429 protein-coding genes, 2 tRNA genes, 1 other RNA gene and 5 pseudogenes (2 of these 437 cut by a window edge) are annotated in these 461373 nt (G+C 60.9%); 199 read left to right on the forward strand and 238 right to left on the reverse strand.

Going from position 1 to position 461373, the window contains the following annotated elements:
- The 4 genes from NJC40_RS04045 to rarD form a co-directional block, all read left to right on the forward strand.
- On the forward strand, positions 1-488 hold the 3' portion of the coding sequence (locus NJC40_RS04045; protein WP_045484421.1) for a TOBE domain-containing protein. Its footprint begins 277 nt before the window's first position; only the last 488 of its 765 coding nucleotides appear in the window; its start codon lies off the left edge, out of view; its stop codon occupies positions 486-488.
- 82 nt (positions 489-570) lie between these two features.
- Positions 571-2472: a PhoX family protein gene (locus NJC40_RS04050; RefSeq protein WP_253142408.1), complete on the forward strand. Its 1902-nt coding sequence runs from the start codon at positions 571-573 to the stop codon at positions 2470-2472.
- 167 nt (positions 2473-2639) lie between these two features.
- Positions 2640-3614 carry a serine/threonine protein kinase gene (locus NJC40_RS04055; protein ID WP_253142378.1) on the forward strand — a complete coding sequence of 325 codons (975 nt, stop codon included), beginning with the start codon at positions 2640-2642 and terminating at the stop codon, positions 3612-3614.
- 56 nt (positions 3615-3670) lie between these two features.
- Positions 3671-4558 (forward strand): EamA family transporter RarD, encoded by an 888-nt coding sequence (gene rarD / locus NJC40_RS04060; RefSeq protein ID WP_045484427.1) that lies wholly within the window; start codon positions 3671-3673, stop codon positions 4556-4558.
- 215 nt (positions 4559-4773) lie between these two features.
- Here the strand turns inward: rarD and NJC40_RS04065 are convergent, their stop codons facing one another.
- Complete coding sequence (locus NJC40_RS04065) at positions 4774-5292, reverse strand: glycine cleavage system transcriptional repressor (protein WP_045484436.1); 519 nt, start codon at positions 5290-5292, stop codon at positions 4774-4776.
- A 242-nt stretch (positions 5293-5534) separates the two neighbouring features.
- Between NJC40_RS04065 and NJC40_RS04070 the strand changes: the two genes are divergently transcribed.
- The gene (locus tag NJC40_RS04070) at positions 5535-7709 is read left to right on the forward strand and encodes a malate synthase G (protein WP_253142377.1); all 2175 of its coding nucleotides are present in this window, start codon (positions 5535-5537) and stop codon (positions 7707-7709) included.
- Positions 7710-7876: 167 nt separating this feature from the next.
- Here NJC40_RS04070 and NJC40_RS04075 read toward each other — a convergent pair whose 3' ends face one another.
- The gene (locus NJC40_RS04075) at positions 7877-8323 is read right to left on the reverse strand and encodes a response regulator (protein ID WP_045484440.1); all 447 of its coding nucleotides are present in this window, start codon (positions 8321-8323) and stop codon (positions 7877-7879) included.
- Between the two features lie 161 nt (positions 8324-8484).
- On the opposite strand from NJC40_RS04075, the gene NJC40_RS04080 reads away from it, so the two are divergent.
- The 3 genes from NJC40_RS04080 to NJC40_RS04090 all read left to right on the forward strand — a co-directional run bounded on the left by NJC40_RS04080 (position 8485) and on the right by NJC40_RS04090 (position 11871).
- Positions 8485-10419: a putative nucleotidyltransferase substrate binding domain-containing protein gene (locus NJC40_RS04080; protein WP_045484442.1), complete on the forward strand. Its 1935-nt coding sequence runs from the start codon at positions 8485-8487 to the stop codon at positions 10417-10419.
- Complete coding sequence (locus NJC40_RS04085; protein WP_253142376.1) at positions 10416-11129, forward strand: 3'-5' exonuclease; 714 nt, start codon at positions 10416-10418, stop codon at positions 11127-11129. The genes NJC40_RS04080 and NJC40_RS04085 overlap by 4 nt, the downstream gene beginning before the upstream one ends.
- A 112-nt stretch (positions 11130-11241) precedes the next feature.
- Entirely contained in the window at positions 11242-11871 is a 630-nt protein-coding gene (locus NJC40_RS04090) for a glutathione S-transferase family protein (protein ID WP_253116993.1), read from the forward strand.
- Positions 11872-11973: 102 nt separating this feature from the next.
- Here NJC40_RS04090 and creD read toward each other — a convergent pair whose 3' ends face one another.
- From creD to rloA2, 4 genes are all read right to left on the reverse strand, one after another.
- Positions 11974-13338, reverse strand: coding sequence for a cell envelope integrity protein CreD (creD, locus tag NJC40_RS04095; protein ID WP_045484448.1), 1365 nt, complete (start codon positions 13336-13338; stop codon positions 11974-11976).
- A gap of 179 nt (positions 13339-13517) precedes the next feature.
- On the reverse strand, positions 13518-14936 hold the full coding sequence (creC, locus tag NJC40_RS04100) for a two-component system sensor histidine kinase CreC (protein WP_253142375.1): 1419 nt from the start codon (positions 14934-14936) through the stop codon (positions 13518-13520).
- Positions 14937-15629 carry a two-component system response regulator CreB gene (gene creB, locus NJC40_RS04105; RefSeq protein WP_253117000.1) on the reverse strand — a complete coding sequence of 231 codons (693 nt, stop codon included), beginning with the start codon at positions 15627-15629 and terminating at the stop codon, positions 14937-14939.
- 222 nt (positions 15630-15851) lie between these two features.
- The gene (gene rloA2 / locus NJC40_RS04110) at positions 15852-16355 is read right to left on the reverse strand and encodes a retropepsin-like aspartic peptidase RloA2 (RefSeq protein WP_253116995.1); all 504 of its coding nucleotides are present in this window, start codon (positions 16353-16355) and stop codon (positions 15852-15854) included.
- A gap of 162 nt (positions 16356-16517) precedes the next feature.
- Between rloA2 and yihG the strand changes: the two genes are divergently transcribed.
- On the forward strand, positions 16518-17414 hold the full coding sequence (gene yihG / locus NJC40_RS04115) for a 1-acylglycerol-3-phosphate O-acyltransferase, YihG family (RefSeq protein ID WP_253142374.1): 897 nt from the start codon (positions 16518-16520) through the stop codon (positions 17412-17414).
- Between the two features lie 55 nt (positions 17415-17469).
- Here the strand turns inward: yihG and fdhA are convergent, their stop codons facing one another.
- The 10 genes from fdhA to NJC40_RS04165 all read right to left on the reverse strand — a co-directional run bounded on the left by fdhA (position 17470) and on the right by NJC40_RS04165 (position 31825).
- Positions 17470-18669 carry a formaldehyde dehydrogenase, glutathione-independent gene (gene fdhA / locus NJC40_RS04120; RefSeq protein ID WP_045484463.1) on the reverse strand — a complete coding sequence of 400 codons (1200 nt, stop codon included), beginning with the start codon at positions 18667-18669 and terminating at the stop codon, positions 17470-17472.
- A 345-nt stretch (positions 18670-19014) separates the two neighbouring features.
- On the reverse strand, positions 19015-19872 hold the full coding sequence (locus tag NJC40_RS04125) for a formyltetrahydrofolate deformylase (RefSeq protein WP_253143048.1): 858 nt from the start codon (positions 19870-19872) through the stop codon (positions 19015-19017).
- 98 nt (positions 19873-19970) lie between these two features.
- Positions 19971-20603, reverse strand: coding sequence for a sarcosine oxidase subunit gamma (locus NJC40_RS04130; RefSeq protein ID WP_253117850.1), 633 nt, complete (start codon positions 20601-20603; stop codon positions 19971-19973).
- A 105-nt stretch (positions 20604-20708) separates the two neighbouring features.
- Positions 20709-23729 carry a sarcosine oxidase subunit alpha gene (locus NJC40_RS04135; RefSeq protein WP_045484472.1) on the reverse strand — a complete coding sequence of 1007 codons (3021 nt, stop codon included), beginning with the start codon at positions 23727-23729 and terminating at the stop codon, positions 20709-20711.
- Positions 23726-24022 (reverse strand): sarcosine oxidase subunit delta, encoded by a 297-nt coding sequence (locus tag NJC40_RS04140; RefSeq protein WP_045484475.1) that lies wholly within the window; start codon positions 24020-24022, stop codon positions 23726-23728. Before NJC40_RS04140 ends, NJC40_RS04135 begins: the two co-directional genes overlap by 4 nt.
- Before the next feature lie 15 nt (positions 24023-24037).
- On the reverse strand, positions 24038-25288 hold the full coding sequence (locus NJC40_RS04145) for a sarcosine oxidase subunit beta family protein (protein ID WP_045484477.1): 1251 nt from the start codon (positions 25286-25288) through the stop codon (positions 24038-24040).
- Between the two features lie 17 nt (positions 25289-25305).
- Positions 25306-26559: a serine hydroxymethyltransferase gene (gene glyA / locus NJC40_RS04150; RefSeq protein WP_253143049.1), complete on the reverse strand. Its 1254-nt coding sequence runs from the start codon at positions 26557-26559 to the stop codon at positions 25306-25308.
- Positions 26560-27110: 551 nt separating this feature from the next.
- Entirely contained in the window at positions 27111-28343 is a 1233-nt protein-coding gene (locus tag NJC40_RS04155; RefSeq protein ID WP_492180501.1) for an IS4 family transposase, read from the reverse strand.
- A 277-nt stretch (positions 28344-28620) separates the two neighbouring features.
- Complete coding sequence (gene alaC, locus NJC40_RS04160; protein ID WP_045484480.1) at positions 28621-29841, reverse strand: alanine transaminase; 1221 nt, start codon at positions 29839-29841, stop codon at positions 28621-28623.
- A 181-nt stretch (positions 29842-30022) separates the two neighbouring features.
- Positions 30023-31825 carry a flavin monoamine oxidase family protein gene (locus NJC40_RS04165; RefSeq protein WP_253140035.1) on the reverse strand — a complete coding sequence of 601 codons (1803 nt, stop codon included), beginning with the start codon at positions 31823-31825 and terminating at the stop codon, positions 30023-30025.
- 154 nt (positions 31826-31979) lie between these two features.
- Here NJC40_RS04165 and NJC40_RS04170 point away from each other — a divergent pair, with 154 nt between their 5' ends.
- Both NJC40_RS04170 and NJC40_RS04175 read left to right on the forward strand, forming a co-directional pair.
- Positions 31980-33386 (forward strand): adenosylmethionine--8-amino-7-oxononanoate transaminase, encoded by a 1407-nt coding sequence (locus tag NJC40_RS04170; RefSeq protein WP_253140034.1) that lies wholly within the window; start codon positions 31980-31982, stop codon positions 33384-33386.
- Positions 33387-33508: 122 nt separating this feature from the next.
- Entirely contained in the window at positions 33509-34240 is a 732-nt protein-coding gene (locus NJC40_RS04175) for a 16S rRNA (uracil(1498)-N(3))-methyltransferase (protein WP_045484483.1), read from the forward strand.
- 327 nt (positions 34241-34567) lie between these two features.
- On the opposite strand, the gene NJC40_RS04180 is transcribed toward NJC40_RS04175, so the two are convergent.
- Positions 34568-35008, reverse strand: a complete 441-nt coding sequence (locus tag NJC40_RS04180; protein ID WP_045484485.1) for a hypothetical protein — start codon at positions 35006-35008, stop codon at positions 34568-34570.
- Between NJC40_RS04180 and trmL the strand changes: the two genes are divergently transcribed.
- On the forward strand, positions 35007-35462 hold the full coding sequence (trmL, locus tag NJC40_RS04185; RefSeq protein WP_253117855.1) for a tRNA (uridine(34)/cytosine(34)/5-carboxymethylaminomethyluridine(34)-2'-O)-methyltransferase TrmL: 456 nt from the start codon (positions 35007-35009) through the stop codon (positions 35460-35462). The genes NJC40_RS04180 and trmL overlap by 2 nt on opposite strands.
- A gap of 210 nt (positions 35463-35672) precedes the next feature.
- On the opposite strand, the gene secB is transcribed toward trmL, so the two are convergent.
- Genes secB through NJC40_RS04200 form a run of 3 tightly spaced genes read right to left on the reverse strand, consistent with a single transcriptional unit; the run spans position 35673 to position 36868 of the window.
- Positions 35673-36158: a protein-export chaperone SecB gene (gene secB / locus NJC40_RS04190; RefSeq protein ID WP_045484490.1), complete on the reverse strand. Its 486-nt coding sequence runs from the start codon at positions 36156-36158 to the stop codon at positions 35673-35675.
- Positions 36159-36199: 41 nt separating this feature from the next.
- A complete protein-coding gene (gene grxC, locus NJC40_RS04195) occupies positions 36200-36454 on the reverse strand; it encodes a glutaredoxin 3 (protein ID WP_045484493.1) in 255 nt (84 codons plus the stop codon).
- The gene (locus tag NJC40_RS04200; RefSeq protein WP_045484496.1) at positions 36455-36868 is read right to left on the reverse strand and encodes a rhodanese-like domain-containing protein; all 414 of its coding nucleotides are present in this window, start codon (positions 36866-36868) and stop codon (positions 36455-36457) included.
- A 194-nt stretch (positions 36869-37062) separates the two neighbouring features.
- On the opposite strand from NJC40_RS04200, the gene gpmI reads away from it, so the two are divergent.
- From gpmI to NJC40_RS04220, 4 genes are all read left to right on the forward strand, one after another.
- Positions 37063-38595: a 2,3-bisphosphoglycerate-independent phosphoglycerate mutase gene (gpmI, locus tag NJC40_RS04205; RefSeq protein ID WP_045484499.1), complete on the forward strand. Its 1533-nt coding sequence runs from the start codon at positions 37063-37065 to the stop codon at positions 38593-38595.
- A 141-nt stretch (positions 38596-38736) separates the two neighbouring features.
- Positions 38737-40050, forward strand: a complete 1314-nt coding sequence (locus NJC40_RS04210) for a murein hydrolase activator EnvC family protein (RefSeq protein ID WP_045484502.1) — start codon at positions 38737-38739, stop codon at positions 40048-40050.
- Between the two features lie 32 nt (positions 40051-40082).
- Positions 40083-41411, forward strand: a complete 1329-nt coding sequence (locus NJC40_RS04215) for a S41 family peptidase (protein WP_253117857.1) — start codon at positions 40083-40085, stop codon at positions 41409-41411.
- Complete coding sequence (locus tag NJC40_RS04220; RefSeq protein WP_492180502.1) at positions 41411-42184, forward strand: divergent polysaccharide deacetylase family protein; 774 nt, start codon at positions 41411-41413, stop codon at positions 42182-42184. Before NJC40_RS04215 ends, NJC40_RS04220 begins: the two co-directional genes overlap by 1 nt.
- A gap of 151 nt (positions 42185-42335) precedes the next feature.
- Here the strand turns inward: NJC40_RS04220 and NJC40_RS04225 are convergent, their stop codons facing one another.
- The 10 genes from NJC40_RS04225 to NJC40_RS04270 form a co-directional block, all read right to left on the reverse strand.
- Positions 42336-43094 (reverse strand): substrate-binding periplasmic protein, encoded by a 759-nt coding sequence (locus NJC40_RS04225; RefSeq protein ID WP_253140033.1) that lies wholly within the window; start codon positions 43092-43094, stop codon positions 42336-42338.
- Positions 43095-43194: 100 nt separating this feature from the next.
- A complete protein-coding gene (gene hisF / locus NJC40_RS04230; RefSeq protein WP_045484515.1) occupies positions 43195-43965 on the reverse strand; it encodes an imidazole glycerol phosphate synthase subunit HisF in 771 nt (256 codons plus the stop codon).
- 134 nt (positions 43966-44099) lie between these two features.
- Positions 44100-44837 carry a 1-(5-phosphoribosyl)-5-[(5-phosphoribosylamino)methylideneamino]imidazole-4-carboxamide isomerase gene (gene hisA, locus NJC40_RS04235; RefSeq protein ID WP_253140032.1) on the reverse strand — a complete coding sequence of 246 codons (738 nt, stop codon included), beginning with the start codon at positions 44835-44837 and terminating at the stop codon, positions 44100-44102.
- Positions 44838-44928: 91 nt separating this feature from the next.
- Positions 44929-45189, reverse strand: a complete 261-nt coding sequence (locus NJC40_RS04240; RefSeq protein WP_045484522.1) for a DUF2164 domain-containing protein — start codon at positions 45187-45189, stop codon at positions 44929-44931.
- 4 nt (positions 45190-45193) lie between these two features.
- On the reverse strand, positions 45194-45832 hold the full coding sequence (gene hisH, locus NJC40_RS04245; protein ID WP_253140031.1) for an imidazole glycerol phosphate synthase subunit HisH: 639 nt from the start codon (positions 45830-45832) through the stop codon (positions 45194-45196).
- On the reverse strand, positions 45832-46425 hold the full coding sequence (gene hisB, locus NJC40_RS04250; protein ID WP_253117859.1) for an imidazoleglycerol-phosphate dehydratase HisB: 594 nt from the start codon (positions 46423-46425) through the stop codon (positions 45832-45834). The genes hisH and hisB overlap by 1 nt, the downstream gene beginning before the upstream one ends.
- Before the next feature lie 129 nt (positions 46426-46554).
- On the reverse strand, positions 46555-46944 hold the full coding sequence (locus tag NJC40_RS04255) for a VOC family protein (RefSeq protein ID WP_253140030.1): 390 nt from the start codon (positions 46942-46944) through the stop codon (positions 46555-46557).
- A 140-nt stretch (positions 46945-47084) separates the two neighbouring features.
- The gene (locus tag NJC40_RS04260; protein ID WP_045484530.1) at positions 47085-48281 is read right to left on the reverse strand and encodes an amino acid aminotransferase; all 1197 of its coding nucleotides are present in this window, start codon (positions 48279-48281) and stop codon (positions 47085-47087) included.
- A 28-nt stretch (positions 48282-48309) separates the two neighbouring features.
- On the reverse strand, positions 48310-48933 hold the full coding sequence (locus NJC40_RS04265) for a YitT family protein (protein ID WP_045484533.1): 624 nt from the start codon (positions 48931-48933) through the stop codon (positions 48310-48312).
- A gap of 183 nt (positions 48934-49116) precedes the next feature.
- The gene (locus NJC40_RS04270; protein WP_231906377.1) at positions 49117-49608 is read right to left on the reverse strand and encodes an Lrp/AsnC family transcriptional regulator; all 492 of its coding nucleotides are present in this window, start codon (positions 49606-49608) and stop codon (positions 49117-49119) included.
- Positions 49609-49784: 176 nt separating this feature from the next.
- Here NJC40_RS04270 and NJC40_RS04275 point away from each other — a divergent pair, with 176 nt between their 5' ends.
- A complete protein-coding gene (locus tag NJC40_RS04275) occupies positions 49785-51158 on the forward strand; it encodes an amino acid permease (RefSeq protein ID WP_045484535.1) in 1374 nt (457 codons plus the stop codon).
- A gap of 168 nt (positions 51159-51326) precedes the next feature.
- Here NJC40_RS04275 and NJC40_RS04280 read toward each other — a convergent pair whose 3' ends face one another.
- Positions 51327-52988, reverse strand: coding sequence for an OFA family MFS transporter (locus NJC40_RS04280; RefSeq protein ID WP_045484538.1), 1662 nt, complete (start codon positions 52986-52988; stop codon positions 51327-51329).
- Between the two features lie 441 nt (positions 52989-53429).
- Between NJC40_RS04280 and NJC40_RS04285 the strand changes: the two genes are divergently transcribed.
- From NJC40_RS04285 to NJC40_RS04330, 10 genes are all read left to right on the forward strand, one after another.
- A complete protein-coding gene (locus tag NJC40_RS04285; RefSeq protein ID WP_253140029.1) occupies positions 53430-55664 on the forward strand; it encodes an AsmA family protein in 2235 nt (744 codons plus the stop codon).
- 14 nt (positions 55665-55678) lie between these two features.
- Entirely contained in the window at positions 55679-56746 is a 1068-nt protein-coding gene (gene mutY, locus NJC40_RS04290) for an A/G-specific adenine glycosylase (protein WP_253140042.1), read from the forward strand.
- Positions 56743-57015 (forward strand): oxidative damage protection protein, encoded by a 273-nt coding sequence (locus tag NJC40_RS04295; RefSeq protein WP_045484547.1) that lies wholly within the window; start codon positions 56743-56745, stop codon positions 57013-57015. Before mutY ends, NJC40_RS04295 begins: the two co-directional genes overlap by 4 nt.
- 98 nt (positions 57016-57113) lie before the next feature.
- Positions 57114-57189 (forward strand) — tRNA-Phe (locus NJC40_RS04300).
- A 498-nt stretch (positions 57190-57687) separates the two neighbouring features.
- Positions 57688-58143 carry a type IV pilin protein gene (locus NJC40_RS04305; protein WP_045493931.1) on the forward strand — a complete coding sequence of 152 codons (456 nt, stop codon included), beginning with the start codon at positions 57688-57690 and terminating at the stop codon, positions 58141-58143.
- The gene (locus NJC40_RS04310; protein ID WP_045484550.1) at positions 58140-58610 is read left to right on the forward strand and encodes a pilus assembly FimT family protein; all 471 of its coding nucleotides are present in this window, start codon (positions 58140-58142) and stop codon (positions 58608-58610) included. Before NJC40_RS04305 ends, NJC40_RS04310 begins: the two co-directional genes overlap by 4 nt.
- The gene (locus NJC40_RS04315; RefSeq protein WP_253140027.1) at positions 58594-59022 is read left to right on the forward strand and encodes a type IV pilus modification PilV family protein; all 429 of its coding nucleotides are present in this window, start codon (positions 58594-58596) and stop codon (positions 59020-59022) included. Before NJC40_RS04310 ends, NJC40_RS04315 begins: the two co-directional genes overlap by 17 nt.
- Positions 59019-59732 carry a PilW family protein gene (locus NJC40_RS04320; protein ID WP_253140025.1) on the forward strand — a complete coding sequence of 238 codons (714 nt, stop codon included), beginning with the start codon at positions 59019-59021 and terminating at the stop codon, positions 59730-59732. The genes NJC40_RS04315 and NJC40_RS04320 overlap by 4 nt, the downstream gene beginning before the upstream one ends.
- A gap of 77 nt (positions 59733-59809) precedes the next feature.
- Complete coding sequence (locus NJC40_RS04325; RefSeq protein ID WP_253140023.1) at positions 59810-61588, forward strand: hypothetical protein; 1779 nt, start codon at positions 59810-59812, stop codon at positions 61586-61588.
- 236 nt (positions 61589-61824) lie between these two features.
- Positions 61825-62316, forward strand: coding sequence for a hypothetical protein (locus tag NJC40_RS04330; protein WP_253140021.1), 492 nt, complete (start codon positions 61825-61827; stop codon positions 62314-62316).
- Positions 62317-62343: 27 nt separating this feature from the next.
- Here NJC40_RS04330 and NJC40_RS04335 read toward each other — a convergent pair.
- Positions 62344-62427, reverse strand: a pseudogene (locus tag NJC40_RS04335) (hypothetical protein); the annotation flags it as partial.
- A gap of 416 nt (positions 62428-62843) precedes the next feature.
- On the opposite strand from NJC40_RS04335, the gene NJC40_RS04340 reads away from it, so the two are divergent.
- Positions 62844-63677, forward strand: coding sequence for a hypothetical protein (locus tag NJC40_RS04340; protein ID WP_253140019.1), 834 nt, complete (start codon positions 62844-62846; stop codon positions 63675-63677).
- A gap of 126 nt (positions 63678-63803) precedes the next feature.
- Here the strand turns inward: NJC40_RS04340 and gabP are convergent, their stop codons facing one another.
- Complete coding sequence (gabP, locus tag NJC40_RS04345; RefSeq protein ID WP_045484559.1) at positions 63804-65198, reverse strand: GABA permease; 1395 nt, start codon at positions 65196-65198, stop codon at positions 63804-63806.
- A 533-nt stretch (positions 65199-65731) separates the two neighbouring features.
- Between gabP and NJC40_RS04350 the strand changes: the two genes are divergently transcribed.
- From NJC40_RS04350 to NJC40_RS04370, 5 genes are all read left to right on the forward strand, one after another.
- Positions 65732-66505: an ABC transporter ATP-binding protein gene (locus NJC40_RS04350; protein ID WP_045484562.1), complete on the forward strand. Its 774-nt coding sequence runs from the start codon at positions 65732-65734 to the stop codon at positions 66503-66505.
- Positions 66506-66519: 14 nt separating this feature from the next.
- Positions 66520-67284 carry an ABC transporter substrate-binding protein gene (locus NJC40_RS04355; RefSeq protein ID WP_045484565.1) on the forward strand — a complete coding sequence of 255 codons (765 nt, stop codon included), beginning with the start codon at positions 66520-66522 and terminating at the stop codon, positions 67282-67284.
- A 70-nt stretch (positions 67285-67354) separates the two neighbouring features.
- Positions 67355-68047, forward strand: a complete 693-nt coding sequence (locus NJC40_RS04360) for an ABC transporter permease (protein WP_253140017.1) — start codon at positions 67355-67357, stop codon at positions 68045-68047.
- Positions 68047-68736 carry an ABC transporter permease gene (locus tag NJC40_RS04365; RefSeq protein ID WP_045484571.1) on the forward strand — a complete coding sequence of 230 codons (690 nt, stop codon included), beginning with the start codon at positions 68047-68049 and terminating at the stop codon, positions 68734-68736. Before NJC40_RS04360 ends, NJC40_RS04365 begins: the two co-directional genes overlap by 1 nt.
- Before the next feature lie 133 nt (positions 68737-68869).
- Entirely contained in the window at positions 68870-70099 is a 1230-nt protein-coding gene (locus NJC40_RS04370) for a methyltransferase (protein ID WP_253140015.1), read from the forward strand.
- Positions 70100-70284: 185 nt separating this feature from the next.
- Here the strand turns inward: NJC40_RS04370 and NJC40_RS04375 are convergent, their stop codons facing one another.
- Both NJC40_RS04375 and NJC40_RS04380 read right to left on the reverse strand, forming a co-directional pair.
- Positions 70285-70602, reverse strand: coding sequence for a DUF6124 family protein (locus NJC40_RS04375; protein ID WP_253140013.1), 318 nt, complete (start codon positions 70600-70602; stop codon positions 70285-70287).
- Positions 70603-70957: 355 nt separating this feature from the next.
- Positions 70958-71953 (reverse strand): J domain-containing protein, encoded by a 996-nt coding sequence (locus NJC40_RS04380; protein ID WP_253140011.1) that lies wholly within the window; start codon positions 71951-71953, stop codon positions 70958-70960.
- 164 nt (positions 71954-72117) lie between these two features.
- Here NJC40_RS04380 and NJC40_RS04385 point away from each other — a divergent pair.
- The 7 genes from NJC40_RS04385 (at position 72118) to NJC40_RS04415 (ending at position 78980) form a co-directional block, all read left to right on the forward strand.
- A tRNA-Thr gene (locus NJC40_RS04385) sits at positions 72118-72193 on the forward strand.
- Between the two features lie 856 nt (positions 72194-73049).
- Positions 73050-74258 carry an ABC-three component system protein gene (locus NJC40_RS04390; protein ID WP_253140010.1) on the forward strand — a complete coding sequence of 403 codons (1209 nt, stop codon included), beginning with the start codon at positions 73050-73052 and terminating at the stop codon, positions 74256-74258.
- Positions 74255-74725, forward strand: coding sequence for a three component ABC system middle component (locus tag NJC40_RS04395; protein ID WP_253140007.1), 471 nt, complete (start codon positions 74255-74257; stop codon positions 74723-74725). The genes NJC40_RS04390 and NJC40_RS04395 overlap by 4 nt, the downstream gene beginning before the upstream one ends.
- A complete protein-coding gene (locus NJC40_RS04400; protein WP_253140006.1) occupies positions 74722-76590 on the forward strand; it encodes a DUF3732 domain-containing protein in 1869 nt (622 codons plus the stop codon). Before NJC40_RS04395 ends, NJC40_RS04400 begins: the two co-directional genes overlap by 4 nt.
- A gap of 134 nt (positions 76591-76724) precedes the next feature.
- Positions 76725-77330, forward strand: coding sequence for a hypothetical protein (locus NJC40_RS04405; RefSeq protein ID WP_253140004.1), 606 nt, complete (start codon positions 76725-76727; stop codon positions 77328-77330).
- 472 nt (positions 77331-77802) lie between these two features.
- Positions 77803-78255 carry a RidA family protein gene (locus NJC40_RS04410; RefSeq protein ID WP_045484588.1) on the forward strand — a complete coding sequence of 151 codons (453 nt, stop codon included), beginning with the start codon at positions 77803-77805 and terminating at the stop codon, positions 78253-78255.
- Between the two features lie 218 nt (positions 78256-78473).
- Positions 78474-78980 (forward strand): DUF4142 domain-containing protein, encoded by a 507-nt coding sequence (locus NJC40_RS04415; RefSeq protein ID WP_253140003.1) that lies wholly within the window; start codon positions 78474-78476, stop codon positions 78978-78980.
- A 66-nt stretch (positions 78981-79046) separates the two neighbouring features.
- Here the strand turns inward: NJC40_RS04415 and NJC40_RS04420 are convergent, their stop codons facing one another.
- The 4 genes from NJC40_RS04420 to NJC40_RS04435 form a co-directional block, all read right to left on the reverse strand.
- Positions 79047-80534, reverse strand: a complete 1488-nt coding sequence (locus NJC40_RS04420) for a DASS family sodium-coupled anion symporter (protein ID WP_253140001.1) — start codon at positions 80532-80534, stop codon at positions 79047-79049.
- A gap of 247 nt (positions 80535-80781) precedes the next feature.
- A complete protein-coding gene (ttdB, locus tag NJC40_RS04425; RefSeq protein WP_045493943.1) occupies positions 80782-81390 on the reverse strand; it encodes a L(+)-tartrate dehydratase subunit beta in 609 nt (202 codons plus the stop codon).
- Positions 81391-81401: 11 nt separating this feature from the next.
- Entirely contained in the window at positions 81402-82301 is a 900-nt protein-coding gene (gene ttdA / locus NJC40_RS04430; protein ID WP_084709880.1) for a L(+)-tartrate dehydratase subunit alpha, read from the reverse strand.
- 44 nt (positions 82302-82345) lie between these two features.
- A complete protein-coding gene (locus tag NJC40_RS04435; protein WP_253139999.1) occupies positions 82346-83719 on the reverse strand; it encodes a dicarboxylate/amino acid:cation symporter in 1374 nt (457 codons plus the stop codon).
- 178 nt (positions 83720-83897) lie between these two features.
- Here NJC40_RS04435 and NJC40_RS04440 point away from each other — a divergent pair, with 178 nt between their 5' ends.
- The gene (locus tag NJC40_RS04440) at positions 83898-84824 is read left to right on the forward strand and encodes a LysR family transcriptional regulator (protein ID WP_045484600.1); all 927 of its coding nucleotides are present in this window, start codon (positions 83898-83900) and stop codon (positions 84822-84824) included.
- A 149-nt stretch (positions 84825-84973) separates the two neighbouring features.
- Complete coding sequence (locus NJC40_RS04445; RefSeq protein WP_253139996.1) at positions 84974-85288, forward strand: helix-turn-helix domain-containing protein; 315 nt, start codon at positions 84974-84976, stop codon at positions 85286-85288.
- A 223-nt stretch (positions 85289-85511) separates the two neighbouring features.
- On the opposite strand, the gene NJC40_RS04450 is transcribed toward NJC40_RS04445, so the two are convergent.
- The 16 genes from NJC40_RS04450 to NJC40_RS04525 all read right to left on the reverse strand — a co-directional run bounded on the left by NJC40_RS04450 (position 85512) and on the right by NJC40_RS04525 (position 104139).
- Positions 85512-86822: an MFS transporter gene (locus NJC40_RS04450; protein ID WP_253139994.1), complete on the reverse strand. Its 1311-nt coding sequence runs from the start codon at positions 86820-86822 to the stop codon at positions 85512-85514.
- A gap of 292 nt (positions 86823-87114) precedes the next feature.
- Positions 87115-88068 (reverse strand): FecR family protein, encoded by a 954-nt coding sequence (locus NJC40_RS04455; RefSeq protein ID WP_253139993.1) that lies wholly within the window; start codon positions 88066-88068, stop codon positions 87115-87117.
- Positions 88065-88574: a sigma-70 family RNA polymerase sigma factor gene (locus tag NJC40_RS04460; RefSeq protein WP_253139991.1), complete on the reverse strand. Its 510-nt coding sequence runs from the start codon at positions 88572-88574 to the stop codon at positions 88065-88067. Before NJC40_RS04460 ends, NJC40_RS04455 begins: the two co-directional genes overlap by 4 nt.
- Before the next feature lie 80 nt (positions 88575-88654).
- On the reverse strand, positions 88655-89848 hold the full coding sequence (locus tag NJC40_RS04465) for an MFS transporter (protein ID WP_253139989.1): 1194 nt from the start codon (positions 89846-89848) through the stop codon (positions 88655-88657).
- Positions 89845-91110, reverse strand: coding sequence for an MFS transporter (locus NJC40_RS04470; RefSeq protein WP_045493949.1), 1266 nt, complete (start codon positions 91108-91110; stop codon positions 89845-89847). The genes NJC40_RS04465 and NJC40_RS04470 overlap by 4 nt, the downstream gene beginning before the upstream one ends.
- The gene (locus NJC40_RS04475) at positions 91103-92191 is read right to left on the reverse strand and encodes an LLM class flavin-dependent oxidoreductase (protein ID WP_253139987.1); all 1089 of its coding nucleotides are present in this window, start codon (positions 92189-92191) and stop codon (positions 91103-91105) included. The genes NJC40_RS04470 and NJC40_RS04475 overlap by 8 nt, the downstream gene beginning before the upstream one ends.
- 25 nt (positions 92192-92216) lie before the next feature.
- Positions 92217-94886: a TonB-dependent receptor gene (locus NJC40_RS04480; protein ID WP_253140041.1), complete on the reverse strand. Its 2670-nt coding sequence runs from the start codon at positions 94884-94886 to the stop codon at positions 92217-92219.
- 88 nt (positions 94887-94974) lie between these two features.
- Positions 94975-95826: a class I SAM-dependent methyltransferase gene (locus NJC40_RS04485; RefSeq protein ID WP_045484618.1), complete on the reverse strand. Its 852-nt coding sequence runs from the start codon at positions 95824-95826 to the stop codon at positions 94975-94977.
- Positions 95810-96475, reverse strand: a complete 666-nt coding sequence (locus NJC40_RS04490) for a hypothetical protein (RefSeq protein ID WP_253139985.1) — start codon at positions 96473-96475, stop codon at positions 95810-95812. The genes NJC40_RS04485 and NJC40_RS04490 overlap by 17 nt, the downstream gene beginning before the upstream one ends.
- Entirely contained in the window at positions 96472-97368 is an 897-nt protein-coding gene (locus tag NJC40_RS04495) for an alpha/beta fold hydrolase (RefSeq protein WP_045484624.1), read from the reverse strand. The genes NJC40_RS04490 and NJC40_RS04495 overlap by 4 nt, the downstream gene beginning before the upstream one ends.
- 14 nt (positions 97369-97382) lie before the next feature.
- Entirely contained in the window at positions 97383-97892 is a 510-nt protein-coding gene (locus NJC40_RS04500) for an aromatic-ring-hydroxylating dioxygenase subunit beta (RefSeq protein ID WP_045484627.1), read from the reverse strand.
- Between the two features lie 31 nt (positions 97893-97923).
- Complete coding sequence (gene asnB / locus NJC40_RS04505; protein WP_253139983.1) at positions 97924-99753, reverse strand: asparagine synthase (glutamine-hydrolyzing); 1830 nt, start codon at positions 99751-99753, stop codon at positions 97924-97926.
- Positions 99754-99853: 100 nt separating this feature from the next.
- Entirely contained in the window at positions 99854-101125 is a 1272-nt protein-coding gene (locus NJC40_RS04510) for an aromatic ring-hydroxylating oxygenase subunit alpha (RefSeq protein ID WP_253139982.1), read from the reverse strand.
- A gap of 519 nt (positions 101126-101644) precedes the next feature.
- Positions 101645-103318, reverse strand: coding sequence for a phosphoethanolamine transferase (locus NJC40_RS04515; protein WP_253139980.1), 1674 nt, complete (start codon positions 103316-103318; stop codon positions 101645-101647).
- Positions 103319-103333: 15 nt separating this feature from the next.
- On the reverse strand, positions 103334-103873 hold the full coding sequence (locus NJC40_RS04520; protein ID WP_253139978.1) for a cytochrome b/b6 domain-containing protein: 540 nt from the start codon (positions 103871-103873) through the stop codon (positions 103334-103336).
- Positions 103873-104139: a PepSY domain-containing protein gene (locus NJC40_RS04525; RefSeq protein WP_045493955.1), complete on the reverse strand. Its 267-nt coding sequence runs from the start codon at positions 104137-104139 to the stop codon at positions 103873-103875. The genes NJC40_RS04520 and NJC40_RS04525 overlap by 1 nt, the downstream gene beginning before the upstream one ends.
- A gap of 158 nt (positions 104140-104297) precedes the next feature.
- Here NJC40_RS04525 and NJC40_RS04530 point away from each other — a divergent pair, with 158 nt between their 5' ends.
- Positions 104298-104963 carry a response regulator gene (locus tag NJC40_RS04530; protein ID WP_045484641.1) on the forward strand — a complete coding sequence of 222 codons (666 nt, stop codon included), beginning with the start codon at positions 104298-104300 and terminating at the stop codon, positions 104961-104963.
- A complete protein-coding gene (locus NJC40_RS04535) occupies positions 104960-106321 on the forward strand; it encodes a sensor histidine kinase (protein WP_045484644.1) in 1362 nt (453 codons plus the stop codon). The genes NJC40_RS04530 and NJC40_RS04535 overlap by 4 nt, the downstream gene beginning before the upstream one ends.
- A gap of 300 nt (positions 106322-106621) precedes the next feature.
- On the opposite strand, the gene NJC40_RS04540 is transcribed toward NJC40_RS04535, so the two are convergent.
- On the reverse strand, positions 106622-107809 hold the full coding sequence (locus tag NJC40_RS04540) for an MFS transporter (RefSeq protein WP_253139976.1): 1188 nt from the start codon (positions 107807-107809) through the stop codon (positions 106622-106624).
- A gap of 131 nt (positions 107810-107940) precedes the next feature.
- Here NJC40_RS04540 and NJC40_RS04545 point away from each other — a divergent pair, with 131 nt between their 5' ends.
- Positions 107941-109281 (forward strand): aminotransferase-like domain-containing protein, encoded by a 1341-nt coding sequence (locus tag NJC40_RS04545; protein WP_253139973.1) that lies wholly within the window; start codon positions 107941-107943, stop codon positions 109279-109281.
- Between the two features lie 70 nt (positions 109282-109351).
- Positions 109352-109900, forward strand: coding sequence for a GNAT family N-acetyltransferase (locus NJC40_RS04550; protein WP_253139971.1), 549 nt, complete (start codon positions 109352-109354; stop codon positions 109898-109900).
- Here NJC40_RS04550 and NJC40_RS04555 read toward each other — a convergent pair whose 3' ends face one another.
- Complete coding sequence (locus NJC40_RS04555) at positions 109901-110761, reverse strand: LysR family transcriptional regulator (RefSeq protein WP_045484653.1); 861 nt, start codon at positions 110759-110761, stop codon at positions 109901-109903.
- Positions 110762-111187: 426 nt separating this feature from the next.
- On the opposite strand from NJC40_RS04555, the gene NJC40_RS04560 reads away from it, so the two are divergent.
- Positions 111188-111766: a hypothetical protein gene (locus NJC40_RS04560; protein WP_253139969.1), complete on the forward strand. Its 579-nt coding sequence runs from the start codon at positions 111188-111190 to the stop codon at positions 111764-111766.
- 24 nt (positions 111767-111790) lie between these two features.
- Here the strand turns inward: NJC40_RS04560 and NJC40_RS04565 are convergent, their stop codons facing one another.
- From NJC40_RS04565 to NJC40_RS04590, 6 genes are all read right to left on the reverse strand, one after another.
- The gene (locus NJC40_RS04565) at positions 111791-114226 is read right to left on the reverse strand and encodes a TonB-dependent siderophore receptor (RefSeq protein ID WP_045484656.1); all 2436 of its coding nucleotides are present in this window, start codon (positions 114224-114226) and stop codon (positions 111791-111793) included.
- 114 nt (positions 114227-114340) lie between these two features.
- Positions 114341-115330 (reverse strand): FecR domain-containing protein, encoded by a 990-nt coding sequence (locus NJC40_RS04570; protein ID WP_253139967.1) that lies wholly within the window; start codon positions 115328-115330, stop codon positions 114341-114343.
- A gap of 6 nt (positions 115331-115336) precedes the next feature.
- The gene (locus tag NJC40_RS04575; RefSeq protein WP_045484662.1) at positions 115337-115846 is read right to left on the reverse strand and encodes a sigma-70 family RNA polymerase sigma factor; all 510 of its coding nucleotides are present in this window, start codon (positions 115844-115846) and stop codon (positions 115337-115339) included.
- Between the two features lie 122 nt (positions 115847-115968).
- Positions 115969-118323 carry a TonB-dependent siderophore receptor gene (locus tag NJC40_RS04580; RefSeq protein ID WP_253139965.1) on the reverse strand — a complete coding sequence of 785 codons (2355 nt, stop codon included), beginning with the start codon at positions 118321-118323 and terminating at the stop codon, positions 115969-115971.
- 211 nt (positions 118324-118534) lie between these two features.
- On the reverse strand, positions 118535-119503 hold the full coding sequence (locus NJC40_RS04585; RefSeq protein ID WP_253139963.1) for a FecR domain-containing protein: 969 nt from the start codon (positions 119501-119503) through the stop codon (positions 118535-118537).
- Positions 119500-120018 (reverse strand): sigma-70 family RNA polymerase sigma factor, encoded by a 519-nt coding sequence (locus NJC40_RS04590; RefSeq protein ID WP_253139961.1) that lies wholly within the window; start codon positions 120016-120018, stop codon positions 119500-119502. Before NJC40_RS04590 ends, NJC40_RS04585 begins: the two co-directional genes overlap by 4 nt.
- 184 nt (positions 120019-120202) lie before the next feature.
- Here NJC40_RS04590 and NJC40_RS04595 point away from each other — a divergent pair, with 184 nt between their 5' ends.
- Positions 120203-120703: a hypothetical protein gene (locus NJC40_RS04595; RefSeq protein ID WP_045493965.1), complete on the forward strand. Its 501-nt coding sequence runs from the start codon at positions 120203-120205 to the stop codon at positions 120701-120703.
- A 14-nt stretch (positions 120704-120717) separates the two neighbouring features.
- Here the strand turns inward: NJC40_RS04595 and NJC40_RS04600 are convergent, their stop codons facing one another.
- From NJC40_RS04600 to NJC40_RS04610, 3 genes are all read right to left on the reverse strand, one after another.
- Positions 120718-121677, reverse strand: a complete 960-nt coding sequence (locus tag NJC40_RS04600) for a quinone oxidoreductase family protein (protein WP_253139959.1) — start codon at positions 121675-121677, stop codon at positions 120718-120720.
- 25 nt (positions 121678-121702) lie between these two features.
- Entirely contained in the window at positions 121703-121876 is a 174-nt protein-coding gene (locus tag NJC40_RS04605; RefSeq protein ID WP_084709882.1) for a DUF1427 family protein, read from the reverse strand.
- A 229-nt stretch (positions 121877-122105) separates the two neighbouring features.
- Positions 122106-122876: an AraC family transcriptional regulator gene (locus NJC40_RS04610; RefSeq protein ID WP_253139957.1), complete on the reverse strand. Its 771-nt coding sequence runs from the start codon at positions 122874-122876 to the stop codon at positions 122106-122108.
- A 204-nt stretch (positions 122877-123080) separates the two neighbouring features.
- On the opposite strand from NJC40_RS04610, the gene ycaC (NJC40_RS04615) reads away from it, so the two are divergent.
- Both ycaC (NJC40_RS04615) and NJC40_RS04620 read left to right on the forward strand, forming a co-directional pair.
- Positions 123081-123707 (forward strand): isochorismate family cysteine hydrolase YcaC, encoded by a 627-nt coding sequence (gene ycaC / locus NJC40_RS04615; RefSeq protein WP_045484675.1) that lies wholly within the window; start codon positions 123081-123083, stop codon positions 123705-123707.
- Between the two features lie 139 nt (positions 123708-123846).
- Positions 123847-124428, forward strand: coding sequence for an LOG family protein (locus NJC40_RS04620; protein WP_253139956.1), 582 nt, complete (start codon positions 123847-123849; stop codon positions 124426-124428).
- Here the strand turns inward: NJC40_RS04620 and NJC40_RS04625 are convergent.
- Together NJC40_RS04625 and NJC40_RS04630 are read right to left on the reverse strand one after the other, a co-directional pair.
- A complete protein-coding gene (locus NJC40_RS04625) occupies positions 124425-125093 on the reverse strand; it encodes a haloacid dehalogenase type II (RefSeq protein WP_253139954.1) in 669 nt (222 codons plus the stop codon). The genes NJC40_RS04620 and NJC40_RS04625 overlap by 4 nt on opposite strands.
- A gap of 28 nt (positions 125094-125121) precedes the next feature.
- Positions 125122-125559, reverse strand: coding sequence for a hypothetical protein (locus NJC40_RS04630; protein WP_253139952.1), 438 nt, complete (start codon positions 125557-125559; stop codon positions 125122-125124).
- A gap of 274 nt (positions 125560-125833) precedes the next feature.
- Here NJC40_RS04630 and NJC40_RS04635 point away from each other — a divergent pair, with 274 nt between their 5' ends.
- Entirely contained in the window at positions 125834-126121 is a 288-nt protein-coding gene (locus NJC40_RS04635; RefSeq protein WP_045484689.1) for a helix-turn-helix domain-containing protein, read from the forward strand.
- A gap of 224 nt (positions 126122-126345) precedes the next feature.
- Here NJC40_RS04635 and NJC40_RS04640 read toward each other — a convergent pair whose 3' ends face one another.
- The 4 genes from NJC40_RS04640 to NJC40_RS04655 form a co-directional block, all read right to left on the reverse strand.
- The gene (locus tag NJC40_RS04640; RefSeq protein WP_253117469.1) at positions 126346-126846 is read right to left on the reverse strand and encodes a GNAT family N-acetyltransferase; all 501 of its coding nucleotides are present in this window, start codon (positions 126844-126846) and stop codon (positions 126346-126348) included.
- A 250-nt stretch (positions 126847-127096) separates the two neighbouring features.
- A complete protein-coding gene (locus tag NJC40_RS04645; protein ID WP_045484695.1) occupies positions 127097-128641 on the reverse strand; it encodes a phosphoenolpyruvate carboxykinase in 1545 nt (514 codons plus the stop codon).
- Between the two features lie 181 nt (positions 128642-128822).
- On the reverse strand, positions 128823-129728 hold the full coding sequence (hslO, locus tag NJC40_RS04650; protein ID WP_253139950.1) for an Hsp33 family molecular chaperone HslO: 906 nt from the start codon (positions 129726-129728) through the stop codon (positions 128823-128825).
- Between the two features lie 73 nt (positions 129729-129801).
- Positions 129802-130206 (reverse strand): RNA-binding S4 domain-containing protein, encoded by a 405-nt coding sequence (locus tag NJC40_RS04655; RefSeq protein ID WP_253139948.1) that lies wholly within the window; start codon positions 130204-130206, stop codon positions 129802-129804.
- A gap of 183 nt (positions 130207-130389) precedes the next feature.
- On the opposite strand from NJC40_RS04655, the gene rimA reads away from it, so the two are divergent.
- Genes rimA through rimK form a run of 3 tightly spaced genes read left to right on the forward strand, consistent with a single transcriptional unit; the run spans position 130390 to position 132568 of the window.
- Entirely contained in the window at positions 130390-131172 is a 783-nt protein-coding gene (gene rimA / locus NJC40_RS04660) for a S6 modification regulatory phosphodiesterase RimA (protein WP_045484704.1), read from the forward strand.
- A 17-nt stretch (positions 131173-131189) separates the two neighbouring features.
- Positions 131190-131666 carry a retropepsin-like aspartic endopeptidase RimB gene (gene rimB, locus NJC40_RS04665; protein WP_045484707.1) on the forward strand — a complete coding sequence of 159 codons (477 nt, stop codon included), beginning with the start codon at positions 131190-131192 and terminating at the stop codon, positions 131664-131666.
- Positions 131663-132568 (forward strand): 30S ribosomal protein S6--L-glutamate ligase, encoded by a 906-nt coding sequence (gene rimK / locus NJC40_RS04670; RefSeq protein ID WP_045484710.1) that lies wholly within the window; start codon positions 131663-131665, stop codon positions 132566-132568. The genes rimB and rimK overlap by 4 nt, the downstream gene beginning before the upstream one ends.
- A gap of 112 nt (positions 132569-132680) precedes the next feature.
- Here the strand turns inward: rimK and NJC40_RS04675 are convergent, their stop codons facing one another.
- Together NJC40_RS04675 and ompR are read right to left on the reverse strand one after the other, a co-directional pair.
- On the reverse strand, positions 132681-133991 hold the full coding sequence (locus NJC40_RS04675) for an ATP-binding protein (RefSeq protein ID WP_045484713.1): 1311 nt from the start codon (positions 133989-133991) through the stop codon (positions 132681-132683).
- A gap of 144 nt (positions 133992-134135) precedes the next feature.
- Positions 134136-134876 (reverse strand): osmolarity response regulator transcription factor OmpR, encoded by a 741-nt coding sequence (gene ompR, locus NJC40_RS04680; protein WP_045484716.1) that lies wholly within the window; start codon positions 134874-134876, stop codon positions 134136-134138.
- A gap of 267 nt (positions 134877-135143) precedes the next feature.
- On the opposite strand from ompR, the gene NJC40_RS04685 reads away from it, so the two are divergent.
- The 3 genes from NJC40_RS04685 to gshA all read left to right on the forward strand — a co-directional run bounded on the left by NJC40_RS04685 (position 135144) and on the right by gshA (position 139751).
- Positions 135144-137465 carry a Tex family protein gene (locus tag NJC40_RS04685; RefSeq protein ID WP_045484718.1) on the forward strand — a complete coding sequence of 774 codons (2322 nt, stop codon included), beginning with the start codon at positions 135144-135146 and terminating at the stop codon, positions 137463-137465.
- The gene (locus NJC40_RS04690; protein WP_045484720.1) at positions 137465-137848 is read left to right on the forward strand and encodes a PaaI family thioesterase; all 384 of its coding nucleotides are present in this window, start codon (positions 137465-137467) and stop codon (positions 137846-137848) included. The genes NJC40_RS04685 and NJC40_RS04690 overlap by 1 nt, the downstream gene beginning before the upstream one ends.
- 313 nt (positions 137849-138161) lie before the next feature.
- Positions 138162-139751 (forward strand): glutamate--cysteine ligase, encoded by a 1590-nt coding sequence (gene gshA, locus NJC40_RS04695; protein ID WP_253139946.1) that lies wholly within the window; start codon positions 138162-138164, stop codon positions 139749-139751.
- Between the two features lie 118 nt (positions 139752-139869).
- Here the strand turns inward: gshA and argA are convergent, their stop codons facing one another.
- Together argA and argE are read right to left on the reverse strand one after the other, a co-directional pair.
- Positions 139870-141171 (reverse strand): amino-acid N-acetyltransferase, encoded by a 1302-nt coding sequence (gene argA / locus NJC40_RS04700; RefSeq protein ID WP_045484725.1) that lies wholly within the window; start codon positions 141169-141171, stop codon positions 139870-139872.
- Between the two features lie 126 nt (positions 141172-141297).
- Positions 141298-142446, reverse strand: coding sequence for an acetylornithine deacetylase (argE, locus tag NJC40_RS04705; RefSeq protein WP_253139944.1), 1149 nt, complete (start codon positions 142444-142446; stop codon positions 141298-141300).
- 145 nt (positions 142447-142591) lie between these two features.
- On the opposite strand from argE, the gene NJC40_RS04710 reads away from it, so the two are divergent.
- Entirely contained in the window at positions 142592-143959 is a 1368-nt protein-coding gene (locus NJC40_RS04710) for a CYTH domain-containing protein (RefSeq protein ID WP_253139943.1), read from the forward strand.
- A gap of 12 nt (positions 143960-143971) precedes the next feature.
- Here NJC40_RS04710 and NJC40_RS04715 read toward each other — a convergent pair whose 3' ends face one another.
- Positions 143972-144442, reverse strand: coding sequence for an Lrp/AsnC family transcriptional regulator (locus NJC40_RS04715; protein WP_253117457.1), 471 nt, complete (start codon positions 144440-144442; stop codon positions 143972-143974).
- Positions 144443-144568: 126 nt separating this feature from the next.
- Here NJC40_RS04715 and NJC40_RS04720 point away from each other — a divergent pair, with 126 nt between their 5' ends.
- The 5 genes from NJC40_RS04720 to NJC40_RS04740 all read left to right on the forward strand — a co-directional run bounded on the left by NJC40_RS04720 (position 144569) and on the right by NJC40_RS04740 (position 148699).
- Positions 144569-144916 (forward strand): ACT-like domain-containing protein, encoded by a 348-nt coding sequence (locus NJC40_RS04720; protein ID WP_045484737.1) that lies wholly within the window; start codon positions 144569-144571, stop codon positions 144914-144916.
- A 100-nt stretch (positions 144917-145016) separates the two neighbouring features.
- The gene (gene tfpB, locus NJC40_RS04725) at positions 145017-146801 is read left to right on the forward strand and encodes a type IV pilus assembly ATPase TfpB (RefSeq protein ID WP_253139940.1); all 1785 of its coding nucleotides are present in this window, start codon (positions 145017-145019) and stop codon (positions 146799-146801) included.
- A gap of 80 nt (positions 146802-146881) precedes the next feature.
- The gene (locus NJC40_RS04730; RefSeq protein ID WP_253139939.1) at positions 146882-147802 is read left to right on the forward strand and encodes an SPFH domain-containing protein; all 921 of its coding nucleotides are present in this window, start codon (positions 146882-146884) and stop codon (positions 147800-147802) included.
- A gap of 10 nt (positions 147803-147812) precedes the next feature.
- Positions 147813-148256, forward strand: a complete 444-nt coding sequence (locus NJC40_RS04735; protein ID WP_253117452.1) for an NfeD family protein — start codon at positions 147813-147815, stop codon at positions 148254-148256.
- A gap of 122 nt (positions 148257-148378) precedes the next feature.
- The gene (locus NJC40_RS04740) at positions 148379-148699 is read left to right on the forward strand and encodes a DUF2388 domain-containing protein (protein WP_045493968.1); all 321 of its coding nucleotides are present in this window, start codon (positions 148379-148381) and stop codon (positions 148697-148699) included.
- A 65-nt stretch (positions 148700-148764) separates the two neighbouring features.
- Here the strand turns inward: NJC40_RS04740 and gcvH are convergent, their stop codons facing one another.
- The 8 genes from gcvH to NJC40_RS04780 all read right to left on the reverse strand — a co-directional run bounded on the left by gcvH (position 148765) and on the right by NJC40_RS04780 (position 157728).
- Entirely contained in the window at positions 148765-149151 is a 387-nt protein-coding gene (gene gcvH / locus NJC40_RS04745) for a glycine cleavage system protein GcvH (RefSeq protein ID WP_253139937.1), read from the reverse strand.
- Between the two features lie 45 nt (positions 149152-149196).
- On the reverse strand, positions 149197-150279 hold the full coding sequence (gcvT, locus tag NJC40_RS04750) for a glycine cleavage system aminomethyltransferase GcvT (RefSeq protein ID WP_045484751.1): 1083 nt from the start codon (positions 150277-150279) through the stop codon (positions 149197-149199).
- Positions 150280-150489: 210 nt separating this feature from the next.
- Positions 150490-152106 carry an ABC transporter permease gene (locus NJC40_RS04755; RefSeq protein WP_045484754.1) on the reverse strand — a complete coding sequence of 539 codons (1617 nt, stop codon included), beginning with the start codon at positions 152104-152106 and terminating at the stop codon, positions 150490-150492.
- Positions 152107-152200: 94 nt separating this feature from the next.
- Entirely contained in the window at positions 152201-153202 is a 1002-nt protein-coding gene (locus NJC40_RS04760) for an extracellular solute-binding protein (RefSeq protein WP_045493971.1), read from the reverse strand.
- A 118-nt stretch (positions 153203-153320) separates the two neighbouring features.
- Positions 153321-154541, reverse strand: a complete 1221-nt coding sequence (locus NJC40_RS04765) for a 2-octaprenyl-3-methyl-6-methoxy-1,4-benzoquinol hydroxylase (RefSeq protein ID WP_253139935.1) — start codon at positions 154539-154541, stop codon at positions 153321-153323.
- Positions 154542-154578: 37 nt separating this feature from the next.
- Positions 154579-155766: a 2-octaprenyl-6-methoxyphenyl hydroxylase gene (ubiH, locus tag NJC40_RS04770; protein WP_253139934.1), complete on the reverse strand. Its 1188-nt coding sequence runs from the start codon at positions 155764-155766 to the stop codon at positions 154579-154581.
- Positions 155763-157097, reverse strand: coding sequence for a Xaa-Pro aminopeptidase (gene pepP / locus NJC40_RS04775; protein WP_045484762.1), 1335 nt, complete (start codon positions 157095-157097; stop codon positions 155763-155765). Before pepP ends, ubiH begins: the two co-directional genes overlap by 4 nt.
- A gap of 70 nt (positions 157098-157167) precedes the next feature.
- A complete protein-coding gene (locus NJC40_RS04780) occupies positions 157168-157728 on the reverse strand; it encodes a YecA/YgfB family protein (protein WP_253139932.1) in 561 nt (186 codons plus the stop codon).
- 173 nt (positions 157729-157901) lie between these two features.
- Between NJC40_RS04780 and NJC40_RS04785 the strand changes: the two genes are divergently transcribed.
- From NJC40_RS04785 to NJC40_RS04800, 4 genes are all read left to right on the forward strand, one after another.
- Positions 157902-158111: a TIGR02449 family protein gene (locus NJC40_RS04785; RefSeq protein WP_045484768.1), complete on the forward strand. Its 210-nt coding sequence runs from the start codon at positions 157902-157904 to the stop codon at positions 158109-158111.
- Positions 158108-158437 carry a cell division protein ZapA gene (locus tag NJC40_RS04790; RefSeq protein ID WP_045484771.1) on the forward strand — a complete coding sequence of 110 codons (330 nt, stop codon included), beginning with the start codon at positions 158108-158110 and terminating at the stop codon, positions 158435-158437. The genes NJC40_RS04785 and NJC40_RS04790 overlap by 4 nt, the downstream gene beginning before the upstream one ends.
- A 30-nt stretch (positions 158438-158467) precedes the next feature.
- Positions 158468-158645, forward strand: a non-coding RNA gene (gene ssrS, locus NJC40_RS04795) — 6S RNA.
- A 76-nt stretch (positions 158646-158721) separates the two neighbouring features.
- The gene (locus NJC40_RS04800; protein ID WP_045484774.1) at positions 158722-159324 is read left to right on the forward strand and encodes a 5-formyltetrahydrofolate cyclo-ligase; all 603 of its coding nucleotides are present in this window, start codon (positions 158722-158724) and stop codon (positions 159322-159324) included.
- 9 nt (positions 159325-159333) lie between these two features.
- Here NJC40_RS04800 and NJC40_RS04805 read toward each other — a convergent pair whose 3' ends face one another.
- A complete protein-coding gene (locus tag NJC40_RS04805; protein ID WP_144403210.1) occupies positions 159334-159489 on the reverse strand; it encodes a hypothetical protein in 156 nt (51 codons plus the stop codon).
- 182 nt (positions 159490-159671) lie between these two features.
- Here NJC40_RS04805 and NJC40_RS04810 point away from each other — a divergent pair, with 182 nt between their 5' ends.
- A complete protein-coding gene (locus NJC40_RS04810; RefSeq protein ID WP_045484777.1) occupies positions 159672-160121 on the forward strand; it encodes an EVE domain-containing protein in 450 nt (149 codons plus the stop codon).
- Here the strand turns inward: NJC40_RS04810 and NJC40_RS04815 are convergent, their stop codons facing one another.
- On the reverse strand, positions 160122-160532 hold the full coding sequence (locus NJC40_RS04815; RefSeq protein ID WP_045484780.1) for a flagellar basal body-associated protein FliL: 411 nt from the start codon (positions 160530-160532) through the stop codon (positions 160122-160124).
- Positions 160533-161078: 546 nt separating this feature from the next.
- Between NJC40_RS04815 and NJC40_RS04825 the strand changes: the two are divergent.
- Together NJC40_RS04825 and NJC40_RS04830 are read left to right on the forward strand one after the other, a co-directional pair.
- A pseudogene (locus NJC40_RS04825) lies at positions 161079-161207 on the forward strand (type II toxin-antitoxin system RelE/ParE family toxin); the annotation flags it as partial.
- Positions 161208-161357: 150 nt separating this feature from the next.
- Positions 161358-161642: a helix-turn-helix domain-containing protein gene (locus tag NJC40_RS04830; protein ID WP_253139930.1), complete on the forward strand. Its 285-nt coding sequence runs from the start codon at positions 161358-161360 to the stop codon at positions 161640-161642.
- A gap of 139 nt (positions 161643-161781) precedes the next feature.
- Here NJC40_RS04830 and NJC40_RS04835 read toward each other — a convergent pair whose 3' ends face one another.
- On the reverse strand, positions 161782-162429 hold the full coding sequence (locus tag NJC40_RS04835) for a TonB family protein (protein WP_253139929.1): 648 nt from the start codon (positions 162427-162429) through the stop codon (positions 161782-161784).
- Positions 162430-162751: 322 nt separating this feature from the next.
- Here NJC40_RS04835 and glpT point away from each other — a divergent pair, with 322 nt between their 5' ends.
- Positions 162752-164101 (forward strand): glycerol-3-phosphate transporter, encoded by a 1350-nt coding sequence (gene glpT / locus NJC40_RS04840; RefSeq protein ID WP_045484794.1) that lies wholly within the window; start codon positions 162752-162754, stop codon positions 164099-164101.
- 11 nt (positions 164102-164112) lie between these two features.
- Here glpT and NJC40_RS04845 read toward each other — a convergent pair whose 3' ends face one another.
- The 5 genes from NJC40_RS04845 to trxA all read right to left on the reverse strand — a co-directional run bounded on the left by NJC40_RS04845 (position 164113) and on the right by trxA (position 169418).
- Entirely contained in the window at positions 164113-164778 is a 666-nt protein-coding gene (locus NJC40_RS04845) for a gamma-glutamylcyclotransferase (RefSeq protein WP_045484797.1), read from the reverse strand.
- Positions 164779-165052: 274 nt separating this feature from the next.
- Positions 165053-166018, reverse strand: a complete 966-nt coding sequence (locus tag NJC40_RS04850; protein ID WP_253139927.1) for a CDP-6-deoxy-delta-3,4-glucoseen reductase — start codon at positions 166016-166018, stop codon at positions 165053-165055.
- Positions 166018-167484, reverse strand: a complete 1467-nt coding sequence (gene ubiD / locus NJC40_RS04855) for a 4-hydroxy-3-polyprenylbenzoate decarboxylase (RefSeq protein ID WP_045484803.1) — start codon at positions 167482-167484, stop codon at positions 166018-166020. The genes NJC40_RS04850 and ubiD overlap by 1 nt, the downstream gene beginning before the upstream one ends.
- 114 nt (positions 167485-167598) lie before the next feature.
- Positions 167599-168858 carry a transcription termination factor Rho gene (gene rho, locus NJC40_RS04860; RefSeq protein WP_045484805.1) on the reverse strand — a complete coding sequence of 420 codons (1260 nt, stop codon included), beginning with the start codon at positions 168856-168858 and terminating at the stop codon, positions 167599-167601.
- A 233-nt stretch (positions 168859-169091) separates the two neighbouring features.
- Positions 169092-169418: a thioredoxin TrxA gene (gene trxA / locus NJC40_RS04865; RefSeq protein ID WP_045484807.1), complete on the reverse strand. Its 327-nt coding sequence runs from the start codon at positions 169416-169418 to the stop codon at positions 169092-169094.
- Positions 169419-169739: 321 nt separating this feature from the next.
- Between trxA and ppx the strand changes: the two genes are divergently transcribed.
- Entirely contained in the window at positions 169740-171242 is a 1503-nt protein-coding gene (ppx, locus tag NJC40_RS04870; RefSeq protein ID WP_045484809.1) for an exopolyphosphatase, read from the forward strand.
- Here ppx and ppk1 read toward each other — a convergent pair.
- Entirely contained in the window at positions 171229-173439 is a 2211-nt protein-coding gene (gene ppk1, locus NJC40_RS04875) for a polyphosphate kinase 1 (protein WP_253139925.1), read from the reverse strand. The two genes, ppx and ppk1, sit on opposite strands and share 14 nt — an antisense overlap.
- A 20-nt stretch (positions 173440-173459) precedes the next feature.
- Positions 173460-174470: a porphobilinogen synthase gene (gene hemB / locus NJC40_RS04880; protein WP_045484813.1), complete on the reverse strand. Its 1011-nt coding sequence runs from the start codon at positions 174468-174470 to the stop codon at positions 173460-173462.
- A 232-nt stretch (positions 174471-174702) separates the two neighbouring features.
- Between hemB and NJC40_RS04885 the strand changes: the two genes are divergently transcribed.
- Positions 174703-175329 carry a DedA family protein gene (locus tag NJC40_RS04885; protein WP_045484815.1) on the forward strand — a complete coding sequence of 209 codons (627 nt, stop codon included), beginning with the start codon at positions 174703-174705 and terminating at the stop codon, positions 175327-175329.
- A 151-nt stretch (positions 175330-175480) separates the two neighbouring features.
- Positions 175481-176155: an isoprenoid biosynthesis glyoxalase ElbB gene (gene elbB / locus NJC40_RS04890; protein ID WP_253139923.1), complete on the forward strand. Its 675-nt coding sequence runs from the start codon at positions 175481-175483 to the stop codon at positions 176153-176155.
- A gap of 6 nt (positions 176156-176161) precedes the next feature.
- Here the strand turns inward: elbB and NJC40_RS04895 are convergent, their stop codons facing one another.
- Positions 176162-178051 (reverse strand): cytochrome c/FTR1 family iron permease, encoded by a 1890-nt coding sequence (locus tag NJC40_RS04895; protein WP_253139921.1) that lies wholly within the window; start codon positions 178049-178051, stop codon positions 176162-176164.
- A gap of 402 nt (positions 178052-178453) precedes the next feature.
- Here NJC40_RS04895 and NJC40_RS04900 point away from each other — a divergent pair, with 402 nt between their 5' ends.
- The 4 genes from NJC40_RS04900 to NJC40_RS04915 are packed head-to-tail and all read left to right on the forward strand — an operon-like array spanning position 178454 to position 181644.
- Positions 178454-179854 (forward strand): COG3014 family protein, encoded by a 1401-nt coding sequence (locus tag NJC40_RS04900; RefSeq protein ID WP_253139919.1) that lies wholly within the window; start codon positions 178454-178456, stop codon positions 179852-179854.
- A gap of 21 nt (positions 179855-179875) precedes the next feature.
- Entirely contained in the window at positions 179876-180247 is a 372-nt protein-coding gene (locus tag NJC40_RS04905; RefSeq protein WP_045484823.1) for a YcfL family putative periplasmic lipoprotein, read from the forward strand.
- Between the two features lie 50 nt (positions 180248-180297).
- On the forward strand, positions 180298-180888 hold the full coding sequence (lpoB, locus tag NJC40_RS04910) for a penicillin-binding protein activator LpoB (RefSeq protein ID WP_045484825.1): 591 nt from the start codon (positions 180298-180300) through the stop codon (positions 180886-180888).
- Between the two features lie 3 nt (positions 180889-180891).
- Positions 180892-181644 (forward strand): hypothetical protein, encoded by a 753-nt coding sequence (locus NJC40_RS04915; protein WP_045484827.1) that lies wholly within the window; start codon positions 180892-180894, stop codon positions 181642-181644.
- A 408-nt stretch (positions 181645-182052) separates the two neighbouring features.
- Here the strand turns inward: NJC40_RS04915 and NJC40_RS04920 are convergent, their stop codons facing one another.
- The 3 genes from NJC40_RS04920 to NJC40_RS04930 form a co-directional block, all read right to left on the reverse strand.
- On the reverse strand, positions 182053-182685 hold the full coding sequence (locus tag NJC40_RS04920; RefSeq protein WP_045484829.1) for a LysE family transporter: 633 nt from the start codon (positions 182683-182685) through the stop codon (positions 182053-182055).
- A gap of 233 nt (positions 182686-182918) precedes the next feature.
- Positions 182919-183512, reverse strand: coding sequence for a mechanosensitive ion channel family protein (locus NJC40_RS04925; RefSeq protein ID WP_253139917.1), 594 nt, complete (start codon positions 183510-183512; stop codon positions 182919-182921).
- 14 nt (positions 183513-183526) lie between these two features.
- Positions 183527-185437: an ATP-binding cassette domain-containing protein gene (locus NJC40_RS04930; protein ID WP_253139916.1), complete on the reverse strand. Its 1911-nt coding sequence runs from the start codon at positions 185435-185437 to the stop codon at positions 183527-183529.
- Between the two features lie 46 nt (positions 185438-185483).
- Between NJC40_RS04930 and NJC40_RS04935 the strand changes: the two genes are divergently transcribed.
- Complete coding sequence (locus NJC40_RS04935) at positions 185484-185978, forward strand: TIGR02444 family protein (RefSeq protein ID WP_045484840.1); 495 nt, start codon at positions 185484-185486, stop codon at positions 185976-185978.
- Here the strand turns inward: NJC40_RS04935 and NJC40_RS04940 are convergent.
- A complete protein-coding gene (locus NJC40_RS04940) occupies positions 185956-186969 on the reverse strand; it encodes an AlgP family protein (protein WP_253139914.1) in 1014 nt (337 codons plus the stop codon). The two genes, NJC40_RS04935 and NJC40_RS04940, sit on opposite strands and share 23 nt — an antisense overlap.
- Positions 186970-187191: 222 nt before the next feature.
- Here NJC40_RS04940 and NJC40_RS04945 point away from each other — a divergent pair, with 222 nt between their 5' ends.
- Positions 187192-187866, forward strand: coding sequence for an FKBP-type peptidyl-prolyl cis-trans isomerase (locus NJC40_RS04945; RefSeq protein WP_045484843.1), 675 nt, complete (start codon positions 187192-187194; stop codon positions 187864-187866).
- Positions 187867-187924: 58 nt separating this feature from the next.
- Here NJC40_RS04945 and NJC40_RS04950 read toward each other — a convergent pair whose 3' ends face one another.
- From NJC40_RS04950 to NJC40_RS04985, 8 genes are all read right to left on the reverse strand, one after another.
- Complete coding sequence (locus tag NJC40_RS04950; protein WP_045484844.1) at positions 187925-188386, reverse strand: Rsd/AlgQ family anti-sigma factor; 462 nt, start codon at positions 188384-188386, stop codon at positions 187925-187927.
- Between the two features lie 166 nt (positions 188387-188552).
- The gene (locus NJC40_RS04955) at positions 188553-189092 is read right to left on the reverse strand and encodes a disulfide bond formation protein B (RefSeq protein WP_253139912.1); all 540 of its coding nucleotides are present in this window, start codon (positions 189090-189092) and stop codon (positions 188553-188555) included.
- Between the two features lie 239 nt (positions 189093-189331).
- Complete coding sequence (locus NJC40_RS04960) at positions 189332-190576, reverse strand: heme biosynthesis protein HemY (protein WP_253139910.1); 1245 nt, start codon at positions 190574-190576, stop codon at positions 189332-189334.
- The gene (locus NJC40_RS04965) at positions 190573-191685 is read right to left on the reverse strand and encodes a uroporphyrinogen-III C-methyltransferase (protein WP_253139908.1); all 1113 of its coding nucleotides are present in this window, start codon (positions 191683-191685) and stop codon (positions 190573-190575) included. Before NJC40_RS04965 ends, NJC40_RS04960 begins: the two co-directional genes overlap by 4 nt.
- 48 nt (positions 191686-191733) lie before the next feature.
- Positions 191734-192513: a uroporphyrinogen-III synthase gene (locus tag NJC40_RS04970; protein ID WP_045484852.1), complete on the reverse strand. Its 780-nt coding sequence runs from the start codon at positions 192511-192513 to the stop codon at positions 191734-191736.
- Positions 192513-193451, reverse strand: a complete 939-nt coding sequence (gene hemC / locus NJC40_RS04975) for a hydroxymethylbilane synthase (protein WP_045484855.1) — start codon at positions 193449-193451, stop codon at positions 192513-192515. The genes NJC40_RS04970 and hemC overlap by 1 nt, the downstream gene beginning before the upstream one ends.
- A 258-nt stretch (positions 193452-193709) precedes the next feature.
- Positions 193710-194456, reverse strand: coding sequence for a LytR/AlgR family response regulator transcription factor (locus tag NJC40_RS04980; protein ID WP_045484858.1), 747 nt, complete (start codon positions 194454-194456; stop codon positions 193710-193712).
- Positions 194453-195538 (reverse strand): sensor histidine kinase, encoded by a 1086-nt coding sequence (locus tag NJC40_RS04985; protein WP_045493990.1) that lies wholly within the window; start codon positions 195536-195538, stop codon positions 194453-194455. The genes NJC40_RS04980 and NJC40_RS04985 overlap by 4 nt, the downstream gene beginning before the upstream one ends.
- 114 nt (positions 195539-195652) lie before the next feature.
- Between NJC40_RS04985 and argH the strand changes: the two genes are divergently transcribed.
- The 4 genes from argH (at position 195653) to NJC40_RS05005 (ending at position 200793) form a co-directional block, all read left to right on the forward strand.
- Positions 195653-197047 (forward strand): argininosuccinate lyase, encoded by a 1395-nt coding sequence (argH, locus tag NJC40_RS04990; protein WP_045484861.1) that lies wholly within the window; start codon positions 195653-195655, stop codon positions 197045-197047.
- An 81-nt stretch (positions 197048-197128) separates the two neighbouring features.
- Positions 197129-197419, forward strand: coding sequence for a hypothetical protein (locus NJC40_RS04995; RefSeq protein ID WP_253139906.1), 291 nt, complete (start codon positions 197129-197131; stop codon positions 197417-197419).
- 104 nt (positions 197420-197523) lie between these two features.
- Entirely contained in the window at positions 197524-197772 is a 249-nt protein-coding gene (locus tag NJC40_RS05000; RefSeq protein ID WP_253114132.1) for a TIGR02647 family protein, read from the forward strand.
- 180 nt (positions 197773-197952) lie between these two features.
- On the forward strand, positions 197953-200793 hold the full coding sequence (locus tag NJC40_RS05005; protein WP_253139904.1) for a class I adenylate cyclase: 2841 nt from the start codon (positions 197953-197955) through the stop codon (positions 200791-200793).
- Here the strand turns inward: NJC40_RS05005 and NJC40_RS05010 are convergent.
- On the reverse strand, positions 200784-201008 hold the full coding sequence (locus NJC40_RS05010) for a DUF1289 domain-containing protein (RefSeq protein WP_045493993.1): 225 nt from the start codon (positions 201006-201008) through the stop codon (positions 200784-200786). The two genes, NJC40_RS05005 and NJC40_RS05010, sit on opposite strands and share 10 nt — an antisense overlap.
- 2 nt (positions 201009-201010) lie before the next feature.
- Entirely contained in the window at positions 201011-201343 is a 333-nt protein-coding gene (gene cyaY, locus NJC40_RS05015) for an iron donor protein CyaY (RefSeq protein WP_045484869.1), read from the reverse strand.
- Between the two features lie 236 nt (positions 201344-201579).
- Here cyaY and lptM point away from each other — a divergent pair, with 236 nt between their 5' ends.
- Genes lptM through NJC40_RS05045 form a run of 6 tightly spaced genes read left to right on the forward strand, consistent with a single transcriptional unit; the run spans position 201580 to position 206149 of the window.
- On the forward strand, positions 201580-201726 hold the full coding sequence (gene lptM, locus NJC40_RS05020) for an LPS translocon maturation chaperone LptM (protein ID WP_045484871.1): 147 nt from the start codon (positions 201580-201582) through the stop codon (positions 201724-201726).
- Between the two features lie 9 nt (positions 201727-201735).
- Complete coding sequence (gene lysA / locus NJC40_RS05025; protein WP_253139902.1) at positions 201736-202983, forward strand: diaminopimelate decarboxylase; 1248 nt, start codon at positions 201736-201738, stop codon at positions 202981-202983.
- A gap of 3 nt (positions 202984-202986) precedes the next feature.
- On the forward strand, positions 202987-203817 hold the full coding sequence (gene dapF, locus NJC40_RS05030; RefSeq protein ID WP_045484874.1) for a diaminopimelate epimerase: 831 nt from the start codon (positions 202987-202989) through the stop codon (positions 203815-203817).
- A 13-nt stretch (positions 203818-203830) separates the two neighbouring features.
- Complete coding sequence (locus tag NJC40_RS05035) at positions 203831-204562, forward strand: DUF484 family protein (RefSeq protein WP_045484875.1); 732 nt, start codon at positions 203831-203833, stop codon at positions 204560-204562.
- 2 nt (positions 204563-204564) lie between these two features.
- Positions 204565-205464, forward strand: a complete 900-nt coding sequence (gene xerC, locus NJC40_RS05040) for a tyrosine recombinase XerC (RefSeq protein ID WP_253139900.1) — start codon at positions 204565-204567, stop codon at positions 205462-205464.
- Entirely contained in the window at positions 205457-206149 is a 693-nt protein-coding gene (locus NJC40_RS05045; protein ID WP_045484877.1) for an HAD family hydrolase, read from the forward strand. Before xerC ends, NJC40_RS05045 begins: the two co-directional genes overlap by 8 nt.
- A gap of 170 nt (positions 206150-206319) precedes the next feature.
- On the opposite strand, the gene sutA is transcribed toward NJC40_RS05045, so the two are convergent.
- The 4 genes from sutA to glnK form a co-directional block, all read right to left on the reverse strand.
- On the reverse strand, positions 206320-206652 hold the full coding sequence (sutA, locus tag NJC40_RS05050) for a dormancy-specific transcriptional regulator SutA (RefSeq protein ID WP_045484878.1): 333 nt from the start codon (positions 206650-206652) through the stop codon (positions 206320-206322).
- Positions 206653-206750: 98 nt separating this feature from the next.
- Positions 206751-207173: a secondary thiamine-phosphate synthase enzyme YjbQ gene (locus NJC40_RS05055; RefSeq protein ID WP_253140040.1), complete on the reverse strand. Its 423-nt coding sequence runs from the start codon at positions 207171-207173 to the stop codon at positions 206751-206753.
- Between the two features lie 233 nt (positions 207174-207406).
- Positions 207407-208744, reverse strand: coding sequence for an ammonium transporter (locus NJC40_RS05060; RefSeq protein ID WP_045484880.1), 1338 nt, complete (start codon positions 208742-208744; stop codon positions 207407-207409).
- A 35-nt stretch (positions 208745-208779) separates the two neighbouring features.
- The gene (glnK, locus tag NJC40_RS05065) at positions 208780-209118 is read right to left on the reverse strand and encodes a P-II family nitrogen regulator (protein ID WP_002555808.1); all 339 of its coding nucleotides are present in this window, start codon (positions 209116-209118) and stop codon (positions 208780-208782) included.
- Between the two features lie 421 nt (positions 209119-209539).
- On the opposite strand from glnK, the gene NJC40_RS05070 reads away from it, so the two are divergent.
- The 3 genes from NJC40_RS05070 to NJC40_RS05080 all read left to right on the forward strand — a co-directional run bounded on the left by NJC40_RS05070 (position 209540) and on the right by NJC40_RS05080 (position 213677).
- Positions 209540-209803: an accessory factor UbiK family protein gene (locus NJC40_RS05070; protein ID WP_045493999.1), complete on the forward strand. Its 264-nt coding sequence runs from the start codon at positions 209540-209542 to the stop codon at positions 209801-209803.
- A 494-nt stretch (positions 209804-210297) separates the two neighbouring features.
- A complete protein-coding gene (gene mqo / locus NJC40_RS05075; protein ID WP_045484883.1) occupies positions 210298-211941 on the forward strand; it encodes a malate dehydrogenase (quinone) in 1644 nt (547 codons plus the stop codon).
- A 596-nt stretch (positions 211942-212537) separates the two neighbouring features.
- Positions 212538-213677: a pectate lyase family protein gene (locus NJC40_RS05080; RefSeq protein WP_253139898.1), complete on the forward strand. Its 1140-nt coding sequence runs from the start codon at positions 212538-212540 to the stop codon at positions 213675-213677.
- A gap of 65 nt (positions 213678-213742) precedes the next feature.
- Here NJC40_RS05080 and gspF read toward each other — a convergent pair whose 3' ends face one another.
- Genes gspF through gspG form a run of 7 tightly spaced genes read right to left on the reverse strand, consistent with a single transcriptional unit; the run spans position 213743 to position 221859 of the window.
- Entirely contained in the window at positions 213743-214954 is a 1212-nt protein-coding gene (gene gspF / locus NJC40_RS05085) for a type II secretion system inner membrane protein GspF (RefSeq protein WP_045484889.1), read from the reverse strand.
- Positions 214954-216372 (reverse strand): type II secretion system ATPase GspE, encoded by a 1419-nt coding sequence (gene gspE, locus NJC40_RS05090; protein ID WP_253139897.1) that lies wholly within the window; start codon positions 216370-216372, stop codon positions 214954-214956. The genes gspF and gspE overlap by 1 nt, the downstream gene beginning before the upstream one ends.
- Positions 216369-218723 (reverse strand): type II secretion system secretin GspD, encoded by a 2355-nt coding sequence (gene gspD, locus NJC40_RS05095; protein ID WP_253139894.1) that lies wholly within the window; start codon positions 218721-218723, stop codon positions 216369-216371. Before gspD ends, gspE begins: the two co-directional genes overlap by 4 nt.
- The gene (gspM, locus tag NJC40_RS05100) at positions 218720-219268 is read right to left on the reverse strand and encodes a type II secretion system protein GspM (protein WP_253139893.1); all 549 of its coding nucleotides are present in this window, start codon (positions 219266-219268) and stop codon (positions 218720-218722) included. Before gspM ends, gspD begins: the two co-directional genes overlap by 4 nt.
- On the reverse strand, positions 219261-220433 hold the full coding sequence (gspL, locus tag NJC40_RS05105; RefSeq protein ID WP_253139891.1) for a type II secretion system protein GspL: 1173 nt from the start codon (positions 220431-220433) through the stop codon (positions 219261-219263). The genes gspM and gspL overlap by 8 nt, the downstream gene beginning before the upstream one ends.
- The gene (gene gspK, locus NJC40_RS05110; RefSeq protein WP_253139889.1) at positions 220430-221401 is read right to left on the reverse strand and encodes a type II secretion system minor pseudopilin GspK; all 972 of its coding nucleotides are present in this window, start codon (positions 221399-221401) and stop codon (positions 220430-220432) included. The genes gspL and gspK overlap by 4 nt, the downstream gene beginning before the upstream one ends.
- An 8-nt stretch (positions 221402-221409) precedes the next feature.
- Positions 221410-221859, reverse strand: a complete 450-nt coding sequence (gene gspG / locus NJC40_RS05115; protein WP_045484903.1) for a type II secretion system major pseudopilin GspG — start codon at positions 221857-221859, stop codon at positions 221410-221412.
- Positions 221860-221994: 135 nt separating this feature from the next.
- Between gspG and gspI the strand changes: the two genes are divergently transcribed.
- Positions 221995-222381, forward strand: a complete 387-nt coding sequence (gene gspI / locus NJC40_RS05120) for a type II secretion system minor pseudopilin GspI (protein ID WP_045484905.1) — start codon at positions 221995-221997, stop codon at positions 222379-222381.
- 5 nt (positions 222382-222386) lie between these two features.
- Here the strand turns inward: gspI and NJC40_RS05125 are convergent, their stop codons facing one another.
- Positions 222387-222818: a type II secretion system protein N gene (locus NJC40_RS05125; protein ID WP_253139888.1), complete on the reverse strand. Its 432-nt coding sequence runs from the start codon at positions 222816-222818 to the stop codon at positions 222387-222389.
- 245 nt (positions 222819-223063) lie between these two features.
- Between NJC40_RS05125 and gspH the strand changes: the two genes are divergently transcribed.
- From gspH to NJC40_RS05140, 3 genes are all read left to right on the forward strand, one after another.
- Positions 223064-223525, forward strand: a complete 462-nt coding sequence (gene gspH, locus NJC40_RS05130) for a type II secretion system minor pseudopilin GspH (protein WP_045484911.1) — start codon at positions 223064-223066, stop codon at positions 223523-223525.
- Complete coding sequence (locus tag NJC40_RS05135; protein WP_253139886.1) at positions 223522-224142, forward strand: PulJ/GspJ family protein; 621 nt, start codon at positions 223522-223524, stop codon at positions 224140-224142. The genes gspH and NJC40_RS05135 overlap by 4 nt, the downstream gene beginning before the upstream one ends.
- Positions 224143-224264: 122 nt before the next feature.
- Entirely contained in the window at positions 224265-225758 is a 1494-nt protein-coding gene (locus tag NJC40_RS05140; RefSeq protein WP_253139884.1) for a YifB family Mg chelatase-like AAA ATPase, read from the forward strand.
- Positions 225759-225797: 39 nt separating this feature from the next.
- Here the strand turns inward: NJC40_RS05140 and NJC40_RS05145 are convergent, their stop codons facing one another.
- Positions 225798-225938 (reverse strand): hypothetical protein, encoded by a 141-nt coding sequence (locus NJC40_RS05145; protein ID WP_158497584.1) that lies wholly within the window; start codon positions 225936-225938, stop codon positions 225798-225800.
- A gap of 161 nt (positions 225939-226099) precedes the next feature.
- On the opposite strand from NJC40_RS05145, the gene NJC40_RS05150 reads away from it, so the two are divergent.
- On the forward strand, positions 226100-227260 hold the full coding sequence (locus NJC40_RS05150) for an ATP-binding protein (RefSeq protein ID WP_253139882.1): 1161 nt from the start codon (positions 226100-226102) through the stop codon (positions 227258-227260).
- 33 nt (positions 227261-227293) lie between these two features.
- Here NJC40_RS05150 and NJC40_RS05155 read toward each other — a convergent pair whose 3' ends face one another.
- On the reverse strand, positions 227294-229270 hold the full coding sequence (locus tag NJC40_RS05155; RefSeq protein ID WP_253139881.1) for a methyl-accepting chemotaxis protein: 1977 nt from the start codon (positions 229268-229270) through the stop codon (positions 227294-227296).
- A 340-nt stretch (positions 229271-229610) separates the two neighbouring features.
- Here NJC40_RS05155 and NJC40_RS05160 point away from each other — a divergent pair, with 340 nt between their 5' ends.
- The gene (locus NJC40_RS05160) at positions 229611-230993 is read left to right on the forward strand and encodes a NorM family multidrug efflux MATE transporter (protein ID WP_045484980.1); all 1383 of its coding nucleotides are present in this window, start codon (positions 229611-229613) and stop codon (positions 230991-230993) included.
- A gap of 3 nt (positions 230994-230996) precedes the next feature.
- On the opposite strand, the gene NJC40_RS05165 is transcribed toward NJC40_RS05160, so the two are convergent.
- Positions 230997-232664: a putative bifunctional diguanylate cyclase/phosphodiesterase gene (locus NJC40_RS05165; protein WP_253139879.1), complete on the reverse strand. Its 1668-nt coding sequence runs from the start codon at positions 232662-232664 to the stop codon at positions 230997-230999.
- Between the two features lie 205 nt (positions 232665-232869).
- On the opposite strand from NJC40_RS05165, the gene rep reads away from it, so the two are divergent.
- Positions 232870-234879: a DNA helicase Rep gene (rep, locus tag NJC40_RS05170; RefSeq protein ID WP_253139876.1), complete on the forward strand. Its 2010-nt coding sequence runs from the start codon at positions 232870-232872 to the stop codon at positions 234877-234879.
- 205 nt (positions 234880-235084) lie between these two features.
- Here rep and NJC40_RS05175 read toward each other — a convergent pair whose 3' ends face one another.
- From NJC40_RS05175 to NJC40_RS05200, 6 genes are all read right to left on the reverse strand, one after another.
- The gene (locus NJC40_RS05175; protein ID WP_253139875.1) at positions 235085-235795 is read right to left on the reverse strand and encodes a GntR family transcriptional regulator; all 711 of its coding nucleotides are present in this window, start codon (positions 235793-235795) and stop codon (positions 235085-235087) included.
- Positions 235796-235834: 39 nt separating this feature from the next.
- Positions 235835-237601: an acyl-CoA dehydrogenase gene (locus NJC40_RS05180; protein WP_253139873.1), complete on the reverse strand. Its 1767-nt coding sequence runs from the start codon at positions 237599-237601 to the stop codon at positions 235835-235837.
- 26 nt (positions 237602-237627) lie between these two features.
- Positions 237628-238869 carry a thiolase family protein gene (locus NJC40_RS05185; RefSeq protein ID WP_253139872.1) on the reverse strand — a complete coding sequence of 414 codons (1242 nt, stop codon included), beginning with the start codon at positions 238867-238869 and terminating at the stop codon, positions 237628-237630.
- Complete coding sequence (locus tag NJC40_RS05190; protein WP_492180503.1) at positions 238866-240770, reverse strand: feruloyl-CoA synthase; 1905 nt, start codon at positions 240768-240770, stop codon at positions 238866-238868. Before NJC40_RS05190 ends, NJC40_RS05185 begins: the two co-directional genes overlap by 4 nt.
- A 57-nt stretch (positions 240771-240827) precedes the next feature.
- Complete coding sequence (locus NJC40_RS05195) at positions 240828-242276, reverse strand: aldehyde dehydrogenase (protein WP_045484995.1); 1449 nt, start codon at positions 242274-242276, stop codon at positions 240828-240830.
- A gap of 62 nt (positions 242277-242338) precedes the next feature.
- Positions 242339-243169 (reverse strand): p-hydroxycinnamoyl CoA hydratase/lyase, encoded by an 831-nt coding sequence (locus NJC40_RS05200; RefSeq protein WP_045484997.1) that lies wholly within the window; start codon positions 243167-243169, stop codon positions 242339-242341.
- A 241-nt stretch (positions 243170-243410) separates the two neighbouring features.
- Between NJC40_RS05200 and NJC40_RS05205 the strand changes: the two genes are divergently transcribed.
- On the forward strand, positions 243411-243899 hold the full coding sequence (locus tag NJC40_RS05205; protein WP_045485002.1) for a MarR family winged helix-turn-helix transcriptional regulator: 489 nt from the start codon (positions 243411-243413) through the stop codon (positions 243897-243899).
- A gap of 9 nt (positions 243900-243908) precedes the next feature.
- Here the strand turns inward: NJC40_RS05205 and NJC40_RS05210 are convergent, their stop codons facing one another.
- Positions 243909-245201 (reverse strand): OprD family porin, encoded by a 1293-nt coding sequence (locus tag NJC40_RS05210; protein ID WP_253139868.1) that lies wholly within the window; start codon positions 245199-245201, stop codon positions 243909-243911.
- Positions 245202-245502: 301 nt separating this feature from the next.
- Between NJC40_RS05210 and mhpT the strand changes: the two genes are divergently transcribed.
- Complete coding sequence (mhpT, locus tag NJC40_RS05215) at positions 245503-246714, forward strand: 3-(3-hydroxy-phenyl)propionate transporter MhpT (protein WP_045485004.1); 1212 nt, start codon at positions 245503-245505, stop codon at positions 246712-246714.
- A 62-nt stretch (positions 246715-246776) separates the two neighbouring features.
- Here mhpT and NJC40_RS05220 read toward each other — a convergent pair whose 3' ends face one another.
- From NJC40_RS05220 to exbB, 6 genes are all read right to left on the reverse strand, one after another.
- A complete protein-coding gene (locus NJC40_RS05220; protein ID WP_045485006.1) occupies positions 246777-248174 on the reverse strand; it encodes an aminoacyl-tRNA deacylase and HDOD domain-containing protein in 1398 nt (465 codons plus the stop codon).
- Positions 248175-248259: 85 nt separating this feature from the next.
- Positions 248260-250335 (reverse strand): ATP-dependent DNA helicase RecG, encoded by a 2076-nt coding sequence (recG, locus tag NJC40_RS05225; protein ID WP_253139867.1) that lies wholly within the window; start codon positions 250333-250335, stop codon positions 248260-248262.
- Between the two features lie 2 nt (positions 250336-250337).
- Positions 250338-251270: a hydrogen peroxide-inducible genes activator gene (locus NJC40_RS05230; protein WP_045485012.1), complete on the reverse strand. Its 933-nt coding sequence runs from the start codon at positions 251268-251270 to the stop codon at positions 250338-250340.
- 150 nt (positions 251271-251420) lie between these two features.
- Positions 251421-252173: an energy transducer TonB gene (locus NJC40_RS05235; protein WP_045485013.1), complete on the reverse strand. Its 753-nt coding sequence runs from the start codon at positions 252171-252173 to the stop codon at positions 251421-251423.
- The gene (gene exbD / locus NJC40_RS05240; RefSeq protein ID WP_045485015.1) at positions 252170-252595 is read right to left on the reverse strand and encodes a TonB system transport protein ExbD; all 426 of its coding nucleotides are present in this window, start codon (positions 252593-252595) and stop codon (positions 252170-252172) included. Before exbD ends, NJC40_RS05235 begins: the two co-directional genes overlap by 4 nt.
- 3 nt (positions 252596-252598) lie before the next feature.
- Positions 252599-253585 (reverse strand): tonB-system energizer ExbB, encoded by a 987-nt coding sequence (gene exbB / locus NJC40_RS05245; protein WP_253139865.1) that lies wholly within the window; start codon positions 253583-253585, stop codon positions 252599-252601.
- Positions 253586-253788: 203 nt separating this feature from the next.
- On the opposite strand from exbB, the gene NJC40_RS05250 reads away from it, so the two are divergent.
- Entirely contained in the window at positions 253789-254637 is an 849-nt protein-coding gene (locus NJC40_RS05250; RefSeq protein ID WP_253139864.1) for an SDR family oxidoreductase, read from the forward strand.
- A 45-nt stretch (positions 254638-254682) separates the two neighbouring features.
- Here NJC40_RS05250 and NJC40_RS05255 read toward each other — a convergent pair whose 3' ends face one another.
- The 6 genes from NJC40_RS05255 to NJC40_RS05280 all read right to left on the reverse strand — a co-directional run bounded on the left by NJC40_RS05255 (position 254683) and on the right by NJC40_RS05280 (position 259920).
- On the reverse strand, positions 254683-255420 hold the full coding sequence (locus tag NJC40_RS05255) for a hypothetical protein (RefSeq protein ID WP_253113972.1): 738 nt from the start codon (positions 255418-255420) through the stop codon (positions 254683-254685).
- Between the two features lie 58 nt (positions 255421-255478).
- A complete protein-coding gene (locus NJC40_RS05260; RefSeq protein ID WP_045485023.1) occupies positions 255479-255859 on the reverse strand; it encodes a RidA family protein in 381 nt (126 codons plus the stop codon).
- Between the two features lie 22 nt (positions 255860-255881).
- Complete coding sequence (gene spoT / locus NJC40_RS05265; protein ID WP_045485025.1) at positions 255882-257987, reverse strand: bifunctional GTP diphosphokinase/guanosine-3',5'-bis pyrophosphate 3'-pyrophosphohydrolase; 2106 nt, start codon at positions 257985-257987, stop codon at positions 255882-255884.
- 60 nt (positions 257988-258047) lie between these two features.
- The gene (gene rpoZ / locus NJC40_RS05270; protein ID WP_045485028.1) at positions 258048-258311 is read right to left on the reverse strand and encodes a DNA-directed RNA polymerase subunit omega; all 264 of its coding nucleotides are present in this window, start codon (positions 258309-258311) and stop codon (positions 258048-258050) included.
- A gap of 111 nt (positions 258312-258422) precedes the next feature.
- A complete protein-coding gene (gmk, locus tag NJC40_RS05275) occupies positions 258423-259043 on the reverse strand; it encodes a guanylate kinase (RefSeq protein ID WP_253139862.1) in 621 nt (206 codons plus the stop codon).
- 13 nt (positions 259044-259056) lie between these two features.
- Positions 259057-259920, reverse strand: a complete 864-nt coding sequence (locus tag NJC40_RS05280) for a YicC/YloC family endoribonuclease (RefSeq protein WP_045485034.1) — start codon at positions 259918-259920, stop codon at positions 259057-259059.
- A gap of 258 nt (positions 259921-260178) precedes the next feature.
- On the opposite strand from NJC40_RS05280, the gene rph reads away from it, so the two are divergent.
- Complete coding sequence (gene rph, locus NJC40_RS05285; protein WP_045485038.1) at positions 260179-260901, forward strand: ribonuclease PH; 723 nt, start codon at positions 260179-260181, stop codon at positions 260899-260901.
- Positions 260902-260923: 22 nt separating this feature from the next.
- Positions 260924-261292, forward strand: a complete 369-nt coding sequence (locus NJC40_RS05290) for a DUF4870 domain-containing protein (RefSeq protein ID WP_045485041.1) — start codon at positions 260924-260926, stop codon at positions 261290-261292.
- A gap of 121 nt (positions 261293-261413) precedes the next feature.
- Here NJC40_RS05290 and crc read toward each other — a convergent pair whose 3' ends face one another.
- Entirely contained in the window at positions 261414-262193 is a 780-nt protein-coding gene (gene crc, locus NJC40_RS05295; RefSeq protein WP_045485044.1) for a catabolite repression control protein Crc, read from the reverse strand.
- A gap of 80 nt (positions 262194-262273) precedes the next feature.
- Between crc and pyrE the strand changes: the two genes are divergently transcribed.
- Entirely contained in the window at positions 262274-262915 is a 642-nt protein-coding gene (gene pyrE, locus NJC40_RS05300; RefSeq protein ID WP_045485047.1) for an orotate phosphoribosyltransferase, read from the forward strand.
- A gap of 123 nt (positions 262916-263038) precedes the next feature.
- Positions 263039-263575, forward strand: coding sequence for a DUF4124 domain-containing protein (locus NJC40_RS05305; RefSeq protein WP_253140039.1), 537 nt, complete (start codon positions 263039-263041; stop codon positions 263573-263575).
- 63 nt (positions 263576-263638) lie between these two features.
- Here NJC40_RS05305 and argB read toward each other — a convergent pair whose 3' ends face one another.
- The 4 genes from argB to coaBC are packed head-to-tail and all read right to left on the reverse strand — an operon-like array spanning position 263639 to position 268881.
- A complete protein-coding gene (gene argB, locus NJC40_RS05310; protein ID WP_045485049.1) occupies positions 263639-264544 on the reverse strand; it encodes an acetylglutamate kinase in 906 nt (301 codons plus the stop codon).
- 27 nt (positions 264545-264571) lie between these two features.
- Entirely contained in the window at positions 264572-267157 is a 2586-nt protein-coding gene (locus NJC40_RS05315) for a phosphomannomutase/phosphoglucomutase (protein ID WP_045485051.1), read from the reverse strand.
- A 53-nt stretch (positions 267158-267210) separates the two neighbouring features.
- Entirely contained in the window at positions 267211-267666 is a 456-nt protein-coding gene (dut, locus tag NJC40_RS05320; protein ID WP_045485054.1) for a dUTP diphosphatase, read from the reverse strand.
- A gap of 6 nt (positions 267667-267672) precedes the next feature.
- Positions 267673-268881 (reverse strand): bifunctional phosphopantothenoylcysteine decarboxylase/phosphopantothenate--cysteine ligase CoaBC, encoded by a 1209-nt coding sequence (gene coaBC / locus NJC40_RS05325; protein WP_253113967.1) that lies wholly within the window; start codon positions 268879-268881, stop codon positions 267673-267675.
- Positions 268882-269130: 249 nt separating this feature from the next.
- Here coaBC and radC point away from each other — a divergent pair, with 249 nt between their 5' ends.
- Positions 269131-269805 carry a RadC family protein gene (gene radC, locus NJC40_RS05330; RefSeq protein WP_253139859.1) on the forward strand — a complete coding sequence of 225 codons (675 nt, stop codon included), beginning with the start codon at positions 269131-269133 and terminating at the stop codon, positions 269803-269805.
- Here the strand turns inward: radC and NJC40_RS05335 are convergent.
- Both NJC40_RS05335 and NJC40_RS05340 read right to left on the reverse strand, forming a co-directional pair.
- A complete protein-coding gene (locus NJC40_RS05335; protein WP_045485062.1) occupies positions 269779-271179 on the reverse strand; it encodes an ATP-binding protein in 1401 nt (466 codons plus the stop codon). The two genes, radC and NJC40_RS05335, sit on opposite strands and share 27 nt — an antisense overlap.
- A gap of 1 nt (position 271180) precedes the next feature.
- Positions 271181-271942 carry a response regulator gene (locus NJC40_RS05340; RefSeq protein WP_045485070.1) on the reverse strand — a complete coding sequence of 254 codons (762 nt, stop codon included), beginning with the start codon at positions 271940-271942 and terminating at the stop codon, positions 271181-271183.
- Positions 271943-272031: 89 nt separating this feature from the next.
- On the opposite strand from NJC40_RS05340, the gene NJC40_RS05345 reads away from it, so the two are divergent.
- Positions 272032-274350, forward strand: a complete 2319-nt coding sequence (locus NJC40_RS05345; protein ID WP_253139857.1) for a TonB-dependent siderophore receptor — start codon at positions 272032-272034, stop codon at positions 274348-274350.
- Positions 274351-274426: 76 nt separating this feature from the next.
- Here NJC40_RS05345 and ycaC (NJC40_RS05350) read toward each other — a convergent pair whose 3' ends face one another.
- Both ycaC (NJC40_RS05350) and NJC40_RS05355 read right to left on the reverse strand, forming a co-directional pair.
- A complete protein-coding gene (ycaC, locus tag NJC40_RS05350; RefSeq protein ID WP_253139855.1) occupies positions 274427-275053 on the reverse strand; it encodes an isochorismate family cysteine hydrolase YcaC in 627 nt (208 codons plus the stop codon).
- A 203-nt stretch (positions 275054-275256) separates the two neighbouring features.
- Positions 275257-276843 (reverse strand): ABC transporter substrate-binding protein, encoded by a 1587-nt coding sequence (locus NJC40_RS05355; RefSeq protein WP_253139853.1) that lies wholly within the window; start codon positions 276841-276843, stop codon positions 275257-275259.
- Positions 276844-277195: 352 nt separating this feature from the next.
- On the opposite strand from NJC40_RS05355, the gene rpmB reads away from it, so the two are divergent.
- Positions 277196-277429, forward strand: coding sequence for a 50S ribosomal protein L28 (gene rpmB / locus NJC40_RS05360; RefSeq protein ID WP_045485076.1), 234 nt, complete (start codon positions 277196-277198; stop codon positions 277427-277429).
- An 11-nt stretch (positions 277430-277440) separates the two neighbouring features.
- Positions 277441-277596 carry a 50S ribosomal protein L33 gene (gene rpmG / locus NJC40_RS05365; RefSeq protein WP_003177274.1) on the forward strand — a complete coding sequence of 52 codons (156 nt, stop codon included), beginning with the start codon at positions 277441-277443 and terminating at the stop codon, positions 277594-277596.
- Positions 277597-277666: 70 nt separating this feature from the next.
- On the opposite strand, the gene NJC40_RS05370 is transcribed toward rpmG, so the two are convergent.
- Together NJC40_RS05370 and NJC40_RS05375 are read right to left on the reverse strand one after the other, a co-directional pair.
- Positions 277667-277870: a hypothetical protein gene (locus NJC40_RS05370; protein WP_253139851.1), complete on the reverse strand. Its 204-nt coding sequence runs from the start codon at positions 277868-277870 to the stop codon at positions 277667-277669.
- A gap of 129 nt (positions 277871-277999) precedes the next feature.
- Positions 278000-278362: a cupin domain-containing protein gene (locus tag NJC40_RS05375; RefSeq protein ID WP_045485084.1), complete on the reverse strand. Its 363-nt coding sequence runs from the start codon at positions 278360-278362 to the stop codon at positions 278000-278002.
- A gap of 211 nt (positions 278363-278573) precedes the next feature.
- Here NJC40_RS05375 and NJC40_RS05380 point away from each other — a divergent pair, with 211 nt between their 5' ends.
- Complete coding sequence (locus tag NJC40_RS05380; RefSeq protein WP_253139849.1) at positions 278574-280067, forward strand: aldehyde dehydrogenase; 1494 nt, start codon at positions 278574-278576, stop codon at positions 280065-280067.
- A gap of 151 nt (positions 280068-280218) precedes the next feature.
- Positions 280219-281364, forward strand: coding sequence for an MFS transporter (locus tag NJC40_RS05385; RefSeq protein ID WP_253139848.1), 1146 nt, complete (start codon positions 280219-280221; stop codon positions 281362-281364).
- A gap of 143 nt (positions 281365-281507) precedes the next feature.
- Here NJC40_RS05385 and NJC40_RS05390 read toward each other — a convergent pair whose 3' ends face one another.
- Together NJC40_RS05390 and NJC40_RS05395 are read right to left on the reverse strand one after the other, a co-directional pair.
- Positions 281508-283085 (reverse strand): phospholipase D family protein, encoded by a 1578-nt coding sequence (locus tag NJC40_RS05390; RefSeq protein ID WP_253139846.1) that lies wholly within the window; start codon positions 283083-283085, stop codon positions 281508-281510.
- Positions 283086-283139: 54 nt separating this feature from the next.
- Positions 283140-284561, reverse strand: a complete 1422-nt coding sequence (locus NJC40_RS05395; RefSeq protein ID WP_253139844.1) for an aminotransferase-like domain-containing protein — start codon at positions 284559-284561, stop codon at positions 283140-283142.
- Between the two features lie 174 nt (positions 284562-284735).
- Here NJC40_RS05395 and NJC40_RS05400 point away from each other — a divergent pair, with 174 nt between their 5' ends.
- Positions 284736-284987, forward strand: coding sequence for a DUF1127 domain-containing protein (locus tag NJC40_RS05400; protein ID WP_045485092.1), 252 nt, complete (start codon positions 284736-284738; stop codon positions 284985-284987).
- Positions 284988-284994: 7 nt separating this feature from the next.
- Here NJC40_RS05400 and NJC40_RS05405 read toward each other — a convergent pair whose 3' ends face one another.
- Positions 284995-286278: an NAD(P)/FAD-dependent oxidoreductase gene (locus NJC40_RS05405; protein WP_253139843.1), complete on the reverse strand. Its 1284-nt coding sequence runs from the start codon at positions 286276-286278 to the stop codon at positions 284995-284997.
- Positions 286279-286379: 101 nt separating this feature from the next.
- On the opposite strand from NJC40_RS05405, the gene NJC40_RS05410 reads away from it, so the two are divergent.
- Positions 286380-286733, forward strand: a complete 354-nt coding sequence (locus NJC40_RS05410) for a YkgJ family cysteine cluster protein (protein ID WP_045485095.1) — start codon at positions 286380-286382, stop codon at positions 286731-286733.
- Positions 286734-286850: 117 nt separating this feature from the next.
- On the opposite strand, the gene NJC40_RS05415 is transcribed toward NJC40_RS05410, so the two are convergent.
- Positions 286851-287339: an Lrp/AsnC ligand binding domain-containing protein gene (locus tag NJC40_RS05415; protein ID WP_045485096.1), complete on the reverse strand. Its 489-nt coding sequence runs from the start codon at positions 287337-287339 to the stop codon at positions 286851-286853.
- Positions 287340-287495: 156 nt separating this feature from the next.
- Here NJC40_RS05415 and dadA point away from each other — a divergent pair, with 156 nt between their 5' ends.
- From dadA to NJC40_RS05435, 4 genes are all read left to right on the forward strand, one after another.
- On the forward strand, positions 287496-288797 hold the full coding sequence (gene dadA / locus NJC40_RS05420; RefSeq protein ID WP_253139841.1) for a D-amino acid dehydrogenase: 1302 nt from the start codon (positions 287496-287498) through the stop codon (positions 288795-288797).
- A 48-nt stretch (positions 288798-288845) separates the two neighbouring features.
- On the forward strand, positions 288846-289919 hold the full coding sequence (gene alr, locus NJC40_RS05425; protein ID WP_253139840.1) for an alanine racemase: 1074 nt from the start codon (positions 288846-288848) through the stop codon (positions 289917-289919).
- A gap of 265 nt (positions 289920-290184) precedes the next feature.
- Entirely contained in the window at positions 290185-290733 is a 549-nt protein-coding gene (locus NJC40_RS05430) for a cupin domain-containing protein (protein WP_253113916.1), read from the forward strand.
- Between the two features lie 145 nt (positions 290734-290878).
- Positions 290879-291334, forward strand: coding sequence for a c-type cytochrome (locus NJC40_RS05435; RefSeq protein WP_253139838.1), 456 nt, complete (start codon positions 290879-290881; stop codon positions 291332-291334).
- Positions 291335-291438: 104 nt separating this feature from the next.
- On the opposite strand, the gene NJC40_RS05440 is transcribed toward NJC40_RS05435, so the two are convergent.
- The 6 genes from NJC40_RS05440 to NJC40_RS05465 form a co-directional block, all read right to left on the reverse strand.
- Positions 291439-293367 carry an acetyl-CoA hydrolase/transferase C-terminal domain-containing protein gene (locus NJC40_RS05440; RefSeq protein ID WP_253139836.1) on the reverse strand — a complete coding sequence of 643 codons (1929 nt, stop codon included), beginning with the start codon at positions 293365-293367 and terminating at the stop codon, positions 291439-291441.
- 178 nt (positions 293368-293545) lie between these two features.
- Positions 293546-294769 (reverse strand): RNA-guided endonuclease InsQ/TnpB family protein, encoded by a 1224-nt coding sequence (locus NJC40_RS05445; protein WP_253139834.1) that lies wholly within the window; start codon positions 294767-294769, stop codon positions 293546-293548.
- Positions 294770-295025: 256 nt separating this feature from the next.
- On the reverse strand, positions 295026-295277 hold the full coding sequence (locus tag NJC40_RS05450; RefSeq protein ID WP_253139832.1) for a DUF6124 family protein: 252 nt from the start codon (positions 295275-295277) through the stop codon (positions 295026-295028).
- Positions 295278-295615: 338 nt separating this feature from the next.
- Positions 295616-296572 carry a PDR/VanB family oxidoreductase gene (locus NJC40_RS05455; RefSeq protein WP_253139831.1) on the reverse strand — a complete coding sequence of 319 codons (957 nt, stop codon included), beginning with the start codon at positions 296570-296572 and terminating at the stop codon, positions 295616-295618.
- Between the two features lie 18 nt (positions 296573-296590).
- The gene (locus NJC40_RS05460; protein ID WP_253139829.1) at positions 296591-297649 is read right to left on the reverse strand and encodes a Rieske 2Fe-2S domain-containing protein; all 1059 of its coding nucleotides are present in this window, start codon (positions 297647-297649) and stop codon (positions 296591-296593) included.
- Between the two features lie 103 nt (positions 297650-297752).
- Positions 297753-297947, reverse strand: coding sequence for a hypothetical protein (locus NJC40_RS05465; RefSeq protein ID WP_253139826.1), 195 nt, complete (start codon positions 297945-297947; stop codon positions 297753-297755).
- Positions 297948-298067: 120 nt separating this feature from the next.
- Here NJC40_RS05465 and NJC40_RS05470 point away from each other — a divergent pair, with 120 nt between their 5' ends.
- The 5 genes from NJC40_RS05470 to NJC40_RS05490 all read left to right on the forward strand — a co-directional run bounded on the left by NJC40_RS05470 (position 298068) and on the right by NJC40_RS05490 (position 304981).
- Positions 298068-299375 (forward strand): CitMHS family transporter, encoded by a 1308-nt coding sequence (locus NJC40_RS05470; protein WP_045485107.1) that lies wholly within the window; start codon positions 298068-298070, stop codon positions 299373-299375.
- A gap of 75 nt (positions 299376-299450) precedes the next feature.
- Positions 299451-300197, forward strand: coding sequence for a TerC family protein (locus NJC40_RS05475; RefSeq protein ID WP_045485109.1), 747 nt, complete (start codon positions 299451-299453; stop codon positions 300195-300197).
- Between the two features lie 248 nt (positions 300198-300445).
- The gene (locus tag NJC40_RS05480; protein ID WP_045485110.1) at positions 300446-302119 is read left to right on the forward strand and encodes a Na/Pi cotransporter family protein; all 1674 of its coding nucleotides are present in this window, start codon (positions 300446-300448) and stop codon (positions 302117-302119) included.
- A 203-nt stretch (positions 302120-302322) separates the two neighbouring features.
- Positions 302323-303708, forward strand: coding sequence for a M16 family metallopeptidase (locus tag NJC40_RS05485; RefSeq protein ID WP_253139824.1), 1386 nt, complete (start codon positions 302323-302325; stop codon positions 303706-303708).
- Positions 303709-303769: 61 nt separating this feature from the next.
- Positions 303770-304981, forward strand: a complete 1212-nt coding sequence (locus NJC40_RS05490; RefSeq protein WP_253139823.1) for a DUF5924 family protein — start codon at positions 303770-303772, stop codon at positions 304979-304981.
- Between the two features lie 39 nt (positions 304982-305020).
- On the opposite strand, the gene NJC40_RS05495 is transcribed toward NJC40_RS05490, so the two are convergent.
- From NJC40_RS05495 to NJC40_RS05525, 7 genes are all read right to left on the reverse strand, one after another.
- Positions 305021-306244: an RNA-guided endonuclease InsQ/TnpB family protein gene (locus tag NJC40_RS05495; protein ID WP_253141005.1), complete on the reverse strand. Its 1224-nt coding sequence runs from the start codon at positions 306242-306244 to the stop codon at positions 305021-305023.
- A 290-nt stretch (positions 306245-306534) separates the two neighbouring features.
- Positions 306535-307776 carry a nucleoside recognition domain-containing protein gene (locus NJC40_RS05500; RefSeq protein ID WP_253113890.1) on the reverse strand — a complete coding sequence of 414 codons (1242 nt, stop codon included), beginning with the start codon at positions 307774-307776 and terminating at the stop codon, positions 306535-306537.
- 169 nt (positions 307777-307945) lie between these two features.
- Positions 307946-309277, reverse strand: a complete 1332-nt coding sequence (gene gltP, locus NJC40_RS05505) for a glutamate/aspartate:proton symporter GltP (RefSeq protein WP_253141003.1) — start codon at positions 309275-309277, stop codon at positions 307946-307948.
- A gap of 644 nt (positions 309278-309921) precedes the next feature.
- Positions 309922-310386 (reverse strand): inhibitor of vertebrate lysozyme family protein, encoded by a 465-nt coding sequence (locus tag NJC40_RS05510; RefSeq protein ID WP_253113883.1) that lies wholly within the window; start codon positions 310384-310386, stop codon positions 309922-309924.
- A gap of 1 nt (position 310387) precedes the next feature.
- Complete coding sequence (locus NJC40_RS05515; RefSeq protein WP_025257796.1) at positions 310388-310552, reverse strand: DUF1328 domain-containing protein; 165 nt, start codon at positions 310550-310552, stop codon at positions 310388-310390.
- Positions 310553-310588: 36 nt separating this feature from the next.
- On the reverse strand, positions 310589-310894 hold the full coding sequence (locus NJC40_RS05520; RefSeq protein ID WP_253141002.1) for a hypothetical protein: 306 nt from the start codon (positions 310892-310894) through the stop codon (positions 310589-310591).
- A 207-nt stretch (positions 310895-311101) separates the two neighbouring features.
- Positions 311102-311947, reverse strand: a complete 846-nt coding sequence (locus NJC40_RS05525; protein WP_045485128.1) for a BON domain-containing protein — start codon at positions 311945-311947, stop codon at positions 311102-311104.
- Between the two features lie 214 nt (positions 311948-312161).
- On the opposite strand from NJC40_RS05525, the gene algB reads away from it, so the two are divergent.
- Positions 312162-313508, forward strand: a complete 1347-nt coding sequence (gene algB / locus NJC40_RS05530) for a sigma-54-dependent response regulator transcription factor AlgB (protein ID WP_045485131.1) — start codon at positions 312162-312164, stop codon at positions 313506-313508.
- An 18-nt stretch (positions 313509-313526) separates the two neighbouring features.
- Positions 313527-315314: a KinB sensor domain-containing domain gene (locus NJC40_RS05535; protein ID WP_253141001.1), complete on the forward strand. Its 1788-nt coding sequence runs from the start codon at positions 313527-313529 to the stop codon at positions 315312-315314.
- 43 nt (positions 315315-315357) lie between these two features.
- On the opposite strand, the gene NJC40_RS05540 is transcribed toward NJC40_RS05535, so the two are convergent.
- From NJC40_RS05540 to NJC40_RS05560, 5 genes are all read right to left on the reverse strand, one after another.
- Positions 315358-316137, reverse strand: coding sequence for an N-acetylmuramoyl-L-alanine amidase (locus tag NJC40_RS05540; protein WP_253141000.1), 780 nt, complete (start codon positions 316135-316137; stop codon positions 315358-315360).
- A gap of 79 nt (positions 316138-316216) precedes the next feature.
- Positions 316217-318373 (reverse strand): GGDEF domain-containing protein, encoded by a 2157-nt coding sequence (locus NJC40_RS05545; RefSeq protein WP_253140999.1) that lies wholly within the window; start codon positions 318371-318373, stop codon positions 316217-316219.
- A 15-nt stretch (positions 318374-318388) separates the two neighbouring features.
- A complete protein-coding gene (locus tag NJC40_RS05550) occupies positions 318389-319255 on the reverse strand; it encodes an endonuclease/exonuclease/phosphatase family protein (RefSeq protein ID WP_045494036.1) in 867 nt (288 codons plus the stop codon).
- 10 nt (positions 319256-319265) lie between these two features.
- Positions 319266-319910 carry a thiol:disulfide interchange protein DsbA/DsbL gene (locus NJC40_RS05555; protein ID WP_045485139.1) on the reverse strand — a complete coding sequence of 215 codons (645 nt, stop codon included), beginning with the start codon at positions 319908-319910 and terminating at the stop codon, positions 319266-319268.
- 354 nt (positions 319911-320264) lie between these two features.
- Positions 320265-320879 carry a c-type cytochrome gene (locus NJC40_RS05560; RefSeq protein WP_045485141.1) on the reverse strand — a complete coding sequence of 205 codons (615 nt, stop codon included), beginning with the start codon at positions 320877-320879 and terminating at the stop codon, positions 320265-320267.
- 536 nt (positions 320880-321415) lie between these two features.
- Here NJC40_RS05560 and yihA point away from each other — a divergent pair.
- Positions 321416-322057: a ribosome biogenesis GTP-binding protein YihA/YsxC gene (gene yihA / locus NJC40_RS05565; protein WP_045485143.1), complete on the forward strand. Its 642-nt coding sequence runs from the start codon at positions 321416-321418 to the stop codon at positions 322055-322057.
- 313 nt (positions 322058-322370) lie between these two features.
- On the opposite strand, the gene polA is transcribed toward yihA, so the two are convergent.
- The gene (polA, locus tag NJC40_RS05570) at positions 322371-325145 is read right to left on the reverse strand and encodes a DNA polymerase I (RefSeq protein ID WP_253140998.1); all 2775 of its coding nucleotides are present in this window, start codon (positions 325143-325145) and stop codon (positions 322371-322373) included.
- A 74-nt stretch (positions 325146-325219) separates the two neighbouring features.
- Between polA and NJC40_RS05575 the strand changes: the two genes are divergently transcribed.
- Entirely contained in the window at positions 325220-325507 is a 288-nt protein-coding gene (locus NJC40_RS05575) for a DUF2782 domain-containing protein (protein WP_045485148.1), read from the forward strand.
- A gap of 42 nt (positions 325508-325549) precedes the next feature.
- The gene (locus tag NJC40_RS05580; RefSeq protein ID WP_253140997.1) at positions 325550-326500 is read left to right on the forward strand and encodes a homoserine kinase; all 951 of its coding nucleotides are present in this window, start codon (positions 325550-325552) and stop codon (positions 326498-326500) included.
- A 123-nt stretch (positions 326501-326623) separates the two neighbouring features.
- Here NJC40_RS05580 and znuA read toward each other — a convergent pair whose 3' ends face one another.
- The gene (gene znuA / locus NJC40_RS05585; RefSeq protein ID WP_492180504.1) at positions 326624-327628 is read right to left on the reverse strand and encodes a zinc ABC transporter substrate-binding protein ZnuA; all 1005 of its coding nucleotides are present in this window, start codon (positions 327626-327628) and stop codon (positions 326624-326626) included.
- A 67-nt stretch (positions 327629-327695) separates the two neighbouring features.
- Between znuA and NJC40_RS05590 the strand changes: the two genes are divergently transcribed.
- Genes NJC40_RS05590 through NJC40_RS05605 form a run of 4 tightly spaced genes read left to right on the forward strand, consistent with a single transcriptional unit; the run spans position 327696 to position 330510 of the window.
- A complete protein-coding gene (locus NJC40_RS05590; protein ID WP_045485153.1) occupies positions 327696-328178 on the forward strand; it encodes a Fur family transcriptional regulator in 483 nt (160 codons plus the stop codon).
- Entirely contained in the window at positions 328178-328975 is a 798-nt protein-coding gene (znuC, locus tag NJC40_RS05595; protein ID WP_045485155.1) for a zinc ABC transporter ATP-binding protein ZnuC, read from the forward strand. The genes NJC40_RS05590 and znuC overlap by 1 nt, the downstream gene beginning before the upstream one ends.
- The gene (gene znuB / locus NJC40_RS05600) at positions 328968-329756 is read left to right on the forward strand and encodes a zinc ABC transporter permease subunit ZnuB (protein ID WP_045485158.1); all 789 of its coding nucleotides are present in this window, start codon (positions 328968-328970) and stop codon (positions 329754-329756) included. Before znuC ends, znuB begins: the two co-directional genes overlap by 8 nt.
- Positions 329757-329793: 37 nt before the next feature.
- Positions 329794-330510, forward strand: coding sequence for a PA5502 family lipoprotein (locus NJC40_RS05605; RefSeq protein ID WP_253113868.1), 717 nt, complete (start codon positions 329794-329796; stop codon positions 330508-330510).
- A gap of 163 nt (positions 330511-330673) precedes the next feature.
- Here NJC40_RS05605 and katE read toward each other — a convergent pair whose 3' ends face one another.
- Positions 330674-332824: a catalase HPII gene (gene katE / locus NJC40_RS05610; protein WP_253140996.1), complete on the reverse strand. Its 2151-nt coding sequence runs from the start codon at positions 332822-332824 to the stop codon at positions 330674-330676.
- A gap of 311 nt (positions 332825-333135) precedes the next feature.
- Between katE and NJC40_RS05615 the strand changes: the two genes are divergently transcribed.
- The 3 genes from NJC40_RS05615 to NJC40_RS05625 are packed head-to-tail and all read left to right on the forward strand — an operon-like array spanning position 333136 to position 335645.
- Positions 333136-334143, forward strand: a complete 1008-nt coding sequence (locus tag NJC40_RS05615; RefSeq protein WP_045485167.1) for a methionine ABC transporter ATP-binding protein — start codon at positions 333136-333138, stop codon at positions 334141-334143.
- Complete coding sequence (locus NJC40_RS05620) at positions 334143-334817, forward strand: methionine ABC transporter permease (protein WP_045485170.1); 675 nt, start codon at positions 334143-334145, stop codon at positions 334815-334817. The genes NJC40_RS05615 and NJC40_RS05620 overlap by 1 nt, the downstream gene beginning before the upstream one ends.
- Positions 334818-334871: 54 nt before the next feature.
- Positions 334872-335645, forward strand: a complete 774-nt coding sequence (locus NJC40_RS05625) for a MetQ/NlpA family ABC transporter substrate-binding protein (protein ID WP_253140995.1) — start codon at positions 334872-334874, stop codon at positions 335643-335645.
- Between the two features lie 105 nt (positions 335646-335750).
- Here the strand turns inward: NJC40_RS05625 and NJC40_RS05630 are convergent, their stop codons facing one another.
- The 4 genes and pseudogenes from NJC40_RS05630 to NJC40_RS05645 form a co-directional block, all read right to left on the reverse strand.
- Positions 335751-336380, reverse strand: a complete 630-nt coding sequence (locus tag NJC40_RS05630; protein ID WP_045485176.1) for an SCO family protein — start codon at positions 336378-336380, stop codon at positions 335751-335753.
- A gap of 123 nt (positions 336381-336503) precedes the next feature.
- A pseudogene (locus NJC40_RS05635) lies at positions 336504-337460 on the reverse strand (COX15/CtaA family protein); the annotation flags it as partial.
- Between the two features lie 12 nt (positions 337461-337472).
- Complete coding sequence (locus tag NJC40_RS05640) at positions 337473-338006, reverse strand: PA_0111/PP_0108 family redox-active disulfide protein (RefSeq protein ID WP_253140993.1); 534 nt, start codon at positions 338004-338006, stop codon at positions 337473-337475.
- Positions 338003-338713, reverse strand: a complete 711-nt coding sequence (locus NJC40_RS05645) for an SURF1 family protein (protein ID WP_253140992.1) — start codon at positions 338711-338713, stop codon at positions 338003-338005. Before NJC40_RS05645 ends, NJC40_RS05640 begins: the two co-directional genes overlap by 4 nt.
- Positions 338714-338781: 68 nt before the next feature.
- On the opposite strand from NJC40_RS05645, the gene NJC40_RS05650 reads away from it, so the two are divergent.
- The gene (locus NJC40_RS05650) at positions 338782-338976 is read left to right on the forward strand and encodes a twin transmembrane helix small protein (RefSeq protein ID WP_253140991.1); all 195 of its coding nucleotides are present in this window, start codon (positions 338782-338784) and stop codon (positions 338974-338976) included.
- Positions 338977-339046: 70 nt separating this feature from the next.
- Here the strand turns inward: NJC40_RS05650 and NJC40_RS05655 are convergent, their stop codons facing one another.
- The 4 genes from NJC40_RS05655 to coxB all read right to left on the reverse strand — a co-directional run bounded on the left by NJC40_RS05655 (position 339047) and on the right by coxB (position 343285).
- Positions 339047-339934 (reverse strand): cytochrome c oxidase subunit 3, encoded by an 888-nt coding sequence (locus tag NJC40_RS05655; protein WP_253113858.1) that lies wholly within the window; start codon positions 339932-339934, stop codon positions 339047-339049.
- A 13-nt stretch (positions 339935-339947) separates the two neighbouring features.
- Positions 339948-340445, reverse strand: a complete 498-nt coding sequence (locus NJC40_RS05660; protein WP_492180549.1) for a cytochrome c oxidase assembly protein — start codon at positions 340443-340445, stop codon at positions 339948-339950.
- A 56-nt stretch (positions 340446-340501) separates the two neighbouring features.
- A complete protein-coding gene (gene ctaD / locus NJC40_RS05665; protein ID WP_253114206.1) occupies positions 340502-342025 on the reverse strand; it encodes a cytochrome c oxidase subunit I in 1524 nt (507 codons plus the stop codon).
- Between the two features lie 135 nt (positions 342026-342160).
- Positions 342161-343285 (reverse strand): cytochrome c oxidase subunit II, encoded by a 1125-nt coding sequence (gene coxB, locus NJC40_RS05670; protein ID WP_253140990.1) that lies wholly within the window; start codon positions 343283-343285, stop codon positions 342161-342163.
- A gap of 455 nt (positions 343286-343740) precedes the next feature.
- Here coxB and NJC40_RS05675 point away from each other — a divergent pair, with 455 nt between their 5' ends.
- The gene (locus tag NJC40_RS05675) at positions 343741-344403 is read left to right on the forward strand and encodes a hypothetical protein (RefSeq protein ID WP_045485196.1); all 663 of its coding nucleotides are present in this window, start codon (positions 343741-343743) and stop codon (positions 344401-344403) included.
- Between the two features lie 4 nt (positions 344404-344407).
- Here the strand turns inward: NJC40_RS05675 and NJC40_RS05680 are convergent, their stop codons facing one another.
- The 3 genes from NJC40_RS05680 to NJC40_RS05690 all read right to left on the reverse strand — a co-directional run bounded on the left by NJC40_RS05680 (position 344408) and on the right by NJC40_RS05690 (position 348242).
- A complete protein-coding gene (locus tag NJC40_RS05680; protein WP_045485198.1) occupies positions 344408-345958 on the reverse strand; it encodes a SulP family inorganic anion transporter in 1551 nt (516 codons plus the stop codon).
- A gap of 194 nt (positions 345959-346152) precedes the next feature.
- Positions 346153-346875 carry a carbonic anhydrase gene (locus NJC40_RS05685; RefSeq protein WP_045485199.1) on the reverse strand — a complete coding sequence of 241 codons (723 nt, stop codon included), beginning with the start codon at positions 346873-346875 and terminating at the stop codon, positions 346153-346155.
- Between the two features lie 308 nt (positions 346876-347183).
- Positions 347184-348242, reverse strand: coding sequence for a PA0069 family radical SAM protein (locus tag NJC40_RS05690; RefSeq protein WP_253140989.1), 1059 nt, complete (start codon positions 348240-348242; stop codon positions 347184-347186).
- Positions 348243-348439: 197 nt separating this feature from the next.
- On the opposite strand from NJC40_RS05690, the gene NJC40_RS05695 reads away from it, so the two are divergent.
- Positions 348440-348700 (forward strand): hypothetical protein, encoded by a 261-nt coding sequence (locus tag NJC40_RS05695; protein WP_253140988.1) that lies wholly within the window; start codon positions 348440-348442, stop codon positions 348698-348700.
- A 49-nt stretch (positions 348701-348749) separates the two neighbouring features.
- On the opposite strand, the gene NJC40_RS05700 is transcribed toward NJC40_RS05695, so the two are convergent.
- Both NJC40_RS05700 and prlC read right to left on the reverse strand, forming a co-directional pair.
- The gene (locus NJC40_RS05700; protein ID WP_045485205.1) at positions 348750-349034 is read right to left on the reverse strand and encodes a YheV family putative zinc ribbon protein; all 285 of its coding nucleotides are present in this window, start codon (positions 349032-349034) and stop codon (positions 348750-348752) included.
- On the reverse strand, positions 349031-351115 hold the full coding sequence (prlC, locus tag NJC40_RS05705; protein ID WP_162484346.1) for an oligopeptidase A: 2085 nt from the start codon (positions 351113-351115) through the stop codon (positions 349031-349033). Before prlC ends, NJC40_RS05700 begins: the two co-directional genes overlap by 4 nt.
- A gap of 76 nt (positions 351116-351191) precedes the next feature.
- Here prlC and NJC40_RS05710 point away from each other — a divergent pair, with 76 nt between their 5' ends.
- Positions 351192-351737: a gamma carbonic anhydrase family protein gene (locus tag NJC40_RS05710; RefSeq protein ID WP_045485209.1), complete on the forward strand. Its 546-nt coding sequence runs from the start codon at positions 351192-351194 to the stop codon at positions 351735-351737.
- Positions 351738-351767: 30 nt separating this feature from the next.
- On the forward strand, positions 351768-352424 hold the full coding sequence (locus NJC40_RS05715; protein WP_045485211.1) for an HAD family hydrolase: 657 nt from the start codon (positions 351768-351770) through the stop codon (positions 352422-352424).
- Between the two features lie 56 nt (positions 352425-352480).
- On the opposite strand, the gene NJC40_RS05720 is transcribed toward NJC40_RS05715, so the two are convergent.
- Positions 352481-353563 carry an aminopeptidase gene (locus tag NJC40_RS05720; RefSeq protein ID WP_253140987.1) on the reverse strand — a complete coding sequence of 361 codons (1083 nt, stop codon included), beginning with the start codon at positions 353561-353563 and terminating at the stop codon, positions 352481-352483.
- A gap of 89 nt (positions 353564-353652) precedes the next feature.
- Between NJC40_RS05720 and NJC40_RS05725 the strand changes: the two genes are divergently transcribed.
- Positions 353653-354069 (forward strand): PA0061/PA0062 family lipoprotein, encoded by a 417-nt coding sequence (locus NJC40_RS05725; protein ID WP_045485215.1) that lies wholly within the window; start codon positions 353653-353655, stop codon positions 354067-354069.
- Here the strand turns inward: NJC40_RS05725 and NJC40_RS05730 are convergent, their stop codons facing one another.
- Together NJC40_RS05730 and NJC40_RS05735 are read right to left on the reverse strand one after the other, a co-directional pair.
- Positions 354070-354303, reverse strand: coding sequence for a DUF1161 domain-containing protein (locus tag NJC40_RS05730; protein WP_253140986.1), 234 nt, complete (start codon positions 354301-354303; stop codon positions 354070-354072). It lies immediately after the preceding gene.
- A gap of 113 nt (positions 354304-354416) precedes the next feature.
- Entirely contained in the window at positions 354417-354848 is a 432-nt protein-coding gene (locus NJC40_RS05735; protein ID WP_253113817.1) for an OsmC family protein, read from the reverse strand.
- A gap of 205 nt (positions 354849-355053) precedes the next feature.
- On the opposite strand from NJC40_RS05735, the gene NJC40_RS05740 reads away from it, so the two are divergent.
- Positions 355054-356055 (forward strand): LLM class flavin-dependent oxidoreductase, encoded by a 1002-nt coding sequence (locus NJC40_RS05740; protein ID WP_045485221.1) that lies wholly within the window; start codon positions 355054-355056, stop codon positions 356053-356055.
- Between the two features lie 98 nt (positions 356056-356153).
- On the opposite strand, the gene NJC40_RS05745 is transcribed toward NJC40_RS05740, so the two are convergent.
- Positions 356154-356378, reverse strand: a complete 225-nt coding sequence (locus NJC40_RS05745; RefSeq protein ID WP_253140985.1) for a DUF1161 domain-containing protein — start codon at positions 356376-356378, stop codon at positions 356154-356156.
- A 123-nt stretch (positions 356379-356501) separates the two neighbouring features.
- Complete coding sequence (locus tag NJC40_RS05750; RefSeq protein ID WP_045485225.1) at positions 356502-356717, reverse strand: dodecin; 216 nt, start codon at positions 356715-356717, stop codon at positions 356502-356504.
- 175 nt (positions 356718-356892) lie between these two features.
- On the opposite strand from NJC40_RS05750, the gene NJC40_RS05755 reads away from it, so the two are divergent.
- Positions 356893-357219, forward strand: a complete 327-nt coding sequence (locus NJC40_RS05755; RefSeq protein ID WP_045485227.1) for an ElaB/YgaM/YqjD family protein — start codon at positions 356893-356895, stop codon at positions 357217-357219.
- Here the strand turns inward: NJC40_RS05755 and NJC40_RS05760 are convergent, their stop codons facing one another.
- On the reverse strand, positions 357220-358161 hold the full coding sequence (locus tag NJC40_RS05760) for a LysR family transcriptional regulator (protein ID WP_045485230.1): 942 nt from the start codon (positions 358159-358161) through the stop codon (positions 357220-357222).
- A 77-nt stretch (positions 358162-358238) separates the two neighbouring features.
- On the opposite strand from NJC40_RS05760, the gene trpB reads away from it, so the two are divergent.
- The 3 genes from trpB (at position 358239) to NJC40_RS05775 (ending at position 360930) form a co-directional block, all read left to right on the forward strand.
- Positions 358239-359468 (forward strand): tryptophan synthase subunit beta, encoded by a 1230-nt coding sequence (gene trpB / locus NJC40_RS05765; RefSeq protein WP_253140984.1) that lies wholly within the window; start codon positions 358239-358241, stop codon positions 359466-359468.
- Entirely contained in the window at positions 359465-360274 is an 810-nt protein-coding gene (gene trpA, locus NJC40_RS05770) for a tryptophan synthase subunit alpha (protein WP_253140983.1), read from the forward strand. The genes trpB and trpA overlap by 4 nt, the downstream gene beginning before the upstream one ends.
- Before the next feature lie 215 nt (positions 360275-360489).
- On the forward strand, positions 360490-360930 hold the full coding sequence (locus tag NJC40_RS05775; RefSeq protein ID WP_253140982.1) for an anti-virulence regulator CigR family protein: 441 nt from the start codon (positions 360490-360492) through the stop codon (positions 360928-360930).
- 185 nt (positions 360931-361115) lie between these two features.
- Here NJC40_RS05775 and NJC40_RS05780 read toward each other — a convergent pair whose 3' ends face one another.
- Both NJC40_RS05780 and NJC40_RS05785 read right to left on the reverse strand, forming a co-directional pair.
- Positions 361116-361448 carry a DOPA 4,5-dioxygenase family protein gene (locus NJC40_RS05780; protein WP_253140981.1) on the reverse strand — a complete coding sequence of 111 codons (333 nt, stop codon included), beginning with the start codon at positions 361446-361448 and terminating at the stop codon, positions 361116-361118.
- A gap of 54 nt (positions 361449-361502) precedes the next feature.
- Complete coding sequence (locus NJC40_RS05785) at positions 361503-362450, reverse strand: choline sulfate utilization transcriptional regulator (protein ID WP_253140980.1); 948 nt, start codon at positions 362448-362450, stop codon at positions 361503-361505.
- A 111-nt stretch (positions 362451-362561) separates the two neighbouring features.
- Between NJC40_RS05785 and betC the strand changes: the two genes are divergently transcribed.
- The 3 genes from betC to NJC40_RS05800 all read left to right on the forward strand — a co-directional run bounded on the left by betC (position 362562) and on the right by NJC40_RS05800 (position 366830).
- Positions 362562-364067 (forward strand): choline-sulfatase, encoded by a 1506-nt coding sequence (gene betC, locus NJC40_RS05790; protein ID WP_253140979.1) that lies wholly within the window; start codon positions 362562-362564, stop codon positions 364065-364067.
- Between the two features lie 50 nt (positions 364068-364117).
- Positions 364118-365044, forward strand: a complete 927-nt coding sequence (gene choX, locus NJC40_RS05795; protein WP_253140978.1) for a choline ABC transporter substrate-binding protein — start codon at positions 364118-364120, stop codon at positions 365042-365044.
- Positions 365045-365255: 211 nt separating this feature from the next.
- On the forward strand, positions 365256-366830 hold the full coding sequence (locus NJC40_RS05800; protein WP_253140977.1) for a SulP family inorganic anion transporter: 1575 nt from the start codon (positions 365256-365258) through the stop codon (positions 366828-366830).
- Between the two features lie 8 nt (positions 366831-366838).
- On the opposite strand, the gene aroE is transcribed toward NJC40_RS05800, so the two are convergent.
- Entirely contained in the window at positions 366839-367663 is an 825-nt protein-coding gene (aroE, locus tag NJC40_RS05805) for a shikimate dehydrogenase (RefSeq protein ID WP_253140976.1), read from the reverse strand.
- A gap of 15 nt (positions 367664-367678) precedes the next feature.
- Complete coding sequence (hemF, locus tag NJC40_RS05810; RefSeq protein ID WP_253113787.1) at positions 367679-368611, reverse strand: oxygen-dependent coproporphyrinogen oxidase; 933 nt, start codon at positions 368609-368611, stop codon at positions 367679-367681.
- Between the two features lie 313 nt (positions 368612-368924).
- Here hemF and NJC40_RS05815 point away from each other — a divergent pair, with 313 nt between their 5' ends.
- Positions 368925-369899, forward strand: a complete 975-nt coding sequence (locus NJC40_RS05815; RefSeq protein WP_045485262.1) for an NADPH:quinone reductase — start codon at positions 368925-368927, stop codon at positions 369897-369899.
- Positions 369900-370159: 260 nt separating this feature from the next.
- Here the strand turns inward: NJC40_RS05815 and tsaC are convergent, their stop codons facing one another.
- From tsaC to NJC40_RS05830, 3 genes are all read right to left on the reverse strand, one after another.
- Complete coding sequence (gene tsaC, locus NJC40_RS05820; protein ID WP_253140975.1) at positions 370160-370717, reverse strand: L-threonylcarbamoyladenylate synthase type 1 TsaC; 558 nt, start codon at positions 370715-370717, stop codon at positions 370160-370162.
- Positions 370718-370753: 36 nt separating this feature from the next.
- Positions 370754-371863 (reverse strand): DNA-processing protein DprA, encoded by a 1110-nt coding sequence (dprA, locus tag NJC40_RS05825; protein WP_253140974.1) that lies wholly within the window; start codon positions 371861-371863, stop codon positions 370754-370756.
- A 113-nt stretch (positions 371864-371976) separates the two neighbouring features.
- Entirely contained in the window at positions 371977-373002 is a 1026-nt protein-coding gene (locus tag NJC40_RS05830; protein WP_045494048.1) for a LysM peptidoglycan-binding domain-containing protein, read from the reverse strand.
- A 171-nt stretch (positions 373003-373173) separates the two neighbouring features.
- Here NJC40_RS05830 and def point away from each other — a divergent pair, with 171 nt between their 5' ends.
- The 4 genes from def (at position 373174) to trkA (ending at position 377458) form a co-directional block, all read left to right on the forward strand.
- Positions 373174-373680 carry a peptide deformylase gene (gene def / locus NJC40_RS05835; RefSeq protein WP_045485271.1) on the forward strand — a complete coding sequence of 169 codons (507 nt, stop codon included), beginning with the start codon at positions 373174-373176 and terminating at the stop codon, positions 373678-373680.
- A 64-nt stretch (positions 373681-373744) separates the two neighbouring features.
- Complete coding sequence (gene fmt, locus NJC40_RS05840; protein ID WP_045485274.1) at positions 373745-374689, forward strand: methionyl-tRNA formyltransferase; 945 nt, start codon at positions 373745-373747, stop codon at positions 374687-374689.
- Positions 374686-376023 (forward strand): 16S rRNA (cytosine(967)-C(5))-methyltransferase RsmB, encoded by a 1338-nt coding sequence (rsmB, locus tag NJC40_RS05845; RefSeq protein ID WP_253140973.1) that lies wholly within the window; start codon positions 374686-374688, stop codon positions 376021-376023. The genes fmt and rsmB overlap by 4 nt, the downstream gene beginning before the upstream one ends.
- A gap of 61 nt (positions 376024-376084) precedes the next feature.
- Positions 376085-377458: a Trk system potassium transporter TrkA gene (gene trkA, locus NJC40_RS05850; RefSeq protein ID WP_045485280.1), complete on the forward strand. Its 1374-nt coding sequence runs from the start codon at positions 376085-376087 to the stop codon at positions 377456-377458.
- Positions 377459-377783: 325 nt separating this feature from the next.
- Here trkA and NJC40_RS05855 read toward each other — a convergent pair whose 3' ends face one another.
- Both NJC40_RS05855 and NJC40_RS05860 read right to left on the reverse strand, forming a co-directional pair.
- A complete protein-coding gene (locus tag NJC40_RS05855) occupies positions 377784-378671 on the reverse strand; it encodes a lysophospholipid acyltransferase (RefSeq protein WP_045485282.1) in 888 nt (295 codons plus the stop codon).
- Positions 378672-378688: 17 nt separating this feature from the next.
- On the reverse strand, positions 378689-379252 hold the full coding sequence (locus NJC40_RS05860) for a DNA-3-methyladenine glycosylase I (RefSeq protein ID WP_253140972.1): 564 nt from the start codon (positions 379250-379252) through the stop codon (positions 378689-378691).
- 80 nt (positions 379253-379332) lie between these two features.
- Between NJC40_RS05860 and glyQ the strand changes: the two genes are divergently transcribed.
- From glyQ to NJC40_RS05900, 8 genes are all read left to right on the forward strand, one after another.
- Complete coding sequence (gene glyQ / locus NJC40_RS05865) at positions 379333-380280, forward strand: glycine--tRNA ligase subunit alpha (protein WP_045485286.1); 948 nt, start codon at positions 379333-379335, stop codon at positions 380278-380280.
- Positions 380277-382331 carry a glycine--tRNA ligase subunit beta gene (gene glyS, locus NJC40_RS05870; protein WP_253140971.1) on the forward strand — a complete coding sequence of 685 codons (2055 nt, stop codon included), beginning with the start codon at positions 380277-380279 and terminating at the stop codon, positions 382329-382331. The genes glyQ and glyS overlap by 4 nt, the downstream gene beginning before the upstream one ends.
- 10 nt (positions 382332-382341) lie before the next feature.
- A complete protein-coding gene (gene gmhB, locus NJC40_RS05875; RefSeq protein WP_253140970.1) occupies positions 382342-382884 on the forward strand; it encodes a D-glycero-beta-D-manno-heptose 1,7-bisphosphate 7-phosphatase in 543 nt (180 codons plus the stop codon).
- A 68-nt stretch (positions 382885-382952) separates the two neighbouring features.
- A complete protein-coding gene (locus NJC40_RS05880; RefSeq protein ID WP_253113771.1) occupies positions 382953-383723 on the forward strand; it encodes a lysophospholipid acyltransferase family protein in 771 nt (256 codons plus the stop codon).
- 157 nt (positions 383724-383880) lie between these two features.
- Complete coding sequence (locus tag NJC40_RS05885) at positions 383881-384624, forward strand: FecR domain-containing protein (protein ID WP_253140969.1); 744 nt, start codon at positions 383881-383883, stop codon at positions 384622-384624.
- 80 nt (positions 384625-384704) lie between these two features.
- Complete coding sequence (locus NJC40_RS05890) at positions 384705-385547, forward strand: TonB-dependent receptor (RefSeq protein ID WP_253140968.1); 843 nt, start codon at positions 384705-384707, stop codon at positions 385545-385547.
- A gap of 207 nt (positions 385548-385754) precedes the next feature.
- Positions 385755-386231: a TonB-dependent receptor domain-containing protein gene (locus NJC40_RS05895; protein WP_253140967.1), complete on the forward strand. Its 477-nt coding sequence runs from the start codon at positions 385755-385757 to the stop codon at positions 386229-386231.
- Positions 386232-386412: 181 nt separating this feature from the next.
- Positions 386413-387657, forward strand: a complete 1245-nt coding sequence (locus NJC40_RS05900) for a sensor histidine kinase (protein ID WP_253140966.1) — start codon at positions 386413-386415, stop codon at positions 387655-387657.
- Here the strand turns inward: NJC40_RS05900 and NJC40_RS05905 are convergent.
- From NJC40_RS05905 to dnaA, 5 genes are all read right to left on the reverse strand, one after another.
- Positions 387644-389887 carry a putative bifunctional diguanylate cyclase/phosphodiesterase gene (locus tag NJC40_RS05905; protein WP_253140965.1) on the reverse strand — a complete coding sequence of 748 codons (2244 nt, stop codon included), beginning with the start codon at positions 389885-389887 and terminating at the stop codon, positions 387644-387646. The genes NJC40_RS05900 and NJC40_RS05905 overlap by 14 nt on opposite strands.
- Before the next feature lie 288 nt (positions 389888-390175).
- On the reverse strand, positions 390176-392593 hold the full coding sequence (gene gyrB / locus NJC40_RS05910; protein WP_253140964.1) for a DNA topoisomerase (ATP-hydrolyzing) subunit B: 2418 nt from the start codon (positions 392591-392593) through the stop codon (positions 390176-390178).
- Between the two features lie 4 nt (positions 392594-392597).
- Positions 392598-393701 carry a DNA replication/repair protein RecF gene (gene recF, locus NJC40_RS05915; protein ID WP_045485309.1) on the reverse strand — a complete coding sequence of 368 codons (1104 nt, stop codon included), beginning with the start codon at positions 393699-393701 and terminating at the stop codon, positions 392598-392600.
- A gap of 19 nt (positions 393702-393720) precedes the next feature.
- Entirely contained in the window at positions 393721-394824 is a 1104-nt protein-coding gene (dnaN, locus tag NJC40_RS05920; RefSeq protein ID WP_045485312.1) for a DNA polymerase III subunit beta, read from the reverse strand.
- 38 nt (positions 394825-394862) lie between these two features.
- The gene (gene dnaA, locus NJC40_RS05925) at positions 394863-396413 is read right to left on the reverse strand and encodes a chromosomal replication initiator protein DnaA (protein WP_253140963.1); all 1551 of its coding nucleotides are present in this window, start codon (positions 396411-396413) and stop codon (positions 394863-394865) included.
- 583 nt (positions 396414-396996) lie between these two features.
- Between dnaA and rpmH the strand changes: the two genes are divergently transcribed.
- The 6 genes from rpmH to NJC40_RS05955 all read left to right on the forward strand — a co-directional run bounded on the left by rpmH (position 396997) and on the right by NJC40_RS05955 (position 401953).
- Complete coding sequence (gene rpmH, locus NJC40_RS05930; RefSeq protein WP_003253163.1) at positions 396997-397131, forward strand: 50S ribosomal protein L34; 135 nt, start codon at positions 396997-396999, stop codon at positions 397129-397131.
- Positions 397132-397145: 14 nt separating this feature from the next.
- Positions 397146-397550 (forward strand): ribonuclease P protein component, encoded by a 405-nt coding sequence (gene rnpA / locus NJC40_RS05935; protein WP_373568444.1) that lies wholly within the window; start codon positions 397146-397148, stop codon positions 397548-397550.
- Positions 397543-397788 (forward strand): membrane protein insertion efficiency factor YidD, encoded by a 246-nt coding sequence (gene yidD, locus NJC40_RS05940; protein ID WP_084709900.1) that lies wholly within the window; start codon positions 397543-397545, stop codon positions 397786-397788. Before rnpA ends, yidD begins: the two co-directional genes overlap by 8 nt.
- Before the next feature lie 2 nt (positions 397789-397790).
- Positions 397791-399467 (forward strand): membrane protein insertase YidC, encoded by a 1677-nt coding sequence (gene yidC, locus NJC40_RS05945; protein WP_045485322.1) that lies wholly within the window; start codon positions 397791-397793, stop codon positions 399465-399467.
- Between the two features lie 76 nt (positions 399468-399543).
- Positions 399544-400914: a tRNA uridine-5-carboxymethylaminomethyl(34) synthesis GTPase MnmE gene (mnmE, locus tag NJC40_RS05950; RefSeq protein WP_253140962.1), complete on the forward strand. Its 1371-nt coding sequence runs from the start codon at positions 399544-399546 to the stop codon at positions 400912-400914.
- 22 nt (positions 400915-400936) lie between these two features.
- Positions 400937-401953 (forward strand): Fic family protein, encoded by a 1017-nt coding sequence (locus NJC40_RS05955; protein ID WP_253140961.1) that lies wholly within the window; start codon positions 400937-400939, stop codon positions 401951-401953.
- A 134-nt stretch (positions 401954-402087) separates the two neighbouring features.
- On the opposite strand, the gene NJC40_RS05960 is transcribed toward NJC40_RS05955, so the two are convergent.
- Complete coding sequence (locus NJC40_RS05960; protein WP_253140960.1) at positions 402088-402720, reverse strand: RBBP9/YdeN family alpha/beta hydrolase; 633 nt, start codon at positions 402718-402720, stop codon at positions 402088-402090.
- Positions 402721-402846: 126 nt separating this feature from the next.
- On the opposite strand from NJC40_RS05960, the pseudogene NJC40_RS05965 reads away from it, so the two are divergent.
- Positions 402847-403406, forward strand: a pseudogene (locus tag NJC40_RS05965) (LysR family transcriptional regulator).
- Positions 403407-403419: 13 nt separating this feature from the next.
- On the opposite strand, the gene NJC40_RS05970 reads toward NJC40_RS05965, so the two are convergent.
- From NJC40_RS05970 to NJC40_RS05980, 3 genes are all read right to left on the reverse strand, one after another.
- Positions 403420-405867 carry a TonB-dependent siderophore receptor gene (locus NJC40_RS05970; RefSeq protein ID WP_492180505.1) on the reverse strand — a complete coding sequence of 816 codons (2448 nt, stop codon included), beginning with the start codon at positions 405865-405867 and terminating at the stop codon, positions 403420-403422.
- 96 nt (positions 405868-405963) lie between these two features.
- The gene (locus NJC40_RS05975; protein WP_492180506.1) at positions 405964-406902 is read right to left on the reverse strand and encodes a FecR domain-containing protein; all 939 of its coding nucleotides are present in this window, start codon (positions 406900-406902) and stop codon (positions 405964-405966) included.
- Positions 406902-407408 carry a sigma-70 family RNA polymerase sigma factor gene (locus NJC40_RS05980; protein ID WP_253140958.1) on the reverse strand — a complete coding sequence of 169 codons (507 nt, stop codon included), beginning with the start codon at positions 407406-407408 and terminating at the stop codon, positions 406902-406904. Before NJC40_RS05980 ends, NJC40_RS05975 begins: the two co-directional genes overlap by 1 nt.
- Positions 407409-407962: 554 nt before the next feature.
- Between NJC40_RS05980 and mnmG the strand changes: the two genes are divergently transcribed.
- From mnmG to glmS, 16 genes are all read left to right on the forward strand, one after another.
- Positions 407963-409855: a tRNA uridine-5-carboxymethylaminomethyl(34) synthesis enzyme MnmG gene (mnmG, locus tag NJC40_RS05985; protein WP_253140957.1), complete on the forward strand. Its 1893-nt coding sequence runs from the start codon at positions 407963-407965 to the stop codon at positions 409853-409855.
- Positions 409852-410511: a 16S rRNA (guanine(527)-N(7))-methyltransferase RsmG gene (gene rsmG, locus NJC40_RS05990; protein ID WP_045485332.1), complete on the forward strand. Its 660-nt coding sequence runs from the start codon at positions 409852-409854 to the stop codon at positions 410509-410511. Before mnmG ends, rsmG begins: the two co-directional genes overlap by 4 nt.
- Positions 410512-410529: 18 nt before the next feature.
- Positions 410530-411321, forward strand: coding sequence for a ParA family protein (locus tag NJC40_RS05995; protein ID WP_045485333.1), 792 nt, complete (start codon positions 410530-410532; stop codon positions 411319-411321).
- Between the two features lie 7 nt (positions 411322-411328).
- The gene (locus NJC40_RS06000) at positions 411329-412210 is read left to right on the forward strand and encodes a ParB/RepB/Spo0J family partition protein (protein ID WP_253113713.1); all 882 of its coding nucleotides are present in this window, start codon (positions 411329-411331) and stop codon (positions 412208-412210) included.
- A 146-nt stretch (positions 412211-412356) separates the two neighbouring features.
- Positions 412357-412764 carry a F0F1 ATP synthase subunit I gene (locus tag NJC40_RS06005; RefSeq protein WP_045485335.1) on the forward strand — a complete coding sequence of 136 codons (408 nt, stop codon included), beginning with the start codon at positions 412357-412359 and terminating at the stop codon, positions 412762-412764.
- A gap of 16 nt (positions 412765-412780) precedes the next feature.
- Positions 412781-413650: a F0F1 ATP synthase subunit A gene (atpB, locus tag NJC40_RS06010; protein WP_045485336.1), complete on the forward strand. Its 870-nt coding sequence runs from the start codon at positions 412781-412783 to the stop codon at positions 413648-413650.
- A 147-nt stretch (positions 413651-413797) separates the two neighbouring features.
- A complete protein-coding gene (atpE, locus tag NJC40_RS06015; protein WP_002555987.1) occupies positions 413798-414055 on the forward strand; it encodes a F0F1 ATP synthase subunit C in 258 nt (85 codons plus the stop codon).
- 57 nt (positions 414056-414112) lie between these two features.
- On the forward strand, positions 414113-414583 hold the full coding sequence (locus NJC40_RS06020) for a F0F1 ATP synthase subunit B (protein ID WP_045485338.1): 471 nt from the start codon (positions 414113-414115) through the stop codon (positions 414581-414583).
- A 12-nt stretch (positions 414584-414595) separates the two neighbouring features.
- Positions 414596-415132, forward strand: a complete 537-nt coding sequence (locus NJC40_RS06025; RefSeq protein WP_045485340.1) for a F0F1 ATP synthase subunit delta — start codon at positions 414596-414598, stop codon at positions 415130-415132.
- Positions 415133-415153: 21 nt separating this feature from the next.
- Positions 415154-416698, forward strand: a complete 1545-nt coding sequence (gene atpA, locus NJC40_RS06030; protein ID WP_045485342.1) for a F0F1 ATP synthase subunit alpha — start codon at positions 415154-415156, stop codon at positions 416696-416698.
- A gap of 49 nt (positions 416699-416747) precedes the next feature.
- Complete coding sequence (gene atpG / locus NJC40_RS06035) at positions 416748-417608, forward strand: F0F1 ATP synthase subunit gamma (RefSeq protein ID WP_045485344.1); 861 nt, start codon at positions 416748-416750, stop codon at positions 417606-417608.
- Positions 417609-417635: 27 nt separating this feature from the next.
- Positions 417636-419012 carry a F0F1 ATP synthase subunit beta gene (atpD, locus tag NJC40_RS06040; protein WP_045485346.1) on the forward strand — a complete coding sequence of 459 codons (1377 nt, stop codon included), beginning with the start codon at positions 417636-417638 and terminating at the stop codon, positions 419010-419012.
- A gap of 44 nt (positions 419013-419056) precedes the next feature.
- Positions 419057-419482 carry a F0F1 ATP synthase subunit epsilon gene (locus tag NJC40_RS06045; RefSeq protein WP_045485348.1) on the forward strand — a complete coding sequence of 142 codons (426 nt, stop codon included), beginning with the start codon at positions 419057-419059 and terminating at the stop codon, positions 419480-419482.
- Positions 419483-419577: 95 nt separating this feature from the next.
- On the forward strand, positions 419578-420945 hold the full coding sequence (gene glmU / locus NJC40_RS06050; RefSeq protein WP_253140956.1) for a bifunctional UDP-N-acetylglucosamine diphosphorylase/glucosamine-1-phosphate N-acetyltransferase GlmU: 1368 nt from the start codon (positions 419578-419580) through the stop codon (positions 420943-420945).
- Positions 420946-421109: 164 nt separating this feature from the next.
- Positions 421110-421877, forward strand: a complete 768-nt coding sequence (locus tag NJC40_RS06055) for a DeoR/GlpR family DNA-binding transcription regulator (protein ID WP_253140955.1) — start codon at positions 421110-421112, stop codon at positions 421875-421877.
- 10 nt (positions 421878-421887) lie between these two features.
- A complete protein-coding gene (glmS, locus tag NJC40_RS06060) occupies positions 421888-423723 on the forward strand; it encodes a glutamine--fructose-6-phosphate transaminase (isomerizing) (RefSeq protein ID WP_253140954.1) in 1836 nt (611 codons plus the stop codon).
- Positions 423724-423814: 91 nt separating this feature from the next.
- On the opposite strand, the gene NJC40_RS06065 is transcribed toward glmS, so the two are convergent.
- A complete protein-coding gene (locus NJC40_RS06065) occupies positions 423815-424273 on the reverse strand; it encodes a hypothetical protein (RefSeq protein ID WP_253140953.1) in 459 nt (152 codons plus the stop codon).
- A gap of 236 nt (positions 424274-424509) precedes the next feature.
- Here NJC40_RS06065 and NJC40_RS06070 point away from each other — a divergent pair, with 236 nt between their 5' ends.
- Complete coding sequence (locus NJC40_RS06070) at positions 424510-425259, forward strand: class I SAM-dependent DNA methyltransferase (RefSeq protein ID WP_253140952.1); 750 nt, start codon at positions 424510-424512, stop codon at positions 425257-425259.
- 121 nt (positions 425260-425380) lie between these two features.
- On the opposite strand, the gene NJC40_RS06075 is transcribed toward NJC40_RS06070, so the two are convergent.
- From NJC40_RS06075 to NJC40_RS06085, 3 genes are read right to left on the reverse strand one after another with little or no spacing between them, the layout of a single operon-like run.
- Entirely contained in the window at positions 425381-426262 is an 882-nt protein-coding gene (locus NJC40_RS06075; protein WP_045485437.1) for a DMT family transporter, read from the reverse strand.
- Entirely contained in the window at positions 426259-427014 is a 756-nt protein-coding gene (locus tag NJC40_RS06080; RefSeq protein WP_045485439.1) for a 2OG-Fe dioxygenase family protein, read from the reverse strand. Before NJC40_RS06080 ends, NJC40_RS06075 begins: the two co-directional genes overlap by 4 nt.
- Entirely contained in the window at positions 427014-428249 is a 1236-nt protein-coding gene (locus NJC40_RS06085) for an argininosuccinate synthase-related protein (RefSeq protein WP_045485441.1), read from the reverse strand. Before NJC40_RS06085 ends, NJC40_RS06080 begins: the two co-directional genes overlap by 1 nt.
- A 145-nt stretch (positions 428250-428394) precedes the next feature.
- Between NJC40_RS06085 and NJC40_RS06090 the strand changes: the two genes are divergently transcribed.
- The 5 genes from NJC40_RS06090 to NJC40_RS06110 all read left to right on the forward strand — a co-directional run bounded on the left by NJC40_RS06090 (position 428395) and on the right by NJC40_RS06110 (position 434733).
- Positions 428395-429285, forward strand: coding sequence for a LysR family transcriptional regulator (locus tag NJC40_RS06090; protein ID WP_253117794.1), 891 nt, complete (start codon positions 428395-428397; stop codon positions 429283-429285).
- 578 nt (positions 429286-429863) lie between these two features.
- Positions 429864-430712 carry an IclR family transcriptional regulator gene (locus tag NJC40_RS06095; protein WP_253140951.1) on the forward strand — a complete coding sequence of 283 codons (849 nt, stop codon included), beginning with the start codon at positions 429864-429866 and terminating at the stop codon, positions 430710-430712.
- A gap of 37 nt (positions 430713-430749) precedes the next feature.
- Positions 430750-432231 carry an MFS transporter gene (locus tag NJC40_RS06100; protein WP_253117792.1) on the forward strand — a complete coding sequence of 494 codons (1482 nt, stop codon included), beginning with the start codon at positions 430750-430752 and terminating at the stop codon, positions 432229-432231.
- A 125-nt stretch (positions 432232-432356) separates the two neighbouring features.
- A complete protein-coding gene (locus tag NJC40_RS06105) occupies positions 432357-433286 on the forward strand; it encodes a dihydrodipicolinate synthase family protein (protein ID WP_045485448.1) in 930 nt (309 codons plus the stop codon).
- Positions 433287-433494: 208 nt separating this feature from the next.
- Positions 433495-434733, forward strand: a complete 1239-nt coding sequence (locus NJC40_RS06110) for an OprD family porin (RefSeq protein ID WP_084710217.1) — start codon at positions 433495-433497, stop codon at positions 434731-434733.
- 108 nt (positions 434734-434841) lie between these two features.
- Here the strand turns inward: NJC40_RS06110 and NJC40_RS06115 are convergent, their stop codons facing one another.
- From NJC40_RS06115 to NJC40_RS06130, 4 genes are all read right to left on the reverse strand, one after another.
- Positions 434842-435429, reverse strand: a complete 588-nt coding sequence (locus NJC40_RS06115) for an SMI1/KNR4 family protein (RefSeq protein WP_253117791.1) — start codon at positions 435427-435429, stop codon at positions 434842-434844.
- Positions 435430-435508: 79 nt separating this feature from the next.
- Positions 435509-435907: a DUF6508 domain-containing protein gene (locus tag NJC40_RS06120; RefSeq protein WP_253140950.1), complete on the reverse strand. Its 399-nt coding sequence runs from the start codon at positions 435905-435907 to the stop codon at positions 435509-435511.
- 107 nt (positions 435908-436014) lie between these two features.
- Positions 436015-436833 (reverse strand): alpha/beta fold hydrolase, encoded by an 819-nt coding sequence (locus NJC40_RS06125; RefSeq protein ID WP_253140949.1) that lies wholly within the window; start codon positions 436831-436833, stop codon positions 436015-436017.
- A 262-nt stretch (positions 436834-437095) separates the two neighbouring features.
- Positions 437096-438001, reverse strand: a complete 906-nt coding sequence (locus NJC40_RS06130; RefSeq protein WP_253140948.1) for a LysR family transcriptional regulator — start codon at positions 437999-438001, stop codon at positions 437096-437098.
- 105 nt (positions 438002-438106) lie between these two features.
- Between NJC40_RS06130 and NJC40_RS06135 the strand changes: the two genes are divergently transcribed.
- Both NJC40_RS06135 and NJC40_RS06140 read left to right on the forward strand, forming a co-directional pair.
- Positions 438107-439450, forward strand: a complete 1344-nt coding sequence (locus tag NJC40_RS06135) for an MFS transporter (protein WP_045485456.1) — start codon at positions 438107-438109, stop codon at positions 439448-439450.
- 77 nt (positions 439451-439527) lie between these two features.
- The gene (locus tag NJC40_RS06140) at positions 439528-440802 is read left to right on the forward strand and encodes a glucarate dehydratase family protein (protein WP_253140947.1); all 1275 of its coding nucleotides are present in this window, start codon (positions 439528-439530) and stop codon (positions 440800-440802) included.
- Position 440803: 1 nt separating this feature from the next.
- Here the strand turns inward: NJC40_RS06140 and NJC40_RS06145 are convergent, their stop codons facing one another.
- The 11 genes from NJC40_RS06145 to NJC40_RS06195 all read right to left on the reverse strand — a co-directional run bounded on the left by NJC40_RS06145 (position 440804) and on the right by NJC40_RS06195 (position 454446).
- Entirely contained in the window at positions 440804-441586 is a 783-nt protein-coding gene (locus NJC40_RS06145; RefSeq protein WP_253140946.1) for a substrate-binding periplasmic protein, read from the reverse strand.
- Between the two features lie 116 nt (positions 441587-441702).
- Positions 441703-443577: an acyltransferase family protein gene (locus tag NJC40_RS06150; RefSeq protein WP_253140945.1), complete on the reverse strand. Its 1875-nt coding sequence runs from the start codon at positions 443575-443577 to the stop codon at positions 441703-441705.
- A 201-nt stretch (positions 443578-443778) separates the two neighbouring features.
- Positions 443779-445089, reverse strand: coding sequence for a glycoside hydrolase 5 family protein (locus tag NJC40_RS06155; protein WP_253140944.1), 1311 nt, complete (start codon positions 445087-445089; stop codon positions 443779-443781).
- A 9-nt stretch (positions 445090-445098) separates the two neighbouring features.
- Positions 445099-446409, reverse strand: a complete 1311-nt coding sequence (locus NJC40_RS06160) for a hypothetical protein (RefSeq protein ID WP_253140943.1) — start codon at positions 446407-446409, stop codon at positions 445099-445101.
- Positions 446410-446699: 290 nt separating this feature from the next.
- Positions 446700-448319 carry a glucan biosynthesis protein D gene (locus tag NJC40_RS06165; RefSeq protein ID WP_045485468.1) on the reverse strand — a complete coding sequence of 540 codons (1620 nt, stop codon included), beginning with the start codon at positions 448317-448319 and terminating at the stop codon, positions 446700-446702.
- Between the two features lie 301 nt (positions 448320-448620).
- Positions 448621-449550: a phosphatidate cytidylyltransferase gene (locus NJC40_RS06170; RefSeq protein ID WP_253140942.1), complete on the reverse strand. Its 930-nt coding sequence runs from the start codon at positions 449548-449550 to the stop codon at positions 448621-448623.
- 2 nt (positions 449551-449552) lie between these two features.
- A complete protein-coding gene (locus tag NJC40_RS06175; protein ID WP_253140941.1) occupies positions 449553-450170 on the reverse strand; it encodes a lysophospholipid acyltransferase family protein in 618 nt (205 codons plus the stop codon).
- A gap of 55 nt (positions 450171-450225) precedes the next feature.
- Complete coding sequence (locus tag NJC40_RS06180) at positions 450226-450678, reverse strand: hypothetical protein (RefSeq protein ID WP_253140940.1); 453 nt, start codon at positions 450676-450678, stop codon at positions 450226-450228.
- Positions 450668-452017, reverse strand: a complete 1350-nt coding sequence (locus NJC40_RS06185; protein WP_253140939.1) for a phosphatase PAP2/dual specificity phosphatase family protein — start codon at positions 452015-452017, stop codon at positions 450668-450670. Before NJC40_RS06185 ends, NJC40_RS06180 begins: the two co-directional genes overlap by 11 nt.
- Positions 452014-453771, reverse strand: coding sequence for a bifunctional alpha/beta hydrolase/class I SAM-dependent methyltransferase (locus NJC40_RS06190; RefSeq protein ID WP_253140938.1), 1758 nt, complete (start codon positions 453769-453771; stop codon positions 452014-452016). The genes NJC40_RS06185 and NJC40_RS06190 overlap by 4 nt, the downstream gene beginning before the upstream one ends.
- A 42-nt stretch (positions 453772-453813) precedes the next feature.
- Positions 453814-454446: a CDP-alcohol phosphatidyltransferase family protein gene (locus NJC40_RS06195; protein ID WP_045485476.1), complete on the reverse strand. Its 633-nt coding sequence runs from the start codon at positions 454444-454446 to the stop codon at positions 453814-453816.
- Between the two features lie 219 nt (positions 454447-454665).
- Between NJC40_RS06195 and cfaB the strand changes: the two are divergent.
- A pseudogene (gene cfaB, locus NJC40_RS06200) lies at positions 454666-455847 on the forward strand (C17 cyclopropane fatty acid synthase CfaB); the annotation flags it as partial.
- Positions 455848-455947: 100 nt separating this feature from the next.
- Positions 455948-457018: an RNA-guided endonuclease InsQ/TnpB family protein gene (locus tag NJC40_RS06205; protein WP_492180507.1), complete on the forward strand. Its 1071-nt coding sequence runs from the start codon at positions 455948-455950 to the stop codon at positions 457016-457018.
- A gap of 22 nt (positions 457019-457040) precedes the next feature.
- Here NJC40_RS06205 and cls read toward each other — a convergent pair whose 3' ends face one another.
- Positions 457041-458480 (reverse strand): cardiolipin synthase, encoded by a 1440-nt coding sequence (gene cls / locus NJC40_RS06210; RefSeq protein ID WP_045485485.1) that lies wholly within the window; start codon positions 458478-458480, stop codon positions 457041-457043.
- Positions 458481-458629: 149 nt separating this feature from the next.
- Between cls and NJC40_RS06215 the strand changes: the two genes are divergently transcribed.
- Positions 458630-459151 (forward strand): DUF3617 domain-containing protein, encoded by a 522-nt coding sequence (locus NJC40_RS06215; RefSeq protein WP_045485486.1) that lies wholly within the window; start codon positions 458630-458632, stop codon positions 459149-459151.
- Positions 459152-459335: 184 nt separating this feature from the next.
- Here NJC40_RS06215 and NJC40_RS06220 read toward each other — a convergent pair whose 3' ends face one another.
- Entirely contained in the window at positions 459336-459737 is a 402-nt protein-coding gene (locus NJC40_RS06220; protein WP_253143057.1) for a glutamine synthetase, read from the reverse strand.
- 134 nt (positions 459738-459871) lie between these two features.
- On the opposite strand from NJC40_RS06220, the gene zigA reads away from it, so the two are divergent.
- Together zigA and NJC40_RS06230 are read left to right on the forward strand one after the other, a co-directional pair.
- Positions 459872-461080, forward strand: coding sequence for a zinc metallochaperone GTPase ZigA (gene zigA, locus NJC40_RS06225; protein WP_045485488.1), 1209 nt, complete (start codon positions 459872-459874; stop codon positions 461078-461080).
- Positions 461080-461373 carry the 5' portion of a DUF1826 domain-containing protein gene (locus tag NJC40_RS06230; protein WP_253143056.1) on the forward strand. The gene runs 357 nt beyond the window's last position, so the window shows 294 of its 651 coding nt (coding positions 1-294); the start codon lies at positions 461080-461082; the stop codon falls past the right edge of the window. Before zigA ends, NJC40_RS06230 begins: the two co-directional genes overlap by 1 nt.

A 461373-nucleotide genomic window follows, 5' to 3' on the forward strand; every position in this document is an offset into this window, starting at 1 on the left:
CTCAGGTGCTGGAGGCCGCCGAACAGGACAGCGACTTGCAATTGCTCAGCCGTCTGACCCTGCACACCAGCGCCCGCAACCAGTTGCTCGGTAGCATCCAGAACATTACCCGGCAAGGCATCAATGATGTTGTGCGCCTGACCCTGGCCGGTGGTGAATGCATCGACGCGCAAATTACCCATGACAGCACCCAGCGCCTGGCGCTGGAAAACGGCAGCGAAGTGATGGCCCTGATCAAGGCCGGCTGGCTCGAACTGCTGGCCCCTGAGCAGACGCCTGAAACGGGCTACAACAGTTTGCGGGGCCAGTTGCAAAGCATTCTCGATGCGCCCGACGGTCCCAGCGAAGTGCGGATCGCCCTGGCCAATGGTCAGACGCTCTGTGCCCTGGCTGCGCCGCAGCGGCTTGCGGCACTGGGGTTGACCCAAGGCAGCGCAGTGCAGGCCCGGTTTTTGCCCTCACAAGTGCTGTTGGGCACCGTGGTGTGAAGCATCCGGGCGTCATACCGCCGACATAATTTAGTAATACTGAATACTTAATGTTACGGCCACATTCGTGGGAGCCGTGATGATGAAATTATTAGAAGAAAACCAGTCTACCGACCTCGAAAAAATGGTCGGCCTCACCCGCCGCAGTTTTATCGGTGCAGGCACCCTGGCCGGTGCCGCGCTGTTTCTCGGCGGCGACCTGCTCAGCCGCAGCGCCCTGGCCATCGGGGTCAGCGAAGCCAACAGCAAACTGCTGGGGTTCGACAGCATCAAGGCCAGTGTCGATGACAGCATCAGCCTGCCGCCTGGCTACCGCTCGTCGGTGCTGATCAGTTGGGGCCAGCCGCTGCACAAGGACGGACCGGCCTTCGACCCCAGTGGCAAGGGCACAGCCGAAGCACAGGAGCTGCAGTTCGGCGACAACAACGACGGCATGAGCCTGTTCCCGATGCCTGGCCAGCCTGACCGCGCGCTGTTGGCGATCAACAACGAATACACCAACTACCGCTACCTCTTTGAGCACGGCAAGAACCCCGAGTCCGCCGAAGAAGTACGCAAGGCGCTGGCCAGCGAGGGCGTTTCGGTCATCGAGATCAAACGTAGCAATGGCCAGTGGCAGTTCGTTCAGGGCTCGTCGTATAACCGACGCATTCACGGCAACAGCCCGATCACCCTCAGTGGCCCGGCGGCCGGCCACGACTGGCTGAAAACCAGCGCCGACGCCAGCGGTCGCCACGTGCTGGGCACCTTCCAGAACTGCGCCAACGGCAAGACTCCGTGGGGCACCTACCTGACCTGCGAAGAGAACTTCACCGACTGCTTCGGCAGCAGCGATGCCCAGCAGAAGTTCGATGCCGGCCTCAAACGCTATGGTGTAGTGGCCACCAGCAAGGACATCAACTGGCATCAGCATGATCCGCGTTTCGACGTGGCCAAGAACCCCAACGAGGTCAATCGCCACGGCTGGGTGGTGGAAATCGACCCGTTCGATCCCAAGTCCACGCCGGTCAAACGCACAGCCCTGGGCCGCTTCAAGCACGAGAACGCCGCCCTGGCGCAGACCAAAGGCGGCCGCGCCGTGGTCTACATGGGCGACGACGAGCGTGGTGAGTTCATCTACAAATTCATCAGCCGCGACAAGATCAACCACGACGATCCGCAGGCCAACCGCACCCTGCTCGACCACGGCACCTTGTATGTCGCGCAGTTCGATGACGGCGACAACAACCCCGATCATCCCAAAGGCAAAGGCCGTTGGGTCGAACTGACGCATGGCAAGAACGGCCTGGACGCCGCCGCCGGTTTCAACAGCCAGGCCGAGGTACTGATCCATGCGCGGCTGGCCGCCAGTGTGGTCAAGGCCACCCGCATGGACCGCCCGGAGTGGATCGTGGTCAGCCCCAAGGACGGCCAGGTGTATTGCACCCTGACCAACAACGCCAAGCGCGGCGAGGACGGCCAGCCGGTCGGCGGGCCAAACCCGCGGGCCAAGAACCAGTACGGGCAGATCCTGCGCTGGCGCGAAAACGGCGATAACGCCTCGGCGATGGCGTTCGACTGGGACCTGTTTGTGGTGGCTGGCAACCCCACGGTCCATGCCGGCACGCCGCAAGGCGGATCGAGCAATGTCACGCCGCAGAACATGTTCAACAGCCCTGACGGGCTGAGCTTCGACGCGGCGGGCCGGCTGTGGATTCAGACCGACGGCGACAGCAGCAACAAAGGTGATTTTGCCGGCATGGGCAATAACCAGATGCTCTGCGCCGACCCGGCCAGCGGCGAGATCCGCCGCTTCATGGTCGGGCCGATCGGCTGTGAGGTGACCGGCATCAGCTTCACGCCGGACTACAAAACGATGTTCGTGGGCATCCAGCACCCTGGCGAAAATGGTGGCTCGACCTTCCCCGAGCACCTGCCGGGCGGCAAACCGCGTTCCTCGGTGATGGTCATCACCCGTGATGATGGCGGTGTAATCGGCGCCTGAGGCATCGCCCAACGTGTAGGAGCGGCTTCAGCCGCGAATAGCCCCACGCCAGGCGAAAGATGTATTGCCCGGGCGGCAGCTTTCGCGGCTAAAGCCGCTCCTACCGGGCCGTTGTCTGCGTTACCATCAGCGGTCTACGCAGCTGTTCGTTGCGCATAGGAGTCCGCATGTCCCATCCTTTCGCAGCACTCACCCCTGATCTGGTTCTCGACGCAGTCGAGAGCATCGGTTTTCTCAGCGACGCCCGGGTACTGGCCCTCAACAGTTACGAGAACCGCGTCTATCAGGTCGGTATCGAAGACCAGCAGCCGCTGATTGCCAAGTTCTACCGCCCAGGGCGCTGGAGCGACGAGGCGATTCTCGAAGAACACCGCTTCACTGCCGAACTCGAAGCCGTCGAGGTTCCGGTGGTCGCACCGTTGACGCATGACGGCCAGACCCTGTTCAAGCACGGCGACTTTCGCTTTACCCTGTTTCCACGCCGTGGCGGCCGCGCCCCGGAGCCGGGCAACCTTGATCACCTGTACCGGCTGGGGCAGTTGCTCGGCCGCTTGCATGCGGTAGGCACCGCGCGTGATTTCGAACACCGCGAAACCCTCGCTGTGCAGAACTTCGGCCGCGACTCGCTGGACTACCTGCTCAATAACAATTGCATCCCCCGCGACCTGCTGCCCGCTTACGAGTCCGTCGCCCGTGACCTGCTCAAGCGCATCGAAGACGCCTACGCCGCAACCCCCCACAGCAACATCCGCATGCACGGCGACTGCCACCCCGGCAACATGATGTGCCGCGACGAGATTTTTCATATCGTCGACCTGGATGACTGCCGCATGGGCCCGGCGGTGCAGGACATCTGGATGATGCTGGCCGGCGACCGCCAGGACTGCCTGGGGCAACTCTCGGAGCTGATCGACGGTTACGGCGAGTTCCACGACTTCGACCCGCGCCAGTTGGCCCTGATCGAGCCACTGCGCGCCCTACGCCTGATGCATTACAGCGCCTGGCTGGCGCGGCGCTGGGACGACCCGGCGTTTCCACGCAGCTTCCCCTGGTTCGGCAGCGAACGGTACTGGGGCGATCACATTCTGGCCCTGCGCGAACAGCTCTCGGCGTTGCGTGAAGAGCCGCTGAAGCTGTTTTGACGTCACTGTTTTATCGCCAGGCTCTCCCTCACAACAGCGCAGCACCAAGGACCATCATGCAAACTGCCAACCTGCGTCGCGGCTACATTCTGGGTCTGACGGCCTATACCATCTGGGGTCTGTTCCCGCTGTACTTCAAAATCGTCCAGTCGGTTCCGGCCCTGGAAATCATCATTCACCGGGCACTGTGGTCGGCACTGTTCGGCTCGCTGCTGTTGATGGTCTGGAAACACCCCGGCTGGTTCCGCGAGCTGCGCGACAACCCGCAACGCCTGGCAGTGCTGGCCTTCAGCGGCACATTGATCGCCAGCAACTGGCTGATCTACGTCTGGGCGGTGAACAACGGTCGTATGCTTGAAGCCAGCCTGGGCTACTACATAAACCCGCTGGTCAACGTGCTGCTGGGGCTGTTACTGCTCGGTGAGCGCCTGCGCCGCCTGCAATGGCTGGCCGTCGGCCTGGCCGCGACCGGTGTCGCGCAACAGGTCTGGCAGGTCGGCAGCCTGCCGTGGATCTCCCTGAGCCTGGCACTGACCTTCGGCTTTTACGGCCTGATCCGCAAGAAAGCCCCGGTCGCGGCGCTGCCCGGCCTGGTGGTGGAAACCTGGATGCTGGTACCGCTGGCCCTGGGCTGGCTGTTGCTGCACCCCGACGCCAGCAGCCTGCAACCGCCGATCATCGACAGTTCGATGATCTGGTGGCTGGCCGCCGCAGGTCCCGTGACACTGGTGCCGCTGGTATGCTTCAACGCCGCCGCGCGCCACCTGCCGTTTGCCACCCTGGGCTTTCTGCAATACATCGGCCCGACCCTGGTCATGCTGCTGGCGGTGCTGGTGTATGGCGAGCATCTGGCCACCAGCACATTGGTAACCTTCGCATTTATCTGGGCCGGGCTGGCGATCTACAGCGTCGATGCCTGGCTCAGCTTGCGCAAACGCCGCTGATCAAAAAACGCACAACTCTTTGCAGACCTTGAATCACAAGGCCTGCAAAGGGTTACCCCAACCTTATCCACAGCCTCGCTCAATGTAATTGTGCACAAGCCTTTGAAATTGCCGGTTTTTTAACCAAAGCTCGGCAAGCCTTGCCACACAAGGCCCGGCGCCGGGAACCCCCAGGTTATCCACAGGCACATGCAAGAAAAAGCTGAATAACCGCCTCACTCCTCCTCGCGCAACACCAGCTCCACCATCAGATCATCCGCCAGGGTCTCCAGCTTCGCCTGCAGTTCATCCAGGCTCAGGCTCAGCGGCACGCCCAATACCGCGTCGGCGCGGAACAGCCATTCGCCGCTCATCGGTGCGGTATGCACGTCAGTCACCAGTTTTTCGACGTTGACGCCTTGCCCGGCCAGCAGGCGGGTAATGTCGCGCACGATCCCCGGCCGGTCGTTGCCGACCAGCGACATCTGGATCGGTTTGCAGCTACCAGCCGGTTCCACAATGCTTTCTGCCAGCAGCACACGGATGTCGTAGGCGGCCAGTTGATGCAGGGCGGTGATCAGTTCGTCGTGCTGCTCAGGCGGCACACCGACTCGCAGAATGCCGGCAAACTGCCCGGCCAGCCGTGACATGCGGCTCTCCAGCCAGTTACCACCGTGCTCGGCGATGCAGTGGGCGATGCGTTCAACCTGCCCCGGTTGGTCAGGGGCAACCACGGTAATGACCAGATGATCCACAGGCGAGTCCTCATTCAGGCGATGGTCAAGCCAGTATAGGCAAGCCTTGCAGTTCGACCTTGGGGGGCGAGCATTCGTGACCAGAAAGAAAAATCCAGTCGCTTGGTGACGTATTTAGTCGCATGTTCACCCGGCGATTGATCATGTAGTATTCGCCAGCGCGCACTACATAAACCGTCCCCCATCATCAATGTGCTCGTCTAAAGGGGCGCAATACCGCTGAGCAAAGTGAGGCAAGTGCAATGACTGAATACGTTCAAGTCGGCGACCTGCAGGTCGCCAAGGTACTGTTCGACTTCGTGCAGAACGAAGCAGTCCCCGGAACCGGCGTCGATACTGCGGCGTTCTGGAGTGGGGCGGATGCACTGATTCACGAGCTGGCACCGAAAAACCGCGCACTGCTGGTCAAGCGCGACGAGCTGCAGGCCCGGATCGACGCCTGGCACCGGCAGCAGGCCGGCCAGGCGCACGACGCGGCCGCCTACAAGGCCTTTCTGAGCGATATCGGTTACCTGCTGCCGGAGCCGGCAACGGTGCAAATCAGCACCAGCAACGTCGACGAGGAAATCGCCAGCATGGCCGGCCCGCAACTGGTGGTGCCGGTGATGAACGCCCGCTTTGCGCTCAACGCCGCCAACGCCCGCTGGGGTTCGTTGTATGACGCGCTGTACGGCACCGACGCCATCAGCGAAGAAGGCGGCGCCGAACGCGGCAAGGGCTACAACAAGGTACGCGGCGACAAGGTCATCGCCTTTGCCCGCGCGCTGCTGGATCAGGCCACACCACTGGCCAATGGCTCCCATGTCGATTCCACCGCCTACGGCCTGATCGACGGCAAGCTGGTGGTGACGCTGCAAGACGGCAGCCAGACCTTGCTCAGCGAGCCCACCCAACTGATCGGTTTTCAGGGCGAGGCCAGCGCGCCGATTGCCATCCTGCTCAAGCACAACGGCCTGCACCTGGAACTGCAGATCGACGCCAGCAGCCCGATCGGCCAGACCGACGCCGCCGGGGTCAAAGACATCCTGATGGAAGCGGCGCTGACCACCATCATGGACTGCGAAGACTCCATCGCCGCCGTGGACGCCGACGACAAGACCCTGGTCTATCGCAACTGGCTGGGCCTGATGAAAGGCGACCTGGCCGAAACGGTCACCAAGGGCGGCGAAAGCTTCACCCGCACCATGAACCCCGACCGCGTCTACAGCACGCCGGACGGCGGCGAAATCACCCTGCATGGTCGTTCGTTGCTGTTCATCCGTAACGTCGGTCACCTGATGACCATCGATGCGATCCTCGACAAGCACGGCAACGAAGTGCCGGAAGGCATTCTCGACGGCCTGATCACCAGCCTGATCGCCATCCACAACCTCAAAGGCGACACCACACGGGCCAACAGCCGCAGCGGCTCGGTGTACATCGTCAAACCGAAGATGCACGGCCCCGAAGAGGCGGCGTTCACCAATGAGCTGTTCGGCCGCATCGAGCAGGTACTGGGCCTGGCACGCAACACCCTGAAAGTCGGGATCATGGATGAAGAACGACGCACCACGCTGAACCTCAAGGCCTGCATCCAGGCGGCCAGCGAGCGGGTGGTGTTCATCAACACCGGCTTCCTCGACCGCACCGGCGACGAAATCCACACCTCCATGGAAGCCGGCCCGATGGTGCGCAAGGCGCAGATGAAGGCCGAGAAATGGATCGGTGCCTATGAGAACGCCAACGTCGATATCGGCCTGCGCTGCGGCCTGCCAGGCCGGGCCCAGATCGGCAAGGGCATGTGGGCCATGCCTGATCTGATGGCGGCGATGCTCGAACAAAAGATTGCCCACCCGCTGGCCGGCGCCAACACTGCCTGGGTACCTTCACCGACCGCTGCGGTACTGCATGCCCTGCACTACCACAAGGTCGATGTGTTCGCCCGCCAGGGCGAGCTGGCCAAGCGCGAACAAGCTTCGGTCGATGACATCCTGAGCATTCCCCTGGCCAAAGACACCGGCTGGTCGGCCGATGAGCTGCGCAATGAACTGGACAACAACGCCCAGGGCATTCTCGGTTACGTGGTGCGCTGGATCGATCAGGGCGTGGGCTGCTCCAAGGTGCCGGATATCAACGACGTGGGCCTGATGGAAGACCGCGCCACCCTGCGTATTTCCAGCCAGCACATTGCCAACTGGCTGCACCACGGTGTGGTCAGCCGCGAGCAGGTGCTGGAAAGCCTTGAGCGCATGGCCGTTGTCGTGGACCGGCAGAACGCCAATGACCCGCTGTACCGCCCGCTGGCGCCAGACTTCGCCAGCAACATTGCGTTCCAGGCGGCGCTGGAGCTGGTTCTTGAAGGCACCAAACAGCCTAACGGCTACACCGAGCCGGTGCTGCATCGTCGGCGCCGGGAGTTCAAGGCCAGCCAGAAGTAACCGCTGGTCTCTGTAGGAGCGACCTTGGTCTGGACGGCATTGCGACAAAGAGGCCGGGATAGCCACAGCAGATGCTGCGGCGTTACTGGCCTCTTCACGAGCAAGCTCGTTCCCACGGTATTTCAAGTCACAACCAAAGAGGGAGCGGCCAAGGTCGCTCCTGCTGGTCAAGCGATCCCCAACTCCCGCTTCACCACCTTCACCAACTGCTTGGTATTGAGCGGTTTCAACAGGAAATCGACCACGCTCAGGTGCATGGCGTCGATGGCGTCGCGCACGCTGGCATCGCCCGAGACGATGATGATCGGCAGTTCGGCACGTGCCGAGTCGCGCACTTTGCGGATCAGCTCCAGGCCGTCGCAAGGCGCCATGCGCAGGTCGGTGATCAACAGGCCGATCGATTCGCGGCTCTGCAATAGTTGCAAAGCGCTGCTGCTGCCCGCCGCCGTCAGGCAACTGATGTCATTGAGGTTAAGAATCTCAGCCAGAACTTCGCGCGCATCGGTGTCGTCATCGACGATCAGGACGCGTTGCGGCACATCACACTGAGGCGCAGACATCACTTCGTTGAGTGCGTCGCGCTCTTCGTCGCTGAGAATATCGTGATCGGACATGGAAATCTCATCATTGCCTGGGCTTATCCTGCCAGCCGTTCATAACGATCCTGTGACGCCTTGCAGGCGCCGGGGTCTGGTCCTTAAGACTTACGTCCAATGGGCACTGGACGCCAAGCGACCGACCATGGTCATGAATAACAAAAAAAGCGGTGCACGTCATGAGTAAAGCAGATGCCTTCACCGAAGCAGGAAAAACCGCCGTGTTGCAGAACATTCACGGCACCATGCAGTTCCTGCAGCGGTTCCCGCCGTTCAACCAGATGGAAAGCGCGCACCTGGCGTATCTGGTCGAACAGTGCCAGTTGCGTTTTTATGGCGCTGGAGAAAGCATCATCAAGCCTGCCGACGGCCCGGTTGAGCACTTTTATATCGTCAAGCAAGGCCAGGTGGTCGGTGAGCGCCCACATTCGGCCCGGCGCGGAACCGAGACCACCTTCGAGATCACCAGCGGCGAGTGCTTCCCGCTCGCTGCGCTGTTGGGCGAACGCGCCACCCGTACCGAACACCTGGCCGCCGAAGACACCTTTTGTCTGCAACTGAACAAGCAGGCGTTCATCAAGCTGTTCTCATTGTCGACCTGCTTTCGCGACTTCGCCTTGCGCGGCGTCAGCAGTCTGCTCGATCAGGTCAATCAGCAGGTCCAGCAACGCGCCGCAGAAACCCTCGGCACTCAATACTCGCTCAATACCCGGCTGGGCGAACTGGCCATGCGTCACCCGGTCATGTGTGCCCCGGACATGCCCATGCGCGAAGCGGTGAAGCTGATGCATGACCAACAGGTCGGCAGCATCGTGATCGTCGATGAACGGCAGGCACCGCTGGGCATCTTCACCCTGCGTGATCTACGTGAAGCGGTGGCTGACGTAAATGCCGACTTCAGCGAAGGCATCAGCCAGTTCATGAGCCCCTCGCCGTTTTACCTGAGCCCGGATGCCAGCGCCTTCGATGCGGCCATTGCCATGACCGGCCGGCATATTGCCCATGTCTGTCTGGTGCGCGACGGGCGACTGTGCGGGGTGGTTTCAGAGCGCGACCTGTTCTCGCTGCAACGCGTCGATCTGGTCCATCTGGCGCGCACCATCCGTAACGCGCCACGTATCGAAGCGCTGGTGCATCTGCGTGGCGATATCGTGCAACTGGTCGAGCGGATGCTGGCCCACGGGGCTTCATCCACGCAGATTACCCAGATCATTACCCTGCTCAACGATCACACCGTGTGTCGGGTCATCGAACTGACCTTGGAAGAAAAAGGCGACCCCGGCATACCGTTCAGCTGGTTGTGCTTCGGCAGTGAGGGCCGTCGCGAGCAGACCCTGCACACCGATCAGGACAACGGCATTCTGTTTGAAGCCAGCGATGCCAAACAGGCGGCTGAAATCCGTGCCCTGCTGCTGCCGATCGCTGAACGTATCAACCAGAGCCTGGCCCTGTGCGGTTTCAGCCTCTGTAAAGGCAACATCATGGCCGGCAACCCCGACCTGTGCCTGTCACGCAGCGAATGGGCGCGGCGCTTCTCGGCGTTCATCCGCGAAGCCACCCCGGAAAACCTGCTGGCGTCGAGTATCTACTTCGACCTGCGGGTGGTGTGGGGCGAAGAAAGCGGCGGCGAGTACCTGCGCCGCAGCATTCTCGATCAGGTCGCCGATAACCGCCTGTTCCAGCGCATGCTGGCCGAAAACGCCCTGCGCCATCGTCCGCCGGTCGGGCGCTTCAAGGACTTCGTGCTGGCCCGCAAGGGCAGCGACAAAGACACCCTGGACCTCAAGACCGAAGGCCTGACACCGTTCGTCGACGGCGCCCGCCTGCTGGCGCTGGTCAACAATATTGAAGCCATCAATACCCTGGAGCGCCTGCGTCAACTGGTCGAGCGTGAGGTCATCGACCCGCTCGATGGCGCTGCCTACGAAGAGGCCTACCACTTCATCCAGCAGACCCGCATGCAACAGCATCAGTTGCAGAGCCGGCAGAATCTGCCGTACTCCAACCGCATCGACCCCGACACCCTCAACCATCTGGACCGGCGCATCCTGCGTGAGTCCTTCCGTCAGGCTCAACGCCTGCAATCGAGCCTGAGCCTGCGCTATCAACTATGAACCTGTTCCAATGGCTACGCCCCGTCGTCAAGAAAACACCTCTGGATGAACACCAGAAACAGCGCCTGGCCGCACTGCCGGGCGGTGCAGTGCTCGATGAGCGGCCGCTGCGCCAGCAGCGCTGGGTGGTGCTGGACCTGGAAACCAGCGGGCTGAACATGAACCGCGATCAGGTGCTGTCAATCGGGGCGGTGGTCATCGAGGACGGCGCCATCGACCTGGGCCAGCTATTCGAATGCACGATCCAACGCGTGGATCACAAGCTCAGCCCCGCCGTGCTGATCCACGGTCTGGCGCCCAGCGCGATTGCCGCTGGCAGCGAACCGGTCGCAGCGCTGCTGGATTTCATGGAGTTTGTTGGCGACAGCCCGGTGTTGGCGTTCCACGCGCCATTCGACCAGCACATGCTGGCCCGGGCCCTGAAGGAAAGCCTCGACTACCGCCTGCAGCATACCTTTCTCGACGTTGCCGAGATTGCCCCGATGCTCTGCGAACAGGCCAACCTGCGCAAGGCCGGCCTGGACGACTGGACCCGCCACTTCGGCCTGCATGCCGAAGAGCGTCACCATGCCAGCGCCGATGCCCTGGTCACCGCAGAACTGGCGCTGATCCTGTTCAGCCACGCCCGCCGCCAGGGCATCGACAGCCCGGCCCGCCTGGAGCAAAGCCTGAGCCAGTGGCGCAGGCGCATACAAACGCATTCCTTTTAGGGGCTGTTGCCGTTTCATCACAACCGCTGAAACGGCAACAACCCCTAGCCAACAATTGCAGAGCCTCCCGCTGCTGACTAGTCTATGACTCTGTCGCCATCGAGGATCATTCATGTCAGCACCTACCATGACCCTGTACACCAACCCGGCATCGCCGTTTGCCCGCAAGGTGGTCATCCTGCTTCATGAAACCGGTCAGCTCGACAAGGTTCAATTGCAGTCTACGGTCCTGACTCCGGTAAGCCCCTCTGCCGAGCTTAACCATGACAACCCGGCGGGCAAGATCCCGGCGCTGCGTCTGGCCGACGGCAATGTGATCCACGACAGCCGGGTGATCCTCGACTACCTGGACCACCAGCACACCGGCACGCCATTGATTGCCCGTGACGGCCCGGCGCGCTGGCGACGCCTGACCCTGGCCTCGCTGGCCGATGCGCTGCTTGATGCGGCTCTGCTGATCCGCTACGAAACCGCGCTGCGCCCCAAGGAGCTGCACTGGCCGGTATGGCTGGACAACCAGCAGAGCAAGATCGAACGCACCCTGACCTACTTCGAACAGGAGGCGCTGACCGAACTGGGCGCCACTTTCGACATTGCCTCGATCAGTGTCGCGGCGGCACTGGGTTACCTGGATTTCCGCCAGCCCGATCTGAACTGGCGTAACAGCTACCCGCGCCTGGCCAACTGGTATTTTGACGTCAGCCAGCGGCCTTCGATGCAGGCCACCCAGCCTTCGGCCTGAGCACCTGCCCGGCTGCCCGCGGCGCTGCGGGCAGCAAACCGATCAGCCCGTCCAGCAGCCGCCTGGCCTGGCGTCGCTCCTGACGCAACAGCGACTCTTCGTTCATGGCGCTGGCTCCGCAGCCGGTTTGTGGCTGATGCCCGGCGCAATGCCGTACCAGTCGAGCTTGCGGGTCAGGACCATGAACACGCCCAACAGGCCGAACAGCAACAACGAGCCCATCAACAATGCGTAGTCCTCAGCACTGAGCAAGCCGTACAGCAGGCCATACAGCGCCGCCAGCCCCAGCGCAAATCCCACGCCCTGGCGCACACCACGCAGCACATGGCTGACATAGAAGCCGATCAACAGCACGCAACCAGCCGCTGACAACAGGTAAGCCGTGGCAAAGCCCAGATGCTCGGACAGCGACAGCAACATCAGGTAGAACAGTGCCAGCGCCGCGCCCACCAGAGCGTACTGCACCGGGTGCACGGCCATGCTCTTGAGTACCTCAAAGAGAAAGAAGCCGGCAAAGGTCAGGGCGATGAACAGCAAGGCATATTTGATCGCTCGGTCACTCTTCAGGTATTGATCCACCGGATCGATGAAGCTCACACCGAAACTGCGGCCGTGCAAATCTGCGCACTGATCGCTGCGCAGGCATTTGTCGAAGGCCTCTTCAAGGTTGGTGGAGAAGAACGAGGTCTGCCATTGCGCGCTGAACCCTGCTGCGCTGACTTCCCGCTGGGTCGGCAGGTAGTTGCCGATAAAGCTTGGATGCGGCCAGTCAGCGACCAGTTTTACCGTGCTGGACTTGCCCACCGGGGTGACGTTCAGCTGCCCGGTGCCTTGCAGGTTCAGGTCAAAGGCAAAGCTCAGGCGGGTCGGCTGCTTGCCGTCAATGGCCGGCAGAGTGGCACTGACCCCCTCACCGAGACGACTCAGCCGCGTGCCCGGCTCGAACTCCAGCGTCTGACCGTTCATCTGCAGGGTCAGGGCATTTTCGATGCCGCGGATATCACTCAGGCCCACCGCCAGATAAGGCCGCTCGAAGCTGTACTCCTCGAAGCTGTCATCCAGGCCAAGCTTTTCCGGCAACGCGAAATGCCCGCTGATCTGGCTTTGCGCATGGTACAGGCGCGCCTCGTAGATGCCGCGTGAACGCAGCTCGGTGCGCACCTTGCCGTCCACCTCGAAACGCTCGGGCAGAAAGTGCAGGTAACCGCGTTCAATCTCGGTTTCCTGGTAGCGCTCATCGCTTTGCGCCTTGACCTTCCAGACCTGCACGCTGCGCCTGTAAGGAATCACGACCACCGGGCCGGTGATCTGCTGGCTGTAACTGGAACTGCGCGCAATGTCATCAAGCACCGTATCGCGCTGCGCCTGCCGCTCGCTGATCAGCCCGCCGATCATCATCAATGGAATCAACAACAGCATGATAAGCAAAGCGATCATGCCCAACTTCATGGCCAGACTTCGATTCATGCTTGTATTCATGGGGACTCTCCCTGTTTGCTATGGGAGACAGTCTGCGCGGGCTATGTGGGGTGATGATGGGGGCTGTGTGGAGATTGTGTGGGAATACGTATGGCATGTCGGACCGGTATCGTCTGCGTAGGAGCTGCTTCAGCAGCGAACAGCATCATTCGCGGATAAATCCGCTCCTACGCCAGCCACAGGCTCACCAACACCCCACCCTCCACATTCTCGATCCGCAGTTCGCCGCCATGCAGCTGCACCACCTCGGCGACGAAGTTCAGCCCCAGCCCGGTGCTTTTACGCCCGGTATGCGGACGCGGCAGGGAGTAGAAGCGCTCGCACAAACGCGGCAAGGCATAGTCGGGAATCGGTTCGGCGGTGTTGAACAGCAAGAGGTAAATACGCCCGTCCCGGGGTTCGGCCGCCAGGCGCAGTAACCCGCCGGTCGGGGTGAAGTCCAGCGCGTTGTCCAGCAGGTTGGCCAGCGCCTGGCTGAGCAGAAAGCGTTCACCGTGCAGGCACAGCGAGGTGTTGATCTGCCGCTCGACCTTCAGATCCAGGCGCTCGACGGCCAGGCTGCGGGCCAGCAGCAGTTCATCGAGCAGTTCGGCCAGCGGCAAGGCCACTCGCTCTTCAAGCTCCTGGCGCTGCTCGACCATCGCCAGGTTCAGCAGGCGTTCGATCAACTGCTGCATGCGCTGGCTTTCATCTTCGATATTGCCGGCAAAGCGCTGGCGCTGGGCCGTCGGCATATCGTCGTGCAATAGTTCAGCGGCGCCGCGGATCGCCGCCAACGGGCTTTTCAGTTCGTGGGTCAGGGTGTGCACGTAACGCTCGACATAGGCTTTACCTTCGAGCTGGATACGCATGCGCTCCACCGCTGTGGATAACTGCTCCATCTCGCCGCCCCGGTAATGCGGCAGCTCAGCGCGCCGCCCTTCGCTGACCGCCTGGGCATAACGGGTCAGGCGCCGCAGCGCAGAGCTGAGCCACCAGGAAAACAACGCCCCCAGCAGCAGGCCCAGCACCATCAACCCGCCGCCATACCACAGCAAACGTCGCTCGGCCCGCTCAATGTAGGGCTGCAACGAGCTATTGGGCTTGGCCACAGTCACCACACCAATAATCTGTCCTTGGTCACGAATCGGCGCACCGACATGCATCACCGACGAGTTGGGGTCTTCAGGGTCGCTGCGAGTCGAGCGTGCACCGTATTGGCCGCGCAGGGTCAGATACACGTCGTTCCAGCGCGAATAGTCCTGGCCGACCGCCTCGCCACTGGAGTCCAGCAACACGACGCCCTTGGCATCGGTCACGTAGATACGGTTGCTGACCTGATTCTTCGGCAGTTCCCAGATGGTTGCCTGCGGCTGACGCACGCCGTAATCCTGCAGCACTTCGTTGAAGCGGCTCTGCCCGAGCGTGCCATCACGCACGTCAGCGCGGAAGATTTCCGCCAGCAGGTTGGCGGTGTCTACCAGGGTTTCCTCGGTTGACTGACGCACGCCGGGGCGAACTTCCTTCATCACCGTGCTGAGCACGAAATAGCCGGTCAGGGCGATGAATACCGCGTAGACCAGAAATATCCGGATGCTCAGCGACATTTAGCTGTTGCCCGGGCTGAAGCTGTAACCGATACCGCGATGGGTCTGGATCGGCTCGGCATCGGCGGCGACCGCCCGCAGCTTGGCGCGCAGGCTCTTGATGTGGCTGTCGATGTTGCGCTCGTAGCCGGCATCGGCGACCACCCCCAGGGCATCGAGCAACTGCTCGCGGCTGAATACCCGCTCGGGCTGTTCCAGCAGGCATTGCAACAGGCGAAACTCATGACGGGTCAGGCTCAGCGGCTGCTGGCGATAGCTGATCTGGAAGCGTTCCAGATCGACCTGAAACAGACCGTTGCCGCTCGCCGGCACGGCCACCGGCAGTTCACGGGGCAGCATGCGCTTGAGAATCGCCTTGACCCGCGCCGCCACCTCACGGGGGCTGAACGGCTTGACCACATAATCGTCAGCGCCAATCTCCAGGCCCACCACCCGGTCGATCTCGGCATTGCGCGCAGTGAGGAACATCACCGGCACATCGCTGAAGCGGCGCAATTGTTTGCAGGTTTCAAAACCGCTGATATCCGGCAGGCCGACATCAAGAATGATCAGGTCGGCCGGGGTCTGGCGCTGATGCTCCACTGCGGCCTGGCCGAGGCTCAGCCAGGTGCTGGTGAAGCCCTCGCCTTGCAGGGCATAGATCAGGGTGTCGGCAATCGCGACTTCGTCTTCGACAATCAGGATATGCGGCATGATTTCGGGCATTGAACGGGACCGACAGAAGGTGCGCGATCCCACCCTGTTCGTCAATCAGGTGCCTTTAAAACGTAGGCGAGGCAGTCAGCGCAAGGCAAAAACAAGCGAGGAAGCGGAGTGTACTGGAGTACATGAGCATTCCGAGCGTGTTTTTAACGCAGCGCTGGCGCGCGTAGCGCCACAGGCGCCCAGCCAGTAGGTAGTATTAAAGGTGCCTGATCAGCAATCCGGTTGTTTGGCGGTATACCGCTTGGCCGGGTCCACCGCTGCATCAAACTCACGCAGTGCCTTGGCGCCGATCAACAGCGGATAGTTGAAGTGGCTGCGGTCTACCAGATTGACCTCGACGGTGCGCTGCTGCTTGCCCAGGCACAGTTGCAACTCGACCACCGGGCGCTTGGCCGGGTCGATGCGGTCTTCGTCCTCGTCGTCTTCGTCGGCACGGCCTTTGATCTTGCTGACCCGCGCGACCTTGTGTTCGAACAGCTTGTTACTGGCACCGTCAGCGGCCAGACGAAAACGCACCCATTGTTCGCCGTCGCGCTGGAACAGCTCGATATCCTTGGCCGATAACGAAGCGGTCAGCGCACCGGTGTCCATCTTGGCCTTGAAGGTTTCGCCCACTTGCGCAATCTTGATGTGCTCGTAGCGGCCGTACAGGGTCGGGTCGGCCGCCAGAGCCGGCATCGCCAGCAGAGACAACAGCACGAGAGTGTTCTTCACTTGGAGGACTCCTTAGAGTATCGGGCGCCCGGTTGGCGTCCGGTTTTAGACAGCAGCGCCGTGCTTGGTTCGCCGACCGGAAACATTTGTCAGCATCTGTATCATTGGCGCGTCAGGCCGGGGTATTTATCATGACTGACCGCCAATATCCCAGAGATGCCTATGCGCCGCGCCCTCACCGGCTGTTTCGTCACCCTCTTGCTGCTGCTCAACACCCTGATCCTGATCGGGCCGCTGCTGGCATTCGCCCTGCTCAAGCTGATCTTTCAGGGCGACATGCGCGACCACTGCTCCAAGGCCGTGATGTGGATCGCGGAAACCTGGGCAGAGATCAATAAACGCATTTTCGCACTCACCCTGCCCACCCAATGGGACATTCGTGGCGCCGCACAACTGCGCCGTGATACTTCCTATCTGGTGATCAGCAATCATCAGTCCTGGGTGGATATTCCGGCGCTGGTTCAAGCGCTGAACCGCCGCACGCCATTTTTCAAGTTCTTCCTGAAAAAGGAGCTCATTTGGGTGCCGTTTCTGGGGCTGGCCTGGTGGGCGCTGGATTATCCGTTCATGAAGCGCTACAGCAAGGCTTTCCTGGCCAAAAATCCGCAACTCAAAGGCCAGGATCTGGAAATCACCAAGGCGGCCTGCGAGCTGTTCAAGCGCCAGCCGGTAACCATCGTCAATTATCTGGAAGGTACCCGCTTTACCCAGGCCAAACACGCCGCCCAGCAGTCGCCGCATCAATACCTGCTCAAGCCCAAGGCCGGTGGCGTGGCCTTTGTGCTGGCGGCGATGGGTGAGCAACTCGATGCGGTCCTCGATGTGACCGTGGTCTACCCCGGCAGCCCGCCGCCCGGTTTCTGGGATTTGCTGTGCGGGAGCGTGCCCAAGGTGGTTGTCGATATCCAGACCCGCGCGCTCGACCCCGCACTGTGGCAGGGCGACTACGAGAACGATCCTGAATTTCGTGGCCAGGTCCAGGCCTGGGTCAACCAGCTATGGGTCGAGAAGAATGCGCGGATTGCGCAGTTGAAGCAGGAAATGAATCGCGGTGAATGAAGCGGATCGCGGCTGAAGCCGCTCCTGTTAGGAGCGGCTTCAGCCGCGAATTACATCAAGCGGCGCTGAAGGTCTTGTGCGGGTCGATGACGAATTTCTTCGGCACGCCTGCATCGAACTCGCCGTAGCCAGCCGGAGCCTGATCCAGGCTGATCACCTGCACGCCAACGATTTCAGCGATGTTCAGACGGTCCCACATGATCGCCTGCATCAGCTGGCGGTTGTACTTCATGGTCGGGGTCTGGCCGGTGTGGAAGCTGTGCGACTTGGCCCAGCCCAGGCCGAAGCGGATGCTCAGGGCGCCGTTTTTGGCCGCCGCGTCTACTGCACCGGGGTCTTCGGTCACGTACAGGCCCGGAATACCGATCTTGCCCGCCACGCGAGTCACCTGCATCAACGAGTTGAGCACCGTGGCCGGTGCCTCGTGCTTGGCACCTTCATGGCCGTGGCCACGGGCTTCGAAGCCCACGGCGTCGATCGCGCAGTCCACTTCCGGCTCGCCCAGCAGCGCGGCGATCTGTTCATGCAGCGGGGTGTCGGTCGACAGGTCGGCGATTTCAAAGCCCTGGGCCTTGGCATGCGCCAGACGCGCAGGGTTCAGGTCACCGACGATCACCACGGCAGCGCCGAGCAGGCGCGCCGAAGCGGCAGCGGCCAGACCCACAGGGCCGGCGCCGGCGACATAGACCGTGCTGCCTGGGCCAACGCCAGCGGTCACCGCACCGTGGAAGCCGGTAGGCAGAATGTCCGACAGGCAGGTCAGGTCACGGATCTTTTCCATGGCCTTGTCGCGGTTCGGCAGTTTCAGCAGGTTGAAGTCGGCGTAGGGCACCAGCACGTACTCGGCCTGGCCACCGGTCCAGTCGCCCATGTCAACGTAACCGTAAGCACCGCCCGGACGGGCCGGGTTGACGGTCAGGCACACGCCGGTGTGCATCTCTTTGCACGAGCGGCAACGACCGCACGCCACGTTGAACGGCACCGAGACCAGGTCACCGATTTTCAGGCTCTCGACGTCCGAGCCTTTCTCGATCACTTCACCGGTGATCTCGTGGCCCAATACCAGACCGATCTGCGCCGTGGTACGGCCACGCACCATGTGCTGGTCGGAACCACAGATGTTGGTGGCGACCACCTTGAGGATCACACCGTGCTCAATCTTCTTGCCGCGCGGGTCCTGCATTTTCGGGTAATCGATTTTTTGTACTTCGACCTTGCCAGCGCCGAGATACACCACACCGCGATTTCCAGACATCTTGTCACCTCTCTAGTTTTTTTTAACGAGGAGTCGCCGCACGCTTGGTGCTCAGTGTCGAATCTGGCCAGGCATCGGCCCGCCACTGAACCTGCCACGCACAACGTGTCGCTTGCAGCTAAGGATGCGCCGATTCAAACCGGGCTTTTTCGGTCACACCGCCCTCAGCTATCTCAAAAACGACAAGCACAGAAATAAGCCGCGATTTTGTCCGGACCTGAATTTCAGCCAGGCCAAAACGCCGGAATTGAGCATAGAAGCTCATCCGGGATTTGCGTGTTTAAAACGACAGAGCCTCAGCCCGCAAAGCGGACTGAGGCACGGAGGTAAACCTGAGAGGCCGGGTTACAGAACGACGGTGCGGTTGGCGTTGAGAAACACCCGCCGCTCGATGTGATAACCCACAGCCCGCGCCAGCGTCAGGCACTCGATATCGCGGCCCCTGGCGATCAGGTCTTCGGGGTAGTACGAGTGGTCGACCACTTCCACGCCCTGGGCAATGATCGGCCCTTCGTCGAGGTCGTTATTGATGTAGTGCGCCGTGGCGCCAACCATCTTCACGCCCTTGTTGTAGGCCTGGTGATAAGGCTTGGCGCCCTTGAAACCCGGCAACAGCGAGTGGTGAATGTTGATGGCCTTGCCATCGAGCTTGCGGCACAACTCCGGCGACAGGACCTGCATGTAACGGGCAAGAATCACCAGCTCTGCGCCGGACTCTTCGACCACCTGCATCACCTTGGCTTCCTGACCCGGCTTGTCGTTCGGATCCAGCGGGAAGTGATAGTAGGGAATCGAATGCCAGGCGGCCAACGGCTCCAGATCCGGATGGTTGGAGACCACCGCGACCACGTCCATCGACAACTGATTGATCCGCTGGCGGTACAGCAGATCGTTGAGGCAATGATCGGCCTTGGAGACCATGATCACGACTTTGGGGCGGTAGTTGGGGGCCGTCAGCTCGAAGACCATCCCGAACCCCGCGCCACGCTCGGCAAGGCCACTGCGAAAGGCAGCCTCGTCAAAGCCATCTGGCTGGCGGAATTCAACACGAATGAAAAAGCGCGCGGACAACCGGTCATCGAACGAATGATGCTCGGTGACATAGCAGCCCTGCTCGAACAGGTAGCGCGTAACCGCATCAACAGTACCCAAGACGCTGGGGCAGTCGGCGGTGAGAATCCAGGTATCGGGGGCACGGCTCATGAGTCATCCTTTTTGCAGATGTGAAACCGGCAGGAGCGGCTTTAGCCGCGAAAGGGTCAGGCCCGATCGCGGCTAAAGCCGCTCCTGCGACAGATCAATCAGCCCTTGATACCCAGGCCGTATTCCGCCGAAGCATCCTGCAGCCACAGCCACCAGTAGTCGGAGAAGCTGCGGCGCACCAGCAGCTCCCAGGTTTCTTCGCCGGTGCGGCGAATCACCAGTTGCGACTTGGCGAACACCGTACCCACGGCCTTGCCGACCGGGAAGTTGCTGGGGTGAACATCGTAGCTGGTGGATTTTTTCAGCACATCGACCACGTTCGGGCCGCTCAGCTCAAGAATCGACCAGCCGCCGCTGACGTTGACGATAGCAATATGCTGACCGTCCAGCGCAGCGCGCAGCTTCTGCTCGGTTTCCAGTTCGGTCCCGGTCGGTACGATCAGTACCCACTCATCGGGGCCAAGCCATTGCAGCGAGCGCTCGCCGTCGATCACCAGACCCAGCGGGCCTGGCAGTTCCAGACCCAGGGCTTTTTTAACGCCGGTTGCGAAAGCCTTGTCATGACCATTACCACGAATGGTCAGGTGACCCAGCAGGTTCTTGTCGCGCAGCGACACGCCAGGGTTGGTGTTGCCTTTACCAACCAGTTTGTCCAGGCCCGCGTGGAACAGCGGTTGCTCGGCCTTGGCACCGGTGGTTGGACGTTGCTGGTATACGTTGACTGTAGTCATGACGCACCTGTTATCAATTCTGTTGTACAACCGGGCTTCGACTCTGTAGGAGCGACCTTGGTCGCGAAGGTCTTCGCGAGCAAGGCTGCTCCTACAGACCTCCCATTACTCGATGTTCTGGCGCTCGTTCTTCGGATCGAAGAACACGGTCGAAACGATCTCGGCCTCGATCACGCTGCCATCGGCCAGCGGTGCGTAGACCTTCTCGCCCATACGGTTGATACCGCCTTTGACCACGGCCAGGGCAAACGAATAGCCCAACGAGTTGTGCGCGTAGCTGGAGGTCACGTGACCGACCATCTTCATCGGGATCGACTGGTTAGGATCGAACACCAACTGGGCACCTTCCGGCAGCCAGCGTTTCGGGTCCAGCGGCTTGAGACCGACCAGTTGCTTGCGCTGCTCGCGCACGCAGTCTTCGCGGTTCATGCCACGCCAGCCGATCCACGAGAACGGTTTGGTGCGGCCCACACACCAGCCCATGTTCAGGTCGTCCGGGGTCATCGAGGAGTCAGTGTCCTGGCCTACGATGATGAAGCCCTTCTCGGCCCGCAGCACGTGCATGGTTTCGGTGCCGTACGGGGTCAGGTTGTACTTCTTGCCGGCCTCGGCGATCTTCTCCAGCACACCCATGGCGTAGTCAGCCTGGACGTTGACTTCGTACGACAGCTCGCCGGTGAACGAAATCCGGAAGATCCGCGCCGGTACGCCGGCCACTTCGCCTTCTTTCCAGGTCATGAACGGGAACGCTTCACGGCCCAGGTCGATGTCGGTCAGTTCCGACAGCAGTTTGCGACTGTTCGGGCCCGACAGGGTCAGGGTCGCCCAGTGGTCGGTCACGGAGGTGAAGTACACCTTCAGGTCCGGCCATTCGGTCTGCTGATACAGCTCCAGCCACTGCAGAACGCGCGCCGCGCCGCCGGTGGTGGTGGTCATCACGAAATGGTTGTCGCCGACACAGGCGGTCACGCCGTCGTCGAATACCATGCCGTCTTCTTTACACATCAGGCCGTAACGCGCTTTGCCCACATCCAGCTTGGTCCAGGCGTTGGTGTAAACGCGGTTGAGGAACTCGCGGGCATCCGGGCCCTGGATGTCGATCTTGCCGAGGGTCGAAGCGTCCAGCAGGCCGACGCTGTCACGCACTGCCTTGCACTCACGGGCCACGGCCGCGTGCATGTCTTCACCACCTTTGGGGAAGTACCAAGGGCGCTTCCACTGGCCGACGTCTTCGAACTCGGCGCCGTTTTTCACGTGCCAGGCGTGCAGTGCGGTGAAACGCACTGGCTCGAAGAGGTGACCGCAGTGACGGCCGGCCACCGCACCGAAGGTCACCGGTGTGTAGTTGGGGCGGAACATGGTGGTGCCCATCTCGGGGATGGTCACGTTCAGCGAACGGGCGGCGATGGCCAGACCGTTGACGTTACCCAGTTTGCCCTGATCAGTACCGAAGCCCAGCGCGGTGTAGCGCTTGACGTGCTCGACCGACTCGAAGCCCTCACGGGTTGCCAGTTCAATGGCCGCTGCGGTGACGTCGTTCTGCAGGTCGACGAACTGCTTCGGCGCACGGGCGGTGCCCTTGTCGTGCGGCACCTGGAACAGCGCGACAGTCGGCTCTTCGGTACGACTTACGGTTTTCGGCAGCACGCCTTCGACCGCCTGGAAACCGGCTTCGCTGGCCGCACGCACGCCACCTTCGAAACCATCGGCCAGGGTGTCGCCCAGGCTGTAAACGCCGTTCAGACCACCGACGCAAACACGCTTCTGAGGGGCATCGCCGGCCACGAAGCCAAGAATGTCTTCACGCCATACCGGACGGCCGCCCAGGTGCGAAGCCAGGTGCACGACCGGGCTGTAGCCGCCGGAGCTGGCGATCAGGTCAGCATCGAGCCATTCACCAGGGCTGGTGACTTTCATGCTTTTCAGGTCGATGGCCGCCACGCGGGCACCGGTCACACGCTTGGTGCCACGGGCTTCGATCACCGCACTGGAGGTCAGGATGCGCAGGCCTTTGGCACGCGCTTCTTCAACCAGCGAACCACGCGGGTTATGACGGGCATCGGCAATCGCCACCACTTGCAGGCCGGCATCCAGCCAGTCCAGCGCCACGCGGTAGGCATAATCATTGTTGGTCGACAGCACCAGCTTCTTGCCCGGTGCCACGCCATAACGACGCACGTAGGTCGACACGGCACCGGCCAGCATGTTGCCCGGTACGTCGTTGTTGGCGTAAACCAGCGGCCGCTCGTGGGTACCAGTGGCCAGCACAACCCGCTTGGCACGTACACGGTGCACACGGTGGCGAACCTGGCCGATCGGCGCACGGTCACCCAGGTGGTCGGTCAGACGCTCGTGAATGGTCAGGAAGTTGTGGTCGTGGTAGCCGTTGACCGTAGCGCGAGGCAGCAGCACGACGTTCTTCAGGCCCGCCAGTTCGGCAACCACGCTGGCAACCCATTCGGTGGCCGGCTTGCCGTCCAGGCTTTCGCGGGTGTCGAGCAGGCTGCCGCCGAACTCTTCCTGTTCGTCAGCCAGGATCACCCGGGCACCGCTGCGCGCAGCGGCCAGGGCTGCGGCCAGACCGGCAGGGCCGGAACCGACCACCAGCACGTCGCAGTGCTGGTTGTAGTTGTCGTAACGGTCAGGGTCGTTTTCCAGAGGAGAACGGCCGAGACCTGCGGCCTTGCGGATGTACTTTTCGTAAGTCATCCAGAACGACTGCGGGTACATGAAGGTCTTGTAGTAGAAGCCCGGTGGCATCATCTTGCCGCCGACTTTACCCAAGATACCCATCACGTCGGTGTTCACGCTTGGCCAGCCGTTGGTGCTGGTGGCGACCAGCCCGGTGTATAGCGCCTGTTGTGTGGCCCGCACGTTCGGAATCTGGGTGGCCTCGGTGGCACCGAGTTGCAACACAGCGTTCGGCTCTTCGGCACCGGCGGCAAAGATGCCGCGCGGGCGCGAGTACTTGAAGCTGCGGCCGATCACATCAACGCCGTTGGCCAGCAGAGCGGACGCCAGAGAGTCACCGGCAAAGCCTTGGTAGGTCTGACCGTTGAAGGTGAAGTTCAGCACCTTGCTACGGTCGATACGGCCGCCATTGGGTAGACGATTGGTCTGGCTCATACCTTTTCTCCCTCGGCGGTGAACTGTGGCTTGGCGCCAATCGGATAGGTTTCGAGAATTTCGTAGGTCACGGTATTGCGGGTGACGTTGAAGTACTGACGGCAGCCGGCAGCGTGGTCCCACAGTTCATGGTGAATACCGCGCGGGTTATCACGGAAAAACATGTAGTCGCCCCACTGCTCGTCGGTGCAGGCATTCGGGTCCAGCGGGCGCGGAATGTGCGCCTGGCCGGCCGAGTGGAATTCCTCTTCGGAGCGCAGCTCGCCACAGTGAGGACAGAAGATTTGCAACATGTTCGGACTCTCCTGTTAGTGAGCGACGGCAGCAGCGCCGTGTTCGTCGATGAGGGCACCGTTGTGGAAACGGTCGATGGAGAACGGTGCCGCCAACGGGTGCATCTCGCCCTTGGCAAGACTGGCGGCAAACACGTTGCCCGAACCCGGCGTGGCCTTGAAGCCACCGGTACCCCAACCGCAGTTGAAGAACATGTTCGGCACCGGTGTCTTGGAGATGATCGGGCAGGCATCCGGCGAAGTGTCGACGATACCGCCCCACTGACGGTTCATGCGCACCCGCGACAGGATCGGGAACATCTCGACGATGGCCTGGATGGTGTGCTCGATCACCGGGTACGAACCGCGCTGGCCGTAGCCGACCCAGCCGTCGATACCGGCACCGATCACCAGGTCGCCCTTGTCGGACTGGCTGATGTAACCGTGTACGGCGTTGGACATGATCACGCTGTCGATGATCGGCTTGATCGGCTCGGAAACCAGCGCCTGCAGCGGGTGCGATTCCAGCGGCAGACGGAAGCCCGCCAGTTTGGCCATGTGCCCGGAGTTACCGGCAGTGACCACTCCGACGCGCTTGGCGCCAATGAAGCCCTTGGTGGTTTCGACACCGATGCACACGCCGTTCTGCTTGCGAAAACCGGTCACTTCGGTCTGCTGGATCAGGTCGACGCCCAGGGCGTCGGCGGCACGGGCATAGCCCCAGGCCACAGCATCGTGACGAGCCACGCCGCCACGGCGTTGTACGGTGGCGCCGAGGATCGGGTAGCGGGTGTTCTTCGAGCAGTCCAGGTACGGAATCTCGGCCGCGACCTGTTCAGTGTTGAGCAGCTCACCGTCCACCCCGTTGAGGCGGTTGGCGCTGACCCGACGCTCAGAATCACGGATGTCCTGCAGGGTGTGGCACAGGTTGTAGACGCCGCGCTGGGAGAACATCACGTTGTAGTTGATGTCCTGCGACAGGCCTTCCCACAACTTCATGGCGTGCTCGTACAGGTGGGCCGATTCGTCCCACAGGTAGTTGGAGCGCACGATAGTGGTGTTACGGGCGGTGTTGCCGCCGCCCAGATAACCCTTCTCGATCACCGCCACGTTGGTGATGCCGTGTTCCTTGGCCAGGTAGTAGGCGGTCGCCAGACCATGGCCGCCACCGCCGACGATGACCACATCGTAGACCTGCTTGGGCGTTGGCGTGCGCCACATGCGCTGCCAGTTCTCGTGGTGGCTGAGGGAGTGCTTGAAAAGGCCGAAGCCCGAATAACGTTTCATGTAAGGCGACTCCTGACTCAGCGGTAAACCGGGAAATCGGCGCACAGGGCGGCAACATGGCTGGCGACGTTAGCCTCGACATCGGCATCGCCGAGGTTGTCGAGGATGTCGCAGATCCAGCCGGCCAGCTCGATGCATTGGGTTTCTTTGAAGCCACGGCTGGTGACAGCCGGGGTGCCGATCCGCAGGCCCGAAGTCACGAACGGCGACTGCGGGTCATTCGGTACGGCGTTCTTGTTGACGGTGATGTGCGCGCGGCCCAGGGCGGCGTCAGCATCTTTACCGGTCAGGCCCTGACGGATCAGGCTGACCAGGAACAAGTGGTTGTCAGTACCGCCGGAGACCACGTCGAAGCCGCGGTCGATAAACACCTTGGCCATGGCCTGGGCATTATTGATGACCTGCTGCTGGTAAGCCTTGAAGCCTGGCTCCAGCGCCTCTTTGAAGCACACGGCCTTGGCGGCGATGACGTGCATCAGCGGGCCGCCCTGAGCGCCGGGGAATACGGCGGCGTTGAGTTTTTTCTCGATCTCTTCGTTGGCCTTGGCCAGGATCAGGCCGCCACGTGGACCGCGCAGGGTCTTGTGGGTGGTGGTGGTCACCACGTCAGCGAACGGGATCGGGTTGGGGTACAGGCCCGCTGCGACCAGACCGGCCACGTGGGCCATGTCGACGAACAGCAGCGCACCGACCTTGTCAGCGATGGCGCGAAAGCGCGGGAAGTCCAGGGTCTTGGAGTAGGCCGAAAAACCGGCAACGATCATCTTTGGCTTGTGCTCGATGGCCAGGCGCTCGACTTCGTCGTAGTTGATCAGACCGGTGTCGGTGTCGATCCCGTACTGCACGGCGTTGTACAGCTTGCCCGACGAAGAAACCTTGGCACCGTGGGTCAGGTGACCGCCATGGGCCAGGCTCATGCCCAGGATGGTGTCGCCGGCTTGCAGCAGCGCCAGGTAGACCGCCGAGTTGGCCGAGGAGCCGGAGTGCGGCTGGACGTTGGCGTAATCAGCGCCGAACAGCTCTTTGGCGCGATCGATGGCCAGTTGCTCGACCTTGTCGACGTGCTCGCAGCCGCCGTAGTAACGCTTGCCCGGATACCCTTCGGCGTACTTGTTGGTCAGGCCACTGCCCTGCGCTTGCATGACGCGCTTGCTGGTGTAGTTTTCAGAGGCGATCAGTTCAATGTGGTCTTCCTGACGCTGCTCTTCGGCATTGATGGCCGCCAACAGTGCATCGTCATAACCCTGAATCTGGTCTTGTTTGCTGAACATCGCGGTCTCCCCAGCGGCGTCGCGGCGCCATTCATTATTGGATAGGGTGGGTTCATCACCCAGTGGCTGAGATGGTAGGCCGGCGGCGTCCTGCCCAGATGCCTGCACACGCCACGCAAAGGTGCTTTTACGACATGGATTTGACGGCGTGGAACATTCCGCCATGCGCCGTCGTCGCGGCGCCCCTGAAAAGCCCTGCAAGTGACGCGCAAAGCCCTGTAAACCGTGCCTTTGCGCGATCAGCAGGCGAGCCACAGCAACCGAGGGCTGCGGCGGTTTTACCGGGAAAAAGAGGGGAATCGGGAGAGGGGAATGGCGTATTCAGACAAGTGACGCGGGTCATTGCAGGAGCGGCTTTAGTCGCAATACTGTTCACTTAAGCAAAAATGGGTACTTGACTACATGGCCGATTGAGGGGCTGTCCTCGTCGTCGGACGGGATAGCCGCTCATCTTGCGCTTAACGCCTCGCGGATTGGCCTTGCCTCGACTGCTGATGCACTTGCCGCGCAAGATCTCTTTCAAAACCGATTCACGCCAAAGTTCGACGTGCTCAGGGGGGAAAAGCTGCCGCTTGCGGCAGCTTCCTTCTGACTACCCACACGGCGTTCGTAAAACCCAGCCTGTCCGGGTCGATCGCTGCCTTATCAGCCGCCTGGATCATCAACTGGCGGATTGCAAAATGTGCCAGTAGAAAACTCCACATCTCTTGCTTGACCAGTTCGGGCTTCTTGCTGCGCAGTACCGTGCTGGCTCCGCGCAAATGGGTTTTGAGTTCATCGAAGACGTTTTCGACCTCCCAGCGCTCGTGATACAAGGCGGCCAACTCTGCTGCAGGAGCTTCCTCAGGCACTAGCAGGTTGGTCACCAGTCGGTAGCGCTCACCCAGTTGCCCCTCCTCATCCACCAGAGTGAACTCCACGACCCGTACGCGATGGCTGTTTTTTCGGTTTCGGCCATGGAGTTCGTACGTCGTACTCAAATACGAGCCATCACTGAGGCATTCTTCGACTGGCAGCTTGACGGTACTTTTGACTCGCCAAAGCAATTTACCTCCACACTGAGTCGCCAAACTCCAAAGCTTGAAGCTGTAGAAGCCCCGGTCGGCCATCAGTAACTCGTCAGATCGAAGATGTTCGGGCAACAATCGCTCTGCCAGGGTTTGCTCGCTCTGGCGGCAATTCCCAAGCTGGGCCGCCGTGATGACATGGGTTCCGCACTCGACCAGGTTGACGAGCCGCAGTTGTGGAAACGCACTGCTACCTCTCGATGAAGGCGGGTAGCCAAAGTAGTCGGCGTTGGCTTGCTCGTCAGCCACGTCGAGGACGGTGCCATCAAGGCCCATCAAGCGCCAACCACGATACCAGGCACCTCGGGTCTCGGGCGTGGCCAGCGGGCGTAGCACCCGTTGTGCGAGACCCTGCATGACTTTGGCACCTAGCCGGTTGCGGGCGGCCGAAATCGCCGATTTGGTGGGTAGTTGGAGGTTGTGAGGATGAGCTCCGGCGCCAATATTGAGCCAGTTCGCGCCCTCACAGACGATCCGTAAAACCTCTTCGAGCGGAGCGTCACGCCAAAGCGCCATGGCCATTACGTAATAGACAACGGTGGGGGCAGTTAACAGACGTTCACGTTGGCTGCCGCGTCCTGTTTGTTTGAGAACTTCGTCGATCAAGGTACGAGGACAGCTGTTTATCAACACACCTGCACTGATCAAATGAGCCAGATCGAGGGAGTCTGGAAGGCATTTGCGTGTCCGAGCCACAGGCGTGTCCTCCTGAGCCATTTACAGGAGGATAGCTCGGCCAGCATTCACTTCGTCTAACTGAACAGTATTGGCTTTAGTCGCAATACTGTTCTGTTAAGCACCACAGATCTCTGTGGGAAGAGCCGGCCGGCGCTCCGGTTGCTCGCGAAGAGGCCAGTAAAAACACTGCATCTGCTGTGACTTTCCTGGCCCTTTCGCGACCAAGGTCGCTCCCACCAAGGCATGCAGCGCTTCTTAGCCAAACAGTATTGGCTTTAGCCTTCGCGGATAAATCCGCTCCTGCAGGCAACGGCTATCAGGCGTCCGGCTTGCCCGGTGCCTGTGCATCAGCACGGAACATGGCGCGGATGCCGCGCACCGCCTGACGGATCCGATCCTGGTTCTCGATCAGGGCAAAACGCACATGGTCGTCACCGTATTCACCAAAACCGATACCCGGCGAGACGCACACCTTGGCCTCGGCCAGCAGCTTCTTGGCGAATTCCAGCGAGCCCAGATGGGCATAAGCCTCGGGGATCTTCGCCCAGACGTACATCGAGGCCTTGGGGTTCTCGACCATCCAGCCCAGCTCGTGCAGGCCCTTGACCAGCACATTGCGGCGCTGGCGATACTGTTCGGCGATATCCAGCACACACTGCTGGTCGCCTTCCAGTGCCGCGATGGCTGCTACCTGCAGCGGCGTGAAGGTGCCGTAGTCGTGGTAGCTCTTGATTCGCGCCAGGGCGCCGACCAGTTCCGGATTACCGACCATAAAACCAATCCGCCAGCCGGCCATGTTGTAACTCTTGGACAGGGTGAAGAACTCCACCGCAATGTCCTTGGCACCCGGAACCTGCATGATCGAGGGTGCCTGCCAGCCGTCGTAGACGATGTCGGCATAGGCCAGGTCGTGAACCACCAGCACGTCGTACTGCTTGGCCAGCGCAACCACACGCTCGAAGAAATCCAGCTCAACGCATTGCGCGGTGGGGTTGGACGGGAAGCCGAGGATCATCATCTTGGGCTTGGGAATCGAGCCACGAATGGCCTTTTCCAGCTCGGCGAAAAAGTCCACGCCCGGCACCAGCGGCACCGAACGCACCTGGGCGCCGGCAATCACGGCACCGTAGATGTGGATCGGGTAACTGGGGTTGGGCACCAGCACCGTATCGCCCTGGTCGAGGGTGGCGAGCATCAGGTGCGCCAGGCCTTCCTTGGAACCGATGGTGACAATGGCTTCGCTTTCCGGGTCGATATCGACTTCGTAGCGCTTTTTGTACCAGTTGGAAATCGCCCGACGCAGGCGTGGAATACCCCGTGAAGTGGAGTAACCGTGGGTGTCTTCGCGCTGGGCGACGGTGACCAGCTTTTCCACGATGTGCGGCGGCGTAGCCCCGTCGGGGTTACCCATGCTCAGGTCGATGATGTCTTCACCGCGACGACGAGCAGCCATTTTCAGCTCGGCGGTGATATTGAAGACGTACGGGGGGAGTCGATCGATGCGCGCAAAGCGGCGCGGCGAACCTTGGTCAGCCATGAGAATCTCGCAAACGTAAGCGCCCGGAACCGTCCGAGCGACGCAGGCCGCATGAGGCGGCCTGCGCGCAAGATAAGCGCAGTGCCAGTATCTTGTCTACACCCTTGGGTTTCGAACGCTGGTTGCCAGCAGCGCAGTCCCCACCCAGAGCGGTGGCAACCTTTGACTGCTGGTCAGCGCTTCAGGCCCCGGCGGCTTCGGCCTTGTCCTTGACCGGGGCTTTTTTCGCCGGTTCGGTCTTGGCGGGTGCCTTGTTGGCCGGTTCCTTTTTCGCAGGTTCTTTCTTGGCCGGTTCTTTCTTTGCTGGCTCTTTCTTGGCCGGTTCCTTGTGCGCTGGCGCCTTATGAGTGGCCTCTTTACTGACCGGCTCTTTCTTCACCGCGTCCTTGGCTGGCTCGACCCTGGCCGGAACCACCGGTGCAGGTGCTGGCTCCGGCGCCACGACAGGTGCAGGTGCTACCGGTGCAGGAGCGGCTGGAGCTGGCGCTTTCTCGGCAGGTTTTTCTTCGCCACCAAACATCCGCGAGAAGAAGCCCGGTTGCTCGTCCTTCTTCGCCGGCGCCACTGCCGGAGCCGGTGCCGGCGGGATCACTTTCGGCTCGAACGACTTGCCGGCCGCCAGATCCTGCACCTGGCTGGCTGCGCGCTGGCCGCTGCGCAGCGCGCCTTCCAGGGTGCCGGGGTACAGGGTGTCGGTGTGCTCACCGGCAAACGCGACGCGCTGCACCGGTTTTTCCCAGACCCGCCAGAACTTGCTGATCTGCCCCGGACCATAGGCCAGGTACGAACCGCCCATCCCCGGATCGACGCTGTAGCGGCGGATTTCATAACCGGTATAGGCACCGCGTGCCTGTGGATAGAACGCATGCAGGCGGATCAGCACCTGATCGACCAGTTGCTTGTCACCAAACGCCTGCATGATCCGCGCGTTGTCGCCCGACAGGTTGATCACCACGTTGGCGCCGCCCTTGAGCGCCGGTTCGATCCACAGCATGCCAAGCCCGGTATTGCTGAAAATCTCGCCCGACAGGCGCGCCTTGCTGTCCCATACCGGGGTTTTGAACTTGAGCATGATCTGGTCGCGCCAACCGTAGTTGGTGCTGCGCAGCGCGCCCAGGTATTTGTCGCCCAGCGCCGGGGTCATCTGGATTTTCGCCAGCGCCCGCAGCGGCACGGCCAGCACCACGTAATCGGCGCTGTAGCCGACGCTGCCAACCTTGACCGTCACGCTGTCCTTGTCCTGAATAATCGCCGACACCGGCGACTGAGTCTTGATCGACTTCAACTGCCTGGTAAACGCCTCGGTCAGCACCGCGCTGCCACCGGGCAACCGCGCCGCACGACGGTCGCGGTCATCGACGCCACGGTACACCCGGGTCTGCTGGGCAAAGTACAGCAGCGACAGGCGCGAAGGCTCGTCGTAGCGGATACGGATTTGCTGGTTGATCAACTGCCGGGCGGTTTCTGGCAGATTCTGCCGGTCCAGCCAGTTGGACACGTTGATCTGGTCCAGGGCAAACAGCGTGCTGTTGGCTGCCGGGTTCTCCGGGTCGTCGATGGAGCGCGCCAGATTATCCAGCGTCTCTTCGTAACGCTTGAGTGCCTCGGCAGTGGCAGGCTGCTTGACGGCCAGGTCTGCGGCGCTGAAGTGCACGCCGTCGATCAGGTAGCTGGGCGTGCGGACAAACTCCGGCGCAGCAACGCTGGTCAGCTTGAAGGTGTTCAGGTACTGGTTGAGCAATGGCTGAACCTTGTTGCTGCCGATCCACTCGCTGGTGGCCAGGCCCGAACGCCCGCCGGTGCTGCCTTTGGCCTCCAGCACAGTGACCTGCCAGCCCTTGGCCTGCAGTTCATAGGCGGCCGTCAGCCCCGCCAGTCCGCCGCCGACCACGATGGCGGTCCGGGGTTTGTCGCTGGCCAGTGCATTAAAGCTGACCAGCCCTATCACCAACAGCGCACAGCCGCGTAGCAAAGCGAAACGCATTGCGCAAACTCCGATAAAAAATGTGGAAAAGTTCAGGAAATGTCGCGAAGAGCCGCGAGCATACGTGACTGACGAAAGGCCTGCCAGCGATCAAAGGTTGTCCCTGAGCCGGGCATTCACTAGGCTTGCGCGATTCGCTTAATGGAGAGCGCCCATGGGCCTGAATGATCAGTGGATGCAACGTGACCTCAAGGTCTTGTGGCACCCCTGCACGCAGATGAAAGATCACGAACAACTGCCGCTGATTCCGATCCGCCGTGGCGAGGGTGTGTGGCTGGAAGACTTCGAGGGCAAACGCTACCTGGACGCGGTCAGCTCCTGGTGGGTGAATGTGTTCGGCCACGCCAACCCGCGCATCAACCAGCGCATCAAGGACCAGGTCGATCAGCTCGAACACGTGATCCTCGCCGGTTTCAGCCATCAGCCGGTCATCGAACTGTCGGAGCGGCTGGTCAAGCTGACCCCGGAAGGCCTGACCCGCTGCTTCTATGCCGACAACGGTTCGTCGTGCATCGAAGTGGCCTTGAAGATGAGCTTTCATTACTGGCTCAACCGCGGCCAGCCCGACAAAAAACGCTTCGTGACCCTGACCAACAGCTACCACGGCGAGACGGTGGCGGCGATGTCGGTGGGCGATGTGGCGTTGTTTACCGAGACCTACAAGTCGCTGCTGCTCGACACCATCAAGGTGCCCAGCCCGGACTGCTATCACCGCCCCGAAGGCGTGAGCTGGGAGCAACACTCGCGCACGATGTTCCAGGCCATGGAGCAGACCCTGGCCGAACATCACGCCAGCGTCGCGGCAGTGATCGTCGAGCCGCTGATTCAGGGTGCCGGTGGCATGCGCATGTACCACCCGGTCTATCTCAAGCTGTTGCGCGAAGCCTGCGACCGCTACGGCGTGCACCTGATCCACGACGAAATCGCCGTGGGCTTTGGCCGTACCGGGACGATGTTCGCCTGCGAACAGGCCGGTATCCGGCCGGATTTTCTCTGCCTGTCCAAAGCGCTGACCGGCGGCTACCTGCCGTTGGCGGCGTGCCTGACCACCGATGAGGTGTACAGCGCGTTCTACGACGAATACCCGACCCTGCGCGCCTTCCTGCACTCGCACAGCTACACCGGCAACCCGCTGGCATGCGCCGCCGCGCTGGCAACGCTGGATATCTTCGAACAAGACAATGTGATCGAGGCCAACAAGGCCCTGGCCCAGCGCATGGCCAGCGCCACCGCGCACCTGGCCGACCACCCGAATGTCGCCGAAGTGCGCCAGACCGGCATGGCCCTGGCCATCGAGATGGTGCAGGACAAAGCCACCCGGACCGCCTACCCGTGGCAGCAGCGTCGGGGCCTGAAGGTGTTCCAGCATGCCCTGGAGCGTGGCGCGCTGCTGCGCCCGCTAGGCAACGTGGTGTATTTCCTGCCGCCTTATGTAATCACCCCGGAGCAGATCGACTTTCTGGCCGAAGTGGCCAGCGAAGGCATCGACATCGCCACGCGTGAAACCATCAGCGTGGCAGTACCGGAAGGCTTCCACCCGGACTTTCGCGACCCCGGCTGAACCCGACTATCCCCGTAGGAGCGGCTTTAGCCGCGAAGCTTCACGGATCGCGGCTAAAGCTTCGCGGCTAAAGCCGCTCCTACAGCCGCAAATAGCTGCCCAGAATATCCAGAGATCCCCCCATGAGACTGTCCCGCTTCTTCATCGATGCCCCACTGAGCCTGGGCGAACACACCTTGCCAGAAGCCCAGGCCCATTACATTGGCCGGGTGTTACGCATGACCGAAGGTCAGGCACTGCAACTGTTCGACGGCTCGGGCAGCGAATATCGCGCCACCCTGCTGGAGGTCGGCAAAAAGCAGGTGCGCGTGCAACTCGATGAGTCATTTGCCGGGCAGCCCGAATCGCCGTTGCGCATTCATCTGGGCCAGGGCCTGTCGCGTGGCGAGCGCATGGACTGGGCGATCCAGAAAGCCACTGAGCTGGGCGCCACAGAGATCACGCCGATTGTCAGCGAGCGCTGCGAGGTGCGCCTCAAGGACGAACGTGCCGAGAAGCGTCAGGCTCACTGGCGGCAGATTGCAATCAGCGCCTGCGAGCAATGCGGCCGTTCGGTGGTGCCGGTGATTCATTCGCCTATACCGCTGGGCGAATGGCTTAAAACCACTCAGGCCGACCTCAAGCTGGTACTGCACCCGGTTGCCGCGCCGCTGACCAGCCATCCAGCGCCGCAGAGCCTGGCCTTCCTGATCGGCCCGGAAGGCGGCCTGAGCGATGCCGAGGTCGAGCAAGCCAAAGCCAGCGGTTATCACGCCGCCCGCCTCGGCCCCCGGGTCTTGCGCACCGAAACCGCCCCGGTGGTGGCCTTGAGCGTGGCGCAACAGCTATGGGGCGATTTTCTGCAGGGCAATTGAAGACCCGTAGGCCCTGCTTCAGCAGGGAAGCCTTCGCTGCTAAAGCCGATCCTACGGAATAAATACAAGCCAGATGCTTCACGATGGGTAGCCGCGCCGCTGTGGTGCGCGATAAGCGTGCATAAATGCACGGCCTCAACCGACGGTATCGAACGGCGCAGGCCAACACGCCTTCATGCGACGGCTGCAAAGCCAGCACCACAAGGGCCTGCGAGGCTTTCACAAAATAGAAAGCGGGTTTCCACAAAACTGGCACGCGACCTGCAATATCTCTTGTACCTACCAGTTTTGGGGGCCTTGGTACAGGCAGGCCGGGGATTCCCCTTTTTATTGCTCACGGAGGCTGACTTTCAGCCTCCAGCGCCCGTCCACCTCGTCAGTGTGCCAGTCACCCTGCAACGGACGGGCCGCCAGCAGCGTCAGCACCAGTCCTTTATCCCCCCGCTCGATGCGCCAGCGCGCCACTTTGTTGTCCATGCGCAACTGGCCGTTCCAGGGCCGTCCGTACGCCAGCAGATGCAACACCACGGCGCCGTCCACGGTATCGCCTTCTACTGTGGGTTCTTCGTCGAACCACAAGGCCAGCCCGGTGGGCAGCTCTTCGATCTGCACCAGTTCAACCGGCTCAGGCTGGGTCAGACGACCGATCATCATGCCCACCGAAAACCCGACAATCGCCATCGAGCCCAACACCCGCGGCCAGAACTTCGGCCTGGGGTCTTCTTCAGGAGTAGAATGCATCCCGTCATTTCGTTCGGAGCCGTGCATGTTTCACGTCATCCTTTTTCAACCAGAAATTCCGCCGAATACCGGCAATGTCATCAGGCTCTGCGCCAATAGTGGCTGCACCCTGCATTTGATCGAACCGTTGGGTTTCGAGCTGGACGACAAACGGCTGCGCCGCGCCGGGCTCGACTACCACGAGTATGCCACGCTGCAAACCCACCCAAGCCTGGCCAGTTGCCTGGAAAAACTCGGCCACCCGCGGCTGTTCGCTTTCACCACCAAGGGCTCGCAGCCATTTCACGACGTCAGCTTTCAGCCTGGCGATGCGTTTATCTTCGGCCCGGAAAGCCGTGGCCTGCCCGCCGAAGTGCTCGACACCTTCAGCCCGGACCGGCGCCTGCGCCTGCCCATGCGTGAAGGCTGCCGCAGCCTGAACCTGTCCAATACCGTGGCCGTGGCGGTGTATGAGGCGTGGCGGCAGCAGGGTTTTGCCTGAAGGGCACCTCTAAAAACTACCTGCGTTGCCATCACTGCGTTAAAAACAGGCTCACAATGCTCATTGACAACGGGTCAACTCCGCTTGCTCGCCTGTTTTTGCCATGCGCTGGCTGCCTCGCCTACGTTTTTAGAGGCCCCCTGAAGGACACCTTGAACACCGCTGCATAAAAAAAGCGCCTGCAAAGGCGCTTTTTCATGAGCGGTGCGATCAGGCCGAAGGCGCTTCGCCCGACTCTTGCAGACGCTGCAGCTCTTGGGCATACAGGGCGTCGAAGTTCACTGGCGAGAGCATCAGCGCCGGGAACGAACCACGCACCACCAGGCTGTCGATGGCTTCGCGCGCGTACGGGAACAGAATGTTCGGGCAGAACGCACCCAGGGTGTGGCTCATGGACGAAGCATCCAGACCCTTGATCAGGAAGATGCCGGCCTGTTGCACTTCAACGATGAAAGCAGTCTCGTCACCGTTGTTCACGGTAACCGACAGGGTCAGGACGACTTCGTAGAAGTCGTTTTCCAGCGCTTTCTGGCGGGTGTTGAGGTCCAGGCTGACCGAAGGGGTCCACTCCTGACGGAAGATGGCCGGGCTTTTCGGTGCTTCAAACGACAGGTCACGAACGTAAAGACGCTGCAGCGAGAATTGTGGTGCGTTGTCTTCGTTGGCAACAGCGCCGTTGGTGGTTTGTTCGGTCATGTCGGATCCTTCTCGAAATTAGGGTTTGCAATAAAGTTGAGTCAGGCCTGAAGCAGCTCATCGAGTTCGCCGGCACGCTCCAGAGCAAACAGGTCATCACAGCCGCCCACATGGGCGTCGCCGATCCAGATCTGTGGCACCGAAGTACGCCCGGCCTTCTGGGCCATGGCTGCGCGCACCTGGGGTTGGCCATCGACGCGAATTTCTTCGAAGGCTACGTTCTTGCTCTTGAGCAACTGCTTGGCGCGGATGCAATAAGGGCAATAGTCACTGGAATAGACGAGGACATCGGCCATTTACTTCACCAATGGAAGGTTGTCGGCACGCCAGGTGGAAATACCGCCCGACAGCTTGGCCGCCTTGAAGCCAGCCTTGATCAGCTCGCCGGCGGTGCTGCCTGCATGCTGCCCCATGGCGTCGACCAGAATCAACGTCTTGTCCTTGTATTTATTCAGCTCCGAAGTACGGCTCAGGACTTTGTCCTGCGGGTAATTGAGCGCGCCAACGATGTGGCCTGCGGCGTAATCCTTGGCGGAACGAACGTCGATCACCACGCCCTGGTCGCTGTTCACCAGCGCGGTCAGTTGGCCAGTGCTGATACCGCGGGCACCTTTGCTCACTTCATAAGCGATCAGCAACGCCAGCAGAATCACGAAAGCGCCGGTGATCAGATAGTGGTTTGTGATGAATTCAAGCAGTTGAGCAACCATCTTTAGGTTCCAGGGCGTTAAAATGCCGGCCAGTATACACACCCCCCAAGGACCACCAAAGGGTGCACGGCAGTGACGCCGGGGGAACTTGTCCCTAAAATGCCGATCTTTTCCCTACTTCCCATTTTGCAAAGCAGGCCGTTCGAAACCGGGACGACGTTCCCGACTGAAGCGGCCGGCAAACGAGGGTTTCTATGACTGCTGCGCCCAAACCTCTGGTTCTGATCATTCTCGACGGCTTCGGCCACAGCGAGAACCCCGAAGGCAACGCCATCATGGCGGCCCGGATGCCAGTCATGGAACGTCTCTACGCCAGCAAGTCCCACGGGCTGATTTCCGGCTCCGGCATGGACGTCGGCCTGCCCGACGGGCAGATGGGCAACTCGGAAGTCGGTCACATGAACCTCGGCGCCGGCCGGGTGGTGTACCAGGACTTCACCCGGGTCACCAAGGCCATCCGCGACGGCGAGTTCTTCGAAAACCCGGCCATCTGCGAGGCAGTCGACAAGGCCGTTGGTGCCGGCAAGGCCGTGCACATCATGGGCCTGCTGTCGGACGGCGGGGTGCACAGCCACCAGGATCATCTGGTCGCCATGGCCGAACTGGCGGCCAAGCGCGGCGCCGAGAAAATCTACCTGCATGCGTTCCTCGATGGCCGCGATACGCCACCGCGCAGCGCCGAAAGCTCGCTGCAACTGCTCGACGACGCGTTTGCCCGGTTGGGCAAGGGCCGCATCGCGACGATCATCGGCCGGTTCTTCGCCATGGACCGCGACAATCGCTGGGATCGCGTTTCGGCGGCCTATAACCTGATTGTTGACGGCACTGCCGAATTCACCTCAGACAACGCCGTAGCCGGTCTGCAGGCGGCCTATGCCCGTGACGAGAGCGACGAGTTCGTCAAACCCACGGCCATTGGCGAGAAAGTCACCGTTGAAGACGGCGACGCCGTGGTATTCATGAACTTCCGCGCCGACCGCGCCCGCGAACTGAGCCGGGTGTTCGTCGAGGATGACTTCAAAGAGTTCGCCCGCGCCCGCCAGCCCAAGACCCATTACGTGATGCTGACCCAGTACTCGGCCAGCATCCACGCCCCGGCCGCTTTCGCGCCGGGCAGCCTGAAAAACGTGCTGGGCCAGTACCTGGCCGACAACGGTAAAACCCAACTGCGCATCGCCGAAACCGAGAAATACGCCCATGTGACGTTCTTCTTCTCCGGCGGCCGCGAAGAGGAATTCCCTGGCGAAGAGCGCATCCTGATCCCGTCGCCCAAGGTCGCCACGTACGACCTGCAGCCAGAGATGAGCGCACCGCAAGTCACCGACCGCATCGTCGATGCCATCGAAAACCAGCGTTATGACGTGATCATCGTCAACTACGCCAACGGCGACATGGTTGGCCACAGCGGTGTGATGGCCGCGGCGGTCAAGGCCGTGGAGTGCCTGGACGAGTGCCTGGGGCGCATCACCACCGCGCTGGACAAGGTCGGCGGCGAAGCGCTGATCACCGCCGACCACGGTAACGTCGAGCAAATGACCGACGACCATACCGGCCAGGCGCACACGGCGCACACCTCCGAACCGGTGCCGTTCATCTATTATGGCAACAAGCCTTTGAAGGTCCGTGAAGGCGGTGTCCTGGCCGACGTGGCCCCGACCCTGCTGCTGTTGCTGGGCCTGGACAAGCCCGAAGAAATGACCGGCCATTCGATTCTGGTGGCCAAATAACATCTCAATCGTGGGAGCGGCTTCAGCCGCGAATGCCGTGAAAGGCCGCTCCCACCTACCAGCTTCATTTGTTTTACCGGATAGCGCGGGCATACTAAGCCTGTCGTTCCATTCACCCATTGCCCGGTATCGCCCATTCACATGCTCCGCGCCCTGACCGCCCTTGTTCTGATCTGCCTGCTCAACCCGGCATTCGCCGAGGATGAACGCGCTCAGACACAAAAACAGATAGAGGCTGCCCGCCAGGACATTGCCGAGCTGCAAAAGACCCTGAGCAAACTGCAGGCCGAAAAGAGCGGGGTCCAGAAGGACCTGCGCGCCACTGAAACGGAAATGGGAAAGCTTGAAAAGCAGGTCGAGGTCCTGCAGCTGGAACTAAAAAAGACCGAAGCCGAGCTGCACAAGCTCGACCATGACAAGAAACAGCTCAACAACGCCAAGGTCGATCAGCAACGCCTGATCGCCATCCAGGCCCGTGCTGCCTACCAAGGCGGCCGCCAGGAATACCTCAAGCTGCTGCTCAATCAGCAGCACCCGGAAAAATTCGCCCGCACCCTCACCTATTACGACTTTCTCAGCAAAGCGCGTCTGGCCCAGCTTGAGCAATTCAACGAAACCCTGCGCCAGCTGGCCAATGTCGAAAAAGACATCGACCGCCAGCAGGCGCAACTGCTGGTCCAGAAAAGCGACCTCGAGCGTCAGAACAACGAACTGGCCAAGGTCCGCGAAGAACGCCAGAAGGTGCTGGCTACCCTTAATCAGCAGACCAGGGCCAGCGATCAGAAACTGGCGGCCCGCCAGCAGGACCAGGCCGAGCTGAACAGCGTGCTCAAGACCATCGAGGAAACCCTCGCCCGTCAGGCCCGTGAAGCCGAAGAAGCACGCCAGAAAGCCCTCGCCGCCGCCCGTGAGGCCGAGGCCGCCGCCGAGCGTCAGCGCCAGCAGGCACTGGCCCGCAACAATCGCAGTGACGATGAAGAGCCTGCGCCCAGGCGCCCGGCCAGAACCCCCGGCATTGCCGTGTCCAGCGACGGCGCGGTGTATGGCGGCGTTTTTGCTGAGGCCAGGGGTAAACTTCCATGGCCGATCAATGGTCGATTACTTGCACGGTTCGGCGAAGCCCGCGGCGACGATGAACGCTCACGCTGGGATGGCGTAATGATCAGCGCTGCCGCTGGCAGCCAGGTCCGCGCTGTCCATGGTGGCCGGGTGGTTTTCGCTGACTGGTTGCGTGGCGCCGGACTTCTGGTCATTCTCGACCATGGCAACGGTTATCTGAGCCTGTATGGCCACAATCAGAGCCTGCTCAAGAAGGCCGGTGATATCGTCAAGGCCGGTGAAGCGATCTCCACAGTAGGTAGTAGTGGCGGTCAGGACACCGCAGCGCTGTACTTTGCCATTCGTCAGCAGGGTCGTCCGACCGACCCGGCCCAATGGTGCCGTTCTCAAGGATAAGTCGGCACCACTCAAGATCAGGAGCTTGTCACATGCTGCATTTGCCCCGCCTTACCTCGCTGGCCCTGGCGATTGCCCTCGTGATCGGGGCACCGCTGACTCAGGCCGCCGAGCCAGCCCCTGCCGCCCGAGCGGCGGAGCCTGCCGCTGCGGCCAACGCCAAGGCACCGTTGCCGCTGGACGAGCTGCGCACCTTTGCCGAGGTACTGGACCGGGTCAAGGCTGCCTACGTCGAGCCCGTGGACGACAAAACCCTGCTGGAGAATGCGATCAAGGGCATGCTCAGCAACCTTGACCCGCACTCTGCCTATCTCGGCCCGGAAGACTTCCAGGAGCTGCAAGAGAGCACCAGCGGTGAGTTCGGCGGCCTGGGCATCGAAGTGGGTGTCGAGAACGGCATGGTCAAAGTGGTCTCGCCCATCGACGACACCCCGGCCTCGCGCGCCGGCATCGAAGCCGGTGACCTGATCGTCAAGATCAACGGTGCACCGACCCAGGGCCAGACCATGCAGGAGGCCGTGGACAAGATGCGCGGCAAGGTCGGCGAGAAGATCACCCTGACCCTGGTGCGCGATGGCGGCAACCCGTTTGACGTGACCCTGTCGCGGGCCATCATTCAGGTCAAGAGCGTCAAGGCGCAGCTGCTTGAAAGCGGCTATGGCTATGTGCGCATCACCCAGTTCCAGGTCAAGACCGGTGACGAAGTGGGCAAGGCGCTGGCCAAGCTGCGCAAGGACAACGGCAACAAGAAACTCAGCGGCATCGTCCTGGACCTGCGCAACAACCCAGGCGGCGTGCTGCAATCGGCGGTCGCCGTGGCCGACCACTTCCTGACCAAAGGCCTGATCGTTTACACCAAAGGCCGGATCGCCAACTCCGAACTGCGCTTCTCTGCCGACCCGGCCGATGCCAGCGAAGGCGTGCCACTGGTGGTGCTGATCAATGGCGGTAGCGCGTCGGCCTCGGAAATCGTCGCCGGTGCCTTGCAAGACCAGAAGCGCGGCATTCTGATGGGCACCGATACCTTCGGCAAAGGCTCGGTCCAGACCGTGCTGCCGCTGAACAACGACCGCGCCCTGAAGCTCACCACCGCGCTGTACTACACCCCTAACGGTCGCTCGATCCAGGCGCAGGGCATCAACCCGGACATCGTGGTGCGCCGTGGCAAGGTCACCAGCGAAGCCGATGGCGAGAACTACAAGGAAGCCGACCTGTACGGCCACCTGGGCAATGGCAACGGCGGGGCCGACAGGCCGACCGTCAAGGGCAGCGCAGCCAAGAGCCGTCCGCAGGATGAAGACTATCAGCTCAATCAGGCGCTCAGCCTGCTCAAGGGCCTGAGCGTCACCCGCGGCAACTGATGCGCGGGTTCCTTCACCTTGGGCTCGCTCTGGTGCTGGCGGCTATGTCTTGCGCAGCCGCTGCCACTGAGGCGCCGAAAGCTTACCTGAGCCTGATCATCGACGATCTGGGCCAAAACCCCAGCCGCGATAGCCGGACCCTGGCCCTGCCGGGGCCGGTGACCCTGGCGATCATGCCTGACACACCGCATGCCACCGACTTCGCCCGGCAGGGCCACAAGGCCGGCAAGACGGTGATCCTGCATATGCCCATGGACCCGGCCACCGGCCCCTACGCCTGGCATCCGGGCCTGCCCACCAGCGAGCTGGAAAGCCGCCTCAACGCGGCATTGCTCAAGGTGCCCTACGCCGCCGGCATCAACAACCACATGGGCAGCCGCATGACCGCCGAGCCTGAGGCCATGAGCTGGCTGATGGCCGAACTGCAACGGCGCCACCTGTTCTTTGTCGACAGCCGCACCAGCGCCCGCACCGTGGCCGCCGCCAAGGCTCAGGAACTGGGCCTGGCGAGTGTCTCGCGGGATGTGTTTCTCGACGACGAGCGCACTGCCGAGGCCATCACCCGGCAACTGCACAGCGCCGTGCGCCTGGCCCGCGAGAAAGGCACTGCCGTGGTGATCGGCCATCCTTACCCGGTGACCCTCGACGTCCTGGAACGCGAAATGCCCAGGCTCAAGGCCCAGGGCGTGGAATGGATCGAGTTGCGCCACATGATCAGCCTGCGCGGCAACAAGGCCATGCCGGCTCATGGCAAAAATGGTGTGTATCGCTAAGAGGGTGCCTACAAAATGGCTGCACTCGGCAATACTGCGTTGAAATCGACCTCAAAATGCTCATGTACTTATGTACACTGCGCTTTTTCGCCCGATTTCGCCTTGTCTTGCCTTCGTTCGCCTATTTTGTAAACACCCTCTGAGAGGGCGCCTACAAATACTGATCGGTGATCTTGTCGATCAGCCCTTCACGGCGAATCTGATCGAGGGCTTTTTGCAGCCGCTCGACGATCGGCTGCGGGGTGTCTTTATTCAAGGCCAGGTACAGCTCGGCCCTGTTGAAGCGCAGTACGCTCTTGAGGCCGGTGATGCCGTCCTGACGCGCCAGCCAGCGCCCGGTCGGGTCGGCGGTGGCCCACAGGTCGATCTGGCCGCTGACCAGCCGGCGCGGGTTGTCCTGGTCGCGCAGCATCAATACCGGATCAAAGCCTTTGAGCAACAGATGCTCGGCCACCGCATCGCCTTTGTAGGCGCCGACCCGGTAGCTTTTCGCCTGTTCCAGGCTGCTGAGCGAGACAATCGGGCTGTCGCCACGGGCCAGCAGGACCCATTGGACCGTCGAGATCGGCCCAACCCATTTGAACAGGGGCTCGCGTTCCGGGGTGCGGACGGTGGAGAACACCGCATAGCCAGGCTTTTCCAGCGCCAGCTTGTAGACCCGTTCCCAGGGAAAGCGCAGCGTCAGGTTGTACTCGACACCGGCACGCTTGAAGGTTTCGCGCATCACCTGCACGGCGATGCCGTCGAGATTGTCGCCCTGAGCGAAGTTCTTGCCATCCAGGGCCATGTTGTACGGCGGGTAGTTCTCGGTCAGCAGGACGATCTTGCGCACTGCCGCTTCGCCGCCAGACACCAGCGGGCTGAGAAACGGGATGAGGCCAATCAGTACAAGCAGAAGACCCTTGAACATATTCCGGGACTCGAACAAGACGACCGATGCAGAGTGCCGTGAAGCGGGTGGACTGTCTACCGGGATGACTACTTTTGATACATCCCGGCAGAAAATCGTTTCAGCGCACCACAATGCCCCGTGCGGCCATGTAGGCCTTGGCTTCGGGAACCGTGTATTCACCGAAGTGGAAGATGCTCGCCGCCAGCACCGCACTGGCGTGGCCTTCCAGTACACCGGCTGCCAGGTGCTCAAGGTTGCCGACGCCGCCTGAGGCGATCACCGGAATACCCAGCGCATCGCTGATGGCGCGGGTGACGCCCAGGTCGAAGCCGTTCTTCATACCGTCCTGGTCCATGCTGGTCAGCAGGATTTCTCCGGCGCCCAGATCTTCCATTTTCTTCGCCCACTGGACCGCATCCAGCCCGGTCGGCTTGCGCCCGCCATGGGTAAAGATCTCCCAGCGCGGCGCTTCGCCCGGCCCGCTCACCTTCTTGGCATCAATGGCAACGACGATGCACTGCGAACCGAAACGATCGGCCGCTTCACCGACGAACTCGGGGTTGAACACCGCTGCCGTGTTGATCGACACCTTGTCGGCACCGGCGTTGAGCAGGTTACGGATGTCCTGCACCGTGCGCACGCCACCGCCGACGGTCAGCGGAATGAACACCTGGCTGGCCATGCGCTCGACAGTGTGCAGCGTGGTGTCACGGCCATCGACGCTGGCCGTGATGTCCAGAAAGGTGATCTCGTCCGCGCCCTGCTCGTTGTAACGCCGGGCGATTTCCACCGGGTCACCCGCATCGCGGATATTTTCGAATTTCACACCCTTGACCACCCGACCGTTGTCGACGTCCAGGCAAGGGATGATGCGTTTGGCTAGAGCCATTGGGTCAATCTCCTACACACGCAGGAAACACCGGTAGGAGCGACCTTGGTCGCGAAAGGGTCCATCCCAGGCGCAGCATGTGTGGCGTCTGGAAAACAGCTTTCGCGAGCAAGCTCGCTCCTACCGGGGCTGTGTCATTTACCGTAGTTATCGCAGAAGGCCTGGGCCTCGGCGACGTCGAGGGTGCCTTCGTAGATCGCCCGGCCAGTGATGGCGCCGATGATGCCGGGGGTTTTGGCGTCCAGCAGGGCCTGGATGTCGCCCAGGTTGTGGATGCCGCCCGAAGCGATCACCGGAATTCGCGTGGCCTGGGCCAGTGCGGCGGTGAAAGGTACGTTGCAGCCCTGCATCATGCCGTCTTTGGCGATGTCGGTGTAGACGATGGCCGACACACCATCGGCTTCGAAGCGCTTGGCCAGGTCGATGACCTGTACGGTGCTGACTTCAGCCCAGCCGTCGGTGGCGACGAAGCCGTCTTTGGCGTCCAGACCGACAATCACTTTGCCAGGGAACGCGCGGCAGGCTTCAGCCACGAACTCGGGCTGCTTGACCGCCTTGGTGCCAATGATCACGTAGCTCACACCGGCCTTGACGTAGTGCTCGATGGTTTCCAGCGAGCGAATACCGCCGCCGATCTGGATCGGCAGCTGTGGATAACGCTTGGCGATGGCGGTGACCACCTCACCATTGACCGGCTGACCTTCAAAGGCGCCGTTGAGGTCAACCAGGTGCAGGCGGCGGCAGCCACCGTGGACCCACTTGGCCGCCATGCTCACCGGATCGTCGGAGAACACCGTGGAATCTTCCATACGGCCCTGGCGCAAGCGAACACAGGCACCGTCTTTGAGGTCGATTGCAGGAATAATGAGCATGCTTTTTTCCTTTGTCGTAGGAGCGGCTTTAGCCGCGAATCGCAGTGTCTGTTTCGCGGCTGAAGCCGCTCCTACAGGGTCATCACGATCGTTAATCTTTTTCCAGTGCCCACAGGTCGCTTTCAACGGCTTCGAAGCGTTCCTTGAGCAACTGCTGGGCATCGAAAATCGCCCGGTTGTAGTAGTACGGGGCGATCTCGCGCCCGAACAGCTCCAGTACCTCGGCCACCTCAAAGGTGCCCAGCTCCAGCTCGAAGCGCTCGGCGAACAGGCGCTTGAGCTTGTGGGTCGCTTCCTGCTCCTGTTCCGGGGTCAGCTTGAGAATCGGCGCGCGGGTTCTGGAGCGGCTCATGGTCTTACCAGCGCCCGTCCCAGGCCACGAAGTTCTGCAACAGTTGCAGGCCATGGGTATGGCTCTTCTCGGGGTGGAACTGCACGGCGAAGCGCGAACCGTCGGCCAGTGCTGCGGCGAAGTCCACACCGTAATGACCACGGCCCACCACCTGACCGGGTTTGCCGGCTTCGATGAAGTAGCTGTGTACGAAGTAGAAGCGGGCCAGATCCGGAATGTCGTGCCACAGCGGGTGGTCGACAGTCTGGCTGACTTCGTTCCAGCCCATGTGCGGCACCTTGAGGTGTTCGCCGCCTTCGCTCAGATCCTTGCCGAAGAACCTGACCTGGCCGGGAAACATGCCGATGCAGTCAACGCCGTCGTTTTCTTCACTGCGATCGAGCAATGCCTGCATGCCGACGCAGATCCCCAGAAACGGACGGTCCTTGCTGACTTCCTGCACCAGGCTGTCAAAACCCAGCCGGCGGATCTCGGCCATGCAGTCGCGGATCGCGCCGACACCGGGAAACACCACGCGGTCGGCTTCACGGATGACCTTGGCGTCGCTGCTGATCAGCACCTTGCCGGCGCCGACGTGCTCAAGCGCCTTGGCAACCGAGTGCAGGTTACCCATGCCGTAGTCGATGACCGCAACGGTCTGCATCAGAGCACCCCCTTGGTGGAAGGCATCTGCCCGGCCATACGCTCATCGAGCTCGACAGCCATGCGCAGTGCGCGGCCGAAGGCCTTGAACACGGTTTCGATCTGGTGGTGGGTATTGGTGCCGCGCAGGTTGTCGATGTGCAGGCTGACCAGCGCATGGTTGACGAAGCCCTGGAAGAATTCCTGAAACAGGTCGACATCGAACCGGCCGACCACCGCACGGGTGTAGGGCACGTGCATCTGCAGGCCGGGGCGGCCGGAGAAGTCGATGACCACCCGCGACAGCGCTTCGTCCAGCGGCACATAGGCATGGCCATAGCGACGAATGCCTTTCTTGTCACCAATGGCCTTGGCAAACGCCTGACCCAAGGTGATGCCGACGTCCTCCACGGTATGGTGGTCGTCGATGTCCAGGTCGCCCTTGCACTCGATATCCAGGTCGATCAGCCCGTGCCGGGCGATCTGGTCAAGCATGTGCTCAAGGAAGGGAACCCCGATATCGAATCGGGCCTTTCCGGTGCCATCCAGGTTGATCGAGACCTTGATCTGGGTTTCCAGAGTATCGCGCTCGACGGATGCCTTACGTTCGGCCATCACCAGCTCCGCAAAATCAGTAGCGAAAAAGGCGAGCATTATAGGCGCAGAAGCGCCCGGCATGAAGTAAAGAGGCGACGAGAAGGCAAGATGATAGCGACCAGGCTGCTCAGAACTACCTGAAACCGCTCAACCGATGGGCGAACAAAGCTCTACCAACGTACCGTCCGGGCAGCGCACATACGACACCGTTTGCCCCCAGGGCTTGGTCTGCGGGCAGGCCAGTTCGGTTGCACCGGCCTGCACGGCACGCGCGTGAGCCGCCGCAACATCGTCGGTGACCAGCGCGATTTCCATGCCCAGCGGTTTGCTGGAACTGTGTGCGGCAACGTGACCGGTGCTGAAATTTGATTGCGCCAGTTCATCGGCAGCAAAGGCCAGCGCGGTTGCACCGGTTTCCAGCTCGCCGTAGGTGCCGGACTCATGGACAAAGCGGGTTGCCAGGCCGAACGCCTGGTTGAAGAACGCCAGGGACGCGGCAACGTCGGGGACGTAAATGATGGTGTAGCCGAATTTCATGCGCTGGACTCCTTGCCTGGATGCACTGGTATTCGTATCGCGACATCGGCAACGACACCCCGTAGGAGCTGCTTTAGCAGCGAGCCCTTTCGCTGCTGAAGCAGCTCCTACGGGCGAGGCCAGGTGTCGGGCCGCAATGCTTACGCGAACAGGCTGGCGATGGCGTCGGCGACTTTGTCGACGTTGCTGTCGTTCAGGCCGGCCAGACACATCCGGCCGCTGCGGATCAGGTAAACGCCGTGTTTGTCGCGCAGTTCATCGACCTGTTCGGCGCTCAGGCCGGTATAGCTGAACATGCCGCTCTGCTCCAGGATGAAGCTGAAGTCCTTTTGCGGCGCCTTCTGCGCCAGCACCTCTACCAGGCGTTGGCGCATTTCAATGATGCGCACGCGCATGGCCTCAACTTCGGCCAGCCAGTCAGCACGCAGCGCCGGGCTATTGAGTACCCGCGCCACGATCTGCGCGCCATGCACCGGCGGGCTGGAGTAGTTGCGGCGCACGGTGGCTTTCAATTGGCCCAGCACTCGCTCAGCCAGTTCGGCGCTTTCGCAGACGATCGACAGGCCGCCGACCCGCTCGCCATACAGCGAGAAAATTTTCGAGAACGAGTTACTGACGATGGTGGTGGCGCCCGCCTCGGCCATGGTGCGGATCGCGTAGGCATCCTGCTCCATGCCTTTGCCAAAGCCCTGATAAGCAATGTCGAGGAACGCGATCAGTTCGCGGCCTTTGACCACCTCAACCACCTGATCCCACTGCGCTGGCGTCAGGTCGGCGCCCGTCGGGTTATGACAGCACGGGTGCAGCAGCACGATGCTGCGCGCCGGCAGGCCTTGCAGCGTGCCGAGCATGGCCGCGAAATCGACCCCGCCGGTACGTTTGTCGAAGTACGGGTAGCTGTTGACCTTGAAGCCCGCACCGCCGAACAGCGCGATGTGGTTTTCCCAGGTCGGGTCGCTGACCCACACCTGAGAATCCGGGAAGGCGTATTTCAGGAAGTCCGCGCCGACCTTCAGCGCGCCCGAGCCGCCCACGGTCTGGATGGTCGCCACACGGCCAGCCTTGAGCAGTGGGTTCTCGGCGCCGAACAGCAGGTTCTGAATCGCCTGACGATAAGGTGCCAGGCCCTCCATCGGCAGGTATACGCAAGCGCTCTGCTCACCGGCATCGATCTCGTGCTGGGCGCGGACGGCGGTGTCCAGGCGTGGAATGTGACCCACGGCGTCATAGTAGAGGCCAATACTCAGATTGACCTTGTCAGTGCGCGGATCCTTGCCAAAGGTTTCCATCAAGGAAAGGATCGGGTCACCGGCGTACGACTCCACGTGGGCAAACATGCGGACAAACTCCTGAAAGTAAGGGAAATCAGGCCGAGTAACGGTCGGCCCGGTGGTTCTGCGCAATGATGAAGTTCAGCAGTATGGCGCCCAGCACCGAAACGCCCAGCACCGGCAGACTGATAAACGCCAGGGACGCGATCAGCACGCTGATGTCCACGCCCATCTGCAACCAGCCAGCCTTGAAGCCATACCGGTCCTGAACATACAGGGCCAGGATGTTAACACCACCCAGACTGGCCTTGTGACGGAACAACACCAGGAACCCGACGCCCAGCATCACGTTGCCCACCAGCGCGGCATAGAACGGCTGCAACTGATCAATGTGGATAAACAGCCCGTGGCGATCAGAGAAGTACGACACCAGCCCCACCGCACAAAAGGTCTTGAGGGTGAACACCCGCCCCATGCGCCGCAACGCCAGATAATAGAACGGCAGATTGAGCATGAAGAAGGCAGCACCGAACGGTAAGGCCCAGGCGTAATGCAGGTACAGCGCAATGCCCGCCGTGCCGCCAGTCATCACCCCTGCCTGACGCAGCAGCATGACGGCGAAGGAAATCATCGCGGTCGCGATAACAATCGCAAAGATGTCTTCCTGGAGCGAGTGGCGGGTATCGACAGGTTTGGCGGCGGCAACGGTCGTGGTCATGGGTGTCGCTCGGGCAGGATCGGGGCTCATAAGGACGTACGCCACACAGCGCGCGCCTCACACAATGAGCGCCAATACTATCCACAACATCAATTTTGCGCGAATAAATAACGATAAACGCACAAACAAGACACAAAACAAATAATCAATGCACTAATTACGCGCAAAATTGATCTTCATGCATCAACACAGCGCAGTCTTGCCCCCGACCAGCGCGGTGACCTCGCTGTTTTCCTTCAGGCGCTCCAGCACCACTGCGGTCTTGATATGCGCCACCGCATCGCTGGCGGTGATCAGCTCCATCAGGCGATTGAGGCTGTCCAGATTGTCGACCGCGACCTTGAGGGTGTAGTCCGCATCGCCGGTGGTTTTGTAGGCATCGATGATCGAATCAAGGGTCGTCACCAATGAGTGAAATTGTTCGCGATGCTCGGTGCGGTGGCTGGTCAGGCGCACCTCGATCATCGCCAGTACCTCGCGGCCCATGGCCTGCGGGGCAATGCGGGCGTGATAGCCCTGAATCAACAGGCTCTGCTCCAGGCTGATACGGCGCCGTGAGCATTGCGAAGCGGACAAGCCGACCAGATCGCTCAACTCCTGATTGGTCAGGCGGCCATTGGCTTGCAAGAGCGTAAGGATTTTCAGATCAAAGTCGTCGATTTCATTCATTTTCATTGTGGTAATCGCCCAGGCTTTAAATGTTTCCAAGCCGCGCAGCCTATCAGCTTAAATGACCTATCCGCGAACCCGCTCAGAGTGCAGAATCACGCCCCTGAAAAATGGCACCGCATTTGCTGTGTCAGCGCCTTACAAGAGCCCGGCTGCAAGCGGGCCATTTGTCATTCATTGCTATGGAAAATCCAATGACCCAAGCAACGCTGCACCGCGGCCTGAAAAACAGGCACATCCAGCTGATCGCCCTGGGCGGTGCCATCGGTACCGGGCTGTTTCTGGGCGTCGCCCATACCGTCAGCATGGCCGGCCCTTCGGTCATCCTCGGCTACGCCATCGCCGGCCTGATTGCCTTCTTCATCATGCGCCAGCTCGGCGAAATGGCCGTCGAAGAGTCGGTGGCCGGGACCTTCAGCCACTTTGCCAACACCTACTGGGGGCCGCTGGCCGGTTTTATGTCGGGCTGGAACTACTGGGTGCTCTATGTGCTGGTAGGCATGGCAGAACTCACTGCCGTGGGCCTGTACGTCCAGTACTGGTGGCCAGAGATTCCGACCTGGATGTCGGCGGCAGCGTTCTTCGTGATCATCAACCTGCTGAACCTGAGCAGCGTGAAAACCTACGGTGAGACAGAATTCTGGTTCTCGATCATCAAGGTGGCCGCGATCATCGGCATGATCGTGTTCGGCGCCATTCTGCTGGCCAGCGGCAACGGCGGCCCGCAAGCCTCAATCAGCAACCTGTGGCAGAACGGCGGCTTCTTCCCCAACGGAGTCAAAGGCCTGCTGATGGCAATGGCCTTCATCATGTTTTCGTTCGGCGGTCTGGAACTGATCGGCATCACCGCCGCCGAAGCCCAGGACCCCAAGCGCAGCATTCCCAAGGCCACCAACCAGGTGATCTACCGCATCCTGATTTTCTATGTAGGCGCGCTGACCATTCTGCTGAGCCTCTACCCGTGGGAAAAGGTCGTCACCGGCGGCAGCCCGTTCGTGCTGATTTTCCATGACCTGGACAGCAACATCGTCGCCACCGTGCTCAATATCGTGGTGCTCACCGCCGCGCTGTCGGTCTACAACAGTTGCGTGTACAGCAACAGCCGCATGATGTTCGGCCTTGCTGCGCAGGGCAACGCGCCCAAGGCGATGCTCAAGGTCAACGCCCGTGGCGTGCCGGTCAACTCGCTGGCCGTGTCGGCCACAGCCACCGGCCTGTGCGTACTGATCAACTACCTGATGCCCGGCGAAGCTTTCAAGTTGCTGATGGCCCTGGTGGTCGCCTCGCTGGTGATCAACTGGGTGCTGATTACCATCACCCACCTGAAATTTCGCGCCGCCAAGCGTGAGGCCGGCCAGGTCACTCAATTCCAGAGCATTGGCTACCCGTTCACCAACTACCTGTGCCTGGCATTTCTGCTCGGCATACTGGTGATCATGTACCTGACGCCAGGCATCAGCAGTTCGGTGGTCATCATGCCGTTCTGGCTCGCCTTGCTGATCGCGGCCTACAGGCTCAAGTGCAAGAGCGCAGCACAGCTGTCCAAGTCGTCCTGAGTTTTACAGCGCCCACAAAAAAGCGCCTGCATGCAGGCGCTTTTTTTATAACTGCTGACTGATCGGTATATCTGTAGGAGCAGCTTTAGCTGCGAAGCCTTCGTCGTATTCGCGACAAACGTGCCGAGGCTACAGACCTCTTCGCGACTAAAGTCGCTCCTACGTGGATCAGTTAAACAGTACCGCTGTTTTCTGCAGAGTCACCCACACACCCCACGCCAGCGGGATGCCCACGGCCAGCCAGGCCGCGATCACAAACGGCGTGGTACCGGCAGCGGCTTTCCATTCCAGCACGGTAGTGCCTTCGCTGCTCTTGTCGTGACCGATGGCGCGTTCGGCGGCCAGTTCGGCGTCGGTCATGAAGTACTTGTCGGCCACCGGACGGATCATCAGGTTGCAGATGAAGCCCAGCACCAACAGACCGGCAAGGATGTACAGCGTGATGTCGTAGGCATCGGCACGCGCCACACCATGGCTGAGCTGGTACTCACGCAGGTAGTTGACCAGTACCGGACCCAGCACACCGGCTGCCGCCCAGGCGGTCAGCAGACGACCGTGGATCGCACCGACCATCTGGGTACCGAACAGGTCGGCCAGGTAAGCCGGCACAGTGGCAAAGCCGCCGCCGTACATCGACAGCACCACACAGAAGGCCGCCACGAACAGCGCGATGCTGCCCCAGTGACCCAGCGTTGGCACCGAGGCGTACAGCACGAAGCCCAGCGCGAAGAAGATGAAGTAGGTGGCTTTACGGCCCAGGTAGTCCGAGCACGAGGCCCAGAAGAACCGGCCACCGATGTTGAACAGGCTCAGCAGACCGGTGAAGCCGGCGGCGATCGCCGCGATGGCCTTGAGCTGGTCAGCATTCAGTTCGCTGAAGGTCAGGTCATTGCCCAGCAGCTTGCCGGCGAACACTTCCTGCAGCAGCGGCGATGCCATGCCCAGGATGCCGATACCGGCCGAAACGTTCAGGCACAGCACCAGCCAGACCAGACGGAACTGCGGGGTTTTCCAGGCCACACTGACATGCACGTGGCGGTCAGTGATCATCGCGTTGCTGGCTTTCTTGGCAGGTGCGGTCCAGCCTTCAGGCTTCCAGCCGGTTGGCGGTACGCGGTAGCCCAGAGCGCCACCCATCATGAACACGAAGTAGATCACCGCCATGACCGCGAAGCTCTGCCATACACCTACGCCGTCAGCGCTGGCGAAGTGGCTCATCAGTGCAGTGGCCAGCGGTGCACCCACCATCGCACCGCCACCGAAGCCCATGATCGCCATGCCGGTAGCCATGCCGCGCTTGTCCGGGAACCATTTGATCAGGGTCGACACCGGAGAGATATAACCCAGGCCCAGACCGATACCGCCGATGACTCCGGAACCCAGCCACATCAGCCAGATCTGGTGGGTATAGATACCCAGCGCGGAAATCAGCAGACCGCCACACCAGCACAGTGCCGAGACAACACCGGCCTTGCGAGGACCTGCGTGCTCCAGCCAGCCACCCCAGATAGCTGCCGAACAGCCCAGGAAAATGAAGAACAGCGTGTAGATCCAGCCCAGCATGGAGATCTGCCAGTCACAGCTCGACGCGAACATCTGTGCGAAGAAACCCATGTCCGGGGTGCAGGCGACAGGAGCGGTGATACCAACAGCCTTGGACAACGGCAACCAGAACACCGAGAAGCCGTAAGCCATACCAATACACAGGTGGATGGCCAGAGCGGCGGGCGGAACGAGCCAGCGGTTGAAACCCGGCTTGGCAATAATGCGTTCTTTGGACAAGAACGCAGGCTGGGCAGATTGGCCACCCAACGCTGTGCTTGTACTCATTGTATTAACCCCAATGTATGCAATGCTCGCAGGACTTTTAACGCCGACCCACCCTCAGTCTTCCATGAACGAAAGCCCGGAGCTTTTATATTCAATAGGTTACGGTTATGTGGCAAAAAGCCGCACCTGATCAGCGATGGCGCAAGAGTAGCACTTACAAGAGGCAGTTAGTGTTTTGTTACAGGTTTTTTTCGACTTTTCTCAATAAGCTTTTTCTATGACGCAATAGATCTAACCGATCATAAAAAACATGCCCCATAGATCAATAAATCAGGGCGCTTAGTTGTCACACAAAGTCCGTTGCTTCGTGCAATTTACCCGACCCAATCGGCGACCAGCCGGCAGGCCGACCGCCATCCTGCCGGCTTGTGCGCCCGACAGCCTGACGACAACGGTATACTCACTGACCCATTTCGAGCGACCGACCACAAGGACCCGCCCATGAAAGCGTTCGGCAAAATCCTGGGACTGTTTATTCTCGGTTTGTTGCTGATCATCGTGGCTCTCGGCTTTGCCTTGACCCATCTGTTTGATCCCAACGACTACAAAGACGAAATCCGCCAACTGGCCCGCGAGAAGGCCAATGTCGAGCTGACCCTCAACGGCGATATCGGCTGGAGCCTGTTCCCCTGGCTGGGCCTGGAATTGCACGACGCCCGGGTCGCAACCCTCAATGCGCCAGACCAACCGTTTGCCGACCTGCAGATGCTTGGCCTGTCGGTCAGGGTGCTGCCGCTGATCCGGCGCGAAGTGCAGATGAGCGATGTTCGCGTCGAAGGCCTGAACCTGACCCTCAACCGTGACAAGAACGGCCATGGCAACTGGGAGGACATCGGTAAACCGGCGACCCCGGCCAGCACCACGCCAACCGCCCCGGCCGGCGAGAGCACTCCGCCAGCACAAGACACTGCGCAAAAACCGTCCAGGCCCGTCAAGCTGGATATCGACAGCCTGACCGTCAACAATGCCCGCGTGCTGTATACCGATGAAGCGAAGAACCAGACCTATACCGCCGAAAGCATCCAACTGAGCACTGGCCCGGTTCGTGAGGGCAGCGACATCAGCCTGAAGCTCACCGCGTTCCTCAGCGGCAACCAGCCTGCATTGCGCGCCCGCACCGAACTGACCGGCAACCTGCGCCTGGATCGGGCCCTGCAGCGCTACCAGTTCGAAGACATGCGTCTGTCCGGTGAACTGGCCGGCGAGCCGCTGCAAGGCAAGACCGTCACCTTTGTTGCTCAAGGTCAGTTGCTGGCTGACCTGGCGGCCAATGTGGCCGAATGGAACAGCCTGAAAATCACCACCAATCAACTGCGCGCGCTGGGCGAACTGCGCGCCCGCGATCTGGACAAGACCCCCCAGCTCAGCGGCGGCCTGTCGGTGGCGCAATTCAACCTGCGCACCTTCATGGACGGTATCGGCCAGCCACTGCCGACCATGGCCGAAGGCAGCCTGAGCAAGGTCGAGCTGGTCACCCGCCTGAGCGGCACGCCGACCAGCCTGGTGCTCGATGAGCTGAACCTCAAGGTCGACGACAGCACTTTCAGCGGTCGCGTCGCCATAGAAGACTTCAGCAAACAGGCGCTGCGCCTGCAACTGAAGGCCGACAGCTTCGACGCCGACCGCTATCGCCCGGCCGCAACCGAGACCGAAAAAGGCGCCAAGGCGGCGCGCAAGTCCGAAGTACAGAACAGCGAAGCCACAGCCATCGCCGGCGCGGGCACCACCCCACTGCCCGAGCCGCCGACCAAGACCGCCTGGAGCACCGAAAAGCTATTGCCGCTGGAGCGCCTGCGCAGTCTCGACGTCGAAGCCGAGCTGAGTTTCGGCAAACTGATCGTCAACAAGCTGCCGATCGACAATGCCGCGCTCAAGACCCAGGCCGCCGGCGGCGTGATCCGCGTCGACAGCCTGCGCGGCGGTTTGTACAACGGCGACTTCGAGATCAAGGGCAACCTTGATGCCCGCCAGGACATCCCGACCGCCAGCGTGCAGACCCGGGTCAACAAGGTGCCGGTCGAGCGCGTGCTCGATAGCCAGGGCCAGACCCCGCCCGTGCGCGGTCAGTTGATCCTCAACAGTGATCTGAGCGGCAAGGGCAACGGTGAGAAAGCGCTGATCGACAGCCTTAACGGCACCGCCAGCTTCGTCGTCAACAACGGCGTGCTGGTCAATGCCAACCTCGAACAGCAACTCTGCCAGGGCATTGCCCTGCTCAACCGCAAGCCGCTGACCGGCGAGCCACGCGGCAAGGACACCCCGTTCCGACAACTGAGCGGCAGCCTTGCCGTACGTAACGGCGTGGCCAGCAACCCGGACCTCAAGGCGCAGATCCCCGGCCTGACCCTCAACGGTAAAGGCGATGTCGACCTGCGCGTGCTGGGCATGGATTATCGCGTCGGCATCATCATCGAAGGCGACAAGGGCGAAATGCCCGACCCGGCCTGCCAGGTCAACGAGCGCTATGTCGGCATCGAGTGGCCGGTGCATTGCCGTGGCCCGCTGGAGCTGGGTGCCAAGGCGTGCCGGGTCGACAAGGAAGGCCTCGGCCAGGTCGCCGCCAAGCTTGCGGCCAATGAAGTGCGCAACAAGCTCGATGAAAAGATCGAAGAAAAACTGGGCGACAAAGTCAGCCCTGAACTCAAAGACGCTCTGAAGGGGCTGTTCAAACGATGAATGCTGTACACGCCCTGGCGCCTGAGCAGTTCTCTCAGGCGGTGCTGGACTGGTTCGATGTCCATGGCCGCCACGATTTGCCCTGGCAGCAGGACATCAACCCTTACCGGGTATGGGTTTCGGAAATCATGCTGCAGCAGACCCAGGTCAGCACGGTGCTCAACTACTTCGACCGGTTCATGACCGCCCTGCCCACCGTGCAGGACCTGGCTGAAGCAGCCGAAGACGAAGTGCTGCACCTGTGGACCGGGCTGGGCTACTACACCCGCGCGCGCAACCTGCAGAAGACCGCGAAGATCATCATGGCCGAATACGGCGGTGAGTTTCCGCGCAGTGTCGAGCAGCTCACCGAACTGCCTGGCATCGGCCTGTCCACCGCCGGGGCCATCGCCAGCATCAGTATGGGCATTCGTGCGCCGATCCTCGACGGCAACGTCAAGCGCGTGCTGGCGCGTTATGTGGCGCAGGAGGGCTACCCCGGTGAACCGGCCGTGGCGCGCCAGCTATGGGCGGTTGCCGAGCGCTTTACCCCGCACGCCCGCGTCAACCACTACACCCAGGCGATGATGGACCTCGGCGCGACCTTGTGTACGCGCAGCAAGCCCAGCTGCCTGTTGTGCCCGCTGGAGCGCAGTTGTGAAGCGCACCTGCTGGGCCTGGAAACCCGCTACCCGGTGCCCAAGCCACGCAAGAGCATCCCGCAAAAACGCACCCTGATGCCGTTGCTGGCCAACGCCCAGGGCGAGATTCTGCTTTACCGCCGCCCGTCTACCGGACTCTGGGGCGGCTTGTGGAGCCTGCCAGAGCTGGACGCCTTCGATGACCTGCAGCACCTGGCCAGCCAGCACGCGCTGGAGCTGGGCAGCCACCACGAGCTGCCAGGCGTGCTACACACCTTCAGCCATTTCCAGCTCAGCATCGAACCCTGGCTGGTCAGGGTTCAGACGCCGGCCAGCCACGTGGCCGAGGCCGACTGGCTCTGGTATAACCTCGCCACCCCGCCGCGCCTGGGCCTTGCCGCCCCGGTGAAGAAGCTGCTCAAACACGCAGCCGACGTATTGAATGCAGGAGAGTCCTCATGACCCGCACCGTAATGTGCCGCAAATACAAAGAACAACTGCCAGGCCTGGAGCGCCCGCCGTACCCGGGTGCCAAAGGCGAAGACATCTTCAACAATGTCTCGCAGCAAGCCTGGGCCGACTGGCAGAAGCACCAGACCCTGCTGATCAACGAGCGTCGGCTGAACATGATGAACGCCGAGGACCGCAAATTCCTGCAGACCGAAATGGACAAATACTTCTCGGGTGAGGACTACGCCAAGGCTGAAGGCTACGTCGCGCCGGAAAACTGATCATTTTTTGAACAAAACACGTAAGCATCGAAAAATATTCAGTTTTTTCTAAAAAAAAGTTGACGCATCTCCGGAAAACGCTTTTAATGCGCCCCGTAGCCCAGATAGCTCAGTCGGTAGAGCAGGGGATTGAAAATCCCCGTGTCGGCGGTTCGATTCCGTCTCTGGGCACCATCTTCAAATCAGGTGGTGCACGCATCACCCGATCAGTAAAAAACCCGCCCAGTGCGGGTTTTTTATTGCCTGCAGGAAATGCCTTTGGCAGCGTTGCGTTCGATTCGCCAGCATCCCGACCAATGGTAACAGGCAGGCGGTTTGCCGAACGGGCGCGAAGACAACCGCAACCCGCTCTCAATGCGCATCAAGGTTCAAACCAGGCAACCCTCAAACATCGGTAGGAAAAAAACCACCCGCGCGCTAATCATGAGTGAAATCAATATATTGAACTTTCAATTTCATACGATTGAAACATTCCGTTCTTTATATATTCACCGCCATTACCGGACTCGCCACCAGCGCCTGTTTTCCGACTACCAGTCAAAGTAATGACACGCCAGGTAAAAACCCGACAAACCGCCAAAAATGGGCTACCAGCGGCCAACCGGCTGTTTCCGGGGCAGGTGCTGGCATAGTAGTATCGTATTAATACTTTCTTCTTTTGCGATGTTCGATATGCGTGCTACAGCCTGCAATAAACAAAGCGGTTTTACCCTCGTCGAATTGCTGGTGACCGTGGCTGTGGTCGGCATCCTGGCAGCCATCGCCATCCCCTCCTACGAGAGCTACGTGACCAAGAGCAAGATCAAGGGCGCGCAGTCCGATCTCGCCGCACTGAGCCTGGTGATGGAGAACTTCTACCAGAAGCAGCTCAAGTACCCGACCAACACCGCCAGCACCACTGCCGAGTCGCGCTGCGTGGCCGCCACCGGCACGACCACGTGTTCCGTGTCGGGCTGGCAGCCTAGCCAGGACGGGTTCATCTACAAGATCGTCACCGCCACCGCCAGCACCTACAAGCTTGAAGCGTTGGGCAGCAGCGGCAAAGTCAACGGCTGCAGCATCACCCTGACCCAGGACAACGTGCGTGCCATCGCCAGTTGCAGTGGCTACAACGGCGGCTGGCAATGAACCGCAGCCGTGGTTTTACCCTGATCGAGCTGATGATCACGTTGGCGATTTTCAGTTTTCTGATCACCATGGGCTCGCAACTGACCAAATCCTGGACCGACAGCGCCAGGCAGCTAGAAGCGGCCAACCTGCTCAAGCAAGGCATCAGCCGCGCCAAGGCCACCGCCCTGCGCAACCCCGGCGCGGCCCAAAGCAACGCGCCAGCCGCCGCGCTGTGCAGCTCTGGCCAGACACTCAAGCTGTTCAGCGTCGCCGACCTGGCCAGCATCAACTGCGCAGCCACCGACAACATTCTCTGGCAAGCCAACCTGCCCGGCTCCGCAACCCTGCAGAGCAGCGGAACCAATATCACCTGCATCGCGTTCAACAGCCGGGGCCTGCCAGTCACCGGCAGCAACTCGTGCACGACCAGCACCATCAACGTAACGGTTGGCAGCGAAGCGTCAGTCAATGTCGAGATCATTTAAGCCCGCACGCCACCGTCAACGTGGCGACATCCTGCTGGAATCGTTGATCGGCATCGTGCTGATGTCGATCATCGGCCTGGGCATGACCTACGCCACCTCCCGCGCGGCCGTGGCCCAGCGCGACATGAAGGTGCAGAACATTGCGGTAAGCCAGATGCGGGATTTGATCAGTCGGTATGGCAAGACGCTGTGTGATACCAATGCGTCGCTGGCGAAGATCACCCTACCGACGCAAACCGCTGCGGTAATGCTGGATGCGAGCTGCACCAACGCTCCCAACGCGACGCTGGGCAACGGTAATGGCAGTATCAGCGTCACCCCTGCAAGCACACTGGGCAAAGTGGTACTAACCACTCGTAGCAGTGACACCAGTCTGTTTAGCGGCATTATTCGTGTCGGTGATGAAGCGTGAAGCTCAGCCAGCGCGGCTTCAACCTGATCAGCCTGATGATAGGCATGACCCTGTCTCTGGTCAGCATTCTGGCAATGCTTACGCTATACAAGAATACGGTCCGCATCTCGATAGACAGTATTAAAAACTCCAGGCAAGACGGGCAAATCGCCGCCAGCCTGCTGACCGCTCAGCAAGAGCTCCGCAATGCCGGGTTTTGGCTCAACACTACACCCGCTAATACTCTGAAGCTGTTGTCAGCAGCCACCTTGACCGGTAGTACACTGACAGGCACAGAGCGGCCCCTCACTACCACTGAAACCAGCGGCAACGCACTTGTCTGGATCTATCAGACCGGAGCGACGACTCCCCCCATATGCGCTGGGTTACTGGTACAAGAAGACACAACTTTACCGGAACGACCTGTCAAATTACTGCGCCTACAGGCCAACAGTTGCTCGTCGTCGATCAGCTCCTGGAGCTCCCTGAACTGGAGCTCGACAACCTTGATCGAAACCAATCAAGAGCCGGCGGACTTCTTCAAAGCCATCCATATTGCTTGCTGGCCCTTCGGCAAAGCTACCCCTCCGATCACTAACTTGCGGGTCAAGGTCACCATAAATGCAGTAACCAGCGTTGAGGCTGCCAATAGCACAGCGTCAACACCCTCCTACGTGAAAAGCACCAGCGAAGTCTGCCTACCCAACCTCGCTCCTGCGACCAGCACCTAGCGGCCTTGAATATGCGGACCTTACATAACCCTAACCGTCTTGCGCCCTTGCACCGCCAACGCGGAATGGCAACCACCATGGTCATGCTGCTGACTGGCGTAGCACTGACGGCTACAACCATGGGGATGATGTACAGCGTCCGTAGTGCTCAGGATCAGCAAATGGCCAGTCACGCCTCCGTCGCGGCCGAATCCAAGGCGTGGGAGGCCGTAGAACTCGTCCGCAGTTATCTCGATGCAGCCCAGAAAGCAGACTTGAGCGCCATGACAAGGGGACAAACACTTGCGACAAGTGTGAGCGGCCTGACCATCAAGGTATCAGAGCCTTATGATGCAACAACCGGGTACATGGGCCTCACCGTAACCGCGACGGTGGCGGCCAATACACCTGCTGCGTCGAGTTCAACGATCAACGCTATTTACAGCGTGGGCAATGGAAGCGCTCCAACCAACACATTACCCAGCACTATCACGTTTTCGAAAACCTTGAACCTGACAGGCTCCATCAATTTTGTAGGCATGCAAAACACCAAGTTTTCAGTGGATGGAGACGCCAACCTCTCAGGCTCGGTTACAGGGCTTACCAATCTTGAGGCGTCGGGAAATATCTCGATCTCTGGAGGCATTCAGGTAACCGAAGTATTTGCCAACGGCACCTTGAACCTGTCGGGATCAGCCAGCGTGAGCAAAGGCTCCGCCATTAGAGATATCACCAACTCCAGCGGCGGCACTCAAGGCTCGTTGAAAACCAACTCAACCGTTACCACCAGCAATGGCACCACTAACGAGATAAACGCCATAGGTAATGTCGTCATCAGTGGCTGGCCAACAACCAGAACTGTAAATAGCGGTGCCACGGTCACGTGCCCAAGCCAATGGTGGGGTCAGTACAGCTCTATCAACGCCAAAGCTACCAGCGGCTGCCCAACTGCCAACATATCAAACCAAGTACCTGCTGCTACGCTCGTACCCTTGAATCCGATTTCCGTAGCCCGAATCAAGATCGACGCCAATGACTACAAGTCATCCGCCAACTACATCTTCGAGTATGTGAACAACAAGATGCGCGTGACCGTCAGCGGCATCAACGGCGTGACAGACGGCGTTTATTATCTGGGTAGGTATGGTTACCAAAATGACAGAGGCTACAACGACTTCCTCTGCACAACCACAGACGCAAACGGCAACTGCACCACACCCGCCTCGCCGGTGAACGTCAAGACGCTGTGCGAGGGCCAATCGACTTCAAACGGCTGCATTACCTATAGCAACGGCAAATGGACTGTTTCAGGGAAGAGCCTGGCGCCTGGCGTCTTGTGGTTTGACGGCGCATTGGAGATGTCCAACGGACGCTACTACAACACGGTGATTGCCACCGGAAACATCACCACTTCCGGTGACCACAAGCTCTGGTCGCTGAACTATGCAGGCTACAACATCGTTTGTAATAACGACTATCCAAGTGGGTACAAGACCACCGACTTTGCCAATATGTACCCGATTGCTTTCTGCGATAAGACTGCCGGTCGCCTGAAATCCAATGCCCTGGGTAATATCGCTTATCTTTCCGGACTCTTTACAGGGTCCGCATTCAGCGGTGGCGTTATCTCACTAGGAGCCTCATCTGAGGTTTTTGGCTCAATCATGGCCGGCGACACCTTTCTGACCACAGGCAGCAGCACTGTCCATGGATACATCACAGCAGCTGGGCAAGGAAACTCTAGAAACAATGCCTGGGAAGGCTCTACCACCATTGACCTGACCAATGCCCCAAGCACTTATGGCTCAACTGTACCCTCTCCTGGCAATAGTGGCTCAGGGACGGCGACAGCGGTGAAGTGGGCACGTCATCTTTGATTCCACACTGTTCGGTATAGGCGCAGCCGCTGATCGGGGTCGGCGGCACTCTCACAGCAGATGTGATGAGTTTGCCGGCCCTTTCGCGAGCAAGCTCGCTCCCACAATTTTACGAGGCCTGATTGAGCAGCGCTGCCTCAAACAATGAACGCCGACCTTCACTGCAACACTTGGGTTTTACCGCCGTCTGCGTTTCAATGGCGGCCCACGCCACACCGACACCCAAGGACACCTTCATGGCCTCCTCAGACAAGCAGCAAAAGCGCGCCCAACGCGCAAAACTCAAGGCCAAGCAGAATCGCTCCGGCCAGAAGCCGAAGACGTCGGTGCATTCGCTGTTCGATTCGCCGTTGGTCGACCAGCCGTTCGATGACGTGAAAATCGACCTGAGCACCTTTGACTTCCAGGACCTGGTCGAGAATGGCTTCGACCCGGCCGATTACGAAGACCTGTTCGAAACCATGCATCAGGCCGAGGCCATCAGCCAGATCGCGCTGTGCGCAGTATTCCTGCAATACCCGGTGCTGGAACTGGTATTGGCCGAGCAGAACGACGAAGAAGCCACCGACTTCATGATGGGCCTGCTGATCACCTATCGCGCGATTTTCCATAACGAAGACGAAGACACCGCGCTGGAATGGATCGGCACACCGACATTCCAGGCTGCCTACCAGAAGGCTTCGGACCTGCTGGTGATTCGCAACGAAAGCCAACGCCGCGGGCGTTGAGGCTCTACTTTTGACATCCTCCCCGCCCTAAAGGGCGGGGATTCCCACAATTGGACGCTCATGCCCGAGCGCGAGAATGTTTTTTGCGGCGTTGACGTCGCGGCCGTGAGTGACACCGCACCCACAACAAGTCCATTCCCTTTAACGCCCATGAGCTCGCCCACTATCATGAGCTCCGGCAAGCAGAAGCCATCAACCCGAAAGAGCTACTGCGAACATTCATTCTCGGTCCGGTCGCCGAAATGGAAGGCACAGGAATCAAAAACATTGCCCAGAGCTGGTTCGCGGTCCAGCTATCGCGTTATTGGTTATGCTCCCAAGGGATAGACGAGCAGGATGCGTTGAAACTTATCGACAGCGCAGCATTCAAGCGGGACTTGAGAAAAGTGCTCAAGCGTCTCGGAAATGAAGAACCCCTGCGCTGGATATGAGACAGCCTTCTCGAATCACTTGTCAGTCATGACGCTCATCGTCCTTGTAAGCGCTTAGACTCCCTCACTGCTCTTAACTGCACCGGAGGTCTCTGCATGTCTTCGTCATCCAAACAACAGAAGCGCGCCAAACGCGCCAAGGCCAAAGCCAAGCAGTTACGCATCCAGCGTAACAGCGACACCCTGGCAGCTCCCAATGATGACTGGCCAGACAATCATCTCTACTTCGAGCGCAACGCTGAAGACAAGACACGGGAGGTGATACGCATGTTGAACCAGTCGCTGCTCATGCTTATCGAAACCCACCAACCTGACGATCAACTGCCCCGCCCTGTGCGTGAGCTTTTCGAGGACATGCAGGCAGCAGAGGCGACGGATCTGGAAGACATGATCTATCTGGTTGTGGACGGCCCGCTGTCCGAGCCACACCCGGTGCAGAACCTTCTGGACGGCAAACTGTTCCAGGTGATGGCGTTGTATTGGAACTGGTCGGAAGGCCTGGACGAAGATGCCGTAGAGCAACGCATGAAGGCCTACGAGTTCGACTCAGCATTGAGTCGCGTCCTGGCTCCCTACCTCAACTCCGATGAGCAAGACGCCGCGCAAGAGGTCGACGATTACATGGATTCGATCATCGACAGAACGCTTATCGAGGCCTACCTGGAGCTCATGCAAGCCGAAGCTATCAGCCAGGAAGAACTGCTCTTTAAACTACTGCAAAGCCCGTTATTGATGCTTGAGGACGAGTTCGGAGAACCGCTGGATGAAGAAGGCGTGGCCGAAGAGATGGCCAGTATGCTGATAGGTTACTGGGAATGGTCAGAAGATCTCGACGAGACCGATGCAGAGGCGCGTATGACTACAGAACAGTTCGCGCAGGACCTGATACGCGCCACAGAGCGCTTTCTGGCTATATCACCGGCGCCCTGAGAAACCGCAGGAGCTGCTGTAGGAGCTGCTTCAGCAGCGAATAATACAACCTTGTTGCGGCTAATGTTCGCGGCTAAAGCCGCTCCTACGGACCAGTCGGCCCCGATGCGCCGGGGCCGATTGCGGTCAGTTCAGCGCCGCAGCGCCCTGCTCACCCGCCGCCTTGCGGCGCCGTGAAACCAGCAAACCGGTGGCAACCACACCCAGGCTCAACAGCGCGGTGGCGACGATTTCCATGCGGTGTTTTTCCATGAACAACATGGTGATCAGCACGCCGCTGATGAAGATAATCACCGCCCAGGTCAGCCACGGGAACAGCCACATGCGGAAGGTCAGCGGCTCGCCGCTGGCGACCAGTTTGCGGCGCATGCGCAGTTGCGACACGGCGATCACCAGGTACACCAGCAAAGCGATGGCGCCGGAGCTGGCCAGCAGGAACTGGAACACAGCTTCTGGGGCGATGTAGTTGGCGATCACGGTCAGGAATGCCGCTGCGGTCGACAGCATCACCGCCCAGTAAGGCGTACCGGCCTGGGTGGTGCGTTTGGCAACGGCTGGTGCATCACCGCGTTTGCCCAGCGAGTAGAGCATCCGCGAGGCGGTGTACAGCGCCGAGTTCAGGCAGCTGGTCACGGCGATCAAGACGATGATGTCCACCACCATTTTGGCGTTGGGAATGCCCATGCGCTCCAGCACGGTCTGGTAGGAACCAACCGAGGCCAGCAGCGGGTCGTTCCACGGCACCAGCGCGACCACGATGAAGATCGACACCAGATAGAACAGGCAGATCCGCCAGATCACCGAGTTGGTGGCCTTGGTGATCTGTTTCGCCGGGTCTTTGGACTCGGCCGCTGCAATGGTGACGATCTCGGTACCCATGAACGAGAACATGGTGGTCAGAATCGCTGCGAGCACCGCACCCATACCGTTAGGCATGAAGCCGCCGGTGTCGAACAGGTGGCTGACGCCGCTGACCTGGCTGGTCGGCAGAAAGCCGAAAATCGCTGCCAGGCCCAGCGCGACGAAGGCGACGATGGACAGCACTTTGATCAACGCGAACCAGAACTCGAACTCGCCGTAGTTCTTCACACTGAACAGGTTGGTCGCGGTCAGCAGCAGGGTAATGACCAGCGAGTAGACCCAGAACGAGATGTTCGGCCACCAGGCATGCAGGATCGCTGCGGCCGCGTTGGCTTCCAGCGGGATCACCAGCACCCAGAACCACCAGTACAGCCAGCCGATGGTGAAGCCGGCCCAGCGACCGATGGCGCGGTCGGCATAGGTCGAAAACGAGCCGGTGTCCGGAGAAGCCACGGCCATTTCGGCCAGCATGCGCATCACCAGCACCACCAGCGTACCGGCAGCGGCATAGGCCAGCAGCACGGCCGGGCCAGCGGCGGCGATGGCATGCCCGGAGCCGACAAACAAACCGGCACCGATTACCCCGGCAATCGACAGCATGGTGATGTGCCGAGGTTTCAACCCTTGGTCGAGGGTAGAGAAATTTGCGGAATTGCTCATTTAAAGCACCTTTGCGAGACGAGCCAGACACATCGGAGCGCTTCGTAAAAAGAATGCTACGGCGATGTTCTTTATTCTTTACGCAAATTCCGCGCCAGAATGTTCCAAAAACGACGTCGTTCAGGAACCGCCTGACTTACAGACGAAAAAACGATCGAGATCTTTTACGGGGCTGTTCGGGATTTGTTACCGAATACCACAGGCGAACGGGCGTCAACGCACCAGCGAGAAACACTCTGTAGTAACAGGCACTGTTATGGTGCGCAGCAAAACGTAACCACCGGGCACAAGCAGCTTCCCTGTACCGGCCAAAGCTGGCAACATCGCGCCTTTTTTGCGCAAGGCCGTCGGCAATGGGGCAATCCCCCGGCATGAACGGTTTCTGTTGCGGCGACAGTCCCCTGCATCCATGCGACACGCCGCCACATCCTGCACCTTTGGCACTATGGTCCGATTCTGGCGCTATGCTAGCTTGGCGCACGCCAAGGAAGGCCACCAACAAGCAGGAGCGTATCTATCTATGAGGAACCCACATGGCCGAGGCCACGCCCGCCCTGGAAATCCGCAATCTGCACAAGCGCTACGGCAAGCTTGATGTACTCAAGGGCGTCTCGCTGACCGCCCGCGATGGCGATGTCATCTCGATTCTTGGCTCGTCCGGCTCTGGCAAGTCGACCCTGCTGCGCTGCATCAACCTGCTGGAAAACCCGCACGAGGGCCAGATTCTGGTCGCCGGTGAAGAGCTGCGCCTGAAAGCTGCGCGCAACGGCGAGCTGGTGGCAGCCGATAACCGGCAGATCAACCGGCTGCGCAGCGAAATCGGTTTCGTGTTCCAGAACTTCAACCTCTGGCCGCACATGAGCGTGCTCGACAACATCATCGAGGCGCCGCGCCGGGTGCTGGGCCAGAGCAAGGCTGAAGCCATCGAGGTGGCCGAAGCGCTGCTGGCCAAAGTCGGTATTGCCGACAAGCGCCACGCCTTCCCGACCCAGCTCTCTGGCGGTCAGCAGCAACGTGCGGCGATTGCCCGGACCCTGGCCATGCAACCGAAAGTGATCCTGTTCGACGAGCCGACTTCGGCACTCGACCCGGAAATGGTCCAGGAAGTGCTCAATGTCATCCGTGGCCTGGCCGAAGAAGGCCGGACCATGCTGCTGGTGACCCATGAAATGAATTTCGCCCGGCAGGTCTCCAGTGAAGTAGTCTTCCTGCACCAGGGGCAGGTCGAAGAGCAGGGCACACCCCAGCAAGTCTTCGAGGCCCCACGGTCGGTAAGGTGTCAACAATTCATGTCGAGCAATCGTTAAACGGAGCAACACCCATGCAGACGTACAAGAAGTTACTGCTGGCCACCGCTGCCACACTGGCAATCACCGGCAACGCGTTCGCCGAGACCCTCAAGTTCGGCATCGAGGCAGCCTACCCGCCATTCAATAACAAGGACGCCAGCGGCCAGGTCGTGGGCTTCGACTATGAAATCGCTCAGGCCCTGTGCGCCAAGATGAAAGTCGAGTGCCAGGCGGTGACCTCCGACTGGGACGGCATCATCCCGGCCCTGAACGCCAAGAAGTTCGACTTCCTGGTGTCGTCGCTGTCGATCACCGAAGAGCGCAAGGTGGCGGTGGACTTCACCGACCCGTACTACTCCAACAAGCTGCAGTTCATCGCGCCGAAAAGCACTGAGCTGAAAGCCGACAGCGTCGCCACGATCAAGAAAGAGCTCGACGGCAAGACCGTTGGCGCCCAGCGCGCCACCCTGGCCGCCACCTGGCTGGAAGACAACCTGGGCAGCGACGTGAAAGCGACCCTGTATGACACCCAGGAAAACGCCTACCTGGACCTGACCGCCGGCCGCAGCGATGCGATCCTGGCCGACAAGTACGTCAGCTACGAGTGGCTGAAAAGCAAAGACGGCGCGAACTTCGAGTTCAAGGGCAACCCGGTCGAAGAAAACGACAAGGTCGGCATCGCCGTCCGTAAAGGCGACGCACTGCGCGAGAAGCTCAACGTAGCCCTGAAAGAAATCATCGCTGACGGCACCTACAAGAAGATCAACGACAAGTACTTCCCGTTCAGCATCCTCTGATTCGCCCTGCGCCAGCCGCTGCCCCGCGAGGGCGCAGCGGCTGGCCACGGTGGCCTGAAAAAGCCTGCCCATGAACTTCGAACTCCACGAATTCGGCCCGGCCCTTGCGGCTGGCATGCTGATGACCGTCAAGCTCGCCCTCTCGGCCCTGTGCCTGGGGCTAGTGCTGGGTCTGCTTGGCGCCCTCGCCAAAACCTCATCGCACCGCGGCCTGCAATGGCTCGGCGGCACCTATTCGACGCTGGTGCGCGGCGTGCCCGAGCTGCTCTGGGTGCTGCTGATCTACTTCGGCACCGTCAACGGCCTGCGGGCGCTGGGCGAGTTGATCGGTATTCCCGGCCTGGAACTCAACGCCTTCGCCGCCGGGGTCATCGCGCTGGGCCTGTGCTTCGGCGCTTACGCCACTGAAGTGTTTCGCGGCGCCCTGCTGGCCGTGCCCAAAGGTCACCGCGAAGCCGGGCTGGCGTTGGGCATGTCGCGGCCACGGATCTTCTTTCGGGTGGTGATGCCGCAGATGTGGCGCATCGCCCTGCCCGGTCTTGGCAACCTGTTCATGATCCTGATGAAAGACACCGCGCTGGTGTCGGTGATCGGCCTCGAAGAGATCATGCGCCACGCGCAGATTGCCGTGAGCGTTACCAAAGAACCGTTCACCTTCTACCTGGCGGCCGCCTTCATGTACCTGGCGCTGACCGTAGTAGCCATGACCGGCATGTACTTTCTGGAAAAACGCGCCGCACGCGGCTTCACGAGGAGCGCCTGATGAACTGGGAAGTCATCATCAAGTGGCTGCCACGCCTGGCCCAGGGCGCGACCCTGACCCTGGAACTGGTGGCCATCGCGGTCATTGCCGGGCTGATCCTGGCCATCCCGCTGGGCATCGCCCGCTCATCGAAGCACTTGCCGATCCGCGCCCTGCCCTACGCTTACATTTTCTTCTTCCGTGGCACGCCGCTGCTGGTGCAGCTGTTTCTGGTCTACTACGGCCTGGCGCAGTTTGAGGCGGTGCGGCAAAGCGCGTTGTGGCCGTACCTGCGCGACCCGTTCTGGTGTGCGGTCATCACCATGACCCTGCACACCGCCGCCTACATCGCCGAGATTCTGCGCGGCGCGATCCAGGCCGTGCCACCCGGCGAAATCGAAGCCGCCCGCGCCCTGGGCATGTCGAAGAACAAGGCGCTGTTCTACATCATCCTGCCCCGCGCCGCGCGTATCGGCCTGCCGGCGTACAGCAACGAAGTGATCCTGATGCTCAAGGCCAGCGCCCTGGCCAGCACCATCACCCTGCTGGAACTGACCGGCATGGCCCGCACCATCATCGCCCGCACCTACCTGCCGGTGGAGATCTTCTTCGCGGCGGGGATGTTCTACCTGGTGATGTCGTTCTTGCTGGTGCAAGGCTTTAAATTGCTGGAGAAAGCGCTGCGGGTGGACATGACCCACGGGCGCTGATCAAGCTGGCGGCACGCATACCCCGTAGGAGCTGCTTTAGCAGCGAAAAGCTTCGCGGCTGAAGCCGCTCCTACGGGGTATGCCACCGTACCCATCGCCCTCCACTCTTCTTCCGCTGAGCGGCCCAACCACCATGTCCACCTCCGACTTGCTCAGCCGCTTCCAGGCCCTGGACCGCTTCCTCATCGCGCACCAGGCACTCTGGCGACCCAAGCCCTTCACTGAACTGCGCCTGCCATGGGAAGCCACTTACACACAGCTCTCGCAATGGCTGCGCAGCCGCACACTGGAACAAGCCGAAGCCGCACACAATCATCCCGAACACCTGCAAGCCCCACCGCCGTTCAGCCAACTGGCCGCCCAGGCCGTGGCGCTGGCACAGGCTGACGAGTTGCCCAGCCAACCGCTAAGCCCGGTGGAGCCACGCCTGAGCGTCGATGTACCCGGCCGCAAATGGCAACAGATCGAAGCCTTCGCCAGCCACCTGAACCTGCCGGCAACCCCGACCCACTGGCTCGACTGGTGCGCCGGCAAAGGTCATCTGGGTCGCCGCCTCACTGGCCTCGGTCAGCGCCTGACCTGCCTGGAGTACGACCCGGCATTAGTCGAGGCCGGTCGTGAGCTGAGCCTGCGCCATCGGGTCAATGCCCAGCATGTGCAGCAAGACGTGATGGCTGCCGAGACCGCCAGCCATCTGCACGCCGACCACACCGCCGTCGCGCTGCATGCCTGCGGCGACCTGCATGTGCAATTAATGCGTCTGGCCAGCGCCACCGGCTGCCCGCAACTGGCGATTGCGCCGTGTTGTTACAACCGCACCGCCAACGCGCATTACCAGCCGTTGTCGCAGGCGGGGCAAGTGTCGGCGCTGCAACTGTCTCGGGATGACCTTGGCCTGCCATTGAGCGAGACCGTCACCGCGCCCGCCCGGGTACGTCGCCAGCGCGACCTGTCGATGGCGCGGCGGCTGGGCTTTGATCTGCTCCAGCGCCGGTTACGCTGTGTGGACAACTATTTACCCACCCCTTCGCTGCCGGTCGCGTGGCTGGCGAAACCTTACGCCGATTACTGCCATGAACTGGCCGCCCGCAAACAGCTGCCCATACCAGGCCCGCAAGACTGGGCTGCACTGGAGGCACAAGGCTGGCAACGGCTGGCAGAAGTCCGGAATCTGGAGCTTGTGCGCAATTTGTTCCGTCGGCCGCTGGAGATGTGGCTGGTGCTGGACCGGGCACTTTACCTGCAAGAACAGGGCTATAACGTGCAACTCGGCACCTTCTGCGCCACTGAACTGACCCCGCGCAACCTGCTGTTGATTGCCCGACAAATGACCGCACAACCTGTGGATAACTCTGTTGATTAAATTCCGGAAGCTGGGGAAAACGTCTGTAGAAAGTGCCCGACAATACCGGGCTTTCGGCGTGTATTCAAAGTCAAGCCCGTTCTGGCTCAATGGTTTGCGGCCGGGCGCTGCTCAGAACCCGGACCGCACATCAGAAAAATTTCATGTTTACGGAACTTGTGAATAAACCTGCAAACATGCGGCCATCAGGGTTGCTCGACGCACGCCAGTGAGCGCTCCACCATCACTCTGGCCATCTCCGCCATGTGCATCGACGAGAACGCCAGGCTGCGCTGGGCACCGCTAAGCCCCTCGCCCAACTCACAGGACGTCGCCGCCGCGCAGCGCAGGAAATCCAGCGCGTGAAGCAGTGTGGCCTCAAGATGCGGAGGGATAGTGGCGGGGTTGTTTTCTACAACGTCGGTGGCGGGCAGGTAATGCGCCAGGGCGCGTTCTACGATGGATTGATTCAAGACAGGAAGCAGCGTCTTGCTGCCGGGTTTATCGGAAGTATCGTTGACCATGTGCTTTAGCTCCTTACAGTGAGCTGCCACCTGATCACGACTAAACGATAGGGTGGCGGCTGTACGCAGGTTAGTCGTCCGGTGAGCTAAAACCGGTGCATCCGAAGATGCCCTGGCACAGCCGCCATAGAACGTTGGCCTTTGAACAAGCCAACGGAACGGCGGCGCTATGCGCTTTAACTCAATGCGGGCGACTAAACCCGTTCACCGGAAATCGGTGACTGGCGCAGACTAGAAGCGCATTGGGCGGGGCGCAAGCGGGTCGGGATTCTGTCGGAAATGTCTGTCAAAAGAAAGGGACGCATCCCGCAAAAACGTCCCGGAAACCATTGCAAATCATCACCGCAGCCCGCGATCAGAACTGATTGAGCTTGAGTTGCGTCGGCGCAAACGAGCGGCCTTTGAGCTTGCTCAGTGTCAGCCGATAGACACTGGACTTCACCTGGCTGCCCATCGGCGTCTCTTCAAGCAGAATGCGGTTGGTGGCAAACACACAGCCGGTTTTGAGCATCTGGTACTTGAGCTGATAGTAACCGGCGTCCATCCGGGCAAAACTGAACTGCTCACCCGGCGGCACATAGGCATGCCGAAACGCATTGCGCCCCACCGCATCAGTGACCTTGGCATACACCGCCGAATCGCCACCGCGGTTATCCACCACAATCTGCGACCAACCATTGTTCCTCAGCAACGGCATGCCCTGCAGATAACCCGCATCCAGCGGCCACGCCGCCCCCAGCGGGTCCAGCGCCGGCGCCGCACACTCAGGCTCGGCCGGCACAGGCGGCGACACCGGCAACACACGCTCGACCAGTTCCGGCTCCGACGCCGGACGGACATACACCGGCAACGCCTCGGTAGGCGTATACGACAGCCTGGCGTTGTGGTCATAGCCCATCCACGCACCGGCCGCGCAGAAAGTCATGAACAACAACACCCAACGCACCAACGTGCGCCGCCGCCGACGCTTGGAAACCGGCTGCCCGCCACCCGCAGCCGAAGCAGGCCGCGCCTTGGCCGCCCGCGCAGCAGGCGCCGCCGCAGACGAACCGGCCTGAGCCGCCGCCGCATACACCGCCGCACCCTGGCGGCCCTGCACCACCACCGCCTGAGCCCTCTGCTGACGCCGCTCCTGCTCCAGCAGTTGCGCGTCATACAACAACCGTCGCGCCGGATTGGCCAACACCTCATGCGACGCATTGACCCGGCTCATCAACTCCGACGCATCCTCAGCCGGATTGCGATCAGGATGCAGCTGCTGCGCCAGCTTGCGATACGCCCGCTTGATCTGCTCAGGCGTCGCATCCCGCGCAACGTTCAACTGCTCGTAATGGGTGAGGGTATTCTGCATTGCACCTGCATTCCATGGCCACATGCCAGCTCGGCAACTGTATCGGCCTGAAACGCCAGAGCTTCAATGCCCGACGACCAGCGACACCACATGGCGATTTTTTCAAGCTAATCAGGCAGGTAGGCTTTACAAGCGCGCCAGACTCTATATACTCCTTCGCCATTGCCGGTATAGCTCAGTCGGTAGAGCAACTGACTTGTAATCAGTAGGTCCCGAGTTCGATTCTTGGTGCCGGCACCATACAAGGTTGCAGAGAAGGCTTTGAAAATCTCTGGAATCCACGAAAACCCGCCTTCTGGCGGGTTTTTTCGTTTTGGGGTTTTGTCGGATTCTGAGGTTGCCAGCGCCAATTAAGAGTCGTGCGCCAGATACACCGTACCTCGTAGCCCTGCAGCAACCTACCCGCCTGGCCGAATATTGCGCCAACCTGTGCCCGCCTCTTTCTGCTGGAAAGAGACGGGCGCTTCTACCACTGCTGCAGCCCTGATCATATGGCTTTGCGGCATTCCCCCTCGTGACAAACGCCGATGTCACCAGCAACAGCCCGGCAGATGATGGTGCCGCAGACCAAGGAATGGACTGCACCTGACTGACAGTCAGGCATGTCCCGGTCATCGCATTGCTGCTTGTACCAGGCTCAGCAGGTTTCGTCAGCCAGCGCAGCCTCCACCCGCTCACCGGCAAAGGTGCTCAGGGGGCCGGATCATGAGATGCCTTTGCTCCCGGACTTAAGGAGTCGCCAGTCCCGCGTTAGAGGGCATCCCCCAGGTCGAAGGGGCCTTGATCCCTGATAACACTCAGCATTCTTGGCGGGGTGACGTGGGGAAAACTAAAGCGTGGCGTGCCATAGTCGAGTCAAGTAATCCTTCGGAGATCCTAGCCATAGCAAAATATAAGTCTCTCAACCTAAATGGCATGGACTTCACACCGGGTAAGCCACAAATTTAGGTTGGAGGAGAGCCAGCGGGTGATGGCAATCTGCTTGCAAGCTGCGACAGACCATGGCTTCATAGATTCATGTCGGTCAGGGAGGATCGCTGGCGTCTAACCATTCCCTCTGCCCGTTGGAAATCAAGCGGATGGGCGAGTGAAAAACGTGGCCACCAACAAAAACTTTACAGAAAAAACAAATAACGACAGTAAAGAAGTCGGGTTCCATTACCAATACTATTACTTCATTTATCGACTACTAAACTTAAAGTCTGGCCAATCCGTTGGACTTGAAGTCAAGGATGACGTGCATACAGATTTAGACAATGACACCCAGCTACTATTCCAGCTTAAACACACGGTCAAGAAAACAAATTCAGGAGACACGACGGCGCTAACCGAGCTTGACGAAGACCTTTGGAAAACTCTTCATAATTGGGCAAAAATAATATCCGACAGCGCGGCAAAAAGGCAGAAAAAATCAGAGCAAATTAAATTTGTCAAGCGCTCGGAATTCCACTTAGTTACAAACAAAACAGAAAGCAAGAAGAATACATTTTTATTAGAGCTAGATAACTTTAAATCCTCTAAAAAGAGCTTTGACGAACTGCGGAACCACATTGAAACCCTTTGTAAAAAAACAAAAAACTCTGACATTGAAAACTATATAAAAATCGTTTTAGGCCTTGAAAATGAAGTGCTATCACTATTCCTTAGCAGAGTCCATCTTGAACTAGCGCTTGATGACCTTCATGCCTTAATTAAGCAATCAATCAGAGAAAAGATGATTGAGAAAACAAGGGTAAATCTTGTTTTCGAGCGCCTGGACTCCAACATTAGAAGTGACAACTACATAAACATCAAAAATGGTGAAAAAATTGTTTTGGACTTTGACTCGTTCTACTCACGTTACAGAAGTATATTTTCATCCTCGCGAGAACCATTACAACTGAATAAACCATTCAAACCCGCATATCCAGAAGATGTTTTTGCACAGACATTTGTCAAACAACTTATAGCAATTAACGCTGTAAAAAAAGAAGATCTAGAGCGTGCATTCGAACTTACTACACAACGGCTTAAAATAGCTCGCTTTATAGAAGACTGGCACCAATCAGGGGAGCTTGTTACAGATGAAATTGAAGCCTTCCACGGTGATGTAAAAGGAAAATGGAGAAATGCCTTTGAACACTGGTGCGAAGACTGCCTAGATCATGAAACGGTCGAAAAAGCAAAATCACTACTCTATGAACTCCGTAAAATCGAGTTCTCAATTGCTAACAGCGCGCTGAATACCGAATTAAGCAACGGTGAGCTATATCACCTCTCTGATGAAAATCTGATTGGATGGCACCGTGACTGGAAGATCATATGATGGAAGACAAAATCAGGCTCACCAATGGATTTTGGGATGGCTATAACAACATTGGTATTGGAGTTGTCGCTCTTGCATCAACACTTAACTATCTGGGTAGAATTTCCGTCCCCAAAGCCCTACTAGTTATTCCCTTAGTAGTACATCGCCCCACATTATCGTACATGGCACATAAAGGAACACTAGTGCGCGGCTCCGCCGCTCTAGTTTCAGGGCAGCCTCAACTCTTCGCCAATTTTAATGGGCGATTTGAAAGCAATCTCCCACTATCTCTAAACTCTATTCAGTTATTGGTTCATCTTGGATACGCGCGACTTGGTGAAAAAATCGTGCTTAAGGAAAGATTAAACGTCGGCGCGGAGTTCGGGCAACGAGCTCATAAAATCAATCAAGCATCTGAAAAACTTGCTGAGATGTTGAGCGAGCCCGATGAAGAACTCTACCTCAACTTCAGAGTACAGCTATGAACTTTGGAATAGATTCGATAACTCTTTGGTCTAAAGAAGAAAAAACGCACTCGCTAGAATTCAAAAGAAACAAAGTAAATATTATTACAGGTGAAAGCCAGACTGGAAAGTCAACTTTATTGAAGATCTTAGATTACTGTTTCCTTGCGAGCGATCATGACATACCCCATGACGTAATCAATGACAACGTCAGCTGGTATGGGATAAAGTTTTACATAACTGATAAAGAGTACTTTCTAGCTCGTCGCAGCCCAAACGGAAATATAGTTTCCACCGAGTATTTTTTTTCGTCTATCGGTGAAATACCTAGTACACCTGTAGCCACCATAGATCAAGAAGATCTAAGGAGAATTCTCGAGACTGAGTTCTCAATCGATGACAGAATTAAAATGCCTTTCGGCGGAAGGGTAATAAAATCTGGATCAAAAGTATCATTTCGATACTTCTTCTTATTCAATACCATATCTGATGATATAATATTGAACAGTAAAGCTTTTTTTGACAAACAGGAAATAGACCGATATCGCGAGGCACTTCCAAGGATATTTGATCTTGCACTAGGTATTGATGATCTAGAAAACATTATTGCTCGCGAACGTAAAGAGCAACTTCAAAGAGAGATCGCAAAGCACGAGCGGAAAAAAACTACGATCCTGGATAATCAAGGTAGCTTCGCAAGCGAGATTCGTGAGATCGCATCAAAGGCAGCCGAATTCGGACTTATACCAGAAGTCGATAAGGATGTAACTGCAGTTAGCTTACGCGATTCATTAGCTAACACGAATATCACACCAAATTATGATGCCTCAACCAAACGGCGCGCTGATGTAACCAGCGAGTTATTCTCAATAAATAGACAAATACGAAAATACTCTCAATTCACCGAAGAATATAAAAACTACAAATCGACGATAAAGAACTCGCAAGACAGCCTTAAACCATTAAGAATCTTAATGGATCGCTCAGGAGAAGTCATTAAATCATCCATATTCGACGAATTAATTAGCAGTTTACAGGTTGACCTAAGAACAATCGACGAAGCAATTAAGGCTCGAAGACCAGTTGAAAGCCAGGTAACCGCAGCTGTAAAAAAACTTCAGGACCGCAAGCAGTCTCTACAAGAAGAATTGCAAGTCCTTCCTGAAGTACCGCGTTCATTCAAAGAACTTCAAGACATGTGGGTATTCCTAGGCGAAGCGCGAGGAAAACTAAGTATCTACGCTCGAATTGATGATAAGCAAACAAACAAACACGTACCATTTGATACATCCAACCTAGCTAGTGAGCTAGACTCAATCCAAGTCAAGGATGTTGAGTCAGAGCGGGCAGCAACAATTAACCTTATCGATGAGGTGGCTGCAGCACTCATGCTGGAAACTGGTACAGCGCTTGAAAACTATGCCACATGGTATGCCAGCTTTAACTATAAAGAAAAGAAAATTCAACTTAGAAAACCAAAGTCCACGCTTATTGAAAACGTAGGCAGCAGTTCAAATCACATGTTCCTACATTTGATTCATTTCTTAGCACTGCATGAAGTAGCGCTAAATAAAAACTCAAAGTTCATCCCTAGCTTCTTAATCATAGACCAGCCAAGCAGACCGTACTGGGGAGATGACGAAGAGTCTGATCCGGAAAATTTGCTTCATAGCGATCGAATTAAGATAAGAACAGCATTTGAGATGCTCGACAATTTCATTGCCAGGGTGAACAAAGAATATCAAAAAGAATTTCAGATCATCGTCTTTGAGCATGTACCAACGTCAATGTTCGGTGACATGAACAACACCCACCTACTACCTGTATTTAGAGGCGGCACTGCACTCATACCGCCCTCATGGAAGAACAACCAATCAGGCAAATGAAGGACAACAAGCGTTGTACTTCTTATTAGAAGTACGGCGCACGCCACTATATTCAAATTGTTTTATAGTCCATAGCGCAAGACTGAAACACTAAACCTCATAAAAAACAAACATGGGAAAACCAAAGGAAGATTATGAATTGGCTAGAAATCGCACAAACCAATAAAGATGCTTTTCTCGCACTTGCTGCTATAGGTGCTTTTTTAATGACCGGAATAACAGCCCTACTTAGTTTCATAGGTCTAATAAAATCCAAGCGAATTGACATGCAGATCAAAGAGCAAGAAACGGTCAGAAAATTCCTAGAAGATGGAATGATAGGACTCGGAGAAAAAATGCATGAGGTATTAGCTACGGCTACAATCTTGGTAACGAAATTTGAAAACCCACCTGTACAGCCTCACGCTGAATATATAACCTCCATACAAAAACATAAGGCTCGAATCGACAGTGACAAAAAACACTTAATAAAAGCCAAAGCCGTATATCGATATAAACTTTACGGAATGGAAGAGGGTATTTCCATAATTGCTAGAGTAGGAGATTGGGTCAAGGGGCTAAATAACAACATCCCCCTAGCCAGAAAGCTCTTGAAGGAAGCAGATGAAGTTCGAAAAGACATTGATAGAGAGTTACTAAAATGCTATCGAAAAGGCACTTATCCTTCGTGGTGGTCAAAGCGTAGAGTTAGTAGGAGAGTCAAAAAAATCAGGCTCCTTTGGGATAGAAGAAATATCTAATCGCACAGCACACTAATATCTATCAGACTAGAAAACACTGCATCAGGCAATTCCGGTTCGATGCCACAAATAGTCATCAAGAGCTAATTTATTTATGGCGACGCTATGAGGTACATCCAAAAAACCAAAAAATTCCAGCCCCGCGAATCCCCTGACCTCACAGCAAGAAACCGTTCGTCTGGTGCCGCACCATATTCAAAAGCCCCGCTTCGCGAGGCTTTTGCGTTTCCGAGACTCTGAATTCTCTTCCCCATCCTTTCTCCAACGTCCACGTGCTGCCCACGCCCCGCTCAAAATCCGACCTGCCCAGCCTATTGAAATCAGCCTCCCAACTGTCCACCCAAAAGCGACAATCATTCCAATTCCAGCCAATTACTCTCCCGGCAAACACTCTTTAAGCTCTCTCCCATCACATCGGCACCCCGCCACGCCGAACCCGTTACCCCTATCTCCCAGCTTAAGGAATCCAACCATGTCTACCGCCCAACCAGCCCTGACCAAGAAAACCGCCAGTTTCGGTGTCGCCTGGGAAGGTCTTTACGGTTACGTCCAGGCCGTTCAGGTCAAGGACACTATTTACCTGTCTGGCCAGCTCAGTCATGACCGCGAAGGTAATCTGGTCGCTCCTGCGGCTCTGGACAGCTCCGGTAAGCCGGCTGACTTCTCCACGATGGAGGCGCAGATGCAGCAGACCTACGTAAACATCGTCGATCTGTTGGCGGAGTTTGGTGCGACGCTGGATGACGTGGTGGAAGAGACGATTTTCGTCATTGATGTACCAGCGGCCTTTGCGGCTGCGGGCAAGGTGCGTAAGGCATTTTATGGCGCAGACATCCCGCCGGTGGCCAGCAACCTTATCGGCGTTTCCGGTCTGGCGTTTCCAGAGCAACTGGTCGAAATCACCATCCGGGCGGTGGTCGCGTAAATTATCGATGCCCTCTCCCAAAGGCCGAGCGTTCGGACAACGCTCGGCCCTGCTGCGGTCTTCAGATGCGGCTTGAAGCTGCGCCTGATTTGATCACCCTACCCGCACTACACGCCCCCAAACCACCCATCCCGCCCCAGCACAACTCCATTGAACTCACGCCGCCCCACCCACTCCCTCTCTCAAGCAGCACCCAAAAATCCAAGAAGGAGTTCACCATGAAAAAGGTATTTCGCGCTGGCGCCCTGAGTCTGTTCGTGGCCATGGCCAGCACCACTGCTTTCGCCGCAAGCCCTGCGGCGTTTGTCGATGACGCCTCGGCCAAAAGCATTGCGGAGATCGAGAACGGCAAGCTGGCGGTGGAGAAGAGTCAGTCGGCTGATGTGAAGACGTTTGCCGAGATGATGATCAAGGATCACACGGCGGCGAATGAGAAGCTCAAGGACATTGCCGCCACCAAGAAGCTGGAGGTCAGCGACGACGCCGAGCTAATGGACAAGGCCAAGAAGATGATTCTTGAATACCGCGATGCATCCTTCGACAAGGCATATGCCGAGAATCAGGTCACGGCGCATGAGCAGACCATCAAGCTGTTCGAGGATGAGGCCAAGAACGGTGACGATCCCGAGGTGAAGGCCTTTGCGGCAGAAACCCTGCCCAAGCTTAAAACCCATCTGGAAGCGGCCCGGAAGCTGGCGACCAGTCATGGCGGCAAGGCCGAGTAATTCGGATTACCCCGCTTGAACCCAGCAGCCCAGGCTCATACCTGGGCTGCCTCCCTCCTCTGCCCCTCAAATCCAGCCCAGCCAGTTCCAGTAAGTGCTGGCGAATACCATCAGCAACACATAGCCCACCAGCGTGACGACGATGCCGACCCTGGCAAATTGCTTGGGGGTGAAGGTGTCGGTGCCCAGGCAGACCATGTTCTGCGGGGCGTTGATTGGCAGGATAAAGCCAAAGCTCACCACAAAACCGAGCAACATGGTCATGCCGATGCGGCTGAAGTCGCCGGGCAGGGTCAGCAGCACGGCCATGAGGATTGGCAGCAGCGCCGAGGTCAGTGCGGTCGCGCTGGCGAAGCCCAGGTGGATGAGGATCAGAAAGGCACTGAGGATGGCGAACACGCCGAGCGGGCCGAGGCTGTCGAGGCCGGTGTGGGCAACCACTTGGGCGCCCAGCCATTGCCCGGCCTGGGTCGTGAGCAGTGCGGTGCCCAGGCTGATGCCGACCCCGAACACGATCACCGTGCCCCACGGGATGCGCGCTTGCAGGTCTTTCCAGGTCATCACGCCGAAGCGCGGCAGCAGCAGGATCACTAATCCTGCGTAGGTGGTCGAGGTGGTGTCGAAGGCGTGCAACCGGCCTTCGCTGGCCCAGGCCAGTAACAGCAGCAGCGAGACACCGGCCAGGCGTTTTTGCGCGCCGCTCATGGGGCCAAGGTCGGCCAGGCTTTGGTTTACCGCGGCCATGCCGCCGGGCACGCTGTCGCTCTCGGGCGGCAGCATTTTCAGGACCAGGAAGATCAGCACCAGCGACATGATCAGCGCCCACGGTGCGCCAGCGATCAGCCAGTCGATCCACGACACTCGCTGGCCGAGCATTTTGTCCATGAAGCCCACGGTCAACAGGTTCTGCGCGGCGGCGGTCTGGATGCCGACGTTCCAGATGCTGGTGCCGTGGGCGACGATGATCATCAGCCCGGCGGCGATGTTGGAGCGTTGGGCGACGCCAAATGCGGCGATCACCCCGACCATGATCGGCACCACGCAGGCACTGCGCGCCGTGGCGCTGGGCACCAGCAGGCTGAGCAGGATAATCACCAGCATGGCGCCGAACAGAATCCGCCGGGTGCTGGCGCCGACCTTGCTCAGGGTCAGCAGGGCGATGCGGCGGTCCAGCCCGGTGTGGGTCATCGCGGCGGCGATGAACAGGGCGCCGACCACCAGCGCCAGCGCCGGGTTGGAGAAGCCGTTGAGGGCCATGCTGATGCCGGCCGATGAGCCGTAGGTTTGTGCCGGGTCTTGCAGGGTGGGTGCGGTGCCGATCAGCAAGGCCATGAGCGAGGTGATCATGATGGCGCTGGCTTCGTAAGAGACCGCTTCGGTGACCCAGACGGTGACCGCAAAGGCCAGGATCGCCAGCATGCGTTGGCCTGCGACCGGCAGTGCGGCGGGCAGCGGCAGCAACAGCACGATCAGCATGGCGACTACGGCGACGATCAGGCCGGGCGGAAAGCGTACCGGCTGAGGCGGGGTTGTGGGTGAGGGGGTGTCGTTCATCAGCGTGCTCCGTCTGGCGCCAGATGTGCGCTGGATCAACGATACGCGTGATGGAGGTTTTGGCACTGACACGGGTCAGGTGGGGCTGTGTTGGTAGATAAAAGCGCAGCCGAAGCCCCGACCGCCGCACAGCACCGGGCCCCGTAGCTGCTTGGCAGCGAAAAGGCTTCGCTGCTGAAGCAGCTCCTACGGAGGTCCGAGGGTATACAGGCAACCGGCCCCGAATGGGGGCCGGCCTGCCTGCCGGTTATTTGATAAACCGCACCTGGCTGTTGATCTTCTCGATCACCGAGCCTTTGCGCTCGTTGAAGCGGGCCTTGTTCTGTTCGAACAGGTTGTTGCCCTTGGTATCGATAGAGATGATCAACGGCCCGAACTCGCGTACACGGTTGACCCACAAGGTCTCGGGCATGCCGAGGTCTTGCCATTCGGCGCGTTCGATTTCTTCGACCTGGGTCGCGGCCAGTACTGCGCAGCCGCCAGGGAACACCGCATGCACGGCTTTGTTTTCCAGGCAGCCGGTGGTGGTTTCCGGGCCCATGCCGCCTTTGCCGACGATCAGTTTCACGCCGGTTTCTTCGATGAATTGCTTCTCGAATTTTTCCATCCGCATGCTGGTGGTCGGGCCAATGGAGACCATTTCAAAGCTGCCGTCGTCCTTGGTGCGCACGATCGGACCGGCGTGGAAAATCGCACCACCGCGCAGGTCCACCGGCAGTTCACGCTTGAGCTCGATCAGGCGACGGTGCGCCACGTCACGGCAGGTGACCAGTTGCCCGGTGAGGTACACCACATCGCCCACGTTCAGTTCTGCCAGGTCTTCATCGCGGATCGGCGTAGAGAGGATCTTTTTCACAGGCGCGCTATTCACAGGACCACTCCTTCGTGGGACAGGATGTCGTAAGACAGGTCGGCATTGATGCGGATCTTGCCGCGGCGGTGTGCCCAGCATCCGGTGGACACGGCAACACCAATGGTCGATGGGTGGCGGGCGGAGGATTCGATGTTCACGCCCATCACGCTGCTGTTGCCGGTCAGGCCCTGCGGGCCGATGCCGATTTCATTGAGGCCGTCTTCGAGCAGTTTTTCCATCAGCGCAGCGCTTTCGTTGGGGTGGCTGGAGTCCACTTCACGCAGGATCGCCCGCTTCGACAACCGCGCAGCGGTCTCGACCGAGGTCGAGACGCCCACGCCAACCAGCAACGGCGGACAGGCGTTGACGCCCCGAGAGGTGATCACGTCGAAGACAAATTCGGTCACGCCTTCGTAGCCCTGGCCCGGCATCAGCACCTTGGCCGAACCCGGCAGGGTGCAGCCGCCACCGGCCATGTACACGTCCACAATGGCGTGGTCGGCATCGGGGATGATTTCCCAGTCCAGCCACGGGATTTTCGAGCCGGTGTTGGTGCCGGTGTTTTTCTCGATAAAGGTTTCCACCGCGTTGTGGCGCAGCGGCCCTTGAATGGTCGCTTCCTTGGTAGCGTTTTCCAGAATGCCTTCCAGCTCGCTGAGCAACGGAAAGCGCGCACCAGCGGAGATAAAGTACTGGATCACCCCAGTGTCCTGGCAGCTCGGACGGTTGAGCTTGTCGGCGTATTCCTGGTTGTCGGCCATCGAGTCGTATACAGCGATGGCCAGCGGGTTGGTTTCTGCGGCGCGCAGTTTGGCGGTTTTTTCTTTCACGTCTTTGGGCAGACGCTTGCCGATATAGGCGGTGAATTTCGCCATTACATCGGTCAATGATTCCACGGCCAGTTGTTTATCCACGGTTTATCTCCTCACATCACAAGGCTGTCATTTCTGGTTTTTATTCATGAGTTCAGGCTGGCGGCGGTGCTGCCGCTGGTCACGCTGCCGGGTTCGGCATGCGGGCGCTTGGCCAGGCTCGGGGCGGCAGTGCTGGCTTCGGGTTCCAGCTCCGGCACGGGCTGGCCGTCGAGCACTTTGTTCATGCGCTCGTGGTCGAGGGCGCCGACCCACTTGGCGATGGCCATGGTGCCGACCGCATTGCCGATGGTGTTGGTGATGGCGCGGGCTTCGGACATGAAGCGGTCCACCCCCAACAACAGCACCATGCCGGCCACCGGAATGCTGCCCAGCGAGGCCAGGGTTGCCGCCAGGGTGATAAAGCCCGAGCCGGTGACGCCCGCCGAGCCTTTGGAGGTCAGCAGCAGCACGCCCAGTACGATCAACTGGTCGGTCAGCGACAGCGGTGTGTTGGTGGCCTGGGCGATGAAGATCGCCGCCATGGTGTAGTAGATGCACTGGCCGTCCGGGTTGAAGGTCAGCCCCGACGGGATTACCAGGCCAACCACCGGCCGCGACACGCCGACTTTCTCCAGCTTGGTCATCAGTTGCGGCACCACCGACTCCGACGAGCTGGTGCCCAGTACGGTGAACAGTTCCTCTTTGAGGTACTTGAGAAATTTCCACAGGCTAAAGCCCGACAGCCGGGCAATGAAGCCGAGCACGAAGACCACGAACAGGAAACAGGTGATGTACATGGTCGCCATCAGCTTGCCGAGCGACACGATCGAACCCAGGCCGTATTTGCCAACCGTGAACGCCATCGCGCCACAGGCGGCAATCGGCGCAACGCGCATCACCAGGCCGACGATGTAGAACATGCCATGGGAGAAGGTCTCCAGCATGTCCACGAACGGTTTGCCGCGTGGCCCAAGGTGCGACAGGGCGATACCGAACAGGGTCGAGAACAGCAGGATCTGCAGGATTTCATTCTTGGCAAAGGCGTCGGTCACGCTGGCCGGAATGATGTGCAGCAAGAAGTCGGTGAAGCTGCCAGAACCACTGGCCGCTGCGGCGGTGTAGCTGGAGATGCTCTTGATATCCAGCGTCGCGGGGTCAACGTTCATGCCCACACCGGGCTTGACGAAGTTGACCACGATCAGGCCCAGCACCAGGGCGAAGGTGGAGAGGATTTCGAAGTAGATCAGCGCCCGCATGCCGACGCGGCCAAGCTCCTTCATGTTGTCCATCTTGGCGATGCCAAGCACCACGGTGGCGAAGATGATCGGCGCGAAGACCATCTTGATCAGTTTGATGAACGCATCGCCCAGGGGCTTGAGATCGGTGCCGACCTGGGGCCAGAACACACCAATCAGCACACCGGCAGTCACGCCGATCAATACCTGGATATACAGCTTGCTTAAGAGTCGTAAGACCATTGCCTTCTCCGCATTATTTTTGTGTCGGATGTACGGGCGGCCCGGTTATCCAGTGGCTGAGTCAGCGGCCACTAATAACCCGGATTTTTTGTGGTTAATCACGGGAGAGAAAGTTACTGGTTTTTCAGAAATGCGGTAATACAATGAAATTCACTTCATTGTTGCTTACAGGTTAATGATGAACCCGGTATCGGAACTCGGTTTTTTCACCCTGCTGGTCAAGCTCGGCAGCCTGGCCGCCACTGCCCGCGAGCTGAATCTCACCCCGCCAGCGGTTTCCAAACGTCTCGCGCAAATGGAATCGCGCCTCGGCGTGCGCCTGCTCAACCGCACCACGCGCAGCATCAGCCTGACCGCCGAGGGCGAGACGTACCTGGTCAACGCCCAGCGCATCCTTGGTGAAATCGAAGAGATGGAGCGCCAGGTGTCCAGCAGTCGGGCAGCGCCCAAGGGGCTGCTGCGGGTCAACGCGCCGTTGGGGTTTGGCCGTACCCATGTGGGGCCTGCGGTGTCCAGCTTTGCCAAGCGTTATCCGGAGGTCGAAGTGCAACTGCACCTGACCGACCGGCCCATTCACCTGCCCGATGACGCGATTGATGTGGCGGTTCGTTTCGGTGAATTGCCCGACTCACGGCTGATTGCACGCAAGATCGCCAGCAACCGCCGTCTGCTGTGTGCCGCACCGGAGTATCTGAAAGCCTGCGGCACGCCAGAAACGCCCAGAGACCTGGCGCAACACACCTGCATCGTGCTGCGCCAGAACGAGTCGGCCTTTGGCAGTTGGCGTTTGAGCCGGGGCAAGCACAGTGAATCGGTGAAAGTGCGCGGCAACCTGAGCACCAACGACGGTGAGGTGGCGCTGAACTGGGCACTGGATGGCCACGGCATTCTGATGCGTGCCGAATGGAACCTGGCCGACCATTTACGCAAAGGGCGGCTGGTGGAAGTGCTGCAAGAGTACGAAACACCGCCGGCCGATATCTACGCGGTGTACCTGGAACGGTTGAATCTGTCGGCCAAGGTGTCGTGCTTTATCGAGCACCTGCGTGAGTATTTCCAGCGCCGGGCCGGTGAGCCGGATGGCAGTTTGGGGGGATGGAGATGATCGCGAGTGCTACACCTCGGAAATAATCTTCACGGTCGTGAGGATTTGACTGGTAAACAAGGCTTATCAACATAATCCGCACGCCCATGAGGATTTGTATTAATTTACAGCAACAGATAAATAAATCCGCACGTTCATGAGGTTTTCATATGAAAATCGACATCGACTCCCCAGCGCGGCTCGGCGCCGTCATTCGGGCCAGTCGCAAGGCCATGAAAGTCCGCCAGGACGATGCCGCTGGCTTGATCGGCGTTTCCGAAAACTTTCTGGGCAAGGTTGAAAGCGGCGCTGAAACCGTGCAATGGGGCAAGCTGTTTCAGGTGATGCAACAGCTCGGCCTGTCCCTGACGGTCGAGGTGCCAGCATCCTTTACCGACGACATCAGAAAAGCCCTTGCTGATACCGGGCCGCAACGTAAAAAGCCAGGCAGCAACAGCCACCCGGCATCAGGCGAGGCAGACTGACTCATGGACCGGTCACTCCACGTCTGGATCAACCAGACTCTGGCAGGCGAAACCCATCTGCTCAGATGCATCCATTCCATCGTCATCAGCGAAATGACCGCACAACTGGAACAGAGCCTGTAGCTCTGATGCCACAAGGCTGCGCTGGCGCAAGAACAGGCCACTGCCATCCCTGAAAATGACAAAGGCACCCGAAGGTGCCTTTGCATCAATGCCCTGATGTTTACCTGGCCGGCGCCAGGCCGGGCTCTTTAGCGGTTTGGGCCGCTGCCACCTCTTCGTCGTGATGCTCGCGCTCCAGGGTCGCCTGCACCAGCTCGTCGGTAACCCGAATTTCGGCACCCACCGGCGACATCTGCACGGTCGGCTCGAACGGTGCGGTCGGCGTGCAGGCCGGGTGGACCTTGCGCCGCCACAGGAAGAACAGCGCCATCAGGCTGTTGAGCGCTACAAACGACCAGAAGAAGCCGCTGTCGCCCATCTGTTTCATGGCCGGCGAGATGATCAACGGGCTGAGCGCCGAACCGACCGAGTTGATCAGCAGCATGCCCTGGATCACCCGCACCAGTTCATTGGACGCCACGTTGTCCGTGGCATGGGCGACCGCCACCGGGTACAGGGCGAACACCCCGCCACCGAGCAGAAACAGCATGACGGCCAGCAGAATCATCGAGCTTGGCAACACCAGGATCAGCACCGACAGCACGGTACAGAAGGCGCTCAGGGCAATCAGCACCACCTGCCGGTCCTGGCGGTCGGACCAGCGGCCCACCGGGTACTGCAGCAGCATCGCGCCGCAGATCACGCAGGCCATCAGGTAACCGACCTGGGTGATGTCCATGCCGACCCGTTGCAGGTACACCGGCAACAGCGCGTACATGCCGGCGATGGTGATACCCGAACCAAAGGTGCCCATCACCCCGGTGGGGGTGATGCGCAGCAAGTCCTGGGGCATCAGCGGCTCAACGTTGCCCATTTCCGGGGTGTTGCGCGGTAGGATCACCATCGGCAGCACCGACAGCGAGGCGAGCATGCCGGCAATCATGAACGGAGCGGTGTCACCCAGGGCATTGATGACGCCCAATTGCATCTGGCCGAACATGCCCGCGCCATAGAACGAGATCATGTAGATCGCCAGCAGGCGGCCGCGCATTTTCTGGTCGCCCGACAGCAGCAGCCAGCTTTCCACGACCAGGAAGATACCGACGATGGCCAGGCCGTTGATCAGGCGAAACACCAGCCAGGCCCACGGATCGAAAATCAGCCCCTGCAGCAGGAAGGTCACTGCCGTCAGCGACGCGAAGCTGCTGTAGGCACGGATATGCCCGATACGCTCGATCAGGCGGTCGCCGAACAGCGCGCCGATGGCCAGGCCAAAGAAGTAACCGGAAGAGATGAAACCGATCAAGGTGTCCGACACACCGGCGGAATCGAGCCGCAAGGAGGTCAGAGAAGAGATGAATCCGTTACCGAGACTGACAATGAACAGCCCAAGCAATGGCCCCAGGACCAACGCCAACAATTTACGAGACACAACGCCCTCTGAGTTTTCAACAACCACAACGATGATGCGTGCAATTGTTTGACGGGCAGTCGGTTGGGTCCGTCCTGTCGACGATCTGGCAATTCAGCATCCGGAATTTGGCGCGGATTCTAAGGCGCGAATTAGACAAAAGATATAACGAACGGACGTGCGTAAAGGGACAATTTGTCGCATGCCTGCCCGTGGTTGAGCGGCCCTGTCTGAGGCCACGGCAAAGCTCCCCGAGCCGCTATGGGCGCGTACTGCAATCGGCCGTTTGCAAACCGCCGTGTGGTTGCTTCGTTCAGCCTGTCACTGTCTTTATCCGCACCCAGTAATCGCTGTGGCGAACCACTTCAACCGGCAGGCTGCGGCTGAGCATGTCCAGAGAGACGTTCATATTGTCCAGCGGGAACAGGCCGTTGACCCTGACTCTGGCTGTTGCCTCATCAATCACGACGATCCCTGGCAAGTAAGGCCGGAAGGCTTCGATCACCCAGCCCAAAGGTTTGTCATGGACCTCCAGCCAGCCACTGGCCCAAGAGCCTTCGCCTGGCTGCAAGGTTTCACGCTGTTTGACGCCCTGGCCGTCGAACAACAAGGAATGCGCACCAGGCACCGCAATGCGGGCACCGCCGGGCAGGTGCAGCAAGGCCTCGCCGCGTAGCGTCAGCAAACGAATGCCATCGCCCTCCTCACCGACCTGTACCTGTCCCGCCTGACTATGCACTGCACCGTGCGCCGTTGCGATTTCCAGCGGCAGGTTTTGTTCTGCCACCTCGACCAGCAGAGTGCCTCTGCGCAGTTGCAGCCCCCGGTAGCGGTCATCAAACTTCGGCACTACGCGGCTGCGTGCATTGAGTTCCAGATGGCTGCCATCGTCCAGTTGCCATCGCCGCCGCTCGCCGGTGGCAGTTACCAGCTCACCGGGCAATCCCATCCCCGCTTGCATCCAGCGGGCAAACAAACCTGCGCCCAGCAACACACCCGACAGCGCCAGACTGTTGCCAATGAAGCGCCGACGGCTGAAGGGTTCTTCGATGGCGCGCAACAGCGGCTCACTGTGCCGGCCTCGCCAGGGCGACGCCTGAACGCTGGCCAGCCCGGCCAACAAGCGGTCGAACACCCGCGCATGCTCAGGTGATTGATTGCGCCATTGCTCCAGGGCCTGCTGCTGGTGCTCGTCGAAACTGCCAGACTGGATCTGCGCCATCCATTCGATCGCCTCTTCGAGCAAAGTCTGCTCTGAAGAACTCATTCGCCAAGCTCCCGATAGCAGCAGCGCAGGGCATCTTTCATCAGTTGATGAATACGGGCCACCGATAAACCGATCCGCTCGCTGATCTGCACATAGGTCAGGCCTTCAAGCTGGCTGAGCACGAAAACGGTCTTGGCCTGGCTGGACAAACCGTCCAGCAGCCGGTCGATGGCCTGCAGACTTTCGATCAATATCCACTGCTCGTGAGGTGAGGGGTGCACCTGCTCGGGCGTCTCGGCGAGAAACTGCAGGTAGGCACGCTCCAGATCCTTGCGGCGCCAGCTCTCGTACATCAGTCGCTGAGCAATGGTCGCCAACAGTGCGCGCGGTGAGCGAATGGCGCCCGGGTCGGGCAACATCCATACCTGCAAAAAAGCCTCGGCGGCCAGATCTTCGGCGCTGTGGTTACAGCCGGTGTGCTTCGACAGGCGCTTGCACAGCCAGTTGTAGTTCTGGTTGAACAAGCGAGCGATCAAAGTGTTTTTGATTGTCGACGTGCTATCCATATTCATTGAGCCCAAAAACGGATACTCACGCCAACAGGTCAGACGGTAGTGAGCTTGCCAGGTTGTAGTGTTCTCGACGTTCAGTCGTTGTCCTTGTACCGGGTAATGCGCGATGACAGCCAGGCGCAGAAGGCGCTGCCCAAGACCAGCAGAGCGGCCACCCAGGGCAGGGCGTTGACACTGTAGTGATCGATCAGCAACGCGCCGACAAAGGCCCCCGACGCTACCCCCATTTGAATGGCGCTGGTGTTAAGGCTGATCTGTACTGCGGCATCATCGGGCTGCAACTGGACCAGATACTTTTGAATACCGGGGCCGGGCGCCATATTGAAAATACACCAGACCACCACCAGCACCAGCAAACTGAGCAGACTGGCGGTAGCCAGCGGCAGCAGACTCATGGCCAATGCATGCAGCAACAGGCATACGCCAAACCCCAACGGCCCTGGCCAGCGGTCAGCGATCCGCCCGCCCAGCAATGCACCGATGATGCCTCCCACCCCATAGACCAGCAGCACAAGGCTGATCAGCGGCTTGGACAACGTCATGCTGGCAACCAGAAACGGCACGATGTAGGTGTACAGGGTGAACTGCCCGGTCATTTGCAGCAGCGCAGCCAAGTGCGCCAGCAACACGTTGCCCTGCACCAGCGCCGCCAGTTGTCGGGCCGGTGCGATCCCCGGTGCGCCGGGCGGGTCGGGCAGCCAGCGCGACAGCAGTGGCAGGCACAACAGCGCCAACCCGGCCAGCAGAATGAAAAGCGTGCGCCAGCCCCAGTATTCGCCGATCAGAGTGCCCAGCGGTACACCCATGACCAGCGAGGCGACGATACCGGCGAACACCAGGGCAATGGCCTGGCCACTGCGTTGGGCTGGCACCATGGCAACCGCCATGGTGATCGCCACAACCACTACCACCGAAGCGGCGGTCGCCACCAGCAGGCGCGCCAGCAGCAACCACACAAAGCTGACGGCGGCGGCACTGAACAGGTTGGCCGCAATGAACACCAGCAATGCCACGTACAGCAAGCGGCGTCGCGCAACCCTGGCAGTGAAGTAGATCAGCACCGGACCAATCAAGGCATAGACCAGCGCGTAAAGACTCATCAACAGCCCGGCCTGACCCTGGGTGACGTTGAAGGCTGCCGCCAGTTGATCGAGGATCCCGGCCACCACCAGCTCGACGGTGCCGACCACAAAGGCCAGGCCGGCCAGCAGCCAGACGCCGGGGGCGAAACGTTGATGGGTGGCAAGCGCTTGTGCAGTCTGGTTCATGAACGGCTCTCTGTAGGTAGCGGGGCCCATGGGCGCGGGTCAGCCTCTGGATAGGGACGAAAGCCCAGCAGGCTCAGGGCAGCCAGCAGAAAAGCGACCGTCAGCGTCCACTCAGCCACCGCATAGCTGCCAGTCAGGTCATAAAGCAGCCCCAACAGCCAGGCGCCGAAGCTGATCGATACCGCGAAAGTGAATGGCTGCACGGCGCCGTAAATCACGCTGAAGCGCCGCAGGCCAAAGTAGCGGGCCACGAAGTATTTGGTGGTGCCGCTCTCGCCCCCGCCGCCCAGACCGATCAGGAACACTGCGAGCCACAACTCGACAAGCCCGCCGCCGTGCAGAAACAACAGCATGCCAAGCAGTGCCAGCAAAGCGAATGGCAAGGCCACGCGCGGGGTCTGCAAACGATCCATCAGGCCGCCCATCAACGGCTGGGAAACCGTCATGCCCAGCGACAGCGCCGCCAGAACCGTCGCCCCCTCGGCCCGTGACAGACCGCGTTCCACGAGCATGGGCACGCCATGGGTGATGATGCCGGACATGACGAACACGCAAAGCACCTGATTGACCAGCACCAGCCAGAAGGTCGCCGTACGCCAGGCTTCGGATGCAGAAACACCCAGCTCAGCGGACCGGGCCGCCTCCTCCTGCTGACCGGCAGGCTCGCGGAACAGCCAGTACAGCAACGGCAAGGCCACCAGCAACTCCAGCAGGCCATACACCAACCAGGCGCCGCGCCAGCCCCAGGTTTCGATACTCAGGTGGCCGATGAACAGCCCCAGCGGCCCACCGAGGCCGAACCCCAGGCCCAGCAATCCGTAGGCCATGCCGCGCCGTCGATTAAACCAGGCGCCCAGCAGCTTGCCGTAAGGCATGTTGCCGGGGGTCAGGATACCCAACACCAGAAACAGAACACGGACCTGCCAGGTCTGCTCCACGATTGCCAGCGCCATCAACAATGGCGCCAGCAATGCCGTACTGATCAGCATCAGCCGGCGGGCTCCCCAGCGGTCGATCAACCAGCCCTTGAGCGGACTGGTGACGGCCACCGCCAGACCGAACACGCTGACCAGTACGACCACCTCGGCCCGCTCCCAACCGAACGCCAGGCTCAACGGCTCGATGAACAGGCTGAAGGTGCCCAGTAGAATGCCAGCCGGGCCAAAAATGATCGCCACCACCGAGACCAGTAACAGGCCGACCGAACCGGGTGTCCACTCCGATGCCGAAGGCTCGCCAGCGTAACGGGGCGCATCACTCATCATTGCTCAGCCGTCTCAGTTCACTGACCAGCTGACGGCGTAGCCGCAGGTCCTGTTCGTCCTCAAGCGCCGCCTCGATCTGGATGATGTCGATGCCCGCCCGATAGAACGCCAGCAAGCGCTCGGCCACAGTCGCCACCGAACCCACCAGCCATTGAGCAAAGTTGTCTTGCAGATCCTTGCGCGCCCAGTGCTCCAGGCTCTGGGTTTGCAAAGTCTCAGGCGCGGCGCGCTCTCGGTCTCTGGCCACCTGCGGTGAGGTATCCAGCTGCCGGGCACTGCGTTGTTGCAACTGGACCCCGGCCTGCTCCAGCAAATGGCTGGCGCGTTGCTGCGCGTGGGCATCATCGGTGCCGAGGATGACCTTGAAGTGCCGCCAGAAACGCAGTTGCCGGTCGTGTTCACGCGCCAGCAACTGCAACTCTTGCACCACCGTTGCCGCCTGCTCGGGGCTGGCGTAAGAGCCGGCGTAGATGTCGGCAAACTGCGCCGCCAGCGCCTTGGCTTGTGGCGATGCTCCACCAATGGAAACTGGCGGCCGGGGTTGCTGCACCGGCCGTACCCCCGAGCTGCTATCGGTGACCCGGTAGAAGCGGCCCTGGTAGTCGAATGGCTCGCTGTGCTGCAGGGTGCGGGTGAAGATTTCCAGGTATTCCCGCGCCCGCTCGTAGCGTTGTTCCTTGCTCAGGAAATCGCCATCGCGCTGCACGTCGGCATCGCTGGAGCCGATCACCAGATGCACCGCCGCGCGGCCGCCGGACAATTTATCCAGGGTTGCCAGCGCACGCGCAGCTGCCGTGGGCTGCACCACGCCGGGCCGATGGGCCACGGTCAGGCGCAACTGCTGGCTGGCCGCCAAGGCCCAGCCGGCCACCAGCCAGGGATCAGGCCAGGCGCTGTAGACCGTGACCAGTGCACTGTCCAGGCCATCGGCCTCCAGTTGCCGCGCCTGGTCCTGAATGTACTGCGGGTCGGCGTCGCGCTCACGCAAATCCCCCAGCAGCCGCGCCGCCTGGCGCTGCAAGGGAGTGTCACCGGGCAAGGCTGCTGCGCGTACACCGCCACGAATTTCGAGTGCCATGAAGCTTCCTTCTGCTGTCCGCTGATCAGAACTCGTAGCGAGCCTTGAGGTAATAGAACGCGCCGTTGAAACCGATCTGCGAGGCGTAGGTGTCATAGCGCAAAACATCGCCGTAGGTGGTGTTCTGGGCCGGAAGTTTGTCGGGGCGCACATCGAACAGGTTGTCAGCCCCGGCCGTGAGCTGCAGGTGGCGGTTGACCGCGTAGCGCACAGCGATATCGGTGATGTATTTGGGGCTGTTGACGAAGTGATTGAACTCGGTGGCCGACCAGGCATTGGGGCCGACGGTGTAGTCCAGTTCTGAGGTGGTTCTGCCGTAACGGGTTACTCGCAGGCTCAGATCCAGGTCGTCGATACTCCAGGTGCCGCCCAGCGACACCTGGCTGCGCGGGGTCGAGGTGGTGATCCAGGCAATCTGCTGGGCATTGAGCAGTTCGTCGCCATTGGCGCCGCGGTGGTTCTTTTCCAGCTTGGTGCGATTGAAGTTGGCCGACACTTCCCAGTTGATTTCGCCCCATGCTCCCAAAGAGGTCAGGTAATTGCCGGTGATATCCACCCCGCGGGTCAAGGTGTCGGCACCGTTGGCCAGATAGTGGGTGCTGATGGTGTCCAGCCCGGTGGGCAACGAGATGCCGGCGGCGGTCAAAGCGTCAATGGCTGGCTGGCCGGAGTAGGTGCCGCTGTCGACGATCCGGTCGCGGATCCTGATCTGGTAGGCATCGATGTTGAGTGTCGCGTTGGGCAGCGGCTTGAGCGCCAACCCGATGTTGAAGTTAGTGGATTTCTCTGGCTTGAGATCTTCAGCTCCGAGCAAGCGCGCCGCCGAGGAATTGGCCGCCAGCAGGCCCAGAGCGATGTCCGGGCCGACGCTAAGCCCGGTGTAGTGTTCCTGGACCAGCGACGGGGCACGAAAACCACTGCTGATACTGGCGCGCAGCGCAACCTGCGGGTTGAATTCGTAACGGGTGGCCAGCTTGCCGTTGGTGGTGCCGCCGAACTCACTGAAATCCTCGTGCCGACCTGCCACGTTGATTTCCCACTGCTCGGTGAGCGAAGACGACAGGTCGATATAGCCTGCCAGCACGTCCCGCGACCATTTGCCGGCGCTCAACGGCGACAGCCCGGCCAGCGCCTCGGCACCGCCCTGCTCATAAGACGCCAGGTCCCCGGCATGAATCGAATAGGTATCACGCCGCTGTTCCAGGCCCAGCGAGACATTCAGCGGCCGGGCCAGAAAACTCACATCAAAGCCGCGGCCGATATCCAGATTATGGGTCCACTGACTATTGCGGTAACTGGCCAGGTCAAACCGGGTAGGGCTGTCGCCGGTGGCGCGGTAGATGGCGGCGTTGACCGACTGGGTCATGCTGATCTGCGGCTTGTCGACACCATAAGTGGTGCTCAGATCCCAGTGCCAGTGGTCGAACAACGCGTCACCCCGCACACCGAGCACCAGCGAATAATCATCTTCGTCACTGTTGGGCCTTGGGGTGAACCCTGCGGGGTAAAGACCCGGCGCGACCGATGCCAGCCGATAGTTGGCGGCCGACGAGCCCTGACGCCGGGTGTAAGTGCCGAAGCTGTAGAGCTCAACAGCATCCCCCAGCCCATAGCCCGTGTTGTAGGCCAGCGACTGGCGGTGAAACACCGGATCACCGATGGAGATGTTGTCGCGTCGGCCGGTACGATTATCGATACCGCTGCGCACCGTGCGCTCCTGCTCGCGGTATTCGGCACTGAGGTTGAGAAAACCGCTGTCGCCAAACGCCAGTCCACCGTTGACCCCGGAGCCATGGGCAAGGCCGTCTCCGGCACCGTACTGGCCGATGTCGGCAGTCACCTGTGCACCCTGATCGGCGGACTTGAGGATGATATTGATGACCCCGGCAATGGCGTCGGAGCCGTACTGCGCCGAGGCGCCGTCGCGCAACACCTCGATGCGCTCAATGGCGCTGATCGGAATCATGTCCAGATCGGCACCGGTGGTGCCCTTTTGCAGGCCGCCGCTGATGTTCAGGTTGGCCGTCTCGTGGCGGCGCTTGCCATTGACCAGCACCAGCACATGATCGGGACTCAGGCCACGCAGCGATTGCGTGCGGGTCAGCGCCGATGCATTGAATGGCTGCGCCTGACGGGTCAGTGAGGGCAACAGTTTGACCAACGCCTCGCGCAGATCGGTCGCGCCGCTGCGCTGCAACCGGTTGCTGTCGACCACGTCGATCGGGCTCAGGCTGTCGGCCGCCTGGACATCGGCTTGCCGGGTACCGGTGACCACTACCGTTGCCAGCGCAGCGGCCGGGGCGCTAGCGCGTGCCGGTATCGCCGATGTAGCTGCGGCAGGTGTGCCCAGCGGATGCAAGGTCAAAATGCCCGTGGCACTGCGGCTGTACCCCAGACCGCTGCCTTGCAGCGCCTGTTGCAGTGCCTGATCAAGACTCAGGGCACCGCGCACCGCAGGTGCCTGCAGCCCCTGAACCAGTTGCTGATCGAAAGAGATCGGCGTGCGGCTCTGGCGCACGATACTCAGCAGCACCTCGGACAGCGCCCCGGCGGGAATATCGAAACTCAGCGTCTGGACATTAGGTGCCGCGCCGACTGGCTGTGCGAGCACCTGCTCGCTGGCCAGCAACCAGGCAAAGCCGACGGCATAGCACAGAGGCGTCAGGCGTCGGTGAAACGTACGGTCAAGGCTCATCATCAACTTACCCCAGGCAATCACGTACAGATGAGTGCAACTGGCGCGGATGTTTTTCACCCCGGCACGAGACCGATTGCTCATAAGGTTATGCCCGCGCCGCCAGCGCCGGGACCGCCCGCCAGACATTGACCGGTATGTCGGTCACATAGCCCTGGCGAGTCATGCGCTGCTGCGCGATCTCTCCAAGCCGGCTGAAAAACTCTTCAACCCGCTCAGCAGGCACCAGCGGCGTGAAGTAGGTGCCGAAGGTCGCCGCATGAAACTGCTGATACTCCTCGACACTGGCGATACGCAGCGCCGCAGAACGGCTCGCCACCGAGGTGATCCTGAAGTAGCGCTGCACGATCTCGCGCAGCGCATCGGCCGGTCGGGTCCGCAGCCCCATCGGCAAAACATCATGGTCCTCGAAGTGTTGCCGCGCAGTAGCCGGGCTAGCCAGTTGCATGGACTGCAAGGCTTCCACAACCAACTCGTCCTCCCCGCCCAGCCCATTGCGCGAACGAGGGTGATGGGAGGTGAAAATGAATTCGCCCTGCGCCTGCAGATGCCCGGCCACCCATTGGAACAAGCGTTCTTCGTGGGGATACAGCCAGTGCAGGACGGCGGTCATGCTGATCAGGTCGAAGCGTTGCTCCAGGCTGGGCAATGCCAGCAAATCACCCTGTTTAACGATCACATCGGCCTTGGCGCCCTGAAGCTTTTGCCGGGCCTTTTCGACTCTTTGCGGCGAACGCTCGATTCCCCACACCTGTTGCAGGCCAGGCCATCTGGCCACCGCACCTTCAAGCAGCGAGCCGATACCGCAGCCCAGGTCGAGCAGGTGACGAGGCTGATGCAATGCCCGGTCAAGCACCCAGTCACGATCACGCAGTTGCAACAGCCGGCTGGAGGTCTCGTAGCCTGCGAGGGTACGAGCCTGCTCAATAATCGCGCTCATGTTCAAGACGTCCTGTGAGGGTGGAGTTAAGGCTGTCCGGCGTGATAGTCCATTCGCAGCCATGGTCTTGCGGGTCACTGAATAACTCCCAGCGGGCATTACAGCCCTTGGCCTGGACCAATGACGACAACAGTTTTGTGCAGTAGGTACAGGCCGATTTGAGGGTGATCGGCACGCCTCTGGCTCGGGCCCGCTCGCGGTAATCCCAGATGCCACAGTGATGCACCTTGAACAAAGCCCCTTTGGCTGATAGAGCTTGAATGTCGAAGCGAGTGCCGTACAGGGACGCCTGACGCCCCAGACGTTCGGCCGCCACCTGCGGATCACCCTGCCCGGCTGGCTCAAGAGCGCGGTACACCTGCCCGGTGGCCGTGGCCCAGTCATCCAGGTCATAAACCCCAGCACGCTGCACGATAAATTGCTCAATCAACGCCTGGGCACGGAAAAAAACCGCCTGCCACTGGGTGCTGTCACCGACCTGGGGCGAAGGGAGGTCGTGATAGATTTTCTCGGTGACCTGCATCCAATCTGCCAGATCCTCCGGGCGGTGCTGCTCGATCAGGTATGCGGTCATGGCGCTGTGGGCCTCGAACATCCGCTGGCGCCATAACGCCCCTTGCTGGTCCGGGGTCAGGGCAATGGGGCTCATGGCTTCACCTTCTGCTGCAGGAAAGGCAGTACCTGTTCCAGCACGGCGTCTGGGGCCTCCTCGGCAAGCATATGACTCGACTGAATGGCCGCGCCCTGAACATCCGCCGCCCATGACCGCCAGACCGTCAATGGATGGCTGGCCTGCGGGTAGGGTCGGTCCTGCCACAACACCAGAACCGGAGCCTGCACGTGCCGGCCGGCATCGCGATCAGCCTGGTCGGCAGCGGCATCGGCCCCCGTGGCGGCGCGATAGTCTTCGCACATGGCGTGCAGCACCTCGGGGCGGGCGAAGGCCTCGTGATAGCTTTGCAGCGCCAGCGGATCGTAGATCGCGCGGCCCTGCGCCATGCGTTGCAGCGTCCAGTCCAGAAAGTAACGAGGGTCGGCACCGATCAGCCGCTCTGGCAGGTCAAATGGCTGGGCCAAAAAAAACCAGTGGTAGGCATTGAGGGCAAAGTTCTTGTTGACCGTGCTCCAGACATCCAGGATCGGCACCACCGTCAGCGACACCAGTGCACTGACCGCCTGCGGATGCTCCAGCGCCAGCCGGTAGGCTACCCTGGCGCCCCGGTCATGTCCGATCACCGCAAAGCGCCGGAAACCAAGCTGCTGCATGACCTCCACCTGATCCAGCGCCAAGGCAGTTTTTGCATGGCTGCCGGTCGCGTCTGGTTGCAAGGCGCGCGATTGACCGTAGCCGCGCAGATCGGCCAGTACCACGGTGTAGTCTTCAGCCAGCCTGGGGGCCACGCGATGCCAGGCAAGATGATTCTGAGGATAACCGTGCAGCAACAGCAGCGGTGGACCGCTGCCTTTAACCGCAATGTGAATGTTCGCCCCGCTGGTGGTCAACGTCGAGTACTCAAAACCCGGAAGCAATGGATGACTCATGGCAGGCTCCTGTCTCAAAGGATGATGCTGATACGCCGCTGGGCATTGATGGTTTCGTGATCCAGACGGATATCACGGCGCACGATGCGCAGGCCTTCGTCGCCGTCGCGCAGTACATGAGTGGCTTCGCCGACGAAGTTCCAGCTTTGCCGATGACGGAACTGATGAACGATGAAGTTGCTTTTGATCGTCAGCTGCTCGCCTTCGCGAGCCTTGATGCGTACGTTGCTCACCAGCCGTCGGGTACGGGACAACGGCTGCTCCATCCAGGTGTGGCCACTGAGCAGGCTGTCGACCCGTTCACGCAGGCGCACGTAGTCGTCGGCAATAATGAACAGGCTGTGATCCGGATCTTCTTCAGCCAGATGACTTTGCAGCGGCAGAACCCGGTACTGGGCCGGCTGATCGAACAGTCCGAACCAGGTTTCCAGCTCCCGGTTATCCAGCAGCTCAGCTTCATTGACCAGAAAGTCACTGACACGCAATTGCAACGCCGGAGCGCTATCGGTAAGTGGCACACTCATGGATGTTCCCCTTGAAAATTTGCAAGACGCGCTACAGGCGAATATCCACCTGATACTGGCGCAGCCATTGATCGAGGTTCAGCAGATAGGCCAGGCCCGCCGTGGGACTGCTGGACGCCCTGGGGCTGGGCAGCGGCTGGCCAAGCTCAAGGAGTTCGCCGACGCGGCGGGCGTCGAGCAACTCGAAGACTGGCGAATCGCCCTCGATCAGCAGCTTCTTGACCTTGTCACGCAGCAGTTCCAGGTAACGAGGGTTCGGGTTGGCAGGAAAACCGCTTTTTTTGCGCTCGACGATCTCGCCGGGCAAATCGTCGCGCGTCGCATTGCGTAGCAGGGTCTTGCCCTCTCCGGCCACACTGCGGATCGACCAGGGCACGTTCCATACGTAATCCACCAAACGGTGGTCACAGAACGGCACGCGCACCTCCAGCCCTACCGCCATGCTGATACGGTCCTTGCGGTCGAGCATGGCAGGCAGCCAACGCGTCAGAGCCAGATAGGTGACCTCCCGTTGTCGTTGCTCGGTCGGGCTTTCGCCTTCAAGGCGCGGCACCTCCGCCAGCGCTTCGCGGTAACGTCGATCGATATATTCTTCAGGAGCCACCCGTGTGGCCACCTCCGGGCGCAACAGCTGCCACAGGCCGCTTTTGCCAGCCAGCCACGGAAAGCCGTCATAGGCCAGAGCCTGTGGGTCATGAAAGAACGGATAGCCGCCGAATACCTCATCGGCCGACTCGCCGGAAAGCGCCACCGTGGCATGCTGGCGGACCTGCTGAAAAAGCAGGTACAACGAGCTGTCCAGCTCTCCCCAACCCGGCAGATCACGTGCACGCAGGACGGCCAGTTCCTGCTCCAGAACCTGTTCTGGAGCTACCTGCAGCGTGGTATGACGGGTCTGCAGAGAGGCGGCTGCCAGTTGCGCGTAAGGCTCGTCCCAACTGCTTTGCCAGGGTGTCGGGACGAACCCCTGACCACCGCCGGTGAAGTCCACGGAAAAGGTCGGCAATTGTCGGCCATGCTGCTTCAGCGCATCGGCGGCATAGGCCGTAATGGCACTGGAGTCCAGGCCGCCGGATAACAGGCTGCCCAGCGGTACGTCAGCCACCAGTTGTTCTTCAACCACCCGGCGCAACAAGGTGCTGACCTCACGGGCAGTCTGGTGCGGGTCATCGGCATGCGCGTGAGCCGTCAGCGACCAGTAGACCCGGTCCTGCCGACCGTTGACATCGAAACGCAGCGCATGGCCCGGCTTGACCTGATGAACCCCTTGATAGATCCCGTGCCCCGGAGTAGGTGCGGTGCTCAAGGCAAACAGTTCGGCCACGCCGCTGGCATCGAGCACTGGTTGCACCTGAGGATGAGCGAGAATCGCCTTGGGTTCCGAACCGAACAGCACCCCGCCGCCGTTGAGCGAGTAATACAGTGGCTTGACGCCGAAGCGGTCGCGCACCAGCCAGAGGCTCTGATCACGCTCGTCCCAGAGGGCAAAGGCGAAAATGCCATTGAGCCGGGCGAACGCCTCTTCACCCCATTGCAGGTAAGCGCGCAGCACCACTTCCGTATCTGACAGGGTGCTGAAGATCTGCCCGAGCGCTTGTAAATCGCGACGCAAGACCTGGTAGTTGTAGACCTCGCCACTGTAGGTCAGCACCACCTCATCCCCGCTACTGGCCATGGGTTGCGCACCATGGGCCAAGTCGATGATCGACAGGCGTCGATGGCCGAGCAACGCATGGCAAGACGTCCATACACCTTGCGCGTCGGGTCCACGGCGGGCCAGGGTGGCCGTCATTTCATCAATAACCTGACGCTGCGTCTGCAGGTCCTGGGTCCAGTCAATCCATCCAGCAATTCCACACATGATCAAAGCCCTTGCAGTGCCCGATATTCCCCACGTAGCCAGTCCGGTGGCGCGTGGCAGATCTGCCAGGAGTCAGTAACGGTGGTTGGCGAACAGCGCGTTAAACGGCCAGCGCGAGATGACGCAGCGGAACTTGTCTGCTCAGGCGACGGTTCCATTCGCGCCAGAAGCTGCGGTTCTGTTCTTCGTCGGTATGGCGCTGGGTGCCCGGCCCCAGCCCGCGGGAAAAGTCGCTGTAGCCCAACGCCGAGTGGGCATAGGCCTGCTGGCAGGACTCAAGAATCTCCACATCGTCAGGCGTGCCGAAACCGCCGGGGCCGATGAATGAAATCAGGCCGTTGATACGCGCAGCACGCTCTTGCTGGCTCTCGTCGCTGAACCCGGCACCCCACACCGTCACGTTGACCTGAGTCGCCGACACCGGAAAGAAAGTGCGGATGTTGAGCCCGAGAATGTCGTTGATCACCAGATTGGGAAAGATGAACAGGCTTTTGTTGGTGTGGGCAATGGCCTCGGCGCGGTCCTGGCCAAAACGTTCGACCAGCTGTTCGAACCTGGTGGCGATGGAGGCTTTCAGTTGCTCCGGGAACAATGGGCTCCAGTAGGCGATCGGCCGGCCGGTGGAGGGCGGCCCGCTCATGATCAAGGCGTGGCCGTTGCCCAGCGCCAGCCCCAGCCCCGTGCGTTTGTGTGAAGCCGGATCGGTGCCTAGCGTATTGAGGTACTCCAGGTAGCGCTTGTGCGCGAAAGGCAAGTGATAGGCATCGACGCCGTTCTCGGCGAGCAGTTTCCAGTTGGCCTCAATGGCGTGTTCAAAGGCCCCGGGAATGATCTCAAGTGACGCTTGCGACTGATCGAGAATCAGATCGATGTAATCGGCCGCCTGCCCGAGGTACTCGCGCAGTGATTGCTGACTGGGCGCAAAATGAATGAATACAAAGCCCTTATAGACCTCATGTGTCACCTGGTGCAGCTTTAGGCTCCGGTCACACTGGCCGCGAAACTCATAAGCGGCCTTGTCGGGCTGGCCGACCAGCGCGCCACGGCCGTCATAGGTCCAGCCATGATAGGGACAGGTAAAGCGTTGAGTGTTGCCCTGCGACTCGGCACATACCCTGGCGCCACGGTGGGCACATGCATTGAGAAACACAGTGATCTCATCGTTGTCCTGGCGCTGAATGATCAGGTTGCGACCGCCGACATCACGGGTCAGAAAATCACCCGCTGCCGACAACTCACTCAGATGAGCGAGGTACAACCAACTTTTCTCGAAAACCTCGTCAAGTTCCTGTTGATAAACCTGACTCGATACATAGGCCTGCCGATTGACTCGAAAGTAACTAAGGTTATCGGTTTCTACAAATCCATTCACGCCAACACCTCCATTAACGCGCCGATAGAAACAATTCCAACCTAGCACGGAAAATTTCCATCAGATATAACCTTTCACCATTACCTAATAACGCTTCATATAGAGGTGCGGCCTATTAAAATATTTTTCGACGCCGACTAGAAAAAGCCGCAATCAATTGCACTCTCTATAGGGGCAGTGCGTCACACGGGAAGAGCCAGGCACTGACGCACGTAAAAATATTCATTAAATACAGAAAGATACAGCCTCAATCAGATAAAAATGAGGCATTTTGACATCCGTCTGCAACGGGGTGTGTTCAATCGAGCGGACAGATCAACGTAATGAGACATAGCCGAAAAATTCCGACCAACGTCACGTAAAGCGGTAACTAAACCCCGCTCGAAATCTTTCAGGCAGCCCTACCGAACAACGAGTGGCCTACCTATCGCTCGATATTGCCAGCCGCTCTATCGCGCCAAACTTGTACCGGGGCCTAACATCTGAAACAGCATTAACCGTGTACCGGGCCCAAGGCCGTCACGAACATGGCACGCCTTTTTTGAACAACATGCTCAGTTGCTGCGGCTCATGATGCACCAGCCCATTGGCTGACTCGCAGACCCGCTGGATGAAGTTGTCACTGAACAGCAGCTTGCCATGCACGAAATGCTCGCCCGGCTTGAGGTTCGGGTTGTCGATACGGGTGCCCAGCCGTTTCGCCAGCCAGGTAGCGGCTTCGTTATGGCTGATCCAGCGTTCGCGCCTGATGCTTTCCAGTGCCTCGGCCGGCGCACCACCGGCGACCACAATCACCGGCACGTCACTGACCTCGGGCACCAAATCGTTATGACCCCATTTGCCGTCCTCGCCGAGCCGCTGGCCGTGGTCGCCGGTGATGATCAGGTAACGCTCGCCCTCCAGCCGGTCGAAGTCGGCCAGGATTTCACCCAGCAGGCCATCGAGGTAATGCACCGAGTTGTCGTAGGCGTTGGCCTGGCCGTTCGGGCCGCGGTCTGGCCAGGGGCGCGGGGTCTGTTCGTGGCGGTAGTTCTGCGCGTACGGCAGGTGCGCGGTGCGCAGGTTCATGACCACGAAGTTGCGCTCGGCCCAACGCTGTTGATCGAGGATGTCCAACAGCGCTTTGTCCTGACGTTGCAGAAAGCGCAGCGGGTGGTCTTCACGGGTGATCGACACGTCCAGGTAGCGGCTGCCCAGATGCGCCAGCAACTTGGATTCCTGGGACGAAATCCAGTGGGTACGAAACCCCGCCTCGCGGGCAAAACGGAACAGGTTGATCCGCCCGCTGCGCATCAGGTTGTCCTGGCCCGGCTCACGAATCGGATTGAGCAGGTACGGCAGGCTGACGTCAGTCGCGACCCCGGCGGAAACACCGGGGCGCACCACCACGTGCGGATTATTTTGCAGATAGGCATGCAGGTTCGGGGTGGTGTCGCGCTCGTAGCCAAACACCCCCAGCCGGTCGCTGCGCAACGAGTCAGCCACCACCAGCCACACGTGTCTGGCGCTGGTTGGCACCGCGGTCATGCGATAGGGCGCGTAGGCCATTGGCGGCAGCACCGGCTCCGGGCGCAGCGCCAGCCGCACCGACCAGGCCGAAAAGGCATTGAGGCTGTTATGCAGGCCGCTGCGGCTGGCGCTGGCGGTGAACGAATCGAGATTGCGGTAGGTGGCACGGTAGGGTTTGGACAGCAACACCAACGCAATCAGCACCAGCGCCCAGCGGCTTGATGGCAACGCCACGCGGCCTGGCAAACGCAGGTGCAGTAGCAACAGCGCGGCATAGGGCAGCGCAACGCAGAGCAGCACCGGCCAATGCTGGCTGAAGCTGTGCAACGCCGCCTGCCGAACCTCGGCACCGTCACCCAGCATGGCCTGGATGTCGATGGCATTGAGCGGCTCACCGAAGAAACTGATATTGGCCAGTTGCAGGGTCTGCATGAACGCGAAAAGCAGCAAGATACCCGCCACCAGCCAGCGCAGGTTGCACAACCACAAGGCCAGGCTGAACACCCACAGACCGGCAACGAATGACGCCTCCAGTTCGGCGCGATTGTTCGCCGTGTACAGCTGTTGCAGAAAGTCGTCGGCCAGCAGCAACACGCAACTCAACGTGGCCAGCGCCAGCAGGGTCAGCCACGGCCGCGCCCCGCTGTGCTGCGCGGGGCCAGAACGCATCAAGGTCAAAAGCATGGGAGGTCCTGGGTATCAGTGATCGTCGGGGCGTGCCCGGCGGCGGCCGGTGAGCATCGACAGCGGCAGGTTTTCGCGCAGCCGCAGGCTTTCCACTACGGCGGCCAGCAGGTGCAGGCTGACCAGCCCGGCCAGGCTGTTGGCGATCCAGCGGTGCAGGTCTTCAGGCCAGTCCACGCCCCACAGGGCGTCGACTTCCTGCATCAGAAAGCCGGTCACGGCCAACCCGCCAAGCGCGATCATCATCAGCACCATGACCAGTGCGCCCAACGGTGAGTGGCCGAGACGGTGATGGTCACGGCCCTGACGCAGCGCACTGAGATGCGCGTGCAAGCGCGCCGGGGTCGGCCAGAAGTCGGCCCAGCGGGCGCTGCGCGGGCCTACAAAGCCCCACACCGTGCGCACCGCCAGCCAGCCGGCAACGTAATAGCCGAGCCAGACGTGCCAGCTGTCACCGGCTTCGTTGAAGAAATAGTTGGCGACGAACACCCCGGCCACCGAGAGGTGGAACACCCGCACTAAAGGGTCCCAAAGGCGGATCGTCGCCGCAGCCATCAGCCTTTGACCTCAGTCTTGACCGCCTTGCCGCTGACCGGGTCGTGGTAGATCTCGACCTTGCGTTTGTCTTTGTCGAAGCCGTAGATCTCGTAGCAGTTGCCGTCGGTGATCTTGAACTTGTTGATCTGGTAACCCTGCTCGCGCAGCTTGGCCTGGAACGCTTCGGCGTCCTGCCAGGTGGAGCGTTCGGCAGTGGTGCATTGCGGGCCGGCCATGGCACCGGCACTGACCAGCAACAGGGAAGGAAGCAGAGCAAAACGCAGCAGACGGGACATTGACAGCACCTCTTTTGGGATGGATGCCGCTACGGTGCCGCGCGAAGCTTAATGAAGCCTTAACGAGTAACGAGCTGTAACATTTGCTTACTGGCAGACGGCGTTTGAATCGCGATGATGGCCGGGCCGCAACCGGAGGACAGACCATGCGGGTATTGCTGGTAGAGGACGATCGCTCACTCGCGCAGGGCATCCGCGTCGCGCTGCGTGGCGAAGGCTATACCCTGGATTGGGTGGCCGATGGCGTGGAGGCTGAACACGCCCTGCACTGCGAACGCTTCGACCTGGTGTTGCTGGACCTGGGCCTGCCACGTCTCGATGGCATCAGCTTGCTGCGCAGTATTCGCGGGCAAAGCGAAGGCAGTGTCCCGGTGCTGATCCTCACTGCCCGCGATGCAATTGCCGACCGGATTCAAGGCCTGGATGCCGGGGCTGACGACTATCTGGTCAAGCCGGTAGACCTGGACGAACTCAAAGCCCGTATCCGCGCCCTGCTACGCCGCAGCCAGGGGCGCGCACAACCGCGTCTGGAATACGCAGGCGTCAGCCTCGACCCGGCCACCCAGCAGGTTTTTTACCAAGGCCACACGGTGCCGATGACGCCTATGGAATATCAACTGTTGCATCAGTTACTGGCCCGCCCCGGCGTGGTGGTCACCCGCGAGCGATTGAGCAGTACGCTCTATGGCTGGCAGGAAAGCGGTCCGGGCAACACGCTCGAAGTGCTGATCCATAACCTGCGCAAGAAGCTCTACACGGGGCTGATTCGTACCGTGCGTGGCGTCGGCTATCTGGTGGAGCGCCAGCCGTGATTTCCATCCGCACGCGCATTCTGGCCCCCACCCTGTTGTTGATGATTGTCGGCAGCCTGACTCTCGCCTGGCTGGCTGTGCGCGACAGCCACCGGGAAATCGAAAACGTTTATGACGCACAACTGGTGCAGGCCGCACGGTTGCTGCAAGGCGTACTGCAGCAAGCGCCGCCCCAGCGTGACTGGCCAGCCTTGCAAGAGGCGCTGGAGACGGCGCTGAACCGCTCAGGCCAGGGCATTCTGTCCCACCCTTACGAGATGAATCTGGCCTTCCAGATCTGGGCCGCTGATCAATCGCTGCTGGTGCGCTCCGAAACCGCCCCGGTCATCGAAGACGTACCGGCGCCCGGCCTGCATGACCTGATGTATCAGGGCCAGGACTGGTGTGGCGTACTGCTGGAAGACAAGACCCTGGGTATCCGCATCTGGGTCGGGGAGCGCGATGACTTGCGTCAGGACCTGATCCAGAAAATCGTCCACCACACCTTGCTGCCGATGCTGCTTGGCCTGCCGGTGCTGACCCTGCTGATCTGGGCACTGCTGGGCTGGGGGCTGCGCCCGTTGCAACGCCTGGCCCGGCAGTTGCGCAACCGCCCGCACAGCAGCCTCGACCCGCTGCCTGACGAACCGCAACCGCCGGAGCTGGAGCCGATGCGCTCGGCACTCGACCACCTGCTTGAGCAATTGCGCGCCATGCTCGATCGCGAGCGACGCTTCATCGCCGATGCCGCCCACGAACTGCGCACGCCGCTGGCGATCCTCGACATCCACGTACGTAACGCACAGCAGGCCAGTGACCCGCAAGAACGCGCCGAAGCCCTGGCCTTTCTGCAACAGGGCGTTGGCCGCATGACCCGTATCGCCAGCCAGTTGCTGACCATGGCCCGTCTGGAGCCGGGTATTCAGGAAAACCGAGCACTGAACCTCACCGAACTGATGCGCGAAGAACTCGCCGAACTCACCCCGCTGGCGTTGCGCAAAGACGTTGAACTGGTGCTCGACAGTACAGACGATTGCCAACTGAACAGCGAGCCGGCCTCGCTGAGCATCATGCTGCAAAACCTGATCAGCAACGCCCTGACCTTCTCCCCGGCCGGCAGCGAAGTGCGCGTGCACCTGAGCCGTAACAGCGCCAGCCAGATGCGCATGCAGGTGCTCGATCAAGGCCCGGGGGTGAGTGAAGAAGCACTGCAGCGCTTGTGCGACCGCTTTTACAGCGCCCACAACCCCGAAGGTGCCGGGCTGGGGCTGGCTATCGTCGAGATGATCTGCCGCCGCCTGGGGTTGACCCTGAACTTTGCCAACCGGCCACAGGGCGGGTTTTGCGTGGAAGTGCTGATTCCGGTCGGGGGCTCGTAGGAGCGGATTTATCCGCGAAGCACTTCGCGGCTCGAGCCTACTCGTAATGCCGATCAGTTAAGGTCCGCGCGGTCCTGTAGGGCTCTATGGTTTTGTGCAAGACCATCGCTTTCGTTGTGGATGTGCCGATGCATTCGTTGGCAAAGCCAACTCCCACCGGGACCGAGCAAGGTTCGATAATTTTTTATCTGAGGCGATGATTCCGTGGTCCATGTCGTGAATACGTGACAACACAGATGCGATGTAACGTATACGCAACGTGCTGCGGACTCAAAAGCCAGCCGCCAGATGGTCAGCCGATCACGCCATGGAAGCAGGTGACACTCCCCGCCCCTTCAGCACCTTCACTATTGCCACCAGCAACACCAACGCCAACACCACGCACAGCAGGTTACTGCCCTGCCAGCCCAGGCTGCTCAGCAACAGCGCTGGCGCGAAGGCACCTGCCGTGGCAAAGATGGCGATCAACAGATCGTTCTGGCCCTGCACCTTGAATGTCTGTCCATGTCCCTCAAGCAGTTGGGCCAATAGCGCCCCGCCACCGACGTAAGTCAGGTTCCAGCCAAGGCCGAGGATGATCAGCGCACTGCTCATCGCCCAGTATCCATGGGCAATCATATTGAGCAGCGCGCAGCCGGCCAGCATCAGCAACCCCAGGCACAAGGTGGTGCGCAGCCCCAGCCGCTCGATGATCACGCCGGTGAAGAACGACGGGGCGAACATGGCGATCACATGCCACTGGATGGCCAGGCGCATGGCGGTGAAGTCTTCGTGCATGTGCTGCATGTGCAGCGAGGCCTGGATCATCAGCAGGTTCATGATGAAATAACTCAGCGCAGCCACCGCCATGGCCAGCATGATCGGTGCGCTGGGCAGCGATAACAGGCTGGCCCGTGCCAGGGATGGCTTGGCCACGGGCGCGGGAGTCTCCGGCAGGCACAGGGTCACCAGCGCAGCGAATATCGCAAGACCGATGAACGCGGCATAGCACAGGGAAAACGCCTGATAGGCACCGGCCTCGCGCAGTACTTGCGTGAGGGTCGGCCCAACCACGGCGGCGATCACACCACCGGCCACCACCAAGGAGATGGCCTTGGGTTTGAGGCCGGGTTCCAGGTTGTCAGTGGCCGCGAAGCGGTTGAAGTTGGCAAAGGCCACATAGATACCCAGCGCCGCGTGGCTGGTGATCAACAACCCAAAGCTCTGCTGCACCACCGCCAGATAGCCGCTGATACCGGCCAGTGCCAACGGCACACACCCCAACAGAAACGACCGCTTGCGCCCCAACCGGCTCATCAGCCATGAAGCCGGGTAGGTGGCGAGCATCAGCAGCAGAAACTGAAAACCGTAGGGTACGGTGGACAGTGCCGGGGTCGGCGCCAGCGCGGCGCCCACTGTGGCAGCCATGGTCACCGACATCACTGCGGCGGTGAGGTTGATCGATTGGGCGGTGAAGTACAGCCAGGTTGTGCGGGGCAATCGGCTCATTGTTTGGCTCGTCGGTTCGGGTGGGGCCAGACTGCGATAGTGCACCCTGCCAAACCGACATACGCGCACAGTCGACACGCTTTGTAACGAACTGTTAGGCTAATTTTTCTAACAGTTCGCCAGGGCAGGCCGTGACCGTAAATCTTTTCCATGCCGCACTGAAGCGACGCCTGGAGGCCGGTGAATGGACCGCCGGGCAACGCTTGCCGTCGATCCGCAAGTTCGTGGCCGAGCGGGCGGCCAGTTATCACCAGGCCGTTTCAGCCTGTACTCAACTGGTCAGCGAAGGCTGGCTGATCGCGCAACCGGGCCGTGGCTATTTCGTCGCGCCCAGCGTGCATGCCCGGCCACCGCAAGCAGAACCTGAGAGCATGGCCGGCGATCCGCTGTTCAACCTGCTACAGGGAGGTCCGCACCTCACCAAGCTTGGGTGTGGCTGGCTGCCCTCGGCCTGGAAAGACACCGAGCTGCTGACCAAGGCCATACGCCGCACCGCGCGGCTGGAGCAAAGCTCGCTGGTTGAGTACGGCGACATTTGCGGCCACCCGGCACTGCGTCAGCAACTGTGTGTGCACATAAAACGCCTGACCCGCATCGATCCGCGCCCTGGCCAGATCCTCACCACCCTGGGCGCGACCCACGCGCTGGATCTGGTGGCCCGGCTATTGATCAAGCCAGGCGATGCGGTGTTCGTCGACGAGCCCTGCAATGGCAACCTGATTCGCCTGCTCCAGCTGGCCGGTGCCGAGGTGCTCGGCATTCGCCGCACGCCACAGGGCCCGGACATCACCGAGATGGAAAGTCACCTGGCACGGCAGCCGGTCAGGGCCTTTTTTTGCAACAGCACCTTCCATAACCCCACCGGCGGCAACATCACCCCGAACAACGCCTTCAATGTGCTGCGCCTGGCGATCAAGCACGATTTTCATATCGTCGAGGACGACGTCTATGGCGACTTCAGCCCCACCCCCCGGCAGACCTTCGCCGAGCTGGACAACCTGCAGCGGGTGATCTACATCGGCAGCTTTTCCAAGTGCCTGTCAGCCTCGCTCAGGGTCGGCTACATCGCCTGCCCGCCCGCGCTGGTCGAGCCGCTGACCCGCCTGAAGATGCTGACCTGCGTGGCCGTACCGGCATTCTGCGAGCGCTTCGTCAACACCATCCTTGCCGACGGCACCTACGCCGGGCACATGAAGCAGATCCGCCAGAAACTCATCGAACAGCAGAACAAGACCCAGCGCACCCTGAGCAAACTCGGCTGGCAGTTCGAGATAATCCCAGAGAGCGGCATGTTTGTCTGGGCGCAGCACCCTGACATTGCCGATCAACAGCCCTTCATCGACCGGCTGGCCCGCCACAATATCGTGCTGATGCCCGGCTCGGCGTTTGCCGTCAGCCGCGATTACCGGGCCATGCTGCGGATTAACTGCACGCATTTCAGTGCCGGGCTGAGCGCACATTTCAGGGTCTGAGACTGTCCTGAATCACCGCTTGCCTTGCTCGTCTGTCTTATCAACACATCAACACTGGAACGCACTCGACATGGACTGTATCCCGACCTTCACCACCGAGCGCCTGATCCTCACGCCGTTGCAGCTTGAGGATGCCGCGGATATCCAGCAGTTGTTCCCGCACTGGGAAGTGGTGCGCTACCTGAACCATCTGGTGCCCTGGCCCTACCCTGCCGACGGCGCGCTGACTCATGTACGCGAGCGTTCGCTACCGGCCATCGCCAAGGGCACCGAGTGGCACTGGATGGTGCGTCTTAAAGCCTCCGGGCAAAGCATCGGCAGCATTTCCCTGTATGACACACCGGGCAACAACCGTGGCTTCTGGCTGGCGCCGGCGTGGCAAGGTCTGGGCTATATGAGCGAGGCCTGTGAGGTCATCAACCGCTACTGGTTCGAGACCCTCGAGCGGCCGCTGATGCAGGTGCCCAAGGCGCTGGACAACCAGGCCTCGCGGCGGATTTCCGAGCGCGAAGGCATGCGCCTGGTGGAGGTGCAGAAAGGCCGCTTCGTATGTGGCGAGATGGACAAGCAGATCTGGGAATTACGCCGCGAACAGTGGCAGGCCAACCAAGGCGTCTGATCAAAGTATCGGGTCCCAACGCTGCGACCAGTCCGGGTCATTGCGCACCAGCTCACGCAGCAGGCCAAAGGCTTGCTGCAACGGCGCTGAATCGCGCTCGCGCGAATACACCAGCCAGGTCGGATAACTGAACTCCGGTGCGCGAGGCACCCGGTGCAGCACGCCCTTGTCGAGATAGCTCTGCACCACCCGGGTACGGAAATAACCCGAGCCGCCGTGTTCCAGCAGGTACTGCAAGGCCAGCGGCCCGAGGTTGAACGACACCGCCGCGCGGGCCTTGTCGGGCAAGGCAGTGTCGTGTTGCTGCCGAAACGCCTCGCCCCAGTCGATATACACATAAGGCTCTGGGTTATTCGCTGCCACCAGAATCAGCTTCTCTTCCAGCAATTGCTCGACCTGCAAGCCCGGCCAGTAATGCGGCTGATAGACCAGCGCCGCATCCAGCACGCCGATTTCCAGCTGCCGCAGCAGGTACGCCGCATCATGCACCTGGGCATGCACCGCGTGGTCACCAATGTGCTGGCGGATCAGCCCGACCCAGCGCAGCATCAGCGGGTTGCACAGGCTGACCTCGCCGCCGATGCGCAGCACCTGATTGAAGCCTTCGGGCAACGGCAGATTGCGCTGCGCCGCTTCCCAGGTCTGCACCACCTGATTGGCATACACCACAAACGCCTCACCATCGGCCGTCAGCCGTGCACCGGCGCGGTTGCGGATGAACAGCGTGCAATTGAGATGGCTTTCGAGCTTCTGCACCCGTGCGGTGATGGCCGTCTGGGTGATGTGCAAACGCTCGGCGGCAGCGACAAAACTGCCGTGCCGAGCGATGGCCAGAAAAGTGCGGGTCAGGTCGATATCCATATGCAACCACTGAGCTGACGAAAGACGCATTCTGACAGGCCAATGGCGCCATTAATATCAACAGAAGTTGATTGATAGCTCATTATTATTGATTGGATGAATGCAAACGGACGTAGCACACTGCTGGTGAAGGGTGCCTCTAAAAACGTAGGCGAGGCAGGCAGCGCTAGGCGGAATCAGGCTAAAAAGCGGAGTTTACATATTGTAAATGAGCATTTTTAGCTTGATTTCAACAACGCGATGGCCACGCAGGTAGTTTTTAGAGGTGCCCTCAAGCCAACCGCTTTCCTCCATCTAGGGATGGATGCTCCAAATGTGCCTCGCAGGGCACCCCTTCAGGCTCTCCTCTGATCAGGAGAGCCTTTTTTATGGGCGAACAAAAAGGCGTTTTTCGGGTCTATCGGCCCCAGCCCCCAAGGAAGAACGATGCGCCTGCTCTCGACCCTACCGTTCAAAGTCACTACCGCCATGATGCTCACCGCCGTGCTCGGCGGCTGCTCCGGCTATCACTACAAGGATTACCAGGGTGACTGGGCGCCAGAGCAGATGACGCCTTACGACCTGTCCAATAACGCACCGGATGCCCCGGTGGTGTACTTCGCCACGGTTCGCTACCGCGACCTGGGCATCCCCTTCCACCGCCTGCTGCTGGCCACCCACGTCGACGATCAGCTACTCGAAGGCGCCGGCCGCGCCTCGATTCTCGACGTCTCCGGCAAACAGGCACTCAAACTCACACCGGGCAAGCACTCGCTGCGCTGGTGCTGGGCGTCCATGAATGCCCTGGGCACCGGCGGCGCCCAGTGCAACATGGAAGCCCGGGACGTGGAGTTCAAGGCCGGCAAACGCTACATCGTCGACTTCCAGAACAGCACCAGCATTGTCGGCGCTCCCGGACGCGAATCGATGCGCATCCATATCAAGAGCACAATCCGCGACCTGGACAGCGACGAAGTGGTTTACCCGGTGTTTGGCAGCGGGCAGGAGTTGATTCCGCGCACCTGAGGGCCAGGTGCGCGAGGCCGGGGTTTAGTAGGTGTATTTCAGGGAGGTCATGAAATTGCGGGGTTCGCCATAGACCGCACAGCAACTCGGCCCACCCGAGAAGTACTCTTTATCCAGGACGTTATTCAAATTGATGGAAGCGGTGAGGTTTTGGCTGATTTCGTAACGGGCCATCAGATTGACCAAGGCATAACTGCCTTGGGTCAGATACTGAAGGTCCGCGCCGGATTTGCTTTGCCAATTGACTCCACCGCCAACAGTCAATTTATCCAGCGGGCCGCTCAGGCGATATGTCGAGAAAGTTTTCACACTGTGGCGAGGAACCTGAGTGACGATGCGCTCACCCTCGCTGTCTTCGATAACGCTATAGGTATAGCCACTGCTGAGCTGCCAGCCGGGGGCAAGCTCACCGGAAAGCTCCATTTCCACGCCCGTGCTGGTCGTGCCCTGAGCTGCGGTGTAATTGCTGAACGTGCCATCGTTGATAAGGATCGCAAGGTTATCTTGCTCGGTCTTGAACACCGACAGACTGGCGACAAGGCGATCATCGTTGAAGCTGGCCTTGGCACCCAGCTCATAGCTGCTGCCCTCTTCAGGTGACAAGGGCAGCTTGTTGACGTCGCGGACATATACAGGTTGAGGATTGAAGATTTTCGTGTAGCTGGCGTACAACGACCAAGTGTCGTTCAGGTCTTGAACCACACCCACGTAGGGAATGTATACGCCGCTGTCGCGAGCATTTGTTTTGGTGGTCACCCCCGCCAACGAGGTGGTGTCTCTGTTACGTTTCCAGTCGGTCAACCGGTTACCAACAATTAGATGGGTCGAATCGGTCAGATTGAAGCGAGCACTCAGATAAGCGCCGTACTGATACTCATGAGTTTCAACATCAGCCGTCTTCGGAAAGTCAGGTTTGCTCAGGCTACCGTCCCAGTCGAGCAGGTTGGCAATGGCACCGTTATACCCCGTATAAGGATACATCCATGAGCCATACACTGGTGACGTTGACTGCAGATCTGACAGGGTGGTCCCGACAATGATCTCGTGCTCCCGGTCGAACAGCTTCAACGGGCCTGTCGCGTAGAGGTCCAGACTATGTTCATGTGGGGCATCCCTGAACCGGGCCGGTGCAATGTAGGCTCCAGCACCAGTTGCCTGGTTAACAGAACCGGCCATGTACGGCACGATCGCGTTGCTGCGGTACTGGCTGTAACGATATTCAGCCTTGGCATTCCAGCCCGACTCAAACTGGTGCTCGAGCGAACCAAAGATGCTGCTCAACTCATTGTCGTAGAACGTCCAGTCCGGGGCATTGTTGGCCGAGCGCTTGAAGTCGATGCGCTGCCCATTGCTATAACGCGTCAGATAGCCACTGCGCATTGGCGCATTTGCATCGGTCGTTTCGAAATTGAAACCCAGTGTCAGCAGGGTCTTATCACTCAAATCAAGTTCGGTGATGCCATACAACACCGACTCTTCTTTTTCGAAACGGTCCACCCAGGCATGCTGGTTCTTGTAGTCACCGACCAAACGGCCTCGAATGCTTCCTGAATCGTTCAAGGAACCGGAGATATCAAACCCGGTGCCATAGCGATCCCAGCTACCGGCCTCTGCAGTTAGACTGATCTGCGGTTCAAATGTCGGGCGCTTGCGAATCAGGTTAACCGTTGCCGAAGGCGTACCCATTCCGCTGATCAAGCCGGTAGCGCCCCGGACGACTTCGATTCGATCATAAGCAACGCTGCTCAGACGCTGGTTGGCGAGTAATGAAGAGGTGCGAACGCCATCGACAGCAAAGTTGTTAAGAATGAAACCGCGCGAGTAAATCAAGTCGTTATCAATATCGACGCCAGCGCGACTCACGGTAATACCCGGCGTTGCCTCTAGAGCATCGACCATATTTTCAATTTTCTGGTCATCGAGGCGCTGACGCGTTAGCACTGTGACCGATTGCGGTGTTTCCTTCGGTGTCAGATTGAGCCGGGTCGAGCTACTGGCTGAGTAGGTGTTGTACAACCCTGTCCCCTCAGTCGTCGACCCCGGCGCCTTGCCGGAAATGGTCACCGACGACAACTCCATGGCCCCGGCAGGTTCCATCGCCACCACCAATAGATAACTGCCATCGCTTTGCTGCGCCGCAGAATATCCGCTGCCCGCCAGAATGCGTCTGAAGCCTTCCTCGATGCTGAACTCGCCTTGCAGCCCGGCACTGGTCTTGCCGGCCGTCAGGCTGGCATTGGTCGACAAGGCAATGCCGGCCTGGCGACCGAACTGGCTCAGCGCTTGATCAAGAGGGCCGGCGGCAATCGAGAAGTGCTGGATGCTGGCCATCGTCTGCGCCTGTGCGCGGGTGGCGGTCAGGCCGTCAGTGAGCACGGCACCGCCAAGCAGTGCGAGGCTCAGGGTCGATGCGCAGGCGACCTGGCGGCGGCATTTTCGGGGCGTTGCGGGGTATTTCATGACGGTTTTCCGATCTTGGCTGGCAGGGCTCCGCGCTTGCGATGCACGGGTTCTGCTCATAGGCCAAGCGAGGCGGATAAATCTGCGATTTTTTTTTGGATTTTTTCTCAGTGCTTAGCGAGCCGTGATGGTCACCCACCACGGGGTACGCTGTTCAACCCGCACCGGCAGGCTCTGCTCCAGCATCGACAGGATTCTGGCCGGGTCGGCCAGCGGATAGGAGCCAGTCAGGCGCAGGTCGGCCACTGCCGGGTCGCAGCGCAGTACGCCCAGCCGATAGCGCGCCAGCTCTTCGACAAAGTCCCCCAGACGCATGCGCTCAGCCACGATAAAACCGTCGACCCAGGCATTCTCGGCCTGACTGGCGGGTTGCAGCGGCTGGATCCGGGCGTGATCGATGCGCGTCTGAAAACCTGCCGGCACTACCTGTGTATCGCCGCCACTGGCAAGCTGCGCCGCCACCCTGCCGTTGCTGACCGCCAGCAAGGTGCCCTGAGTGTCGTTGTCGCGGCGCACCGTGAAGCGTGTGCCCAAGGGTTGCAGCCGTGCCTCGCCGGTGTAGACCAGCAACGGTCGCCCGGCCGGGTCGCTGCCGGTCAGGATATCGACCTCGCCCTGGCGCAGGATCAACTGGCGCTCCTGCGCACTGAAGCGCACATCCAGCAACGTGCGGGTGTTGAGCCAGACCTGCGTGCCGTCCGCCAGGGTGTGATGGCGGCGCTCGCCAATGCCGGTGTGGTAATCGGCCAGGCTGCTTTGCAGCCAGAAGCTGTCGCTGACCTGCCAGGCCGCACCACCCAGCAATCCGGCGGCAAACAGCAGCTTGAGAAGCTGGCGGCGATCCGCCTCAACCAACCGGGTTTTGCTCAAGGTGTTGCGGGCCAGCGGATTGCTCAGCACGGTGCTGCGCTGTTGCAACTGCCGGGAAATACCGGCCAGCCGCTGCCAGGCACGCTCATGCTCGGGGTCGGCCTGACGCCAGCGTTGCAGGTTCTCGGCCTGCGCGGCACTCATGTCGCCCGATTGCGCCTGAGTGAACCAGTCGATGGCCTGATCGCGCACCGCATCGGCAATCGGCGCCTGCGGGTCTTGGGCAGTCGGCACGCGCGGTTACTCGAAGCGGCTGGCATAGCAAAGCGCGAAGGCTTTGCTCATGCTGCGCTGCACCCGGTCGACGCTGATGCCCAACTGGTTGCCGATCTGTTTGTAGGTCAGCCCGTCGAGTTGCGACAACAGAAAGATCTCGCGCATCTCGGGCGTCAGCCCCTGCAGCAGCTCATCGACCTCGACCAGCGTTTCGATCAGCAGGTAGCGCTCTTGCGGGGAAATCTCCAGCGCCTGCGGCTGCTCGGCCAGCACCTCAAGATACGCCCGCTCCACCGCCTGACGCCGCCAGCGATTGATCAACAGGCTGTTGGCGATGGTCGCCAGGTACGCCAGCGGCTGTTGCAGATCATTGACCGGCCGCCGCGCGCGCATGATGCGCACGAAGGTGTCCTGTGCCAGGTCATCGGCATCCGCACGTTCGGCAAGGCGCTTGCGCAGCCAGTTTTTCAGCCAGCCAGAATGCTGCAGATAAAGGCGCTCGACGTCCTGTTCGAAGCTTGTGCGGTGATCCATGAGGGTAGGCGCCAACGTGTGATTGATAACTATTATCAAATTTAACGTGAGGCGTGCAGGTGATGCAATCGGCAGATGCCAGAGCGCACCTGAGGGTCAGGTGCGCCTGGCTGCCGCATCAATCAAAAGCTGTATTTGAACGACGTCATGAAGTTGCGTGGTGCCCCCCAGGTTCCGTTAAGTCCGTTGTCAGCAAGGACGTACTCCTTATCAAACAGGTTATTGATATTGATCGACGCTGTCAGGTTACGGCTGATGTCGTAACGGCCCATGAGGTTGAATACGGCGTAGCTGCTTTGGCTGAATACATGCAGATCAGTACCCGTTTTGCTTTCCCAGTTGAAGCCGCCGCCGACGGTGAACTTCTCCAGGTTGCCCGGCAAGCGGTAGGTCGTGAAGGTCTTGAGGCTGTGTCGCGGGGCACGCGTCAAAACCCGCTGATCTTCTGCGTCCATTGTCGTGCTGTAGACATAGCCGCTGCTGAGGTTCCAGCCCTCTGCTAACTGACCGTTGAATTCGACTTCGACACCTTGCGTATCAATACCATTGAGCGGGGTGTAGGTTCTTGAATCAGAGTCCCATTCACCAATATTGTCCTGCTCGGTTTTAAACACCGAGAGGCTGGCATTCATGCGCCCTTCATTGAAGCTGGCCTTGATACCGGTCTCATAGCTGGTGCCCTCTTCGGGCATCAAGGGTTGCTGGTTGATATCGACGACGTAATACAACTGCGGATTGAAGATCTTTGTATAGCTCGCGTACAGCGACCAGGTTTCATCCAGCGCATGGGTGACACCCACGTAAGGAATAAACACTCCACTTTCACGCCCGGTGGTTTTGCTTTTCGAACCGTTGTCGGTATTGCTGGTATCCCGGTTACGCTTCCAGTCGGTGACGCGGCCACCCACCAACAGGCGCGTATCATCTGTAAGGCGAAAGCGAGAACTCAGGTAAGCGCTGTATTGATACTCGCTGGTTTCAACCTTGCCGTTCTTTCGAAAGCCCGGTATTGCGGTGGTCCTGGAGAAGTCCCAGAAGTTAGGGATGCTGTAAGTGGGCGTGGTCTGCAGATAGTTGGGCGTTTCGATATCGGTATCGGCCAGCGTCAGCCCGGTAATCAATTCATGCTCGCGGCCCAGCAAAGAAAACGGGCCGGTCAAATAGACATCGAGGGTGTCCTGATTGACCGTAGACGCATAGTGGTTTGACTGGATCGAAGCACCGGCTCCGGTGACCTGGTTGACCCGCCCCTGAAAGGCGGCAACCAGCCCATCATATTGATACTGGGTATGCGACAACTCGCTCTTGATACTCCACCCTGAATCAAATCGATGCTCCAGGGATGCGAAGACGTTGTTCGACTGGTGGTCATAGTAAGACCAGGCAGGTGAGTCGTTGTCTGAGGCGTTAGAGGCCACCTTATTGCCCACACTGTCCAGCAGCGGGAACATCCGGGTTTGCGAGTCGGTATGTTTCTTCAGGTGGTTAAAACCCATTGACAGCAGCGTGTTTTCGTCAAGATCGATTTCCGCAATACCGTAAACTGCGGTGTTTTCCTGCTCGTAGTTGTCCGTCCAGGCGTGCTGGGTTTTGTAGTCGGCCGCCAGCCGGCCACGTACATTGCCATTGTCGGTCAACGGGCCTGAAACATCGAAGCCGGTACCGTAGCGGTCCCAGCTACCCGCCTCACCACGAATCGAGGCCTGGGCCTCATAGGTTGGGCGCTTGCGCACCATGTTGATAGTGGCCGAAGGATAACCCATGCCGCTCATCATGCCCGTTGCACCGCGCACGACCTCGATCCGGTCATAAGCAATCGTGCTTTGCAGGTAGTTATTCAGCGATGAAATGGTTGGAACACCATCGACCTGAAAGTTGTTGATACTCGAACCACGTGCCCAGATCTGCGGAGTATCTGCGCCCATGGAAAGGGTCTTGATGATCACTCCGGTGGTTGCATCCAGCACATCGACCAAGCTGTCGAGCTTCTGATCTTCCATGCGCTGCTGGGTAATGACCGTAATCGACTGCGGCGTCTCCTGCGGGGTCAGGTTCAAACGCGTCGAGCTGCTGGTCGAGCCGGTGGTGTACGACCCCGTCCCTTCGGTAATCGACCCCGGTGCCTTGCCTGAAATGGTCACCGACGACAGCTCCAGCGCCTGCTCGTTGCTGAGCGCCGGCACCAGCGTGACATTGCCGCCGCTGGTCACCAACACATCCAGCCCGCTGCCGGCCACGGCCTTTTGCAGCGCCTGGGTGGCGGTCATTTCGCCGTGAATGGCCGGCGCCTGTTTGCCGCTGACCAGGCTCGGGTCCAGCGACAGCACCAGGCCGCCCTGGCTGGCAATGCTGTTCAGGGTATCGGCCAGGTTGCCGGCCGGGATGTTGAACGGCTGGGCAGCCTGGGCCATGGCCGGGGCGCTGATGGCGGCTACAGCGAGGGCAAGCGGGAGGGCGTGGAACCAAGGGTTGTGCACAACATGCTCCTGATGATCGTGTTAAGGGTCGTTTCAGGAAATAGGTGGGACGAGATCGAAAAACCGGACACGAATGAGAAAGATTTTCAAAACTTCCCTGTTTAGACTCTCCGCCATTCGCCAGCAGTGCCTCCCACCAGGCTGGCGTCGCACTCAAGTCACAGGCACGACACTGGCCACTGTGGGAGGCTGCTCTGCAGGCGACAGGTCCTCAACGCGGGCCGATCACGGTTACCCAGGGTGTGTAATGCTCGACCTTGATCGGCAGTGTCTCTCCCAAAGCCTGCAGGGTGCGCTGCGGATCATCCAGCGGGAACACGCCCTGCACGCGCAGATCCTGTACCTCGGGCGCCACCCGCAGGATGCCGTGGGTATAGGGGCGCAAGGCATCGATCACTTCGCCCAGTGGCTCGTTGAGTACATTCAGGCGCCCTTCCAGCCAGGCGGCGCGGCGCAGTGCTTCGCGGCCCAGCGGCTCGATGCTCGAAGTACGTAACAGCGCGCCCTGACCTTGCAACACATCCTGCTCGCGGCCATCGTTCAGGCGGGCGCGCACGGCATGCTCCAGCACCACCAGGCGCGTGGCGTCCTGCTCTTGGGCAACCATGAAGCGCGTGCCCAGGGCACGGGCTTCGCCCTGTTCGGTGCGTACCCGCAAGGGCCGCTGTGGGTCGGCGGCGACCTGAATGATCAGTTCGCCACGGCGCAGGATGATCAAGCGTTGGCTGGCGTTGAAGTCCAGGTCGACCGCGCTGTCGGCATTCAGGCTCAGGCGGCTGCCGTCCGCCAGGGTCAGGCTGCGGCGCTCGGCGGTGCCGGTGCGCAGGTCAGCGAACAGTGCCAGGCCGGGGCCGCTGCGCGCCGCCAACCAGAGCCCGCCCCCCAGCAAGCCAATGGCTGCCAGGCCGCGCAACACATCGCGGCGCGTCGTGGAGGGCGTGAGCAACAGGCGCCGGGCCTCTTCGGCCTGGCCTGGTTTGTGGCGCTCCAGCGAGCGAACCACATTGAACGAGCCGCCAATGCGCTCTTGCAGACGTTGCCAGGCCCGGGCGTGCTCTGGGTCGCGGCGCAGCCAGTCATCGAATTCAGCGCGCAGATTTGCCGAGTGCTGGCCGGCGCTGAGGCGCACCATCCAGTCAACGGCCTGTTCACCAACCGGGTCAATGGCAGGCCGGCTCACGAGCTGCTATCAGCCATATAGCACTGGCACAGCGCCTGTTTCATGTAACGACTGACCGTGCGCTCGCTGAGATTGAGCTTGGCAGCAATATCGACATAGCTCATGCCGTCGAGCTGGCTGTAGAGGAATACGGTCTTGACCAGCATCGGCAAACCGTCGAGCACCCGGTCGATGGTCACCAGCGCTTCAATCAGCAGATGCTGGTCTTCCGGCGATGGCGCGACCTGCTCGGGCAGCAGGGCCAAGCGTTCGAGGTAGGCGATTTCCAGTTGCCTGCGCCGGTGCCGGTCAAGAATCAAACGACGGGCGATGGTCGACAGATAGGCGCGCGGCTGCTCAATGCTGTCCGGGTCGACCCTGGATGCAAGCATCTGGCAAAAGGCTTCGGCAGCGGTGTCCTCGGCGTCGGCATGGTTGCCGTTTGAGCGTCCCAGCCGCCACTGGATGTGCTGCAGCAACCAGCGATGGTGGTCGCTGAAGAAGAAACCCAGCTTGTGAATGGAGGACGTAGACACCCTGAATGATCCCGCTTTTGAAAATCGTTCTCATCTTAAGGGGCAAAGGTAAAACTCTGCAATGCTTGTAAAGCGACTGGTCACATCAGTCGAACCGCGCCGTCAGGCAGGAGTCTACCGAGCCAATCCAGCCTTGCAGGTCAGCAGCGTGCCCAGAATCATTACCCACGAAACGCCCGAGGAGGTGGTCAAGGAACAGAACACCCGGCTGTTCGGCTCGCCCAAGGAGCGCCTGGAGTTCTACCGCCGGGAGATCCAATACGAGACCACCAACCTCTCCAACCGCACCAACGCCTACCTCACTGCGCAGTCGTTTATGGTGATCGCCTACGCCTCGTCAATGGCTAACCTCAATCCTGACTGGGGGGTGATTTTCACTGTAGTGATTCCGCCGATGCTGGCCCTGCTCGGCCTGCTCAACACCCTCAGCGCCTGGCCAGGCATTCGTGCGGCCTGCGAGATCATCCAGCACTGGCACCACAAGCAGGCGCAATTGCTGCAAAGCGAGCCGGTCATCGGTCTGACCTATGACGACTCGCCGCTGTTCAGCGACTGGGAGTCCAGCGAAACCGGGCCGAAAAAGTCCCTGCTGTTCTCCCTGCGCGCGCCGTGGCTGTTCAGTATCTTCTGGATCTTCTTCGGCTTTTTCGCCCTGTTTCTACAGATTCTGACGCTGGACAGTTAAGCTGTGGATGGCGCTCAGGGGATCAGGATGATCTTGTCACTGCGCCCGGCATTGACCTCGCCATAGCGCGCAAGGCCTTCGCTCAAGGGTGATTCCACCAGGTCACCTGGCAGTTCCAGCAGCCCCTCATCGAAGAAGCGACCAAACTGGTCGAGCATCGCGGCGCAGGCTTTGCAGTCGTAAAGCAGCGAGTTGATCCCGACCACCGAACCGCCTTTGCGGTACAGCGCCAGTGACGGTAGCTGAACCTGGCCGTCTACCGGCGCAGCAATAATCGCGATGCGTCCCCAGGTCGCCAACGCCGCCACCGATGGCGCCAGCCAGAAGCCGGTGGTGTCGAAGATCACGTCGGCACCGCCACTGAAAAACGCCTGCACTTGCCCGGCCAGCGCATCCGGTTCGCCCAGCACAATGCTGTCGATCCCCTTGGCGGCCAGAGCCTGCTGTTGCTCAGGACGGCGCACCGCGCCCAGCACCTGAGCGCCCAGCACCCGGCCCAGTGCCAGTGCTGCACTGCCGACCGCCCCGTTGCCGCCGATCACCAGCAGCCGGGTATTGGCGCCGACACCGCTGCGCTGCAAGGCATCCCAGGCGGTGGTGTAAGGCACGCCCAGGCTGGCGGCCTGAACAAAGCTCAGCGCCTTGGGTTTGAGCGCCACACCATTGGCCGGCAAGGTCAGCCATTGCGCATGGGAGCCGTCACGGAAGAACCCCGGTTCTTTGCCGGTGCCCCAGACTTGCTGGCCAATCAGACCTTGCGGGCCTTCAACCACTACACCGGCAAAATCCCGGCCCGGCACTCGCGGTAGTACGGTGTACGGGAAGCGGCCCAAGACGTTCTTTACGTCACTGGGATTGAGCCCGGCGGCCTTCACCTGGATCAGCACCTCGCCCTCGGCGGCAACCGGTTGCGGCAGTTCGACATACTCTAAAGCTGCCAGGTCGCCAGTGCGGGAAAATTGCAGTGCGTTCATCAGTAACTCCACTCAGATAGAAGATTCAGGACAGCCAGGCCGTGACCAATTGTTTGCCCATGGGCCAGGCTTTTTCACCGAGCTGCATGCCCAGCAGACCGACCAGTGCCACGGTGGGCGGCGCCGGCGAACGAAAATCCAGCGCGCCGTACAGCACACCGACCGCAATGCCGATGACCAGGGAAATGACAAAGCTCATGGAAGGACTCCGGACCAATCAGGGAATGGCCAGAGTCTAGGGACAGACGCAAAAGGCTACCGGCCAAGGACTTCTGAATTTCGGCCAGCTTGGTAGTCTGGTGTCTATGAGAGGCGGCGATTGAAGGCGTCTGGCATAACAATCAAGAGCCGTTACCAACCGCCCGACTTCCGGGGTGACTTCCGGGGTAATCAGGGTCGGGACAGTTGTCCCGTAGCCATGAGGTCTGCTACGACCCCATCCCATACTGCGAAGGCGCCACCCCCAGTTCCCGACGGAACATGTCGCTGAAGCTGCTTGGTGAGTAGCCCAGGCGGTGGGCGATGCTGCTGACGGTATGGCCCTGGATCAGGCTGGCTACGGCGGTGGCCAGTTGAACCTGGCGACGCCATTCGGCAAAGCCCATACCCAGAGCAGCCTGGAACAGGCGGGCCAGGGTGCGCACGCTGGCACCGGTGTTCTCTGCGTGTTGCTCGAAAGGAATGTCCAGCGAGGGCTCGTCAATCACCGCCTGACAGAGGTTCATCAGGCGGCGGTCGGCGCCGTCCGGCATGGGGATGCGGATCAGCGAACGGCGGGCGCGGGCCAGTTCGAGCAACGCCAGATTGACCAAGGCATCGTAGTAGTCAGGTTCAGCTTCACGGTCCAGCGCGACCAGACTGATGATCAGCTCGCGCAGCAGGCTGCCCACTTCGAACACCTGCACGGTCTTTTCAAGAGTCAGGGCAATGGCCGGGCGCAGGTAGATATTGCGCATTTCCAGATCCGAGACCACACGAATGCCATGCTCGACACCCGGCGGCAACCAGACCGCGCGTTGAGGTGGGACCAGCAGCGCCTCCCGAGGCGTCTCGACCCACATCACGCCTGACGAGGCATACAGCACCTGGCCCCATACATGCTGGTGCGGCTCGATATACAGCCCGCGCGGGTAGGTGCGCGCCAGCGGCTGAACGGGAATCGCGGTGTCGGTCAGGTCAGGCGGTGCGGCAAGGGCCATGGAAGTTATCGCAACCAGTGAACAATGACGCATGGTAACCAAAATTCTGACCGTACTCGCCATCTGACCCTTCGATTGTCTCCTTCAGGGTGACAGTCAAACGCTTTTCAGCCGATTTATCCCATCCCGGTAAATCCTTAATCTGTGTCCAAGTTGAACGCAACGCCACTTACCCCACAACTTCTCAGATAAAGGATCTACCCCATGGCCAACTTCACCTACAACCGCCTGAACAAAGACGACGCCGCTGTACTGCTGATCGACCACCAGACCGGCCTGATCTCGCTGGTACAGGACTTCTCGCCCAATGAGTTCAAGAACAACGTGCTGGCGCTGGGTGACCTGGCCAAATTCTTCGAGCTGCCAACCATCCTCACCACCAGCTTCGAGCAAGGCCCCAACGGCCCGCTGGTGCCGGAGCTCAAAGAGCAGTTCCCGGATGCGCCGTACATCGCCCGCCCTGGCCAGATCAACGCCTGGGACAACGAAGACTTCGTCAAGGCGATCAAGGCCACCGGCCGCAAGCAACTGATCATCGCCGGTGTCGTCACCGACGTGTGCGTGACCTTCCCGGTGCTGTCGGCCCTGGAAGAGGGTTTTGAAGTGTTCGTGGTGACCGATGCTTCCGGCACCTTCAATGAAACCGTGCAACAGGCCGCGTGGAACCGCATGAGCCAGGCCGGCGCCCAATTGATGAACTGGTTCTCGGTGGCGTGTGAGCTGCACCGCGACTGGCGCAACGATATCGAAGGCTTGGGCAACCTGCTGAGCCAGCGCATTCCCAACTACCGCAACCTGATGAACAGCTACTCGGCGCTGACCTCCCGTTAACAGCATCAATTCCTCAGCCCCTGCCGACGCCAGTCCGCAGGGGCTTTACCGTTTAACTGCATTGGGAAGGCAACCTTTATCAACCGCTATCCTTGTGACACCCTGTTCACCAGCCATGGCTACAGAAAGGAATGCCCTGATGCGTCTGTGTGTGTTTTGCGGTTCGAGTGCCGGCAGCGACCCGGTGTATATGGATCAGGCGACCCGTCTGGGTGAAGCGCTGGCCCGTGCGGGTATTGGCCTAGTGTATGGCGGGGCGTCGGTGGGCCTGATGGGCGCAGTGGCTGATGCCGCATTGGCCAATGGCGGTGAAGTAATCGGTGTGATCCCCCAGGCGCTAAAGCAGAAAGAGATCGCCCACCCTGGCCTGCAGGACTTGCGTGTGGTCAATTCCATGCACGAACGCAAAGCGCTGATGGCCGAATTGTCAGACGGCTTCATCGCCATGCCGGGCGGCGTCGGCACCCTCGAAGAGCTGTTTGAGGTGTGGACCTGGGCGCAGCTTGGCTACCACGAAAAACCTTGCGCGCTGTTCAACGTGCACGGCTTCTATGATGGCCTGTCAGCCTTCCTGACGCATGTGGTGAACCAGGCCTTTCTCAAGGATGAACACCGCCAGATGGTGATCGTCAAAGACGACGTCGCCGGGCTGCTCGATGCTATCCAGAACTACGAGCCGCCCAAGGTGGTGAAGTGGATCAAGAAGGATGCGCAGACTTAAAGCCCCAACAACCCCGGCAGCTCACTGATATCGCTGATCTGCCGGTAGCCATAGATGCTGTTGGCCGGCTGTTCGTGCCCGCGCGCGACAAATACCTTGTGGGTGATATTCATGTCGTGGGCAGGGAACAGGTCGTAGCGAAAGCTCGATGACACATGCAGCACGTCCTGCGGGCCACAGCCCAGGTTATCCAGCATGAACTCGAACGCTGCCAACCGCGGCTTGTAAGCCTGCGCCTGCTCGGCGGTGAAGACCTTGTGAAACGGCGCACCGAGTTTGCCGACGTTGGACATGATCTGACTGTCGCTGGCGTTAGAGAAGATCACCAACGGAATTTCGTTCGCGATTTTCGCCAGCCCGGCAGGCACATCAGGATGCGGCCCCCACTCGGGTATCGCATCGTAAAGTGCCTGGCCTTCACCCCGGTAGTCGATACCCCAGCGCTTGCAGGTACGGGCCAGGGCTTGCTTGATGATCTGATCATAAGGCACCCACTCACCTTTGACCTGATCGAGGCGGTAGGCCGCGAAGTCCTTGATGAAGGCATTCATACGCTCGACAGGCACCCGGTCAGCGAACATCTGCCGGGTCATGGGGCTCATCTGAAAGTGCGTCAGCGTGCCGTAGCAGTCGAAGGTGACGAATCTTGGGCGTAGAACGTTCATGGTCAGAACTCCTTGCAAGGCCTGGCGGCTATTTCCCGGACTGCTCCAGGTAGTCAGTAAGAAAGTGCTGGGCATTGCCCTGGCTGGACAGTCCCTCGTCATAGCCCACCGAAGCGGTCTGCGCTTCGCCCGGCAGATACAGCTCGCCATAGTTGCCCTGAACGATCAGCGCGACATACTTCTTGCCATCAACTTGCGTGGAATAGCGGGTGTCCTTGCTGGTCTTCTCGACGGTCATCTGCTGGATGCGCTTGTCCCAGTCGTGATCCACACCCTCGATCTGCACCAGCGCCTGGTTGGCCGAACGCTCGGCATAGCGCAGCGTCCACACCTTCACCCCTTGCGTACCCGAGTAAGCCACCACCCGGTCAGCAACCTGCGGCCGCGCCGTATCGTTATCAGCCATCACACCCGTGGTGATGCACAAGCCCAGCATCAGCGCTGCCCAGTTCCTTGTTACCAACATCGTTTTCGTCCTTCTATTGCAGGAAAATATGCTTAGCCGGATGAGACAGCGTTGCTGGAGAAAAGCTCCGTATGAGGTCTTTAGACACCTGTGAGTTGCGACTCGCATCAAGCAATTTGCGGCCCGACCTTCGAGCCCCTGAAAGACTACATCTTGCTAAGTTTTTTCTTATCTAAACATGGGCATTTCCTACATTTATAGCTGCCTCTTCATCTGTCACAGCTTTCAGCCAGTCTCTAATATCAATTTCTCTGGAAAAGAGACTTCAAGAACCATGAGCAAATTTTTCGATGAATTAATGGAAAGCGTCCAGCAAATGGATGGGATCATTCGTGGAGAAAAAGCAGCGTCGCGCGAGTTCACGGTGGACGCACTGCAGGTCAAAGAGATACGCCGCTCAACCGGCCTGTCTCAAGCGAAATTCGCTGCAATGATCGATGTGCAGATAGGCACGTTGCGTAACTGGGAACAGGGCCGTCGTGAGCCCGCAGGACCTGCACGTGCACTACTGAAAGCTATTCACAACGATCCCCAGAACGTTCTCAAGGCCCTTGCTGGCTGAGCATGGGCTTCAGGATTTTCGCTCTGCACACTCAGTTCTCAAGAATTAATGCCGATCAGTTAAGCGATTTCGGACCTGGCCAGGTCCCGGTGGGAGCCGACCTTGGTCTGGGCGGCACGCCAACGAAAGGGCCAGTAAAACCGCTACATCTGTTGTGGATGTAATGCCGCTTTCACGAGCGAGCTCGTTCCCACAGAACCCGCGCTGCCCTTGGCTGATCGGCATCAGTTCTCAAGAACCCGCTTATAGAACTTGCTATCCACCGCCATCAACGGAAAGCTCGCCGGCAAGCTGTCCTTGGCCACCTCTATGAAACCGTGCTTTTCATAGAAACGGTGGGCCGCGAGGAATTTGTCGGTGGTGCCCAGCAAGACCTCTTTCACGCCTTTACTCCTGGCGCCTTCGAGCAACTCGGCTAACAGCTTCGCAGCCACGCCCAATTCACGACCGCGATAAGCTGCGGCCACGAACATCTTGCGCAGGGCGGCCTGGCCTTGGCCGATGTCTTTGAGGCCAATGGTGCCAACCACCGTACCAGCCTGCTTCGCGACCCAGAAATCACCGGTGCCGCGCTGGTAGAAATCCACAATAGCAGCAAGGTCTGGCTGATCTGCTGCAGTGATGGCGATGCCGAACTCCTGCTGCTGGATCGGCACGATGACATCGATCACGCCTTGTTGGTCCTGGGGTTGAAAACGCTGGATCTGGATGCTGGAGGTCGTCAAAGGTCTGTCCTGCTGCTCGCCAAGTGAGTGAAAAGCATTGTTTCAGAGCTTTTACTGTCGCCGCAAATGAACAAAGACACCCTTTGAAATGGGCTGAAATTCAGACCGGAAAAAAGTTTGTTTAATTACGACATGTAGTTTTCAGCGTGCGACACAGCAGGCGCTCAGAGGCTTCAGACCCTCGCTGCAGAGAAGCTTGTCTCATAAAAAAACCGCCCCGAAGGGCGGTTTCTTGTTAAGCCAGCTGAAATTACAGCTGTGGACCGGCCGCCTTGATGGCGTCGCTCACCTCGAACTTCTTGAAGTTCTCGATGAACAGGCCAGCCAGGCCTTTGGCCGCCTGGTCGTAGGCCGCTTTGTCTTCCCAGGTGTTACGTGGGTTGAGCAGAACGGTTTCGACACCTGGAACGACTTTAGGTACGTCCAGGTTGATGATGTCCAGGTGCTCGGTCTCGGCACCGATCAGCGCGCCGCTCTGAATCGCTGCAATCACGCCACGAGTGGTCGGGATGTTGAAGCGCTTGCCAACACCGTAGCCACCGCCGGTCCAGCCAGTGTTGACCAGATAGACCTTGGAGTTGAAGCCACGGATACGCTTGATCAGCAGCTCAGCGTAAACGCCAGCCGGACGCGGGAAGAACGGTGCGCCGAAGCAGGTGGAGAAGGTCGACTTGATGCCGGCGCCCGAACCCATTTCAGTCGAGCCAACCAGTGCGGTGTAGCCGGACAGGAAGTGATAGGCGGCCTGCTCTTCGCTGAGGATCGACACGGGCGGCAGTACGCCGGTCAGGTCGCAGGTCAGGAAGATCACCGCGTTGGGCTCGCCGCCCAGGTTCTTCGGTGCGCGTTTTTCGATCAGCTCGCGCGGGTAGGCCGCACGGCTGTTCTGGGTCAGGCTGTCGTCGGCGTAGTCGGCTTTCTTGGTGGTCGGGTCCAGCACCACGTTTTCCAGGACGGCGCCGTGCTGGATGGCTTTCCAGATGACGGGCTCGTTCTTCTCGGACAGGTCGATGCACTTGGCATAGCAACCACCTTCGATGTTGAACACCACGCCCTCGCCCCAACCGTGCTCGTCGTCACCGATCAGGTAACGGCTTTCGTCCGCCGACAGGGTGGTCTTGCCGGTGCCAGAAAGGCCGAAGAACAGGGTCACGTCGCCCTCTTCGCCCATGTTGGCCGCACAGTGCATTGGCAGCACGTCAGCTTCAGGCAGCAGGAAGTTCTGCACCGAGAACATGGCTTTTTTCATTTCACCGGCGTAACGCATGCCAGCGATCAGAACCTTCTTGGCCGCGAAGTTGATGATCACGGTGCCGTCGGAGTTGGTGCCGTCACGCTCTGGCTCACAGACGAACCAAGGGGCGTTGAAGATCTGCCACTCGTCCTTGGCGCCTTCGTTGTACTGCTCAGGGTTGATGAACAGGCAACGGCCGAACAGGTTGTGCCACGCGGTCTCGGTGGTCATCTTGACCGGCAGATAGTGAGCGGGGTCAGAACCGACATGGACATGAGAAACAAAACGCTCGCGCTCGCCCAGGTAGGCGCCAACGCGGTCCCACAGCGCGTCGAACTTGTCGGCCGGGAACTTGCGGTTGATCGGGCCCCAGGCAATAGCGTCCTGAGTACCTGGCTCTTCAACGATGAAACGGTCCACCGGAGAGCGACCAGTACGGTGGCCGGTTCTCACTACCAGTGCGCCAGTGTCGGCGAGTTCGCCTTCGCCACGGGCAAGGGCTTCCTTGACCAGGTCGTCGATGCTCAGGTCGGTGTACACAGCGTTCTTGGTTTGCGTCATGAGGGTCCCCATCGGCGGAATGCCGAGTGTTCCAAACGGTTTTTGTAGTAAAAAAACAAGCACTACTACAGCCAAAAGTGGGCCGGATTATGCCAGAAATGCCCGGAAATGATAGAACCCTCCGGTCAGAACGTTATGAACGTGCTTGATCGTGTTCTGGAGGGTTCTATCGCCAGCAAAGTCAGTGGCGAGTAGTGGACGGCGAGTCGACGCCACCACCAGCAAACAGCTGAGTGACATCCGTGGAGTCGAACAGATAGCGTTCGTTACAGAACTGGCAGTCGATCTCGATGGCTCCGCCGTGCTCCTTGACCAGTTGCTGGGCGTCTTGCTCGCCCAGGCTGATCAGGGCGCTGCCGGAGCGCTCGCGTGAGCAACTGCAGCGGAAAGTGATCGGCTGCGTGTCAAACAGTCGCACCTGCTCCTGGTGATAGAGGCGGTGCAGCAGGGTCTCGTTATCAACCCCCAGCAGCTCTTCATCGCTCAGGGTATTGGCCAGGGTGACAACATGCTCCCAACTGGCAGCGCGCTCATCGGCATCGGTGATGCGCGCAACCGGCAGTTGTTGCAACAAAAAGCCACGGGCGTTCTGGCCGTCGGCCTTTAGCCAGAAACGCGTGCCAAGCTGCTCGGACATCACAAAGTAGCTCGACAGGCTTGCCGACAGATCGACACCGTCCAGCGCCACAATGCCCTGGTAGCGCTTGCCGTGCCGTGGATCGATGGTCATGGCCAGCGAGCCATCGGGCATCAGTTGCTGCAAACCGGTGGTTGCATCAGTAATCAGCGCCTCGTCATAGCGGGCAATGCCGCGCAGTTCACGTTCGCTGGAGCATTCGACCATCAACAGCGGCACTGCGCCGCTGGAGCGCGCCTGCAGGGTCAGCAGGCCGTCGAACTTCAAGGTGCCGACCAGCAGCGCCGCCGCAGCCATCAGTTCGCCCAACAGACGCGCGACAGGCGCCGGGTACGGGTGCCGGGCCAGCACTTCAGCGTAACTGCTGTGCAGGGCGACCAGCTCGCCGCGAACATCGCTCTCGTCAAAGATGAAGCGCTGGGTGAAGTCTTTTACAGGGAATTCAGACATAAAAGGGATAGGTTCTGATCAGAGTGAATGGCCAACAGTTTACCAGCAGAACCGGCATGCAACTGAAACCGGCTCAACCGCCCGAGCTGTCATGAAAGCGATCCAGTTGCCGACGTTGCTTCTTGTTCGGGCGCCCGTCAGTCATCACGCTCAGATTGCCGGCCTTGCGCTGGGCAGCCGCCGCCTCGCGACTGGCGATGCTTTGCGCGGTTTCGCGGTACAGAGCCTGGGCCTCGGGCGCGCCGCGCCGGACCACCGACAGCGCCTCGACCACCACAGTCCGCTCGTCAAAACCGGTACGGATCTGGAATTCATCGCCTACACGCGGTTCTTTGCCGGGCTTGCAACGTTCGCCCCGGCAGTGCACCTTGCCACTCTCAATCGCTGCCTTGGCCAGGGCACGGGTCTTGTAGAAGCGTGCCGCCCATAGCCATTTGTCGAGACGAACCTTGTCGTCGTCTTCTGCCTTTTGCGCCATCTGAATTTCTCATCTGCATGGCAATCTGAAGCATAACCAGGCCTGATACCTGAGCGCTCGCCACGATTGCCGGCGTTATTGGATCTGGGTCAGCAACGAACATGAAGTAACCGAACCCGGCTTGTCAAAACCACTCATCAAGAATCTGATAGAGCCGCTCACCCTTTGCCACTGGAGGATGTCATGACAAAGTTTCCGGATTCATTGACAGCCCCAAGACGCGGTTGTCAGGGGTGCACTGGCAGTCCAGCTCTGGGCTTCGACTTTGAGTATGCCTACCAACCGATCGTCGACCTGCGTGATCACTCAGTGTTTGCCCATGAAGCGTTGATACGCGGCCCCAATGGCGAGAGCGCACAAAGCGTGCTCGCTCAGGTCAACGACCAGAATCGCTACCGCTTCGACCAGAGTTGCCGTACCGCCGCTATCGCCGGCGCCGCCAGCATTGGAATGACCGAGCGCCTGTCGATCAACTTTCTGCCCAACGCGGTCTATCGTCCGGAGCTGTGCATCCGCAGCACCCTGGAGGCGGCGCGGCAGCACAATTTTCCGCTGGACAGGCTGATCTTCGAAACAGTCGAAGTCGAACATGTGGACAACGTGAAGCATTTGCAGAATATTCTGCGCGAGTATCAGGCGTTCGGCTTCATGACCGCCATCGACGACTTTGGCGCAGGCTATGCTGGGCTCAAGCTGCTGGCGGATTTTCAACCCGACCTGATCAAGCTCGACATGGACCTGATTCGTGACATTCATCTCGACCGGCCCCGTCAGGCCATTGCCCGTGCGGTGCTCAGCATGTGCACAGAGCTCAATATCATGGTGATTGCCGAAGGCATCGAGCATGTGGAGGAAAGAGACTTTCTCGCCGATTGCGGCGTTTTTCTGATGCAGGGTTACTTGTTTGCCAAACCTGCGTTCAAAGCCATGGCCCAGATTCGTCCCGAGGCCTGGCAGAAGTCCTGAGTAGTACGGAAATCGCCTTGAAGACATTCGATCATCTGACAGTAATCGGCCTGCGCGAGTGGGTGGCGCTGCCCGATCTGGGGGTAGCCGGCCTGCGGGCAAAAATCGACACCGGGGCCAGCACTTCAAGCCTGCACGCCACCGAGATCGAGCCTTTTGAACGCGACGGCCAGAAGTGGGTGCGCTTCAACGCGCACCTGGGCACGGTGGTGCAGTTGCGTCACCGACGCTGTGAAGCACCGTTGGTGGCCATGAAGACCATCAAGAGCTCCAACGGCCATGCACAGGTCCGTTACGTGATACGGACCACCCTGGCTTTGGGTGATCGCGTCTGGCCGGTGGAATTCACCCTGGCCTGTCGCAAGTCGATGCGTTATCGGCTGCTTTTGGGTTCCAACGCTCTGATCGACGGCCAATTGGTGGTCAATCCGGGCATTACATACGTACAAGACAAGCCGGTGTTCCCGGCCTCTACTCCCTCAGGTGCTGCATGAAGATCGCTGTGCTTTCGCGTAACCCGCGTCTGTATTCCACCCGCCGCCTGGTTGAAGCCGGTATCGAGCGCGGCCATGAAATGGTGGTGATCGACACCCTGCGCGCCTACATGAATATCGCCAGCCACAAGCCGCAGATTCACTATCGCGGCAAGCCGCTGGAAGGCTTCGATGCGGTGATTCCACGCATTGGCGCCTCGGTGACGTTCTATGGTTGTGCAGTGCTGCGCCAATTCGAAATGATGGGTGTGTTCCCGCTCAACGAATCAGTGGCAATCGCCCGTTCCCGAGACAAGCTGCGCTCTTTGCAGTTGTTGTCGCGGCGCGGCATTGGCCTGCCGGTCACCGGCTTTGCCCACTCACCAGACGACATTCCCGACCTGATCCGGATGGTCAACGGTGCACCGCTGGTGATCAAGGTACTGGAAGGCACCCAGGGGATCGGCGTGGTGCTGTGTGAAACCGTGTCGGCCGCCGAGTCGGTGATCGAGGCGTTCATGGGCCTCAAGCAGGACATTATGGTCCAGGAATACATCAAGGAAGCCGGTGGCGCGGATATCCGCTGCTTCGTGGTCGGCGACAAGGTCATCGCCTCGATGATGCGCCAGGCCAAGGCCGGCGAATTCCGCTCCAACCTGCACCGGGGCGGCACCGCCAGCCTGATCAAGATCACCCCTGAAGAGCGCATGACCGCCCTGCGCGCCGCCAAGGTCATGGGCCTGTCAGTGGCCGGCGTCGATATCTTGCGTTCCAATCACGGCCCGCTGGTGATGGAGGTGAACTCCTCACCGGGCCTGGAAGGCATCGAGACCACTACCGGCAAGGACGTCGCCGGGATGATCATCGAACACCTAGAGAAAAACAGCGGCCCCAACCTGACCCGCACCAAGGGCAAGGGCTGAGACAGGACCGACACGGGGCCAGCGTAGGACCGGCGTAGGACCGGCTTCAGCCGGGAAGCTTTTATTCCCCACGGCTATGGGTGAAGGAAAAGCTTCGGGGCTGAAGCCCCTCCTACACCGCGTCTCTTGGCAGCATCAGGCCCAGCGGCAGGCGGACACGAGCTTCCAGGCCGCCGCCGGAGCGGTTGCGCAGTTCTACGTTGCCGCCGTGCATCGCCGCGATACGTTTGACGATGGCCAGCCCCAGGCCAGTGCCCTTGCCGCTGCGAGCCCGGTCGCCGCGGATGAACGGGTTGAAGATGATTTCCAGCTCCGACGGGTCAATACCCGCACCCCGGTCCAGAACGCTGAGCACGACATAAGGGGCACCGTTATCGCCCGAGACGTAGGCTGCCACTTCGATGCCGGTGCCGGCATGGTGCATGGCGTTGCCGATCAGGTTGGTCAGCAGACGCTTCATCGACAGCCGACGCAAGGCGAACGGCGGGATCGGCTCCAGACATACCCGAATATGCTCATCGTCGCTGTTGAACGGCTCGACCACTTCACGCACCAGGTGGCCAAGATCGACCTCCTCAACCTCTTCGTCACGCCCGTCACGAATGAACGCCAGAAACTGGTCGAGAATCGCGTCCATGTCTTCGATGTCGCGGACCATGCCGTCCAGAAACTCGTTCTTTTCGCTCATTTCCAGCGCCAGGCGCAGGCGGGTCAACGGTGTCCGCAAGTCATGGGAAACGCCGGCCAGCATCAGCTCGCGCTCCTGACCGGCCTGCTCAACGTCTTCAGCCATCTGGTTGAAGGCGCGATACACCTCGGTCATTTCGCTCGGCGTATCGCTGATCGGCAGCCTTACGCTGCGCCCCTTCCCAAGCTGGCGGGCGGCAAACACCAGACGTTTGAGCGGCTGGTTGAGCTGGCTGACGAAGATCCAGGCCGAGGCGGTGGAGAGCAAGCCGATGGCCAGGAACCAGCCCAGCACGCTCCAGATTTTCTGGCCGCGCAGCGGGTGTGGATAAAGCGGCACCTTGAGCCAGCCATCCCCCAGGCTCGGCGCGCGCACCCACAGCGCCGGCGGCGCGTGGACACGCAGGCGCACCTCGGTGTCTTCGCCCAGTTCAGCCTGCATCTGGCGCTGATAGATTTCGCTGTAGGGCCAGTGTTGCTCACCCTCGGGCACCCCGCCGCCGACCACCCGGATCAAACCGGCCGCCTCGGCAATGGCTTCCCGATCGTCTTCGTTGGCTGCCCAATAGGCGCGCAGGGTCAGCGCCACGCCGTGGCTGTACTGACGGTCGACCAGCACATCCTCGTTCATCAGCAGGTAGACCAGGGTCAGCGCCTTGGAAAACAGCACGACGATCAGCACCAGCCAAAGGGTGCGCGAGAAGAAGCTTTGCGGAAACCACAGCGGAGTCTTCATAGGTGCAGCGTTCACACTTTGCAGGGCGAGGCAGGCTCGCGGTTTCTGTCAATCGAAACGACCGTTGCGCAAAGCCAAAAACGCCGATAACCCTTTACAGGGCTATCGACGCATCAACGGTATCGCGAAACGGGCAGTGAGCTGTCAGCGAGCGCCGCTGCCGTCCGGTACAAATACATACCCCACACCCCAGACAGTCTGGATGTAGCGAGGCTTGGACGGGTCCGGCTCGATCAGGCGGCGCAGACGGGAAATCTGCACGTCGATGGAACGCTCAAGGGCATCCCACTCGCGGCCACGGGCCAGGTTCATCAGCTTGTCACGGGTCAGCGGCTCGCGGGCATGCATGACCAGCGCCTTGAGTACCGCAAACTCACCGGTGGTGAGCATGTGCACTTCATCGCCGCGCTTGAGCTCGCGGGTTGCCAGCGACAGTTCGTAGTCACCGAAGGTGACCGACTCTTCTTCACTGCCAGGCGCACCAGGAACGGCAGGCGCCTGGCGACGCAGGACAGCCTTGACCCGTGCCATCAGTTCGTCAGGGTTGAACGGTTTGGCCAGGTAGTCGTCGGCACCCAGCTCCAGGCCCTTGATGCGGCTCAGCTCATCACCCTTGGCGGTCAGCATGATGATCGGCACCTGATTATTCGCCGCGCGCAGCCGGCGGCAGGCGGAAAGGCCGTCTTCACCAGGCAGCATCAGGTCGAGCACCACAAGGTTGAACACCTCACGGGACAACAGGCGGTCCATTTGCTCGACATTGGCTACGGCGCGGGCGCGATAGCCCTTGCTGGTGAAAAAACGCTCCAGCAGGCTGCTCAACCCTGGGTCATCATCGACGATCAGGATTTTTTCGCCTTCGGCATTAAGTGCAGTGCTGCTCATCGGATGCTCCTATATTCACGGGGCGCATTATGGCGTAGCCGGGATGATGCGCATCGTGCGCATTGTTAGCAGATTTTACCGGATGCAGGATAAATGCTGGTGCCTGAACGCCAACAGATGATGCTGTGCATCGTCCAAATCCCCTAACGGGGCCTGGCTGGTTATAATGCGCCGCCCTTTTTCGGGCACTCTTTTAGTCAGGCAATGTCAGACAACGTTCGTTCGCAAACGATGGCAGTTCGCTAGTTATTTTGCTCAGGTGGTCTTATGGACAGCATCAACAGCCGCATCGCCGAGGAACTCGGTGTCCGCCCACTACAGGTCGAAGCGGCCGTAGCACTACTGGATGAAGGCTCGACTGTGCCGTTCATCGCCCGCTACCGCAAGGAAGTGACCGGTAGCCTCGATGACACGCAACTGCGTCATCTGGAAGAGCGTCTGCGCTATTTGCGCGAGCTCGACGAGCGCCGGGTCAGCATCCTTGCCAGCATTGAAGAACAAGGCAAGCTGACCCCGGAGCTGGCCCGCGAAATCAAGCTGGCCGACACCAAGACCCGTCTTGAAGACTTGTACCTGCCGTACAAACAGAAACGCCGCACCAAGGGCCAGATCGCCCTGGAAGCCGGCCTGGGCGAACTGGCCGACGGCCTGTTCAACGACCCCGGTCTGAATCCGGAAAGCGAAGCGGCGCGTTTCGTCGACGCCGAGAAAGGCGTGGCCGATGTCAAAGCGGCGCTCGAAGGCGCCAAATACATCCTCATGGAGCGTTTTGCCGAAGACGCCACCTTGCTCGACAAGCTGCGCGGGTTCCTCAAGCAAGAGGCGGTGTTCAGCGCCCGCGTGGTGCCCGGCAAGGAAGAAGAGGGCGCGAAATTTCGCGACTACTTCGAACACGACGAGCCGCTCAAAAACATGCCTTCGCACCGTGCCCTGGCGATTTTCCGTGGCCGCAATGAAGGCATCCTCAGCGGTACCCTGAAGGTCGGCGAAGAGTTACCCGGCAGCCTGCACCCCTGCGAGCTGATGATCGGCGAGCGCTTCGGCCTGAGCAATCAGAACCGGCCAGCCGATAAATGGCTGGGCGAGGTCGTGCGCTGGACCTGGAAGGTCAAGCTGTACAACCACCTGGAAACCGACCTGCTGGGCGAGTTGCGTGACAGCGCCGAAACCGAGGCGATCAACGTATTTGCCCACAACCTGCATGACTTGCTGCTCGCCGCGCCGGCCGGCCCGCGTGCCACGCTGGGCCTCGACCCGGGCCTGCGTACCGGTTGCAAGGTCGCCGTGGTCGACGCCACCGGCAAGCTGCTCGACCACGCCACGGTCTACCCCCATGTACCGAAGAACCAATGGGATCAGACCCTCGCCGTACTGGGTGCGTTGTGCACCAAGCACTCGGTGGACCTGATCGCTATCGGCAACGGCACCGCCAGCCGCGAGACCGACAAGCTGGCCATTGAGCTGATCAAAAAGTATCCAGCCCTGAAAATGACCAAAATCATGGTCTCCGAGGCCGGCGCTTCGGTGTACTCGGCGTCCGAACTGGCAGCGCGCGAGTTCCCGGACCTCGACGTGTCGATCCGTGGTGCCGTATCGATTGCCCGCCGCTTGCAGGATCCTCTGGCCGAACTGGTGAAGATCGATCCGAAATCCATCGGCGTTGGCCAGTACCAGCACGACGTCTCGCAGCTCAAGCTGGCTCGCGGCCTGGACGCGGTGGTCGAAGACTGCGTGAACGCCGTGGGCGTGGATGTGAACACCGCTTCGGTGGCACTGCTGTCGCGCATTTCCGGCCTGAACGCCACCCTGGCGCAGAACATCGTCAGCCACCGTGATGCCAATGGCGCGTTCAAGACCCGCAATGAACTCAAGAAAGTCAGCCGCCTCGGTGAGAAGACCTTCGAACAGGCCGCAGGCTTCTTGCGTGTGATGAACGGCGACAACCCGCTGGATGCTTCAGCGGTGCACCCCGAGGCTTACCCGTTGGTACAGCGCATTGCCGCGCAGACCGACCGCGACATCCGCTCGCTGATCGGCGACACTGCCTTCCTCAAGCGTCTGGACCCGAAGAAATTCACCGACGAAACCTTCGGCCTGCCGACCGTCACCGACATTCTCAGTGAGCTGGACAAACCCGGTCGTGACCCGCGTCCCGAGTTCAAGACCGCCGAGTTCCAGGAAGGCGTCGAAGATCTCAAGGACCTCAAGCTGGGCATGATCCTCGAAGGCGTCGTGACCAATGTCACCAACTTCGGTGCTTTTGTCGACATCGGCGTGCATCAGGACGGCCTGGTGCACATTTCTGCCTTGTCGGAGAAGTTCATCAAGGACCCGCGTGAAGCCGTCAAGGCCGGCGATGTGGTCAAGGTCAAGGTCATGGAAGTCGACATCCCGCGCAAGCGCGTCGGCCTGTCGATGCGCATGAGTGATACACCGGGCGAGAAAATCGACGGCGCTCGTGGCTCACGTCCGGGCGCTGCACCGCGCCAGACCAGCGCGGCGCCACGCAAGGAAAGCAGCACTGCGGCCCCGGCCAACAACGCCATGGCTTCGCTGTTCGCCAATGCCAAGCAGTTGAAGAAGCGTTGATGGAGATCCCTGAGGCGCTGACCCACAGCCCTTACCTGCGCATGCTCGGTTGCGAGATTCGCAGCCTGGGCGGCGGCGTTGCCGAAGTCGCACTGCCTCTGGAAGCGCACCTGCGCAACCGGGGCAACATGATGCATGGCGGGGCCATTTTCAGCCTGGTCGACATCGCCATGGGCCTGGCCTGCTCCAGCGCCCACGGCTTCGAGCAGCGCAGCGTGACCATCGAGTGCAAGATCAACTATGTGCGCGGGGTCAGCGAGGGCGAGGTGTTGTGCGTTGCCAGGGTCCTGCACGCTGGGCGCAGGACCCTGGTGGTAGAAGCCGAGGTGCTGCAGGCCGACAAACTGATCGCCAAGGCGCAGGGCACCTTCGCGATTGTCTGAGCGCCTGCCTGGCTCTTGGCAGACCTGACCGGTACGCAAGATCTGCGTCAGGGTAACCGCCACGCCCGACTCGGGCGTGGCGTTTTTTAGCTGGTAAAGATCGTAGGCAATCTAGCTGTACCCCCTCTGTTTAGGGTAATTTGCCGCTAATCCTGTCAAAAAAGTCGACAAATCGACTGCATGGCAAGCAACCGTGAATCTTGAGCCGGCGTTAAAGACCCAACCAGGCGACAACGCCAGTTCCTTTCTTCACCCTTGTAGACCGTCGGCTCTACCCCCATATGTGGGCGACCGATGTGTGAAGGAATCCACCTTGAGCGAATTTCTCAACCGCCGCCTGGCCGTGCTTGGCGAACGCACCAACCTCCCATTGCTGGGACAGTGCCTGCACGGAATCGAACGTGAATGCCTGCGCGTCACCGACCAGGCCGAACTGGCCCAGACCCCGCACCCGCAGGCGTTAGGCTCGTCGCTCACCAATGAGCAGATCACCACCGATTATTCCGAATCGCTCCTGGAGTTCATCACACCGGCGCTGAAAAACCCGGCAGATACCCTGGACAGCCTGGAAAAGATTCATCGCTTCGTTTACAGCAAGCTCGGTGACGAGTTGCTGTGGAGCCCGTCGATGCCATCGCCGCTGCCCGCCGAAGAAGCTATTCCGCTGGCGTATTACGGCACCTCGAACATCGGCAAACTCAAGTACGTGTACCGCAAGGGTCTGGCGCTGCGCTATGGCCGCACCATGCAGTGCATCGCCGGCATCCACTACAATTTCTCGCTGCCTGAAGCCGCCTGGAGCGTGCTCAAGCAGACCGAGAACTTTGCCGGTGATGACCGCGATTACCAGTCGCACTCCTATATTGCCCTGATCCGCAACTTCCGCCGCTACAGCTGGCTGCTGATGTACCTGTTCGGCGCTTCGCCGGCCCTGGACAAAGGCTTCCTGCGCGGTCGCAGCCATCAGTTACAGGCATTCGACGAGAACACCCTGTACCTGCCGTGGGCCACCAGCCTGCGCATGAGCGACCTGGGTTATCAGAGCGAGGCCCAGGCCGGCCTGACGCCGTGCTACAACGACCTGCAGAGCTACACCGACAGCCTGCGCCGCGCGGTCGCCACGCCCTATGCGCCCTATGTTGCAACCGGTACCCATGATGCCAACGGCGAGTGGGTGCAGCTCAACACCAACGTGCTGCAGATCGAGAACGAGTACTACTCCAACATCCGCCCCAAGCGGGTGACCTACACCGGCGAACGGCCGATCCAGGCGCTGATCGCCCGTGGCGTGCAATACGTCGAGGTGCGCTGCCTGGACATCAACCCGTTCCTGCCGACCGGTATCAATCTGGAGCAGGCGCGCTTCATCGACGCCTTTATCCTGTTCTGCGCGCTGCAAGAGAGTCCGCAGCTGTCCAGCGGCGAATGCGGCAATGCGGGCAACAACTTCCTCAGCGTGGTCAAGGAAGGTCGTCGGCCGGGCCTGCAGCTGCAACGCGGCGGCTCGCCAGTTGAACTCAAGCACTGGGCCACTGAATTGCTGGAAAAGATCGCGCCTATCGCGCAGTTGCTCGACCAGGCCAGCGGCAGCGACGAACACTGTCGTTCACTGATCGCGCAGCAGGCCAAGATAGACGATCCTGAACTGACCCCGTCGGCCCGGATTCTTGCCAGCATGCGCGAGCACAACGAGGGCTTCGCGGCCTTCTCGTTGCGCCAGAGCAAGCTCCATGCCCAATACTTCCGCGCTCACCCTCTGAGCACAGAAGATCAGGCGCACTTCGAAAAGCTGGCACAGACCTCGCTGAATGAACAGGCCGAGCTGGAAGCCAGCGAAGAAGTGGTGGATTTCGACACCTTTGTCGGTGCCTATCAGGCGAGCATTCTGTCGATCAGTAATTGATCGATTTTCGCGGCTGTTTTTGTCTTCGCGGCTAAAGCCGCTCCTACAGACGGTTGATATCCGTAGGAGCGGCCGGGCGGCGATCCGCTTCAGCCGCGAAATCCTGTTACCGGAAACCCTAAATCGCTTTCTCGAAGATCTTCGAATTACGCTGGTAGTTGTACAGCGATGCCCTGGCGCTGGGCAGGCGGTCGACACTGCTGGGCTCGAAGCCGCGCTCGCGGAACCAGTGGGCGGTACGGGTGGTAAGAACGAACAGCGTGGTAATGCCCAGGGCACGGGCACGGTCTTCGATGCGTTCGAGCAACTCGTCACCGCGACCGCCATGGCGGTACTCGGGATTGACCGCAAGACACGCCAGCTCGCCCGCCTGGGAGTCGGCAATCGGGTAGAGCGCCGCACAGGCGATGATCATCCCTTCACGTTCGACCACGCTGAACTGCTCGATCTCGCGCTCCAGCACTTCACGCGAGCGGCGGACCAGAATGCCCTGCTCTTCCAACGGCGTGATCAGCTCGATCAGGCCACCGACGTCTTCGATACCGGCTTCACGTACACGCTCGAATTGCTCCTGAGCGACCAGGGTGCCGCCACCGTCGCGGGTGAACAGTTCGGTCAACAGCGAGCCGTTCTCGACGTAGCTGACGATATGGCTACGGCCCACCCCGCCACGGCACGCTTCGGCCGCCGCGTCGAGCAGTTCGGCCTGGTAGCTGCTGCTGCCCAGCCGTTGCAGATGCGCCGGGACCTGCTGCGGACGCAGTTCACGAACCAGCCTGCCGCTGTCATCCAGCAAGCCTTGTTCGGCGCCGAACAGCAGCAGTTTGTCGGCCCCCAGATCAATCGCCACCCGGGTTGCGACATCTTCACAGGCCAGGTTAAACACCTCACCGGTGGGCGAATAGCCCAGCGGCGACATCAACACGATATGGCGCTCGTCAAGCAGACGGTTGATACCTTTACGGTCGACCCGGCGTACTTCGCCGGTGTGCAGATAATCAACACCGTCGAGCACACCGATTGGCCGGGCGGTGACCAGGTTGCCACTGGTCACCCGCAGGCGCGAGCCCTGCATCGGCGAGTTGGCGATGTCCATCGACAGCTTGGCTTCGATGGCGATGCGCAGGCCACCCACTGCGTCGATCACGCACTCCAACGTCTCGGCATCGGTAATGCGCAGGTCGCGGTGGTAGCGTGGCTGCAGGCCGCGCTGGGCCAGGCGGTTTTCAATCTGTGGGCGGGTGCCATGCACCAGCACCAGACGCACGCCCATACTGTGCAGCAGCACCAGGTCGTGGACGATATTGCCGAAGTTTGGGTGTTCGATCCCGTCGCCGGGCAGCAACACCACAAAAGTGCAGTCCCGGTGGGCATTGATATAAGGAGACGCGTGACGCAGCCAGTTGACGTATTCGGGCATAACCGTAAAAGCCTGTAAAAAGTTGGACGAAAGACAGAAACACGCACAACGCAGTGGTGGTTATCGTCGGAACAGGCCTGGCAACACGCGCAGTCTCCTTATATTTGTGAATTTGGACCGGAGCGCTTATTGGGGCGTCAGGCAGTAATGTTCAATCAGTTGTCTCAACAGACGCACTGTAGGCTGCAAACGTGACATTTCCAGATACTCGCCCGGCTGGTGCGCACAGGCGATGTCGCCAGGGCCGAGTACCAGCGTCTCGCAGCCAAGCTGCTGAAGATAAGGCGCTTCGGTGCCAAATGCCACCGCTGCGGCCGTATGACCTGTCAGACGCTCGGCCAGCCGGACCAGTTCCGCATCGGCCGGCTGCTCGAACGGCGAGCACTCGGGGAACAGCGGCTGGTAGTCGATGCTGACCTGATGACGCTCGGCCAGCGGTTGTAGTTTCTGACGAATCAGCGAGCGCAAAATTTCGGGGTCCATGCCCGGCAGTGGCCGCAGGTCGAACTCCAGCGAGCACTGGCCACAGATGCGGTTGGGGTTGTCACCGCCATGAATGCAGCCCAGGTTGAGGGTCGGCTGCGGCACGCTGAATTGCGGATTGTGGTACTCGGCCTGCCATTGCGCGCGTAAACCCTTGAGGTCGCTGATCACATCGTGCATCGCTTCCAGCGCACTGTGGCCCAGACGCGGATCGGAGGAATGGCCGCTGCGCCCGAGGATATCGATACGCTCCATCATCACGTCTTTGTGCAGACGAATCGGTCGCAGCCCGGTCGGCTCGCCGATCACCGCCGCACGTCCCAGAGGCCGCCCCGCCTCGGCCAGGGCACGGGCCCCGGCCATCGAGCATTCTTCGTCACAGGTGGCCAGGATCAACAGCGGCTGCTTGAACGGCTGGCCCAGCAGAGGCAGTACCGCCTCGATGATCAGCGCGAAGAAGCCTTTCATGTCGCAGCTGCCCAAGCCGACCCAGCGACCGTCAACTTCTGTGAGCTTCAGCGGATCGGTCTGCCACAGGGCCTCGTCATAGGGCACGGTGTCGCTGTGCCCGGCCAGCACCAGACCGCCAGGGCCACTGCCGTAGGTGGCGAGCAGGTTGAACTTGCCGGGCGAAATGGTCTGGATTTCACAGGCGAAGCCCAGTTCATCGAGCCAGCCGGCCAGCAGGTCGATGACCGGCCGGTTGGACTGATCCAGCGCCGGCTGGGTGCAACTCACCGAGGGGGTGGCGATCAGCGCAGCGAACTGCTCTTTCATGGATGGCAAAGGCATGGATGACGGTTCCTTGAGGCTTGCGGACCATCATAGGGGTATAACGCGTCAGGAATAAACCGCCTGCGTCCTGTAAACTACAGCGCTTCGCCGCCATGCCCATGGCTGCCCGTTCACCAGCACCCGCGTTTGGATCGCCCCGGCCATGCAGAAAGAAACCGAAATCAAACTCCGCGTCAGCCGCGAGACCCTCGCCGCCCTGCGCGATCACCCCCTGCTGAAAAAACGCAACAAGAGTGGCTGGGAGCGCCTGGAACTGACCAACCAGTATTTCGACACCCCGGAGCGCGATCTGGCCCAGGCCAAGGTCGCGCTGCGCATCCGTCGCGATGGCGAGCAACTCATCCAGACCCTCAAGACCCGTGGCCAGAGCGTCGCCGGGCTGTCCGAGCGCAATGAATTCAACTGGGATATCGCCAAACCCAAGCTGGACCTGAAAAAGCTCGACGGCCAGTGCTGGCCCGAGCAACTGGCCGAACTGGACAAGAAAACCATCAAACCGCTGTTCACCACCGACTTCGTGCGTGAAAAAGCCGAAATCGCCTGGGGCCGTGGCAAGGCCAAGGTGGTGATTGAAGCCGCCCTGGATCTGGGTCAGGTGGTGGCCGGCAAGCAGAAAGAAGAAATCTGCGAGCTGGAGCTGGAACTGCGCGAAGGCGAGCCTGACGCATTGCTGGAACTTGCCGCCGAGCTGGCCGCCAGCCTGCCATTGATGCCATGCGATATCAGCAAGGCCGAGCGCGGCTATCGCCTGTTCGACGCCGGCAGTTATTCGCTGAGCCTCAAGGCTCCGCAACTGACGGCCGAAACCAGCCTGGACGACGCCTACACTGCCCTGGCCTGGCACCTGCTGGGCAGCAGCCAGCGGCTGGCCGAGCAGTACCGTTTCAACGGCCACTGGCGCCTGCTGCAAGAGTGGGTCGGGCTGCTGGCTGAGCTGCGCGCCCTGACCGGCAGCCTGGGCCAGTGCGCCCCGCGCAGCACCACCAACAGCCTGCGAACTGCACTGGATGCGCTGCTCGAAGACTGGCGCCCGCTGGTCCAGGCCGGCCAGGAAGATGCTGACGTGCGTAGCGCCGCCCACGAGCAGTTCCTTGAAGAGCTGCAAGACACGCGCTGGGGCGAATTCTCGCTGAGCACCTCACGCTGGCTGCTGGCTCGCGGCTGGACCGTCGAGCGCAACAAGCGCGGCGCACGCCTGGGCGTCGTGCCGCTGGGCAACTGGCTACCGACCCTGCTGGCCGCCGAGGCCAGCGCACTGCAACTGGACCGCTACCAGCAGCAACCTGAAGACCTGGCCGAGCAATTGCCGCGCATCGAGCGCATCCAGGTCTGGCTGCACTGGGCCCGTGGCGTGCTGGAACTGCCCGAGCTGGATCGCCTGTACGGCGAGTTGAACAAGCTGGAGCAACTGGCCAACCAGGACATCAGCGACGAAGTGCTTGCCGAACGTGTCAGCCAGGCGCTGATCGTCACCCAGACCAAGGCCTGGAGGCAGTTGTTGCGCGGCTGAGGGTCCTGCCGCTCAACGTCCTAACGGTAAACTGGTGGTGGATTTGATCTCCGACAGGGCCACGATCGAATTCACTTCCTGGATCCCAGGGACCATCGACAGCTTGTCGAAGAAAAACTTCTCATAGGCTTCGATATCAGCGGTGACGATGCGCAACAGAAAGTCCACCGCCCCCATCAGCACGTAACACTCCAGCACCTCAGGAAACTCACGGATCGCGTCGGTGAATTCGGCAAAATTCGAACGGCCATGGGCATTGAGTTTCACTTCGGCAAAGATCTGCGTGTCCAGACCAATCTTCTTGCGGTCCAGCAGGGTCACCTGACGGCGGATCACCCCTTCATCCTTGAGCCGCTGAATGCGTCGCCAGCACGGTGATTGTGACAGCCCTACCTGCTCGGCAACCTGCGCACTGGACAGCGAAGCGTCCTCTTGCAGCAGCTTGAGGATCTTGCGGTCATAGGCATCCAGCTCAATCTGCATAAACAATTCTCTTTGATAGCTAATCTTGCTTTATCAATCCAAAATAAAGCCTGTAACCGCGATCATAGACCAGTATTTTCCCGATACGCATGCAAGAATTTCCTCACTTGCCCAGGAGACTCACGCATGTCCAGCCTCGAAGCCTTTCCCGCTCCCGCCCACCGTCCAGATAGCTGGGCCGCCGGTAATGTTCATTGCTGTGTCCGCTACCGGGTGCTGGCCGATGCCCAACCGGCGCTGTTGTGTCAGGTCCTGAACCTGCTCGCCATGCAGTATCTGGTGCCTCTTGAGGTCAATGTGCTGCGCCAGGACGACTGCCTGCGAATCGACGTGGCCGTCGACGGCCTGAGCGGGCATCGCGCGCAGGTCATCGGCGAAAAAATGCGTAACCTGATCGACGTCGAATCGGTGCAGTTACACAGGCTCGAACAGCCGCCGCAGCTGGCTCATGCAGCGGCATTGATCAGCGCGTGAGGGGGTAACACAAGACATTCCTGTTCACACAAGGGGGATAACACTGGCACCCTTGGGGTCTACGCTTGGATCAATTCCCGGACTCGCCCAAGGAACCTGCATGGCTGTTCACGCCCATACCCCAACAGACCGCTGGCTCGACCTGAACGATCTGTTGCGCGAGCTGGTCGCACAGAATCATCTGAGCCAGACCGATGCCGAGGCGGCTGTCACCCAACGCCGCAGTGCCACGAATATTCAGTTGCATCCGCTGGAATTTCTGGCCACCCAGCAATTCGACGACCTGGCGCGGCCGGGGCGCAAACTCGATCTGGAAACACTCACCGCCTGGCTCGCCGAGCAATGCGGCCAGCCATACATGCGCATCGACCCGCTGAAGATCAACGTGGCAGCCGTCACACCATTGATGTCCTATGCCTTTGCCCAGCGCCACCGGATTCTGGCCGTGGCCGTGGATCGCGAGGCGGTGACCATCGCCAGCGCCCAGCCCTATGTCAGCTCCTGGGAAGCCGACCTGTCACACGTACTCAAGCTGCCAATCAAGCGGGTAGTCGCCAACCCGGTCGATATCCAGCGCATGACCGTCGAGTTTTTCCGTCTGACCCGCTCGGTCAGCGGTGCCACGGCCACTGATCAGAAAATCAGCAATCTGGGCAACTTCGAACAATTGCTCAAACTCGGCTCCAGCGATCAGGAGCCCGATGCCAACGATGCGCATATCGTCACCATCGTCGACTGGCTGTTTCAATACGCATTCCAGCAACGCGCCAGCGATATCCATATCGAACCACGCCGGGAAAGCGGCACCGTGCGTTTTCGCATCGACGGCGTGCTGCATAACGTCTATCAATTCCCGCCGCAGGTCACCATGGCGGTGGTCAGCCGCCTGAAAAGCCTGGGCCGGATGAACGTCGCAGAAAAGCGCAAACCCCAGGATGGCCGGGTCAAGACCAGCACCCCGGATGGCAATGAGGTCGAACTGCGCCTGTCGACCCTGCCCACCGCGTTCGGTGAAAAACTGGTGATGCGGATCTTCGACCCCGAAGTGCTGCTCAAGGACTTCGACCAACTGGGTTTTTCCAGCGACGACCTGCGCCGCTGGCAGGGCATGACCCGCCAGCCCAACGGGATTATTCTGGTCACCGGGCCGACCGGGTCCGGCAAAACCACCACCCTGTACACCACGCTCAAGCAACTGGCGACCACGGAAGTCAACCTGTGCACCATCGAAGACCCCATCGAGATGGTCGAGCCGGCCTTCAACCAGATGCAGGTCCAGCACAATATCGACCTGACCTTTGCCAGCGGCATCCGGGCACTGATGCGCCAGGACCCGGACATCATCATGATCGGCGAGATTCGCGACCTGGAAACCGCTGAAATGGCCATTCAGGCCGCGCTGACCGGGCACCTGGTGCTCTCGACCCTGCACACCAACGATGCCCCCAGCGCCATCAGCCGCATGCTCGAACTGGGTGTGCCACACTACCTGCTCAAAGCCACGATTCTCGGGGTCATGGCCCAGCGCCTGGTGCGCACCCTGTGCCCGCACTGCAAAGCGCCGGTAGAGCTTGATGAGGCCGACTGGCAGGTGCTGACCCGCCCCTGGCAGGCACCGGTGCCCAGCGGTGCCTGCCGGGCCGTAGGCTGCGTCGAATGCCGGGACACCGGTTACCGGGGTCGCGCCGGGGTGTACGAAATCATGCTGATGTCCGACGCAGTCAAGGGGCTGATTTCTTCTGACCTGGACCTCACCGGGCTGCGCCGTCAGGCGTTCAAGGAGGGCATGCGTAGCCTGCGCCTGTCGGGCGCGCAAAAAATTGCAAATGGTTTGACAACAATTGAAGAAGTCCTGCGGGTGACGCCGCAAAGCGAGCAACGCTAGTATCCGCGGCTTGGTGTCGATGCTCCATCCCACCGGCACCGGCCTGACAAGGATGGAACCTGCAAAAGGATAAGGACGTTATGCCAACCGAAAGCATCGTCATTCTGCTATTTGTCGCGCTGGCAATTGCCATTGTATTGATGGGTTTCAAAGTGGTGCCTCAGGGTTATCAGTGGACCGTGGAGCGCTTCGGCCGCTACACCACTACCCTCAAGCCTGGCCTGAGCATCATCATCCCGGTGATGGACCGCATCAGGCACAAGATCAATGTGATGGAAAGCGTGCTCGATGTCCCGCCCCAGGAAGTCATTACCTCTGATAACGCCACGGTTGAAATCGACGCGGTGTGCTTCTACCAGGTAGTCAATGCCGCGCAAGCCGCCTACGAGGTCAACAATCTCCAACATGCCATCCGCAACCTGCTGCAGACCAACATCCGTACCGTACTCGGCTCCATGGAGCTGGACGCGATGCTCAGCCAGCGTGACAACATCAACGAACGCCTGCTGAGCATCGTCGATGAAGCCACTGCGCCATGGGGCACCAAGATCACCCGGATCGAGATCAAGGACATCAGCCCGCCGCAAGACCTGATGGCCGCGATGTCCGGGCAGATGAAAGCCGAACGGATCAAGCGCGCGCAAATTCTTGAGGCTGAAGGCCTGCGGGCCTCGGCGATCCTGACCGCCGAGGGCAAGAAGCAGGCGCAGATTCTCGAAGCCGAAGGCAGCCGTCAGGCGGCCTTTCTTGAAGCTGAAGCCCGTGAGCGTCAGGCCGAAGCAGAAGCCCAGGCTACCCGAGTGGTGTCCGAAGCGATCGCCACCGGCAACGTGCAGGCCATCAACTACTTCGTCGCCCAAAAGTACGTCGAAGCGCTTGGCCAGCTGGCATCAGCCGACAACAGCAAAGTCGTGCTGATGCCGCTGGAGGCGACTCAGGTGATCGGTGCCGTGGGCGGTATTGGCGAGATCGTCAAAGCCACGTTCGATCGCAAGGCCTGAGGCACACGTCATGAACTGGCTGTATGAGCTGTCGTACTGGGACTGGCTGGCGCTGGGCACGGCGCTGCTAATCCTGGAAATGTTCGGTGCAGGTGGCTATCTGCTGTGGATCGGCATCGCTGCGGCGGCGGTCGGCATTCTGACGTTCATCATGCCGGAACTGGGCTGGAGCTTGCAGTTGCTGTTGTTCGCTGTATTTGCGGTGCTGACAGCGGTGTACTGGTGGTACCGGCAGCGCAGTGCAGTCCGCCCGTCAGATCAGCCAGGGCTGAACATGCGAGGTCAGGAGTTGATCGGTCATGCCTTTATCGTGCAACAGGCGATTGTCGACGGGCGTGGCAAGATCAAGGTCGGTGACAGCGTATGGATCGTGGTAGGCCCGGATGCTCCGGCCGGCAGCCGGGTCAAAGTGGTGAGCCAGGACGGCGCGGTGCTGCGCGTTGAGCTGGCCTAGGTAGCCGTTTGACTGCAAACACCGCTGGCCTGGCGCAGGGGCGAAAGCAGGCTTATGGAACTTGACGAGTGTTTCGGATCTCCAAGTTACTCGAAATTCCATTTTCACTGGAGTACCTCACCATGCGTCTGAAGCTTGCTGTCGCCACTTGTGCTCTGCTCTCCCTGCCCGTCGGTTCGGCCATGGCCGATGCCGGTTTCTGGCGGGATGTCATTTCTTCCGGGGCCACCACCGGCTCCACTTATCTGACGTTCAAAGACCATAAGCTGGTTGCCGCTGCCCAGGACGATGCCGGCAGCTTCGTCGCCAGCGAAGGCGGTATCCGTGGCCCCTACCTGGAGGCGGCCATTGCCCAGGTTCGCCAGGATAATCCAGGCCTGCAGGCCAACGACATGGAACTGGCCAACGCCATCCTTGCGCGTAATGCCGTGGCCCAGGAATAACCACGACCAGGCCGCAATAAAAAATGCCGCTCACAAGAGCGGCATCTTTGTTCCAGCGAGCAGGCTTATTCGCCCGTCAGTGCCTTGTAGGCAGCAGCATCAAGCAACTTGGCCAGGTCGGCCTCAGCGTTCGATGGCTTGAGTTTGAAGATCCATGCCTGGTAAGGCTCTTCGTTGAGCGACTCGGGGCTGTCGGCCAGTTCTTCGTTGACTGCAATCACTTCGCCAGCCACCGGCGCGTAGATGTCCGATGCGGCCTTGACCGACTCCACCACGCCTGCGGCATCACCGGCGGCGAATACTTTGCCCACTTCCGCCAGTTCGACAAATACCACGTCGCCCAGAGCCTGCTGCGCGTGATCGGAGATGCCCACGGTTACCGTGCCGTCAGCTTCCAGACGGGCCCACTCATGGCTTTCGGCGTAACGCAGATCGGCGGGAAAATTGCTCATTTGCTTATCCTCAAAATCATCAGGTCGGCGGTAGTCCGCATAAAATTAGATCAACACTTTGCCATGACGCACGAAGTTTGGCTGCACTACGCGCACCGGATACCACTTGCCACGGATTTCCACTTCGGCCCGGTCGGCCGTGCCGATGGGCACCCGCGCCAGAGCGATGGACTTGCTTAGCGTAGGAGAAAAACTGCCACTGGTGATCTCGCCATCGCCGATTTCGGCTACGCGCACGACCTGATGGGCACGCAGCACGCCGCGCTCTTCCAGCACCAGCCCCACCAGCCTGGAGTTGACGCCACGGGCGCGCTCGGCCTCCAAGGCGCTGCGGCCAATGAAATCACGATCAGCGGGCTGCCAGGCAACGCTCCACGCCATGTTCGCCACCAAAGGCGACACACTCTCGTCGATATCCTGGCCATACAGGTTCATGCCGGCTTCCAGCCGCAGGGTGTCGCGCGCGCCCAGGCCGATGGGAGAAATGCCCGCGCCGACCAGATCGTTGAAAAAGGCCGGCGCCTGCTCGGCGGGCAAGATGATCTCCAGGCCATCCTCACCGGTGTAACCGGTGCGGGCGATGAACCAGTCGTGCTCATCATGGCCTTCGAACGGCTTGAGGCTGCGGATCAGTTCGGCGCGTGCGCTGGACACCAGTTCAGCGATGCGCTTGCGGGCCTGCGGCCCCTGAATGGCGAGCATCGACAGCTCCGGGCGCTCTACCAGCTCGACATCGAAACCGGTTAGCCGCGAACGCATCCAGGCCAGGTCTTTGGCGCCGGTGGCAGCGTTGACCACCAGACGGTAACCGCGCGGAGTGAGGTAGACGACCATGTCGTCGATGATTCCGCCGTTGTCATCGAGCATCGCACTGTACAGCGCGCGCCCCGGCTCTTGTAAACGACCAACATCGTTGGCCAGCAGATAACGCAGCCAGGCCTTGGCCTGACTGCCGATGACATCGATCACGCGCATGTGCGAAACGTCGAAAACGCCGCATTCGCGGCGCACCTGATGGTGCTCCTCGACCTGTGATCCGTAATGCAATGGCATGTCCCAACCACCAAAATCGACCATCTTCGCGCCAAGTGCGAGGTGCAGGTCAAACAGGGGGGTACGCTGTCCCATGGGTGTCTCCTTCCGGGCGTGGCGAAGATACAGGCCAGGCTTGGGCCGACGGGTCCCCCAATGACTCGGGGTTTACCGCAAATGAAAACCCGTGACGCCAACCCGGCCTGCATCGATTGCGGCGCATTGTAGCCGTATGAGCGGTGGCCCGCACCCGATGTGCAGTACCGGAAACATCGAGTGTCATTTCATCTGGCCACCAGCTCAAGCCTAGCCGATCTGCCGTGCCGAGCGCCGAATCAGGCCAATCACCGGCAACAGACCGACCAGCACCAGCGTCAGTGCGGGCAATGCAGCACGAGCCCATTCGCCTTCGCTGGTCATTTCGAAGATGCGCACCGCCAGGGTGTCCCAGCCGAATGGGCGCATCAGCAAAGTGGCCGGCATTTCCTTGAGCACATCGACGAACACCAGCAGCGCCGCACTCAAGGCCCCCGGCACCAGCAATGGCAGATACACCTTGAAAAACAGCCGTGGCCCACTGGCGCCCAGGCTGCGCGCCGCTTCAGGCAACGACGGACGGATCCGCGCCAGGCTGTTTTCCAGCGGTCCGTAAGCCACGGCAATGAAGCGCACCAGATAAGCCAGTAACAGGGCCGACAGGCTGCCCAGCAACAGTGGCTTACCGGCTCCGCCCAACCAGCCGGACAGCGGAATGACCAGGGCTTTGTCCAGATAGCTGAAGGCCAGCATGATCGACACCGCCAGTACCGAACCTGGCAAGGCATAACCGAGGTTGGCCAACCCCACCCCGGCATTGATCGCCGGGGTCGGTGCCTGACGCCGGGCAAAGGCCAGGATCAACGCAGCACTGACGGTAATCAACGCCGCCATGCTGCCCAGGTACAGGGTATGCAGCACCAGGCCGGTGTAGCGCTCATCCAGATCGAAACGGCCACGCTGCCAGACCCACACCACCAGTTGCAGCATCGGTACGGCGAACGCGCAGATGAACACCAGCAGGCACCAGCTGGTCGCGGCCAACGCCTTGCCACCACGCAGGTGATACAAGGCTTTGCCCCGTGGACGCTCGTTGGCGGCGCGATTGGCGCCGCGCAGGCGCCGTTCGCCGTACAGCACGACCATCACCGCCAGCAATAACAGGCTGGCCAGTTGAGCGGCACTGGAAAGGCTGAAGAAGCCGTACCAGGTCTTGTAGATGGCGGTGGTGAAGGTGTCGAAGTTGAATACCGACACCGCACCAAAGTCAGCCAGGGTTTCCATCAGCGCCAAGGCAATACCGGCACCAATCGCCGGCCGCGCCATCGGCAAACCCACGCGCCAGAACGCCTGTAACGGCGACAGGCCCAACACCCGCGCCGCCTCCATCAGGCCTTTGCCCTGAGCCAGAAACGCCGTGCGCGCCAGCAAGTAAACGTAGGGGTAGAACACCAGCACCAGCACCAGGATCACACCGCCGGTGGAACGCACCCTGGGCAGGCGCACACCACTGCCGAACCATTCGCGCAGCAAGGTCTGCAAAGGCCCGGCAAAATCCAGCAGGCCGACAAACACGAAGGCCAGCACGTAAGCCGGAATCGCAAAGGGCAGCATCAAGGCCCAGTCGAGCCAGCGCCGCCCCGGAAACTCACAGAGGCTGGTCAGCCAGGCCAGGCTGACACCCAGCAAAGTCACGCCGACGCCGACCCCCAACACCAGGGTCAGGGTGTTGCCCAGCAGGCGGCTCATCTGGGTCTCAAGCAAGTGCGACCAGATCTCCCGGTCGATGCTCTCCCAAGACAGCAGCAATACGCTGAGGGGTAACAGCACCAGCGCGGCGATGACAAAAACCAGGGGATACCAGCGGCGTTGGGCAGGATGGGCCAAGGGGGAGTCTCGAAGCGGGAAGGAGGCTCATTCGCGGCTAAAGCCGCTCCTACGTGCAGGAGCGGCTTCAGCCGTGAACAGGGCAGGTATTAAATCAATTCCAGCCCACACGATCCATCATGCGAATGGCTTCGGCCTGGCGCTTGCCAGCCACTTCCACCGGGATGGTGTCGGCCTTGAACGAACCCCAACTGGCGACTTCTGCGCTTGGCGGCACGTTCGGGTTGGCCGGGAACTCCTGGTTGACCCCGGCGAAGATCGCCTGGGCTTCAGGGCCGGTCATCCATTCGACCAACGCTTTGGCGGCCTCTGGATGCGGCGCGTGTTTGGTCAGGCCGATGCCCGACAGGTTGACGTGCACGCCACGGTCGGCCTGGTTGGGCCAGAACAGCTTGACCGCCAGTTGCGGGTTCTGCGCGTGCAGACGACCGTAGTAGTAGGTGTTGACGATACCGGCATCGCATTGCCCGGCATTGATCGCTTCCAGCACCGCGATATCGTCAGAGAACACGTCAGTGGACAGGTTGTTGACCCAGCCCTTGAGCACTTTCTCGGCCGCTTCGGCACCGTGGGTCTCGATCAGCGTGGCGGTCAGCGACTGGTTATAGACCTTCTTGCCGGTGCGCAGGCACAGGCGGCCTTCCCAGTTCTTGTCAGCCAGTGCTTCGTAGGTGCTCAGCTCTTCGGGCTTGACCCGGTCGGTGGAGTAGGCAATGGTCCGCGCGCGCAGGCTCAAGCCGGTCCAGGCATGGGCCGAGGAGCGATACTGCGCAGGAATATTGGCGTCAATCACCGGCGTGCTGAAGGGTTGCAGAATGCCCATCTGCTCGGCTTGCCAGAGGTTGCCGGCGTCCACGGTCAGCAACAGGTCGGCCACGCCGTTCTCGCCTTCGGCCTTGATGCGCTGCATCAACGGCGCTTCCTTGTCGGTGATGAACTTGACATTGACGCCGGTCTTGGCGGTGTAGGCGTCGAAAACAGGCTTGATCAACTCATCGATCCGCGATGAATACACCACCACCTCGTCGGCCGCCTGGGCGGCACCGCCGAGCAGGGTCAGTGTCAGGGCAGCCATAAAACGCTTGCTTGCCTGCATGAAAAAAGCCTCTGGTTTCGAATACGAGGGCGAAATGGTAGTGAATCCCATTAAGCACCTCAATCGAACACCCTCCTGAGGAGTAACAGAATGTTACAGGGGTGGGTAATTGGCTGACTCAGATTTTCGCCAGTTCCGGCATTTCGCCTGACAGCCCTAAAGCCTCACGGACGAACAACGCCTTGACCTCAGGCAAATCGTTGACCACCTTCAAGCCGGTATTGCGCAGCCAGCGCAGCGGCAAAGGGTCGGCCTGGAACAACCGCTGGAAGCCTTCCATCGCTGCCATCAGGCTCAGATTGTGGGGCATGCGGCGCCGCTCGTAGCGGGCCAGCACACGCTCATCAGCGAGGTTCTCGCCACGCTCGACGGCATGCAACAGCACCTCGGCCAGCACCGCTGCATCCAGCAACCCCAGATTCACACCCTGCCCGGCCAACGGGTGAATGGTATGCGCGGCATCGCCGATCAACGCCAGGCCACGGGATACATAACGCTTGGCATGACGCTGACGCAGCGGCACACACAGCCGCGGGTCGGTGCCCAGCACACTGCCCAGACGACCTTCAAAGGCCCGCTCAAGCTCGGCACAGAAGGTCGCGCTGTCCAGCGCCATCAGGCGCTCGGCCTCCAGCGGGGTCACCGACCAGACAATCGAACACCAGTGTTCGCCCTCACGCTGCAACGGCAGGAATGCCAGCGGGCCGTCATCGGTAAAGCGCTGCCAGGCCGTGCGGTGGTGAGACTCGGCAGTGCGCACGCTGGTGACAATGGCGTGGTGCAGGTAATCCCACTCACGGGTCGGCGTACCACTCAGGCGGCGGATGGCCGAATGTGCACCGTCAGCGCCCACGACCAGCGGCGCGCGCAACTGGCGGCCATCAGCCAGGGTCAGCAGCCAGTCATCGCCAGAGTGACGCAGCTGTTCCAGACGGGCTTCGCCCAACAGGCCGATGTCGCTGTCGTGCAGCCGCTCCAGCAAGGCATCCTGCACCACCCGGTTTTCGACGATATGCCCCAGTACGTCAGCGTGCACGCTGGAGGCACTGAAGTGAATCTGCCCGGTGCCGCTGCCATCCCAGACATGCATCTGCCCATAGGGGCTCAGGCGCCGGGCAACGATACCGTCCCAGGCGCCCAGGCGTTGCAGGATGCGCTGGCTGGCCGCTGACAGCGCGCTGACCCGGGGTTCGAACGAGGCTTGCGGGTCGAAGGGTTTGACACTCAGCGAGCCACCATCGACCACCAGCACGTCCAGGCCGCTGCCTTGCAGCGCCAGGGCCAGGGCACTGCCGACCATGCCGGCTCCGACGATCAGCACATCCGCGTGGGTTTCCATGGTTCAGATCACTCTCGCTTGAATCTTGGGGTAAAGGTTACGCATCGGAGCGGGTTCCCAGGCCCATGGCCTGGCGGGCAAACCAGCGCTTGGCCGGCGGCAGCAGATCCAGACCCAACAGGCCCAGATTGCGCCCGGTAGTGACCACCGCACGGGTGCTGCCAAACAGCCGGGTGACCTTGTCGGAGAAACCGACGGTCAGTTGCTGATCCAGTTGCTGGTGCTCGCGGTAGCGTTGCAGCGTCGCCAGGTCACCGGGTGCCTGAGCGCTTTGCAGCAGGGTCTGGGCCAGGGCGTCGGCATCGCGCAATGACAGGTTGAAACCTTGCCCGGCAATCGGATGCAGGCTGTGCGCGGCGTTGCCCAGCACCACCAGATGCGAACGCACCTGCTCGTCGGCTTCGACCAGTGTCAGCGGGTACACATGCCGCGCGCCGACCTGACACAGCTTGCCCAGGCGATAGCCGAAGGCTTGCTGCAACTCGGCCAGAAAGCTGCGATCGTCGAGCGCGGCCAGGCGCCGGGCATCGTCACCGGTGCGGGTCCAGACCAGCGCACAGCGGTTTTCCGGCAGCGGCAGCAAGGCCATGGGGCCTTGCTCGGTGAACCGCTCGAACGCCTGCCCGCAATGTGCTTCGCTGGGGGTGATGTTGGCGATCAGCGCCGTCTGCCCGTACGGTCGCTGACGGACACTGATGCCCAGTTGCTCGCGCAGGCTGGAACGCCCGCCATCGGCCAGCACGGCCAGGTCGCATTCGAGTTCGGATTCGTCACTCAGGGCCAACCGAAAGCCCTGGTCGATCGCCTGCATCTTCTGCACTTCAGCAGGTACGCGCCAGCTGACCACCTCACGGTCCAGCGCCTGCCACAGGCACTGGCCCAGCCAGGCGTTTTCGGCCACGTAACCGAGTGCCGGAACACCCTCTTCGAGGGCCGACAACCGCGTAGCGCCGAAACGCCCACGGTCGGAGACCTGGATCTGCAGGATCGGCTCGGCACGTCGGGCAATCTCTTGCCACACGCCCAGCCGCTCATAGATGCGCCGGGCGCCAAACGATAAGGCTGACGAGCGTGCATCATAGCTTGGCTGAAAGGTGTCACCCGGCGCGAACGGCTCGATCAGGACGATCTTCCAGCCGCGCTCGCGGGCGCCTGCCTGCAGGGCCAGGGCCAGGCTCGCACCGACCAGCCCGCCGCCGACGATGGCCAGATTGAAACGGCTCATGCCGCCACCGCTCTGGCAGCAGCCATCAGCGCCTCGATCTCGGCCACGGTTCTGGGCACATCACCGGTAAGGATTTCACAGCCCTGCCGGGTCACCACCACATCGTCTTCGATTCGCACGCCGATCCCTCGCCATTTCTTCGCCACGTTCTTGTTGTCCGCTGCGATATAGATTCCCGGTTCAACGGTCAGTGCCATGCCCACTTCGAGTACCCGCCATTCGCCGCCGACCTTGTAGTCGCCGACATCATGCACATCCATGCCCAGCCAGTGACCGGCGCGGTGCATGTAGAACGCCTTGTAGGCGCCATCCTCGATCAGTTGCCCGACATCGCCCTGCAGCAAGCCCAGCTCCACCAGCCCGGCGGTGATGACCTGCACCGTAGCCTCATGGGCCTGGTTCCAGTGTTTGCCCGGACCAATGGCATCGAAAGCCGCCTGCTGGGCCTTGAGCACCAGTTCATAAATCGCTTTCTGCTCTGCGCTGAACACACCGCTGACCGGAAAGGTTCGGGTGATGTCACTGGCATAGCAGTCGATCTCGCAACCGGCATCGATCAGCACCAGATCGCCGTTTTTCAGCGGCGCGCTGTTTTCCTGGTAGTGCAGGATGCAGGCGTTGCGTCCAGACGCGACAATCGAACCATAGGCCGGCATCCGCGCACCGCCCTTGCGAAACTCGTACTCAAGCTCCGCTTCCAGGCTGAACTCGTACAATCCGGCCTGCGCAGCCTGCATCGCTCGGACATGGGCACGGGCCGAGACCTGCGCCGCGTAGCGCATGACTTTGACCTCGGCTGCCGATTTATACAGGCGCATGTCATGCAGCAGGTGATCCAGGGCAACGAATTCGTTGGGCGGCTGGGCGCCGAGATGCGCCTTGGAACGGATGCTGTTGATCCACTCCATCAGGTGACGGTCGAACTCGGCATTGCTGCCCATCGCCGAATACACCCGGTCGCGGCCTTCGATCAGCCCCGGCAGGATGTCGTCGATGTCATTGATCGGAAAAGCGTCATCCGCGCCGTAATCACGAATCGCCCCTTCCTGCCCGGCACGCAGCCCGTCCCACAGCTCTCGTTCGGGGTTGCGCTCGCGGCAGAACAGCACGTACTCACCGTACTCACGGCCTGGTATCAGCACCACCACCGCTTCGGGCTCAGGAAAGCCGCTCAGGTACTGAAAGTCGCTGTCCTGGCGATACACATGCTCAACATCGCGATTGCGGATCACCACGGCTGCGGCGGGCAGGATGGCGATGCTGTTGGGCTCCATCTGCTCCATCAGAGCCTTGCGGCGCCGGGCATATTCGGATTTCGGGATGTGGATCATCGGCAAGGGGCATCTCCCGGTGAGGCGTGCCGGCCGCAGCATTGGCGGCGGCGGCAGCGCAGAGTGGGAATCAGTGCAGGGACGGCTTGGGCTGCGGCTGGGCAGCGTCTGTTTTGACGCACTCGGAGAACAGCAGCAGCGGCGCCACACGCAGGTATTCCATGACTTCCATGTAGTCGCTTTCGCCGTCTTCGGACTCTTCCAGCGCGTCCTGGACCTGAGCGATGGCCGCCAGGTCCTGCAGCACCTCAGTGGCCTCGATGCTCAGAACCCGCTCGCCAGCTGCCAGGCCAAAGCCCGACAGGAAACCCTGGCACCACTGACCCAGAGCGCCGGCACGTTCGGCCAGCGGTTCATCGTCGCCCGGCAGCAACAGCACAACGGTCATGTCTTCGCCGCTCAGTTCGCCCTTGACCATTTCCTGCAGGCCAATCAGCGCCTGGCGCACGTTGTCTTGCGGCTCGGTCTCCAGCAGTATCGAAGCATCGGCAAACCAGCCTTCGCTATCAAAACCGGCGCCGGCGCAACTGCGGCCCAATAACAGGCCATGCAGCTCGGCAGGAGAAACCGGATGACCGGCGCTGCTCAACAAGGTGGCGAAAGCTTTGTACGGAGAATTTGTCGTGGGCATGGGTAGCTGGTCGCCAAACGGCGCAATGTCTAGAATGAAGGCCTTGTATCGTAGGGGCTGTTAGCGTTTGAGCACAAGCTGAAAGCCCCAAAGTATCCAAGTGACAGGTTTGTCGACCCGGCGCTCCCGCCCCTGAGCCGCGCCGCTCATCAGAAAGTAATCAGTAGGGACCCATGACAGACGCCGACCTGCAAGCACTGATGAACCGGCTGGAGCTGTTGCTCGAACGTGTCGAGCAACTAAAAGGCCAAAACGCGTTCCTATTAGCTCAGGAGAAGACCTGGCGCGAGGAACGCGCCCACCTCATCGAAAAGAACGAAATCGCCCGGCAGAAGGTCGAGTCACTGATTTCGCGCCTCAAGGCCCTGGAGCAAGACTCATGAGCAACGGCAACAGCGTCACTGTCCAAATCCTCGATAAGGAATATTCGATCATCTGCCCTCAGGAAGAGCGCACCAACCTGATCGGCGCCGCCCGCTACCTGGACGGCAAAATGCGCGAAATCCGCAGCAGCGGCAAGGTGATCGGCGCTGACCGCATCGCAGTGATGGCGGCCCTCAATATCACCCATGACCTGCTGCACAAGCAGAATTTGCCCGACCTGCAGGTCAATGGCTCGACCCGTGAACAGGTCCGTGACCTGCTCGAACGCGTTGACCTGGCCCTCGCCAACGACGCACCGGCCACAGCCGATTCGTCACGGAGCTGAATATTTCGTAACGTTTCTGTATACTTGCGCCGCTCCCTGAAGTGTTTGCCAGTCGGTCATGTCCCTGAGCCGATACGCACAACCACGGGGGTTGCACGTGGGGTTGGTGTGCATGTCCGCTCGACGGAAAGCCTTAAAACCCCCTGTAATCTCCACCTTGAACTTTCGGGTTCAAGGGCTACACCGACAGCGGCTCGTTGGGGAGTCCCATTTTCTGCCATGGCTGCCAAAGCGATGGTTTGCCTTCCTCGTGCCTGGGGATCTGCCTGCATGACGTCCCGTTCATGACCAGCGCCACAGCGCTGACCCGCCCGCAGTTACGCCGCCAGTTGCGCAAAGCCCGCCGCGCCCTGAGCCGCAGCCAGCAACGCGAAGCGGCGCGCAATCTGTATCGGCAACTGGCCCAGCATCCGCTGTTTCGCCGCGCCCGACACATCTCGCTGTATCTGGCCAATGACGGAGAAATCGACCCCCGCTACCTGCTGCAGGCCGCCCAGCGCCGTGGCAAGGCCACTTACCTGCCGGTACTCGATGCCTGGCCGCGAACCAAAATGGTCTTCCAGCGCGTGCGCCGCGGCGAGGCGTTCAAGCCCAACCGTTTCCGCATTCCCGAACCGCGCATCAATCGCGCGAAACAACGCCGGATCTGGGCGCTTGACCTGATCCTGATGCCGCTAGTGGGGTTCGATGAACACGGTGGACGGCTGGGCATGGGCGGCGGCTTCTATGACCGCAGCCTGGCCTATCGCAGCCGCCGCCAGACCTGGCGCAAGCCGACGCTGCTGGGCCTGGCCCACGAATGTCAGAAAGTCGAGCGGCTGGCACTGGCCAGTTGGGACATCCCGCTGCTGGGGACGGTGTCGGACAAGCGCTGGTATCTGGCTTGAGCGGACGGGTCAGTTGTTGCGACCCGGTACCTTCTGCTTCTGCTGGGTAATTTCTACAGGCGCATCAGGCTTGCTGGCCCAGAGACTTTGCGCGTAGCCGGTGGTGACAATACCCAAGCCGAAGACGATGACGAGAATCCAGAGAAGATCCGGCTTGCGTTTCATTGATTGCCCTCCTGCAGCGAATCAATACGTTGTCAGCAACGGGTACAGAACGGCCGTGCAACAGCGGTGACGAAAAAAGGTGCGGCATTTTGCGATAACGTGAACGAGTACGCAAATCCTGACGTCAACCGGCTGTCGGTTTTGTGATCACCTTGTTTTTCTTTGTAACAGGAGTATGCAACGTGGCCTATTGGCTGATGAAGTCCGAGCCCGACGAGTTCTCGATCAGCGACCTGCAGCGCCTGGGCACGGCGCGCTGGGACGGGGTACGCAACTACCAGGCACGCAACTTCCTGCGCGCCATGGCCGAGGGCGACTCATTCTTTTTCTACCATTCCAGTTGCCCGCAACCGGGCATTGCCGGGATCGGCACCATCACCCGCACGGCCTACCCGGACCCGACGGCGCTGGACCCGGACAGCCACTACTTCGATGCCAAGGCCAATGCAGACAAGAATCCGTGGAGCGCTATCGAAGTGAGCTTCGAAGCGATCTTCCCGAACGTGTTGGGGCTGGACTTTCTCAAACAGCAAAGCGCGCTGGAACAGCTGCCTCTGGTACAGAAAGGCAGCCGCCTGTCGGTGATGCCAGTGACCGCCGAGCAGTGGGCGGCGATCCTGGCCTTGCGCTGATTACTGGGCGATCAGGTTGTTGAACAGCAGGTCTTCCACGATCGGCTTGCCCTCTTCGGTGGTCAGCACCTGCTGGACCTGCTTGAGGGCTTCCTGGCGCAGCGCCTCCTTGGCCTCGGCCGAACTCATGCTCTCGACCGTCTGCTGCGAGAACAGCGCCACCAACTGGTTGCGGATCAAGGCGTCATTGCGCTTGACCGCAGTCTGCGCATCGGCGCCGGTGACCCGCACGGCAATATCGGCCTTGTAAACGCGCAGCTTCGGACCGCCATCGAGCGCGTAATTGCCCACAAAGGGCGGCGCCAGGCTCACATAAGCCGGCTTGGGCGCGGCATCTTCTTCCTTCTTCTCTTCAGCCTGCGCCAGGGCGGGCAGCGACAGAGCCAGCAACATCAAGATCCACGCTTTCACAATCCACTCCTTCAATTCGTTTGCACCGGGATTGTCCGGCAACTTTCCTGTGGAGGAAAGCGGCGACGGCCTCCGGCTGACAGCCTCTCACCGACAGGCCAGTGACCTGAACAGCGCTTGTGCAGATCATATCGGCCGCTGAGAGAAAAGGAATAGCCCCCAAAGCCTGGTGGTGTCGGCGGGTAAGATGCTCAACCACACCGCCAAGCGTTTGATCGAGCGCAAACGAATGCGGGTCAGCATCCCACTGGAATATTCAACCCCGAGCAAGCGAAGTACGCCCAAGGCGCCCTTGTCGAGCCTCCATATACGACTGATCCAGGCACATAGCGCGATAACCTATTTTTTTCAGGTTATTTTTCCCGCCTGCCGGCCACCCCTTCATCCCGACCCAGTGCGGGTATGTCAACGATCAACTTTCTGCCACATATCGAAATCGATATAAATCGTCGTCATGCGTTTGACGATATATCGGTATCGAGATAAGTTGAAGACACGGAAGTGCACTACCCCCGAACAGGAGCCCAATGAGCGGCATCGTGGGGTTTTCGCGTGTTTTATGTGGTGAACCGATCGGAGGCAATTTACGTCCTGCACGCGTTTCGCAAGACCACTGAAAAGACGGAAAAGCGCGATATTGACCTGGCGGCAACTAGGTACAAATCGCTGAACTGACAGACATACTGCGACACTCTCTATCATTTTTTTTTGGGGGGGGGGAGTCGACAACCCCTTCCGTTTACGACAAGGGGTAAAGCTGTACCCACAGTTCAGACTCGTTGTGTTGTTCTCAACAAACTGGATGCAACAAAGAGGGTTTAAACAATGGCAAACGAACGCTCTACCTCCGTGTGGGATGCGTTGGTTGATTCGCCAGAAGAAGCCGAGAACCTTCGGCTGCGCTCCAAGCTGATGCGGGTGCTGACCAAGACCGTTCGGTCCTGGGATCTGCCGCAAAAGGATGCGGCACGACAGTTGCGCGTCACCCAGCCGCGCTTGAGTGAGCTGCTGAACGGGAAGATCGACAAGTTCTCCCTGGATGCCTTGGTGAATCTGCTGGCTTGCGCAAATTTGGAAGTGGAAGTCACTGTGAAAGAGAAAGCGGCCTGATCCTGGTGGCGAATCAACACGACGGGCTGGCCTGTTTCGTTTCTGGCATGTGCCACCCGGCCAAGCGCGGAGCTGTGCCTTTTCTAGCCAATTTCAGGGCAAAAAACCGCCTCTGAGAAAGGCGGCTTTTGCCAGGCATTTACAACCCCTCCCGCGGCTCAGCCACCGTGACCAGCATCCTTGTGATCGGTAGGGGCAAGTAATCGCCATAACGACGCTCAGGATTGCGCCGACAGCTTCTGATGATCCGGGGAATGGCCGCTTCCAGCTTTTTGAGCATGTCGTGGCGTTCGGCTTCGCTGTGTTGCGAGGCCGCATAGCTGCTGTGCAAGAATTGACCGGTGTACCAGAACAGGTCTATCTGGGTCAGTGACGCATTGGGAAACTGCCGTATCTGGGCCTGGACCTCATAGTTGAGGTAGGCGCAGCGAACATTGCCAAGGCCGATGTTGATCTCGGTATTGAAGCTGGCCAGACCGTGAGAGCCGAAGATCACCGGCAAGGTAAAGGCGACCCGCGCCGGGGCGCCGACGGTACCGAGCCAGGGCCTGAACTGCCAGCGGCTCAACGCCTGCTGTGCAGCCTGCGCCAGCGCCGGGTGGCTGCTTTCGATCACCTGGACCTCGACCACCGTACCCTGGGCGTTGACCACCATCAGCGCGCGCACCTTGCCAGCGTGCCGCGCCTGGACCATCGGCTGCGGAAAGTCCGGCGCCGGGGTCCGTACCGGCACCAGCAGCCCTGGCGCACCCTCGGCCGTACACGCGAATAAACATACAACCATCATCAGCCATTTCATTTGGGTGCCCGCCAGTCAAGCGCTTGAGCGCAATGCAGGCGATGCTAGGCGCAGCTACCGGGCCCCGGAAGTTCATGGCTTCCGAGGGTTGCGTAGGAACGCTCTGAAATAACTGGTATGCCAGTGAACAATTCTGCAATAGACCGCTTCACTGAGGTCTTGTCTGTGGCTCAAGCCTGGCAGGCAATGTTCACAAATGAACGGAAAACATTAGTTTTTTGCGATTTCTTTGTATCAGGATGCTGCTTTTTTCTGTAACGAAAATGTAAGATTCATTTTCGCAAAAGAACAAGAACCGGAGCATCCCCCAATGTTTGCGTTTTTCCGTCCTGCCCCCCACAAGGCCCCGCTGCCTGAAGAACAGATCGACAGCACCTATCGGCGTCTGCGCTGGCAGGTCTTCGCCGGCATTTTCATCGGTTATGCCGGTTACTACCTGCTGCGCAAGAACTTCTCGCTGGCCATGCCCTACCTGATCGAGGAAGGCTACACCCGCGGCCAACTGGGCGTGGCGATGTCGGCCATTGCCATTGCCTATGGTCTTTCCAAGTTCCTCATGGGGCTGGTGTCCGACCGCTCCAACCCACGCTACTTCCTGCCGTTCGGCCTGCTGGTCTCGGCGGGTGTCATGTTCGTGTTCGGTTTCGCACCTTGGGCGACGTCCAGCGTGACGATCATGTTTATCCTGCTGTTCATCAACGGCTGGGCCCAGGGCATGGGCTGGCCGCCCAGCGGGCGGACCATGGTGCACTGGTGGTCGCAGAAAGAACGCGGCGGCGTCGTGTCGTTGTGGAACGTGGCGCACAACGTCGGGGGCGGCCTGATCGGTCCGCTGTTCCTGCTCGGCCTGGGCTGGACCAACGACTGGCATGCGGCGTTCTATGTGCCGGCGGCGGTGGCTCTGCTGGTGGCAGTGTTCGCGTTCGCAACCATGCGCGACACCCCGCAATCGGTAGGTCTGCCGCCGATCGAGCAATACAAGAACGACTACCCGCAAGGCTACGACGCCAGCCACGAACAGGAATTCAGCACCAAGGAAATCTTCGTCAAGTATGTGCTGCGCAACAAACTGCTGTGGTACATCGCCTTGGCCAACGTGTTCGTCTATCTGCTGCGCTATGGCGTACTGGACTGGGCACCGACCTACCTGAAAGAAGCCAAGCACTTCACCGTCGACAAGACCTCGTGGGCCTATTTCCTGTACGAATGGGCAGGTATTCCGGGCACCCTGCTGTGTGGCTGGATGTCAGACAAGATCTTCAAGGGCAATCGCGGCCTGACTGGCATGGTGTTCATGGCGCTGGTGACCGTCGCCACCCTGGTCTATTGGCTGAACCCGCCGGGTAACCCGACCGTAGACATGATCGCCCTGGTCTCGATCGGCTTCCTGATCTACGGCCCGGTCATGCTGATCGGTCTGCAAGCCCTTGAACTGGCGCCAAAGAAAGCTGCCGGTACTGCGGCAGGTTTTACCGGGCTGTTCGGCTATCTGGGCGGTTCGGTCGCAGCCAGTGCCGCGATTGGTTACACCGTGGACCACTACGGCTGGGACGGCGGCTTCGTGCTGTTGATCGGTGCCTGCATCCTGGCCATGGCGTTCCTGGCGCCAACCCTTAAGCACAAACAGGTCGCCAGCACCTCACGCGAAAGCAAGGCCTGAATCAGCCTGATTCAGGCGCGTGCAGCACAGCGCTTGAGCCGCGCCTCCAGATTAAGATCTGGCATGGCGTGGCTGCGCAGCGCCTGAACGGTCTGCTGCACATAATCGTGAGTCGTTCCTGAGCGCCCACAGGCGCTGGCCAGCACCTGGCTCAGGACGCTGTCGGGCAGATTGCCTGCGTAGCTGGGCAAATGCCGCTCCAGCACAAACCCTAACGCCTTGATCTTGCGACCATCCTCCAGTCGGCAACTGAGCCAGTGCGGACGATAGGAGGGGTAAGGCATCTCGCGCTTCCACAGCGCCAGCAACGACTCTTCCAGGCAGTGCTCAGGTAAACGATAGGCAACGCCAGTGCACGAGCCACCACGATCCAGACCAAATACCAGCCCGGGAGCTGCCGGCGTGCCACGATGCTCGTGGGACCACAGGTACAGCCCGCGGTGATAACCGTGCACCCGCGCGCGCTGACGCTCCACGGTAGAGCATTCCGGACGCCAGATCAGCGAGCCATAAGCGAACAGCCAGACCGGCCCGCCCTGGTGCTGTTGCAGCGTGGCGTGCATCGAGGCCAGCAGTTGCTCGTGGGTCAACTGCGGACCGAGGTCAATAACTGGAGGGTAAGTCAGCCCCAGACCGTCGTGTACGGCTGCGGCGAGATCGTTGATTGGATTGCCCATGTATCCCCCTGGCGGGGTCAGCGCCAGTCATGGCCGGCCTTGCAGTGCGATGAAACGCTTTCTCCAGGCCTGCCGATCGTGCAAAAGCGAGTACCAAACGAATAAGGCGGCCAGCGATGAAACGATTCTGGCCACCGCTTCATACTGGCACGAAGCAATTTTTAATCCAACCGCACGAATCTGCAAAACAGGTCTAAATACACTGCAAACCAAGAACTTTTAGGAATAACAGACCCTGCACTCGTCATATGCCGCACGCCACAGCCTGGCGCCGTCAGCGTGGCGCGTAGGCAAACACATCGGCGCGCATGTGATGTGCATCCATGCCCGCTTCGACCAGCGCATCAAGGGTTGCATAAACCATTGCCGGTGAGCCGCTGGCATACACATAAACACCTGAGAGGTCGGCAATGTCTTCGCGAACAGCCTCGTGCAGCAGCCCGCAGCGCCCGACCCAGCCACACAGGTCGCTGACCACCTTGTGCAGATGCAGGTTGGGCAGGCTCTGCCACTGCTCCCAATGCTCGATACCGTAGAAGTCCTCCGGACGGCGCACCCCCCAGTACAAATGCACCGGATGCTTGAAGCCGTTAGCCCGACAATGCTCGATCAGACTATGCATCTGCGCCATCCCGGTACCGGCGGCGATCAGCACCAGCGGGCCATCGGGCAGCTCGGCCAGATGGGTGTCACCCAACGGCAGCTCGACACGGGCGATGCCGTCACGCTGCAATTGCTCAAGCAATGCTCGGGCGCCCGCCTCACGGACCAGCACGTGCAGTTGCAGGTCGCGGCCGCTGTGCGGTGCGCTGGCCAGCGAGAACGCCGACTTGCCGCCGCCGTCACGTTCGAGCATCAGGTACTGGCCGGCGTGATAGCGCGGCAGTTTGCCCGCCGGCGTGCGCAGGCCGATACGCCAGACATCGCCACCGACCGCCACGCACTCGCTGACCTGGCAGGCCAGCTTGCGCACCGGCAGTTCACCCAAGGCCAGCACGCCGTCCCACAACACGATGCAGTCTTCCAGCGGCTCAGCCACACAGGTGTAGATCTCGCCGTGGTCGTGCTCTGTGCCCGCCTGCGCGACCCGGCCTTCGACCAGCAGGGCTTCGCAGACATGACAGTTACCGTTGCGGCAACTGTTCGGGCATTCATAGCCCAGCCGCTGGGCCGCCGCCAGAATGGCCTCGCCGGGCAAGGTATCGAGAACGGCGCCCGAAGGCTGCAAGGTTACGCGCATCAATCTATTCCCAGCTGATTCCAGATCTCGTCCACACGGCGTGTGACCGCCTCATCCTTGACGATAACCCGGCCCCACTCGCGACTGGTTTCACCCGGCCATTTGTGCGTGGCATCCAGGCCCATCTTCGAGCCCAGGCCCGACACCGGCGAGGCGAAGTCCAGGTAATCGATCGGCGTGTTGTCGATCATCACCGTGTCGCGCTTGGGGTCCATGCGCGTTGTGATGGCCCAGATGACGTCGTTCCAGTCCCGCGCATTGATATCGTCGTCGGTCACGATAACGAACTTGGTGTACATGAACTGTCGCAGGAACGACCAGACACCCAGCATCACGCGCTTGGCATGGCCGGGGTACTGCTTCTTCATGGTCACTACCGCCATGCGGTACGAGCAGCCCTCAGGCGGTAGATAGAAGTCAGTGATCTCCGGGAACTGCTTTTGCAGGATCGGCACGAATACTTCATTGAGCGCCACCCCGAGAATCGCCGGCTCATCCGGTGGCCGGCCAGTGTAGGTGCTGTGGTAGATCGGCTTTTGCCGATGGGTAATGCGCTCGACGGTGAACACCGGGAAACTGTCGACTTCGTTGTAGTAACCGGTGTGATCGCCATACGGGCCTTCGTCGGCCATCTCGCCGGGATGAATCACCCCTTCCAGAACGATTTCGGCAGTGGCCGGCACTTGCAGGTCGTTGCCCCGGCACTTGATCAGCTCAGTGCGACTGTCGCGCAGCAGACCGGCGAACGCGTACTCGGACAGGCTGTCCGGTACTGGCGTGACAGCGCCGAGAATGGTGGCCGGGTCTGCACCCAGAGCCACCGATACCGGGAACGGCTTGCCGGGGTTCTTCGCGCACCATTCCTTGAAGTCCAGCGCGCCGCCGCGATGGCTGAGCCAGCGCATGATGACCTTGTTGCGGCCGATCACCTGCTGGCGATAGATGCCCAGGTTCTGGCGCTCTTTGTTCGGCCCGCGAGTGACGGTCAGGCCCCAGGTGATCAGCGGCGCGACATCGCCCGGCCAGCAGGTCTGCACCGGCAGCATGCCAAGATCCACGTCATCACCTTCAATGACCACTTCCTGGCAAGGCGCATCCTTGACCACCTTGGGCGCCATGGCGATGACTTTCTTGAAGATCGGCAGCTTGGACCAGGCGTCCTTGAGACCCTTGGGCGGCTCGGGCTCTTTAAGGAAGGCCAGCAGTTTGCCGATCTCGCGCAGCTCGTCAGTGGACGACGCGCCCATGCCCATGGCGACCCGCTGCGGGGTGCCGAACAGGTTGCCCAATACCGGAATATCGAACCCGGCGGGCTTTTCGAAGAGCAGGGCCGGGCCCTTGGCTCGCAGGGTGCGATCACAGATCTCGGTCATTTCCAGTACGGGGGAAATGGGCATCTGGATGCGTTTCAACTCTCCGCGCTGCTCAAGCTGCTGCACGAAGTCCCTTAGATCCTTGAATTTCATTGACCCGGCCACTTTTACAAAGAGGTGCACATCGTACCTGCTCTGTGCAGACGCGCCAGCGTGCAGGCAAAAAAAATGGCGCCGCGAGGGCGCCATTTTCGATGAGACTGTCCGTTACTTGCGTTTCATGGACAGGAAGAACTCATCGTTGGTCTTGGTCGTCTTGAGCTTGTCGGTCAAGAACTCGATGGCGGCGATTTCGTCCATCGGGTGCAGCAGCTTGCGCAGAATCCACATGCGTTGCAGTTCGTCGTCGGCGGTCAGCAACTCTTCACGGCGGGTGCCGGAACGGTTGATATTGATGGCCGGGAAGACGCGCTTCTCGGCGATCCGACGGTCCAGGGGCAGTTCCATGTTGCCAGTACCCTTGAACTCTTCGTAGATGACTTCGTCCATCTTCGAACCGGTTTCGATCAACGCAGTCGCGATGATGGTCAGCGAACCGCCTTCTTCGATGTTACGCGCAGCACCGAAGAAACGCTTCGGCTTCTCCAGGGCGTGAGCATCGACACCACCGGTCAGGACCTTACCGGAGCTCGGGATCACGGTGTTGTAGGCGCGCGCCAGACGGGTGATGGAGTCGAGCAGGATGACCACATCCTTTTTGTGCTCGACCAGCCGCTTGGCCTTCTCGATCACCATCTCGGCAACCTGCACGTGACGGGTCGGCGGCTCGTCGAAGGTCGAAGCGACGACTTCGCCGCGCACGGTGCGCTGCATTTCGGTCACTTCTTCCGGACGCTCGTCGATCAACAACACGATCAGGTGGCATTCAGGGTTGTTGCGGGTGATATTGGCCGCAATGTTCTGCAGCATGATGGTCTTGCCCGCTTTTGGCGGAGCGACGATCAGGCCACGCTGACCTTTACCGATGGGTGCGCACAGGTCGATGACCCGGCCGGTCAGGTCTTCGGTGGAGCCGTTACCGGCTTCCATTTTCAGGCGCTTGTTCGGGAACAGGGGGGTCAGGTTCTCGAACAGGATCTTGTTCTTGGCGTTTTCCGGGCGGTCGAAGTTGATCGAGTCAACCTTGAGCAGGGCGAAATAACGCTCGCCTTCCTTTGGAGGGCGGATCTTGCCGACAATAGTGTCGCCGGTACGCAGGTTGAAGCGGCGAATCTGGCTTGGCGAGACGTAGATATCGTCCGGGCCGGCCAGATAGGAAGCATCTGCGGAACGCAGGAAACCGAAGCCGTCCTGGAGGATCTCCAGCACACCATCACCGGAGATTTCTTCGCCGCTCTTTGCGTGCTTCTTGAGCAGGGCGAAAATCACATCCTGCTTGCGCGAACGGGCCATATTTTCTATGCCCATCTGTTCGGCCATTTCGAGCAGATCGGTAATCGGCTTTTGCTTGAGTTCAGTCAGGTTCATATGGGAATGAAGTAATCGTATATGAGGGGAAATTAAGCCTCTGGCTTAATGAGACCGCGCCGCAGAGATGGCGAAAGGATCGCGTACTGAATCGAAAGGAGAGCGTCGGCGACGGCTTGCAGGGGGCAACGGAGAAACCGTTGCGGGGCCGAATGTAACATCTGGATTTTCAGGCGTCTAGTGCGCGTCCTGAAAAAAACCCCGCATTTAGCGGGGTCTTGAACAGCCCGGCCTTACAGGTGGGCGTCGAGGAAAGCCGCCAGTTGCGACTTCGACAGGGCGCCAACTTTAGTGGCTTCAACGTTGCCGTTCTTGAACAGCATCAGGGTCGGGATACCACGTACACCGTGCTTGCCAGGGGTGTCGGCGTTTTCGTCGATGTTCAGCTTGGCGATGGTCAGCCGGCCTTCATAGGTCGAAGCGATGTCGTCCAGAACCGGAGCGATCATCTTGCAAGGGCCGCACCATTCTGCCCAGTAATCAACCAGCACGGGGCCCTGAGCCTGAAGAACTACTTCTTCGAAGGTGGCGTCAGTGACGTGTTTGATCAGGTCGCTCATGGAATTCTCCGGGTTGCTAGGCTAAAAACGTCGTTCATCATAGCGGGCCTGCTGGCATTCAGGAAGTAATCGATCATTGACTCTGTCTATGATGGCGCATCACTGTGGTTATAGCTCAGCACCTGAGCGCAAGCGCACTGAACGGATATCCGGCCACTCAGCCTTGTAAGGGCAACGATTCATGCGGCTTTTGCGGGCCTGACAATTGGACCGGTGACCGGCTTTTTCAGCACGCCATGACGCCGCACCGTACAGCTTCGCGTTGGCGTGCGCCATGGTTCGTGGCAGGATGTTGCGGTCATTGACCGGAATCTCCTGACCATGCCTCACACCAAAGCCAAGAATCTTTCTCTGATCGCTGCCATCGACCTGGGCTCAAACAGCTTCCATATGGTGGTGGCCAAGACCAATCAGGGCGATATCCGCATTCTTGAGCGGCTGGGCGAGAAGGTACAGCTGGCGGCCGGCATTAATGAAGAGCGGCAACTGACCGAAGAGTCGATGCAGCGCGGCCTGGACTGCCTCAAGCGCTTTGCGCAACTGATCAACGGTCTGCCACTGGGCGCGGTCCGGATTGTCGGCACCAATGCCCTGCGTGAAGCCCGCAACCGCAATGAATTCATTCATCGCGCCGAAGCCATTCTCGGCCACCCCGTAGAAGTGATTTCCGGCCGCGAAGAAGCGCGCCTCATTTATCTGGGCGTCTCGCACACCCTGGCCGACACCCCCGGCAAGCGCTTGGTGGCCGATATCGGCGGCGGCAGCACCGAATTCATCATTGGCCAGCGCTTCGAGCCATTGCTGCGCGAGAGCCTGCAGATGGGCTGCGTCAGCTTCACCCAGCGTTATTTCCGCGATGGCAAGATCACCCCGGCGCGCTATGCCCAGGCCTACACCGCAGCTCGTCTGGAGTTGATGAGCATCGAGCAGGGCCTGCACCGCCTGAAATGGGACGAGGCCATCGGCTCCTCAGGCACCATTCGCGCCATCGGCGCGGTACTGAAGGCCAATGGGCATGGTTCCGGCGAGGTCAACGCTGAAGGTCTGGCCTGGCTCAAGCGCCGCCTGTTCAAACTGGGCGATATCGAAAAAATCGACTTCGAAGGCATCAAGCCCGATCGTCTGGCGATCTTCCCCGCCGGGCTGTCCATTCTTGAGGCGATCTTCGATGCCCTGGAACTGCAGCGCATGGATCACTGCGAGGGCGCGCTGCGTGAAGGCGTGCTCTACGACCTGCTGGGCCGCCATCATCACGAAGACGTCCGCGAACGCACCCTCAATTCCCTGATGGAGCGCTATCACGTCGACATGGAGCAGGCTGCGCGGGTCGAGCGCAAGGCACTGATGGCGCTGGAACAGGTCGCCGCAGCCTGGGACCTGGAAGATGAAAGCTACGCCGAACTGCTGAGCTGGGGCGCCAAGGTGCATGAAGTGGGGCTGGATATCGCCCACTATCACTACCATAAGCATGGCGCCTACCTGATCGAGCACTCCGACCTGGCAGGTTTCTCCCATGAAGACCAACAGAAACTGGCCCTGCTGGTACGCGGCCATCGCCGCAACATCCCCAAGGACAAGTTCGCTGAATTCGGTGATGAAGGCATCAAGCTGATTCGCCTGTGCGTGCTGCTGCGCTTCGCCATCCTGTTCCACCACATCCGTGGCACTCAGGAAATGCCGCAGGTGGTGCTGCGCGCCGACGGTCCGAACCTCGACGCGCAGTTCCCGGACGGCTGGCTGGAAAACAACCAGCTGACCCAGGCCGACTTCGCGCTGGAAGCGGAGTGGCTGACCCGGGTCGGGATCGTCTTCAGCTCACGCTGATGATCGGCTTGCTCAGGCGCTCCAGCAGGGTCGCCTGGGCACTGCGGGCATTCTGGTTGCCGGTCGGGCTGGTACGGATGTAACGGCCGTCGGACTGCAGAATCCAGCTATGGGTGTTATCGGTCAGATACAGCTCCAGCTCTTTCTTGACCCGCAGGATCAACTTCTTGCTGTCCACCGGGAAGCAGGTCTCGACACGCTTGTCGAGGTTACGCTCCATCCAGTCGGCACTGGACAGGAACATCTGCTCATCACCGCCATTGAGGAAGTAATAGACCCGGGTGTGCTCCAGGAAGCGACCGATGATCGAGCGTACCTGAATATTGTGCGACACCCCCGCAATGCCCGGTCGCAGGCAGCACATGCCGCGCACCACCAGATCGATCTTCACCCCGGCCTGGCTGGCCTTGTACAACGCGCGGATGACTTTCGGGTCGGTCAGCGAGTTGAACTTGGCAATGATATGCGCCGGCTTGCCTTCCGCGGCAAACTGGGTTTCCCGGGCAATCATGTCCAGGATGCCCTTCTTGAGGGTGAACGGCGCATGCAGCAGCTTCTTCATGCGCAGGATCTTGCCCATGCCGATCAACTGGCTGAATAGCTTGGACACGTCTTCGCACAGCGCATCATCGGACGTCAGCATGCTGTAGTCGGTATACAGCCGCGCGTTGCCGGCATGGTAGTTACCGGTGCCCATGTGCGCGTAACGCACGATGTCGCCGTTCTCGCGGCGCAGGATCAGCATCATCTTGGAGTGGGTCTTGAAGCCGACCACACCATAGATCACTACCGCACCTGCCGCTTGCAGGCGGCTGGCCAGTTGCAGGTTCGACTCTTCGTCAAAACGTGCCCGCAGCTCAATGACCGCCGTGACTTCCTTGCCGTTGCGCGCCGCATCCACCAGCGCATCGACGATCTCGGAGTTGGCACCACTGCGGTACAGGGTCTGGCGCACAGCCAGCACATGCGGGTCTTTGGCGGCCTGGCGCAGCAGGTCGACAACCGGCGTGAAGGACTCGAACGGGTGCAACAGCAGGATGTCCTGCTTGCGGATCACGCTGAACAGGTTTTCGCTGTTCTGCAGCAATTTGGGAATCGCCGGGGTGAACGGCGGGTATTGCAGCTCTGGATGACTGTCCAGACCGGTAATGCTGAACAGGCGCGTCAGGTTGACCGGGCCGTTGACCTGATACAGCTCCGACTCGTTCAGGCTGAACTGCTTGAGCAGGTAGTCTGACAGGTGTTTCGGGCAGGTATCTGCCACCTCAAGGCGTACCGCGTCACCGTAACGACGCGAGAACAGCTCGCCGCGCAGGGCACGGGCCAGGTCTTCGACGTCCTCGGAGTCCAGCGCCAGGTCGGCGTTACGGGTCAACCGGAACTGATAACAGCCCTTGACCTTCATACCCTGGAACAGGTCATCGGCGTGCGCATGGATCATCGACGACAGGAATACGAAGTTGTCGCCAGGCCCACCGACGTCTTCAGGCACCTTGATGACCCGTGGCAGCAAGCGCGGTGCCGGGATAATCGCCAGACCCGAATCGCGACCGAAGGCGTCGACGCCTTCAAGCTCGACGATGAAGTTCAGACTCTTGTTGACCAGCAGCGGGAACGGGTGGGTAGGGTCCAGGCCGATCGGGGTGATGATCGGTGCGATTTCATCACGGAAATAGCGGCGCACCCAGGTCTTGAGCTTGACCGTCCAGTAACGACGACGAATGAAGCGCACCTGATGCTTTTCAAGCTCCGGCAACAGGATGTCGTTGAGGATCGCGTACTGGCGATCCACCTGCTCGTGGACCTGCTCGCTGATACGCGCCAGCGCCTGGTGCGGCTGCAAACCATCGGCGCCGGCCAGCTCACGGGCAAAATTGATCTGTTTCTTGAGGCCCGCCACGCGAATCTCGAAGAACTCATCCAGGTTGCTGGAAAAAATCAGCAGGAACTTCAGCCGCTCCAGCAGCGGATAGGACTCATCCAGCGCCTGCTCCAGCACCCGGATGTTGAACTGCAATTGGGCCAGTTCACGGTGGATGTACAGGCTGCTGTCGTCCAGGTTGGTAACGACAACTGCAGGGGCCGCGGTAACAGGGGTCTCGACGACCTGCTCAAGCTCAATGGCAGGCTCAACCACAGGTGTAGCCTCCTGAACACTGACTTCTACGGTGGCTTGGGTGAGTCCTTCGGTATTCATGAACGTTCCTGTGAGGGAGGCTATTGCCCTTTTAAAAGTTGAGCGGCACGCACGGCAAAGTAAGTCAGGATACCGTCGGCACCGGCACGTTTAAACGCGGTGAGCGATTCGAGAATCACGCCCTCGCTCAGCCAGCCATTCTGGATCGCAGCCATGTGCATCGCGTATTCGCCGCTGACCTGATAAACAAAAGTCGGAACCTTGAACTCGTCCTTGACCCGGTAAAGGATGTCCAGATACGGCATGCCCGGTTTGACCATCACCATGTCGGCACCTTCCGCCAGATCGGCAGCCACTTCATGCAGCGCCTCATGGCTGTTGGCCGGGTCCATCTGGTAAGAGGCCTTATTGGCCTTGCCCAGATTGGATGCCGAACCGACCGCATCGCGGAACGGACCATAATAGGCACTGGCGTACTTGGCCGAGTAAGCCATGATCCGCACATTGACATGCCCGGCCAGCTCCAGCGCTTCACGGATTGCCTGGATCCGGCCATCCATCATGTCGGACGGGGCAACCACCTGAGCGCCGGCAGCGGCATGCGACAGCGCCTGTTTCACCAGTGCATCAACGGTAATGTCGTTCTGCACATAGCCCTCGTCATCGAGGATGCCGTCCTGACCATGGGTGGTGAAAGGATCCAGTGCCACATCGGTGATGACGCCCAACTCCGGAAACCGGTCACGCAGGGCGCGGGTGGCGCGCTGGGCGATACCGTCGGGGTTCCACGCCTCGGCAGCGTCGAGGGACTTTTTCTCGGCCGGGGTAACCGGAAACAGAGCCAGCGCAGGAATACCCAGCTCCACCCAGTGTTCGGCTTGCTTGAGCAGCAGGTCAATCGACAACCGCTCGACACCCGGCATCGAAGCCACTGACTCACGACGGTTTTCACCGTCGAGGACAAACACCGGAAGAATCAGGTCGTCGACGGTCAGGACGTTTTCACGTACCAGCCGTCGGGAAAAATCGTCGCGCCGGTTACGACGCAGGCGAGTGAGGGGGAACAGGCGGTTTGCGGGGGTAAAACTCACGGCAATACTCCTGAGCCCGCATACGCGGGCAAGCGCGACAGTTATAAGCCGCCATTATGACCAAAGTGTGACAATTTAAGTGCAGTCTGCGACCCGAGGCCGCAGCAGAGCCTCTGGCGCGATTTTCAGCGCTGTGGTTGTAACATTCTTTAACGCTGCGACGCACATGGGTGCTTTCCAGTTTCTCCTGCGCGAGTTAGGCTGCGGTCCTCATTTCGCCAGCATCCAGACAATGCTCCAGAATTTTCTAAACGACTTCGGCTATCTGGCCCTGTTCATCGGCACCTTCTTTGAAGGCGAGACCATTCTGGTGCTTGCCGGATTCCTGGCGTTCCGTGGATACATGGACCTTAACATGGTCATGCTGGTCGCGTTTTGCGGCAGCTATGCAGGCGACCAGCTCTGGTACTTCATGGGGCGCCGGCACGGCCGCAAGCTGCTGGCCCGCAAACCGCGCTGGCAGGCGATGGGCGACCGGGCGTTGCGCCTGGTGCGCAAGCACCCCGACCTCTGGGTGCTGAGCTTCCGCTTCGTCTACGGCCTGCGCACCGTGATGCCGGTGGCTATCGGCCTGTCCGGCTATCCGCCGGCGCGCTACCTGATCCTCAACGGCATCGGGGCAGCAGTCTGGGCCGTGGCCCTGGCCTCGGCGTCCTACCACTTCGGCTCGGTCATGGAAGGCCTGCTGGGCAATATCAAGAAGTACGAGCTGTGGGTCCTCGGCGGTCTGCTGGTGATCGGTCTGGCACTCTGGGCGCGCCGCCGCTTCAAGAGCGCCCGCCTGGCCCGGGAAGAGAAACTCGCTGCCGTCTCCGCCAGCGAAGCGCCTCTGGATCCGGCCGACAAGAAAGCCGACTGACCCCCCACCCGGTCCGGGCACCCAGTGCCCGGACTGCATTGAACATCCCGCTCCTGCTACGATCCGATCTTTTGCATGCCCGCTGATTTTCAGCGCGGCAGGCACAGGCATACCCGGCGCCCGACCGGGTTCATGATGGAGAGTGTTCGACATGCACAAAAAAGTAGCCGTTATCCTGTCTGGCTGCGGCGTCTACGATGGCGCTGAGATCCATGAAAGCGTCCTGACCCTGCTGCGCTTGGATCAACGCGGCGTGCAGGTACAATGCTTCGCACCGGATATCGCGCAACTGCATGTCATCAACCACCTCACCGGTGAAGTCAGCGCAGAGTCGCGCAACGTACTGGTGGAGTCGGCACGCATCGCCCGCGGCGCCGTCCAGGACGTCCGCGAAGCCCGTGCCGAAGACTTTGACGCGATCATCGTGCCTGGCGGCTTCGGCTCGGCCAAGAACCTCTCGAACCTGGCCACCGAAGGGGCCGCCTGCCATGTGCAGGAAGACGTGCTGGCACTGCTCAAGGCCTTTGTCGAGGCAGGCAAGCCGGTCGGGCTGATCTGCATCACCCCCGCACTGGCCGCGAAAATCTACGGCCCGGGCGTCATCAGTACCATCGGCAACGACCCGGACACCGCCGCAGCGATCATCCAGATGGGCGGTGTGCACCAGGACAGCCATGTCGAGGACATCGTCGAAGACGCCGAGCGCAAACTGGTCAGCACCCCGGCCTACATGCTCGCCCGCAGCATCAGCGAGGCCGCTGCGGGGATCAACAAGCTGGTTGACCGGGTCATTGAGCTGACCCATGAGGACGATGCGGCCCGATAGCCGCGATCAGCCTGCGGCGCGGCGCTCCTGCAAACGGCTACGCCCGTACAGCAAGGCAATCGCCAGCAACGCCACTGCCTGAGCGCTCAGTGACCAGGCATCGGCATGCACACCCAGCCAGTCGAACTCGAAGAAGTTCACCGGATGGGTGCCGAAGATGCCGGCTTCCTGCAGCGCTTTGACACCATGTCCGGCGAACACCACCGACAGTGCGCACAGCAATGCAGCATTGATTGAGAAGAACAGCGCCAGCGGCAGTTTCGCCGAGCCGCGCAGGATGATCCAGGCCAGCCCCAGCAACAGCACCAGCGCGGTTCCCGCCCCCGCCAGGACGGCGTTATGCCCGGCGGGACCGGCCTGCAGCCACAGGGTCTCGTAGAACAGGATGACCTCGAACAACTCGCGATACACCGAGAAGAATGCCAGCACAGCAAAGCCGAAACGGCCGCCACCACTGACCAGGCTGCTCTTCACATAATCCTGCCAGGCAGCGGCGTGGCGACGATCATGCATCCAGACCCCGAGCCACAGCACCATGACACTGGCAAACAATGCCGTGGCGCCTTCGAGCAGTTCACGCTGGGCACCGCTGACATCAATCACATAAGCCGCCAGCGCCCAGGTCGCCAGCCCCGCCAGCAATGCCAGGCCCCAACCAACATTGACGCTGCGCACCGCCGATTCCTGACCGGTGTTACGCAAGAACGCCAGGATCGCCGCCAGCACCAGAATCGCTTCCAGCCCTTCACGCAACAGAATCAGCAGGCCGGAAATGTAGCTCAGGGACACGCTCAGACCATCACCGCCCAACGCCTCGGCAGACGCCTTGAGCTTGACCTTGGCCAGGTCCAGACGCTGAGCCACCTGCTCCTGAGGCAGGTTGTCCTGCACCGCTTGGCGATACGCCATCAACGACTTTTCGGTGTCCTTGCGCAGCGCGGTGTCGACGTTGTCCAACGAGCTTTCGACCAGTTCAAAACCTTCCAGATAGGCGGCAACCGACAGGTCATAGGCCTGGTCGCGGTCACCTGCCGCATAGGCGGCCAGGCTCTTGTCCAGGGTGGTGCGGGTGTAGTCGAGCAACTGCGCGGGCCCCCGCTGGGCCTGTGGCGGCTTGGCGCGCTGGGCCCGGAAGGCGGCGGCCGCTTGCGGCCCCTCAGCAGCCTCGACTTCTGCCGGAGTCAGGCGCGCCAGATCGGCCAGCTGCCAGGTCTTGTCCGAGCTGGCCCCAGGCTGGGCGGTAAAGCCTGCGATATAAACCGCCAGGTCCCAACGCTGACGCTCATCAAGCAGTTCACCGAAGGCCGGCATGTCGGTGCCCGCCACGCCAAGCCCGAGGGTGTTGTAGATGCCGTACAGGCTTAACCGATCGAGGCGTGCGGCATCGCGCAGATTGGCCGGTGGCGGCTCCAGGCCGATACCTGCCGGCCCGTCGCCGGCGCCGCTGGCGCCATGGCACACCGAGCAGACCTGCGCATACAGCGGTGCGCCACGGGCCGGGTCCGGGGTAATCAACGGCGCCTGGCTGACCTCGTACGCGGCGGCCAGGCTGGCGCCCAACTGGCGGGCCTGACGGGCCACGGCGCTGCCCTCATCGCGGCGCTGCACCGCGCTCAACAATTGCTCAACACCGTGCTCCAGGCTGTCGCGCCCGGCCCGCTGTGGCAAACCGACCACCAGGCCCTGTAACGCACCGAGGAATTCGACCTGCTCGCGGTACTCGCCATCATCAATGACCTTGCCGTCGGCCACCGTCGCCGGGTAGTCGGCAGCAATGTAGTCGAGCAAGTGCAGCGCCTGGACGGCACCTTCGACAGGCTCGGCCAACAGCACAGAGCTGCACAGCAGCAGTACAGGCATGAGCAGCCAGCTCAAAACACGGGCAAGGGAAGGCATGAAACGATTCTCAACAGACCACAAAGCCGTGCATTGTTCCCTCACACCATCACAGGCTCAATACTCAAAGCGGAAATTTGTGACAAAAAATTACATTTTATTTTAGGAAGTAACACCTGCCTGACCTATCGCTGCAGCATCACCCTTCCACAGCCGATTGGCGCGATAAAGAGGTGCGCAAGTTGGCAATTTGCGTGACCCATTGCGCATGTGTGCTGGAACAACGGCAAATATCCGTTGTCATCGCCGCCTTCGGCCTTATAATTTCGCGCCCTCCGCACATACCGGGACATACTTTTCCCACCGGATGGACTCATTCAGGCAGCCCGCAGCGCCTGGCCATTGGACTGGCATAGCGGGTTATCCCTGAGACCCGAACAGACTTCAGGGAATGGAACGCACATGTCTTCTCGTGCCTTGACCGCGCTCACGCTGGTCGCTGCCGTACAACTGGCCGGCTGCTCCGCCTTTCGCAGCTACGACAACGAGCTCAAGGAAACCAACCAGCATATGACCTCCGGCAACATTGTCGGGGCGTTGGCCACGCTGGAAAAAAACAATACCAGTGCCGACAAGGACCTCCTCTACTACTTCGAGAAGGGCGAACTGCTGCGTGCCAGCGGTGACCTGGACGGCAGCCAGACCGCTTGGCGCTCGGCCGATAAAGTCATTTACACCTGGGAAGAGTCGGTCAAGCTCGATACCGACAAGTACCTGGCCCAGTTCGGCAGCTTCCTGGTCAACGACAAGGTGCGTCGCTACGAAGGCTACGACTACGAAAAAGTCATGCTGACCACCCAGATGGCCTTGAACCTGCTGGCGCGCAACGACTTCGACGGCGCCCGGACCGAAATCAAAAAGACCCATGAACGCGAAGCGGTCATTGCCAATCTGCGTGACAAGGAATACCTCAAGAGCGAGCAGGAAGCTCAGGAGAAAGGCGTCAAGACCCAGTTCAAAGACCTGCAAGGCTACCCGGTGGCCTCGCTGGATGCGCCCGAAGTGGTCGGCCTGAAAAACAGCTATCAGAGTGCCTTCAGTCACTATCTGTCTGGCTTCGTGTATGAAGCGCTGGGCGAGAAGGGGCTGGCCGCGCCGGGTTATCGCAAGGCGGTAGAGCTGCGTCCGAATACGCCGCTGCTTGAAGACGCACTGAAAAAACTCGATGGCGACGCCAGCAAAAGCGGCGAAAGCGAAGTGCTGCTGGTGATCCAGAGCGGCTTTGCGCCGGCCCGTGACTCGGTGCGCATTCCATTGCCACTGCCAATCAGCGGTAACCTGGTCATCACCCCGCTGTCGTTCCCGGTGATCCGCGCCGACACCAGCACCGCCTCGTTCAATCAGGTGACCCTGGACGGTAAAGCCGTCAACCTGACCCTGCTCAACAGCACCACTGACATGTCGCGTCGTGCACTGCGTGATGACATGCCCGGCATCATCCTGCGCACCACCGTGCGCGCCATTACCCGAGGCGTGGCGCAGAAGCAGCTCAACGACGTCAACCCGCTGGCCGGCCTGGCCGTCGGGATCGCTTCGGCGGTCACCGAAGGTGCTGACACCCGCACCTGGCGCACCTTGCCTGACCGCACCCTGGTTGCCCGCATTCGTCTGCCACAGGGTCAGCACTTGGTAAGCCTGCCCAACACCTTGGGTAGCTCGCAGGTGCAATTCAAGGTTGATAAGCCCTACCAGGTCGTATCCGTACGCGCGCTGGGCAACCAGGTGTTCGCCGACGGCCAGATGGCCCAGGTCATTCCGACCGGTGTGCCCCAAGCGATTGCCACTTCTGCAACTGCCAAATGACCCTTTGACGGAGATTCTGTAATGCGTATCAAGATTCTCGGCGCCCTGGCCCTGGCCCTGCTCGCCGGCTGTGCCACCCCGCCGCCACCGGCTCCCGGCAGCGCAGCCAGCAAGATCGTGCAGATGGGCGATTTCAAGAACATCGAAGTCGGCGCCATTCGGGTCGCCCGCGAGAACGGTTTCCTGACCGTCAAGGCCCAGCTGAGCAACACCAGCAGCCGTAACAAGACCCTGTACTACCGCTTCGCCTGGCTGGGCAACGACGGTTTCCCGGTGGCCGATGAAGAAACCTGGAAAACCCTGCCCCTGTATGGCTCGCAGAGCACCGTGCTGTCAGGTATCGCGCCGGTCCCCAAGGCCACCGACTTCCGGATTGAAGTCAATACGCCCTGAGTGCAGCGTTGAGCCGTTTTCCTTTTTGCCAAGTTAAAGAGAACCCCTGTATGTCCTTTATCCGTCTTTGCTCCATCGCTGCCGTCGCTGTACTGGCCACCGGTTGCGCCAACAACTCGCCGACCCTGGGCAGCAAGAACATCAGCTACGGCGACACCAAGGCCGTGGAAACCGTGACCAACGAGTTCGGCTCCACCGACCTGCAAATGATCGCCGAGAGCATGACCCGCTCGCTGGCCCAGTCCGGCATCCTGCAAGGCCGTCCAGTGGTTCAGGTCTACGACGTGAAGAACAAGACCAGCGAGTACATCGATACCCGCGAAATCACCACCTCGATCAAGACCCAGCTGATGAAGAGCGGCACCGCCCGTTTCGCCAGCGACAATACCCAGATGCAAAGCCAGGTCGACCAGCTCAAGCTGCAAAACCAGAGCGGTCTGTACAAGAACTCCACCGTCGCCAAGACCGGCAACATGATCGCTGCCAAATACCGCCTGGAAGGCGCGATCAGCTCGATCGTCAAGCGCAGCAGCGACTATAAGGACGTCTACTACAAATTCAGCCTGCAACTGATCGACGTTGAAAGCGGTCTGGCCGAGTGGATGGACGAGAAAGAAATCCGCAAGACCACGGAGCGCTAAGCAATGCGTGCATGGATCGGCATCATCGGCCTGCTGTGCGCCTTCGGCGTGCAGGCCGCCCCCAAGGTGGCCGTAGCAGACATGGCGTTCCAGCAGCGCGTCGAGCAGTACATCCGTATTGTCTCGGCCCGCGCCAGCGAAAGCGCCCATGCCAATGCCTACAGCGCAGGCTATCAGGGCTCGGCCAGCTACGACTCCTATGAGTCGCGCAACAGCTACATCGAGCAGGGCGAGCTGCGCAAGTTCAGCGGCGACATCAAGGGCGAGATTCTCAAGTCCGGCATGTTCCAGCTGGTTCAGGGCACGCCCTACACCTCCAGCTCCAAGGAAGATGTCTACGACGTGATCCGCCGGATCAAGAATGGCAGCTTCAAGGGTGCTGACTACGTGTTGTTCGGTACGGTGTCGGATATCGACTTCCGCGAAGACATCAACGAGCTGGCCCATACCGATAGCTATTCGGCGGTCATGGGCATCACCCTGGTAGCCGACTTCAGCCTGATCAACACCCGTACCTTCGAGATCACCTCGGCGTTCACGGCGATGGGCGAAGGCCAGGACACCAAGCTGGTCAACAGCCGTGACATCAAGGTCTCGCTCAACCGCGGCCGGGTGGTGCGTGAAGTGTCCAAGTCGATCGGCGTGGATGTCAGCCGCCAGTTGCGCGAGCAACTGCGTGGCGAGGTGGAATGGGTTGAACAACCCGTGCAGCACAACAACCTGCCCCGCGACGAGGCCCCGCGCATCCTGCGTTGAGTCTTGGTTTGCACATGAAAGGGCCGGGCCGGACGTTGAATTTTAACGCTCGGTCCGGCCTTTTTTGTTGGTCTTGCCTGCCATGCACCGTAGGAGATCGCCCGCCGCCTCGGCGCCGCGCTGTCGCGCAGCAAACATGGACCTCGTAGGACTAATGGCGATCAGAAGGACAAACGGGATTCGGTGGGAGTTGGCTTGCCGACGAATACTGCGGTACATCCGCAGCAGAATGTGCCGGCTTTACTGGCCCTTTCGCTGTGGTCCGGCACTCCGGCAAGCCAGACTCCCACCGAGACCGAATAAGATCCGAAATCGCTTAACTGATCGGCATTACCCCGTAGGAGCTGCTTCAGCAGCGAATCCCGTTCGCGGCTGAAGCCGCTCCTACGGCGGGCAAGCCAGCGGGAGTCAGGCGGTGCCGCGATGCAGGGTCGCAAGAAAGCCCGCAGCACCGACGAACAGGCTGGCAAAGGTGCGGTTCAGGCGCTTTTGCTGACGTGGAGTCTTGAGCGCGCGCAAGACGCGAGAGGCCAGCCCGGTGTAGCCGGCCATCACGGTCAGGTCCACCGCCACCATGGTCAGGGTGATAATCACGTATTGCGCCAGTAACGGCGCGCTCGGGTCGATGAACTGCGGCAGGATCGCCAGCATGAACACCAGCGACTTGGGGTTGCTCATGTTCACCAGAAAGCCACGCAGCACCAGGCTCAACGGCTTGCCGATCGGGCGCATGGCGGGGTCTTCGCTCAGCTCAGTAGGCTGCGCACGCCATTGCTTGACGCCCAGGTAGATCAGGTACAACACACCGAACCATTTGATCACCGAGAACGCCAGGTCCGAGGTCGCCAGTACCGCACCGAGCCCCGCCGCAACGATGCCGATCTGCGCCACCAGTGCCAGTTGCAGGCCCAGAGCGTTCCAGTAGCCACGCCAGAAGCCGTATTGCAGGCCGCAGGACATCGAGGCGATCGCCCCGGCACCCGGTGACAGACTGATTACCCAGCACGCGGCAAAAAATGCCAGCCATGTTTCAAACGCCATCGCACACCTCGAATTGATTCAGCTATGCGTTACGGTATGCGTTATCTCCAAATGTGACCAGATGGGCACGTCTAAAAACTACCTACGTTGCCATCGCTGCGTTGAAAACCGGCTCCTGCGCGAGTCCGATCGAAATGCTCATTTACAACCCGTAAAGTCGAGCGCGACTGCGACTGTTTCTTGCCTGTTTTTGCCTTGCACTGGCTGCCTCGGCAACGTTTTTCAACGGCCTGTTACTTGCCTTCGCTGGCCGGCTTGTCGGCAAGGATCTGGGGAATCACATCAGTGCCGCGCCAGCGCCGCACGGCCTTCTGGAAGAACTGGCTGTTGGGCACCTGCACCAGCGCACCGCCCTGCTCGGGCAGCTCGATCAAGGTGGTGAACATCAGGTTGATGGCCGTGACCCGGCCTTTGACCCCGGGTTTGTCGAGCGTATCGACCAGTTCCACCACATCACCGATGCGAAACGGCCCGATGGTGAAGATCATCACCGCGCACAAGAGGTTCGACAGCACACTCCACATGGCAAAGAACGCCACCGCGGCCACCGCCACGAAGCCTGACAGGGCCGTCCACAACACCGTGGCCGAGACGCCCAGGCGGCCCAGCACGATGACGAAGGCGCTGCCCATGATGAACCAGCGCAAACCGCCACGCACCGGCATCAACAGCTCTGGTGGCAACGGGTAACGCTCGCCCAGGCGGGTCAGAAAACGTCCTACCACACGCTGGATCAGGTAACCCGCCAGCAGGATCAACAGCACTTGCACACCCAGCCAGATCGGTTCGATCCAGTGGGCCGCCAGTGTCACGCCTAATACGTCCATCAACCTTTGCACCTTTACGACAACGCTTCGAGCTCGGCCTGCATGGTTTCCAGCACCTCCAGTGCCTCCATCCAGCCCTCTTCGAGCTCACCCTCACGGGTTTTCAGCCTGGCCTGTTCAGACAACAGCTCACGCAGTTTGTCCTTGTTGGCGGCTTCGTAGATGGCGCTGTCAGCCAGACCGTGCTCTATTCTGGCGAGTTTTTCCTGCACCTCACCCAGTTCACGCTCAAGCTTTTCAGCCTGTTTCTTGTGCGGCGCCAGTTGCTGACGCAGGGCCGCGGCCTGCTGGCGCTGGGCCTTTTTGTCGGTCTTGTCGGCATTGGCCGGGGTGTTGCTGACCGGCGCGTTGCGCTGACGATAGTCGGCCAGCCAGCGGGTGTAGTCGTCCAGGTCGCCATCAAACTCCTCGACCCGGCCGTCGGCCACCAGCATGAAGTTGTCGGTGGTGCTCTTGAGCAAATGCCGGTCGTGAGACACCACCAGCACCGCACCGCTGAACTCCTGCAAGGCCATGGTCAGCGCCAGGCGCATTTCCAGGTCAAGGTGGTTGGTCGGTTCGTCGAGCAGCAGCAGGTTGGGCTTTTCCCAGGCAATCAGGGCCAAGGCCAGGCGGGCCTTTTCGCCACCGGAGAAATTCACCACCGGTTCATCGAGGCGCGCGCCACGGAAGTCGAAACCGCCGAGGAAGTCGCGCAGGGTCTGCTCGCGTTCAGTGGGCGCGAGACGCTGCAGGTGCAACAAGGGGTTGGCTTTGGCGTCCAGCGAGTCGAGCTGATGCTGGGCAAAGTAGCCCACCGAGAGGTTTTCACCGCGTTGCAAGCGCCCGGCCAACGGTTGCAGCTCACCGGACAGGTTCTTGATCAGGGTCGACTTGCCTGCCCCGTTGGGGCCGAGCAGGCCGATGCGCGCGCCTGGGGTCAGTTGCAGCTTGACCTTCTCCAGGATGGTCTTGTCGCCATAACCCAGACGGGCATCAGACAGGTCCAGCAGCGGGCTGGAGATCTTCTCCGACTCGCGGAAAGTGAAGTTGAACGGTGAGTCGACGTGGGCCGCCGACAGCTCTTCCATGCGCTCCAGGGCCTTGATCCGGCTCTGCGCCTGGCGGGCCTTGGTGGCCTGGGCCTTGAAGCGGGCGATGTACTTTTCCATGTGCGCACGCTGCGCCTGCTGCTTTTCGTAGGCCTGTTGCTGCTGGGCCAGACGCTCGGCACGGGCGCGCTCGAAGGCACTGTAGCCACCGCGGTAGAGAATGATCTTGCGCTGCTCGACATGCGCCACATGATCGACCACGGCATCGAGAAAGTCGCGGTCGTGGGAAATCAGCAACAGGGTGCCCGGATAACCCTTGAGCCAGTCTTCGAGCCACAGGATCGCGTCGAGGTCCAGGTGGTTGGTCGGCTCGTCGAGCAACAGCAGGTCGGAAGGGCACATCAGCGCCTGGGCCAGGTTCAGGCGCATCCGCCAGCCACCGGAGAAACTGCCGACCTGACGCTCCATTTGCTCATTGCTGAAGCCAAGGCCGGCCAGCAGCTTGCGCGCCCGGGCATCGGCGGTGTAGCCATCGGCGCTGTCGAGTTCGGCGTGCAGGCGCGCCAGAGCGGTGCCATCGTGGGCCGTTTCAGCTTCAGCCAACTGACGCTGGACATCGCGCAAATGCACGTCGCCATCGAGCACATAGTCCACAGCCAGACGTTCGAGGGTATCGACTTCCTGGCGCATGTGCGCAATCCGCCAGTCGGCGGGCAGGCGGCAGTCACCGGAGTCCGGATGCAGCTCGCCGCGCAGCAACGCGAACAGGCTGGATTTGCCGGCGCCGTTGGCACCGATGAGGCCGGCTTTCTGGCCGGCGTGCAAGGTCAATTCAGCATCTTCTAGCAGACGCTGCGGACCACGCTGTAAGGTGAGGTTTTCAATTCGAATCATGATGGCGGCGGAGTCTACCAGCTTCGTCCCGGACAGGTGGACCACTATGCCTGCGGATCTATGGAGTTTCACCCTCGATTTCTATGCCCGACCCGGTATCGAGCAGGCCTGCCTGCGCCTGCAGGACCAGGGCGCGGATGTGTGCATGCTGCTATGCGGAGTCTGGCTGGGCGCGCGCGGGGTGGCTTGCCATCCGGCGCGGGTCGAAGCAATCAGCGCGCTGGCCCGGCCTTGGCAGGCAGACGTGGTCACTCCACTGCGTGCGCTACGCATTCAATGGCGTAGCAACGCAAAAGCAGATGCGGGGTTGGCGACGCTGCGCAATCAGCTCAAGAAACTGGAGCTGGATGCCGAACAGGCTCTGTTGCAACGCTTGCAGGCCCTGGTTCTGCAATGGCCTGAAGAGCAGGCAAACGAGACCGGACTATGGCTCAAGACGCTGGCCCCAGAAGTGGCGGGGCTGGACCGCGACGCACTGCAAGTGCTGTGCGACGCGGCCAGTGACGCCGGCAAGCAGCTTAGGAAGCGCTGCTCGGGTTGACGCTGTTGGCAACTGCTGGCGCTGTAGCCGGGGCGGCTGGCGCAGCAGGTGCCGACGTGCTTGCAGTTGCAGCCGGGGCGGCTTCAGGTTTGGCGGCGGCTGGTTTGGCTGGGGCCTTGGCAGCAGCAGGCTTGGCAGCGGCTGGTTTGGCCGGGGCCTTGGCAGCAGCAGGCTTGGCGGCGGCTGGTTTGGCTGGGGCCTTGGCGGCAGCGGGCTTGGCAGCGGCTGGTTTGGCCGGGGCCTTGGCAGCAGCAGGCTTGGCGGCGGCCGGTTTGGCCGGGGCCTTGGCGGCAGCGGGCTTGGCAGCGGCTGGTTTGGCCGGGGCCTTGGCGGCAACAGGCTTGGCGGCGGCTGGTTTGGCCGGGGCCTTGGCGGCAGCAGGCTTGGCGGCGGCTGGTTTAGCGGCGGCGGCCTTGGCTGGTGCTTTGGCAGCAGCAGGTTTGGCGGCTGGTGCCTTGCTGGCAGCGGGCTTGGCTGCGGCTGGCGCCTTGGCAGCAGCGGGTTTGGCAGCTGGCTTGGCGGCAGCAGGTTTGGCAGCGGCGGTTTTCGCTGGCGCCTTGGCAGCGGCAGATTTGGCAGCCGGCTTGGCTTCGCGCGAGCTCAACACTTTACTGACAGCTTCGCCTACGCGGCCCACGCCTTGGGCCAGCTTGAGGCTTTCCTGCACATCACGCTTGAGTTGCTGAATGTAGTTGCGCGTCTCGGTCTGACGATCTTTGAGGGTGTCGAGCAGCGCTTCAAGTTCTTCGACAGCGGTCTTGGCCTTGGCCTGAGCCTTGGTTTTTCCGGAGGCAGCAGCGTCCTGAATGCGGGTGCGCGACTTGTGCAGTTTTTCCTGGGCCTTGACCCGTTGTTTTTCCAGCTTGGCGAGCAGTTTCTCGGCATCGGCCTGAGCTTGAGTGCAGGCGTCTTCCAGATGCTCGAGCAAGCTGCTCGACAGTTGTTGGAGCAAATGCAATGGGGTATTTACTGGCTTCTTTTTGGCCGACATGATTTACCTCCTGGCTGACGAAATTGCGGCCCATACTAGCCCTCTGCCCGAAGCGCCGCTAGCGCATCTTGACAGCATTGCAAGCCCGCTGTTGCATCATCACCCGCAAGATTGTGCAAGTTCATGGCCTGTCTGAAAAATTTCACCTGCGCAAGCTGCCCATCGAGCCTCCCGGCACTGGCATAATCTTCAGGCTTTTTCATTACTGGCCGGAGAGCAGCCATGTCGCGCTACCTGTTAATGTCGTTGGTTCTGGTTGTGCCGCTGGCCCAGGCCAGTGAGCCCCCGGCGTCCAGCGATACCCGTGATCTGGCCTACAGCCTGGGCGCCAGCCTGGGTGAACGGATGCGCCAGGAGGTCCCGGACCTTGATCTGGATGCGTTGGTCGAGGGTTTGAAGCAGTCCTATCAGGGCAAGCCGCTGGCACTCAAGCAAGCGCGCATCGACAAGATCCTTGCTGACCACGATGCGGCCATGACCCAGGCCGAAGCCGCCGGCACCGACTCGCAGACCGAAGCCGCACTGGCTGCGGAACGGCGTTTCATGGACGCGGAAAAAGCCAAGCCGGGCGTCAAGGTTCTGGCTGACGGTATCCTCATGAGCGAACTGGTGGCCGGCAGCGGCCCTCGACCTGACCCCAATGGCCGGGTCGAGGTGCGTTACACCGGGCGCCTGCCAGACGGCACGGTGTTCGATCAAAGCAACCAGCCCCAGTGGTTCCGCCTCGACAGCGTGATCAGCGGCTGGACAACCGCCCTGCAAGGCATGCCGGTCGGAGCCAAATGGCGTCTGGTGATTCCATCGGCACAGGCCTATGGCGCCGAAGGCGCAGGTGACCTGATTGACCCGTTCACGCCGCTGGTGTTCGAAATCGAGTTACTGGCTGTTTCGCACTGAACGAAAAAGGGTGCCGAAGCACCCTTTTTCAAAACGCTCTGAAAACTCTTTTAAACGCTCAGGCTTCAGCGCTGGCCTCTTCCTTGTGCGAGTTGTGCAGCACCTCGATCAGGCAGTCTTCGAGTTCGAAGCGCTCGTGCAGCAGCCCGCCAAGTTTCTTGAACTCAGTGGCACAATCTGAAGATTCATTCTTGTCGCAACGATCATTGAACGCCAGAGCAAACTGGGTGATGACCTCCAGACGCGGGAACAGTGTGTCGGCCAGCTCAAGACCCCGCTCGTCGTTAAATGCCCGGGCTTCATCGCTGAGCTGTTCATAGACTTCGAAGTGACCGGCAGAGACATAGTCGACCAGCAACTGGCAGAAGCGTTGCTTTGCCTTGCGCTCGCCGAGCGATTGCGGAGAACCGCCAAGGGCATCATAGGCCCGGATCAGTTCATGACGTTCGAGGAGCCAACGATCAATCAGCAGGTTGACCCCACCCCAACGCTCCTGAGCACTCTCGCAGCTTTCCAGCATGATGTTCTCTCTTCCCTTAAGGGCATGCGGTCCTGTAGCGGCCTCAAGGCACGAAACAGGCCAGGTGAACCGAGCCTGACGGCGTCATGAGAGCCGAGTTTCTCGACGCTTGCGAGCCAGATTATGCCCGCAGGATAAGCCCATCAAGTCAAGAAAACGAGAAAGTTCATACAAGTGTTTGATCCTGATCCTGACCAATGCCCCGGATCCTGCGGCCTATCTGGCCTGACAAGGGATACAGTGCCAATAGCATCAGTCCTGCAAAACCCAAAAGACTCCACTCCGGCAGGCTGATGCCGAACAGCGACCAGTTGATCTCGGCGCACAAGCGTGACTCGCCTTGCAGCAGGTCACCCCAGGCATCCAGCGCCAGATTATCGAGGCTACGCTCCAGCGCATTGGTGACCGCCAGAAACTGTTCGGGCGATGAGGTCTGCAGCCCGACCTGAGCCCCGGCCACACCAGCCCCCGCAACAGCCGCAAGCAGAAGGCACCCCGCATAACGGCGCCAGCCGCGCACCGAAGGGCCGTGTAAAGCGGCTGCCAGGCAGATCAGAGCGGCAAGCGCCAGCAAGACCCGTTGCCAGCGGCAGAGCAGGCATGGCTCGAGGTTAAAGCCATGCTGCAGCCAGAGCGCCGCCCCCAGGGACAATGCGCATGCAATGAACGCCATGAGAAAGAGAACGCGCGTGCGGGCCAGATGCATGGCAAATCCGTAACAGAAAACGAAGGCAGCTACGGTAGAGGAAAGCGCCTCAAGCTTTCAAGGCGCAGACCTTCCGATGTTTCGCTGAAAACAAAAGGAAAAATACACACACAAATGCAGGATTCTTACCTTACAGCGTAGGAATATTCCCAGGCGCATTTCTGTCAACCACGCAACTCCGCTGAAAAATGCGGTCAATCGCCGCAGGAGCCCGCCATCGGCCCCTGCATGACGTATTTTCAGGCGCGACTCAACGCGGGCAGCGGCCGGGCCAGCAGGCGCTCATCGAGCATGCCCAGACCTTGCTGGAACAACTGGTTGCTACGCTCGGTTTCACCCAACTGAGCCAACAGCCGCGCCAGTTCAGCGCAGGTCTCCGGATTGGGCTCAAAGCGCAGGCTGCTTTCCAGATAATCCCGCGCCTTGCCCCATAGGCGCCCTTGCAGACAAATGCGCCCCAGGGTCAGCAGCAGGCTGGGATCTTCGGGGTGCTGTTTCAGCCAGCCTTCGGCTGCCTGCAACTGCTTGCCGTTGTCGGCGCCACGCACCAGACCATACAGACGGGCCAGATGGCTGTTGTAGTCGCGCTTGAGCGCGGTGCGCAATACATCTTCGGCCTGAGCCTCGGCATTCAGGCGCCGCAACTGCTCGGCGTAGGCCAACACCAGGGCCGGTTCCTGACGCTGCGCAGAACTGAGCGCCTTCCAGGCCTGGTCCAGCGACGCCAGGCCACTGGCGCTGGCACCGTCGGTTTCACGCCAGGCTGCCAGACTGAGGTTTTCACCCCAGGCACGACGCTCCAGCTCGGCCAGTTCGGCCGCCGGCAGCACTTTGTCTTTGCGCAACTCAGGCATCAGACGCACCAGTTCGGACCAGTCGCCGCGCAGCAGGTACAGACGTTGCAACTGACGCAGCACCTGCGGGTTATGCCGGTGACGCTCCTGCATCGCCTGCAGGGTCACCAGCGCACCATCGGTATCGCCACGGTCCTGCTGCAACTGGGCATGACTCAGGGCCACTGCCAGTTCGGCTTGCGGCTGACGCTGCAGGGCACGCTCGAGCAGGCTGTCGCATTCCTCGTAACGGCCTTGCTCATTGGCGGCGCGGGCAGCCCCGAGGTAATAGAGCAGCGGCTGCGGGTCAGCCTCTGCAGCGCGATGCAGATGACGCTGGGCGCTGGCCCAGCGACCTTCAGCCAGGTCCATCTGGCCCTGTTCGACCGCGATCTGCACCCGGCGGCTGCGGTTGTGTCGCGACCAGGGATTGACCAGCCCGCTGGAGGCGCTGACCAACCCGATCAGCAGACGCGCAACCAGCAGCACCAGCCAGAGCGCCAGCAACAGACCCAAGGCCGCCCAGAGGCTCGATTCGTAACGGAAGTTCTGATAGGAAATCAGTACATAGCCAGCGTGCTCGGCCATGGCGACGCCGATCAGGGCCGCGACCGCAATGGCAATAAACAGCAGGATGTAAAAGCGCTTCATGGGCTGGTCCCCCGCTGCGTTTCAGCCGGCTGTGGCGACATCTGGCGACGCTCCAGGTAAGCCTGTACCGCGCTGAGGCTTTGCGCCAGGTCCGGGGTCAGCACCGACACCGGCTGGCCGGCCAGGGCCGCCAGACGCTCGGCGATGACCTTGCTCTGCGGGTTGTCTTTGTTGAAGTTGGTATCCAGCACGCTGCGCGCCTCGCCAATCGACTTGGCGTAGACCTGCGGCTCGCCATTGAGCGCAGCCCACTGCGCCTGCTCCAACGCCAGGGTCAGGGCCAGACGCACCTGCGCCAGGCTCTGCCCGGCGAGCAGCGGGCGAATGTCCTTGTCGGCATTGAAGTCGATGCGGATGTAGTGGGAAATCTGCTTCCACCAGCGGCTCCAGTAGCTGTCTTCGCTCTGGCTGGAGGTCAGGCCGAACAGCGACTCGCCCTTGTCCTGGTACTCCGGCGCCAGCGCGTTGAGCTGCAAGGCCTGCTCACGCAGCGCCGACAGTTGCAGGAACAGGCCGGTACGGTCAGGTTGCTCGACACTGCGCAGCGCCGTCATGCTCCGCGCCAGCTGCTCGCGGGCAGCGAAAGCCCCCGGATCATCCTGCTCACGCAGGATTTCGTCGGCACCCTGGACCAGCGCGCGGGCACTGTTGATGTCCTGCAACGCCGACAGACGCAGGCTGGCCAGACGCAGCAGATGCTCGGCCTCAGCCAGACGCCAGTCTTTGCGGCTGGCACCGAGTACGGTTTCCAGGCGCTGGCTCAGGCGTTGCTGGTCACCCTGCAACTGCGCCACCAAGCGGCGGTTGTCTTCAAGCTGGGCGGCCGGCGGAAACTGCGCCAGACGCGCGTTCAGTTGCTGGTCAGTACGCGCCAGAGCCAGGGTCTGCTCGGCGATATCCTGCACCTGACTGCGCTGCTGCAGATGGCCCGCCTGGAGCATGCGTAATTGCCATACTCCCCAACCGGCTACACCGACACCGGCAATCCCCAGCAACAGGGCCAGAACCGCCAGACCACTGCCTCGGTTACCGCTGCGCTTGGGGGCGGGAGTTGCTGGCGAAGTCTTCGACAACGCTTCTTCGTCTTTGGGCAAGGCTGTTTCGCTCACGTGTCCATCCTTTGCAGTTAGGCGTCGTTTTCCACAACGCTTGATCGATCAGGGCGCCGCCACCGCGGGTTCAGGGGTTGCCTGTACGGCTTGTAACAAGGCCGCAGTACTGGCACCACGGCAATCGACGACAATACGGGCACCGGCATCACGTGCCAGCTCCGCGACCCGGGGGCTCGGTACGAATAACGGCAGACCCGCCAATTCAGGCCAGCAGTCTCCCGCCATCTGCAGCAAATGCTCAAGACCCTGCCCACTGCTGACCACCAGCCCGTTCAAGCGTTCCCCCGCCACGCGCTGTGGCAACGCAGCGACGGGGTAATCGGGCCTGAAGCGGCGGTACAACGGCAGGTAGTCGACCCGCACACCCGACTCGCGCAACCGCTCGGCCATCCACTCGCGTCCGTCTTCACCGCGCATGATTAACACACGACTTCCCGGTATGGCGATGGCCTGATGCAATTGCGGCAAATCGAGCAAGGCTTCGCTGTCGTCACCCTGCACTGGCCAGGTCACATCCAGCAGACCGTAATCAAGCAAGATCTGCCCGGTGCCACGGCCTACGCAAAACCACGGCTGGATGGGCGGCTGCGGCCAGATTTCATCCAGCAGTTCGACGACCAGACGCGCTGCCGGCTTGCTGACCACGATCACCGCCTGGTAGTGCATCAATTCGAAGATCTTTGCGCGCTGCGCGTCATCGAGCACAAGCGGCTCGGTCTCCAGCAGCGGCAGGCTGCTGGAAAAGATCCCTGCTGCGGCCAGCTCATGCGCCACCTGCGCCGATTCTTCGGCAGGCCGGGTCAGCAACAGGCGCCAGGCGCTCATCACTCTGCGGCCTGACCATAAATGGCGTGCAGAATGCGCTCTGCGCCCTGCGCCAGCAGGTCCTCGGCCACCTGCACACCCAACGCCTGGGCCGCGTCCCGGGAGGCACGTGCCTCAGCGCGCAGCAGCACACCGCCAGCCGGCTCGCCGACCAAGCCGCGCAACCACAACTGTTCGCCTTCAAGCACCGCATAACAGGCGATCGGCACCTGGCAGCCGCCGTTGAGGTGACGATTGAGCGCACGCTCAGCACTCACCCGAGCCGCCGTGTCGGCGTGGTGCAGCGGCGCCAGCAACGCATGGATTTGCGCATCGGCGCTGCGGCACTCAATGCCCACCGCGCCCTGGCCGCCGGCAGGCAGGCTGTTTTCGATACTCAGGTTGGCGGTGATACGCGCCTCGAAGCCCAGCCGTATCAAACCGGCAGCGGCGAGGATAATCGCGTCGTACTCACCCGCATCAAGCTTGGCCAGGCGCGTATTGACGTTGCCGCGCAAGAACTGAATCTTCAGGTCAGGACGCAAGGCCAGCAACTGGGCCTGACGGCGCAGGCTTGAAGTGCCCACCACACTGCCCGGCGGCAGCGCATCAAGACTGACAAAATGGTTGGAAACGAACGCATCACGCGGGTCTTCACGCTCACAGATGCAAAACAGGCCCAACCCCTCGGGGAAGTCCATGGGCACGTCTTTCATTGAGTGCACAGCGATATCGGCCTGATTTTCCAGCAGCGCCGTTTCCAGCTCTTTGACGAACAGGCCTTTGCCACCGATTTTCGACAGCGGTGAGTCGAGCAGTTTGTCGCCACGGCTGACCATCGGCACCAAGGTCACGATCAGCCCCGGATGGGCCTGTTCCAAGCGGGCTTTGACATACTCGGCCTGCCACAGGGCCAGTGCGCTTTTGCGGGTAGCGATGCGGATCTCGCGAATGGACATGGATCAATCCGTACAGGGTAAAGACCGCCGATGATAACAGTTCGGCCACGTGCGCTTGGAGTGCTGCCGGTGAACTCCCGGCAGGTCACTGACACGAATCAACGAAAACACCGCCCATACCCGTCCGGGGCCGCGTTTTGGCGAGGCCAGTGACGATAGTCGTCCTGCGCACAGTCTGCTTTGTCGAAAACAGCGTCGAAATGTCCATTTACGCCAGACAGGTACGGACGAGCCGCGAATCGTCCGTCCTGAAGAACGTCAAAGCTGCTGCATCATCTTGCGCACGCCGGCCACATGCCGACGACTGACCACCAGGGCATCGCCGTTGAGACCCTTGAGGTACAACTGAAAATGCCCAAGGGGCGTTCGCTGCAGGCGCTCGATTCGCTCACGGGCCACCAGAGCATTGCGGTGGATGCGCACGAATCGGTCGCCGAACTCGTCCTCAAGCGCCTTGAGCGGCTCATCGAGCAAGACCTCTCCCCCCTCATGGCGCAGGGTGACGTACTTGTGGTCGGCGATGAAATAGATCACCTGCTCCAGGGGAATCAGCTCGATTCCCTTGCGGGTCCGGGCACTGATATGCGTGCGCGGACCGTTGCCACTCTCGGCGGCAGGGCGGGTCATCGCGGCCAGTTGCACGCGATTGGGTCGTTCGGCTTTTTTCAGCGCTTCGGCCAGGTGCTCGGGACGCACCGGCTTGACCAGGTAGCCGACCGCGCTGACCTGAAACGCATCCAGGGCAAATTCACCGTGTGCGGTGCAGAATACAACGGCGGGCGGGGTTTCCCGCTCGCACAGTCTGGCAGCGACCTGCAGGCCATCGAGGCCTGGCATAAGGATGTCGAGCAGCACGATATCGGGCTTGTGGCTTTCAATCAGCGCCAGGGCTTCTTCGCCATTGGCAGCGCTGGGTTCAAGAACCCGGTAGCCTTCGATTTCACCGACCAGGCGGCTCAATCGTTCGCGGGCCAGGGGTTCGTCATCAACGATCAGGACATTCATATTGCTTTGGCTTCCTGCGTGAGTCTCGCACAAGGATAGCGTAGACAGGTGTAGTGACGACCGTCACGGCGCTCCACGCTCAGACTGGCATGAGGACCAAAAAGTGCCGTAATTCGCGCACCTATGTTCAACAAAGCCTGCTGGGTGCCGTTGGACGTCTGCCGCGGGGCAACTTCGTCATAAGGATTGCTGACACACAATATGAACTCTCCCCCTTCGTAATCTGCCTCGACCCTGACCACCCCTCCATCAACACGAGGAGCAATGCCATAGGTCAAAGCGTTTTCCAGCAACGGTTGCAAGGTTAGCTGGGGAATCGGCAAGTCATCCGCGATTGCACTTACCGCCCAATCCAACTGTAGACGCTCGCCAAGACGATATTGTTCGATCGACAAATATCTTCTCGCCAGTTCCAGTTCCTCACCCCAGGTCACCAGCGTGCCCGGCCGGGCCAGGCTGGCACGAAACAGGTCAGACAGATCCAGCACCGCCTGCTCAGCCTTGACCGGGTTGCTCACCACCAGGCTGGCGATACTGTTGAGCGTATTGAACAGAAAGTGCGGCCGGATACGCGCCTGGAGCGCCTCGATCCTGGCCAGAGACTCGGCCTGTTGCTGCTTGCGCCACTGACTCTGTAGATAAAAATAGCGCAACATCAGCGCCGACATGATCAAGGCAATCACCGAATAACGAATATAGCGCTCGACCATGCCCTCCAGGCTGATCCGCCCCGACAACTGACAGACATCGGTGATCACGGTACACAGCAGCGTCAACCCCACCACCATCAGGCACCCCGACAGCCCGGCCAGACCGCTTGGCAAGCGTGCCAGCCAGGGACGCAGGCCGCACAGCAGCGCCGCCGAGAGCAGCACGATCCACTGCACGAACAACGACATCAGGGCCAGCCGCACCCATGGAAAGCCGTCAGGGATCGGCTCGACCAGTATCAGTGCCAGCACCAGCAGCTCGGCCAGCAGTATCAGTACCAGCAGCGTCTGGGGCAGGCACAGTTCGGGTAAAAAAAAGTCCTGTTGCGCAGCGGATTGATCGTTTTCGGTTTTCATAGGGCCCTCACGCATGGCGTCCAGTCTCTGCCCGGCACATGACGGCAGCAAGCGCTGCAAGGATAAAAACACACCATCCTGCTATGATCGACGCACTTCGTAACCAAAAGCAGAGCAACGAGCGAAATCATGAGCACCGACAAGACCAACCAGTCCTGGGGCGGCCGTTTCAGTGAGCCCGTCGACGCGTTCGTCGCGCGATTCACCGCCTCCGTCAACTTTGACCAGCGCCTGTATCGTCATGACATCATGGGTTCTGTCGCCCATGCCACCATGCTGGCCAAGGTCGGCGTATTGAGCGATGCCGAACGCGACACCATCATCGACGGCCTGACGACCATCCAGGGTGAAATCGAGGCTGGCCAGTTCGAATGGCGCGTCGACCTGGAAGACGTGCACATGAACATCGAAGCCCGCCTGACCGACCGCATCGGCATCACCGGTAAAAAGCTGCACACCGGGCGGAGCCGTAACGACCAGGTGGCCACCGACATCCGCCTGTGGCTGCGCGATGAAATCGACCTGATCCTCGGCGAAATCACCCGCCTGCAACAAGGTTTGCTGGAGCAGGCCGAGCGCGAAGCCGACACCATCATGCCCGGCTTCACGCACCTGCAGACCGCTCAGCCAGTGACCTTTGGCCACCATCTGCTGGCCTGGTTCGAGATGCTCAGCCGCGACCATGAGCGCCTGGTCGACTGCCGCAAGCGCACCAATCGCATGCCGCTGGGCAGCGCTGCGCTGGCGGGCACCACCTACCCGATCGACCGTGAGCTGACCTGCCAGTTGCTGGGTTTCGAAGCGGTCAGCGGCAACTCGCTGGACGGCGTGTCGGACCGCGATTTCGCTATCGAATTCTGCGCCGCCGCATCGCTGGCGATGATGCACCTGTCGCGCTTCTCGGAAGAGTTGGTGCTGTGGACCAGCGCCCAGTTCCAGTTCATTGACCTGCCGGATCGTTTCTGCACCGGCAGCTCGATCATGCCGCAGAAGAAAAACCCTGACGTACCTGAGCTGGTGCGCGGCAAGAGCGGCCGCGTGTTCGGCGCCCTGACCGGGCTGCTGACGTTGATGAAAGGCCAGCCACTGGCCTACAACAAGGACAACCAGGAAGACAAGGAACCGCTGTTCGACGCCGCCGACACCCTGCGCGACTCGCTGCGGGCGTTTGCCGACATGATCCCGGCGATCAAGCCGCGTCACGCCATCATGCGCGAAGCCGCGTTGCGCGGGTTCTCCACTGCCACCGACCTAGCCGACTATCTGGTGCGCCGCGGCCTGCCGTTTCGCGACTGCCACGAAATCGTCGGGCATGCCGTGAAGTACGGCGTCGAAACCGGCAAGGATCTGGCTGAAATGAGCCTGGACGAGCTGCGCCAGTTCAGTGACCAGATCGAGCAGGACGTGTTCGCGGTACTGACCCTGGAAGGTTCGGTCAACGCCCGTAACCATATCGGCGGGACCGCACCGGCCCAGGTTCGCGCCGCCGTAGCCCGCGGCCAGGCGCTGCTGGCTGCACGCTGAGCTATCGCCACCCGGTCGCCGTGGGAGCGAAGCTTGCTCCCACGAGCGCCTTCAGCCGCGATGCTTCACAGGAGAACCTCCATGAGCAACACCCCCGAACACGACATCGATGCCGATGACGAAGAGCAGTTCGCCGCTTCGACCCTGATCCAGGCCATCGAAAACCAGCTTGAGTCCGACAATCCGCCGGCCGCCAAGGCGGTGTACAACAAGCTGACCCTGGTGGGTTATGAACGTGACGACATTCTCGAAATGATGGCCCATGTACTGGCCGTCGAGATCGACGCCATGCTTGAAGCCGACCGACCCTTCGACAGCCAGTGGTACGAGACCGCCTTGCGCGCCTTGCCGGAGCTCCCGCCACAAGACTGATAGGCAAAGCTCCAGAACCGGGACTACACTGCCAAGGCCCCCTGCCACGGTCTGTTCGAGGGGCTACGCTTGAAGATACCCACTATAAAAAGTCTGGAGCGCCTATGTCTTATACCCCTGAGCTGGTTGCTGAACTGGAAATCCTTGCCCTGTTCAACCTGGACAACACCCTTGAAGGCCTCAAGATCCATCACGTGGCAGCCCCCAGTGCGATTGCCGCTGCGCAGCGACTCAATGAAAAAGGCCTGACCACCCAGGTCGACGGTGGCTATCTGACCAGCCTGGGACTGGAAGCCGCACGCCACGCCCAGGCCCTGCTGACCATTCTCGACGTTTCCCGCAAGGCAGCCTGATTCGCGGCAGCCATCAGAGCCTGGCGATAAAAAAGCTTGCCGGGCTCTTCACCTGAACCACCCGAAGCGCTATAAAATTGGCGTCATTTTTCAATTACGCCGTTCAAGCCCAGCGCATCAGCCCGTTCGGGGTAACGGCATCAATACTTACAACAAAACCTGAACCGGGTTTGAGTGGCGATGACGCACCCATTTGAAATTCGCCCCGACCTTGATCAGGGCATTGACCGCAAAGTCCTCAGCCAACTCAAAGACCGCTTCCTGAGCCTCAACGAGCGCCGTCTGGCACGCGCCATGGAAGGACTCTCCTCACGCCAGCAAAGCGTCCTGACCCTGCTGCCGCTGCTGTTTCACGTCAATCACCCGCTATTGCCCGGTTATGTATCCGGCAATACGCCAGCCGGTGTGTCGAATTACGAGCCGGCGGCCCCGGTCCTGGCCGAAGCACAACGGCTGACCCGGTCTTTCTCGCACAAGCCACGCCATGGTCATGTGGTGCAGCCAATCCACGGCCTGTTCCTGATGGGCAGCCTGGGGACGCTGGCACAGGCCGAGCAAAGCGATATGGATGTCTGGGTCTGCCACGACAGCGAGCTGGTACCCGACGCCATTGCCGAGCTGCGCAAGAAATGCCAGGCACTGGAAGCCTGGGCCGCCACCCAAGGCGCCGAAGCGCACTTCTTTCTGGTCGACCCGCAACGCTTTCGCGAGGGTGAGCGCGAGACGCAACTGAGCTCAGACGATTGCGGCACCACCCAGCACTACCTGCTGCTCGACGAGTTCTACCGCACCGCCATCTGGCTTGCCGGGCGCATTCCACTGTGGTGGCTGGTGCCAGCCTACGAAGAAGCCCGTTACGAGCAGTATTCACACACCCTGCTGTCCAAGCGCTTCATCCGCGCCGATGAAGTGCTCGATCTGGGCAACATGGCTCACATTCCGGCGGGTGAGTTCGTCGGTGCCGGGCTCTGGCAGTTGTACAAGGGCATCGAGTCACCTTACAAATCGGTGCTCAAGCTCTTGCTGATCGAGGTCTATGCCAGCGAGTACCCGCATGTTCAGTGCCTGAGCCTGCGATACAAGCAAGAGGTGTTCGCCCACCGCCTCGACCCGGACGAGCTCGACCCCTACATCGTGGCGTACCGACGCATCGAAGAGCACCTGCTGGCCCGCAACGAGCCCGAGCGCCTGGAACTGGTGCGGCATAGCCTGTATTTGAAGGTCAACAAAAAGCTGACCGGCCGGCAGCGTAGCAGCGGCTGGCAACGCCAGTTGCTGGAACAACTGACCCGGCAATGGGGTTGGAGTGAACAGCAACTGACCCTGCTCGACAACCGTAACCACTGGAAAGTCCGGCAAGTCAGCCACGAACGTCGCGCGTTGGTCAACGAACTCATTTACAGCTACCGCTTCCTGACCCAGTTTGCCCGTACCCGGCAGGTCGCCAACTCGATCAATACCAGGGACATGAGCGTGCTGGGCCGTCGCCTGTATGCCGCTTTCGAGCGTAAAGCGGGCAAGATCGAGTTCATCAACCCCGGTATCGCTCCGGATCTGGCCGAGGACACCCTGACCCTGATCCACCTGCCCAACCCGCGTGAGCCGGGCAAACACCAGTGGAGCCTGTACAACGGCAATCTCGGCGTGCAGGAGTATGAAAACCATGCGCCGATCAAACGCAGCCGCGAGCTGATCGAGCTGCTGACCTGGTGTCATCGTAACGGCGTCATCGACAGCACAACGCGCCTGGCACTGCATCCCGGCAGCAGCGATCTGAGCGAGATTGAGCTGTTCAACCTGATCGGCGCCTTGCAGCAGAGCATCCCGCTACCGTTGCCGAGCGTCAGCGACGAGCAACTGTTGCAACCCAGCGAGCCTGCGCAAATTCTCTTGTTGGTCAATGTCGGGGTCGACCCACTGCGCCATCACCGCGACCTGAATATCCTGATGACCACTGAGCGTACCGACTCGCTGAGCTATGCCGGGACGCGCGAAAACCTGGTGCTGACCCTCGACCAGGTGACCCTCAATAGCTGGAACGAGACGCTGGTCAGCCGCTATGAGGGGCCGCACGCGCTGCTCGACTGCCTGACCGAATTGCTCGGCAGCCTGCCCGACGGCGCCACGCAGCCGCGCATCCAGGTGCGCTGCTTCTGCCATAACCGCGCACCGGCCATTGCCCAACGAGTCGAGGAAATCATCGATACCGCCCGCTTGTTGCAGGCCCGTCGCCTGAACCACCGCTACCTGTTCCAGGTCCAGCAGCAGTACCACGTTCTGGCCTTGCTGCCCGACCAGACAACCCAGGTGGTGGTCAACAGTGTGGCGGGGCTGTTCACCTATCTGGGCGAAGAACTGCCTTGCTACAGCCCGCTGTATCTGGACCCGCATGCCCTGGACGATCAAGACCTGCCGTTGATCATGCCCTACGGTCAGCCAGAATGCCTGCAGGTGTTCTATCGGGTTATCGACCGTTACGCCGACCTTTATGTGCTCGACGAGCACAACGCACTCTGGCATCAGCGCCTGCCATGGCACGACGAGCAAAGCCTGTTAATGCCCTTGCAGCGTTTCTTCCACTCACTCATTTACCGGCGCGGCGCCTCGCTGCCCCTGGATAATCCGCACGAGCCGGTGTCGCTTGAGGTGCTGTATTACCAGATCCTCCCTTCAGGCAGCGGCCATGCCCGCAGCATCGAACCGCGTCAGGCGCCGACCACAGCGGACAAGCCGTTCTATGACGTGCAGGCGATTATCGAAGAGGCTTCACCGGGGCAGATGAACGTCTCGCTGTACTGCAATAACCGGGAGTTCACCGAACTGGAGCATGGCGACCAGCTGTACGCCGTGGTCGCCCGGCAGATCCTTGCCCAGCGTCAGGAACCGGAGCGCTACCGCTGCTACATCACCGACCTGGACTTGTCAGGGCTGCTCGATGACGGCCACGGCCAGAGCATCCTTTACCTGCGCCACAAGGCGCGGCTGGAAAAGCTGCTGAATGAGGCGATGGATCAGGCCTGAGCCTGCAGCCTGCGCTGCTCGGCGGCATGACGGATCTGCCGGCGCCGCTCGTCATCGGCCGAGCGCCACTCGCGAATGTCTTCCACATGCCGGAAACAGCCCAGGCAGACCTTGTCTTCATCCAGCCGGCAGAGGCTGACGCACGGCGAAGCAACAGCCGGGCTGACGTTGCTGTACAGCGGTTTGGGAGGTCGTGGAGCGGCGCCGGTGGTCATCATCAGATCTCGTCGAATTCCAGTTCGACGCCCGCCTGCTCAAGAGTGATGCGCGGCAGCATTTCGCTCAGCAGTTCATCACTGGTATCACAGACCCAGCGATTTTCTTCCTGGTCGTAGTCGAAGTGATAACCGCCTGAGCGCGCCGCCAGCCACAGCTGACGCAGGGGTTCCTGACGGCTGAAGATCAGTTGCGAGCCATTTTCGAACTTGACGGTCAGCACGCCGGCCGAATTTTCCAGATCAAGGTCCAGATCGCTCTCGTCGAAGATGTCCTCCAGGGCCTGCTGGGTGGCATCGACCAGATCGTGAAAACGCGCTTCGGTCAAACTCATGGGGGAACCTCGCAAAAGTGGTCAGGCATCACATGCCGCGCACGATACGGGCGCAGCCGGGCAAATGCAAAGCCTGGCCGCCTGCTTGTTCGTCAGGCGTCGATAATCCGCCATTTTTCTGGCCCGGCCAGTCATTGCCGCGCTAACCCCGCCAGACGGAAAGCCCGCTGCATAGGCAAGCCGTCAGGTGGCCGGTATACTCGGGCCCAATCAAAGCTTATACAAAGGATTTCGCCATGAAGCGCCTGATCTCTTCGCTTGCTGCGCTCGTCGCGGTTGCCTGTCTTGTCACCGCCTGCGGCCAGAAAGGCCCGCTGTACCTGCCTGACGACACCAAGTCTGCCGACGAACAAGCCAAGTCGCACTCGCACAAGCACAACTAAGGGACCTCAATGGACGCTTTCAACTACCGCGACGGCGAGCTGTTCGCGGAAGGCGTGGCGCTGTCTGCCATCGCCGAACGCTTCGGCACGCCGACCTACGTTTATTCGCGCGCGCACATCGAGGCGCAGTACAACGCCTATGCCGACGCCCTGAACGGCATGCCGCACCTGGTCTGCTTTGCAGTCAAAGCCAACTCCAACCTGGGCGTGCTCAACGTGCTGGCCCGCCTGGGCGCCGGCTTCGACATCGTTTCGCGCGGTGAGCTCGAACGCGTTCTGGCGGCTGGCGGGCGGGCTGACAAGATCGTCTTCTCCGGCGTGGGCAAGAGCCGCGACGACATGCGCCGGGCGCTGGAAGTCGGCGTGCACTGCTTCAACGTCGAGTCCACTGAAGAGCTGGAGCGCCTCCAGCTGGTGGCCGCCGAGCTGGGCGTACGCGCGCCGGTATCGCTGCGGGTCAACCCGGACGTCGACGCGGGCACCCACCCTTACATTTCCACGGGCCTGAAAGAGAACAAGTTCGGCATTGATATTGTTCAGGCCGAAGACGTCTACGTCCGCGCCTCGCAGTTGCCGAACCTGGAAGTGGTCGGCGTCGACTGCCATATCGGCTCGCAGCTGACCACGCTGGAACCGTTCATCGACGCGCTGGACCGCCTGCTGGATCTGGTCGACCGGCTGGGTGATTGCGGTATCCACTTGCGCCATATCGACCTGGGCGGCGGCCTGGGCGTGCGTTATCGCGATGAAGAGCCGCCTCTGGCCCAGGATTATATCCAGGCAGTGCGCAAGCGCCTTGAAGGCCGCGACCTGGGCCTGGTATTCGAGCCGGGCCGTTTCATTGTCGCCAACGCCGGCGCCTTGCTGACCCGTGTCGAGTACCTCAAGCACACCGAGCACAAGGACTTTGCCATTGTCGATGCGGCAATGAACGACTTGATCCGCCCGGCCCTGTATCAGGCCTGGATGGACGTTTCGGCGGTGCAGCCGCGTGACAGCGCGACCCGCCTTTACGACATCGTCGGCCCGATCTGCGAAACCGGCGACTTCCTGGCCAAAGACCGCGAGCTGGCCCTGGCTGAAGGCGACCTGCTGGCCGTACGCTCGGCGGGCGCCTATGGTTTTGTCATGAGCTCGAACTACAACACCCGTGGCCGCGCCGCCGAGGTGCTGGTCGATGGCAATCAGGCCCATGAAGTGCGCCGCCGCGAAACCCTGACCGAGTTGTTCGCCGGCGAAAGCCTGCTGCCGGAGTAATCCATGCTGCTGCGTTTTACCAAAATGCACGGGCTGGGCAATGACTTCATGGTTCTGGACCTGGTCAGTCAGCACGCGCACATCCAGCCCAAGCACGCCAAACAATGGGGTGACCGGCATACCGGCATCGGCTTCGATCAACTGCTGATCGTCGAGGCACCGAGCAACCCGGACGTGGACTTTCGTTACCGGATCTTCAACTCCGATGGTTCCGAGGTCGAGCAGTGCGGCAACGGTGCGCGCTGCTTCGCGCGCTTCGTGCTGGACAAGCGCCTGACCGCCAAACGCAGGATCCGCGTCGAGACCAAGAGCGGGGTCATCGAGCTGGACGTCCGCAATGACGGCCAGATCAGCGTCGACATGGGCCCGCCACGGCTGGTTCCCGAGCAGATCCCGTTCCAGGCGCCGCAACAGGCCAGCAGTTATGATCTGCAGGTCGACGGCCAGACCGTGCAACTGGCGGCCATATCGATGGGCAACCCGCACGCGGTACTTCGCGTTGAAGACATCAACAAGGCCCCGGTGCATGAGCTGGGGCCGAAGATCGAACACCACCCGCGCTTCCCGGCCAGGGTCAATGTTGGTTTCCTGCATGTCGTAGACCGCCAGCGCGCGCAGTTGCGCGTCTGGGAGCGTGGCGCCGGGGAAACCCAGGCCTGCGGTACCGGTGCCTGTGCAGCCGCCGTCGCAGCCATCAGTCAGGGCTGGATGGATTCGCCGGTCATGATTGACCTGCCCGGTGGCCGCCTGAGCATCGAATGGGCCGGGCCGGGCCAACCGGTGTTGATGACCGGGCCGGCGGTACGGGTCTACGAGGGTCAGGTTCGTCTATGAGTGAGCAAATGCGATGACCGATCAGCCTCCAGCTTCAACCCTAGTCGAGCAGCCATCCACTGCGGATGCGCGGCTCAATCCTGAAGCGGAGGCGGTCATCGCCTACCTGCTTCAGCACCCGGAGTTTTTCTCCGAGCACGACGAACTGCTGGTAAGCATGCGCATCCCGCACCAGCGCGGCGACAGCGTGTCGCTGGTCGAACGCCAGCTCAAGCTGCTGCGCGAACGCAACATCGAGATGCGTCACCGACTGTCGCAGTTGATGGATGTCGCCCGCGACAACGACCGGCTATTCGAAAAAACCCGACGCCTGAACCTGACGCTGATGGACGCGGGCAGCCTCGAAGAGCTGATCATGGCCGTCGAAGACAGCCTGCGCCACGACTTTCAGGTGCCCTTTGTCAGCCTGATCCTGTTTGGCGACAACGGCATGCCAGTCGGCCGCTGGATCAGCAGCAGCGAAGCGCAGAAGGCCATCGGCGGGCTGATGGGCGACAAGGCTGTGTGCGGCGCCCTGCGCGATCACGAGCTGGCATTTCTGTTCGGTGCCGAACCCGCCAAAGAAGTCGGCTCTACCGCGCTGGTGACCCTCAATCATCAGGGCCTGCATGGCGTGCTGGCCATCGGCAGCCGTGACCCGCAGCATTACAAGAGTTCCGTGGGCACGCTGTTTCTAGGCTATATCGGCGAAGTGCTGAGCCGTCTGTTGCCGCGCTTCACTCATGCCTTGCGCTCGGTGCGCTGAGATTGGAACAGCAACTGCAAGCCTACTGCGAGCATCTGCGCAGTGAGCGTCAGGTGTCACCGCACACCCTGCTGGCTTATCGCCGCGACCTGGACAAGGTCCTGGCCTTCTGCCAGAAACAGGCGCTCGGCGACTGGAGCGCTCTGGACATTGCGTTGCTGCGCAGCTTTATCGCCCGCCAGCATCAGCAAGGCCAGTCTTCACGCAGCCTGGCGCGCCTGTTGTCGGCCGTGCGCGGGCTGTATCAGTATCTGAACCGTGAAGGCCTGTGCCAGCACGACCCGGCGGGCGGCCTGGCGCCCCCCAAAGGCGAACGGCGACTGCCCAAGACCCTTGACACCGACCGTACAGCGCAACTGCTCGATGGCGCGGTGGAAGACGATTTTCTGGCCCGTCGCGATCAGGCCATCATGGAGTTGTTCTACTCCTCAGGCCTGCGTCTCTCGGAGTTGACCGGCCTGGACACCGACCAGCTGGACCTTGCCGATGGCCTGGTACAAGTGCTGGGCAAAGGCAGCAAGACCCGGGTTCTGCCAATCGGCAGCAAGGCGCGTCAGGCGCTGGACGAGTGGCTCAAGCTGCGTGCCCTGGCCAACCCGCGCGACAACGCGGTATTCATCAGCCAACAGGGCAAACGCCTGGGCCAGCGCGCGGTGCAGGTGCGCCTCAAGGCCGCCGGCGAGCGCGAACTGGGCCAGAATTTGCACCCGCACATGCTGCGCCACTCCTTCGCCAGCCACGTGCTGGAGTCCTCCCAGGACCTGCGTGCGGTGCAGGAGCTGCTCGGCCATGCCGACATCAGCACCACGCAAATCTACACTCATCTGGACTTCCAGCACCTGGCCACCGTGTACGACAGCGCCCATCCACGGGCCAAACGCAAAGGCAATGCCCATGATTAAGCTGATCACTTTCGACCTGGACGACACGCTCTGGGATAACGCCCCGGCCATTGCCGGCGCCGAAACCCTGCTGCGCGACTGGCTGATTGAACACGCACCGCGCCTTGGGCCAGTACCGGTCGAGCACCTGTGGGAAATCCGCACCCGGCTGATCAACGCCGAGCCCGGCCTCAAGCACCGGATCAGCGCCCTGCGCCGCAAAGTGCTGTTTCATGCCCTGCGCGACGTGGGTTACGACGAAGACCAGGCTCTGGACCTGGCCGAGCGCAGCTTCGAAGCGTTTCTCCATGGCCGCCATCAGGTGCAGGTGTTCCCGGAGGTCCAGCCGACGCTGGAAATCCTTGCCAAGACCTATGCACTGGGCGTGATCACCAACGGCAACGCCGATGTGCGGCGCCTGGGCCTGGCCGACTACTTCAGGTTTGTGCTGTGCGCCGAGGACCTGGGCATCGGCAAACCCGACCCCGCACCGTTTCGCGAGGCGCTGCGCCGCGCCAACTGCGAGGCAGACCACGCGGTGCATATCGGTGACCACCCGGACGATGACATTGGCGGTGCCCAGCGCGCCGGGCTCAAAACCATCTGGTTCAACCCGCAGGGCAAGGTCTGGGAAGCCACCCATCGTCCGGATGCAGAGATCCATAACCTGTCGCAGTTGCCCGAGGTGCTGGCTCGCTGGGGCTGACGAATTAGCGCCGCCGCGTCACAACTGCGATTGCACGAGGGGCCGGCGACGCTGCGCTTTAGCGGCGAAAAGCTTCGCAGCTAAAGCTGCTCCTGCGAGGGCCATGCGCGGATCACAGGCAAGAAAAAGCCCGCAGCGACAGCGGGCTTTTTCTTTACGCTCAAGACGCCTCAGATAGGGCGGCTGCCGTACTTGTTGTCCGGCTTCTTGGGCGGGTCGGCCACCACATTGGCCTCGACTTCCTGCACTTTGCCGCCACGAGAGAGAAACTCTTCCATGGCGCGTGCCAGAGCGTCGCGATCCTTTTGTTTGGCCTCGATGCTGGGCAGTTCATCGACCGATACTGCAGCCTTGGACTTGCCTTTGGCAGGCGCGGCCGTAACTTCGCCGCCATCATCAGCATCAGGAGCGTCGTCTTCAGGCGCTGCGCTGAGCTCCTCGCCTTCGTCCTCGCCTTCCAGGTCGTCTACCAGATCATCGTTATCGTTGTCGTCGTCGCTCATGTTCTACCTCATGACTTGCGAAAGCAGATTAGTTATAGCTCAGCAACCCGGAAAATCGAGCCGCCGTGAGAACCAGCAGCCGCTCAAACCAGCGGCTATTACCGCTCACCCTGAAGGGTGGCCAGGACCCGGCGAGCACCACCGCGATCACGATGCTCACCGAGATAAACACCTTGCCATGTACCCAGCGCCAAACGTCCGGCCGTCACCGGCAAAATCAACTGGCAGCCTAGCAAACTGGCCTTGAAGTGCGCCGGCAGGTCATCAGGACCTTCATCGTTGTGTTCGAAGCCCGCCACACCCTGAGGCACCAGGCGGTTGAAAAATCGCTCGAAGTCACGACGCACAGCCGGGTCGGCGTTTTCGTTGACGGTCAACGACGCCGAGGTATGTTGCAACCACAGATGCAGCAATCCGACCCGACACTCCCGTAGCCCGGACACGCCGGCAACGATCTCATCGGTGACCAGGTGAAACCCGCGCGACCGCTCTCGCAGGGTGACCACTGATTGCTGCCACATACCGTTCTCCACACGTTCGGCGCGCATTCTAACTCGCCTGAGAAAAAAGCAAAGCGCCATAAACCTACATTACTGTCAGCAATAGCCGTTGCTGGCAAAAGTGCCGTCGAGACCGGCGCAAACGATCTATAACACTGCGTGATGCACAATCAATGACAGCATCGCAGCGCGGGTGATCCATAAATTTCAGACAAAAAAAATGCCCGGCTAGCCGGGCATTTTTCGCAGAAGGCTTACAGGTTGTAGCCGCGCTCGTTGTGTTGCGCAAGGTCCAGACCAACGACTTCTTCTTCTTCGTTGACCCGCAGCCCCATGACCACGTCCAGCACCTTGAGGATCACGTAGGTCACGATTGCGGTGTACACCACGGTGAAGGCGACACCCTTGAACTGCACCCAGACCTGGGTGCCGATGTCAGTCACGGTGCCGAAGCCGCCCAGAGCAGGGGCTGCAAACACGCCAGTGAGGATCGCACCGACGATACCGCCGACACCGTGCACGCCGAAGGCATCCAGCGAGTCGTCATAACCCAGTTTGCGCTTGAGGCTGGTGGCGCAGAAGAAACACACCACACCCGAGACCAGGCCGATCACCAGAGCGCCCATCGGGCCTGCGGTACCGGCGGCCGGGGTGATTGCCACCAGGCCTGCCACCACACCCGAGGCGATGCCCAGAGCACTTGGCTTGCCGTGGGTCAGCCACTCGGCGAACATCCAGCCCAACGCTGCAGCCGCGGTTGCGATCTGGGTGACCAGCATCGCCATGCCAGCGGTGCCGTTGGCGGCGGCAGCGGAGCCGGCGTTGAAGCCGAACCAGCCGATCCACAGCATGGCCGCGCCGATCAGGGTGTAACCCAGGTTGTGCGGAGCCATTGGCGTGGTCGGGTAGCCTTTACGTTTGCCCAGTACCAGGCAAGCCACCAGGCCCGCGATACCGGCATTGATGTGGACCACGGTGCCACCGGCAAAGTCCAGTACGCCCCAGTCCCACATCAGGCCACCAACACCGCCCCAGACCATGTGAGCGATCGGTGCGTAGACCAGGGTGAACCAGATGGCCATGAACACCAGCATCGCGGAGAACTTCATGCGCTCGGCGAAGGCACCGACGATCAACGCCGGCGTGATGATCGCGAAGGTCATCTGGAAGGTAATGAATACCGCCTCAGGGAACAGCGCAGCAGCGCCAGTCAGGCTCGAAGGGGTCAGGCCCGCCAGGAAGGCTTTCTCGAAGCCGCCGACAAACGAACTGAAGTTGACCACGCCTTCTTCCATGCCGGTCGTGTCGAACGCCAGGCTATAGCCGTAGACCACCCACAGGATGCTGATAAGACCGGTAATGGCAAAACACTGCATCATCACCGAGAGAACGTTTTTCGAGCGAACCATGCCGCTGTAGAACAGTGCCAGGCCCGGAATGGTCATGAACAGGACCAGCGCGGTGGCGGTCAGCATCCATGCGGTGTCACCGGAATTGAGTACAGGTTCTGCAGCAGGCTCAGCCGCCAGGGCCAGACCAGGTAAAGCGAGGGACAACAGGGCTCCAAGCCCTGCGAATTGACGCAGAGTCATAGTGTTTCTCCTGGGGCTTTAGGGGGGTTGGCGGCTTAGATCGCGTCGGTATCGGTTTCGCCGGTACGGATGCGGATCGCCTGTTCCAGATTCACGACGAAAATCTTGCCGTCGCCAATCTTGCCGGTGTTGGCAGCCTTGGTAATGGCTTCGATAACCCGGTCCAGATCCTTGTCGTCAATGGCGACATCGATCTTCACCTTGGGAAGGAAGTCGACAACGTATTCAGCACCGCGATACAGCTCAGTGTGACCTTTCTGACGTCCGAAGCCTTTGACCTCAGTGACAGTGATGCCCTGCACGCCGATCTCGGACAACGATTCGCGTACGTCATCGAGTTTGAACGGCTTGATGATTGCAGTGACTAGTTTCATGAAACTCTCTCCCGAATTGGTGGACTTGCCCCAGGAAAACAAACCCGTCTCAAGTCTAAGCTCAGTGCCTGGCTTTGTAACGTGTCGGTCGCCTGTTCAGGTCGACACCGACGCCAGATAAACGCATCTGACGATCTACTTCTCCGTTGTGCCTGCCGCACTGCATTTGTCACGTCGACTGCATCAGTGCAGGAGTCACGAAGGTCTATTGCAGAAAGCTTGCCATGTCGGAAAAAGTCACTGAATTCAGGTGGTTGTTGCCTTACAGGCCTGCAACACCTGGCATAGGCGGCCGCCGCCCGCACAATAACGGTGCGTCCGTGCACACCCTTGTGCGCAATAAACGTGCATCTGACCGAGGGAAAATGCCCCACAGCAGCTCGTGCTACACTGCCAGCCCTCTTGAGTCCGGGAATTGATCATGCTCGCCCCCAAAGCCCTCCTCGATGCCCTGAGCGACCACGCTTCGCGCCTGTTCAATGGCGAGACGCCGCTGCCGCGCAGCGAGTTCGAAAGCCAGTTCAAGATTGTGCTGCAAAGTGCTTTCAGCAAACTCGATCTGGTCAGCCGGGAAGAGTTCGACAGCCAGATGGCCGTCCTCGCCCGCACACGTGCGCGCCTTGAAGCACTGGAAGCCAAAGTTGCGCAACTGGAAAGCAAAATCAGCCCGACCACGCCGGACTGATCGGGGTCATGGTGCCCTTTGGCGCATGCCGGATAACGGCATGTTCGCCATCATCAACATGCCATCAACACACTAATTGCCAAGACCCTATCTATTAGAGGTCTTTATCACGGGCGTTTTCGTCTAAAATGCCCGGCTGAATCGTTCAGGCCCTGTTTCTGACGCCTCTAAAGCGCGCAGCACAGACTGCGACAGCCTGACGAAAGGGACTCGTGATCCACTGATGGGTGTGAGTTAAACAGGCTTGCCCTGGCGCCACGACGCCAGCCAGACCTGAGCAGACAAGTGTCATCGAAGTCGCTGAAGCCAACAACTTATAAGAAGTCAGCACGGGAGGGACATAACAATGAGGTCGATCGTTATCGATCTGGTGAGTCGCCCTTCCAGTCTTGTTGAGGATGGGTCCGGCCCCAATGGCATCTGATATGCCTGCGGCCAGGCCAGTCTCAGCCCAAGAATGGTGGGAGGACGGCATTAATCCTAGGAACTACAACATGTTTAAGAAAGTGAACACGGCCTTGCTGGGCTTGGCACTCTCGGCGGGTTTCATGTCTGCCCATGCTGCCGAAGCCAAAAAAGTGGATGTACTGCTGGTCGGCGGCGGCATCATGAGTTCGACCCTGGGTATCTGGCTTAACGAGCTTGAGCCAGGCTGGTCGATCGAAATGGTCGAGCGCCTTGACGCGGTAGCCGAAGAAAGCTCCAACGGCTGGAACAACGCCGGTACCGGCCACTCCGCCCTGGCCGAGCTGAACTACACGCCAGAAGGCAAAGACGGCAAGATCGACATCTCCAAGGCGATCGAGATCAACGAGTCGTTCCAGATCTCCCGTCAGTTCTGGGCCTGGCAGGTCAAGAGCGGCGTGCTCAAGGACCCTCGCTCGTTCATCAACTACACACCGCACATGAGCTTTGTCTGGGGCGACGAGAACATCGCGTTCCTGAAAAAGCGCTATGAAGCGCTCAAAGCCAGCCCGCTGTTCAGCGGCATGGAATATTCCGAAGATCCGGCGCAAATCAAACAGTGGGTTCCACTGATGATGGAAGGCCGTGACCCGAGCCAGAAGATCGCCGCCACCTGGAGCCCGATCGGTACGGACATGAACTTCGGTGAGATCACTCGCCAGTTCGTCGGCCACCTGAAAACCAAGCCTAACTTCGACCTCAAGCTGTCCAGCGAAGTCGAAGAGATCAAGCGCAATGCCGACGGCACCTGGCGCGTGACCTACAAAAACCTCAAAGATGGCACCGAGAACTCGACCGACGCCAAGTTCCTGTTCATCGGCGCCGGCGGTGGTGCCCTGCACCTGCTGCAGGCATCCGGTATTCCTGAAGCCCAGGAATACGCCGGCTTCCCGGTGGGTGGCTCGTTCCTGGTGACCGAAAATACCGAAATCGCGGCAGCTCACCTGGCCAAGGCTTACGGCAAAGCTTCGGTCGGTGCACCACCGATGTCGGTTCCGCACCTGGACACCCGCGTGCTCGATGGCAAGCGCGTCATCCTGTTTGGCCCATTCGCGACCTTCTCGACCAAGTTCCTGAAGAACGGCTCGTACCTGGACCTGCTGACCAGCACCAACACCCACAACATCTGGCCAATGACCAAGGTCGGCATCAAAGAGTACCCGCTGATCGAGTACCTCGCCGGCCAGGTCATGCTGTCTGACGAAGATCGCCTGGAAGCCCTGCGCGAATACTTCCCGAACGCCAAGCAAGAAGACTGGCGTCTGTGGCAAGCCGGCCAGCGCGTACAGATCATCAAGCGTGATGAAGAAAAAGGCGGCGTGCTGAAACTGGGCACCGAGATCGTTGCATCCAAGGACGGCAGCATCGCCGGCCTGCTGGGCGCATCGCCGGGTGCTTCGACTGCCGCTCCAATCATGCTGAGCGTGCTGGAGAAGGTCTTCAAAGACAAAGTCGCCACCCCGGCCTGGCAGGAAAAGCTGCACCAGATCGTGCCTAGCTATGGCACCAAGCTCAACAGCAGCCCTGAAGCAGTTGCCAAAGAGTGGGCCTACACCGCTGAAGTGCTGCAACTGCCGACCCCGCCGGCAGTGAACGGCAACACTGCAGTTGCCCCGGCAGCAACACCGGCCAAGCCACGTGAGAGCAACGCAGCGACCGATATGGCGCTGTAAGGCGGCACATTGTTGCGACTGCTACATCCCGAGCCCCGTCAGGCCTTGCCTGGCGGGGCTTGTTTTTTTTGCCGTAAACGCTGCCAGGGCCGGGCGACGGAAAAATGTTACAGCCGTCGTTACCCGGTAACGGTCGCGCAATGTCCAGCCAACGCCAATCACGATGATACGCTCGAACTAGAGCGACCAAAGCCCAACTAAGCAAACCTCATCACACAACAAAAGAAAAGTTACCATTCTACTCACGCACTAACCCGTCACTATTCAGCCCCTCGCCAACAAAACCTTTAAAGCCAACCAACAGACTCATTAACCAACTGAATTTAATAGATTTATCTATAAAACCTGACTATCTATGGGCGCTCTTTCAAGCTCTTTTGTGCGCGCACTCAGGCACTATCAACCATGAACGGAATAGCGTGAAAGAGTGCTCACTTTTGCCAAAAAAGTCATACGACAACACACCAATAAACTGCTAGGCTGCTTCTCGCAGCGGACGTTATTCGCTGCTAGAAGGCGATAAGGACGTCCGCTCGAGCAACGTTCCGGTTACCCGGTGCGTTAAATACTCAAGTTAATCAAGGATCCGATTACTTATGACCAAGCCTGCAACTTTCACTGCCAGCAAATTGGCGAGCGCTGTTGTCGCCTCGCTGTTGTTCACCAGCCTGGCTGCCCAGGCCGATATCGCCACCGACGTCGCCACCACCGGCTGGGCCACCCAAAACGGCGGCACCAAAGGCGGCTCGCGTGCTGCGGCCAACAACATCTACACCGTCAAGAACGCCGCCGAGCTAAAAAGTGCGCTGAGCGCGTCAGTTGGCAGCAATGGCCGGATCATCAAGATCAGCGGCATCATTGATATCAGCGAAGGCAAGGCCTACACCACCACCGCAGACATGAAAAAACGCGGCCGCCTGGACATTCCGGGCAAGACCACCATCGTCGGCATCACCAACAATGCCGAAATCCGCGAAGGCTTCTTCTACGCCAAAGAAAACGACGTGATCATCCGTAACATCACCATCGAGAACCCATGGGATCCCGAGCCGATCTGGGATGCCGATGACGGCAGTGCAGGCAACTGGAACTCCGAATACGATGGTCTGACCATCGAAGGTGCCAACAACGTGTGGGTGGACCACGTGACCTTCACCGATGGTCGCCGCACCGATGACCAGAACGGCACCGCCAATGGTCGTCCCAAGCAGCATCACGACGGTGCGCTGGACGTCAAGAATGGCGCCAACTACGTCACCATCTCCTACACGGCGTTCAAGTCCCACGAAAAGAACAACCTCATCGGCTCCAGCGACAGCCGCACCACCGATGACGGCAAACTCAAGGTCACCATTCATAACAGCCTGTTCGAGAACATCTCGGCCCGCGCACCACGGGTGCGGTTCGGCCAGGTGCATCTGTACAACAACTACCATGTGGGCAGCACCAGCCATAAGGTCTACCCGTTCAGCTATGCCCATGGCGTTGGCAAGAACTCGAAGATCTATTCCGAGAAGAACGCCTTTGAAATCTCCGGTATCAGCGGCTGCAGCAAGATCGCCGGCGACTACGGTGGCAGCGTCTACCGCGACCAGGGTTCGACCCTCAATGGCAGCACGCTGAGCTGCTCGTGGAGTTCGAACATCGGCTGGACCCCGCCCTACAGCTACAACCCGTTGAACGCCGACAAAGTGGCCGCCGACGTCAAAGCCAAGGCCGGTGCCGGCAAGCTCTGACCCAGCCCGGTGAGCCGCGCATGAAGAACCCTCGGCAACGAGGGTTTTTTATTGCGCCTGACGCGTCACTGCACCAGTTGGTTGATCTCGATGATCGGTAGCAGCACGGCCATGACGATCAGCAGCACCACCGCGCCCATGACCACGATCATCAACGGCTCCAGCAGCGCGGTCATGCCCATTGCCCGGCGTTCGATATCCCGCGACAGGGTCTGCGCCGCACGGTCGAGCATGGGCGGCAGCGAGCCGGTTTTCTCACCGCTGGCAATCAGGTGAATCAGCAGCGGCGGGAATACATTCTCCATGCGCAGCGCGGTGGCCAGGTTGACGCCTTCACGCACTTTGGCAGTGGCTTCGCTGACGCTCAGGCTCAACCGGTCGTTGGACAAGGTCTGACGCGCCGCCTCCAGCGCCCTTAACAGCGGCACCCCGGCGCCGCCAAGGATCGCCAGGGTCGAGGCGAAACGCGCGGTGTTCAGGCCCAGTACGAAGCGGCCAAACAGCGGTAGCCGCAGCACCCGGCGATGCCAGCTCAGGCGCGCCGCCGGCCGGCGCAGGTACAGCCGCCAGGCCCAGAAGCCACCGGCCAGCATCGTGGCGCACAGCCAGCCCCAGGCGCGGATGAAATCGCTGGCTTCGAGCATCGCCACGGTCAGCCCCGGCAGGTCCTGGCGCGCCTGGGAAAACGCACTGACCACCTGCGGCACCACATAGCTGAGCAGAAAGATCACGATGCCGACCGACAGCAGCCCGACCACGCCGGGATAGATGAACGCGGTCAGAATCTTGCTGCGCAGGTTGTTGCGCTCCTCGATGTAGTCGGCCAGCCGCTCCATGACCTGGGCCAGGTCGCCGGACTCTTCACCGGCCGCAATCAGTGCTCGGTAGATGTCCGGAAAATCCTGGGGCCGCGCCGCCAGCGCGTCGGCCAGGCGCATACCGCCGCGCACATCAGTGCGCACCGCACTGAGGGTCTGGGCGACGTGCTTGCGTTCAGCCTGCTCGACGGTGGCGCTCAGGGCGGCTTCCAGCGGCAGGCTGGCACCGAGCAGGCTCGCCAGTTGGCGGGTGGCCCAGGCCAGATCGTTGTCCGTCAGCCGCGCGCTGAACAGTCCTGCGCCACCGTTGCTGGCCGTGCTGTCTTGCTGGTGCACCGACAACGCCGTCAGGCCGCGGCTGCGCAGAATGCCAAGCGCCGCGCTCTGGCTGTCTGCGTCCAACAGACCGGACTCAAGCTTGCCATTGGCGTCGGCGGCTTCAAACCGGTAGCGATTCATCACACGTCCCGTGTCACGCGCAGGATTTCCTGCGGCGCGGTAGTACCGTTGCGGATCCAGCGTTCGCCATCGTCACGCATGCTGAGCATGCCGTTACGCTGCGCCGCGGCACGCAGAGCCAGTTCACCCGCGCCCTGATGGATCAGGCTGCGGATATCGTCATCAATGCAAAACAACTCATGAATCCCGGTACGGCCGCTGTAGCCGGTGTGGTTGCACTCAACGCAGCCCAGCGGCCGCCAGGTGCCGGGCGCAGCCGGGTCTGGTTGCCGGCAATGCACGCACAGGCAGCGCACCAGACGCTGGGCCAGCACACCGAGCATGGATGAGGCGAGCAGAAAAGGCTCGACGCCCATGTCAATCAGACGGTTGACCGCCGACACCGCATCGTTGGTGTGCAGGGTGGCCAGCACCAGGTGGCCGGTGAGCGAGGCCTGGACCGCGATCTGCGCCGTTTCCAGGTCGCGGATTTCGCCGATCATGATGATGTCCGGGTCCTGGCGCAGGATGGCGCGTAACGCCAGGGCAAAGGTCATGTCGATTTTGGCGTTGACCTGGATCTGGCTGATGCCCGGCAAGTCATATTCGACCGGGTCTTCCACGGTGATGATGTTACTGATGGTCGCATCAAGCCGGGCCAGCGCGGCGTAAAGGCTGGTGGTCTTGCCGCTGCCGGTGGGGCCGGTGACCAGCACGATGCCGTGGGGCTGGCGGATCAGCGTATCGAGCCGGGCCAGCAACTGTGGGTCCATGCCCAGGCTTTCCAGGTGCAGACGCCCGGCCTGTTTGTCGAGCAGGCGCATCACCACCCGCTCACCGTGGCCGGTGGGCACGGTCGAAACACGAATGTCGATCGGCCGCCCGGCGACCCGCAAGGCAATACGGCCGTCCTGGGGCAAGCGTTTCTCGGCAATGTCGAGCTGGGCCATGATCTTGATCCGCGACACCAGCGCGCCGTGCAGCGCCTTGCGCGGCGAAACCACCTCGCGCAGCGTGCCATCGACCCGATAACGCACCACCGAATGGGTTTCGAACGGTTCGATGTGCACGTCGCTTGCCTGGTCACGCGCCGCCTGGGTCAGCAGGGCATTGATCATGCGGATCACCGGCGCGCCGTCCTGAGTGTCGAGCAGGTCGGTGACTTCCGGCATGTCCTGTATCAGCCGGTCAAGATCGACTTCATTTTCCGCCGCACCGACCACTGCCGCCGCGCTGCCGGTATCGGCGTAGGCACTGGCCAGCAAACCGTCAAGCTCGTCATCGCGTACCCGCTGCAAGCGCGCCGGGCCGAACTGGCGCCGCACCTCGCTGATCGACCAGCCCGGGGTCGACGGGCAAACCGTCAGTACCGCCCCATCCGGGTCTGCGCTGAGCAAAATGCGCTGGGCCTTGGCCCAGGCATAGGGCAAGGCACTCATAACGCTGGCGTTCCTTGCACGGGCAGCGCACTGCCACGCGGCGCCGGCACACCCAACGCGGCAGGCGGTAACTGCGGCGCCTGCATATCCGGCATTGCCCAGTTGCGTTCCGGTTGCAGCGCGCTCTGGGCACGGCGGATAAAGTCATAACGATTGAGCGTGATGCTGCGTCCTGCCGCGCTGTCGCGGATGATGTAAGGGCGCAGGAACACCATCAGGTTGGTCTTGTTGAGCGAGCGCCGCTCATTGCGAAACAGCGCGCCGACGCCCGGCAGGCTGCCCAGCCACGGCACCGCTTCGTTGCTCTGGCTGTAGCCATCCTGCAGCAGGCCGCCCAGCACCATGATCTGCCCGTCATCGAGCAGGATGCTGGTATCAATGGCACGCTTATTGGTGACAATGCCTGCGGAACTGGAAGTCGACGACGCACGCTCGTCGATGCTGCTGACCTCCTGATAGATGTCGAGCTTGACTGTGCCACCTTCGGAAATTTGCGGCCTTACATTGAGTTTCAGGCCGACCTCTTCGCGGGTCACGGTCTGGAACGGGTTGTTGCTGGTGCCTCCGCCACCGGTCACGTAACTGCCACTGACAAACGGAATGGTCTGGCCGACGAAAATACTCGCCACCTCGTTATCCAGGGTCAGCAGGTTAGGCGTCGACAACACGTTGGAGCCGCCCTTGCTCTTCAAGGCGCGGGCCAGCACCTTGAGATCGAGGATGCGGCCAATACCAGGGATCTCCACGGTGCCATTGACGTAGCCCAGGTTCAGCCCCTGGGGCAGCACATCGACACTGCTCTGGCCATTGAGGTTGAGCCCCGAGCCGCCCAGGTTGGCACCGCCGATCACCCCATTGCCATTGAGGTTGCCGGTCTGCCATTGCACACCGAATTCGTTGGCGTCGTCCTCGGCCACCTCGACGATCAGGCTCTCGATCACCACCTGTGCACGGCGCTGGTCGAGCAGGTCGATGACCTCGCGCAGGTTGCGGTACAGCGGCTCCGGCGCGGAAATCAGCAAGGTATTGGTGGTGGTATCGGCCTGGATGGTCACGCCACCGGCGCTGAACGCGACGTTCTGCTCGCCTGCCGCCGCGGTGCCCTGGCCGTAAGCAGCGCCGCTGGACTGGCCGAAACCACTGGTCACGGTGCTGCTCGACGCACTGGCTGACGCCGCACTGCTGCTGCCGGATGAGCTCTGGCTTTGCCCGTTCTGCCCGGAGTTGCTGCCCATCGAGCTGAGGATCGAGCGCGCCGGGTCACCATTGCCGCTGTCACTCTCGCCAGTCAGCAGACCGCGCAGCGCTTGAGCCAGTTTGCTGGCCTGGGCGTTACGCAGGTAAACCACATGCAGATTGCTCGGGTTACTTTGCGCATTGTCGAGCTTGTAGATCAGGTTGCGCGCCAGGTGCGTGCGTTCGGGGCTGCCGGCGCGCAGGATGATGGTGTTGGAGCGCGCATCGCCGATCACCGAAATCTTCTGGGTCGGGTCACCACCCGGTACATCAAGTAGCTCGGCCACCAATGGCGCGATGTCCACGGCAATGCCGTTCTGGATCTGCACAACATCGGTGTCAATGGCGCTGGGGGTGTCGATCTGCTCGATCAGTTGCGCGACCCGCGCCAGGTTATCGGCCTCGTCAGTGATGACGATGGTGTTGTTGCCGGGGTAAGCGTTGATCGGGTTATTGGGGGCCACGATCGGGCGCAGCACCGGAATCAGGTTCACCGCGTTTTCATAACGCAGCCGAAAGGTGCGGGTGATCATGCCGTTGCCGGCCGGTTTGTCGGCACTGTAGATCGGCCCGCCGAGCAGCTTGGCATCGGCTTCCGGCACCACCTGCGCGACCCCGCCGACATCCACCACACTGAAGCCCTGCATGCGCAGCGCCGCCAGCAGCATGCTGTAAGCCTGACGCGCCGGCACTTGGCCTTCGGAAACCAGGGTCAGGTTGCCCTTGACCCGCGGGTCGACCAGAAACTGCTGGCCGGTGGCGCGCGACAGCGCACGCACCACAGCCTGAATATCGGCCTCGACAAAATTCAGCGTCACCGGCTGTTCGCCCAACCCCAGGCCGGCCGCTGATCGGCCACCGCTGCTGGCGGCGGTACGGCCGCGCTCGCTGATGTTATGCAGTTGCCGTGGCGCAGGCCGCGCTTGCTGTTGCGCACGCTGGCGATCAAGCAGCGCATCGCCGCTGCGCGAGGTGTCGGCCAGCGGCCGGCCCAGCTCGCTGTCGACCAGCAAAGGCGGCTGGTGCGGCGCGCGGCTGCTGGCGCAGCCGCTCAATGCCAGCAACAACAGCAGCGGCAATACCCTGCGTCCTGCCTTGGATTGTGACCCCTTCATGAAGCTTCCTTAGCGCCCTGCGCCTGATCCATGCGAACAGTGCCAGACAAAGTCCCGGCGCTGTCATCGGTAGCGTTATCGCCGGCCCGTTGCAGGTGCGCTTCGACGACCGGCAGCGCGCCGGGCCGTTGCCGCCCCAGCAGCCAATCGATCAGCGCATCGGCCGGGGCCGCATCGAACGTCAACTGCCAGCCGCCATCGGGCCCGGCCTGCAACTGGTAATGCCCGGCCAGCCCGTAAGCCTCCAGGCCCTGCCGGAGCGCTTGCTCGGTGTCGCCGCCAGCGGCCTGCACACCGGCTTCGCGCAGCAAGTTCTCCAAAGCCTGGGCCTGGCCTTGCAGCTTGGGCGTTTGCGCTTGCCAGTAGGCAATGGTCTTGAGCGGTGGCTGAATCAACAGTGCCCACAACAACAGCCCGACCAGCAGCAGCGCCCCACCCGTCAGCACCCGCTGTTCGCGCAGCGACAGAGCCTGCCAGGCCGCCTGGCCGCGCGTGCGCCAGCGCAGCCAGTGGGCGCGAATAATGGCCGGCGACCGCTTACTCATCGATGTCCTCCAGCGGCTGGTCATGAATGTCCGCCGTGGCTGGCGCCGCATTCAGGGTCCAGATCCGGTCAGTGCGCGCGGCGCTGAGCCCCGCCTGGGCCAGGGTTGCCTGCACGGTCTGGTCAGGCGCCAGTGCCGCACTGTCCGCCGCCAGCTCCAACTGCAATTGGCCGTTGCTGAAGCTCAGCCGCTGGACGCTGCCGACCAGTGCCGGCAGCGCCTCGCCGGCCTGCTGCAGCATGGGCACAAAGCTCTGCGCCGGCAGGTGCCCCGAGCCGCCCTGCCGCGCCGTCAACTGCTGGCGGGCTTGCTGTAGCGGGTTGAGAATCACCGGCAGTTCCGGGAAGGCCTGGCGGACTTGCGCACTCATCTGCGCCTTGAGTTGCTGGCCGTGCTGCGCTTCACGCGCGGCGTACAGATTCAGGCCCAGCAACCACACCGTGATCGCCAGCGCGCAACAGGCCAGCGCCTTGCCCCAGCCCGGTGTCGAAGCGCCTGCACGGCTTGGCGAACCCTGCAGCTCCCAGCCCGGCACCGGCCCCGACCAGCGCTGTTCGGGCGCCGTGTGTGCTTGCGCACCTTGCGGGGCCGGCGCACCGATCCAGTGCACAAGGCTGCCGCGCAACGCCAACGGTTCCAGATGATCCTCAAGCATCGGCTCGACCGCCGCGTGATCCAGGCCATGACGTACCAGCAGGTGCCCGTCTTCGACGCTGGCGCTGATCGACCCTTGCGGGGCCAACGCCAGCCGGTACGGCGCCGGATACAAGCCAGCCAGCTTCAGACGGTGCTGGGTCAATGCCAGGTTCAGACGCTGCAGGTCGGCCTTGGCCAGCCATCCGACCTGCACCTGCCCGTCATCGCCGCGGCGGCCATGGGCGACCTGCAGCGCCTGACGGCTGCCCAGCACCATCGCCTCGACGGCGCACGCCACGGCAGCGCCGAGCCGGCCGGCCGAGAGCGGCGGTAACGGTAAACGGGTGAGCACGGTGTCTGAAGGGTGCAAAAAACACTCGGCGCTGGCCGGCCCGGCGCTGCCCAACTGCCGGACTGTGCTGTGGGCAGCTTCCAGCAGCTGCCCATGACGGTCGAGGCGGGCAAACTCCAGCAAGCTGTCGGGGGTCAGCTCACGCAACGGCGGCAGGGCAATGCGCAGCCGGCTCATACCCCAGGCCTCGCCCAGATCACTCGCGGCATCTCGTGCTGCGTACGATACAGCAAGGCTTCCAGCGAACTGCGCCGACGCTCTTGGCGGGTCTGGCCCTGATACAGAAACCATTCGCTGGTGATGCCGACATTCAGGCTGTCGATCGACACCTGCGCAAGCCCCAGGCGGTTGACGAAGTCACCACGGTTGATGAACCACTGGCCACGATCACGCGCCTGCACCAGCGCCCTGGCCTGGTCCAGCGCCAGCCCCGGCACCACGGCCGCCAGTACTTCGGCACTGGCCGTGTTGCTGTTGACCCAGGTATTGCCCGGAATGATGCTGACGTAACGGCCCAGCCGCTCCAGCACCGCCTCATCAATACCCGCAATGCTGCGCAGGTCGCTCAACTGACTGAGTATTGGCAAGCTTGCCGGCACTGGCCGGCGCGCCGCATCAAGCCGATTGGAAAAACCGCCCGAATCGCGCCCCGTGGCCAGGCTGTCAGCGCCCTCAGGATAATGCGGGAAAGACGCAATGACCCTGGCAGTGATGCGCCGCGCCAGGCCGGGGTCGATATCAATCATTGCGCACAACCGCTCGAAACTGCGCAGTTGACCGCTGTCGAGCCGTTCGTTAAGCAACAGATTATGCAGGTTGAACTTGCCCTGCTGGTCTTGCAGGCGCGCCTCAAGCGCCTGGCCGGCATTGCCGGGGCCGTACTGCCCGAGCGGCTGATTCCAGAGTTGATCGGGCCGGGTGACCGAATTTTGCTGGCCGGCAACCCACAACAAGCGGCGGCCCGCCTCCAGGCCGCCCAGCAGCACCTGGCTGCCCTGCACCCGGAACTGCTCGGCCTCAAGGGTGCGGGTGAACACCCCTTGGCGCGCCAGCATGCCGGCGGCAATCACCGCCACTACGGTGACAATCAGCAAGGCGCTGATAATCGCGACGCCGCGCTGGCGGGTGGGCAGATGAGGGCTCACGGCGGCGCTTACAGCTGCCAGGAACCGATATCGGCATTTACGCCGTCGCCGTCAGGCTGCCCGTCGGCGCCCAGCGAGAAGACATCGATCTCACCATTGGCACCGGGGTTGAGGTAATAGTAAGGACGCCCCCAAGGGTCGTTGGGCAAACGTTCAAGGTAGGCGCGCCAGTTATTGTTTCTGGCATTGGCGGGGCGCTCGACCAGCGCCTTGAGGCTCTGGTTCTGGCTCGGGTAGCTGCCGTTATCCAGGCGGTAAAGCTTCAGCGCCTGCATCAGGCCGGCAATGTCCTGCTTCGCGGCGGTGGCTCTGGCCTGGTCTGGCCGGTCAAGCACCTTGGGCACCACGACGGCGGCAAGAATGCCCAGAATCACCACCACCACCATGATCTCGATGAGGGTGAAACCACCTTGACGACCACGGCCTGACGGCGTGGATTTGAGGCACGCGAAATCCATTTCACTCTTCCTTGACTTGTTTCAATCCTGCACGCAGTGTAACAAAACTAACACTGTTGAATAGCCCAATACCCAGCCCCTCAGGCCAGGCCGATACGCTGTTGATCCGCCGCCTGTTTCGAGCAAGAGTCAGCCATGGAGCGGTTGCGCAAGGAGCGAGGTTTTACCCTGATCGAGGTGCTGGTCGCCCTGGCGATCATTGCCGTGGCGATGTCAGCGGCCGTGCGCGTCGCCGGCCTGATGACCCAGAGCAACAGCCTGCTGCACGACCGCGCCATTGCCCTGCTGGCGGCCCAGAGCCGTATCGCCGAGTTGCGCCTGGAAAACCGCCCGGCGCGGGGCGTGCGCAGCGTGCGTTGCGATCAGGGACGCCTGCAACTGCGCTGCGAACAGAGCATTGCCGCCATGCCTGACGGGCAATTGCTGCACGTTCAGTTACGGGTGCTGGATAACCAGCGCCAGGCACCACCGCTGGCCAGGCTCGAAACCCTGCTCAACCCGCCGCAGGACACCCCGCAATGAACCGCTCAGGGCCGGGTCAGACGCGACAGCGCAGGCGTCTGGGGCAAGGGCGTGATATACAACCGGGTCTGCTCCGCACCCCGCTCGATGAGCACCGCCCCCGCTTCGATGGCCGCCAGGCGCACCCCTTGAGTCAGTGCTTCACCCGCCCGGAAACTGCGCGGCGGGCCGCCATTGATGGCGAGAATTGCGAACGCGCCCTGCGCGCCGGCCATGACCCCGGAGACGCGGATGTCCACTGCCGCCGGCTGGTTGGAAAACCACTGCAACGCAGGATTGTCGGAGCGCGCCAGCGGCGCGGGGCTGTCAATGACCGGGGTATGCGACTCGGCCGGCGTCAGAAACACCGAAGACCACACCAGCACACCGGCCAGCGCGGCCAGCAGCGCCGTGGCCTGGACCAGTTGCGGCGCCGATAAACGAAAGGCAAATGCCACGGGTAAACCTCCTTGTTGTCCGGTATGGCAGTCTACAGGGCACCTCTAAAAACTACCTACGTTGCCATTGCTGCGTTGAAACCAGGCTCAGAATGCTCATTTACAACCTGTAGACTCCACTTCTTCGCCTGCTTTCGCCTTGCACTGGCTGCCTCGCTTACGTTTTTAGAAGTACCCTACAAGACGCCTGTATCTTGGCCGAACCAGCAAGGACGTCAAGTTATCCACACAGGAATGCCGCATTCATGGACAGAGACAGGCAACAGGGTTTTAGCATGATTGAGTTGATGGTCGTGTTGGTGATCGTCGGCATTCTCAGCGCCACGATCAGCCTGAGCATCAAACCCGCCCCGCAGGAGCGCCTGCGCAAAGACGCACAGCGGCTCGTGCAACTGCTGCAGATCGCCCAGGCCGAAGCCCGCGCCGACGGTCGCCCGATCAGTTGGCAGGCCGACGGCCAGGGCTTTGGCTTCAGCCGCCTGAACGACGCAGGCACCGGCACTGAACACTTTGCCGAAGATCCACAACTACGGCCACGCAGCTGGGACTCGGCGCCCGTCAAAGTGCGCACCACTCCTACACCCAGACTGGTACTGGGCAGCGAATGGATCAGCACACCCTGGCAAGTGCAGTTGTCTGACGGCCAGCACCGGGTCAGCATCCGGCGCTCCGCGACCGGGCAGATGCAGGTGGTCAACGAATCATGAACCCGCGCCAGCACGGCTTTACCCTGATCGAAGTCATGGTGGCAATCATGCTGATGGCCATCGTCAGCCTGATCGCCTGGCGCGGCCTGGATAGCGTCAGCCGCGCCGACAGCCATCTGCAGGCCAGCATGACCCAGACCGAAGAGCTCCTGCGCACCTTCAACCAGCTCGAACGCGACCTGGCCTCCCAGGCCAGCAGCGCGCTGGGCGAACCCGAATTGGGCGACCAGGCCGCAGACCGCGAACCGCGCATGGGCGCGCCTGCGGCCATCAGCGTACGCAGCGCCGATGACCAGACCTTCGAGCTGGACGTGATCCGCCACGCACCCGCCCCGGAACACGGCCTGCAACGGGTCCGCTGGTGGCTCAAGGGCAAGACCCTGTACCGCGCCGCCGCCGCACCGCGCAACCGCTACCCGCTGCCGGCGCCAGACAACGGGGTGGCGGTGCTGAGCCGGATCAAAGACTTGCAGATCCGGGTCTGGGACCGGGAGCAGGGCTGGCGGCAATTGAGCGGCAATCGGGTGCTGAAGCTAGTGGGGCTGGAGTTGCGATTGACGCGGATGACTGAGCGGGGGGATGAGCACTACCGGCAGGTTTGGGGGCCGTTTTATTAGGCTGGGCTCAAGCAGCGTTGATACATTTCGTTCGGGCTTTGGGCACTTTGTAGCGATTGATTTGCCTGCCGATCTTGTAAATCCCCCACGATCTCCCTTCCCGCTTCATCAAGGAAGATCGGATGTCCCTCGCCATCGTTCATAGCCGCGCTCAGGTCGGCGTACAAGCACCTGCCGTCACCGTTGAAACCCACTTGTCCAATGGCCTGCCGACCCTGACCCTGGTCGGCCTGCCCGAAGGCGCAGTCAAGGAAAGCAAGGACCGGGTGCGCAGTGCCATCGTCAATTCCGGGCTGAAGTTTCCCGACCGGCGCATCACCCTCAACCTCGCCCCGGCCGATCTGCCCAAGGACGGCGGGCGCTTCGACCTGGCCATTGCGCTGGGCCTGCTGGGCGCCAACGGCCAGATTCCGCTCACTGCATTGCAAGACATCGAGTGCCTGGGTGAGCTGGCATTGTCTGGCGCGGTGCGGCCGGTGCAGGGCGTTCTGCCCGCTGCGCTGGCGGCCCGTGAGGCGCAGCGGACGCTGATCGTGCCGGCCGCCAATGCCGAGGAAGCCTGCCTGGCCTCCGGGCTGACAGTGATTGCGGTCAATCACCTGCGCGAGCTGGTCGCGCATTTCAATGGCCAGACGCCGATGACGCCCTATCGCGCCAATGGCCTGTTGCCCCAGGCCCAGCCGTACCCGGACCTCAGTGAGGTGCAGGGCCAACTGGCGGCCAAGCGCGCGCTAGTGGTGGCGGCAGCGGGCGGGCATAACCTGCTGTTCAGCGGCCCGCCGGGCACCGGCAAGACCTTACTGGCCAGCCGTTTACCAGGGCTGTTGCCGCCACTGGATGAGCGCGAAGCGCTGGAGGTGGCGGCGATTCATTCGGTGGCCAGCCAGGTGCCGTTGAACAGCTGGCCGCTCAGGCCGTTTCGCCAGCCCCATCACTCGGCATCCGGGCCGGCACTGGTCGGCGGTGGCAGCCGCCCACAACCTGGCGAGATAACCTTGGCACACCACGGAATCTTGTTTCTTGACGAGCTGCCGGAGTTCGACCGCCGGGTGCTGGAGGTACTGCGCGAGCCGCTGGAGTCAGGCCATATCGTGGTGTCCCGCGCCCGCGACCGGGTGCGCTTCCCGGCGCGTTTTCAACTGGTGGCGGCAATGAACCCCTGCCCCTGTGGATACCTTGGCGAGCCCAGTGGCCGCTGCCGCTGCTCCACCGATCAGATCCAGCGTTATCGCAACAAGCTGTCCGGCCCGTTGCTGGACCGTATCGACCTGCACCTGACCGTGGCCCGCGAAGCCACCAGCCTCACCGCCTTGCCGGCAAGCGGCGAAACCACCGCCAGCGCTGCGGCCAAGGTGGCCGCAGCGCGGGACCGCCAGTTGCAGCGTCAGGGCTGCGCCAACGCCTTTCTCGACCTGCCCGGCCTGCGCAGCCACTGCACGTTATCCACAGCCGATGAAAAATGGCTTGAAACAGCCTGCGAACGCCTGACCTTGTCGCTGCGTGCGGCGCACCGTCTGTTGAAGGTGGCGCGCACCCTGGCCGACCTGGAGCACAAAGATGCGATTGAACGCGGCCATCTGGCCGAGGCGTTGCAGTATCGGCCGGCGAGCAAGTAGCCCGGTCGTCAGGCCAGCAGTCTTGCACCACTCGGACAATCAAAAATCCTCTGCCCGACTGCGTGCCAGACGTACCCTTCTGTCGCTGTTGGCTTCCAGCTCTTCGGTCTCGAACACCGGGTCTTCCTGCAGTGCCTGGAAAACCCGATCTGAAACCCCGACGGTGAACAAGACCAGCATGAAATCAACACCACAAAGTGCCAGTTCAGGCCCTGCGTCACCTATCTATAATCACTCTATAGTTCTCTATAAATAGTGATAAACAGGCCTGCGCACGCCTTTCTATAATTGCTCTATAATCGCTCTATAATTCCCTATAGAGCAACATTGAGAGGTTGGTGATGCCTACTGAAATCCTCTACCACCGCCCGGCCCTGGCGCAGCGACTTGCCAAATTGATCATGCAGGTTGCTGTTGGCAGTGCGGCAAGCTCAGGGGTATTTCTTGCGGCCCCCAGGCGTACGGGCAAGTCGACCTTCGCGCGAGAAGACCTGCGTCCCGCGCTTGAGGCAGCCGGCGCCATCGTGCTGTACGCCGACCTGTGGAAAGACCTGACCAAGGATCCTGGGGTCGTCATCGTCGATGCCGTACGTGAAACCATTGGCCGTAACCAGGGCTACATCACCCGCCTGGCGAAGGCCAGCGGCATGGATAAAGTCACCGTGGGCGGATTGAGTTTCAGCCTGGACAAGATAGGCATGGGCAAAGACATTGACCTGACCACGGCACTCACCGCGCTCTCGGATGAATCCAGGCAGATGATTGTGCTGATGATCGATGAGGCCCAGCACGCGATCACCACCGACGAAGGCGTAGCTGCCCTTTTTGCGCTCAAAGCCGCCAGGGATGAGCTCAACAGCTCGAAACACCATGGCCTGCGGGTGGTTTGCACCGGGTCGAACCGTGACAAGCTGGCCATGTTGCGCAATAGCAAGGACCAGGCGTTCTTTGGCGCCGCGATGGTGCCGTTCCCGACACTGGATAGGGACTTCGTTGAGTGGTTTTGCACTCATGTGGATCTGCCCCAGCCACTCGATCCCGCCAATGTTTTTGTGCTGTTTCAGGAAAGTGGCTATCGCCCGGAATTGCTCGGCGCCGCTGCCGATGAAATTCGCTTCGATCTGATGCTGGCCCCGGAAAACGTCCCGGAGCGCTTTGCAGAGCTGGTACGCGCTCAGGCAGAGGAGCTCAATGCCAACCTCAAGAAAGTCATCCACAGCCTCACGCCTATCCAGTCTGCAGTGATTCGTGTGATGAGCGCCAAGGGCGAAGACTATGCGCCCTTTGAAGCACCAACCATGGAGCTGTATGCCAAGGCGATGCAGCGAGCAGGCATTGATCCAGCCGAGATAAGGGTCGAAGTACCCGGTGTCCAGCAGGCGCTTATTGCCCTGCAAGAGAAGAAGCTGGTCTGGAAAGCATCCAGAGGCGTGTATGCGGTCGACGAAAACGTGATTGTCGATCTGCTGCGCGGGGACGGCCTGCTGGAGGGCCTCTACTGAGACCCGCCAGCGCCATTGACTCAAACCATCGACTTACCTGAAGCGATCCACCTCGCCCAGCAATTCAGCCGCCAGGTCGTTGAGTTCCTTGGCGGTCACGGCCAGGTTGGCAACCACTTCGCGCTGTTCGCCGTTGGTCATGGCGATGCTTTGCAGGTTGCCGCTCAGCGCCGTGGCGGTGCTGCTTTGCTCCTGCGTAGCGGTGGTAATGGCGGCGAACTGCTGGCCGGCCGAGCGGCTTTGCTCGTCGATCTGAGCCAGGGCTTCGGCGACCTTGGCGTTGCGTGCCAGGCCGTCCTGCATCAGCGAGTTGCCTTGCTGCATGGTGTTGATGGCCATGCCGGTTTCCTGCTGGATGCTGGCGATCATGGTCGAGATTTCGTCGGTGGCCTGACGGGTGCGCGAAGCCAGGCTGCGCACTTCATCGGCAACCACGGCGAAACCGCGCCCCTGCTCACCGGCACGGGCCGCTTCGATGGCCGCGTTCAGTGCCAGCAGGTTGGTCTGCTCGGCGATCGAGGTGATCACCCCGACGATGCTGCCGATTTCCTGAGAACGCTGCCCCAGGGTATCGACCACCTTGGCGGTGCTGTTCAAGGATGCCGCGATCTGTTGCAGCGAAGCCGAGGCTTCGTCCATTGAGCTGCGACCAATGCGGGTCTGGCGAGCGTTTTCCTGGGCCATGCGCTCGGTGTCTTTCATGTTGTCAGCGATGTTCAGCGAGGTGGCGCTGAACTCTTCCACCGCACCGGCCATGCTGGTGATTTCCCCGGACTGCTGCTCCATGCCGGCGTAGGCGCCGCTGGACAGCCCAGAAAGGGCATGGGCACGGTCGCTGACCTGCCGCGACGCGGTACGAATATGCTCGACCATGTTCGACAGGGCTTCACCCATGGTATTGAAGCTGCCGGCCAGCAGGCCGATTTCATCGTGGCTGGTCACCGCCAGACGCACCTTCAGGTTGCCCGACCCCAGCGCTTCGGCCTGGCGTACCAGTTCCGACAGCGGACGCAGTTTGCTGCGCAGCAGCCAGATTGCACCGCCTACCGCAATCAGCATGGCCAGCAGGCTGCCGATCGCCAGTTGGGTGCCGACGCTCCAGGTTACCGAGGCGATCTCGTCCTTCGGCATGCTCGCCACCACCGTCCAGGGCCCACCACTGAAAGGGGCGCCAACGCTATAGAAGGTCTCGTCGGTGTCTTGCCAGTAATGCCCTTTGCCAGGCTGCTTGACGGCTTCGGCCACCGCCTTGCCGGCCTGTTCCGCCGCCTTGACGCCGGCCGGCGGCACCAGCCATTTGCCTTGATCGTCGAGCAGCGCCAGCGAGCCGGTCTTGCCGATACGGAAGTTCTTCAGGTCTTCGAACTGGGCGTTCTGCGCATCGGTGTAGTCAAAGCCGACGAACAGCGCGGCGATGATCTTGCCACTGCTGTCGCGCACCGGGCTGTACTGGGTCATGTAGTAACGGCCGAACAACACGGCCTTGCCCACATATTCCTGACCGGCCATCAACCGCGCATAGGCCTGACCCTGGCGGTCGAGCAAGGTGCCGATGGCGCGGGAACCGTCCTGTTTCATCAGCGAGGTGCTGATCCGCGCGAAATCATCGCCGCTGCGCACGAACACCGTCGCCACACCCGCCGTGAGGCGGCGGAAGTCATCGACTTCACTGAACTCGTTGTTCAGTGGCTGACCATCGAGAAACAGACCCGGGGTTTGCGTGCCGGCCACTGTGTAGGTGGTGCCGGTCTGCAAGGTCAGACCCGAGGAAAAGCGCTTTTCGAACAGGCCCGCCAGACGCTGGGTACTGTCACGAAGCGTGGTATGAAAGGTGTTGAGCTGGTCTGACAGCAAGCGTGATTCGCTGGCCAGGTGTTCTTCGCGGATGACCAGGTTGGCAGCATCGAGCGAGCGCAGGGCAAATAGGGTGCTGCAACTGATCACCACCGCGAGGATGATGGTCAGGGCAATACCTAACTGAGAGGCAATCCGGGCACGAGGCTTGGACATGGCAACTCCATACTGAAGCGTTCGACTACCCATCTGGGCAGCGCCGTCCAGCAATATTATGTTGAAGGGAATATTTCCTTGAGATCGACAGCTCCATGCAAAGGATTCGGCCTCGCGGGCACATACTTGAGCGGGCCGCGCGGAGAATCGCAAACGATTGCGTATCTGTCTGTAACTCTTAAAGATTTAGTTGCACGGCTAGTTGAACAGTCCCTTCAGCCTCACTGGTCACCTGGAGGTTCAAGTAGGCCGAGGAACGAACTTATTAGTTGGTGTCCAAACGCCATACTGCCCAGAATAGGCAGCTTTTATCCTTTTATCGAATCGAGCCTGAAAAAATATGCAGCCGGCTGCCCTCAAGGAACTCTGGACCATCCTGCGCCTGGCAGGGCCGCTGATCGCCTCGCAATTGGCGCACATGCTGATGGTCTTCACCGACACGGTGATGATGGGCAAACTCGGCCCCGACGCGCTGGCCGGCGGCGGTCTGGGCGCGGCGACCTATAACTTCGTGACCTTTTTCTGCATCGGGGTGATGGCGGCGGTCGGCACGCTGGTCGCGATCCGCCAGGGCGCCGGCGACACCGAGGGCGCCACCCGGCTGACCCAGGCCGGGCTATGGCTGGCCTGGGGCATGGCGGTAGTGGCGGCCGTGGTGCTGTGGAACCTCGAACCGCTGCTGCTGCATTTCGGCCAGACCCCGAACAACGTGCACATGGCCATGCAGTTCCTCAGCACCTTGCCGCTGGCGCTGCCGGGCCTGCTCAGTTTCATGGCCCTGCGCGGTTTTACCAGCGCGCTGGGCCGGGCCGGGCCGGTGATGGTCATCAGCCTGGTGGGCGCCGCGGCCAACTTTGTTCTCAACTACGCGCTGATCGAAGGCTGGTTCGGCTTGCCGCATCTTGGCCTGTGGGGTATCGGGCTGGTCACTGCGGTGGTCACCAACGCCATGGCGATTGCCCTGGCGCTGCACATCCGTCGGCATCCGGCCTATGACGCCTACCCGATCCGGGCCGGCCTCGGCACATTGTCGCGCAGCCATCTGAGCGAGCTATGGCGCCTGGGCCTGCCGATTGGCGGCACTTATGCGGTGGAGGTCGGGCTGTTCACCTTCGCCGCCTTTTGTATGGGCGCGCTGGGCACCACCCAGATGGCCGCGCACCAGATCGCCCTGCAGACCATTTCCATGGCCTTCATGATTCCGGTAGGGATTTCCTATGCGGTGACCATGCGCATCGGCAAGCACTACGGCGCCGGTGATTTGCTCATGGCACGCACGGCTGGCCGGGTGGGCATCGGGTTCGGCGGTGCATTGATGCTGCTGTTTGCCCTGCTGTTCTGGCTGGCGCCCCGCACCATCGTCGGACTGTTTCTGGACATCAACGATCCGGCTTTCAATGACATCGTGGTCCTGGCGGTGAAATTGCTGGCGATTGCTGCCTGGTTCGAACTGTTCGATGGCACCCAGACCATTGCCATGGGCGCGATTCGCGGTCTCAAGGACGCCAAGACCACCTTCCTGATTGGCCTGGGCTGTTATTGGCTGATTGCCGCGCCAGCGGCCTGGCTGTTGGGCTTCCAGAGCCCGGCCGGCGCCGAAGGTGTGTGGTGGGGGCTGGCGCTGGGTCTGTTGTGCGCGGCGGCGACCCTGACCTGGGCGTTCGAGCGGCGTATGGCCAAGATGCTGCGCAGGGCTGACAGGCAACCGGCAAAGGCCGCCTGAACATCAAACCCCGCCGAGCACCGTCCGGCCTTGGTCGGCCAGTAGATAATCGGTCAGTTGCAGGATCGGCAGCGGCCGCTGAATCAGAAACCCTTGGGCCTGATCGCAGCCGAACTCGCGCAGCAGGGCCAGTTGCGCCGGGGTTTCGATGCCCTCAGCGACCACTTCAAGCCCCAGGTTGTGCGCCAGGTTAATCATCGCGTGGACCAGCTTGCGATTCTCTTCGCGCTGTTCCATTTCACCGACGAAGCTGCGGTCGATTTTGAGCAGGGTAATCGGCAGGCTGTTGAGGTGCACAAAAGATGAGAAGCCAGTGCCGAAGTCGTCCAGCGAAAAACGCACACCCAGCACGCGCAAGGCATCCATGGTCTTGCTGACCAGATCACTGCGGCGCATCACTGCGGTTTCGGTCAGTTCGAACTCCAGCCAGCGGGCATCGATGCCTTGCTCGGCAATCAGGCGGCTGAGGGTGTCGAGCAACTGGCTGTCCTGGAACTGGCGAAACGACAGATTGACCGCCATGTGCAACGGCTCGATGCCCTGCTCGCGCAGGACGCGCATGTCACGCAGGGCCCGGAAGATCACCCAGTACCCCAACGGCACGATCAGGCCGCTCTGCTCGGCCAGCGGCACGAACTCACTGGGCGGCAACAACCCGCGCTCGTGATGGCGCCAGCGCACCAGCGCTTCGAGGCCGACAATCCGCCCGCTGGTCATGGACAGCCGCGGCTGGTAGTGCAGCTCCAGCTCGTCGCGGCGCAACGCACGGCGCAGTTCGGCTTCGAGGTCGGCCAGGCTGCGGGCATTGCGGTTGATGTGTTCGTCAAACTGATGCCAGGTACAGCCCTGCCGACTCTTGGCCTGGCGCATGGCGATATGCGCGTGCCACATCAAAGGGTCGGCACCGAAACCGCTGCGGGCGTGAGCAACCCCCAGGCTGCAGCCGATCAGCAGGCTTTCGCCATCGACCCAGTAGGGTTCGGACAACGCCTCGATAATCCGCTCGGCCACTTGCGCGGCGCGTTGCGGTGCGTCGCGGGTGTCGATCAGCAAGGCGAACTCGTCGCTGCCCAGGCGGGCGACCTGGTCGTTGACGTCCAGTTGCCGCTTGAGCCGTGTCACCACTTGCAGAATCAGCCGGTCGCCGGCCTGATGGCCCAGCGCATCGTTGGCACGGCGGAAATTGTCGAGGTCCAGATGCCCGAGCGCCAGCCCGGCGCTGCCCGATTCAGCCAGGCGGGCCGTCAGCAGAGTCTGGAAGCCCTGACGGTTGGCGATGCCGGTCAACGGGTCCTGTTCCGCCAGACGCTGTAGCGTGTCCTCCAGGTGCGCGCGTTCACGAACGTGGCGCAGGCAGCGGCGCAGTGCATCGGGGCTCAGGCTGTCGCCCACCAGCCAGTCGCTGACACCCGCCAGCGGGGCATCGGGTTCGATATCCAGCAGCATCACGATCGGGACATTGCAGGTGCCGGCCGCCGGTTGCAGCTCAGGGGTGGTCAGCAGCACCGTATGACGCTCGCCAGCGTAGCTGGCGCCGTCAACCTGCCAGTCTGCGATCTGCTGCAACACGATATCGCTGGGCAACGCCGCAACGCAGGAATTCAGCCGTACCAGCCAGGCTGGTTCATGAACCAGCAGCAGTAACCGCAAGGGCTCGACAGGCGTTGACAAGCTGACTCCCTATTCCGAAGAAAAACAAGGGGGCGACGCACCTCGACATGAGGTGTCGGCTGCACGTAATTGAGTGCTATGCGCAAATGTAACAAAACCAAGAAATTAAGATAGGCCATCGGTGCAAAACGCTTGAAGGTCGCTGCACATTGCCGCGAGCCTGTTAAAATGCCCGGCCATTCGTCCATGACCCGTCCTATCTCTCATGTCCCGACTCAACCCCCGGCAACAGGAAGCCGTGAACTACGTCGGCGGGCCGCTTCTGGTGCTCGCCGGGGCAGGTTCCGGCAAGACCAGCGTGATTACGCGCAAGATTGCCCATCTGATCCAGAACTGCGGCGTGCGTGCCCAGTACATCGTGGCCATGACCTTTACCAACAAGGCCGCCCGAGAGATGAAAGAGCGGGTCGGCACCTTGCTGCGCAAGGGCGAAGGCCGTGGCCTGACGGTCTCGACCTTCCATAACCTGGGCCTGAACATCATCCGCAAGGAGCATTCGCGGCTGGGTTACAAGCCGGGCTTCTCGATCTTCGATGAAGGCGACATCAAGGCCCTGCTGACTGACATCATGCAGAAGGAGTACGCCGGCGACGACGGCGTCGACGAAATCAAGAACGTCATCGGCTCGTGGAAGAACGACCTGATTCTGCCCGAAGAAGCCCTGGCCAATGCCCGCGGCCCCAAGGAGCAGACCGCCGCCATCGTCTACGCCCACTACCAGCGCACCCTCAAGGCTTACAACGCGGTGGACTTCGACGACCTGATCCTGCTGCCGGTCAAGCTGTTCCAGGAGCACGCCGACATTCTGGAGAAATGGCAGAACCGCGTGCGCTACCTGCTGGTGGACGAATACCAGGACACCAACGCCAGCCAGTACCTGCTGGTGAAAATGCTGATCGGCACGCGCAACCAGTTCACCGTGGTCGGCGACGACGATCAGTCGATCTATGCCTGGCGCGGCGCACGGCCGGAAAACCTGATGCTGCTCAAGGACGACTACCCGTCGCTCAAGGTGGTGATGCTTGAGCAGAACTACCGCTCTACCAGTCGCATTCTGCGCTGCGCCAACGTGCTGATCGCCAACAACCCGCACGCCTTCGAGAAGCAACTGTGGTCGGAGATGGGGCACGGCGATGAAATCCGCGTGATCCGCTGCCGCAACGAAGAGGCCGAGGCTGAACGGGTGGCGATGGAAATCCTTACCCTGCACCTGCGCACCGAACGGCCCTACAGCGATTTCGCGATTCTGTATCGCGGCAACTACCAGGCCAAGCTGATCGAGCTGAAGCTGCAACACCACCAGGTGCCGTATCGTCTGTCCGGCGGCACCAGCTTTTTCAGCCGCCAGGAAGTGAAGGACCTGATGTCCTACTTCCGCCTGCTGGTCAACCCCGACGACGACAACGCCTTCTTGCGGGTGATCAACGTGCCGCGTCGGGAAATCGGCTCCACAACCCTGGAAAAGCTCGGCAACTACGCCACCGAACGCAAGATCTCGATGTACGCCGCCACCGATGAACTGGGCCTTGGCGAACACCTCGACAGCCGCTACACCGACCGCCTGCAACGCTTTAAACGCTGGATGGACGGTGTGCGCCAGCAGTGCGCACAAAACGATCCCATCGCCGCCCTGCGCAGCATGGTCATGGACATCGACTACGAGAACTGGATTCGCCAGAACAGCTCCAGTGACAAGGCCGCCGACTACCGCATGGGTAACGTGTGGTTTTTGATCGAGGCGCTGAAGAACACCCTGGAAAAAGACGAAGATGGCGAGATGACCATCGAAGAGGCGATCGGCAAGCTGGTGCTGCGCGACATGCTCGAACGCCAGCAGGAAGAAGAGGACGGCGCTGAAGGCGTGCAGATGATGACCCTGCATGCTTCCAAGGGCCTGGAGTTTCCTTACGTGTTCATCATGGGCATGGAAGAAGAGATTCTTCCGCACCGCTCCAGCATCGAAGCCGACACCATCGAAGAAGAGCGCCGCCTGGCTTACGTGGGCATCACCCGCGCCCGCCAGACCCTGGCCTTCACCTTTGCCGCCAAGCGCAAACAATACGGCGAAATCATCGACTGCACGCCCAGCCGCTTCCTCGACGAACTGCCACCGGACGACCTGGCCTGGGAAGGCCAGGAAGAACAGCCGGTAGAGGTCAAGGCCGCACGGGGCAACAACGCCCTGGCGGATATCCGGGCAATGCTCAAGCGCTAGCGGCAGTACAGTACGAAATCTTTGTGGGAGCGACCTTGGTTGCGAAAGGGCCGGTAAAGTCACAGCATCTACTGCGAATGTGCTGCCGTCTTCGCCGGGATGCCGGACCACAGCAACCGGAGCGCCGGCCGGCTGCTCCCACCGGTCTAACAGAACAGTATTGCGGCTAAAGCCGCTCGTATGGGGTTGCGTGTTGGCCGCGCACTCAGTCCGGGCGCTGGATGACCTTCAGGCGCTCGGCAGACGAGGCGCTGAAGATCTCGGCATAGCGCAGGGTGGCGTTGGCGTGCTCACGCATCAGCGCTTCGGCCCGAGCCCCCTGGCGGCTGATCAGGGCATCGACGATTGCGTGATGCTGCATGTGCGCGTAGTTGAAGCGCCGGTATTCGCGGGCCATCTCGTTACGGTCCACCGCCAGGGCGCTGACCGAGGCAAACGGCAAGTGGTCGTTGCGGGCCAATGCGTCGGCAATCGCCGGGTTGCCGCTGCCTTCGACGATGACCTGATGAAAGCGCATGTTCAGGTCGTGATAGACCTCCAGATCCTGCTCGGTCACATAGCCCTTGTCGAACAGTGCGTCCCCATCGGCCAGACACCTCTGCAACTGCTCGCACGCCTGAGCAGTCAGGCCGCGTTCGGCGCTTTGCCGGGCAGCCAGGCCTTCGAGCACGCCGCGCACTTCAACCGCACCGGCAATGTCCTGAGTACTGACCGAGCGCACCTGAAAGCCGCGCCCGCCATGACGGACCAGCAAGCCTTCCTGCTCCAGGGTCCGAAACGCCATGCGCACCGGCATGCGTGACACGCCGAACAACTCGGCGGTGGGCACTTCCATCAGCCGTTCGCCGGCTGGCAGCTCGCCTGAGGCGATCATCTTGCGCAACGCAACCAATACCGTTTGGCCAGGCTTGCTCATCCAGGCAGCTTCCGTGAGTCGAGAGGCGGCTATGGTAGCTCAGCTGGCAGAGCCCAGAAACGGCAACGGGCTACGCGCGCTGTAGAGCCCGGCCAGATGCCGGTCGGCGTCGGGCAGCAGCCAGGTGAAGAAGAACTGCGCGGTTTGCAGCTTGGCGCTGCGTTGCGGGTCGCTGGCGGGCAGGTTCTGCGCCACCCGCGCCGCACGGCACCAGGCAAACGCCAGCAGGGTCAGGCCGCACAGTTTCAGGAAGTCGCCGGCGGCGCGGTAAGGGTATTCGGCGTCCTCGGCGCTGTGCTGCACGACGCCATGCCAGGCCTGCGTCAGGCTCTCAGCGCGACGCTGCAACTCGACACCCAACCCGCTGCATGGGGGTACGGCGATCGCCAGTCGCGCCTCTTCATCCAGGATGTGCAACCACTGTTGCAGCGCCTCGCCGTTATCGCCAAGTACTTTGCGCAGCAGCAGGTCGTTGGCCTGAATCTCGTTGGTGCCTTCGTAAATCATGGCGATGCGGCTGTCGCGCAGAGTCTGTTCGATCGCAAACTCCGCCACATAGCCGTAGCCACCAAACACCTGTAGCGCCTGGCTGGCCTGGCGAAACCCCTGTTCGGTGAAGTACGCCTTGATGATCGGCGTCAGCAGCCCGCTCAGTTGCGCCGCCTGGGCGCGTGCTTGCGCTTCGCTGGCCTGTTCGGCCTGATCGAGCAGATGCGCGGCCCAATAGCCGGCCGCCCGCAAGCCTTCGCTGATCGCGCGCAACTCCAGCAGGGTGCGGCGCATCGCCGGGTGGTAGTGCAAGGGGTCGGCGGCACTGGCCGCCACCCCGTCCGGACGTAGTGGTGCACGCATTTGCCGGCGTTCGCCAGCGTACTGCAAGGCGTTCTGCCAGGCCGCCTCGGTATGCCCCAGGCCTTGCAGGCCGACATGCAGGCGGGCCGAGTTCATCATCACGAACATCGCCGCCAGCCCCTGATGCGGCTGGCCGATCAGCCAGCCTTGGGCCTCTTCGAAGACCAATGAACAAGTGGCACTGCCTTTAATGCCCATCTTGTGTTCGATGCCGTCGCAGCGCACCCCGTTGAGTCGGCCGTCATCCAGTTGCCGGGGCACCAGAAACAGCGAAATGCCCCGGCTGCCGGCCGCTGCGTCTGGCAAACGGGCCAGCACCAGGTGCAGGATGTTGCCGCTCAGGTCGTGATCGCCACCGGAGATGAACAGCTTGTTGCCGCTCAGCGCATGGCTGCCATCAGCCTGGGGTATGGCGCGGCAACGCAGCAGGCCGACGTCGCTGCCGGCCTGGGGCTCGGTCAGGCACATGGTCGCCAGTGCCTGCCCGCTGACGATATCCGGCAGGTAGCGGCTCTGGATCCACTGCGGGGCGTGATGCTTGAGGCACAGGTAGGCGCCATGGGCGATGCCGGTGTACATCGCCCAAGCGTGATTGCTGGCGTAGAGCATTTCCTGCAGCGCCGCCTCCAGCACCTGCGGCAGCCCTTGGCCGCCCAGCTCTGCAGCGCACGCCAAGGCCGGCCAGCCGCCTTCGACATAAGCACGATAGGCCTGGGCAAAACCGTCCGGGGTCTGCACCTTGCCGTCCGTGAAGCGGCAGCCCTGGCGGTCGCCGCTGGCATTGAGTGGCGCCAGCACCTCACTGCAGAACAGCCCGGCCTGCTCCAGCACCTGCATGGCCAGTGGTGTATCGAGCCCGTCGAAAGCGGCGCTCTGGCGCCAGGCCTGTGGGGCATCGAGCCAGTGTTCAAGGACGAACTGCATGTCGCGCAGTGGGGCCTGGTAAGTCCACATGGCAATCTCCTTTGCCGGTCATGTTCTCAGTGTTGCCAATCCGGGTTTTCGATCAGCACCGCCATGCCCTGCCCGCCGCCGACACAGGCCGCGGCAATGCCATAGCGCAGGTTGTTGTCGCGCAGTTGCCGGGCCAGGCTCAGCACCAGGCGCAAGCCGCTGGCGGCTAACGGATGGCCGAGGCCGATGGAGCCACCCCGGCGGTTGAGCCGTTCGCCGTCCAGTTCCAGCTCACGGGCCACGGCCAGTACCTGGGCGGCCTGGGCTTCGTTGATTTCCAGCAAGCCGATGTCATGCAGTTGCAGGCCGCTGCGCTGCAACAGCAGGCGGATCGCCGGCGCAGGACCGATGCCCATGTATTCAGGGGCTACGCCGACCACCGCACTGGCGCGCAGCCAGGCCAATGCTGGGCGGCGGGCAGCCGATGCAGGGCCAACCAATGCAGCCGCCGCGCCATCGACCACCGCGCAGCTATTGCCAGCGGTCTGCACCCCGCCCTCATGCACCGCCCGCAGCCGTGCCAGGGCGGCCAGTTCGGTGCTGCGCGGGTGGCTGTCCTGGCTGACGCTCTCGACTCCGCGCGGCAAGCGGATGCCGCGTGGCTGATAGCCGGCCAGCTCGAAGCATTCGTTGCTGACCGGCAGAATTTCTTCCGCCAGCCAGCCGCTGGCCTGTGCTTGCAGCGTCAGTTGGTGACTTTGCAAGGCGTAGCTGTCTACCGCCTCGCGCGCCAGCTCATAGCGCACAGCGAGACGATCAGCGGTGGCGATCATATCGATGCCCGGTGCCGGATCGTGCAACGCCTCCCAGAGAAAGTCCTTGAACCCCACTTCGCCGCCCAGACGAAAGCCGTCGCGATGGGTGTAGGCGGCAATCGGGTTGCGCGACATCGATTCGGCCGCCACGCACAGCGCCAGTTGCGCGCCTTCGCCCACTTGTATGGCCGCCTGGCGCAGCAGTTCGAAACCGGTGGCACAGATCCGCTGTACCGCCAGTGCCGGAACCTGCTGCGGCACGCCGCTGTACAGGCCGATATGCCGGGGCAGCAGGTAGGCATCAAAGCTGGCCTGGGCCATGGAGCCGGCCAGCACGCTGTCGACATCGGCTGCCTGCAAGCCGGCCTGCGCCAGTACACCGCGACCGACCTTGATCCCCAGATCGATCGGTGACACTTGAGCCAGCGCACCGCCCAGGTCTGCCCAGGGGGTGCGCAAGGCAGCGAAAATCGCCACGTCGGAAAACGCCGAGTACTGGCCGGCGCTGTTCATGCCGGTGTGCCTGGCAGCAGCGCTTCGGCGCGCAGGATCGAGGCGTCTTCGCCCCGGTACAGCGCCTCGACCAGGCTGGCGCGCCATTGCAGCACGGCGCGCTGATTGATCGAGCCCTTGTCGGTGACTTCGCCACGGTCAATCGAAGGCGCTTCGGCCAGCAGTGCGACCCACTCCAGGCGGCTGGCATTGCCGCTGGCGTCTTTGTTCAGGCGCCTTAGCCAGGCCGCAAACCACTGGCGCACGGCGGGGCTGGCCAGCACCTGAGCATCGCTGGCGCTGGCGTCCAGGCCCGCCAGTTGCCGGCACTCATGCAGGCGCGGGAATACCAGTGCGCCAAGGCATTCGCGGTCAGGGGCGGTGACCACGATATCCTGCACATAGGGCGAGCCTTCCAGCACGGCCCGGTTGCGCAGCGGCCCGACGCTGACAAACACCCCCGACGACAGCTTGAAGTCCTCGGCAATCCGCCCGTCGAACATCAGGCCCAGTTGCGGGTCAGTCGGGTCAGCGAGTTTCAGCGCGTCGCCCGAGCAATAGAAGCCTTGCTCATCGAAGGCCTCGGCGGTCTGCTGCGCCGAGCGCCAGTAGCCGGGCATGATGTGCGGGCCGCGAAAGCGCCCTTCCAGCTTGCCGTCCACCGGCACCAGCCGCACTTCGCAACCCGGCGCCGGCAAGCCGATGTAGCCGGCCTGGGACAGCGGCCCGGTGGTGAAGGTGCAAGACGGCGAGGCTTCGGTCATGCCCAGCCCGGCCATCATGCGGATACGCTCGCCGCAGTGTTGTTCCGCGACCCGGTCCAGGCGGTCCCAGATGCTCTGCGACAACCCGGCGGCGGCGAAGAAGAACAGTTTCATGCGGGCAAAGAACCGCTCACGCAATTCAGCGTCTTTTTCCAGTGCATTGACCAACTCTTCCCAACCCTTGGGTACGGTCAGGTAGGCGGTGGGCGAGATTTCCTTGAGGTTGCGCAGGGTCTCGGCAAAGCCCTGAGCGGTAGGTTTGCCGTTATCCAGGTAAAAGGTCCCGCCGTTGTACAGCACGATGCCCAGGTTATGGCTGCCACCGAAGGTGTGGTTCCACGGCAACCAGTCGACCAGCACCGGCGGCTCTTCGCCGAACACCGGAAAGGTCTGCAACAGCATCTGCTGGTTGGCGCAGAGCATGCGCTGGGTGGTAATCACCGCCTTGGGCAGCTTGGTGGAGCCTGAGGTGAACAGAAACTTGGCAATGCTGTCTGGCCCGGTGGCAGCAAACGCGGCATCGGCTTCGGCACCGCCAGGTTGTTCAAGCAGGCTGGCGAAGCGGATGCCGACCCTGCCAGCAACCTCGCCGCGCACGCTGATGACCGGCACATCCGCTGCCAGCACCGCGTCGATGGCTTTCTGGTAGGGCGCGCTGTCGCTGACGAATACCAGACCGGGCTGCAACACTTCACAGACATGTCGCAGCTTGGCGAAATCCTGGGACAGCAGCGAATAGGCCGGCGACACCGGGCAGTAGGGAACGCCGGCATACATGGCGCCCAAGGCAATCTTCAGGTGTTCAATATCGTTGCCTGACAGCAGTGCCAGCGGTCGCTCGGCGCTCAGGCCATAGCCCAACAGGCTCTGGGCGATGGCGCGTACGTCAGCCAGCATCTGCGCATAGCTGACGTGCTGCCATTGGCCTTGTGCATCGCGGGCGGCAATAAAGGTTTGCTGGCCGCGCACATCGGCCCAGTGCAGCAGACGGTCGAGCAGCCGTGCGGGACGGTCGGCCAAAGGTTCCAGGGTGCGGATATGCACGATGCCCTGGCTCTGGGTGACCTCTACTTCGGGGTGCCCGATAGACACCTGGCGATAGCGTGCCTGGGCGGGCCGGGCAGTTGCGGGTTGCGGATTCACTTGCTGTTCCTCCATCGAGGCCGGCGGGCGTCTTGTTTTTGTCAGGGGCGCACGATCGGGTGCCTGTTGGCGCTAGATCGGGTAATGCCGTGGGCCGTTCTGCAGGGTGACCCAGCGCAACTGGGTAAAGAAATCCACCGAGGCGCTGGCGCCGAAACTGCCGTAGCCGCTGGACTTGACCCCGCCGAACGGCATTTGCGCTTCGTCGTGCACGGTCGGGCCGTTGATATGGCAGATCCCCGACTCGACCCGCTGAGCCAGCGCCAGGGCACGGCTGGTGTCGCGGCTGAAGATCGCCGCCGACAAGCCGAACTCCGAGTCGTTGGCAAGGCGCAGCAATGCTTCGTCGCCCTCTGCACGCAGCACCACCGCCACCGGGCCAAAGGACTCTTCGCGGTACAGGCGCATGCTGTCGGTCACCCGATCAAGCAGGGTCGGCTGCATGATGCTGCCACTGCACTGCCCGCCCGCCACCAGGGTGGCGCCCTGACTGACGGCATCGTTGACGAGGCCAAGAATGCGTTCACCGGCGCTGGCATCGACCAGCGAACCGAGTACCGACGCCGGATCATCCGGGTTGCCGGCGCGCAGGGTGGCGATCTTGGCTGCCAGCTTGGCGACAAAGGTGTCGGCGACCTTGCTGTCGACAATCAGCCGCTCGGTAGACATGCAGATCTGCCCCTGATTGAAGTAGGCGCCAAACGCGGCAGCCTCCACAGCGGCATCCAGGTCGGCGTCATCGAGCACCAGCAACGGCGCCTTGCCGCCCAGCTCCAGCAACGCAGGCTTGAGGTGGCGGGCCGCCAGTTCGCCGACAATCCGCCCGACATGGGTCGAGCCGGTGAAGTTGACCCGGCGTACGGCGGGGTTGGCGATCAGCCGTTCGACGATCGCCGGGGCGTCGGCCGGCGCGTTGCTGATGACGTTGACCACGCCATCGCCGAGCCCGGCTTCATGGAGGATCTGGCCGATCAGCCGGTGCACCGCCGGGCTCAGTTCCGAGGCCTTGAGCACCACGGTATTACCGCAGGCCAGCGGCATGGCGATGGCCCGGGTGGCAAGAATCACCGGGGCGTTCCAGGGAGCGATACCCAGCACCACGCCGCACGGCTGACGCAAGGCCATGGCGAAGCTGCCCGGTACATCCGAGGGGATGACCTGACCATTGATCTGGGTGGTCATCGAGGCGGCTTCGCGCAGGATGTTGGAAGCCAGCTTTACGTTGAAGCCATACCAGTTGGCCATGGCACCGGTTTCGCCGGCCGCCGCGATAAAGCGTGCGCTGTTGGCCTGAAGCTGGTCAGCCGCCTTGAGCAAGCGGCTGCGGCGCTCGTTGGGCGCCAGGGCAGACCAGCCTGGAAACGCCGCCTGGGCGGCGGCGACCGCCGCGTCGGCGTCTTCCAGGGTGGCGGCGGCAACCCTGGAGACCACCTCGCCGGTCACCGGATTACGGCGTTCGAAGGTGCGACCGTCACGCGCGGGCAATGACTGCCCGCCAATCAGCAAAGGCACGTCCAGCATGGTGATTCCTCTTTATTGCCTTTATCGGGAACACATGTCGATTTGGTGTAGCGCCGAGAATCTCAGCGCTTGTAGGCTTGCAGGCCCGGCTTGATGCTTTTTTCGTCGAGGAACTGCTTCATACCCTGCTCGCGACCGCCTTCGGTGTCCAGCAGGCGCGACTGGTCGAGCTTGGCGTACAGGTAGTCTTCGTTCTGCTCCCAGGTCAGCTCGCGGCAACGCTTGAAACCATGCTTGGCGGCGCGCAGCACCACCGGGTTCTTTTCCAGCAGGTTGCGGGCCAGTTCGATAGTGGTTTCGCGCAGCTGCGCCAGCGGCACGCTTTCATTGACCAGGCCCATTTCAGCGGCTTTTTTACCGCCGAAGGTCTTGCCGGTCATGATGTAGTACAGCGACTGGCGGTGGCCTACGGTGTCGGCCATGGCCTTGCTGACCAGGTTACCCGGAGGGATGCCCCAGTTGATTTCCGACAGGCCGAAGGTCGCTTCGTCAGCACAGATCGCCAGATCACAGGCCACCAGCGGGCTGAAACCACCGCCGAAGCACCAGCCATTGACCATGGCGATGGTCGGCTTGGAGTACATGCGCAGCAACTTCCACTGCCATTGCGAGGCCTCACGGCGGATCTTTTCCTGGAGAATTTCCGGGCCGGCGTCGGTTTCACGGAAGTACTCCTTGAGGTCCATGCCGGCGGTCCACGACTCACCGGCACCGGTCAGCACCAGCACACCGGCGTCGGCATCCTGCTCCAGAGTTTCCAGCACATCGATCATTTCCCGGTTCAGGGTCGGGCTCATGGCATTGCGTTTTTCCGGGCGATTGAGAATGACCCAGGCGATGCCTTCTTCGATCTCGACCTTGACGGTGCTCCAGCGGCCTTCGTAGTTGCTCATGTCGGTTGCTCTCTTGTTCTGGGTGGGGGCTTGTTCTGAACGGCGGCGTGTTCCGGGAGTGCCGATGAGCAGAAATTAGCCCGGCAAATTAGTTATGTCAATTAACTATTAATCGAGTTAATCGAAAACTTAACGGTCAGTGGATGTCAGATCACCTCATGCGGCTAGTTAGCGGTAGCCTTCGCCAAGCGATCACGGCAAACTGCATAGCCTTGTTAACTGAAGATCAGGACCTTTTGCCATGGCCAAGCCCTCCACAGCACCGCTGCCCCGTGATGTGGTGCCTGACGATGCTGGCGCCCCGGCGGCGCTGGATGCCGCGCTGGACGACCTGATCGGTTACGCCCTGCGCCGCGCCCAGCTCAAGCTGTTCCAGAACCTGATCGGCCGCCTGGCGGTGCATGACCTGCGCCCGGCGCAGTTTTCCGCCTTGGCGATCATCGACCAGAACCCCGGGCTGATGCAGGCCGACCTGGCCCGTGCCCTGGCCATCGAGCCGCCGCAAGTGGTGCCGCTGCTCAACAAGCTTGAAAGCCGTGCGCTGGCGGTACGGGTGCGCTGCAAGCCGGACAAACGCTCTTACGGCATTTTCCTGAGCAAGGGCGGTGAAGCCCTGCTCAAGGAATTGAAGCAGATCGCCGCGCAGAGCGACCTGGACTCGACCTCGGCACTGGATGACGCCGAGCGCGAGCAGTTGCTGCATCTGCTGCGCAAGGTCTATCAAGACTGACCGGGCGCCTCACCACAGCGGCAAGGTGTAGGTGGCCAGAAAGCGGGTCTGATTTTCATCACGAAAGGCCGCCCCGGCGGGGAAGTCGTTGCGGTAGATCGCCTTGCGCACCACAAAGCCCAGTTGCTTGAGCGGCCCGCTCTGGATCACGTAACCCAGCTCCATCTGGAATTCCCGTTCCTTGCGGTCATCGGCGTTCAGTGAGGCCAGCTCGATGTTGTCACCACGCACGTAACGCAGCCGGCTCTTGAGCCCCGGCACGCCGAGGGCAGCGAAGTCGTAGTCATAGATGGCTTGCCAGGTACGTTCTTTGGCATTGAGAAAGTCCGAAGCCATGGTCAACTCGCTCATCCCCATCAGTTCGGTGCCAGACACATAGGGTGTAGCCGTGTCGCCGCTCGAATGCATGTAGCCCACGCTGACCTTGTGCCCGCCAAAGCGGTAACCCAGCAAGGCCGAAGCGTTGATGTTGTCGACCTTGCCAGCCTTGGCGCTGCCGGCCTCTTCGCTGAAGAAACTGCGCAGGTCGGTGGTCAGCACGCCGTCGCCCAACGGCTGGTTGTGCAACAGCGCCAGGGTGCTCTGCCGGTACAGGTCATCGACCTCGGCATGGTAGAGGCGGATACCCAGGTCCTTGCTGAACTGGTAGTCACCGCCCAGATAACTCATGTGCGAAGTGGTCGCCGCGCCTCTGAAGCGGCCGTTGGGCGAAGCAATGCCCATCGCCTGATAGGAGGTGGAGTCGCGCCGGTTGATGCGGTCGATGTAGCCGGCGTTGAAGGTCAGCCCGTCGATATCTTTGGAGGTCAGGATGGTGCCGCGAAAAGTCTGCGGCAGCAGGCGCGACGGGCTGGCAAAGGCGAACGGCAGGAAGATCGACACATCGCCGGTCTTCACCGTGGTCTGGCCCCAGCGCAGCTTGCCGGTCAGGGCCAGCCGCGAGTAATCATCCGGCGCGCGCCTGTCACTGGCCGATACCGGTAGCAGCTCGGTGCCGCTGCGCTCTGGCGAGGAGTCGAGCTTGATCCCCACCAGGGCGCGGGCGTCCAGGCCAAGGCCCAGTTTGCCAGGGGTGTAGCCCGACTCCAGGTTGAGGATGAAGCCCTGAGCCCACTCTCGGGCCGCCGTCTTCGCCCCGTCATCCTTGTAGTCACGGTCCAGATAATAGTTGCGCAGGGTCAACGTACCGTGGCTGTCTTCCAGCAGCCCTTCGGCATGCAGGCCGGTGCTGCACAGGCCCAGCAGAAGCAGAGGATAAGCACCCAGTCGGGCGCCATTGATCATCGGATGAGTGTCTGGCATGTCCGTGGTCCATTTATTGTTGTTGTACTGGAACGCTGTCGGCCGCCTCAGGGGCGGCCTGCGGAGCAAGAATGGAAATGCGCGAGGCGCCCGTCAACGGAAACCATCCGATAATCGAACGTTAATTTTGTTATCTATTTTTGCCGCAGCACCGCTCTTTCTGTTAAGTCCATGTTTTAAAAGCCTTAGTCGGGTAACAAGCATTCACAGCCGACCCTTTGCTTTTTAGTTATCTTTGTTAATCTTATTTCAAGCCGACCCCAGGTCTGCGTTTACAACAAAAACAAGAACGAGGTTATCCATGGACAGTTCACTGCGCCGCCCGGCGCCCACTATTGTGCTTTGCTTCATCGTTGCGCTGATCGAAGGCTTTGACCTGCAGGCTGCCGGCACCGCGGCGGCGGGACTGCGACACACCTTCGAGCTGGACCCGAAAATGCTCGGCTGGGTATTCAGTGCCGGGATCATCGGCCTGCTGCCTGGTGCATTCTTCGGCGGCTGGATCGCTGATCGGATCGGTCGCAAGAAAATACTCATCGCAGCCGTGCTGCTGTTCGGGGTGTTCTCGCTGGCCACCGCCTACGTTCAGAGCCTTACGGCATTGCTGTTGGTGCGCTTGCTGACCGGCCTGGGTCTGGGCGCCGCCCTGCCCAACCTGATTGCCTTGTGCGCTGAAGCGGTTGGCGAAGAGCGTCGCGGTACGGCGATCAGCATCATGTATGCCGGCGTACCGCTGGGCGGTGCGCTGGCGGCGGTGGTCGCCATGCTGGGCGGTGATCACTGGCAAATGACCTTCATCATCGGTGGCCTGGCGCCGCTGCTGGTGGTTCCGCTGATGATGGTCCTGCTGCCTGAATCAACGGTGTTCCGCCAGGAGGTCGATCCGAACTCGCGGGTTTCGACCCCGCAGGCGCTGTTTGGCGAAGGCCGGGCGCGGATTACTCTGGCGCTGTGGATAAGTTATTTCTTTACCCTTACCGTGATGTACATGCTGCTCAACTGGCTGCCGTCGCTGCTGATGGGCCAGGGCTTCAGCAAGCCGGAAGCGAGCCTGGTACAGATGCTGTTCAACATCGGTGGCGCGCTCGGCTCGCTGTTCGGTGGCCTGCTGCTCGACCGCTTCAATGGCGTGAAAGTGGTGATTGGCGTGTACCTGGGGTTGCTGGCGTCGCTGATTGGCGTTGGACTCTCGGTGGGGATCGTGCCCATGGCCATCGCCGGCTTCTCGGTAGGCGTATTCGTGATGGCCGCGCAACTGGTGCTGTACGCCATGGCCCCGCCCTCCTACCCGACTGCCGTACGCGCCACCGGAGTGGGTGCTGCGGTGGCCATCGGCCGCCTTGGGTCAGTGGCCGGTCCTTTGGCCGCCGGGCAGATTCTCGCCGCCGGGGCCGGCACCAGCGGCGTGCTGCTGGCGACCTCGCCGGGGCTGGTGATTGCCGCGCTGGCGATCATCACCGTAGTCGCCAGACCGGGCCTGGCAACGCGAGCGCCGCTGAAGACAGCCAATTAAGGGCTGAATGCAAAACGCCCCCGACAGATACCTGCCGGGGGCGTTTTTATTACTTGGGCAATTTAGTGAGCGAACTGCGCCGCCAGCTCGCGCAGCATCACTTCAGCATCCAGCACCTTGCGCACCGACTCTTCAGCTTTCTCGCGACTGATGTTCAGACGCTCGAACAGCTCGTCAGGGATGCTCTCGACCGGACCGGAGCCGATCCCGTGTTGCCGCAGCAGTTGCACTGCCAGATACACCAGATTGGCATATTCGCAGTGCTCGCCCGCGTATTGCGGGTCGTGCTGGAAGCGCAATGCAGTGGCCAGTTCATCCGGCATGTCCCAGGAGCGCATCAGCCAGGCACCGATCTGCTCGCGGCTGATGCCCAGCAGATGCTGTTCGACGTAGCTGTGATGCAGGTGCGGATTGACCTCCAGCTGGCGGCAGATCAGCGAGAAATGTGGCGGGAACACATGGGCCAGCAACAGGTAGCCAAAGTTGTGCAGCAGGCCGGCCAGGTAAGTCAGGCCCGCTTCAGGACGCTTGGCGCGCGGGATGGCGCGGGTCAGCCCTTCGATGACCGCCGCGGTGTAGATCGACTGCTGCCAGTACGGGGTGGTCTGCTGCGGGTGATCCTTGGGCAGGCTCAGGGTCTTGCCCAGTGCCAGACCCAGCGCCAGATTGATCACCAGATCGAAGCCCAGCACCCGAACAATCGCGTCTTCCACCGAACGGATCTTGCCGGTCGAGGCGTAGTAAGGCGAAGCCGCCCAACTGACCACCTGCGCGGCCAGGGCCGGGTCGGTTTCCACGACACCGGTGATGTCATCGATGGTGGCATCGGGGTCGACCCGCAGCTTGATGATTTTCTGCGCAGTACCAGCCAGCGGCGGGATTTCCAGGGTCGCTTCCAGGCGCTGCTGAATGCGTCGTGCGGTGAACGCATGAACGGCCTGGGTGATTTCTTCGCGGTCGTCGTCAGGACGGTCGAAGTTGGGCTGAACCAGAGCAACCAGTTGCCCGAAGTTGGCCGCGCTGGCCTTGCTCAGCATGCCCTTGAAATCATCACTGGCGATTTCCAGCAGCAGGCCCGGCTCACCGGACCCCACCAGCAGCGACGATTGCTGCAGCAACCGTTCGTCGTACAGGCACGGCGAGCTGGTCAGTGCCGGCAGGCCGGGCAGGCTTTGCAGGTTGTGTTTGACCAGCATGCGCGACAGGCGCTCATAAGAGACCGCCTTGAGTTCGCGGCCGGTCAACTCGGTGATGCGGTTCAAATCGAGCAGTTGGTTCTGCGGGAACAGAATCAGCAGCGCGCCGACGGCGTCTTCGACGAGTACGGCTTGCACCTTGCGCTCGACAGGTAACGTGACATCGTCCACGACTTCCTGGTAGCGGATGGACAATTTTTCCAACAACTGCCGGATTACGGACGGGGTGTGGAGAGAGTCATCGACGTGGGCTACTTCTGTCATGGTCTGAGTCCAATTCCTACATTTTGTGCAGTATAACCAGCTTATCGAGCCTCAGCCCGGCGAGCATGTAAAAGCGTTGTCTACATCACACCTGACCATATTGCTGGCCGTGACGCAACCAGCGGTCAAGCAATGGGCTGACATGTTGCGGCCAGCGTTCCAGCAGCGCCTGGGCTGCATCGCGCACCGCCGGGAGCAGGTCGGCATCGCGCATCAGATCAGCGACCTTGAATTGCAGCAGACCGGTCTGGCGGGTGCCGAGCATCTCGCCGGGGCCACGAATTTCCAGATCTTTTTCGGCGATCACGAAGCCGTCGTTGGTCTCACGCATGATGCCCAGACGTTGACGGCCGATTTGTGACAACGGTGGATGATAGAGCAACACGCAGTGACTGACCGCACTGCCGCGCCCTACCCGACCGCGCAACTGATGCAGTTGAGCCAGGCCCAGACGCTCGGGGTTCTCGATGATCATCAGGCTGGCGTTAGGCACGTCTACGCCGACTTCAATGACAGTAGTGGCAACCAGCAGCTGAACGGTTCCCTGTTTGAACTCGGCCATGATCGCGGCCTTCTCGGCAGGCTTCATCCGTCCGTGGATCAGGCCGACGCGCAGTTCGCCCAGGGCCATGCTCAATTCTTCGAAGGACGTCTCGGCCGCCTTGCAGGTCAGCTCTTCGGATTCTTCAATCAGGGTGCAGACCCAATAGGCCTGGCGACCTTCGGCGCAGGCGGCGCGCACCCGCTCAATGACTTCTACGCGTCGACTGTCGGCGACCAGAACGGTATTGACCGGCGTACGGCCAGGCGGCAATTCGTCGAGGATCGAAGTATCCAGGTCGGCATAAGCGCTCATCGCCAGGGTGCGCGGGATCGGGGTCGCGGTCATGATCAACTGGTGCGGGCACATCCGCCCGCCGACACCTTTGCTACGCAGGGCCAGACGCTGCTGGACACCGAAGCGGTGCTGTTCGTCGATGATCACCAAGGCAAGGTTCTTGAACTGCACCTCGTCCTGAAACAACGCATGGGTGCCGACCACCATGGGTGCGCCGCCAGCGATCTGCTCCAGCGCCGAGACCCGGGCCTTGCCCTTGAGCTTGCCAGCCAGCCAGGCAACCTCGATGCCCAGCGGCTCCAGCCAGCGCTGGAAATTGAAGTAGTGCTGTTCGGCAAGGATCTCGGTGGGCGCCATCAACGCCACCTGATAGCCCGCCTCGATAGCCTGCAGCGCGGCCAGCGCCGCCACCACGGTCTTGCCCGCGCCAACATCGCCCTGAATCAGGCGCAGCATCGGCTCGGACAGGCTGAGGTCGTAGGCAACCTCTTTACCGACCCGCTGCTGGGCGCCGGTCGGGGCAAAGCCCAGATTGCCCAGAAACAGTCCAGGCAAGCGTGTGGCAGGCGGCATGGCCGGTGCCTGCTGGGCACGCAGGCTCTCGCGCAGACGCTGTTGCGACAACTGGTGAGTCAGCAGCTCTTCAAAGGCCAGCCGATGCTGTGCCCAGTGGTGCCCCAGGGCCAGCTCTTCGACATCGGCGTCGGCCGGCGGATGATGCAGGTAACGGATGGCGTCATCCAGTGGTGCCAGTTGGTAGTTGCTGATCAGTTCTTTGGGCAGCCAGTCCGGCAGGCTTTGCGGGCCGAGCATGGCCAGGCTCTGCTGGCTGAGCTGACGCAGGCGCTGTTGGGTCAGGCCTTCGGTAGTCGGGTAGATCGGTGTCAGGGTCTGCTCTACCGGCGGTGCTTCATCGCCGCTCAGGGCGCGGTATTCGGGGTGGTAGATCTCCAGACCCGAAGCGCCGGGGCGGGCCTCACCGAAACAGCGCAGCGGCGTGCCGCGCTTGAGGCCTTCTTTCTGGGCATTGCTGAAGTGGTAGAAGCGCAGGCTGACCGTACCACTGCCGTCGCCCAGGCGCACCAGCAGGCTGCGGCGCTTGCCCATCACCACGTCGGCACCGCTGACCACGCCCTCGATGACCGCATCCTGGCCGGGCCGCAACTGGCCGATAGGCACCACCCGGGTGCGGTCCTGGTAGCGCAGCGGCAGGTGGAACAGCACATCCTGCAGGTTCTCCAGCCCTACCCTGGCGAGTTTTTCAGCCATCGCCTCACCGACACCCTTGAGTGCCGTGACCGGGACCTGAGAAAGCTCGTTCATCGCTAGACTGCCTGGCCCGCTTCTGCCTTGGGACGGGCCACGGAACACAGACGCACCGAGTCAGCCAGAATTTCGATGGCTTTAGGCCGCGGGAAGCTGGCACGCCAGGCGATGGCGACAGTGCGAAATGGGGTTGGTGGCGTCAACGGACGGACCTCGATCACGCCTGGCGCATAGTGATGGCTGTGGACCGCCGACAGCGGCAGGATCGATACGCCAAGCCCTGAGGCAACCATGTGCCGAATGGTTTCCAGCGAGCTGGACTCGACGGTGGTGTGCCGGGCGCCTTCGCTGTTCTTGGTCAGTGTCGGGCACGCTTCCAGAACCTGATCGCGGAAACAATGGCCTTCGCCAAGCAGCAACAGGCTCTTGTCGTTCAACGCGGAGGAGTCGATGGTCTGCTTGCGTGTCCAGGGGTGCTCGGCCGGCATCAGCACGTAGAACGGCTCGTCGTACAGCGGCAGGGTCAGCACGTCTGCTTCGTTGAACGGCAACGCGATGATCACGGCGTCCAGCTCGCCGTTACGCAGCTTGTCGCGCAGCACGTGGGTGAAGTTTTCTTCGATGTACAACGGCATCTGCGGGGCAACCCGGTGCAGTTGTGGAATCAGATGCGGGAACAGGTATGGACCGACGGTGTAAATGGCGCCGACCTTGAGCGGAGCAGTCAGCTGGTTCTTGCCGGCCTGGGCCAGTTCGCGGATGCCCTGGGCCTGTTCGAGGACTTTCTGGGCCTGGGCGACAATGCCCTCACCGACCGGAGTCAGGCGTACTGCACTCTTGCTGCGTTCGAAGATCAGTACACCAAGTTCGTCTTCGAGCTTTTTCACGCCGACCGACAGCGTAGGCTGGCTGACATGGCAACGTTCGGCAGCATGGCCGAAGTGCTGCTCTTGAGCGAGCGTGACGATATAGCGCAATTCTGTAAGGGTCATAACGTGCGTCCATGTGGTTGCGCGCCCAGCATAGCGGCTGCAATCAATAGACGCACGTTATCAAAGGCGCATCTGTGTATCAAAAAACCGATTCAGGAGCGGTACGCAAAGCGGCGGCCGTCATGGCCCGCCAACTTTGCGTCTGGCCTGTCAGCGTTTATCCAGGGAATAAACGAAGGGTGCCAGAATCTCGATCGAACCGTTGTTCAGTACTTCAGCCGGAGGCTTGGGTACCGGTTGCGCACGGCGGATCATCTCCAGTGTGGCGCGGTCCAGTGACGGGCTGCCGGAACTGCTGGCGATCTCGAAGGACAACACGTTGCCCTGCGCATCGACCACGAACCGCAGTCTGGCCACCCCTTGCATGCCACGACGACGGGCATCCTCAGGGTACTTCTTGTACTTGGCCAGGTGCCGCAGCAGGTCGCTCTGCCAGCTTGGCAGCGCGTTGCTCGGTGGCGACGGCGGGCTAGGCGGCGTCGTCGGCGCGGCAGCCTTGTCAACCTTGACCGGAGTTGGCGGTGTATCCACCGGTTTCTCGTCGGCCGGTTCTTCCTTGGGCGGCTCAGGCTTCTTCTCGATCGGCTTTTTCGGCTGAGGTTTGGGCTTGGGCTTTTCCACTTTCTTGGGCACGACGATTTCCGGCTTCGGCGCCTCGGCGACCTCAGGCATCGGAATCTCTTCTTCCGGTGCAGGTGGCGTCGGTGGCTGCACGACCGCTGGAGGCGGTGGCGGCAGTGGCTCGGGCAGTGGTGGAAGCTCGATCATCATCGCAGGCGGCGGCAGTTCGATTGCCTGGGAGGCCGGCCAGCGCAGTGCCAGATACACTGCAACGGCATGCACGACCAGCACCAACAACAGACTACCGCTATAGCGCGTCAGTGTTTGGCGCATGCTGGTCATTTTTTCCCAACCGTCTCAAGGCCTACCAGGCCGACCTTCAGATAACCGGCAGCGCGCAGGGTGTTCATGACTTCCATCAGGTCGCCGTAATCCACGCCCTTGTCAGCCTGGAAGAAGATGGTGGTGTCCTTCTTGCCCTTGGTGCGCTGGTCCAGCACCTGGCCGATCTGCTCGCGAGGAATCTGATCGTTGCCCAGGTACAGGTTCTTGTCAGCCTTGACGCTGAGGAACACCGGCTTTTCCGGTCGCGGTTGCGGCTGTGCGGTTGAGGCCGGCAGGTCAACCTTGATGTCCACGGTGGCCAGCGGGGCGGCCACCATGAAGATGATCAACAGAACCAGCATGACGTCGATGAACGGCGTCACGTTGATTTCATGGTTCTCGGCGAGATCGTCGCCGCCTTCATTCAGATGCAGACCCACGTGTCAGCCCACCTTGGACATTTGCGGTTGCTGTTGGCTGCGCTCGCTTGGCTCTGGCAGGTGGTCCAGGTCACGGCTGACCAGCAGCAGCACCTGAGCCGATGCGTCGGAGACCTGCGCTTTGTAACCGGCGATGGAGCGGGCGAAGACGTTGTAGATCACCACCGCAGGAATCGCTGCGACCAGACCGATGGCCGTGGCCAGCAGGGCTTCGGCAATACCAGGGGCCACGACCGCCAGGTTGGTGGTCTGGGTCTTGGCGATACCGATGAAGCTGTTCATGATGCCCCATACGGTACCGAACAGACCGACGAACGGCGCGGTGGAACCGATGGTCGCCAGTACCCCGGTGCCGGTGCTCATGGTCCGGCCACTGTTGGCCACAATACGCTCCAGACGGAAGCTGACACGCTCTTTGATGCCTTCGCGTTCACGGCTATTGGCCGATAGACGCATCTCTTCGAGGGCGTCGTGCACCAGAACATGTGCCAGCGTGCCTTCGGCACGGTTCAGCTCGGCGGCTTCGCTGAGGGTACGGGCCTTTTTCAGGCTCGGCACTTCATTGCGCAGGCGACGTTTGGCGCCCAGCAGCTCAAGGCCCTTGGCGATCCAGATGGTCCAGGTGATGATCGAGGCCAGGGCCAGACCGATCATGACGGCCTTCACCACGATGTCGGCGTTCTGGTACATGCCCCACGGCGACAGGTCATGCGCGGACATGCCCAGGCTGTTCTCGCCCTCAAGTGCCAGCGAATCGTCAGCCGCCACAGGCGCTACGGCCGGGGTGGCGCTCGGCGCTGCAGTGGCATTGCCCGCTGGCGCCGGGACGCTGGCCGCCGCTGGTGCTGCGCTATTGGCGGTCGGTGCGGCCTGATCGGCAAAGGCTGCCGGGGCGAGCGTCAGGCTCAACACAAGTGCGGCTGCCGCGCGCCAGGCGCGAGACATGCCGAAAAGCGTGGTTAGCGAGGCGGGTGATGGAGTGCGTGTCATGCTGGCCGGACCTGAATGTATATAGAACATAATGCGCAATCATGAAGAAACTGCGCAGGTGCGTTAACAAAGGGCGACCATTATTGCAAATCGTTCTTGTTAACTAAAGTAATAATGTATCTTTTTTTGCCACAAATTTGGCTACAGCATTAAATTTTGTGAAATTTCATGGATTTACTGCCGAGCTTGAGAGGAGAAATCTGATGTCTACCCCGAAGGTGGTGATCGCTGGCTGTGGTGATGTGGGCTCGCGTCTGGCTATTGAATTACAAGCACTTGGCTGGGATGTACAGGGGCTACGCCGCAATATTGCCGCGCTGCCGGAGGGTATTTCCGGTATCGCGGCAGATTTGTTTGCAGCGGCTCTGCCCAGGGGCTGGCCAAGCGGCAGCATTGACTATCTGGTGTATTGCGCAACGCCTTCGCAACGCGATGAGGCCGGCTATCGACAGGCGTATGTCGAAGGCCTGCAACATACACTGAGCTGGGTGCGCCAGTCGGGCCAACAGCCGCGCCGCGTTGTCTTTGTTTCCAGCACCGGGGTGTACGGCCAACAGCAAGGCGAGTGGATCGACGAAACATCGGCCACTGAGGCTGAGCGGTTTTCCGGCCAGGTCTTGCTGGAGGCCGAGCGCGTGGCACTCGATTGCGGCTGGCCAGCCAGTGTCGTGCGCCTGGCCGGGATCTACGGTCCAGGCCGCAGCGATCTGTCGGGCAAGGTGCGCGAGGGCTATCGGGTAGCGATTGATCCGCCAGTGTATGCCAACCGTATTCACGCCGACGATGCCGCAGGCTTGCTGGCGCATCTGCTCAAGGCCGACGCCGAGGGTGTGGTGCTACAGGATTGCTATCTGGGGGTCGATGACGAGCCGGCAGCGCTGGCCGAGGTGGTGGCTTGGATGCGCGAGTATCTGGGGGTTAGCCAATGGTCCGAGCAGCAGGTGTTGCGCCGGGCCGGCAGCAAGCGCTGCAGCAATGCCCGGGCGCGGGCACTGGGCTGGACGCCGCGCTACCCGGATTATCGCGCCGGGTATGCGGCGTTGCTGGGTTGATCAACGGTCGGCGCAGCGGCGACATCTTCGCCGCTAAAGCGGCTCCTACTGTTGCTCAAGCAGCCAGCGGCGCTGGCCGGGACGCAGCTGAGGCATTTCATCGGCTTCAGCGGTGTTGATGGCCTGGAAAATCTCCAGCTGCCGGCCTTTGCGGGCAAAGATCCACGGTGCACCCTGTTCGGCGCGCTCCAGCCACATGCTGTCGTACTCGCCGCTCATGGCTGCACAGTCACCTGCCAGGCACAGCGCATAGCGATCGTTGCCGCCCAGCCCCTGCACTCGGCCGTCGGGCGAGAACTGAACGCTGCTGCCCTGGCCGTCGCCACTGACAATGGTCCATTTGCCGCCCAGATAAGCCGAGTACAGCGCATGCTCAAAGCTGCTGCCCGGTGGCGCATCGGCAGCGAGGCTGACCTTGGGTTTGACGAAGCGCTGCTCAGGACCTGACTCGCTGGCCGCCTGGGTCAGCTGGCTGCCATCAATGCTCAGGTCTTCGAAGAAGTTGCCATAGAACTCGATACGCAGCTTGCCGGCCTTGGACTCGATGATCTTGCCTTCGCCGAGCTCAAAGCCATTGGAAAAAGATGCCTGGCCGGCCTTGGTGTCGACCTGCCATTCCAGATTCGGGCCGCTGGACAACATGGCTTCACGCATGTTGCTGCCTTTGACGGCGGCATCAATGGCATTCTGATTGATCCAGATACCATCGGGGTTGACGTCGGTATGGCTGGCACAGCCACTGACGAGTGCGGCCAACAGCGTAAGGGCAAGCGCACGACGCATAAGGGAATCCTTTCTTTGCACAGGAGGACGCAGCGCCTGGACGCTGCGCCGGGGCGGTTTACTCAAGGACCAGAATGGCGTCCATTTCGACCTGCGAGCCGCGTGGCAGTGCGGCAACGCCGATGGCGGCGCGGGCCGGGTAAGGCTGCTCGAAGTACTTGCCCATGATTTCGTTGACCTTGGCGAAGTGGCCCAGGTCAGTGAGGAAGATGTTCAGTTTGACGATGTCTTTGAACGAGCCGCCAGCCGCTTCGGCGACGGACTTCAGGTTTTCGAAGACCTGGGTGATCTGGGCTTCGATGCCGTCGACCAGCTCCATGGTGTTCGGGTCCAGTGGGATCTGCCCGGACATGTAAACGGTGTTGCCCGCCTTGATGGCCTGGGAATAGGTGCCGATGGCGGCAGGTGCCTTGTCGCTGTTGATGACAGTCTTGGACATGAGAACTCCTGTTAAAGGGGTGTCAGGCGCGCATGCGGGTGATGCGGGTTACCCCGGCCAGGGCGCGCAGCTTTTTGATGACGCGGGCCAGGTGTACGCGATCGTGCACGCTGACCACCAGTTGGACCACGCTGATGCGACCATCGCGCTCATCCATGCTGATCTTCTCGATGTTGCCGTCGGCGGCATTGACGCTGCTGGCCAGCAGCGCGATCAGGCCACGCTGGTGCTCAAGCTCGACGCGCAACTCGACGTTGAATTCGCCAGTGACATCCTTGGCCCAGGACAGATGCAGGCATTTTTCCGGGTTATGGCGGATCTCACTGATATTGCGGCAGTTTTCCAGGTGCACGACCATGCCCTTGCCCGCCGACAGGTGGCCGACGATCGGGTCGCCCGGAATCGGCGTGCAGCACTTGGCATAACTGAGTACCAGGCCTTCGGTGCCGCGGATCGCCAGCGGGCCTTCAGGGCTGGGCAGTTGCTCGCCGTCACCCAGCAAGCGGCGTGCGACCACATAGGCCATGCGATTGCCCAGGCCGATGTCTTCGAGCAGATCTTCCAGGACTTCGGCGCGGTACTCGATCAGTGCGGCCTGAACGCGCTCGGCGCTGACTTTGTCCAGGCTGGTCTCGAAGCCGTTGAGTACCTTGTTGAGCAAGCGCTCGCCGAGGCTGATGGACTCGGAACGGCGCTGCAGCTTCAGGGCGTGGCGAATATGGGTACGGGCCTTGCCGGTGACCACAAAATTGAGCCAGGCCGGGTTCGGCCGGGCACCCGGCGCGCTGACGATCTCGACGGTCGAGCCGCTTTGCAGCGGCTCGGAGAGCGGAGCCAGGCGGCGGTTGATCCGGCAGGCAATGCAACTGTTGCCGACGTCAGTGTGCACGGCGTAAGCAAAATCCACCGCCGTGGAGCCTTTTGGCAGCTCCATGATCCGCCCTTTGGGGGTGAACACGTAGACTTCGTCGGGGAACAGGTCGATCTTGACGCTTTCGATGAACTCCAGCGAGTTGCCGGCGCGTTGCTGCATTTCCAGCACGCCCTTGACCCATTGCCGGGCGCGGGCATGGGAGCCCTTGGGCTGCTCGTCATCACTGGACTTGTAAAGCCAGTGCGCGGCGATGCCGTTATTGGCCATTTCTTCCATTTCGCGGGTGCGAATCTGGATTTCGATGGGCACCCCGTGCATGCCGAACAGCGTGGTATGCAGCGACTGGTAGCCGTTGGCCTTGGGGATCGCAATGTAATCCTTGAAACGCCCAGGCAGTGGCTTGTAGAGGTTGTGTACGGCGCCCAGTACCCGGTAGCAGGTATCGACCTTGTCGACGATGATGCGAAACGCATACACGTCCATGATTTCGTTGAAGGCCCGGCGCTTGCCGCGCATCTTCTTGTAGATGCCGTACAGGTGTTTCTGGCGGCCGCTGACATCGCCTTCGATGCCGTCCACTGCCAGACAGTGGCTCAACGACTCTTCGATCTTGTTGACCAGTTCCTTGCGGTTGCCACGGGCGCGCTTGACCGCCTGGTGAATGCGCGAGGAGCGCATCGGGTACATGGCCTTGAAGCCCAGGTCTTCGAACTCGATGCGTACGCTATGCATGCCCAGCCGGTTGGCGATGGGGGCATAGATCTCGAGGGTTTCCTTGGCGATTCGCCGGCGTTTTTCGCCGGACAACACCTCAAGGGTACGCATGTTATGCAAGCGGTCGGCAAGCTTGACCAGGATCACGCGGATATCGCGGGCCATGGCCATGGCCATTTTCTGGAAGTTTTCCGCCTGGGCCTCGGCCTTGGTCTCGAAGTTCATCTGGGTCAGCTTGCTGACCCCGTCGACCAGGTCTGCGACGGTCTCACCGAACTGCGCACTGAGCGCTTCCTTGGCGATGCCGGTGTCTTCGATCACGTCATGCAGCATCGCGGCCATCAGGCTCTGATGGTCCATGTGCATGTCAGCGAGGATATTGGCGACGGCCAAAGGGTGGGTGACGTAGGCTTCGCCGCTGCGACGGCGCTGGCCGTCGTGGGCTTGCTCGGCGTAGAAATACGCGCGACGGACCAGGTTGACCTGATCCTTGCCTAAATAGGCCGAAATGCGTTCGGCGAGGGCGTCTATGCTCGGCAAGGCGCTACCCCCTGCCGATGGCTCTTACCCTGCGCCGTACCACATCGACCCGGCATAGGCTTAAACGGCCTCGCTGGACTCGTCCTCGAAGGCGGCAAACAATGGCTCGTCTTCGACGATTTCAGCTTCGGCGATCACGGCATTGTCGATCAGGCCGGCGGCGATTTCGCGCAGGGCAAGTACGGTAGGCTTGTCGTTTTCCCAAGCCAGCTTGGGCTCTTTGCCGCCAGTGGCGAGCTGACGCGAACGCTTGGTAGCGAGCATGACCAGCTCGAAGCGGTTATCGACGTGTTCCAGGCAGTCTTCAACAGTCACGCGGGCCATGGTATTCCTCGTAGCAAATGCGTATGCGCGGTGCCCGGATGGGCGAGCGGACTCGGTAGTGTACAAGCGGTCGGTAGCAAGCTTCAAGCGGCAAGCCACAAGCGGGCCGATTCAGGCCAGCAATTGGCTGAGCAGCTCCTGGTGCTGACGCGCCTGATGCGCCTGACTCAAACGGTTGGCACGGAAAATGGTTTTCAGATCCTGCAACGCGACGTCAAATTTGTCGTTGATCACCAGGTAGTCATAAGCAGCGTAATGACTCATCTCGCTGACCGCTTCGCGCATCCGCCCTTCGATGATCTCGTCGCTGTCCTGGCCACGGTTGTTCAAGCGCTGGCGCAGCGCTTCGCGGCTGGGCGGCAAAATGAAGATCGAGCGTGCGTCGGGCATCAGGTTGCGCACTTGTTCAGCGCCCTGCCAGTCGATTTCCAGAATCAGGTCGTAACCGGCATCGAGCACTTGCTGCAGGCTGCTCTGCGAGGTGCCATAGAGGTTGCCGAACACTTCGGCCTGCTCCAGGAAATCGCCCTGCTCGATCATGCGCAGAAACTCGGCGCGCTCGACGAAGTGGTAGTTCACCCCGTTGGTTTCGCCCGGGCGCATGGCGCGCGTGGTGTGCGAGACGGAAACGCGAATTTGCGGCTCGTCGGCGATCAGCGCCGTGACCAGGCTGGTCTTGCCTGCCCCGGACGGGGCGGAAACGATATACAGGGTGCCGGTACTATGGGTCATTTGGGGTTCAGCCTTACTCAATATTCTGCACTTGTTCGCGCATCTGCTCGATCAACACCTTGAGGTTGACCGCGGCCTGGGTGCTGCGAGGATCGAACGCCTTGGAGCCCAGCGTGTTGGCCTCGCGGTTGAGCTCCTGCATCAGGAAGTCCAGGCGCCGCCCGGCCTGCCCGCCGGTCTTGAGCACCCGGCGCACTTCCGTGACATGGGTGTTGAGACGGTCGAGCTCTTCGGCAACGTCGCTTTTCTGGGCGAGCAGGACCATTTCCTGCTCCAGGCGCTGCGGGTCCAGCTCGGCCTTCATGTCATTGAAGCGGTCGAGGATCTTCTGCCGCTGCGCAGCCAGCATCTGCGGCACCAGAGCGCGCAGGGTGGTGACTTCCTGGCTGATGGCGTCCAGTCGCTCGCTGAGCAGCGCTGCCAGGCCCGCGCCTTCACGCGCCCGACCGTTTTTCAGCTCCTCGAGCGCTTGGCTGAACAGCGCCAGCGCAGCGCTGTTCAGTGCCTGGGGATCAGCCGCGTCGCCGACCAACACCCCAGGCCAGGCCAGTACTTCCAGCGGGTTGAGCGGGGCCGGTTGCTGGATCAGAGCGGCAACCTGCTCGGCGGCGGCGACCAGTTGCGCCGCACGCTCGCGGTCAACCTGTAGCGGTTTGCCGGCCGTTTCTTCGACAAAGCGCAAGGTGCACTCGACCTTGCCCCGTGACAGCCCTTGACGCAGCGCTTCACGAATCGCGCCTTCCAGGTCGCGGAACGCTTCAGGCAAGCGCAGGTGGGGTTCGAGGTAGCGGTGGTTGACCGAGCGCAGCTCCCAGCTCAGGGTGCCTTGGGTTCCGGCCTGTTCGGCGCGGGCAAAGGCGGTCATGCTGTGCACCATGGGGTGTACCTCTATTGAGTCCCACGCGCAGCCCGGTCGCAGGCGGCGTGGAAGTCGTGAAAGTCGACAGGCTGCAAAAGCGCAGGATTGTAACGCAGGCGAGGCTGGCGCCCAAACGGCTGATGCATACAGATGCCGGCCGCTGGTCAGGGTTCCGGTATTTATGGATCGCGACCGGTCAGGCAAAGCAATTCGCGATTGAAGCTCGACAGCCCCTATAATGCTCGGCAGTTTTCCGTCCTGTACAGGTATTGCCAGATGAAACGTCCAAGTGGTCGCGCTGCCGATCAACTGCGCCCGATCCGTATCACCCGCAACTACACCAAACACGCCGAGGGCTCTGTACTGGTCGAGTTCGGGGACACCAAGGTCATCTGCACGGTCAGCGTCGAAAACGGCGTACCGCGTTTCCTCAAAGGCCAGGGCCAGGGCTGGCTGACCGCCGAATACGGCATGCTGCCGCGCGCCACCGGCGAGCGTAACCAGCGCGAAGCCAGTCGTGGCAAGCAGGGCGGCCGGACCCTCGAAATCCAGCGCCTGATCGGCCGTTCGCTGCGCGCGGCACTGGACATGTCCAAGCTGGGCGACATCACCCTGTACGTCGATTGCGACGTGATCCAGGCCGACGGCGGCACCCGTACCGCGTCGATCACCGGGTCCATGGTCGCGCTGATCGACGCCCTCAAAGTGGTCAAGAAACGCGGCGGCCTGAAGGCGGGCGATCCGCTCAAGCAGATGGTCGGCGCCGTGTCGGTCGGTATCTATCAGGGCGAGCCGGTACTTGACCTGGATTACCCCGAAGACTCCGCCGCCGAAACCGACCTTAACGTGGTGATGACCAGTGCCGGCGGCTTCATCGAAGTCCAGGGCACCGCCGAAGGTGCGCCGTTCCAGCCCGAAGAACTCAACGCGATGCTGGAACTGGCACGCAAAGGCATGGCCGAAATATTCGAACTGCAGCGCGCCGCGCTGGCTGACTGAGACAACGACCCGGGGACCTGAAATGACCGACAGCCAACAACCCTCGCTGCACAAGCCAGGCCCGCAAGCGCGGCAGTGGGCGATGCTTTGTCATCTGTCGGCGTTTTTCGGGCTGGTCTTTCCGTTCGGCAACCTGCTGGGGCCGCTGGTGCTCTGGCAGCTCAAGAAAGAGTCCGACCCGTTTATCGACGCTCAGGGCCGTGAAGCGCTGAACTTCCAGATCACCGTCAGCATTGCCGCGACCATCAGCTTCATGCTGGTGTTCGTGGTGATCGGCATACCGCTGTTGATGCTGGTCGGCCTGGGCGCCTTGGTGCTGACCATCATTGGCGGCGTAAAAGCCAATGACGGCCTGAACTACCGCTACCCGTTCACCTGGCGCCCGCTGTAGGAGCAGCTTTAGCTGCGAAGGCTTCGCGGCTAAAGCCGCTCCTACGGCGTAGACCCAAGCCTTCGCCCAATAAAAAGCCGACATCATGTCGGCTTTTTGTCGTCCGGTGGCTGACCCTCAATCAGGTGGTCAGTGTCCAGTCGTAGTCCACGATCAGCGGCGCGTGCTGCGAGAAGCGCGGCTGGCGAGGCAGGCGTGCGCTGCGTACGAAACGGCGCAGGCCCGGTGTCAGAATCTGATAGTCGAAGCGCCAGCCCAGATTGAGCATCTCGGCCTGTTCGCTGTCCGGCCACCAGCTGTACTGATCGCCTTCACGATTGACTTCACGCAGTGCATCCACATAACCCATATTGCCGACGATCTCGTCCATCCAGGCGCGCTCCGGCGCAAGGAAGCCTGGCGACTGCTGACTGTCGCGCCAGTTCTTGATGTCGAGCTTCTGCTGGGCAACATACAGCGAACCGCAGTAAATGTACTCGCGGCGCTTGCGACGCTGCTTGTCCAGATACTTGCCGAAGTCATCCATAAGCTTGAATTTCTGATTCAGGTCTTCATCGCCGTTCATGCCCGAAGGCAACAACAGGGTGGCAATGCTGACTTTGTCGAAATCTGCCTGCAGGTAACGCCCGTAGCGGTCAGCGGTCTCGAAACCCAGACCGCTGATGACCGCCTTTGGCTGCAACCGCGAGTAAAGCGCCACGCCGCCCTGGGCAGGCACCTCGGCTTCGCATGCATACAGGAAGTAACCATCCAGCTGGTAGGCTGGATCATCCAGTTCAAAGGCGGAGGCGCGGGTGTCCTGAAGGCAGATGACGTCGGCATTCTGAGCTTGCAGCCAGCTGAGCAAACCACGCTCGACTGCAGCCTGAATGCCATTTACGTTCACACTGATGATCCGCATAAATGGCCCCAAAAATCACGTGCGTGTATGATACCCGAGGTCTAATCAATTAGCTAAATCCGTGCTTTCAGGGCTTTTTCATGCAAGCGTATCAACGCGATTTCATTCGTTTTGCCATCGATCGCGGCGTGCTGCGCTTCGGTGAGTTCACTCTCAAGTCAGGGCGCACCAGCCCTTACTTCTTCAATGCCGGTCTGTTCAACAGCGGCGCCGCACTGGCGCAACTGGGGCGGTTCTACGCCTCGGCGATCGTTGACAGCGGGATCGACTTCGACGTGCTGTTCGGCCCGGCCTACAAAGGCATTCCGCTGGCGGCCGCTACCGCCGTGTCGCTGGCCGAGCATCACGACCGGGACCTGCCCTGGTGCTTCAACCGCAAGGAAGCCAAGGCCCACGGCGAGGGCGGCAGCCTGGTCGGCGCACCTTTGACCGGCAATGTGCTGATCATTGATGACGTGATTACCGCCGGCACCGCGATTCGTGAGGTCATGCAGATCATCCAGGCCCAGGACGCTACGGCGGCCGGCGTGCTGATCGCGATGAACCGCCAGGAGCGTGGCAACGGCGAGTTGTCGGCGATTCAGGAAGTCGAGCGCGACTTCGGCATTCCGGTCGTGAGCATCGTCTCGCTCAACCAGGTGCTGGAATTTCTCGCCGACGACCCACAACTCAAGCAACACCTGCCTGCAGTGCAAGCGTACCGGGCGCAATACGGCGTCTGAGGGAAACCTATGACCGGCTGGGCGAAGCACCGCAGTGATCAAAACCTGAGCAGCACGTCGCGGCGCGTCGTGCAGGCTACCGGGCTGGTGTTGCTGCTGGTCAGCTTTGGCCAGGGTGCGGCAATGGCTGCCGAGCCTCCTGAGGTGCTGCTCTATCGCTATGTCGACAGCCGTGGCATAACCGTCATGGATCGCCAGGGCGTGCCGCCGGAGTACGCAGGCAAAGGCTATCAGGTACTCAACGCCCAGGGGCGAGTGGTACAGGTAGTCCCGCCGGCCCCCAGTGCCGAGCAGATTCGTCAGGCCGAGGCGGCCAAGGCCCAGGCCGGTGCCGATGCGCAGTTATTGCGCCAGTATCGCAGTGTCGATGATGTCGAGCGCGCCAAGGCTCGCAAGCTGGCAGAGATCGACGCGCTGATCGGCGTGGCCCAAGGCAATACCCAGGGCCTGGCTGCCCAGCAGGCCAGCCTGCAGGGCCAGGCCGCCGATCTGGAACGGGCAGGGCGGGCGGTGCCGCAGAACCTGATTGACCAGATGAACGACCTGCGCGATCAGCACAATGCGCTCAAGGCCGAGATCAGTCGTTATCAGCAGGCGCGTCAGCAGGCAGAGTCAGACTTCGCCCAGTTGCGGGCGCGGGTCTCCAGCCTGCTGCAGTAACGCAGTAAAAAGGCCCCGTCAGTTCGCACTGACGGGGCCTTTTTATTATCGCAATGACCGCAATCAGTGACGCTTGCGGTTGGTGATCAGCGTACCCACGCCGCTGTCGGTGAAGATTTCCAGCAGTACGGCATTGGGCACACGGCCATCGATGATGTGCGAGCTGTGTACGCCGCCCTGCACCGCTTCCAGCGCGCAACGGATCTTCGGCAGCATGCCGCCGTAGATGGTGCCGTCAGCGATCAGGCCATCGACCTGTTCGGTGGTCAGGCCGGTCAGGACTTCACCTTGCTTGTCCATCAGGCCGGCAATGTTGGTCAGCAGCATCAGTTTCTCGGCCTTGAGGGCTTCGGCAACCTTGCCGGCGACCAGGTCGGCGTTGATGTTGTACGACTCACCGTTCGGGCCGACACCGATCGGCGCGATCACCGGGATGAAGTCGCCCTTGACCAGCATGTTCAGCAGGTCGGTATTGACCCCGACCACTTCGCCAACGTGACCGATGTCGATGATTTCGGCCTTGGTCATTTCCGGCGTCTGGCGGGTAACGGTGAGCTTCTTCGCACGAATCAGCTCGGCGTCCTTGCCGGTCAGGCCGATGGCGCTGCCGCCATGACGGTTGATCAGGTTGACGATGTCTTTGTTGACCTGGCCGCCGAGGACCATTTCCACCACATCCATGGTCTGCGAGTCGGTCACCCGCATGCCGTCGATGAAGTGGCTTTCAATGGACAGGCGCTTGAGCAGGTCACCGATCTGCGGACCGCCGCCGTGAACGACCACCGGGTTGATACCGACCGCTTTCATCAGCACGATATCGCGCGCAAAGCCGGTTTTCAGCTCTTCGCTTTCCATGGCGTTGCCGCCGTACTTGATTACCAGCGTCTTGCCAACGAAACGGCGGATGTATGGCAGTGCTTCGGACAATACCTTGGCGACGTTAGAAGCGGCATCACGTTCGAGGGTCATTCGGGGCTCCAGTCAAAGATCAAACTATCAGAACGGCAAGTCGAGGTCCGGCGCAACTTTCTTGAGCTCGGTATGGAAAACGTTCTGGATGCGCTGCAATTCAGCCTCGGTTTCGGCTTCGAAGCGCAGCACCAGCACCGGCGTGGTGTTGGACGCACGCACCAGACCCCAGCCTTTCGGATAATCGACACGGACACCGTCGATGCTGGTCAGTTTGGCGTCGCCCCACTGGGCCTGTTTCTCCAGAGCCTCAATGATGCTGAACTTGGTGACATCGGTCACCTTAATATTGATCTCTGGGGTGGAAACGTCATCCGGGAAAGAGGCGAACAGCTGTTCGGCGGTTTCGGTTTTCTGGCTGAGGATTTCCAGCAGCCGTGCAGCGCTGTAGATACCGTCATCGAAACCGAACCAACGCTCCTTGAAGAAGATGTGGCCGCTCATCTCGCCCGCCAGCAACGCGCCGCTTTTCTTCATTTGTTTCTTGATCAGCGAGTGGCCGGTTTTCCACATCACCGGACGACCGCCGTGCTCACTGATCAACGGGGTCAGGCGGCGGGTGCACTTGACGTCGAAGATGATGTCGGCGCCCGGATTGCGCTCCAGCACGTCCAGCGCGAACAGCATCAGCAGGCGGTCAGGGAAGACCACATTGCCCTCGTTGGTCACCACCCCCACACGGTCGCCGTCGCCGTCGAAGGCAAGGCCCAGGTCGGCGCCGGTTTCCTTGACCTTGGCAATCAGGTCCTGAAGGTTTTCCAGCTTGCCCGGATCGGGGTGGTGGTTAGGGAAATTGCCGTCGACTTCCTCGAACAGGGAAATCACTTCACAGCCCAGCGCTTCAATCAGCCGCGGCGCGATGACCCCGGCAGCGCCGTTGCCGCAGTCGACCACCACCTTGAGGCGGCGGGCCAGAGCGATGTCCTGGGTGATCTGCTGGTAGTAGCGCTCCAGGATGTCGACCTTGGTGATGCTGCCTTTTTGCTCGGTCAGGTTGTTGGTTTTGATGCGCTCAAGCAGGGCCTGGATCTGTTCGTTGGCCAGGGTGTCGCCTGCGATGACGATCTTGAAACCGTTGTAGTCCTTGGGGTTGTGGCTGCCGGTGAGCATCACGCCAGTCTTGCCGGCCAGCACGTTGGCGGCGTAGTACAGCGCCGGAGTCGGGACCAGGCCGACATCGCTGACATGACAACCGGCGTCATGCAGCCCCTGAATCAGTTGTTGTGACAGTTCCGGGCCAGACAGACGGCCATCGCGACCCACGCTGACGTTGGGTTCGTTCTCGGCCAGGCTCTGGGCGCCGATGGCCCGACCGATCCAGTAGGCGGTTTCAGCGTGCAGGGTATCGCCGACCACACCGCGAATGTCATAGGCGCGGAAGATCGACTCGGGAAGCTGGGGTGCCACGGATGCTGGGCTGTTCATAAAGAGGGTGTGCTCCGATCTCGGGAGATCCTGGTTGTCGTCGAGAATGTCGATATCAAGGATATCGGTGTTCTGGAACAGCGGATCGCTCCAGGCGGTGCCAGGCTTGGCGGCCGGGGGCGATACTGCAACGCTGCCTTCAGAGGTGTCGGGTTTTGCGCCGCTTCTGTCGCCAGTAGCCGCGTGAGGCGCGGTGTACAGCGAAAGACGGGCAAGGGCCTGAGCCAGTCCTTGCAGGGCAGGGAGGCTCAAACCGAAGGGTTTGACGGTTTTTCCGCGAGAGAGTTCTTGCACCAGTTGATCCAGTTGCCGGGTGTCGTCGACGATCAGCCTTTGCAGGCGGCGCTCGTTTAGGTACAGCCCCAGCACGCTGCCCGCCAGGGCGACCAGCAAAGCCAGGCCGAGCAATAGCCAGGGGATCGGGTTGTGCAAGGCCGGACCTGGGGTGAATTCAAGCCGCCAGCCCGGATAGCCGGTCTCGAAAACCTGCGGCTTGCCGGCACCGGCCAGCCCGCGCTGCAGGAAAACCTGCTCCGGACCGTTGCCGAACTGCTGGCTTAACACCACTTGCCCGGCGTCTTCGGGAATGCCTGGAATGGCGTTGAGCAGACGCTTGGGGTCGAAGGCCAGCAACAAGGTGCCGCTGGCCGGCTGGCTCGGGTCGCTGCGCAGCGCTGCCACGCTGTAAATGACCCAGCGCTCGCCGATCTTGCGTGCCTCCGGCACCGGTGCCTGACCCTGAATCGCCTTGTTGAGCAGGTCCAGGGTCGAGTAGCTGACCGGCAAGCTGCTCTGGGTGTCGATGTCGGCCAGGCCTTTGGCATCGATCCGTGCGCCAATCAGGCCGTCCCAGTAACGCAGCCGCTCCTGCACAGCGCTGCGGGCCTGCTCATCATGACTCTGCAGGGCCTGCAACAGGGCGGGATTGTTGGCGGCCGCCTGGGTGTCGGCACCGATCTGGCGCAAGGCCAGATTGATCGCCAGCGCCTGGCTGTTACCCCAGGCCTGGATCTGCTGGTCATGCTGTTGCGGGCTGCTGGCCAGGCCGACGGTGATCAGTACCAGCGCCGCCGCCAGGCCGGCAAACGCCGGAATCAGACCGGGCAGCAAGGCGTGCAAGGCAGATGCAGAAGGCTTTTGCCCTTCGGCAGACGAATGCTGGTTGATGCTGCGCTGACTGCCTTCCACCCGACTGCTCTCCGATTATTCGTCCTGAATCCGGGGTTGCCTGTGCAAATCTGTCAATGACTGCCTGAGTGACCGAAGCCGCCGGCACCGCGCTGGGTCTGCTGGAACTCCTCGACCAGCTCGAAACGGGCCTGCACCACCGGCACCAGCACCAACTGCGCGATGCGCTCGCCAACCGCGATGGTGAACGGAGTCTGGCCGCGGTTCCAGCACGAGACCATCAGTTCGCCCTGATAATCGGAGTCGATCAGGCCGACCAGGTTGCCCAGCACGATGCCGTGCTTATGGCCCAGCCCCGAACGCGGCAGAATCAGCGCGGCCAGGCCCGGGTCTTCGACGTAGATCGACAGGCCAGTGGGAATCAGCAGGGTCTGGCCGGGCTCCAGCACGGTGTCCTGCTGCAGCATGGCGCGCAGGTCAAGGCCAGCCGAGCCGCTGGTGGCGTAGGCCGGAAGAGGGAAGTCGCTGCCAATGCGGGGGTCGAGGATCTTGGCTTGTAGAGCGTGCATTCGTAGTTAAACCTGATTCATGCGTTCGGCGATAAAAGAGATCAGCTGGCGGGCAATCTTGCCTTTGCTGGTCTGGGCAAAGAGCGTTGCATGCAACGCCCGGTCGATCACGCTGCAGGCGTTTTCCTCACTATTGAAGCCGATGCTGGGGTTGGCGACATCGTTGGCGACAATCAGATCGAGATTCTTGTCCTTGAGCTTGCGTGCAGCATAGTCGAGCAAATGCTCGGTCTCGGCGGCAAAACCGACACTGAACGGACGATCCGGGCGGGTCGCGATGGTCGCCAGGATGTCGGGGTTACGGACCATCTGCAGCAACAGGCCGTCGCCGGTGCTGGGGTCTTTCTTGAGTTTGTGCGGGGCGACCACTTCCGGGCGGTAGTCGGCCACGGCGGCCGAGGCAATGAACAGATCGCACGGAATCGCTGCTTCGCAGGCGGCCAGCATGTCGCGGGCGCTGACCACGTCAATGCGCGTGACCCGGTCCGGCGTCGGCAGGCTGACGGGACCGGTGATCAGTGTCACCCGCGCGCCGGCTTCCACGGCCGCTTCGGCCAGGGCAAAGCCCATCTTGCCGGAGCTGTGGTTGGTGATGTAACGCACCGGGTCGATATTTTCCTGAGTGGGCCCGGCAGTGATCACCACGTGCTGGCCGGTCAGGCTCAGGCGCTGGAAGCACTCGGCGGCGCACATCGCCAGCTCGCCGGGCTCGAGCATCCGGCCAAACCCCACGTCGCCGCAGGCCTGGCTGCCCGATGCCGGGCCGAACACTTTCCAGCCGCGCTCTTCGAGCTGCCGTGTGTTGGCCTGCACCGAGCTGTCGCGCCACATGGCCTGATTCATCGCCGGCGCAATCGCCACGGTGGCGTCGGTGGCCAGCACAATAGTGGTCAACAGGTCATTGGCGATGCCCTGGGCCAAGCGGGCGATCAGGTCAGCGGTTGCCGGGGCGATGAGAATCAGGTCCGCCCAGCGGGCCAGCTCGATATGCCCCATCGCGGCTTCTGCCGCCGGGTCGAGCAGCTCCAGATGGACGGGGTGTCCCGAGAGCGCCTGCATGGTCAGAGGGGTGATGAACTCCGCTCCGCCCTTGGTCATGACGACCCGCACTTCGGCCCCCTGGTCGCGCAAGCGGCGGACCAGTTCGGCGCTTTTGTAGGCCGCGATGCCGCCGCCGACGCCCAGAACGATGCGTTTTCGATACAGCCGCTGCATAGGCCTGCCTTGTCTTGATCAATGTTGCGCAATCGCAGCAGCCCCGGTGCCGGGTAGCCGCAGAAAAATCCGGGCTAAGATAGCACAGCGTCCGCAGTGGAGCAGCGGCGCCCACAGCTCTGTAGGAAAAGTCAGCGCGTGAGGCTCTGGCCCGGCAAAAGCTGGCGAGCCGTTGCGATCTGCGGTACTAGCTTGTGGGACGTGCGCGGCCCCTTGTTTGCGCCGCGCCTGAACACAAGGAGGTGGTGCATGAGTATCCGCGACTGGCCTGCTGCGGAGCGTCCGCGCGAGCGTCTGCTGAGCATGGGCGCGCAGAGCCTTTCCGATGCAGAACTGCTGGCCATTTTCCTGCGCACCGGCGTCTCAGGCAAAAGTGCCGTCGATCTGGCCCGGCATCTATTGAGTGAATTCGGCAGCCTGCGCGCGTTGCTGGAGGCCGACCTCGATGCCTTCAGTTCACACCTGGGGCTTGGCCCGGCGAAGTTCTCCCAACTTCAGGCGGTGCTGGAAATGGCCCGTCGGCACCTGGCTGAAAGCGTCCGCCATGCGTCGGCGCTGGAAAACCCGCAGCAGGTTCGCACCTATCTGAAATCACAGCTGCGCCATGAGCCTCACGAAGTGTTCGCCTGCCTGTTTCTCGACAGCAAGCATCGCGTGCAGGCGTTCGAGGTACTGTTCCATGGAACGATCAATACGGCCTATGTTCACCCGCGCCAGGTGGTCAAACGCGCCCTGGCACACAATTCGGCCAGCCTGATCCTGTGCCATAACCACCCCTCCGGGGTCAGCGAGCCAAGCCGGGCCGACATCGAGCTGACCAAGCGCCTTATGGAGTCGCTGGCACTGGTGGATGTGGTGGTGCTCGACCATGTGATCGTCGGCGAGGGCGAGCCGTTGTCACTGGTGGAGCGCGGGCTGATGTAGCGGCAGGAGCACACTGACCGAAAGCCCGCCAGCCTCGCGGTTACGCAGCATCAGCCGGCCGCCATGCAGCATGGCGATGCGCTTGGCGATGCTCAGGCCCAGACCGTAGCCGCCGGAACGCTGGTTGCGTGAGGCTTCACCACGTACGAACGGGTCGGTGATGGTTGGCAGCTGTTGCTCGGCAATGCCGGGGCCGCGGTCGAGGATCTCGATGTGCAGGTGCTGGTCGTCCGATTGCACGTTGAGACTGACCTGCCGGGCATAGCGCAAGGCATTGCTCAGCAGGTTTTGCAGGCAACGTTGCAGCAACAGCTCATTGACCTGCACCACGCCGCCACGTCCGCTGACCGGCAAGGGTTCCTCAGCGCTGCACAGCTCATCGCACAAGCGAGCGAGCAGCTCGTCGATATCGACAGGCTGCACGGTGTGTTTCTCGGCGCTCTGCAAATAATCGAGCACCTGGGCGATCATGCGCTCCATTTCGACAATATTGTGCCGCAGCCGCTCGCGAGGACGCTCTTCGCTGACCCGCTCGATCAGCAGACGCATGCGGGTCAGCGGGGTACGCAAATCGTGGGATACGGCCGCCAGGAAATAGGCCTGGTCATCGAGCATGGCTTTGAGCCGCTGCTGCATGCTGTTGAAGGCCAAAGCGGCCTGGCGAACCTCTTGCGAACCTTCGATGGTCAAGGGTGGCTGTTCGAGATTGTCGCCCAGCGCCATGGCAGCCTCGCCCAGACGCTTGAGCGGGCGAAGGCACAGACGCACCGCCACCAGACAGATCACCAGCACGGCCAGAATGCGCAGGGCATACACCCGCAACAGATAATCGGCAATCAGCACCCATGCCGACTCGCCGCTCCAGCCCTGCATTTCCTGCGCCTCGACGTGCAGCCAGCGCTGGTCCGGCAGCTGGAGCGCAAAGCGCAGGTGCGCCTGGGCGGTGCGCAGGCCGAACAGGCTATGCCAGACGATCGGCTGACCCTGCGTATCGGTCAGGGTCGCGCTGAGCAGGCGCAGCGGGTAATCGCGTCCGGTTTCAATGCGCAACGCCTGACCGAGCAGTAATTCAATGCGCCGCTGGGCGCGGCTGGGTTCACCGCCGGGCACACGGGGCGGTGCATCTGACAGGCAGCGCAACTGGTAATGGGTGCGAACCTGAAGCTGTTCGGGCGCACGGCAGTCAATCTGCTCGATGATCGCCGCAGTGTCACGCGCCATAAGCCGTACGGGCGCTTCCAGAACCTGCGCAAAACGCACATCGAACCAGATACTGCTCGATGCCAGCTGAATGCCCAGCACCCCAAAAACCATGATCACCAGCAACTGGGCGAACAGGGTTTTGGGCCATAGCCTTTGCAGAAAGCGCCGCATCTCAGGACGCGGGACCGGTGATGCTCAACAGATAGCCTTCATTGCGGATGGTGACAATCTGCACGCTGGCGCGCTCATCGCTTTTGAATGACTGACGCAGCCGGCTGATGCACATGTCCACCGAGCGATCGTCGGGCTGATAGGCGCGGCCGAAGGCGCTGCGGGTGAGCTGCTCACGGGTCAGCACTTCTTCATGGGCATTGAGCAACTCGCTGAGCACACGGTAATCGGAGCGTGGCAACGGCAACTGGCGCTGGTCCGGCAGGGTCAGTTCGCGGCGGGCGTGGTCGAGCCGGTAGCCGGCAAAGTGCTGAGTCTTGTCCGGGCGGGCAGGGGACTCGGGGGCCAGGCGCGTCGCGCGCCGCAGCACGGCCTTGATTCGCGCCAGCAACTCACGGGGCTCGAACGGCTTGGCCAGGTAGTCGTCGGCACCGACCTCCAGGCCGATCACCCGGTCCAGCGCTGCGCCCCGGGCCGACAGCATGATCACGCCCATGCTCGAATCGCGTGGCAATTGGCGGCACAGGCTCAGGCCGTCCTCGCCGGGCAGCATCAGGTCCAGGATCAACAGGTCTACGGTCTGCTCACGCAGACACTGCCACATCTGCTGACCGTCGGCAGCCGCCAACACACGATAACCGGCCTCGCTGAGGTAGTCGCAGAGCAGCTCGCGGATCTCGTCATCATCATCGACCACCAGCAAGGTTTCGCCTGATTGTGGTGGCAATCCGGGCGGCGAGGTGTCGCGCTCATTACATTCCATTACAAGCCCATACATACGCGCGGTACAGCGAAGTGAGGTGGTTGATAAAAATCGTATCAAAACCTAACTGCAAACACGAAGCGATTACAATGACTCACTTGGGCAGCACCTCTTCTACCATCCTCCATCTCCCTGCCAACCCTACCGACATTTTCACCCTCAAGCGCTCTAACGTGCTGATCGGCCTGGGCCTGAGCGCACTGATTGCCAGTCACAGTGTTAACGCGGCCGACGCTGTCGAACTCAACGCCATTGATGTCCGCGACAGCGCCTACACCGAACAGGATGCCACCGGCCAGGCCGGTTACACGGTTAAAAGCACCAGCAGTTCCACCGGCCTTAAGCTGACCCCACGGCAGACCCCGCAGTCGGTGACCACCATCACTCAGGAGCAGATGACCGATCGCAACATCACCAATATGGAGCAGGCGCTGGACGCCGCGCCAGGGGTGAGCATGAGCAAGCTGGAGGTCGGCGGGCGTACCGAGTACCGCGCCCGGGGCTATGCCATCAGCAACTGGAAGGTCGATGGCCTGCAGTATCCGGGGGGGGCGGACTTCAGCGGCGCCGGTTCGTCGCTGAACATGGATATGTACGAGCGCATGGACGTGGTCCGTGGCGCCAACGGCCTGCTGGGCGGCACCGGTGATCCTTCGGCCACCGTCAATCTGATCCGCAAGCGTCCGACCCGCGAGTTCGGCGGCAGCGCCTACGTGACCTACGGCAGTTGGGACAAGGTTCGCCTGGGCGCCGACCTGAACCTGCCGCTGTCGGAAGATGGCCGCCTGCGTTCGCGCTTTGTGGTTTCCCAGCAGGAGGCCAACTCGTTCCGCGACGAGCAGTCCGACCGTTCGCGGGCAGCGCTGGCCAATGTCGAGTTCGATCTGGATGACGCCACCACCCTTGGCGCCGGCTTTCAGTATGAGTATTACAAGATTGTCGGCGGCGGCTGGGGTGCCAATATCCCGATCTGGTACGGTGACGGCAGCAAGACCGACCTGCCGCGCAGCACCAACGTGGTGCCGAGCTGGAGCTTTGGCGAGTACACCACCCGTACCGCGTTCGGCTCGCTGACCCATCGCTTCGACAATGACTGGACCCTGAACGTCAATCTGGCCCAGACCACCACCGACGCTCTTAACCACCGCGGCCTGGCCAAGGTCAACTCGTCGTCGGGCGGCAATTATGTCGGTTACTTCAACCGCGATGGCAGCGGTGCGGTACTCAATGGCCTGCACAGCTCGACTGACACCACTCAACAGTCCGGGCAGATTGATCTGAGCGGCCCGTTCCAGTTGTTCGGCCGTACCCATCAGGCGATGTTCGGCTACAACGACAGCCGCACCGTGGCCTGGTCGCCGCAGTACAGCTGCACCATGTCCAGCGCCCTGCGCACCAGTGCGCCAGCGCTGGGCTGCCAGTTCCGTGGCAACAACGGTTTTGCGCTCAGCGACTGGCGCAACGGGGTGAATGACGATTACTACATCGATGCCCGCCAGACCGGCCTGCACAGCAAGACCACCACGCGCCTGCAGGGTATGTATGCGGCAACCCGGATCAGCATCACCGACCCGCTGTCGGTGATTGCCGGGGTGCGCACCAGCAACTATGACGCAGTGACCATCGCCACCTCCGGGGCACGCAGCAGCCAGAGCGAGAACGGCATCGTCACTCCATACCTGGGCGCGGTGTACGACCTCAACGACAACTACTCGCTGTATGCCAGCTACACCGATATCTTCACCCCGCAGAGTCAGGAAGACGCCGGTGGCAGCAAGATCGAGCCGATTCGTGGCAAGAGCTACGAAACCGGGATCAAGGGTGAGTGGTTCGACGGTCGCCTGAATGCCCAGGCTGCGTATTTCCGCACCCAGCAGGACAACAAGGCCGTTACCGATGGCGCCAGCCTGACTCCGACCGGCGCGCAAGCCTACAAGGCCGGCTCCGGGGTGGAAACCGACGGCATCGATCTGGAAGTGGCCGGGGCGATCACGCCGAACTGGAACGTCTACGGCGGCTACACCTGGCTGCACTTTCGGCGCCTCGATTCCGACGGCCGCAGTGACCCGTCGCACCTGTTCAAGCTGTCGACCACCTACCACCTGTCTGGCGCGCTGGATCGCCTGACCGTGGGTACCGGTGTGACTGCACAGACCAACATCCGCGCACTGTCGACCCCGGCCGGCCAGCCCACCAACGGCGTGAGCCGCAGCGCCAGCGACGTCAACTGGTCCGGTTATGCGATCTGGAATGCCATGGCCCGCTATGACATCACGGACGACACCGCGCTGACCCTGAACGCCAACAACCTGTTCGACAAGCACTACTTCACCCGCTATGGCTTCTATGCCGGGGCGATCTACGGTGATCCTCGCAGCCTGTCGCTGACCCTGCGGACCCAGTTCTGACCGCTCTCGCGCGTCAGACAAACAAAGCGGCGCCCATCTGAATGGGCGCCGCTTTTTATTGGATGGTTGTTCGGACTCAGCGCGCAGTCAGCGCCGCATAGCTGTTCATCAGGTTGCGGTAGTTGGGAATACGCTGGCTCAGCAGGTTGCCCAAGCCTTCGATATCGTTGCGCCAGTCGCGGTGCAGCTCACAGGCTACCGAGAACCAGTTCATCAGTTGGGCGCCGGCTTGGCTCATGCGGTTCCACGCGGCCTGTTGCACGGTTTGGTTGAAGGTGCCGGAAGCATCGGTGACCACGAACACTTCAAAACCCTCTTCCAGGGCCGACAGCACCGGGAAGGTCACGCACACGTCGGTGACGACACCGGCGATGATCAGTTGCTTGCGGCCGGTGGCCTTGATCGCCTTGACGAAATCTTCGTTGTCCCAGGCGTTGATCTGGCCAGGGCGGGCGATGTACGGCGCATCCGGGAACTGCTCTTTGAGCTCCGGCACCAGCGGGCCGTTGGGGCCTTGCTCGAAGCTGGTGGTGAGGATGGTTGGCAGCTCGAAGAACTTGGCCAGGTCACCCAACGCCAGCACGTTGTTCTTGAACTCGTTGGGCGAGAAGTCCTGCACCAGCGAGATCAGGCCGGTCTGGTGGTCGATCAGCAGTACAGCGGCGTCGTCTTTGTTCAGGCGGTTATAGGTGAAGTTGGCCATGGGGTAGATCCTTTATCTGAGAAGTTGTGGGGTAAGTGGCGTTGCGTTCAACTTGGGCACAGATTAAGGATTTACCTGGACGGGATAAATCGGCTGAAAAGCGTTTTACTGTCACCCTGAAGGAGACAATGGCAGGATTGTGCCTTTGATGGGCCGGGCAGGGCAGCGCTTGCCGGCGCAGGCAAGCGCTGTGGGGCGGCCGGTTACTTCACTTGTACCTTGTAGAAGTCCTGACGACCAAACGGGTTGACCTGATAGCCGCTGACCTCCTTACGGGTCAGTACAGCGGCGGTAGGGTGCGCCAGAGGCAGCCACAGAGCTTGTTGCTGGATCTGCGCCTGCGCCTGCTCATAGAGCTTGCTGCGCGCAGCCTGGTCGCTGGTGGCCTTGCCATCGCTGATCAGCTTGTCGAGGGTCTTGTCGCAGTAGCGGGCGAAGTTGGTGCCCGACTGCACCGCAGCGCAAGAGAATTGCGGGGTCAGGAAGTTGTCCGGGTCGCCATTATCGCCCGCCCAACCCATGAACAGCAGGTCATGCTCACCGGCCTTGGCGCGGCGGATCAGCTCGCCCCATTCAATGATCTTGATCTCGGCATCAATACCGATCTGCTTCAGGTCTGCCTGCAGCAGTTGGGCGCCCAGCGACGGGTTAGGGTTAAGCAGGCTGCCCGATGGCCGGGTCCAGATCGTGGTTTTGGTGCCTTCTTTCACGCCGGCCTTGGCCACCAGTGCCTTGGCTTTGGCGATATCGTGGGCGTAGCCGGGCAGATCCTTGGCATAGCTCCAGGTATTGGGTGGGTAAGGGCCTGCGGCGCTCTCGGCGGTGCCTTCAAACACCGCCTTGAGGTAGTTGGCCTTGTCGAAGGCCAGATTCACGGCCTGGCGTACCTCGGCTTTGTCAAAAGGCGGATGCTGGCTGTTGATCGCCACGAAGGCCGTCATAAAGGCTTCAGTTTTCTCGACCTTGAGGTTCTTGTCTTCGTTGGCGGCCTGGATATCCAGCGGCTTGGGCGACAGGGCGATCTGGCACTCGTTGCGTTTCACCTTCTGCAAACGCACGTTGGCGTCGGTGGTGATCGCATAGACCAAGGTGTCGATGGCCGGCTTGCCGGCGAAGTAGTCCGGGTTGCCGGCATAGCGCACCACGGCATCTTTCTGGAAGCGTTTGAACACGAACGGGCCGGTACCGACCGGCTGGGTGTTGAGCTTCTCCGGAGTACCGGCCTTGAGCAGTTGCGCGGTGTATTCAGCCGAGTAGATCGAGGCGAAGCCCATGCTCAAGGTGGCCAGGAAGGTGGCGTCGGCGCGGTTCAGCACAAAGCGCACGGTATGCGGGTCGGGCGCTTCGATCTTCTTGATCAGTGCAGGCAACTGCATCGATTGGGCATGCGGGAAGCCACTTTGGGCGATCTTGTGCCATGGGTTCTGCGCATCGAGCATCCGGTTGAAACTGAACAGCACGTCATCGGCATTGAGCTCACGGCTCGGCTTGAAGTATTCGGTGCTGTGAAACTTGACCCCGTTGCGCAGTTTGAAGTCATAAGTCAGGCCATCGGCCGAGACGCTCCAGCTTTCAGCCAGGCTCGGGACCAGCCTGGCGCTTTGGGCGTCGAAATCCACCAGGCGGTTCATCAGCACATCAGCCGAGGCATTGGTGGTGGTCAACGAGTTGTATTGCACGACATCGAAGCCCTCGGGGCTGGCTTCGGTGCAAACGACGAGGTTGGCGGCCTGGGCCATGGCCGGCATCAACAGCGGGGCGAACAACAACGGGAGTGCAGCTAGGCGCATGCTTGGATTCCTTATCAGATTGGGCCCCATCTGCCGGTGCAGTCTGGTGAGGCCTTTACCCTAGACGATGTACCTGCACAGAACAATCGCGGCGCGGCGACGAATGGTCAGCCGCTGTTGCCCTAGCCAGGGCGCGACGAAGCCTGGGTAAATCCACGGCGAACTGCTTTGCTTGTTGTTGCTCTTGTGGGTTTCTGGTATAAAGCAGCGCTCTTTTCTAGGGCCCGGTTTCTTGCTCATCTGCTGTAGCCGGTAAGACCCTTGAAGAAACGCGGCGCCCAGGCGCCAAATGACTGAGAGATAAGCGGCCAACCCATGCCGGGTTGGGCATGTGGTTTTAGAGGGCTGAGGCATGTCGAGAGTCTGTCAAGTTACCGGTAAGGGTCCGGTAACCGGGAATAACATTTCCCACGCAAACAACAAAACCCGTCGTCGTTTCCTGCCAAACCTGCAGCATCACCGCTTCTGGGTTGAAAGCGAGAAGCGTTTTGTCCGTCTGCGCGTTTCCGCCAAGGGCATGCGTATCATCGACAAGCGTGGCATTGAGGCCGTTCTGGCTGATCTGCGCCGCGATGGCAAGGTTTAAGGAGACTGATCATGCGTGAATTGATTCGTTTGATTTCGAGCGCCGGTACTGGTCACTTTTACACTACCGACAAAAACAAGCGTACTACTCCCGACAAGATCGAGATCAAGAAGTACGATCCTGTTGTGCGCAAGCACGTGATCTACAAGGAAGGCAAGATCAAGTAATTGATCCGGCTTCCAAGAAAAAGGCCCGTATCGCGAGATACGGGCCTTTTTCGTTTTCGTGACCGGGGTATCAGCCGAAGCTGAAGCCGCTGACCCGGTGCGCATGATCGATGACGATGGTGATGCGGCCCAGGTCGAATTCGCGGGTGGTGATGTCGTTCGGCCCGTGCACGCGGCCGCGGTCGGTCAGTTCGCTGACATAGGCGCACAGCGCCGGTACATAGCGCGTGCCGATGAGGTAGTGCAGTTCTTGGGGGATTTCTTGGTTGGTCATCTCATCGTCCTTTGCGAGATTGGCTGGGTGCACCACCAACCGGCCTGCCGAGGGAGAGGGGGCATATCGGCCGGCTGGCGATGCAGGTGACAGCATCGTTCGCAGAGGGTCGGGCGTGGCGTTACATAATTATATTTTCGCCTCGAAGATCACATAAATCTTGCGGCAGCTTTCCAGCACCTCCCAGGTGCCCTTGAAGCCCGCCGGAATCACGAAGCGATCACCGGCGCGCAAAGTCTTGCCCTGCCCTTGCTCATCGCGCAGCACAGACACCCCGTGGACGATCTCGCAGTATTCATGCTCGGTGTAGCTCACCGCCCATTGGCCCGGCTCACCTTCCCAGACCCCGGCGCTGAACTGGCTGCACGGGCTGTCGTAATGGTTGTAGACCGTCTGTTGCGGGTCGCCCTTGAGGATCTTTGGCGGCGCGGGGCGGTAGCGCTCAGGCTGGGTGCCGGCTTCGCTGAAGTCGACGATGCTTTGAATGTCCATGCAAGTCCCCTGTGATGAAAGATGATACCGGTTTGAGCCAGTACAGCCTGAGCGGTTCTGGCTGTCGAGATTCGTTCAATAAATTCAACATAACTCACAGCCAGAGCACAGTTTGTCAAATATATTGGTTTTGTCTGATGGCTGGTTTAGGGTGGTGGGTATTTTCGGCTATCCCTAGCTGACCATCATCGACCATGAAGAGGACATGCGTATGACCACCCTGACTCTTGCTGACTGGCAACAACGTGCCCGCGACCTGAAGATCGAAGGCCGGGCCTTTATCCAGGGCCAGTACACCGATGCCGCTGGCGGCGCCACGTTCGACTGTATCAGCCCGGTCGATGGACGGCTGCTGGCCAAGGTTGCCAGTTGTGACGAGGTTGACGCCCAAAAGGCCGTCGACAGCGCGCGCAAGGTGTTTGAAGCCGGCACCTGGTCGCGCATGGCACCGGCCAAGCGCAAGGCCACCATGATCCGTTTCGCCGGCCTGCTGCGCCAGAATGTCGAAGAGCTGGCACTGCTCGAAACCCTCGACATGGGCAAGCCGATCAACGACTCATTGAAAATCGACGTACCCGGCGCTGCCCAGGCACTGAGCTGGAGCGGCGAGGCGATCGACAAACTGTATGACGAGGTTGCGGCCACCCCGCATGACCAACTGGGCCTGGTGACCCGCGAAGCGGTGGGCGTGGTGGCGGCCATCGTGCCGTGGAATTTCCCGCTGATGATGGCCTGCTGGAAACTGGGGCCTGCGCTGTCCACCGGTAACTCGGTGGTGCTCAAACCATCGGAAAAATCGCCGCTGACGGCCATTCGCATCGCGCAACTGGCGGTCGAGGCCGGTATCCCGGCGGGCGTGCTCAACGTCCTGCCAGGCTACGGGCACACCGTGGGCAAGGCATTGGCGCTGCACATGGACGTCGACACCGTGGTGTTTACCGGCTCGACCAAGATTGCCAAGCAGTTGATGGTCTATGCCGGCGAATCGAACATGAAGCGGGTCTGGCTGGAAGCCGGCGGCAAGAGCCCGAACATCGTGTTTGCCGACGCGCCGAACCTGCAGGCCGCTGCCGAAGCCGCCGCCAGCGCCATCGCCTTCAACCAGGGCGAGGTCTGCACGGCCGGTTCACGCTTGCTGGTCGAGCGCTCGATCAAGGACCAGTTCCTGCCGCTGGTGATAGAGGCGCTCAAAGGCTGGAAACCGGGCAACCCGCTGGACCCGGCCACCACGATCGGCGCGCTGGTCGATACCCAGCAGTTGAACACGGTGCTGTCCTACATCGAGGCCGGCAAGGCCGATGGCGCCACACTGGTGAGCGGCGGCAAGCGCATCCTGGAAGAAACCGGCGGCACTTACGTGGAGCCGACCATCTTCGACGGCGTGAACAACGCCATGAAGATCGCCCAGGAAGAAATCTTCGGTCCGGTGCTGTCGGTGCTGACCTTCGACAGCGCCGAGGAGGCAATCGGCATTGCCAACGACACCCAGTACGGCCTGGCTGCTGCGGTGTGGACCGCCGACCTGTCCAAGGCCCACCTGACCGCCAAGGCACTGCGCGCCGGTAGCGTATGGGTCAACCAGTACGACGGCGGCGACATGACCGCACCGTTCGGTGGCTTCAAGCAATCGGGTAACGGCCGCGACAAGTCGCTGCATGCGTTCGACAAGTACACCGAGCTGAAATCGACCTGGATCAAGCTTTAAATACAGTGCCTGTTGCTGGCGTCCAGCACGCACAGGGCATTGCAGGAGCCGCTTTAGCTACGAAGTCCTTGTGGTCTTCGCGGATAAATCCGCTCCTGCGGGTCCGTATCATGTGATCATTCGCGCCGCTGAATGATCTGGAGTCTTTGCAATGCCTTGGGGTACCTATTTCGCCGTACTGGCCTCAGTGCTGAGTGTCGGTCTGGCGGTGGGCGTCAGCATGCCGCTGGTGTCGCTGCGCCTGGAGAGCTGGGGCTATGGCAGCTTCGCCATTGGCGTCATGGCCGCCATGCCGGCCATCGGCGTGCTGGTGGGTGCGGGACTGGCCAGCCGCCTGGCCGCCCGGCTGGGCACGCCCCAGTTGATGCGGGTGTGCCTGTGGGCCGGCGCCTTGTCGGTCGGCCTGCTGGCACTGTTGCCGTATTACCCGGTGTGGCTGCTGCTGCGCCTGATGATCGGCATGATCCTGACCATTGTCTTCGTACTGGGCGAGAGCTGGATCAACCAGTTGGTGATCGAGCGCTTGCGCGGGCGACTGGTGGCCCTGTATGGCTGCACCTACGCGCTTAGCCAGCTAAGCGGACCTTTGCTGCTTGGCTGGATCGGCACCGAGGCCGACTACGGCTTCTGGATCGGCGTGGTGTTGCTGCTTGGCTCGCCGCTGCTGTTGCTGGGCCGCGGCGGCGCCCCCAGTACCGAGGCATGCCATGTCGGCTTCAAGGACCTGATCGGTTTTTGCCGCAAGTTGCCGGCGATTGCCTGGGCGGTGTCGCTGTTCGCCGCCTTCGAGGCAATGATCCTGACCCTGCTGCCGGTGTACTGCCTGCGTCAGGGCTTCACGGCCGAAGTGGCGCTGATGATGGTCAGCGTCGTGGTCGTGGGCGATGCCTTGCTGCAACTGCCGATCGGCATGCTCGCCGACCGCCTGTCGCGCCGCGGCCTGTTCACCGGCTGCGCGTTGATGTTGCTGGTGTCGAGCCTGCTGGTGCCGGTATTTATCCATACGGTGTTTATCTGGCCGCTGTGGGTGTTGTTCGGGGCCAGCGCCGGCGGGTTGTTCACCCTGTCGCTGATTCTGATCGGCGAGCGCTTTCGCGACGATGCACTGGTGCGCGCCAATGCCCACGTGGCACAGCTGTGGGGCATTGGCTGCCTGCTCGGGCCGCTGGCGGCCGGTGCTGGCAGCCAGTGGGTCAGCGGGCACTCATTGCCGTGGCTGATGGCCGCTGGCGCGTTCGGGCTGGTGGTGTTGCTGCTGCGTCAGGGCGCGTTTGGTGCAGCGCCAGCGAAAGCCTGAAACCGCGCCGCTATTGCACGGCAAACACGTAACCCATAGGACCAATGCCGATCAGTTAAGGCGGATTACACAAATTTCTCGCCTTGGGCTGAACCTGTGGGAGGGAGTTCTACTCGCGACAGGGCAAGTAAAACCGGTCGCTCCTACAGCATCCGCTCCAGGCCGATGGCCTTGCTCATCCAGGCATTGAAGCGCCGCCACCAGTCGCCCGGTTCCTTGTCCAGGGTGTGGATCTGGCCGTTGTCTTCGGTTACCCACACCAGTTCGTCGTTTTGCAGCCTGACCTGGTAGCTGCGCTGCGGCGACATCCCTTCCAGGGTCAGCTCACGCAGTTGTTCGGCCAGCGGCGGGCTGTCGACCAGGATGCCGATTTCGGTGTTCCACAACACCGAGCGCGGGTCGAAGTTGAATGAGCCGACGAACAGCTTCTGCCGGTCGAAAATCATCGCTTTGCTGTGCAGGCTGGAGTCTGAGCCGCTGGTCAGCAGCGACGGCCTGGCGAACAGCCGTGACTGGCTGTAGGTCGACGGGTCGCCGGGCTGGCGACGCATTTCAAACAACTTCACCCCGTGCTGCAGCAAAGCCTTGCGATACGGCGCGTAGCCGCCGTGTACGGCGGGCACATCGGTCGCTTGCAGCGAGTTGGTCAACAGGCTGACCGCCACGCCGGCGTCCGAGCGCCCGGTGAGGTAGACCAGCCCGGCCTGGCCGGGAACGAAATAGGCCGAGATCAGCATCAACTCCTGTTTGACGTTGCGCAACTCAGGCGCGAGCTGGGTGGTGAGCAGCAGGTGCGGGTCGGGTTCGCCCTGGGCCAGGACTTTGGTCGGTGCGTCCCACAACACCTGGTTGTGCGCCCAGGTCAGTTGCTTGAGCCAGGTGGGCAGCATGGGTTGTTGCCGGTAGCTCAGCAGCCGCTCATAGAGCGCCTTGTGCTGCTGGTGCGCCTGCTCCAGAGAACTGGCCAGACGGCGCCGGGCCTTGCTCAGGTCATGGTGGCCGGGCAGGAAGTACATGAAATGGTTGATCGGCTTGCTCAGGGTGCTGTTCCAGTACTGGTCGAAGCTGTGCCCGAGCTGCTGCGCCACCGGTCCTGCGGCCAGCAGGTCGATATCGGTGAAGTTCAGGTTCGGCTCGGCATCGAAGTACTCGTCACCCAGATTGCGCCCGCCCACGATGCCCACGCTGTTGTCGGCCAGCCACAGTTTGTTGTGCATGCGCCGGTGCTGGCGCGACAGGTTCATGAGCCGGCCGACGCTGCGGGTCACGCCGGTTTCGCGGCCCAGCGCTTGCGGGTTGAACAGGCGGATCTGGATGTGCGGGTGGGCGGCCAGGGTGGCGATGGCCTGGTCCTGACCGTCGCTGGTGGTGTCGTCGAGCAGGATGCGAATGCGCACGCCGCGGTCGGCGGCCTGCAGCAGTTCCTCGACCAGCGCACGGGTGCTCAGGCCGTCGTGGACGATGTAGTACTGCAGGTCCAGGCTGGTGCGGGCCATGCGAATCAGCTCGGCACGGGCGCTGAACGCCTCTGTGCTGTTGGACAGCAGCCGAAAGCCCGAACGCCCTTCGTGGGGCTGGGCCAGGGCCTGAATGCTGCGGCCGAAGCTCGACTGTTCAGCAGGCAACGCCTGGCTGGGTTCGTCGTGCACGGTGCGCTGCGCACAGCCGCTCAGGCCCAGCGCCGCTGCCAGCAAAAAAGGCACAAACCATGATTTGTTCAAGATGCGCTGCCCGCAGGATCGATTTGGCGATATGACCGCACCACGCCGCTAAAATTAGCAGGCCTGTGCCAATAACTGCTTGATCACCTCACCCACCGTGCGCACCGCCGCCTCGATACGCGGCGTCGGGCGCACGGCGAAGTTCAGGCGCAGGCAATTGCGGTACTTGCCGGAGGCAGAAAAGATACTGCCCACGGCGATCTGGACCTTGTGCTCCAGCAGGGCGCGGTTCAAGCGCACCGTGTCGAAGTCCTCGGCCAGTTCGACCCACAGCATGAAGCCGCCCTGCGGACGGCTGGCACGGGTGCCTTCAGGGAAGTAGCGCAGCACCCAGTCGAGCATCTGGTCGCGGTTGCGCTGATACTGGCTGCGCATGCGCCGCAGGTGCGGTTCAAAGTGCCCGCCCTGCAGGAATTCGCTGATCGCCAGTTGCGGCTGCGGCGCGGTGGAGCCAGTGCCGATGTACTTCATGTGCAGCACTCGCTCCAGATAACGCCCCGGCGCGACCCAGCCGACCCGCAGGCCGGGCGCCAGGGTTTTGGAGAATGAGCTGCACAGCAGCACGCGGCCGTCTTCGTCGAATGACTTGATGGTGCGCGGGCGTGGGTAACTGAAAGCCAGGTCGCCGTACACGTCATCCTCGATGATCGGCACGTCGAAGCGCTGGGCCAGCCGCAACAAGGCGCGCTTGCGCTCCTCGGGCATCACGTAACCCAGCGGGTTATTGCAACTGGGCGTTAACTGGATGGCCTTGATCGGCCACTGCTCCAGGGCCAGCTCCAGGGCTTCGAGGCTGATGCCGGTCAATGGATCGGTGGGGATCTCCAGCGCTTTCATGCCCAGCCCCTTGAGGGTCTGCATGACACCGAAAAAGCTCGGCGAGTCCACCGCGACGATATCACCGGGCGCGCACAACGCACGGATGCAGGCGCTCAGCGCTTCATGGCAGCCACTGGTGATCAGCAGGTCACTGGCATTCAACTGGCAGCCGGAGTCGAGCAACAGCCGGGCAATCTGCTCGCGCAGCGCCTGCACACCGAGGATGTTGTCGTAGTACAGACCGGGCATGTCCTGATGGCGGCTGAGCTGGCCCATGGCACGCAGCAACGGCTTGAGGGTCGGGCTGTTGACGTCCGGCATGCCACGCCCCAGCTGGGTCAAACCCTCGGCGGGCGACACCCGGATCATGTCCAGCACCTGCTCCCACTGGGAGATATCCACAGGCCGCTGCACCGGCCGCCCCACCACCGGCAGCGCCGGTGCCTTGCGGCTGATGGGCACGAAATAGCCAGACTTGGGCTTCGGCGTCGCCAGGCCGCTGTCTTCCAGCACCCGATAAGCTTGCTGCACGGTGCTCAGGCTCACCCCGTGCTCGATGCTCAAGGCACGCACCGAAGGCAGCCGGTCGCCGGGGCGATAGAAGCCGTTTTCGATGCGCGTCCCCAACAACTCGGCAAGGTTGACGTACAGGGTCATGGCGTACTCCCGGCAGAACGAAAGGCGATAGCAATACAGATAGGCCGAAAATAAAGCATTCAGTGACTAATACAAGGACTCTGTATGGAAAATATAAGCTTTTTTTGAATCTGTATCGTCCTGCGGATTGCGCTCATCATTCGCTTACGGCAATCCACCAGGGAGCGAGCGAAGATGAACAGCTTCACAGATGTGCAATCGGCTTTACCAGGCAGCCAGCGGCAAACGCAGCCGCAGGTCAATAGCGGCTCGCGCACTGTCACCCATACAGAGGCAAGTCCGGCGGTCAGCCGCTGGGCACTGTATCGTCATCGCCGGACCTCACGCCGCGCGCTGCTGGAACTCACCGATGACGAACTGCGCGACATCGGTCTGGACTATTCCCAGGCGTGTATCGAAGCCGGCAAACCGTTCTGGCGCGCCTGACTGCCCGTCAGACCAACTCTTTGAGCCGATGCCAGAGCATGCCCAGCGCCAGCAGCGGCGAACGCAAGTGTTTGCCGCCAGGGAAGGTGATATGCGGCACTTTGGCGAACAGTTCAAAGCCCGCACTGTGCTGGCCGGCGACGGCTTCGGCCAATAGCCGGCCGGCCAGGTGCGTGGCGTTGAGGCCGTGACCGGAATAGGCCTGGGCATAAAACACATTGGGGTGCTGTTTGAGGCGGCCGATCTGCGGCAGGCGGTTGGCGCCGATGCCGATCATCCCGCCCCATTGATAATCAATGCGCACATTGGCCAGTTGCGGGAACACCTTGAGCATCTTGGGGCGCATGTAGCCCGCGATGTCCTGCGGGTCACGGCCTGAGTAATGACAGGCGCCGCCGAACAGCAGGCGGCGGTCGGCGGACAGCCGGTAATAGTCCAGCGCCACCCGCTGGTCACACACCGCCATGTCTTGCGGCAGCAACTGACGAGCCTGTTCTTCACTCAGCGGTTCGGTGGCGATGATGTAGCTGCCGGCAGGTAACACCTTGCCGCCCAGCTCCGGGTTCAAGTCATTGAGGTAAGCGTTGCAGCCCAGCACCAGAAACTGTGCCTGCACCTGGCCCTGAGCGGTGTGGACCTTGACCCGCGGGCCGTAGTCGATACGCGTGACCTGTGACTGCTCGAACAGCTGCACGCCCAGAGACTGCGCCACAGCGGCTTCACCCAGCGCCAGATTGAGCGGGTGCAGGTGCCCCGAGCCCATGTCGATCAAACCACCGACGTACTGATCAGAACCCACCACGCTGCGCATCTGCCCCGGTTGCAGCAGTTGCAGTTCATGGCGGTAGCCCAGGCTGCGCAGCTCTTCGAGGTCTTCGGCAAAGCCTTGCAGGTCGGCGGGCTTGTTGGCCAGGTCGCAATAGCCCCATTTCAGATCGCACTGGATGTTGTGCCGCTCGATACGCTGACGGACGATTTCCACAGCTTCAAAGCCCAGCAGCTTGAGCTGGTGCACACCTTCGCTGCCGATCACCGACGTGAACTGCTCAAGACCATGGCCGACACCGCGAATCAACTGCCCGCCATTGCGCCCGCTGGCGCCCCAGCCGATTTTTCGTGCTTCCAGCAACGCCACACTCAAGCCCCGTTCGGCCAGCTCGATGGCGGTATTGAGCCCCGAAAACCCACCACCGACCACGCATACATCGACCTTCAGTTCACCTTGCAGCCTTGGGTAGTCCGGCTGTGGATGGCTGCTGGCGTTGTAGTAAGAGTTGGCGTGCTGGGTCATGGGGCTTCCTGGTGAATTCGCAGACAGCGACGAGGATAAGACGGTGTCCAGTGCCTGCCAACTGCGGCACAATCGCCGCGTTATGTCAGAGAACAGAGTTGATGAGCTGTAACCGTGAAAAAATCCGTACCCTACGGCGCCAGATTCCTTCCTTCGACTGTATACCCGGTTGTCATGACTGTTGTGGGCCGGTAACCACCTCGCCGGAAGAAATGTCCCGCCTGCCGCGCAAAAGCGCTGCCGAGCAACAGGCTGCGCTCGATGAGCTGAACTGCGTGCACCTGGGGCCCGATGGCTGCACCGTGTACGACGAGCGTCCGCTGATCTGCCGGCTGTTCGGCACCACACCGCGCCTGCCATGCCCCAATGGCCAACGCCCGGTGGAAATGATCCACCCACAGACCGAAAAACAGATTCATGCCTGGATGGCGGCCAACCGTCAGGTGCTGGTCTGAGCCCGAATTACCCCGTAGGAGCCGCTTTAGCGGCGAAGCTATAGCGGCTGCCTTCGCTGCTAAAGCAGCTCCTACGGGCTGCCTTCCCGGCTAAAGCCGGTCCTACGGGGTATGGGGTCAATCCGCAATCGGCAGGCTGAGGCTTTCTTTGACTTCTTCCATCACGATATAGCTCTTGGACTCGCGCACATGCGGGAGTTTGAGCAGGATGTCGCCCAGCAGCTTGCGGTACGAGGCCATCTCCGAGATGCGCGCCTTGACCAGGTAGTCGAAGTCCCCTGACACCAGGTGACACTCCAGCACATGGGGCAGCTTGAGGATCGCGCGGCGGAACTCATCGAAGGTGTCGCCGGACTTGTAGTCCAGGCTGATCTCGACGAACACCAGCAGGCTGGCCTTGAGGGTCTGCGGGTTGAGGCGGGCGTTGTAGCCCATGATGATGCCTTCGCGCTCCAGACGCCGGACCCGTTCGGTGCAGGGCGTGGTAGACAACCCGACCCGTTCGCCCAGCTCCGTGAAAGAGATGCGTCCATCAGCCTGCAGGATGCGCAGGATATTGCGATCGATCTTGTCCAGCTCACGCTTCGACTGGTGCTGGGTGCGCATGGGTAATCTCCCTCTGCCTAAGCGCCGTTTGCCAAGAAAACGCCTCGAATATAGCTTTTTATACAGTGAAAAGCACTGCCTGAACCTTCTTATACTGCGCACATCTCTTACTCATTCTGCACAACGTCAGCGGCTATCCGCGATGAGGTAATCAACATGCGCGTTCTGGTTCTCGGCAGTGGTGTGATTGGTACGACCAGTGCCTACTATCTGGCCCGCGAAGGCTTTCAGGTGACCGTGGTCGACCGTCAGCCGGCAGTGGCCATGGAAACCAGCTTCGCCAATGCCGGTCAGGTCTCACCCGGTTACGCCTCGCCGTGGGCTGCGCCCGGTGTGCCGCTCAAGGCCATCAAGTGGCTGCTGGAGCGCCACGCGCCATTGGCAATCAAGGCCACCGCGCAAATCGACCAGTACCTGTGGATGGCGCAGATGCTGCGCAACTGCACCGCCAGCCGCTATGCGGTGAACAAAGAGCGCATGGTGCGCTTGTCCGAATACAGCCGCGACTGCCTCGATGAGCTGCGCGCCGAAACCGGTATTGCCTATGAAGCACGGCAATTGGGCACCACCCAGTTGTTCCGTACCCAGGCGCAACTGGACAACGCGGCCAAGGACATCGCCGTCCTGGAGCAGTCCGGTGTGCCGTACGAGCTGCTTGACCGCGACGGTATCGCCCGGGTCGAGCCAGCGCTGGCCGGGGTGGTTGGCAAACTCAGCGGCGCGCTGCGGCTGCCCAATGATCAGACCGGCGACTGCCAGCTATTCACCACCCGCCTGGCCGAAATGGCCGTAAACCTGGGGGTGGAATTCCGCTACGGCCAGAACATCGAGCGCATCGACTTTGCCGGCGACCGTATCAATGGTGTGTGGATCGACGGCAAGCTGGAAACCGCTGACCGTTACGTGCTGGCGCTGGGCAGCTACTCGCCGCAGTTGCTCAAGCCACTGGGCATCAAGGCACCGGTGTATCCGCTCAAGGGCTACTCGCTGACTGTGCCGATCACCCGTGGCGAGATGGCGCCGACCTCGACGATTCTCGACGAGACCTACAAGGTTGCGATCACCCGGTTCGACAACCGTATCCGCGTTGGCGGCATGGCAGAAATTGCCGGTTTTGACCTGTCGCTCAACCCGCGTCGGCGCGAAACACTGGAGATGATCGTCGGTGATCTCTATCCTCTGGGCGGCGATCTGAGCCAGGCCAGTTTCTGGACCGGCCTGCGCCCGACCACCCCGGATGGTACGCCGATTGTCGGTGCCACCCCGTATCGCAACCTGTTCCTCAATACCGGCCACGGAACGCTGGGCTGGACCATGGCCTGTGGTTCCGGTCGTCTGCTGGCGGATTTGATCGCCCGCAAGACACCGCAGATCAGCGCCGCAGGTCTGGATATTTCCCGCTACGGCAAGGCCACGGAGGCCGCCAAGCATGGGCACCCGACCCCGGCCCATCAGTAATTCGCTGCAAACCGGTTTTCTCGATTCACCCCATAAGAAAGATGAGCCATGCGTCCAGCCCGTGCCCTGATTGACCTCAACGCCCTGCGCCACAACTACCGGCTGGCGCGCCAGCACTCTGGTGCCAGGGCGCTCGCCGTGATCAAGGCCGATGCCTACGGGCACGGTGCAGTGCGCGTCGCTCAGGCGCTGCAAGCCGAGGCCGATGGCTTTGCCGTGGCCTGTATCGAAGAAGCCCTGGAGCTACGGGCAGCCGGTGTCCGTGGGCCGATTCTGTTGCTGGAAGGTTTTTTCGAGGCTCAGGAACTGGACCTGATCGTCGAGCATGACTTCTGGTGCGTGGTGCATTCCCAGTGGCAGATTGAGGCCATCGAGCGTACAGCGGTGGGCAAGCCGCTGACCCTGTGGCTCAAGCTCGACAGCGGCATGCACCGGGTCGGCTTGTTCCCGGCCGATTACCAGGTCGCCTACCAGCGCCTGCTGGCCAGCGGCAAGGTGGCGGACATTGTGCTGATGAGCCACTTCGCCCGCGCTGACGAGCTGGACTGCCCGCGCAGCGCAGAACAACTGGCGGTGTTCGAGGCCGCCCGTCAGGGACTCAAGGCCCTGACCAGCCTGAACAACTCGCCGGCACTGCTCGGCTGGCCACAGATCAACAGCGACTGGGTACGGCCGGGGATCATGCTTTACGGCGCCACACCGTTCGAGCAGGCACACCCGTTGGCCGATCAGTTGCAGGCGGTGATGACCCTGGAGTCGAAAGTCATCAGCGTCCGTGAGCTGCCGGCCGGTGAGCCAGTGGGCTATGGCGCGTCCTGGATCACTGATCGGCCGAGCCGGATTGGCGTGGTGGCGATGGGGTATGCCGATGGTTACCCGCGCCATGCACCGACCGGCACGCCGGTCATCATCGACGGCCAGGCCGCACGCCTGGTGGGCCGGGTATCGATGGACATGCTGTGCGTCGAGCTCACCGACCTGCCCGCAGCCGGGCTCGGCAGCCACGTCGAGTTCTGGGGGCCAAACCTGTCGGCCAGCGCCGTGGCGGCGCATGCCGGGACCATTCCTTACCAGTTGTTCTGCAACCTCAAGCGCGTCCCGCGTCAGTACAGCGAAAGCTGAACCCAGGCGGCAAAACCGCCTGCTTGTTGTAAATATCAAACGCTGTTGCCATCATGCCCCGGTCTCGACTTTAACCTCAGGCTTTGTACGAGCTTGTCTGCGCGTCGATCATGCTGCGATTGAAGACGATCCGAAGAGATCGTGCAGCAACGAAGCAGTTGCCCGATGTCGGGTGATGCCCAGGTGGCGACGGGCTAGCCTGGTCCCTGTCATCCCCCCGCGACGCGCATTCGTACCAAGCCTCCGAACCTGGAGGACTGCCGAATTGGACGTCGGTGAGCGACTGCAATACATCCGTAAGCTCAAGGGCTTGTCCCAGCGTGAACTGGCCAAACGGGCGGGTGTGACCAACAGCACCATTTCCATGATCGAGAAGAACAGCGTCAGCCCCTCGATCAGTTCGCTGCGCAAGGTGCTCGGCGGCATTCCGATGTCCATGGTCGAGTTCTTTTCCGAAGAGCTGGCCCCGGAGAACACCAGCAAAGTGGTGTACAAGCCCGGCGAACTGCTGGATATCTCCGACGGCGCGGTGACCATGAAACTGGTGGGCAAGTCGCATCAGGGCCGGGCCATCGCCTTCCTGACCGAAACCTATCCGCCCGGCGCCGACACTGGCGAAGAAATGCTGGTTCACGAAGGCGAAGAGACCGGCATCCTCATCGAAGGCCGCCTGGAGCTGATCGTCGGCAACGACACCTACCTGTTGGAAGTCGGCGACAGCTATTACTTCGAGAGCACCCGCGCGCACCGTTTCCGTAATCCCTTCGATGTACCGGCGCGACTAATCAGCGCAGCCACCCCCGCCAATTTTTGATAACACCTCTGCGAGCCCCGTTTATCGGGGGCTTGCCGGTTTATTGACCTAAGACAATGGTAATACCCCTTCGCGATGTAGGGGCGTTTCGGGCGAACAGGCGCGTCGTTATACTTTTCGCCTGCTCGCACAGCCGTTAACCGTAATGGCGAGCCTGACCTGCCACCATGAGGGTGAACGCGTGAACCTGACAACAATCGGCCTGGTACTGGCCACTGTGCTGAGCCTGGCGCCCATCGGCCTGCAGGCGGCATCCAACGAAGAGATCGCCAAACGGCTGGAGCCGGTCGGCAAGGTTTGCGTGCAGGGCCAGCAATGCGTGGGCGTGAACGTGATCGCGGCGGCGGGCGGCGGTGCGGGCAAGTCGGCAGACGACGTCATCGCCAAACACTGCACCGCCTGCCACACCATCGGCCTGCTGGATGCGCCGAAAATTGGCGACACCGCCGCCTGGAAAAAACGCGCCGACGAGCAGGGCGGCCTTGATGGTTTGCTGGCCAAGGCCATCAGCGGGGTCAACAGCATGCCCGCCAAAGGCACCTGTGCCGATTGCACCGACGACGAGCTCAAAGCCGCGATCCAGAAGATGTCCGGGTTGTAGGCGATCGCCCGCCGCCTCGGCGCCGCGCTGTCGCGCAGCAAACACGAAGCCCCGTAGGACCGGCTTTAGCCGGGAAAGCTTCGCAGTTGAAGCTGCTCACAAGGTCAAACGCGTTCCAGGGTGTTATGCAACCCCGCCAGTAGCAGCCGCTGATACAGCTCTTCAAGCAGCCCGTCGGGCTGGTCCAGACCCATGCGTTGCAGATGCACAGCGAACGCCTCGGGCTCGGGTGCATCCAGCGCGGCCTTGCCCAGTTGCAGGATTTCGCTCAGTTTGAATTTGCTCTTGAGCCAGTTCAGGGCGCGCAGCAGGTCGCGCTCTTCAGGCTCGAAGTCGCTGCCCAGCGGGTATTCGGCAAACAACTGCGGATAACTGCCCGCCAGGGCCTTGAGCCGCTCGGGTGTGTTGTCGGTGAAGCGCGGGTCCAGGGCAAAGCCTTCAGGCAGTTTGCCGGCCCGCTGGGCCTGTTCGATCAGGCCGGGCTGGAAGCGTGAATCGCAGATATTGAGCAACCGCTCGATCACCGTGGCATCAGTTTGACCGCGCAGGTCAGCGATGCCGTATTCCGTGACCACGATATCGCGCAGGTGGCGGGGAATGGTCGCATGCCCATACGACCAGACAAGGTTGGAACTGACCTCGCCACCGGACTCGCGCCAACTGCGCAAGATCAGAATCGAGCGAGCATCTTGCAGCGCGTGGGCCTGAGCGACAAAGTTGTATTGCCCGCCCACACCGCTGAGCACCCGGCCATCTTCCAGTTGGTCCGAGACTGCCGCGCCCAGCAGGGTCATGCAGAACGCGCTGTTGATGAATCGTGCATCACGGCGTTGCAGGCGCTTGAGTTCTTCGTTGCCATACAGCTCGTTGATGAAGCTGATTGCGCTCATGTTGAACTGCGCACGGCGTTCGGCCGACAGTTCGTTCAGGCGCGCATAGAAGCTGCGCGGCCCGAGAAAGAACCCGCCATGCAGCACCACGCCGTCGGTTGTATGGCTGTCATCGAGCATGCCCATGTCGGCCAGCCGTTGTTGCTCAAGGTCGGTGTAGACCTTGCGCCGCACGATACCGGCGTCGGCCAGGGCCAGCAGACCGTTGACGAACATCTCGCTGCAACCGTAAAGCCCCTTGGCGAAAGGCTCGGTGCCGCCTTCGCGGTCGATCAGGGTTTGCCAGTTACTCATGTTCAAGTCGGCCAGCAAGTGTCGGTAACCGGCGTTATCCGCCTGACGGGCGAGCAAGGCAGCGGTCAGCGCATCGCCCATCGAACCGATACCGATCTGCAAGGTGCCGCCGTCACGCACCAGGGTGCTGGCGTGCAGGCCGATGAAGTGATCCTGAAAACCCACCGGCATGTTCGGCGTGGAGAACAACGTGGTGGTTTCCGGCTCTTCGAGCAGCAGGTCGAAGGCGGCCAGGTCCAGTTCCGAGTCGCCGGGCATGTAGGGCAGGTCGGCATGCACCTGACCCAGCACCAGGATGGTTTCACCCGCAGTACGGCGTTTGGCGATCATCGGCAGCAGATCGAGGGTCACATCGGGGTTGCAACTCAGGCTCAGGCAGCCAGGCCGTTGCGGGTCCTGGGCCACCAGCTGCGCAATCAGGTTCAGGCCCTTGGCATTGATATCCCGCGCCGCATGGCTGTAGTTGCTGCTGACGTAATCCTGCTGCGCCGTCTGGCTGTCGAGCAGGCTGCCGGGCTGCATGAAAAACTGCTCGACACGGATATTGGCCGGCAGCCGGTCACGGCGCAGGTCGGCCAGATAGTCCAGCTCCGGGTAATCACCGAACACCCGCTCCAGAAAGGGTTCGAGAAAGCGCGCCTGCAAGCCTTCGCCCGGCGTGGGCCGGCCCAGGCTCAGGGCGGTATAGATCGTCAGTTGCCGCTCGGGCAGGTCACGGATGCGCGCATACAGCGCATTGACGAAGCGATTGGGTTTGCCCAGGCCCAGCGGCATGCCCAGATGAATGTGCGCAGGCAAGGTGGCCAGCACATGGTCGATCGCGCTTTCGATGGAGCAGGACTGCGGCATCCGGGCTCTCCTGACAGAACGGGGGATGCAGCTTGGACTTCGCAGATCGGGTAATTGCTGCATGAGCCGCGCCAGATCCCGTCGCGTTAGCGGGCGACGGGGTCCACACGACACACAAGGATATAGCCTGAACCTTTGACATCCTCCCCGGCCTGAAGGCCGGAGATTCCTACGGCGCTCAGGCGCGGCATCGAGCCGCCCCCAAGTCGCTTCGGTGGGTTCCTGCTGCTGGCGCCATGACCTCTGCGCTCACTTCACAGGCTAACCGGGCGTGTCCCGCCCTTAGTACATTGATCGCCCCGACCACATCGGCGTTGCCTTCAAAACCACATCCAACACACCTGAACAGCGCTTGCGTCTGGCGGTTGGCCGCCGACACATGGCCGCAACACGGGCACGCGCGGCTGGTATCTCGCGGCGGTACGGCAATCAGCCAGCCGCCGCGCCACGCCAGCTTGTAGTCCAGTTGGCGGCGGAACTCGAACCAGCCCTGATCGAGGATGGCCCTGTTCAGGCCAGATTTGGCCCGGACGTTTCTTCCCGGTGCCTCGGCCGTGCCTGCCGCCGACCTGGACATATTGCGTACCTGCAAGTCCTCGATACACACCATCGCGTGGTTTTGGCTGATCGTGGTGGAGCACTTGTGCAGGTAGTCGCGGCGGGCATTGCCGATGCGGGAATGAATGCGCTGGACGCAGGCTTTCGCCTTCTTCCAGTTGCGGCTGAATCTGACCTTGCGGCTCATCGCCTGCTGCGCTTTGCACAGCGCGGTTTCATGGCGTTTGAAGCTGTTCAGGGGTGCGTAGAACGAACCATCCGAAAGCGTGGCGAACCGGGCAATGCCCATGTCGATGCCAACTGCCGCCCCCTGCGCCGTGGGCTGCTCATCGATCTGTCGTTCGGTCTGGATACTCACGAACCACTTGCCACACGACTGGCTCACGGTGATGTTCTTCACAGTACCAGGCACCTCGCGGCTGTTGCGGTAACGCAGCCAGCCCAGCTTGGGCAAGAACAGGCGGCTGTTGGGCTGGTCGAGCTTGATCTGTTTCGGGTCGGGATAGCGGAAACTGTCGCGCTGCCCCTTCTTCTTGAACCGGGGAAAGTCGGCTCGCTTGGCGAAGAAGTTGGTGTAGGCCCGCTCCAGATCCTTGAGGCTCTGTTGCAACGGGTGAACAGGCGCATCGGCCAGCCATGCGGTTTGCGGGCTATGGCGCCATTCGGTCAGCAACTTGCACAGGCCCGCATAGCCGAGCTTCTTCTCGCCTTGCTCGTGACGTTCCTTCTGCAACGCCAGCGCCTTGTTGAAGACGAAGCGACAGGAGCCGGCAAAGCGGCGCATTTGCCGCTCCTGCTGGCCGTCTGGCATGAGTTCGTACTTGAAGGCTTGAAGTCGTTGCATGCTGCTCTTGAGCCATGAGCAATGAAGACGACATTAGGCGCGGACGGCACGGTGTTTTCAAGGTGCATGCCCATGGGGTCTTTGTAACGAAAGATCGCTGTAGAGGGGCATACTGTGTCGCCGTATTACTGCGCATCATCCTGTGGCGGTGCATCCATCGAACAGCAGCAGACACCCCACGGCAACCAGGGACGGCTACGCCGTCCGCGCTATCCTTCCCCGCCCTGAACGGCGGGGCTTGTCGCGCGCCCGATGGTCAGGCCGGCAGTTGCTCCTCGGCCTGCACCGGCCATTGATCGAGCACCTGATCCAGAGTCAGATGCGCCTGGGTAATCAGGTGCATCGAGGCCATGGCCAGATGGCGCGCCGGGCCTTGCAGGGCATCGGCGGTCTCGAAGGCGGTGGCGGTGGCGCAACGCAGCAGCTCGACCGCATGGGCCACGCGGCATTCGAGGAGGGTCAGGGTTGAGGGGGTATCAGGTGGATCGGGGACGATTTTATTACTCATTACACCTTCCTGCGGCTAGGGCCACCGGATGCTCGCTGCTAAACGAACAAGAGGTGGCGGCTTCAACGCGGGTTAGCAGACCGGAGGAAGGTGCAAAACCGGCGCACCCGAAGGTGCCCCACGCGAAGCCGCCATAGACGGTTCCAGCATGAGCAACTTCCTGAGATGGGCTGCTAAACCCGATCACTGATGTTCAGTGACGGACGCAGCCTAGTCGCGGGATTTTGCACGCGCAAGGGCTCGGGATTTTCTCGGAAATTTCCTTCAATAGAAAGAGAGGCGTCTTGCAATTACAGGTCGCCAACCGCCCGAAAATGCGCCCCGGCGCCCGCCCGCTGTTACAAATCCAGCACCAGCATCGCAGTCTTGGCACGCGAGCAGCAGGGCGTGAACTGGTTGTTCAGCGCCTGTTCTTCTTCGGTGAGGTACAGGTCGCGATGCTCCGGCACACCGTCGAGCACGCCGGTCAGGCAGGTGCCGCACACGCCTTGTTCGCACGACACCGCAATCTCCACACCATGACGCTCCAGCACCTGGACCACCGTCTGGTCCGCCGGGATCTCGAACTCCTGACCGCTGCTGGCGATCCTGACGCAAAAGCTGCCGTCGGCACTGGTGTCCACCGGTGCGGCGGCGAAGTATTCGCGGTGCAGGTTGGCCTCCTGCCAGCCCTGCTGGCGGGCGCTGTCGAGTACGTGCTGCATGAACCCACCCGGCCCGCACACGTACAGATGCACATCGGGCTGCGGCCCGGCCAGCACACTCAGGGCATCGAGCGCGGTGCCCGGCTCTTGGTCACTGTGTAGAAACACCCGGTCAGCGAAACTTGAAGCGTGCAGGCGCTCGACAAACGCGGCGCGATCACGGGCGCGCACGCAGTAGTGCAGCTCGAAGTCGGCCCCGCTGCTCGCCAGTTGTTCGGCCATGCACAGAATCGGCGTGATACCGATGCCGCCGGCAAACAGCAGGCTGCGCCGGGCATGTTCGGCCAGCGGGAACAGGTTGCGCGGCTCGCTGATGCGCAGCGCCATGCCGGCGCGCAGCAACTGGTGCATGGCACTTGAGCCGCCTCGCGAGGCCGGGTCATCGAGTACACCAATAAGGTAGCGATGCTGCTCGGCGGGGTGGTTGCACAGCGAGTACTGGCGCAGCAGCCCGGATTCGCCGGGCACCTGCACCTCGATGTGCGCCCCGGCGCTGAAGGCCGGCAAGGGGCTGCGGTCGGCACGGGCCAGCTCGAAGCTGCAGATGTCCAGCGCTTCGTCGCGGCGGGAAATCACCATAACGTCGATCATGTGATTGGCTCCTGCAGCTTATTGGGCAGTGGCGATCAAGGCCGGGGCAGCGCTTTGTTCCTGAGCGATAATGCGCTCCAGAATCTTGCGCGACTGCACACCACCGGCGTCGATATTGAGCTTGAGCAGGTTGCGCGTCGGGTACCTGAGCAGGTTCTGTTGCTGGCGTTCGAGCATCTCCAGGTCTTCGCTGAAAATCTTGCCCTGGCCTTCGCGGATCGTGTCGGTCAGCGCCTGATCCTGCGGATTGAAGTTGCGTGCCATGCCCCAGAAGTACCAGATCGAGGTATCGCTCTCGGGGGTGATGAAGTCCACCACAATGCTGGATGCCTTGAACTGCGCGTCGGCGTGATAACCGCCGTTACCGGCATGGGCCACGCCCACCTCGATCAGCACATGGCTGGGTGGGGTGAAGCGGCAGATCTGCCAGCGGTCCACCGGCACATCGTCGGCCAGGTTGTTGCCACGCAGGGCCATGCGCCAGAACGGCGGGGCCATGATGTTTTCCATGTGCCGGGCGGTGATCACTTCATCACCCTGCACCTGAGTGACCGGCGCGGCTTCATCAATTTCTTTCTGGCCAATGCTGGAGGCGTGCACGTAGGTTTCGTGGGTCAGGTCCATCAGGTTGTCGATCATCAGCCGGTAATCGCAGCCGATATGAAACAACCCGCCGCCATAAGCCCACTGGTCACTGACCGCCCATTCCAGGTGAGGAATCAGCCCCGCATCGGCCTGCGCCTGATCTCCGGGCCAGACCCAGATAAACCCGTAGCGCTCCACGGCCGCGAAAGTCTTGTTGCAAGGAAAGCCGCGCACCCGCTGGCCTGGCATCGCAGCCGTCTTGCCATCGGCGCCCATCACCAGGCCGTGATAGCCACAGACCAACTGGCCGTTCTCCACGTAACCCAGCGACAGCGGGGCACCGCGATGCGGACAAAAATCCTCGACCGCCATCACCTGGTTGTCCAGGCCGCGATAAAACACCATCTTCTCGCCACAGATCTGCCGACCCAGCGGCTTGTCGGCGATTTCGTCAGGGGTGCAAGCAACATACCAGGCGTTCATGGGGTACATGGCCAGGCTCTCCGGTCCGGATTTGTTTTTATTAGTGGATCCATTGAAATCCTGAGCCAGCTTTTAGTCAAGAATATATATCCGATAATCGCCCAAATTATCATCAATGGATCCATAGAGCCGATTGACGCGCAAAATCGACAAACGCCGCAGCGCAGCGCAACGCTGAAAGGAAGTTGAAAGCTGGCTGAAAGCTTGGGGGATTAGGATCGCCTCCAGCACCGGCAAAAGACCGGTAAGCCAGGCCGACCGCACAGCCGTCGTCCGGACATTCAACAAGAATAACGGTGATTAACATGCTTGCTCCTACCTCCCTGTACACCTCCCTTGCGCCCCGACTCCAGACCACTGCTCGCTGAGCAGAACTGACTTTCATCTTTTCCGGTTTCCCTGACCGAAATACGTCTGGAGTATTGCCATGCTGACTTTCCTTGGCTTTGCCATGGTCATCGCCTTCATGTACCTGATCATGAGCAAGCGCATGACCGCGCTGATTGCCCTGATCATCGTCCCGATCATCTTTGCCCTGTTCGGTGGCTTCGGCCCGCAGATCGGCCCGATGATGCTCGCTGGTATCACCAAGCTGGCGCCCACCGGCGTCATGCTGATGTTCGCCATTCTCTACTTCGCCCTGATGATCGACTCGGGGCTGTTCGACCCGGCGGTGCGCAAGATCCTGAAAATGGTCAAGGGCGACCCGATGCGCATTTCCGTCGGCACCGCCGTACTGGCGCTGGTGGTTTCGCTGGACGGTGATGGCGCCACTACCTACATGATCTGCGTGGCCGCCATGCTGCCGCTGTACAGCCGTGTCGGCATGAGCCCACGGATCATGGCCGGCCTGATCATCCTCGCTGGCGGGATCATGAACATGACCCCATGGGGCGGCCCGACGGCTCGCGCAGCCAGTGCCCTGCATGTCGATGCCTCGGACATCTTCGTCCCGATGATCCCGGCCATGGCTGCCGGCGTGGTCTGCCTGCTGGCCATCTCTTACTTGTATGGCAAGCGCGAGCGGGCTCGTCTGGGCGTGCTGCAATTGCAGGGCGATGAAATCGATCACAGCGAAATCAGCGTGTCGCAATTCCCTGATGCCCGCCGTCCAAAACTGATCTGGTTCAACGGTGCCCTGACGTTCTGCCTGATGGTCACCCTGATCATGGGTCTGCTGCCGCTGCCAGTGCTGTTCATGGTGGCTTTCAGCATCGCGATGATCATCAACTACCCGAACCTGCAGGACCAGAAGGACCGCGTTTCGGCCCACGCCGGTAGCGTGTTGTCGGTAGTCGGCCTGATCTTCGCCGCCGGTATTTTCACCGGCATCCTGACCGGCACCGGCATGGTCGACGCCATGTCCAAGAGCCTGCTGGCGGTGATCCCTGAGGCCATGGGCCCTTACCTGGCGGTCATCACCGCGCTGGTGAGCATGCCGTTCACCTTCTTCATGTCCAATGACGCGTTCTACTACGGCGTCATGCCTGTGCTGGCCGAAGCCGCCTCGCACTACGGCATCAGCGCGGTAGAAATGGCCCGTGCTTCGATCGTTGGCCAGCCGGTGCACCTGCTCAGCCCACTGGTGCCTTCGACCTACCTGCTGGTTGCCCTGGCCGGTATCGATTTCGGTGACCACCAGCGCTTCACCCTCAAGTGGGCGATCCTGGTCTGCATGTGTATTCTGGTTGCCGCTGTCATGCTGGGTCTGTTCCCGCTGGTCAGCAGCGTCTGATTCAACCGCGTTTCAACCCCGAATCGCCGTCAGCTGTAGCTGGCGGCGATTTTTTATCGCCTGAGGAAACAACTGATGGAATGGCTACTCAACCCTGAAATATGGGTTGCTTTCTTGACCCTGACCGCCCTGGAAATCGTTCTGGGGATCGACAACATCATCATGATCTCGATCCTGGTCAGCCGCATGCCCAAAGCCATGCAAAAGCGCACCCGGCTGTTCGGCCTGGGCCTGGCCATGGTCACTCGCATCATGCTGCTGCTGTCGATCACCTGGATCATGCGCCTGACCACCGACCTGTTCAGCGTCTTCGGCCAGGGCATTTCCGGTCGTGACCTGATCCTGTTCTTCGGCGGCCTGTTCCTGCTGTGGAAAAGCTCCCAGGAAATCTTCCAGGGCATGGAAGGTGAAGAAGAGGCCGGCGACGAGCCCAAGGGCGCTGGCGGCATGTTCCTGGCAACCATCGTGCAGATCGCGATCATCGACATCGTGTTCTCGCTGGACTCGGTCATCACTGCGGTGGGCATGGTGTCCAACGTGCCGGTGATGGTCGCGGCGATCATCGTGGCGGTGCTGGTGATGATGCTCTGCTCCGGCGCCATCAGCGATTTCATCGACAAACATCCATCACTGAAGATGCTCGCCCTGTCGTTCCTGATGGTGGTCGGTACGGTGCTGATCGCCGAAGCCTTCGACATTCATGTGCCCAAAGGCTACGTGTACTTCGCCATGGCGTTCTCGCTGGCGGTTGAAGCGATCAACATCAAGATGCGCACCAGCCAGGCACGCAAGAAGGCCGAAGCGGCGCCAGCCGAAGCCTGAGGCTCGGCTAACCCGGCAGGAGCGGCTTCAGCCGCGAATTAGCCGCGAAGACCTTTCGCGGCTGAACCCTTCGCTGCTAAAGCAGCTCCTACCGGGCGCAGGCCAAGGCGGGTCGCCCATTCATTACAGAATTGTTTCAATGCGTTGAGGCCTGTGCGATGCTGGCAGCACCGCACAAAGCGGTCTAAAGCTTTAGTAAAAACATTCCGCGTCGCTCGCTATTCACACCACCACAGGGGGCCTTGCATATGCTGACCCTGCTCGATCTATTGTCTGCCGTGGCCCTGCTGATCTGGGGCACGCACATTGTGCGTACCGGCATCCTGCGCGTATACGGCAGTCAGTTGCGCCGCGTGCTGGGCCATAACGTTGCACGTCGGCCGCTGGCCTTTCTCGCTGGCATCCTGGTCACCGCGCTGGTGCAGAGCAGCAACGCCACAGCCATGCTGGTGACATCCTTTGTCGGCCAGGGGCTGATGCGTCTGGCGCCGGCGCTGGCGATCATGCTGGGCGCCGATGTCGGCACCGCGCTGATGTCGCGGGTGTTGACCTTCGACCTGTCGTGGCTGTCGCCACTGCTGATCTTCCTCGGGGTGATCTTTTTTCTGTCGCGCAAGCAGACCCGCGCCGGCCAGTTGGGCAGGGTAGCCATCGGTCTGGGGCTGATCATCCTGGCGCTGCAACTGATCGTCAGCGCCGCCGCGCCGATCACCCAGGCCAGCGGAGTCAAGGTGCTGTTCGCCTCGCTGACCGGCGACTTCCTGCTCGATGCCCTGGTCGGTGCGCTGTTCGCGCTGATTTCCTATTCCAGCCTGGCGGCGGTGCTGCTGACCGCAACGCTGGCCGGTTCCGACATCATCAGCCTGCACGTGGCCATCGGTCTGGTGGTGGGGGCCAATATCGGCAGCGGTCTGCTGGCGTTCATGAGCACCAGCATGCAGAACGTACCCGGTCGCCAGGTGGCGCTGGGCAGCCTGCTATTCAAACTGCTGGGCCTGGTGCTGATCATCCCGGTGCTTGACCCGCTGGTGAACTGGCTCGACGAGCTGAGGCTCAAGCCACAGGAACTGGTGATCGGCTTTCATCTGGTCTACAACACCGCACGCTGCCTTTTGATGCTGCCCTTTGTCAGCCCCATGGCGCGCCTGTGCGCCAGCTTGCTGCAAGTGCCTGCCGAAACCGCAGGGCCGATCAAACCCAGGCATCTGGATCTGACCGCGCTGGCGACTCCCAGCCTGGCGCTGGCCAATGCGGTGCGTGAAACCCTGCGCATGGGCGACCTGCTGGAGAACATGCTGGGCGCCATGCAGGCCGTACTGCACGGCACCCAGACCGCTGTCACTCAGCAAGTGCGCAGCCTTAATGAGGATGTCGAGACCCTGTACAGCGGCATCAAGCTGTACCTGGCGCAGATGCCCCGAGAAGACCTGGGCGAACAGGACAATCGACGCTGGGCCGAAATCATTGAGCTGACCATCAACCTGGAATTGGCCAGTGGTGTGATCGAGCGCATGCTGCGCAAGATCCAGCAGCAGAAAACCGCGCAGCAACGATCGTTTTCGGACGTCGGTCTGGAAGAGCTCACCGACCTGCACACCCAGTTGCAGGCCAACCTGCGCCTGGGCCTGTCGGTGTTTCTCAGCGGCGACCCGCATAGCGCCCGCCAGCTATTGAAGGAAAAACGCCAGTTCCGCGCTCTGGAACGGCGGCTGGCCCACGCCCATGTCAACCGTTTGCAACGCAAAGTGGTGCAAAGTATCGAGACCAGCTCGCTGCACCTGGAACTGATGGCTGACATGAAGCGCCTCAACTCGCTGTTCTGCAGCAGCGCCTACGCGGTACTGGAAACCGCCGACACGGGTGCACTGTCCAGCGACGGACCGGACGAGACGCCAGGCCAGGTAGGCGAACAATCGGTGTGAACCGAGCGGCGGCAGCGAAGTCTGTTTAGCAGGCCGTTGAAAAACGTAGGCGAGGCAGCCAGTGCAAGGCAAAAACAGGCGAAAAAGCGGAGTTTACGGGTTGTAAATGAGCATTTTGAGCCTGTTTTTAACGCAGCAATGGCAACGCAGGTAGTTTTTCAACAGCATGTCAATTCAACTGGCCCGCAAGGAAAAGCTGTCTCATGCGCTGCCTGCTGCTGATCTGGCTGTTGCTCTGTTCTCTTCCCAGCCTGGCCTTGGACCGTCTGCAAGCCCAGGGTTATCTGTTGCCCAACGGTTTGCAGGTGCTGCTCAAGCCCGCCTACGACAAGGGCCATGTGGCGATCCGGCTGATTGTCGGGGTGGGCTTTGATGACTTTGCCTGTGAGCACAAAGAACTGCCGCACCTGCTCGAACACTTGATGTTCAGCGGCATCGATGACAGCGGAGAAGGCGGTCTGGAGTCGCGCATGCAGGCGCTCGGTGGCGAGTGGAACGCCTTTACCAGCAATGCCGACACCACCTTTGTGATCGAGGCACCGGCGCGTAACCAGCGCAAGGTACTCGACCTGCTCATGCAGGTGCTGACCCACACCGAGCTGACCCAGAGCCGCCTGGACACGGTCAGGCGCATCGTTGCCCATGAAGACGGCGGCCACGCCTCGCGCCTGCAACGGCTGCTCGACCGGCGTGACGCGGGCAGCAACGCCAGCAGCCAGGTGGCGAGCGAACTGGGCCTGAAGTGCGCCGACAGTCCGGACGTCGAGGCGGTCAGCCTGGAGCAGCTCGAAGATGCCCTGGCGGCCTGGTACGCACCCAACAACATGACCCTGATCATGGTCGGTGACCTGGACAAGCTGCTGCCCGGCTACCTGGAACGGGTCTATGGCCGCCTGGCCGCCACCGAACCTGCCGAACACCCGACCCTGGACAGCGCGAAACAAGTGGCTGAACAACGCCGGGTACTGACCCGCGGGGTACTGGGCGAAAGTGCCCGGCTGCACCTGATCTTTCCCGAGCCCTTGCTGGATGAACAACACGACGAAACCTGGGAGCTGGTCCGGTCTTATCTGGAGTGGTCGCTGTACTCAGAACTGCGCCTGCAACAGGGGTTGTCCTACGGCCCTTCGGTCAGCCGCGAGGTGTTCAGCGACACCGGGCTGATGAGCCTGGACGCCGATGTCGAACGCAGCGACCTGTTGCAAGCCGAACAGACCCTGCATGCACTGCTTGAGCGCTTGCAGCGTGACGGCCTGCAAGCTGCAACCTTCGAGCGCCTCAAACAAGCCGCCGTGGCCCGGCAGGCCTGGGCCGTGCAAGGCAACAGCGCGCTGGCCGACTATTACTGGGGCGCGCTCAACGATTACGAGAATGGCCGCTTTGCCGACCCGGCCAAGCGCATTCAGGCGGTCACCCTGGAGGGCGCCAACCGGGCCTTGCGTCAGTTACTCGAACAACCGGGCTACATCCGCATCGAGAAACCGCTGTTCAGTTACGACGATCTGTATTGGCTGGTCCTGGCTGCCGGAGTGCTGATGATCCTGCTGCTGGTCGGCGGGCTGCGTTATCGCCGTCAGCAACGGCTGTAGCGCTGCGCACTGCATTGCTATGCTTGGCGACTTTTTTCCACCCCTGCTGAAGTGAAGCCCAATGCCCCACTGGAATGTCCTCGTCACCCGCATCCTCGACCTGATGCGCCGCTATCCGGGCATCATTGCGGCGGGCGGATTCATCTCCGGGATCGTCAGCTTCATCATGGTCGACCGTCAGGCCGGGCTGGCCAGCTGGATCGCCGTGGTGATGATGCTCAGCTGGCTGTGGCTGATGGTCGAGAACAGCGTGGTGGGGCTGTTCCACCGAAAATTCGGCAAGGAAATTCCGCAAGGGTTGCTGCGTTACGGCACCCAGTTGATCCATCAGGAAAGCCTGTTCTTCGTCCTGCCGTTCTTTTTCATCACCACCACCTGGAACAGCGGCCAGGCGTTGTTCACGGCGCTGCTCGGTGCGGCCGGGCTGATCTCCATCGTCGACCCGCTGTACTACCGCTGGCTGGCACCGCGCCGCTGGCTGTTCCTGGCCTTGCATACCCTGACCCTGTTCGCCGCGATGCTCACCGCGCTGCCGATCATTCTCAACCTGACCACCACCGAGAGCTACAAACTGGCGCTCGGCACCGCGATTGTGCTGTCGATTCCCAGCCTGGCATCGAGCTTTCCGATCCGCACCTGGCGCAGTGGGGTGATGCTGGTGACCGTGATCCTGGCCGTGGGCAGCGCTGGCTGGCTGCTGCGCTCCTGGGTGCCGCCGGCCACGCTGTGGCTGACCGAAGTGGCGGTGAGTACCGAGTTCGACAACAAAAATCGCACACCGGGTGAAAGCATCCGCCAGATCAGCGCCGCTCAACTGCGCCGCGACGGCCTGTACGCCTACACCGCAATCAATGCGCCGCGCGGCCTGCAAGAGCGCATTTACCATGTCTGGCGGCGCAACGGCGAAGAGGTGGACCGCATTGCCCTGAATATCAACGGCGGGCGCAAGGAGGGCTATCGTGCCTGGACCCACAAGCGCAACTTCCCGCAGGAGGTGGCGGGCCGCTGGCAGGTTCGGGTGCTGACCGAGGACGGGCAGATGATCGGCGTACTGCGTTTTGAAGTGACCGACGCCGATCAACCGACCGTGACCCAGCCAAAAGGCCGGATCATCCAGCTCAAACCCGGTGGCGATGACGACGCTGCGCCTGCGGCATCCGAGCCCGGTGTTGCGGCGCCAGAACCGCAAACGGAGCCAGAGCCAGACCCGGAGCCTGCAGCAGAGCAACCGCCCGCCGCGACGCCTGAATCACAGCCGGTCCCGGAGCCTTGACATCCTCCCCGGCCTGAAGGCCGGGGATTCCTACGGCGCTCAGGCGCGGCATCGGGCCGCCCCCGAGTCGCTTCGGTGGGTTCCTGCTGCTGGCGCCATGACCTCTGCGCTCACTTCACAGGCTAACCGGGCGTGTCCCGCCCTTAGTACATTGATCGCCCCGACCACATCGGCGTTGCCTTCAAAACCACATCCAACACACCTGAACAGCGCTTGCGTCTGGCGGTTGGCCGCCGACACATGGCCGCAACAAGGGCACGTGCGGCTGGTATTTTGCGGCGGCACGGCAATCAGCCAGCCACCGCGCCACGCCAGCTTGTAGTCCAGTTGGCGGCGGAACTCGAACCAGCCCTGATCGAGGATGGCCCTGTTCAGGCCAGACTTGGCCCGAACGTTTCTTCCCGGCGCCTCGGTCTTACCTGCCGCCGACCTGGACATATTCCGTACCTGCAAGTCCTCGATACACACCATCGCGTGGTTTTGGCTGATCGTGGTAGAGCACTTGTGCAGGTAGTCGCGGCGGGCATTGCCGATGCGGGAATGAATGCGCTGGACGCGGGCTTTCGCTTTCTTCCAGTTGCGGCTGAATCTGACCTTGCGGCTCATCGCCTGCTGCGCTTTGCACAGCGCGGTTTCATGGCGTTTGAAGCTGTTCAGGGGTGCGTAGAACGAACCATCCGAAAGCGTGGCGAACCGGGCAATGCCCATGTCGATGCCGACTGCCGCACCCTGCGCCGTGGGCTGCTCATCGATCTCGCGTTCGGTCTGGATACTCACAAACCACTTGCCACACAACTGGCTCACGGTGATGTTCTTCACAGTACCCAGCGTCTTGCGGCTGTTGCGGTAGCGCAACCAGCCCAGCTTTGGCAGAAACAGGCGGCTGTTGGTCTGGTCGAGCTTGATCTGTTTCGGGTCGGGATAGCGGAAACTGTCGCGCTGCCCCTTCTTCTTGAACCGGGGAAAGTCGGCTCGCTTGGCGAAGAAGTTGGTGTAGGCCCGCTCCAGATCCTTGAGGCTCTGTTGCAACGGGTGAACAGGCGCATCGGCCAGCCATGCGGTTTGCGGGCTATTGCGCCATTCGGTCAGCAACTTGCACAGGCCCGCATAGCCGAGCTTCTTCTCGCCTTGCTCGTGGCGCTCCTTCTGCAACGCCAGCGCCTTGTTGAAGACGAAGCGACAGGAGCCGGCAAAGCGGCGCATTTGCCGCTCCTGCCAGCCGTCTGGCATGAGTTCGTACTTGAAGGCTTGAAGTCGTTGCATGCTGCTCTTGAGCCATGAGCAATGAAGACGACATTAGGCGCGGATGGCACGGTGTTTTCAAGCTGCATGACCATGGGGTCTTTGTAACGAAATACCGCCGTATAAGGGCATCTGTGTCGCCGTGTTACTGCGCATCATCCTGTGGCGGTGCGTCCATCGAACAGCAGCAGACACCCCACTGCAACCAGGGACGGCTACGCCGTCCGCGCTATCCTTCCCCGCCCTGAACGGCGGGGCTTGTCGCGCCTCGATGGTCATCAGAGTCTGGACCTGCTGCGACGCCTTGATACTTAGCTGGCGGTGGCGCCAAAGAACCAGTAGCAGACCATGATCGCTGCCACCACGCCCGAAAACTCGGCCAGCAGCGCACAGCCCACGGCATGCCGGGCGCGCTGGATGCCGACCGCGCCGAAGTACACCGCCAGCACATAGAAGGTGGTTTCGGTGCTGCCCTGAATGGTCGCTGCCGCCAGCGCGGCAAAGCTGTCGACGCCCTGGTTCTGCATGGTCTCGATCAACAGCGCCCGCGCCGCGCTGCCGGAGAACGGTTTGACCAGCGCAGTGGGCAGCGAGTCGACAAAACGGGTATCCCAGCCCAGCCACTCGACCACGTGGCGAATGCCTTCCAGGCCGAAGTCCAGAGCACCGGAGGCGCGCAATACGCCCACCGCACAGAGCATCGCCACCAGATACGGCAGCAGGTTTTTGGCCACATCGAAACCTTCCTTGGCCCCTTCGACGAAGGCTTCATACACCTTGACCTTGCGCAGCGCGCCGATCACCAGAAACAACATGATCAGGCCGAACAGCGTGAGGTTGCCGAGAATCGATGACAGCCCGGCCAGCGCCGCAGCCGACAGCGTGCCGAGAAAGGCCATGAAACCACCGAGCAGCAATGCACCTGGAATCAGGTAAGCCAGCACCACCGGGTCCCACAGCCGCAGGCGCTGCATGAACGCCACCGACAGCAGCCCGACAATGGTCGAGACACTGGTCGCCAGCAGGATCGGCAGGAACACCAGGGTCGGGTCAGGTGCGCCTTGCTGGGCGCGGTACATGAAGATGGTCACCGGCAACAGGGTCAGTGACGAGGCGTTGAGCACCAGAAACAGGATCTGCGCGTTGCTGGCGGTGGTCTGGCTGGGGTTGAGTTCCTGCAGTGCCTTCATGGCCTTGAGGCCGATCGGGGTCGCGGCATTGTCCAGCCCCAGACCGTTGGCGGCGAAGTTGAGGGTAATCAGGCCCAGCGCCGGATGGCCCGGCGGCACCTCCGGCATCAGCCGGGTGAACAGTGGGCTGAGCACCTTGCCCAGCCAGTCGACGATCCCGGCCTTCTCGGCAATGCGCAGAAAACCCAGCCACAGGGTGAGGGTGCCGAACAGCAGAACCATGACCTCCACCGACAGCTTGGCCATGGCAAAGATGCTCTCGACCATGCTGGCAAAGATCCCGGCATTGCCGCCGATCAACCATTGCGCCAGCGCGGCGACCATCGCCACGACGAAAAAACCAAGCCACAGGCCATTGAGCATCGGATACATCCCCCTTCAGACGACGGGGATGATAACGGGGGAGGTGTGCCGGAGGGAAATTGACGGGACGATCGCGATCCCCGTAGGAGCGGCCGGGCGGCGATCCGCTTTAGCCGCGAAGACCGGGAAGACCGGGAAGACCGCAAAGGCTTCCCGGCTAAAGCCGGTCCTACTCAGCCGCAGGCTTGCCGACCGGCACCGGCTCGTTGCTGCGCCAGTGTGGCAGCGACTCCCAGTAGGCCTTGCCTTTGGCATCGTCGTACATGCCTTCCCAACGGGCGATGACCAGCACCGCCAAGGCATTGCCGATCACGTTCAGGGCGGTACGTGCCATGTCCATGATGCGGTCGACACCGGCGATGAATGCCAGACCTTCCAGCGGAATACCAACGCTGCCCAGGGTCGCCAACAGGACCACGAACGACACGCCCGGCACACCGGCGATACCTTTGGAGGTGACCATCAGGGTCAGGACCAGCATCAGCTGTTGGCCGAGCGACAGGTCAATGCCGTACAACTGGGCAATGAAGATCGCCGCGATGCTCTGGTACAGGGTCGAGCCATCGAGGTTGAACGAGTAACCGGTCGGTACCACGAAGCTGCAGATGGCTTTCGGCGCACCGTAGGCTTCCATCTTGCTGATTACCCGCGGCAGCGCTGTCTCGGAGCTGGCGGTGGAGTAGGCCAGGATCAGCTCATCCTTGAAGATGCGGATGATCTTCATGATCGAGAAGCCGAACATGCGGGCGATCAGGCCCAGCACCACGAAGGCAAAGAAGGCGATGGCGACGTAAACCAGGATCACCAGCTTGGCCAGCGGCAGCAGCGAGGCGAAACCGAAGTTGGCTACGGTGACCGCGATCAGGGCGAACACACCGATCGGCGCGTAGGCCATGATCATGTGGGTGACCTTGAACATGGTTTCCGAGACGCCCTGGAACATTTTCACCAGCGGCTCGCGCACTTCGTTTTGCAGGCTGGCCAGGCCCATGCCGAACATCACCGAGAAGAAGATGATCGGCAGCATGTCGCCACGGGCAATGGAGGCGAAGATGTTGGACGGAATCAGGTTGAGGATGGTGGCAATGAACGCATGGTCATGCTGCACCTCGGCGGCGGTGGTCTTGTACTTGGAGATGTCCACCGTGCCGAGCGAGCTCATGTCGATGCCGGCTCCAGGCTGGAACAGGTTGGCCAGCACCAGGCCCACAACGATGGCGACCGTGGTCACGATCTCGAAGTAGATAATGGTCTTCAGGCCAATGCTGCCGAGCTTCTTGGCATCGCCCACACCGGCAATCCCGACGATCAGCGAGGCCACGACGATGGGCACCACGATCATCTTGATCAGGCGAATGAAGATGTCACCTGCCGGTTGCAGGACGTTGCTGATCCACCAGGCCTTCTCGGCACTGAAGTGGTTGAGCAGCGCGCCGATGGCGATACCCAGAACCAGACCGATCAGAATCTGCCATGCCAGACTCAGTTTTGCCTTCTTCATGTCATTACCTTTGTGCGAAGTGGCTTGGATCAGCTTGGGAACCGCGTGCTCGCCCTGCCTCATCCGCGGCAGACCGAAGTCGTGGAAGAAAGCCCCGCACTGTCCACAGAAAGTCACCGCGAAAGAGCATCCGGGCTCAAAGCAAGCGAAAAAAAGGCGCAACTATTCAGACGGGGCAAAGGCACGTCTAATGCCATAACCGCCTAAGTCATGCAGAATCGGCATATGATAACGGCAGAAATGCCCTGTTAAATGCTGTTAATGACGTTGGAAAAATGGCCTGGAGGTTGCTGGGCCGGTGCTTTCAGCCTGGCAATAGGAAAAAATGTCGCACGACACAACCAGAAAAGATTTGAGGACATTTTCTGCAGCAGTTTACGGATGTACGGCGGAACTCTTCAGCTTTGACGCAAGCACAAATAAAAAGCGCCATGCGGGTTTCGACGTCTGCGTATCGTCGAAAACGGCATGGCGGCTTCACCTGACCCGGCCCTCAGCGGAGGTACTCCCTGTACCCCTAGGTCGCACCGATCCGATCAATCAGTGCATCCCGGCCCCCTGGTCATGCACGTACTTCCTCCAGGAAGCCGTGCAGCGTTGATAATGAAACGGTTTGACCGTCAGCGGCTTTACCACCCACCAGGTCAGTACCAGTTCGGATCCTTGAGCAGTTGTTCCTCAAGCAGCGTCTTCATTCCCTTATCGGGATTACCCAGATAGCGTTGGGTGGCGTGGCTTTTTGGCGACTTGTCGCTCGGCAAGCCAGCCGGCACCGTCACCAGCAGGGCATAGATGTCTTTGCCGTCCAGGCTGCCAGCCACGATAAGACGCTGGCTGCGGCAGCTCTCGGCAGTCTCGCACAGCACCCCCACCCGATAGGGATCACCATCCTGGGTAGTGGCGGTCATTGGCTCGGCAACGCCTGACAGGTTCATGACCCACTCAGGCAAGCGTTCCTCTTTTTGCACGGCCTGGGTCCAGGCTTGGCGGTAATCGGAGGAACTGCTCAGCAATTCGTTAACACGCACCTGACCATCGTTGGCGGCCAGGGTGGCGGCGCTACCGCCCATTAACAGGGCGGCGGCCAGCAGATGAGTCAGGTTACGCATGTCAGCCTCTACCGCGACGGCCGAAGAAGAACGACACCACGAACATGACCAGGAACACGATGAACAGAATCTTCGCGATACCGGTTGCCGTACCCGCAATACCACCGAAGCCCAGTACCGCTGCAACGATAGCGATGATCAAGAATGTAATAGCCCAGCTCAACATAGTGATACTCCTTACTACTGTGGGAATCCGATCAGGTCAGAAGACCCAACGCGACTGTTGAGGCAGGCGCGCCAGACTGTCCTGAGAAACAACACGATCGACCTGCACCGGAGCGCGCGCCCAACCCTGACTGTCCACGGTCGAGACCGATGTACGTGCCTGGCTCAGCGAGAGGCTTTGGGAAATCAGCGACTGACGCATCGCAGCCGCTTCACGATTTTGCTCATGCAGTTGCCACTGTTGGGTGGCAAGCAACACCAGCAGGAGCACCAGGCTGGCGAAAAGACCTTGCTGTACCCGCAGGGGCGAAATACGCAATTGGGCAAGACGCTGGCTGTTCATGTGCTCAATCCCTCTACCGTTCTTGTCGACCGGATGTTCCGGCCTTTGTCGATAGGGATATTGCAGACCGCATGCCAGCTTTAAATCAAAAATAAATGCTTATAAATCAACAACTTAAAAAAATACAAAATTCTCTGTGGCGCGCAAGCTGCACGATCGACGCTGTGGCATCGTGCGTTCTGCACGAATGCCACATACGTGTTGTGGTCAGCCAGTACTGCGCGCCATGACTTTCAAGGCGTCGGCATTGACGCCCTTCACCCCACGGATATTGCGAGCGATCTCAACCGCCAGCTCCTTTTCCGCAAAGTTGGCCACCATGCCATTGAGTGTCACCACGCCCTCCCTGGTATCGACCTTGATACCCAGGCCGTCGATGTTGCGGCTGTAGATAAGGCTGGACTTGACCTTGCTGGTAACCCAGGCGTCACTCATCTGCTCGGTGGTACTGAGCGCCTGTGGCTGGGTCTTGGCGGCAATCGAGTCGGCCGCACTGATGCTGATCAGGTTATTTACACTGGCCACGCCATCGGTATTGGTCGCCAGATTACCGGCCAGCTCTTTGGCTTCAGGGCTTTGCGCCCGGCCCTTGAGCGTGACCACCCCCTGATCACTGGTTACGTCGATTTCCAGCCCTTGGGTGACGTTGCTCCACAACAGCTTGGATTTGATCGTCGCCACCAGTGTGGCGTCTTCGAAACGCTGGGCCAGGCCATTGCGGGCATCCGCCTCGGTGGCCACCGCCGGGTCAATCTGCAACTGGTTATCGACCTTGTCGATGCCTTCGACATCCAGTGCGATCCGTTCGGCCAGCTCCCGCTCGACTTCATTCTCGACCTTGCCAGATAACCGGGCGGTGCCTTTTTCGACCGCCACCTTGATATCGAACGCACTCAAGTGCCGGTTCAAGGCAAAAGCGGTCCAGATCGAGCCTTCCTGACGCGCCTCGATCAACGGGCCGGTTTCACCCTGGGCGGCGCTGGCCAGCAGTGGATGGGCACCCAGCACGGCGAGTGTCGCGGTGGCCAGGACGATGTTCTTCAGCGGATGCATGACGTTCTCCTTTGCAGGTCTGTCAGGCCGCCTGGCTCGGGTTAATGCTGCTACCAGGCGGTTTTCACGACAGCAGGACAGCCAAATCCGCCAGTTAGCCAAGGCCGAAGCAGATAGCTACCATGCTTGCCGCATAATCAATCAGAATTGACCATGCAACTTGCCCGATGATTCCGAGACTAACCAAGACTATTCACTTAGGAGCGTAGGAAAAATGGAAGCAGCCACTGAGAATCAGGGCCGTATTCTGCTTGTGGACGACGAGTCCGCGATCCTTCGCACCTTCCGGTATTGCCTGGAAGACGAGGGCTACAGCGTAGCCACGGCCAACAGCGCGGCACAGGCCGATGCCCTGATGCAGCGCCAGGTCTTTGATTTGTGTTTCCTGGATTTACGGTTGGGCGAAGACAACGGGCTGGATGTATTGGCACAGATGCGCGTGCAGGCGCCATGGATGCGTGTCGTGATCGTCACCGCGCACTCTGCCGTCGACACCGCCGTGGACGCGATTCGCGCCGGCGCGGCCGATTATCTGGTCAAACCGTGCAGCCCCGACCAATTGCGCCTGGCCACCGCCAAGCAGCTTGAAGTGCGCCAACTGTCGGCTCGTCTGGAGGCACTGGAAGGCGAGATCCGCAAGCCCAAAGACGGCCTGGACTCGCACAGCCCGGTGATGATGGGCATTCTGGAAACGGCGCGGCAGGTGGCGGTCACCGATGCCAACATCCTGATCCTGGGTGAGTCGGGCACCGGTAAAGGCGAGCTGGCCCGCGCCATTCACGGCTGGAGCAAGCGCGCCAAAAAGTCCTGCGTGACCATCAACTGCCCGTCGCTGACCGCAGAACTGATGGAAAGCGAGCTGTTCGGTCATAGCCGCGGGGCGTTCACCGGCGCCAGTGAAAGCACACTGGGGCGGGTCAACCAGGCCGACGGCGGCACCTTGTTCCTCGACGAGATCGGTGATTTCCCGCTGACCTTGCAACCCAAGCTGTTGCGCTTCATTCAAGACAAGGAATACGAGCGGGTCGGCGACCCGGTCACCCGCCGTGCCGATGTGCGAATTCTGGCGGCCACCAATCTCAACCTCGAAGACATGGTGCGCAGCGGCAAATTTCGTGAAGACCTGCTGTACCGCCTGAACGTCATCACCCTGACCTTGCCGGCCCTGCGTGAGCGTGGCGAAGACATCCTGACCCTGGCCGACCGTTTTCTGGCGCGCTTCGTCAAGGAATACGCCCGCCCGGCACGGGGCTTCAGCGAAGAAGCACGCAGTGCGCTGCTCAACTACCGCTGGCCCGGCAATATCCGCGAGCTGCGCAACGTGATCGAGCGCGCCAGCATCATCTGCCCGCAGGAGCGCGTTGAAGTCACCCACCTGGGCATGGGCGAGCAGCCGGTCAGCAATGCACCACGGGTCGGCGCCGCGATGAGCCTCGATGAACTGGAAAAGGCCCACATCGGCGCGGTACTGGCGACCAGTGACACACTGGACCAGGCGGCCAAGACACTGGGTATCGATGCCTCGACGCTGTATCGAAAACGCAAGCAGTACAACCTGTAAGTCAGTAATTGGTGTCACATGAAGTTGGCAATGAAATTGCGCACACGCCTGTTTCTGAGTATCTCGGCCCTGATCACAGTGGCCCTGCTCGGGCTGGTCCTGGGTCTGGTCAGTGTCATGCAGATGGCACGTACTCAGGAGTCGATGATTCAGCACAACTTCGTGACTCTGGATCTGGGCCTCAAGCTGCGTCAGAACCTGGGTGATCAGTTGGTCATGATGCTCGACTCCGAACCCAACCCGCAGGCACTGGGTAAGCTGCAGACCCAGTTCGAAGGGTTGCTGGCCGAAGGTGTCGAGCACGAGCGGCTGAGAACCGGCACCCACGGTTTTGAACAGACCCAGCAGTTCTATCAGCAATTCATCCAGGCTTATCGCAACAACAGCGAGGGCGGCCTGAGCATCCGCAAGAACCCTGAGCTGAGTGCCAGCTTCAACAACCTGCGCAATGACTTGCTGGGCGCCTATCGCAGCGCCCTGGACAACATCAACGCGGCCGAGCGTGATTCACGCGAGCGCGCGTACTGGATCGCCGGGCTGCTCAGCCTGGTTGCTCTGGCCGTGCTGTGCATCGGGTTTGTCACTGCGCATGGCATCGCCCGCCGCTTTGGTGCACCGATCGAAGCTCTGGCCAAGGCCGCCGACAAGATCGGCCAGGGCGATTTTGACGTCACCCTGCCTATTTCACCGGCAGCGGAGATGAACCTGCTGACCCGCCGCTTCGGCCTGATGGCCGAGGCGCTGCGCAAACACCAGGCCACCAATATCGACGAACTGCTGGCTGGCCAGCAACGCCTGCAAGCGGTGCTCGACAGCATTGACGACGGCCTGTTGATGATCGACCGCCAGGGCCAGCTTGAGCACCTCAATCCGGTCGCCCAGCGCCAGCTTGGCTGGGACGAAAGCCGCCTCGGCCAACGTCCCGGCGAAGCGCTGGCACGCCCGGAGCTGGACGAAGAGATTCTCCTCAACCTGCGCGGCGGCACCCTGGAGCGCGCCCCGGAAGATCTGTGCATCGAGATCGACGGCGAATCACGGCTGCTGACCTACAGCCTGACCCCGGTCAGCCATAGCGCCGGGCACATTCTCGGCGCGGTGATGGTCCTGCATGATGTGACCGAGCAACGCGCCTTCGAGCGGGTGCGCAGCGAGTTCGTTTTGCGCGCCTCCCACGAACTGCGCACCCCGGTGACCGGTATGCATATGGCCTTCGGCCTGCTGCAGGAGCGGGTGCATTTCGCCGAAGAAAGCCGCGAAGCCGACCTGTTCAATACGGTCAAGGAAGAGATGCAGCGCCTGATGCAATTGATCAACGACCTGCTGAACTTCTCCCGCTACCAAAGTGGCCTGCAGAAACTCAAACTGGCGCCGTGCGCCATCGATGACTTGCTCGAAGAAGCGCGCCAGCGCTTTATTGATCGCGCCCAGGAACAGAGCATCATTCTTCAGCTCGACCTGCAAGAAAATATCCCGCGCCTGCACGCCGACCAGTCACAACTGGAGCGGGTACTGGACAACCTGCTGGACAACGCCTTGCGCCACACCCCGGAAAACGGCCTGATCCGCCTGCAGGCCCGGCGTCATGGTGAACGGGCGATCATCAGTGTCGAAGACAGCGGCGAAGGCATTGCGTACGGCAATCAGGCGCGGATCTTCGAGCCGTTTGTTCAGGTCGGCCGCAAGAAGGGCGGCGCGGGCCTGGGGCTGGCCCTGTGCAAGGAAATCGTCCAGTTGCATGGTGGACGCATGGGCGTGTATTCACGGCCGGGCCAAGGCACCCAGTTCTATATGGCCTTGCCGTTCTGACCGCCAGCCGGGTGCCGCCCGGCCGGTCCTACGGGGCCGTGCTTCAGCGCTGGCTGTTGAGCACCTGCAACATCGCCGCACTCTGCGCATCCGGTTCGCCGTCGAAGCGTTGCGGGCGAAAGCGCATCTGGAAGGCGGCCAGTACATTGCGGGTTTCGGTGTCCAGCACGCCGGTCTGCGGAGTGCTGTAGCCGACTCTGGCCAACTGCTGCTGGAACCACAGGATGTCTGGCAGGCGCACGGCAAACAGTGCCTGCTGGCTGGCGACCAGACGCTCGTCAGGCCAGATACCCAAGCCTTCCTGGGCCAGCCGCTTCCAGGGGAACAATGGTCCCGGGTCGAGCTTACGCATCGGCGCAATATCGCTGTGGCCAATGATGTGCTTTGGCTCGATGCCGTTGCGCTTGACGATATCCTTGAGCAAGACAATCAGCGACTGGATCTGCGCTTCACTGTAGGGGTACCACAGCCGCCCGTTCGGGCCTTCGGTAAAGCCGGGGTTGACGATCTCAATGCCGATCGACGAGGAGTTGAGCCAGGTGCGTCCGTCCCACTGGCTGTCGCCGGCGTGCCAGGCGCGGGCATTTTCATCGACCAGTTTGAATGTGGTGGCCCGGCTATCGTCGCCAATCAGGTAATGACTGCTGACCTGGCCGCTGGTCAGCAGTTGCAGCGAGCGCTCCTGAGACGCCGAGGTGTAGTGCAGGATGACGTACTGGATACGGTTATCGAAATTCTTCGAGGGGTGGCTGGTGTCCAGCCGGGGGCCGCTAGCGCAGGCACTGAGAACCAGAAGGGATACAACAGCGAAAAACAGCTTCATGACATCCAACTATTCAAAAATCATAACGGAACGGGCGCAGATCGCCCGATGATTGAAAACCGCCCGCCAGGTGAGCCACTCACCCTTGTTCAACCCGGTTGCGGCCGCTTTCCTTGGCCCGATACAGCGCCTGGTCAGCGCGCTTGAGCGCAGTGTCGCTGCGTTCAGCAGCGCGCAGATCGGTCACCCCAATCGACACCGTGATAGTCACCGGCTCGCCCTTGAAGTGGAACGGGCAACGCTCCACCGCCGCACGCAGCTCATCGAGCATCAACAGCCCGGTTTGCAGCTCAGTGGCCGGCATCAGCAAGACAAACTCCTCACCGCCAAAGCGAGCCAGGAAATCGGTGGTGCGCAGACGCCGGTGCAGCTCCTTGGCGACGATCTTGAGCACCTTGTCGCCGGCCAGATGCCCATAGCCGTCATTGATGCGCTTGAAGTGATCCAGATCCAGAATACCGATCAGCAGGCTATCGCGGTTCTGCTGCCAACGGGCGATTTCCCGCTCCAGACGCTCGCCCCACGCCGCCCGGTTGGGCAGGCCGGTCAGCGGGTCGAGCAGCGCCTTGCGCCGCTGCTCTTCCAGATTGGCACGCACGCCCAGCGCTTCCTGCTCCATGCTCGCCACCCGGCCAGCCAGGCTTTGCAGGCTTTCGGCGACTTCACGCTCGCGCTCGTCGCGCTTGCGCTGATAGTCATCCATGGCGCCGAGCATGCCTTCGAGGCGGCTTTCCAGCACCCGCTTGAGGCTGATCAGGTCCGATGCCTCCTGCACGCTGCTTTGCAGATCGTCGACCTGTTCGCGTAACTGGCTGTCGAAATCCCGTGCCGAACAATGGCTTTCCTGATACCCCTCGTTGACCGCCTGCAAGCCACTCTGGAACGACTCAAGACGCTGATTGAGCTGCTTGAGGTAGGTTTCGAATTCGTGCTGACCACTGTCGCTGACAGCCAGCATCAAGATTGCAAGATCATCGAGAATCGGTAGCAGTTCGTACCAGTTCAACCCATGTTCGAGGCGATGGCGCATCGACTCGGCATGTGGCCGGTGGATTTCGGGCAGGTTGAGGTCTTCAAGCAGGCCCAGCAGGGTCTCTTCGATGTGTGCGGCCACCGAGCTGTAACTGGGCTCCGGTGAGGACGGCAAGCCGTATTCGCCGTCCGCCGCTTGCTCCTCGGCAGCTTCTTCGGGCTCGTCGGCCTCACGCTCGGCTTCGAGGGCTTTTGGCGTATCCGCAGCGGCCTGCGGCAATTGCTGGAACGGCACCGTCGGTACCGGGGCCAGCAACGCATCAACCTGTCCTAGCCCGTTCAACGGCGGGGCGCTGGCCGGGGTCTGCGGCTCGGCTTTGATTTCGCCTGAAGCCAGCGCCGGCACAGGCTCTACAACCGGCGCAGCGCTCGGCGCTTCGGGCGCCGGGGCGACTTCAGCCAGGGGCGCAGGCTCAATGGTGTTCTGAGGAGCAGGTTCAACGACAGCCGGTTCGGCAGAGACCGAATGGGCGGCAGGCGCTCCTGCTGGTGCAGAACTGACCGGCTTGGTTGGCTCAGGGTGAACGGCAACAAGTTCCTGCGGCGCAGCAGGACGCGGTTGTTCCTCGACCTCGGCAGCGTCATCGTCGTCGGCAACCGGTTCACCGGGCCGGGCCGCTGCAGACGGCGCCGCAACAGCGGCGGCGGCAGGCTCGCCAGGTTGCGGGTCATGGGTTTCATCGCGCGAACCGAACAGGCGCTCAAGCAAGCCGGGCCGGTGACCCTCGTCAGGTCGCTCAATGGCGTCGAGTGCCTTGCCTTGCAAACCGCTGAGTTCGCTGAGCAGCAGCGGCAGCTCACGGGCCTGGGTGGCTCGATCATCGAGGTTTTTGGCGAAGCGCTTGAGCGGCTTGCGCACCTCGCGTGGCAGCGGCAGGCTCTGCAACTGGGCGACCAGCGCGTTCAGCGCATCACCGATCTGCCCGACCCGCACTTCACGGCGCTGCTCGGAGTCGAGCACGGCCTTTTCCAGACGCGGGATCAACCCGGCCAGCCCGGCGTCCATGTCATCCTTGCGGACGATTTCGCGCATTTCCTTCATGCATTCGTCGACCGCCCGGTCGGTACCCTCCGCCGCCAGGCTGCTGCGCACCAGACCACGGCGCAACAGGTCGAGACGGGCCTGCCAGCGCTTCTCCAGACGGTCCTGCTGCTCGATGCCCTTGAGGTACTTCTCTTTCCAACGCTCGGCGTCGTCACTCATGTACGGGATTCACTGTCAGATTCCGCTAGGAACAGGTAAGGAGTCCCCGCACAGCGACGCTGGCAGACGGATCTCTACCGCCACGGGCAGATGATCGGAAATGGGCTGGGCCAGCACCTGAACCCGTTCCAGGGTCAGGGTCGGGCTCAGCAGAATGTGATCCAGGCAGCGCTGCGGGCGCCAGCTGGGAAACGTTGCTTCGATTTGCGGCGCCAACAGACCCAGATCGCGCAACGGCGAGTGCTCAAGCAGGTCGGTGGCGTGGGTGTTCATGTCGCCCATCAGCACCTGATGGCGATAATTGCCGATCAGTTCGCGGATATAGGCCAGTTGCCGGGTGCGGGTGCGGGCACCGAGCGCCAGGTGCATCATCACCACCACCAGCGCGTCGTCACCTTCGCCGAAACGCATCAGAATCGCCCCGCGCCCGGCCGGGCCGGGCAACGGATGGTCCTCGATCGAGCCAGGCTTGAGACGGCTGAGCACCCCGTTGCTGTGCTGGGCCAGGCGCCCCAAGTTGCGATTGAGCTGCTGATACCAGTAGGGAAAAGCCCCCAGTTGTGCCAGATGCTCGACCTGGTTGATGTAGCCGGAGCGCAGACTGCCGCCATCGGCTTCCTGCAACGCCACCAGGTCGAAATCACCGATCAGCGCACCGATTTTTTGCAGGTTACCGGCCCGGCCGAAGTGCGGCAGCACATGCTGCCAACTGCGGGTCAGGTAATGGTGATAGCGCTGGGTGTTGATACCCACCTGGATATTGAAGCTCAACAGCCGCAGACGACCGTTGTCCGGCAAGCCGCTGGCACTCAGGTGATGTTCATTGACCTGCGGGTCTCGCAGGCCGGCGACACGCTCGTTACCCTTGCCCCAGCGGCGCATGGCGGCGGGCTTACTGGCCGGCCTTGGCAGCTGCACGCTCTTTGGCGATCAGCTGGTCGGCGACCTGCAACGTGGCTTCCGGGCCACCGGAAGTACCCAGGTCAAAGCGGTATTTGCCATTGACGACCATGGTCGGTACGCCAGTGACCTGATACTGCTTGGCCAGCTCTTTGTACTTGGCGATCTTGCCTTTGACGGCGAACGATTTGAAGGTGCTGAGGAACTTGTCTTTGTCGACGCCTTGGGTGGCCAGGAATTCAGCCATGTCTTCAGGGTCGGTCAAGCGCTGGCGCTTGTTCTGGATGGCATCGAAGATGGCCGCGTGAACCTTGTGCTCGACGCCCATTTCTTCCAGGGTGATGAACAGTTGGCCATGGGCATCCCAAGGGCCGCCGAACAGTGCCGGAATGCGCACGAAATGCACGTCGGCGGGCAGCTTGTCAGCCCATGGGTTGATGGTCGGTTCGAATGCATAGCAATGCGGGCAACCGTACCAGAACAGCTCAACGACTTCGATCTTGCCAGGCTCCGACACAGCCACCGGACTGCTCAGTTCGACATATTGTTTGCCTGCCTCGATCGGCTGGGCGGCCTGTGCGGTCATGCCGAACACACTGGCGGCTACCAGAGCGGCGCTGAGAATCAGGTTACGCATGCATTACTCCTGGGGTCATGAGGGTCGCTCGCGGCGATGTCTGTTTCGACCGCTCGTCGCGGCAGCGGTTCGTCCGTTTCAGCCTGAATCATCAATACATGATGATCGAGCACGGAAAAGCGGAGTCTACTGCTTGTAAATGAGCATTCCGAGTCAATTTTCAATACGGCAACCGTCCCTCGGAACAGTTCGAGGGTGCCTGCCGCCGCAGCAACGAGTGTAACGTCGGTGATAACGGGAAAGGTTAGCTCAGGATTAACAACCGATCAGTCGAACGGCGCTGATGGCCGGCCACTGTGTTGGGCGGGGCAGGAGAGGGCAGCGCTTGCCCCCTCCCGGTAAAGATCAGACGGCTTAATGCAGGCCCTGAATATACTGGGCCAGCGCCTCGATGTCTTTGTTACTGAGTTTTGCGGCGATTGAGCGCATGACCATGCTGTCGCCATCGTTGACCCGCTCTTCTTCGCGAAAGGCGGTCAGTTGTTTCTTGATGTAGTCGGCATGCTGACCGCTCAGGCGAGGGTATCCGGCCGGGGCGTTGCCGGCGCCGTCAGGAGAATGACAACCGATGCAGGCCGGCATGCCGTCTTCGAGTTTGCCGCCACGGAACAAGGCTTCACCGCGAGCGACCAACGCCGGGTTGGCGGCACCGACACTGCCTTTCTGGCTGGCGTACCAGGCGGCAAGATCGGCCAGGTCCTGATCATTGAGGGGCACCAGCAGGCCGGTCATTTCCGGCACCGTGCGCTTGCCGCCCTTGATCTCCTGCAATTGCTTGAGCAGGTAGCGCTCGCCCTGGCCGGCGAGTTTGGGAAAGTTGCCTATCGGGCTGTTGCCATCCGGGCCATGGCAGGCGCCACACACCAGCGCTTTGCCTTGTCCGGCGGCAGCGTTGCCGGCCAGGTCGGCGGCCTGCGCCCCTGCGCAGACCCCCAGGGTCAGTAGCAGACTCACGAGCAATGTGTTCATCAGGTCATCCAGATCGGGCTATAGGTGAAACGTCAGGCAGCGACCGGCTCGCCCCTCCAGCGGATGAAGGTTGGCGACCCCGACAACTGCGGTGCTTGCACATTTCCACGCGACGGCAACGATTTGAATGGCCACTGAAACAACCGTTACGTCCGGTTATTCAGCAAAAACCTTTCAGGTTGAAAGCGGACTGCGTTCTAATGCGCATCGGATCCTGCAAACAGCCGGCGACGGTTAGTACGCCGACCAGATCCTTTTCTCGCTTTAAGAGGGCGTCTACAAAATGGCTGCACTCGGCAATACTGCGTTGAAATCGACCTCAAAATGCTTATGTACTTATGTACACTGCGCTTTTTCGCCCGATTTCGCTTTGTCTTGCCTTCATTCGCCTATTTTATAAACGCCCTCCAAGTGCTCATTCACCTGAGCCAGGCGAAATCCACACAAAGTTTGCGGCATTATATACTCCATGCCGCACGACTGGAAACGACACCTCTTGCCGCACCCCTTGCAGCAGGGCTTTTACCGGAAATCACATGCAACTCAAGAACCCCATCCTCGGCCTCTGCCAACAGGCCAAGTTCATGCTCAGCGCCGCCAAGGTCGATCAGTGCCCTGATGATGCGGGCTTCGAAGTCGCGTTCGCCGGCCGCTCCAACGCAGGCAAGTCCAGCGCCCTGAATACCCTGACCCACGCCAACCTGGCGCGTACCTCCAAGACGCCGGGGCGCACCCAGTTGCTGAACTTCTTCCGCCTGGACGATGACCGGCGGCTGGTCGACCTGCCCGGTTACGGTTACGCCAAGGTGCCGATCCCGCTCAAGCAGCACTGGCAGCGCCACCTGGAAGCCTACCTAGGCAGCCGCGAGAGCCTCAAGGGCGTGATACTGCTGATGGACGTGCGCCATCCAATGACCGACTTCGACATCATGATGCTCGACTGGACGGTGGCCAGCGGCATGCCGATGCATATCCTGCTGACCAAAGCCGACAAGCTGACCCACGGCGCGGCAAAAGGCACCTTGCTCAAGGTTCAGGCACAGATTCGCAAGAGTTGGGGCAATGACGTAACCATCCAGCTGTTCTCGGCGCCCAAACGCCAGGGCCTGGAAGAAGCCTACCGCGTGCTGGCCGGCTGGATGGAACTGGCCGACAAAGAGCCCGCCGCGCAGGCCTGAAACGCTGCGCCAGTCGGCGCGGCCGTTTTACAGGCAAAAAAAACCCCGGACTTCATATGGGGAGGGGGAAGTTCGGGGTTCAAGGTCCGGACCCCTCAGGGTGGGTTCCGGATATCTGCCAACACTTAACACAACATAGGAGCATGACTGGCCTTGCGAGCCAATCGTGAACTCTGACCCGGTGTTGGCCGATTAAGTTCCTGGCGTGAACAAATGTTCATGTTGGCGGCGGTGAACGCCGTTCGCGGCTAAAGCCGCTCCTACAGGCATCCGAGGGCACCGTAGGAGCTGCTTTAGCCGCGAAAGGCACGAATCAGTGCGCCTCGTCCCAGTTGTTGCCCACGCCGACATCCACTACCAGCGGCACATCCAGCGTTGCGGCGGTGCCCATGTGATCGCCAATCTCGGCGCGGATCTGCTCGACCAGATCCTCACGCACTTCGAGCACCAGTTCGTCGTGGACCTGCAGGATGACCCGGGCATCCAGCCCTGATTGATCCAGCCAGTTGCTCACCGCCACCATGGCTTTCTTGATGATGTCGGCAGCAGTGCCCTGCATCGGCGCGTTGATGGCCGTGCGTTCGGCGCCAGCGCGCTGTTGCTGGTTGCTGGAAAGAATTTCCGGCAGGTACAGGCGACGACCGAACAGGGTCTCGACATAGCCTTTCTCGGCGGCCTGCTCGCGGGTACGCTCCATGTAGTCACGCACGCCGGGGTAGCGGGCAAAATAGCGGTCGATATAGGCCTTGGCCTGCTTGCCATCGACGCCGATCTGGCGTGCCAACCCTTGGGCGCCCATGCCGTAGATCAGGCCGAAGTTGATCGCCTTGGCGCTGCGGCGCTGGTCGTTGCTGACCTCGGCCAGCTCGACACCAAATACCTCGGCAGCGGTTGCCCGGTGCACGTCCAGGCCATTTTGAAAGGCATGCAGCAGGCCTTCATCCTTGGCCAGGTGGGCCATGATGCGCAGCTCGATCTGCGAATAGTCCGCCGCCAGCAGTTTGTAGCCCTTTGAGGCCACGAACGCCTGGCGAATACGGCGGCCTTCAGCGGTGCGCACCGGGATGTTCTGCAGGTTCGGCTCGCTGGACGAGAAGCGCCCGGTGGCGGCGCCGGCCTGGTTGTAGGAGGTGTGCACGCGCCCGGTACGCGGGTTGATCTGGCCAGGCAAGGTGTCGGTGTAGGTGCTTTTGAGCTTGCTGATCGTGCGGTAGTCCTGCAGCAGCTTTGGCAGTTCATGACCTTCATCGGCCAGCTTCTCCAAGACCTCGACTGCCGTCGATGGCTTACCGGTCGGGGTTTTGCCGCGCACGGGCAGTTCCAGCTTTTCGTAGAGGATCTTGCCCAGTTGGCCAGGCGAGCCCAGATTGAACGATTCGCCGGCCAGCACGTACGCCTGCTGCTCCAGCTCAGCCATCTTGTCGCCCAACTCGATGCTCTGGACGCCCAGCAGCGCCGCATCAACCCTCGCGCCGTTGCGTTCCACCTGGGCCAGCACCGGCACCAGCGGCATCTCGATGTCGCTCAGGACGCTGACCAGCCCCGCCTCGGCCTTGAGCTTTTCAATCAGCACCTGATGCAGGCGCAGGGTAATGTCAGCATCCTCGGCCGCATAAGGCCCGGCCTGTTCCAGCGGGATCTGGTCAAAGGTCAGCTGCTTCTTGCCCTTGCCGGCGATGTCTTCAAAACGGATGGTCTGCACGCCCAAGTGCCGGGCAGCCAGGCTGTCCATGTCATGCGAGGTCACCGAGTTGAGCACGTAGGATTCAAGCAGGGTGTCAAACGCCACGCCGCGTACGGTAATGCCGTTGGCCGGGTCACCGCCGATGGCGCAGTTGGCGAGGATGTTGATGTCGTACTTGGCGTTTTGCCCGACCTTGGCCTTGTTCGGGTCTTCGAGCAGTGGCTTGAGCGCCAGCAGCACCGTGTCGCGGTCCAGTTGCTCGGGCACGCCCATATACGAGTGGGTCAGCGGAATATAGGCCGCTTCACCGGCCTTGACCGCGAAAGACAAGCCGACCAGTTGCGCCTTCTGCGCGTCCAGCCCGGTGGTTTCGGTGTCGAAGGCAATCAGTTCGGCACTGTTGAGCTTTTCCAGCCAGGCATCGAAACGAGCCTGCTCCAGAATGGTTTCATAGGCCGCCGGGGCGGCGGGAACGGCGGGCGGCGGCGCAACGGCGGGTTGCGCCGCTTGCTGGCCGGCACGCCGTGCACCGCGCTCGACCTCGCCGATCCAGCTCTTGAACTCCAGCTCGGTGTACAGCTCGATCAGCTTTTCGTGGTCCGGCTCACCGATGACCAGCTCATCGAGGCTGACGTCCAGCGGCACATCGCACTTGATGGTCGCCAGCTCGTAAGACAGCAAGGCCATGGCCTTGTGCTCTGCAAGCTTGGCGCCCAGGGTCTTGGCGCCGCGAATCGGCAACGCAGCCACGGCATCGAGGTTGGCGTACAGCTCGGCCAGACCGCCACCGATACCGACCAGCAGGCCGGTGGCGGTCTTTTCGCCGACCCCCGGGACACCGGGGATGTTATCGACCTTGTCGCCCATCAGCGCCAGGTAGTCGATGATGTGTTCAGGACCGACGCCGAATTTCTCTTTTACGCCAGCGACATCCAGCACGCTACCGGTCATGGTATTGACCAGCGTAACGTGCCCATCGACCAATTGAGCCATGTCTTTGTCGCCGGTAGAGATGATCACCGGCCGCTGCGCCGCCGCACTGCTGCGCGCCAGCGTGCCGATCACGTCGTCGGCCTCGACCCCTTCCACGCACAGCAGCGGGTAGCTCAACGCCTTGACGCAGGCATGTAACAGGTCGATCTGCACCCTCAGGTCATCGGGCATGCTCGGCCGGTTGGCCTTGTATTCGGCGAACAGTTCATCGCGGAAAGTACCGCCCTTGGCGTCGAAAACCACGGCAAACGGGCTATCGGGGTATTGTTTGCGCAGGCTTTTGAGCATGTTCAGCACACCCTTGACCGCACCGGTGGGCAGACCCTTGGAGGTCGTCAGCGGCGGCAGGGCGTGGAAGGCGCGGTACAGATAGGACGAACCGTCCACCAGGACGAGGGGTGCTTGGCTCATGAGCAGATTCAACCTTTTCGGCGGGGTCGGCGCTAAAATGCGTGGACCATGGACAACAAAGGGGCAAGGTTATCATGCGCAAGATAAATCGCTTGGTGTTGACCGGCCTGTTACTGGTCAGCCCGCTGCTGGCGGTGGCCGCCGAGGACGCACCGTCGGCCGACCCTGAAGTCACGATCCGCACCGAAGGCGACAAGACCATTCAGGAATACCGCCAGAATGGCTTTCTCTATGCGATCAAGATCACGCCCAAGAACGGCAAGCCGTATTTCCTGGTGCGCGCGGATGGCACCAGCCCCAATTTCATTCGTTCCGACCAACCCGACATGTTGATTCCGCAGTGGGAAATCTTCAGCTGGTAAACTCCCCGTCCACTATCACTATTTGAGCTGGCAGTCCCTGATATGTCCGTCTTTACCCCCCTGGCCCGGCCCGAGCTGGAAACCTTTCTCTGCGCCTACGGGCTCGGCCGCCTGCTTGACTATCAGGGCATTGCTGCCGGTAGCGAGAACACCAACTACTTCATCAGCCTGGAGCAGGGCGAGTTCGTCCTGACCCTGGTCGAGCGCGGTCCGGTGCAGGAGATGCCGTTTTTCATCGAACTGCTCGACGTACTGCACGCCGCCAACCTGCCGGTGCCCTATGCCATGCGCACCACCGACGGCCAAGCGCTGCGTGAGCTCAAAGGCAAGCCGGCGCTGCTGCAACCGCGCCTGGCCGGCAAGCACATCAAGCAACCCAATACCCAGCATTGCGTGGCAATCGGCCAATTGCAGGCACGCGTGCACCTGGCAACCCGCGACAAGGTGCTGGAGCGCAAGACCGACCGGGGCCTGAGCTGGATGCTGGATGAAGGGCGCAACTTCCTCTCGCACCTGAGTGCCGAACAGGCCGCGTTGCTGGACAAGACCCTGCAAGAGATCGACCAGCACTTCCAGGCCATTCTCGACCTGCCGCGCGCCAACCTGCACGCTGACCTGTTCCGTGACAACGCAATGTTCGAAGGCACCCACCTGACGGGGGTGATCGACTTCTACAACGCGTGTTCCGGGCCGATGCTGTATGACCTGGCGATTGCGTTGAACGACTGGTGCTCTGAGGAAGACGGCGCTCTTGACCCGCTGCGGGCCAAGGCTTTTTTGGGTGCCTACGCCGCGCTGCGCCCGTTCACCGCTGCCGAGGCCACGTTATGGCCGGTGATGCTGCGCATTGCCTGTGTGCGCTTCTGGCTGTCGCGGTTGATCGCTGCCGAGGCGTTTGCTGGCCAGGACGTGCTGATTCATGATCCGGCGGAGTTTGAAAAGCGTCTGGCGCAGCGTCAGGACGTGGCTCTACCGTTGCCGTTCGCACTGTAAAAAACACTCGGTGCCGCGCGAACGCAGAACCTCGTAGGAGCCGCTTTAGCGGCGAAGCATCGCCAGGAAGCATTCGCGGCTGAAGCCGCTCCTACGCGTACCCACACACGCCCACCAGCCCGGTCAGAGACTTTCCAGGCAGCCGGCCAGATCGTTGGCGATTTTTTCCAGCAGCTGTTCGTAGCCATTGGCGGTGGCCGGGGTGTAGCCGCCCAAGGCGTCGAGTTCGGCCAGCTTGACCGGCAGGCCGGCGCTCAGGGTTTCGGCCAGTTTCGGCCGCAGTGGCGGCTCGCTGAAAACGCAGGTCTTGCCCGACTCCTTCAAGCGCTCACGCATCGCGGCAACGTGTCTGGCGCCGGGCTGTACTTCACTGGCGACACTGAATACGCCGGTGTGTTTGAGGCCGTAGGCCTGTTCGAAGTAGTCGTAGGCCTCGTGGAACACGAACCAGGGCTTGTCGCCAATCGTGCTGACCCGCGTCTTGATTCGTGCATCAAGGGCGTCCAGACGCTTGCTGAACGCCTGAGCGTTGCTGGCATAACGCGCCGCGTTGGCCGGGTCGGCAGTGCTGAGGTCGGCGGCCATTTTCGCTGCGATCACCCGGGCGTTGACCGTTGACAGCCACAGGTGCGAGTCGAGGCTGCCGGGGCGGTGGTCGTGGTCATGTTCTTCGTAGCCGGGGTCTGCATCATGGTCGCCATGATCGTGTGCAGCATGATCATGGCCGTCATGCGCATCGTGGTCATGATCGTCATGCGAGGCCTGATCTTCACCGAAGTGGCGCAGGCTCATGCCCGCCAGCCCCTGCACGGCAACGGCTGGACGGCTGCGGTTTTGCAGCACGCGGGGCAGAAAGCCTTCCATATCAGGACCGATCCAGTAGAGCAGGTCGACATCGGCGACCCGCCGTACGTCGGATGGGCGCAAGGCATAGTGGTGCGGCGAAGCACCGGGCGGCAGCAACACTTCAGGACTGCCAACGCCATCCTGGACCGCAGCGGCAATCAATTGCAGCGGTTTGATGCTGGTCAGGACCTTGATTTCAGCCGCGGCCGGAGCCGCCTGGGCAGGGATGGCAGCGGTCAAACCGGCAGCCAGAACGACGAAAAGCGTAAAAAGTCGACGCACGAGAAACACTCATATCGGGCAGGAACGGGTAACATAATAACGTCTCCAGCCAATATCGTCGCCGCCCATGCCTATTACACCTCTGGCCAGCCGCCCTCACGATCACTCTCACTGCGTGCATTCAGCCCTCAGCGAAGCCGATGCCCTGTGTGCCAGCAAAGGCTTGCGCCTTACCGCCTTGCGCCGCCGCGTGCTTGAACTGGTCTGGCAAAGCCACAAGCCGCTGGGTGCCTACGACATCCTCGGCGTACTCAGCGAAGCCGACGGCCGCCGTGCCGCACCGCCCACCGTGTATCGCGCGCTGGATTTTCTGCTGGAAAACGGCCTGGTGCACCGCATCGCCTCGCTCAACGCCTTCACCGGCTGCAATCATCCGGCGCATGCCCACCAGGGCCAGTTTCTGATCTGCCGCAAGTGCCACGCAGCCATCGAACTGCAACACCAGACCATCAGCGATGCGGTGATCAACGCGGCCAATGAAGTCGGCTTTGCCGCCGAAGGCCAGACCATCGAAATCGTCGGCGTGTGCGCCGGCTGCAAGGCGGCCTGATGAGCACCCCGCTGATCAGCCTGGAACAGGTGGCGGTCACCCTGTCCGGGCAGAACGTTCTGGACAATATCGGCCTGAGCGTCAGCGCCGGTGAGATCGTCACCCTGATCGGCCCCAACGGCGCCGGCAAGACCACGCTGGTGCGTGCCGTGCTCGGCCTGTTGAACCCGACCTCCGGGCGGGTCTGGCGCAAGCCGAAACTGCGCGTCGGCTACATGCCGCAAAAGCTCCATGTCGACCAGACCCTGCCATTGTCGGTGCTGCGCTTTCTGCGCCTGGTGCCGGGGGTCGACCGGGCCAAGGCCATGGCCGCGCTGGAAGAGGTCGGCGCCGGCAAGGTCATCGACAGCCCGTTGCAGGGCATTTCCGGTGGCGAGATGCAGCGTGTGCTGCTGGCCCGGGCGCTGCTGCGCGAGCCCGAGCTGCTGGTGCTCGACGAACCGGTACAGGGCGTCGATGTCGCGGGCCAGGCCGAGCTGTATAGCCTGATTACCCGGCTGCGCGACCGCCACGGTTGCGGCGTGCTGATGGTCTCTCATGATCTGCATCTGGTGATGAGCACCACCGATCAGGTGGTGTGCCTGAACCGCCATGTGTGTTGCTCAGGGCACCCCGAGCAGGTCAGCACCGACCCGGCCTTTGTCGAGCTGTTCGGCCAGAATGCGCCGAGCCTGGCGATCTATCACCACCACCATGACCACGCCCACGACCTGCATGGCGAAGTGGTGAACGACGCCGAACCCCAACCCCTGCGCTTCAAACCTCATGTTCACGGAGACGGCTGCAAGCATGGCTGATTTTCTGTTGTATGCCCTGCTCGCCGGTATTGCTCTGGCTCTGGTAGCAGGCCCGCTAGGCTCATTCGTGGTCTGGCGGCGCATGGCCTATTTCGGCGACACGCTGTCCCACGCTGCATTGCTGGGTGTGGCTCTGGGGTTTCTGCTGGACATCAGCCCGACCGTGGCGGTCACCGTCGGCTGCCTGTTGCTGGCGATCCTGCTGGTGACTCTGCAACAGCGCCAGCCGCTGGCCTCCGACACCCTGCTGGGCATTCTGGCGCCCAGTACCCTGTCGCTGGGCCTGGTGGTACTGAGCTTCATGCACGAAGTACGGATCGACCTGATGGCCTATCTGTTCGGTGACCTGTTGGCGATCAGCCCCACCGACCTGGCCTGGATTCTCGGCGGCAGCGCATTGGTCATGGTGTTGATCCTGGCGCTGTGGCGGCCACTGCTGGCAGTGACCGTACACGAGGAACTGGCGCGGGTCGAAGGCCTGCCGGTCACCACTCTGCGCATGACCATGATGCTGTTGATTGCCGTGGTGATTGCCGTGGCAATGAAAATCGTCGGTGTGCTGCTGATTACTTCGCTGCTGATCATCCCGGCGGCTGCGGCACAGCGTCACGCCCGCTCGCCAGAGCAGATGGCGCTGGGCGCCAGCGTGCTGGGCGTGGTGGCGGTGGGTGGTGGGCTGTCGCTGTCATGGCTCAAGGATACCCCGGCCGGCCCCTCGATCGTGGTCTGTGCCTGCGCGCTGTTTCTGCTCAGCTTTGTTCTCCCCAAGCGGGCGGTGTAGACTTGCTCGTTTTTTGCGCAAATAGAGAACCGCAGAAATGAAGCTGCCCGCCTCCCGCTATCTGCTGCTTGCCGCATTCGCCCTGTTGCTGGGGGCCTGCCAGAGCGCGCCGCCACCTCAACCTGCCGAGCCCGAAGCCCGGCCGGACGGCTTTGCGCTGCTTGAGCAGAGCATCAAAGGCAACGAACTGGCGACCGCCGAAGACCAGTTGGCCACGCTGCAGGGCGCTGACGCTGCCGACCCGCGCCTGGACCCGCTGCAACGCCAGTTGGCCGAGGCCTACCTGAGCCGCAGCCAGATCAGCCTGCAAAAAGGTGACGTCAATGGTGCTGCCACGGCACTGAGCCGTGCCCGCGCATTGATGCCCAAGGCCCCCGCGTTGACCAGCGGCGTCAACGGCGCCATTGCCGAAGCGCGCAAGGCCGAACTGGACCAGGCTGAAGCTGAACTGAAGGCCGCCGAAGCCAGGCGTATCGCCAAGCTCATCGACCCGAGCGTGCCGCATACCCGTATCCAGCTCGAAACCACCGATATCGCGCAAATGCGCCGGCAGCTCGATGCCATTGCCGCCGATGTAGTGAGCTTCAACTGTGACGTGTTGATTCAGGTGCCGCGGACCGACGACTACCCATGGCTGGCCGATCTGGTCAGCAAGCGGGTCAACAAGCTCAACCCGAGCTTTGAACTGGACCTGCGTCGCCAGATCGAACGCAAGCAACCGGCCCAGATTATCCTCAGCCCCGCCGGGCTCTGAGCCCAACGGGTCCCGTCGAACACTCCATACCCGCAGGACCATTGCCGATCAGTCAAGACCGACTTAGTCCTGCGGGAGGAGCCGGTCGGCTCCTCCCACGAATACCGAGCCAGAGCCACTTATCGCTTAACTGATCGGCATTAGCTCTACAGACAGGTCTCAATCAAGCCGGTACCGCCTTGGCTTTCGGCTCACGCGCCCAGACCCGGTGCTGGGCAATCGCGTCAAAGAACGCCTCGGTGGACGAGCTGTCCGACACTTCCAGCAACCCGGCATCTTCATCCAGCCGCAACTGGCTCAGCAGCATCTTGGCCTCGCCAGCGACGGCAATGGCCTTGAGGTGCTTGTAGGCTTCGAGGATGAAGTGCAGGGCAACGCCGTCCGTGCTCAATGCCTTGACCGAGTCCGCACCGCCCGGCACGAACACCGCATCGAACGCCACTGACGGCAGACCTTCAGCCGAAGCGTCGACTTGCAGGGTCTTGCCATCGGCGGTAGTCACCGGCGCAGAGGTCGGCCCCAGCACCTTGGTATGCGCGCCGCGGGCGCTCAGCGCAGCCTTGAGCTTTTCGACATCCTTGCCATTGACGCCATCGGCCACCAGCACCGCAACCTTGCGCGAAGCGATATCACCTGACAGCAGGTTGACCTGGCTCAGCGCCGGGGACTCTTTGATGGCCTGCTGGTACTCCTGTGCAGTACGAGTCTTGGGGGCAGGCAAACCGAGGTTTTTCGCTACCCGAGCAGCCAGGGTCAGGTCGATATTGGCGAGAATTTCATTGAGCACCCGCTCCCGGATAAACACCCGCTCGACCTTGCCCAGCTCAAAGCTGTAGGCCGCAATGATGTGTTCTTTCTCGTGCTCGCTCATGCTGTTGAAAAACAGCGTGGCCTGGGAGAAGTGGTCGCTGAACGACTCGCTGCGCTCACGCACCTTGTGCGCCTCGATGCGTTCCTGATAGCTCTCGAACCCGCCATTCTCTGGACCGGCCGGGGTCTCGCGTGGCCACTCACCGTCAATCGAGTTGGGCTGATAGGAGGCGCGGCCCTTGTCGAGGGTGGTGCGATGCTGGGCATCACGCTGGTTGTTGTGGTTCGGCGCAACCGGGCGGTTGATCGGGATCTCGTGGAAGTTCGGCCCGCCCAGGCGGCTGATCTGGGTATCGGTGTAGGAGAACAACCGGCCCTGCAGCAGCGGGTCATTGGAAAAGTCGATGCCCGGCACGATATGCCCAGGGCAGAAGGCGACCTGCTCGGTCTCGGCAAAGAAATTGTCCGGGTTACGGTCCAGCACCATCTTGCCCAGCGGCGTGACCGGCACCAACTCTTCGGGAATGATCTTGGTCGGGTCGAGCAGGTCGAAGTCGAAGTTGTGCTCGTCGTCTTCAGCCACGATCTGCACGCCCAACTCCCACTCCGGGTAGTCGCCCGCTTCAATCGACTCCCAGAGGTCACGGCGGTGGAAGTCGGTGTCTTTACCGGCCAGCTTCTGCGCTTCGTCCCAGACCAGCGAGCACACGCCGTACTTGGGCTTCCAGTGAAATTTGACGAAGCTGGCCTTGCCTTCGGTGTTGATCAGGCGAAAGGTGTGCACGCCAAAGCCCTGGATGGTGCGCAGGCTTTTCGGGATGGCCCGGTCGGACATCGCCCAGATCACCGCATGGCTGGTCTCCGGCACCAGAGAAACAAAGTCCCAGAACGTGTCATGGGCCGAGCCGCCGGTAGGAATCTCGTTATGCGGCTCGGGTTTGACCGCATGCACGAAGTCCGGAAACTTGATCGCATCCTGAATGAAAAACACCGGCACGTTGTTGCCGACCAGATCGAAGTTGCCTTCATCGGTATAGAACTTCACGGCAAAGCCGCGTACATCGCGCACCGTATCACCGGAACCGCGTGGCCCCTGTACGGTAGAGAAGCGCACGAACACCGGGGTCTTCTTGCCGGGGTCGCGCAGAAAACCGGCCTTCGACAGCGTGGCGTGGTCATCGTAACTCTGGAAGTAACCGTGAGCGGCGGTGCCACGGGCGTGGACAATGCGCTCCGGGATACGCTCATGGTCAAAATGCGTGATTTTCTCGCGCATGATGAAATCTTCGAGCAGCGTCGGCCCGCGCTTGCCGGCCTTGAGGCTGTTCTGGTTGTCAGCGATCTTCACCCCCTGGTTGGTACGCAACGCCTGGCCGGTGGCATCCGAGCGAAAGGCCTCCAGCGCATCGAGTTTGGCATTGCTGTTGCCGCGGTCCAGGGTATCGGTGCCGGCCAGCTCGCTTTTAGCGGCCGGGGTGGCAGGCACGTCTGTCTTCTTGGCCATCAGGTACTACTCCTCGTCAGTTCCGGCCCTGCCGGGCCTGTTGAATGAACATCACGGTATTGAAGGAGTGACCGAGGCTATAAAGCGACGTTCAGAGAATTTCACCGGCAATATCCCCGCCGGTCGCGTTATAGCCATTGCGCAGCCTGGCCGACAAATAAATGCTAAGCAGCTCGGCATAGACAGGCTAAAATGCGCGCCCGGCTTATCCAGCCCGGCTCGCCAGGCCAGTGTGCGCCCTGCCACTGCGCTGACTTTCAACGCGCTCCCACAAGGTTCGCCATAAAGGTTCGCCCCAAAAGGTTCGGTTAGTGATCGAGTTTCTTGACGTCCAGAAAACCTACCGCGTCGCCGGCAAGGACATCCCCGCCCTGCACCCCACCAGCCTGCGCATCGAAGCAGGCCAGGTCTACGGCCTGATCGGCCATTCCGGTGCCGGCAAAAGCACCTTGCTGCGCCTGATCAATCGTCTGGAAAATCCCACCGGCGGCCGTATTCTGGTCGACGGTGAAGACGTGACTGCACTGGACACCCACGATCTGCGGCGCTTTCGCCAGCAGGTCGGGATGATCTTCCAGCACTTCAACCTGCTGTCGTCCAAGACCGTGGCCGACAACGTCGGCATGCCGCTGAGCCTGGCCGGCACTATGTCCCGCGAGCAGATCGACCAGCGCGTTGCCGAGCTGCTGGAGCGGGTCGGCCTGAGCGCCCATGCGCAGAAATACCCATCGCAGTTATCCGGTGGCCAGAAGCAGCGCGTCGGTATCGCCCGCGCCCTGGCAACCCGGCCCAAAATCCTGCTGTGTGACGAAGCCACCAGTGCCCTCGACCCACAGACCACCGCTCAGGTTCTGCAACTGCTGGCCGAGATCAATCGCGAGCTGAAACTGACCATCGTGCTGATCACCCACGAGATGGATGTGATCCGCCGGGTCTGTGACCAGGTCGCGGTGATGGACGCCGGGGTGATTGTCGAGCAGGGCAGGGTCGCCGACGTGTTCCTGCACCCGCAGCATCCGACCACCCGGCGCTTCGTCCAGGAAGACGAGCAACTCGACGAGAACGAGCAGCGCGAAGACTTCGCCCATGTCCAGGGCCGCATCGTGCGCCTGACGTTTCAAGGTGAAGCCACCTACGCGCCACTGCTGGGCACCGTCGCCCGCGAAACCGGGGTCGACTACAGCATCCTGGCCGGGCGTATCGACCGCATCAAGGATATCCCTTACGGCCAGTTGACCCTGGCCATCACCGGCGGCGACGTGGACGCCGCCTTCGCCCGCTTCAGCGCCGCTGATGTCCATATGGAGGTCCTGCGCTGATGGACGCTTTCCTTGAACTGTTTTCCAACGTCGACTGGTACGAGATCTGGGTCGCCAGCGGCGATACCCTGATCATGCTCGGCGTGTCCCTGGCCTTTACTGTGCTGTTCGGCCTGCCGCTGGGCGTGCTGATGTTTCTCACCTCGCCGCGCCAGTTGCTGGAGAACAAGCCGCTGTACGCCACGGTCGGGCTGATCGTGAACATGCTGCGCGCCTTGCCGTTCATCATCCTGCTGATCGTGATGATGCCGCTGACCCAGATCATCACCGGCACCTCGCTGGGGATCCTCGGCACCCTGCCGCCGCTGATCGCCGGGGCCACACCGTTCTTTGCCCGGCTGGTGGAAACCGCGCTGCGCGAGGTCGACAAAGGCATCATCGAAGCCACCCAGGCGATGGGCGCCACCACCCGCCAGATCATCCTCAACGCGCTGCTGCCCGAGGCCCGTCCCGGCATCATCGCGGCGATCACCGTCACCGCCATTGCCTTGGTGTCGTTCACCGCCATGGCCGGTGCAGTGGGCGCCGGCGGCCTCGGCGACCTGGCGATCCGCTATGGTTACCAGCGCTTCCAGAATGATGTGATGTTTGTCACGGTGGTCTTGCTGCTGGTGCTGGTGCAGATCCTGCAAACCGTCGGCGACAGGCTGGTCGCGTTTTTTTCACACCGTTAATTGCATCCGTTGGCTGTGGCCCGCCGGACGCGGGCCGTTAAAAGGAGTTGTTGCATGAAAAAACTAGTCGTCGCATTCGCCGCCATGACCGCACTGTCGGCCCAGGCTGCCGAAACCCTGAGCATCGCCGCCACGGCCGTTCCGCAAGCCGAGTTGCTGGAGTTCGTCAAACCGACGCTGGCCAAAGAAGGCGTGGACCTGAAGATCAAGGTGTTCACCGACTATATCCAGCCTAACGTGCAAGTCGCCGAGAAGCGTCTGGACGCCAACTTCTTCCAGCACCAGCCGTATCTGGATGAGTTCAACAAGGGCAAGGGCACCAACCTGGTCAGCGTAGTCAAGATCCACGTTGAGCCGTTCGGTGCCTACTCCGAGAAGTTCAAGAAGCTTGAAGACCTGCCCAACGGCGCCACGGTAGCCCTGCCGAACGATGCCACCAACGAAGGTCGTGCCTTCCTGCTGCTGGCCAAGGCCGGTCTGATCACCCTGAAAGACCCGAGCAGCATCCTGGCGACTCCGAAAGACGTGGCCACTAACCCGAAAAACCTGAAGTTCCGTGAGCTGGAAGCAGCAACCCTGCCTCGCGTGCTGACCCAGGTCGATCTGGCACTGATCAACACCAACTACGCGCTGGGCGCCAAACTGGACCCGACCAAGGATGCGCTGGTGATCGAAGGCGCTGAATCGCCTTACGCCAACCTGCTGGTGGCACGTCCGGACAACAAGGACTCCCAGGCACTGCAGAAGCTGGCCGCTGCCCTGACCAGCCCTGAAGTGAAGGCATTCATTGCCGAGAAGTACAAAGGCGCTGTGGTTCCAGCGTTCTGATAAACGCCTCATACCCCCTGTAGGAGCGACCTTGGTCGCGAAAGCAATTGAACGGCCAGCACCAATACTGCGCCTGGAAAATAGCCTTCGCGAGCAAGCTCGCTCCTACGGTTTGAGCAGCACCGGCAGTTGCTCACTCAGCTTCTTGACGTTCAGCGGGGCACGGATAAAGCCGCGCTGGCGGCCATCCGGGCCGAGCAGGGCGAGGTTGCCGCTGTGGTCGACGGTGTAGCCCGGTTTACTGGTGTCAGCCGGGATGAACGGAATACTCATGGCGCTGGACAGGGTCTTGAGGTCCGCCACCGAGGCGCGCAGGCCGATAAAGCTCTTGTCGAAATACTCCAGGTACTGCCTGAGTTGCTCAGGGGTATCACGCTCGGGGTCGACACTGACCAACACTACGCGCAGGCGGCCAGCCTGCTCTTCGGTCAAGCCGGCCTTGATCTGGCGCAGTTGCGCCAGCGTGGCGGGGCAGATATCCGGGCAATAGGTGTAGCCAAAAAACACCAGGGTCCACTTGTCTTTAAGCTGGTCGATCGACACCGGCTCGCCGTGCTGGTCAGTCATTTTCAGCGCCGGCACCGGGCGGCTTTGCGGCAACATGATGATCCCGGCGTCAACCAGTGCCGCCTGATCGGCACCCCCATGACCGGACAGCACGCGCTGTACGATCAGGCCGAGAATCACGGCCACGATGGCAACAGAGATGAAGACGGTTTTCTGGGTTCGGGTCATGGTCGATGGTCCATTGATTGCACTGTCCGGCCTGCCCGAAGCATGCACAGCAGGACGAAAACGCCAAGCCTAGACCCATGCGCCGCTCAGGCACAACCTTCATCAGTCACCAGCGGCCTGCCACAGACGGTAGTTGACCAGCGTCAGCCACAGCATCAGTAATGCGCCGCCGGCGCTGTGGGCCAGGGCCAGCCACACCGGAAATTGCAGCAGCACATTGCCCATACCGAGTCCCAGTTGCGCCAGCAACAGCAGCAGCAACACCGCCCCCAGCCCGCTCAACCCCGCCCGCACAAGCCGCCAGGCCAGGCCCAGCACTACCAGGCCAAGCAACAGCGCGCCCAATCGATGAGCGAGATGAATCGCAGTACGAGCCTCACCGTCCAGCATACCGCCCAGATAGTTCGGCCCCACTGGCAGGCTGAGGTCAAAGCCTGCGGCAAAGTCGTTTGGCGGCCACCATTGGCCCTGACAGGTCGGCAGGTCGGGGCAGACGTGGGCGGCATAATGAGTGCTGACCCAGCCGCCAAGACCTATCTGCAGCACCGCCAGCATCAGCGCCAACAGTGCCAGGCCGCGCAATAAACCGCTGCTCCGGATAACCGGCGCAGCGACGCCGCTCAAGCGCAGGGTCAGCACCAACAGCAGGCCCAGAATCGCCACGGCACCGAGCAAATGCAGGGTCACCACTGGCGGCCACAGCCTGAGGGTCACGGTCCACATACCCAGCAACGCCTGGGCAATCACCAGCCCCAGCAATAGCAGCGGCAAACGCAAGCCTTGCCCACGCGCCCACGCCTGCAGCATCAGCAGGCCGATGCTCAGGCCGAGCAGGGCGGCGCCGTAGCGATGGATCATTTCGTACCAGCCTTTATCGGCCTCCAGTACGGTCTGAGGGAAACGGCTTTGCGCCAGTGCCTGTTGCAGCGCCCCGGACGGCACCGTGGCAAATCCATAACAACCCGGCCAGTCCGGGCAGCCAAGCCCGGCATGAGTCAAGCGGGTCCAGGCGCCCAGCAACAACACCAGCAGGGCCAGTAACGTCGCAAACAGCGCCAGGTGAAATCCGCGGTCAGCCATGACAGCCTCCAGTCAGCCGATATTCGACAGTTTCAGCAGGTGCCGCAGGTCGCGCAGAACATCCTGGCCACGCACCCCGGCGTCGTAGCGCAGCACCAGATTGCCGTGGGGGTCGACAATCCAGAGGCGAGGCCGCCCGTCAGACGGAGCCAGCGCGCGATACCGCTGTAGGTTCAAGGGCAAAAGACGTAGCTGCGGGTAATCCTCAAACCCCTCTGCGGGTCCGGCGCCCATGGCCAGCGCATGGCTGGCGCGTCCGGCCTCGCGGCCCAGCCCGGTATGGATCTGCCGGGCCAGGTAAACCAGTTGCCGACAATCCTCTGCACATGCGCCAGGAGTGGTGACCAGCAGTTGCCAGCGCGTCTCAGAGGCCTGCACGCCCAGATCGGCACGCAACTGGCCAGTGCCGAGCAATTGCCCGTGGTAGGTACGACTGTCCGGCAGCCAGAACTGCCAACGATACATGCCAGTGGCAAGCAGCATCGGCAGCAGGAAGCCAGCCAGCAGCAACAGCAACTGCCAGCGCCCCCGCTGACGGGCGTTCATGGCCGCCTCCGGGCGGCAACCGTGCAGCACAGGTACAGGTACAAACCGACCAGCGCAGCGGCCAGGCTGAACCACTGCACGGCATAGCCGCGGTGGCTGGCCGGCGCCTGATTGACCACAGGCCAGTCGGCCCGATACGCCGCCATGCCCGGCAGCAGGCGCAGCTCATGGGGGTAGCCGGCGCGGCCCAGTTCATTCCATAGCCGCTGCCCGTCGACCTGCGTCACCAGCCGTGGCCAGTCTGCATTCGGCGCATCGGCCTGCAATTGAAAGCCCCGCCCCAGCGGCACATAGACCCAGGCCTGCAGACTCAGAGGCATTGGCGGGGTGCTGTAGGCCGGCGCGATGCGTCGATCCGGCCAGGGCAGCCAGCCACGATTGAGCAATACCCACAGGCCACTGCCCTCGTCCAGAAATGGCTGAAGCAACTCCACGCCAGCCCGGCCATCGCGACTGCTGTTGTCCAGCAACAGGCTGTGCCCGGCATCGAACCGGCCGTGCAGCGCTACCCGGCGCCAAGCGGGGTCGGTTGCCTGCATCACCGCCTGCAACGGCGCGGGTGGCATGCCTTGCTGGCGTTGGTGAGCCGCCAGCAAGCCAGTCTTTTGCTCGGCACGCTGCAGTTGCCACAGCCCCAGGCCAATCAGCAACGGCAGCAGCAGCATCAACGCCAGGGTCGGCAGTGGCTGCGCAACGAAGCGCCTCATCCGCTACCCCCATGGAGCCGCGGACCGGCTCCTATACTCCATTGCATGTGATTGCTCCTGGAGTGGCGATGCTCAAAGTTGCGATTGTCGTGTCACTGGCCGCGATGCTGGTCAGCCTGTTCTGCGGCCTGGTGTTTCTGACCCGCGACCAACAACCCTCGACCCGCTTGCTCAGCGCCCTGACCCTGCGGGTAATACTCGCGGTACTGAGCGTGGCGCTGATCACCTGGGGCTTTTATAGCGGCCAGATCGGCACCGGCTAACGACTGACCGTGCAGGAACAGCAGGCGGCGCTCGGCGTTGGCCGCCAAGGCTTCGCCGCTAAAGCTGCTCCTACAGGACGTAGACGAAGACAAACAGACCGATCCACACCACATCCACAAAATGCCAGTACCAACTGGCCGCCTCGAAGCCGAACTGGCGCTGGCTGTCGAAGTGCCCGCGCACAATGCGCAGCAGCATCACCAGCAGAATCAGGGTGCCAATGGTCACGTGGGCACCATGAAAGCCGGTAAGCAGAAAGAACGTCGCGCCGTAGATGCCCGAGCCCAGGGTCAGGCCCAGCTCATGGTAGGCATGCAGGTACTCCAGTGCCTGGAACAACAAAAAAGCGCCGCCCAGCATCAGGGTTGCCGCCAGCCAGAGCTTCAAAGGCCGCCGGGCATCGCGTTTAAGGGCGTGATGCGCCAGGGTCAGGGTCACGCTGGAACTGACCAGCAGCACGGTATTGAGCAGCGGCAATTGCCACGGGTTAATGACCCCCGCGGGCGCCGGGTAGCGTTTCGGGTCGGGGGTGTCGAGCATCGGCCACTGGTAATGGAAGTTGGGCCAGAGCATGTTGGAAATGCCATTGGCCCCTTCGCCCCCCAGCCATGGGCCGGACCAGTAGCGGATATAAAACAGCATGCCGAAGAAGGCGGCGAAGAACATCACCTCGGAAAAGATGAACCAGCCCATCCCCCAGCGAAACGACCGGTCCAGCTGAGCGCTATACAGGCCGGCGCGGCTTTCGCGCACGACCGCACCGAACCAGCCGTACATCATCCAGCCGATCAGCAGGGCGCCGACCAGCAAGATCCACGGCCCAGGGCCGTCGGGCTGGCCGGCCTTGTGGTCGTTGATCCAGCTACCCAGGCCGTACATGCTGATCAGCAGCGCCAGCGTGGCAATGATCGGCCACTTGCTCTGGGGCGGGACGTAATAGTGCTGTGGGTCGCTCATTGATGCCTCCCGCTCAGCCGCCATCCTTGCCGACACGCGCCACCGGCGGCTGGCGGGCGGTGATGTCGAACAGCGTGTAGGCCAGGGTCAACTGCTGCACCTCGCCGGGCAGGTCACGGTCGATGATGAAGCGCACCGGCATTTCGATGCGCTCACCCGGCTGCAACACCTGCTGGGTAAAACAAAAGCACTCGGTCTTGTGAAACCAGGCCGCCGCCCGCCCCGGTGCAACGCTGGGCACTGCCTGGGCGGTCATGGGCCTGCTGTCGGGGTTGCTGGCGACGAAGATCATTTCGTTGACCGCGCCCGGATGAACGCGCAACTCACTGGCTTTGGGATAAAACGCCCAGTTCATCCCCGCCGCATTGCTGGAAACGAACAGCACCCGCACCAGACGCTGGTCATCGACCACTTGCTCGCCACGATACGGACCGCCGGTCTTGCCATTGAGGCCGAAGGCCTGGCACATCAATTCGTAAAACGGCACCAGGGCAAAACCAAAGCCGAACATGACCACCACCAGCACCAGCAGGCGGCGCACCAGACGACGCGAAGAGCGGACCGTGTTCACTTGATCACCGGCGGGCTGCTGAAGGTGTGATAGGGCGCCGGGGACGGCACGCTCCATTCCAGGCCTTCTGCACCATCCCAGGGTTTGGCCGGGGCAGGGGTGCCGCCACGGATGGTCTTGATGACGATGAACAGAAACAGCAACTGGGTCACCCCGAAGGTAAAGGCCCCTATCGAAGAGATCATGTTGAAGTTGGCAAATTGCAGGTTGTAGTCCGGCACCCGGCGCGGCATACCGGCCAGGCCGACGAAATGCATGGGGAAGAACGCCAGGTTCATGCCCACGAAGGACATCCAGAAATGCAGCTTGCCCAGGGTTTCGTCGTACATATGCCCGGTCCACTTGGGCAGCCAGTAATAAGCCGAGGCAAAGATGCCAAAAATCGCCCCCGGCACCAGCACGTAATGAAAGTGCGCGACCACGAAATAGGTGTCCTGATACTGAAAATCCGCCGGGGCGATGGCCAGCATCAGGCCTGAAAAGCCGCCGATGGTGAACAGAATCACAAAGGCCACGGCAAACAGCATGGGCGTCTCGAAAGTCAGTGAGCCCTGCCACATGGTGCTGACCCAATTGAACACCTTCACCCCGGTGGGCACGGCTATCAGCATGGTGGCGTACATGAAGAACAATTCCCCCATCAGCGGCATCCCCACAACAAACATGTGATGCGCCCAGACCAGAAACGACAGCAGCGCGATTGAGGCTGTGGCGTAGACCATGGAGGTATAGCCGAACAACGGCTTGCGCGAAAACGCCGGGATGATCGAGCTGATCGCGCCGAAGGCCGGCAGGATCATGATGTACACCTCCGGATGACCGAAAAACCAGAACACATGCTGGAACAGCACCGGGTCGCCACCGCCAGCGGCATTGAAGAAGCTGGTGCCGAAGTGGATGTCCAGCAGCATCATGGTCACGCAACCGGCCAGCACCGGCATGACGGCAATCAGCAAAAAGGCCGTGATCAGCCAGGTCCAGACGAACAGCGGCATCTTCATCAGGGTCATGCCCGGCGCGCGCAGGTTGAGGATTGTGGCGATGACGTTGATCGCGCCCATGATCGAACTGATGCCCATCAGGTGGATGGCAAAAATGAAGAACGTCACGCTCGGCGGCGCGTAGGTGGTCGACAGCGGCGCGTAGAAGGTCCAGCCGAAATTGGGACCGCCACCGGGGCTGAACAGGGTCGAGACCAGCAACAGAAATGCAGCCGGCAACAGCCAGAAGCTGAAGTTGTTGAGCCGTGGCAAGGCCATGTCCGGCGCGCCGATCATCAGCGGGATCATCCAGTTGGCCAGCCCGACAAAAGCCGGCATCACTGCGCCAAAGACCATGACCAGACCGTGCATGGTGGTCATCTGGTTGAAGAACCCCGGCTGGACGATCTGCAGGCCCGGCTGGAACAGCTCGGCGCGGATGACCATGGCAAAGGTGCCACCAAGCAGGAACATGCTGAAACTGAACCACAGGTACAGGGTGCCGATGTCCTTGTGGTTGGTGGTCAGCAGCCAGCGCATCAAGCCCTTGGCCGGGCCGTGGCTGTAGCCGTCAAGTACAGTGCTCAAAGCTTCTCTCCTGTAGGAGCAGCTTTAGCTGCGAAGCGTTCGCCGCTAAAGCGGATCGCCGCCCGGCGGCTCCTACGGTGCGTGGCATCATTGGCTGGCCTGCTTGAAGGCCAGCACCTCTTTAGGGGTCAGCATGTCGCCCTGGGCATTGCCCCAGGCATTGCGCTCGTACGTCACTACTGCGGCAATATCCACTTCCGACAGTTGCTTGCCGAACGCGGCCATGGCGGTGCCCGGTTTGCCGTTGAAGACAATATTCAGGTGCTCAGCCATCGGCCCAGTGGCAATTTTCGAGCCCTTGAGGGCCGGGAACGCCGGCGGCAATCCCTGGCCCTCAGCCTGATGACAGGCTACGCAGACCTTGTGATAGACCTCATCGCCTTTCTGGATCAGCTCCTCACGGGTCCACTGTTTGTCGGTCAGCGCCTTGACCCGCAGGCTTTCCTGCTTGCGCTCGGCAAGCCAACTCTGGAACTCGGCCTGGGGCCGGGCGTCGACCACCACGGGCATGAAGCCGTGGTCCTTGCCGCACAGCTCGGTGCATTGGCCGCGATAGATGCCGGGCTTGTCGATGCGCGTCCAGGCTTCGTGAATGAAGCCGGGAATGGCATCACGCTTGACGGCAAAGGCCGGCACCCACCAAGAGTGAATGACATCGGCGCCGGTAACCAGAAAGCGCACCTTCTGCCCCACCGGCAAGACCAGCGGCTGATCGACTTCCAGCAGGTAATGCGGGTTCTTGGCGTCGCGGTTGTTGATCTGCTCAGCGGAGGTGTTCAGGTTGCTGAAGAACTCGACGTCCTGGCCCAGGTATTTGTAATGCCACTTCCACTGATAACCGGTGATCTGGATATCGACCTGCGACTCGCTGGCGTCATACATGTCGATCAGCGTGCGGGTCGCCGGAATCGCCATCACCACCAGAATCAGCAGCGGCACTACGGTCCAGAGGATCTCGACCCGGGTGTTCTCATGAAAGTCTGCGGCCTGGCGGCCACGTGAGCGGCGATAGGCGAACACACTCCAGCCGATGGCGCCGAATACCACGACGCCGATCACCACGCAGATCCAGAAGATGGTCATGTGCAGCTGGTAGACCGCCTGGCTGACGCCCGTGACACCGGGCGCCATATTGGTGGTCCATGCCGCAAAAACCTGACCGCTGGTCGCCCACCACAAAAGGGCCATCCACATCCGGGGATGACACGTCATTGGGGTTTCCCTCATGGCACATACAACTGCGCAGACAGATACCTGCGGCCGGGGAGCGGCTAGCGGACTACGGACTCGGGTCGCTCAGGGCTTGTAAACCAAGCGTTACAGCCGCTTTATGCAGCCGTCTGCACAGCACCTGGGACCATCAACCTGCTTCCTGAACAGCAGTATAGACACGCCGTTGCAGCCACGATGCGGGTGGTCAGAAAGGTCTGGATGACTGGCCGGTCTTTTTTTTGACCGTTCAGCCATATAAAAAACCATTTCTTATGCGAAAACGATCTTGGATCCCAATTTAATCGCGCTAATGTATGTCATCCCTGACGCGTAGGAAAATTCGTCAAACTTCGTTCAATCCAGCATTTGCAGGCAGCGAAGATCAATGCGGAAACGTTTTTTCTTTACTCGTTTTATAAACAGTAAATTAGTGTCCCAGGCCTTCAGGAGAATGAATGAACACTGCTGCATTGCGTGAGCAGATTAAGCGTGCCCAACAACACGAAGCCGATACAGGCCATCTGCTGCATCAACTTGAACAACAACTGCCCAGCCTTCACCCCGCCATCGCTCTGGACAAGGGCGATGCCCACACGGTATTGAAAAATTTCATCTCGGCGTACATAGAACATGTGCCGGACTTGCTGGATGCCGCCCACAGCGTGGCGCAGGAAGCCGGAATAGAAGAGCAGATCAAACCGGTGTTGCGTATTGCATCGCAGTTCTTTACCAGCCCGCCGGCCATCATGAACGGCCATGAAGGCCTGGACAGCCTGCTGGACGAGGCCTACCTGGCGCACCGGCTGGTCGAGGAAGTCAACGATCTGTATATCCGCTACCTGGGCCGACCGTTGATCCCGTCCGACTCGACAGTGGCCAATGTCATCGCCCACCAACTGATTGGCGAGAACTTCGCCAACCAGCTGGATGAAGCGGTGCACCATGCGGTGCGTGAAATGCTTAATGAGGAAAGCTTTGCCCAGAAGTCGGTACAGGCCTATCGCGAGCGGCTCGCCAGTCCGGGTACCGAAGCGGCCTGGCAACGCTGGCCGTGCCTGTCACTGCAACTGGGCGTTGTCCTGGAGCTGGAAGGCTTGCAGACCAACGCCCTGCACTGATCAGTCAGGCGGTACTGGCACCGACGCCGGTATTGGTGCGCACTCGCCCTTCCAGGCGACGCTTCAAACCACGCGGCTCTATGATCAACCGCGTCCCTTGGGCAGCATTGGCCCGGCCCCACTCTTCGAGCAGCTCCAGGCAGGAGTGATCGATGTAGTTCAGATTTCCCAGCGGCACATGGACCGTGCTGCCCTGCGGGATACTTCCCAACACTTGAGTCAGCGCAGGCACCTTGAGAAAGGTTGCCGCACCCACCAGACGCAACTCCAGTTCCTGCTCACCATCGAGCGGCACCAGGCTGATTTTCAGACGCGCGGCCTTGAAGGCCAGTTTGACCAGGGTCAGGGCGAAACCGACCAGCACACCGGTCAACAGGTCAGTGAAGATAATGGCCGCAGCCGTGGCTGCATAAGTGAACATCGGCATCCGCCCATAACGACCCAGACCACGGAACGCCTTCATGTCTACCAGCTTCAGGCCGGTATACACCAGCACGCCTGCCAGGCTCGCCACCGGAATGCTCTGCAGCACGCTCGACAGCAGCAAGACAAACGCCAGCAGCCACAGGCCATGGAAGATCGTCGACATGCGGGTGGTGGCACCGGCCTGCACGTTGGCCGAACTGCGCACGATCACTCCGGTCATCGGCAAGGCACCGACCAGGCCGCAGAGCATATTGCCCACCCCCTGAGCGCTGAGCTCCTTGTCGAAGTCCGAGCGCACACCGTTATGCATGCGGTCCACCGCCGCAGCGGACAGCAAGGTTTCGGCACTGGCAATGAAGGCGACGGCAAAGGCGGCAATCAGCACTGACGGGTTAGCCAGATTGACCAGGTCTTCGACCCGCAGCCAGTCGATGGCTTCAGTCAGATCCGCTGGCACCTGAACCCGCTTGACCTCAAGCGCCAGGTACAGGCTGACCGCCGTGGCAATACCGACCCCGAGCAGCGCGCCGGGTACGAAGCGCAGCGATTGCGGACGCAGTTTTTCCCAGCCGTACATCACCGCAATGGTGCCCAGCCCGAGCAGGCCGGCCTGCATGCCGCTGCCAGGACCAATGGCCTGCATCAGGGTGGTCGGGAAGCCGATCAGGTTATCCAGCCCGGAAGGCTTGGGCCCGCTGTCGAACATCACGTGAATCTGCGATAGCACGATCAACACACCAATACCGGCCAGCATGCCGTACACCACTGCTGGTGCCGTGACGCGGAACCAGCAACCGAGCTTGAAGCGCCCGGCCAGTAGTTGCAGCAGACCGGCCAGCAGCAGGATCGGACCGAGCATGGCCATGCCATGCGTGCGCACCAGCTCGAATACCAGCACCGCAAGCCCGGCCGCCGGGCCACTGACCTGCAGCGGTGAGCCGGCCAGAAAGCCGACCACCAGACCACCGATGATACCGGTGATCAGGCCTTTGGCCGGGGGCATGCCCGAGGCGATGGCAATACCCATGCACAGCGGCAAGGCAACGAGAAACACCACCACGGAAGCCAATAGCTCCCGTGGCAAGACAGACTGGATCGATGAAGTACCTTTAGCGGCTGTGGCATCCATGACAACTCTCCGATTTTCTACAGACGTGATTGTTCCACCGCGACCGATTCATTCAGACACGGCAATGCCTGACGGCGCGTTCACAACGCAGCCGCCACCATGGGCAGGAAAGGTAAGTCCGCCGCGCCGTGGCGCGGTGGCAAGTCAGGCCTTGAGCGGTCGGCCGTCAGACGACGGCCAATCGCAAGCCTCTCTTAGAAGCGCGCCTTGGGCGTCGCTGTCGGCACCGGAGCTTCGCCGTCAAGCGGGCGGAAGCGGTCCAGCACAGAGTCATAGGCGAGAATTTCGCTGGTTTCGATGCTGTACACCCAGCCGTGAATCGACAACTGACCACTGGCCAGTTTGGACGCAACCGAAGGGTGGGTACGCAGGTGCTGCAACTGGGCGATGACGTTTTCCTGGGTCAGCACGCCCATGCTCTCGTGCTCGGCGCCGCACGAGCAGTTGTCTTCAACCACCGTGCGGGCCACCTCGGCATGACGCAGCCAGGCTTTGACCGTCGGCATCTTGTCGAGCGTGTGCGGGTTGAGCACCGCACGCATGGCGCCGCAGTCGGAGTGACCACAGATGATGATGTGTTGTACGCCCAGGGCCATGACCGCGTATTCGATGGCAGTCGATACGCCACCGTTCATCTGACCGTAGGGCGGCACCACGTTGCCGACGTTACGGGTCACGAACAGGTCGCCTGGCGAGCTCTGGGTAATCAGTTCAGGCACGATGCGCGAGTCGGCGCAGGTAATGAACATGGCGCGTGGCCGTTGGGCATTGGCCAGTTTCTTGAACAACTCTTCCTGCTGGGGGAAGACCTCATGACGAAATTGCACGAAGCCATCCACGATGTGTTGCAAGGCCTGTTCGGCAGTTTCCACATCCGGTTGGGAAGGGGCCGACGGTTGTTTGTCCTTGTCACTCATGTCTCATCCTCTCTGGCGGATTGAAGGACATCTCTAAAAACTACCTGCTGGCTGGGCGCCTACGGCGCTACGCGCGCCATCGCTGCGTTGCCTGCCTCGCCTACGTTTTTAGAGGCACCCTGAAGTGGATTTCATGCTTCATTCGGATAGCGCAGTAGTCCCCCGGCTCGATTCATGCGCGCAGCTCCGTTGCACGCTGCCAAAGGGACACTCCGGGCTGCAGACTAACCATCAAAGCTTAAATGAAACTTAAAGCAACATTAATGAAACACAATTTGTCAATAGCCTTGTGCCATCTTTTTATTGACCTATAGCAATGACATCTGACCACCGGGTGGGCAGAAAGAGTCACAGTCCAGCGCAAAACTTTCCCGCCCGTTGAGCCCCAGACGCCGGGCAGCGAGGGCGTAGCGCTTTGACAGCAGCTCGGCAAACTGGCCTTCGCCGCGCATCCGCGAACCGAACCGGCTGTCATTGTTGGCACCGTTACGGCTCTGGCGGATCAGGCTCATGACATGCGCTGCGCGTTGCGGGTAATGGCTGGCCAGCCACTCTTCGAACAGTGGCGCCACCTCCAGCGGCAGACGCAGCATGATGTAGCTGGCACTCAGCGCGCCGGCGTCCCTGGCTTGCTGCATCAGGGTTTCCAGCTCGCTGTCGTTGATCATCGGGATCATCGGCGCGCACAACACGCCCACCGGCACGCCGGCCTCACGCAACACCCGGATCGCCCGCAAACGCGCCGCCGGTGCCGCCGCGCGCGGCTCGAGAATGCGCTTGAGTTCATCATCCTGAGTGGTAAGGCTGATCATCACTGATACCAGACGCTGACGGGCCAGCTCACTGAGCAGGTCGAGGTCGCGCAAGATCAGCGAACCCTTGGTCACGATGGTCACCGGATGCCGATAACGCAGCAGCACCTCGAGCGTTGCGCGGGTCAGTTTGTACTCGCGCTCGATGGGCTGATAAGGATCGGTGTTGGCCCCCAGGTTGATGGGTGCACAGCGATAACCGGGTTTGCACAACTGCTGCTCCAGCAGCGCCGCAGCATTGGTCTTGGCGATCAGCTTCGTTTCAAAATCCAGCCCCGGCGACATGTCCCAATAGGCATGGCTGGGCCGGGCGAAACAATAGATGCAGCCATGCTCGCAGCCGCGATAAGGATTGATCGAGCGGTCGAAAGGGATATCCGGCGAGGTATTGCGGGTAATGATGCTCTTGGCGGTTTCATGGATCACCTCAGTGCCCTGAGTCAGCGGCGCCTCCTGATACCAGCCGTCGTCTTCGGCCACCGAACGCTGAGGCGCGAACCGGTTGTGCGGATTACTGGCCGTGCCGCGGCCACGGATTGCCGGTGTCAGAGTCATGCGGGCTGCCCAGATACTGTTTTTATATACAGTACAACAATATCGGCCTGATGCCATAACCGTCGGCAAGAACACTGGCTGCCAGATTCGCTGTCATTTCTGTCAGTAGACCCGGCCTGAAACGAGGGCTACCGTGCTCCGGCAGCTATTGCTCGGTTCCCGAGTCATCGCAATCCTTTATTGATGCGAGGTGGATGATGGCCACTAATTACGAAATACACCTGACTGCCTACACCGTCCAAAGGGGCAGGGCCATTGAAATTCAGATCGAGTTTTTCGAAGACGCCGAGGCAGAACCGGTCAGCGTGGCGCGTGTTTTATCGCCGGACGGCGAGGACGAATTTGAAAAGCCTGCCTGGGATGAAGACTTGAATGGCTCCCAGGATGATTACGACATGCCGCCAGACGAGGTTCTTTACGACCTGGCCAGAGCCTTTCTGAAGTGCAGGGGCTACTGAGGCAACGGTTCCGGAGCCTGGTTGCAGGCTACGGAACCGTTCAGCGATATCAGCCCGGATCAACCGGCTTCTTGAGCTTCGGATTAGGGAAGAACTGCACGCCCTGCACCTTGGGGTTGGCCGGTTTGACTTCGACCCGGTTGACCCGGGTGCCCAGCTCTTTGGGCACCGACAGGCCCTGCTCGTTGAGGGTGTCGCTGTAGCCGCAGTTCACGCACTCACGGTGCGGAACCCCGTCTTCGCTCCACATCTTGAGCTTGTCGGGCTCGCTGCACGCCGGGCACACCGCCCCGGCGATAAAGCGTTTTGGAGTGACCACGGGGCCATCGCTCATGCCGCTTCCTCACTCAGGCCGCAATGGCGCAAGAGTGCGTCAATTGATGGCTCGCGTCCGCGGAAATCGACGAACAGCACCATCGGTGCCTGGGAGCCGCCGCGGGCCAGAATCGCCTCGCGGAAAGCCCGGCCGGTCTCGGCATTGAGCACGCCGTCTTCTTCAAACTTCGAGAACGCATCGGCCGACAGCACTTCAGCCCATTTGTAGCTGTAGTAACCAGCCGCGTAGCCGCCGGCAAAGATATGCGCAAAGCCGTTGGCAAAGCGGTTGTAGGCGGGCGGACGCATCACCGAGACTTCGTCACGCACCCCTTCAATAACCTGCAGCACGCTACGGCCGTCGCCATGGGTGGCGTGCAGCTCGAAGTCGAACAACGAGAACTCCAGCTGACGGACCATCATCAGCCCGGACTGGAAATTCTTCGCCGCGAGCATTTTTTCCAGCAGGTCCTGCGGCAGCGGCTCGCCGGTTTCATAGTGACCGGAGATCAGCGCCAGCCCTTCAGGCTCCCAGCACCAGTTCTCCATGAACTGGCTCGGCAGCTCCACCGCGTCCCAGGCCACACCGTTGATGCCCGACACACCGGCATGCTCGATGCGGGTCAGCAGGTGATGCAGGCCGTGACCAAACTCGTGGAACAGCGTGGTGACTTCATCGTGGGTCAGCAGCGCCGGCTTGCCGGGCGAGGCCGGGGTAAAGTTGCACACCAGGTTGGCCACCGGGCTCTGCAACTGGCCGCCAGCAGTGCGCCGACGGTCACGGGCGCCATCCATCCAGGCACCGCCGCGCTTGTTGGCACGGGCGTAGAGGTCGAAGAAGAAGCGCCCGACGTGCTGGCCGTTTTCCTTGATTTCGAACAGGCGCACATCCGGATGCCAAGTGTCGAAGCCGCTCAGCTCGTTGATTTCGATGCCGTACAAGCGCTGCACGATGCTGAACAGGCCGCCCAGCACCTTGTCGATCGGGAACCAGGCGCGCACGGTTTCCTGCGACACGCTGTAGCGCTGCTCACGGAGTTTTTCACCGTAGTAACCGGTGTCCCAGCTTTGCAGGTCCGGGCAACCCTGCTCGGCAGCGAAGGCCTTGAGCTGTTGCAGGTCCTGGGCGGCGAACGGCTTGCTGCGCACCGCCAGGTCACGCAGGAAGCTCAGCACCTGATCGCTGGACTCGGCCATCTTGGTCGCCAGGCTCAGTTCGGCAAAGTTGGCAAACCCCAGCAGCGCGGCCAGTTCCTGGCGCAGATCGAGGATCTGCTCCATCACCGGGCCGTTGTCATTCTGCCCGGCGTTCGGGCCTTGATCCGAGGCGCGGGTGCAGTAGGCGGTGTACAGCTCCTGGCGCAGCGCCCGGTCGTTGGCGTAGGTCATCACCGCGTAATAGCTAGGGAATTCCAGAGTGATCAGCCAGCCTTGCAGATCCTTGGCCTGCGCGGCGGCAGCCATCTGCTGCTTGGCCGATTCGGTCAGGCCATCGAGCGCTGCCTCGTCAGTGACCAGTTTGGTCCAGGCCTGGGTCGCGTCGAGCAACTGGTTGGAGAACTGGCTGCCCAGCTCCGACAGCTTGCTCTGCACCTCGGCGTAGCGCTTCTGCTGCTCGGGCGGCAGATCGATGCCCGACAAACGGAAGTCGCGCAACGCATGTTCAACAATGGTCTTCTGGGCAACATCGAAACCGGCCGCCGCCGGGCTGGCCGCCAGGGCCTCATAGGCCTGGAACAGCGTACGGTTCTGGCCCATCTCGGTGGAATAGGCGCTCAGCGCGGGCAGGCACGACTCATAGGCTTCACGCAGCTCGGCGCTGTTGCACACTGCATTGAGGTGGCTGACCGGGCTCCAGGCCGCGCCCAGCCGATCATTGACTTCATCCAGCGCCAGGATCAGCCCGGCCCAGTCCGGCTGCTCGCCCTGTTGGGCAAGAATGCTCGCAATGGCCGCGCGGTTGTCGGCCAGAATCTGGTCAATGGCCGGTTTTACGTGCTCGGCACGGATCGCCGAGAAAGGAGGCAGGTCGTACGGTTGCAGAAGAGGGTTGTTCGCGCTCACGGTTTTGCACCTTGGCTGGAAGAAACACTCGGCCATCTTAATTACAATCGACGCCATAAGCAGCCCTGAAACCTTGATTCCCGCTCTATCACGAATAAAGAAGGAGGCTATCGTGGCCATTCGCAAGTTCCAGCAGCACACCCCGGCCCTCGGCGAGCGGGCCTTCGTCGACAGTTCGGCAGTGGTGATCGGCGATGTGCAGATCGGTGCCGACAGTTCGGTGTGGCCGCTGACCGTGGTGCGCGGCGACATGCACCGGATCCGTATCGGCAGCCGCACCAGCGTGCAGGACGGCAGCGTGCTGCACATCACTCACGCCGGCCCCTTCAACCCCGACGGTTTCCCGCTGTTGATCGGTGATGAGGTCACCATCGGCCATAAATGCATGTTGCATGGCTGCCGGATCGGTAATCGAATCCTGATCGGCATGGGCAGCACCCTCATGGATGGCGCGGTGGTCGAGGACCAAGTGATCATCGGCGCCGGCAGCCTGGTGCCGCCAGGCAAGGTGCTGGAAAGCGGTTTTCTGTATGTCGGCAGACCCGTGAAACAGGTACGCCCCTTGACCGAGAAAGAGATCGCGTTCTTTCCCTACAGCGCCAGCAATTATGTGAAGCTCAAGGACCAGCATCTGGCTGAAGGCTTCGATCAGCTTTGAATTTCAGGCCCCATTGACCCGCGAGCATCCATGTACCAACAAAACATCCTGTTCGACCTCGACGGCACCCTGACCGACCCGCGTCTGGGCATCACCCGCTCAATCCAGTTTGCCCTGGGCAAGCTGGGCATCGACGAACCCGACATCACCCGGCTGGAACACTTCATCGGCCCACCGCTGTTGCAGCAGTTCATGCAGTCCTATGCCATGGACGAGGCCAAGGCCTGGGAGGCGGTGAATTTCTACCGTGAGCGCTTCAAGGTCACCGGGCTGTACGAGAACCTGGTGTTCGACGGTATCCCGCAGTTGCTGGAAACCTTGAGCGGTCAGGGTCGCACCTTGTATGTCGCCACCTCCAAACCGTCGGTATTCGCCCGGGAGATCGCCCGGCATTTCGACTTTGCCCGGCACTTCAAAGTGATCTACGGCAGCGAGCTGGACGGCACCCGCACCGACAAGGTCGAACTGATCGCCCACCTGCTGGCCGAAGAGCGACTCGACCCGGCCCAGACCCTGATGATCGGCGACCGCAAACACGACCTGATCGGTGGACGGCGCAACGGCTTGCAGGTCGCGGCAGTGGGTTATGGGTTCGGCAGCGCCGAAGAACTGCTGGCCGAAGCGCCGGAGTATCACTACCCGAGCGTGGCTGAACTGCATCGGGGATTTATGGCGATCCAATCGTAGGAGCCGCCGGGCGGCGATCCGCTTTAGCCGGGAAGCCTTCGCGGCTAAAGCCGCTCCTACGGGGTAATCGGGGTTACCGGGGCGATCGGCATCAGCGCTTGCAATGCGGCCTGGCGTTCGGTCGGTGCCAGTTTGCCCAGCTGTTCGACCCGCGCGTAAAAGGCCGGCCAGTCGCGGTTGACCTGCGCAAACAACGCGGCAAAAGCCGGCACCCATTGCTCATAAAGGCCAAAGGGCAGCAGTTTGGCGTTGTTCAGCGGCGCATTGATCCAGGCATCGAAGCGCTTGTCGCCCGGCCATTGCTGATCGCGCAGTGCACGATATTCCTGGCGCAGCCGCTCGAACTCGGCGGCCTTGCGCTCACGCATCAGCGCAGGACCCAGCGGCTGGGCATACAAGGCACGCAGGCGCTGGCGGGTATCGAGCACCAACCGGGTCAGCGCCTCGCGCTGACCGGCGCGGCGCTCATGCACAGCCGCTAACCCACGCGCAGCGCGCCACTGGCGGGTGCCTTCCTGCTCGACGAAGCTGGCATATGACTCGTTGAATGCGGTGTCATCTTTGACATAGAAACGCTGATGGGCCAGTTCATGGAAGATCAGCGTTGCCAGACGCTCGTCACCCCAGCCCAGCATGGTGTTAAGGATCGGATCACTGAACCAGCCCAGGGTCGAATAGGCTTCGATACCGGCCACGAACACATCCTTGCCAGCCTGCCGTTGCAGCGCCGCCTCTCCCCGCGCACCGCCCAGGCTGTAATAGCCGCGATAAGCCACACAACCGGCAATCGGGAAGCAGTGGCTCAACGGGTCCAGCGAAAATTCGTCGGTGGCAAACACATTCCAGACCACGAACGGTCGGCCAATGTCGGCATACAGCCGATAGCTGCGGTTATCCGGCAGGTGCAGTGTTTCGCTGGCAAACCGCCGGGCCTGCTGGGCCAGGGCCAGATGCTTGCGCAATGCCGGGTCGCGGCCTGGGTCGGCGATTACATCGGCCACCGGCTCGCGGGCCTGCAATAACTGCCATTGCCCGGTCGCCAACTGGCCGTAGTAGGAAAGACTGGAACAACCGCCGAGCAGCGTTGCCAACAGTATGAGCAGACCACAACTAAGACGCGAAACATCAAGTCCTGGCATACGACGCCCTGAAATACCAATCCTGAAGAGGGTGAGGACAGCGACAGTCGCGGCCACTATCATCGCCACTCGTCTATCTGGAGCCTGTCATGCGTCGCATACTACCTGTTCTGGCCTTCGGCATCCTGAGCGGATGTGCAGGTCCCTTGCCAATCCATGATCCGGCCCTGGCCTGGGTCGATCTCAACACCATGACCGGCAGGCTGGTGATGGCTGATAAGCTCGACGGTGAGAACACCTACGACGGGCGCTATTTCCAGGTGACGCCTGGCCGCCACCAACTGGTGGTGCGCTACGACTATGAGTATCGCTCAGGTGCGGCAATGGGCATGTTCAGTGACGACTACACCGACATCACCTGTTTTATCCATGTCGATTACGATGGTTTCAAGGCCGGGCAGCGTTATCGCCTGCAAGTACGCTCGCTCGCCAATGACATCGAAGCGCGGCTGTATGACGCGCAGCGGCAGGAGGTTGCTCGCGACTCGGACATGCATTGCATCTAATTAGCGGTCGTTATTCTGATAGATGATTTTATGCGTGCCATTGGCGCAACTGCCGACCACCATACTCGGGTCATGAACCTCGTCATTGTTGACGATTTCCAGGGTGTAGGAGGTGACATTATTGGCCTGAATCCGCGCTTCGATTTCATCCTTGAGCTCGTCACAGGATTTCGGCGCGGCCATGGCGCCGGTGGCCAGGAGGGTGCAGGTCAAAGCAGCGAGCAGACGTTTCATGGTCGATCCCTTCGTACAAGGCACACACTGCTGTGCCGATACTGGTTGGACCTGACTACCGCTCATCGAGTTCGCCCACGGCAGTCTGGCGTGATACCAGACTGCCGTATTCATCAATTGACCAGGGTCGCCTGCAGAGTGATCGATGCGTTGAGCACTTTGGAAACCGGGCAACCTTCCTTGGCCTTGGTGGCCAATTCACGGAACTGATCTTCCGTGGCACCGGGGATGTCCGCCTTGAGAATCAGGTTGATTTCAGTGATCGCAAAACCACCTTCCTGCTTCTCCAGTGTCACTTCGGCCTGGGTGTCGATGCTTTTGGCCTTCAGCCCGGCGTCGCCGAGAATCATCGAAAAAGCCATAGAGAAGCAGCCGGCATGCGCAGCGCCGATCAGTTCTTCCGGGTTAGTGCCTTTGCCGCCCTCGAAACGTGCCTTGAAGCCATACGGGGCTTCACGCAACACGCCGGTTTCCGTGGAAATGTGGCCAATCCCTTCTTTCAGGTCGCCTTCCCAATGAGCAGATGCTTTCTTGACGATGGACATGGTCTCTCCTTGTGAACGGGTCATTTTTCGTACAGCAACAAGAGTTCTGAGGCTGGGCCACAGGGGAAGTTCAAAGAGCTAATTCCTACTACCAAGGTAGGAAATTTCATCAGCTGCCATTGAAAACCCATCGCTTGGCCCTCATTGCTTGAGTTATTACGGGCCTTGAGTCCGCTCACGTCACTCAAAGGAGCATGCGCGGCTTATGAAACGCCTGTCCGATATCAAGATTTCCACCCTCGACCTGGTGCCCGTGCGCGAAGACAAAGGCCCGGCCGATGCCTTGCACCGCTCGCTGGACCTGGCCCGACATGTCGAGAAACTCGGTTTCAACCGCTTCTGGGTGGCCGAGCACCACAACATGGACGGCATTGCCAGCTCCGCCACCTCGGTGCTGCTCGGCTATCTGGCCGGCGGTACGTCGACGATTCGCGTGGGGGCCGGTGGGGTGATGCTGCCCAACCATGCACCGCTGGTGATCGCCGAGCAGTTCGGCACCCTGGCCAGCCTGTATCCGGGCCGCATTGATCTGGGGCTGGGCCGGGCGCCGGGCTCGGACCAGATGACCGCGCGTGCGCTGCGTCGGGAGCGCTCGGGCAGTGCCGATGATTTTCCGGATGATGTTGCCGAACTGGTGAAGTATCTGGGGCCGCGTACGCCTGAGCAAAAAGTGATCGCAGTGCCAGGTTATGGCACCGAGGTGCCGATCTGGCTGCTCGGTTCAAGCCTGTTCAGCGCGCAACTGGCCGGAATGCGCGGCCTGCCGTATGCCTTCGCCTCACACTTCGCGCCGCGCTACATGCACGAGGCGATTCGCGTCTATCGCAACCACTTCCAGCCTTCTGAAGTGCTCGATAAACCCTATGTGATGCTGGGTGTGCCACTGGTGGCGGCTGACAGCGATGAGCAGGCCGAGTACCTGGCGACCTCGGTGTACCGGCGCATTCTGGCACTGATGCGCGGCCATAGCCTGGTGCAACGCCCACCGGTACCGGACATGGACGGGTTGTGGCTGCCCCATGAGCGCGAAGCGGTGATGAGCTTTCTGGGCCTGGCCGTGATTGGCGGCCCGGAGAAGATCCGCGCCAAACTGGACGTGCTGCTGGAACAGACCGAGGCCGATGAACTGATCTTCACATGCGACCTGTTCGAGCACACCGACCGTCTGCGCTCGTTCGAGATCCTGGCGCAGGTGGCCAAGGGCTGATCTGCGGTCCCGTAGGAGCGGCCGGGCGGCGATCCGTTTATCCGCGAAAGCTTCGCTGCTAAAGCAGCTCCTACAAAGCCCGCCTCTGAGCCGGCACCTCAGCCACGCTTGTAGACGATTTCCTTGGTGCCGCCATCGCAGCTGCCGACCACCTGCTGGTCGGCGGCGCTGCCTTTTTCAACCACTTCCAGGCTATAGGACGTAACGCCTTTGGCCTGCAGTTTGGCGTCGATTTCCGACTTTAGTTCTTCACAAGGTTTACCCGCCGCAGCGGCTGTACCTGCCAGAGTCAACAAACCTACCGCCAGCATGAGTCGCTTCATGAGCACATCTCCGTTTTTGACTGCAAAAAGGTGCCCGTGAACGGGCTGAGAAGGTGTCGCGCAAAATAGGGCAGTGAGCCAGTCTGAAGGTTCAGTGGCCGACTCACTCAAATGTGACGTGCTTCAGCTATTGGCAATCCGGAAGCCGACTTTGATGGTGACCTGGAAGTGCGCCACCTTGCCGTTCTCGATATGACCGCGGGTTTCGGTCACTTCGAACCACTCCAGATGGGTCAGGCTTTTGCTGGCTTCGGCCAGGGCGTTGTTGATGGCGTCTTCAATCGAGGTGGTAGACGAGCCGATCAACTCGATCTTCTTGTAGGTGCGATGGTCGCTCATGGCAATTCTCCTTGATGGTCATAACGAGCGTAGCAGGCGTGCCGCTCCCTGTTTCTGTGTGCCCAAGCGCTGCAAAAGTTCAGCCGGCAAAAAGCCGGAGGATTTTCGACTGCACTTTTCAAAAGGGCCGTAGTCGGAATCAACACACGCCACTCATCACTGCAGGAGAAATACCATGGCTAGTTCTTCCCTTCGCAAGGCTTCGCTGCAAAGCGTTGAAGCAGAGATCGAAAGTCTGCTCAAGTCGCTGGAAAGCCTGAAGGCCGATGCATCCGAGGAGTCGCACAAGACCCTCAAGAGCCTCAAGGCCAGTGCCGAACGCGCTCTGGGTCATTCCCGCGGGCTGCTCAGCGATGTCTACGAAGACGTCAAGGTCAAGACCCGGGAAAACGCCATCGCCACCCGCGATTACGCTCAGGACCATCCATGGACCACCGCCGGTGTAGCGGTCGGCGCACTGGGCCTGCTGGCCGCCTACCTGCTGTGCAAACGCGGCGACTGATCAGCGCGCGCTGTTCAACTCCTCGCGTAGCCACTGGGCCAGTTGCCGGGCACGCCCGTCAGCGGCCCGGCGCGGCACCCACAGCGCGAGCTGCGCCGGGGTTTCACTGAACCCCCACGGCGCTGCCAGACGCCCGGCCCGCAGGTCGTCCGCGACCAGCGGCTGTGGCGCAATGGCGACCCCCAGGCCGGCAGCCGCCGCCTCCAGCAAGTAATACAGATGCTCGAAACCTTGCCCGAACCGCAGCGCCTGCGGGTCGATGCCATTGTGTTGCGCCCAGCTTGGCCAGGCCTGTGGCCGTGACGTGGTGTGCAACAACGACTCACTCAGCAACGCCTGGGCCGGCGCCTGGCGCAGTTGCTCAAAACGGGCGAAATGCGGACTGAGTACCGGGCCGATCCGCTCGCGGGCCAGCTCCAGCACCTGCATGTCAGCCGGCCAGGGTGGCTCGGCGAACACCAGCAGGGCATCAAGCCCCGGACGCCGGGGGTCCAGATCGCCTTCACCGGCAGACAAGTGCAAGCGCAGGTCAGGCAACTCGGCATTCAAACGCCCCAGACGCGGAATGAACCAGCGCGCCAACAGGCTGCCGGAACAGCCGAGCACGAACGGTGCGTCGGCGCTGCCCTGGCTCAACTCGGCCGACACGGCACGCAATTTATCGAACACTTCGGCGCTGACATCGCGCAGCCGGATACCGGCATCTGTGAGTTTAAGGCCACGCCCATCCTTGCGCAGCAGGCTGACCCCCCAATGCTCTTCCAGCAGCTTGAGTTGGCGGCTTACCGCGCCATGGGTCACATGCAGCTGTTCAGCGGCCTGGCTGACGCTGCCCAGGCGGGCAACGGCCTCGAAGGCACGCAAGGCATTGAGCGGGGGCAGGTCACGGCTCATAACAGTTGAGTTTTCCTGACAGGTTGCGGCGATCTTATCGGTTTTCAGCGCGCCATGCGCTGGTTAAAGTGTACCCATTGCCCATACGGCTCAACTCATTTGCCCCAGTGCACCCGGAGTAGCTCATGACCCAGACCACTTTGCGTAACGGCCCCGATGCCAACGGCCTGTTCGGCTCGTTCGGCGGCCGCTACGTCGCTGAAACCCTGATGCCGCTGATTCTCGACCTGAACCGCGAGTACGAAGCCGCCAAACAGGATCCGACCTTCGCCGAGCAACTGGCTTACTTTCAGCGCGATTACGTCGGCCGTCCCAACCCGCTGTACTACGCCGAGCGCCTGAGTGATGACTTGGGCGGCGCGAAAATTTTCTTCAAGCGTGAAGAGCTGAACCACACTGGCGCGCACAAGATCAACAACTGCATCGGCCAGGTGTTGCTGGCCAAGCGCATGGGCAAGACCCGCCTGATCGCCGAGACCGGCGCCGGCATGCACGGCGTGGCCACCGCCACTGTTGCAGCACGCTTCGGCATCCCTTGCGTGATCTACATGGGCGCGACCGACATCGAGCGTCAGCAGGCCAACGTGTTCCGCATGAAGCTGCTGGGCGCCGAAATCGTGCCGGTCACCTCCGGCACCGGCACCCTCAAGGATGCGATGAACGAAGCCCTGCGCGACTGGGTGACCAACGTCGACAACACCTTCTACCTGATCGGCACCGTGGCCGGCCCACACCCGTACCCGGCGATGGTTCGTGACTTCCAGTCGGTGATCGGCAAAGAAGCCAAAGAACAGATGCTGGAGAAGGAGGGTCGGCTGCCCGACAGCCTGGTCGCCTGCGTCGGTGGCGGCTCCAACGCCATGGGCCTGTTCCACCCGTTCCTGGATGACAGCGGGGTACAGATCATCGGCGTTGAAGCCGGTGGCCATGGCGTCGACACCGACAAGCACGCGGCCAGCCTCAATGGCGGCGTACCCGGCGTGCTGCACGGCAACCGTACCTATCTGCTGCAGAACGAAGACGGTCAGATCGACGACGCCCACTCGATTTCCGCCGGCCTGGACTATCCGGGTATCGGCCCGGAACACGCCTGGTTGCATGAGATTAAGCGCGTCGAATACGTCAGCATCACCGATAACGAAGCCCTCGACGCCTTCCACAAGTGCTGCCGCCTGGAAGGCATCATTCCGGCGCTGGAAACGTCCCACGCCCTGGCCGAAGCCATTCGCCGGGCGCCGACGCTGCCCAAGGATCACCTGATGGTGGTGTGCTTCTCGGGCCGTGGCGACAAAGACATGCAAACCGTGATGAACCACATGGCTGCGGCCGAACAGAACCAGGAGAAGCAGGCATGAGCCGTCTCGAACACCGTTTTGCCCAGCTCAAGGCCGAAGGCCGCTCCGCCCTGGTGACCTTTATCACCGCAGGCGATCCTGGCTACGACACCTCGCTGAAAATCCTCAAGGGCCTGCCGGCCGCAGGCGCCGACGTGATCGAACTGGGCATGCCGTTCACCGACCCGATGGCCGATGGCGTGGCGATCCAGCTGGCGACCCTGCGCGCTCTGGATGCCGGCCAGACCCTGACAAAAACCCTACAGATGGTCCGCGAGTTCCGTGCCGACGACGACAGCACACCGATCGTGCTGATGGGTTACTACAACCCGATCCACCGCTTTGGCGTCGAAGCCTTCGTGGCCCAGGCCAAACAAGCCGGGGTCGACGGCCTGATTATCGTTGACCTGCCGCCAGAGCACGACGCCGAGCTGGCGACCCCGGCCCAGGCGTCGGGCATCGACTTCATCCGCCTGACCACTCCGACCACCGACGACGCACGCCTGCCCAAAGTGCTGGAGCGCAGCTCCGGCTTCGTCTACTACGTATCGGTAGCCGGCGTGACCGGCGCCGGTTCTGCGACCACCGACCAGGTGACTGAAGCCATCGAACGTCTGCGCCGCCATACCACGCTGCCCATCAGTGTCGGCTTCGGCATCCGCACCCCGGAACAGGCAGCGGCCATCGCCAGGCTGGCGGACGGAGTGGTGGTCGGTTCGGCACTGGTCGACCAGATCGCCAAGGCTCAATCGCCAGACAAAGCGATCGATGGCGTGTTGAGTCTGTGCGCCGCGCTGGCCGAAGGTGTGCGAAGCGCTCGGACCTAGGTCGAACTCTTCGCGGCTGAAGCCGCTCCTACGTATACGGTCCGTAGGAGCGGCTTTAGCCGCGAAGGACGTGGTAACGGCTTTGTAAGCCTGGGTAAAGATCCTGATACAGAGGAATTACAGGCTTTTTGACTACTCTTACATGGCAAGACTTGAGGGGTTCACGACTCGTGTCGTGAACCCCTTTTTCATTGCCGCATGCAGGAGCGCTCCCCATGAAATTGCCAAACCGCATTGTTGCCGGCCTCGGTATCCTGATGATCAGCGCCAGCACCTTGCTGCAGGCCGCGCCGCCGGATGATCGTGGCCATGGTCGCGACGAGCGCGGCGGTCATCAGCAAGGACCGGCAGACAAACCCGTACGCGGCCATGACAACCATGGCGGCAAAGGCCCACCGCAAGACTTCGGCCCGGTGCGCCAGCAGTTCCAGCAGCACCGCGAGTTGATTGGTCGTGGTCAGCCGTTGCCGCCCCATGTACACATCGTCAAGGGCAAGCCGCTGCCGCCAGGCTATGGCAAGCGCCTGGATGCCAGGGCGCTGCGCGAACTGCCGCATTATCAGGGCTATGAATGGCGCCGTACCGGCACGGATATCGTGTTGATCGCGGTCGGCACCGGGATTGTCTACGCGATTCTCGATGGTGTGCTGAATTGAGGTAGTGCCCTTTGGCAGCGCCATGCGCTGCTTTCGCCGGCAGAGCCGCCTCCCACCGGGTTTGCGTCGGATTTATTACTTTAGCAAGACGCAGATCCCGGCGGGGAATCGCCCGGCACAGCTTTATCGCGCAGCTTTAGCGGCGCAGGGCTTCGCAGCTGAAGCCGCTCCTACAGCAAAGCTGTTCAGCGTTCGAACACGTTCAGATTCAGCGGACGTACCGCGCCCATCCAGATCGCATGCGCCGTATGATCGGCCAGTTCGTCGCCGGTCAACGGATGCAGGAACACCACCAGTTCCTTACGGTTCAGCGCCAGCCACAGCACGATGTCGGCAAAGTCCTTGTGGGCGAATGCCAGTTGGCAGCTCCAGTCCGGGTGTGGCCCGACCAATTGCTGATGCACCCGGCCCATCTGGATCTCGAATTTCGCCGTGGCGGCCTCACACAAGGCGCGGGCCTGGTCGATGGTCTGTGCATCGAAATACACATGGGCGTGATAGCCGTGGATTTGCGGCATTACAGTGCTCCTTCACATTCAATCAAAGATGCCTCGTTATCCCACGCCAGACGCTCAGACTGCAATCGGCGGCAGTGGCTGACCGGCCAATGACGCCTGGCTATCCGACTGCTCGCTGATCAACCAGTCGACGAATTGCTGGATCAGTGGCAAGCGCCGTTTGCGTTGCGGCAGCACCAGGTAATAACCCGACGCGGACATGACGCGGGCACTGATCGGCCGGCACAGCAGCCCTTGCTCAATCAGGTTATCGACCAGATGCCGCCAGCCCAATGCAACGCCTTGCCCGCCAATGGCAGCCTGGATCAACAGGGTGTAATTGTCGAAGCGCAACTGGCCGGGAGTCGGTGCCTGTTCGATGCCGAGGGCACGAAACACGCCGGCCCAATCGAACCACAGGCTGCCTTGGTTGCGCAGGTGCAGCAACGGCAACTCGCGCAAAACTTCCAGCGCTAGAGGCGGCGGGCAACCAGCCAGCAAGCGCGGGCTGCATACCGGAAACACTTCTTCGCTGAACAACCAGTGGCTCTGCCCCTGCTGAAAACGCCCATCGCCGAACAGCACCGCCACATCGATATCGGCGCGCAACATGCCGTGCCTGCGCTCACTGGTGACCAGGCTGACATCCACGTCCGGGTTGAGCTGGTGAAAGCGATGCAGGCGCGGCATCAGCCAGTAGGCGGCAAAGGCAAAATCTGTGGCGACCTGCAGCACTTCATGCTGATGCCGCCGGGTAATGGCGGTCAGGCCAGAATCGATGGACTGCAGACCGGCCTGCACGTGGCTGAACAGTTCTTCTCCGGCCTCGGTCAGGGCGATGCCGCGATACACCCGGTCGAACAGCCGGGTCGCCAGCTGTTCTTCCAGGCGCTTGATCTGCTGGCTGATCGCCGGCTGGGTGGTGCCCAGCTCGCTGGCCGCTGCGGTAAAGCTGCGCGAGCGGGCTGCGGCCTCGAATACCCGCAGCAGGTCCAGTGACTGTCCGCCAAGGCTCTCAAACATAAGCTGCACTTATCCTAGTCATTGCGATGCATGGGCTTTACCGGAAAAACCGCCAGCTCCATGCTGGACTACACCACTTTCGCATAAACCCTCGCAATGGGATGCCGCGCAATGAAACGCAACAACATTCTTTTCATCATGGCCGATCAGATGGCCGCGCCCATTCTGCCGATCTATGCGCCGTCGCCGATCAAGTTGCCCAACCTGAGCCGCCTGGCCCGCGAAGCGGTGGTGTTCGAGGCGGCCTACTGCAACAGCCCGCTGTGCGCGCCATCGCGTTTCACGCTGGTCAGCGGCCAGTTGCCGAGCAAGATCGGCGCCTACGACAACGCAGCGGACTTTCCCGCCGACATTCCGACCTACGCTCACTACTTGCGCGGCCTCGGCTACCGCACCGCGCTGTCGGGCAAGATGCACTTCTGCGGCCCGGACCAGTTGCACGGCTATGAAGAGCGGCTGACCAGCGACATCTACCCGGCCGACTACGGCTGGGCGGTGAACTGGGACGAGCCCGACGTGCGCCCGAGCTGGTATCACAATATGTCGTCGGTGTTGCAGGCCGGTCCCTGCGTGCGCACCAACCAGCTGGATTTCGACGAAGAGGTGGTGTTCAAGGCCCAGCAGTATCTATTCGACCATGTGCGCCAGGACGGCGACGCGCCGTTCTGCCTGACCGTGTCGATGACTCACCCGCATGACCCGTACACCATTCCCAAGGCGTTCTGGGACCTGTACAGCGACGACGAAATTCCGATGCCGGTGGCCCACGCCGATCAGAATGCGCTGGACCCACACTCGCAACGGCTGCTCAAGGTCTACGATCTATGGGACAAACCGCTGCCCGAACACAAAATCCGTGACGCCCGGCGTGCCTACTTCGGCGCTTGCAGCTACATCGACCACAACATTGGCAAGCTCTTGCAGACCCTGGAAGACACCGGCCTGGCCGAGGACACCATCATCGTGTTCTCCGGTGACCACGGCGACATGCTCGGCGAGCGCGGCCTCTGGTACAAAATGCACTGGTTCGAAATGGCCGCCCGGGTGCCGCTGCTGATTCATGCACCGGGGCAGTTCGCGGCGCGGCGGGTCAGTGCGGCGGTGTCTACCGCCGACCTGCTGCCGACCCTGGTCGAGCTGGCCGCAGGGCGAGTGGATGACAACCTGCCGCTCGATGGCCGCTCGCTGTTGCCACACCTGCAAGGCAGCGACGGGCATGACGAGGTCTTTGGCGAATACATGGCCGAAGGCACCACCAGCCCGCTGATGATGATCCGCCGCGGCACCTGGAAGTTCATCTACTCGGAACAGGACCCGTGCCTGTTGTTCGATGTGCACAACGATCCGCAGGAACAACAAGAGCTCAGCCAGTCAGCGGCCCACCGTGCGCTGTTCGAGGCATTTTTGGCCGAGGCACGTGAACGCTGGGACATCCCGACGATCCACCAACAGGTACTCGCCAGCCAGCGCCGCCGCCGCTTTGTGGCCAAGGCGCTGGCCAGCGGCAAACTCAAGAGCTGGGACCACCAGCCACTGGTCGATGCCAGCCAGCAGTACATGCGCAACCACATCGACCTGGACGACCTGGAGCGCCGCGCACGCTTCCCTACCCCCTGACACGTTTGATCCGACTTCTGCCAAGACCAATAACTTCAAAGGGCATCTGCATGAAGACGTTATCCGTAGCACTGATGGCAAGCATCCTGACCCTGGGCAGCGCAGCGGCCCAGGCTGACCCGCAAAGCTGCAAGACCGTGAAGATGGCCGATCCGGGCTGGAGCGATATCGCCGCCACCAACGCGGTCGCAGGTCTGTTGCTCGATGGCCTCGGCTACAGCGCCAAGGTCGATACCCTGGCCGTACCGATTGCCTATGGCGGCCTCAAGGACGGCCAGCTGGATGTATTTCTCGGTAACTGGATGCCGGCCCAACAGGGCTTTCATGACAAGTTCATTGCCAGCGGCGAGGTCACGCAACTGAGCAAAAACCTTGAAGGCACCGAATTCACCCTGGCCGTACCGGACTATGTGTGGGAGGCCGGGGTCCGTGATTTTGCCGACCTGGAAAAATTCGCCGACAAATTCGGCAAGAAGATCTACGGCATCGGCGCCGGTGCGCCGGCCAACCTGTCGTTGCAGGAAATCATCAAGAACAACGAATTCAGTCTGGGTAACTGGAAGTTGGTGGAATCGAGCGAGCAAGCGATGCTCGCGGAAGTGAACCGCAATGTGAAGCGCAAGGCGTTCGTGGTGTTCCTCGGCTGGACCCCACACCCAATGAACGTGCAGATCAAAGGCATGCATTACCTCAAGGGCGGCGAGAAATACTTCGGCGCAACCGGCTCGGTCTATACCGTGACCCGCAAGGGCTATGCCCAGGCCTGCCCGAACGCTGCACAATTGTTCAGCAACCTGAGCTTCACTCTGGACATGGAAAACACCATCATGTCTGAGGTGGTGAGCAACAAAGTCAGCAATCATGACGCCGCCAAAGCCTGGATCAAGGCCAACCCGGCGGTGCTGGAGCAGTGGCTCAAAGGGGTGAAAACCCTGGATGGCCAGGATGGATTGGCGGCGGTAAAGTCCGGACTTTAATCAAGGTTGCAGGAACAACCGGGCGGCGATCCGCTTCAGCCGCGAAGACCGCGCCGCTGCAGCGATCCTCATCAAAAAACTGCAAACCATTGAGTTTTAATGGTTATCCCGTAGGAGCGGCTTTAGCCGCGAAGTTTTCCCGGCTGAAGCCGGTCCTACGGCGCGGCGCCGGGGCGGCAGGTGATCTACAGCCATTCACAATGAGGAACCCATGGGTCGGCTCAAGCGCCACAAGTACCTGCCTTTTCTTGCCTGGCTGCCGCAGCAGACCCGCCAGAGTGTCAGCCGTGATGCGTTGGTGGGCCTGAGCGGGGCGATCCTCGCCCTGCCACAATCGATCGCCTATGCGCTGATCGCCGGGCTACCCCCGGAGTACGGACTGTACGCGGCCATTGTGCCGGTGCTGATCGCATGCTTGTGGGGTTCGTCGTGGCACCTGATCTGCGGCCCGACAGCGGCGATTTCCGTGGTGCTGTACGCCAGTGTCAGCCCGCTGGCGGTGCCGGCCAGCCAGGATTACATCGCCCTGATTCTGCTGCTGACCTTCATCGCCGGGGCGTTCCAGATGCTGCTGGGGCTGATGCGGTTCGGCGCGCTGGTCAACTTCGTCTCGCACTCGGTGGTGGTCGGTTTCACCCTCGGCGCGGCAATCGTCATCGCCCTTGGCCAACTGCCCAACCTGATGGGCCTGAGCCTGCCCAGCCAGAGCACCGCACTGAACAGCTTCATGGCGCTGGTGACGCATGCCGGTGAACTGGACCCGGTATCACTGGCGCTGGGCGTACTGACTCTGGCGCTGGGCATGCTGCTCAAAACTCTGGTGCCGCGCTGGCCCACCTTGCTGATTGCCCTGGTTGCCAGCAGCCTGCTGGTCTGGCTGTGGCCGTCGCTGTTCGGTCACGTGCCGCTGGTCAAGGCATTCGTCGGCCACCTGCCGCCGTTCAGCCCGCTCACTGTGGATCTGGAACTGATTATTCGCCTGCTGCCGACCGCCGTCGCCGTGGGCATGCTCGGGCTGGTCAACAGCTTGTCGATTGCCCGCTCGCTGTCGGCGCGCTCGCAGCAGATGATCAACGCCAACCAGGAAGTCCGTGGACAGGGCCTGTCAAACATGGTCGGTGCGCTGTTTTCTGGCTATCTGTCGGCCGGCTCGTTCACCCGCGCCGCGCTCAGTTATGAGGCCGGCGCACACTCGCCGCTGGCCGGGGTGTTCTCGGCGCTGTGGGTGGCGCTGTTCGCGGTGGCAGGCGCCGGGCTGATCGCGCACATTCCGGTTCCGGCCATGGCCGCCTCAATCCTGTTGATCTGCTGGGGACTGGTGGATCGAAAGAGCATCGCCGCGCTGTTGCGGGTCAACCGTTCAGAGTTCTTCGTCATGCTCCTGACCTGCGTGGCGACACTGCTGCTGGAGCTGCAAACCGCAATTTACGCCGGGGTACTGGCTTCGCTGTTCTTCTACCTCAAGCGCACCTCACAGCCGCAAGTTCAGCAATGGCGCGACGGTGACCAGGAAATCCTGCGCTTTGGCGGCTCGATCTTCTTCGGCGCCAACCACTACCTGCAAAGCCGCCTGCAGCGCACCGAAGGTCAGCATGTGGTGATCGAGGCCCAGCACATCAACTTCATCGACTACTCCGGGGTCGAAATGCTGCACCAGGAAGCCCGGCGGCTGGGCAAACAGAACCGCAGCCTGACCCTGCGCAACGCCCGGCCCCATGTGGTTGAAGAGTTGCAGAAGCTGGAGGGCGTCGAGCAGTGCCCGGTCAGGTTCGAGGCTTCGCGCTGAGCAGCGGATCAGCCCTGGGCCAGTAGCCGGCGCATTTCAGCCAGCACCGGTGCCGAGTCAGGGCGAACCCCGCGCCACAACATAAATGCTTCGGCGGCCTGTTCGACCAGCATGCCCAGGCCGTCCACCACGCGCACGGCGCCGTGTTCGCTGGCCCAGCGGCAGAAGGCGGTCGGCTCTTTGCCGTACATCATGTCGTAGCAGAAGGTCACGCCCGGCTCGATCAGGCTTGGCGCAATCGGCGGCAGCTCGCCGGACAGGCTGGCCGAAGTGGCATTGATGATCACGTCCACCGGCTCTTCAAGCCAGTCAAAGCCGCTGGCCGACAGCGGCCCCAGATCAGCAAATTCGCGGGCCAGTTGCTCGGCCTTTTCCACGGTACGGTTGGCAATCACCAGGACCTCGGGTTGCTCGGCCAGCAATGGCTCCAGCACGCCGCGCACGGCACCACCGGCCCCCAGCAGCAGGATGCGTTTGCCGCGCAGCGCCAGGCCGCAGTTGACGGTCAGGTCACGCACCAGCCCGGCACCGTCAGTGTTGTCACCCAGCAAGGTGCCGTCGGCCTGCCTGGCCAGAGTGTTCACCGCACCGGCGCGGCGGGCGCGCTCGGTCAACTGGTCGGCGAGGGCGAAGGCTTGCTCTTTGAACGGCACAGTGACGTTACCGCCCCGGCCAGTCGCAAAGAAGTCCCGGGCATAGTCGGCAAAACCGTCCAGCGGTGCCAGTGCGGTGTTGTAGTCCAGTTGCTGGCCGGTCTGCTCGGCAAACAGGCGGTGAATCAGCGGCGATTTGCTGTGGCCGATGGGGTTACCGAAGACGACGTAGTGGTCCATTGGGCTTCCTGTTGATCACTGGGTCTGGTCGGGCGCGGCGAGGGCCAGCCAGTCGCGGTCCTGCAAGAAATAGTCGGTCAGGCGTGCTTCTTCGCTGCCCGGTGCGGCTTTCCAGTCGTAGCCCCAGCGTACCTGCGGCGGCAGGGACATGAGGATCGATTCGGTACGCCCGCCCGATTGCAGGCCGAACAGCGTGCCACGGTCGTATACCAGGTTGAACTCGACATAACGCCCACGGCGGAACTCCTGGAATTCGCGCTGTTGCACGGTCCAGGCAGCGGCCTTGCGGCGGCGCACGATGGGCAGGTAGGCCTCCAGGTACGCATCGCCGATGGCGCGCATGAAGGCGAAGCTGGTGTCGAAGTCCCACTGGTTCAGGTCATCGAAGAACAGCCCGCCAATGCCGCGCGGCTCGTTGCGATGCTTGAGGTGGAAATAGCTGTCGCACCAGGCCTTGTAGCGTGGGTACACGTCGGCACCGAAGGGTGCGCAGGCGCGTTCGGCGACCTGGTGCCAGTGGATGCAGTCTTCCTCGACGCCATAGTAAGGGGTCAGGTCAAAGCCGCCACCGAACCACCAGACCGGTTCTTCGCCTTCTTTTTCGGCGATGAAGAACCGCACGTTGGCATGCGAGGTTGGCACGTACGGGTTGCGCGGGTGGATCACCAGCGACACGCCCAGCGCCTGGAAGCCGCGCCCGGCCAGCTCGGGCCGATGGGCACTGGCCGACGGCGGCAGGCTGCTGCCGAATACATGGGAAAAGTTGACGCCGCCTTTCTCGACCACCGCGCCGTTCTCGATGACCCGGGTACGGCCACCGCCCCCGGCTTCACGGGCCCAGGCATCTTCGATGAAGTGCGCGCCACCGTCTTCATGCTCCAGCGCGGCGCAGATACGGTCTTGCAGGTCGAGCAGATAGGCTTTGACGGCTTCGGTACGGCTATTCATGGCGCTCCCTAAAGGGAGCCTCTAAAAACATCGGCGAGGCAGCCAGCGCAAGGCAAAAACAGGCGAGGAACAGTCGGAGTCGCGCTCGACTTTACGGGTTGTAAATGAGCATTCCGAGCCTGTTTTTAACGCAGCGATGGCAACGCAGGCAGTTTTTAGAGGCTCCCTAAAAACGTCTGGTGCCCGGACTACAAGGGCTCCAGGCAAAGTGGCGGGTAGCATAACATCGCCTGCAATGGCTTCGCAGTTGACGTGCGTCACATGAAAGGGTCCGATAGGGAAGACAGTGGATCCAACATCATGGAGAGAGCACATGGCAAAGCGTATCCAGTTCAGCAAGACGGGTGGCCCTGAAGTCCTTGAGTACGTCGACTTCGAACCCGCCGAGCCAGGCCCACAGGAGGTGCGAGTACGCAACCGGGCCATCGGCCTGAACTTCATCGATACCTATTACCGCAGCGGGCTGTACCCGGCACAACTGCCCAGCGGTCTGGGCAATGAAGGCGCAGGTGTCGTCGAGGCGGTGGGCAGTGAAGTAAGCCGTTTCAGTGTCGGTGACCGGGTGGCCTATGGCACCGGCCCGCTGGGCGGCTACAGCGAATTTCATGTCTTGCCAGAAGCCAACCTGATCAAGCTGCCCGATGCGATCAGCTTCGAGCAGGCCGCCGCCGTGCTGCTCAAGGGTCTGACCACCCAGTACCTGCTGCGCCAGACCTACCAGATCAAACCCGGTGAAACCTTCCTGTTCCATGCCGCTGCCGGCGGCGTCGGTTCGCTGGCCTGCCAGTGGGCCAAAGCGCTGGGCGCCAACCTGATCGGTACGGTCAGCAGTGCGGAAAAAGCCGCTCACGCCAAGGCCCTGGGCGCCTGGGAGACCATCGACTACAGCCATGAAGACGTGGCCAAGCGGGTGCTGGAATTGACTGACGGCAAGAAGTGCCCGGTGGTCTATGACAGCGTGGGCAAGGACACCTGGCTGACCTCACTCGATTGCGTGGCGCCGCGTGGCCTGCTGGTCAGCTTCGGCAATGCCTCGGGCGCGGTGACCGGCGTCCACCTGGGGCTGCTGGCCCAGAAAGGTTCGCTGTACGTCACCCGACCAACCCTGGGCAGTTACGCCAACACCCCGCAAAGCCTGCAGAGCATGGCCGATGAGCTGTTCGACATGCTGGCCTGCGGCAAGATCAAGGTCAACGACATCCAGCAGTACGCCCTGCAGGATGCAGCCCAGGCACAGACCGAACTGGCGGCGCGCCGCACCACCGGTTCGACCATTCTGATTCCTTGATCGGCCTGGTGGGAGACTCTATGGCTCTGTGCAAGTCTTTCGGTTTGTCTGTGGACATGCCATAGCATTCGTGGGCTGAGCCGACTCCCACCGGGTTTGTGCCTGGCCCAAGTGCTCGGCACAACGCCGACCCAGTGGGAGCTAGCCTGCTAGCGAAGACGGCGGTGCATTCGCCACAAATACTGTGATTTTACTGGTCTCGTCGCGAGCAGAGCTCGCTCCCACAAAGATTTGTGGTGCTTAATCGAGCAGTATTGACTCTAGCCGGGACGAACCACCTGCCCGGTCGCCAGATCACGGATCACGCTTGGATTACGGCGCCCGCCCAGGCTGCCGCCGAGCACGTGGTCGATCTGGCCGCGGAAGTATTGCTCGACCCGCAACCGTGAACGCGCGGCAGGCCGGCCCGCCGGGTTGGCGGAGGTGGAAATCAGCGGCCCGACCAGTGCGCACAGCTCGCGCACCTGCGGGTGGCTGGTGACCCGCAGGGCTACGGTGTCGTGTTGGCCGGTGACCCATTCGGGCAGCAGGTTCTGGTGTGGCACCAGCCAGGTATTCGGGCCGGGCCAGGTACTGGCCATGCGATCAATCCAAAGCTCGGGGAAGCCCTCGAACAAAAAGTCGAACTGGCGAATATTGTCCGCGACCAGAATCAGGCCCTTATCCACCGGCCGTGATTTGATTGCCAGCAGCCGCCAGACCGCCTCTTCATCCCAAGGATCACAGCCCAACCCCCAAACCGCTTCGGTTGGATAGGCAATCACCGCCCCGGCTCTGACTTCACGAGCGGCTTGTTGCACACGCCAACTGTTGACCATTGCTGTCTCTCCAATAGATTGGGCGGCAGTGTACCCTTAGTCACCGGCAGCGAACCATCGCCCGCCCTCACAACTGACCCGGCCTTCAAGCTCCAGCTCAGTCAGCGCGGCCAGCACTCTGGATAATGCCCAGCCACTGCTGAGCATCAGACCCTCGCTGGTCTGCGGCGCGGCATGCAACAGGGCCAGCAGCGGATGGGCGGCTGGTGCCGGAAGTGCAGGCTCGACCACCGTGCTTGCCACCTGCCAGTGACGCAGACCTTCAAGGATGTGTTCGACGCTTTCCACCAATGTTGCGCCATCGCGAATCAATTGGTGACAACCCCGTGCACCGGGATGATGAATCGACCCCGGTATCGCATACACCTCACGGCCTTGCTCGGCGGCCATCCGGGCGGTGATCAGCGAGCCGCTGCGCACGCTGGCCTCAACCACCAGCACCCCCAACGACAGACCGCTGATGATCCGGTTGCGGCGCGGAAAGTTGGCTGCTTGCGGACCTGCATCAAGGGGAAACTCGGAAATGACTGCACCACGCTGCTCGATCATGCGTCTGGCCAGGGCGTGATTGCGCTGTGGATAAAAATTTTCCAGCCCCGTGCCCAACACCCCGATGGTAGAGCCACCCACGTCCAGCGCAGCCTGATGCACAGCCCCATCCACCCCCAGCGCCAGACCGCTGGTGATCACCAATCCGCCAGCCGCCAGACTGCGGGCAAAGGCACTGGCGGTGTCCAGCCCCGGCTTTGAGGCACGGCGGCTGCCGACCATTGCCAGTTGCGGGCGCTCGAGCAAAGCAGGGTCGCCCGCGATGAACAACAGCGGTGGCGGGTCGGCGATTTCAGCCAGCAGGGCAGGGTAGGCAGGGTCGTCCCACATCAGTAAATGCTGGCCCGCACGCTCGATCCAGGCCAGCGCAGCGCTGGCCCCATCGCGCACCAAAGGGGCACGCCGGGCTTCGCTGCTGGCCTGGGGCAGACGCAAGGAACGCCAGGCACTGGCCGGTGCCGCCAGCGCCGCACTGGCACTGCCGAAGGCTTCGATGAGTCGGGTAAAGCGAGCCGGGCCGATATCAGGTAACCGGTGCAAGCGCAGCCGGGCTTCAAGTTCAGCCGGTGAAACTGAATGATTTTCAAACAATGGCATACGATCATCCCTGATCCGCAGCGCACCGATACACGTGCGCAACCTGTGGATAACTCTGTGAACAACGCTGTAAAAGTGAACGCTCCCTGTTCACCCATACAGGCTGTGCAGAGTCAGGGATTACGTACCTTGTCCATGATGCTCAACGACCGGTTGGCGTGCAGGACCAAGGCGTAACTGAGCTTGTCATAGGTGCGGAACACCATCAGCAACCCGGACCGCTCGTCCGGAATTTTCACCTGCCCGCCGGTGATCCGGTCGCGCACGTGTTCGCCGGTTTTGTAGATCGCCAGCACATTGCCTTCTGCCAGGCCATCCAGACGGCCCTTGTCGAGGGTCACCACGTCGTTGACGCCGATCTGCGTCACGCCGCGAGGCACATCGATGATCAGCCCGTCGATGGTCGAGGCGGGCGCAGTGGGCATGAAGGTCGAGTTGATCGGCCGCTCTTCGCTGGCGAACAGCCGGTCACCAAGGCGCACTTCCTGGGTCGAGCGCTGCATGACCAGGGTTGAGATGTCGCCTTCGCTGGCGACCACTTCGCCACTGCCGATATCGTCGGCATTGATGCCGAGAATTTCCTTGGTCTCAGGGTCGGTATAGACCTTGCCCTGGCGAAAGATGCCGTAGATGGTGTGGGTATTGTCCAGCTCGCCACGGGCGTAGATCCGGTCGCCCTGACCGCTGAGCACCCGCTCGGCATTACCGGCGACGATGTACGGCGCCTGGCGGAACTGATCAGCGCTGTTGACGATCCGGTTGCTGAGCAGAAAAGCGTTGATCGCACCCAACGGGATGCTGGGGATGGCCTCGACAGTCGGTGAGCTGCGCACCCGTGGCGAAAGCTTGACCGTGCCACGCGATTCGCCGCGCCCCAGCACCACCTGCGGCTTGCCGTCGACATAAGTAAGGCTCAGGGTGTCGCCGGGGTAGATCAGGTCAGGATCCTGAATACCGGGGTTGGCGCGCCAGATCTCTTTCCAGCGCCATGGCTCACGCAGAAATTTACCGGAAATGTCCCACAGCGTGTCACCGGCTGTAACGGTGTAACTCTGTGGATGGCCATCCCTGAGTTGCACTTGCGCCTGCACCAGACCAGTGGCTGTCAACAGCAGCAGGGCGAGTAGTGTTTTCCTCATGCGGTGAATCCCTTTATCATGTGGCATCGCTTGACTGGAAGACGACCTGAACCCGCCTCCTGGCGCACGCCCACAGCCGTGTTCTGATTCGTGTCAGGCGCAGTGGAGAAAAGGCGTTCCGCGCCTGGCAGCCAGTCCTGACTTTACCCTATCAGTGCAGCACTTACGTATATGGCCATCCTAAACATTCTCGAATTCCCCGATGCGCGCCTGCGCACCATCGCCAAGCCGGTGACGGTCGTGGACGACGCCATCCGCCAGTTGATCGACGACATGTTTGAAACCATGTACGAAGCACCTGGCATCGGCCTGGCAGCCACCCAGATCAACGTCCACAAGCGCATAGTGGTCATGGACCTGAGCGAAGACCGCAGCGAGCCGCAGGTCTTCATCAACCCGGAGCTTGAAACCCTCAGCGAAGACATGGGCCAGTATCAGGAAGGCTGCCTGTCGGTGCCCGGCTTCTACGAAAACGTCGACCGCCCGCTGCGGGTCCGGGTCAAGGCCCTTGACCGTGACGGCCAGCCTTATGAGCTGATCGCCGAAGGCCTGCTGGCGGTGTGCATCCAGCACGAGTGCGACCACCTCAACGGCAAGCTGTTCGTGGACTACCTGTCGACCCTCAAGCGTGACCGGATCAAGAAGAAGCTGGAAAAACAGCACAAGCAGAAAGCCTGATCCGTTGTCACTCACCAAAAGGCCTGTCACGGGCCTTTTGCTTTTTTTATGGAACGAGAAGCCCATGACTGAGCCACTGCGCATCGTCTTCGCCGGCACCCCGGAATTTGCCGCCGAACACCTCAAGGCCCTGCTCGACAGCCCTTATCAGATCGTGGCGGTCTATACCCAGCCCGACCGCCCGGCCGGCCGTGGGCAAAAGCTCATGCCCAGCCCGGTCAAGCAGTTGGCCCAGCAGCACAACGTGCCCGTGCTGCAGCCACCGACGCTGCGTGATGCCCAGGCCCAGGCCGAACTGGCCGCACTGCAGCCCGACCTGATGGTGGTGGTCGCCTATGGCCTGATCCTGCCGCAAGTGGTGCTGGATATCCCGCGTCTGGGCTGCATCAACAGCCACGCCTCGCTGCTGCCGCGTTGGCGCGGTGCGGCGCCGATCCAGCGCGCCGTGCAGGCCGGTGACGCCGAAAGCGGGGTCACGGTGATGCGCATGGAGGCAGGCCTTGATACCGGTCCCATGCTGCTCAAGAGCGTCACCCCGATCAGCGCCGACGACACCGGCGGCAGCCTGCATGACCGTCTGGCCGAACTCGGCCCACCTGCAGTGCTGCAAGCGATTGCCGGCCTGGCAGACGGCTCGCTGACCGGCGAAGTCCAGGACGACAGCCTGGCCACCTATGCCCACAAACTGAACAAGGATGAAGCACGCCTGGACTGGAGCCGCCCGGCCATTGAGCTGGAGCGTCTGATCCGTGCGTTCAATCCCTGGCCGATCTGCCACAGCACCCTAGCTGGCGAAGCCCTCAAGGTGCTGGCCGCCAGCCTGGCCGATGGCAGCGGCGTGCCGGGCACCATCCTCGACGCCAGCAAGGACGGCCTGTTGGTTGCCTGTGGTGAGCAGGCGCTGCGCCTGACCCGCCTGCAACTGCCGGGCGGCAAAGCGCTGAACTTCGCTGACCTGTTCAACAGCCGCCGCGAGAAATTCGCCACCGGTACGGTACTGGGCCAATGAACCCGCGTCTGGCTGCCGCCAAAGCCCTTGCCGCCGTGATCAGTGGCAAGGCATCGCTGAACAGTTCGCTGCCCGCGCAATTGGACAAGGTCGAGCCGCGTGACCGTGGCCTGACCCAGGACCTGGCCTTCGGCACCGCCCGCTGGCAACCGCGCCTGTCGGAACTGGCCGCCAAATTGCTGCAAAAGCCCTTCAAGGCCGCCGATGCCGATGTCGAGGCATTGCTGCTGATCGGTCTGTACCAGCTGTTCTACAGCCGGATCCCGGCACATGCCGCCATCGGTGAGACCGTGGGCTGCGCCGACAAGCTGAAAAAATCCTGGGCCAAGGGCCTGATCAACGCGGTACTGCGCCGTGCCCAGCGCGAAGGTCAGGCGCTGCTGGCTGAACTGGAACACGACCCGGTGGTGCGTACCGCCCACCCGCGCTGGCTGCAAAAAGCCCTGAAAGCCGCCTGGCCAGAACAATGGGAAGCCATCAGCGCGGCGAACAATGCCCACCCGCCGATGATCCTGCGGGTCAACCGCCGCCATCACGACCGGGCCGGGTATCTGGAGCTGCTCAAGGCCGCCGCGATCGAGGCGCAGCCCTGCCAGTTCAGCCAGGACGGTATCGTGCTTGCCGAGGCCACCGACGTGCGCAATCTGCCGGGCTTTGCCGAGGGCTGGATCAGCGTGCAGGATGAAGCCGCCCAATTGGCCGCCGACCTGCTGCAACTGGCGCCGGGGCAACGGGTACTGGACGCCTGCTGCGCACCGGGCGGCAAGACCTGCCACCTGCTGGAAGTCCAGGCAGATCTGGCTGGTGTGGTCGCCGTCGATCTGGAAGCCAAGCGGCTGGTACGGGTGCGCGAGAACCTTGACCGCCTGGGCCTCGATGCCGAGCTGATCGCCGCCGACGGCCGCGACACTGCGCAATGGTGGGACGGCAAACCGTTCCAGCGCATCCTGCTCGACGCCCCGTGCTCGGCCACCGGCGTGATCCGCCGTCACCCGGACATCAAACTGACCCGCCAGGCCGACGATATCCCGGCCCTGGCTACGCTGCAGGGCGAACTGCTCGATGCGCTGTGGCCGACCCTGGAAGTGGGCGGCATCCTGCTGTACGCGACCTGTTCGACGCTGCCGACCGAAAACACCAACGTCATCGGCGCATTTCTGGCCCGCACAGCGGGCGCCCGCGAACTGGACATCGCCGGCCAGCAAGGCCAGCCAGCGGCAGGCATCAAGCAACCGCATGGTCGCCAGTTGCTGGCTCAAGAGGGTGGGCATGATGGTTTCTATTACGCAAAACTGATCAAGATCGCAGCTGAACGGACGACACCTCATATATAGGAGTGGCGCCTTCGCATCTGAAGCCGCTCCTACACAGATCCAGACTCTCAGGAGTTAAAGGTTGAAAATCATCATCCTCGGTGCAGGGCAGGTTGGCGGCACGCTGGCCGAACACCTGGCCAGCGAAGCCAACGATATCACTGTGGTCGACACCGACGGCGACCGCCTGCGCAATCTGGGCGACCGCCTGGATATCCGCACCGTGCAGGGTAAGGGCTCGTTTCCGACCGTGCTGCGCCAGGCCGGCGCCGACGATGCCGACATGCTGGTGGCGGTCACCAACAGCGATGAGTGCAACATGGTTGCCTGCCAGGTGGCCTACACCCTGTTTCATACCCCGACCAAGATTGCCCGGGTCCGCGAGTCAGCCTACCTGACCCGCGGCGAGCTGTTCGACAACGACGCCATTCCGGTGGACGTGCTGATCAGCCCCGAGCAGGTGGTGACTCATTACATCAAGCGTCTGATCGAACAGCCCGGCGCCTTGCAGGTGATCGACTTCGGTGAAGGCAAGGCGCAACTGGTAGCGACCAAGGCCTACTACGGCGGGCCGCTGGTCGGCCAGCAACTGCGTCAGCTCAAGGCGCACATGCCCAACGTCGAAACCCGCGTGGCAGCGATCTTCCGCCGTGACCGGCCGATCCTGCCCAAGGGCGACACGGTGATCGAAGCCGACGATGAGGTGTTTTTCATCGCCGCCAAGGCCGACATTCGCGCGGTGATGGGCGAGATGCGCCGGCTCGACGAGAACTACAAACGCATCGTCATCGCCGGCGGCGGCAACATCGGCGAACGCCTGGCCGAAGCCATTGAAAGCCGCTATCAGGTCAAGATCATCGAGATGAGCGCGGCGCGCTGCCGCTACCTTTCGGAAAACCTCAACAGCACCGTGGTGTTGCAAGGCAGCTCGTCAGATCGCGACCTGTTGATGGAAGAGAACATCGGCGACACCGACCTGTTCCTGGCCCTGACCAACGATGACGAAGCCAACATCATGTCGTCGCTGCTGGCCAAACGCATGGGCGCGCGCACCGTCATCACCCTGATCAACAACCCGGCCTATGTCGACCTGGTGCAAGGCGGCGAAATCGACATCGCGGTCAGCCCGCAGCTCGCCACCATCGGCACCCTGCTGGCCCACGTGCGCCGTGGCGATATCGTCAGCGTGCATTCATTGCGCCGCGGCGCAGCAGAAGCCATTGAACTGGTGGCCCACGGTGATGCCAAGTCGAGCAAGGTGATTGGCCGCGCCATCAAGGACATCAACCTGCCCAACGGCACCACCATCGGCGCGATCATTCGCGACGAAGAAGTACTCATCGCCCACGACAGCACCGTGATCGAATCGGGCGACCACGTGATCATGTTCCTGGTGGACAAGAAATACATCCGCGATGCCGAGCGGCTGTTTCAGGTGGGATTGAGTTTTTTCTGATAGCCAGGAAATTTCATACGCAAGAACCAGAGACGTCCTGTAGATGCAATTTGGTAGGGTACACGCCAATTGCCTTACCTTTTCAAGGCCGGTACTGCCACGAGATCAAGTTTCAAAACCGTGCGTCTGGTTCTCTCTCTGGAGCATTGTTGGGCGTAGCGGCAGCCAATGCTTTTCTGGGCGTCGATCTTTCCGGGGAGATCGTCGCTGGTGTTGTCGGGACAGGGGGTGCGTTGGCCTTTTTGAAAACCGTAGGAGCGGCTTCAGCCGCGAAGCCCTCTCGCTGCTAAAGCAGCTCCTACGGGGCAAATCTGTCACTGGTTCATCAATACCAGCGTGCCTCGCCAGGCGGGCGTTTCTTGAAGCGTTTCATGCTCCACATGTACTGGCTCGGGTAGGCGCGTACGTACTTTTCCACCACCTGGCTCATCGCCGCCGCAGCGGTTTCGGTGTCGGTGCTGTACATCGCCTCAGGGGCGGCTTCGAGCACCACCTTGTAGCCTGAGCCATCCGGCAGGCGCATGGCGTGCAGGAATACGCCGACCGCTTTACCGCCGGCGAGCATGTTGGGCACGAACTTGCTGGTCAGGGCTACAGTGCCGCAAAACGGCACGAAGATACCCGCCGATTCAGCCGGCTCCGGGTCGGCGGGAATGCCCACCTGGCCGCCCTTGCGCACTTCCTTGATGACGCTGAGGATGCCTTCCTTGGTCGACGGCGCAACCCGGTTGCCCAGCTGTACACGTTGCTTGCGCAGTAGTTCATCCACCGCCTTGAGCTTGGGCGGCCGGTAGAAAATGATCGGTTTGCACTGGCTGCAATAGAAGTGATTGAGCACTTCCCAGTTGCCCAGATGGCTGGTGATACCCACAACGCCCTTGCCTGAAGCCAAGGCATCCTTGAGGACATCCAGACCTTCGACCTCGCGCACCAGGTCAATGGATTTTTGCGCCGGCCAGATCCACGCACAGGCGCTTTCGGTCAGGGTCTTGCCGATGTCCATCAGGCTGCGACCGACCAGCTGCTCGCGCTCGACGTCGTTCAGCTCTGGGAAACACTTGGTCAGGTTGATGCGCACCACGTCACGCGAGCGGTTGGGCAGCTTCCACATCAGCCAGCCAATCGTCGAGCCTACCGCTTGTACGGCACGCCACGGCAGCAGGGCAAACAGGCGCAACGCCCCGACCATCAGGGCGCCTTTGAATTTTTCCACGAGTCACTCTCCTGATTTCAGCCGGCCATTGTACCCGTCAGCGCCCGATAGCGATCACAATCGGTCGTATGATCCATGACCATGCCGCTGGCCTGCATGTAGGCGTAGCAGATGGTCGGGCCGACAAAGGTGAAGCCGGCTTTCTTCAGCGCCTTGCTCATCGCTTCGGCCTCGGCGGTAATCGCCGGCACCTCGCTGCGATCCTTGAAGTGATTGACCTTGGGCACGCCACCGACGAATGACCAGAGCAAGGCGACCGGATCGTCCAGTTGCAACCAGGCGCGGGCGTTGCGCCGGGCGGCGTTGAGCTTGAGGCGGTTGCGAATGATGCCCGGCTCCTGCATCAACTGCTCGATGTACTCATCGCTCATGTCGGCCAGTTGCTGCACATCGAAACCGAACATCACCTCGCGGTAACGGGCGCGTTTTTTCAGGACCGTGATCCATGACAATCCGGCCTGGAACCCTTCGAGCAACAGCAGTTCGAACAACTTCTGCGCATCGCGCAGTGGCACGCCCCATTCGTGATCGTGATAAGCGATATACAGCGGGTCTTTATTGCACCAAAAGCAGCGTGTCATAAACCTCCCACAGGCCGATCCACGAACGAATCGGGTATACTCCCGCCCTTTCGAATCGCAGCCCAGCACAGGTGAATTTTGTGAGCCAGCCTACGCCAGCCGTGCGTACCTTCCAAGACTTGATCCTCGCCCTCCAGCAATACTGGGCCGATCAAGGTTGTGTGGTGCTTCAGCCCTACGATATGGAAGTGGGCGCCGGTACTTTCCACACCGCCACGTTTCTGCGCGCCGTAGGCCCGGAGACCTGGAACGCCGCCTACGTTCAGCCGAGCCGCCGCCCTACCGACGGCCGTTATGGTGAAAACCCCAACCGCCTGCAGCACTACTACCAGTTCCAGGTGGTGCTCAAGCCCAACCCCGACAACTTCCAGGAGCTGTACCTGGGCTCGCTCAAGCACATCGGCCTCGATCCGCTGGTGCATGACGTACGGTTCGTCGAGGACAACTGGGAGTCGCCGACGCTGGGCGCCTGGGGGCTGGGCTGGGAAATCTGGCTCAACGGCATGGAAGTTTCGCAATTCACCTACTTCCAGCAGGTCGGCGGTATCGAGTGCTACCCGGTAACCGGCGAGATCACCTACGGTCTGGAGCGTCTGGCCATGTACCAGCAGGGCGTGGACTCGGTCTACGATCTGGTCTGGGCCGACGGTCCGTTCGGCAAGGTCACCTATGGCGATGTGTTCCACCAGAACGAAGTGGAGCAATCGACCTACAACTTCGAACACGCCAGCGTCGACAAGCTGTTCGAGCTGTTCGATTTCTATGAAGGTGAAGCCCAGCGCCTGATCGGTCTGGAGCTGCCGCTGCCGAGCTATGAAATGGTGCTCAAGGCGTCGCACACCTTCAACCTGCTCGACGCCCGCCGGGCAATCTCGGTGACGGCACGTCAGCAGTACATTCTGCGCGTGCGTACCCTGGCCCGCGCCGTGGCCCAGGCTTACCTGCAATCGCGGGCCAAGCTGGGCTTCCCGATGGCGGCACCTGATCTGCGCGACGAAGTATTGGCCAAGCTGGAGGCTGCACAATGAGTGCTCAAGATTTTCTGGTTGAACTGGGCACCGAAGAACTGCCACCCAAGACTCTGGGCAGCCTGGCCGATGCATTTCTGGCCGGCATCGAAAAGGGCCTGCAGGCCGCTGGCCTGACCTACAGTGCCAGCCAGGTCTACGCCGCACCACGCCGCCTGGCGGTACTGGTCACCGGTCTTGCCAGCCAGCAACCGGACCGCAGCGTGAATCTGGACGGCCCGCCGCGCCAGGCCGCGTTCGACGCCGAAGGTAACCCGACCCAGGCCGCACTTGGCTTTGCCAAGAAGTGCGGGGTGGATCTGGCCGAGATCGACCAGAGCGGCGCCAAGCTGCGCTTTGTGCAGAACATCGCGGGCAAGCCGACCACTTCGCTGCTGCCAACCATCGTCGAAGATTCGCTCAACGACCTGCCGATCGCCAAGCGCATGCGCTGGGCCGCGCGCAAGGAAGAGTTCGTGCGTCCGACCCAGTGGCTGGTGATGCTGTTTGGTGACCAGGTCGTCGATTGCACGATTCTGGCCCAGACCGCTGGCCGTCTGTCCCGTGGCCACCGCTTCCATCACCCGGAAGATGTGCGTATCAGCTCGCCGGCCGGCTACCTGACCGACCTGCGTGCCGCATACGTACTGGCTGACGCCAACGAGCGTCGGCAGATCATCAGCAAGCGTGTTGAAGAACTGGCTGCCCAGCAGCAAGGCACCGCCATCGTGCCGCCAGCCCTGCTCGACGAAGTGACCGGCCTGGTCGAATGGCCGGTGCCGCTGGTCTGCTCCTTCGAAGAGCGCTTCCTGGAAGTGCCTCAGGAAGCGCTGATCACCACCATGCAGGACAACCAGAAGTACTTCTGCCTGCTTGACGCCGAAGGCAAGCTGCTGCCGCGCTTCATCACCGTGGCCAACATCGAAAGCAAAGACCCGGCGCAAATCGTCCACGGTAACGAGAAGGTCGTGCGTCCACGCCTGACCGACGCCGAGTTCTTCTTCAAGCAGGACAAGAAGCAGAAGCTCGAAAGCTTCAACGAGCGTCTGAAAAACGTGGTGTTCCAGGCCCAACTGGGCAGCGTCTACGACAAGGCCGAGCGGGTTTCGAAACTGGCTGCCTACATCGCTCCGCGCATCGGCGGCGACGCCCAGCGTGCGGCACGTGCCGGTATCCTGTCCAAGTGCGACCTGTCCACCGAGATGGTCGGCGAGTTCCCGGAAATGCAGGGCATTGCCGGTTACTACTACGCCAAACACGACGGTGAGCCGGAAGATGTGGCCCTGGCACTGAACGAGCAGTACATGCCACGTGGCGCCGGCGCTGAACTGCCGTCGACCCTGACCGGTGCGGCAGTGGCCATCGCCGACAAGCTCGACACCCTGGTCGGCATCTTCGGCATCGGCATGCTGCCGACCGGCAGCAAAGACCCTTATGCGCTGCGTCGTGCGGCCTTGGGCATCCTGCGCATCCTGATCGAGAAACAACTCGACCTGGACCTGATCGACACCGTGAAATACGCCGTCGGCCAGTTCGGCGCCAAGGTCAAGGCCGCAGGCCTTGCCGATCAGGTGCTGGAGTTCATCTTCGACCGCCTGCGTGCACGTTATGAAGACGAAGGCATCGAAGTGGCGGTGTACCTCTCGGTACGTGCGCTGCAGCCAGGTTCGGCACTCGACTTCGACCAGCGTGTACAAGCCGTTCAGGCGTTCCGCAAACTGCCGCAGGCTGCCGCGCTGGCAGCGGTGAACAAGCGGGTATCGAACCTGCTCAGCAAGGCCGAGGGCAAGGTTGCCTCGACCATCGAGCCGAAGTACTTCGACAACGCCAACGAGTTCTCCCTGTACTCGGCCATTCAACAAGCCGATCACGCCGTGCAGCCAATGGCCGCCGAGCGTAAGTACAACGAAGCGCTGACCCGTCTGGCCAACCTGCGCGAGCCGGTCGATGCGTTCTTCGAAGCGGTGATGGTCAATGCCGAAGACGCCAACGTGCGGGCCAACCGCTACGCGCTGCTGGCGCGTCTGCGCGGCCTGTTCCTGGGCGTGGCTGATATCTCGCTGCTGGGCTGAGGAGTAAAGAGTGAAACTGCTGATTCTCGATCGTGACGGGGTGATCAATCAGGACTCCGACGCCTACATCAAGTCGGTGCAGGAGTGGATCCCCATTCCCGGCTCGATCGAGGCCATCGCAGAACTGAGCAAGGCCGGCTGGACGGTGGCGATTGCCACCAACCAGTCCGGTATTGCCCGAGGTTATTACGACTTGGCCACCCTGGACGCCATGCACGCGCAATTGCGCAAGCGGGTGGCCGAGCTGGGCGGCGAGGTTGGCTTGATCGTCTATTGTCCACATGGCCCGGATGCCGGCTGCGATTGTCGCAAGCCACTGCCGGGCATGCTGCACACCATCTCTCGGCACTATGGCACAGACCTCAAAGGCCTGTGGTTCGTGGGCGACAGCAAGGGTGACCTGCAGGCGGCGCTGGCCGTCGAAGCTCAACCGGTGCTGGTATTGACCGGCAAGGGGCAAAGAACGATAGACGGCCAGCTCCCGGCCGGCACGCTGGTTTTCGATGACCTGGCGGCGGTTGCCAGGCAACTTATCCACACCCGTGCTGGCTGAGACCTGCCTCCGGCATTCTTCATCACACGCGCAATGAACGGGCCGCTGCCCGCTAGGTAAACGTCAGCATGTCGATCATTCAGACCATCAGGATCTTTATCTTTTACCTGTGCCTCGGCGGCAGTGCCTTGCTGTGGTGTTCGCTGAGCTTTTTCGTTGCGCCGTTCCTGCCGTTCAAGCAGCGCTACCGCTTCATCAACGTGTATTGGTGCCGCTTCGCCCTGCTGCTGGTGCGCAGCATCCTGGGCATCAAGGTCAAGGTCACCGGCCAGGAGCATGTGCCTGAAACGCCCTGCGTGATCATCTCCAACCACCAGAGCACCTGGGAAACCTTTTTCCTGTCGGCGTACTTCTCGCCACTGAGCCAGGTACTCAAGCGCGAACTGCTGTACGTGCCGTTCTTCGGCTGGGCGATGGCCATGCTGCGCCCGATCGCCATTGACCGCGACAACCCCAAGGCGGCGCTCAAGCACATCGCCAAGAAGGGTGACGAACTGCTCAAGGACAAGGTCTGGGTACTGATCTTCCCGGAAGGCACTCGCGTGCCCTACGGCAAGGTTGGCAAGTTCACTCGTGGCGGAGCCTCGCTGGCAGTCAATGCCGGCCTGCCGGTCCTGCCGATTGCCCACAACGCCGGCAAGTTCTGGCCTCGTGATGGCTGGGGCAAAACGCCGGGCACCATCGAGCTGGTGATCGGTGCCCCGATGCAGGCTGAAGGTACGGGCCCACGCGCCATTGCCGAACTCAATGAGCGGGTTCAGGCCTGGAACGAGGCCACCCAGCGTGCTCTGGGCTCCCCCGCCACACCGCTGACAGGCGAAGAAAAAGTGCCTGCCTGAAATTGTGGATAACCTGTGTGCGAATTTTCTGAAACTCGCGAATATTTTCAATAACTCATTGATTTACATGCTTATTTCTATAAGTCATCAGTGAGCTGAAAACGTGCATAAGTTTTTTGCTGATTGAACCGGCGCCTCTCGAGGCGCCGGTTTTTTTATGCGTGTTATCCCGGTCATTTGCAAGCGCCAGACCCTCAAACTGCTTGGTGCGTTGCTGCTGGCCGGTGGTGGCGGCTACCTGGTCCACCAACAGTTACCTTGGCGTGACGCCATGGCCGACCTGCGTACCGGCAGCCGCGAACGTCTGAGCCAGACCCTGGCCGAGGGCAGCCAGTTGAGCCTGAATAGCGGCACAGCGGTGAATATCCGCTTCAATCACCACGAGCGACGGATCCGCCTGCTCAGTGGCGAGATCCTTCTGCAAAGCGGCAAGGATCTGCAGAACCGGCCATTGATAGTGGAAACCGCCGTCGGCGAGATCCAGGCGCTGGGCACGCGCTTCTCTGTGTATGAAGTGGCTGGCGGCAGCCGTGTCGAACTGTTCGAAGGCGAACTGGAGCTGCGTCCCCGACACGCCCCGGCCGCTCGTCTCCAGGCAGGACAACAGCGCTGGTTCAACGCCGAACAAATGGGGCAGCTCGATCGCGCGGACCCCAATGCCATTGCCTGGACTCAGGGCCGCCTTGTTGCCGAACGTGTGCCCCTCGGCCAGTTTCTTCACGAGCTGGCGCGCCACCGTCCCGGCGTGCTGCGTTGCGACCCGGCGGTAGCCGCACTGCCACTGACCGGCGTATTCCCGCTGGACGATACCGACCGGGTGCTGCTGGCGCTGCAGCAATCGCTGCCGGTCAAGGTCCAGCGCCTGACAGCCTATTGGGTAACCGTAGGACCACGGGACTGACCGAACACCCCGTGCGCTGCGCAGCTTATAAAATTATCGATCCCGGCTTGTCGGTTTTCCCGCCTCGCTCGGGATACCTCTTGAAACCAATAACCAAGCATTCTCAAGGGGGAAATAATCAGAATGCCGTACCTGCCCGCCACACCGCGCTCCAGACTCAGCCTTTCGATCCGTCACGCCCTGGTTGCCAGCCTGTTGGCCGGTGTACCGGCGCTACCTGCGTGGGCCGCCAGCACAGCGCCGGCGCAACAGCAGCAGAGCCGTACCTATGCTATGCAATTGCGGCCGGCAGCCTGGATCAGGTGCTTAATCGCTTTGCCAGCGAGTCGGGGATATTGCTTTCCGTTGACGGGACGTTAACGGCAGGCAAGCGCAGTCCGGGGCTCAATGGCAGCTATGGGGTAAGGGAAGGGCTGGCAAAGCTGTTGGCAGATACCGGATTGCAAGCGATCAATAGCGGCGGCAATTACACGTTGCAAAAGGTGATAGAGGCGGGCGATGCGGTTGTCTTGGGCGCGACCGATATCAACGCACGAGGGCTGGGGGCGACCACCGAGAACACGGGGTCCTACACCACCGGCTCAATGCAAACCGCTACGAAACTGGCGTTAACAATGCGTGAGACACCTCAATCGGTGAGTGTCGTGACGCGCCAGCAGATGGATGACGCCAGCCTGACCACTGTGCAGGAGGCTATCAGCAAGACTCCAGGGCTGACGATGCAGAAGATCGGCCCGGAGCGCTACACCTTTTACGCGCGTGGCTTTCAGATCAACAGCCTATTGTATGACGGACTGCCGACCTTACTGGGGACTGCGGCAGACGCTATCACACCTGCCAACCTGGCGATGTACGACCGGGTGGAAGTTACCAGGGGAGCCACGGGACTGGTGCAGGGTTCGGCCCCGTTGGTGTACTTGTGAATGTCGAACGCCGACAGAAAACGACCGTGCTCACGAATCGAGCGACAGCTCAACTCGTTTACGTAGTTCCACACAAAATTCACAGCACGAGAAGCTTCACTCAGCTGCGCTGCGTGCTTGTCTCGCACTCGAATCTTGAGGGTTTTGGTCGCTTTCATTTCAGTAATGAAATACAGAATAGGGGCGGTTTTGTGGATTTAAACCCCTATGACCGCTTCGCGGTGGCGCTTTCGTCCCCCACCTGAAGGAAGGGGCTTTTCGCGCCAGCTCGGTAAAGATTCGGGAGTGTTCGAGCGAGGTGATCTATTCGACACCGACGTGCCACGCCACCAGTTCAAGCTCAGCACCATGTATAAGCTCCCCAATCAGTGGGAGCGCTGGCGCGTGGGCGGCAGCCTGTATGCTCAAAGCTCGATTTTTAACAAGGGCACTACGGCAGGGGTGGGCTACGAAATCGAGCAGGCTGCCTACTACGTTGTCGATCTCAATGCCGGCTACAAAGCTTCCGAGCATCTGGATCTGCGTTTTGGTTTGAACAATGTCTTCGACAAGAAGTACTACCAGACGATCTCCCAGAACACCTCCAGCTGGCCAACTGCATTCTACGGCGACCTGCGCAATATCCAGGTGACCGCCAGTTACAGATTCCAAACCGGCTTCAGCCTCCACCCTGTTCAGATATAGGACCCTGACAGCCGCCTGCTGCCGGGGTTCTTCATCTGCCTGCTGCACCCAGTGTTTCACGTGGAACATTCCGTGCTCTGGACAGAGCAGGACAACATCTCGGGCTTTGCTAGGCTAGACTCCCGCCATCATCCTGCCCACCACCTGGCCGTCCCCCTTGGTCCAGTGAGGAAGTCGCACCATGAATGATCTCTTCAACATGCTGACCGATGACCGGTTCATGCCCCACGGTCACTGCTATTTCTGGCGGCCCGATTTACTGTGGGCCAATGTACTGTCCGACAGCCTGATTACCCTGAGTTACATCAGTATTCCGTTTGCCTTGCTGTACTTCATCCGTAAGCGCAAGGACATTCCCTTCGACTGGATATTCGTCTGTTTCGGTGTGTTCATCCTGGCCTGCGGCGCGACCCATGTGATGGAGATCATTACCATCTGGTATCCGTATTACTGGATCTCAGCTTTCATCAAGGTCATCACTGCGACGGCATCGCTGTTGACGGCGATTATGCTGATCAAGCTGATACCGCTGGCGTTGAAGATTCCCAGCCCGTCACAACTGGCCAAGGTCAATGAAGAGCTGCGCGCAACCCAGGCCGAACTGATTGCCACTGCACGCCAGGCGGGCATGGCGGAGATCGCCACCAACGTCCTGCACAACGTCGGCAATGTGCTTAACAGCGTGAATGTCTCAGCGCAGGTGCTGCGAGAAAAGATTCGTGGCTCGAAGGGCCAGGGCGTCTCGAAGGTGGTGCAACTGCTCAATGAGCATACTCATGACCTGGGCGACTTCATGAGCCACGACCCGAAAGGGCAGATGCTGCCGGGCTATCTGAACAAGCTGGCCGAAGCCATGGAAGCCGAACAACAGAGCCTGCTCGATGAACTTGCGCTGCTGACCAAAAGCATCGACCACATCAAGGATATCGTCGCCACCCAGCAGTCTTACGCGGGCAGTTCCAGCTTCATGGAACCGGTGCAGTTGCGCGACCTGATCGAGGACGTGGTGCGCATCTGTGATGTGTCACTGGCCCGCCACACCATCACCTTGGTCAAGGACTTCCGCGACGTTCCAGAGATCAATCTCGACAAGCACAAGGTCCTGCAGATTCTCGTCAACCTCATCAATAATGCCAAGCAAGCCCTCGAACCGGTCAAGGATCACCCCAGCCAAATCGTGTTGCGGATGGAGGCCGATGAGGCCGAGATCAGGATCGAGGTAGCGGATAACGGTGAAGGCATTCGCGAAGAGAACCTTGCCCGAGTCTTCGAACATGGCTTTACCACTCGGGCGTCGGGCCACGGGTTTGGCCTGCACAGTTGCGTCCTCGCCGCCAGGGACATGGGCGGCAGCCTGACCGCTCGCAGCGAGGGGCAGGGCAAAGGGGCATCCTTCACCCTGGCACTGCCCATCACTCAAGGTTGATATGGCCCTCGGCCAATAGCTCACCGGCATGCTCGCTGTTCACGGCCTCACTGAAGTAATAGCCGTGAGCGGCGACGGTCGAGCCGGTGGAGATCAACGCGTTTCTCTGTTCCAGCGTCTCCACGCCTTCAGCGATCACTCCGATGCCGACTTCGTTGGCAAAGTTGATGATGGTCCGCAGAGTGATCGCGCTGTGAAAATCATCCCGTGCATGGGTCACAAAGATCGGTGCAAGTTTGAGCCGGTTGACCCGGAAGGTCTTCAGATAATCGAAAGACGAGTAATCAGTACCAAAGTCATCAATAGCGATCTTGATACCCAACTCGCGCAGTTTCGGGAGCACGTCGTTATGGGTCCACTTGGTGTGCGCCAGAGTGGCCTCGGTGACATCCAGCTCAAGATCCGATGGCTGTAGCTGCCAACGATTGATGGTCTGGATCACTTCACTGACGAACTCGCTACCACGCTTGAGCTGGGTCAGCGACAGGTTGATGGATATTACCGGTGGCGCGATCTGCCGCTGCTGCCATTCGCGCATCTGCTTGCAGGCCTGGTTAAGTACCCATTGCCCGACCGCCACGATGGTGCCGGCCTTTTCCGCTGCCGATACAAACTCGCCGGCATCGAGTAAACCACGAACCGGGTGGTGCCAGCGCAGCAAGGCTTCCATCCCCAGGATGGCGCCGGTCTGCAGGTCGATTTCCGGCAGGTAGTACAGCTCAAGTTCTTCGCGGATCAGCGCCTGCTTGAGCTCGGCAATCAAGGTAATCCGACTGCTGACCTCCTCGTTGATGTCTTCCGAGTGAAAGTGGTACTGATTACGGCCGGTTTCCTTGGAGCGGTACAACGCCATATCAGCCTGGCTCAGCAGGCTCTCGGCGCTGGCACAGCCCGGCGCATAGGTACTGATGCCGATACTGGACGACACATACAGGTCATGGCCATCCAGATGATAAGGCTGCATCAGGCGACTGTTGAGCTTCATGGCCAATGCCGCCGCGTTGTCTGGATCACCCATCTCCAGTTGCAGGATGGCAAACTCATCGCCGCCCAGGCGCGCCACCAGATCGCTCTCCCGGGTGCATTCGCTCAGACGCCGAGCGGTTTCCCGTAACAGCAGATCACCCACCGCGTGCCCGAGGGTGTCGTTGATGCGTTTGAAGTGATCGAGATCCAGATAGAACACCGCGAACGACATCGCACCGCGCTCAGCAGCAGCAAACGCATAGCGCAGACGCTCCATCAGAGTCGCCCGGTTGGCGATGCCGGTCAGGCCATCGATACGCGCCAGTTGCGAGATCTTTTCTTCGGCCTGCTTGCGCTCGGTGATATCAATAATGATGCCTTCGATCTCCAGCAGCCTGCCGCTGTTGTCACGCACCGGCACATAGCGATTCTCGACCCAGCGATAGTCATCGGAGCCGGTCCGCAGCCGGAACTCAATGGACGCCCCTTGGGCACCTTTATCAAGAACCCAGCCCATGGCCTCATTGACCTTGTCCTGGTCCTCGGGATGAATCAGGGTCTGTGTCCAGTCGGCTGAGGCCAGCAATGCAGCGCGCTGGTGACCGAACTTGGTGATGTTGTGCGAGATGTACATCAGCGGAAATGACGGCTGGCCACGTAGCCGGTAGAGGATGGTCGGGCTGTTCTGCACGATGATATTGGCATCGGACAAGTCCCGCGTTCGCTCCTGCACCGCTTGCTCCAGCAGGTTCATCTTGCGCTGCGCCTCTTCGGTCATCTGCCACTTGACCGTCATGGCCCTGGCCATCTGCACGATTTCGATAGGATCGAAAGGCTTCTTGAGGATCAGCAGCCGGTCGCCCATGTCGACCCGACCGGTCATCTCTTCCAGAGAGTAGTCCGAGTAGGCTGTGCACAGCACCACCTGTAAACGTGAGTCGACCTGCCATAGATGCTCAAGGGTCTGCAGACCATCCCAACCGGGCGGCATGCGCATATCGATGAAGGCCAGGGCATAAGGACGCCCCGCAGCCAGCGCCTGCTCCACCAGAGCGAGGGCCTCCTGGCCCTGATAAGCGCTGTCGAGTTCAAACTCCGATGCACGCTCGGAAGTATTGGGGCTGCCAAACAGAAGCGCTTCGGCTTGGGCCAGATCATCTGCGGCCTCGTTGCGAGGGCAGAGGATCTTGCGAAAATCACCGTGAATCGAAGGTGTATCGTCGATGATCAGGATACGCCGGTTAAGACTGGAAGCCGGGGTCATCGCACACGCTCCAACATCCGAATAGCAGAGGAACAGTCAGTCATGCATCTTTCATCCTTGAACACATGCGGCGCCGGGCAAGCCGGGGAGGCGTGGTGCATGACCTGCCGAGCTGACACAAGACCAGCTAAAGACAGAGGGTAGCACGGCCTAGCCTGTGTGCCCGTCGGTGTCCCGAGAGGCGCGAGAGCATGATGCCTGCGCTCCAGCAGTAAAAAGCCCCCGACAGCGTTGCTGTCGGGGGCTTTTCAAGTGCCCATCACAAGCATGGGCCAACAGCGCCAAGCCTCAGAAGTCGAGGTTGGCGACCGCCAGTGCGTTGCTTTCGATGAAGTCCCGGCGTGGCTCCACCGCGTCGCCCATCAGGGTGTTGAAGATCTGGTCCGCCGCGATGGCGTCTTCGATCGTCACTTTGAGCATGCGACGGACAGTCGGGTCCATGGTGGTTTCCCACAGCTGGTCCGGGTTCATCTCGCCCAATCCTTTATAGCGCTGGATGGTGTGGCGCTTGGTGCTCTCGGTCATCAGCCAGTTCAGGGCATCCTTGAACTCGGTCACTGCTTTCTTGCGCTCACCCCGTTGCACGTAGGCGCCTTCATCCAGCAGCGAGCTGATCTGCGCGCCCAGGGTCGTGATGCTCTTGTAGTCATTGCTGCCGAAGAAGTCACGGTTGAAGGTGACATAGCTCGACAGACCATGCGAGATCAGCTCGACTTCCGGGAGCCAGATATTGCGCTCACGGTCTTCGCGCAAGCTGGCCTTGTAGACCAGACCCGACTTCTCGACAGAGCGCAGACGTTCTTCGAACTTGCCCAGCCAGGCTTGCATCGCGGCGTGATCCGAGAGCTGCTCCAGCGACACTGCCTGCAGGTAGATGAAGTGCTCGGTCAACTCCTGAGGGTACAGGCGCGACAAGCGCTTGAGGGTCTTCATCACCCCACGGAACTCATTGACCAGGCGCTCCAGCGCCTCGCCGGAAATACCCGGTGCTGATTCGCTGAGGTGCAGGCTGGCATCTTCCAGAGCCGACTGGGTCATGTATTCTTCCATGGCGTCGTCGTCTTTGATGTACTGCTCTTGCTTGCCTTTCTTGACCTTGTACAGCGGCGGCTGAGCGATGTAGATATAGCCGCGCTCGATCAGCTCTGGCAACTGACGGAAGAAGAACGTCAACAGCAGGGTACGGATGTGCGAACCGTCGACGTCAGCATCGGTCATGATGATGATGTTGTGATAACGCAGCTTGTCGATGTTGTACTCTTCGCGGCCGATACCGCAGCCCAGCGCGGTGATCAGCGTGCCGACTTCCTGCGACGAGATCATCTTGTCGAAACGTGCTTTCTCGACGTTGAGGATCTTGCCCTTGAGCGGCAGGATTGCCTGGGTCCTGCGGTTACGACCTTGTTTGGCCGAGCCACCCGCAGAGTCACCCTCCACCAGGTACAGTTCGGAGAGGGCAGGGTCTTTCTCTTGGCAGTCGGCCAGTTTGCCCGGCAGGCCGGCGATGTCCAGCGCGCCCTTGCGGCGAGTCATCTCACGGGCCTTGCGCGCCGCTTCACGGGCACGGGCAGCATCGAGCATCTTGCCCACGACAGCCTTGGCTTCGTTGGGGTTTTCCAGCAGGAAGTCAGAGAAGTACTTGCCCATCTCCTGTTCCACCGCGGTCTTGACCTCGGACGAAACCAGCTTGTCTTTGGTCTGCGAACTGAACTTCGGATCCGGCACCTTGACCGAGATGATCGCGGTCAGGCCTTCACGGGCATCGTCACCGGTGGTCGCGACCTTGTGTTTCTTGGCCAGACCTTCCTGCTCGATGTAGTTGTTCAGGTTGCGCGTCAGGGCCGAACGGAAACCCACCAGGTGAGTACCGCCGTCGCGTTGCGGGATGTTATTGGTGAAGCACAACAGGTTCTCGTTGAAGCTGTCGTTCCACTGCAACGCAACCTCAACGCCCACGCCATCATCGCGCTGGACGTTGAAATGGAAGACCTGGTTCACGGTGCTCTTGTTGGTGTTCAGGTATTCAACGAAAGCACGCAGGCCGCCTTCATATTTGAACAGTTCTTCCTTGCCGGAGCGCTCGTCCTTGAGGACGATACCCACGCCGGAGTTCAGAAACGACAGCTCGCGAATACGTTTGGCGAGAATGTCCCAACTGAAGTGGATGTTCTTGAAGGTCTCAGCCGAAGGCTTGAAGTGGATCTGGGTGCCGGTGGTTTCACTTTCACCGACGATTTTCATCGGCTCTTGTGGAACACCGTGGACGTAGGTCTGCTCCCAGATTTTGCCGCTGCGGCGGACGGTCAGCTGCAGTACTTCGGACAGGGCGTTAACCACCGACACACCCACACCGTGCAGGCCGCCGGAAACCTTATAGGAGTTGTCGTCGAACTTACCGCCGGCGTGAAGCACGGTCATGATGACCTCTGCTGCCGAGACGCCTTCTTCTTTGTGGACGTCTACCGGAATACCGCGACCGTTGTCGCGTACGGTAATAGACTCGTCCGGATGGATGATCACACTGATGTCGTCGCAATGGCCAGCCAGCGCTTCGTCGATCGAGTTATCAACCACCTCGAATACCATGTGGTGCAGACCGCTGCCATCGTCCGTATCGCCGATGTACATCCCGGGACGCTTGCGTACGGCATCCAGTCCTTTCAGTACCTTGATACTGGAGGAGTCGTACGTTTGGTTTTCGCTCATGCAATCACTCCCGATGGTCGTGGGTCTGGGTGATACGACCTTGTTCCACGTGGAACAAAGCAACTGGCGTTTCCGTTTGCCAGCCTTCGCTCAATAATTCGTGATCTACACAGGTGATGAACACCTGGCAGCGTAAGTCTTCCAGCAAGCGGCAAAGTGCACGGCGATGCTGGTCATCCAATTCAGATGGCAAATCATCTACCAGATAGATGCACTGGCCTCGGCGCGCCTGGCTAACCAGGTGTCCTTGGGCAATCCGTAAAGCGCAGACCACCAGCTTTTGCTGTCCGCGGGAGAGAATGTCTGCCGCGTTGTGAGCGCCCAGCCTCAGGCGCAGATCTGCTCGTTGCGGGCCGGCCTGGGTATGGCCCATCTGCTGGTCGCGGTGCAAAGAGGCGGCGAGCACCGTGCTCAGCTCTTTCTCTTTGTCCCACCCGCGGTAATAGCTGAGGGTCAGACCTTCCAACTCGACAAGATCGCTCAATGTCTTTTCAAAGACCGGTTTGAGTGCCTTGATATAAGCACGCCGGAATTCATCGATCTCGTTACTGGCCAGGCACAGTTCCCTGTCCCATGCTGCTTGCGAAGCGGTGTCAAGTGTACCACGCCGCAGCCACGAGTTTCGCTGCCGCAGGGCTTTCTGCAGGCGCTGCCAAGTGGCCATAAAGCGAGGTTCCACGTGGAACACTCCCCAATCGAGAAACTGCCGACGTATCTTCGGTGCGCCCTCAAGCAGGCGAAAGCTGTCCGGATTGATCAACTGCAAGGGCAGAGTTTCGGCCAGTTGCGCTGTGCTGCGCGCATTCTGACCATCAATACGAATCTGAAATTCCCCTTGCCGATCACGAGAGATACCCAGGTTGCTATGGCCACCTTCAGCCAGTTCGACCTGACCAAAAACCGTGCAATTGGGTTGCTCGTATTGAATGACCGGAAGCAGCCGGGTGCTGCGAAACGAGCGAGCCAGACCCAGCAGGTGAATGGCTTCCAGCACGCTGGTCTTGCCGCTGCCATTGGCGCCGTGAAGGATGTTGATACGTGCGGAGGGGGAGAAGGTCACCGGGTGCAGATTGCGCACCCCGGTGACCGAGACGCGGCTGAGAGACATCGACTGAGTCTGGGGTCAGTTACAGACGCATCGGCATGACGACATAGGCAGAGTCATCGTTATCCGATTCCTGCACCAGCGCGCTGCTGTTGGAGTCGGAAAGGATCAGACGAACCTGTTCAGTGGTCATGACACCCAGCACATCGAGCAGGTAGCTGACGTTGAAGCCAATCTCCAGCGCACTGCCGTTGTACTCCACGCTGATCTCTTCTTCGGCTTCTTCCTGCTCAGGGTTGTTGGCCTGAATCTTCAACTGACCGGCTGCCAGCTGCAGGCGGATGCCACGATACTTCTCGTTGGAAAGAATCGCCGTACGGCTGAACGCTTCGCGCAATGCCTGACGGTCACCCAGTACCAGCTTGTCACCACCCTTGGGCAGCACGCGCTCGTAATCCGGGAACTTGCCATCGACCAGTTTGGACGTGAAGGTGAACTCGCCGGTGGTCGCACGGATGTGGTGCTGGCCAAGAACGATGCTGACCAGGCCATCCTGCTCGGTGAGCAGGCGCGCCATCTCCAGGATGCCTTTGCGTGGCACGATGACCTGGTGACGCTCGGTCTCACCGATCTCTGCTGCCATCGAGCACATGGCCAGGCGGTGACCGTCGGTGGCCACGGCACGCAGGATGCCGGTGCTGACTTCCAGCAACATGCCATTGAGGTAGTAACGAACATCCTGCTGAGCCATGGCAAAGCTGGTGCGTTCGATCAAACGGCGTACCTTGCTCTGCACCAACTGGAAAGTCAGCGAGCCAGGGCCTTCTTCCACCGCCGGGAAATCATTGGCTGGCAGCGTAGAAAGCGTAAAACGGCTACGGCCAGCCTTGACCAGCAGTTTGGCGTCATCAAGCTTGATGTCGATGAGCGCGTCGTTAGGCAGACTCTTGCAGATATCCATCAGCTTGCGCGCCGGTACGGTGATCTCCCCCGGCTCGGCAGGCTCTTCCAGCTGGACGCGGCCAACCAGCTCTACTTCCAGGTCAGTACCGGTCAGCGACAGTTGCTGGCCTTCGACAACCAGAAGCACGTTGGAAAGCACCGGCAAGGTCTGACGGCGTTCGACTACGCCGGCGACCAATTGCAGAGGTTTCAACAAGGCTTCGCGTTGAATGGTGAAATGCATGGTCTAGTCCCTTGCCTCGATAAACAGCACTGGCGTCATCATGTGGTCAATGTACGCAGCAGGTTCTTGTAGTCCTCGCGGATATCCGCGTCGGATTCCTTGAGTTCGTTGATCTTGCGGCAGGCGTGCAACACCGTGGTGTGGTCACGTCCGCCAAATACGTCGCCAATCTCGGGCAGGCTGTGGTTGGTCAGCTCTTTGGAGAGCGCCATGGCCACCTGCCGTGGTCGGGCCACCGAGCGCGAACGACGCTTGGACAACAGATCAGAGATCTTGATCTTGTAGTACTCGGCGACAGTGCGCTGGATGTTATCCACACTGACCAGTTTGTCTTGCAGCGCCAGCAGGTCCTTCAGCGACTCACGGATCAGCTCGATGGTGATGTCGCGGCCCATGAAGTGCGAGTGCGCAATAACGCGCTTGAGCGCGCCTTCGAGTTCCCGAACGTTGGAACGAATGCGCTGGGCAATGAAGAACGCAGCATCATGTGGCAGGTCGACCTTGGCCTGATCGGCCTTCTTCATCAGGATCGCCACCCGGGTTTCCAGTTCCGGCGGCTCGACCGCGACGGTCAGACCCCAGCCGAAACGGGACTTGAGCCGCTCTTCCAGCCCTTCGATTTCCTTGGGGTAACGGTCGCTGGTGAGAATCACCTGCTGGCCACCCTCAAGCAATGCGTTGAAGGTGTGGAAAAACTCTTCCTGGGAACGCTCCTTGCGGGCGAAGAACTGAATATCGTCGATCAGCAATGCGTCGACCGAGCGATAGAAACGCTTGAACTCGTTGATTGCATTGAGCTGCAGCGCCTTGACCATGTCGGCCACGAAACGCTCCGAATGCAGGTACACAACCTTGGCATTGGGATTCTTTTTCAGCAGGTGGTTGCCCACCGCATGCATCAAGTGAGTCTTACCCAGGCCGACCCCACCATAAAGGAACAGCGGGTTATAGCCGTGCTTGGGATTATCGGCGACTTGCCAGGCCGCGGCGCGCGCCAGCTGGTTCGACTTGCCTTCAACGAAGTTCTCGAAGGTGAAGGTGCGGTTCAGGTAGCTGGTGTGCTTGAGCGCGCCTTCGACCTGCACGGTGCGCTGTTCAGTGCGTACCGGAGCCTGTGGCGGGTTGGCGCCGGCCAGCGGATCGAAACTGTCACGCGACGGTTCATCAAGACCATCGAGTGGCGGGGCCTGCACAGGTGCGGGCGCTGCCACAGGTGCCGGGGCTTGTACCGACGCAGATTCTGAATGGCTCGCCGTGTCGACGCTCGCCTGGGCGTTGTGCGAAGCAGCGGCAGCAGCAGCCGCTGCCAAAGGCGCGTTGGGTGCCGCACGGGGCGCCGAACTGCGCTTGCTGCCTATTAATAAGGAAAGCGCAGGCGCCATACCTTGACCACGCTCGCCGAGAAGCTCGAGCAGACGCCCCAGGTACTTTTCGTTGACCCAGTCGAGTACGAAGCGATTCGGTGCATAGACACGCAGCTCGTCGCCTTCGGCTTCGACCTGTAGTGGACGGATCCAGGTATTGAATTGCTGGGCAGGCAGCTCATCGCGCAAAAGCTCCACGCACTGCTGCCAAAGTTCCACTGACACGGATATCCCCTGAGTTGAAAGCCGCTGAGGCAAAAACAGCCGCCATTGTAACGATCAGCCGCTGACTTATCCACATGTAGGTGGCTGCCGCTTCGTAAGAAATGATCATCGGAGCCATACATCAGCCGACGACCGGTGCCGGCTAAGCTTTGTGGATAACTGCCATTCAGCTCTTTGCATAACTCAGGGTTGAGCCCTGTGCATAACCTGGCTGTGCATAAAAAGCGCTTTCACACACAGCTTATGCGCACGCGCAGCACAGTCACAGCACCGTTTCTCGACAGACTTATGAATCGATGTACATCATGATTTACGTGGCCTGTAATGAGTTATCCACAAACAAGGCGTTGACTAAACTTAACAAGCTTTGCAAAAAAGCTTTATATAGGTCCTCTTTTATTTCTATAGCTGAGTGGTGCACCAAAGCGATCAGAATGATCCTGGTCATGGCTAATAAAGGAAAATGACCAGATAGAAGGAAAAGCTGGTTGGAAATTGACCTGCACGCCGGCTTTCACTAGAATCGCCGGTCTCTAAAAACGGGGCCATTCCGGCCTTCAGTGCACAAACCAGGTAACACGCCATGAAACGTACTTTCCAACCCAGCACTATCAAGCGCGCCCGCACCCACGGTTTCCGCGCCCGTATGGCCACCAAGAACGGCCGTGCAGTCCTGTCGCGTCGTCGCGCCAAAGGCCGTAAGCGTCTGGCTATCTGATTTCCGCGGCACAGGTGGTGAGTCAGGACTTCAGTCGGGAAAAGCGTCTGCTTACACCCCGGCATTTCAAGGCAGTCTTTGACTCCCCAACCGCCAAGGTTCCGGGGAAAAATCTCCTGATCCTTGCACGCGACAACGATCTGGATCATCCCCGTCTAGGGCTTGTGATCGGAAAGAAGAGCGTCAAGCTCTCAGTACAGCGCAACCGTTTGAAGCGCCTGATTCGCGACTCATTTCGCCTGCACCAACACAATCTGGTGGGTTGGGATATCGTGATCGTCGCGCGTAAAGGCATGGGTGACCTGGATAACCCTGAATTGATCCAGCATTTCGGCAAACTCTGGAAACGTCTGGCCCGTAGCCGGCCTGTTGCACCAGTCCAAACCGAACCTGCAAGGGTAGACAGTCCAGATGCGTAAGCTGGCACTCGTACCGATCCAGTTTTACCGCTATGCCATCAGTCCTTTGATGGCCAGTCACTGTCGTTTCTTCCCCAGTTGCTCCTGCTACGCCTACGAAGCCATTGATAATCATGGTCTTGTGCGCGGTGGATGGCTGACCCTGAAACGTCTTGGTCGCTGTCATCCGTGGAACCCCGGTGGTTATGACCCGGTTCCACCAGTTTCCAACCCCCGTTCTTCTTCGATGGCCGAGTAATCATGGATATTAAACGCACGATCCTGATCGGCGCCCTGGCAATCGTGACCTACGTCGGCGTTCTGAAATGGAACGAAGACTACGGCCAGGCTGCCCTGCCGAACCAGACTGTTGCTGCCAGCACCAATAGTGCAGCCGATGTACCTGCGGCCAGCAATGCGCCCGCGAACACCGACGTTCCTACCGCTCCAGGCAGTGCTCCGGCACCTGTCGAAACACCGGCGGTGGTCAGCAAGGATCTGATTCAGATCAAGACCGATGTGCTCGAAGTGGCCATCGACCCGGTCGGGGGTGATGTCGTCCAGTTGCGGCTGCCGCTGTACCCACGCCGTCAGGACCGCCCGGATGTTCCTTTCCAGCTGTTCGACAATGGCAATGAGCGGGTTTTCCTCGCGCAAAGCGGTCTGACCGGCACCAATGGTCCGGATGCACGCTCCATTGGTCGTCCTGTTTACACTTCGACACAGAAAAGTTATCAACTAGCTGATGGCCAGAAAGAACTGGTCGTCGAGCTGAAGTTCTCCGACAACGGCGTCAACTACACCAAGCGCTTCACCTTCGAGCGCGGCATGTACGACCTCAACGTCAACTACGTTGTGGATAACCAGAGCGCCCAGGCGTGGACCGGTAACCTCTACGGCCAGCTCAAGCGTGACGCCAGCTCCGATCCATCGTCGACCACTGCCACCGGCACTGCCACTTATCTGGGGGCGGCCCTGTGGACCCCATCGGAACCTTACAAAAAGGTCTCGATGAAGGACATCGACAAAGGCCAGGTGCGTGAAAACGTACAGGGCGGCTGGGTTGCCTGGCTGCAGCATTACTTCGTGACGGCCTGGATTCCAGACCATAACGCCAACAATGCCATGCAGACCCGCAAGGACAGCCAGGGTAACTACATCATTGGTTTCACCAGCCCGGCGCTCAACGTAGCACCTGGCACCCAGGGTGAAACCGGCGCGACGCTGTATGCCGGTCCGAAAAGCCAGGCGGTGCTCAAAGAGTTGTCCCCAGGCCTGGAGTTGACTGTCGACTACGGCTTCCTGTGGTTCATTGCCCAGCCGATCTTCTGGTTGCTGCAACATATCCACAGCCTGCTGGGTAACTGGGGCTGGTCGATCATCGTCCTGACCATGATCATCAAGGGCTTCTTCTTCCCGCTGTCGGCCGCCAGCTACAAATCCATGGCCCGCATGCGCGCCGTGGCACCGAAGCTGACCGCGCTGAAAGAGCAATACGGTGACGATCGCCAGAAGATGTCCCAGGCGATGATGGAGCTGTACAAGAAAGAGAAGATCAACCCGCTGGGTGGATGCTTGCCGATTCTTGTCCAGATGCCGGTATTCCTGGCCCTGTACTGGGTTCTGCTGGAAAGCGTCGAGATGCGCCAGGCGCCATGGATCCTCTGGATCACTGACCTGTCGATCAAAGACCCGTTCTTCATCCTGCCGATCATCATGGGCGCGACCATGTTTATCCAGCAGCGTCTGAACCCGACGCCTCCGGATCCGATGCAGGCCAAGGTGATGAAAATGATGCCAATCATCTTCACCTTCTTCTTCCTGTGGTTCCCGGCTGGTCTGGTTCTGTACTGGGTTGTGAACAACACCCTGTCGATCATGCAGCAGGCTTACATCACGCGTAAGATCGAGGCCGCTACCAAGAAGGCCGCCGCTTGATCTAACCTGTGATCGTGTTTGACAAGACGCCCCCTCGTGGGGCGTTTTGCTATCTGTCAGTTTTTCAGGAGTCCGCATGAACGCCCCCCGTGAAACCATCGCTGCTATCGCCACCGCGCAAGGACGGGGAGGCGTCGGCATTGTGCGGATTTCCGGCCCGTTGGCGGCCAAGGCCGCGCAAGCCATCACCGGCCGCGAACTCAGACCGCGCTACGCCCACTACGGGCCTTTTGCCGATGAACAAGGTCAGGTGCTCGACGAGGGCATCGCCCTGTACTTCCCGGGGCCCAACTCGTTCACCGGCGAAGATGTCCTGGAACTTCAAGGGCATGGCGGCCCGGTGGTGCTGGATATGCTGCTGCAACGCTGCGTGCAACTGGGCTGCCGTCTGGCCCGCCCCGGTGAATTCAGCGAGCGGGCTTTTCTCAATGACAAACTCGACCTGGCCCAGGCCGAGGCGATCGCTGACCTGATCGAAGCCAGCTCGACCCAGGCGGCACGCAACGCATTGCGCTCACTGCAAGGCGCCTTTTCCCAACGTGTGGATAACCTGACTGAGTTGCTGATTGGCCTGCGTATGTACGTCGAGGCCGCGATCGACTTCCCGGAAGAGGAAATCGACTTCCTGGCTGACGGCGTGGTGCTGGGCAAGCTTGATGCAGTACGTGCAATGTTATCCACAGTCCTGCATGAGGCCGGGCAGGGCGCCTTGCTGCGTGACGGCATGACCGTGGTCATCGCCGGTCGCCCCAACGCCGGCAAGTCCAGCCTGCTCAACGCATTGGCCGGTCGAGAAGCGGCCATCGTCACCGACATCGCCGGCACCACCCGCGATGTGCTGCGTGAACATATCCACATCGACGGCATGCCGCTGCATGTGGTCGACACCGCCGGGTTGCGCGATACCGACGATCAGGTCGAACTGATCGGGGTACAGCGCGCCCTCAAGGCCATTGGTGAAGCGGATCGCATCCTGCTGGTCGTCGATGCCACGGCGCCGGAAGCCACCGATCCGTTTTCTCTGTGGCCGGAGTTTCTAGAGCAGCGCCCAGATCCGGCCAAGGTCACCCTGATTCGCAACAAGGCCGATCTCAGTGGCGACCTGATCGGCCTGCAAACCAGTGACGACGGGCATGTCACTATCAGCCTCAGCGCCAAATCGGCCGGCGAAGGCCTGGATCTGCTGCGCGAGCACCTCAAGGCCTGTATGGGTTATCAACAGACCTCAGAAAGCAGCTTCAGCGCCCGCCGCCGCCACATTGATGCATTGAATCGCGCCAGTCGCCTGCTCGAACACGGCCACGCACAGCTGACCCTGGCCGGTGCCGGCGAACTGCTCGCAGAGGACCTGCGCCAGGCTCAGCAGGCACTCGGCGAGATCACCGGCGCGTTCAGTCCGGATGAATTGCTGGGCAGGATCTTTTCCAGTTTCTGTATTGGTAAGTGAATAGAGAGCCTTACGAGAAGAAATGCAGCGCATGTTCCAGCGTGCCGGGTTGGTGTATGCCGATGTAGTGCCTGTAACGAACACATCCGCTGTAGATATTGATGAAAAGGCCTTTCAGGCCTATTTCAATCGGCGTTATGGCCAGCAACAAGAGTGGATTGGCCTGCCGCTGACGCAGTTGCTGCAGAATATCGGACTCGGCGATGGCCAAGAGTTGAATCTGGCCGGGCTGATGCTGTTCGGGCGTTATCCACAACGTTGGCGCCCTGCGTTCGGCATTAAGGCCGTAGCCTTTCCAGGCACCCAACTGGCCGACACACGGTATCTGGACAGCGAAGATATTGGCGGCACGCTCGCCGAACAGTTCCGGGACTGCTTTGCATTCATCCGCCGCAACCTGCACCACGTACAGCGCGGCCGTGGCTTCAATACCCTGGGTGAACTGGAGATTCCTGAAGCTGCTCTGGAAGAACTGTTGGTCAACGCCTTGATCCATCGTGATTACTTCACCAGTGCCTCGATCCGGCTGATGATCTTCTCTGATCGCATCGAGATCGCCAGCCCTGGGCATTTACCCGACAGCCTCGATGTCACAGCCATCCTTCAGGGGCGGACCAATCGTCGTAATCCAACCCTGACAGAACATGCAGCGCATCTGCTGCCTTATCGCGGCATGGGCAGCGGCATTGCACGAGCATTGCAACAATGGCCGCGGATCGACTTGCTCGACGACCCGCGCGGCAATCAGTTCAGTGCCGTTATCTGGCGTCCTGAAGCCGAGTGGCAAGGGGCTACCCCCCAAGTCACCCCCCAAGTCACGGACGAAGTTCAACGTCTGCTCGGTGTGCTTCAAGGTGAACTGACCCGCGCTGAAATTCAGACAGCTCTGGGCCTGAAAGACAGAAAGCATATGCACAACGCCTATCTGCGTCCGGCACTGGAGGCGGGTCTGGTGGCCATGACCTTACCAAACAAGCCGCTCAGCAGACTGCAACGCTACTACCTGACCGAGTTGGGCAAGAGCGCGCTACAGCGTTAAGAAGTTATCCACAAGTCATGTCAAACACCGGCTTATGGGAATGGATTTTATCCTCGCTGTGGCTATTCGCGGCTGAAGCCGCTCCTACGGTGGGGGCTGCAGCCGCGAGCTTTTTCGTACCCTACAAACACGGCTCATTGCTGACCCATCAGCCGCTCAAGCTCATTGAGCAATGCCGGAAACTCACTGTAGCCATCGTCCTTGAGAAAATGCCCACCTTGCGGCAGAAGAACAAACTGCGCGTCAAGCTGCCGGGCCAGTCGCTGGCTGAAGGGCGCGGGCACCACGACATCGTTCGCGGCTGCGATCACCATCCGCGTGTGGGTAACTCTGATGATCTTCGCGTAGTCCAGATCTGGACGCAGGAACGGGTCCAGCTCGGGGATATTCGACAAATGTTCATTGAAGCCAGAGACCAGCACGATGCCGCCAATTGTGGATAAGTCCTGACGGTCAGCCAGATAGCGCAGCACCGCGATACTTCCCAGGCTATGGGTCACGAACCAGGTATTGCGGTCGGCGTGGATAACTTGCTGTTGCAGGGTCTGCTGCCATTGGTCGGGCCGGGGAGCAGCGGAGTTCGGCATATCGAGCACCGACACCTTCACGCCCTGACTTTGCAAACGCTGCTTGAGCCAGGCAAACCAATGGCTGTCAGGCGATGCGCCATAGCCGTGGACGATGTAGACCTGCTTGTCTTGCGTCGGGGTCTCGGCAAAAACCGGCATGGCCAGCAACAAAGCCAACAAGGCAGTAATGATCCGCATGATTGGCACCTCGTGTGGATAACTTGAATGCTATTGACCACCGAGATTGAAAAATCGCCAATTGCAGAAAAATATCGCTACATTCCTGATCGTTAAGGACCATAGATCCTGAATCGAGGATGCTGAATGAACAGCCTGAACGGCTTTGGCGTGTTTGTGCAGGTGGCCGAAACCCGCAGTTTCGTCGCTGCGGGCCGTGTGCTGGGTTTTCCGCTTCTGCGGTGGGCAAGAGTGTGGCCCGGCTTGTGGAAAAACTCGGCGTGCGGCTGTTTCATCGCAGTACCCGCGGTATTGCCCTGACAGCAGAAGGGGCGATGCTGCTGGAGCTAAGCCAGACGACTGCATAGCCTCAAGGTCGCCTGCGAATCAGCCTGCCGATGCTGGGACCGAGGTTCTTATCCACATTGAGCGATTTGGTGGCCTGTTATCCACAGATCGAACTGGATCTGGATTTCAGCGACCGGATCGTCGATGTCATTGAAGAAGGCTGTGATGCGGTGATCCGTACCGGTCGCCTGCGGGATTTTGCCGTGCAACAACCATTGGCCGACGGCCGGCTGTGCAGGGTGCCGCCCGATTACCTGCAGCAGACCCGCACTTTTCATATCCTGTGGCCGGCCAGCCGGCATTTGTCCCCTAAGGTGGGTGCCCTGGTGGACTTTCTTTGCGCCCGGCTGGCGGCCTGACAGTTATCCACAGTTACCAGTTATAAGACACCGTACCGAGCAATGTGCGGCTGTCGCCCCAGTAGCAACGACCCGCATCGTTACAGCCCGAGACGTACTCTTTGTCGAACAGGTTGCGGGCATTCAGATCCAGCGACCAATGGCGGTCGATCTGGTAGCCGATGGCGGCATCGACCAGGGTGACTTCACCGGCGTTCAGGCGGCCATACAGTGCGGGCTGGGTATAAGCGAAGGTGCTGTCAAAGTAGCGCACGCCACCACCCACCGACACACCGCGCAATGAGCCTTCGAGAAAGCGGTATTTGGCCCACGCCGAGGCCTGGTTACGAGGTACACCGGTCATCTGATGGCCTTCGATCAACGAACCTGGCGCGTCTTTGGTGACGCGCGCATCGGTGTAGGTGTACGAGGCGGTGAGATTCAGGTTGCGGCTGATATCACTGTTGATTTCCAGCTCCACGCCTTTGGAGCGGCTTTCGCCCACCTGCCGGTAAGTCGAGGTGGTTGCATCCAGGTAAGTATCGTCTTCTTTGCGCAGATCGAACACCGATGCGGTCATGGCCGTGTTCCAGCCAACCGGCTCGTACTTTATCCCCAGCTCGACCTGGGAACTGGTGATCGGGTCCAGCGGTGCACCGCCATTGGAGATTTGCTGAACCGGCACGAACGCTGTGGAATAACTCGCATAAGGGGTCAGACCGTTGTCGAAACGGTACATCAGCCCGCCCTGCCAGGTGAACTTGCGGTCATCGCCGTTGACCCCGCCAGCCGGAGCCAGTTTGTTGCGAAAGTCGCTTTCAACCCAGTCCTGACGACCGCCCAGCAGAAAGATCCAGTTGTTCCAGGTACTCTGCAGCTGGGTGTAAACGCCCTGCATCTGCTGGGTGAGCAGGGTGTTCTGCACGGCTATGGAGGTTACCGGGTCACGGGCGTAGACCGGGTTGAAGATATTGATCTGCCCGGCGGCACCGGCATTCCAGTCCTGATTGAACGAGGTCCGATCGTAGCTGGCGCCGACCAGCAGCGTATGGTCCACGGGACCGGTGCTGAATTTGCCCTCAAGCTGGTTATCCAGCGAGTAGACCATGGACTTGTTGAAGCGATCGTAGGCGGTAACGTTGAGCTGGGTACCGTAGCCGCCGTTGTTCAGGCTGCCTGGCCAGGTTTCATGACGCGTGATGCGCGACTGCAGGTAGCGTGAATTCTGGCGGAACTGCCAGTCATCGTTGAAGCTGTGGATAAATTCGTAACCCAGACTCCAGGTTTCCCGCTCGAAGGTGTTCCAGCCTGGTACGCCCAGCATGGTGTCCTTGTCGAGCTTGCCGTTGGGGTTGCGCAGCAGGGTGCCAGCCGCCGGCAGCCCCAACTCCATGTTGGTATGGTCCTTCTGATAGTGGCTGAGCAGCGTCAGATGCGTCGCGTCGTCAATATTCAGGGTCAGGGAGGGGGCGATGTAGATACGATCATCCGGCACATGGTCGGTCTGGGTATCAGCCTTGCGCCCCAGCATCACCACGCGGCCCTGCACATTGCCGGCCTCGTTCAACGGCCCGGAGATATCCACAGCCAACTGGCGGCGGTTGTTGGAGCCGTAGCTGAGCTGTACTTCACCCTGTGGGGTGGCGGTCGGGCGTTTGCTGACCAGGTTGACCAGCCCGCCGGGGGCGTTTTCGCCATACAGGATCGAGGATGGCCCGCGGAAGATTTCCACACGCTCCAGCCCATAGGTATCGGTGGTGGTGTCATAACGATTGCCCTGCACCCGCAAGCCATCGCGTAACAGCCCATAGCCGTAGTCGGTGGCATTGAAGCCACGAATGAAGAACAGATCACCGGCCAGGCTGTCGCCGGCGGCGAAGGGCGGGGCGAAAATGCCTGGCACATAGCCCAGTACTTCCGTGAGGGTCTGGGCTTTCTGGTCTTTGATGCGTTGCTGGGTGACCACCGACACCGAGCGCGGCGTTTCGCTCAACGGCGTACTGGTCTTGGTCCCGGCGCGACTGTTCTGTGCCTTGTAGCCGGTATCGCTGGCGCTGTCCTGTGCATAACTGCTCAGCCCGGTGCCATGCACGTCAGTGTCGGCCAACACCACAGAGCCACCGGTCGGGATGGCTTGCAGCACATAGCTGCCCGGCGCCTGAGCAACGGCCTGCAAGCCGGTACCTTGCAGCAACAGGGCAAACCCTTGCTCGATCGAATACTGACCTTGCAGTCCCTGACTACGGCGGTTACCGGTTTGTGTCGGCGAGAACGACAGAATCACATGGGCCTGGGAGGCAAACTGGCTCAGCGCGTTATCCACAGGCCCGGCGGCCACTGCAAAGCGTTGTACGGTGCTTTCGGCCATGGCCTGACTGGCGAGCAGTGGATAAACAAACGTACCGCCCAGCAGCAGGCTGTAGGTGAAGCAGTGGCGACCCAAGTACTGACGACCATAAAACGGTATCGAAGCGAAGCGCATGCGTATGACCCTGAGAGTGACGAAAGTCCGCGGTGACCGCGATTAATGGAAGGGCCGGGCCAGAATCGAAAAAGATCACCTGCTGCAGAAATTTTTTCAGGTGGTGTGGCGCACCGTGATCAAGTAGCGGGTGAAGTAGCGCACTTCTATAGGCAAAGTCGCTTGCAGATTGGCCAGCACGGCATCAATGGCATCCAGACGCAGGGTGCCGGAAACCCTCAGCAGCGCCGCACGCTCGTCGCAGCGCAGCAGGCCTTGGCGATAACGTCCAAGCTCGGCCAGCACATCGCCCAAGCGGGCGTTGAGCACCACCAGTTGTTTATCGACCCAGGCCACATCCGAGGCGCGGTAGATACCCACAGCACGGCAGGCATGGCGGTCAAAGTCAGTGCTTTCACCAGCCTTGAGCATCAGCGGTTTATCCACAGTGGCATCAGGATGAATGCTGACCTGATCCTGCAGAACACCGACATGGGTCAACCCTGACAGCTGACGTACGGTAAACCGGGTCCCCAAGGCCTGTACATGGCCCTGGGCAGTGCGTACCCGCAGCGGTCGCGGATCGCCACGTTTGCTGGTCTGCAGCAGAATTTCGCCGCTGCGCAGATGAATCAAGCGTTGCTGTTGATCGAAATACACGTCGATGGCGGTATCGGTATTGAGATAGATCTGACTGCCATCGGCCAGTTCGATACGTCGCTGCTCACCCGTTGCAGTACGGTAATCGGCCCAATAGTCCAGATGCTGACGGGTATTCCAGCCCAGATAACCGGTGGCCGAGGCCAGCAGTACCAGCTTCAACACCTGACGGCGCTGACGGGTTGTGGATAACGCCCGACGGGTCATGTCAGCGGGGATAACCCCCAGGCTGTGCTGCAATTGTTCGATCTGATTCCAGGCCATCCGATGGGCAGGATCACTGGCCAGCCAGCACTGCCAGGCCAGGGTCTGCTCTGCCGTGGCCGGTTGCGACTGGAACTGCACATACCAGGTCGCCGCTGCTTCCAGAGTCTTGCGATCCATGCCCTTGGCCATCACAGCTCAGCCATGACCAGCGAACACTCGGTAAGCGCCCGGACCATGTGTTTCTTGATCGAGGTCAGCGACAATCCCAACTGATCGGCGGCTTGTTGATAAGTCAGCCCGTCGACCTGGGTCAGCATGAAAATCTTCTGGGTCCGAGCGCCCAGGCTGGCCAGCGCCTTATCCACTGCCATCAGTGTTTCGATAATCAACGCTTTCTCTTCTTCGCTGACCACCAGCACCTCAGGCATTGCCGCCATGCTGTCCAGCCACGCCTGTTCAATGGCCCGACGCCGGTAGCGGTCGATCACCAGGCCTCTGGCAATCGTCGCCAGATAGTCACGAGGCTCACGAATCTGCCCCGCATTGCGTGCAGCCAAGACCCGCACAAAAGTGTCATGGGCCAGGTCGGCGGCATCGCTGGTGCTGGGAAGCCTGCCTTTGAGCCAGCCGTACAGCCACGAGTGATGCTGTTCGTAGATCAATCGGACGGCAGCCATGTGGATGGAAGAGGACATAAGCGGGCATCAGCAAGAGGGTTAATGATAATGGCTATTATTAGCCTCTGAAGGGCAGTGGAACAATAGCCGATAATGCAGGTTTATCCCCAATGCGCTTATGCACAGCCACCCAATGGCCCACTCCGTCCTGCCCGTGAGAAAAACTCAATCTGTTATCCAGAGGCCAAAATAAGCCCTGTGAATAAGTCGGCCTTAGCCCGGTTGATAAGCCTGCTCGAAACCTGAAGAAAACTGCCCCTGTGGAAAAGAAGCACTTTAATCCACAGGCTCAAACAGGTTATCCAAGCCCCTCAAGGCCACATGGCCACAGACTTCAAAACCTCTGTACACTACGGATTACAATGCCTACAGAGCTTTATCCACAGAAAGGGCGGTGCATAACATAAGCATTAAAAACAAGGTTTTATAAACTTTCTTTCTTTTTTATTTTTTAATCTCATGTCTAGTCAGCACAGCTGGTCATTTTTTGGTCACCGGGTTTCATAGAAGGGCGGGAAGTCTCTATACTTGTCAGTTCCCTATTTCTCATCACAACAGGCACGAGGTGCGTGGTGGATTTCCCTTCCCGTTTTGAAGTGATCGTCATCGGTGGCGGTCATGCCGGTACCGAAGCGGCACTGGCTGCGGCACGCATGGGCGTCAAGACCCTCCTGTTGACGCACAACGTCGACACCCTTGGTCATATGAGCTGTAACCCCGCCATTGGCGGTATAGGTAAAAGCCATCTGGTTAAGGAAATCGATGCACTCGGCGGTGCGATGGCAACGGCCACCGACCTGGCCGGTATTCAGTTCCGTGTGCTTAACAGCCGCAAAGGCCCGGCCGTACGTGCTACAAGGGCTCAGGCTGACCGCGCCTTGTACAAGGCAGTGATCCGCGAAACCCTCGAAAATCAGCCCAATCTGTGGATATTCCAGCAATCGGCGGATGACCTGATTGTTGAACAGGATCAGGTGCGCGGCGTTGTCACTCAGATGGGGCTGCGGTTCATGGCCGACTCTGTCGTGTTGACCACCGGGACCTTCCTGAGCGGCCTGATCCACATTGGCATGCAGAATTATTCCGGCGGCCGGGCAGGTGATCCGCCGTCGATTGCCCTGGCTCATCGCCTGCGTGAATTGCCGTTGCGCGTTGGTCGCCTGAAAACCGGTACGCCGCCACGAATCGATGGCCGTTCGGTCGATTTCTCGGTAATGAGCGAGCAACCGGGCGATACGCCGATCCCGGTGATGTCGTTTCTTGGCAACAAGGAGCAGCATCCACGTCAGGTCAGTTGCTGGATTACCCACACCAACGCCCGGACCCACGAGATCATTGCCGCCAACCTGGATCGCTCGCCGATGTATTCGGGCATGATCGAAGGGATCGGCCCGCGCTACTGCCCATCGATCGAAGACAAGATTCACCGGTTCGCCGACAAGGACAGCCATCAGGTGTTCATCGAGCCCGAAGGGCTGACCACCCATGAGCTGTATCCGAACGGTATTTCCACTTCGCTGCCGTTCGATGTGCAGTTGCAGGTGGTGCGCTCGATTCGTGGCATGGAAAACGCACACATCGTGCGTCCTGGCTATGCCATCGAATACGACTACTTCGATCCGCGCGACCTGAAATACAGCCTGGAAACCAAAGTCATTGGCGGGTTGTTCTTCGCCGGGCAGATCAATGGCACCACCGGTTACGAAGAGGCCGGTGCGCAAGGGCTGCTTGCCGGAACCAACGCCGCATTGCGCGCCCAGGGCAAACCAAGCTGGTGCCCGCGCCGCGATGAAGCGTACATCGGTGTACTGGTCGATGACCTGATTACCCTGGGAACCCAGGAACCGTACCGGATGTTCACCTCCCGGGCCGAGTACCGCCTGATTCTGCGCGAAGACAACGCCGATCTGCGCCTGACCGAAAAAGGCCGTGAACTGGGCCTGATCGACGACAGCCGCTGGGCCGCCTTCTGCGCCAAGCGCGAAAGCATCGAACGCGAAGAGCAACGGCTGAAAACCACCTGGGTTCGTCCGGGCACCGAGCAAGGTGATGCCATTGCTGAACGATTCGGCACACCGTTGTCTCACGAATACAATCTGCTCAGCCTGCTGACCCGTCCGGAAATCGACTACGCCAGCCTGGTAGAACTGACCGGCGCCGGTTGTAACGATCCGCAGGCTGCCGAACAGGTCGAGATCCAGACCAAGTACGCCGGTTATATCGAGCGTCAGCAGGAAGAAATCGCTCGTCTGCGGGCCAGCGAAGATACCCGTCTGCCGCACGACATTGACTATTCGAACATTTCCGGGCTGTCCAAAGAGATTCAATCCAAGCTGGGGATAACTCGTCCCGAGACGCTTGGGCAGGCATCGCGTATTCCCGGCGTCACACCGGCGGCGATTTCGCTGTTGATGATTCACCTGAAAAAACGCGGTGCAGGCCGCGAGTTGGAGCAAAGCGCTTGAGTGCCATGGTGACACCGCAACATGCCGAGGAATTATCCACAGGCGCCCGGCAATTGGGCATCGAGCTCAGTGAAACCCAGCACAGCCAGTTGCTGGCGTACCTGGCCCTGTTGATCAAATGGAACAAGGCCTACAATCTCACCGCGGTGCGCAACCCGGACGAGATGGTTTCCCGGCATCTACTCGACAGCCTCAGCGTACTGCCCTTTGTTGACTCAACGTCGATCAACGCCGAACGCTGGCTGGATGTGGGCAGCGGTGGTGGCATGCCCGGCATCCCGCTGGCGATCATGTTTCCAGATACCCGCGTTGCGCTGCTGGACAGCAATGGCAAGAAAAGCCGCTTCCAGACTCAGGTAAAACTAGAATTGAAACTGGATAACCTTGAGGTTATCCACAGCCGTGCCGAAAGCTATCAGCCTGCCGAGCCGTTCACCGGTATCATTTCCCGGGCGTTCAGCAGTCTTGAAGATTTCACCGGCTGGACCCGTCACATGGGTGACACGGATACACGCTGGCTGGCAATGAAAGGGCTGCATCCGACCGATGAGCTGGTAGCATTGCCAGCAGATTTTCGCCTCGATAGCGCACAGGCCCTGGCCGTTCCAGGTTGCCAAGGCCAACGCCATCTGCTGATACTGCGCCGCACGGCATGATTGGGAACACAAGCAAGAATGGCTAAGGTATTCGCGATTGCGAACCAGAAAGGGGGTGTGGGTAAAACCACCACCTGTATCAACCTCGCAGCGTCGCTGGTCGCCACCAAGCGTCGGGTGCTGTTGATCGACCTCGATCCACAGGGCAACGCCACCATGGGTAGCGGTGTGGATAAACACAACCTGGAAAACTCGGTGTACGACCTGCTGATCGGTGAATGCGATCTGTCGGCGGCCATGCAGTTCTCCGAACACGGTGGTTATCAACTGCTGCCGGCCAACCGTGACCTGACGGCGGCCGAAGTGGTACTGCTGGAAATGCAGATGAAGGAGAGCCGTCTGCGCAATGCGCTGGCGCCGATCCGGGAAAGCTACGATTACATTCTCATCGACTGCCCGCCGTCGCTGTCGATGCTGACCCTCAATGCCCTGGTTGCAGCCGACGGGGTAATTATCCCCATGCAGTGCGAATACTTCGCGCTCGAAGGGTTGAGTGACCTTGTGGATAACATCAAGCGTATTGGTGAGCTGCTCAATCCGCAGCTGAAGATCGAGGGGTTGTTGCGCACCATGTATGACCCACGCCTGAGCCTGAGCAACGATGTTTCCGCACAGCTCAAGGAACACTTTGGCGATCAGCTCTACGACACGGTGATTCCACGCAACATCCGCCTGGCCGAGGCGCCGAGTTTCGGCATGCCGGTGCTCACCTACGACAAGTCATCGCGTGGTGCCCTGGCTTACCTGGCCCTGGCCGGTGAACTGGTCCGTCGTCAACGTCGCAGTGCAAAAGCTGCCAAACCAGCCTGAGGAAACCATGGCCGTCAAGAAAAGAGGTCTCGGACGCGGGCTGGATGCACTGTTGAGCAGCCCGAGCGTGCCCAGTGTCACTGTGCTGGAGCAACAGGCCAGCAAACTCGACCAGAACGAGCTGCAACACGTGCCGCTGGACAAGATCCAGCGTGGCAAATACCAGCCACGCCGCGACATGGACCCGCAGGCGCTCGAAGAGCTGGCGCAGTCGATCCGCAAGCAAGGGGTCATGCAACCGATCGTGATTCGCCCGATCGGTAACGATCGTTTCGAGATCATTGCCGGTGAGCGCCGCTGGCGTGCCAGCCAGCAGGCCGGGGTCGAAACCATTCCGGCCATGGTCCGTGACGTCCCTGACGAAGCGGCCATTGCCATGGCGCTGATCGAGAACATCCAGCGCGAAGACCTCAACCCGGTCGAAGAAGCCATTGCCCTGCAGCGGCTGCAGCAGGAATTCCAGCTTACTCAGCAGCAAGTGGCCGATGCGGTCGGCAAGTCGCGGGTCAGTGTGGCCAATCTGTTACGCCTGATTACCTTGCCTGAGGTGATCAAGACCATGCTCTCGCATGGTGATCTGGAAATGGGGCATGCCCGTGCATTGCTCGGTTTGCCTGATGATCGTCAGGTTGAAGGGGCGCGACACGTTGTCGCACGCGGGCTCACTGTGCGCCAGACCGAAGCACTGGTCAGGCAGTGGCTGAGTGATAAACCTGAACCTGTCGAGCCCCCCAAGGCCGACCCCGACATCAGCCGGCTGGAGCAGCGCCTGGCAGAGCGGCTGGGCTCTGCGGTGCAGATTCGCCACGGGCAGAAGGGCAAGGGGCAACTGGTGATCCGTTACAACTCCCTCGATGAGCTGCAAGGCGTTCTTGCTCACATCCGCTGAAACAATTGACCTGTAACGTGTAGTCGGAAATCGACTCCTTGGAGTTGAACGGGGGCTGAACCGCCCCTATACTCTGCGCGCATTTTGTCGGCACAAATTATGCCAAGTTAACGATGATGGCGACCGCCGACCGAGGAGCTGTAGCGATGGAATCACGCAAGCCAGACCGCCTGCCGTTCCACCGCCTTGCGGTTTTCCCGGTACTGATGGCGCAATTGATCGTCGTTGTACTGGCTGCCTTGGCGCTGTGGCAGTGGAATGGAGTCGTAGCCGGGTATTCGGGGCTTTGTGGGGGCCTGATAGCTTGGCTGCCCAATATGTATTTCGCTCACAAGGCGTTCCGGTTTACCGGAGCCCGAGCCGCCAAAGCCATCGTCCGGTCGTTCTACGCCGGCGAGGCGGGCAAACTGATTTTGACCGCAGTGCTGTTTGCACTGACGTTCGCAGGTGTGAAGCCTTTGGCGCCGCTGGCTGTATTCGGCGTGTTCATGTTGATCCAGGTGGTCAACTGGTTCGCTCCCCTGTTGATGAGAACAAGACTTTCCAGACCTTAGGGCGTTTGAGGCAACCATGGCAGCAGAAACCGCTTCGGGCTATATCCAGCACCACTTGCAGAACTTGACCTTCGGTCAGCTCGCTGATGGCAGCTGGGGCTTTGCCCACACCGCAGCAGAAGCAAAGGAAATGGGCTTTTGGGCCTTCCACGTCGATACCCTCGGGTTTTCGGTGCTTCTGGGCATCCTTTTCGTACTGATCTTCCGTATGGCAGCCAAGAAGGCCACTTCCGGCCAGCCTGGTGCACTGCAGAACTTCGTTGAAGTGCTGGTCGAGTTCGTCGACGGCAGCGTAAGAGACAGCTTCCACGGCCGTAGCGCCGTGATCGCGCCTCTGGCACTGACCATCTTCGCCTGGGTGTTCCTGATGAACGCCGTCGACCTGGTACCGGTAGACTGGATCCCGGTTCTGGCCGCCAAAATTGCCGGTGACGAGCACCTGTTCTTCCGTGCCGTACCTACAACCGACCCGAACGCGACCCTGGGCATGGCCCTGTCGGTGTTCGCGCTGATCATTTTCTACAGCATCAAGATCAAGGGCTTCGGCGGCTTCATCGGCGAGTTGACCCTGCACCCGTTCAGCAGCAAGAACGTTTTCGTTCAAGCGCTGCTGATTCCGGTCAACTTCCTGCTCGAGTTCGTGACCCTGATCGCCAAGCCAATCTCGCTGGCACTGCGTCTGTTCGGCAACATGTACGCCGGCGAGCTGGTCTTCATCCTCATTGCCGTGATGTTCGGCGCCGGCCTGCTGTGGCTGAGCGGCCTGGGTGTCGTTCTGCAATGGGCATGGGCGGTGTTCCACATCCTGATCATCACCCTGCAAGCGTTCATCTTCATGATGCTGACCATCGTCTATCTGTCGATGGCTCACGAAGATAACCATTAAGATCGCCTCGCGGCGTATCTGATGACCCTCGCGTCGGCTGTAATGGCCAGGATGCGAGGGTGCCCGCAAGGGCTGATGTAAATAACGATTCTGTTTCACGCTTCAATCTAAAAACTAACCAATACGACGTAAAAGTCGGGAGGAAAGATGGAAACTGTAGTTGGTCTTACCGCTATCGCTGTTGCTCTGCTGATCGGCCTGGGCGCTCTGGGTACTGCTATCGGCTTCGGCCTGCTGGGCGGCAAATTCCTGGAAGGCGCTGCTCGCCAGCCAGAAATGGTGCCAATGCTGCAAGTTAAAATGTTCATCGTTGCCGGTCTGCTCGACGCCGTGACCATGATCGGTGTTGGTATCGCTCTGTTCTTCACCTTCGCGAACCCCTTCGTTGGTCAACTCGCTGGCTAATCACTCGACTTGTCGAGTTGATGGGTGGGATGGAAAACGTAACAGCGAGGTGTTGGCGTGAACATTAATGCAACCTTGATTGGCCAGAGCATTGCGTTCGCGATCTTTGTACTGTTTTGCATGAAGTATGTGTGGCCTCCGGTCATCACTGCCTTGCGCGAACGTCAGAAGAAGATTGCGGATGGCTTGGACGCTGCCTCTCGAGCTGCTCGCGACCTGGAGCTGGCCCAAGAAAAAGCGGGTCAACAACTGCGCGAAGCCAAGGCTCAGGCAGCTGAGATCATTGAGCAGGCCAAGAAACGCGGTAACCAGATCGTCGACGAAGCCCGTGAACAGGCTCGCGTTGAAGCTGACCGCGTGAAGGCTCAGGCTCAGGCCGAGATCGAGCAAGAACTGAACAGTGTCAAAGACGCCCTGCGTGCCCAACTGGGTAGCCTGGCTGTCAATGGCGCCGAGAAGATCCTGGGCTCCACAATCGATCAAAACGCGCACGCAGAGCTGGTCAACAAACTGGCTGCTGAAATTTAAGCGAGGGCGATCATGGCAGAACTGACCACGTTGGCCCGACCTTACGCAAAGGCGGCCTTCGAGCACGCTCAGGCCCACCAGCAACTGGCCAATTGGTCAGCCATGCTCGGCCTGGCAGCTGCGGTGTCACAAGATGACACCATGCAGCGCCTGCTCAAGGCCCCGCGACTGACGAGCGCACAAAAGGCCGCCACTTTTATTGAAGTGTGCGGCGACAAGGTTGATGAAAAGGCACAGAACTTCATTAACGTCATTGCCGAGAACGACCGTCTCCCGCTGTTGCCGGAGATTGCCGCCCTGTTCGAGCTGTACAAGGCTGAACAGGAAAAATCGGTAGACGCTGAAGTCACCAGTGCTTTTGCATTGAACCAAGAACAGCAAGACAAACTCGCCACGGTTCTCAGTGCTCGGCTTGGCCGGGAAGTGCGACTGCACGTTGCGGAGGATGCCAGCCTGATTGGTGGCGTCGTAATCCGCGCCGGTGACCTGGTAATCGATGGCTCGGTTCGCGGCAAAATCGCGAAACTGGCCGAAGCACTGAAATCTTGAGTTTGAAGGGGCAGCAGAGCAATGCAGCAACTCAATCCTTCCGAAATTAGCGAAATCATCAAGGGCCGCATCGAAAAGCTCGATGTGTCCTCCCAAGCCCGTAACGAAGGCACTGTCGTCAGCGTGTCTGACGGTATCGTGCGGATTCACGGTCTGGCCGACGTCATGTACGGCGAAATGATCGAGTTCCCGGGCGGCGTCTACGGTATGGCACTGAACCTGGAGCAAGACTCCGTAGGTGCTGTAGTTCTGGGCGCGTACACCACTCTGGCTGAAGGCATGAGTGCCAAGTGCACCGGTCGCATCCTGGAAGTTCCGGTTGGTAAGGAACTGCTGGGTCGCGTTGTCGACGCACTGGGTAACCCGATCGACGGCAAAGGTCCGCTGAACAACACCGAGACCGACGCGGTCGAGAAAGTTGCTCCAGGCGTGATCTGGCGTAAGTCGGTAGACCAGCCTGTACAGACTGGCTACAAGTCGGTTGACGCCATGATCCCGGTCGGCCGTGGCCAGCGTGAGCTGATCATCGGTGACCGTCAGATCGGTAAAACCGCGATGGCGATCGACGCCATCATCAACCAGAAAGACAGCGGCATCTTCTGCGTCTACGTAGCGGTTGGTCAGAAGCAATCGACCATCGCCAACGTGGTTCGCAAGCTGGAAGAGAACGGCGCACTGGCCAACACCATCATCGTCGCCGCTGGCGCTTCGGAATCGGCTGCACTGCAGTTCCTGGCTCCGTACGCTGGTTGCACCATGGGTGAGTTCTTCCGCGACCGCGGTGAAGACGCCCTGATCGTCTACGATGACCTGTCCAAGCAAGCCGTTGCTTACCGTCAGATCTCCCTGCTGCTGCGCCGTCCACCAGGACGTGAAGCGTACCCAGGTGACGTGTTCTATCTCCACTCCCGTCTGCTGGAGCGTGCATCGCGCGTTTCCGAAGAGTACGTAGAGAAGTTCACCAACGGTGCAGTGACTGGCAAAACCGGTTCCCTGACCGCTCTGCCGATCATCGAAACCCAGGCTGGCGACGTTTCCGCGTTCGTTCCGACCAACGTGATTTCCATCACCGACGGTCAGATCTTCCTGGAATCGGCCATGTTCAACTCGGGCATCCGCCCAGCAGTGAACGCCGGTGTTTCGGTATCCCGCGTTGGTGGTGCCGCTCAGACCAAGATCATCAAGAAGCTCTCCGGTGGTATCCGTACCGCTCTGGCTCAGTACCGTGAACTGGCAGCATTCGCCCAGTTCGCTTCTGACCTGGACGAAGCCACCCGTAAGCAGCTTGAGCATGGTCAGCGCGTTACCGAGCTGATGAAGCAGAAGCAATACGCTCCAATGTCGATCGCTGACATGGCGCTGTCGCTGTACGCCGCTGAGCGTGGCTTCCTGACCGACGTGGAAATCGCCAAGATCGGCAGCTTCGAACAAGCTCTGATCGCCTACTTCCACCGCGATCACGCCGACCTGTTGGCGAAGATCAACGTGAAGGGTGATTTCAACGACGAAATCGACGCTGGCATCAAGTCCGGTATCGAGAAGTTCAAGGCCACCCAGACCTGGTAAGCCGCGGCGGGGGCTTCACGCCCCCGCTTGCTAACCTGATAGGTGATACATGGCAGGCGCAAAAGAGATTCGCAGTAAGATTGCGAGCATTAAAAGCACGCAAAAAATTACCAGCGCCATGGAAAAAGTGGCGGTCAGCAAAATGCGCAAGGCTCAACTGCGCATGGCTGCTAGCCGTCCTTATGCGGAGCGTATCCGCCAGGTGATTGGTCATCTGGCCAACGCCAACCCGGAATATCGTCACCCGTTCATGGTCGAGCGCCCTGTCAAGCGTGCCGGCTATGTCGTTGTGAGCAGTGACCGTGGTTTGTGCGGTGGCTTGAACACCAACCTGTTCAAGGCTCTGGTCAAGGACATGAACGCCACTCGCGGGCAGGGCGTCGAGATCGACCTGTGCGTGATCGGCAGCAAGGGTGCGGCATTCTTCCGCAGCTTCGGCGGCAACGTCGTTGCAGCGGTCAGCCACCTGGGCGAAGAGCCATCGATCAATGATCTGATCGGCAGCGTCAAGGTCATGCTGGATGCCTACCTGGACGGTCGTATCGATCGCCTGTCCGTGGTGTCGAACAAGTTCATCAACACCATGACGCAACAGCCGACGGTCGAGCAACTGGTACCGTTGGTGGCAACCCCGGATCAAGGACTCAAGCACCACTGGGACTACCTCTACGAACCCGACGCCAAAGAGCTGCTGGACGGCTTGATGGTCCGTTACGTGGAGTCGCAGGTCTACCAGGCGGTGGTCGAGAACAATGCGGCTGAACAAGCTGCCCGGATGATCGCCATGAAAAACGCCACAGACAACGCCGGTGACCTGATCAGCGACCTCCAGCTGATCTACAACAAGGCACGTCAGGCTGCGATCACCCAGGAGATCTCGGAAATCGTCGGCGGCGCTGCCGCGGTTTAACGGTTCAAATATTCAGAGGATCCAGCTATGAGTAGCGGACGTATCGTTCAAATCATCGGCGCCGTCATCGACGTGGAATTCCCACGTGACGTCGTACCGAGTGTTTACAACGCGCTGCAGGTTCAAGGCGCAGAAACCACCCTGGAAGTTCAGCAGCAGCTGGGCGACGGCGTGGTTCGTACCATTGCAATGGGTTCGACCGAAGGTCTGAAGCGCGGTCTGAGCGTTACCGACACTGGCGCAGCGATTGCTGTTCCGGTCGGCAAGGCGACTCTGGGCCGTATCATGGACGTTCTGGGCAACCCGATCGACGAAGCTGGCCCGATCGGTGAAGAAGAGCGCTGGGGTATCCACCGCGCCGCTCCTTCGTTCGCTGAACAGGCAGGCGGCAACGACCTGCTGGAAACCGGCATCAAGGTTATCGACCTGGTTTGCCCGTTCGCCAAGGGTGGTAAGGTTGGTCTGTTCGGTGGTGCCGGTGTCGGCAAGACCGTAAACATGATGGAACTGATCCGTAACATCGCCATCGAGCACAGCGGTTATTCCGTGTTCGCCGGTGTGGGTGAGCGTACTCGTGAGGGTAACGACTTCTACCACGAGATGAAGGACTCCAACGTTCTCGACAAAGTAGCACTGGTCTACGGTCAGATGAACGAGCCACCAGGAAACCGTCTGCGCGTTGCGCTGACCGGCCTGACCATGGCCGAGAAGTTCCGTGACGAAGGTAACGACGTTCTGCTGTTCGTCGACAACATCTATCGTTACACCCTGGCCGGTACCGAAGTATCCGCACTGCTGGGCCGTATGCCTTCGGCAGTAGGTTACCAGCCGACTCTGGCTGAAGAGATGGGCGTGCTGCAGGAGCGTATTACCTCCACCAAGCAAGGCTCGATCACTTCGATCCAGGCGGTATACGTACCTGCGGACGACCTGACTGACCCGTCGCCAGCCACCACCTTCGCCCACTTGGACGCCACCGTCGTACTGTCGCGTGACATCGCCTCCCTGGGTATCTACCCAGCGGTCGATCCACTGGACTCGACTTCGCGCCAGCTGGACCCGAACGTGATCGGCAACGAGCACTACGAGACCGCTCGCGGCGTTCAGTACGTGCTGCAGCGCTACAAAGAGCTCAAAGACATCATTGCGATTCTGGGCATGGACGAACTGTCCGAGACCGACAAGCAACTGGTATCGCGTGCTCGTAAGATCCAGCGCTTCCTGTCCCAGCCGTTCTTCGTAGCTGAAGTCTTCACCGGTTCTCCAGGCAAATACGTTTCCCTGAAAGACACCATTGCTGGCTTCAAAGGCATCCTCAACGGTGACTACGACAGCCTGCCAGAACAAGCGTTCTACATGGTTGGCAGCATCGAAGAAGCGGTCGAGAAAGCCAAGAAACTGTAATCCCGGCGCCCCGCAAGGGGCGCTAATCAGGTTGAGGCAAGCACATGGCTATTACAGTCCATTGCGATATCGTCAGCGCGGAAGGAGAGATTTTCTCCGGTCTGGTCGAGCTGGTAGTTGCGCACGGCAACCTGGGTGATCTTGGTATCGCCCCAGGCCACGCCCCGCTGATTACCAATCTCAAGCCGGGTCCGATCACGCTGACCAAGCAGGGCGGCGACCGTGAGGTGTTCTACATCTCCGGTGGTTTCCTCGAAGTGCAGCCGAACATGGTCAAGGTGCTTGCCGATACTGTGCAACGTGCTGGTGACCTGGATGAGGCTTCTGCTCAGGACGCCGTCAAGGCGGCCGAGAAGGCGCTGAACGAGAAAGGCGCGGACTTCGACTACAGTGCCGCTTCTGCTCGTCTGGCCGAGGCCGCAGCCCAGCTGCGTACCGTCCAGCAGATCCGCAAGAAGTTCGGTGGTTGATACCGCTGTGCTTCACGTGTGATTGAAAAAAAAGGGTAGCCTCGGCTACCCTTTTTGTTTTTCTGCGGCCTGGTTCCGCTCAATGGGTAGTCTTCATGTCTCTCGATATCGTCATTCTCGCCGCAGGCCAAGGCACCCGCATGCGCTCGGCGCTGCCCAAGGTGCTGCATCCGGTAGCTGGCAACTCCATGCTTGGTCACGTTATCCACAGCGCACGACAGTTATCCCCGCAGGGTATTCATGTAGTGATTGGCCACGGCGCCGATGCGGTACGTCAGCACCTGGCCGCTGATGATCTGAATTTCGTCCTGCAAGACAAACAACTGGGCACCGGCCACGCCGTGGCCCAGGCACTGCCGGCGCTGAGCGCCGAAACCGTGTTGATCCTCTACGGTGACGTACCGCTGATCGAAGTCGAAACCCTGCAACGTCTGCTCAAGCAGGTCACCCCGGCGCAACTGGGTCTGCTGACCGTCAACCTCGATGACCCGACCGGCTATGGCCGCATCGTGCGTAACGAACAGGGCCAGGTCAGCGCCATCGTCGAACACAAAGATGCCTCTGAAGCGCAGAAAGCGATCAAGGAAGGCAACACCGGCATTCTCGCTGTACCGGGCAAGCGCCTGGCCGACTGGCTGGGCCGACTGTCCAACAACAATGCGCAGGGCGAGTACTACCTGACCGACGTGATCGCCATGGCGGTCAACGATGGCCTGGTGGTTGCCACCGAACAACCGGTTGACCCGATGGAAGTGCAGGGCGCCAATGACCGCAAGCAGCTCTCGGAACTGGAGCGTCACTACCAGCTGCGCGCTGCCCGTCGTCTGATGGCTGCCGGCGTGACCCTGCGCGACCCGGCGCGCTTTGATGTGCGTGGTGAGGTCAGTGTCGGCCGCGATGTACTGATCGACATCAACGTGATTCTCGAAGGCAGCGTAGTCATTGAAGACGATGTGGTCATCGGCCCGAACTGCGTCATCAAGGACAGCACCCTGCGCAAGGGTGTGATCGTCAAAGCCAACAGCCACATTGAAGGTGCAGTACTCGGCGAGGGCAGCGATGCCGGTCCGTTCGCCCGCCTGCGTCCGGGCAGTGTGCTCGAAGCCCGCGCCCATGTGGGTAACTTTGTAGAGCTGAAGAACGCCAGGCTGGGCGAGGGCGCCAAGGCCGGTCACCTGACCTATCTGGGCGACGCCGATATCGGTGCACGCACCAACATCGGCGCCGGGACCATCACCTGCAACTACGATGGCGCCAACAAGCACAAGACGGTACTGGGCGAAGACGTGTTCATCGGCTCGAACAACTCGCTGGTCGCCCCTGTGGATATCTCGTCGGGCGCCACCACCGCCGCCGGTTCGACCATCACCCAGAACGTACCCGCCGAGCAACTGGCTGTGGCGCGGGCGCGTCAGCGCAATATCGATAGCTGGAAACGCCCGGTCAAAGCCAGCAAAAAGTAAGTTATTCACAGCCCTTGGTTCGTGCAACTTCGCGGTTATTACCGCGAAGTTATGCACAGCGTCAGGTACGGCGGCCGTCAAAAAAGTTATTCACACCCTTGACGGCAGACTTTCGATGAGTTTTGATTGCGTCACTTAAATTTCGAATCGAAACTTAACCAAAAATGTCGAAACGTAACACGCCGCAACGCCGCCATCAGATCCTCGCTTTGCTCAATGAGCAGGGCGAGGTCACTGTGGATGATCTGGCCAAGCGCTTCGAAACCTCAGAAGTTACGATTCGAAAGGATCTGACGGCGCTGGAGAGCAATGGCCTGCTGCTGCGCCGTTACGGTGGCGCGGTGACCCTGCCGCAGGAATTGATCACCGATGAAAGCCAGCCGGTATCACGTTATAAACAAGCCATCGCCCGTGCAGCGGCTGAGTGCATTCGTGAGCATGCGCGGATCGTGGTCGACAGCGGCAGCACCACCGCTGCGTTGATCGGCGAACTGGGGGCCAAGCCTGGCCTGGTGGTGATGACCAACTCCCTTAACGTCGCCCGTGCCCTGACCGAACTGGAGCAGGAACCGGTGGTACTGATGACCGGCGGCACCTGGGACCCGCATTCGGAGTCATTCCAGGGGCAGGTCGCCGAGCAGGTCCTGCGCTCTTACGACTTTGACCAGTTGTTCATCGGCGCCGATGGCATCGATTTGCAGCGCGGCACCACAACCTTCAACGAATTGCTGGGTCTGAGCCGGGTCATGGCCGAGGTCGCCCGCGAAGTCGTGGTCATGGCCGAGGCCGACAAGGTTGGCCGCAAAATTCCCAATCTGGAACTGCCCTGGAGCGGTATCCATACCCTTATTACCGATGAACGCCTGCCCCTTGAGGCACGCGAACAGATACAGGCTCGTGGCATCACTGTCATTTGCGCCGCTGTCAGCTAGGAGATCAACCATGTGCGGAATCGTTGGCGCCGTTGCCGAACGTAATATCACGGCCATCCTCGTCGAAGGCCTCAAGCGTCTGGAGTACCGTGGCTATGACAGCGCGGGCGTGGCTGTTTTCAGCAACGACGGCCAGCTTGAGCGCCGCCGCCGGGTCGGTAAGGTCAGCGAACTGGAACAGGCCTTGGCCGCCGAACCGCTGGCTGGCCGTCTGGGCATTGCCCACACCCGCTGGGCGACCCATGGCGCACCGACTGAACACAACGCCCACCCGCACTTTTCCGCACATGACCTCGCAGTTGTCCACAACGGCATCATCGAGAACCACGAAGCCCTGCGCGGGCAGCTTCAGGGCCTGGGCTATGTGTTCAGCTCCGACACCGACACTGAAACCATCGTCCACTTGCTGCACCACACCCTCAAAAGCATTCCGGAACTGGCCGATGCGCTCAAGGCGGTAATCAAGCAACTGCACGGTGCCTATGGCCTGGCGGTGATCAGCGCCAGCCAGCCGGACCGTATCCTGGCTGCGCGCAGCGGCAGCCCGCTGGTGATCGGTCTGGGTCTGGGCGAGAACTTCCTGGCCTCCGACCAATTGGCACTGCGCCAGGTCACCGACCGCTTCGTCTACCTGGAAGAAGGCGATATCGCTGAGATTCGCCGCGACAGCGTGCAGATCTGGTCGGTAGACGGCCAGCCGGTGACCCGTGAAGTGGTGCAGTACCACGAGGGCGCAGAAGCCGCTGACAAAGGTGAGTATCGCCACTTCATGCTCAAGGAAATCCACGAGCAGCCCAAGGTCGTACAGCGCACCCTGGAAGGCCGTCTGGGTCAGCAACAGGTGCTGGTCCACGCGTTCGGCCCACAGGCTGCCGAGTTGTTCGCCAAGGTGCGTAACGTGCAAATCGTTGCGTGTGGCACCAGCTACCACGCCGGCATGGTCGCCCGTTACTGGCTCGAAGGTCTGGCGGGCATTCCGTGCCAGGTCGAAGTCGCCAGCGAATTCCGCTACCGCAAGGTGGTGGTGCAGCCTGACACCTTGTTCGTGACCATCTCCCAGTCCGGCGAAACCGCCGACACCCTGGCGGCCCTGCGCAACGCCAAGGAATTGGGCTTTCTGGCCAGCCTGGCGATCTGTAACGTCGGTACCAGCTCGCTGGTACGCGAATCAGACCTGACCCTGCTGACCCAGGCCGGCCCGGAAATCGGCGTGGCCTCCACCAAAGCCTTCACCACCCAACTGGTTGCGCTGCTGCTGCTGACCCTGTCGCTGGGTCAGGTCAAAGGCAGCCTGCAAGCCGGTGTCGAAGCCGAACTGGTCGAAGAACTGCGCCGCCTGCCGGTGCGCCTGGGCGAAGCCCTGGCCATGGACAGCATTGTGGATAAAGTCGCCGAACTGTTCGCCGAGAAGCACCACACCCTGTTCCTCGGCCGGGGCGCGCAATTCCCGGTGGCGATGGAAGGTGCGCTCAAACTCAAGGAAATCTCCTACATCCATGCTGAAGCCTACCCGGCCGGCGAGCTCAAACACGGCCCGCTGGCACTGGTCGACGCCGACATGCCGGTGGTCACCGTGGCGCCGAACAACGAACTGCTGGAAAAGCTCAAATCCAACCTGCAGGAAGTCCGCGCCCGTGGTGGTGAGCTGATTGTGTTTGCCGACGAGAAGGCTGGCTTGAAGAGCGGCGAAGGCATCCACGTGATCGGCATGCCGCACATCAGCGACACCCTGGCGCCGATCCTCTACACCTTGCCTCTGCAGTTGCTGTCGTATTACGTGGCGGTGTTGAAGGGCACTGATGTGGATCAGCCGCGTAACTTGGCGAAGTCGGTGACTGTGGAATAGGTTATCCACAGGTTGCGGGCGACTGGCCAGAGCGAATAAAGGCTCCCCTTAAGGGGGAGCCTTTCATTCATCTCGATCATTTAGTTATCGATCAGGATTTCTTCATAGCCAGCCTGGCGGCCTGCTGTGCCTCCCCGGCTGACAGGGTTCCATTTCTGGACTGCTTGTCCAACGTGTTGTTAGCAGTCATCAGATTGGCGGTGAGGGTGGCGAGTTCGGACTGCAGGGAGCCGACCTGAGACTGTTTGATCTCTGGGCTAAGGCTTTGATCAGCGATAACTTCCTGCATCTGCGCCTGCTTTTCTTCGATCTTCTTTTGCAACTCGCGAATCATCTTCAGCAGCTTTTGTGTCTGGTCCGGAAGCCCGCTCGATTCAATGTCTGCGTTGGGGTTGGCATTTTGTTCATCGGACGATTTCTGGAGCCCTTCGCCTGAAAGCGAGACCTTCACACCTTCAGGTCGTTCGACGGCAGGCGAGCTGGCAGAAAGGGTGTTCTGGGTATCGTTCGCCTGAGCTTTATCCACCGCTGCATTAGAAAGCAGAGTCATGCTGGCAGACGTCGATGTGCCTATGATCATCTTCTCATCCGTTGATCAGGTTTGAGGGTTATATGCAGCTACCATCGGCCTGGATTGGTGGTTCTTTAGCTCGTAAATACCCTCGGGCATCACGACAGCAATGCTCCTGGCAGTGAGCAGGTCTGGAAATTCTGTTGATAACCCAGCCACAGACCCTGAGGTATGATGCCGCGCCCCATTCTCCCTGCCCAACCTGCCGGTTCTCTATGACCTCCAATGCGCTGTATACCGATCTGTCTGGCTACTACGACCTGATGTGCGCCGACATCGACTATCAGGCGCAAAGCCGGGGTATTGGCCGGCTTCATCAGTTGTTCGGCAATCGCGGGGTCAATCATCTGGACCTGGGTTGTGGCACCGGGCCGCATATTCGGCATTTTCTCGATTCCGGCTACCGCAGCGCGGGTCTGGATATCAATCAGCCGATGCTCGATATCGCGGCGCAGCGTTGCCCCGAGGCCCGCTTCATGTGTCAGGACATGGGCGCTTTCACGGTCAGCGAACCGCTGGATCTGGTCACCTGTTTTCTCTACTCCATCCACTACAACGCCGACGTCGAACGGCTCAAAGCCTGTTTTGCCCGGGTGCATGCCGCGCTGGGCGACGGGGGTGTGTTCTGTTTCAACTCGGTGGACAGACAATGTATCGACAACGGCTCGTCGGTGGGCCACACGGCGACTCAAGGCACTAGCCAGTTTTCCTTCGGCTCGGCCTGGCACTACCCAGGCGAAGGTCAGCGGCAGTCGCTACGCCTGCGTATCGACAAGACCTGTGATGGGGTGACCCAGACCTGGCGCGATGAACACCCGATGGTGGCCACCAGTTTCGCCGAGTTGCAGGCATTGCTGCAGCCATGGTTTGAGGTGCATATGTTTGAACACGACTACGAAAAGATCGCCGCCTGGGATGGGGTGGGCGGCAATGCGATTTTTGTTTGTGTGAAAACCACTGATTGAACGCGCATTGCTGGCGGGCATGGACGGCGGGGTGAAGGAAACGACAGCTCCAGGAAACTGCGCAGGCAGCATGGCCTGCGGCAGATTCCCGGAGCCGGGGTTTATGTCTGTGCCTGGGTACTTACGCCGGCGCGGCCAGTTTCTCTTCCTTGCGGGGGCGCATGCCCAGTAGCGAAGCGATGACGATCAGCATACCGCCGGTCCACGACACCAGGGTCAGTTGTTCATTGAGCCAGAGGACCGCGAAACAGGCACCGAACAGCGGTTCCATGCCCATCAGCAAGGACGCCCGCGTGGGACTGGTGTGTTTCAGTGCGTAGTTCTGGGCAAAGAATGCGAACAGTGTGCAGAACACCACCAGATACACGGTTGCTATCCAGAACGACGGCGCATCGGGCAGCGGCGGGATAGCCCCTGCGGTGATCAACAGCAGGAGCAGGCTGCCGAACCCGACCACGCCCACTTGCACTGCAGTAATCGCCAGCGCTGGTATCTTCGAGTTCTGCAGCAGAATCTTGGTGAGGCAGACCATGAAGGCACGCAAGACTGCCGCCATGATCATCAGCCAGTCACCCGGGTTCATCTGCATCCCTTCGGCCCCGGTCAGAAGCACCGCACCCAGCAGCGAAACCCCGGTGATGACGAACATCTCGACGCTTGGGCGTTGGCGAAAGATCAGCCATTCCACAAACGGGGTGAACACCACGCACAGGCTGATCAGAAAGGCCGCATTGCTCGCCGAGGTCTGCGCCATGCCGAAGGTTTCGCAGAGGAAAATACCTAGCAGCAACGTGCCAAGGATAAGCCCGGAAGGCAGCGCGCTTCTCAGGTGTCCGCGCAGCGTGGGCAACAACAGAACGAAGGTCATGATGAAGCGCACACTAAGGAACCCGATCACCGGATAGAACGCCAGCGCGCCTTTGGCGACACCGTAACTGGTCCCCCAGACAATCGCCACGCTGAGCAGCATCAGTTCGGAAACTCTCATTTTTGACAGCGTCATGCTGGCGACTCCATACGGGTGAACGCGATGATCAGGGCATCTCGATAGCCTTCCTCACCCGACTGCGCGCAATCTATTGGCGACACCTCGTGCAGAACCTGCCGGTCGTCAGCGACGATCATGTCCAGGCATCTGGCAAGCATGCCTTCAAATAGCGTGGTGTTGTCTGGCGAAGAGACGCGCGTGATGCCGCCGGTAATGCCGACCCGCCGCACCAGCATCATGATGATGTAGTCCACCCCGTCGCGGTGACGGCCTTCAGGCGTGGGCTTACCCTGCTCGTAGTCATTGGTGACGATACGATAAGGATGCAGGCGGATGTTCCACCGGCAGCGTTGCCCTTGCGCCTCGTCGAATATGCCCGCCATACCGGCGAGCAGTGCGCTGAAGAAAGGGTGGTCGACAAAGCCTTGCTCCAGAGGCGGGAATTGACGTGCGACGCCACCATTGAGCGTGTTGATGTTCTTGGGCTGCTCGTAAGGCGTGTGCGGCAGTTTCTTCAGGCTGCCGCCCTTCTGGAATTCAAATTCGCTGTAACGCCGGTAACGATATGTGCCGTGATCGGCCATGTGCTCGTCGAGCGCAAGCCCCTCCCAGTAAGCGGCAAACTCCTGCCAGCTTTCGTCGTCCAGGTTGAACCAGCGGGCCACATCGGTACTGCGGCCAAATGCCCAGCCTTGGCTACGCAGGTCGGTTCCGAGAATCAATTGCCCGGCGTGGCTCAGGCAAATCTCTGTCGTAAACACAGTCATCAGGCCACTCCTTGCAGTTTACGCACCGGTTGTGGCACGTGCGCACCATGCATATCCGCCAGGCTGCGACTGGCGCGCTCCTGTGCAGTTTCCTTTTCCCAACCGTCCCGGTCGGTCAGATAGAGCGCCGACGAGGCCTGGATAGCGGCAAGCTGAGCGCTGCCGGTGCTGAGCTTGAGCCTTACCTTGCCGTTGATTGCCTTGCTGGTTTGCTGGATGAAGGCATCAATCGAAGCCTTCAGCGGCGAGAACCAGCGCCCTTCGACGGCTTCACGCACCCAAAGCTGCTCAAGGGTGATCTTTTCCCGAATCAGGTCGGCATCCAGTACCGCCGTTTCCAGAGTTCGATAGGCCAGCATGAGCACTGATGCTGCTGGCGCTTCCCTGACTTCGAATACCTTTTCACCACCTTCCAGATGCTCAAGACCACTGTAACGGCCAATCTGGAAGCTGCCGGCCAGATAGTTGGCTTTATGAATAAGCTCCTGCAACGGCAGTACCTGACCATTGAGCGAGAACGGTCGGCCACCGCGGAACTCGATTTCCATTTCTTCGCCTGCACGGGGATGGGATGTGCTGGTCCAGGAGTAGATGTCTTCGGTAATGCAGAAGTCTTCAGGGTTATCCAGCTTGCCGGATTCATACTCGCGCACCCAGAGGTTGGCATCGCCACTCATGCTGCGTGACTGGAACCCGCCTAGCCCGATTGCATTGAGCTCTGCGATCTTTTCCTCTCGGGTAAGCGCCGAATACTCATACGGACTTCCGGCGAAGCCGGTAAAACCGAGTTGCTTGATGGCGCCGTTAAGGCGGCGCAGGCTGTTCTGCGACTGATTGGCGGTATGCAGGATGGCGCCGCAGCCCAGTTTATGCGCCGTCTCCACCGCTATCTGGGCAATGATCGGTCGCGAAAGGGAAGAACTGATCGGGTACATGCCCAGATACTGAGCGTTTGACTGAAGTGCCGGCAGGACTGCTTGCTCCACGAAAGTGCTGCAGCCATCCACCTGCTTCAGCGTTACGCCAAAAAAACCGGTAATTCTCGACAGCTCTGCGTGGTCAATGCCTTCGCCCACATCCACGGCCAGTGCGGTGACTTTGCAGCCGAGCGAGGACAGCTTGTGCAGCAGGTAGGTGCTATCCAGGCCACCGCTAAAAAGAGTCAGGATGTGTTGAGTCCGATGCGATACGAACAGCAGGTCTTCCAGACTACGAACATCCATTCCACGGGCCATTCCAATTATCCTCAAGGCGGGCTGATCTGGACTTTCCTGTCCAGTGCCGGAATTATTGGCGTGACCCGGGCTGATAATTAGCCCTACCTTCAGGACAACAGTTTTGCGCTACGAGAACGAATCTCCTCTTCGGCTGATGCCGCACATGCTGGTATTCGCGAGGGTCGTGGAGCTGGGCAGCTTTTCTGCAGCGGCCGGATCGCTGGGGCTTACACCTTCTGCGGTAAGCCGACAAATCACGGCACTGGAGCAGGCGCTGCGGGTCAAGCTGCTGGAACGAACCACGCGCAAGCTACGGCTTTCCGAAGCCGGTACCGAGATTTTTGCCCACTGCCTGGAAATGGCCAAAGCCGCCCGTTGTGCACAGGATGTGGCGGAGCGCTTTGTCAGCAGTCCACAGGGCCAGGTGAAGATCAGTGCACCGAAAGCCTTCGGCAAGATCCTCATCAGCCCGCTGATTCCTGAGTTCCTGCAGCGTTATCCCAAAGTGGACGTGCAATTGATGCTGACCGATCAGCCCGGCCACTTGCTCGACGACTTCGACCTACTGGTGCGGATCACCGACATGCCACCCTTGGGCCTTGCCGCCCGCCCGCTGTGCGATGTGCAGCACGTACTTTGTGCAAGCGAGCACTATCTGGCGCAGGCCGGAACGCCTGCCCATCCGGCAGACCTGGCTTCTCATAGCTGCATCTATCTGGGAGAAACGCCCAGTGATAGTCGGTGGCAACTCAGGCATCTGGAAACGGGTGAAAAAGTCACTGTCGGCGTCAAAGGCAGGTTCTCCAGCAACCATAGCGAGGTACGACTGGGCGCCGTTCGCGCCAATCTCGGTATTGGTTGCCTGCCGATATTCACGGCGGCCGAGAGTCTGTCGAGCCATCGCCTGGTCGAGGTCTTGCCCGAATGGCGGTATGAGACGACTTATCATGGAAGGGCCTGGATTCTCTATCCTCCAAACCGTTACCTGCCGCCCAAATGCCGGGTATTGATCGACTTTCTGGCGGAAAAACTCGCTGAACCCTTGCCTTGCTGAGCAAGCTACCCCAGGTATGCGGCGCTTATCCGAACAGCATTGGTTTTAACTGCAATATTGGTCAGTTAGACCGGTGGGGTGGGCTTGCCGGAGTGCCGGACCACAACGAAGACGGCGGCACATTCACAACAGATGTAATGTCTTTACTGGCGTCTTCGCGACCAAGGTCGCTCCCACAAAGGCATGCGGCGCTTATCTGAACGGTATTGGTTTTAACTGTGGATAACCCGAAGAGTCGAGTTTTCCACAAGTGAGTTCACTCTCATCCTTACAAATGAACTCGTGGTTCTGATCAATCAGTTGGATCTGGATGGGGCAGCAGAAAAAATTCAGGTATTGCGCTTACGCCAAGCGACATCTGAGAAGGGCGTACTTAGCTAGCTAACGGTTTGAAATATAAGACATTAGTAAGCTATTCATATCGACGCGGCGATGCCCGCAGAGACGTTTTAATTCCAGAAAGGAATAAAAAACTCGATATCTATTTTTAAATCTAAATAGGCGAGGGTGTCTTAGAGTGCTAATCTAATTGAAAGAAATAAATTTCGCAATCCGAAAAAACAAAAAAAGGTGCGAACATGAATTCCAAAGCCGCAAAAGAAGCAGGGTCCACACAAGAGCTGGACGACAAGAAAGCCCGTAGTACCGTGCAATCCCTGGCCAAAGGGTTTCGTGTGCTTGAGGCATTTTCTGCCGAGAATGAAGAGCTGACGTTAAGCCAGATTGCCGCTGCGGCTGATCTGGACCCTGGCACCACGTTTCGGATGCTCAATACGCTGGTTGATCTCGGTTACGTTTCCAGGATCCCTGAAAGCAGACGTTTCGCGTTGACGCTGAAGATCCTTGATCTGGGTTTTCACGCCATTGCACGCACTGACCTGCGCAGTATCGTCAGGCCTATCCTGCGTACGCTGGTCGGTCAAGTGGGGGAGGCGGCCAGTTTTGCTGTTTTACAGTCGGCTGACGTGCTTTATCTGGAGCGGGTCAGGGCCGGCGTCACGCGGTTGGGTGTCGACATTCGAACAGGCACCACTGTGCCTGCTGCTCAAACTGCAATAGGCCAATCGATCCTGGCCTTTCTTCCCGAAGTTGAAGTCAACCGTATCCTGGCCATACCGCAACTGGCCCCTTTCATCATGAAGCCACATGCCTCGGACGTTCCACTGCATGAACAACTGAGCCAGATCCGTGAACGCGGGTTCATCCTGACCAACTCCTTGTTTACTGAGGGATTGCGAATACTCGCTGTTCCGGTTCTGGACGTGGACGGTTATCCCGTCGGCGCAATCAGTATTGCGGCGCCGACGGTTCGTTGCACGGCTGAAGAACTTGAACTCCGTGCGCTGGCGTTAACCCAACGCGCGGCGAAGTCCATAGGTAAAGCACTTGAAGCCAATGGCAGTGTGGGTGCCAGTACCTACGGGTAGATAAATAGAGCGCTTCTCGCGCTCATCAAAACAACGTGTGAGTGCTCTGTGTTTTTCACGGTGTGTAGGCGCTCGCCCTCTGAAAGTAAAAATAATAAGAGGAAGGATCATGTTGATACAGCAAGTCGCTTCATCGCCTCACGCCGAGGTGGACAGTAAGACGCACGTGATAGAAGGGCAGGCAGGCATCAGTGCCCGGCTTGAACGGTTACCGGTTACCCGCCAAGTGTTCTGGGCACGCAATGTGATCGGCGCGGCCACGTTTTTCGATGGTTACACCGTCATTGCTATTGCCTATGCCATGCCGGTATTGGCCAAAGAGTGGAGCCTGACACCGGGTCAGATTGGCTTGATTCTTTCGGCCGGCTATTTGGGGCAGTTATTCGGGGCGTTGTTCTTTGGCTGGCTGGCTGAGCGTATTGGCCGGATGAAAGTCCTGACCTTCACCATCTTGCTGTTCGTTGCCATGGACGTTGCCTGCCTGTTTGCTTCCGGTGCGGTGGCAATGATGGCGTTCAGATTCATACAGGGCATAGGCACGGGAGGAGAGGTACCGGTGGCGAGTGCCTACGTCAATGAGCTGATCGGCTCCAAGAAACGAGGGCGTTTCTTTCTGCTCTATGAGGTGATGTTCCTGCTTGGTCTGGTCGGCGCCGGCATTATCGGTTACTTCCTGGTACCGGTGTATGGCTGGAAAGTCATGTTCGCTGTCGGTCTTGTACCTGCTGCGCTGTTGATCCCGCTGCGCTTCTTCCTCTTTGAATCGCCACGTTGGCTGGCATCCAAGGGCCGTGTTGAAGAGGCCGATCGCATCGTGAGCCGGTTGGAGCAGAGCGTTATCAAGTCTGGCAAAACCCTGGCTCCGGTCGTCGAAATGCCCATGGCTGCGCGGCCAAATGCGGCCCAAGGCTGGCGTGAGCTGTTCAAGGGCATGTACTTCAAGCGTTCGCTGGTGATTTGGGCCATGTGGTTCGGTTCCTACATGGTTGCCAACGGCCTGATTACCTGGTTGCCGACGCTGTATCGTCAGCATTTCCATCTGCCGCTTGAAACCAGTCTTGCCTACGGTTTCATGACTTCGGCTGCCGGGGTGGTGGCGGCTGTCATCTGCGCGCTATTGATCGATAAGGTCGGGCGGCGCCGCTGGTACATCGGAGCATTGTTCTGCGCTGCCATACCTCTGGGGCTGCTGGCCGCCACCGGCGCTACTACGCCCTTGCAGATTCTGATGATGGCCGGCCTGGGTTATGCCATGTTGCAGACCGTAACGTTCTCGCTTTATCTGTACTCGGCTGAACTCTTTCCAACGCGTTTGAGAGCACTGGGAACAGGCATTGGCAGTGCCTGGCTGCGCCTGGGGTCGGCCATGGGCCCCTTGGTCGTGGGCGTCGCGATATCCGGAGCCGGTGTGCATTACGTATTTGGCACGTTCGCCATTGTACTGTTGATAACCGGGTGTATTACGGCGCTGTTTGCAATTGAAACCAAGGGACGAGTTCTTGAGGAACTATCACCTTGACGCTGTAAGTGATCGTTAAACGCTGTCTAGTAATAAACAACAAAAATTCAAGAAATGCATTGATGTGTTTCTTGCGCCCCTGCACGCGTAGCTGTGGACTATTGGTAAATAAAGAGGAAATAAAAATGAGCACTAAAAATACCATCGACCTTAAAGGCCTTGTTCCTGCCCCTATTACACCCTTTACTCGTGATGGCAAACTTGATTTTGCCGCCATTCAAAAGCTGGGTAGCTGGCTGGGCAGTTTCGAAGGCGTCAAAGGTCTGGTTGTGTTGGGCCATGCCGGTGAGGGCACTTTCTTGACTCAGGCTGAACAGGCTCAGGTGATCCGCGCATTCAGCGAGTCGGTTGAAGGTCGCTTGCCAATTATCGCCGGCATCACTGGCGAGGGCACTCAGGTGGCGGCCGAAGAGGCCAAGCGTGCGGTGGATAACGGCGCTGCCGCAGGCCTGGTTTATCCTTCCCACGGCTGGTTGCGCTTCGGTTATCAAAAAGGTGCTGCCCAAGACCGTTACCGGGCCATTTATGAGCACAGCGGCCTGCCACTGATTCTGTTCCAGTACCCGGATGTCACCAAGGCCACTTACGACCTGGAAACCCAGCTGGATATCGCCCGTCAGCCAGGCGTATTCGCCATGAAGAACGGCGTGCGCAACATGCGTCGCTGGGATACCGAAATCCCGGTAATCCGCAAAGAAGTGCCAGACCTGCAAATTCTGACCTGCCATGACGAATACTTGCTGCACACCATGTTCGATGTAGACGGTGCGCTGGTCGGTTACGGTGGCCTGACCCCTGAGCCGTTGATCGAACTGATTGCCGCAGGCAAACGCAGGGACTACCCGGCAGCCCGTGCCATCCACGACAAGCTGCTTCCTGTTACCCGCAATGTCTACCATCGCGGCTCGCACATGGAAGGTACTGTGGCCCTCAAACATGGCCTGGTGACGCGCGGCATTCTGGACCATGCGACCGTACGCTCGCCGCTGCTGCCCCTGGCTGAGGGCGCCGATCAGGAAATCGCGGCTGCTCTGCGTTCTGCTGGCCTGGTTTAAGCGCTGACGCAATGCTGTGCAGGCATTGCGTGACGTCGTGCCATCTGGACGGGGCCTTGTTGATACGAGGCCCTGCCCATAATTTCAAGTTTCAGTCGCGACTTTATCAATAGCTCCGTTCTCCCAGAGAGACGAAGTGATATTTGCCCTTCTGGCGTTCAGCGGTTGCCCACTCCCTTAAATAAAAACAACAGGGGATATCATGATCATGAACATTCGTCGTTGCCAGGCCATCAGCGTGGCACTTGCGGTCTTGCTGTTTCAATCTCACACGCTGGCGCAAGGTCTTATTGAAGACAGTCGCGCCACTCTTAATTTTAGAAACTTCTACTTTGAGCGTGATTTCACCTCGGCCGCCGCGCGCCCTCAGGAAGCCCGAGAGTGGACCCAGAGCTTTATTCTGGATCTGCGTTCGGGCTTCACCCCTGGCACTGTCGGGTTCGGCGTCGATGTATTGGGTAAATATGCGATCAAGCTCGACGGAGGTGCCGGTCGTTACGGCGCGCTGTTATTACCCAGGGATGCCGATGGTGATCCGGCTGGCAGCTTTGGCCGATTGGGCGTAGCGGTCAAGGCTAAAATCTCGGCCACCGAACTTAAAGTCGGTGAATGGATGCCGAACCTGCCTTTGGTTACCGCTGACGACTTCAGAGCGCTGCCGCAAACCTTCAAGGGGGCGCAACTCTCGTCGCAGGACATCAATAACTGGACGTTGTATGCCGGTGAGTTCACCAAAACCAGCCTGCGTAATGACTCCTCGATGGAGGATCTGGCTTACGCGGGAGCATCCAGCGACTCGTTCAAATACCTCGGTGGTGACTATCGCACCCCATCAAAGAACACAACGCTGCGTCTGTGGGCGGGTGAACTGAAAGATATTTATCAGCAGCAATACATCGGTCTGAATCAACGCTTCGCGCTCTCTGAAGGCATCAACCTGAACGCCAACCTGGGCTACTTTCGCGGCCAGGATGACGGCAGTGCCAAAGCCGGTCGGCTGGACAACCGCACCGCTTCTGCCCTGGTCGGGCTGAACGTCCGCCAGCACACGGTGAGTGTCGGTCTGCAGCAGGTCAGTGGTGATAGCGGCTGGATGCGGATTGCGGGCACCGGCGGCATCTACCTGGCCAACAACACGTTCAACCATGCGTTTGACAACCCACGGGAAAGATCCTGGCAATTGCGTTACGACCTGGACTTTACCGGTTATGCAATACCGGGGCTGACCCTGATGACCCGCTATGTCCAAGGCGATCATGTAAAGCTCAGAGGCGTGGACAACGGCTCCGAATGGGTACGTGAAACCGAACTGGGTTACGTCGTGCAGAGCGGCGTGATGAAAAACGTCAGCCTGCGCTGGCGCAACGCAAGTGTTCGCAGGGACTTCAATTCATCGGATTACGACGAAAACCGGATCATTCTGAGTTATCCGTTGAAACTGCTGTAGGGTCCGGGCTTCGATGACTGCCTTGTGGATAAGGCTCTTTTCATGGCTTATCCACACCGTCAGAGTTGCCGACAGCGGCCACCCATGAAGGCTTTAAACCGACCCCTGTCACTCATCCTCAAAGATGAATTCGTAGTTCTGGTCAATCAGTTGCTTGAGATAGTCATCAAAACTGGCGGCAATCACCTTGTAGCTATCCGGGTCGTGCAGGTAGCGCACCACCTGACCCACGCTGCCGCCTGCTGCCGGGTTGAAGTCGATGTATAGCCGCGACGTCCCGCCGTTGTTCATGCACTGCGAAAAGCACAGACGTTCGCCCATGGCCAACTGACCGTCGATGGCAGGATCGAGCAGTTCAGGGTCTTCGTCGACGTAGTCGCCGTACACGTCGGCAATGCTGTCGTTGTATTGCCCGGCCTCTTCAAGGATCTGCTCCACGGAGCTGAGGTAGTAGGGGTACTCGAAGACGTCCGAGCCCAATACCAGTACAAAGACTTCGCCATTGGGGTACTTGCGAAAATGCGTGCCGTCGAGGCGGCCCAGCAGTTCCAGCAGGCTGGCGGGTGCCTGTGGATAACGTGCCAGGAGTCTGCTCAGATCGGCTTCTGAGGCGCCGTGGCTGTGTTTGAGCTGTTCAAGATCTTGCGCAGGCAGGGCCTGGTACAGGCCGGTGAGGTAGGTATCGACGATGGACATGGCTGGGCCTGTGTGCAAATGAATTCAGAGGAGGTACTGCGACCGGCCTTGGGCCTTGCCGGTTCCGCAGGGCACTCACTTATTGCGCGGCTGCAAGATGCTGGCGCAAAACCTTCAGACGTTGCAGCAGGTTCAGAATGTAGCCCCTTTCGATGACCGATCCGTGGTGGCCGTCGCAAAAGCGCTCGCCGCGTACGCACCAGGTCAGCATGCTTTTCAGCTCGTCCAGCGTGGCGTTGGCGACCCGTTGCGGGTCGCCAAGCATGGCACCTGATTCGGCGATGCCGTAGTTGAAGTCTGTCCAGCAGTCTTTGCCAGCTGCGCTGAAGAATGCGTTGACGACGTCGGCATACACCGGCCAGCGCCCGTCGTGATACGAGACAATGGCTTCGATAGGGCGGCCGCCGGGGTACAGAAACGGCTGAAAACCCAGCAACTCATCCAGGTCGGCAGGTTGTGGATCCAGTTGCGCAGGCATATAGACATCCATGAAGGGGCGGGGGACCTGTCCAGGCGCTCGACAGCTGTTTGCTGCTGCTTGGAGTGGCGAGCGTGGATCAGGTTCCCGGCTGTTTTCAAGGTGTCTTAGCCACCGACGAAGGCCAGCAGGTCTTCATTGAGTTGCTGTGCATGGGTCACGGCGAAGCCGTGGGGTGCGCCTTTGTAGACTTTCAGTTCGGCGCCGGCGATCTGTTCGGCGGCACGTTTGCCGGTCACCTCGAACGGCACGATGCTGTCGGCGTCGCCATGGATCACCAGGGTCGGTACATCGACCTTGGCCAGGTCCGGGCGAAAGTCGGTTGCCGAAAAAGCAGTCACGCAATCCACCGTGCCTTTGAGCGAGGCCAGCAGGGCGATGTTCAGGGTCTGGGTCAGCACGCCGTCGGAGACTTTCTGGCCGTTATCCAGGCCAAAGAACGGTGTGGCGAAGTCGGAGATAAACTGTGCACGGTCGTTGAGCAGGCCATCCTTGATGCCGTCAAACACTGACTTGTCCACACCCTCCGGGTGGTCGGCGGTCTCGCCGAAGATCGGTGTCACCGCGCCGAGCAACGCCAGGCGCGCCACACGGGAAGTGCCGTACTTGCCGATGTAGCGTGACACATCGCCGCCGCCCATCGAGAAGCCCACCAGGGTGATTTCCTTGAGGTCCAGGTGTTCGATCAGGTCATTGATGTCATCGGCGAAGGTGTCGTAGTCGTAACCTTCCCACGGCTGGGCGGAGCGGCCGAAACCGCGCCGGTCGAAGGCGATGGTGCGATAGCCGCGGCTGCTCAGGTAGTGCATCTGGTACTCCCACATGTCTGCATCCAGTGGCCAGCCGTGGCTGAACAGTACCGGTTTGCCTGTACCCCAATCCTTGTAATAGATCTCGGTTCCATCGCGGGTAACGAATGTACTCATGACAATCTCCACTGATAGGCGGTTGAGAAGTAGTGACCGCAGCCGTGCTGCGGTAATTCACTATGGTTGATGGCGCGGCGGATGGCTTGCACGGGTGTGCTGCTTGCGGTGTGGGCGTTGCTACCGCTACGGGGTAATGCTGATCAGGTAAGCTCAACGCGGTCAGGTGGGAGCCAGCTCTGTTGGCGAAGACGGCGGCAGATTCGAGGCAGATGCTGTGACTTTACTGGCCTCTTCGCGAGCAAGCTCGCTCCTACAGGATTTATGGGGTGCTTGTCCCCTGATGCACCGCCGCGCGAATGGCTTCGAGCAGCATGCTGCATGCCGGGTTGTCGTTGTCGCTGCGCCACACCAGGTGCAGTTCGCTCTGGATGCCTTCACCCAGGTTGATGTCGCGGAACACCACATCGCGAAACACCACGTTGGTGGCGCAGCGTGGCACCAGGGCCAGGCCCATGGCGGCGTTGACCAGCGCCAGGATGGTCAGTGACGAGCCCAGCCACTGCACATATTCAGGGGCTACGCCGGCGGAGCGGAACATGCCGGTGAGCAGTTCGTTGAATGGTGGGTAGGCCGAGTGCGAGTACATCAGAAACGGCACCCCGGCCAGGTCTTGTACTGCGACCCGTTCGCTACTGGCCAGCGGGTGGCTGGCCGGTACGGCGAGGACGAAGGGCTCGCGCACCAGGCATTCGCTTTCATAACCCGGCTGTAGCAAGGGTGCGCGGACGATGCCCAGGTCGATGCGGCGGGCGCGCAGGGCTTCGTGCTGTTGGGCGGTGTTCATTTCGCTGAGGGCGATCTTCACTTGGGGCTGGCTGAGCCGGGCTTCGGCGATGACCCGTGGCAGAAACTCATACACCGCACTGCCGACGAAGCTGATGCTCACCGAGCCGATGTCGCCGCGGGCTATGCGCCGCGCCGCCAGCGCCGCCTGTTCGGCACGCTCCAGCAAGTGCTGGGCCTCAATGAAGAACGCACGCCCGGCGGCGGTCAATGCAACGCTGCGGGTGCTGCGGGTGAATAACTCGACCCCCAGATTGTGTTCCAGCAACTGGATTTGCCGGCTCAGGGGCGGCTGGGTCATGTTCAGCCGTTCGGCAGCGCGACGAAAGTTGAGTTCCGTGGCCACGGTGGCGAAGCAACGCAGTTGGGCGAGTTCGAACATTGATATCTTCCGGGTATCAATCAAGTGTCAGACTGGATTAGACGGGAACAATAGCAGAGCACATGATCGACGCACCTCCACAAAAATAACCATCGGAGCCGTCCCATGCATTCTGTCCCTGCTCAAGCAGACCCCGAACTGGTCGCCCGCGCGGTCGCCAAGGTCAAGCGCCACGTCCTGCCGCTGTTCGTGGTGATGTTCATCGTCAACTACATCGACCGGGTCAATATCGGCTTCGTGCGCAGCCATCTGGAAACCGATCTGGGCATCGGTGCGGCGGCCTACGGGCTGGGCGCCGGGCTGTTTTTCATCGGTTATGCGCTGTTCGAAGTACCGTCGAATATTCTGCTGCAACGCTACGGCGCGAAGATCTGGCTGACGCGGATCATGTTCACCTGGGGCGTGGTCGCCACGGCGATGGCCTTCGTGCCCAATGAAACCTGGTTCTATATCCTGCGCTTTTTGCTCGGTGTGGCCGAAGCCGGGTTTTTCCCTGGTGTGGTGTATTACTTCACCAAATGGCTGCCAGCCGGTGAGCGCGGCAAGGCCATGGCGATTTTTCTCAGTGGCTCGGCGGCGGCCTCGATCATCTCCGGGCCTTTGTCGGGTGCGCTGTTGAACATCGAAGGGCTGGGCATGCACGGCTGGCAGTGGATGTTCTTCATCGAGGGCATGTTCTCGGTGCTGCTGTGCGGTTTTGTCTGGTTCTGGCTGGACTCGCTGCCCAAGGACGCCAAGTGGCTGAGCCCTGCCGAGTGCCAGGCGCTGACCGCCTGCATCGACGAAGAGCAGCGCCAGCGTGAACTGGCCAGCGGTGGCGTCGAGGTGCATCAGTCGTCGCTGCGCCTGCTGCGCGACCCGCAGATCCTGCTGTTCTGCTTTCTGTACTTCTCCATCTCGCTGACCATCTACGGCTGTACTTTCTGGCTGCCGAGCATCATCCGCTCGATGGGCGGGCTGGGCGACTTTCAGGTCGGGCTGTTCAACTCGATTCCGTGGATCATCTCGGTGGTCGCGATGTACGCCTTTGCCAGCCTGGCGGCACGCTTCAAGTGGCAACAGGCCTGGGCTTCGGCGGCCTTCATCATTGCGGCGGTGGGGCTGTTCATGTCGACCACCGGCGGGCCGGTGTTCTCCTTCGTGGCGATCTGTTTTGCGGCCATTGGTTTCAAGGCGGCATCGTCGCTGTTCTGGCCGATCCCCCAGAGTTATCTGGATGCGCGGATCGCCGCCGGGGTGATCGCGCTGATCAACTCGGTGGGCAGCCTCGGCGGCTTCGTCGCCCCGGCCACCTTTGGCTACCTGGAACAGAGCACCGGTTCTATCGAGGGCGGGCTGATTGGCCTGGCCTCGGTATCGCTGATCGCCGGCATTCTGGTGTTTATGACCCGCACCCTCAAAGGTCAGGGCAAGGGCGCCAAGCCAGCTCCATCGGCCAGCGCGGCCTGACTTTCCGACCTTCTCCCGCTCGGGCAGTGCGCTGCCCGAGGCGGACGATTTCGCCCTGCTAACGGAGCCACCTCCTTATGAAAATCAAACAGGTTCGTGTCACCCCGATTGCCTTCCGTGATGCGCCGTTACTCAACGCCAGCGGCATTCATGAACCCTATGCCCTGCGCTCGATCATCGAGGTCGAGAGTGACAGCGGCCTGATCGGCCTGGGTGAGAGTTATGGCGATGCGCCGGTGCTGGCGGTGTTGCAGGCCATGCAAGGCAGCCTGGTGGGCCTGGACCCTTTCGACCTCAATGGCCTGCGCACGCGGGTGGTCAAGACCGTGGCGGGCTTGCAGCCGGTGAGCGGCGGGGCCGAGCTGGCACCGGGGTCGCACCCGAGCAAGCAGGTGGCCAATGCCTATTCGGCTTTCGAGGTGGCGTTTCTCGACCTGCAGGCCCGTTCGCTGGGCATGCCGCTGGTTAATTTGCTCGGCGGGGCCGTGCGTCGCGAGGTGCCGTTCAGCGCTTATCTGTTCTTCAAGTACGCTGAACACATCGGCTCGCCGTATAAACCCGACCGCTGGGGCGAGGGCATCAGCCCGGAGCAGATCGTTGCCCAGGCGCGGACCATGATCGAGGAGAACGGCTTCAAGAGCATCAAGCTCAAGGCCGGTACGATCCTTGGGCCGGAGCATGAAGTGGCGTGCATCGAGGCGCTGCGCCAGGCGTTTCCTGAAGCGCCGCTGCGCATCGACCCGAATGGCAACTGGTCAGTGAACACCTCGCTGCGCATGGCCGAACGGCTGGGCGACGCTCTGGAATACTTTGAGGATCCGTGCCCGGGCCTGGAGGGCATGGCCGAGGTGCACAAGCGCACCGGCCTGCCGCTGGCAACCAACATGGTGGTCACCGATTTCGACGAGTTCCGCCGCAGCGTGGCGCTTAACAGTGTGCAGATTGTTCTGGCCGACCATCACTATTGGGGCGGGTTGCGCGATACGCAGACCCTGGCGCGGATGTGCGACACCTTCGGGCTCGGGGTGTCGATGCATTCCAACTCGCACCTGGGCATCAGCCTGATGGCCATGACCCATGTGGCGGCGGCGGTGCCGAACCTGGCTTATGCCTGCGACACCCATTACCCATGGCAGGAGCCCGATGAAGAGGTGATCAAGGGCGGCAAGCTGCCGATCGTGGGCGGCTGTGTGGCGCTCAGCGATGCGCCGGGGCTGGGGGTGGAGCTGGACTACGACCAGTTGGGCAAGCTCAACGACCTGTACCACAGTTGCGGCATTCGCTCGCGCAATGACGTGACCCAGATGCAGAAATACCGCCCGGACTGGACGGCGCTCAAACCACGCTTCTGAATCAGCAAGCGGGGTCCGGTGCATGACAGGCCAGCGCGGTGCGCGCTGGCAGGTAGGCGTCATGAATACGCGCCACCTCGCCGCTGTCTTGCAGGCTGAGGATGGCCTGGTTGATGGCGGGCAGCAGGGCTGCGTGTTTTTTGTTGAGCATCATGGCCAGCGGCGCTTCGCTGAGCTGGCCGCCGCGGCTAAATTGCGCCGGGTCGATCTGGTGGGTGACGATCAGATAGTTGTACAGGTCATCGACCATCGCCACGGCATCCACCCGTCGTGCCTGTAACAGTTCCAGCAGCGCAAGGTCCTGAGAGGTTTCCAGCTTCATCAAGCGCCCGGCCTCGAACGCCGGGTTCAGACGTGGATAGTTGTAGCCCCGGACCATGCCGATGGTCAGGTTCTGCAAGGTGTCGACCGGCTTGTCCCGGGCCGGGTGATCCTTGGCGAAATACAGGTATTCGCGCACCTTCAGGTACGGCACGGAAAACACATAGCGCTCGGCTACTTCAGGCGTTTGCCAGTTTTTCGATTCGGCATAGCTAAGGTCGAGTTGCTCTTTATCGAGCATGGCCTGCAGGCGATTGACCGGGTAAGACACGAAGCGCGTCTGGATGGCGGCCTTTTCGAGGATTTTCCGGGTGATGTCCACCGCAATGCCTTGCAGGTTCTGCTGCTCGTCGCTGTAGCTGAACGGTCGCCACTCCGAGCCGCCGGCCAGCCAGCTCTGGGCCATGCCGAGGTTTGGCAGGCAGGCCAGCGCGCAGGCCATGATCAGTGTTCGCAAGCCCATGCCTGAATTCCTTTCTAGGTGTCTGCGGGTGGCCCATGATAGGGGCTGAGCATGGCAGGCATGTTATCCACGTCATGAAAGTGCGCAAATTATCCATTCTCTTAAGGGATCAACGGTCACAGCTGTGGGAGCACGTAATGGCGTACCACATACAGCGAGCCCTCGGCGCTCAGGTGGCCGTCATCGATCTGCAGCAGCTCGTCATTACCGCCCAGGCGTGCCAGGCAGCCTTGCCGGTTACACAACTGCTCGATCAACGAAACGAAGCGGATGCTGGTCGGGTCGATGAGGTGCCGGGTGGCCTGGTCCACGGCCATCAAATGCCGGTTCAGGGCCGGGTCGTTGATGTAAGGCTCGCGCTGTTCCCAGTGGCGGTTGGCGATCACGCTGGGCAACGACGGGCTCCACTGTGGCACCGGGCCTACCAGTACGATGTGCTTGACGCCGTAATCCCTCAAGCGTGCCGCCAGGGCATTCCAGGCGGTCTGGTCGTGATTGTCTTTCTGGGCCATGACCACGACGTCCGGGCGTAGCTGCTCGACGCTGTCCCAGGCCAGCCGCGTGGCGTAATCGCAGGCCCGGCCGCTGGCGCCACGCCGGTCGATGGCGGTAAAGCGCGCAGGGCAACTGGCCGAGGTGACCTGATAGAACGGCGTACCCGCTGGCAGCAGGGTACGCAGGCCCAACGACAAGGCTTGGGCATGCGAGTCGCCCCACAGCAGCACGCCACCCTCACCCTGGCGGCGGGTGCAGCTTGCGTCGATCTGTGTTTGACCGCGTTGGGTGAATGCCGAGAAGGCATCGCACTTGAGCCAGTAGGGTTCATAGAGGTTATTTTGCTTATCGACGTAACGCTGGATAAAACGGGCTTTATCAGACGTACTGATGCTGCGCGCTTGTAATACCACCCCTTCAGATAGGCTGACCGTCACCCCACCCACAAACACCAGGGTGATCAGGGTCGACAGGGCGGTGAGCTTCCTGACGGGTGCCGGGCGACTGTTGCCGCCGGGCTTTTCCACCAGCCGGTAAGAGGCCATGCCCAGCAGCAGGGCGGCACTCATACCCAGCATGACGTTGCGCGTATCGCCCAGCCAGCCGGCGTAGTTCATCACCACCACCACCGGCCAGTGCCACAGGTACAGCGAGTAAGAGAGGCTGCCGAGCCACTGTGCCAGCGGGTTGCCGGTCACCGGCGAGTCTTGCCTCGCAGCGGCGATCATCGCCCAGGTTCCCAGTACCGGCAGCAGCACCAGGTAACCGGACCACGTCTGCTGAACCTTGATGAAGGCAAAACTGAACAGGATCAGGCCCAGGCCCAGACCTTCAAGCCAACGCTGTTGGGCTGGCTTGAGTTTGACCGGAAACACACAGGCCACCGCGCCGAGCAGCAGTTCCCAGGCGCGGGTCGGCAGCAGATAGAACGCCGGTTCCGGCCAGTACCGCGAGGCTGCCAGGCATAAGGCAAAGCTTGCCAGGCAACCGGCAACAATCCAGCCGCGCAGCGCATTGAGCCCTACCAGCCGCTTGAGCAGCAGCAGGACCACGGGGTAGAGCAGGTAGAACTGCCATTCCACTGACAGCGACCAGGTGTGCAGCAGCCATTTCTCATGGGCATCGGCGGTGAAGTAACCGGCTTCGCGCCAGTAGACAATGTTGGAGACGAAGCCCAGGCTGGCGGCCACGTGTTTGCCCAGCGCGGCGTAATCCAGAGGCAACAGGTAGAACCAGCCGCCACCCAGCAACACCAGGCACAACACCGCCAGTGCCGGGATGATCCGTTGCGCCCGCGAGCGATAGAACTGCACAAGACTGAAGCTCTGGTTACCCAGACCACGCAGGACGATGCCGGTGATCAGGTAGCCGGAGATGACAAAAAATACGTCGACCCCGGCAAAACCGCCGGGCAGCCAGGCCGGATGAAAGTGATACAGCAGCACGCCAAGCACGGCGATGGCACGCAGGCCGTTGATGTCTTTTCTGAAGGTCATGGGAGAGCAACCGGTGTGAAGGGCAATGCTGTTCGTTTAGGTACTGTATGCCCCCGGTGGGAGCGATCTTGCTCGCGAAGAGGCCAGTAAAAACACTACATATGCTGCGAATGTGCCGCCGTCTTCGTCGGCAACCGGAGCGCCGGCCGGCCACTCCCACCGGGTATGCGGCGCTTATCCGAACAGTATTGGTATTAAGAGTCAGGGGGTCAGGCGGATGATCTTGGGAAAGTCGTCCAGGCGTACCGATGCGGTGCAGTGCTCGCCTGCGCATTGCCATGACTGCTCGCTGGCGACCTCGCCATTGGCGGCCCGGCGGGTGTCTAGCAGGCGCACCGGCCCTTGCACAGGCGCGTGGCTGATCAGGCCAAGCTCAAGCGGCTTGCCGACGGTCCAGGCCACCAGCAGGCGCTGCTGGCCGTTGCTGAAGTACAACTGGTAGGTCGGCCCGGACACCACACTGGCCTCGGCGTTATAGGCGAAGTCCCTGACCACCGGGGCAATGGCCCGCATCATGGTCCAGGCCGGTTTGGGCGACAGGTCTTCGTTGAGGATGCCGAAGTTGTGTTCCTGGTCGAAGCGATCGGGGCCATCGTTATACAGGTCGTACCACCACATGCCCTTGACGTTGGGAATGCTGCGCGCCAGAAACCAGATGCGTGCCATGTACAGCGCCTGGGTCATTTCACTGACCCCGCAGGCGCCTTTGTGGCTGGGCCAGCCGACTTCCGTGAGGTAGATCGGGATCGCCCGCCCGGCCTTGTTGCGGATATTTTCTTCGTAGTCGCTGACCCAGCGCCCCCAGGCTTCGGGAGTTCTGCCGTTGTTGCCTGCGCAATGCACATAGGGGTGGATCGACAAACCGTCGACCAGCGCCAGGGTATCGCTGTCGATCAGTTGATCGGCAAAGCCGTGGTCCATGCCTTCGGGGGTCACCGCCCCTGCGAGAATCAGTGCCTTGTTGCCGGGGGCGGCCTGGGTATTGGCGCGCAGCACCGGCACAGTCTTGCGGACCAGTGCCGCGTAGTCCTGAGCCAATTGGCGGTCGCGCGGCCCCTGCAGGTCCCACTCGTTCCAGATTTCGTAATAGCTGACCCGGTTGCCCAGTTGCCGGCTGACGTAATCGACATAGTTGAGGAACGGCCCGGTAACTTCAGGTGTACGCGGCTTGGCGTTGTCGTGAAAGTGGGTGCTATAGCCGAGAATCGCCAGGCGTTCGAGTTGCAGGCTGTTGGCTTGCTCCAGATAGCGACGCCACTGCGGGATGATCCGCAACTCATTGCGCTTGGGCTCGGCAGTGGACCAGAACACATCGTCCTTGACCGCACTGAAGCCGGCTTCGGCCGCCAGCTTCAGCGGCGCTTCGACGGGCCGCTCGACATTCATCAGGTGGGTCGAGATACCGAGGATGAACGGCGGCGGTTCGCTGGCTGGCTCGGCGTGGGCGGTCGCCAGCCCGCTCAGCCAGCCAGCGAGCACCAGCAGCCTGGTGCGAGATAGAGCATGCAGCATGACGGGGCCTCATTGCAGTGCCCTGAAGGGCAGGGGGGTGAGCGCTGGTGGCGAATGAGGCAGGGAATCGCTGCCAGGCCGTGGATTGATCACGTAGCCGATGACCAGCCCCAGAAACAGATTGGCTGCAGCGATTTCAAACATGTCGGTGGTCCAGCTGATCAGGCACCAGCACACTGCGATCGACATCAGCATGCGTGCCAGCGGGCTGGCATCGTTGAGCAGGCTGAACAGCAGCCCGACCTGCAAGCTATAGAGCAGCAGCCCGGCCACGCCGAGCATGGCCCATAGGTACAGCGCGCTGTTATCCATGCCCAGCAGGATTTCTGCGCCCGGCACCGGAAACAGCGCCATGGTGCTGCCGACCATGCCGAAGCCTGCGCCGGTATAGCCCCAGCCGTTCAGTTGCATGGCGTCGAACAGCCGTGGCCAGGTGTTGTTCAGGCGGTCGTAAAGCGAGGCCAGGGAACTGCCGCCACGGCTTACCGTGTGTGCATCGAAGTCATACAGCAGGCCCATCAACGGCAACAACAGGCCGATGGCGACGATCAGTACAAAGAGAATCCGGCAGGTCCAGGTCAGGCGCTGGATCATTAGCAAAACCAACGTCAGGGCAAAGGCGCCGGCCGGTGCCTTGCTGGTGGTCAGCACAATGGCGCCGAACGCCACCGCGCCGAGCACCAGCCTGAGTGGCAAGGAGCGCAACAACAGCATCATGTACAGGCTGTACAGGGCGATCAGGGTGGAGAGGATGTTCGACACCCGGGCAAAACCGGCGACCCGGTCCTGATCGTCGGCGCTCCATGAGGTATTGCCGCTCAACTCGGTTTCGCCCAGGTTGTAGTTGTAGCCTTTCCACGGCACCTGAGCGTATTTGTCCAGCAGCAGCCCGATCAGGCTGGCCAGCAGGCACAGGCCAATGCTCCAGCCGAGCAGCTTTTGGTGGCGCAGCAATTGCGGGCTGCACACTGCCGCGAACAGCAGCGGGCTGACAGCGAACAAGCTGAACGCCAGGTTCTGCACACTGGCGCCGTGCAGCATGGCCAGCAGCGCCGAGAGCAGCCAGCCCAACAGGCACAGCCAGAACAGCCGCCCGCCACGAAAACTCAGCAGCTGCAGCGCAAACAGCAGCACACAGGCGGCCTTGGGCAGGTACAGCAGCGGACTGAGCCCGGCCAGGTCCAGGTAATAGCGCAGCGCGCCGGAAAAGGTCTCGACCACCATCAGGCTGATCGCGACCCAGGTGATAAGCGCGGACTTATCGAAGGCCAGCAGCGACCCGCCAGCGACAGGGCCGAGGTGTACAGGATTAAGATTCATGAAGGCGCCTTGTGAGCAGAGGCAGGCAGCCACGCTACCGCCCATCGACCGTGCGGGACGGGTCAATGCAGTGATCAGGTATCAGAAGAGTCGGGGGTGTCTGGAGCGAACGCTCCAACGGCGTGACAAGGTTTGTATAACAGCCGCAGATTGCCCGGCTGTCAATGTTTCAGTAGTGACCGAATCACCCTGTAGGAGCGACCTTGGTCGCGAATTTTTCCAGACGCCATAGATGCGGCGCCTGGAATGGCCCTTTCGCGAGCGAGCTCGCTCCCACAGGCATCAATCGGTTACGGGTACTTACGGCGGTCCGGCGCTGGCGGGAAGTACTGGTACATCCAGGTCTCGCTCAGGGTGCGGTCGCGCGAGCGGATGAACATACGCATGTTCACCGGCTCCACCGAGTCGCTGTCCGGCAGCCAGTCGAAGATCACCCGGTAGCCTTTGATATCCGGTAGATACTGGATATTGAAATCCTGGGTCTTGCCGTGGGAGACGGTCAGCACCGGTTCGATGCCGACACCTTCAGGCAGGCGATCGATGCCGCCGCCGTGGAAGTCCACCGCGAAGCGGCGTGCCCAGTATTTCGGGTAATGCTCGCCCGGTGTCCAGCCTTCGAGGAAGCCGCCCATCCCTGAACGGGTCGCATGAATCTGCGCCAGCGGGGTGCTGACCGGCGGCAAGGCGCTCCAGTACAGCTTGTAGCTGTAGTTGAGCGAGTCACCGGCCTTGACCTTGTTCTTCGGCGTCCAGAACACCACGATGTTGTCCATGGTTTCGCCGGTGGTCGGAATCTCCAGCAGGCTCACTTCACCTTCGCCCCATGCGTTGGTCGGTTCGACCCACAGGCTTGGCCGGCGGTCGTACCAGACCGTGGTGTCCTGGTAGCTGGCGAAATTGTGGTCGTACTGGACCAGGCCGAAGCCTTTCGGGTCTTTGTCGGCGAACGCGTTGAACTGCAGCTTGGCCGGGTTGTTCAGCGGGCGGCACACCCACTCGCCGTTGCCACGCCACATCGACAGGCGGTCGGAGTCGTGCTGCTGCGGGTGAATGCTGTCGCACATGCGCCGCTCGTGGGTGCCGCAGTTGAACATGCTGGTCATCGGCGTGACGCCCAGTTGTTCAATGTCGGCGCGGGCGTTGATGTGCGCCTGGACGTCCATCACCACCTGGCTGGCCTGGCAGTCGATGTCGAACCGGTAGGCGCCGGTCGCGCTTGGCGAATCGAGCAGGGCGTAGACCACAAAGTGGGTGGCATTTTTGGCCGGTGTCTCGAACCAGAACTTGGTGAAGTCGGGGAATTCTTCCTGGCGCTTGGCAAAGGTGTCGATGGCCAGGCCACGGGCCGACAGGCCGTATTGCTTGGTCGAGTCGACGGCACGGAAGTAGCTGGCGCCCAGGAACGACACGATGTCGTGCATGGCAATTTCCGGTGCCTTGAACAGTTTGAAGCCGGCAAAGCCCAAGTCACCTTTGACCTGATTGCCGTCGATGCCGCTGGTGTCGTAGTTGAACAGTTCGTGACGGAAATGCACTTCCCGCGCCGTGTTGCTCTTGGGGTCGACGCTGTACATGCGCACGGGGGTCTTGAAGCCCATGCCGACATGGAAAAACTGCACGTCGAGCTGGCCTTTGAGCTCTCGCCACAGGGAGTGATTGGGGTCGTAGCGGATCGCGTTGAACTGCTGGGGCGTCATGTTCGCCAGCACCGGTGGCAGTACCTGCTTGGTGCTGACGTACTGCTGGCCGGCCAGTTGTTTGGCCTGCTCTTGCAGTTGCTTGAAATCGAACGGTTCGCTTTTGCCATCGGCTGCGGCGGCGAGGGCGCGTGCAGCAAAAAGTCCCGAGGCCGGCAGGGTGCTATAAGCCGCCAGCGCCATCGATGCTTTAAGGAGATTCCTGCGGTTCATAAAGGTGAAGCCTCTGAGTAATTCTGTGCGTCCTGCACTAAAAAGCGCGCCAACGTCTCCTTGCCGAACGCAAACTACCCATAACAGATAGCAAAGACGAGATGCGGTTCGATAAAAACCTCAATAAAAACGCCGCGTCCGATGAGTCGGAGCGGCGTTGACGGGGTCTATCAGGTTTGTAGCTGCGCTGATAACCGCTGGGCACAAGGCCTGCGCGCGGTTATGCAGCGCTAAAGGGTGGCTCAAGGCCATTGCTTGTTGCAATATCCGGCAATCATTTTTTCTGCCGTTATTACAGTTTTCAGGTCCACCAGTAACGCACCAGATGGAAGAAGATCGGCGCGGCGAAACACACTGAATCGATACGATCGAGCATGCCGCCATGGCCTTCGATCATATGCCCCCAGTCCTTGACCCCGCGGTCGCGCTTGATCGCCGACATGACAATGCCGCCGGCAAAGCCCAGCAGGTTGATCAACAAGGCAATGAAGAATGCCTGGACGGGCGAGAAGGGCGTGATCCACCACAGCGCGCCACCGATCAATGAAGCCAGCAAAATACCGCCGACAAAGCCCTCGACTGTTTTAGACGGCGACAGGTTGGGGGCGATCTTGTGTTTGCCGAACAGCTTGCCGCACACGTACTGCAGCACATCCGAAAGCTGCACGACGATGACCAGGTAGGCAATCAGCAGCAGGTTGCGGCCTTCATAGCCGGCAATCTCCAGGGTCAGCAAGGCCGGCACATAAGACACGCAGAACACCGCGATCATCAGGCCCCACTGGACCTTGGAAGTGCGCTCCAGAAAATGTTTGCTGTCGCCGCCCAGCGAGGCAAGGATCGGCAACAACAGGAACACGTAGACCGGGATGAAGATCGAATACAGCCCGTACCAGTTGATGCCGATCAGCACGTATTGCAGCGGCAGGGCCAGGTAGAACGCTGCCGCTAGGGCCGGATAGTCACTGCGCCGGGTCGGGGTCAGGGTCAGGAATTCACGCAGGGCATAGAACGACACTGCATAGAACAGCAGGGTGACGGCGGTGTAGCCGAGCCAGAAGGCCACGCCGATGACGATCACCATCGCCCACCAGGCGTTGATCCGCGCGTTGAGGTTGTCGATCACTGCATGCGGGCCACGGGCCTTGAGCTTGAGTACCCGGCCAATGACCGAGGCCAGTAGCAGAATGACACCGATGCCCATGAACAACAGTTGAGTCTGGTTTTCCATCATTACTGCTCCGCGGCCAGGGCCAGCAACGCTTCGCGGCTGCGGGCAAGAAATTGCTCTTTGCTTTCGTCTTCTGCTACCTGTAGCGGCGCACCGAAACTGGTGGTGCACAGCAGCGGCAACGGCAGCAGCCGGCCTTTGGGCATGACCCGGTTGAGGTTGGAGATCCACACCGGCACCAGTTCGGCCTGTGGGTAGCTTTTCGCCAAGTGATAGATGCCACTTTTGAACGGCAGCAAGCCCTCATCAGGGTTACGCGTGCCTTCCGGGAAGATGATCAGCGAGTAGCCCTGCTCCAGCGCATCGAGCATCGGTTGCAGCGGATTGGCCTGTTCATCCTTGCGCTGGCGGTCAACCAGCACGCCGTTGAACACCTTATTGATGATGTACGGGCGCAGAGTGCCGCTCTGCCAGTAATCGGCGCCGGCCACCGGCCGGGTGTATTTGCGCAGCTCGCGGGGCAGTGACGCCCAGAGCAGCACAAAGTCTCCGTGGCTGGTGTGGTTGGCAAAGTAGATACGCTGCGTCGCTTGCGGCGTACAGCCCAGCCACAGGCTGCGGGCACCGGTCACGCTGCGTGCGCCGGCCGTGATCAGGGAGGCGACCAGATATTCAAGCATCAATCAGATTCCTTCGGTAAGGCGAGCAAAGACGCTGCTCGCATGCTGCGCTGCTTCACCGCATCAGCCCAAGCCAGGGCAGAATCAGTAACGCGCCCAGCAACAGCATGATTTGCAGGGCGAGCAACAACACTTGTTGGCGCAACAGCTTCAAGGCGCCTTGACTGCGTAGTGGCCAGGAACGCCCGGCTTTATCGGCCGGTTGCAGGCTGAACGCCGCCAGAGCCTGATCCAGCGCCCGGGTGTTGCGTGTCAGGTTAGCAGGGTCGTCGGCAAGCTTCTGAAACAGCTCGGCATCAAAAGCTACCCGCAGAGCGTAGTATTTTTCGCCCAGGCCCAATACCACCAACAGCACCACCCAGCTCATCAACAGGCTCGACGGGGCAAACCACAGCTGGCTCAGGCCCAGTGCCAGGCTCAACAGGGTCAAGCCGGTGGACAAATTGTCCAGCGCTCGGCCGCGACGTAGCAGGCTGGCGATGAGGTGCAATTGCAGGTCAGCGTTCATGCTGCGCCTCTGCCGGTTGGGTTGTGCACTGTTCCAGTAGCGTACTAAGTGCCTGACGGTGTTCGTTGTGCAGCACCACGCCTGGCCGGCTCTGGCGGATCAGTTTGACAGCCTCATCTACTGACGCGGCCCGGCCGTTGTACAGCAGCCAGGCTGCCAGGGCGGTGGCGCTGCGTGAATAGCCCAGTGCGCAGCACACCAGCAGCGGCCCGGCATGGCGTGATGCTTCGATGGCCTCGGCGGCGGCCAGGCACTGCTGTGCGGTGGGCGGGACCAGATCCAGTTGCGCCAGGTTACGGTAAGTCGGCGGTGTGACGCTCTGCGACAGCTCGGCACACAGGTCCACAACGGCCCTGAACTGACCGGCCTGATCACGACCCGCGATGCGACCCAGCCAGATCTCATCCAGCACTCGCTGCGCCTGCGGCTGGTTGCGCGTCCAGAGCCAGACGTTGAGCCATGCACCGGCCAGATACGGCGCCAGCAGCCAGCGTGCTGCGGGCGACAGGCGGCCATCGGCGCGCTTCTGAAAGCCTTGGGCATCGAACCACAGGTAGTTGAGGGCCACCAGCAGCAGTGACAGTGCCGGCCACAGCAACCATAACCAGACACCACCCAGGCCAAACCCCGGCCAGGCCAGCAATAGCGCGCCGAGCAGGTAGTAACCGGCCAGTTTCCAGCGGCTCGGGTCATGGCTAAGCCGGGCACTGAGCAGCGGGCTGCGACCTTCATCCGGCCACAGCCAGACACACAGCCAGCCGGCCAGGGCGCCGGTCGGCAGGTCGATGAAGTGATGTTGCCAGGTGGTCAGCACCGACAGGCCGATCAGCGCGAACCAGCCATGCAGCAGCCAGCGCCAGGCCGGATGGAAGGCGCGCAGGTAACGCTCGAAGCAGACCCAGAGAATCACCAGCAGGGCGATGTGCAACGACGGCGCCTGATTGAACGGCTTGTCGAAGCCGGCCAGCACGTCGAACAGCCAGCCGAACAGGCCGTCCATTTCCGGGCGCTGGAAAGTGAAGCGCAGTGGCCAGAGCAGAAAGCAACTGACCGCCAGCACTTGAGCACTGAGCAGGCGCAGGGCGTGGCGGTCGAGTTCACGGCGAGTCAGGCAGGCCAGCAGTGAAAAACCGTAGAGCAGGTCGATGGACCAGTAGGGCACGATGGTCCAGGCCCAGAACGGCATGTGGTTTTCCCAGGCGAATGCCAGGCTGCCGACGTCGTCGCGCCGGGCGGTGTACCAGGTGGCAAAGCCGTAGCTGGCGAAAAAGAACGGCGCCAGCACCAGCAGCCAGACCACGGCCCGTTTCCACAGGCCTGGTTCGCGCCGGCTGCTCACGGCAGACGCTGCGCCAGTGACACGCTGAAAATCCCCCACTCATCGATGCGCTGGGTGATCTTGCGAAAGCCTGCCGCTTCCACCAATTGGTCCATTTCGGCCTGGCTACGGCGGCGCATCACCCAGGCGTCACCGCCGCGATGGCTGGTCAGGGCGCGGGCGATCAGTTCCAGTTGCGGATGCCACGGCTGGCCGGTGTAGATCAGATAACCGCCGGGCTCGACCGCCGCTGCCAGACCGGCCAGCGAGTTACCGACCTGAGTGTTGCTGGCGAACAGCTCGTACAGGCCTGACACCACCGCCAGCGTCGGTTTGGGGTCGAGGGCGGCGAGGTTGTCGCGGTCGAAGGCGTCGGCCTTGATGAAGCGGGCGATCTCGTCGAGATCGAGTTTCTCGATCAGCGCGCTGCCTTGCTGCACATTGAGGTCACTGTAGTCGCGCAACAGGATCGACTCGGGCAGCGGCTCGACGCCCTTGAGCGCTTCAAGGATGTAGCGTCCGTGGCCGGCGGCGATGTCGACGATCCGCACCGCGCTTTGCTGCTCGCGCAGCTTGTGCATGGCCAGGCGCAGCAGTTCTTCGATGTTGATCTTGCGTTGGCGAATCCCGCGCCAGCCAATCGAGTTCAGGTAGTTGCGGTCGATCAGCCGGCCGAGGCTGCCGCGCCCGCTCGGTTGGTTGCGGTACACATAATCCAGGGTACTGCCGGAGTCAAAGCCGGTCTCGAAGCCCAGCTTCACCCCTTCGGACAAGCTGCTGCCGGTGCGCAGGCCCGCGCGGGTCAGCCGCCAGTAAAGGCTGCGCAGCGAACGTGGCGGCAATGGCGCGGCCAGCGCTTCGGCCTCGGCGCAGGTTTCACCTACCCGGTCGGCGTCCAGCAGGGCATGGCGCTGTGGCGGGTTGTCGAAGGCATGCTGCACGAAGCGGCGGATGCGCGTGAGCGCTTGCTCACGGTTACGCTCACCCAGGGTGTCATGGAAGAAACCGGGCAGGATGTGCTTTTCCTTTTGCAGGCTGCCCAGGCGTTCGAAGAAGCGTTCTTGCGGGGCGCGCTCAACCACGAAGTCTGCGCCCGAGATCAGCAATTGGGTTGGCACCTGAATGGCCTGGGCGTCGGCCACTACGCGCTCGGCGGCTTCGTACAGGCCCAGCAGCACATTGACCGAGATGGCCTTGGCGATCAGCGGGTCGCTATCGTAAGTCTTGCGGCGATGCTCGTCGTGGGTCAGAAAGCGCGCTTTGACGTAGCTGTTGACGAAGAAATTGCCTTTGAAACGGCGCAGCAACGCCAGGCCCTGACGGGCGAAGGGCACGTAGAGTTTGACCTTGAACGCCGGCGAGGCCAGTACCAGAGCGCGGATGTTGGGCGCGTAGTCATGTGCCCAGGTAGCGGCGATCACCGCGCCGACACTCTGCGCCACGACCGCGATGTTGCCGGTTTCGACGCCGTGGCTGGCGGCGATATGCTCAATGAAGGTTTGCAGGTCGCGCACGGTGGTGGCAAAGCTTGGGCTGTCGCCGCGTGCGCCGGGCGACTCGCCGTGGCCACGGGCATCCCAGGCAAAGAAATCGAAACCCGGCAGTTGCAGTTCATCGACCAGGTGAGCAATGCGTCCGGAGTGTTCGTGGCCACGGTGCAACAGTACGATGGCTTGCCGCGACTTGCCGGGGGCCAGGCCCATGGCGGGCCAGTGGCGATAAAACAGTTCGACACCGTCATGGGTGGCGAAGCGCAGGGCAATCACGTCGCGCATGGCAAACTCCTTTGAGCCAATATTGACCGGGCAAGCAGGGGGTTATGAGTCTGATCTGTCGTGCGGCGCAAGCGGCTTTTCGGCGAGGCCCTGGCGAATCCGGTTGACCAAGGTGTAGATCAGCAGGGCTGAGACCACGACAAGGATGAAATTTATCCATGCTGGCGCAAGTAAACCTGTGGCGACCCCGGCGCCCATGACGCCGAACACCAACGCCCGGTCGCTCTTGCCCATCGGCCCGTCGTAGCGGCGTGACGCACCGACCATCGGGCCGAGCACGCCGGCGTACTCGCTGAACACGGCCAGCAGGGTCACCAGCACCACCAGCGCCGGGCTGACCCCGGCCAGCAGGGCGAAGGGCAGCATCAGCGCGCTGTCCGCGATGACATCGGTCAGTTCGTTCAAATAAGCCCCCAGCCGCGACTTCTGGCCGAACTCGCGGGCCAGCATGCCGTCTATGGCATTAAGGGCCATGCGTATGATCATCCACAGCGGGATCAAGGCAAACAGCCAATAGTGCGGCATGCCGACGGTCACCAGCGCGCCGACCAGCAGTGATACCAGGCAGGCTCCGAGGGTCACCTGATTGGCCGTAATGCCCTTGTCGTAGAGCTTGTGCACCAGAGGGCGCAGCAGATTCTGGAAGCGCGGTTTGAGCTGGTAGATCGAAATCAAGAGAGGCCGTCCTGGTCAAGATGTTGGGCGCATCATCGGTGTATGCGGACATTTCGTACAGGACCCGATGAAGTAAAACGTGAAGTCTGTCCTGTTATTCAGGCGGATCAGACTGCCGTGCATGGACGATGCCATTGACCGTCAGGCCGACGGTCAGCGGCTCAAAGGATGGTTGAGCTACCTTTTTCCGATCAATTCTGGATGAGGAGGTGGACGGTCATGTACACCCAACTACCGAGTGCCCTGCAAGGCCTGCAATTGCCGTTGCGGATCAGACTCTGGGACGGCCAGCAGTTCGAATTCGGCGCTGAGCCGCGCGTCACGATCCTGGTCAAGGACCCAACCCTGATGGCGGAGCTGGCGCGTCCCAGCCTGGATCTGTTTGGCAGCGCATTCGTTGAGGGCCGGCTGGAGCTGGAGGGCTCGCTCAGCGAGGCGGTGCAAATCGGTGATCAGCTGACCCAGGCCTTTGGTCACTTCGCGCAGGACGACGACGGCAAGCGTACGGCTCATGATCGGAGCCTGGACGCCACCTCGATTTCTTACCACTACGACCTGTCCAATGCGTTTTACCAGTTGTGGCTGGACCGCGAGATGGTTTACTCCTGCGCGTACTTCAAGACCGGTCAGGAAAGCCTTGAGCAGGCGCAGCAGGATAAATTCCATCATCTGTGTCGCAAGCTGCGCCTGCAGCCTGGCGACTATCTGCTGGATGTCGGCTGTGGCTGGGGCGGGCTGGCGCGCTTTGCCGCCCGGGAATACGGCGCTCAAGTGTTCGGCATTACCCTGAGCCGCGAGCAACTGGCGCTGGCCCGGCAGCGGGTCGAGGCGCAGGGCTTGCAGGGCCAGGTCGAACTGCAACTGCTCGACTATCGTGACCTGCCGCAGGACGGACGTTTCGACAAGGTGGTCAGCGTCGGCATGTTCGAGCACGTCGGGCATGCCAATCTGCCGCTCTACACTCGCTGCCTGTTCGGCGCGGTGAAGGAGGGCGGGTTGGTGATGAACCATGGCATCACCGCCCGGCACTCTGATAGCCGGCCGGTGGAGCGCGGGGCCGGCGCGTTCATACACCGCTATGTATTTCCCAACGGCGAGTTGCCGCATCTGGCGATGATCAGTACGCACCTCAGCGATGCGGGTCTGGAGATCGTTGACGTCGAGAGCCTGCGCCTGCACTACGCCATGACCCTGGAGCAGTGGAGCGAACGGCTCGAGGCTCATCTGGACGAAGCGAAGGCGCTGATCGGCGAACACAGCTTGCGCATCTGGCGACTGTACCTGGCCGGCTGCGCCTATGCCTTCGCCAAGGGCTGGATCAACCTGCATCAGGTTCTTGCGGTCAGGCCGCTGGCCGACGGCAGCCATCATCTGCCGCTGACCCGCGCTGATCTTTACCAAGCTGGCGCGAAAAGCCCCTTCCTTCAGGTGGGGGATGAAAGCGCCACCGCGAAGCGGTCATAGGGGTTAAGATCCATAAAACCGCCCTATCCTGTGTTTCATGACTGAAATTAAAGCGACCAAAACCCTCAAGGTTCGAGTGCGGGATAAGCACGCAGCGCAGCTGCGTGAAGCTTCTCGTGCTGTGAATTTTGTGTGGAACTATGTAAACGAGTTGAGCAGTCGCTCGATTCGTGAGCATGGTCGTTTTCTGTCGGCGTTCGACATTCACAAGTACACCAACGGGGCTGGCAAGGACCTGGGACTGCACAGCCAATCGGTGCAGGCTGTTGCCGACGAATATGTCACACGGCGCAAGCAGTTCAAAAAGCGCCAGCTACGCTGGCGTTGCTCGGGCGGCGCCCGGCGCAGCCTGGGCTGGGTGCCCCTCAAGGCCGGCGCTGCTGTCTGGAAAAACGGCCAGGTCGTCTTCAACAGACAGCACTTCAAGGTCTGGGACAGCTACGGCCTGGCGGGCTTTAAATTCAGATCCGGTAGCTTCAACGAGGACAGCCGTGGACGCTGGTATTTCAACGTCGTGGTCGAGGTCGACCGCCAGTTATCGCCAGGCCAGGATGCAGTGGGGATCGACCTCGGACTGAAAACCACGGCCACCTGCAGCGACGGTCATCGCCTTGAAAGCGCCAGGTTCTACCGGGATCTGGAGAGCGCCCTGGGCACGGCCCAACGCGCCGGCAAGAAGGCTCGTGTGCGGGCGATTCACGCCAAAATTGCGAACCGCCGCAAGGATTGCCTGCATAAGTTCAGCAACGCGCTGGTCGCGCGTTGTGGCGTCATTGTGGTGGGTGATGTGAACTCACTGAAGCTCGCGAAGACCAGGATGGCCAAGTCGGTGCTGGACGCCGGCTGGGGTCAATTGAAAACCATGCTGGAATACAAATGCGATCACGCAGGCACGGTTTTCAAGGTTGTCAGCGAGAGAAACACCACCCAAACCTGTTCGAGCTGCAAGCAATTGCCGGACTCGAGGCCGAGAGGTATCGCAGGGCTTGGAATAAGGGAATGGACTTGTTGTGGGTGTGGTGCCACCCACGACCGCGACGTCAACGCCGCAAAGAACATTCTCGCGCTCGGGCATGAGCGTCCAGTTGTGGGAATCCCCGCCCTTTAGGGCGGGGAGGATGTCAACGTTGTTAAAGGATCGGGGAAATCAGCCGCGCCACGCGCATCCCCAGTTGGTGCAGGCGGCGGGTTTCCCGGCTGTCCTGTACGGTGATTTCCCGCGCCAGTTCGAAGTCAGCGCTGAGCATGGCTTCGACCTGAGCGGCGAACTCGCGGTCGACGGTCAGCAGCATCAATTCGAAGTTGAGCCGGAACGAGCGGTTATCCAGGTTGGCGCTGCCGATGGCCGTGACTTCATCGTCGATCAGCACCACCTTCTGATGCAGAAAACCCGGCTGGTAGCGGAACACTTTGACCCCGGCGCGCACGGCTGCGAAGGCATACAGGCTCGACGCCGCATAGACCACGTAGTGATCGGGCCGCGACGGCAGCAGCACACGCACATCCACGCCACGCAGCACGGCCAGGTGCAAGGCGGCAGACACGGCTTCATCGGGAATGAAGTACGGGCTGGTGATCCATAGTCGCTGTTGCGCTGAATGAATGGCCTCGACAAAGAACAGCGAGCAGGTTTCCTGGGCATCGGCCGGGCCGCTGGCGAGCAACTGGCAGAGCACGCCGTCTTCCGGGAAACTGTCGGGCAGGCTCAGCGGCGGTAGCTGGCGGGTAGCCCAGAACCAGTCCTCGGCAAACGTCTCTTGCAGACAGGCGACCACCGGACCGACGACCTGCACATGGGTGTCGCGCCACGGTGACAGGGCAGGCTTGAGGCCCAGGTACTCATCACCGACGTTGTGCCCGCCCAGGTAACCCTTGAGGCCATCGACCACCACAATCTTGCGATGGTTGCGAAAGTTGATCTGGAAGCGGTTCATCCAGCCGCCATGGGTGGCGAAGGCTTTGATCCGCACCCCGCCGGCGCGCAGCTTCTCCACGTAGCTGGCCGGCAGCGCGTGGCTGCCAATCCGGTCGTACAGCACATAAACGGCCACTCCCTCGGATGCCTTGAGCAACAGTAGTTCTTGCAGGCGGCGGCCCAGGTCGTCGTCATGGATGATGAAAAATTGCACCAGCACTGTCTGCCGCGCCTGGCGGATGGCCCCGAACATCGCGGCAAAGCTGGCCTGGCCGTTGATCAACAGCTTCACTTCGTTATTGGCCAGCGCCGGCATATGCCCCAGACGTGGCATGGCCCGCAGCGCTGCGTAGGCGTCGGAGCGCCGCGCAGCGACCGCCTCATCGATCCAGGGCCGCCAGTTCAGGCTGCTGATAGCGTGCTTCATTTCCTTGTTGGCCTGGCGTCGCGCCTTGATATAGGCGTCGAATGAGCTGCGGCCAAACACCAGATAAGGAATCAGGGTCAGGTAGGGAATGAACACCAGCGACATCGCCCAGGCAATCGCCCCCTGCGCGGTGCGTACGGTCAACAGCGCATGGATGGCCGCGACGCTACCCAGCAGGTGAATGAAGCCAAGCACATAACCGAAGAAATACGGGCTGTGGTAATCCATTGCGAGGTTCCTTTACAGACGCCTAAACAGACCATAGCAAAGTGCGATTGTCGCTATTTAATTCAACATGCAACGGCGAGGCGTTTATGCCGTCTAAGCCTCAGCGTCGAGAAATCACGCATATCGATGATGACCTGAGGAATCCGCAGATGAACAAACGCATGTTGGCCTGGATGTTTTGCCTGGCTGCGCCCGTGGCCCAGGCTCAAATGCTCCAGCCGGGGTTGTGGGAACTGACCTCCAGCAATATGCAGGTCGATGGTCAGGCGTTGCCGGACATGCAGTTCATGCTCGGCCAGCTCAAGAACCTGCCGCCTGAACAGCGCGCGATGATGGAGCAGGCCATGCAGAAGCAAGGTATTACCTTGGGCGGGCAGGGCGTGCGTTTCTGCCTGACTGACGCTCAGGTCAAGGCCGATGATATTCCGCTGACCGACCCCAAGTCCGGTTGTAATCAGCGCGTGACGGACCGCAACGGCAAAACCTGGAATTTCCAGTTCAGTTGCCCACGAGCCCAAGGTACAGGGCAGGCGCAGTTTCTCAGTGATCGTGAGTTCACCACCCGCGTCAAAGGCACCTTCAACGCATCCGGCCAGCAACAGAATGGCAGTATGGACACCCGCGCCGTATGGTTGGGCGCCCAGTGCGGTAACGTCGCGCCACGTAGTTGATCCATGAGTGTTCCACGTGGAACATCTGCTGTGGATGTAATACCGCCTTCACGGCCAAGGTCGTTCCCACCCCAATTCTGGCCTGAAATCGGGAGGGAATGAGCTGGCTGTTTTCACAAAGATTGCGCCGATTTGACTGATCGACATTAATCTTTAGGAGCAGCTTTAGCTGCGAGGCCAGCTGTTATCGCTTCTGCTCATGACACCCCGTCACCCGCCCGCAGCTGATGCTGCTGCGGGTGCCGTTCGAGCTGGACACTCTGGTGATGGTGGTCCAGCCCACCTTGCGAATCGTCCCCACCCAGATTTCACCATCCGATGCCAGCCCGGTAAAAAAGGTCAGTTGCCGATAACGGCTGTTGGTCTGCGCCCAGCGGCGGGCGTTGGCGGACTCGTAGCCGCGCAGGTAAGTGGTATCGCCCTGAGTCGCCACGCTATAGCCGTTTCCTTCCAGATCGCTGCAGGACAGCAGGTTCAGGCTGCGCACGCAGGTTGCCCCGCCGGTTGGCGTACTGGCGCCTGCCGCCAGAACACAGGTGCTGCTCAGCGCCAATAACACACTGGCAGCGATGGTTTTCACAGGCATGCGAGCGCCCTTCGTCGAACAGGTTGGCAAAACCGTATTGTTATACTATAACATTGTCGGTCGTTGAATCCGCTGCCACAAAGCCAGCAGAGCTTTGCCCAGCCTACCTGAACCAAACCTGTTGGTGAGTCCTGATGCCGAACCGTCTTCCCGTTACCGTCCTGTCCGGCTTTCTTGGTGCCGGCAAAAGTACCTTGCTTAATCACGTGTTGCGCAACCGTGAAAACCTGCGCGTGGCGGTGATCGTCAATGACATGAGTGAAATCAACATCGATGGCAGCGAGGTGCAGCGTGACGTCAGCCTCAGCCGCGCCGATGAGAAACTGGTCGAGATGAGCAATGGTTGCATCTGCTGCACCCTGCGCGAAGACTTGCTTGAAGAAGTCAGCCGTCTGGCACAGGACGGCCGCTTCGATTACCTGCTGATTGAGTCCACCGGCATTTCCGAGCCGCTGCCGGTGGCGGAAACCTTTACCTTTCGCGATGAGGCCGGTACCAGCCTCTCGGACATTGCGCGCCTGGACACCATGGTCACGGTGGTGGACGGCATGAATTTCCTGCTCGACTACCAGGCCGCCGAGAGCCTGGCCAGCCGCGGTGAGAGCATGGGCGATGAGGATGATCGATCCATCACCGACCTGCTCATCGAGCAGATCGAGTTCGCCGATGTGATTCTGCTCAGCAAGATCGACCTGATCAGCTCCAGCGAGCGTGAAGAGTTAATGGCCATTCTCGGCCGCTTGAATGCTCAGGCGCAGATTGTGCCGATGGTCATGGGCCAGGTGCCGCTGACCACCATCCTCAATACCGGCCGCTTCGATTTTGAACGCGCGGCCCAAGCGCCGGGCTGGCTCAAGGAACTGCGTGGCGAGCATGTACCGGAAACCGAAGAGTACGGCATCGCCTCGACGGCCTACCGGGCGCGGCGGCCGTTTCACCCGGAGCGCTTTTTCAACTTCCTCAACCGGCCCTGGCTCAATGGCAAGCTGCTGCGCTCCAAAGGCTTTTTCTGGCTTGCGAGCAAACATCAGGAGGCCGGCAGTTGGTCGCAGGCCGGTGGCCTGATGCGTCATGGTCCGGCCGGTCGCTGGTGGCGCTTCGTACCGCGCGCCCACTGGCCGCAGGATCAGGAAAGTCTCCAGGCGATCATGAAGGAGTGGAATGCAGCCACCGGTGATTGCCGCCAGGAACTGGTGTTCATCGGCCAGAACATCGACTTCACCCAACTCAACGCCGAGCTGGACGACTGCCTGTTGACCGATGCCGAGATGGGCATGGGCGTCGAAGCCTGGCAATTGCTGCCTGACCCGTTCGGGGAATGGCATGAAGAGGACGCTGCCTGATGCTCGCGCAGGTTTTACCGTTTCGCCCACTGGTCCGCCAGGTACAGGGCGACAATCCCGATATTCTCGGGGAGGTGTTGCAGGACGGCGTCAATCTGGCGGTCTGGCAACGCCATTTGCCGCTGCACATCCAGGATTTCGCCAGCGCCTTGCTGACCCTGAACGAGCCGCTGTCAGAGTCTTTGGCACTGGAGGTCAAAGGAGGCGATCTGGAGCCTGATCTGCAGCGTCTGGCTGCCGCTTATGCCGATGTGCAGGGCCACGCCGGGTTCGTCGCTGACGTGTCCTGGCTG

Source organism: Pseudomonas sp. 21LCFQ02, assembly GCF_024129895.2.
Lineage (GTDB): Bacteria > Pseudomonadota > Gammaproteobacteria > Pseudomonadales > Pseudomonadaceae > Aquipseudomonas.

Coding starts and splice junctions, on each gene's coding strand:
- atpE (WP_002555987.1), top strand. CDS start 413,798: ATGGAAACTGTAGTTGGTCTTACCGCTATCGCTGTTGCTCTGCTGATC.
- NJC40_RS04055 (WP_253142378.1), top strand. CDS start 2,640: ATGTCCCATCCTTTCGCAGCACTCACCCCTGATCTGGTTCTCGACGCA.
- rimA (WP_045484704.1), top strand. CDS start 130,390: ATGACAAAGTTTCCGGATTCATTGACAGCCCCAAGACGCGGTTGTCAG.
- NJC40_RS06085 (WP_045485441.1), bottom strand. CDS start 428,249: ATGGCCCGTGGAATGGATGTTCGTAGTCTGGAAGACCTGCTGTTCGTA.
- dprA (WP_253140974.1), bottom strand. CDS start 371,863: ATGCCATTGTTTGAAAATCATTCAGTTTCACCGGCTGAACTTGAAGCC.
- NJC40_RS04955 (WP_253139912.1), bottom strand. CDS start 189,092: ATGCATCTGGCCCGCACGCGCGTTCTCTTTCTCATGGCGTTCATTGCA.
- NJC40_RS05980 (WP_253140958.1), bottom strand. CDS start 407,408: ATGTCCTCTTCCATCCACATGGCTGCCGTCCGATTGATCTACGAACAG.
- NJC40_RS04620 (WP_253139956.1), top strand. CDS start 123,847: ATGCGTCTGTGTGTGTTTTGCGGTTCGAGTGCCGGCAGCGACCCGGTG.
- NJC40_RS04950 (WP_045484844.1), bottom strand. CDS start 188,386: ATGCTGGAAAGCTGCGAGAGTGCTCAGGAGCGTTGGGGTGGGGTCAAC.
- NJC40_RS04445 (WP_253139996.1), top strand. CDS start 84,974: ATGAAAATCGACATCGACTCCCCAGCGCGGCTCGGCGCCGTCATTCGG.
- radC (WP_253139859.1), top strand. CDS start 269,131: ATGAGTATCCGCGACTGGCCTGCTGCGGAGCGTCCGCGCGAGCGTCTG.
- NJC40_RS04085 (WP_253142376.1), top strand. CDS start 10,416: ATGAACCTGTTCCAATGGCTACGCCCCGTCGTCAAGAAAACACCTCTG.
- NJC40_RS05970 (WP_492180505.1), bottom strand. CDS start 405,867: ATGCGCTTCGCTTCGATACCGTTTTATGGTCGTCAGTACTTGGGTCGC.
- NJC40_RS05135 (WP_253139886.1), top strand. CDS start 223,522: ATGAACCCGCGCCAGCACGGCTTTACCCTGATCGAAGTCATGGTGGCA.
- NJC40_RS04635 (WP_045484689.1), top strand. CDS start 125,834: ATGAGCAAATTTTTCGATGAATTAATGGAAAGCGTCCAGCAAATGGAT.
- NJC40_RS04355 (WP_045484565.1), top strand. CDS start 66,520: ATGCAGACGTACAAGAAGTTACTGCTGGCCACCGCTGCCACACTGGCA.
- NJC40_RS04900 (WP_253139919.1), top strand. CDS start 178,454: ATGTCTTCTCGTGCCTTGACCGCGCTCACGCTGGTCGCTGCCGTACAA.
- NJC40_RS04790 (WP_045484771.1), top strand. CDS start 158,108: ATGAGCAACGGCAACAGCGTCACTGTCCAAATCCTCGATAAGGAATAT.
- NJC40_RS05175 (WP_253139875.1), bottom strand. CDS start 235,795: ATGAGCAAGCCTGGCCAAACGGTATTGGTTGCGTTGCGCAAGATGATC.
- NJC40_RS05660 (WP_492180549.1), bottom strand. CDS start 340,445: ATGTTCGGCTTTGGTTTTGCCCTGGTGCCGTTTTACGAATTGATGTGC.
- glmS (WP_253140954.1), top strand. CDS start 421,888: ATGTGCGGAATCGTTGGCGCCGTTGCCGAACGTAATATCACGGCCATC.
- glyS (WP_253140971.1), top strand. CDS start 380,277: ATGAGTGCTCAAGATTTTCTGGTTGAACTGGGCACCGAAGAACTGCCA.
- NJC40_RS04940 (WP_253139914.1), bottom strand. CDS start 186,969: ATGTCGGCCAAAAAGAAGCCAGTAAATACCCCATTGCATTTGCTCCAA.
- NJC40_RS04785 (WP_045484768.1), top strand. CDS start 157,902: ATGACAGACGCCGACCTGCAAGCACTGATGAACCGGCTGGAGCTGTTG.
- rpoZ (WP_045485028.1), bottom strand. CDS start 258,311: ATGGCCCGCGTGACTGTTGAAGACTGCCTGGAACACGTCGATAACCGC.
- ubiD (WP_045484803.1), bottom strand. CDS start 167,484: ATGAAATTCAAGGATCTAAGGGACTTCGTGCAGCAGCTTGAGCAGCGC.
- trmL (WP_253117855.1), top strand. CDS start 35,007: ATGTTTCACGTCATCCTTTTTCAACCAGAAATTCCGCCGAATACCGGC.
- NJC40_RS04225 (WP_253140033.1), bottom strand. CDS start 43,094: ATGTTCAAGGGTCTTCTGCTTGTACTGATTGGCCTCATCCCGTTTCTC.
- NJC40_RS05490 (WP_253139823.1), top strand. CDS start 303,770: ATGCCCCACTGGAATGTCCTCGTCACCCGCATCCTCGACCTGATGCGC.
- NJC40_RS05355 (WP_253139853.1), bottom strand. CDS start 276,843: ATGCGCCTAGCTGCACTCCCGTTGTTGTTCGCCCCGCTGTTGATGCCG.
- mqo (WP_045484883.1), top strand. CDS start 210,298: ATGTTTAAGAAAGTGAACACGGCCTTGCTGGGCTTGGCACTCTCGGCG.
- NJC40_RS04315 (WP_253140027.1), top strand. CDS start 58,594: ATGTCGAGATCATTTAAGCCCGCACGCCACCGTCAACGTGGCGACATC.
- NJC40_RS05630 (WP_045485176.1), bottom strand. CDS start 336,380: ATGACCCGAACCCAGAAAACCGTCTTCATCTCTGTTGCCATCGTGGCC.
- NJC40_RS04370 (WP_253140015.1), top strand. CDS start 68,870: ATGTCCACCTCCGACTTGCTCAGCCGCTTCCAGGCCCTGGACCGCTTC.
- NJC40_RS05405 (WP_253139843.1), bottom strand. CDS start 286,278: ATGACCCAGCACGCCAACTCTTACTACAACGCCAGCAGCCATCCACAG.
- NJC40_RS04180 (WP_045484485.1), bottom strand. CDS start 35,008: ATGCACGGCTCCGAACGAAATGACGGGATGCATTCTACTCCTGAAGAA.
- yihG (WP_253142374.1), top strand. CDS start 16,518: ATGCGCCGCGCCCTCACCGGCTGTTTCGTCACCCTCTTGCTGCTGCTC.
- NJC40_RS05780 (WP_253140981.1), bottom strand. CDS start 361,448: ATGCCGCAAATCCACGGCTATCACGCCCATGTGTATTTCGATGCACAG.
- NJC40_RS06120 (WP_253140950.1), bottom strand. CDS start 435,907: ATGCCTGCGCAACTGGATCCACAACCTGCCGACCTGGATGAGTTGCTG.
- trpA (WP_253140983.1), top strand. CDS start 359,465: ATGAGCCGTCTCGAACACCGTTTTGCCCAGCTCAAGGCCGAAGGCCGC.
- NJC40_RS05180 (WP_253139873.1), bottom strand. CDS start 237,601: ATGTGGACTTACCAGGCCCCACTGCGCGACATGCAGTTCGTCCTTGAA.
- NJC40_RS04555 (WP_045484653.1), bottom strand. CDS start 110,761: ATGGATATCGACCTGACCCGCACTTTTCTGGCCATCGCTCGGCACGGC.
- NJC40_RS05500 (WP_253113890.1), bottom strand. CDS start 307,776: ATGCTCAATGGCCTGTGGCTTGGTTTTTTCGTCGTGGCGATGGTCGCC.
- NJC40_RS04550 (WP_253139971.1), top strand. CDS start 109,352: ATGGACTGTATCCCGACCTTCACCACCGAGCGCCTGATCCTCACGCCG.
- NJC40_RS04480 (WP_253140041.1), bottom strand. CDS start 94,886: ATGAGCCTTGACCGTACGTTTCACCGACGCCTGACGCCTCTGTGCTAT.
- NJC40_RS05260 (WP_045485023.1), bottom strand. CDS start 255,859: ATGTCCAAGACTGTCATCAACAGCGACAAGGCACCTGCCGCCATCGGC.
- NJC40_RS06220 (WP_253143057.1), bottom strand. CDS start 459,737: ATGCCTGTGAAAACCATCGCTGCCAGTGTGTTATTGGCGCTGAGCAGC.
- NJC40_RS04515 (WP_253139980.1), bottom strand. CDS start 103,318: ATGCTTTTGACCTTGATGCGTTCTGGCCCCGCGCAGCACAGCGGGGCG.
- NJC40_RS04915 (WP_045484827.1), top strand. CDS start 180,892: ATGCGTGCATGGATCGGCATCATCGGCCTGCTGTGCGCCTTCGGCGTG.
- NJC40_RS04610 (WP_253139957.1), bottom strand. CDS start 122,876: ATGGCCCTTGCCGCACCGCCTGACCTGACCGACACCGCGATTCCCGTT.
- rimK (WP_045484710.1), top strand. CDS start 131,663: ATGAAGATCGCTGTGCTTTCGCGTAACCCGCGTCTGTATTCCACCCGC.
- NJC40_RS06055 (WP_253140955.1), top strand. CDS start 421,110: ATGTCGAAACGTAACACGCCGCAACGCCGCCATCAGATCCTCGCTTTG.
- hisA (WP_253140032.1), bottom strand. CDS start 44,837: ATGCTCATTATTCCTGCAATCGACCTCAAAGACGGTGCCTGTGTTCGC.
- coaBC (WP_253113967.1), bottom strand. CDS start 268,881: ATGCAGCGGCTGTATCGAAAACGCATCGTTCTGGGCGTCGGCGGCGGC.
- gltP (WP_253141003.1), bottom strand. CDS start 309,277: ATGAAGAAGGCAAAACTGAGTCTGGCATGGCAGATTCTGATCGGTCTG.
- NJC40_RS04455 (WP_253139993.1), bottom strand. CDS start 88,068: ATGAGTTCTTCAGAGCAGACTTTGCTCGAAGAGGCGATCGAATGGATG.
- NJC40_RS04995 (WP_253139906.1), top strand. CDS start 197,129: ATGAGCAACACCCCCGAACACGACATCGATGCCGATGACGAAGAGCAG.
- NJC40_RS05055 (WP_253140040.1), bottom strand. CDS start 207,173: ATGTGGCAGCAATCAGTGGTCACCCTGCGAGAGCGGTCGCGCGGGTTT.
- betC (WP_253140979.1), top strand. CDS start 362,562: ATGAAACGCAACAACATTCTTTTCATCATGGCCGATCAGATGGCCGCG.
- NJC40_RS05220 (WP_045485006.1), bottom strand. CDS start 248,174: ATGACAGAAGTAGCCCACGTCGATGACTCTCTCCACACCCCGTCCGTA.
- NJC40_RS05755 (WP_045485227.1), top strand. CDS start 356,893: ATGGCTAGTTCTTCCCTTCGCAAGGCTTCGCTGCAAAGCGTTGAAGCA.
- NJC40_RS05700 (WP_045485205.1), bottom strand. CDS start 349,034: ATGAGCGATGGCCCCGTGGTCACTCCAAAACGCTTTATCGCCGGGGCG.
- NJC40_RS06115 (WP_253117791.1), bottom strand. CDS start 435,429: ATGTCCATCGTCGATACCTACCTCACCGGCCTGTACCAGGCCCTGCCT.
- NJC40_RS05415 (WP_045485096.1), bottom strand. CDS start 287,339: ATGCGCACCCAGCACCAGTCGAAGCGTGAGCTGGACAAGATCGATCGC.
- NJC40_RS05155 (WP_253139881.1), bottom strand. CDS start 229,270: ATGTCCAAGCCTCGTGCCCGGATTGCCTCTCAGTTAGGTATTGCCCTG.
- fmt (WP_045485274.1), top strand. CDS start 373,745: ATGACTGAGCCACTGCGCATCGTCTTCGCCGGCACCCCGGAATTTGCC.
- NJC40_RS05475 (WP_045485109.1), top strand. CDS start 299,451: ATGGAATGGCTACTCAACCCTGAAATATGGGTTGCTTTCTTGACCCTG.
- hemC (WP_045484855.1), bottom strand. CDS start 193,451: ATGTCCATTCGCGAGATCCGCATCGCTACCCGCAAAAGCGCACTGGCC.
- crc (WP_045485044.1), bottom strand. CDS start 262,193: ATGCGGATCATCAGTGTGAACGTAAATGGCATTCAGGCTGCAGTCGAG.
- argB (WP_045485049.1), bottom strand. CDS start 264,544: ATGACCCTCGAACGTGATGCCGCTTCTAACGTCGCCAAGGTATTGTCC.
- NJC40_RS05995 (WP_045485333.1), top strand. CDS start 410,530: ATGGCTAAGGTATTCGCGATTGCGAACCAGAAAGGGGGTGTGGGTAAA.
- NJC40_RS04685 (WP_045484718.1), top strand. CDS start 135,144: ATGGACAGCATCAACAGCCGCATCGCCGAGGAACTCGGTGTCCGCCCA.
- NJC40_RS05955 (WP_253140961.1), top strand. CDS start 400,937: ATGCAGCGCATGTTCCAGCGTGCCGGGTTGGTGTATGCCGATGTAGTG.
- gspF (WP_045484889.1), bottom strand. CDS start 214,954: ATGAATCGCTACCGGTTTGAAGCCGCCGACGCCAATGGCAAGCTTGAG.
- NJC40_RS04655 (WP_253139948.1), bottom strand. CDS start 130,206: ATGGCGCAAAAGGCAGAAGACGACGACAAGGTTCGTCTCGACAAATGG.
- NJC40_RS05005 (WP_253139904.1), top strand. CDS start 197,953: ATGACGCACCCATTTGAAATTCGCCCCGACCTTGATCAGGGCATTGAC.
- NJC40_RS05815 (WP_045485262.1), top strand. CDS start 368,925: ATGGCAAAGCGTATCCAGTTCAGCAAGACGGGTGGCCCTGAAGTCCTT.
- def (WP_045485271.1), top strand. CDS start 373,174: ATGGCCATCCTAAACATTCTCGAATTCCCCGATGCGCGCCTGCGCACC.
- NJC40_RS04740 (WP_045493968.1), top strand. CDS start 148,379: ATGCGTCTGAAGCTTGCTGTCGCCACTTGTGCTCTGCTCTCCCTGCCC.
- NJC40_RS04440 (WP_045484600.1), top strand. CDS start 83,898: ATGAACCCGGTATCGGAACTCGGTTTTTTCACCCTGCTGGTCAAGCTC.
- NJC40_RS04365 (WP_045484571.1), top strand. CDS start 68,047: ATGAACTGGGAAGTCATCATCAAGTGGCTGCCACGCCTGGCCCAGGGC.
- NJC40_RS04140 (WP_045484475.1), bottom strand. CDS start 24,022: ATGTTGCAAATCTTCTGTCCTCACTGTGGCGAGCTGCGCTCCGAAGAG.
- NJC40_RS05470 (WP_045485107.1), top strand. CDS start 298,068: ATGCTGACTTTCCTTGGCTTTGCCATGGTCATCGCCTTCATGTACCTG.
- NJC40_RS05380 (WP_253139849.1), top strand. CDS start 278,574: ATGACCACCCTGACTCTTGCTGACTGGCAACAACGTGCCCGCGACCTG.
- NJC40_RS04500 (WP_045484627.1), bottom strand. CDS start 97,892: ATGAGTGTGCCACTTACCGATAGCGCTCCGGCGTTGCAATTGCGTGTC.
- NJC40_RS04495 (WP_045484624.1), bottom strand. CDS start 97,368: ATGAGTCATCCATTGCTTCCGGGTTTTGAGTACTCGACGTTGACCACC.
- NJC40_RS05235 (WP_045485013.1), bottom strand. CDS start 252,173: ATGACCAGCATGCGCCAAACACTGACGCGCTATAGCGGTAGTCTGTTG.
- NJC40_RS04985 (WP_045493990.1), bottom strand. CDS start 195,538: ATGCGTGAGGGCCCTATGAAAACCGAAAACGATCAATCCGCTGCGCAA.
- lptM (WP_045484871.1), top strand. CDS start 201,580: ATGAAGCGCCTGATCTCTTCGCTTGCTGCGCTCGTCGCGGTTGCCTGT.
- yidD (WP_084709900.1), top strand. CDS start 397,543: ATGCGTAAGCTGGCACTCGTACCGATCCAGTTTTACCGCTATGCCATC.
- NJC40_RS04530 (WP_045484641.1), top strand. CDS start 104,298: ATGCGGGTATTGCTGGTAGAGGACGATCGCTCACTCGCGCAGGGCATC.
- NJC40_RS05250 (WP_253139864.1), top strand. CDS start 253,789: ATGTCTACCCCGAAGGTGGTGATCGCTGGCTGTGGTGATGTGGGCTCG.
- NJC40_RS04905 (WP_045484823.1), top strand. CDS start 179,876: ATGCGTATCAAGATTCTCGGCGCCCTGGCCCTGGCCCTGCTCGCCGGC.
- gspD (WP_253139894.1), bottom strand. CDS start 218,723: ATGAAGGGGTCACAATCCAAGGCAGGACGCAGGGTATTGCCGCTGCTG.
- secB (WP_045484490.1), bottom strand. CDS start 36,158: ATGACCGAACAAACCACCAACGGCGCTGTTGCCAACGAAGACAACGCA.
- NJC40_RS04270 (WP_231906377.1), bottom strand. CDS start 49,608: ATGAAAATGAATGAAATCGACGACTTTGATCTGAAAATCCTTACGCTC.
- NJC40_RS04295 (WP_045484547.1), top strand. CDS start 56,743: ATGACCCGCACCGTAATGTGCCGCAAATACAAAGAACAACTGCCAGGC.
- gspH (WP_045484911.1), top strand. CDS start 223,064: ATGGACAGAGACAGGCAACAGGGTTTTAGCATGATTGAGTTGATGGTC.
- gpmI (WP_045484499.1), top strand. CDS start 37,063: ATGACTGCTGCGCCCAAACCTCTGGTTCTGATCATTCTCGACGGCTTC.
- atpB (WP_045485336.1), top strand. CDS start 412,781: ATGGCAGCAGAAACCGCTTCGGGCTATATCCAGCACCACTTGCAGAAC.
- NJC40_RS04380 (WP_253140011.1), bottom strand. CDS start 71,953: ATGCAGAATACCCTCACCCATTACGAGCAGTTGAACGTTGCGCGGGAT.
- NJC40_RS04070 (WP_253142377.1), top strand. CDS start 5,535: ATGACTGAATACGTTCAAGTCGGCGACCTGCAGGTCGCCAAGGTACTG.
- rpmH (WP_003253163.1), top strand. CDS start 396,997: ATGAAACGTACTTTCCAACCCAGCACTATCAAGCGCGCCCGCACCCAC.
- NJC40_RS04720 (WP_045484737.1), top strand. CDS start 144,569: ATGTCCAGCCTCGAAGCCTTTCCCGCTCCCGCCCACCGTCCAGATAGC.
- hslO (WP_253139950.1), bottom strand. CDS start 129,728: ATGTCTGAATTCCCTGTAAAAGACTTCACCCAGCGCTTCATCTTTGAC.
- NJC40_RS06045 (WP_045485348.1), top strand. CDS start 419,057: ATGGCTATTACAGTCCATTGCGATATCGTCAGCGCGGAAGGAGAGATT.
- NJC40_RS06125 (WP_253140949.1), bottom strand. CDS start 436,833: ATGAGTACATTCGTTACCCGCGATGGAACCGAGATCTATTACAAGGAT.
- NJC40_RS06000 (WP_253113713.1), top strand. CDS start 411,329: ATGGCCGTCAAGAAAAGAGGTCTCGGACGCGGGCTGGATGCACTGTTG.
- atpD (WP_045485346.1), top strand. CDS start 417,636: ATGAGTAGCGGACGTATCGTTCAAATCATCGGCGCCGTCATCGACGTG.
- yidC (WP_045485322.1), top strand. CDS start 397,791: ATGGATATTAAACGCACGATCCTGATCGGCGCCCTGGCAATCGTGACC.
- katE (WP_253140996.1), bottom strand. CDS start 332,824: ATGGCCAAGAAGACAGACGTGCCTGCCACCCCGGCCGCTAAAAGCGAG.
- aroE (WP_253140976.1), bottom strand. CDS start 367,663: ATGGACCACTACGTCGTCTTCGGTAACCCCATCGGCCACAGCAAATCG.
- NJC40_RS04560 (WP_253139969.1), top strand. CDS start 111,188: ATGCGCCTGCTCTCGACCCTACCGTTCAAAGTCACTACCGCCATGATG.
- gspL (WP_253139891.1), bottom strand. CDS start 220,433: ATGAGCCGGCTGCGCATTGCCCTGCCGCCGTTGCGTGAGCTGACCCCC.
- NJC40_RS05735 (WP_253113817.1), bottom strand. CDS start 354,848: ATGTCCATCGTCAAGAAAGCATCTGCTCATTGGGAAGGCGACCTGAAA.
- NJC40_RS04980 (WP_045484858.1), bottom strand. CDS start 194,456: ATGAATGTCCTGATCGTTGATGACGAACCCCTGGCCCGCGAACGATTG.
- NJC40_RS06190 (WP_253140938.1), bottom strand. CDS start 453,771: ATGCGCGACGTGATTGCCCTGCGCTTCGCCACCCATGACGGTGTCGAA.
- NJC40_RS04210 (WP_045484502.1), top strand. CDS start 38,737: ATGCTCCGCGCCCTGACCGCCCTTGTTCTGATCTGCCTGCTCAACCCG.
- NJC40_RS04835 (WP_253139929.1), bottom strand. CDS start 162,429: ATGATGGTTGTATGTTTATTCGCGTGTACGGCCGAGGGTGCGCCAGGG.
- NJC40_RS05435 (WP_253139838.1), top strand. CDS start 290,879: ATGGCGAGCCTGACCTGCCACCATGAGGGTGAACGCGTGAACCTGACA.
- NJC40_RS05145 (WP_158497584.1), bottom strand. CDS start 225,938: ATGCTGGTCTTGTTCACCGTCGGGGTTTCAGATCGGGTTTTCCAGGCA.
- tfpB (WP_253139940.1), top strand. CDS start 145,017: ATGGCTGTTCACGCCCATACCCCAACAGACCGCTGGCTCGACCTGAAC.
- NJC40_RS06130 (WP_253140948.1), bottom strand. CDS start 438,001: ATGTTCGAACTCGCCCAACTGCGTTGCTTCGCCACCGTGGCCACGGAA.
- NJC40_RS04575 (WP_045484662.1), bottom strand. CDS start 115,846: ATGGATCACCGCACAAGCTTCGAACAGGACGTCGAGCGCCTTTATCTG.
- NJC40_RS04895 (WP_253139921.1), bottom strand. CDS start 178,051: ATGCCTTCCCTTGCCCGTGTTTTGAGCTGGCTGCTCATGCCTGTACTG.
- NJC40_RS05880 (WP_253113771.1), top strand. CDS start 382,953: ATGTCGATCATTCAGACCATCAGGATCTTTATCTTTTACCTGTGCCTC.
- NJC40_RS05745 (WP_253140985.1), bottom strand. CDS start 356,378: ATGAAGCGACTCATGCTGGCGGTAGGTTTGTTGACTCTGGCAGGTACA.
- NJC40_RS04135 (WP_045484472.1), bottom strand. CDS start 23,729: ATGAGCCAGACCAATCGTCTACCCAATGGCGGCCGTATCGACCGTAGC.
- NJC40_RS06150 (WP_253140945.1), bottom strand. CDS start 443,577: ATGACCTTCAGAAAAGACATCAACGGCCTGCGTGCCATCGCCGTGCTT.
- NJC40_RS04460 (WP_253139991.1), bottom strand. CDS start 88,574: ATGGATAGCACGTCGACAATCAAAAACACTTTGATCGCTCGCTTGTTC.
- NJC40_RS05675 (WP_045485196.1), top strand. CDS start 343,741: ATGAACACTGCTGCATTGCGTGAGCAGATTAAGCGTGCCCAACAACAC.
- NJC40_RS05290 (WP_045485041.1), top strand. CDS start 260,924: ATGACCGACAGCCAACAACCCTCGCTGCACAAGCCAGGCCCGCAAGCG.
- NJC40_RS04280 (WP_045484538.1), bottom strand. CDS start 52,988: ATGAGTACAAGCACAGCGTTGGGTGGCCAATCTGCCCAGCCTGCGTTC.
- rarD (WP_045484427.1), top strand. CDS start 3,671: ATGCAAACTGCCAACCTGCGTCGCGGCTACATTCTGGGTCTGACGGCC.
- alaC (WP_045484480.1), bottom strand. CDS start 29,841: ATGGCTGACCAAGGTTCGCCGCGCCGCTTTGCGCGCATCGATCGACTC.
- NJC40_RS05900 (WP_253140966.1), top strand. CDS start 386,413: ATGAATGATCTCTTCAACATGCTGACCGATGACCGGTTCATGCCCCAC.
- NJC40_RS04400 (WP_253140006.1), top strand. CDS start 74,722: ATGAACTTTGGAATAGATTCGATAACTCTTTGGTCTAAAGAAGAAAAA.
- NJC40_RS04710 (WP_253139943.1), top strand. CDS start 142,592: ATGCAGAAAGAAACCGAAATCAAACTCCGCGTCAGCCGCGAGACCCTC.
- NJC40_RS04765 (WP_253139935.1), bottom strand. CDS start 154,541: ATGGAAACCCACGCGGATGTGCTGATCGTCGGAGCCGGCATGGTCGGC.
- NJC40_RS05590 (WP_045485153.1), top strand. CDS start 327,696: ATGCCTATTACACCTCTGGCCAGCCGCCCTCACGATCACTCTCACTGC.
- glyA (WP_253143049.1), bottom strand. CDS start 26,559: ATGTTCAGCAAACAAGACCAGATTCAGGGTTATGACGATGCACTGTTG.
- NJC40_RS04520 (WP_253139978.1), bottom strand. CDS start 103,873: ATGGCTGCGGCGACGATCCGCCTTTGGGACCCTTTAGTGCGGGTGTTC.
- NJC40_RS05465 (WP_253139826.1), bottom strand. CDS start 297,947: ATGTTAATCACCGTTATTCTTGTTGAATGTCCGGACGACGGCTGTGCG.
- NJC40_RS05905 (WP_253140965.1), bottom strand. CDS start 389,887: ATGACCCCGGCTTCCAGTCTTAACCGGCGTATCCTGATCATCGACGAT.
- NJC40_RS05650 (WP_253140991.1), top strand. CDS start 338,782: ATGCTCAAAGTTGCGATTGTCGTGTCACTGGCCGCGATGCTGGTCAGC.
- NJC40_RS04800 (WP_045484774.1), top strand. CDS start 158,722: ATGACCAGCGCCACAGCGCTGACCCGCCCGCAGTTACGCCGCCAGTTG.
- NJC40_RS06175 (WP_253140941.1), bottom strand. CDS start 450,170: ATGCTTGAATATCTGGTCGCCTCCCTGATCACGGCCGGCGCACGCAGC.
- NJC40_RS04405 (WP_253140004.1), top strand. CDS start 76,725: ATGAATTGGCTAGAAATCGCACAAACCAATAAAGATGCTTTTCTCGCA.
- sutA (WP_045484878.1), bottom strand. CDS start 206,652: ATGAGCGACGACGACAACGATAACGATGATCTGGTAGACGACCTGGAA.
- trxA (WP_045484807.1), bottom strand. CDS start 169,418: ATGAGCGACCTGATCAAACACGTCACTGACGCCACCTTCGAAGAAGTA.
- NJC40_RS04735 (WP_253117452.1), top strand. CDS start 147,813: ATGAACTGGCTGTATGAGCTGTCGTACTGGGACTGGCTGGCGCTGGGC.
- NJC40_RS04970 (WP_045484852.1), bottom strand. CDS start 192,513: ATGAGCGCCTGGCGCCTGTTGCTGACCCGGCCTGCCGAAGAATCGGCG.
- NJC40_RS04435 (WP_253139999.1), bottom strand. CDS start 83,719: ATGGTCTTACGACTCTTAAGCAAGCTGTATATCCAGGTATTGATCGGC.
- hisF (WP_045484515.1), bottom strand. CDS start 43,965: ATGGCTCTAGCCAAACGCATCATCCCTTGCCTGGACGTCGACAACGGT.
- ycaC (WP_045484675.1), top strand. CDS start 123,081: ATGGCCAACTTCACCTACAACCGCCTGAACAAAGACGACGCCGCTGTA.
- lysA (WP_253139902.1), top strand. CDS start 201,736: ATGGACGCTTTCAACTACCGCGACGGCGAGCTGTTCGCGGAAGGCGTG.
- NJC40_RS05340 (WP_045485070.1), bottom strand. CDS start 271,942: ATGGAATGTAATGAGCGCGACACCTCGCCGCCCGGATTGCCACCACAA.
- rep (WP_253139876.1), top strand. CDS start 232,870: ATGTCCCGACTCAACCCCCGGCAACAGGAAGCCGTGAACTACGTCGGC.
- NJC40_RS05695 (WP_253140988.1), top strand. CDS start 348,440: ATGGCCACTAATTACGAAATACACCTGACTGCCTACACCGTCCAAAGG.
- NJC40_RS05560 (WP_045485141.1), bottom strand. CDS start 320,879: ATGAACACATTGCTCGTGAGTCTGCTACTGACCCTGGGGGTCTGCGCA.
- gabP (WP_045484559.1), bottom strand. CDS start 65,198: ATGAGCAATTCCGCAAATTTCTCTACCCTCGACCAAGGGTTGAAACCT.
- NJC40_RS04170 (WP_253140034.1), top strand. CDS start 31,980: ATGGGCCTGAATGATCAGTGGATGCAACGTGACCTCAAGGTCTTGTGG.
- NJC40_RS04265 (WP_045484533.1), bottom strand. CDS start 48,933: ATGACCACGACCGTTGCCGCCGCCAAACCTGTCGATACCCGCCACTCG.
- atpG (WP_045485344.1), top strand. CDS start 416,748: ATGGCAGGCGCAAAAGAGATTCGCAGTAAGATTGCGAGCATTAAAAGC.
- NJC40_RS05725 (WP_045485215.1), top strand. CDS start 353,653: ATGCGTCGCATACTACCTGTTCTGGCCTTCGGCATCCTGAGCGGATGT.
- NJC40_RS04175 (WP_045484483.1), top strand. CDS start 33,509: ATGAGACTGTCCCGCTTCTTCATCGATGCCCCACTGAGCCTGGGCGAA.
- polA (WP_253140998.1), bottom strand. CDS start 325,145: ATGAGCCAAGCACCCCTCGTCCTGGTGGACGGTTCGTCCTATCTGTAC.
- NJC40_RS04465 (WP_253139989.1), bottom strand. CDS start 89,848: ATGAACCAGACTGCACAAGCGCTTGCCACCCATCAACGTTTCGCCCCC.
- NJC40_RS05545 (WP_253140999.1), bottom strand. CDS start 318,373: ATGAGTGACGACGCCGAGCGTTGGAAAGAGAAGTACCTCAAGGGCATC.
- NJC40_RS04540 (WP_253139976.1), bottom strand. CDS start 107,809: ATGAGCCGATTGCCCCGCACAACCTGGCTGTACTTCACCGCCCAATCG.
- NJC40_RS04325 (WP_253140023.1), top strand. CDS start 59,810: ATGGTCATGCTGCTGACTGGCGTAGCACTGACGGCTACAACCATGGGG.
- NJC40_RS05555 (WP_045485139.1), bottom strand. CDS start 319,910: ATGCGTAACCTGATTCTCAGCGCCGCTCTGGTAGCCGCCAGTGTGTTC.
- NJC40_RS05515 (WP_025257796.1), bottom strand. CDS start 310,552: ATGTTGAGCTGGGCTATTACATTCTTGATCATCGCTATCGTTGCAGCG.
- pepP (WP_045484762.1), bottom strand. CDS start 157,097: ATGATCCACATCCCGAAATCCGAATATGCCCGGCGCCGCAAGGCTCTG.
- dnaN (WP_045485312.1), bottom strand. CDS start 394,824: ATGCATTTCACCATTCAACGCGAAGCCTTGTTGAAACCTCTGCAATTG.
- NJC40_RS04255 (WP_253140030.1), bottom strand. CDS start 46,944: ATGAAATTCGGCTACACCATCATTTACGTCCCCGACGTTGCCGCGTCC.
- gmk (WP_253139862.1), bottom strand. CDS start 259,043: ATGACCCATAGTACCGGCACCCTGTATATCGTTTCCGCCCCGTCCGGG.
- NJC40_RS05960 (WP_253140960.1), bottom strand. CDS start 402,720: ATGCGGATCATTACTGCCTTGTTGGCTTTGTTGCTGGCCATGCCGGTT.
- NJC40_RS05860 (WP_253140972.1), bottom strand. CDS start 379,252: ATGACACGCTGCTTTTGGTGCAATAAAGACCCGCTGTATATCGCTTAT.
- NJC40_RS06025 (WP_045485340.1), top strand. CDS start 414,596: ATGGCAGAACTGACCACGTTGGCCCGACCTTACGCAAAGGCGGCCTTC.
- ycaC (WP_253139855.1), bottom strand. CDS start 275,053: ATGGCCAACTTCACCTATAACCGCCTGAACAAAGACGACGCCGCTGTA.
- dapF (WP_045484874.1), top strand. CDS start 202,987: ATGCTGCTGCGTTTTACCAAAATGCACGGGCTGGGCAATGACTTCATG.
- NJC40_RS06145 (WP_253140946.1), bottom strand. CDS start 441,586: ATGGGCTTGCGAACACTGATCATGGCCTGCGCGCTGGCCTGCCTGCCA.
- NJC40_RS04845 (WP_045484797.1), bottom strand. CDS start 164,778: ATGGGCAATCCAATCAACGATCTCGCCGCAGCCGTACACGACGGTCTG.
- NJC40_RS05830 (WP_045494048.1), bottom strand. CDS start 373,002: ATGAGGAAAACACTACTCGCCCTGCTGCTGTTGACAGCCACTGGTCTG.
- recF (WP_045485309.1), bottom strand. CDS start 393,701: ATGTCTCTCAGCCGCGTCTCGGTCACCGGGGTGCGCAATCTGCACCCG.
- NJC40_RS05060 (WP_045484880.1), bottom strand. CDS start 208,744: ATGACTCTGCGTCAATTCGCAGGGCTTGGAGCCCTGTTGTCCCTCGCT.
- NJC40_RS04340 (WP_253140019.1), top strand. CDS start 62,844: ATGTCTTCGTCATCCAAACAACAGAAGCGCGCCAAACGCGCCAAGGCC.
- NJC40_RS06165 (WP_045485468.1), bottom strand. CDS start 448,319: ATGAACCGCAGGAATCTCCTTAAAGCATCGATGGCGCTGGCGGCTTAT.
- NJC40_RS04920 (WP_045484829.1), bottom strand. CDS start 182,685: ATGGCGTTTGAAACATGGCTGGCATTTTTTGCCGCGTGCTGGGTAATC.
- NJC40_RS05575 (WP_045485148.1), top strand. CDS start 325,220: ATGCGCAAGATAAATCGCTTGGTGTTGACCGGCCTGTTACTGGTCAGC.
- NJC40_RS04625 (WP_253139954.1), bottom strand. CDS start 125,093: ATGAACGTTCTACGCCCAAGATTCGTCACCTTCGACTGCTACGGCACG.
- pyrE (WP_045485047.1), top strand. CDS start 262,274: ATGCAAGCGTATCAACGCGATTTCATTCGTTTTGCCATCGATCGCGGC.
- NJC40_RS04395 (WP_253140007.1), top strand. CDS start 74,255: ATGATGGAAGACAAAATCAGGCTCACCAATGGATTTTGGGATGGCTAT.
- NJC40_RS06140 (WP_253140947.1), top strand. CDS start 439,528: ATGAAAATCAAACAGGTTCGTGTCACCCCGATTGCCTTCCGTGATGCG.
- NJC40_RS05280 (WP_045485034.1), bottom strand. CDS start 259,920: ATGGTGCACAGCATGACCGCCTTTGCCCGCGCCGAACAGGCCGGAACC.
- NJC40_RS04360 (WP_253140017.1), top strand. CDS start 67,355: ATGAACTTCGAACTCCACGAATTCGGCCCGGCCCTTGCGGCTGGCATG.
- NJC40_RS04130 (WP_253117850.1), bottom strand. CDS start 20,603: ATGACTACAGTCAACGTATACCAGCAACGTCCAACCACCGGTGCCAAG.
- NJC40_RS05000 (WP_253114132.1), top strand. CDS start 197,524: ATGTCTTATACCCCTGAGCTGGTTGCTGAACTGGAAATCCTTGCCCTG.
- ctaD (WP_253114206.1), bottom strand. CDS start 342,025: ATGCGCTGGCTGCTGACCACCAACCACAAGGACATCGGCACCCTGTAC.
- ppk1 (WP_253139925.1), bottom strand. CDS start 173,439: ATGAATACCGAAGGACTCACCCAAGCCACCGTAGAAGTCAGTGTTCAG.
- NJC40_RS04605 (WP_084709882.1), bottom strand. CDS start 121,876: ATGAGCTTTGTCATTTCCCTGGTCATCGGCATTGCGGTCGGTGTGCTG.
- NJC40_RS05740 (WP_045485221.1), top strand. CDS start 355,054: ATGAAACGCCTGTCCGATATCAAGATTTCCACCCTCGACCTGGTGCCC.
- rpmB (WP_045485076.1), top strand. CDS start 277,196: ATGTCGAGAGTCTGTCAAGTTACCGGTAAGGGTCCGGTAACCGGGAAT.
- NJC40_RS05645 (WP_253140992.1), bottom strand. CDS start 338,713: ATGAGGCGCTTCGTTGCGCAGCCACTGCCGACCCTGGCGTTGATGCTG.
- trpB (WP_253140984.1), top strand. CDS start 358,239: ATGACCCAGACCACTTTGCGTAACGGCCCCGATGCCAACGGCCTGTTC.
- NJC40_RS05080 (WP_253139898.1), top strand. CDS start 212,538: ATGACCAAGCCTGCAACTTTCACTGCCAGCAAATTGGCGAGCGCTGTT.
- NJC40_RS05335 (WP_045485062.1), bottom strand. CDS start 271,179: ATGCGGCGCTTTCTGCAAAGGCTATGGCCCAAAACCCTGTTCGCCCAG.
- NJC40_RS04930 (WP_253139916.1), bottom strand. CDS start 185,437: ATGATTCGAATTGAAAACCTCACCTTACAGCGTGGTCCGCAGCGTCTG.
- gcvH (WP_253139937.1), bottom strand. CDS start 149,151: ATGAGCAATTTTCCCGCCGATCTGCGTTACGCCGAAAGCCATGAGTGG.
- NJC40_RS04485 (WP_045484618.1), bottom strand. CDS start 95,826: ATGAGCGCGATTATTGAGCAGGCTCGTACCCTCGCAGGCTACGAGACC.
- ubiH (WP_253139934.1), bottom strand. CDS start 155,766: ATGAGCCGTTTCAATCTGGCCATCGTCGGCGGCGGGCTGGTCGGTGCG.
- dadA (WP_253139841.1), top strand. CDS start 287,496: ATGCGCGTTCTGGTTCTCGGCAGTGGTGTGATTGGTACGACCAGTGCC.
- NJC40_RS04830 (WP_253139930.1), top strand. CDS start 161,358: ATGGCAAACGAACGCTCTACCTCCGTGTGGGATGCGTTGGTTGATTCG.
- dut (WP_045485054.1), bottom strand. CDS start 267,666: ATGCACGCTCTACAAGCCAAGATCCTCGACCCCCGCATTGGCAGCGAC.
- creB (WP_253117000.1), bottom strand. CDS start 15,629: ATGCCGCATATCCTGATTGTCGAAGACGAAGTCGCGATTGCCGACACC.
- creC (WP_253142375.1), bottom strand. CDS start 14,936: ATGTCGCTGAGCATCCGGATATTTCTGGTCTACGCGGTATTCATCGCC.
- gspG (WP_045484903.1), bottom strand. CDS start 221,859: ATGGATTTCGCGTGCCTCAAATCCACGCCGTCAGGCCGTGGTCGTCAA.
- NJC40_RS05605 (WP_253113868.1), top strand. CDS start 329,794: ATGAAGCTGCCCGCCTCCCGCTATCTGCTGCTTGCCGCATTCGCCCTG.
- NJC40_RS05720 (WP_253140987.1), bottom strand. CDS start 353,563: ATGCCAGGACTTGATGTTTCGCGTCTTAGTTGTGGTCTGCTCATACTG.
- NJC40_RS05195 (WP_045484995.1), bottom strand. CDS start 242,276: ATGCTGGACGTGCCTTTGCTGATTGGCGGGCAGTCATTGCCCGCGCGT.
- NJC40_RS05255 (WP_253113972.1), bottom strand. CDS start 255,420: ATGCGTCGTGCGCTTGCCCTTACGCTGTTGGCCGCACTCGTCAGTGGC.
- NJC40_RS05345 (WP_253139857.1), top strand. CDS start 272,032: ATGACTCACTTGGGCAGCACCTCTTCTACCATCCTCCATCTCCCTGCC.
- NJC40_RS04715 (WP_253117457.1), bottom strand. CDS start 144,442: ATGCAGATTGAGCTGGATGCCTATGACCGCAAGATCCTCAAGCTGCTG.
- NJC40_RS05480 (WP_045485110.1), top strand. CDS start 300,446: ATGCTGACCCTGCTCGATCTATTGTCTGCCGTGGCCCTGCTGATCTGG.
- NJC40_RS04420 (WP_253140001.1), bottom strand. CDS start 80,534: ATGAACGACACCCCCTCACCCACAACCCCGCCTCAGCCGGTACGCTTT.
- argA (WP_045484725.1), bottom strand. CDS start 141,171: ATGCCCGAATACGTCAACTGGCTGCGTCACGCGTCTCCTTATATCAAT.
- algB (WP_045485131.1), top strand. CDS start 312,162: ATGGAAGCAGCCACTGAGAATCAGGGCCGTATTCTGCTTGTGGACGAC.
- NJC40_RS05140 (WP_253139884.1), top strand. CDS start 224,265: ATGTCCCTCGCCATCGTTCATAGCCGCGCTCAGGTCGGCGTACAAGCA.
- NJC40_RS04885 (WP_045484815.1), top strand. CDS start 174,703: ATGCTCCAGAATTTTCTAAACGACTTCGGCTATCTGGCCCTGTTCATC.
- NJC40_RS04375 (WP_253140013.1), bottom strand. CDS start 70,602: ATGGTCAACGATACTTCCGATAAACCCGGCAGCAAGACGCTGCTTCCT.
- NJC40_RS04350 (WP_045484562.1), top strand. CDS start 65,732: ATGGCCGAGGCCACGCCCGCCCTGGAAATCCGCAATCTGCACAAGCGC.
- NJC40_RS06080 (WP_045485439.1), bottom strand. CDS start 427,014: ATGACTGTGTTTACGACAGAGATTTGCCTGAGCCACGCCGGGCAATTG.
- NJC40_RS06110 (WP_084710217.1), top strand. CDS start 433,495: ATGAACATTCGTCGTTGCCAGGCCATCAGCGTGGCACTTGCGGTCTTG.
- argH (WP_045484861.1), top strand. CDS start 195,653: ATGAGCACCGACAAGACCAACCAGTCCTGGGGCGGCCGTTTCAGTGAG.
- NJC40_RS04125 (WP_253143048.1), bottom strand. CDS start 19,872: ATGAGCCGTGCCCCCGATACCTGGATTCTCACCGCCGACTGCCCCAGC.
- NJC40_RS04850 (WP_253139927.1), bottom strand. CDS start 166,018: ATGCGCGTAACCTTGCAGCCTTCGGGCGCCGTTCTCGATACCTTGCCC.
- NJC40_RS05640 (WP_253140993.1), bottom strand. CDS start 338,006: ATGAACGCCCGTCAGCGGGGGCGCTGGCAGTTGCTGTTGCTGCTGGCT.
- creD (WP_045484448.1), bottom strand. CDS start 13,338: ATGAATCGAAGTCTGGCCATGAAGTTGGGCATGATCGCTTTGCTTATC.
- rph (WP_045485038.1), top strand. CDS start 260,179: ATGAAACGTCCAAGTGGTCGCGCTGCCGATCAACTGCGCCCGATCCGT.
- NJC40_RS06095 (WP_253140951.1), top strand. CDS start 429,864: ATGAATTCCAAAGCCGCAAAAGAAGCAGGGTCCACACAAGAGCTGGAC.
- NJC40_RS06170 (WP_253140942.1), bottom strand. CDS start 449,550: ATGGAAAACCAGACTCAACTGTTGTTCATGGGCATCGGTGTCATTCTG.
- NJC40_RS05385 (WP_253139848.1), top strand. CDS start 280,219: ATGCCTTGGGGTACCTATTTCGCCGTACTGGCCTCAGTGCTGAGTGTC.
- gspE (WP_253139897.1), bottom strand. CDS start 216,372: ATGAGTGCCTTGCCCTATGCCTGGGCCAAGGCCCAGCGCATTTTGCTC.
- yihA (WP_045485143.1), top strand. CDS start 321,416: ATGCAACTCAAGAACCCCATCCTCGGCCTCTGCCAACAGGCCAAGTTC.
- NJC40_RS05750 (WP_045485225.1), bottom strand. CDS start 356,717: ATGAGCGACCATCGCACCTACAAGAAGATCGAGTTGATCGGCTCGTCT.
- NJC40_RS04600 (WP_253139959.1), bottom strand. CDS start 121,677: ATGAACGCACTGCAATTTTCCCGCACTGGCGACCTGGCAGCTTTAGAG.
- gcvT (WP_045484751.1), bottom strand. CDS start 150,279: ATGGGACAGCGTACCCCCCTGTTTGACCTGCACCTCGCACTTGGCGCG.
- NJC40_RS05400 (WP_045485092.1), top strand. CDS start 284,736: ATGAACAGCTTCACAGATGTGCAATCGGCTTTACCAGGCAGCCAGCGG.
- NJC40_RS06205 (WP_492180507.1), top strand. CDS start 455,948: ATGACTGAAATTAAAGCGACCAAAACCCTCAAGGTTCGAGTGCGGGAT.
- ompR (WP_045484716.1), bottom strand. CDS start 134,876: ATGAGCAGCACTGCACTTAATGCCGAAGGCGAAAAAATCCTGATCGTC.
- NJC40_RS05685 (WP_045485199.1), bottom strand. CDS start 346,875: ATGAGTGACAAGGACAAACAACCGTCGGCCCCTTCCCAACCGGATGTG.
- NJC40_RS05535 (WP_253141001.1), top strand. CDS start 313,527: ATGAAGTTGGCAATGAAATTGCGCACACGCCTGTTTCTGAGTATCTCG.
- atpA (WP_045485342.1), top strand. CDS start 415,154: ATGCAGCAACTCAATCCTTCCGAAATTAGCGAAATCATCAAGGGCCGC.
- NJC40_RS04630 (WP_253139952.1), bottom strand. CDS start 125,559: ATGTTGGTAACAAGGAACTGGGCAGCGCTGATGCTGGGCTTGTGCATC.
- gspM (WP_253139893.1), bottom strand. CDS start 219,268: ATGAGTAAGCGGTCGCCGGCCATTATTCGCGCCCACTGGCTGCGCTGG.
- NJC40_RS06090 (WP_253117794.1), top strand. CDS start 428,395: ATGCTGGTATTCGCGAGGGTCGTGGAGCTGGGCAGCTTTTCTGCAGCG.
- NJC40_RS05775 (WP_253140982.1), top strand. CDS start 360,490: ATGAAATTGCCAAACCGCATTGTTGCCGGCCTCGGTATCCTGATGATC.
- NJC40_RS04080 (WP_045484442.1), top strand. CDS start 8,485: ATGAGTAAAGCAGATGCCTTCACCGAAGCAGGAAAAACCGCCGTGTTG.
- NJC40_RS04410 (WP_045484588.1), top strand. CDS start 77,803: ATGTCTACCGCCCAACCAGCCCTGACCAAGAAAACCGCCAGTTTCGGT.
- NJC40_RS05230 (WP_045485012.1), bottom strand. CDS start 251,270: ATGACCCTTACAGAATTGCGCTATATCGTCACGCTCGCTCAAGAGCAG.
- NJC40_RS06215 (WP_045485486.1), top strand. CDS start 458,630: ATGAACAAACGCATGTTGGCCTGGATGTTTTGCCTGGCTGCGCCCGTG.
- NJC40_RS05510 (WP_253113883.1), bottom strand. CDS start 310,386: ATGCGTAACCTGACTCATCTGCTGGCCGCCGCCCTGTTAATGGGCGGT.
- NJC40_RS05370 (WP_253139851.1), bottom strand. CDS start 277,870: ATGACCAACCAAGAAATCCCCCAAGAACTGCACTACCTCATCGGCACG.
- cls (WP_045485485.1), bottom strand. CDS start 458,480: ATGGATTACCACAGCCCGTATTTCTTCGGTTATGTGCTTGGCTTCATT.
- znuB (WP_045485158.1), top strand. CDS start 328,968: ATGGCTGATTTTCTGTTGTATGCCCTGCTCGCCGGTATTGCTCTGGCT.
- NJC40_RS04675 (WP_045484713.1), bottom strand. CDS start 133,991: ATGAAGACTCCGCTGTGGTTTCCGCAAAGCTTCTTCTCGCGCACCCTT.
- glmU (WP_253140956.1), top strand. CDS start 419,578: ATGTCTCTCGATATCGTCATTCTCGCCGCAGGCCAAGGCACCCGCATG.
- NJC40_RS05070 (WP_045493999.1), top strand. CDS start 209,540: ATGCTCGCCCCCAAAGCCCTCCTCGATGCCCTGAGCGACCACGCTTCG.
- NJC40_RS05185 (WP_253139872.1), bottom strand. CDS start 238,869: ATGAACAGCGCCGGCCAGTACTCGGCGTTTTCCGACGTGGCGATTTTC.
- mnmE (WP_253140962.1), top strand. CDS start 399,544: ATGAACGCCCCCCGTGAAACCATCGCTGCTATCGCCACCGCGCAAGGA.
- NJC40_RS06075 (WP_045485437.1), bottom strand. CDS start 426,262: ATGACGCTGTCAAAAATGAGAGTTTCCGAACTGATGCTGCTCAGCGTG.
- NJC40_RS04050 (WP_253142408.1), top strand. CDS start 571: ATGAAATTATTAGAAGAAAACCAGTCTACCGACCTCGAAAAAATGGTC.
- ppx (WP_045484809.1), top strand. CDS start 169,740: ATGCCTCACACCAAAGCCAAGAATCTTTCTCTGATCGCTGCCATCGAC.
- NJC40_RS05580 (WP_253140997.1), top strand. CDS start 325,550: ATGTCCGTCTTTACCCCCCTGGCCCGGCCCGAGCTGGAAACCTTTCTC.
- NJC40_RS05690 (WP_253140989.1), bottom strand. CDS start 348,242: ATGACTCTGACACCGGCAATCCGTGGCCGCGGCACGGCCAGTAATCCG.
- NJC40_RS05200 (WP_045484997.1), bottom strand. CDS start 243,169: ATGAGCAACTACGAAGGCCGCTGGAGCACCGTCAAGGTCGAGATCGAA.
- elbB (WP_253139923.1), top strand. CDS start 175,481: ATGCACAAAAAAGTAGCCGTTATCCTGTCTGGCTGCGGCGTCTACGAT.
- NJC40_RS06155 (WP_253140944.1), bottom strand. CDS start 445,089: ATGCTGCATGCTCTATCTCGCACCAGGCTGCTGGTGCTCGCTGGCTGG.
- NJC40_RS05715 (WP_045485211.1), top strand. CDS start 351,768: ATGTACCAACAAAACATCCTGTTCGACCTCGACGGCACCCTGACCGAC.
- exbB (WP_253139865.1), bottom strand. CDS start 253,585: ATGACACGCACTCCATCACCCGCCTCGCTAACCACGCTTTTCGGCATG.
- gspI (WP_045484905.1), top strand. CDS start 221,995: ATGGAGCGGTTGCGCAAGGAGCGAGGTTTTACCCTGATCGAGGTGCTG.
- NJC40_RS05445 (WP_253139834.1), bottom strand. CDS start 294,769: ATGCAACGACTTCAAGCCTTCAAGTACGAACTCATGCCAGACGGCCAG.
- NJC40_RS05395 (WP_253139844.1), bottom strand. CDS start 284,561: ATGACCCTGTACGTCAACCTTGCCGAGTTGTTGGGGACGCGCATCGAA.
- NJC40_RS04330 (WP_253140021.1), top strand. CDS start 61,825: ATGGCCTCCTCAGACAAGCAGCAAAAGCGCGCCCAACGCGCAAAACTC.
- NJC40_RS06005 (WP_045485335.1), top strand. CDS start 412,357: ATGGAATCACGCAAGCCAGACCGCCTGCCGTTCCACCGCCTTGCGGTT.
- NJC40_RS05975 (WP_492180506.1), bottom strand. CDS start 406,902: ATGGCCAAGGGCATGGATCGCAAGACTCTGGAAGCAGCGGCGACCTGG.
- NJC40_RS04935 (WP_045484840.1), top strand. CDS start 185,484: ATGCCTGCGGATCTATGGAGTTTCACCCTCGATTTCTATGCCCGACCC.
- alr (WP_253139840.1), top strand. CDS start 288,846: ATGCGTCCAGCCCGTGCCCTGATTGACCTCAACGCCCTGCGCCACAAC.
- NJC40_RS05730 (WP_253140986.1), bottom strand. CDS start 354,303: ATGAAACGTCTGCTCGCTGCTTTGACCTGCACCCTCCTGGCCACCGGC.
- lpoB (WP_045484825.1), top strand. CDS start 180,298: ATGTCCTTTATCCGTCTTTGCTCCATCGCTGCCGTCGCTGTACTGGCC.
- NJC40_RS06065 (WP_253140953.1), bottom strand. CDS start 424,273: ATGACTCTGCTTTCTAATGCAGCGGTGGATAAAGCTCAGGCGAACGAT.
- asnB (WP_253139983.1), bottom strand. CDS start 99,753: ATGTGTGGAATTGCTGGATGGATTGACTGGACCCAGGACCTGCAGACG.
- NJC40_RS05680 (WP_045485198.1), bottom strand. CDS start 345,958: ATGGATGCCACAGCCGCTAAAGGTACTTCATCGATCCAGTCTGTCTTG.
- NJC40_RS05375 (WP_045485084.1), bottom strand. CDS start 278,362: ATGGACATTCAAAGCATCGTCGACTTCAGCGAAGCCGGCACCCAGCCT.
- znuC (WP_045485155.1), top strand. CDS start 328,178: ATGAGCACCCCGCTGATCAGCCTGGAACAGGTGGCGGTCACCCTGTCC.
- NJC40_RS04945 (WP_045484843.1), top strand. CDS start 187,192: ATGTCGCGCTACCTGTTAATGTCGTTGGTTCTGGTTGTGCCGCTGGCC.
- NJC40_RS05045 (WP_045484877.1), top strand. CDS start 205,457: ATGATTAAGCTGATCACTTTCGACCTGGACGACACGCTCTGGGATAAC.
- NJC40_RS04645 (WP_045484695.1), bottom strand. CDS start 128,641: ATGACGCAAACCAAGAACGCTGTGTACACCGACCTGAGCATCGACGAC.
- NJC40_RS05620 (WP_045485170.1), top strand. CDS start 334,143: ATGGACGCTTTCCTTGAACTGTTTTCCAACGTCGACTGGTACGAGATC.
- NJC40_RS05010 (WP_045493993.1), bottom strand. CDS start 201,008: ATGACCACCGGCGCCGCTCCACGACCTCCCAAACCGCTGTACAGCAAC.
- NJC40_RS04200 (WP_045484496.1), bottom strand. CDS start 36,868: ATGGTTGCTCAACTGCTTGAATTCATCACAAACCACTATCTGATCACC.
- gyrB (WP_253140964.1), bottom strand. CDS start 392,593: ATGAGCGAAAACCAAACGTACGACTCCTCCAGTATCAAGGTACTGAAA.
- NJC40_RS05655 (WP_253113858.1), bottom strand. CDS start 339,934: ATGAGCGACCCACAGCACTATTACGTCCCGCCCCAGAGCAAGTGGCCG.
- NJC40_RS05540 (WP_253141000.1), bottom strand. CDS start 316,137: ATGAAGCTGTTTTTCGCTGTTGTATCCCTTCTGGTTCTCAGTGCCTGC.
- NJC40_RS05210 (WP_253139868.1), bottom strand. CDS start 245,201: ATGCCAGACACTCATCCGATGATCAATGGCGCCCGACTGGGTGCTTAT.
- NJC40_RS05885 (WP_253140969.1), top strand. CDS start 383,881: ATGCGTGTTATCCCGGTCATTTGCAAGCGCCAGACCCTCAAACTGCTT.
- NJC40_RS05190 (WP_492180503.1), bottom strand. CDS start 240,770: ATGGAGGAACAGCAAGTGAATCCGCAACCCGCAACTGCCCGGCCCGCC.
- NJC40_RS04305 (WP_045493931.1), top strand. CDS start 57,688: ATGCGTGCTACAGCCTGCAATAAACAAAGCGGTTTTACCCTCGTCGAA.
- NJC40_RS04090 (WP_253116993.1), top strand. CDS start 11,242: ATGTCAGCACCTACCATGACCCTGTACACCAACCCGGCATCGCCGTTT.
- hisB (WP_253117859.1), bottom strand. CDS start 46,425: ATGGCCGAACGTAAGGCATCCGTCGAGCGCGATACTCTGGAAACCCAG.
- NJC40_RS04690 (WP_045484720.1), top strand. CDS start 137,465: ATGGAGATCCCTGAGGCGCTGACCCACAGCCCTTACCTGCGCATGCTC.
- NJC40_RS05625 (WP_253140995.1), top strand. CDS start 334,872: ATGAAAAAACTAGTCGTCGCATTCGCCGCCATGACCGCACTGTCGGCC.
- glnK (WP_002555808.1), bottom strand. CDS start 209,118: ATGAAACTAGTCACTGCAATCATCAAGCCGTTCAAACTCGATGACGTA.
- NJC40_RS05450 (WP_253139832.1), bottom strand. CDS start 295,277: ATGAGTAATAAAATCGTCCCCGATCCACCTGATACCCCCTCAACCCTG.
- NJC40_RS05035 (WP_045484875.1), top strand. CDS start 203,831: ATGACCGATCAGCCTCCAGCTTCAACCCTAGTCGAGCAGCCATCCACT.
- NJC40_RS04730 (WP_253139939.1), top strand. CDS start 146,882: ATGCCAACCGAAAGCATCGTCATTCTGCTATTTGTCGCGCTGGCAATT.
- choX (WP_253140978.1), top strand. CDS start 364,118: ATGAAGACGTTATCCGTAGCACTGATGGCAAGCATCCTGACCCTGGGC.
- coxB (WP_253140990.1), bottom strand. CDS start 343,285: ATGACGTGTCATCCCCGGATGTGGATGGCCCTTTTGTGGTGGGCGACC.
- NJC40_RS04960 (WP_253139910.1), bottom strand. CDS start 190,576: ATGAAGCGCTTTTACATCCTGCTGTTTATTGCCATTGCGGTCGCGGCC.
- NJC40_RS04760 (WP_045493971.1), bottom strand. CDS start 153,202: ATGCAGGCAAGCAAGCGTTTTATGGCTGCCCTGACACTGACCCTGCTC.
- NJC40_RS04220 (WP_492180502.1), top strand. CDS start 41,411: ATGCGCGGGTTCCTTCACCTTGGGCTCGCTCTGGTGCTGGCGGCTATG.
- NJC40_RS04780 (WP_253139932.1), bottom strand. CDS start 157,728: ATGCCCACGACAAATTCTCCGTACAAAGCTTTCGCCACCTTGTTGAGC.
- NJC40_RS06160 (WP_253140943.1), bottom strand. CDS start 446,409: ATGAATCTTAATCCTGTACACCTCGGCCCTGTCGCTGGCGGGTCGCTG.
- NJC40_RS04155 (WP_492180501.1), bottom strand. CDS start 28,343: ATGGCTCAGGAGGACACGCCTGTGGCTCGGACACGCAAATGCCTTCCA.
- NJC40_RS04475 (WP_253139987.1), bottom strand. CDS start 92,191: ATGGCACTCGAAATTCGTGGCGGTGTACGCGCAGCAGCCTTGCCCGGT.
- NJC40_RS04285 (WP_253140029.1), top strand. CDS start 53,430: ATGAAAGCGTTCGGCAAAATCCTGGGACTGTTTATTCTCGGTTTGTTG.
- NJC40_RS06135 (WP_045485456.1), top strand. CDS start 438,107: ATGCATTCTGTCCCTGCTCAAGCAGACCCCGAACTGGTCGCCCGCGCG.
- NJC40_RS06105 (WP_045485448.1), top strand. CDS start 432,357: ATGAGCACTAAAAATACCATCGACCTTAAAGGCCTTGTTCCTGCCCCT.
- NJC40_RS04310 (WP_045484550.1), top strand. CDS start 58,140: ATGAACCGCAGCCGTGGTTTTACCCTGATCGAGCTGATGATCACGTTG.
- NJC40_RS05550 (WP_045494036.1), bottom strand. CDS start 319,255: ATGCGCCGCTGGGGCAAGGGTAACGAGCGTGTCGCCGGCCTGCGAGAC.
- rho (WP_045484805.1), bottom strand. CDS start 168,858: ATGAACCTGACTGAACTCAAGCAAAAGCCGATTACCGATCTGCTCGAA.
- NJC40_RS04075 (WP_045484440.1), bottom strand. CDS start 8,323: ATGTCCGATCACGATATTCTCAGCGACGAAGAGCGCGACGCACTCAAC.
- NJC40_RS04415 (WP_253140003.1), top strand. CDS start 78,474: ATGAAAAAGGTATTTCGCGCTGGCGCCCTGAGTCTGTTCGTGGCCATG.
- NJC40_RS05520 (WP_253141002.1), bottom strand. CDS start 310,894: ATGAACAGCCAGCGTCTTGCCCAATTGCGTATTTCGCCCCTGCGGGTA.
- NJC40_RS04240 (WP_045484522.1), bottom strand. CDS start 45,189: ATGAGCCGCTCCAGAACCCGCGCGCCGATTCTCAAGCTGACCCCGGAA.
- NJC40_RS04470 (WP_045493949.1), bottom strand. CDS start 91,110: ATGAGTGATGCGCCCCGTTACGCTGGCGAGCCTTCGGCATCGGAGTGG.
- mhpT (WP_045485004.1), top strand. CDS start 245,503: ATGGACAGTTCACTGCGCCGCCCGGCGCCCACTATTGTGCTTTGCTTC.
- NJC40_RS05455 (WP_253139831.1), bottom strand. CDS start 296,572: ATGATCGACGTTATGGTGATTTCCCGCCGCGACGAAGCGCTGGACATC.
- NJC40_RS05410 (WP_045485095.1), top strand. CDS start 286,380: ATGAGCTGTAACCGTGAAAAAATCCGTACCCTACGGCGCCAGATTCCT.
- rsmB (WP_253140973.1), top strand. CDS start 374,686: ATGAACCCGCGTCTGGCTGCCGCCAAAGCCCTTGCCGCCGTGATCAGT.
- NJC40_RS06180 (WP_253140940.1), bottom strand. CDS start 450,678: ATGAACGCTGACCTGCAATTGCACCTCATCGCCAGCCTGCTACGTCGC.
- NJC40_RS04275 (WP_045484535.1), top strand. CDS start 49,785: ATGGAAAATCCAATGACCCAAGCAACGCTGCACCGCGGCCTGAAAAAC.
- NJC40_RS05305 (WP_253140039.1), top strand. CDS start 263,039: ATGGCTGCCGAGCCTCCTGAGGTGCTGCTCTATCGCTATGTCGACAGC.
- NJC40_RS04145 (WP_045484477.1), bottom strand. CDS start 25,288: ATGAAACGTTATTCGGGCTTCGGCCTTTTCAAGCACTCCCTCAGCCAC.
- NJC40_RS05495 (WP_253141005.1), bottom strand. CDS start 306,244: ATGCAACGACTTCAAGCCTTCAAGTACGAACTCATGCCAGACGGCTGG.
- tsaC (WP_253140975.1), bottom strand. CDS start 370,717: ATGGTCAACAGTTGGCGTGTGCAACAAGCCGCTCGTGAAGTCAGAGCC.
- NJC40_RS06070 (WP_253140952.1), top strand. CDS start 424,510: ATGACCTCCAATGCGCTGTATACCGATCTGTCTGGCTACTACGACCTG.
- prlC (WP_162484346.1), bottom strand. CDS start 351,115: ATGGCCGAGTGTTTCTTCCAGCCAAGGTGCAAAACCGTGAGCGCGAAC.
- NJC40_RS05525 (WP_045485128.1), bottom strand. CDS start 311,947: ATGCATCCGCTGAAGAACATCGTCCTGGCCACCGCGACACTCGCCGTG.
- NJC40_RS04215 (WP_253117857.1), top strand. CDS start 40,083: ATGCTGCATTTGCCCCGCCTTACCTCGCTGGCCCTGGCGATTGCCCTC.
- grxC (WP_045484493.1), bottom strand. CDS start 36,454: ATGGCCGATGTCCTCGTCTATTCCAGTGACTATTGCCCTTATTGCATC.
- cyaY (WP_045484869.1), bottom strand. CDS start 201,343: ATGAGTTTGACCGAAGCGCGTTTTCACGATCTGGTCGATGCCACCCAG.
- NJC40_RS05460 (WP_253139829.1), bottom strand. CDS start 297,649: ATGTACCCCATGAACGCCTGGTATGTTGCTTGCACCCCTGACGAAATC.
- argE (WP_253139944.1), bottom strand. CDS start 142,446: ATGCCTTTGCCATCCATGAAAGAGCAGTTCGCTGCGCTGATCGCCACC.
- NJC40_RS05800 (WP_253140977.1), top strand. CDS start 365,256: ATGGGTCGGCTCAAGCGCCACAAGTACCTGCCTTTTCTTGCCTGGCTG.
- NJC40_RS05895 (WP_253140967.1), top strand. CDS start 385,755: ATGACCGCTTCGCGGTGGCGCTTTCGTCCCCCACCTGAAGGAAGGGGC.
- NJC40_RS05785 (WP_253140980.1), bottom strand. CDS start 362,450: ATGTTTGAGAGCCTTGGCGGACAGTCACTGGACCTGCTGCGGGTATTC.
- hisH (WP_253140031.1), bottom strand. CDS start 45,832: ATGCAGACCGTTGCGGTCATCGACTACGGCATGGGTAACCTGCACTCG.
- NJC40_RS04490 (WP_253139985.1), bottom strand. CDS start 96,475: ATGAGCCCCATTGCCCTGACCCCGGACCAGCAAGGGGCGTTATGGCGC.
- recG (WP_253139867.1), bottom strand. CDS start 250,335: ATGAACGAGCTTTCTCAGGTCCCGGTCACGGCACTCAAGGGTGTCGGT.
- NJC40_RS05440 (WP_253139836.1), bottom strand. CDS start 293,367: ATGCCGCAGTCCTGCTCCATCGAAAGCGCGATCGACCATGTGCTGGCC.
- NJC40_RS05150 (WP_253139882.1), top strand. CDS start 226,100: ATGCCTACTGAAATCCTCTACCACCGCCCGGCCCTGGCGCAGCGACTT.
- glpT (WP_045484794.1), top strand. CDS start 162,752: ATGTTTGCGTTTTTCCGTCCTGCCCCCCACAAGGCCCCGCTGCCTGAA.
- fdhA (WP_045484463.1), bottom strand. CDS start 18,669: ATGTCTGGAAATCGCGGTGTGGTGTATCTCGGCGCTGGCAAGGTCGAA.
- NJC40_RS04165 (WP_253140035.1), bottom strand. CDS start 31,825: ATGCGTTTCGCTTTGCTACGCGGCTGTGCGCTGTTGGTGATAGGGCTG.
- NJC40_RS05485 (WP_253139824.1), top strand. CDS start 302,323: ATGCGCTGCCTGCTGCTGATCTGGCTGTTGCTCTGTTCTCTTCCCAGC.
- hemF (WP_253113787.1), bottom strand. CDS start 368,611: ATGAATAGCCGTACCGAAGCCGTCAAAGCCTATCTGCTCGACCTGCAA.
- rpmG (WP_003177274.1), top strand. CDS start 277,441: ATGCGTGAATTGATTCGTTTGATTTCGAGCGCCGGTACTGGTCACTTT.
- zigA (WP_045485488.1), top strand. CDS start 459,872: ATGCCGAACCGTCTTCCCGTTACCGTCCTGTCCGGCTTTCTTGGTGCC.
- NJC40_RS04805 (WP_144403210.1), bottom strand. CDS start 159,489: ATGAAACGCAAGCCGGATCTTCTCTGGATTCTCGTCATCGTCTTCGGC.
- NJC40_RS04260 (WP_045484530.1), bottom strand. CDS start 48,281: ATGTTTGCCCACGTGGAGTCGTACGCCGGTGACCCGATCCTTTCCTTG.
- NJC40_RS04925 (WP_253139917.1), bottom strand. CDS start 183,512: ATGGACGTATTAGGCGTGACACTGGCGGCCCACTGGATCGAACCGATC.
- NJC40_RS05160 (WP_045484980.1), top strand. CDS start 229,611: ATGCAGCCGGCTGCCCTCAAGGAACTCTGGACCATCCTGCGCCTGGCA.
- NJC40_RS04565 (WP_045484656.1), bottom strand. CDS start 114,226: ATGAAATACCCCGCAACGCCCCGAAAATGCCGCCGCCAGGTCGCCTGC.
- NJC40_RS05205 (WP_045485002.1), top strand. CDS start 243,411: ATGGCCAAGCCCTCCACAGCACCGCTGCCCCGTGATGTGGTGCCTGAC.